Raw genomic sequence first — 461,373 nt, 5'->3', positions numbered from 1 at the left:
GGTTAGACAATTGTGCTTTTTAAGATCGTAAGGGTGATAAGGGATCCCATGCTTGGCAAGATAAGAGGGATTTGCAACGAGCACAAAGTGACAATCAATCAGATGCCTTGCGACAAATCCTTCAGGAGGGGAATCCATCACACCTATCCATAAGTCTAATTGCTCTGCAATCACATCGATCTTATGATCAAATAAAGTTATCTCTATATTAAGCTGTGGATAGCGCTGATGCAGCTCTGATAAATAAGGCAAAATGTGGTTGGTTGCAAAAGACTGTGCGATACCAACACGCAATTTACCATTTAGCGTGTCGATATTAGAAAGCAGTTCATTTTCAGCTTCGTTAATTTCATCGGCAATATTGGCACAATGCACCGCGAAGGACTGCCCAGCTTCGGTAAGCGAAAAAGATCGAGTCGTGCGTTGTACTAACTGAACACCTAAGCGCTCTTCAAGAAGTTGAATTTGTAAGCTTACTTGTGTTCTAGATATATCGAGAAGCTGAGCGGCCTTAGTAAAGCTTTTTTGTTGTGTGAGCGCATTAAACACGATCATTTGTTTGGCTTGCTTTAACATAGGCTTCTCTATTGGTAACTTTAACAGGAAAAAGAACGCTTCTATTGTAATAGAGCGATGGAATTGAATAAAGTGAGTTGTGTCTTTGTTTTTAGCTATCTATTGAAGAGGCATCGTTTTTTCGTGATAGAGTTTAGAAACAAAGACGGCGGGTAAGGATATTAAAATGCTATTTCCATATAAGAATATTGTAATTTTAACGGGAGCTGGGATCTCTGCAGAGTCAGGGATTCAAACGTTTCGTGCCAGTGATGGTTTATGGGAAAATCATCGAATTGAAGATGTTGCGACTCCAGAAGGTTTTTTAAAAGATCCTGACCTAGTTCAAAGTTTCTATAATAAACGTCGTGCTCTGTTAAAAAGTGATGATATTCAGCCTAATGCGGCTCATAAGGCGTTAGCTAAGCTTGAGAATGAACTTGATGGTACGGTGACTATTGTGACTCAAAACATCGATAATTTACACGAACGTGGTGGCAGTTTAAATGTGATCCACATGCATGGCGAGTTAAATAAGATTCGTTGTGAAGAATCAAATCAAGTGATTGTATGCACTGATGATATACATACTGGCGATTTATGCCATTGTTGTCAGATCCCTGCGCAGCTGCGTCCTCATGTGGTTTGGTTCGGTGAGATGCCATTAGAGATGGGACGAATTCATGATGCATTAAATCGCGCTGATTTGTTTATTTCTATTGGTACTTCTGGCTCAGTGTACCCAGCTGCGGGTTTTGTTCATGAAGCAAGATTACATGGAGCTCATACCATTGAGATTAACTTAGAGCCAAGTGCTGTTGACGATGAATTTGAAGAGAAACGCTATGGAAAGGCTGGTGTGTTAGTTCCTGAGTTAGTCTCAGAGTTGTTAGAGAGTGAGATTAATAAAACTTAATAATTAAAAAAGCCAATGAATCGTATAATTCACTGGCTTTTTATTCGGTTACTTCAATCTTGATGAAGCTAAGTAGAGTTATATTACATATCTACTTTTAGACGTTGGAAGTATTCGTCGTATAGCGCGCTTGCTTCACCGACTTCATCTTGCCATTCGCCTGAATCCATTACTTCTTGTGGTGGGAAGATATTTGGATCATTCGCAAACTCTTTTGGAAGAAGAGGGTATGCTGATTTAACAGGTGTTGGGTAACCAATTTCTAGTGCGATTTTAGCTGCATTCTCAGGACGTAATAAGAAATCCATCATTTCATGCGCTGCGTCTACGTTTTTTGCGCCAGCAGGAATAGCTAGGCTGTCCATCCAGAAAATTGCGCCTTTATCTGGCCATACGATTTGAATGTTGGCACCTTCTTCACGTGCCATATAAGCTGAACCGTTCCAAAGCATACCAACACTTGTTTCGCCGGCTAAGTACGGGTTTGCAGGGAAGTCTGAGTTAAATACCAAGATGTTTGGCAGTAATTTTTTCAACTCTTCGTAAGCGGCTTTGATTTCATCAGGATTAGTTGTATTTGCTGAGTAGCCAAGCTTTGTTAATGCAATATGGAAAACTTCGCGTGAATCATCCATCATCATTAACTGGCCTTGCCATTTTTCATCCCAGAAGTCATTCCAAGAGTGAAGTTCATTCGGGTTCATCATATCGGCATTAATACCAATACCTGTTGCGCCCCAGATGTATGGGATAGAGTAGTTGTTGTTTGGATCAAAAGGCTTATTGAGGTAGTTTGGATCTAAATCTTTAAAATGAGGAAGTTTAGATTTATCAATCTTTTGTAGCATGCCTTCTTTGCGCATTTTAGATACAAAGTAGGTAGAAGGAACAACTAGGTCGTATCCAGAACCTTGAGTTTTTAACTTAGCGTACATGCTTTCGTTAGACTCATAAGTTGAGTAATAAACTTTGATACCGGTTTCTTTTGTGAAGTCTTCAAGCACTTCATTAGGAATATATTCTGACCAGTTATAAAAATAGAGCTCTTTATCTGCAGCTTGTGCATTACCAGCGATTAAGGCTGCAGCGCACAGTCCTGTAGAGACGAGAGTTGTCCACTTTTTCATTTCCTTCTCCTATTAAGATGAAAGGTGTTCCATTAATTAGCTGTACAGTATAACCATTTTTAAGAATTACTTCATTGCTTTATAAAACAATATCTTGGCTTAAATCAATTAATATTGATAAATCAGTTAGTTGAAAACCTATAGCGCAGATACAAAAATGGCAGCGATAAACGCTGCCATTAGTTAAGGTCAGTAAAGGGTTAGGTTACTGTCCGGCTTTTAGTTTTAAGAAGTACTCTTCATATTTCACTGTCATGTCGCCAACAGCTGATTGCCATTCAACACGGTCAAGATCTTCTTGAGACGGGAATAGTGGAGCAATATCTTTAAATTTGTCATTTGATGCTTTAACAGCAGTCAAGTAGCCTGTATCTTTAGAAATACGCTCTGCAATTTCAGGACGAAGTAGGAAGTCGATCATTTTATGAGATGCTTCTACGTTTTTAGCGCCAGATGGAATTGCAAAGTTATCAACCCAACCGATACCGCCTTCTTTAGGGAAGATCAGTTTAATTGGTAAACCTTCAGCTTGTGCAGCAGCTGCAGAACCATTCCAAAGCATACCAAGACCCACTTCACCAGCCATGTATGGTGCAGCAGGGTTATCTGAGTTAAATACTAATACGTTTGGCATTAGTTTTTGTAGCTCAGCGTAAGCTTCGTCAATTTCTTTTGGATTTGTTGAGTTACCTGAGTAACCTAATTTTCGTAATGCAATGTGGAATACTTCACGAGTATCATCCATTAACATTAACTGATCTTCAAACTCTGGGTTCCAAAGATCGCTCCAACTATTGAAGTCATCTGGGTTGTACATTTCTGTGTTTACAGCAAGACCTGTGATCGCCACTACGTGTGGAATAGAGTATTCATTTTTAGGATCAAATGGCTTGTCTAAGTAGTTTGTGTCCAATTGAGCAAAGTTTGATAGCTTTGACTTATCAATTGGTTGAAGCATTTTTTCGTCGCGCATTTTTGCAACGAAATAAGTCGAAGGAACAACAAGATCGTAGCCTTTGTTGTGCGCCTTCATTTTTGCGTATAACGTTTCGTTCGACTCATAAGTCGAGTAGATAACCTTAATACCAGTCTCTTTAGTAAATTCTTCTAAAATATCACTGTTGATGTATGGTCCCCAGTTCATGAATACCAATTCATCATTTTCTTTTGCGTTAGCAACATTCATTGTTAGTGCTAAAGCACAGGCGGTTCCAGTAAAAAACGCAGCCATTTTGTTCATTGATTGACTCTCCATTAGAGTGATAAAAAAGAAGACATGTCGAACAAAAGGCATGTCTTCCAGATTCTATTGTTTATCTAAACAATAGTTTTTTAAAAAATTGAAATTTACTTTATTTTTTCTCTTGCTAACAGTTGTGATAGAACAACCAAAGCAAGTGAAACAATTAACATAACAGTAGCTAGAGCATTAACCTCAGGTGAAATACCCACTTTAACCATTGAGTAAATCTTCAGTGGTAAAATTTCGTAAGTTGGACCCGTTACAAATGAACTGATGATCACATCGTCCAGTGATAGGGTAAAACTTAATAACCAGCCAGCTGCTACAGCAGGTTTTGCTAGTGGAAGAATAATTTGCTTCAAAATTACCCATTCACTTGCGCCTAAATCTCGTGCTGCTTCTAACATTTTCACATCAAAGCCTTTTAAGCGGCTATATACTGTTACTACCACGAATGGTAAACAGAAAGTGATGTGAGCAATTAATAGTGTTAAAAAGCCAAGTTCAAAACCGATTACTAAGAAAATAGCCAGTAATGAAATTGCCATTACGATATCAGGTGACATCATTACTACAAATAATAGTCCATTAACGAATTTTTTGCCTTTAAACTGATAACGAAAAAGGGCAACCGCCGTTAAACTGCCAATAATGGTTGCAGCGGTGCCTGAAATTACTGCGATAGTAATTGAGTGCCAAGCTGCTTGCATTAAACTGTCATTACTGACTAGAGCTTCATACCATTTTGTAGTGAAGCCGCCCCATTTCATACCAAATTTACTTGCGTTGAATGAGTTTGCAATCAGAACAATGATTGGAAGGTATAAGAAAAGATATACCAAGCTCATAAAACTAAATCTAATTGTGCGTCCCATTAGTCTAGATCCGCCTTTTTATTTAATAACTTGCCTGCACGGTAGTAAGCGTAGAGCATTAATGCCATTGCTAAGGTGAGGGCGATACTGGTTGCTGCACCAAATGGCCAATCACGAGCGTTTAATACTTGGCTCTTAATTACGTTACCGATTAGTAGGTTTTTCGCACCGCCTAATAGGTCGGAAATATAGAACATACCAAGTGCTGGAAGTAATACTAATAAACAACCACCAATGATACCTGGCATCGTTAATGGCAATACAATCTTCCATAGTGTTTGAAGTTTGTTTGCACCTAGATCACGAGCCGCTTCTAAGTAAGTACCGTCAAGTTTTTCAATCGCTGAATACAGTGGCAAAATCATGAAAGGCAATAGGATGTATACCAAACCAATCATTACTGCGCTTTCTGTATACATAATACGTAATGGTTTATCTATGATATCCATCGCGATTAAGCTTTTATTTAAAATACCTTGAGTACCTAACACAATTTTTAAGCCATAAGTACGGATTAATGAGTTAGTCCAAAAAGGAACAATAATTAAAAACAGCATAAATGGACGCCATCTTTCAGGCATTTTCGCAACGATGTAGGCGAATGGATAACCCACAACCAAACAAATTAACGTTGCAACAATGGCCATATAAAATGAATGCCAAAGCACTTTTGCGTATAGCGGATCAAAAAGACGCAGATAGTTATCCATCGTAAACGTCATTTCGATTAAATTTGCTTCATCACGAGTTAAGAAGCTCGTACCGATGATCATTACATTTGGAATGAAAACGAACAGCAGTAACCAACTAACAATAACCGTGATGATGATATTTTGGAGATTAAACTTCTTGTTCATCTGCTAACACCACTTCCCAGCTTTCAACCCAAGTAATTGCTACTTTTTGACCTAAAGAGTGATCAACATCTGGATCATCTTCATTAAAGAACTCACTGATCATTACACGCATACCTGAATCTAATTCAAGTACAGAGTCTAAAGTCATGCCTTTATATGTGCGCTCACGAACATATCCTGTAATGCCTTTGTTATCAGACTCTTTGATCTCTTCTAGGCGTAAATCTTCAGGACGAAGTAATACCTTCACTTTATCGCCAGGTGCAACATCAAGGTCACAGTAAACGACAGCGGATGTATCTTCGATCTCTGCTCTAATACGTTTTTCATCAAGGCGCTCTAGCACGGTTGCAGCGAACACGTTGATTTCACCAATAAAGCGAGCAACAAATAAGTTCTTTGGTTCTTCGTAAATTTCACGAGGAGTGCCGTCTTGTTCAATAACACCATCACGCATTACGATAATACGGTCAGACATTGAAAGAGCTTCTTCTTGGTCGTGAGTTACAAAGATAAAAGTAATGCCCAATTGACGTTGTAATTGTTTAAGCTCAATTTGCATTTGTTTACGTAATTTGTAATCAAGTGCAGACAAAGATTCATCTAAAAGAAGAACTTTAGGCTTATTAACCACTGCACGAGCAATAGCGATACGTTGTTGTTGGCCACCAGATAACTGATGAGGTTTACGATTTGCCATTTGTGCTAAACGAACCATTTGCAACGCTTCTGTTACGCGAGGTTCAATTTCATTATTTGGCACATTTTGCATGCGCAAACCAAAAGCAACGTTTTCAAATACCGTCATGTGTGGGAATAGGGCGTAGCTTTGGAATACGGTATTCACATGCCTCTGTTCAGCGGGTATTGACGTTACATCTGTCGAATCCAGTAAAATTGTTCCAGCATCAGCAGTTTCAAAACCTGCGATCATGCGTAACACTGTGGTCTTACCACAACCTGATGGGCCAAGAATGGTTAAAAACTCGCCGTGATTAACATCTAAATCGAAATTAGAGATCACTTCTTTGCCATCAAAACTTTTTGAAATGCCTGTTAATTTAATAACGGCTTCTTTTTCGGATTGTTGTGTAACGTTCAATGTCTTTTTATCTCCGCCTTGGGTAGTGATACCGCGCTTAGTATTATGGATGTAAGATGGGATTTCGGGCGCATGATAGACCCCAAGTTACGATATGAAAAGTGTTTTTTATTTGATTGCCCTATTTTTTTTCTAATAAGCTACTTTTTATGCATTGTGTGCTCATTCATTGAGCTTCATTATAGACAATTATCAGCCACTTGATTGGTTTTATTACAAATAAATCTCCTTTTTTTTGAAGATTTGTAAAATTCTTTTTTATGAATACTGCACTAGCTTAATGAAAACCGTATAATCGACTCATGTTTTATAGTGGTAGACAAAAATGAGTGACCAACCAAAAGAAAAAAAGTTTATTCTTGGTGGGAGCATTGAAAAAGCGATGGCAGGGGATTTTGAATTAAGTCCTGTTAGCGTACTTCAAGAAGCTTGGCAAAATACAATTAAACATTTTTTCACGTTTTCTCCAGCAATTTTGTTGCTTACATCTTCGTATATGGCCGTCTTTTTTGTGGCTTTACAAATACAGCTGGGTGATCCTGCGGTGTTATTTCATGCATTTCTTGGTGAGACGGAACTAACAACTAAGATATCTTATGCTGCTTTTGTTGCAGGGTTAAGCGCACAAGTGATTATTTCGCCATTAACGGCAGGCGCCAGTTTGATGGGAATGAGTCATGCCGCTGGTTTTAAATGTCGTACTAATTATATTTTTAAAGGATTAGCGTCTGCTGGAATGGTCGCATTAGTGACGATTTTATCGGAAGTGCTGCAAGGCTTAGTGAATATCTATTTGCCAATGGTTGCACTGTACTTATCAATGGCTTTTGGCTTCGCTGTACTTTTAGTATGTGAGAAAAAAGCACCACCGCTAAAAGCCCTGCTATATTCATTTAGAGCAACAAATAAAAAATTAACATCAATGCTGCTGATTCATGTTGTGATTATGCTAGCGTTAGTCTTTGGCATTGCATTATATGGTGTTGGTTTAATTGTGGTAATGCCGTTTATTTTCAATGTGAAAGGAATTATTTACCGCAATATGTTTGGTGTTACTTTAAAAGTAATGGTGAAGGATGATAAAGGTAATTCTGATAATCCGAACCAAGATGTTAACAATGATATTTTCAACGCGTGAGTTTATTATGATTAAAAAGACGATTGTTTTGTTCGCTGTTTTATTGATGGCAGCGTGTACACCAAAAGAAAAAGTGCCTGACTTTAAAGCATTCACAGATGTAAAAGAGAAAAAAGCGGCGTTTTTCAATTTTATGTATCCTGCAGTAATCGCTGAAAACGCTCGTGTACAGAAAGAGCGTGAATTTATAGAGTCATTAGTTATGAAGTTGGATAATGATTCTGGCATTACCTCTAAAGAATTGGATAAGGCAACTAAGTTAGGTGAACTTTATAAAGAAAAGCTAACGGATGCTGGCGTGAATGCAGATTGGGTTAACGCGATGCTAGTCAAAGTAGATTACATTCCTGCGCCTTTAGTATTAAGCCAAGGGGCAAATGAATCGGCATGGGGGACCTCTCGTTTTGCTCGCGAAGCCAATAACTACTTTGGTCAATGGTGTTACACTAAAGGTTGTGGTGTGGTTCCTAGTAAGCGTAATGAAGGTGCAGCGCATGAAGTTGCAAAGTTTGATTCATCACAAGAGGCGGTTCACGCTTATTTTATGAACGTTAACCGCAACAATGCCTATGCTGAACTTCGTGTTATTAGAGAAAAACTACATAACTCTCCAGAAGCATTGACACCAGAACAAGAAGCAAATGCATTAGCGCATGGGTTAATTCGTTATTCTGAGCGTGGTGAAGCTTACGTAGAAGAGATCCAAGCGATGATCCGTCATAATAGTCAGTATTGGAGATAAAATGAAAAAATGGATTGGTGCGACAACGTTGTCACTGTTGTGTTTGGCGTTACCAGTTAAAGCTGAGCAGTATCGTTTTACTTATTCGAAACTGTATTACCAGTTAAAAGTGAATCAAAAAGAAGGGCATGATGATGTTCGCATGGCATTGTTCTTCAATGATTCTCAAACAGGTAAAGCATGTCAAATAACCAAAGCATGGATGGAAAAAGAAGAGCATTACGAAGAATTTACGATTCCAAGTAATCAGGAATTGACTCTTCCTATTGATGACAATTTAAAATCAGCCAATCCATTAGTTTATATTCAAACTGAAGAGGGTAAGCAGTGTGATATTTCGATGGAAGTTCTTGCAAATCAGCGCTTTGATGGCTCAGTTTCGATTAAAGAGTTAAAAGAACTCGCTATTCAAATGGATGCAATGCTTGCTGATATCGGTGGCATGTTCTCAAGCTACTTTATGCCTGATGTTGAAGGCATTACGTTTGTTTTTGGTGACACTGTCACTGAAGCTGTCAAACTGTCAAATGGTAAGGATCTTTCTTTAAAAAATGGAAGAGCTACAGTTAGTCTTGAAAAATATGCTGATGATGTGCGTATTTTACTGCCTGCTGAACCATTGAAAGTGACTCCTTGGTTAGCGAAATAATTCTATTTTTTATAATAAAAAAGGCGCTAACTTTAAAAGTTAACGCCTTTTTTGTGCATAAATGAAAGATTACTCTACAGTAACAACATCTAGTTTTAGTGATGGGTCAAACTCTGCAACTGCGTCATCAGCATCAATAGGCTGCACTGGCATTTCTTCTTTATCAAAGCCAATATCACCACCATTAATAACACCAGAGTCGCGGTTAATACTTTTGAAATCAAACGTATTAAAATCGGCTAAATGGCTAGGCACTACGTTTTGCATTGCTGTGAACATTGTTTCAATGCGTCCTGGGAATTGCTTATCCCATGTGTTTAGCATTTGTTTAACATTCTGACGTTGCATGTTTGGTTGTGAGCCACATAGATTACACGGAATAATCGGGTAGTTACGCATATCAGCGTACTTGATAATGTCTTTTTCACGACAGTAAGCCAGTGGGCGAATAACAACGTGCTCACCATTATCAGAAACTAGTTTTGGTGGCATACCCTTTAATTTACCGCCATAGAACATATTTAAGAACATAGTTTCTAAAATATCATCACGATGATGCCCTAATGCAATCTTAGTTGCACCAAGTTCTTTTGCGGTACGGTAGAGAATACCACGGCGTAAACGTGAACATAATGAACAAGTCGTTTTGCCTTCAGGGATTTTATCTTGAACGATAGAGTAGGTATCTTCTTCTACGATCTTGTATTCAACACCTAGTTCTTCTAAATATTCAGGAAGAATATGAGAAGGGAAACCCGGTTGCTTTTGATCAAGATTCACAGCAATTAAGTCAAATGAGATTGGCGCATTTTTCTTTAAGCTCATTAAGATATCAAGCATAGTAAAGCTATCTTTACCGCCAGACAGACATACCATGATACGGTCGCCATCTTCAATCATGTTGTAATCAACAATGGCATTACCTGTATTACGACGGATCTTCTTTTGAAGCTTATTAAAATTATATTGCTGCGCTTTGGTTAATTCGCTCATTTACTTACTCTAAACTAATGATGGAACTGATAAGGCGGGTATTATACCCAATCAAATTCAATAAGCGAGTTTCCACAAAGATTATTTTGGGATGCAAAACAAGGGCTACTTAAGTAACCCTTACTTTTTACGTTATTAATGCAGGTAATATTAGATATGATTAGGGTCTAATGGGCTAATGTATCCTTCTGGTTTTAGCGCTAAAATATCACTATTGAGTAAGTCTAATGTATTCTCAGCGGTATTTCCTATAAAGATAGCAGACAAACCTGTTCTTCCTGTTGTACCAAGTATAACAAGCGCAGCATGTAATTCATCTTCTACTTCAGAGATAACTTCCTCTGTATGTCCTTCATATACGTGTGTTTGTTCTTCGGGGATACCATGTTTTTGTCTTAGCGCTTTCATTTCTGTTAAATGATGACCACGAATTGCATCTTTGTATTGTATTGCATCAAATTCGGGCAGTTCGGCATGAATTGAAGGAGGCGTTGAAGGATAAGCATTGACTAGGTGTGGTGTTGAGTTAAGCACCTCTGCAAAATATTTAGCTTCATCGACCATCTTATCATTGAGCGCTAAGTGTGTTGGATTTTCGGAACCAACGTGCACTGAAGCTAAAATATTACCATTTTCTGGCCATGTTCTCTCTTTTACAAGAAGAACAGGAATAGGGGATTTACGTAATAAATGCCAGTCAGTTGGAGTAAAAAAGACGGTTTCTAATTTTGCGTGCTGGCGAGTAGATTTTACTAATAAATTATAGCTGCCATCAAAGATTTCATTGACGATGGCTTCGTATGGCCGATTATGCCAAACCATTTTCACTTTGATAGTAACATGTTCTGGAATATTGTAATTACTGATAATCTCATCAAACATTTTCACTTTTTGAGAGACAACACCATTTCTCATGGCTGTACGTTCATCAGCAGATAGCATCGATGTCATTTCATAAGAAAAATCATACGTTGTGCAGAATAGCGTTATTTCAGACGATTTTGTGCTGCGCTTTGCTATATCCAGCGCACGGTCTAAAGCGGGTTGTTCATCCTGATCAATTATCCCAACAACAAGTATTTTACGGTAGCGGTTCATACTAACCTCCTTGGTAAAAACCAATTCATAAAATCATTTTGTTATCTTTACTTTAGCAGTTTGAGGGGGAATATGGAGAAATTAGATACAAAAAAGTGAGGTACATCAGAAGATATACCTCACTTTTTAAATGTTTTTATTTATATAATTTACTTAATTTCTTTTGCTGAGCCAGCAAGTTCAGCTAAAGCATCATGATCATTGATTGTGATGTATTTACCTTTAACTGTTAACATTTCACTCTTTTGGAAACGGCCTAATAAACGACTGATGGTTTCAACAGTTAACCCAAGGTAATTACCAATATCACCACGAGTCATTGTTAAACGAAACTCTCTAGGTGAGAAACCACGTTGATGGAAACGAGTTGATAAGTTGTATAAGAATGCCGCTAAACGTTCTTCTGCATTTTTCTTAGACAGTAGCAAAATCATTTCTTGGTCGCCTTTGATTTCGTTACTCATCAAACGCATGATTTGTTGACGAAGTTTTGGCATTTTACCCGATAGGTCATCAAGGATTTCATAAGGTATTTCACATACCATAGATGTTTCAAGAGCTTGAGCAAAGCTTGGGTGCTCAGCTTCAGTAATAGCATCAAAGCCAACAAGGTCACCCGCTAAGTGGAATGCAGTTATCTGTTCATCACCTTGCTCAGTAATCGTGTAGCTTTTGATTGTGCCTGAACGAATAGCGTATAAAGATTTTAATTCATCGCCAGCTTTAAACAGTTCCTGACCTTTTTGAATAGGCTTTTTACGTTCAATGATTTCATCAAGCTGATCGAGCTCAGACTCATTTAAAGTAAAAGGAATACATAATTGACTGATACTGCAATCTTGGCAGTGAATAGCACATCCGCCTGACTGGATTCGTTTGTTTGCTGAGTTATCTGACATCATCTCATTCAATGCTCTTATAATTGATATATGTCAATTTTAGCATTAACCAGTACCAAAGTGGTAGCATAAATACAAAACTATGCAAAAATTTATAATTATATTAGTTGATGTAACGCAATATAAACAGTGTGAATACCATACGTTAATAATAACAATGCACTTATGTTTCTGGTGATCGAATTATTGATGAATGACTGAAGGGCATGAGCACCAACACCTACTAGAAACATAGCGGGAAGCGTACCAATGCCAAAAGCAAACATGATTAATGAACCGTTAATCGCACCACCAGAAACGGCTGCCCAACTTAATGTTGAGTAAACTAAACCACAAGGAAGCCATCCCCATAAGAATCCAAAGGGAATCGCATGGACAGGGGTTTTAAGCGGTAACAGTGGTTTTGTTAATGGCGATATATATTTCCATAATTGCTTACCAATGACTTCTATATACACCAATCCTTTCCACCAGTTTGCGATATACAAAGCGAGTAAGCACATAAGGATACCAGCAAAGATCCTTAAATAAACTAACGCACTATAACTTTCTGATGTAGCGGCAATAGAAACAAACACACCACCAATAATAAAACCGAAAACTGAATAAGATAAAATTCGGCCAAAATTATAGAGTAAAATAAACAGCCAACGAGGGGCCTTTGAATTACTGGTGTTCATTGAGATTACAGCAGAAATACCACCGCACATGCCTATGCAGTGGCCAGCCCCCATCATGCCAACAAGAAAGGCTCCTAATAAATCAATGTTCATTTATCTTCTTTATTCATGGGAGGTTGTTCATCGAATAATATTTCGGTACCTTGACGATCGAGATCTTCAAATTGGTCGCTTTTAACGGCCCAAATAAAAATTGCTACGGCAACGCACACTAACATAATCGCAATTGGGATTAACAAATATAAACTAGCCATTTTCTTTTAATAACCTAAGAGAATTAGAGACAACAATAATTGAGCTTCCCGACATTCCTACAACCGCAATGTAAGGTGCAACTAAACCCATGACAGCCAGTGGTAATATAATGGCATTATAGCCTAAAGCCCACGCTAAGTTTTCACGGATAATTTTACGAGTTTTCATCGCAAGTTCTCGCGCTTCTATTAGTCGAGAAAGGTTATCACCCAGAAGTATCATATCTGCAGAGGCTTTAGCAACATCAGTTCCAGACCCCATCGCTATAGATAGGTGGGCTCCTGCAAGTGTAGGGGCATCATTAATGCCATCGCCAACCATTAAACTGATTTCACTTTTTGGTAATGATTTTAAATAATCTAACTTCCCTTGTGGTGTTGCTCCAGAAATTACCTCATCAATATCCAAAGCATTAGCCACTTTCTTTACGGATGAGCTACTGTCACCAGTTAGCATAGTCACTTTAATGCCTAAATGATGCAGTGATTGAATTAATGCTTTGCTTTCTTGACGAATTGGGTCATCTAAAGAAAAGGCAGCAACCGCTTGTCCATTTTTAGATAACCACACTTGGTAATCTTGATGATTTTCTAACAGGCAATCTTGTGCAGCAAAGGCTTTATGGCCAATCTTCCATTCATCGTTACCAATGTATCCTTGCAAACCAGAACCGATAATATTTTCAACACTATCAAAGTGAGTTTGAGTTACATCTCTGTATTGTGAGAAAGCTCGAGCAATAGGGTGATTAGCAAAAGATTCCATTTCAGACGCTATTGTTTTGACTTCTTTTTCTGACATATCAGTAAAGGAATGGACTTGAGTTAATCTGATATTTCCTTCTGTTAATGTTCCTGTTTTATCGATAACTAAGCGATTCACTTTGCACAGAGTTTCTAAAACATGGCCACGGCGAAGCATTAAACCAAGCTGTGCTAATCGAGAGGTTGAACAAGTGATTGCCGTTGGTGTCGCTAATGATAAGGCACAAGGACAAGTTGCAACGAGCACAGATAACATGATCCAAAAAGCGTCATCTGGTTTTGTTTCATGCCAATAAAACCAAGTGAAGACAGAGATAATTAAGATACCTGCAACAAAATAGCGAGCCACTAAGTCAGCAATTTCAGCGACTTTAGGCTTTGACATTTGCGCTTCATCTTGAAGTTTAACAATGTTTGATATTAAAGAATCCGCTTTGGTTTTGGTTACCTTAACAGTTAAATTACCATCACCATTAATCGTACCAGCATAAACCGGATCAGTTTCCTTTTTAGCAACAGGCATCGACTCACCGGTAAACATTGATTCGTCAATCGCGCTGTAACCAGCGATGACAATACCATCTGCCGGTAGATGCTCACCTGGAGGGACAATAACAGTGTCATCAACATCAAGTGTGCGCGCGGGTACTTTCTTCCCAGAGGTTAATGTTGCCATTACTGGGATAAGTTTGAGTAGGTTTCCGGTAATAGCTGCTGCTTTGCGGCGAGCACGCATTTCAAGAAATCGGCCTAATAATAAGAAAAAGGTAAACATGGCAACTGATTCAAAAAATACTTCACCTGATTCAGTCACGGTAGCAACAACACTTGCGAAATAAGCAAATAACATCGCGATAGAAACGGGAACATCCATTCCTAGTGTTTTAGCTTTTAAGCTTCGCCATGCATTCATATAAAATGGCAGAGCAGAGTAAAGCATTACAGGTGTTGCAAAAACCAAGCTCACGTATCGAAGATAGTTTCTGAATTCCGCATCGAGATCACCAAAGACTTCTAAGTATAATGCAACAGCAAGCATCATCACTTGCATGGTTGCTAGTCCTGCGATACCTAAACGATATAAGTATTGCTTCATTGAGCGGTGATATTCTTCTTCTTGTTTATCGGCTTCAAAAGGGGCTGCTTTGTAACCAAGTTGATGAATAAGAGTAAGCAGGGTACTTAATTTAGTTTCTTCTGGGTTCCAACTTAATAATGCTCTATGAGTAGAGGTATTTACTTTTATTTGATGTATACCTTGTGCGTTGGCAAGTTGTTTTTCAATGAGCCAAGCACAGGCAGCACAAGAGACTCCATCTAGTGACAATGTCACTTCTTTATAGTTGTCATTAGTTCGAATAAACTCTTTTTGAATTTCACTATGATCATAATGAGCTAATGCTTTTAATTGCTCAGGGATTAAATCCGCTTTATCGGCAGGGGCCGTACGATATTGATAATAAGAAGAAAGGCCGTTTTCAACGATAGTTTGCGCTACTGATTCACAGCCTGGGCAACACATATCACGAGTTTCACCTAAAATATCAACTTGAAAATGTGAGCCTGATGGAACAGGCTCACTGCAGTGGTAACAATCCTTCGACATATGGTTTATTTACCTAATCTACTTACCTAAAGGGAAAAAATCTTCACTCGGGAAATTTGTGCGTCCTTGGACCATCCATGCGCTGTCATGTGGGAGCAATTCGATAAACCAAGGGCCATTTAATGGTTCATCTAATTGAAGGCGATAAATACCTTTCGCATCTGATGTTAATACTTGCGAAAAGTCGTGATTGGGAAGCGTTCTATGAGTGAAGATAGCTTTTATTGCTGGATTATGCTCCAGTTTACCTTTATCAAGTTGGATCTCAATTGTCTTATCTACACTACGTACTTTGGCAAATATAGATAACTCTTGAGCCACTTTGATTTTTGAAAGATCGACGTTGATTGCTTTACCTTTCTTGTAATAATCCTCTGCGACTAGATCAACATCGTGCTCTACAAATAAAATGTAAGTTGATATACAAGCAACAACAACGGTACCTGGAAGGATGATGAGAAACCAAGGCCAAAACTGCTTATACCAAGGCTGAGACATAGTAATGATTCCTATTAAAGTCGAGCTATTAGCGCTTTATATGTAATATTTTTAATATAAGAGCGAAAAAAGCCCCTGTACATGCAGGGGCTATTATATTTATTATTTGTTGCTTAGGCTCCAGACGTAGGCTGAAATAAGTTGTACTTTTTCTTCACCTAATACGTCTTTCCATGCTGGCATAACACCTTGACGGCCATTTTCTACTGATTCAGTAACTGCTGCGCGTGAATCCCCAAATAACCAATCATTATCAGTTAGATCTGGTGCACCCAACGCTGGGTTACCTTTGCCATCAGTACCATGACATGCAGCACAAACGATGAAGCGTTGTTTGCCTGCTGCGGCTTCTTTGGTGTTAACTTTACGACCCGATAGGGCAAGTGTATAGCTAACAACTTCTTTAACGCCGTCGGCGCCTAAAGCATCACCCCAAGCTGGCATGTTACCAATACGACCATTCATGATAGTCGTTTTGATTGCTTCTGGCTCACCACCATATAACCATGCGTTATCGGTTAAATTAGGGAAGCCAATCATACCTCTTGCATCTGATGCATGACATTGAGAACAGTTTTGTAGGAACAAACGTTGACCTACTTTTAGTGCTTCTTCGTCATTTGCGATATCGGTAATAGCACGGAACTCTGATGTTCCTGGCTTATATGCAAGTTTTGAGAATGTTTCGCCAAAATTCGTATTTGCGTCATCTAATTCACGAGCAAATTGGTCAAGTGTTTTCTCTTTATGAGAACGCTCAATCGATGTGCGTGATTCTTCAACAGTACGAACCGTTTGGTCTGAACTTGTCCAGCCTAAAACGCCTTTAAAATTACCTAATCCAGGATAAAGGATTAAATAAACGATAGAGAAGACGAGTGTAGCTAAGAACATGTAAGTCCACCATTTTGGCAGTGGATTATTAAGCTCACGAATACCATCGTATTCATGACCCATGTCTTCACCTTCTTCAATTCCTGTTGTATTTTTCAAGCAGAAACGAAGCAGTAAACCACAACCAATTAATGTACCAATAGTAATGATACTTATCCAGAGACTCCAAAAAGTACTCATTGTTTATCAACTCCTGTCTTGTTTTGGCTTGAAGTATCTTCTTGTTCATCAGCAAAAACCAAGTTAGCAGCTTCATCGAAGCGAGCCTTTTGCTTTTTACTGTAAGCCCAAAAAATAATACCTACCATGCTTAAAAACAGAATAACTGTCCAAATTGCATGAATAGTTCCAGCGTCCATAGGGACCTCCTTACTTCATTGCATGACCAAGTGATTGAAGATAAGCAATAAGCGCATCCATCTCAGTCTTACCTTTAACCGCATCAGCCGCATTCTTTACGTCTTCTTCAGTGTATGGAACACCAAAGTTGTTACGGAAAATAGCAATTTTTTGCGATGTCAATTCACCATCTAACACGTTCTCTTCCAACCAAGGGAAGCCAGGCATGTTTGATTCAGGAACCACATCACGAGGGTTGATTAGGTGAACACGGTGCCATTCATCAGAATAACGCTCACCAACACGAGCTAGATCAGGACCTGTACGTTTTGAACCCCATAAGAATGGATGCTCCCAAACACTTTCACCAGCAACAGAATAATGTCCGTAACGTTCTGTTTCAGCACGGAATGGGCGGATCATTTGGCTATGACAAACACTACAACCTTCACGGATATAAATGTCACGGCCTTCCATTTCTAATGGTGTATAAACACGTAAGTTTTCTACCGGTTCAGTTGTTTGTTTTTGGAAAATTAGAGGAGTGATCTCAACTAACGCACCGAAACTAATAGCAACAACGATAAGAACCGCAAGAAGGCCAACGTTTTTTTCTATGATTTCATGACGATTAGAACTCATAACATAGCCTCCTTATTGAGCTGGTTGAGGAATAGCTTTTAGGCTGTTCTTCGGAGCAGTAACGGTCTTGTATGTATTATATGCAAGTAAGAACATTCCTGATAAGAAGATAAATCCACCTAAGAAGCGAACAAAATAGAATGGGTAAGAGGCTTCTAATGACTCAACAAAGCTGTATGTTAATGTGCCATCTGCATTTACTGCGCGCCACATTAGACCTTGCATAACACCAGAAATCCACATTGCCACAATGTAAAGAACCGTACCGATAGTCGCTAACCAGAAGTGAACATTGATTAGTGAGACAGAGTACATACGCTCTTGACCGAATAGCTTAGGAATTAAGTGGTATAGAGAACCAATTGATACCATTGCAACCCAACCTAATGCACCAGAGTGTACGTGACCAATTGTCCAGTCAGTATAGTGAGATAGGGCATTTACTGATTTAATTGCCATCATCGGGCCTTCAAAGGTAGACATACCGTAGAAAGACAAAGAAACAATTAAGAAGCGAAGAATTGGGTCATAACGAAGTTTATGCCAAGCACCAGACAGCGTCATAATACCATTAATCATACCGCCCCAAGATGGAGCAAATAGAACTAGTGACATTACCATACCAAGTGACTGAGTCCAGTCAGGCAGTGCTGTATAATGTAAATGGTGAGGGCCGGCCCAGATATAAAGTGATACTAGAGCCCAAAAGTGAACAATAGATAAACGGTATGAATAAACTGGACGCTCAGCTTGTTTTGGTACGAAATAATACATCATACCAAGGAAGCCTGCAGTTAATAGGAAACCAACTGCGTTGTGGCCGTACCACCATTGTACCATCGCATCAACAGCACCAGAATAAATCGAATAAGATTTAGTCATAGATACAGGAACAGCAAGGCTATTCACAATATGAAGAACGGCAACGGTTAAAATGAAGGCTCCAAAGAACCAGTTTGCAACGTAGATGTGAGATGTCTTACGCTTAAACAGGGTTCCAAAGAAAACGATGGCATACGCAACCCAAACCAGAGTAATTGCGATATCAATCGGCCACTCTAATTCTGCGTATTCTTTTCCTGATGTAATACCTAGAGGCAATGAAATTGCTGCTGCTAGAATAATTGCTTGCCAACCCCAGAAGGTGAACGCAACTAATGGACCACCAAACAAACGTGTTTGACAAGTACGCTGAACAACATAATAAGATGTTGCAAAAAGGGCACTTGTGCCGAATGCGAAAATCACTGCATTGGTATGCAGAGGTCGCAGACGACTATACGTAAGCCATGGTGTGTCAAAATTAAGTTGCGGCCAAACTAACTGAGCGGCAATTAGTACACCTACACCCATGCCAACAATACCCCATAGTATGGTAACTAAAGAGAATTGACGAACAACGGTATAGTTGTAGTTTTGTTCATGCTGCTGTACTTGGCTCATAATTGCATGCTTCCACTTTTATTATTAACTACACTTTACTTTCCATAGTGCGAACAATTTGTTCGCAATGCCATCCAAAATTCAATCCCTAATAATTAGATTTGTGACCCTTTTATTTTGAAATATCCTTTTTTAATGCAAAAATGGCATTTTCGGCGTCAATGATACTTCACTTCAAAATTGAATCATAGTTGATGCCCGCAGGAATTTTACGGTTAAGCAACATTTTTTCATTTTTTTTGAACTAGATAACACAGGTTTTTTCAACTATGGCTGTAGAAAAGTTAACAGGTCCTCGTTTATTTCAACTTATCTTCTTGTTGGTGGTATTGATTACCGCATTTACTTGGAGAACAATTACCTACAAAGATCCGATGGAGAGTGTGAAAAATAACCAAAACGCGACTATTTGTAACATAACTGAAAAGTCTTGTGCTTTTAATATCGATAATAATCAAGTCATTATTGATGTAAAAGAGCGTCCTATCTTGCAAAATACAGAGATCAGTATCCTAGTTTCAGGTCTAACTGATGCTTGGGAGGTGGAAGCAACTGGCGTGAAGATGAACATGGGAACGTTAAAGTTCATGCCTTCGGTTAAGCAAAATGGCAAACAAATGTATTCAGTGTTTGTACCAAAATGTAAACATAATGATATGGCATGGAATGTAGAAGTATCGAATAGCTCTCAAAAAATAAATGTGATTTTTAATTCCACAAAATGATAACTTTCAACGTGTTATTCTTTAAATGTGCAAAAATCAACCGCTCAATGACAAATTAGAGTTTGTTTAATAAAAATAAAACAATTTGGAAGGTATATGAAGATAATTAGCACAAATTCACAGAATAACGATTCAGGAAAAGCACTTGAATACTGTCTAAGTAACTTACTTGTTCATCCTATTGAACCGGATATTTTGTTGTGCTATTTCACTGAAGAACATGATAGTCACCTTATTATAAATACGTTAAAAAAGCGATTCCCTAATACTAAAATTCATGGCTGCACCTCATGCCGAGGGGTAATGACTGATCATGGATTTCTTGAGTGTTATTCAATTGCATTATGGGCACTCTATGATTCAAAGCATGGACGATATGGAACAAGTATAGCTAAATTTGATAACAATCATGAGATCAGTCAGCTTACAAAACAATTATTAGAAAAAGCAATTAAGGATAGTGGTCGCGAAGGAGAATTGCCTGCATTGGTTTTACTCCATGCAACACCTGGACAAGAAGAGAAAATAATAACAGCAATAGATGAATATTTTGGGACACCAATACCTCTTATAGGAGGAACCGCTGCGGATAATAATGTACAGGGAAAGTGGTGTATCTTTACACAAGATGACCTGCTTAGTTCTGGAATTTCTTTATCTGTTTTTTATCCCTCCTGTAAAGTGTCTTATTCCTTTCACTCTGGATATGCTTGCTCTTCAACATCGGGGATTGCAACAAAAACACATAATCGAATTATTTATGAAATTGACCATAAACCGGTTATTGATGTTTATAAGCAATGGACTGAATTACCAATGGGACTTGGTGATAAAACAAACCTTCTAGAAAGAGTAACTCAATTTCCTTTAGGAAGAATTGCTGGTTACATGTATTCGTCGCCATATTTCAAATTAGCCCATCCTGTAAAATTTACTCATGATGGAGGCATGGAATGTTTTGCTAGTATTAATGAAGGAGAGGAGGTTTTTATGATGTACGGTGAAGAAGAACAAATTATTTCTCGACCACAACGAGTCATTAATTCGGCCATTAATTCTTATGAAGATAACTTCAGCCCAATAGGCGGCATTAATATATTTTGTGCTGGCTCAATGATGCATATAAAAACATCTATGGATGCAGTTTGTCATTCAGTTAACTCGGCAATGCATGGTGCTCCTTATATATGCCCATTTACTTTCGGTGAGCAAGGGCGTTTTACTGGTGGCGAGAATGCTCACGGTAATTTAATGGTCTCTACCGTTTTATTTCATTATTAGGATAGTGTAGTTGTGAAGGATCATGCAGAGAAAGAACAACTCCAGGAAGCATTGCTAGAGTTAAAGCGAAGTAAAGAGCGAGAATCTCATCTTTATAAAGAAAACCAAGCGATACTAAATGGCTTATCGGCCATTTCAGATGCTCAAAATAAAGAAGATATTTTTAATAGTTTACTTGTCGTTATTAAAAAGTTTATTCATTTCGATAATGCGTTTGTGATTTCTTCTTCTGATGAAAAATGCTTATCCGTTCTTGCTTCAACAGATGATATTTTTAACGACTTAACTTGGTCTTTTAGTGATCTTTTTTATCGAGCTTGTCATAACGAAAGTATTATTCTTTTTAAACCTAAGAATACCCAAGAATTTTCATCCCTTCCTCCTGAACTTAAAACTGAATTCTCTTCAGTTGCAATCTCTGGGATTCAATCTTCATCAGGACATGCTGTTATTGTTTTGACCAGTCGTCGATTTGGTGAATATTCAGCATCAACTAAAAATAGCTTACAACGTTTTACGCCACTTATTGAGCGGGCAGTTATTGATATTGATTATAAACACAGGCTTCAATCACTTGTTGACATAAAAACTAAAGCATTGCATTTAAGTAAGCAACGCTTTCAAGACTTCGCTAATACAGTTGGTGATTGGTTCTGGGAAACTGATATTAACTTTAATTTCAGTTATTTAGCAGGAACAAAAATCAATGAGACTAAAATGAGTTCGCAAAACTTATTAGGTTTAATTGAAAGTGAATCGATTCGAAAGCAAATATTAGCAGCAAAGCACCATAATAAATCATTTAATGAATTAGAGTGGTGCCCTGAAAAGTTGAATAATAAAGTATGGTTTAGTTTGAGTGGCACTCCATATTATGATGAGTTTGGCGTACTTACAGGTTATCGAGGTACAGCAAAAGACATTTCAGCTAGAAAAAAACGTATAACCGAAATACATAAAGCAAAAGTTGAAGCAGAGAAAGCTAACAGAGCTAAATCTCAGTTTTTAGCGATGATGAGTCATGAGATCCGAACACCACTGAATGCTATCCTAGGTATGATAGATGTATTTAGTGGAAGTCATTTATCATCTGAGCAAAAACAATGGCTTGAACAAATGGAAACTTCATCTCAGCTTCTCCTCACAATAATTAGTGATGTATTAGATATCTCAAGAATTGAAGCAGGAACTTTTATTCTAGATGAGCAACCAATTGATTTAATTAAAACCATTCATAGCGCCATTGATTATTTCATGGTGATAGCTCAGGATAAAGGCATAAAATTAACTGTGACAACGTCACAAAATGTACCTATTAATGTCATTGCAGACCAAACACGCATCGCTCAAGTCATCTTCAATTTAGTGGGAAATGCTGTAAAATTCACCAATAATGGGTCAGTTTGTTTAAATATCAGCCTTTCTGATGGTGATTTAATCTGCTTTTCAATTAAAGATACAGGAATAGGTATTGCTCGAGATATTACTGAGCAGCTTTTTAAACCTTTCATACAAGCAGATAGCTCAATTACCCGTCAATTTGGAGGGACAGGTTTAGGTTTATCAATCACAAAACGTCTTACGGAATTGATGAATGGTACCATTGAAGTTGAAAGTTTAATCGGCGAAGGAAGTACTTTTACTGTAAAGTTGCCATTGAAAGAGACTGTGCCAATATCTAGAAAATTTCCGATAAATGAACTAATACCAGAGATAAGTAAACAATATTTATCCGTTTTAGTTGCTGAAGATAATAAAGCAAACCAAGCAGTCATGAAGTTACTATTAGAACGGCAAGGACATCAAGTTACTTTGGTTAAGAATGGTGTTGAAGTAATTCAAGAATGGTCTGATCATAACAATAACTATGATGTCATTTTAATGGATGTGTCGATGCCAATAAAAGATGGTATTAGTGCAACTAAAGAAATACGAGCTACAGGATCGCTAATTCCAATCGTTGCAATAACGGGTCATGCATTGCGTGAAGAAAAGAAATTATGCATTGATGCTGGAATGAATGATTTTGTTTCAAAACCAATAAGAGCAAAGCAATTAAAAGCAGTATTAAGATCTTTAAATCTATAGAGATAATTTATAACTTTATGAAGATAATGTTTTTAAGCTAATAATCATTAGATGGATACGAAGTATTATTTAATGATTATTAGCTATTTTATGGTAAATACAATTATGGTTAAATTGATTGTTCTCGAAAGAAGTTGTGCAGAAAGGGAAGCTATATGTACTTATATTTGAGTATTAATAAACCCTATTTAACATAAGATATATAATGCGCACTGTGGTGTGTTTTAAAATGACCCGGGAATTGGCTGGTTTTGACTTAATTTAGTCAGTTATCTGTAATTTATCTCTTTTGAATTTGTGCCTATTTAGGATTGCCATTAAACTAAGCCTAATTGTATTTATGTTACCTTGTCACGAGTTAAGTTTATTTTGGCTTCGTTGTAATCTGGTATCTAAGGCTAAAATTCTATGTATATTAAAAAACGTGCTCTATTTACTTTAGTTTCTGTTCTGACATTATCTGGTTGTGCGAGTTACTCAATAACAGAAAAAGAAATGACTGATTATCTTTCAGATGAAATTCATGTAGACAAGTCTGTTGGTATTCCTGGTTTTCTATATGCTCAAGTAAATGTTGAAAATGTCGATGTTCAAATTGGCCGCATTGCAGCTGATCGGATTAGTGTTTTTGCAAACACAACTGCAGATGTTCAAATGCTCGATGAAATAAAACAGAATCTGTCACTCACGTTAGAATTCAGCGCTGTGCCAGAATATGATAAAGAAACGGGTGAAATTTATTTGAAATCACTACGCTTAGAAAAATTTGAAGATAAAAACCAAAAATTATCACCCGAGTTAACGTCATTACTAAAGCCTGCAGTATCAATAATTGGCTATGCACTATCAAATGAACCCGCTTATAAGTTAAATTCAGATAAACTAAAAGAATCTCTTATTAAGTCAGCGGAACCTAATTTAGTTATAAAAAACAATAAGCTAGTGATTGAATTGTTTAATTGAAATAATAAGTTACTTGTAGTTATAGTGCATTAGGGTCTGGTGTTAATCAGTATATTACTATTACATACTGATTAACTTTAAATTGAGTATTTAAGCCTATTTTAATAACTCATGAAGATCGGCTTTAAGCGATGAGACTGTTTGACTGGCCTTTTCTGTTCTTGATGCTTCACTTAATAAATACTCTATCGTATCAGAAAGCGTAGAATCAAGATCTTGAGCACGCAGAGACAGTTTTTCCCACACTCGGTAATCTAAATCTATCGATTTTTTACGAGTATGTTCTTGTTCAGCATTAAAATGACGCTTTCTTTTTGCTCTTATCGCTTGTTTAAGTTTGTTTTCTAACTCTGGATTCATGTGTTTTTGAATCCACTCTAAAGCCTTAACTGGCTCATGTTCAAGTTTTAAAAATTCAGCGACCATTTGCTGTTGTTCGCTTGAATCAATATAGCAAGTAATTGATTCCCCCATACGATGCTTATTAAATAAATACATCCATTTCCAACCGGCTTCTAGGTTTTCAAGTTGTTGATATTTCATAAATAATAGGCTCGTATTTTAGGAGATTAAATTCGGGTGACAGTGTAACTCGCATTACTTAATTCTTCAATATAATTACTCTGCAATGAGACCAAGCTCTAAATGTTATGTATCGACTGAAAAATCAGACGAAACAAATTATGTCATGTATAATCGATTTTATTTTTTATTAATAAGTAAGCATGCCACTAGACACGCCATTTTTAATTGCGCCTCAATATGATCATATTCAAGATTCTTTGAATCAATCTTACCAGATAGACGCACAATCACCCTATTCTCTGCAGCCTCGATTGACTCAAGCTTTAGAGACTTTCTCTCTTATAAATGGTGTTAATATTCTTCAAATCAACGCGTTAGATAATCACGTGTATCGTGAATATATCGCTAATTGGTTAGTGTTGAATGCTGCTCACTCAAAACAAGATATCACACCTGTAATCGTTGTTGAGAGTTGTACTGATGCAGAGCTTTTTGGTGTGTATCATAATAAAAGCGATATTCTTGAGCCTGGTTTATTGCAAAAAGCCAATGGCGGCTTTCTTATTATTTCGCCGAGTCTGTTGCTAGCAAACCCTTATTTATGGCCTCGTTTAAAGAGCCTTTTACAAGGTCAATCAGTCTCTATCTCATCTAGTGATTCAAAATCACCAACTAAAGAAGAGCACCGTTTAACGAGCAATGTAAAATTAATCATTGTTGGCGACCGTGCACTATTAGGTGAAATTGAACAATTAGAGCCTGATTTATTGGCAGGCATGTCTATGTTTGCTGAATATGAATTTGACACCAAGGTAACAAGTGACACTGTCACTGAGTATTTGCAATTGATAGGTTTCCTATCACAGCAGCACTCTCATCTTCCTTTAGAAAATGGTTTAGCCCTATTACCATTACTAAAAGCAGGTGCAAAAGAGTGTGAAGATCAAACACGATTAAATTTATGTTTACTGTGGTTAAATTCAGCTTTAGCACACGCTTCATTGGCCTCTTGCTCAAAAACACATATTGATGCTAATGATTTCAAAGCGTCGTTTGAAACTAAATACCATATTGAATCATACCTTCCATCTCGTGCGTTAGATGATATTTTAGAACAAAACATCTTCATCGAAACTGATGGCGAAAAAGTGGGCCAAATCAATGGATTAACGGTAGTGTCAGTTCCTGGCCACCCTATTTCTTATGGTGAACCATCACGCATATCTTGTGTAGTTCACGTTGGTGATGGCGAATTATCGGATGTTGAGCGTAAGGTTGAGTTAGGCGGAGATCTCCATGCTAAAGGTATGTTGATTATGCAGGCTTATATTCTCAGTCAGCTAAATACGCATGAACCATTACCTTTCACAGCCTCAATGGTATTTGAGCAATCCTATTGTGAAGTTGATGGCGACAGTGCTAGCCTTGCAGAGCTTTGTGCTTTTTTAAGTGCTCTGGCCATTAAGCCTATCGATCAAAGTTTGGCAATTACAGGCTCGGTTGACCAATTTGGTATGGTTCAACCGATTGGTGGTGTAAATGAAAAAATTGAAGCCTTCTTCCAGCTGTGTGAAAAACGCGGGTTAACTGGTAAGCAAGGTGTTATCATTCCAGAAACAAACGGAATTAATCTTGTTCTATCTGACGAGGTAATTCGTGCTGTTGAAGAGAAACAGTTTACGATTTATCCAATTAGTCATGTTGAACAAGCTGTCGAACTTTTAACGGGCATGCCGTTACAATCCGAAGAACATGAGTCGATTTTCTCTTTAATTGCGCAACATATTGAAGATGTTGAACATAATCCGTCTCAGTGTTCTGCGCTATTTTGTCGTATTAAAAACTGGTTTAACCAGCGCTGATCCGACTTGATAAGCGTACAAGTGTTAGCTAGAATTTCAGCAACTTATTTAGGAGTAATACTTTAATGCAAAACAAACCTAGTTCATACAATCGTGAAGATTTACTAGCATCAAGCCGTGGTGAATTATTTGGTCCAAACGGCCCACAACTGCCAGCACCAAATATGTTAATGATGGATCGCATCCCTCTTATGTCTGAAACTGAAGGTCTATTTGGTAAAGGTAAAGTTGTTGCTGAACTAGACATTACTCCAGATCTTTGGTTCTTTGACTGTCATTTCCCAGGTGACCCAGTAATGCCTGGTTGTCTTGGCCTTGATGCAATGTGGCAACTGGTTGGTTTTTTCCTTGGTTGGATTGGTGGCGAAGGTAAAGGTCGTGCTCTAGGTGTAGGTGAAGTTAAATTCACAGGCCAAGTACTTCCTACTGCGAAAAAAGTAACGTATGAAATTGATTTTAAACGTGTTATTAACCGTAAATTAGTAATGGGTCTAGCTGATGGCCGTGTTCTAGTTGATGGTAAAGAAATCTACGTTGCTAAAGATCTTAAAGTGGGTCTTTTCCAAGATACATCAAAGTTCTAATTAAAGAATTGAGATTTAGATAAAGCTGGCTTTGTGCTGGCTTTATTTTTAAATAACACAGCAAAGTTATAGTGCGTTAGATATGTGTTTAAACATGTACTAATTAATCTCTATCGTCTTAATAAAATTAAAGCCCCATAAAGAGGCTTTAATTTAAAATTCTATGTTATATAGGAAACTATTTAAACAAACCGGAATGTTTGTCATCTCTTGCGTCCCGCCAACCCCCTAGCCAACACGAACGAGCATCCATTGCTTGATATGGGCAATTCTCTGATGAACGGCCATTTAACCCTGCTTTATAACCTTGTGATTGTGCTCGTTCTAAACGGTCACGCTTTTGTCTCTTCATAGTTCAGTCCTCATAGATGGAAGGCATAATGCTTCAATAAATATACTACTTTACTACTGATACCCTTTTATTCCGTTAGGGTTCATCATGAACATTTCATGATGACAATATTAAGAATCGGACAAATCTGGTCGTTTTTCAAGTATAAAAAAAGCCCGAAGTCTCAATTTGTGACTTCGGGCCTAGTCTTATAAATTGATATTATTTAATTCGCTTTCGCATGAAACCAAATAAACCAAGCAGTGTCAGAGCACCAAAGCCAAGTGAACTACCCTGACGTTCAATAGTGCTGTTCTCAAGTGGACGAGATTCAATACTACGCTCTGCAGGATCTGAAATAGGTACTAATTTCACTGCAACTACAGTTTCATTTGTACTCCCATTACCACAATAAGAATCACTCGCGACAGAATCATAGCCACCTGCACATTTCAGTGCCGTTGCTGAGATAACACCTGCATCGTTAATGTCACTTGCATCGTAGATACGATATTGGTTGTTATGAGAGCTTAATGAACCACCGTTAGTTAAATTATCAATAATCCAAGCTTTATTTTGAAAAATTGCACCACGTGCTGCTTCAGTTGGAGCATATGGATAAATAAACGCGCGTTGGCGACGCTGTTTACCCTCATATTCACGGTTATTTTCCACATCTATACGACCAACAATTTCATTGAAATTATTGATTCCACCCATCTCACCACCAGCACCAGCAAAAAAGATTCCGCCAGAAAGGAAAGATGCACTAGGTGTTGAGCTTGAAGCGTCTGAAATAACAAATAAGCGATTAGCAACCGCACCATTTTGAGGGTAACTACCAGAGCGCTTTGCTTGACCAACCGCAACTAAATTTTCATTTATATTTGTTACAACAGAATTAGAGTGAATAAAATCACCACCTATTTCAGCTTGAGCATTTGCAACAGTATTAGAGTCCCAATTACTTTTACTAATATCAGTGCCTGGCGTTTTTTGCTTAAAAATAGTTGCTTGCATTAAACGTGAATCGCCATCTGCAGTACTATTATATCCAACAATATACATGCGTTCTGAATCATTAGCATCGATAATTAAATCACGAGCACTACCTTGAGCATAAATATCATTCCCACTGCCGTTATCTGAGGTGTTTTTCCAATCTAATTCAATTGGTGCATTACTCCCATCCCATATAGCTGCTTTAGAGAAATTATTTATATGCCCAGCTCCTGAAGATATACTACCTACTGTATATGTATCCTCTTTTGCCCATGCTCTAGATTGTTTACCAGTACCATTAGCTAAATCGGCTGAATTAAATGCTTGGTTTCGGGTCGTTGATGAATGGTAATTTCCAATAGCTTCAGCTGCCGATACTAAACTATTAATAATCACATTGACTTCAGAACTCTTAAAAGATGCAGCTTCAATAAATGCAGCTGAATTATTTGGTGGCGTAGTGCCGCCATTTAATTCCTTATACCAGCCATTCCACTGATTTGAAGCCCAATATTCACAAGTTGAATAACCTAACTGGAAGAAACAGTAGTCTTCAAAACCATCATACCCATCTTCAATATAATCAAAAGAATTATCAATCGCGAATGCAACCTCTTCACGATAAGAAACACCCTCAGCCCAATTGCGAGTTTCACCAGCTAAAGCAAAGAATAATGAACTAGATGAATTTTCCGCGCTAGCATCACAAGAGTTTGATCCATCGACTAACGTTGGATCAAAACAGCCAAGTGGGTTGCTTGTATTTAAAGCCTTATCAGATGGCTGAATAGCCGTACCATAATACTCAGAACCTGAAACACCAGGCGTTACTTCCACCACTTTATAAAGCGCCGCTTGCGCAGGAAGCGCAGCGGACACCAAAACAGCTAATGTGGTTAATTGTAATTTACTACTCATTTAACTTCCTATTGTAGAGCTTCAAGTTCTTCCCAACGCTCGAATGCCACTTCCAACTCTTGCTCAGCTTCTGCTAAACGTCCTAAGACTTCATCAGTCTTTTTAGGATCTTGCTGGAAGAAAGTTGCGCTGTTTACTGTCTCTTGAAGTTCTGTAATTTCATTTTCTAGTTTCTCTAAAAGTTCAGGCAACTGTTCAAGCTCACGCTGTAACTTATAAGATAATTTCTTTGGCTTCGCTTGCACTGCTGTTTCTTTAACTTCAACAGTTTCAGATTTTTTCTTTGTTACTTTAGGTGCCATTGCATCGCGAGTGGCCTGTACATTAGCACGTTGTTGCTGTGCATCGTGATAACCACCTACGAATTCTTCGATCTGGCCCTCACCTTCGAAGATCCAACTTGTCGTTACTGTGTTATCAACAAACTGACGGTCATGGCTCACTAATAATAATGTACCCTGATAGTTGGCAAGTAATTCTTCTAAAAGTTCCAATGTTTCGATATCTAAATCATTGGTTGGTTCATCAAGAATCAATAAATTGTTTGGACGAAGGAACAAACGCGCAAGTAATAGACGGTTTTTCTCACCACCAGACAATGCTTTCACAGGTTGACGAGCACGTTTTGGCGAGAATAAGAAATCTTGTAAGTAGCTTAATGCATGTCGCTCACGGCCACCCACAGTTACTTCTTGTTTACCATCTGCTAGGTTATCAATTACTGTTTTTTCAGGATCTAACGCTTCACGGTATTGGTCAAAGTAAGCTACTTCCAATTTCGTACCACAATGCAATTTACCTGAATCAGGTTGCAGTTGATCAAGCATCAGTTTAAGTAAGGTACTCTTACCACAGCCATTCGCACCAATTAGTGCAATACGGTCACCACGCATAACATTGAAGCTGAAGTTCTTAACAATGTTTTTGCCATCAATTGAGTAATGAAGGTTTTCAGCTTCAAATACAATTTTACCTGAACGATTTGACTCATCTACTTGGATATTGGCTTTACCCATTACTTCACGACGCTCTGAACGCTCACGACGTAACTGTTTTAATGCACGAACACGACCTTCATTACGAGTACGACGCGCTTTAATACCTTCACGGATCCACGCTTCTTCTTGAGCTAGAACTTTATCAAACTGAGCATTTTGCTCGGCTTCAACACGCAGCGCTTCTTCTTTTGCAAGTAAATATTCTTCATAGTTACCAGGGTAAGAAGATAAGTTACCACGGTCTAAATCAACAATACGTGTCGCCATTGATTGAATAAACGCACGGTCATGCGAGATAAAGATGATTGAGCCTTTAAAATCTTTTAAGAAAGTTTCAAGCCATTCAATCGTCGTTACGTCTAAGTGGTTGGTTGGTTCATCAAGAAGTAATACATCAGGATCAGAAACCAATGCACGAGCTAATGCCGCTTTACGTTGCCAACCACCCGATAAATCCGTTAATAATGTGTGACCATCTAGCTTTAATGATTCGAGTACTGATTGAATACGCGTATCAAAGTGCCAAGCACCTAGGTGATCAATTTTTTCTTGAGCACGAGAAAGCTTATTAATGTTTGATTCACTTGGATCAGTTTCTAGCAAATCAAGCAGACGATGATACTCTTTTAAGTATTTACCCGCTTCAGCTAAACCTTCTGATACATAATCAAATACTGTTCCGCTTTCATTACGCGGTGGATCTTGCTCTAGACGAGAAACCACCACATCTTGATTAATTTGAAGTTTGCCGTCATCCATAATGATGTCACCAGCAATAACCTTCATTAACGTTGATTTACCTGCACCATTACGGCCAACTAAACACACACGCTCGTTTTCTTGTAAAGCGAAATCAGATTTGTCTAATAATGGGTGATCGCCAAACGCTAATTGCCCATTATTAATTGTAAGTAATGCCATTGTCTTCTAACCAATTCTTTAATTGCGATATATCAAAGGGCCAATTAAGCTCAGATAAGCCATTTGCCACTACAGGTATTGTGACACCGTAACGAGAGAAGAGCTCATCGTTGAACGCAATGTCTACCGTGTCTACTTTTTCAATGTCTACACCCACCTCCACAAGCAAGTCAAACGCTTGCTCGCAAAGGTGGCAGCCTTCCGTGCTATAGAGAGTAATCATTCGTCTCTAGTCTTCCTTGTGAGTAATAATCCAGCAGTTATGAATGTGCTTATTACGTGCAAAATCAAGAGGCAAAGTTTGCTTAGAAATATTCTTCGCTTTAAGCCCTGCTTTCTCTAGCGCCGCATCATCCATCTTGAAGTTACGTTTGTTATTTGAGAATACAATAGTTCCGTTCTCACGTAGCATACGTTTTAAGTTTTCAAGCAGCATAATGTGATCACGCTGTACATCAAACGTTTGTTCCATACGCTTAGAGTTAGAGAACGTTGGTGGATCGATAAAGATTAGATCAAATTCACCATCTGCTTGTTGTAACCATTGTAAACAGTCAGCTTGTAAGAACTGGTGTTGAGTGCCTGTTTGACCATTGGTATTCATGTTCTTTTGTGCCCACTCTAGGTAGGTACGAGACATATCAATCGTCATAGTAGATTTCGCGCCACCACAAGCTGCGTGAACAGTTGCTGAACCTGTGTAAGCAAATAGGTTTAGGAAATCTTTTCCAGCAGCCATTTCACCTAACATTTTACGCGTCAGTTTATGATCTAAGAATAAACCGGTATCTAGGTAATCTTGTAGGTTAACAATCAGTTTTACGCCGTACTCTTCAACATCAAAGTAACGAGATTTCTCTGCCAGTTTTTGATATTGATTTTTGCCTGATTGCTTTTGACGAACTTTCAAAATAACGTTATTTGTTTCTACACCCGTTACGAGAACTGTTGCACGGATCATATCGGTTAAACGACGACGCGCTTTATCTTCAGAAATCGTTTTTGGTGCCGCGTATTCTTGAATAATGATGTACTCTTTATATACATCAATGGCTGCATTGTAATCTGGTAAATCCGCATCATACAAACGGTAGCAATCTAGCTTTTCCTTACGAGCCCATTTACCAATCTTACCCATGTTCTTTTTAAGACGGTTCATGAACTCAGGAGCAACCTCTACACTTACCGCTTCTTTACGTTCAGCAGATTCAGTAATTGAGTAGTTTTTCTGAACACAAGGTAATGCACCATTGTTCAGTTTAAATTGCTTATCTGCACGCATACGTAAACAAGCAAGTAAATCATCATTGCTTGAATAGATAGATGCCGTACAGCCACCAAACTCTTCTTTCAGTTGACGGCCAAACTCACTGTATAGTGCAATCAATGCAGGCTCTGTACTTAGACGCTCACCATAAGGAGGGTTACAAAGAATAACGCCGTTTTCAAACCCTTCTGGACGCTCAACTTTGGTTGCATCACCCACATCAAACGTAATTAAATCTTCAACACCAGCACGACGCGCATTTTCACGAGCTGTTTGAATAACACGGTAATCACGATCAAAGCCGTAGAAACGTGCATCTACTTTCTTAACACCGCGACGGCTCTTAACTCGAGCTTCAGAACGGATTTCAGCCCAAACTTCTGGGTCAAAATCAGTCAGAGCTTCAAAACACCATTTCTCACGTTTAACACCGGGAGCCATTTCACAAGCCATTAGTGCCGCTTCAATCAGTAAGGTACCAGAACCACACATTGGATCTAATAGAGGTTTTGAGTCATCCCATGTACTACGCATAACAAGCGCAGCGGCTAACGTTTCACGAAGTGGTGCGCGACCCGCTTCAGTACGGTAGCCACGTTGATGTAAGCCTGAACCCACTAAATCAAAACCAAGAATCCCTTTCTCGCCTGATAAACGCATATGAACACGTAAGTCTGGTTCTACTTTACTGATGTTTGGACGCGCTAAATCAGCCTTTGTAAAACGGTCAACAATCGCATCTTTTACTTTTAGAGCACCGTACTGGCTATTTCGAATCTCACGGTTGGTACCGTTAAAGTCCACCACTAACGTTTTATCAGCAGAGAAATAACTAGGCCAGTTAATTGAAGATGCGCCTAGGTATAAGTCCATATCATCACGGACATCGAACTCAGAAAGAATTTGAATGAAACGTGAAGCAATACGGCTCCACAAACAACAACGATAAACGACCTCGATTGGTGCTTCAAACTTAACACCAGCGTGAACCACTTTAGGGTCAGTCACACCAAGCGCAATAAGTTCATCTGCAAGTAAGTTTTCAAGGCCTTTAGAAGTAATGGCTAAGTATTTTTTCATGGGATTCTTTTCGTTATTAAATTGCCTCGCATTATACATGAATCTGACTGAAAGAGGATAAATAGATTACAGATAAATCCCCGAGCAACCATCGTACATAAGCCTTTTAAAACAAAAGGTTAATAATTAATTTTATAGTTAATGAATTAGAATCAAACTAAAGCGTTTCCATGGATAAACACTAAGGCGCGCCCATTTACAGGTAAAATCTGGAATAGACCAGAAGATATAATTGGATGAAAATTTATTACACAATGAGGTAAATGCGGAATTTTCAAGGTTATTACGGTGGGAAATTTAAGTAATAGTACTGATATATGGGTGATATTTTTTTGTCATTCTTAGCTCAAGCTCTCAATTTTAAGATGACAGCACTCCACTGTTGGACGTGTTTTTAATTGAATGCTAAGTGTTTAACTAAGAATTGAAATGAATAATATTGCTCATAGCGCGATTTTATGAGGGTAACAACACAGAAGAAGTAAGGGAGGAATAAGGTAAAAATAGATACTGAAGAGGGATTAATGTAAAAAAGTCACTGACCTTTGTTTTACAGGGCTTTTATTAATAATGATAACTATCTACCCTACCATTGCATAATAAGCGGAGTTTACCACCTGCATCTGAGCCATACGATCATGCATTACTTTAATCGGTTCACAAAATGCCATGTATTTTGTTGGATTTAGAGCAAACGAGTCCATATCGACAAGCATACACATACTGACACACTCGTAATTCTCAACAATAATGAAGTGCCCTTCTCCTAAGTCGTTCTTTAGGGACACCACTTCCCCCTCTTGCGGGAAATAACCTTGGCCTTGAGGTTCAAAGAACCAGCTCTTAGGCAACATAGGCTTGTGAAAGCGTTTAGCAGCAACACAATTAAGTGCAAGCTCTACTTTGCGAGGTTCTGATAGTGGAAGATAAGAAATGTGTTCTACGAACATTTGATATGCAGAGGCATCATCAACAGAGAATTTGCACGCATCAAAAGCACCGTCAATAAGCACTTTAGAAGGAAGGTTTACACGGAAGACCATGTCCATACCTAAATCTAGCATTAGAGATTGTGCTTTATTGTCGTAATACCAGTTCCATGTATCACTTGGTTTAAGCATTATCATTTCTCTCTTGAAAAAATGGGAAGAATCCCTTCGATAGCCAATCACCAATGACTGCTAATTATGCTGAAAATTCATCTATGTTTTCAGTCAAAATAATACTGGTGTAATTAATCGTTAATTTTACAAGAGGTTAGCAATAAAAAAAGGGGAAATTTTCATTCCCCCTTCCGTTTGAACAGTCTGTAAGCAACTTTCGCTACTTTTTATAACAATTAGATATTATTCACAATATCTTTAACTAATGCCGGACCTTTATAAATAAAGCCAGAGTAAACTTGAACCAGATCTGCACCAGCCATCATCTTCTCTTTTGCCGCAACATAAGAGTCAACACCACCTACCCCAATAATTGGTAAAGAATCACCAAGCAGCTCTTTAAGACGACGAACGACTTCTGTACTGCGAGTTTGAACAGGACGACCACTTAGCCCCCCCATCTCTTCTGCATGCTTCATGCCTTCAACCATAGAGCGATCTAAGGTGGTGTTTGTTGCGATCACACCGTCAATTTTATACTTCATTAAAGAGTCAGCAATTTGAGATAATTCACTATCATCTAAATCAGGTGCAATCTTCAAAGCGATAGGAACATACTTACCGTATTTCTCAGCTAACTCTTTTTGCTTCTCTTTTAACTGAGAAAGAAGATCATCCAATGCTTCACCATATTGAAGAGTGCGCAGTCCAGGAGTATTTGGAGATGAAATGTTTATCGCAATGTAACCCGCGTATTGATATACCTTCTCCATACAAATTAGGTAATCTTCCGTACCCTTTTCGATTGGGGTGTCTTTATTTTTACCAATATTAATACCGATAACACCGTCAAATTTTGCTTTCTTTACGTTCTCAACTAAGTTATCAACACCTAGGTTATTAAAGCCCATACGGTTAATAATGCCTTCCGCTTCAATAAGACGGAATAAGCGTGGTTTATCATTACCAGATTGAGGACGTGGAGTTACGGTTCCTACTTCAACAAACCCAAAGCCCATTGCACCAAATGCTTCAATACATTCGCCATTTTTATCAAGGCCAGCGGCTAAACCAACAGGGTTTTTAAATTGAATGCCCATGACTTCAACAGGTTTAGAAGCCAATTTTTGACGATAGAATAAATCGAGAGGAGTGCCGGTGAAACGTTTGAAATTTTGAATTGCTAGGTCATGTGCTTTTTCAGCATCAAGTTTGAAAATGCCAGCTCTGGCGATGCGGTATAACATTGTAACTCCAAAATAAGTCCCGTATAAACGGGGAGTCATTATTCACTGATTTTATTCACAATTCAAACTTAATCGTACTTTATTCATCATTATTTATCGCAATAAAATAAACCAACATCAAAGGGAAGAATAAAGATTCACAAAAAGGGATTAAAAATATAGTTTAATGAGAAAATTCTCGGGGTAATAAAAAAGGAAAGTGAATTTTTATCCACTCCCCCATTTATTATGCAAACGTTTGTCTGAGCTTAGTAATCAAACAATCGGTTATTTAGTTACGTTTGATGTGCAACTCAAATTTAGCAAGGTAAGCTCCCTTAACGCAACCGAGAATTTAGCAAATTCATGAACAGAACCGACTTTAAATTCATTCAGAATATTATCCCAACGCCCTATTGAAACCGCATTCTTTTCACACCATTCTTCAATTGCACTTTCCACAGATTCTGCATCTTTATATTCAGTCAGAACCAATTGAGTTAGTTGGCGTTGTTGCCAATCTAAGTCTTCACGGAAAGAAGCTCGAGCTAATGCTTGCCAGTGGTTGTCAACACCTTGGTTATTAATCTGTTTTAAGAACCAATGCAAAGATAACTTATCACCTAGAACATAGTATAAGCGTGCCGTGGTAGATACCGGTTGTTCCATATCTACAGCAACTGCTGAAATATCCATTGCTGAATATAAGCTGCTTAAACGTGCCAGTACATTACCTAGCTCACATGGCACACCCATCTCTAAATAATGGTTAGCTTGTTCAATATGCTCCACTACTTCATCTTTTACTAAGTAACTATCAAGGTTCACTTTAATGTCATTAACCGCTGGCTTATATTTTTCAATAACCTGCTGAATCGTCATATTTTGTGAACCATTACGGAGTAGCCAACGAGTCACTCGACGGATAGTTCGTCGCATTGCAAATAAAGCTTCATATTGTGCTTCAGCGGTTGAGATATTATCTAAGCTACGAATTTGCTTAAATAAATCCCCAAACTCAAAAATAGCTCTTGTTGCAGAGTATGCGTTAGCAATATCAGTGACACTGTAACCCGTTTCTTCTTGCAAACGAGTGATGAAGTTACAACCCATTTCATTAACCATCTGATTTGCTAAGCAAGTCGCAATGATTTCTGAACGCAGTGGGTGGTTATCCATCTCTGCTTTATAGTTACGTTGTAACTCAGTTGGGAAATACGTGGTTAGTAACTCAGCATGATATGGATTGTTTGCAATGTCATCGCAAGCCAATTGCTCTTTAAGCACCATTTTTCCATAAGCAACAAGAACTGAAAGCTCTGGACGAGTTAACGCTTGCCCCATTTTCTCACGCTCAATCAAGGTTTCATCATCAGGGATAAATTCTAACCCACGATCCAATTGACCTTGTTTTTCGAGATGATGAATAAAGCGGATCTGCTCTTTAACTAATGAAGTGCCTTGTTGCTCTGTTACCGAGATCGACTCTGATTGGCAATACGCATCATCAAGAACAATCTCACCCACTTCATCTTCCATTTTCTCTAGTAGAACATTGCGTTGCTTGTAGGTTAGATCACCATTAGCCACTAAACCATTTAGTAAGATCTTAATGTTAACTTCATTATCTGAGCAATCAACACCACCTACGTTATCAACAAAATCAGTATTAACACGGCCACCTTTTAGACCATATTCAATACGACCCAGCTGAGTCATACCTAGGTTACCGCCTTCACCAATTACTTTTGCATTCAGCTCTGAGCCATTGATACGTAAGGAATCATTCGCTCTATCACCTACATCAGCGCTGGTTTCTTTACTTGATTTAACGTAAGTACCTATGCCGCCATTCCATAACAGATCAACATCCATCTTCAAGATCATTTGAATCAAATCATTCGGAGCTAAAGACTGTTTACGAGTACCTAGCATCTTCTGAATTTCAGGAGAAAGATCTATCGACTTAGCACGACGAGAGAAAATACCACCACCTTGAGAAATCAGATCTTTATTGTAATCCTCCCAGCTTGAACCAGGCAGTTCAAACAGACGCGCACGTTCTGGCCATGTAATTTCAGAGTTTGGGTTTGGATCAATAAAGATATGCATGTGGTTAAATGCCGCTTGAAGGCGAATATGTTTTGATAGCAACATACCATTACCAAACACATCCCCCGCCATATCACCGACACCAGCAACGGTGAAATCAGTCGTTTGACAGTCAATTCCCATTTCACGGAAGTGACGTTTAACCGATTCCCAAGCTCCTTTTGCAGTAATACCCATGGCTTTATGGTCATAGCCATTTGAGCCACCAGAAGCAAATGCATCACCTAACCAGAAGTTGTATTCTTCTGAAACTGAGTTAGCTAAATCAGAGAAAGTTGCCGTACCTTTATCTGCTGCTACAACCAAATACGGATCATCATCATCATGGCGAACGACATTTTGTGGTGGGATAACCTCGCCTTCAATAATGTTATCAGACACATCCAAAAGTGCTCGAATAAACTGTTTATAACAGCGTTGACCTTCCGCAAAGATATCATCACGGGTTGTGAAGTTATGTTGCTTTTTACAAACAAAACCGCCTTTTGCACCAACAGGAACAATAACCGTGTTTTTCACTTGCTGTGCTTTTACCAAACCAAGTACTTCGGTACGGAAATCCTCTTGGCGATCTGACCAACGTAAACCACCACGAGCCACTTTACCACCACGTAAATGCACACCTTCAATATCTGGTGCGTAAACAAAAATTTCAAATGCAGGCACTGGTGCTGGAATTTCAGGAATATTTGATGGTTTCAGTTTCAACGATAACCATGGTTTAGGCTGACCGTCTTCATCTTGTTGATAATAGTTAGTTCGTAGCGTTGCAACAATCATCTCAACATAACGACGGATAATACGATCATCATCCAAGCTTTCTACTTTATCTAAGCTTGCATAGATAGTATCAAGGGCTTTCTGTTCTTTTTTCTCAGACCAATCAGCTTTTGGATCAAAGCGTAATTCAAAAAGTTCAACCACCGATACTGCTAATTTGGTATGTGTTGATAATGTATCTTCGATGTACTGCTGACTAAATGGGAAGCCAACTTGACGCATATAACGAGCATAAGAACGTAGAATCGTCACTTCACGGCCAGACAGACCCGCACCAAGAACCAAACGGTTAAAGCCATCACTCTCTAATTGACCATTCCAGATCTGAGCAAACGCTTCTTGGAAACGATCACGAGCTTGACGAAGATCGACTTCTTCAGAACCATTGTGGATCATGGAGAAATCTAAAATCCAATCCACCGAACCATCACTCTTCTTAACGGCATAAGGTGACTCACCAATGACTCGTAAACCTAAGTTTTCAAGCATTGGCATTACATCTGATAAGTGAATTGGCTCATCACGGTGGAAGAGTTTCAATTTAACATTCGCAGAGCCTTTTTTCTCTTCTTGCGGACGATAAAATAACATACCAAGTTTATTATCATCACTTAATAATTCAAGACGTTCAATATCAGCAACAGCAGAGCCTGGAAGTGTTGCTTCTTTGTATGAGCGAGGAAATGCGCTTTGGTATTTCTTCGCTATTGCAGTTCCTTTACTCTCACCTAAGTTAGCCACAATCACATCACATAGACGGTCATCCCAAGTAGATGCTGCTTCCATTAAATTATTTTCAATATCTTTCACATTAATGTCGCCGTTATTGTTGTCTACACGAATAATGTAATGTGTTCTCGCTAATGCACTCTCAGAGAAAAACGTCGTAAATTCAACTTCTTGATCAGAACCAAAATAGTTTTTAAGAATACGTTGAGTTTGACGACGAAGCTCTGTGTTATAACGCTCTTTGGTTACATACACCATGCACGAGAAGAAACGACCAAATGGGTCACGACGAACAAATAGACGCAACAAATCACGGTCTTGCATTTTAACAACACCGGTACCTACCTCTAGCATCTCTTCTTCTGTAGCTTGGAAAAGTTCATCACGAGGATAAGTCTCAAGAATATTGCTTAATGCTTTGTATGAGTGTGAACCTTTAATGTATTGGCTCGTCTCTAAAATACGCTCGACTTTATTGCTTAGTAGCGGGATATTCGAAACACTTTGGTTATAAGCTGTTGATGTATAAAGCCCAGTGAAGCGATGCTCACCAATTACTTTTCCTTCTTTATTCAAACGTTTAATGCCAATGTAATCTGTATAAGCAGGACGGTGAATTCGAGATTTAGTATTTGATTTTGTTAAGATTAACAAGTCTGATTTTTTCGCTGCAGCGCGCGCTGAAGATGGCATCTCTGACAGTTTTGTCATATGAATACGAGAAGCTAGTGAGAATAATCCTAAACCGACATCTGCTGTTGGTGTTAATTCATGATCGCCTTCCACAGCCGTTAAATCAAAATTCTTGTACCCCATTAAGGTAAAGTTATGATTTTGAAGCCAAGTTAAAAACTCAATTGCTTCATTCACTTCTTCTTTTGCTATTGGGGATTTACTATCTTTAAGCTCTTGAATTACGGCTGTTAATTTGTCTGACATTGGTTGCCATTCATTTACCACGCGGCGAATATCTTCAAGTACCAACAGTAATTCAGCTTGAAGTGCGTCCATTTCAGAAAAATCACTCATGTGATCAACTTCGAAATGAAATAACGTTTGTTGCATTTTTCCATCACTGCTGCATACCGAAATAATCTCACCGCTCTCATCACGAGTAAAGCAGTGTGGTCCATGCAACATAAAGTGGCTTGTCATATCAAGACGGGTTAGCGCCATCTTAACGGAATCGACTAAAAATGGGCTATCAGGCGCAACAATTTCTACCACTGTATGGGTTGATTGCCAGCCATCTTGGCTTAATTTTGGATTAAAAACACGAACCGATATATCTGAAAGGTTTACATCAGATAAGTGGTTCCAAAGACTGAGAGTAGCACCATACATATCTGATTCATTACGTTGTTGTAAATCATCATCATCAATGTTGGCAAATAAACGCTGAGCAAGCTGCGTTACTAAGGATTGTTGAGGCATTTCAAGCTTTTCAGCAATTAGAGCGTACACTTTCTCAAGTAGTACTGGAACGATAGGATCACGCGTCGTCATAAAGCGAATGCTCCGTTTCTTATGATTTAGAATTATTTTACCAATCACAGTAAGTAAGAGTTCAGAAATAACGAAGGAAAAATACTTAAGAACAAGACGGAATTTTTCGATAAGTAGTTACTCTACAATCAAAAATTTCAACGCAGTTATCGAGTATTTTAACAAGCTAAGATGACCTGTTATTTACTACGGTTGGTTTATATAGTGTAGCAGTTGAAACTGCTTATGCGCTTCACATTGTAAGGATAATATGGATGAAACGTTATGACTTTTTTACGTGCTAGATGCTTTATAGTTAGAAATGTGATTAAGGTAGAGGTTTATCCTACTTGCTCAAGATTTACAAAACGATTATTTTGATCAACCGTTAAACGAAAGCGACCTTTAACGCCTAATTGAGTTAAAAATGAACGGAATCGAGATGCAGGTAATTGCAGCTTTAGTCCCTGCTCTGTCATTACCACAACAGTACTTGCAACACCTGAATAATGACTTAAAAAAGCCTGATACGTCACATTCATTCTAAAATAATAAAATTTGTTCATTTACTTAATATCTTTAATAATTGAAGTCCATATTGTGGCGCTGAAATAAAAAAATGGCCAGTAAAAAACTGACCATTTTGATTTCACTATAACGATAAACTCAGCATATTATGCTAATGCTTTGGTTACCTTCTCAAACAGATCTTTGGCTAAGTTATCAAGATCAGCCAAACGTTGAAGTTGTGCTTTCATTAGATCCTGACGATCACTGTCATACTTCTTAAACTTCAATAATGGATCAATTAAACGAGAAGCCACTTGTGGGTTGCTTTCGTTTAATTCCAATAATATATCACCTAAGAAAGCATAGCCTTCACCAGATTTAGAATGGAAGTTAACAGCATTGTTGGCAGCAAATGAACCAATTAAACTGCGAGTTCGGTTCGGGTTCTTTAAACTAAATGCTTTATGATTCATCGTCTCTTTAATAATATTTAAAACATCAGTACTTGGATTAGAACCCTGTAAAATGAACCACTTATCCATAACTAGACCATCGTGAGACCACTTGGCACTGAAATCATCCATTAACGTTTGACGAATAGGAAGCTCAGCCGCATTTGCAGAAACCATGGCCGCCATAGTATCGGTCATGTTATCTGCTGTTTGATATTGCGCTTGAACTAACGCCTCACCAATGTCTGTTTTTGCTAAATAACTTAATGCGCAATTACGCAATGCTCGCTTACCAATCGCATCATGATCAACCGAGTAATCCCCCTGCTTTAGGCTATGATATGTAGCAGAAAACTCGTCTTTAAGTTCAACGGCCAATGTCTGTTTAATAAAACCAAGTGCTTTATCAATCGCGTCCACATCGACAGTATCAAACCAACCAGTGATCTCGTTATGGTTTGGTAACAAAAACATCTCAGCAATAAATGCTTGCTCTAGATCGACATTGAGCAATACGCCACGGAAAGCATCGACTACCGCTTCTGGTAATTCAAGTGCTTGACCATTTTGTACATTAGTAATATTTGTACGAATATAATTCGCCAATAACATTTGGCCGGCATCCCAACGAGCAAAGTCATTTTGTGCATGAACCATCAGGAAAATCAACTCTTCATCTGAGTACGCATAGTTTAATTTAACTGGCGCAGAGAACTCTCGAAGTAAAGAAATAACTGGTTTTTCAGAAACTTGCTGGAATACAAATGTCTGTTTTTCTTGTGTAATGTTAAGTACATTATCAATCTTTTCATTGTTACAACGTAACTCAATAATCGCTCCATCTTGACCATATAACTCAATATCCAATGGAATATGTAATGGCAGCTTTTCAGTTTGATCTTCTGTTGCTGGAGTCTGTTGTTTAACGATCAAGGTGAATTCTTGACTTGCTTCATCATAAGAAGAAACTACCGATAATGTCGGCGTACCAGATTGACTATACCAACGACGGAATTGAGTAAGATCGACCCCTGATGCATCTTCCATGGCCAAAACAAAATCTTCACACGTTGCTGCTGTACCATCATGACGTTCAAAGTAGAGTTTCATCCCTTTTTGAAAATTCACTTCACCCAATAATGTGTGCATCATACGAATAACTTCACTGCCCTTTTCATACACCGTAAGCGTGTAGAAGTTATTCATTTCTATTACTTTTTCTGGACGAATTGGATGTGCCATTGGGCTTGCGTCTTCAGCAAACTGTGGGCCACGCATGATACGAACGTTATTAATTCGATTTACTGAACGAGAACCTAGATCTGAAGAGAACTCCTGATCACGAAAAACCGTTAAGCCTTCTTTCAAACTTAGTTGGAACCAATCACGACAAGTAACACGGTTGCCAGTCCAGTTATGGAAATATTCATGGCCGATTACCGCTTCAATACCTAGATAATCAGTGTCTGTTGCTGTTTCTTGTTTTGCTAATACAAACTTAGAGTTAAAGACGTTTAAGCCTTTGTTCTCCATTGCACCCATGTTAAAGAAATCAACCGCTACGATCATGTAGATATCAAGATCGTATTCAAGATCAAAACGATCTTCATCCCACTTCATCGAGTTAATTAACGAAGTCATTGCATGAGGAGTACGATCCAAATTACCTTGGTCGACATAAATTTCAAGAGCCACATCTCGGCCTGACTTTGTCTTGTAAGTATCTGTTAATACATCAAAATTACCTGCAACTAATGCAAAAAGATACGCTGGTTTTGGGAATGGATCCTGCCAGTGAACGAAATGTTTTCCACCATCAAGATCACCCTGGCTGATACGGTTACCATTACTTAAAAGATGTGGGTAAGCCTCTTTATCTGCAATCACTTTTGTTGTGAAACGCGCTAATACATCAGGGCGATCAAGATAATAAGTAATACGACGGAAACCTTCTGCTTCACATTGAGTACAGAAACCATCGCCTGATTTATACAAACCTTCAAGGGCTGTGTTTTCTTGTGGATTCACTTCGGTCACAATGGTAAGCGTAAAATCACCACTTACATTATGAATGGTTAACTGTGTATCTGTTAACGTATAATCTTTATGCTCAACATCATTTATTTTCAGAGACGTCAATGTCATCCCTTCCCCTTCAAGAAGAAGATCCGTTGACTGTTTTAGTTGTTGTACTTTTGAAATCGCGGAAATAAATGTTTTTGTATCATCAAGATCAAAAACTAAATCGATATCTGAAATGGTGAATTCTGGAGATTGGTAATCACTGCGAAATTTAGCCTGAGGTTGTTGGCTCATAATATATCCTTATGATGTCTATCACTTTAAAAACAGGATGAGTGATAGTTACTAGTTAACCCTCTTATTCTCGCATAAGATCTAATAGATTTGTTAATAAAAAGAGTTTTAGTCTCATATTTCTATCCTTAGAGTCACATTATTCTTTCATTTATAATTCACTGCCTTACTAATAATGCGTACATACCAAACTGTTCATTTTTAATCTCGAGTAGATCTTCCGTTATATGAAACGTTGATTCTTGTTCACCCTCTTCATAAAGTAAAACTAAATCATTATTCTCAAAATAATAGTAGCCAATATGATGATTCGATTTTCCGGTGTGTGAGATCACTTCAAGTGAAAATATAAAATCAGAACGTAACTTTAAGTTTAACGATTTCACATTACTCACCATAATATCTTCACCTGACACCAATTCCGAATTCCAAGAACCGATAATGCGTTCAGGTACTACCTTAAAAAATTCAACCCCATTAAGATAAAGTCTATTATGGCTGACTTGATAGTGATAAATTTGAGACTCATCTTCATTTCCTTCAAAACGAATACTGTCTTGGGAGATCTCAAAACTTCCTTCCCACTCTTCCGCCGTATTCGATGCCATCTCTATCATTTCAATACGAAATTTATTATTTGAGCTTAAAGATATATGTAAAACATCATAATCATTTTCTACATGTGCAGGCTTAAAGAAATACCAATCACCAATTAAAAAAGGATTTGAAAAATAAGTCAGTGACCTACGTTCTTCTATTGTCATGCTTTCATTTGAAGCAAAAGACGTAACAGAAAATAAAATGAAAAATAAAATTATTGTTTTCATACAATGCTCCATTTCATACTAATTTAGTATTCAAAATCGGTACAACTTGTGAATGAATACTTGCATAACACCAAACGGAAAATCTGATCACTAATACTTCGTAGTAAAAATCGGCAATAAAAAAGAAGACTTAACTAGATATCAAGATTAGTATTATTTTGATTGGCATAATATAAGCCTAGATGAAAAACCATACTTTGCTTTTATTTAGGCAAAAAAAAACAGAAATCCAAATAGATTTCTGTTTAAGATGGTTAATAAATATTACTTATTAACACATTATTTTTGATTCATTAACGCCAAATCAATTGTAATTGCGACGGCTTCATCAAGATACGCATCAGGAACTTCATAGTCTTTTGGAATATCATCAAGAGTTTTAAATTCTTCTTCTTTCAGAAGTTTTTGTCTCTCATTCACTCGTTTAAGACGGCGTTCATCTGCTTCATCACCTTCTTTCTCACGAACTTTTTTATTCAATGAAATCGTTGTGATGTCTTTTTCAGCTTGATAGCGAGCAATGTCTTCCTGAATAAAACCAAATTCTTCATCCGTTTTAATTCGTTCCACATGCTTTTTCGCTAATGGTTCAATCGTATTTTTAATCTGATTGGTTTGTGCATACTCGGCAGCTTTGATGCTGTCCCAAGGAAGCGCATTATCCTCAACACTTTCACCCGTTTCTTTTGGATCAATCGCTGTAGGGAATGCAATATCAGGCACAACACCTAGATTTTGCGTACTACCACCATTGATTCGATAGAATTTTTGGATCGTGTATTGAACATGACCAAGCGGTTTATCAAAAAGATCATAAATATGATTTAACGATCTATGTTGCTGAACCGTTCCTTTACCAAAGGAATTTTCACCTAAGATTACAGCACGACCATAATCTTGCATTGCTGCAGCAAAAATTTCAGAAGCAGATGCACTGTAGCGATTCACTAATACTGTCATAGGACCAGTATAAGAGATCTCACCATCAGTATCAGCATTCACATTTACTCGACCGTAGCTATCACGAACTTGAACTACTGGGCCACCAGTAATAAATAATCCAGATAATGCCGTAGCTTCAGTTAATGCACCACCACCATTGTTACGTAAATCAACAATAATGCCGCTAATATCTTGTTTTTTCAGCTCATCAATCTGTTTTTTCGTATCTTCAGCTAAACCGACATAGAAACTAGGTACTTCTAATACCCCGACTTTCTTGCCATCTTGCTCAATCACTTCAGATTTTACTGCTCTATCTTCTAAACGGATCTTATCTCGAACAATTGTGACAGTGTGACTTTTTGAATCGTTACCTTCAGGCAAGATCTCAAGGTTCACTTTTGTCCCTTTTGGTCCTTTAATAAGTTGAACAACGTCATCTAAACGCCATCCAATCACATCAACAATTTTTTTACCGTCTTGACCGACACCGATAATTCGGTCGCCTTCAGAAAGTTGTTTGCTTGTTAATGCTGGTCCACCAGCAACTAATGAACGAATTACAGTGTAATCATCGGTTGCTTGTAATACCGCACCAATCCCTTCTAATGAAAGATTCATTTCTGATTGGAATTGCTCAGCATTACGTGGAGATAGATAACTGGTATGAGGATCAACTTCACGTGCAAACGCATTAATGTAAAGTTGGAACGCATCTTCATTATGACTCTGAGTCAAACGCTTAAGTGCATTATTATAACGCTTGCCTAGCATCTTTTGGATTTCAGGCCAATCTTTCCCTGTCATTGACAAGTTTAGAGCATCATATTTAACACGTTTACGCCACAGTTCATTTAACTCAGCTTCATCTTTTGGCCAAGCCGCTTCAGAGCGATCTAACTCAAGAGATTCATCAATCGTATAATCAAACTCTTTATCTAAAAGAGAAAGTGCGTAGACATAACGCTCAAAACGACGCTTCAATGATAAATTATAGATATCAAAAGCCGCTTGGGAGTCCCCAATCTTTAATTGATCGTCTAACTTAGTTGATAACGGGGCGAATGAAGAAAGATCAGCTTGAGTGAAAATATTTCTATTATAATCAAGCATGTCTAAGTATCGCTCATAAATGGCAACTGAAAAGTCATCATCTAATGAGAAATGCTTATAATGAGAACGCGTAAAGCGAGAAGTAACACGCTTACTAGCAGTAGCATGCTGTGTTTCTGCGGTTAATACTGGTAAGTCAGTTTCAGAATACTTGGCGTCTAATACCTTAGCTTCAAGTGCGTGCGCAGAAGCTGCTAGCATAACGCCAGCAGCAATCAGCGAGACTCTTAATCGACAATTCATGCGTCGGGAGTGCTCCTTTATGAACGAAGATTCTCCGCTTTAACAACCATTTGAAGGCCGTTTGATAAGCGAATTCGTACATCATCCTTGTTAATTTCAACGATTGTCGCAGGCATATTACCTTTACCCATGTTAACGCTTACGTTGTTACCAACAGTAACTTCATCTGCATTTAGAGCACGAGTTTCAACTGGCTTTTCTACTTTCTTAGCAGCAGCTGGTTGAGGACGACGCTTAGGTGGAGTAGCAGCACGAGCTGTTTTCTTAGCTTTTGCTTCTTCTCTTGCTTTTTTAGCTTGTTCTTTACGACGAGCAGCAACTTTTGATTTGCTCTCATCTAAAGTAGCTTTAGCGTGTTCAATGTGCTCTTCTTCTAGTTCACCACAAGGGTTACCATCTAAATCAACACGAGATGCGCCCGGCTTAACACCGTGTAGGTAACGCCAAGAAGATGTGTATTGACGTAAACCAGCACGTAGCTGAGTTTTACTTACTTTAGGATCATCGCTTAAACGCTCAGCTAGATCTTGGAAGATACCAATTTTAAGAGGTTTAGCTTCGCCTTCTAAAATAAAGCATTTCGGGAAACGCTCAGCAATGTATGCAATTACTTCTTTGCTGTTCGCTAATTTTTCAGAGTTTTCCATGTAGTTTCCTGATAGTACGGTTCAAGCCGTATTTCGGTTTATTTCTAGTAAAGATATTCCGCTATTATAGATACTTAAGCGTGAAAAACCACTACTGAAAGACAATTAAAGTCTCTTTTCTGCTTCTTTCATGAAATCAACCAGACCTTTTTCATCAATTTCGCTAAATCGTGCAATATTTGGACTATCTATATCCAATACTCCAGTCAATACGCCATTTCTATAAAATGGGATCACGATTTCAGAATTACTTTCTGCATCACAAGCAATATGACCAGAAAATTGATGAACATCATCAATACGTTGGACGGTTTCTGTAGCAAAAGCAGTACCGCACACTCCCTTCCCTACACTAATTCGAATACAAGCGGGTTTACCTTGAAATGGGCCTAAGACTAACTCATTTTCTTTAAATAGATAAAAACCTACCCAATTAATGTCGTCCAGTTCCATATTTAATAACGCACTAAGGTTTGCTAGGTTCGCGATAAAATCCGTTTCACCATCAATCAAGCCTATCGCTTGCTGTGTTAATCGCTCGTAATGCTTCAATTCCATCTTTATATTTTTCCTCTATTTATACCAATCACTTGCGACTCTATTTATACTGAGTACAATGCCGATGGAAAAGATAATAATAGGAATCATTCTCACCATGCGCAATACTACTCTCCCTACAATTAACTGGAATTGGCTATTTAGGCAAGCAAAAACCTATAAAAGCCGTTTGGTTGTAGCAAATATCATCGCCATTGTCGCGACGCTTATCAGTGTACCTATCCCATTACTCATGCCATTGATGGTAGATGAAGTGTTATTACACAAACCGTCAACGGGTGTTGAACTATTAAATATAATGCTGCCTACCCATTGGCAAGGTCCTATAGGTTATATCCTATTAGTCCTCGTCATGGTCATTTTAATGCGCATTGTCAGCCAGGTTCTCAATATCTATCAAGGCCGACAATTTAGCTTAGTGTCCAAAACTATTACCTATCAAATACGACTTCAGTTACTCGATAAATTAAGCCGCATCAGTATGAAAGAATACGAATCACGCGGTAGCGGTGGTATTAACTCTCATATTATTACAGACATAGATACGATCGATAAGTTCCTTGGCCCAACATTAAGTCGTTTTATTGTCTCTTTTTTAACCGTCATTGGCACAGCTGGCGTCCTTCTTTGGATTAATTGGCAACTTGGTTTATTTATTCTTTTAGTAAACCCTATCGTTATCTACTTCTCTCGAAAATTAGGTAACCGGGTAAAAGATCTTAAAAGAAAAGAGAACCAGTCTTATGAACGTTTTCAAACACGCTTAATTGAAACCTTAGATGGAATTTATCAATTACGTGCATCAAACCGTGAACGTGCATTTTTGGACCAATTAAAAAACCAAGCCGATGACATAAGACACAGTGCCGACCAATTTACATGGCAGTCTGAAGCGGCTGGACGGCTCTCCTTTCTTCTATTTTTACTCGGTTTTGAATTATTTAGAGCCGCAGCCATGATCATGGTAGTGCTTAGTGATTTAAGTATTGGTCAAATGTTTGCCATATTTAGCTATCTTTGGGTAATGCTTTCGCCAATACAAGAATTATTAAGTATTCAATTTTCTTGGTATGGTGCCTCGGCGGCGCTTAAGCGTATCAATCATTTATTACACATAGATGAAGAGCCAAAAGTAGAATCTACAATCAACCCATTTGCTACAAATAGTGCAACTGAAATACAAATTAACAATATTAATTTTAGCTATAACGAAGAACGACAGGTTTTAGATAATTTATCATTAACCATTCGTGGTGGTGAGAAAGTTGCCCTTGTCGGTGCCAGTGGTGGCGGTAAATCAACATTAATTCAGCTACTATTAGGGTTATATCGACCTACTAATGGTGAAATATTATTTAATGGTCACAATACACAAGACGTAGGATTTGAAAAAATTCGCAATCAAATCTCGGTGGTATTACAACAACCTATACTATTTAACGATACATTAAGGCATAATCTAACACTAGGTTCAGATTATTCAGATGATGCACTATGGAATGCGCTTGATGTAGCCCAACTGCAAGACGTTGTAATTCAATTGACTGATGGATTAGATACTCAAATTGGTCGCCAAGGTGTAAAATTATCTGGTGGTCAAAGACAACGTTTAGCCATTGCTAGAATGGTATTAACGGATCCAAAATTTGTTATTTTAGACGAAGCGACATCTGCTTTAGATACCGCAACAGAAGCTGCTTTGCACAAAGCATTAAGTGATTTTTTAGTTGGACGAACCACCTTAATTGTGGCGCATCGTTTAAGTGCAGTAAAACAAGCAGATACTATTTATGTGCTGAACGATGGTAAAGTATCTCAATCTGGCACACACCATGAACTGGTTACACAGCAAGGACTGTATCAAACGCTATATGGGTCAATTCAAAGTTAATCAATCGGACAACAACCGTGGAAGACGCTAAGTTTCGTCGCTGCCACGGCTGTGATCTGGTCGTAGAAGTAGCGAAGGTAGCTAAAAAGCAAAATGCTCACTGCCCTCGCTGCAATACTCAACTCTATCGTGGTAACCGTATTTCATTAAATAGCGATTTAGCTATCGCTGTTGCTGCGTTATTGTTATTTATACCATCCCATTTTTTTCCTATGGTCACCATTCAACTTTTTGGTGTCATGATCCCTGCAACACTTCCCTCTGGGACAATTACCTTAATGAGCGAAGGCTTCCCTATGCTTGGCTTATTAATTTTATTTTGCAGCTCTATTGTGCCTTTTCTTGTATGTGGCTCAGTGGTATCTGCGCATCTAGCTTTACGAAGAAAGTGGTTTACTCTCTTTCGGCTAAGCGTATCGACTATTCAGCATTTAAAAGATTGGATGATGTTAGATGTCTTTTTAGTTAGTTTGGCTATCGCTTGCTTTAAAATTCAAGACCATGCTGATATTTTCGTTGGGTCAGGTCTTTATGGCCTTGTTTTACTTCTTTTTGTTACCTCACTTTTATTGACTCATGTAAGCGCACGACGCTATTGGCGCGCATGGCAAAGAAAACATCAGCAAAAGATTGAAGCACCTATTACTAGACCTGAAACATCAATCCATTGTGAACATTGTCACTTCACTCAACAAAGTGGCACTCACTGCATCCGTTGTAAGCGACCTATTCACTCAAGAAAGCCAAAGTCGATACAAAAAACGTGGCTTTATTTATTAACTGCAACCATTTTTATCATACCAGCTAACGTACTTTCTATTTCGATTCTGCTAACCAATGGCAAGCGACTAGAAGATACAATCTTTTCCGGCGTTGCAGGATTAATTAAAACGGATATGTATGGTATCGCCATTATCATTTTTGTAGCAAGTATCGTAGTTCCGGTCGCTAAAATTCTTGGTTTAGGTTACTTATTATTGTGTGTTCAATTCAAACGCAGTGTATTCCATCGACAAAGAATGGCGATATATACGGCTGTAAAATGGATTGGAAAATGGTCAGTCATGGATTTATTCGTAATTTCTATTATGATGACATTGATTGATCGCGGACAAATTTTAGATTTTACCCCAGGCCTTGGTGCCGTTGCCTTTGGTTTAGTTGTGGTATTTACCATGCTGGCCGCTGAAAGTTTTGATTCTCGTCTAATTTGGGATAATTATGAGCGAACCGACAAATCTTGATTCTACTGTTGAACAAGTAAACATCAAAAATGAACGAGGGATATCCCCACTTTGGATATTACCTCTTCTTGCACTTTGCCTTGGTGGGTGGCTTGTCTATTCCGCTATTATTGAAGCGGGCCAACGCGTTCAAATCTACTTTGAGGATGCTCAAGGGCTAATCGCAGGCCGAACAACCATTCGTTATCAGGGTCTTGAAGTCGGGATGGTTAAAAATATCACCTTATCTAAAGATCTTTCTAACATCTACGTTGATGCTGACATCTATCCAGAAGCCTCTAACTTATTAAGAGACAATACTCAATTTTGGCTTGTTAAGCCGCAAGCTTCATTAACGGGTATTTCAGGACTTGATGCTTTGGTGTCGGGTAACTATATTGCCATTTTACCTGGAAGTGGCGATCTAAAAACAAAATTCACAGCCCTTGCCAACTCACCCGCTATTCAACCTGACTCTACCGGATTAAGTGTTACCTTACGCTCTAAAGACTTGGGTTCCATTTCTGTTGGTTCAAAGATTTACTATAAAAAAATCCCTATCGGTGAAGTTTACAATTTCAAACTAGACCAAAAAACCGATAATGTACGAATAAAAGCGCTTATCCAAGAAGAGTATGCTCATCTAATTACCTCTAAAAGCCGGTTTTGGAATGCCAGTGGCGTAGGTGCAAGTATTGGATTTAATGGTGTTGATGTTCAACTTGAAAGTTTATCAGCCTTAATTGGTGGGGCTATCGCAGTAGATTCACCAGATGATGGTATTGCGATTGAAAATGGAAAAGAATTCCGACTATACAGCAACATCAAAACTGCTGGCCGTGGTATTTCAATTAAAATCACCCTACCAGACAATAACCAAATCAGTCCAAACGGCTCGGCCATTATGTATAGGGGCCTTGAAATTGGCCAGATTAACAGTTTAAAGCTGTCTGATGATAAAAAAGACATCATTGCATCAGCAACGGTTGAACCCGCATTTATCGATTATTTAAACGATGGTTCTCGATTTGTTCTAGAAGAGGCAAAACTTGGTTTATCTGGTGTCGAAAATATTGGAAACCTTGTTCGCGGTAACTTCCTAACCTTAATCCCAGGTGAAGGTGATAAATCTCGAGCATTTACAGCCATAAGAAAACAAGAACTGATAAAACAAGATACAAAAGCACTCACCTTTTCGTTATATGCAGATCAATCTTTTGGTTTAACACCAGATACTGCTATCTCATACAAAGGCATAAAAGTCGGCTCAGTGACTCAAGTTGCATTAGTCAACGACAGAGTTAAATTTGACGTCATGATCCTTGAGAAGTACAAACATCTCATTAAATCAAGTAACAAATTTTTTGTTTCTGGCAGTGTGTCGGCAGAGTTAACTGACTCTGGCGTAAATATCGATATTCCACCAACACAAGCCCTCATCTCAGGTTCAATTAGCTTTACTAGTGAAGGTAAAGGCTATAAACAAAAAAGTTATACTCTATTTAAAAATAGTTCACTGGCTGAACTTGCAGAATTTAAAACAGTTAAAAGCACAGAGCTGACACTGTTTAGCCCAGAGCTTCCTCCTATTACGAAAAACAGTCCTATTCTCTATCGCAACCTCGTTGTTGGTAAAGTGACAGACTTTGATTTAGGTAATGATGGCGTAAACATTAAGATCAATATTGAAAAACAATACGCACACCTAATCGAAGATAACACCGTATTTTGGAATTATTCAGGAGTGAATGTTGAAGCCAGTTTAAGTGGCGTTAATATTCAAGCTGCTCCATTGATGTCGATGATCCGTGGTGGTATTGGCTTTGATAATATGCAAGGAGTAGAAAATAAATTAGGTAAAAAATGGAAGCTATACTCTAATTTATCTGAAGCCCAAGGGTTTGGTCGAATTATCGCATTCACTGCAAAAGACAGTGATTCAATATCTAAAGGAACACTCATTAAATATAAAGGTGTTTCTGTTGGTGAAGTCAGCAAGGTATCACCAAACTTTACACAAAATAATGTTTATATACAGGCGCGTATTTACCCTGAATACGTTAATCAAATTGCTGTCTTTGGCAGTCATTTCTGGGTGGTAAAACCAAGTATTAGCCTATCGGGTGCTGAAAATCTCGATACCCTACTAGGCAGCTATATTCAAGTAACACCAGGTGACGGAAAAGCAAAAACACAGTTTTCACTCGCTGACCAATCGCAAGGTGATGATTTAGTCACTTATACTCTCGAGTCAATTACCCGAGGTTCAGTAAAAATTGGAACCCCTATTTTATTTAGAGAAATGGAAGTAGGAGAAGTGACCGATGTTAAGTTAGGTGACTTATCAGACCGTGTTATTTTTACTATAGGCATCAATCCTGACTTTAGTTACCTTGTTCGTCAAAACACCGTTTTTTGGAATGTATCAGGGGTAAATATGTCAATTGGTTTAAGTGGAGCAAAAGTACAGGCTGGTACCGTAGATAGTATTCTACGTGGCGGTATTGCATTCTCTACCCCTGATGACGAAGAGCTAAAACCACAAGCAAAAGAGAACAAATCTTACCTACTGTATAAAGCAGCAGAAGAAGATTGGCCTCTGTGGAATGCGGCTATTCCTAATCCCAATAAATAGTCAACAATAACTTAATCGCTAACTTTAGGCAGCCAAACTTCAAATTGGCTGCCTTTTTTATTTAAGCCTTTAATTTTAGCTATTACTGTCGATTCCATTTAGACAATAGTCTGAATTACGTTTACACTTCCTGCCATAACATTACCCAATGAGATTCATCTGTGCACGATAATATTTTTCTACCTAAAGCCTTCCTAGATCAAGTACAAGAGACCATGCCTTCCCACCTTTCTATGGAAGAATTTGTTGCTGCTTGTAAACGCCCTTTACGACGCAGTATCCGTGTTAACACATTAAAAAATAGCGTAGAAGAATTTAAACAGCGTGCTAATGAAAAACAGTGGCTATTAGAACCTGTGCCTTGGTGTGATACTGGATTTTGGATAACAAGACCAGAAACCGACACGGTAAAACTAGGCAGTACAGCCGAACACATGTCAGGGTTATTTTATATTCAAGAAGCCAGCTCAATGATGCCAGTTACGGCATTATTAAAAGATAATGATGATATCGAAATGGCTCTCGATATGGCTTCAGCTCCTGGCTCTAAAACCACACAACTGGCTGCTGGTATGAAAAACCAAGGCGCTCTCGTTGCTAACGAATTTTCATCAAGCCGTGTAAAAGTGCTTTGCTCAAATATCCAACGCTGTGGTGTAAGCAATGTTGCTCTAACCCACTTTGATGGCCGTGTTTTTGGTGGTTGGTTGCCAGAAACTTTTGATTCTATTTTGCTTGATGCTCCTTGTTCAGGTGAAGGTACGATTCGTAAAGACCCAGATGCGATGCATAACTGGAGTCCAGAGTCTGTTAACGAAATTGGTGATACTCAGCGTGATCTTATTGAAAGTGCCTTTCATGCCCTAAAACCGGGTGGTGTTATGGTGTATTCAACCTGTACGTTAAATCATCAAGAAAACCAACATATTTGCCATCATCTTGTCGAACAATTCGGTGACGCGGTCACGTTTGAGCCATTAGGTGACCTCTTTGAAAATGCAGAAAAAGCATTAACCAAAGAAGGTTTCTTACATATCTACCCACAAATTTTTGATAGTGAAGGCTTCTTTGTTGCTAAGATCCGTAAAAATAGCTCAACTACGCCCCCTGAAGTGAAAAAACGCTTAGGAAAATTTCCTTTCGCACCGGCTTCAAATAAAGAAGCACAAGCTATTGAAGCTGAATTAAAATCGACATTACAATTAGAAATTCCTGAAGATAATGAGTTTTGGATCCGAGATAAAGAAGTCTGGGCTTTTCCTAAACGTATGAAACCATTAATTGGCGAAATGCGCTATCATCGAATTGGATTCAAACTTGCTGAAACTCATAAAAAAGGATATCGCTGGCAGCATGAAGCTATCATGGCATTGGCGACAGCTGATAACCCTACTTGTGCTGAATTAAATACAGAACAAGCACGTGAGTGGTATATGGGACGAGATGTACGTCCTGATTTTTCAGGAAAAGGCGAGACAATTGTTACTTATAAAGGCGCAGTTATTGGCTTAGGGAAATGGGTGGGTAATCGAATTAAAAATGGATTACCTCGTGAACTTGTTCGTGATGGAAACTTATTTTAAATAATACGTTTTTAAATTAGTGCCAATCTAAGTAAATCGTACACGCACTTAGATTGGTACCATACATCAAGCTGTAGGAATAAGGATATGCCTTCACAATATCGTATCAATCGAATTGTAGAGATTGGAGATACACTGCACCGTTGCGGTTGTGCTCCCTATAAAGTAGAACGCTACACGACCTTTTACGCCAATAAATATGGCGTTAATTGTATGATCCAAGCAACACCAACGTCCATTAACTATCAATTTCCTGATGATAATAACGCCGTCATCATGAAACGTCATAAACCCGCAAGTATTGATTTGGGTTTACTCGCAAATACTATTATTCAATTACAACAACCATTAACCCCTGTCCCACTAGCTCCAGCCGAAGGGATCTCTTATCCTTCCTGGGCGGTTTGTTTAGCAAACACGTGCATTCCCCCAGCCTTTCTTATGTTAGTTGGATCAACATACGAAGCTTTATGTGTGAGTTTTTTACTTGGATTTTTAGTTTGGTTGTCTCAAGTTTTTTGTAGTAAACGCCGTAGTATTGCTGTTGAGTTTTTTGGTGCCTTAATTGTTGCCTTTACTGTTGCGTTTATTGCTAGCCTTGGTGTCCCAATTCCTATTCTTGGGCTTTGTATCGCCGCCGTGGTACTTTTTGTTCCCGGACTCTCCATCTCAAATGCTCTAGAGTGTTTGGCTTTTAATGATCTCGTCTCTGGTACCAGCTTACTTGGCCAGTGCTTTCTCACTTTAATAAAACTTCTTATTGGGATCATTATTGGTTTACACATTGGCGAAGCTATTTTTGGCACAGCCGAATCCATTGATTATCAAAATGAATTTCCAATATGGCTACAAATACTAGGTTTACCTATTATTTCATTCTCATTAGGCGTAATGTTTAAAGCCCGCCCTATTGATACCGTTTATAGCTTGCCTGTCGCGGTATTAGGTATGTGGGGGCCATTTTATCTCGGCTTTGATAGTGGTTGGGTTGTGGGTACATGGGTTACAACCGTATTAATCACTCTGTATGGCACTTGGATTGCTAGACGGTTAAACCTAACTGGAATCATTTTCATCGTACAAGGGATCATTATTCTTGTTCCGGGAAGTCGTGTCTTAGTGAGTGCAAGTCAAAGTGTGTTTGAGCAATCCATACTTCCTATTCCTAGTATTGGATTATCCGCTCTGTTTATGTTTTCTGCTATTGTTGCAGGACAAATTACTGCTTATTCAATTTACTCACCAAAAATCGAACGAGACTTGTAATACGCCAAATAAAAAACATAAAAAAGGCCAGCTATTAAATAATAACTGGCCTTTTCTTTGTTTTTAACAGTATTAAATAATACTATCTAAAACGATTAAGCACGGCTCATGAACTTATGTTCACTCGTGTTGATTTTCACTTTCTCGCCGTTAGCGATGTACTCAGGAACTTGTACAGTTAAGCCAGTTGTCATTGTCGCAGGTTTAGTACGAGCACTTGCTGACGCGCCTTTAATTGAAGGATCTGTCTCTGCAATTACTAAATCAACTGCTGAAGGTAACTCAATCGCAACTGGTGCGCCATCAACGATAAGAATTTGAAGACCTTGAGTTTCTTCAGTGATGAAAAGTAACTCTTCTTCAATTGCTTCTTTGTTGAAGTTGTATGGAGTGTAGTCTTCAGAATCCATGAATACATACTCATTACCATCAACATAAGAGAACGTTGCGCTGCGACGACTAAAGTCAGCTAAATTGATCATGTCATCAGCTTTGAAGCTTTCGTCTGCTTTTGAGCCAGTTGCTACATCGTACATACGCATACGGAATAATGTTGCACCTGCACGGCCACTTGGAGTTAGCTTGCTGATTTCTTTAACGAAAAATACTTTACCGTTGTGTTCAATTGCTGAACCTTTTTTGATGTCACTTGCCTTTGGCATGATAAAAAATCCATAAATAATTGGTAGGTGGAAAATACCACGAACTTTTTATATCTCCAATAACTATGTGACAGAAACTCGCATTTTATAGCGCTTTATTTGTCACTCGGCCTTGTTGCCATGAACGCAACATCATAACGGCTGTATAAAGAACCACAAATGCCACTAACCAAGCAAGCATATCCACATCGAGGGACTTCACAATAAATGCCGCAATTAACACACCAATAGGCCCGGTTATCGCCACCACCAAAGATGCCCTTGAGTTCACCGCTTTCTGCTTGATAAAGCCACCAGCCGAGAAAAAGCATAAAAAAGCACATGAGCACATCATAATTGGAAATGCCGCTAACGGGTTCATACCTAACAAGTAAATCATCGTCATACACGGCGCGTATAAACCAATCCCTATTGTCATTAATGCACCAAAAATAAAGTTACCAATGATCCCGATAACCAATTTTTCCCCCGTTAATCCCAACGCTTCACCACCTAGTGGGAATAAATCTAAGCGTCCAGCAAACATCAGCAATGCAACAACTAACAAAGCCCCAGCCATGATCAAACGGATCAACTGACGGTCAAAATTTGATACTAATCGAGCACCAACAGTTGCACCAACACACGCCGCAATAATTAAGCTAACTAACGTCGTTAAATCCACATTAATAGCGGTAAGAAAAATTAAGGCTTGAAAAACCGTTGCCATGGTTGCTTGAGCATTTAAGGTGCCAGGTAATACTTTGTCATCAATTAAATTAAACTGTTTATAACCAGCCGTTTTAATAGCAAAACTTCCCACACCAAGAGTGTCACAAAGGTTTGCGAAGCCACCAATTAGACCAACAGCCCATATATTAGTGTCTTTTTCTGAATCCTTTTTCTTAAGCCATAATGAAACCAGCATAAAAAGGAACGTTAGGCCTCCAATAATAAGGCCTATTTGTAAAAATAATAGAACAGTCATTGATACATCACATCGCTGAAATAATGTCGGGGATAGTAATTCAGATTAATAAGAAAAACCAGAGTATCCCTTATACGCCAAATGGAAAGCCTATTTAATAGATAACAATAATTTCATCTTTTTTACATTTTATTGCTATCAAATGGATTTATTTAATCTATAACATAACTATCGGCTTTACCTATTACATACTTATGTTTTCTTACCGTTGCTTTTAAAGTAACTTGATTGATTTCTTTGCAAAATAATGGCGTTTTTGTTAGTAGATTTGATAAATAAAAAACAATGATGCTAAAAACAAATATTTTTATAATTGATGCTAACTCTATTAACTATTTTTATCGATAATTACTTAAATTAGTATACTATCCAAAAACGAGTTCTAGCTCCCAGACTGGGAGAATGAATTTCTTCAAAGTAGACACCTTTAAACTCCTTCCTAGCTATATGGTAAGAGCATCCTCTCTTCCCTTTTTTAAGGATAAGCTATGCTTGATAAAAGCAACCCTATTGAACGCCGAATGCAGATCACTACATTAGCGTGGCCAATCCTGGTCGAAATTTTACTTCGTACAGCCATTAGTACCAGTGATGTATTCATGCTAAGTGGCTATTCTGATTTGGCAGTATCTGCTATTGGGGTTATCTCTCAAATCATTTTCTTTTTAATGATCATTTCAATGATGGTGAGTACAGGTACCGGCATTCTTATTGGCCAATACAACGGGTCGGGCCGACCACAACAATCAACTGATGTAGCCGTAGCCAGTGTTGTACTCGGTGGGATATTAGGACTTGGCCTCAGTTTGTTCGCCTTTTTTGCCGCAGATCCTATTGTTATCATGTATGGACTAGAAAGTGACGTTGCCACTTTTGCCTACGATTATTTAATCATTACTGGCTCTTTCACGTTAACTGTAACCCTTGGTATTGTCTTTTCGACCATATTACGCAGTAATGGATACTCTCGTACCCCAATGATAGTGAACCTTCTCACTGGCGGTCTTAATATTGCCGGTAATTACTGTGCGCTATACCAACCGTTTGGATTACCCGTTTATGGTGTACAAGGTGTGGCCGTATCGACCGCGTTTAGCCAAGTGATTAATACCATTATTTTATGGATTATGCTCCACAGAAAACACATTGCACTACCAATGGCCAACTTTAAGAAGATACCTCAAGCCACCTATAAAAAAATTATGCATATTGGCGTAATGAACGCAGGTGAAATGCTCTCTTATAACTTGTCACAAATGGTCATTGTGTACCTTGTTGTACAAATGGGTACCGCTTCATTAACTGCATTTACTTACGCCCAAAATATTGCTCGCGTTTCTTTTGCTTTTGCATTAGCAGTCGGTCAAGCAAGCCAAATACAAACGAGCTACTACGTAGGAAAAAAATGGATTGAACAAATTCTTACTCGCGTACAACTCTATTTTTTGGTCTCTCTTGCCGTGTCTGTTGCCCTTACTTGTATCGTCTTTTTCTTTCGCTATGAATTACTTAGCCTATTCACACAGGATCCAGAGGTTATAACCTTAACCGCAGGATTAATCGCAGGCTCTATTTTAGTGGAGGCGGGACGGGTATTTAACCTTGTCTTTATATCCGCTCTTAAAGGTGCTGGAGATATTAAGTTCCCAGTTCAAATGGGAATATTGAGCATGTGGGGAGTGGCCGTTAGCCTCACTTATCTGCTTGGTGTTCATTTTGGATTCGGTGTACTTGGTGCCTGGCTAGCATTTGCAGCAGATGAATGGGTCCGTGGGATCATTATGGCTCGCCGCTGGCGATCTAAAGTCTGGACCAAGTTCAATCTTATCTAATACCAATCGTAACAAATAAAAATGGGCAAAAGTAAATAAATACCTTTGCCCATTTTATTAGTAAGCTCGGTTATCCTGAGTAAATGACAAATCCATCGCTTGAGGTCGGATCCATGATTTAAATCCGCACTCTACTCTTAAAGAACTTACTATGTCTTTTGCATTTTCATAGGTAGTAAAGTCAGTCACTAAATAATACGTATCTTCTATTTTATATAGCGTCAATATATTACTACTGCACACTTTATAATTTAGCTCTGGCATGGATGAAAAAGCATAAGCCTGAACTCGATATATCTCAGCTTCTTTTTCAAACAATTCATCACTAAAAGAAGTACTACTAAAAAGTACACCTACTAACAATAAATACTTAAACACCCTATTTATCCGATAACCGATTTAAAGTTGAATAATAAGGGAAATAATCATCTTATTCTATTCATAAAATGAGAATCTTTTAGAGCCTAACTAAGCATCTAAAAATTAAGATGTTTATATAAAACTAATCCATCAAACTTTTTGATTTTATCGCTTTTTTAGACAGTTCTTTGGCAAAATCAGCGATATCTGATTCAAACGCTTCAACACTTTGTCGAATGTCATCCAATTGAACAGTCTGCATCTGACGCTGTTCCATGACCACTTTGCCATTTACAATCGTTGTTTCTACGTTACTTGGGTTAGCTTGATAAACCAGCGTAGCGTAAGGATCATAATTTGGCATCATGTTCGCTGATTGAGTTTCAATAATGATGATGTCCGCCTTCTTCCCAACTTCTAAAGAGCCAATTTCATCTTCCATGTGCAAGGCTTTTGCACCACCAATAGTTGCCATCTCGATCACTTGTTCTGGGGTCATAATGGTTCTATCTGAGTGTTTTAAACGCTGCATATTTGCGGCATAACTTAACGTGCGCCATAAATCCACTTGGTTTGAACTCATTGGTCCATCCGTCCCTAAACCAACTCGCATATCCGCACGAAACATATCCCAAGCAGGAGCAATGCCTGTTGCCCCTTTCGCATTCGCCATTGGGTTATAAACCACTCCCGCATCCGCTTGTTTTAATAACGCTTGATCATGTTGAGATAAATGAATACCGTGAGCAATCACCATTCGTTCGTCCAGAACACCAATTTCTTCTAGATATTCAACTGGAGATTCCGCTTTGGTTGGATCTTTAATTCTTGTCTCTTCATTTGGAAACTCAGCAACATGAATTAAAACAGGCACATCATAATCTTCAGAAAGTTGATTGATCTCTTGAAGCTTTTCTTTACTTACCGTGTACACGGCATGAGGTGCATAAGCTGGCGTGATTAATGGATCATTTTGATATTCTTCAATAAATGACTGGGCATATTGAATACCACCATACGGTTGTTTAGCATCCACCACAGGGAACTTAATGACAGTTTCACCAAGTACGGCTCTTAACCCAACCTCTTTGGTCGCTTTAGCCATTTCATCCATGTGATAATACATATCAGCATAAGTGGTAACGCCACTCTGAGCTAAATCGATAGCACCGAGCTTAGTGGCATTATAAATCAGCTCACGGCTTAACTTTTGTGCTTCTAGCGGGAAAAAATAAGCAAATAGTCGATTAGAAATGCCTTCTTCACCTAAACCACGAAATGCGATCATCGGAAGGTGGTTATGAGCATTAATCATTCCTGGCATCACAATACCGTCATTCGCATCAATATTTTTTGGTGCATAATATTGACTTAGTAATGTCGTATCACCTACCGCTATAATTTTATCGTTTTTAATCACCACGACACCATCATTAATCACTTGCATATCGGCGTTTACGGTTAATACTTGTCCGTTATTAATGATCAAATCTGCATTATATTCTTGCTGCTTTACCATCGTTCCACAACCCGATAACAATACGGCGCTAATACTCAATACCAAGCTTTTAAGCTTCATTCCTAAACCTTAATCATGCCCCCATAAATAAAAAAAAGAAGCATTGGGGAAAATGCTTCTTTCTTTGATTAATTTAATTGATAAATATGATTATTACGAGACGATTCTTCCTATCAAACCATAATATTGTGGGATAGGTCTCTCTATTTACTACTCTTTTACTTGAGAGCGGCGCTTTTGAATTTGGGCCATAACAAACTTAATCATTATCGGGAACAAACCAAGTAAGGCTAGTGAACCTAAAATCTGCGGTGAAATTAGCCCAGATAGCGAGGTTATTTCTGATAATTGCGTACCTGCATTTAAGTACACCATCGTCCCCGGCAGCATACCTAGCTGACTAAATAGATAAAAGCGACCTACCGATATTTTGGTTAATCCCATAAGTAAGTTGATTAAAAAGAAAGGAAACACTGGGATCAAACGTAATGTCAGCAAATAGAATGCCCCGTCTTTTTCCACGCCTTCATTAATCGCTACCAACTTATCTTTAAACTTACTGTCTACCCACTCTCTTAATAAATAACGACTACTCAAAAACGCGATGGTTGCTCCAATGGTGCTCGCAAACGATACGAGTAATAAACTCCACCAAAAACCAAACAGTGCTGCGCCAAGCAAGGTAACAACAGCCGCACCAGGAATAGAAAGTGCCGTAACTACCACATAAGAGATAAAATAAATGGCACTGTACATCAACAAATTAGCTTGTATGTCACTCTGTACGTTTTGATGAAAGGCTTTTACCTGATCTAACGTTAACAAGTGTCCAAAATTAAAATAAACCACAGAAAACGAGATCAAAAGAGCGACAAGTAATATCAGTTTCTTATTCATAGTGCTCTCCTGTTGTTACATTGGTATTCATGATTTTACTTAGCTCATCAAAACCACCTACGTATTTACCATCCAACCAAATTTGAGGCACTGTCACAGGCGTTTTCTCACCAATAATGGCTTTAACCTCTGGGATCATACGATATAAAGCCGCACTGTCTTTCACCACATCGTGATAAGTGTATTCAACTCCGGCCTCATCCAGCGCCGCTTTTGCTTTAATACAATACGGACATGTTGCTTTACCAAATACCACGTTACCTTTGATATCATCACGCTTGGCGACTTGAGCTATAACAGCTTGAACCAAAACACCACGATTTAACGCTTCACCTTGGCTAATCACTTTATCTTCAACAATGATAATCGGTGCATGCCATGCTTTAAGTTTTAACGGCTCCCACCAGTAAGACAACCAATCTTTCACTTCAAGCTCAATAGGAATACCAGCAAGCTCAGTGTTAAATGTATCTTCAAGAATATCTTTCGTTAAAGTGCACTCTCCACATGGAATATTGACTTTGAATGGGCCCCAACTGCCTGCCCAGCGATATAATGTGATTTTTATTGGTTTCATTGCGACTTCCCCTATCAGCAAACTGATTTACTTAAAATTAAACTGAACCGTTTAGTTTAATTTAGTCGAATTTCAGTTTAAGTCAACCTTTATGATTAATATTATCGCTACATGATCTAAGTATATGCTAAGAAAATGCTTATGAGAGATAAGTACTGCTTCTTGCTAATTAAGAGTCACAAATAATTGGAGAGTTCAATTAAATTACCGTCAGGATCTCGTAAATAGACTGAGATTATCTTGCCTAGCGCTCCTGTTCGTTGAATTGGACCATCAATGATAGCCACGCCTTGTGACTCAATATGGCTTTGAACTTCATTAATGGGCGTATGAGTGATAAAGCAGAGATCAGCACTGCCGCTTTGAATCTGTGCCGCCTTGGGTTCAAACTCATTTCCTAATTGATGAAGGTTTATCTTTTGCTCACCAAAAGTAAGGGCGACCCGGCCCTCACCAAAGGTAACGATATCCATTCCGAGCACGTTCGAATAAAACTGACTCGTCACTTCAATGCTGTTAACCGTTAAAACAAGATGATCTAAACGTGCAACTTTCATGATTCATTCCCTATGAAACAAAAACGTAAAACATTATTCAGATTTAAAGATAATACCTAAAAACATTTGGTGAGCGAGTTCAATAAGCTCTGCATCTTTTGTTAGCTGTAACGATGCCAATAGCCCGTTATAAACTAGCCCTGCTTTTTTGGCCTTTAACTCTGCATCTTCAATATCGTGTCTTTTAAATAACTCGATTAATAGCTCTTGTGTGCGCTGTTTGTATTGCGCACTTACCTCAGTAATACCTTGATCTTCACTGCTGTATTCACTGTATGCCAATTGAAAATAACAACCGTTAAATGACTCGATATCAATACACCCAGCAAGACCTTCAAAACGAAACGCAATTTTTTCTTCTAATGTTAGTTCTGTATTTTCAAACAAAGCTTGGACATGAGAAAGAGATTGTTGGCTAAACAACTCTAATGCGTTGGCAATTAAATTCTCTTTAGATTGAAAATACTTATATATGGTCGCTTTAGATAACCCCGTCGCTGCGGTAATTTTATCCATACTCGTACCATGAAAACCATGTAATGCGCACAGTTCTATCGTCTTTTTAAGTGCGTTTATTCTTTTTTCTTCTTTCATACATCACTCTCCATTAATGCTGTGATTTTAGCAAAATAAACTGTTTAGTTCAAAAATAGATTGACAGTATCAAAATAAACGATAAATTAAACTAAACAGTTTAGTTTATTAATCAGGAGATAAAAATGAATACTAAAACTTGTAAAGCCATCTCAGCAGAAACTTCGTTAGGTTATAAAATTGGTGTCTTTGGTGTCGTACTTACCCTACTTTGGATAGGTATTTTTAAATTTACCCCAACAGAAGCAGCAGCTATCGAGCCATTAGTTGCAAACCACCCTTTAATGGGTTGGATATACCGATTTATGTCAGTACAAATGGTATCAAATATCATTGGCTTGACTGAAATTGTGATTGCAATAGGACTTATTGTTGGTTTTGTTAAGCCTAAAATTGGTTACTATTCAGGGATCCTTGCTTTACTTACATTTATTGCAACACTTAGCTTTTTAGCAACGACACCTAATACATGGAAAGTCGTTGATGGCGTATTAACAACCAACTTCTTTTTACTTAAAGACATTGTGTTTATCTCGGTATCACTACTTGTGATTGAGCATAATAAAAAATACGCATAATCAATAAAAACAGCCTGCTCAATTCTCATTAAGCAGGCTGTTGTATTTTTTGATGTTAAACAGAGATCACCCTTGCATGTGTAAGCTCTACTTAAGACCAATACCCATTAAGAGTGCTTTTGAATCGCGCGCGGTTTTCCGTTTGAATCTATTGCTACATAGTTAAATGTTGCTTCACAGACTTGAAAACGATGACTAACTTCGTCTTCTTTAATTGGTTTAACCCACACTTCTAAATCAATCGACATAGACGTTCGTCCAATTTTGGTACATTCACCATAGCAACAAACCACATCACCAACACTTACTGGCTTTTTAAATGTAATGCTAGACACTGAAACCGTTACAATACGGCCACCAGATATTTCTTGTGCTAAAATTGCACCAGCTAAATCAAGCTGAGACATAATCCAACCACCAAAAATATCACCATTAGCATTAGTGTCTGCTGGCATAGAAAGAGTCCGAAGAAGTAACTGCCCTCTTGGTGTTTGATTAGTATTTAATCTAGATCTCAAAATAACTCTCCACATAAAATGATTTTGTGAAGGGTATCACATTTTAAGGCCATCATCAGAGGTATTAGCTCTAATAAAGAATTTATCCTCACGATGAATTCGATGGTTGCTACCTTCCTCTTAAACCTCTTAAACCTCTTAAACCTCTTAAACCTCTTAAACCTCTTAAACCTCTTAAACCTCTTAAACCTCTTAAACCTCTTAAACCAGCAATAATTAAATATAAAAAATGTTTTGTATTCTCATTTTTAATTACTTTTATATTCATTAGGTTAAGTGATTTATATCTAGCATTCACCTCACTTATAAAATACTATTTACTAAAAGGCACTTATAAATAATAGCCTTACTATAGCATGTCGATAATAACGCTGTTTGATTACAAAACAGTACATATTTATATTAATTAAAATAGAATTACATATTATGAAACATATCTTAACTGCTTTGCTTGCTTTATCTTTATTTGGGTGTGGTGGTGACAGCTCCTCCGACAATAAAACCGTAGTTAATCATGTAACAACCCAAGAAAAAACTGTAAACCTTGATGGCATCAGTTTAAAGTCAATTATTTACCCAGAAAAAATAAATGATTACTCTAACCAAGACCATTTAAAAGTCGTCTTTTCTACAGATAATATTACAGATGGTTCAGAAACCATATCTTGCAATTGGACGATAGATAACATTACTGTTTCAAATGATTGTGAATATCAGTTGAAAGAAAATGAACACCTTTCGCCTATTGTTGTATCGGCTCAACTTAATTATAAAGAACAAGTAACCGAGCCATTCATTAAAACATTTACTAAGGCATTTCCTATTCAACAAGTAGAAAATAGTTATAGTAAAGTGACTCTGCTTAATACCGGTCAAGTTATAGAATGGAACCATATCCTTGATGGTGAATACGCTTATCAAGCAGAAAGACGTTTTGAAAAAATTCCATCAATGGATAATCATCAGTTTATCGCCATCTATGCACATGCTAATGCCTTCTCTGGTATAAAAAATAATGGTGACTTCTACCTTTGGGGTCCAAAAATAAAAGATAATGTTGATTTAATTGATGCTATCAACGCTGAAGGAGTTAAAAAAGCCACTTCTGCAAATAACTATTTTTCAATATTAACCAATACAGGCAATGTTTATATTATTGGTAATACTAAAGGCACAACTAAAAAATTAACTATCGATAATGGTATTGATATGTTAACGAGTGAAAGCAGTACTATTATTCAAACTGAAGAAGACAAAGCTTGCTTAATTGAAGATAGCGGAAAAATATCATGCAGTGATATACAAGGCGATATAAAGAATCTTGTAGAGCTAAAATACGATTATAAAGGTAACTACGCGCTTTTAACTGATCAAGGCAATCTATATCGATGGGGAAAACTAGCAAAAGCACAAGGCGAATTAGTTAGCCAAAATGTAGAGAATATTATTGCAAATGATAGTGCTTTTGCTTTTCTTAGACTAGATGGAACCGTTGGTGCTTGGGGAAGCAGAACTCAAGGTGGTGAATTCATCTATGATTATTATAGTTTTGAGCAAACTTACTTTAAAGCCAGTAAGAAATGCGTACCTGTAAAAAACAATGAATCAGACTATGACTCAAGCGATATATATGATCCTAACTATGAACCAGCTTATGATCTGATATGTGGCCGAGGTTATGAGCAAGTGTCTATTCCTGCGTATTATTCGCCAGAAAAAAAACACTCTGAGCATAAATTAGATACTGAACTGACCAATGTTAAAAAAATCGTTGGCGCGTCTGGCTCTTTTGCGGCCTTAACTCTTGATGGTGATGTTATTACATGGGGAACTATCTTTAGTGGAGGTAATATTTACTCAGATAAAGTTAACCATGCAAATGAATTAACCAATATCGTAGATATAAAAACAAACACAAACGGGTATTCAACCATACGACAAGATGGTGATATTACTTCATGGCAAGGAATATGGGATATTGCAGCCGAGATACAATTTGGTGAATATATTAAATATTATTATTATGACCAAAATAGACCGAGCCATGTAGGGTTCTCTGATGCATTTATCAAAGCATCTCCAGATAGTGTTACCTCTTTCACATCAAATGAAGGCGCTTATTTATTAACAGAAAAAGCAAAGCGAGAATCCTCTCCCCACTTCATCCTTAACTCATGGGGATTTAAAGAGCTTGGTGCTGGTTTAACAAATATAAAATTACCTGGAAAAGTTGATAAAGTATTCCCACATAAAACGGGCTTTACTATTTATACAGACCAAGGTCATATTTATAATATTGATGTACCCAATGAGATCGCCGTGCTTAAAAAGGTAGAGACGACGATTTAAGAGGTAAAAAACAAATGCATGGATATGGTCTTTGTATTGACCATATCCATTTTTACAATAACTTTTTTAAAACTGCAGTGAATCACCTTGCTCAGGGAAAATAAAATTTACACCTAAGTTGTTTGCTTCTGCTAGCTGATTTTTAATAATTACTTTAGGATCTTCACTGTTCTTTAAGCTGTATTTGATGTGGCTTATGGCTACGTTTAGATCTTTTAAAGAACCTTTGCCATTCATTCCTTCAAGCACACTTAATTCTTTAACTAACCAGTTTGGCGTTAAATGTCCAAACAAAGACTTATCTGGGGTTTCGTTGGTAAAAGAAACTTCAATAATTATCCCCTTTAACTTCCCTTGTTTTACAAAAGGAGCTAATGCAGACCATGCTGTCTTCATTGCCGAACTTTTCTCTACTTCATCTGGTCCTGTATCACCAAAATAAGCAAATACATCTCCTTCACTGTCTTTTAAAATAAAGACCGTAGATTGCCCACCAGAATGAGATAAAGGTAATGACATCACACTCATTGTTGTTTCAGCTACCGAACTCCAAACACCCGGTTGAAGATCCACATAATTGTATTTGTTCAGTTTAAAGCCCTCACCTTTGTTACCAAAATTAGGCCATGCAGACCAATTAAAGTAATTCTTCATGAGGTCTTTATTTGTCGCCTCTAATCCATATATCGGCTTTTTACTGTCATCAGGAGAAGAGATAATTAAACCAGCAACATGGTCTAAATGCGCATGACTAATAAAGTAGCCCTTAATCCTATCCTTTAATAGGTAACCAACTTTGGTGTAAAGAGAACTGTCTGGCACGGTAATATCTTTAAACGCACCTTTCTTCTCTGAAACAATTAATCCATTAACAACAGAGCCTGCATCAAGCATAACAAAATTAGAATCCACCTCACTTTTAACTAAAAAAGCCGTTAAATTGCCATCTTGAATTCCCCCTTTACTTCCTAACGTAACGGTATCAAAACTCGCTGATTGAGCCGAAAAAGAAAAAACAGACAAACACGTAAATAACACTGCTAATTTATTTTTAAACATAGCTAACCTTAATAAAGTCGCACACCCTTGTGCTCAACCTGATAATACAATGAGATAAATGAATGATGTATTAAATATTTAAGACTATTGATAAGAAGGTAATTATAAATGGCATGCTCCACAGAATTTGATAGTTCTAACATCTTTATCGAAAAATCCACGCTACACTCCGACTTAATGTTAATCACCATAAGTAGTAATCATGGCGACAATCAGTGACGTTGCAAAGTTAGCAAGAGTTTCTACCGCTACCGTTTCCCGCGTAATCAATAACTCTGCTTATGTTGAGCCTGTGACTCTTGAGCGAGTACAGAGCGCCATTCGTGAACTCAACTACCAACGAGATGCAAGAGCTAGCGCCTTAGCAAAAAAGACAAATAACACCCTCGGATTATTAACCGGCAACCTAGCAGATCCTTTCTTTGCCCTAATAGCCAAACACGTAGAAGAAGTCGCACGTAAACATAAATGCCAATTAGTCGTGGTAAGCGGAGGTCATGATGCACAGCGAGAAAAAGAAGGATTGGATTTTTTGATCAGTCAAGGATGCGAAGCCATGGTGGTTCACGCAAAAATGCTAGACGATACCACCCTACTTAGATACAGCGCTCAACTCCCTTCGATGGTATTGCTTAATCGCACCATACCGCAAATATCCAACCGCTCTGTCTATATTGATAATAGAGCTGGTGCCAAAGAATCTGTAGTTCATTTGATTTCACAAGGTCATCGCAAGATCGCCTGTGTCACCAGTGACCTTCCTATTGAAGACAGAACAGAGCGACTTAACGGTTATCGCGATGCCATGAAAGACGCTAATATTACTATTGAACCAAACTGGATAATAAATCAAAACTTTAGTGAACAAGGCGGAGAACTGGCAGGTGAACAATTATTAGCTCAATGCCCAGAGATCACTGCTGTGGTTACCTTTAACGATGTAATGGCCGCTGGTTTAATGGCTAATTTACATGAAAACAATATTCGTGTACCTGACGATATTTCTATTATTGGGTTTGACGATGTTTTATTAGCTCGATATCTCTACCCACGCTTAACCACAATGCACAACCCTATTGATGAGATGTCGAGCTATGCTGCTGATTTAGCATTAAAAATAAAAAACACTGGCTATGTTCCACCCTCAAATCATCGCTTTAATGCCACCTTGGTCGAACGACAAACCGTCATACCTTGTTCAGATAAACAAGCTCTAAAAGTGTGATGAATATCTTAGGTAACAACTCCATGTAAGCGCTTACATGAGTGCGTTACCTATCTCTCATATTCTAATTAATAGAACTCTTATTATGACCTCATAAAAACAAAACAACCCTACATCTGTTTACGAGGAATACAAAATGACACAATCAAAGCCTCTTCCATCATTTGCACTCGCAATAGCACCTATTGCAGTCATGTTTGGTCTACTTGCAATTGGATACGGCCTATTTGGTCTACAAATCGAAGCGCTCCTGCTTACTTCAGCAACCTTCACTGGTTTTATCGCTTATAAAATGGGATACAACTGGGATGAAATAATGAATGCTATTGTTGAGAAACTGGCGAAAGCAATGCCGGTTATCTTAATTTTAGTTTCGGTTGGTGGCCTAATCGCAAGTTGGATGGTCAGTGGTACCATTCCTTACATGGTGTACTGGGGATTAAAAGTTATTAGCCCTCAATACATTTTAATCGCCGCTTTCTTTGTTACGAGTGTGGTTTCTGTGTGTACTGGTACATCATGGGGATCTGCAGGTACAGTCGGTGTTGCTCTAATGGGCGTAGCTGCCGGACTTGATGTATCAATGGCGGCAGCCGCTGGTGCCGTGGTTTCTGGTGCTTACTTTGGTGATAAAATCTCCCCTCTTTCTGATTCAACAAACTTTGCCCCTATTGTTTCTGGCACTACATTATACGAACACATCCAACACATGCTTTATACAACGCTACCAGGCTTTGTTATCGCTTCTGTTGTCTTCTTCTTTGCGGGTCAATACGGTGATATAGCAAATGTAAGCGAGCCTCAAAAAGTATTAGATATTCTTGCAGGGTTAGAAAGCCTATATAACCTTAATATCCTATTAATCGTACCACCAATCATGATCTTATGGGGTGCATTAACTAAAAAACCAGTACTTCCTCTTATGCTTGCAGCCTCTGCTCTTGCTCTACTTATCGGTGTATTTCTACAAGGTTTCAGCTTACAACAAGCACTACAAGCGTTTGTTAATGGCTTCAATATCGATATGCTGAACGCCAACGGTCACACAACAGATGGTTTAGTTCCTGATATTGCAAAACTGCTTAATCGTGGTGGTCTATTCTCAATGATGAGCACCATTCTTCTTGTATTTTGTGCCTTTGCTTTCGCGGGTATTTTGAGCCTAACAGGTGCATTAAATGTGGTGTTAGGTCGCTTCTTACATCTTATTCACAGCACTGGTCAGTTAATTCTATCAACTGTGATTGCAACCATTACTGTGGTACTCACAACTTCTGATGGCAAACTTGCACTCTTAATCCCAGGTGAATTATTCCAGAACGCTTATCGAAAAATGGGATTAGATACCAAAAATCTATCTCGAACGATTGAAGATGCAGGCACCATTATCGAACCATTAGTTCCTTGGACTGCAGCAGGTATTTACATGGCAAGCACACTAGGCGTAGCAACGCTCGATTACCTTCCATGGGCAATTCAATGTTACACCGGCGTGATTTTTGCCATCATTTATGGTTTCACGGGCTTTGGTATTGCAAAAGCGCCAGTAATTCAAGACAACGACTCATTATCTCCAGTTGACGTAAAATAAGGCTATCTCATGACAACTTCTTTTGACTGCATTCACAACCGTTGTAACACCGGCTCATTAAAATGGGATTTCATGAAAGAAAAGCTCGGATTAGATGGCACAGACCGACTACCTATGTGGGTGTCTGATTACGACTTTCAAGCGCCACCACACGTATTAGAAGCGCTTCATAACCGCATTGACCATGGCATTTTTGGTTATGCAGAGCGTAATGATGACTACTATCAAGCTGTTATCAATTGGTATCAAGAACAGCATGATATCTGTATAAAAAAAGAGTGGATAACAACCGTACATGGCGTATTACCAGGGCTTTCAATGGCAATTCAGCTACTCACTGAAACCAATGACAAAGTGGTAATGCAAACGCCGGGCTATGGCTCGTTTCGTAAAATCGTTGAATTTAATGACCGCGTATTAGTTGAGAACCCATTAATTGAGCAGCAAGGAAACTACACTATCGACCTTGCTCATTTAGAATCTTGTTTTCAGCAAGGCGCTAAAGTGATGATTTTCTGTAACCCTCACAACCCTGTTGGTAAAGCATGGTCAAAAGAAGAGATAACCGCTGTAGCAGAGCTATGTCATCAATATGATGTGTGGCTATTAAGTGATGAAATCTGGGGCGATCTTGCAATGGGAGATAATACTTACCATTCAGCCCTATCACTACCAGAGGATCTACAACAAAAACTGATTGTAGCTACAGCGGCAAGCAAAACATTTGGTTTGTCTTCAGTGCGTATTTCTAATTTCATGATCCCAAATCAAGAATTAAAAGCACGTTTAGTTCGCCGTTTAGATGCTCATGGCATGGATGTTTATAATAGCTTGGCAATGTGTGCAGCAACCACCGCTTATCAAACTTCAGCACCTTGGTTAAATGAACTTAAAACGTATCTACAAGAGAACATAAGCATCCTATCACGCTTTATTGAAACCGAACTGCCAGAGCTGAACTTTACCCCACCAGAAGCAGGTTATTTAGCATGGGTAGATTGTCGCTCTCTTGGGTTAACAGACAAAGAACTAGAGAGTAAATTAGTAGAAGCAGGTATAGTTCCAAGCATGGGGATTGCATTTGGCAATGAAGGTTCAGGCTTTATTCGCTTAAACCTAGGTTGCCCTCGTGAAGTCCTCGTTCAAGCGATTCAGCGAATTAAAGTAGCGTTGAGTTGCTAAGTGAATAACCATAACCACTAAAATAAAAAAGCCGCTAAATTCAGCGGCTTTTTATCATAATAGCTCAAGCAACTGAGTGTCATATCCTAATTATCTCCCACTGTTAGCGTTTCATTTTGCTTTCTAAATTGTTCCGGTGTTACACCAGTATGCTTTCGGAACATTTTAATAAAAGAAGACCCTTGGCTATAACCAAGCTGATACGCTATTTCATTAATACTTATGGATTCTTTCAATAATGTCATTGCTTTAACTAATTTTGCTCTCTGTCGCCAATCATTAAAGCTCATTTTTAATTCTTTTTGAAAACGTCTAGCTAACGTCCTTTCTGTACTAAATACACGTTTAGCCCAAACAGATAAACTCGAATCATCTTCAGGAGTTTCTTCCAGTTGCATCAAAATAGGCGCTAATAACTTGTCTTGCGTTGATGGTAAGTAAATTTCAATTGGGTTTGTTTTTACTAATCGGTCCATAAGTACATAGCTAAGGCATTTATCTTCTTCTGAACTCACCATCGTTGTTTTTCGCTCAATTAAGTCATCAATTATGGCTCTTAATAACGGTGTTAATGGGATCATACACGCGTGTTTAGGAAACTTTTCACTCAACTCTGCCGTAATATTAATAGCGCAATACTCGATGTCATTCCGATTAAATGCTCGGTGCTTTTGGTGAGGAGGAGTCCAAATCGTATAGTTTGCAGGGCACACCATTTTCTGTTGATCTACTTCCATCTCTAGCACACCTTGCTTAATTAAATGCAACTGCCCCCAAGAGTGTGAATGCGGTAAGGTTTCTGTTTTCGCCTCAATAAAAAAATAGTGGCAGAACACCTCTGTTGGCAATGTTTCTGTCAATTTAGGCATGAATTTTTTATCTGTCGTAATCGCTATATTCGGTGTCATAAATGGTATACCACTGCTCTCTGTATTAGTGTGATAATTCTGTTAACTATCAATAACAGAGATAAATATGAATCTATTTTTCCCAATTGTTGCTGTCTTTATTTGGGCTGCAAACGCAGTAGTAAGCAAACTAGCCACTGGCGCAATAGAGCCCGGAGCCATTGCTTTTTATCGTTGGTTTTTTGCCTTATTTATTTTGTTGCCATTTTGCATTAAACCTGTATGGCAACAACGACAATTAATCGTAAGTAACTTAGGTAAACTCACTGTTCTCGCCTCACTAGGTATGGTGTTAAATCAATGTCTTGCTTACTATGCCGCTTACACAACGAGCGCAACAAACATCGCCGTATTTTTATCACTCATGCCCCTATTTGGGCTATTTCTTGCTGTGCCTTTATTAGGCAATAAGCTAAAAAAACAAGCATTAATCGGTGCCGTTATTTCTCTTTCTGGCTTGATCTATATGCTCAGTAAAGGTAACCCTACTAATTTACTCACAAACGGAATTCAACAAGGTGACGGTTTAATGTTTATTTCAAGCTTAGCCTACGCGCTTTATTCAATACTGCTGAATAAATGGAAGTTACCTCTTAAGCCTTGGGCCTCTATCTTTAGTCAAGTCTCGATTGCCACATTACTGCAACTCCCTCTGCTTCTTAGCAGTGACTCTTATGTAATTACTACAGATGCTTTGCCGATGGTTCTGTTTGCTGCTGCATTTGCTTCTGTATTAGCACCGTGGTTTTGGTTAAAAGGAGTTCAACGAATTGGAGCAGCTCAAGCAACCTTATTCATGAATCTAGTTCCGATATTTACAGTAGCAATTAGCCTTGTCTTTTTAGGCCAATCACCCACCATATATCACCTTATTGGTGGTGGTTTTGTCTTTATCGGTTTATTACTCGCTCAAGTAAAAATCTTACCTCTTCGAGTGAGTATTAGTCCGAATATAATCAAGCCATCAAAAAACTGATCTTACTCACAATCGCTCTGTTCATTTCTTAACGATAAAAAAGAGCCGGTAACATTACCGGCTCTTAAGATTATTTAGATTCAAAAGCCCGAACTAATAATCCATCACCAGACACCTGATAAGTACCTGATTCAATGAATAATGATTGCCCTGCTAACAACACAGTGTCATTAAATTGAATACGTCCTTTGGCAACCAGTAAAATTGAACGAGAAGTCACCGTTAAAGATTGTTCATACTCAGTAACTTGGCATAATGCTAACCCGAAATCAGTCTCTGCTGGCTGCAATATTTGTTCTGATTCAACAAGCATTGGTGCTAACTTTTCAGGGATAAACGAAGTAAATTGAGTACAAGCCATTAACTCAGCGGTATCAATATATTTTGGAGTAAGCCCTGCTCGTAATACATTATCTGAACAGCCCATCAACTCAATACAAGTACCCTTTGTATACGCATGAATAGTACCAGCCGGTAAATACATCGCCTCACCAGGTTCTAAAGTTAAGCAGTTCATATAAAGTGGCGCTAATACCCCAATATCACTTGGATAATAATGTGCAAGCTCAACCAATTGCTGCCACATTGGATCATTGTGACCAATCCCAATAGATAATGCCTGTGCAATAATCTGCTGCTTATCTTCTTGTGCTAATTGCAACAGTGATAATAATAATGTCTGATGATTAAATGCATCACTTTGTAAGATAACGTTTAATGCATCCGACTGAATTAAATTAAGATTATCCGTAATATCGTCTAACTTTTTAAATCCCACCATAATTTTAAAAGGTGACAGCGCCATGACCATTTCAGGTTTCGCGTAAGCATCTTTATAATTTCGGTGCGGTGCGTCTAAAGGAATGTGTTGTGCATTTTCACGCTCAAACCCTTCTTTAGCTTGAGTATTATTCGGATGAACTTGAAGAGATAAAGGTTGAGAGGCACTCAATACTTTAAACAAAAAATTCAGCGGTTTTTGCTCTAAAAACTTATCTAATGTTTGCCAAGAACTGTCATCAAGTTGAACTTTAGAAGGCAGTGATGGATGCCCACCCAACCACAATTCCGCAAGCGGTTTATCACCTTGGATTGGAAGGCCAAACAATCCATAAAGTAAGTGAGAGCCCCATTGATAATGTCGTTGCCCTGCTTCAACTGTATATACACTATTCATAAAGATAGCTCTTTAATTGCAGAAATAAGTGCCATTAATCCTTGATCTACTTTTATGCGCGGACAACCTAAGTTAAGTCTTACAAAATCTTTTCCAGCAACCCCGTAAGTACTGCCTTGCATGATGGCAACTTTATGGTTCTTAATTAAGCTCTGATTTAATGCATCCATATCTAGCGATAAAGAAGAAAGGTCAATCCATGCAAGATACGTAGAGTCAGGGATTTGATAACCAATACTTGGTAACTCTTTCGCCAACATCTCTTGAACATAGCGATGATTCTCATATAAGTATGACTTCAGTTCATCAAGCCAAGGACCCCCTTCTTGATAGGCAGCCATTAAACCAATAACACCAAGAATAGAAGGAGAAGAAAGCCCATCCACTTGTTTAAGGTTAAATAAGTAATGCTCTCTTGCAACATCATCAGCTATAAAAGCATAAGAACCGTTAAGTGCCGGAATATTGAATGACTTTGATGCTGAACTAACTAAAGCCCAACGAGTTCCCATTCCAAACCCTTGCCAAGGCGTATGAGGTTTAAAACAAATGTCCATGTGGATCTCATCACTGATCACTGCCACATGATACTTTTCACAAAGAACTGCCATGCGTTTCAGCTCATCAGCACTCCAGATTTTACCTGTCGGATTATGAGGGCTGCACAGCAATAAAACCGTATTATTCGGATCGGATAATTGAGCTTCAAATACATTCCAATCAATTTGATACCCATCTGAAGAAGGAGATAATTGATTTGGAATAATGCTTCGATCTAATCCCAAAATCATTTTATCAAAAGCATCATAAGCAGGAGTGTGAATAATAATACCTTCACCTGCACTACTCCATTGACGGATCAGCTGAGAAATAATGTAGATAACAGAGGGTCCATACACAAGATGGCTACCATCAAGCTCAGCATTAAAACGACGTTTAAACCAATCAGTAATTGCTCCTTTAAAATCGCTGTGATCCCAACGGCTATAACCAAAAACAGGATGTTCCATTCGTGATTTTAGTGCGTTCATAACCACAGGTGGTGCAGCAAAATCCATATCTGATATTGTGAATGGCAAAAGATCGGCCTCACCGAAGCGATCAGCAACGTAATCCCATTGAGTGCAGTAACTGCCTTTACGATTGATTTGCTCAGAGAAATTAAACATAACGACTCCAAAAGTGCATATTTATAGAGAACTAAAAAACAAAGAGTATTGAAAAGGTGGAGAGAACCTCCACCTATTAACGATTAAGCTGTTGCTGACATTAAGGATTGCATTTCATTTTTTACAATATGAACTTGTGCGCCGATCACAACTTGTAAATTATGCTCATCAAGCTTAACGACACCAAGTGCGCCATACAGTTTTAACTGAGCATCATCAACTAAACTCATGTCTTCAACCGTCATACGTAAACGTGTAATACAGTTATCTAATGACGTGATATTTTCTGCACCACCTAACGCAGCAAGGATAAGTTTTCCTTTACCACCAGCCGTTGCAATAATTGCCGCTTCTTCTTTAGACATCGCAATATCTTCAGCTTCACGGCCCGGAGTTTTAAGGTTGAACTTAAGAATCGCAAACTTAAACACGAAGTAATAAACCGTGAACCAAATACCAGCAACCACAGGAACTAAATACCATTTAGTCGATAAGCCTTGAAGCACACCAAAGACTAAGAAATCAATAATGTTGCCATCTGTGTTACCAATAGTAACGTCTAGCATTCCCATAATCATGAAGCCAAGACCAGTTAAAATTGCGTGGATAAAATACAACACTGGAGCAACGAATAGAAACAAGAACTCAAGTGGTTCAGTGATACCACCTACAATACAAGCAACCACACCTGAAACTAATAACGCTTTAATCTTGCTGCGATTTTCAACTTTAGCACAGTGATACATAGCTAGAGCAGCACCAGGAAGGCCACCCAAGAACGCAGGCATTTTACCTTGAGATAAGAAAGCAGTAACTGATGGAGTAAAACCTTGAGTTTCAGAACAAGAAAGCTCTGAATAGAAAATATTTAACGCACCAGACACCGTATCACCACACACTTCCATCGTGCCACCCGCTTCAGTAAAACGGATAAGCGCAACTAAAATATGATGAAGACCAATAGGTAAAAGTAGACGTTCGCTCATGCCAAACAAGAAAGGACCAAAATCACCCGCACCAGCAATTACATGACCAATACCGTTAATACCAGCGGCAAAGTAAGGCCAAATAAAAGGAACCAGTAAACCAACAACACCTAAAGTAATCGTTGAAATAATAGGAACAAAACGAGCACCACCAAAGAACGCTAATGCATCAGGCATCTTAAACGTGTAGAAACGAGCATGCAGCTTAGCAACGATAATACCAACGATAACCGCACCTAAAATACCGGTATCAATCGATTCAGTTCCTAAGATAGATTTTACACCGTAAGCTTCACGTAGCACTTCATTATCAAGTACACCATTCACCGTTAGGTAAAAGTTAACCGCTAAATTTAGTGCTGCGTAACCAACTAAACCAGAAAATGCGGCCACCCCTTTCTCTTCACGAGCAAGGCCCATAGGAATGGCAATCGCAAACATTACAGGAAGATAAATAAAGGCAACTAAACCAATTTTTGTCATCCATATAAATAAATATTGGAAAATAACATTGTCAAAAAATGGCATTGCTTCTTTTAATGCCGCACTTGAAAAAGAACTACCGATACCAAGTAATATCCCTGAGAACGCAAGTAAAGCAACAGGAACCATAAAGGTTTTCCCTAAGCTTTGTAAGAACTCCCATAAAGTCGTTTTATTCGCTTGTTGCTGCATAAAATATCCTTAATTAGTCACTTAAAATAAATACTGTAGAGTCATTTAAGTGCCTTCTTTGACTTAAACTTCCTCTTAATCTTGGTCAATACAATACACCTGACAAATTTTGGTAAAACGTTTTACCATTAATCTTGTGCGAGTGATCACGATCTTTTTCCATTAGATTCACAATTGCGCTAGAATGGCTGCAATAAATGTGTTTTATTAGGTAAAACGTTTTATCTAATCGTGGTAAAAGAAGTGCTATGACAAACAAAAAAGCAAATATTAAGGATGTAGCAAAACGAGCGGGAGTCTCAGTAACAACAGTATCAATGGCACTGAGCGATAAAGGACGGATCTCACCTGAAACTATTCAAAAAGTAAATCAAGCGGTACAAGAGCTTGGTTATATTAAAAACCGTACAGCCTCTAACCTGCGCTCAAAACAATCATTATTAATTGGATTGATTCTAAGAGATATAAGCGATCCTTATTACGCAGAAATTGCAGCGGGGTTAAGTGAAGTATTAGAAGAAAAAGGTTATATGCTTTTTCTCACTCAATCAGGAAAAAGTCAGGAAAAGTTCGACCAATGTATTGAAACTATGGTCGCACAAGATGTAGGTGGTATTGTATTTTGCCCTATTCGTGATGTTGGCGTCCCACATATTGAGAGAATACAAGACTTAGGTCTGCCGATTGTTTGCGTTGCACGAGCAAAAGTAGGACAGAAGATTGACTTTGTCGGGCCTGATAATATGCAAGCAGCTAAAATTGCCACAGAGTATTTGATTCAACAAGGACACCGTCAGATTGCTTACGTTGGTGGGCAAAGTGATTCATTAAGCAGAGCCGAACGTTTAGGTGGCTACTGCAGCACACTAATGCAATTTGGTTTACCTTTTAAACCGGAATGGGTTGTAGAATGTGATAAAAGCCAAACAGCCTCAGCAGAAGCTGTCAATGAACTCATTAATAAGAACCCTAAAATCACAGCGATACTTTGTCATTATTCATCAACAGCTTTTGGCGCGGTATATGGTGTAAATCGCTCTAACCGCAGTGTAGGTAAAGATAACCATATAGGGCAACAAATCGCTATCATTGGGTTTGATGATGTACCTGAAGCTAAATTAATTCAGCCATCGTTAACCTTTGTATCATCCCCTATTCGTGATATTGGTCGCCAAGCTGGATATCGATTAATTCATCAAATAAACAATAAAGACAGTGCACCTCAAAGTCTTATTCTAAACCCTGAATTAATTGCTCGAGATTCCGCTTAATCAATAAACGAATCTATAAATTACTTATCATTATCCTAAAAAAGAGCATATTGCGTTAATCAATATGCTCTTCATACACTCACAACATAAGTGACAGTGTCACCACTATTGTCACTATAGCTATTTTAATTCGCTTTTTCTGCCGTAATTCTAATCACATCCACAACTACATTACTTGCCGCTTTTAATGAATTAGCAGGCAGATATTCATAAATTGAGTGGAAGTTATGTGCGCCTGTAAATATGTTCGGGCATGGTAATCCTTTCTGTGATAATACCGCACCATCATAGCCACCACGCATAGGAATCGCTTTCATTTCAATGTTATTACGTGCATATGCTGCTTTTGCGATATCAATAGGGAAACTCGCATCCCCTTCTAAACTGTTAGCTACGTTTTCATAACGATCACTTAGATTGATAGAGATACTTGAATCACCCCATAACTTAGCAAAACTGTCAGAAAGGTTTTGTAAAAATGCCATACGATCACGATATCCATCTTTATAAAAATCACGGATATCCATTTTCAGTACTGTTTTAGCACTGTTGCCAGATAACTCTTTCACCCAATAATAGCCTTCACGACCTTCGGTATATTGAGGCGCTTCACCACCTGGTAGCATACTGATGAATTGATGAGCCATTAATAGTGAATTCTTTAGCTTCCCTTTTGCAGACATTGGGTGCGCAGATTGTCCAGTAAACGTAATGATTGCATCACCCGCATTCCAGTTTTCATGAACAAACTCACCAATACCACAACAATCAAGCGTGTACCCGAAATCAGCACCGAAGCTTTCTACATCAAATGCCTTCGCACCTCGTAAACCTTGCTCTTCATCAGGAACAAAAGCAACTTTCACAGTGCCATGAGGAATACTTGGATCGGCTTTCAATACCTGCAGCGCATTCATTATTGCAGCAATCGCCGCTTTATCATCTGCCCCTAATAAACTCGTTCCATCGGTAACTATAATGTCATCACCGACGTAATTAACGAGCTCAGGGAACTCACTCTCTTTTAGATTAATGTCTAATGCTGGGTTCAAACAAATATCACCGCCTTGATAACTCACAATCTGCGCATTGGTATCGTTTGTTTGCTCTGCACTGGTATCAAGATGGGCAAAAAATGACACCGTTGGTATTGTCTGCTCACCTTTAATATTTGATGGTAGTGTTGCCGTTAAAATTGCTGTATCACGTAAAACAACCTCTTCCATTCCCAATGCTTCTAGCTCTTTTGCTAATAACTTGGCAAGCTCCATCTGACCATCTGAAGAAGGCATGATCCCAGCCGCCCCTTTTTCTCTGCTCGTCGTCGTATTAATACGTGTGTAACTTAAAAATCGCTCGATAATATCCATAGTTAACTCCAATTCTTGGATCTAAATTATATTTAATCCCAACCCGAATAAGTATTTGAACAACAACTTATCCGGATTGGTATAACCGCAAACTACACTAAAATTTGAGAACAAATTAGAACGGTAATTAAACCACCAGACATTGGAATAATCGTTCGTTTAGCTAATTCAATTGGTGATACGTTTGCCACACCCGCACACGCAATAACAACACCCGCAACTGGCGATGCAGAACGCATTAAACCTGCTGCTAACTGCATAGGAAGTGCAACGTGAGCAGCAGCCGTACCTACTTGTGCTGCCACATCTGGAGCTAGGTTTGAGAAACTGAAGAATGAAGCATTACCAGAGCCAGATAACATAGTAACTAAAACAATAATCACAACAAGAACAAGAACCATAGCAATATAGCCCAATCCCATATTTGCAGCAGAATTAAGCAGTAGAGCGATAAAGCCAATCGTCGTTAAACCGGTAACAAAAACTTGTGCCGAGATAATTAAGCTCACAACACCCGTAAATACGTTACCCATACCTTCTAAATATACTTTTAATGACGCAGCAACTTCTTTGCCATCACGGGTATATAGGTAATCACACACCATAGCGATAAATAGAGAGATGAACATTGCCGTTACGACATCCATGCGAACTGATGTCACCGCAAATTTACTGAAGGTTAATAGCAGCAATAATGGCAGAACAGGTAAAATTGCAAACCACTTAGGCGCTTTACGTTGGTCTTTCGCATCAAGGTTAAACTCATGCACCACGCCCTTCTCTTCATCTTTTTTATCAAAATAACGCTGACAAACAAAATGCAGAGCCGCAATAACAACCATAGCAGCAATGGCTACAGGAAGTTGATAGCTAGCAAAATACGTCGCAACATCAATACCTGATACTTCCGCCGCTTTATTTGCCGCAGAAGAGGCAGGACCTAAATCAAGACAACCAGTTGTTGCTACAACCGCAGCCGCTGCAGCAGGGTTACAACCAACGCCAACCAATACTGGATACATAGCCACTAATAGCAATAATGCTAAGCCTGTAGCACTTGGAATAAATATATTAATTAATTGACCAATAATGTACGCAAGCGCTAAGACTAAGTATGGGTTTTTGATGTATGAAAGTGGCTTAGTCGCAATTTGTACCATGGCGTTTGCAGCACCAATGTGGCCCATGTATTTAGAAAAACCACCAACCGCCATGATGATCAGACCTAATTTCGCTAATGTAGATGACGAAATCACTTTAATCACTTCAAAGAAATCGACAATGATCGACCCTGTTGGCGTACCGCCCTTAGGTAGAAACTCCGTAGTTCCGTTTAAAACACCCAACGCAATCATTAATAAACCAGAAAGAAATAACACTGCCTGAGTATTATATTTTTTCACTATAAAATATCCGACACCAAATATTATTGGTAACGCTAAAAAAGTAATCATGACAACCTCAATATATTATAACTATAGATAGGTAAGCCCATTTAAAAAATAAATAAACTTAAATTAATAAATATTATGAATATGCGAAATCTTCTCTGAATTTAAAATACCAGAGCTATTTAAAACAAAATTATTTTAAAATAGATACATTCCCTTATTTATGACACTGTATTTTTATTTATCAAAAATACTAAACTCTTCAAACAATCCTTCGATGCGATTAAATCGATTATTTCTTTCCTTCTGTTTTGATAACCCCTTAATAAATGCTTCAATTAATGCAAACCCTGATGCTCTATTATTAAAGAAGCCCTGACTGGCACTCTCTACTGAAAATTGAATATCGCAATATGCGACAAAAGGATTTACGGGTTGATCCGTCACTAAGATGATCCGACCACCAAATTGATGAAACCATTTCACTAACCGTATCGTTATGGTTGAGAACCTATGATAAGAAATGGCAAATAAAACATCGTCTTTACTTACGTCTACCAGCTGATGTGGCAGCGTGGATATATCGGCTTTTAACCAAACAACATCTTTACGTAAGTATCTAGCTAATAGGTAAAAATAATTCGCCAATGCCTCTGATGATGCGCTGCCAATAACATAGAGTTTCCCTTTCGGGTTTTGCATATATTCGATGGCTAATTCAAAATCACTCTCAGAGATTGTCGCAAAGGTTTTAGCCATATTCGACATCACTTCATCATAATGCGACTGCAAAACATTATCTTTTCTATCAGTAGGTTGAAGTGTTTCGTAACGCTCTACTGGCGTGGTAAGTGTTAATGCTAAATCATCTGCTACGTGCTTCTTAAACTCTAAAAATCCACTAAAACCCAAATGCTGTAAAAAACGACCTAACGTAGCCTTACCTACCCCTATTTGTTTGCATAACTCATCGATTTTGGCAAATGGCAGCATGGTGTAATGTTTCATAAAATATTGGGTAATACGCTGCTCTGCCGCCGTTAGCGCCCCTAATCCATTTACTGCATCGATGAAGTCTTTTTTATCCACGGGGATTATTTCCCAAATATTTAATCTATGGGATATATTTCCACTAATGCAATGATACTTTCAAGGGAATTAATTTTTCCCATACTTATTTTGTGACAAACACACATAAAAAGTAAGGATTTAACATATTGTTAAAGTAATACCATTCTGGATAAGTCTTTGTTCAGATAATTGCGTAGGAAAAATCGATTAGAACAAGGCATAAATTACAGTAACTAGTGGATCTAATTACAAAATTTATAACGCAGATATAATCGATTTTAACAAGCAAGAATGATCAAATACTTATGTAGATTGGTATAACGCTAATAAAACACAATAAAATGGTTAAGATGCTTAGTTTTATCGTAAAAAAAAGACCACTACATTAAATATAGTGGTCTTTATAATCATTCACTCTTAGGTGACGAATATAATTACTTAATATTAAGCACATCGCCAATAAGCAAACGCTTAGGGTTAGCGATTTTAGGGTTTAGTTGAAGTAAATCTTCTAATGCGATCCCTTGCTCTCTTGCAATACTGTATAACGTATCATCTTGCTTAATTGTGTAGTACATCACCGCTTTGTCAGCTTGTTGCTGTGCTTGCGCCTTTAGTTCGCCTTGTGCTACATCTAACTTACGTACAGTTTGATAAATTTCACTGTCCGTTTCTTTTTGCTTTTGTAGCTCAGCTTCTAATGTACCAACCTGAGATTCTAACGTGCTAACTTTTGATTCTAACGTGCTAACTTTTGATTCTAATACACTCATTTGTTCTGTCTGATTCTTTTGCTGGGCAATAAGCTCATCATTTGAAGCACAACCAGTAAGAACTAATGAAGACATTAGCGACGCCAGTAGAATTATATTTTTTTTCTGTTTCATACTTTTCTCACAACTTCATCTAGTTGATAAATAACTTCGACCATTGTCATAAAAATAGAATGTATGTACAAGCAATAAATAGCTTTATTGCGAAGTTTTGCTTGTTTTTGCCTATTTAATCATTTGAATAATAAGGAAAGGCGCTAGTTTCACTTGATGTAACCCAACATCTATACCTAACATGATAGAGAACACCATAAGTATAATATCTATATACTAGCACTCTTTTATTCATTGATTTTATATAGAGGACCATACTTTACTTATTAAGAAATAATCCAATCCATTGAACAATTTGAGTTATACATAAACCATGTGGCATCTACTGCCACATACCCCGCTAGGATGAAGACCCATTATTTGTACATTTGAATTAATTAAAATGACGAAAAAAATAAAATCAAATACTCAAGAACATCTTTCGTTGATATTAGAGCTTTACTGCCGAATACCACAAGGACGAAAAACAACAGCACAATTACTTCAGAAGGAGTTAGCACTGGCAGGTATTGAGAGAGATATACGAACTATTCAACGAAATCTTGAGCTAATCAGTAATTACTTTGATGTAGACAAAGATACAAGAGATAAGCCATACGGATATAGCAGAAAGTTGCATCAAAAAATGGTTTTAGGCCTAAGAGAAAGCATCATACTTGGATTAGCCGAAGTATATTTGAGGGCAGCACTTCCTAATGAGCTTTCTTCCGTCATTGATTCTGCATTTATTCAGATAAAGAACTCATCAATATCAACACTTCCACCGTTATTATCAACCAGAAAGGTACATGCTGATATAGATATCTCATCACATTTACAAAGCGTTCAACTTTATAGTATTTTTGAGCGTATTTGCTTGGCTTTAACTTGCCAACGGTTAATCACAATAAAAAAACACAATCATAGTATTCATAAAAATGTAGAACCTTTAGGCTTAATATTAACCAATACTGAATTGTATTTGATATATCGAACAGAGGCTATTAAGCATATGCCAATTAGCCACATTCATACAATTGATGTGTCTACATTCTTATTCGATTATCCTGATGGTTTTAACCTTGAAAGTTATAATTTATTATTTTCAAACAAATTAATCATAGGAAAACCATCAATTAAAACTTAGTACAATAACGTAAGTCTGTTATTTTCACATCCCACCCTAGAACAAAATATAGAAAAAGTTACATTATATAAAGAGGATTAACGCTATCCTCTTTATTCTAAAAAATAAATACACGATTTCGACCATCTTCTTTCGCAATATAAAGAGCTTTATCTGCTATATTTAATGCACTTCTAATGTTTACAATATTAGAATATGAAGACACACCTATACTTGTCGTTATTTCTAATTCTGTTGTACTAGTAGTGAATCTTTCTTTATATATAGCAAGTCTCAAACATTCGCATATCTCTTTTGCTCTTATTATATCCAAACCTGGCATTAATAGTATAAATTCATCGCCTCCACTCCTTGAAAGGACATATTCAGCAGGTAAATTCATCATGCAAACATTCGCAAATTTAACGAGAATTTCATCTCCAGCATCATGACCGTACTTATCATTGACTGCTTTGAAAAAGTCGATATCAAAAATAGCGATCGAACCATAAATTAATTCGTTATTACTAAGTAATTTTAGTTTATATTCAAACCCTCTCCTATTTATCAACCCAGTTAAAAAATCTGTATGCGTTTCATTTTTTAACAATTCATTTTCTTTTTTATTATTTTTAAAGTATCTAAAAATCAGTAATGTTATATAAAAAACAATTGATATTGAAAAAAACATAAGAATTCTAAGACTAAGTTTTGGAGAGTTTTTAGTAGTATAGAGTTCCCAATTAGTATTAAAGACATAAATCACACCTTTCAATGATTTATTACTAAAGTTTCCTTTAGAACTAATTAACTTCTCGTTAAGACTTTGACCATCAGGATTATAACCAGCAATAAGATAATCAACAAAGCCATGCTTTAAAAGTATATTGTCAATCATATTAATAATCGAGTCTAAGTATACGACTGAGGATGTAAACCCCCAAAAATCATTTCCGCTTAAAATGGTTTTTCTAATGATAAAAGCTTTCTTTCCATTTTGTACCAACTTAACAGGACCAATTATAGTTGTATCTTTCTTTAAAATGGACTCTAAGCTTCCTAGCTTTCGATTTTCATCATTTAGAACATCATGACCTATTGCATTTTTATTTTCGTCATAAGGGTACACATAGGAAACAACACCATTAGGGAGTAAAAGTATTGAATCGAGATCACTATAATCTGCTAGTAAAATTTCACTTACTCGATTAAATTCAGTCAATGAAATAGTACTATTTTTAGATGTTCTAACAATTTCTTTTAACACCTCTGAAGAAATCACTGCATCATTAAATACAAGACCAATAGATTGGTTAAGTTCATAAATAACATCATTAATACGTTTCTCGTTATCAACCCCATTTATTTTAACGACACATAACTCTGCCATAAACAATGAAGATAAAAACAAAACGAAAACAATTGTTTTTTTAACATAACCACTACTCAATACCATACTTAAAAAAATCAACATATATAATCAACGCTAAGAATAAAACGTTAAACCACATAAAAATTACACAAATTATTACTTAGCACGTAAAACCCATATCTACTTACATTAACAAAACAAGTATTCCACATGTAACTATTACTTTTAAAAAAATAACATACATCTGTAATATACATTACAGGTAATAATAAGAATAGCTTATAAAGTAACAATAAGGCATTAAATGTCGCTGTTAATATTATACTCCAAAGCAACGATAGAAACAAAAAAGCCCACATCTGGTGGGCTCTTTCGTATGATCTATTGTACTAAACTATAAAATCTATCAAACTGATTAATAAGTAAATTATGAAATAGATTTTTAAAACGCTACTTCTGGTGTTACTTAGATAAGGCTGTAGAAATATTAAAAACACGAGTAAAAGTGCGCTGTAACTAATTACAAGCTTGTAGCAGATATTGATATCAAGCTTTTATGTTAATTAGCTTTCAGAGACCACTTTTTCAATTAACTTTGAAATCCCTTTCTGTACTTCAAGCATATTTTTTGCTGTCATATAAGCAGGTGTTGTTGCTACTTTATTTATATTATCCCAAACAATATCTTGAGCCATACAATTTACATGCTTACCTCCTTGTGATTCTATAAAATTAGCGACTTTAATATCATTACCAATTGTACATTTAATCCCTTTTCCATAAATTGCAGGTAACATTACAGGAGAGATACACATGAATCCCGTTGGTTTTTCAGCCTTCTTAAATGATTTACAAGCTTTTAATACATGAGGGTTAATTTCAAACATTGCTGAGTCTAATGCAAAATTGGACAGGTTTTTGGCCGCCCCAAAACCACCAGGAACAATAAGTGCATCGAAGTCATTCGCATCAAGTGTAGCAACATCTGAAATTTCACCTCGAGATAAACGTGAAGATTCTTCCATAACATGTCGAGAGTCGATATGCTCACTTCCCGTGGAATGATCCAATGCATGATGCTGATAAACATTCGGAGCAAAACAAACCCATTCAGCGTCATTTTGCTCTATAGCTAACAGAGACAGTACCGCCTCATGGATCTCCGACCCATCAAACACTCCACAACCAGATAAAATTACCGCAATTTTTTTCATTATCATTTCCAATCAAGTAAAAACATAGCAATTATTCTAACTATACCCCAACCTAATAATGAACATTAAGTATCAAATAATAAGCTAAAAATTCAATTTTGATACTTAGTGATAAAAAACATCGATAGAAGGTTTTCTAGAATCTCGATGCTCTTTTCATTTGGAGCAAGACCATTGTAAGTGATAGTTCTTCTCTTTTGGTTTTATACCAATCTACATAAGTATTTGATCATTCTTGCTTGTTAAAATCGATTATATCTGCGTTATACCTTTCTTGTGCAAAAATTAGGTGTAATTAGATCCACTAGTTACTGTAATTTATGCCTTGTTCTAATCGATTTTTCCTACGCAATTATCTGAACAACTACTTATCCAGAATGGTATTACTTGCACATCAGAGGTGATGTTTGGATTTGTTTTCTTGCAGGCATTGAAAAGACTAAATTATTGATAAAACAAAGAATTACAGGCACAAAAAAGACCACACTAGGTGGGCTTTTTTGCTTGTTCATAAAGAACGAATTTGGTGCCCGCTACTGGACTCGAACCAGTGACACCTTGCATGTCATGCAAGTACTCTAACCAACTGAGCTAAGCGGGCAAATCGTTAACCGGGAAGTAACTTACTTCTCCTTGAGAACGAGATGGATAATATCGAGTTCTTTTTTACTCTGCAAGTCTTTTTTTATTATTATCAATCGTTTGACCATTTTTCGATCAAAGCGTGTAAAAACAGAGCAACTTGCTAGTTAGCGTCTTTTAAAATAGAATCAGCATACTGTTAATAGGACTTATTTCATGCCTCAATCTCGTTTTCATCATTTACGCTTTTTACAACCTATTTTAATTCTACTATTAATTGGTATTGCCGCAATCTCTTTAACGTTTAGCATCCAAAGCTTTCAAACAGTTGAAAAAACAATCCGCAGCTCTTCATTTAAAGCGTTCAATAACTCTATTGAAGCCAGTTATGATATTGTTGATACCGCACTTAATGAGTCAATTAAGCGTTACCTAAGAGGTATTGTGACTACCTCTGCTAAGTTTATCACTCAAATTCAAGCCTCGCCCTCTTTAACGCCAGAGCAAAAGAATACGTTAATTCAAAATTACATTAACTCTAATAAAATTGGTGATACTGGTTATCCGTATATCTTAAACTCTAAAGGCCAATTGGTGTATCATCCTATTTTTCAGGGTCGTAACGTCAGTGAGTATCGCCACATTCAAGAACAAATTGATAATGATGATCATTTTGTTGAGTACTTATGGACAAACCCAGGCGAAGAGAAACCACGCAGAAAGCTAGCTTATTCTATTTATGTAGAAGAGTTAGACTTTGTTATCTCTGCCAGTGCTTATAAAGATGAGCTTTTACACTTCATTGATAAAACTATTCTAAAAGATAAATTAAATAAGTATCAATATGGCAAAACCGGTTACGTTTATGTCATTGACTTAGTTGGTGAGCTTATTCTCCATCCTAGTTATGAAGGAGAAAACATTCGTAGCTTAATTGGTGAAAATGCAGACGGCTTACTTAAAAAGATCCAACAATCAGCACACAGTTACAGTTTACAAATGAACCTAGTTAACGGTTCACCAGAGACGATCTTTCATTCTGCAAATGTTGAAGATTATTCCTATCAAATTACGATGGACAATAATACCTATCAAAAAGACGTCCTTTATATTTATTACCCTTACCTTGATTGGGCTATTGTCTCGGGAATTTCCCGTGATGAACTCCATCGCCCGACCAATACACTTCTCTATAGCTTGTTAGCTTTAGTTTTAAGTCTAGCTACAATAATTGTTATTCTATTGCTACAGCTTAATCATCGACATAAGAAGCTTGTGAACGTGCTTAATCGTGACTATCTAACTGGTTTATTTAACCGCCGTGCTTTTCATGATATGACATCAAAGCTCATCAACGATACGCAACATCCAACAGGCTTTAAACCCTACTCTATTATTCTGTTAGATATTGATTTCTTTAAACGTATTAATGATACCTATGGTCATATAGTCGGAGATAAGATCATTGCGATAGTAGGTAAAGCCATATCTCAATACCCAAGTATTTTAGCAGCACGCTATGACGGTGAAGAATTTGTTTTATTTACGACTGAGAGTGATCCAAAACAAGCGATTCGATTTACAGAACAAGTCCGAAAGAAAATCGATCAGTACAATACGCTGCACGAGAAAGTAACATTAAGTGCGGGAATAACCACAATCAGTAAACCAAATGTGCTATTAGATGATGTAATTGAACAGGCAGATAAAGCGTTATATCACTCAAAAAATACGGGCCGAAATAAGGTTACTCATTATCGAGAGTTGTAAGCTGAATGGTTTTCATCGATATAAGAGAAATAAAAAAGGGAATAAATAATAGACAAGCTGAGAAGCTGTACTACGCTAAATAAAGTAAGTTCTCCATTTTATTAGCGCAAGGCTCAGTGATTTGAGCCATTTCCCTAAGCCCGTAACCAGGAATCGTTACGGGCTATTTTTTAGGGCAATATTAGTTTAACTCTCGGTTATTTAACGAGGTTGATGCCTTCTTTTGTAATGGTGATTTTGCCTGCTTTATATAGGCCACCAATAGTCTTCTTGAACGTCCCTTTACTGGTTCTAAACTCAGCAAAAATAGCTTCTGGAGATGACTTATCACTTAATGGTAAGAAACCGTCTTTTTTCTCTAAGGTCGCTAATACTTTTTCACTTAAATCATCCATACGTGCAACGCCTGGACGTTGTAATGACAATGAGATTTTACCATCTTCACGCATATCACTAATAAACGCTTTTAACTGCTTACCAATAAATAGCTTACCAAACACATCAGAATGGAAGATTAGTCCCCAGTGCTCGCCATTTACAACCGCTTTATAACCAAGATCGGTACGCTCTGCGATAATGATATCGACTTGTTGGCCTTTCTCGTAATTTGCAGGTGTTTTATCTAACCATTTATTAAAACGAGTTGTGCCTACGATACGGCTAGACGCTTTATCAATATACACATAAACAAGGATTGATTGACCTTCGTTTAAACGACCGCGTTGTTCACTGAACGGAACTAATAAATCTTTCTTCGCAATACCCCAATCAACAAATGCACCAATGCTGTTAGTACCAATGACATTCATTAAACCAAATTGGCCTACTTGAGCTTTTGGTGTTTCAGTTGAGGCGACCACTTCATTTTCTGAATCAAGATAAATAAACACATCAAGCGCTTCGCCAACTTCAGTGCCTTCTGGAACAAAACGACTTGGAAGAAGAATTGAACCATAATCATCGCCATCTAAAAAGACGCCAAAGTCTACGATTTTTGTTACTTCTAATTTGTTGATTTGACCAATTTTAATCATTACTTCAATTCCTAAATAAAATACTCTGTGATTATACCTGAACTCTGATATGCTTGCTTTATGAATTACCATTTTTATAGGCATTTCCTGTGATTACAGTTGGTAAGAAAGATGGCTTATCACTAAAAATCTCACATATTGTTGAAGAATCTAAGCAGCACGAACTAGAGATGTTTCTTTTTGTTCCCGGAGAGCTTGGTTTAAACAAGGACATGGTTTCTGAATCTGAGTTTTATTACAACTCAATCCAGAGCTATCGTACGTATTTCAGTGATAAAAACCACCTTCCCCTTGTGCACTCCCGTTTAGCACAGCGTGGACGCTTGTCTACTGAACAATACCGTTTAAGTTTGAGTTTATATGCTTATCAATATGCTTTGGCATTAGAGAAAGCTATACAGCAACTGAGCGATACGACTCGTGACGATATCACGCATGATGAAGTTGAAGATGCGATTGAATTGGCGATCGACATCCTCAGAAAGTTACGTCGTAACGTCCCTTATGATGACGCATTAAAGCGTTACTACGCCAATATCGACAATTACCTTTCTTGGTATACTGAACAGAAATTTCTTTCTCTGATTGCGCACATGCCACGCAATGAAGAATATAAAGAAGTAAAAGAAAAACTTATCGATTTCTGTGAAAAAGAAGATCTCCATCGCTTAGATAAGAGTTATAACTCTCGTAAAGCTCGGGAAGATATTACTCGTATGTCGAATAAAATGCGCTTACTTCGTCGTTTAATTGAGTACCCTATTGTATTGAAAGAAAAAAACCTGGCGCTTGGTAAACACATTAAACGTATGGTTAAAGGTGGCGCAACGGCGGTTGTGATGATCTTTGTTTCATTAATGGTGATTCAAGCACGTGGTTTTTTAGGTGAAATTACTGCCTCTTTTATCTTTGCGGTATCGTTTATTTATGCGATGCGTGAAGTCTTTAAAGATGATTTGCGTGATGTTATGTGGCGCTGGATACGTAAAGGCCAACCTAAATGGCGTAAGCGCTATCTTGACCCTACCACCAACACGTATGTTGGGCGTAAGTTAGAATGGCTAGATTACATGACGTTCTCTGAGTTGGATTCTGATATTCAAAAACTGCGTAAACATCGTGTGGTGCAGCGTGAAGAGGTGGTTCTGTCATACAAAAGCCAAACCAAAATGGCGATCACTAAGTTTATGAGTGGTTATGAACAGACTCGTGAAACCATGTTAGTTGATCTTCGCCCTATCGCCCGTTTAATGGAAAAAGGCTCTCAGAAGATTTATCAATTGAATGAGGGGCAAGTGAGTAAAGAATCAGTTGAAAAACGCCACTTAATTAATTTAATCGTACGTGAAACCATGGATGATTACAGTACTCAACTGCATCGTTGGAAGATTATTGTAAACCGCTCTAAAATTATCGATATTGAAAAAATTGCTATCGATAAGTAATACTAATTAAATCCAAACAATAAAAAACGCTTTTAGGTTTAATCACCTAAAAGCGTTTTTGTATCTTAACGGTAGTACATTATCGTTACGCGGTAACTACAACCTCTGTTGCTGTCAGTTGCTCTAACAGCTCTTGAATACGTGGATTTTGAGCCAATTCATCGATGGTAGTTAACACTGGCTTATTCGCTTTATTTGCCGCTTGAATCGCGTTACCTACAAGATGAAGAACGGCTTCGTTTTGTGGATCAAAGTGATGCTCTAGCGCTTCATTTTGTTTGTCTACACCTAACGTAAATTGCGTCAATGTATCCACATTAATAATTAACCCATCAAAGTACTGCAGTAATTTATCTGCCATTAAAGCCGCGGCAGGTACATCACATACAAAGTGGACTTGTAAACCATTTAAACCACGTGGCAAACCTTGAATTGCTAAACGATCAATGATGGTTGCTGCATCACTTAAATTACGCACAAATGGCACCACAATTTGCACACTTGCTGTTGTCGCTGCGATGACTTTCTTTATCACTTCACACTCTAAAGCAAATTGCTCTGTACTCGCATCAGAGGCAAAACGAGTAACACCACGAACGCCCATTTTTGGGTTTTCTTCATGTGCTTCTAATTGGCCTCCCAGTAACCCTGCAAATGCTGCACTGTCAGCGTCTGAGAACGCAATTTTCACTTCTTTTGTTGATGCTTTGATATTCGCTAGGATCTCATTAGCTAAAGTATCTACAAAATGTGTTTTACCATCTGCCGCCCCTTCAATAATAATGGCTAAACTTTGCGCATCAATATCGCTCATTTTTGGTGCTTTAATAACGGCTTTTGGGTGATAAAACAAATGCTCTTGGATTAACCCTGCAATAGAAACATACAAAGTAGCTTCTGAATCGGTTTGAGACTGATATGAAGGTAAACTTGCCACACGAGTTAGCGTTGGTAAAATTGTATCTGTCATGCTTGCTCCAATGAACTCAATAAGTCGGTTTCATTATTTAATGTTATTTATGTTGAACATACCGATACATGAGCAACAACTCAAGTCTAAAAGATACAATACGTTAACTTTTCTTTACTCTATCTTTCGTTATACAAAAATTTTGGGTTTCATCCCCTTTGATTTTCCGTTATCTTATCCTTGTGTATTAAAGAATTAACGGGCGAAACTATGCCATTTCAAACAGATGAACTTCGTACTCAGCCATTAGGCCCTATGCCAACTCCTGCTGAACTTACGACTGCTCACCCTATTACAGATGAGGTTGCTGAACATATTGAGCACTCTCGCGCACAGGTTGAAGCAATTTTAACTGGCAAAGATAAACGTCTTTTAGTCGTTGTGGGTCCATGCTCTGTTCATGATACAGATGCAGCTTTAGATTACGCACAACGCTTAGCCAATATACAAGATCAGTATAAAGATGATCTGTTCATCGTTATGCGTACTTATTTTGAAAAACCTCGTACCATTGTGGGTTGGAAAGGCTTAATTACTGATCCTAACTTAGATGGCAGTTATGCACTTGAAGCTGGTCTTCATAAAGCGCGTAAGCTCCTACTTGATATCAACAAACTGGGTTTAGCTACGGCGACTGAGTTTTTAGATATGATCACGGGTCAATATATTGCTGACTTAATCACTTGGGGTGCTGTTGGCGCTCGTACGACTGAGTCTCAAATTCACCGTGAAATGGCTTCTGCCCTATCTTGCCCTGTTGGCTTTAAAAACGGCACAAATGGCAATGTACAAATAGCAATGGATGCGATTCGTGCAGCGAAAGCTTCTCACTTTTTCTACTCTCCAGACAAGCAAGGTCGTATGACGGTTTACCGTACTGCTGGTAACCCTTTTGGTCACGTTATCTTACGTGGTGGTAACGATAAGCCTAACTTTGATATTGATTCGGTAACGGATGCGTGTCAACGCTTAGCGGACGTTGATTTACCGCCTCATCTGATTGTAGACTTCAGTCATGCTAACTGTGAGAAAAAACACCGTCGCCAACTTGATGTAGCCAAAGATATTTGCGCTCAAATAGAGTCTGGTAGCAATAAAGTGGTTGGTATTATGGCCGAAAGCTTCATTATTGAAGGCAACCAACCAATGACTGATTTAAATAACCTGACTTATGGCCAATCAATTACTGACCCATGCCTAAGCTGGGAAGATACCGTGACTATGTTAGACATGTTATCAAACACAATTAAAACATCTCGTTAATTTAAGGATTAAAACTATGCCTGCTTTTGATATCGTTTCTGAAGTTGATAATGTTGAACTAAAAAATGCGGTAGACAATGCTACTCGTGAATTAGCTACTCGTTTCGATTTTCGTGGCGTTGATGCTAGCTTTGAATTAAAAGGCGAAAACATCAAAATTAAAGCGGAAGATGACTTCCAACTGTCTCAGTTAGTAGATATTTTACGTGGTAACCTTGCAAAACGTGGTGTTGATGCTCGTGCTATGGAGATCAAAGACGCCGTTCACTCTGGTAAAAACTTTTATCAAGATATCGACTTTAAGCAAGGTGTTGATACGCTTATCGCTAAGAAATTAGTAAAAGAAATTAAAGCATCAAAAATTAAAGTTCAAGCTGCAATTCAAGGCGAACAACTGCGTATTACTGGTAAGAATCGTGACGATCTACAAGCTGCAATGGCACTTGTACGTGAAGGTGACTTTGGTCAGCCTTTCCAGTTCACAAACTTCCGTGACTAATCCAGTTTAATTATCTAAAAACATTGCTGTTTGATAGATATAAAAAAAGCGCCTCTGCTGTTTATCAGTGAGGCGCTTTTTTATTATTTTCGATTACATTTTTCGTTAGGCTCTAGTTTAAAATTAGCTGACTAATCGTTCAAACTCATCAATTTGTTGGCTTACTCTGTCTAAGCTCTGCTGCCAAAACGTTTCTTCGGTTAAATCCATCTGCAAATGCTTTTGAACCACCTCTTCAGCTCTCATAGAGCCAGTATCACGCAATAAACTGACGTAATCTTGGTAGAAGCTCTCTCCTTTTGCCTCTCTTTGTGCATAAACACCAATACTGAATAAGTAACCAAATAAATATGGGTAATTATAAAAACTAACTTCCGGAATACTAAAGTGAAGCTTACTTGCCCAGAACATGGGATCGGGCTCAGACATTGCATCACCGTACCATTCAGACCATGTTTGGCTCATTAAATCAGAGAGTTGAGTTGGCCCAAGCTCTTTCGTTGCACGTTGCTCATAAAATGCTTTTTCAAACTCATAACGTACTGGGATATTAATAGTTAATGCGAGTGCTGAAGATAACTCTTCCCATAGCATTTCGATTTTATCTTCTTTGGTTTTTGCTTTAGCCAGTAATGCATCACGAACAACGTTTTCTGCAAAGATTGACGCCGTCTCCGCTAACGTCATTGGGTATTTAGTTTTGCATAATGGCATGTCTCGCATTACCCAGTTGTGGAAGGCGTGACCTAACTCATGTGCAAGCGTTAATACATCAGACATGCTATTACCCCAAGTCATAAAGACTAAAGGAGTACGTGTATCTGCAAATTTTGTACAGTAAGCACCAAGACGTTTAGTTTCTTGTGGTGCGGCATCAATCCAGCCATTTTTAACCATCAAATCAACAAAATCTGCCATCTCTTGAGACACACCAGCAAAAGCGTCTTTTATGATGTCAATGGCTTCATCAAAGCTGTAATTAGAGGCCTCTCCTACTAATGGTGGCATTGACGCTTGTTGATCCCATGGCGTTAACTGCTCAGTTCTAAACATTTTTGCCATTAAGCGTCCTGCTTTTTGTCCTACTGCGCGGTTCTTTTTTGCTACCGAGATCATGCTATCCAGCGTTTGTTGCTCAATACGGCTACCATGTAGGCTTGGTTCAAGAAAGTGCAGCTTATTCGCAGCGCTACGCTTTTGGTATTCTGTTAAACGCCAACCTGCCAGTGCATTTAATATGGCAGAAAAGCTTTCTTGGTTTTGTTTCATTGCCAACTGTATTGCACGCCATGCAGGCTCTCTACGTAGTGTATCGCTGCCGTAGAGAATACTTGCCGCTTGAGACAACCCAATGGTTTCCTCTGTTCCATTTGGAAGTTGCAGTGTCACTTTCATAGAGCCTGTAATATTGTCATACAAACGACCCCAGGCATTTTTACCATCAACACTCATGGCTGATAATAACTGCTCTTCTTTCACGCTTAGTCTGGTCGCAACCAGTTTTCTTTCTTCTTCAAGCAGGAAACGTTGTGCTTCTAATTCATTGTTTAGTGACAATACTTGTTCAAAGCATTCCGTTGGCGCATTTACAATCGCATCTAGATATGGGCTAAAAGCTTGAGACAGATCAGACGCAAGTTTTGTTACTTGGTTAACCAATGCTTTAGCTTGAGAATTTGATGCATCCACAGAAGCGATGCAGTTACCATAGCTCCCCACAGTGGCCAGTTGCACTGAAATGGATTCTTTCTCAATAATCGCCTGCTGCAACCCATCAACGTTGACATTAATATCATCAGCAGCGAAATGAAGAATACGCTCTTCAATTGAAATAATGGTATTTGCTAGCTTTGGATCATCAAGCGATTGAAATGCGATAGAGAGGTCCCAACTTGGTGCTGTCATTATCATGTCCTTTTATTTTGTTTTTTACATCATAACAATTGAATTCATTGGATAAAGGATTTATTGATAGAGACGCATTTTTTAAGTTAATTCGTCTTAATTTTCTATTTTTTGAACCAACAAACACGCCCTGTGTCCGTTTTCTACTTTCGCATTTGGAAACACAACACTTTCGCCACCACGTTGAGCCCGGTATTTAACCCCTTCATCTTCGGCAAGTAATTCATTCTCGTTAAATTGAGTAAAGTTCGCTAAGTCAGATGGAAAGTGAAATTCAAACTGCTCACTGTGTTTCATAATGCTTCGGGTTACTTGGTATTCAATGACACTCGATATAACCTTCTCATTATCTGTATGGCTATCATGGCTAATAAAATGTCGGAGTTCTTTTTCAAAATCAGCCAGTAAGGTTAAGTCATTTTCGCCCATTTTTGCCACTTTACCTAGCTCAACAGTCGCAGCATGAGCACCATGATGCTCTGCACTGTACCAACTAAAGGTTGATGCTGGCGCTTCTGAAAATAAGCAGGCTTCGATTTTACTTTGTGATAAAAAGCGAAGTAATGGATCTGATCTTTTGTAATGCCTGTTATATGGATGAATTGCAAAAGTGTAATGCTGCGATGAACGAATTGCACAATGGAGATCTAAATGCCATTTTTCTTGTGCGTCATGTTTGGTAAAAAATCGGTCCACACTTTCCATCAGTCTATTCGCTAAGGCTACTTCAACAACGCTATCGTCAGGGATTTGATACCCGCTAAATAAACGATTCAAATTTGTATCAATAAATCGAGTATGTTGGTGTGTTGCTGCAGGATGTCCATAAATAAATAAACAGGGTTGAGTCAATGAGAGCTTACCGCTTTGAATATCTTCAATGATAGTATCAAGTAGCTCTATTGGAGATGTTTCATTACCGTGAACCCCCGATGACAATACAACAGCACGGTTCGAGGTAAAATCTAAACTTGGAACAAACTCTACGACACCTCGGCTATGATAAATAACCAGAGTGCCATCCGTAAGTAACCAACTTTTTTCTTTTACAGAGACAGACAAATCTAAGGTATTTTGAATAAATGAAATATGATCCATTGGTACTTCTCTTCCTTGGTAAAATATTCAACCAAAAAACTGTACCATTTACGTTAATGTTATTTAACAAAATACAAACAATTGTGTGAGTTCAAACACAATGGAATTCTAAGTTAAAAAAATGAAGGCAATAAAAAAGCTGCATAACAAATAATTGTCATACAGCTTTCATTCTCTTCAGCCAAAGATGGCAAGATTATTTTTCTACTGGTAGATTCTCAACGCGAGCTTTCAGTTTCTGGCCCGGTTTAAATGTTACTACGCGGCGTGCAGAAATTGGAATATCTTCCCCAGTTTTTGGGTTACGTCCAGGTCGCTCACTCTTTTCGCGTAAGTCAAAATTACCAAATCCAGATAATTTAACTTGCTCACCACTCTCTAGAGCTTGCTTAATCTCTTCGAAAAATACTTCTACCGTTTCCTTGGCGTCGCGTTTACTTAATCCAACTTTTTCAAATAAGGTCTCAGCCAAATCAGCTTTAGTGAGTGCCATAAAAACTACCCTCAAGTTACGTTAGACAGAGCTACAGTATTTACTGTAACTGGAAACTGAACAGTTAGAACAACAACTTAACATTCGTTCAACTCTTGACAGTGTATGCCAACTGACTGATTTTCGCCAACTTTTTTCTCAAAAATCATGATGCATTTATGAGATGGCGATCAAATTTATAAGCTTAATCTACTTAGATATCTTATATCAGCCTAACCTAAGTCATTGATTTAGTATATACCACTAATAATACATGGTTATTTAGAACATTCGTTCGTATGTAAAATTGTGATGCTGCCCAAATAATTATTAACAAATTTGAAAGTAAGCCATCTGTTTGATTGTGAACAAGTAAGCTTTAGACCTCTATTACTATCTTCTAATCTATAGATACTAATCGAGTTTTTCTTCAGCATTATATACTAGACTGCAGCTTTCTCTCTTGCTTGGCCTAAAACGTAAATCTTTACCTTTGCGTTATTTTATAATAAAAAAATCCAGTACCAACAAACGTCAGTACTGGATTTTATATTCTTCTGTTAAAAAAGAAGTGTATTAGTCACGCAGTGTTGCTGAGAACTTCTCACCAATTGCAGCAACAATAGCGTCAACAGCTGAAGTGATATCAGCCTCTTCTAGCGTACGCTCAACAGATTGAAGTGTCAGTGCGATTGCAAGACTCTTCTTACCTTCTTCAACGCCTTGACCACGGTAAACATCGAACAGTTTCGCGCTAGTTAATAGCTCGCCGCCTGATGCTAAACATTCAGCAACGATGTCACCAGAAGCAATAGCCTCGTCTGCAACGATCGCGATATCACGACGGTTTGCAGGGAACTTAGATACTGATGCAGCTTCTGGGATAACGCGAGTATTGATTGCGTCCCACTCGATTTCAAACATGATTGTACGACCGTTTAAGCCAAACTTACGCTCTAACTCTGGGTGTACTGTACCAATGAAACCAACTTCTTTTCCGCCAACAACGATAGCTGCTGTTTGGCCTGGGTGAAGTGCTGGGTGTTTAGCAGCTTTAAACTCATACGCTAATTCGTTAGCAGTTAGTTCAAGAACGGCTTCTAAATCGCCTTTAAGGTCGAAGAAATCAACTGTGTTTGTTGCGATATCCCAGTGTTCTTCACCACGAGTACCAGCGATGATACCAGCAAGCATCATTTCTTGACGCATGCCGTTTTCTGCTGATTCTTCAGGAATAAAACGCAGACCCGATTCGAATAAACGAACGCGTGGTTGTTGACGTTTTTGGTTGTGAACAACGGTGTTGATCAAACCAGTCCATAGGCTTAGACGCATTGCTGACATGTCAGCTGAAATTGGGAATGGCAGAATTAACGGCTCAATCTCAGGCACGATCAGTTTTTGTTGCTCAGGCTCTACAAAGCTATAGGTAATTGCTTCGTGGTAACCACGGTCAACAAGAAGGTCACGAACACGCTTAAGCGGTTGGTTTGCTTCTTTGTGATCGTTCATGTTTAGTGCAGCAACAGGTGCTTGGTTTGGAATGTTATTGTAACCGTAGATACGACCTACTTCTTCAATTAGGTCTTGCTCGATTGCAATATCAAAACGCCATGATGGAGATGTTGCTGTCCAGCCTGTGTCTGTCGTTTCAACAGAACAACCTAGACGCGTTAAGATCTCAACCACATCTGTTGATGGGATGTGATGACCTAATAGACCATCTAACTTGCTACGACGTAATTCAACCGTGTTTGCTGTTGGAAGATCAGCGTCAGATTCTGCTGCAGAGATAGGAGCTACTTCGCCACCACAAAGTTCAACAAGAAGCTGTGTTGCACGCTCCATCGCTGTTGCTTGTAATGTAGAGTCAACGCCACGCTCAAAACGTAGAGAAGAATCAGTGTGTAGACCGTATGCACGCGCACGACCACGGATGTGATCAGGAGCGAAGAATGCACACTCAAGCATGATGTCAGTTGTTTCAGTCGTTACACCAGACTCTTTACCACCAAAGATACCAGCGATTGCTAATGCTTTGTTTTGGTCTGCAATCACTAATGTATTGTTGTTTAGCTTCGCTTCGTTGCCATCAAGAAGAGTTAGTTTCTCATCTTGTTCAGCCATACGAACCACAATGCCGCCGTCGATCTTAGACAGATCAAACGCGTGCATTGGTTGACCTTGCTCAAGCATTACGTAGTTTGTAATATCAACAATCGCATCGATTGAACGGATACCACAACGACGCAGTTTCTCTTGCATCCAGATTGGTGTTTCAGCTTTTGCATTTACGTTCTTGATTACACGACCAAGGTAACGTGGACACGCTTCAGTTGCTTTAACTTCAATAGAAACCGTATCTTCAATACTTGTTGCTACTGCTTCAATAGTTGGTTCAGCTACGTCTGCACGGTTAAGAACACCTACTTCACGAGCTAAACCACGAATGCTAAAACAGTCAGCACGGTTTGCTGTTAAGTCAACATCAATAGCAACATCGTTAAGCTCAAGAAGCTCACGAACGTCCATACCTAATGTAGAGCCTTCAGGTAATTCTAAAATACCGTCAGATTCAACATCAATACCTAGCTCAGAGAAAGAACAAAGCATACCGTGTGATGGAACACCACGTAGTTTTGCTTTCTTAATTTTGAAGTCACCAGGAAGTACAGCACCAACCGTTGCAACAGCAACTGTTAGACCAAGACGACAGTTAGATGCACCACAAACGATGTCTAAAAGTTCTTCTTCGCCGATATCAATTTTAGTTACACGAAGTTTGTCTGCGTCTGGGTGTTGACCACACTCAACCACTTTACCTACTTTAACACCGGTGAACTCACCAGCAACAGGTGCAACTTCATCAACTTCCAAACCAGCCATTGTGATTTGGTGAGCTAGCTCTTCGCTGTTAATAGCAGGTTTAACCCACTCGCGTAGCCAAGATTCACTGAATTTCATAAATTTCTAGCCCCGAATTACTTGAATTGTTTAAGGAAACGAAGGTCGTTCTCGAAGAACGCACGAAGGTCATTTACGCCGTAACGAAGCATAGTTAGACGCTCAACACCCATACCAAACGCAAAGCCTGAGTATTTTTCAGGGTCGATGCCAACAGAGCGAAGTACGTTAGGGTGAACCATGCCACAACCTAATACTTCTAACCATTTGCCATCTTTACGCTTCACATCAACTTCAGCAGAAGGTTCTGTGAATGGGAAGAATGAAGGACGGAAACGCACTTCAACTTCTTCTTCAAAGAAATTACAAAGGAAATCGTGAAGAATACCTTTAAGTTGTGCAAAGTTAACGTTCTCATCAACTAACATACCTTCCACTTGGTGGAACATTGGTGTGTGAGTTTGATCGTAATCGTTACGGTAAACACGACCAGGAGCAATGAAACGGAATGGTGGTTTGCCATTTTCCATTGTACGGATCTGAACACCTGATGTATGCGTACGTAGCATTAGATCAGGGTTAAAGAAGAACGTATCGTGGTCAGTACGTGCTGGGTGATCGTCTGCAATATTTAGCGCATCGAAGTTATGGAATGCATCTTCAATTTCAGGGCCAGATTCAGTGCTGAAACCTAATTCACCAAAGAATTGCTCAATACGCTCAACGGTACGAGTAACTGGGTGTAAACCACCATTCTCGATACGACGGCCTGGAAGGCTTACATCGATAGTTTCAGCAGCAAGTTTCGCTTCAAGCTCTGCAGTTTGAAGTGAATCTTTACGTTCAACTAATAACGTTTGAACCGCTTGCTTTGCTTTATTGATCAGTTGACCTGCTTCACGACGCTCTGAAGGATCTAGTTTACCTAGTCCTTGAAGCTGAAGTGTCAAATGCCCTTTTTTACCTAAGTATTGAACACGGACTTCGTCCAGAGCGACTAAAGAGCCTGCTTGTTCAATTTCTGCCGTTGCATTGGCAATGATCTCGTCTAGATGTTGCATCGTTTCCTCATCCACTTATAGGTGGTATCCGTTGCGAGTAAAATACATATCAGCACATAGTAATAAATCACAGCGCTAAATCCAAACTGAATTGGATAAAATAGCTGATCTAATAGAAAAAAGTACTTTTCTTAGCCAAATGCCTATAGAACACCTATCAATTCCCCTCTTTTTATATGGCTATCATTTTTATTTTATTCAATTTTTCACGCCATAGAACAAAAAAGCAAAAGATCAAATGAAAATGATAGTAATTATCATTCGCAGTATGTATTATCTTTCCCGAATTATGAGACCAGACACTTTCAAGGAATTAACATGTCTAATAAAAAAACACTTTTAGCTGCGTCTATTTTAGTTGCTATCTCTCCCACTCTTCACGCTGAAAGCTCTTCTGATGGGAATTCAACAATGTTTGATGAGGTTGTTGTATCGGCAACTCGAACAGAACAAAGCATCAAAGATGTATCAAGTTCTATATCAAAAGTCACTGCTGAAGACATTGATAAGACAATGGCAACCAATGTTCAAGATGCTTTAAAATATACACCAGGGGTAACTGCAAATGGTGGCGGTCGTTTTGGTTTATCAGGGTTCACTATTCGTGGTATGAGTGACAGCCGTATTAAAATGTTAGTTGATGGGGTTCAACAACCTACCCCATACAATCCAGGATCCAATGAACAACGTAAATACCCAAGTGCTATTGAAATTGACACCTTAAAAGCAATTGAAGTAAACAAAGGCCCATCTTCTACTCTATATGGTTCAGACTCTCTTGGCGGTACCGTTCTAATGGAGACTAAAAATCCTGAAGATATTTTAAGAACCGAGGGAGACGAAAACGCTTTTGAAGTAAAAACAGGCTATAACAGCGTAGATTCAAGCACGAAAACTACAGGGACATGGGCAATGCGTGCTGCTGAGCTAGAAACTCTAGTCATGCTGACGTATAAAAAAGGCAGTGAATCACAAACCCATTCTAACGGTGCAGATATTGAAGGCCCAGATCGTGGTGCAGCAAACCCAGCAGATGCACAAATTGGTAACCTATTAGCAAAAGCCTTTTACCAATTAAATGACTCGCATCGTATCGGCACAACTGTGGAGTATTACACATCACAATATGATGAAGATGAGCTTTCCTATGAGGGTTACACCATCATGCCTGGTTTTAGTTATAAGGATAACTACAACGAAGACACTACCACACGTCTTCGCGTAGGATTGGAACATGAATGGCAAGCCAATAATATTCTATTTGATACGTTAGAATCTAAACTTAATCTACAGCAAACTGAGTCACTATCTAAAAACTATGACACTTCGTACGGTGGCTCACCAATGGCCTCAGGACGCAGAATGCGTGAACGTCTCGCTACTGATGACTCAATCCAGTTTGATGCACAATTTGATAAGATCGCCGAGTTTGGGGAAGGTTTCCACCAAATCACTTATGGCCTAAGCTTTAGACAAAACAAGTTCGCAACTGAAAATACCGATTATAAATACGATAAAGGAACCGTTGGACCGGGCCATACCGATATGCCTGATGCAACCATGACGCAGTATGGTATTTTTGCGCAGGACCAAGCTTTCTTACTTGATGAACAATTGGTGCTAACTGCTGGTTTACGTTATGACTCATTTGAAGCAAAACCAGAAACCAATGACGGTTTTAAAACAGAATACCCTGACAGCAAAAATGACGCTTTTACGGCTAAATTAGGCTCGGTTTATCATATAAATAATAACGTTAGCGTACTTGCTCAAGTAAGCCAAGGTTTTAAAGCCCCTACTCTACAAGATATGTACTACTTCTATGACAGTGGCGCAGTAATTGATGCAAACCCTGACCTAAAAGCTGAAAGCAGTATTTCATATGAAACAGGTATTCGAGCACAATCGAATGCCGCACAAGTTGAATTAATCGCTTTCTACAATGATTATTCTGATTTCATCAATCAACAATACTTAGGTAAAGTTGTTGGTGGCCCGAACGATGGAAAAGAACATTACACAAAAGAGAATATCGATTCTGTAGAAATTTATGGGGTTGAATTTAGTTCTACTTACTTATTGGATGAAGCGTTTAATGCACCTCAAGGAACCTACTCGAAGCTAAGTATTGCTTATGCTGAAGGCCGAGATAAAAAGACAGGAGCATCAATAGACAGTGTTGCCCCGCTAACTTCAAACCTAGGCTTAGGTTATGACTCCATTGGTTATACTTACGGTGCTTTATTAAACATCAATATGGTGGCAGCAAAAGACAAATGGTCAAACGTTGGTCATGAAAACATCAATGTTGCTGGTTACACCTTGGTTGATTTAACGGCTTACTATAAGCCAATGAAGGATTTAACCCTTCGTGGTGGCTTATTCAATGCGCTTGATAAACAGTACTGGTTATATAATGACATGATTGGTACTGAAGCCGGCGATGATGGCATTGATCGTAAAGCTCAAGCAGGTCGTAACTGGGGTATTGAGTTAGATTACAAATTCTAAAAATGAATAAAACTCAACGTTAATTGGCTAGTTCAAAGCGGCATCATCGCCGCTTTTTTTATGTTTGTTGTATTATGATTTTACTATTTCGAGGGTTCAAATGGACCGTTGGTATAAATATCATCAGGATGCTTGATTATTTTATAGTGGCTTTTTTTAATCACCTGAAGTAATTGTTTTTTTATTTCATCTCTATCTTCACGAAAATAATACAATCGATAGCATGAATCATATATATCATGCGGATGACTTATTATTGAAAAAGTATTTTCTTTTTGAATATCAAATACAGTATATTCATCTACGAAATATACAAAAGAACTGCGAGGAATTGATTTAAAACCAGTCATTTTAAATGACAGCAATGCACAAGCGCCAGCTCCAATAAAAGCCATTGGTCCTATTATAGTTACAGCAAAAAAACTTACCGCCACACCAAACCAAGCAAAACCTCTCATCACTTTATACGCCATTTCAGGGATTATCTGCTCTGTTGTAAAGTGAATTCCTTTTTTCGTTAAGAAATAATGATACTGATTGTCTGCCAAAAATAAATAACGAATAACAAAAGTCATTATTAAACCAATAAAAAACAATACTGGAACCGCATCCATATCTTGTATTAGTAATAATAAAAAACTATAACCAAAAAAAGGAATCCCTATAGATAAAAACCAACGAAGTTTATTTCCAAGTCTGTCACACCTTATAGCTTCCCATTGATAAATAACCTTAGCGTTATAAAGATCATTCTTAAGTTTTAATTCATTTTCTTTATCATACACCATTTAGAGTATCCCTTATAAATTCACATCAATCCTGATCCATTGGATGTAAGAACTCTTTAAATTTTTCATGCTCATAAATATCATCTTCTTCCTCTACCTCATAAAAATGACCATTTGGATAGAATTCTTTTAAAGTATTAAAAATATCACCTACATTTTCTTTATTACAAAAAAGACCATTTAACGACAATAGAAAGTTAGCATTGGGAACGACCGTTATATAATTTATCTTTGATGATTTTATTATTACTGATTCATCAAAATACAAACTTTCAAACAACATAGGTTTCAGCTTAAAGTTAACCAGTTTAAATGAGAGTAACGCACTGGCCCCAGCTCCAATGAACGCCATAGGGCCAACAAAAACAACGGCAATCAAACATACAACGACACCCACTCGACCTATCATTCGTATGCATTGATAAGCGTACTCTGGTACCACATCTGCCTTCTCAGTTACTATTCCGTTTTTAGTGAATTTGTAAATCCGCTTTATGTCAGCTGATGCAAAAAAAATAAAAACCAAATTAAGTAAAAGACCACCTCCTACGTAAATAATAATCTCCCCAACATCAAGCCCATCATGACTAGAATCATATGACATCCAAACAATAAATAACGAACATAACAATGCCACAAAATACCCCAAATATTGGTACTCTATGGTTTCATATTCATAAAGCACTTCTTCGTTATATAAGGCCATTCTCATGGTTTCTATTTTATCGTTATTGTCTATATCTTTATGAGTTAGCATTATTTATGTTCAAGTTTTCGGAGGGTTCAAATGGAGCATAGTCATAAATATCATCTGGATGGTTAATGATTTTATAGTGACTTTTTTTAATCACCTGAAGTAATTGTTTTTTTATTTCATCTCTATCTTCAAGAAAATAATACAAGCGATAGCATGAATCATATATATCATGTGGATGACTTATTATTGAAAAAGTATTTTCATTTTGAATATCAAATACAGTATATTCATCTACGAAATATACAAAAGAACTACGAGGTACTGATTTAAAACCAGTCATTTTAAATGACAGCAATGCACAAGCACCAGCTCCAATAAAAGCCATTGGCCCTATTATAGTTACAGCAAAAAAACTTATCGCCACACCAAACCAAGCAAAACCTCTCATCACTTTATACGCAATTTCAGGAATTACTTGTTCTATTGTAAAATGAATACCTTTTTGCGTTAAAAAATAACAATACTGATTATCTGATAAGAATAAATAACGAATAACAAAAGTCATTATTAAACCAATAAAAAACAATACTGGAACCGCATCCATATCTTGTATTAGTAATAATAAAAAACTATAACCAAAAAAAGGAATACCTAAAGATACAAACCAACGCAGCTTATTCCCCAACCTGTCACATCTAATTGCTTCCCACTGATAGATTATAGATAACTCATGAAGCTCAAGTTCAAGTTCTAATTCATTGTCTTTATCATGCATTATTTAGCACATCCTTTACGACTTCACATCAATCCTGAACTGATGGATGTAAGAATTCATTAAATTTTTCGTGCTCACAAATATCTTCAACACTCATAACTTCAAAAAAATATCCATTTGGATAAAATATTTTTATTGTATTAAAAATTTCTTCTACGTTATCTTTATTACAAAAAAAACCCATCGAAGAGCAGGTATCATTAGTATTTGCTGTAATATCTATATAATTTTCTTTGCTTGTTTTAAATATCACTGACTCATCAAAATACAAACTTTCAAACAACATAGGTTTCAATCTAAAGTTAACCAGTTTGAATGAGAGTAACGCACTCGCTCCAGCCCCAACAAACGCCATAGGGCCAACAAAAACAACTGCAACTAAACATACTACGACACCCACTCGACCTATCATTCGTATACATTGATAAGCATACTCAGGTACCACATCTGCCTGCTCGGTTAATATTCCGTTTTTAGTGAACTTGTAAATCCGCTTTATATCGGCTGATGCAAAAAAAATAAAAACCAAATTAAGTAAAAGCCCACCTCCTACGTAAATAATAATCTCTCCAACATCAAGTCCATCATGACTAGAATCATACGACATCCAAAAAATAAATAATGAACATAACAGTGCCACAAAATACCCCAAATATTGATGCTCTATGGTTTCATACTCATAGAGTACTTCTTCATTATATAAGGCCATTCTCATGGCTTCTATTTTATCTGTATTATCTATATCTTTATGAGTTAGCATTGTTTAACCGCATCCTTACTATTTCACATTAATCTTGATCCATAGGATGTAAGAACTCTTTATATTTATAATGGGAATAAATATCATCTTCTTCCTCTACCTCATAAAAATGGCCATTTGGGTAGAACTCTCTTAAAGTATTAAAAATATCGTCTACGTTATCTTTATTGCAAAAAATACCATCCAATGACAGTAATAATTGAGCATTTGGAACTATCGTTATATAGTTTATTTTTGATGATTTAATTATCACTGACTCATCAAAATACAAAGTTTCAAACAACATAGGTTTCAACCTAAAGTTAACCAGTTTGAATGAGAGTAATGCACTGGCCCCTGCCCCAACGAACGCCATAGGGCCAACAAAAACAACGGCAATCAAACATACAACAACACCCACTCGACCTATCATTCGTATGCATTGATAAGCGTACTCAGGTACCACATCTGCCTGCTCGGTTAATATTCCGTTTTTAGTGAACTTGTAAATCCGCTTTATATCGGCTGATGCAAAAAAAATAAAAACCAAATTAAGTAAAAGCCCACCTCCTACGTAAATAATAATCTCTCCAGCATCAAGTCCATCATGACTAGAATCATACGACATCCAAAAAATAAATAATGAACATAACAGTGCCACAAAATACCCCAAATATTGATGCTCTATGGTTTCATACTCATAGAGTACTTCTTCGTTGTATAAATCCATTCTCATGGTTTCTATTTTATCGTTATTGTCTATATCTTTATGAGTTAGCATTATTTATGTTCAAGTTTTCGGAGGGTTCAAATGGAGCATAGTCATAAATATCATCTGGATGGTTAATGATTTTATAGTGACTTTTTTTAATCACCTGAAGTAATTGTTTTTTTATTTCATCTCTATCTTCAAGAAAATAATACAAGCGATAGCATGAATCATATATATCATGTGGATGACTTATTATTGAAAAAGTATTTTCATTTTGAATATCAAATACAGTATATTCATCTACGAAATATACAAAAGAACTACGAGGTACTGATTTAAAACCAGTCATTTTAAATGACAGCAATGCACAAGCACCAGCTCCAATAAAAGCCATTGGCCCTATTATAGTTACAGAAAAAAAACTTACCGCCACACCAAACCAAGCAAAACCTCTCATCACTTTATACGCAATTTCAGGGATTACTTGTTCTATTGTAAATAGAATACCTTTTTGCGTTAAAAAATAACAATACTGATTATCTGATAAGAATAAATAACGAATAACAAAAGTCATTATTAAACCAATAAAAAATAATACTGGAACCGCATCCATATCTTGTATTAGTAATAATAAAAAACTATAACCAAAAAAAGGAACTCCTATAGAGATAACCCACCGAAGTGTATTACCAAAATCACACCTTATAATTTTCCACTGATAAATTATAGGTAACTCATGAAGTTCACGCTCAAGTTCTAATTCATTGTCTTTATCATGCATTATTTAGCACATCCTTTACGACTTCACATCAATCCTGATCCATTGGATGTAAGAACTCTTTAAATTTTTCATGCTCATAAATATCATCTTCTTCCTCTACCTCATAAAAATAACCATTTGGGTAGAATTCCCTTAAGGTATTAAAAATATCATCTACATTTTCTTTATTACAAAAAAGACCATTTAACGACAATAGAAATTTAGCATTGGGAACGACCGTTATATAATTTATCTTTGATGATTTTATTATTACTGATTCATCAAAATACAAACTTTCAAACATCATAGGTTTCAGCCTAAAGTTAACCACTTTAAATGAGAGTAACGCACTGGCCCCTGCTCCAACGAACGCCATAGGGCCAACAAAAACAACGGCAATCAAACATACAACGACACCCACTCGACCTATTATTCGTATGCATTGATAAGCGTACTCTGGTACCACATCTGCCTTCTCAGTTACTATTCCGTTTTTAGTGAATTTGTAAATCCGCTTTATGTCTGCAGAACCAAAAAAGATAAAAAACAATGTCATGAAAATGGTAAGTAAACTAAATGCCACCACACCACCTGTATCTAGCATATCTTGACTAAAGTCATATAACATCCAACTCATAACACTAAAAAAACCAACACCAGCAAAATATCCCAAATATTGATGCTCTATGGTTTCATACTCATAAAGCACTTCTTCGTTATATAAATCCATTCTCATGGTTTCTATTTTGTCTGTATTGTCTATATCTTTATGAGTTAGCATTATTTATGCTCAAGTTTTCAGAGGGTTCAAATGGGCCGTAGTTATCTATTTCCTTAGGGTGGTTTATTTCAACGTATCTACTTTTACGAAATACACTTAATAGATGCTTCTTTATCTCTTCTCGGTCTTTAGGAAAATAAAATAACCATTCGTATGAAGCATATAAATCATATGGATGGCTTATAATTGCAAAAGTATCCTCTTTTCTAATATCAAATAAGGTATATTCATCAGAAAAAAGTATGTATGACTTGCTGATTTTTGACTCAAACCCTGTCATTTTAAATGACAATAATGCACAAGCTCCTGCCCCAACAAAAGCCATTGGCCCTATTATAGTTACAGCAAAAAAACTTACCGCCACACCAAACCAAGCAAAGCCTCTCATCACTTTATACGCCATTTCAGGAATTATCTGCTCTGTTGTAAAGTGAATCCCTTTTTTCGTTAAATAAAAACAAATATGCTCATCAGCAAGAAATAAATAACGAATAACAAAAGTCATTATTAAACCGATGAAAAATAAAACTGGAACCGCAGCCATATCCTGTATTAATAGCATAAGTAAACTATAACCAAAAAAAGGGACTCCTATAGATACAATCCATCTAAGTGTATGGCCAAAATTACGTCCAATAGCTTCCCACTGATAAATAACCTTAGCGTTATAAAGATCATTCTTAAGTTTTAATTCATTTTCTTTATCATGCATGATCTTTATCTCCAGGAACTAACAGCTTATTCTCAGTACCATCACAAGCGTTTGTTTCATTTAGTCTTTTAACTAAAATAGCTCCCTCATTATTTCCTCGAGCTAAATAATATATATCACTTTTGATATTAGAATTTAACCATTGAAATGGCATCTTCAACTTGACTTCCACACTATCTTTTACCGTGCCACCCATCGTAATAACATAGCGCGGTGAGTTATTATTTTCTTGAATCCATTGACCAGTTTGTTCGTTAACAACAATTGGTTCTAATTTCTCTGGTGCCTTAAAGCCATATCGAAACGTTGGAGTATAAAGAATACGTTTAGTCTTTAATTCAATATATTTGTTTTCAGTAAACGACGGAAGGTCCACAATTAATTGCCATTGCATACTTCCAGGGTCTTGTGAATGAGTTGGTTTTCTTCCTATAATTTTTTTTAAACTTAATTGTGGTTTATATAATATAGATTCTAATCTACTTATTGCCTCTATGTTCCCCAACTGTAGATCTCCTTTTCCCCAGCATGATTCATAAAGCCAATTTTGTAGATCGGTTCGTGTAAATATGTTTATTATCATTATAGATATTAAATATAATATACCTGTCACCATGAGCGATGAAATCATCCATGGAGCGGCAATAGCTCCTAAAGTAATCGGTTTAACAGAAAGAAAACGGCTAGATAATGTAATCAATGACTGCATAGCAAAAATAGTAAACTGTCCAGACAAAGCACCAAACTTTAACCAATATCCAAAACGCTCATCCACTCTTTTATTTCTATCCATTGCTTTATCAAAGCTTTCCCAAGCTTCTAAACCTGTTGCTATCAGCCCAAAAGTTGCAGTAATCAAAGCATGTTTAGCAAAAGTTTTAATAAACTCCCTTTCATTTAAAGTAATATTGGATTGACTTGAGCGTTTCGAAAACACTTGGTTTAGTGACCGTTTAAGTAACCTGTCATCCCCTTTTATTTCCCCCCATGCCTTATCTCTAAACAACGCAGAGATATTAGCCACCACATAAGCTGACGCATGAGTTACTTCTCTCCACACAGGTTTAAATTGCTCATAAAAGGTATTACCGGCTTGTTCTGCTTTGTAGTTAACATCTTTCGTTACAACAGCTAACTCCCAAATATTTAACGCGGCAAGAACGCCTCCCCACTTTCCTAAACCCTTCCACTTCTGATCTGTTATCTCTTTTGTTTGAGTCCATACTGTATCAACATAATTATTTACTAACTGCTTTGCTTGCGCATTAACTGCTGAGTTCTTTAATGCTAATACCGTTGACATTTCACTACTTAGAACTTGCTGAATCCTTTGTTGAATAGCTTGAATGGATTTGATCTGATGGTTTTTAGATGCTGTTTGACCGGGAACTGGTTTAGTTGCTTTTTTTAACTCCTCAATAAGGACATTTATTTTGTTTAAAAACGCTGCACGTTGAGTTTTATAGCTTTTGTTTACTTCAACAATAGCGCTATCCGTCATCATGCTTTCTAAGAAAATCAAACGTAAATTACTTACAACATTAATTGATGATGCACCTTTCTTCCATTGACTTGGAAATAGAAGATCCATCGTTGCCCGCCAACTTGTACCGACTTGATTTTTAACTGCACTTTCTAATGCTGCAAAACTTTTTTGAATAGGAAGAACTAAAGATTGAAACCATGCTTTTTCTTGAATTCTTGCATCACCTGTAAATGAATCCCACTCAGAAAAACGAGACCAAAACGCATCCATATCACCAGCACTAAAAGGATCGATAAGAGGTTTACCGCCTTCATTTATATGATCATTAAGCGCTTCCCAATTATCGAAAGAGAATCCAACTGGTGCTAAAGCCAATAAATTATTAGGTGAATCAAATGAAAGTAATTCATCTAACTCTTTCATTTGCTCTTCTAGCTCAGGAACTTGCTTAACAACGATCAAAAACTGACTAACTATATTAAGTAAATAAGCCTGATGGTTTTCATATTGGTTATCTAAGCCCAAAATTAATGGGTCAATGCCTAACTGTGTAACTGCTGCCATAAAATCAGATAAATATTTATTTATTCGTTTACTGGTATCTTTTAGCTGTGAGTAATGCGATGTCACAAAATCATCTAACTCTTCCCAGTTAACATCACTCGTATATGCAGTTGTTTCTTTAAATTTCTTCAGTAATTTAGAGTCTGGCTCATAAGAATAGTTATTTTTCAATTCTTGTAACTTCACTTTCGCCTGCGGTGTATATACAGGCTCATAATGAACACTTTCAGCTGCAGGCAATGCTTGTTCTTCGTAAGCTAAATCTTGAATATACAAATAATCAGTTAATTCTTTTTCAAACTGAAATATGCTAATTGGATCTTCTCTTATCTCTTTAGGTAATTCATTTTCATCAAGCCTTACTCGCCCTAAGGTTCGAGTCAATTCCGCCATTTGAAGTTTATATTGTTTATCTTCATCTCCCATAATTGCCGCTTTCTCTGCCATTTCACTCGACAATTTCAAAAACAAATCCGTTATATCAGCCAACTGATCATCCAGTGCAATATACAAAGCGCTGTTCTTCTCTAGTAAATCGCATTGATAATCGGTTTCTAATACGGGTTTCTTATGGGTAGCGAGATGAAACTCATCATCAGAGGGATCATCGTCTTTTAATGGGGAACATGTTTTTTCAAACAAGACATCAGAGGGCTTTGGAGTTCCAATATCAGCAACAGCATGAACAAAATCACGCATGCCACCACCGTGTTCTATTTCTAATGTGTTTGAATAGGTTTTTAAATCGACAGTTCGCATCCATTCGTTTCGGCACTGAGTATTTGAGCGCATGTGTTCACATAAGCGCCATGTCCAACGTTGGTGAGAAAATGATATGGTTAATGTGTCATTCTTCGAGTAAGACAAACAGCTTTTAGCCTCTCCTGCTTGCCCTCTCTCTTCTGGTGCTTTATCTGCTTCATTTGAGCCCCAATCCATTTTAATGAATTGAGTGCCTTTCACCTGATATTCATGAAAGGTTTTATCTTTATTGCTATAAACGTAAAGCCAACCGTCTCTTAATTGTCTTAATGTATATTTTGAATGAGCAACATCAAAAAAGCCGTGACCTTTATGGGTATCAAGTAATGGGTGTTTTTGCTCTTTTTCTTCATCCATATCATCAATCGCATAACGAACCGGAATGATGTCAATAACACCAAACTTTACAGGACAAGCCCCTGCTGGGTTTTTCGCATCTTTTTTACTGCCACACATGGCTGCATTGTTTGCTTCGCTCATTCTTGTACATCCTTTTGCATAGAGTGACGATATTGATAGGCCAAATCCGCCGCTTGTTTGATTCTTTGTTCTGGGGTTTGCTGCGATGTTTGATAGATCAATTCGGTGATTTTCGGGTATTTATCGGTTGTGATCGCTTCTTTTCCTAAATATCCCATCACATTCATAAATAGACAGACTTCTGTCTCATTTTGAAACCCTCTGCTGTAAGCGGCATCGAACCAATACTGAATCCATTTTTGTTTATCTGTCACGCCCTCTAAACAATGTGGGAAGAAATATTCCACATGATTAAGTACATAGGCATAGGCATTTTCAGTTACTAACTCTCCTAACGCTTGCCATTGTTCATCCGTTAAACGATAAGGTTTGACGCTTTTCACCTCAATGCTAGGCGATAGGTAATGGAGCCATCCCTTTTTATATGGAAGCCATACTTCTTCAATATGTTGCCAATACCAATCTGCTCTTGTTGAGAATAGAACATTGGCACATCCTGAATGTGCGGATTTCAATATGATGGATGAACCGTAAGGAGACTGAACCTTAATCACACTTCTTAAATGCTCTGCAAGGCTTTCTAGTTCTAATGGTGAACTGAATAAGAAACCGTCTAGCTGACCACGTTGGCTTTCAAACCATTGTGCAATAACAGGCGTTGCTTTGATTAAATAGGGAGAGACCGATATCATATCATCCCAAGACTCATACAAATAAAGAGGTTCTTGCTCAATCACCGTATCTAATTGATACAATTGTTTTAATACATCGTCTCCCTGACTTGTGTCTAGCATCAAATAGAAAGAGGTGAAGTCATCAATATTAAGAGAATCAAAGCACTCTGTTTCCATTACTCTTGCCTCTGCTCTTGCTCGCATTCCTCGCAGACTGGATCCAATGTTTTTAATGCCTCGATCTGACGAGTAGCGTGAATTTTACTTCTTGTGTATTCAGAGACCGTTACGGTTTCAGCCACACTGCCTGCAGCTTCACTCTGCTTCATGACGGGTTGGGTTGCAGTAATACCCGCATACCCACTGCCGCTTCCTGCACTGCCGCCTTTATTTAAATCAATAGCCGCTCCAAGTAGATGAATGCCACCAGAATCTAACTTCATTGTGCTACTGCCAGTGGTGATGGTCAGTTCACTACCGGCATCGAGGACGGCTTTATTACCCACCTTAATGTGTAACTCGGTGCCTATTTGTTCAAGCCGACTGCCTTGGATTTTTTGTTGAACAGAGCCTGATACTTGCTGGTGTGCGTCACCTTTAATTGAGCTTAAATTATCTGATTGCACGGTCAGATGATTATCTTTGGTGATTTGATTTAATTGATCATGATGCACAACAGAGTGATCATTATTAAATATCTCGCTAGTACGGTTGTTTTGAATTTGGCTATCCATGTCTTTCGCTGCATGAATATAGATCTGCTCTGACGCTTTTTTATCCTCAAAGCGCAGTTCATTAAAATTATCTGCACCAATGGAGCTTGATGTTTTAAATGTACTGCGTGTTTTATGCTCTGGCAGTGTATATGATGGTTTATTATCCCCGTTATACAGTGAACCTGTGATGATGGGTTTATCGGGATCCCCCTGAATGAAACTAACAATCACTTCGTGTCCTATTCTTGGCAATACAAACTGGCCGTATTGATTACCAGCCCATCCTTGTGAAGTACGGAGCCAACAACTTGTTTTCTCATCAGCTTGGCCATTTCTGTCCCAATGAAATTGAACTTTGACTCGTCCATGTTCATCGCAATAGATCTCTTCATTCTCTGGACCTGTTACCATTGCGGTATCAATATTATGAATACGGGGTTTATCTATTTTTGCTAACCGATAAGGAACCGACCAAGGAATACACTGAAAACGAGATTCATAATGAGAGGTCCCCTCTGCAAGCTCTTCTAACACTTGCGGTTGTCTACCTTCGTAATTAACCGAAGTAATTAACCAACTGGTATTCCACTCTTCTATCGGATGGTTTGATATGGGTTGAAAATACCCTGGTGTTAATTGCGGACTGTCGCTCGCTCCACGTAATATCGTTTGATTAGTACGTTTACTTTCAAGATAAAGGTTGGCTTGTTCTAAAGCTTTATAATCGTAATGCTCTAACGCCTCTTCACTGGCGGTGTTTTCTTTCTGCTCAGAACTTTTTTCTGCTTTGATTATTTGCTTTGGTTGATAAAAAGCATAATCTTTTATTGAATATTTACCGGTTTGAATGTTCTGTTCTTTAGCCAGTGAATAAATCACATCGCTCTCTTGTGCCATGCCATTTTCAGGCATAAATTCAAGTTCATGAAGATTTGTGTGGGTTTCTTTGCCATCGGAAATAATTAATTTCGATTGCGATTCTGTATGTTCAAAATAAGAAATTAATCCTTCTTCTGACATTAGGCGTTGCACAAATTGCGCATCGGTTTCACCATATTGCACACAATAATCTCGATTTTTATGCTCGTGATAAAGCTCAATCTCATAATGATGATTTAAAATACCAGCGTTAGAATAAACTTCTGAAATGATGTCATGTATTGGTTTGTGTTGAAAAATCTGATAATTATGACGAAGTGATAGCAAAGAAAAAACAGGAACTAATGATAGCCGATACGTGCTAAATCTAAATGATGTACTAATCTGCTCCATAGATTGAATAACACCATGAACAAACCGAGTATTAGTATCACTATTTGCATTATCTCCATAGATACTTAGTCGTGCAGGCAGCTGTAACCACTCTTCTAAAATAAGAGCAGGATCTTCACAAATAAAGGTAATATCAAACTGATAGCTCTCTCCTAATTTTTCTTCACCTGTAAATTCATAAACTTGAAGAGGTAGTTCTATTGTCGTTACATCCAAATCAAACTTAGCTTGATTAGCATCCTGCATGGTCAACTCAGCCTTTAATTAATACATTAATCAGTTACTTAGTAAAATTCATACTGAATGATATCAAGTTAATATTTAGTTTCTAATTTGATGAATAAATATGCGATCAACGACACTTCCACGCTTGAAAATCAATCAAACTAAAATTCATGCCAAAATTATTAGTCACTAATACCATTTAAAAAAATCAACCAACGTTCAAAATCAATAGACATAAAAAAAGCCCAAAATATTGAGCTTTAGTCTTAAATTCTATTGATGTTATGTAGCTGGAATTAAGCAGTTCTTTTCTTGTGCCCTTCATCTAGATGGACAAAATCGACAAGATCATCACCACTCACTTGAAACGCTTGACCAAATCCTTTCACGAACAATCCTTGAATTGGCTTTAAACGAAACATTTTAAAATCTTCTAACGAACTCAAGCCGTCGATAATATCGCCAAAGCGTTGTTTCATTTCATCAACCGCAAGTTGCCAATTGGCTTCTTCTCTATCAATTAGAATCGCCGTCGCATCAAACGTCAGTCTTTTACGAGCAAACAGTTGTTTCGATGAATCTTCATCTTCGACAAGCATTAACGACACATCAGGGTTTTGTAACAGATTTCTTGCATGACGTGCTATCTCTGAGATCAGCACATAGTAACCATCTTCTAATAACACAAAAGGAGCGTAGCTTACGTTTGGCTTCCCTTCGCAATCTACTGTTGCTAATTGAAGGGTTTTACGTGAGTCACGAAACTCTTGAATTTCAGGACCAAGACGATTTTGTAATCTTTCCTGCTTAACATTTGAATTCATTTTTCTTTCCTTTTAAATTTGGTGCTGAGTTGTATGCTGAGCTGACTATTTTTTATTTATATTCTTGTTTTAAGACAGTAAACGCTGCAACTTGTTCTGGAATAAGTTGACGCTTTTTATCTCGACCTAAATAGATCTTAAATACAGAATGCCCTTCATGATTAAAGAAGCCAAAGTAATGGCTTTCTGTCCCTCTGAACGGCTTGCTAATCAGTGCGATATCTTGAATTAAATCTAATTTTAAGTGACCGTGTAACTGCCCCTCTCGCCCCATCAGATTATAGTAACCATGTGCAACTTTCCCTTTTGGAAACGGCGCTTTCACTTCAAAGATAGAACCAAATGAATGCACGATGGTAGTTACCTCACCAAAACCTGCTAGCCCTTCTAAAATCTCTTGGGTTTTCAGGCCAGAAACCATAGTCACCATCTCTTTAGGTAATGATTTAACCACTTCGACTTCACTAATAGACAGTTGCTTAGCAATATCACTTGGTAATAATGATGGGTCATTTTCTAATAATTCGATAACGTGTTTATTCACTGGAATACTCTTATTATGTTGATTAAATTTATGCAGCATGTTCATTAAAAACAGGCTGTTTGTTCGTCATTGATAAAGCAGATATCACACTTTGTGCTAAAGTCACTGCCCAAAATTCACCCGCTAGCGTTAAACTTAAATAATCGGCATTAACCTTAACTAATCCATTGTTTTGCCACTGTTTAAATAATGGCATTAAGTATTGATAGACATCCTCTGACGTCTGCTGCATTAATGCTTTTCTTGATAGAACACCACGATCAAACCCAGCTTTAATCATTGAGAATAATCCTGCTGAAGAGGCGGATTGTGTCATCATTGCAATCGGCATTTGTTGAGCGTTAATTGACTGAATATAGGCGTCTAACGTGCGATGTTGCATAATGCCTACACCGCCAAGATTACCACCAGCACCACACCCCACTGGCAATACCTCTGCAGTGGTTTTAGCTAAACTGTTGTAGATGCTTCTTTCACGATTACTGCGTGCCCAGTGGTTAACGCTCAAGCGATTAAGATGATGTTTGTTCATAAAATCCACACCATATTTATACATATACGCTTTTTCTTCGGTTGATGCGGGTTGTGGCAATTTACCTTTATCAATCATGCCTTTCATAGGAGTTCCGCCCATTTCGATCAGCTGATAAAGATCAACACCATGTGCGTTTGTCTCTAAAAAATCATTGAGATCTTGCTGCCAGATCTCGGAGGTTTGATAAGGAAGGCCATAAAGTAAATCAACCACAATGGGTGCTTGCTCTGAATCACTCAATTCTTGAATACGACGTAATACATACTCTTTATCATCCAGTCTTTTAGCTGAGCGTCTTACTTTCGTATTAAAGCTCTGTACACCAAATGAAAAACGATTAAAGCCACCTTCTAATGACTTATCAAACATCTCTTCGTCAAAACGGTTAATTCGCCCTTCTAGCGTCATTTCACAATCAGGGGTTAATGGAAACTGAGAGCGAATAGCTTTACCCAATTGTTCAATTTGATCTGCAGTAAGATCCGTAGGCGTTCCGCCACCAATATATACCGCATGAAATGGCGCAGCTTGAGTCCAAGCGAGCTGTGCTTTCCATTTCAACTCAACTAATAAGGCATCAAAATATTCTTGTACTAATTGCTTACTTGAAGCGTGTTGAAAGAAATTGCAGTAAGTGCATCGCACACGACAAAAAGGAATATGTACATAGAGGCAACGATGTTTACTGATCTGTGTGGTTTCTGATGAAACGGAAGAAAAACGCTCATTAAACAAATCTGCCGAGATAGGCATTGCGCCTCCCCCAGCATGAGCGGATGCTTTTCTTTGAAAGGCATACAGCAATGGCTCTGGTGTACTTTCACCGACAAGTGAAATAGGTAGCTGATTTAAGTCAATTTCTGTTCTCATGATTTCAATTCTTTTTAACTCGTTACTTCAAAGAGTTTTGCTTCTTTTTATATCATAAAGTATTTTCAAATGAGAATGCAATTGATAATTGATCTCATTCTTGTTTTGTTTATAATGTTGTCATCTTAAAAAGTACTGAATTAAATGGAGACATTCGTGCTGAACTTTCGTTATCTAGCGGCAGCTGGTATTTCATTAGCTATTCATACCGCGCTTATCTGGTCTGTTCCTGAAAAAAAAGCCTTTGCTATGCCTACAGGTAGTACTTCCTCACACGTCAATATCCAGTTTGTCGCACCAAGCGTTCCTACCCCTCAATCAGTGCAAACGAAAAAAAATGAGGTAATAAAACCGAAAGAGCAAGCCACCGTTGAAAATACAGTTCAAAAACAAGTGGCAGAAAAGAAACCCGTAAAATCTAAACCAAAGTCTAAACCTAAAAATAAAGTGGTAAAAAACCCAACGATTTCAAAGCCAATTGAACCAGAAAAAAAGATTCTTAAAGAAAAATCAGAAACTAAGCCAACAACTAAAACGGCTAAGAAAACAGACAAACCTGTTGAAAAAGAATCAACAGCGAAACCTGTCGCTTCTAAATCAGGGGCAACAGAAAAGCCACAATTAGTCCAAAAACCGAGTTTCTTAACACGCCCTAATGCACCACGTTATCCTCGCATAGCGCAACGTAAAGGCATTGAAGGTACTGCGTTATATGAGATTTGGTTAAATGAAAATGGAAAACAAATTAAACAAGAGTTAATCACCTCATCAGGCGCGCAAGTTCTCGATGAAGCTGCTCTTAATGCAATTCGTAATTGGCAATTTTCACCTCAAATGATCAATGGTCAAGCGATTGCACATCGTGTGCAGATCCCTGTCCGATTTTCACTTAATTAATCAGTTATACCGGATTTAACTATGCTTAACTTTTCACACTTATATTCACAACTTGGCATTATGGCTTTACCCTTAATAGCCTGTTCATTACTCACTCTTGCCTTGTTACTTGAACGAACAATTCAGCTTTTACTTTTTTCTGGCTGCTCTCATAAAAAAATACAGTCAACACTAACTCAATTAAAGAAAGACGATACACAAGGCATTCACTCCTTTATTCAAGAGTTGAAAAAACGTCGTGCCCTTTCAGCAAAAGGCAATGCCATGCTACTCGCTCATCGTGATTTTGAAAAAGGATTACGAGAGGATGTGGCAGGATTATGGCTTCAAGAAAAACGTCATCAATTACGTTCTGGATTACGTCTTTTAGCTCTTATTGGTATGATCAGCCCATTACTAGGCTTATTAGGTACGGTTCTTGGCTTAATTGATATGTTTAAAGATGTAGCCGCCACAACGGGCTCTATTACACCAAATATTCTGGCTGATGGTTTAGGGTTAGCAATGCGTACAACGGCAATTGGTTTGATCATTGCCTTACCTGCTATCGCAAGCTCACAACTTCTAGGCTTATGGGCTGATCGTATCTTGTCACGTTTAGAGCATTCATTAAATTACACTAATTTGTGGATTGAAGGCGTATTTAGCTCAAATGATTCAATGAGTGAGAACATCCAACATAAAATCATCAAGGTGAATGCATGATTAAGTCACCTTCCTCTGCTGCTGAAGAATCCATTCAGCCTGATCTGACTCCTTTACTCGATATTATTTTCATCGTAATGGTCTTCTTATTACTCACCGCTACCGTGAAACTTCAATCTTTAGAAGTGAGCTTACCGACAGCGGATACCGAATCGGTAAGTGACGTAGACAGTAAGTCTTTTACCATCAATATATTAGAACAACCGCCATATTGGGGGTTGGATGGCCATTCTTATTCCACTTGGCCTTCCTTTACTAGCGCATTACTAAAAAAAGTAAAAAGTAAGCCTGAGTTTCAAGTGGTTATCGCCTCTGATAAGACGGCTGAAATTCAGCATATGGTGAAATTATTGGCCTTTTTACAAGACAATAATATTAAAGCGACTCAAATTTTAATGGACGAAAATAAATCATGATTAACTCAAAACTTACCTCTTCTTTTCTTGCTATTGCATTGCTTTCATTCTCAACCATTAGTACAGCACAAGAGCGTATTATTAGTGCTGGAAGTGCCGTTACGGAGCTAATTTACGCGCTAGGTGCAGAAGACTCTCTTATTGCCGTTGATGTAACGAGCAAAATGCCGCAGACACAATCCTTACCTAAAATTGGTTATCACCGTCAATTATCAACAGAAGGCTTACTGGCTTTGCAGCCAACACAAATTATTGGCTCCGATGAAATGGGACCACAAACTACATTAGATTTACTTTCTCAATCGAATGTAAAGGTGAATATCGTAAACACGACACCAACGGTTCAAGGCTTATTAAATCGTATTGACGAAATCGCCTCTATTACTCAACATCAATCGCAAGCAGAAGCCATCAAGGATCAAGTAAATAAAAAGGTCGCGTTACTAAACAGTAATATTCCAAGTAAAGCGAAACAGAAAAAAGTCATTTACCTTTTATTGCATGAAGGCAGAGCACCTTATGTGGCAGGCAGTGATACGACAATGGATGAATTGATTCATTTAGCAGGAGCAAATAACCCTGCAAGCTCATCGATATCATCGTTTAAACCTATTTCAATGGAGGCAATGATCTCAATGCAACCTGATGTTGTTTTAGTCAGCAACCGCAGTATCAAGACGTTAAAGGGCATTGATAATATTATCGAATCGATTCCAACCTTAGCCTCCACGCCTGCTGGTATTAATAAACAAATTATTGGTATTGATGGCTCAGCACTCGTCGGTGGCCTTGGCTTGGCGACACTTGATGAAGCCGCTCGTTTGAATACCCTTCTTTATCCTTAAGTGATTATTATGTTGTTAAAATACCTCTCTTATTCAAAATTACTGTGGTTAAGTGGTTTTTCTCTGCTCATTATCGCAGTAAGCTCCATTGCGACAGGGCCAATGAACATTACGCTAAGTGATAGTTTTCATAGCCTTATGCCTTGGTCAACCGCTGAAATTCCGACACACATCAATTTGATCATTCATCAAGTTCGCCTACCAAGAACTATCCTTTGTATGCTTGTTGGTGCCATATTGGCTATTTCTGGGGTTGTCATGCAGGGATTATTTCGCAATCCTCTTGCTGAACCAGGGATCATTGGTGTATCTGCGGGGGCCGCACTTGGTGCAGCAATGGCAATCGTATTATTTTCATCCGTTGCTCAGCAGTTTCCTATTTTTATGAATTTTGCCGCTGTACCTATTTTTGCTTTTCTTGGTGGCGCAATAACCACGCTCATTGTCTATCGATTAGGAACCAGTAAATTTGGTACTTCAATTACCGTTATGCTACTCGCTGGTGTTGCCATTAGCGCGTTATCTGGTGCTGGAATTGGTTATTTGAATTTCATTGCTGATGATCAAATGCTTCGAGATCTCTCGTTATGGTCTATGGGATCATTAGCCGGAGCAAAGTGGAATGACTTGCTACTTGCAGGTATTGGCCTTATCACCTTGCTTATTTTATTTATGAAAAATGCGTCAGGACTTAACGCCTTACTTCTTGGTGAAGCAGAAGCAAAACATTTAGGCATTAATGTTCAATCATTAAAGAAACGTATGATCATTTTAAGTGCTGTCGGCGTTGGTATTACCGTTAGCTTATCTGGAATGATTGGGTTTATTGGATTAATCATCCCTCACCTTGGCCGTATGCTATCTGGACCAAACCATAAAACCTTATTACCACTTTCAGCATTACTTGGTGGTCTTTTATTAACTGCAGCAGATATGTTTGCCCGAGTTGCCGTTAGCCCTGCTGAACTGCCTGTTGGTATCGTGACGGCCATTATTGGTGCGCCTTTCTTTTTATATTTACTCTTTACCCAACGAGGTAAAATTTAATGAGCCTTTCTTCATTAGCTATCTCAGCCAATAACATTTCTTATCGCATTGGTTCTAAAATAATTTTAGATGACATTAACTTAGATCTTCGTTGTGGTGAAGTCACAACACTACTTGGGCCAAATGGTGCGGGAAAAAGTACATTACTGAAATTGTTATGTGATGAAATCACCTCTTTTAATGACATTCGTTATTTCGGAAAAGCAAAAGATCAATGGGATGGTAACGAACTAGCAAAACGACTTGGGGTTCTCCCACAGCACAGCACCCTATCCTTTGCTTTTAATGTAAATGAAGTGGTTGAACTTGGAGGATTGCCATTAGCGCTATCCAATCAAGCATTACGAGAAATCACATCGAGCATGATGCAAAAAACAGGAATTGAACACTTAGCTGAAAGATCCTATCCCTCTTTATCTGGTGGTGAAAAGCAACGTGTTCATTTAGCGCGAGTGCTAACCCAAGTGAGCCAACATCAACAGAAGATCGTGATGCTAGATGAACCAACATCAGCGTTAGATCTTTCACACCAACACAATACGTTAAGATTAGCGAAGGACTTAGCAAATGAAGGCGCTGCGGTTATTGTGGTACTGCATGATTTGAATTTAGCTGCACAATATTCAGATAGAGTCATTGTTCTTCAAGATGGGAAGCTACAAGCAGATGGCGCGCCATGGGAGGCAATAACAGCAGAAATGATAGAAGCGGTTTATGGACACAAAACCTTAGTGCAAGCTCACCCCACGTTGAATTTCCCTGTGGTGTTTGCTGCATAAGTTTTTGTAGCATAAAAAAAGGAGAGCTAGTGCTCTCCTTATTTAGTCTTAAAGCCTTTGAAACTGTTCTAATTAAAGAGCAGCTTTCGCCTTAGCAACAAGAGCAGCGAATGCTACTTTGTCGAATACAGCGATGTCAGCTAGGATCTTACGATCGATTTCAATAGATGCTTTCTTAAGACCGTTAATGAAACGGCTGTAAGACATCTCGTTTTGACGAGCTGCAGCATTGATACGAGCGATCCAAAGTTGACGGAAAACACGCTTTTTGTTACGACGGTCACGGTAAGCATATTGACCTGCTTTAGTAACTGCCTGGAAAGCTACACGGTAAACACGTGAACGTGCTCCGTAGTAACCTTTAGCTTGTTTTAGAACTTTCTTATGACGTGCACGAGCTTGTACACCACGTTTTACGCGAGGCATTGTGTCTCTCCTAAACTAAAATTAAATAAATACTAAAAATTATGCGTATGGAAGCATACGTGCAACTGCTGCTACTTCACATTTTGGAAGTAGAGAGTTTGGACGAAGCTGACGCTTGTTTTTAGTAGTACGTTTAGTCAGGATGTGACGTTTCGTAGCGTGCTTAAATTTGATACCACCAGCAGTTTTCTTAAAACGCTTAGAAGCACCTTTGTTTGATTTCATCTTAGGCATGATGAATATAACTCCGCATTGTTGCGTGATTAAACATATAGTAATTAGGCGAATAAAACAGGATAACTGCGAGCAGCTACCCCACTTTACTACTTGAATGCACTAAATTACTTCTTCTTAGGGGCCAACACCATAATCATCTGGCGACCTTCAATTCTCGATGGGAAAGATTCAACTAGAGCAAACTCTTCAGTATCCGCTTTCAAACGATTAAGAACGTCAACACCGATGTTTTGGTGAGCCATTTCGCGGCCACGGAAGCGAATTGTTACCTTCACTTTGTTGCCGTCTTCAAGGAAACCAGTCAGGTTGCGTAGTTTTACCTGATAGTCTCCAATATCAGTTCCAGGTCTAAATTTAATTTCTTTAGTCTGAACCTGTTTTTGTTTTTTCTTCTGTTCTTTAGCAGCCTTAGCCTTTTCGAAGAGGAATTTGCCATAGTCCATCACACGACAAACTGGTGGCTCGGCATTCGGGCTGATTTCAACTAGATCGACACCTGCTTCAAGTGCAACGTCTAACGCTTCATTTAGTGAAACGACACCAACTGATTCGCCATCTAGACCTGTAAGGCGCACTTCTTTAACGCCAGTAATTTCACCGTTTAGACGATGAGCATTTTGTTTAGCCGGCTGTTGGGCTCTTTTTCCGCCTTTAATACCTTATTCCTCCACAGTATTGAGCGTTCGGGCACTAACTTCTTGCTGCAGGAATGCAACAAAATCATCAATTTTAAATTTACCCAAATCTTTACCTTTACGAGTACGTACTGCAATTTCGCCAGCTTCCATTTCTTGGTCACCACAAACAAGCATGTACGGAACACGTTTCAAAGTATGTTCTCTGATTTTAAAGCCAATCTTCTCATTTCTCAAGTCCGCTTTGGCTCTAAATCCATTTTTTTGCAGTTTTTTTGCAATTTCTTGTACATAATCAGCTTGTTTGTCTGTAATGCCCATTACAATTGCTTGTTCTGGAGCCAACCATGTTGGGAAAAAGCCTGCGTAATCTTCAATTAAGATACCAATGAATCGCTCAAGAGAACCTAAAATCGCGCGGTGAATCATCACTGGTGTGTGACGTTCGTTATCTTCACCTACGTAAGTTGCCCCTAAACGCTCTGGTAATGCAAAATCAAGTTGTACTGTACCACATTGCCACGCACGGTCCAGACAATCATGCAAAGTAAATTCAATTTTCGGTCCGTAGAATGCACCTTCACCCTCTTGAATCTCATAAGCGATTTCCATCGACTCTAGAGCAAGGATTAAATCGGCTTCTGCTTTGTCCCACATTTCATCAGAACCCACACGTTGTTCAGGACGTGTAGATAACTTAACTACGATGTTTTCAAAACCGAACGTTGTATATGTATCATAAACCATCTCAATACATGATTTCACTTCATCTTGCACTTGTGCTTCTGTACAGAAGATATGTGCATCATCTTGAGTAAAGCCACGAACACGCATGATGCCGTGTAAAGCACCTGATGGCTCATTACGGTGACATGAACCGAACTCAGCCATACGTAATGGCAGATCACGGTATGATTTCAGACCTTGGTTAAAGATTTGAACGTGACCAGGACAGTTCATAGGCTTGATAGCGTATTCACGGTTCTCAGAGCTTGTTGTGAACATCGCCTCAGCGTATTTATCCCAGTGACCAGAACGCTCCCAAAGTACACGGTCCATCATTAATGGGCCTTTAACTTCTTGGTAATCGTATTCTGTTAGTTTTTCACGTACGAATACTTCTAGCTCACGGAAGATAGTCCAACCGTTGTGGTGCCAGAAAACCATACCTGGTGCTTCTTGTTGCATATGGAACAGATCAAGATGTTTACCAATCTTACGGTGGTCACGCTTTGCTGCTTCTTCTAGGCGGATAAGGTGTGCTTTAAGCAGTTTCTTATCTTGGAATGCAGTGCCATAGATACGTTGAAGCATTTTGTTGTCGCTATTACCACGCCAGTATGCACCAGCTACACTCAGAATCTTAAAGTTCTGGCAGAAACTCATGTTTGGTACGTGAGGACCACGACACATGTCGATGTATTCTTCATGATGGTATAAACCTGGACGATCGTCTTTAGATACGTTTTCGTCAAGGATTTCAATTTTGTACGTTTCGCCACGAGCATCGAATGCATCGCGCGCTTCTTGCCAGCTTACGTTCTTCTTGATTACTTGGTACTTGGTTTTAGCAAGGTCTTTCATACGCTTTTCAATCTTATCAAGATCTTCTTGCGTTAAAGAATGCTCCATATCGATATCGTAGTAGAAACCGTTATCAATAGTTGGACCAATCGCCATTTTAGCTTCAGGGAAAAGCTGCTTAACTGCGTGACCTAAAAGGTGCGCACAAGAGTGACGAATGATTTCTAAACCGTCTTCATCTTTTGCTGTGATGATTTCAAGCTGTGCGTCATTTTCAATTAAATCACACGCATCAACACGAACGCCATCAACACGACCAGCGATACAAGCTTTCGCAAGACCTGGACCGATGTCAGCAGCAACATCCATAGTAGAAACAGCATTATCGAATTGACGTTGAGAACCGTCTGGAAGAGTAATTACAGGCATGTTTTATCCTTTACAGTGGTGTTGCACACGAAGCAACACATGCTAAAAATTAATAAGTCTAAATAATAGATTGTCTAAGATGTAAGGATCAATCAACCACACAAAGGTCGGGAACACTTACAAGTCGGTCATTGTACGACTCTTAATCAGCTAATGCAAAAAAGAATCGAGATCACAAAAATGATGTCGATTCTTTTTAAAGTGATAAGTAATGTTCCTTATCTAAACGCGTAAAATTTTCTGTACTGCGTTATGTATCTCTGCGCTTGAAGCATTTGTATTTAGTGAAAAAGAGACATATTGGTCGCCACGATTAAAACCCATCGACCTATCGACTTCAGCTAAACAATGAAGTACTTGCCCATCGAGAATAAACGACAGCTCTATCTCTTTTTTATTCATGAATCCATTACTTCTAAATTCAATCTCTTGGTAACCACCTGAGTGCGATTTAAAGTGACCACCATTAAGGTAGCCCTGCTCTACATCTGCTTTCACCATACTAAAGCCTGCTTGCTCTATTTGATGAATGATCGTTGCTGCAACGGTCATTGGTTTAACAATCAGTAAATCACGGTCGGTTGGGTCAATCGCAAAATCAATATCTAGAACAGTTTCAACCCAAACATCACAATGGTTATCACGAACATTTAATGCTGTAATTGGTGTCTCATCTGGCAATTTAATCGTAAATTGCATTTCCTTTTTCTCATTGGCTTGAATAGTAAATGGATTCACCGCCTGAGTATGGAATAAGGTTAGAGTTTGATAACTGGTTCCGTTATCACTTTCAATTTTCACTTCCGTATTAAGTTTTAGATGAATAGCATCAATCTGCTGTTCAATATCCCCACCTTGGATGTGAACCGTACCAATTAGTGTATCACCTTGAAATAATTCTGGGTTTTCTAAAATGGTATCTACTTTTGCAGCACCTATACCTAATGACGCCTTTAGCTTTTTAAACATCCTTTCGTCCTTTTTCTATGTTTATTCTTATTTTACTTCATCTATATATATGGCTTATATAGAGTCTTAGTATGGTATTAAAGATTAAGTTCCTAAAATCTGCATTGGTAATTGTAACAAGGCATCACCACTGCTAGCAAAGTACCAAATAATTCCTATAAGTGAACTAACTAAACCTACATACCATGCCGCTGATACCAATTGGCCATACTTATCGAGAGGCAGTAAATGGCTATGATGACGAGCACGCCATTCAAATACGATTTCAAGACTTCCCATAATAAGTAAGAAACCAAAAAGTGCGAGACCTAATTGGTAACTTAATATAACACCACCTACTGCAGCTAATGCGCATAATGTAATACCTAACTTACTGTTCATTGAGAAACTGATACTTTTAAGTACGTGCCCCCCATCTAACGGCAATATTGGCAATAAATTAAATAGATTTAAAAAGGCGTTAAATACAGCAAGGCCAGCAAAGAACATCTCGCCGGTTATCCAATAAACTACCATCAATATTAAGGAGAGAATCAAACCAAAGAATGGCCCCATAATAGAGATAACAACATCTTGCCAACGTGTGTTTATTTTCTCATCACTGAGTGCTAAACCACCAAGGAACGGGATTAAGTAGATACCTTTCGTTTTCATACCAAAGTATTTCATTGCGCGAATATGGCCGTATTCATGAAAAACAAGGCAAGCAATAAGTGATAATGCAAACTCAATAGAAAAAAGCCATGAGTACGCGGCAATACTGGCGGAAGCTAAAGCCACTTTAATTAACTTTGCACTTTTTAACGCTTTCATCCCTAACGAAACAAGCCCGATCAAGCTGAATTTTCTTTCTGCTTTAATTGGCGTATGCGGTACTTGCTGCTCGATATCTTTAGTATTACGAGAGCCTTCTGCAATCAACTGACCATCAACCATTGCACGATACTCAATAAGAAAAGGCTGCCATGTCACTGTAGCTTCCAAGCGGCAAGTTAATATACTTTCGCCTTGATTGAGCTGAAATTCATGCACGTAATGATCTTGATGATCAGCAGACGCCGCTTGTTGTGCAACTAAAGTATTGCTCCAAAATACTTGTTGCCAACCCGCCATAGAACCTTCTAAGCGCAATGGTTGGCCTAAAAAATCGATAGATAATAATTCCATTACTTACCTTTACTTTCTTATACTAAATGGTATGAAATAACGTACAGTTGACCTTTATTTGGATAGATCTCTTCAATAATATTTTTAAGTTCTTCTAGCGTCATGTTTTCTTGCTCAGCATGGTACTGGTTAAGATCATCAAAGTTAATTGGATCAACAGCATCAATCGCTAAACGACAAAAACGACGGTTGTCTTCATAAGTGCTCACTTCAACTTCTGTTCCTACAACGTAATCTTTTTCAGATTCGTCACGGATAGTAATGACTTTTTTGCTCGATAAAATATCTGATTCAAAACGCTCAAAGAATGTCATTGTTGTTGGTGCTACTTTCATTGTGTTTTCCTAATGTAATTCGAGCTGCGACAATGCAGCTCGAAAATTAATTATTAATATAATACTGTTCATTAACCAAAGCAGTAATTTGCCCAATGTGCTAAACCAGCGGTAACCGAACCAAAGTAGTTACCGCCTACAATTTCGATGTTTGGCAACTGTTGTTGTAAGGCTGCACGTAAAATTGGAGAGCGCGCTGAACCACCTGTAACATAAATAATATCAGGCGTTTTACCCGCTTGTTGAATCGCTTCTTTTACTAACTTATTAATGTTGTCTTGTGGTTTTGCAATCGCTTCTGCTAAATCAGACTGATTAAGAGATAATGATAAACCTTCATCTAAGTAACTTAGATCAATCGCATGCTCTAGATGCTCTGATAACGCGATTTTCGTTTGCTCTGCATCACGCAATAATTTGTAGCTTAGTTTCTCATCATACAACTTGATTAAGCGAGCCAATTTCTCCGGCTCTTGAGTATCGTTCATCATCTGTAAAAGGTGCTTGCGATTACCAAATCCAAAGAAATCCAGTTGAGCAACAATATTATTAATTGCAATTGGGTTCCAGAACTGTGTCATTGGTAACTCAAGGCCTTTATGAGTGCGGCTTTGAGAACCTAATAGTGGCATTAATTGACGATGCGCTAAATGAATGTCTAAATCGTTACCGCCGATACGTGAACCACTATGAGATAAAATTCCTTTAGTACGATCATGATAATCACGCCATGATGGTCCCATTTGAATCATTGAGCAGTCTGTTGTACCACCACCGATATCAACAATCAGTACCGTTTTATCTTCGGTCAGTGTTTGTTCATAATCTAGACCGGCAGCAACAGGTTCAAATTGGAACTCAATATTTTTAAAACCGACACGGATAGCTGCACGAGTTAAGATCGAGATCGCCTGTGTATTGGCATCATCACTTGCTGCACCTTGGAAGTTAACAGGACGGCCAATCACGGTCGATGTGATATCTTGTTGTAATTCTTGCTCTGCATTATTTTTGATGTTCTTCATCATTGCAGTAACAAGATCTTCAAATAAGCTTACTTGAACATCACGTAAACCAGAAACACCAAGGAAAGACTTTGGTGATTTTACGTAATACACCTCTTCAGGATCATCAATATAAGTATTTAGAGCGGCTTGGCCAAATGTCATCGACTCAGCATCGACATCAATATCTTCTTCGCGGTTAAAAGAAATTGCAGTATGAAGTAAGCGCTCATTAATATCTGTGCTTGGTTGAACGCCCCAAATACGGAAAAGATATTCAGAAACCGCTTCTCGTGTAGGCGCACATAATGCAGAAGGAATAAACGTACTATCCCCTTCTAACTTTAATAGTTTCGCTTGATTATCTAGAATGGTCGCCACTGAGCAGTTAGCGGTTCCGTAGTCAAATCCAATAAACATTGTTGTACACCTAGCTTCGATAAAAGGGAGCTGATTTTACTCGCTTGTTGCCGCTTTGCCAATCAAAATGAGAAAGATGCTGCTATTCCAACCTGATCTTGATTAATTACAGGCACAATCATTACTTGATTTGAGTCTATATACTTGTCAGTCACTAAATATTGAATCGTTGTTGCCAATACTGCTCCAGCAATAACATCTCGCCAATAGTGATGTTCATTCTCTACTCGTGAATATCCAACTAACCCTGCGCCAATATAAGCCGGAAGACCATACTCCCAACCGTAACGAAACTGTAGATAGGATGCGCCTTGGAATGCTGATGATGAATGCCCTGATGGAAAACTAAGATTATCTTCGCCATTCGGACGCTCTTCTTTCACGGTATATTTTAATGCTTGTGTTGCAACTAACGTATAGGTTGCTCCTTTAGCGAACATCCAAAACCCATCATAGTCTTCTTTATATAAAGCTATCGACCCCGCAATCACTGGGATTCCAACCGTACCAATGTCTGCGGCCATATCTCCTGATTTTTTCTCTTCTGCATAAGTAAAAGAACTCATAAAAATAAATAAACCTGCTATTCCTATTTTTACTAACGATTTCATTGGTAGCCTTTATTTAAGCAATCACTGCATGTAGGTATTATTTCTGAGATTATAACGACTAAAACGTGAAGTAATTGTCAATTTATCGCCATTTTGAAACGTTTAAATCGCTGTTTTTACGTTTATTATGACTGGATAGACCATTTAACGATGAGAGATTGGTTATACTGAGCCTGTTATTTCATTATCTAGGTTTTTACCAAATATATTATGCAGTTAAATCAATATTTTTCACAAACAGATAATTCATTTGAATTCACCCGTCAACAAGCAAGTGACTTTGCAAAAAAAGTAGCTGGTGATTTCAACCCTATACATGACGTAGATTCAAAACGTTTCTGTGTTCCTGGTGATTTATTGTTTGCTGTTTTGCTTTCTAAAACAGGCATTAGTAACAAAATGCACTTTGACTTTGCTGGCATGGTATCTGGCGGGACAGCTCTCCACATTAATCATGCTGAAGAAGGTGTTTATTCTTTATCTGATGATAATGACAAGCAGTACCTGCATGTAAAGCGTAGCGGTGAAAAAAACCTTAATCCTGAATTTATTGAACACGTCGTTAAACAATATGTGCAGTTTTCAGGTATGAACTTTCCTCACATCATGGTGCCATTGATGGAAGAAAAGCAGTTAATGATCAACTGCCAACGTCCTTTGGTTATTTATGAAAGCATGGATCTTGAATTCACTCGTTTAGATATTTCCACACCTAAGGTTGAATTCACTGGCGCGACGATGGACATTGAAGGAAAACGTGGCCTTGTTAAATTAAACTTTAAATTCACTGAAAACGGTGAAGAAGTGGGCCATGGCACTAAACGTATGATTGCTACAGGCTTAAAAGCTTATGAACAAGATGCAATTGATGATCTTGTTGAACGATTCAGTGCTTTAAAAGAAAATTACACTGTATAAATAACACAATAAAATACGCTATTTAATAAGCACTGAGTTATTGTTAACTTGGTGCTTTTTTATACCCCCATTCTAGTCTAGCCAAATAATAGACATAAAAAAGCCCGCTTATTTCTAAGCAGGCTTTTAATTTTCAGATTAAGTAATTACTTATTCTTCTGTGCTTTCAGTATCTGAATCATCAGTTTGAGGCGCTTCAGTTGCTTCAGTATTTTCTGTCGCTTCTGCTACTTCGCCCTCTTCACCTTCAAGGATTTCAATCTCTTCTGGCTCATCAATGCGTTGTAGACCAACTACATTCTCATCTTCAGCAGTACGGATTAGAGTAACACCTTGGGTATTACGACCCACTTGGCTTACTTCTGATACGCGAGTACGAACTAGCGTACCTGCATCAGTGATCATCATGAACTCATCACCATCTTCAGTTTGAACGGCACCAACAACACTGCCGTTACGCTCAGAAACCTTGATAGATACAACACCTTGTGTTGCACGGCTCTTCGTTGGGTATTCAGAAAGTTTAGTACGTTTACCGTAACCATTTTCTGTCACTGTTAAAATGTCACCTTCATTTGAAGGAACAATTAACGAAACAACCTGATCTTCACCAGTCAGTTTCATACCACGAACACCCGAAGCAGTACGACCCATTCCACGAACATGTTCTTCGTTGAAACGAACCACTTTACCTGCTTTAGAGAACAGCATGATTTCATTTGAACCATCAGTGATATCAACACCGATCAATGAATCATCTTCACGTAGATTAACTGCAATCAGGCCGTTTGCACGAACTTTAGCAAATTGATCCAGTGATGTTTTCTTAACGGTACCATCACCTGTTGCCATGAAGATAAACTTATCTTCAGAGTATTCAGATACTGGTAGAATCGCTGTAATACGCTCACCTTCTTCTAGAGGAAGAATGTTAACGATAGGCTTACCACGAGCAGTACGGCTAGCTTGAGGAAGTTGGAATACTTTCAAGCTGTATGCTTTACCACGTGTAGAGAAGCAAAGGATATTATCATGAGTATTAGCAACAAGTAGACGCTCGATATAATCGGTGTCTTTCATCTTAGTTGCACTCTTACCTTTACCACCACGACGCTGAGCTTCGTAGTCACCTAAAATTTGGTACTTAACATAACCTTCACGAGAAAGCGTTACTACTACGTCTTCTTGTGTGATTAAGTCTTCCATGTCGATATCGTGAATTGCGGCACCAATTTCAGTACGACGCTCATCACCATAAGTATCGCGAACGGCTACTAATTCGTCACGGATAACTTCCATTAGACGTTCAGTGCTTGCAAGGATATGCATTAGCTCTGCGATTTCGTCTAATAAAGTTTTATATTCATCTAGAATTTTTTCATGCTCTAAACCAGTTAAACGGTGTAGACGTAATTCTAGGATAGCTTGAGCTTGTTGCTCCGTTAAGAAGTATTTACCTTCACGGATACCAAACTCTGGCTCTAACCAATCTGGACGAGCTGCATCTGTACCTGCACGCTCTAGCATGTCAGCTACGTTGCCAAGATCCCAACCACGATCGATAAGGCCTTGTTTTGCATCAGCAGGTGTCGGAGCATTTTTGATTAGCTCAATGATTTCATCAATGTTTGCTAATGCTAGTGCTAAACCTTCAAGGATATGAGCACGATCACGCGCTTTGCGTAATTCAAAAATAGTACGGCGAGTTACCACTTCACGACGGTGATCAACAAAACACTTCAACATTTCTTTTAAGTTGAACAGTTTTGGTTGGCCGTTATCTAGTGCAACCATGTTTACGCCGAATGTCGTTTGAAGCTGAGTTAATGAGTACAGGTTATTAAGAACCACCTCACCTACTGCATCACGCTTACATTCGATAACAATACGCATACCATCTTTATCAGATTCGTCACGCAGTGCTGAAATGCCTTCTACTTTCTTATCTTTAACAAGCTCTGCAATTTTTTCAATTACACGAGCCTTGTTTACTTGATAAGGGATCTCAGTAACAACAATAGTTTCTTTACCATTCTTGTCAGCTTCGATGTTTGCTTTAGAACGCATGTAAACTTTACCACGGCCTGTTTTATATGCATCAACGATGCCTTTACGACCGCTGATTAATGCAGCTGTCGGAAAGTCAGGACCTGGAATGTAGTTTATCAGCTCATCGATAGTGATATCTTCATTCTCGATGAATGCTAAACAACCATTAACCACTTCAGTTAAGTTATGAGGTGGAATGTTTGTTGCCATACCAACAGCGATACCTGATGCACCATTAACTAATAAGTTAGGGACACGAGTAGGTAATACCGCAGGGATTTGTTCTGTACCATCATAGTTAGGAACGTAGTCTACGGTTTCTTTGTCTAAATCTGCCAACAGTTCGTGAGCAATTTTCGACATACGAACTTCGGTATAACGCATCGCCGCCGCTGAATCCCCATCGATAGAACCAAAGTTACCTTGGCCATCAACAAGCATATAGCGTAGTGAGAACGGCTGCGCCATACGTACTATCGTGTCGTATACAGCACTATCACCGTGTGGGTGATACTTACCAATTACGTCGCCGACTACACGGGCAGATTTTTTATATGGTTTATTCCAATCATTACCTAATACATCCATCGCGAATAAAACACGGCGGTGTACAGGTTTTAGACCATCACGCACATCTGGAAGAGCACGACCAACGATTACTGACATCGCATAGTCTAGGTATGAACCTCGAAGCTCATCTTCAATATTTACGGGCGTGATCCCTTTAGCAAGATCGCTCATAGAGCCAATATCCCTCAATTAGTTCTGTCGTATCAATATCAATTACTTTATCAATCATACTATCTATAAAGATAAAGTAATTGATACTGATAAACGTGCAAGATTGCAAAATATAGCACATAACACTTCAATTTCGCATCGTTTTAATTCGCAAAACAACTCTTAAGCTTAAGAATCCTACGAAATCAGGAGCAAGTCACATATCAGATCATCATATTCTTGAAAAACATAACAAATACGACTAAAAAATCACCACTTTTATCGCTCTCTTTCTGTTTTTTTTCTGTATATAATAGAGGAAGATTAAAAAGGAATATGAACTATGACTCAACCGTTAAATGTCGATCCGGCAGAAATCAAAAAGTTTGAAGATATGGCGTCTCGTTGGTGGGATCTTGAAGGTGAATTTAAACCGTTACATCAAATCAACCCATTACGCCTTAATTATGTACTAGATAATGCCAACGGTTTGTTTGGTAAAAAAGTATTAGACGTTGGCTGTGGTGGTGGTATTTTAGCTGAAAGCATGGCAAACCAAGGTGCTGATGTTGTTGGTTTGGACATGGGAAAAGAACCTTTAACGGTTGCTCGTTTACATGCTTTAGAAACAGGAACAACATTAGAATACATTCAATCAACGGCTGAGCAACACGCTGAAGAAAACCCAGAGACATACGATGTAGTGACCTGCATGGAAATGCTTGAACATGTCCCTGATCCACTTTCTGTTATTCGTTCATGTGCAAAAATGGTTAAACCTGGCGGGCACGTATTTTTCTCTACGTTAAATCGTAATATCAAATCGTATTTGTTTGCCATTGTTGGTGCAGAGCAATTGCTAAAGCTCGTGCCAAAAGGGACACATGACCATAATAAATTCATTCGCCCTTCTGAATTATTAAAGATGCTCGATCAAACCGCGTTACAAGAGCAAGGCATCACTGGCTTACATTACAACCCGTTAACAGATGTTTATTCATTAGGCAAAAATGTTGATGTTAACTATATCGTTCATACCTCCCTATAAGCCTTTATCATAATTTTCACTCTTTATCTGTGTTCTTAATGCAAATAAAGAGTGAATTAATTTCAAAATATCTCAATTCTTAACTTGTTTACTAAAGCCGCATTAATGCTAAATTTAGAACAACAAATCAGCAATTTTTTTTGATTCTTAGAGATCCACCTAAACCACAAAAATCAAGAAAAATATTTTTTTAACTGCCTACTTCTCCACCATTATGAAATACGTTATTTCTGATGTCTTGCTATACCTAATCTAACTCGGTTAGTAGCTACTTACTGTTTTTTTTAATTCATAGGTTATCCACAGGTCTCTCTTAATTTCAGACTTGATCACTGCTCATTTTATCATTATCTTGTAGTCAATTATTTATTAAGCCCTACATCTTGTGTTTATTGATTAATTCACACTATGAGCTTGATCACAAATTAATAACGAAAATTACAAATACTACATATTTCGTTCTTCATTCTAAGGAAAAGTCACAAATGACCCAACAGCTTACCGTTACTAAGCGAAATGGCACCACAGAAAAGATCAATTTAGATAAGATCCATAAAGTGATCACGTGGGCAGCAGAAGATCTAGATAACGTTTCAGTATCTCAAGTAGAAATGAAATCTCATATTCAGTTTTATGACGGTATGAAGACGTCTGATATTCATGAAACTATCATCAAAGCTGCTGCTGATCTTATCTCTGAAGAAACGCCTGATTATCAATACTTAGCAGCGCGTTTGTCTGTTTTCCACCTTCGTAAAAAAGCGTATGGTCAATTTGAGCCGCCGACATTATTTAAGCACGTAAATAACTTAATCGAACTGGGTAAATACGATAAGCACATTATCGAAGATTACACAGAAGCAGAATTTAATATGATGGATCAAATGATCGATCATAATCGTGATATGGATTTCTCATACGCTGCAGTTAAACAGCTTGAAGGTAAATATTTCGTTCAGAACCGTGTAACGGGCGCGATTTACGAAAGTGCACAATTCCTTTATATCTTAGTTGCGGCGTGTTTATTTGCTAAATACCCTAAAGAAACGCGCCTTGAATACATTCAACGTTTCTATGATGCAACATCACGATTCAAGATTTCACTACCTACACCAATCATGTCTGGTGTACGTACCCCTACTCGCCAGTTTAGCTCTTGTGTACTAATTGAATGTGATGACAGCTTAGACTCTATCAATGCAACTGCAGGTTCAATTGTACGTTACGTATCTCAACGTGCTGGTATCGGTATCAATGCTGGACGTATTCGTGCTCTTGGTTCTGAGATCCGTGATGGTGAAGCTTTCCATACCGGTTGTATCCCATTCTACAAATACTTCCAAACAGCAGTAAAATGTTGTTCTCAAGGTGGTGTTCGTGGTGGTGCAGCAACACTGTTCTACCCTATCTGGCACCGTGAAGTAGAATCGCTATTGGTTCTTAAAAATAACCGTGGTGTAGAAGAGAACCGTGTTCGTCATATGGATTACGGCGTACAAATTAATAAACTAATGTACACACGCCTTATTAAAGGTAGCCACATTAGTTTATTCTCACCATCTGATGTGCCTGGTCTATACGACGCATTCTTCGCTGACCAAGCAGAATTTGAACGTCTATATGAGATCTACGAGCAAGATACTTCGATTAAACGTGAAACGGTTAAAGCTATCGAATTATTTTCTCTACTTATGCAAGAGCGTGCTTCAACAGGTCGTATCTATATTCAAAATGTCGATCACTGTAATACGCACAGCCCATTTGATCCAAGTGTTGCACCAGTACGTCAATCGAACTTATGTTTAGAAATCGCGCTTCCTACTAAGCCATTAACACATGTTAATGACGAGGAAGGTGAAATTGCATTATGTACGCTTTCTGCATTTAACTTAGGTGCAATTGAAAAACTTGAAGAGCTTGAAGAATTAGCTGAGCTTGCAGTACGCGCTCTTGATGCACTGCTTGATTACCAAGACTACCCTCTTCCTGCAGCATACAAGTCAACAATGAATCGTCGTACGTTAGGAGTTGGTGTAATTAACTATGCTTACTACCTTGCAAAAAATGGCGTTAAGTACTCTGATGGTAGTGCAAATGGCTTAACACATAAAACGTTTGAAGCGATTCAATTCTATCTTCTAAAAGCGTCTGTTGGTTTAGCAAAAGAGCAAGGTGCTTGTCCTGCATTCAATGAAACAACTTATGCGCAAGGTATCTTACCAATCGATTCTTATAAAAAAGACATCGATAATGTATGTTCTGAGCAACTGCATTTAGATTGGGAAACACTACGAGAAGAAATCAAAACTCACGGTCTACGTAACTCAACATTGTCTGCATTAATGCCTTCTGAGACTTCTTCTCAAATCTCTAATGCAACTAATGGTATTGAACCACCACGTGGATTCGTATCAGTTAAAGCATCTAAAGACGGTATCTTGAAGCAAGTTGTTCCTGATTACGTAAATCTAAAAGATAACTATGAGTTACTTTGGAATATCGGTTCAAATGACGGTTATTTACAACTTGTAGGTATCATGCAGAAGTTTGTTGATCAGGCTATCTCAGCAAATACAAACTATGATCCAAACATTCAGCCAAATGGTAAAGTACCAATGAAGCTGCTGTTAAAAGATCTATTAACGGCTTATAAACTGGGTCTTAAGACTCTTTATTATCATAACACCCGTGATGGTGCTAGCGACTCACAAGGTGATCTTGGACAAGATGACGATTGTGCAGGCGGTGGTTGTAAGATCTAAGTTTCCATTTTAAAATCAAGCCCGCTTTCATTAGCGGGCTTATTTATCTTTTAGCTCCATATTTGTAATTATTAATCCAATATGTGCCTAAGTTCGTATAGGTATCTATCGGCATAATTTTTAAATTAAGAAGCCCTTCTCTATTTCTTTGGCTTTAATCACATTGAGGTTTCCATGGCGTACAGTACTTTTCGACAAGAAAAAAATGATCAATTGAAAGAACCTATGTTCTTAGGTAACTCGGTAAATGTTGCTCGTTATGACCAACAAAAATTTCAGATCTTTGAAAAACTTATCGAAAAGCAGCTTTCTTTCTTCTGGCGTCCGGAAGAAGTTGATGTTTCTGGTGATCGCATTGATTACAATAATCTGCCAGAGCATGAACAGCATATCTTCATCAGTAATCTAAAATACCAAACTTTATTAGATTCAATCCAAGGTCGAAGCCCAAATGTGGCACTGCTTCCTTTGGTTTCTATTCCTGAACTAGAAACTTGGATTGAGACATGGTCATTCTCTGAAACGATTCATTCACGTTCATACACGCATATTATTCGTAATATTGTAAATAACCCATCAATTATCTTTGATGACATCGTTGAAAACGAAGAAATCCTAAAGCGTGCAAAAGACATTGCGCATTACTACGATAACTTGATCCAAGCTACTAACGATTATCACCGTTTCGGTGAAGGTACTCATGTTTTAAATGGTGAAGAAATCACTATTTCTAAACGTGAGCTGAAAAAGAAATTATACCTTTGCTTGATGTCTGTAAATGCATTAGAAGCCATTCGATTCTACGTAAGCTTTGCTTGTTCATTCGCTTTTGCTGAACGTGAATTAATGGAAGGTAATGCTAAAATTATTAAACTGATCGCTCGTGATGAATCTTTACACCTGACCAGTACTCAGCACATGCTGAACCTACTTCGTACAGGTCAAGACGATCCTGAATTTGTTGAAATTGCATCAGAATGCGAGCAAGCATGTTTTGATTTATTTAAAGCAGCTGCTGAACAAGAAAAAGAGTGGGCAAGCTACCTATTCAAAGACGGCTCAATGATTGGTCTAAACAAGGATATTCTTTGCCAATACGTTGAATATATTACCAACTTACGCATGAAAGCGGTTGGACTTAACAGTGCTTACGAAGGTGCGACACAAAATCCAATTCCATGGATTAATTCTTGGTTAAGTTCAGATAACGTTCAAGTTGCCCCTCAAGAAACAGAGATCAGCTCTTATCTTGTAGGACAAATTGATAATGATGTGGATGCCGATGATTTAGGCGACTTTGAATTATAATTTCATTTCACCTCTTTCTTTAAAAAGCCGAATTTTATTTCGGCTTTTTTTTGACAAAATTTTGACGCACACCACACTTTTACTTATATGAAAGAGTCAAAAACGAGACCTCGCTTCATATAAGATAACTTACATGCCATAATCTATTGTAATTAAATAAAAAATATAAATATAAATTATGGCTAATGAACTGTGGACAAGTTATCTATTGGAGCAAGTAAGGCAACTGCCTATTGCTTCATCAAAACAGCAGGTGCAATTTCGCCTCAATACTATTACGTCTGAATCTTTAAGACAGAATCAAAGTATCCCCCCACAATTTGAATTTATTTTTCAAGGGTTCTTATATTCTCGCTCTGGAAGACTAATAGAATCCATTAATCTATTTTTCGATGCTATTACTTTTGCTCAACAAAATAAGCAAGAATTTCTTATTTGTTTTTGTCATTATAATATCGGTACCGTTTATGGCATGCTTGGTAACTATTTTTATGCTCATAAGTTTTTAACAAAAGCAGAAAAATCAAATCCGATCGGTGATTGCTATATAATTGGTCTTATAAAAAACAATATTGGTGATATCTTTCTCCAGCTTGGTAATTTCAATGAAGCCCTTGCACATTTTGAAGAAGCAACTTTACTTCTGCAGCAGCACGCTCATAAATTATCAGCCGCAGTGCCTCTATTTAACATAGCCGAAATTAAGGCAAAACAATGTCACTTTGATGAAGCATTAAATATTATCAATACCCTATTTGATGATATAAAAGAAGAACCGCGATTTTTAGGATTTTATTACAAAATAAAAGCGGAAATTGCGAATGGTCATCATAATATTGATGAAGCAGAGGCCTTTCATCTGCTATCTATTGAAAATATGTGTCGCAGTCAGAACGACTATTATCAAGCTGAAATGCTCCTTGACTATTGCCAATATTTAACAAGTCATCATAAATACGAAATGTTAGATACCTATATTGAACGCGGTTTATCCATTGCAAAAAGCATTGAAAGCGATAAATTAATTGATGGGTTTAATGACATTATCTTACTTAGAATTAAAGATATTCCAGCCATTGAAATTCGTGAACAGTATTACCAAACATTAACATCTTCACTGCTTAATTCACGAAGAGAGCTACTTAAAAGAGAAAGTGATTACTTGCAACAATTGTATCGCTTAAATACAGCTAAATTACAATTAAGTACAATGAAATCATTGTCAGATAACTTGGCATTAGTAAATAAAATTGGGCAATACATTAATAACAGTACTGATATTCAAAGTATTCTCCCTACTATTCAACAAGATCTTTCTACTTTATTTCAAACAGACACCCTAGCACTAGGCTTCTACGATAAAGAAGCTGATTCTATCTCGATCCATTACCTTGATGAGAATCACACACCAAAAACGCCTTATGTAACCAACTGCAAAAATGAGGCGACTTACATGAGTTACTGTATAAAGAGTAATTCAGCTTTTTATTTTAATCATATGAATAGCGAGCAAAAAGTTACCATGCTTGGCGATAAGTGTGACAGGAAAGTTCACTTTAAATCAGTCATGTTCTCACCAATAAAAATCAATGGTGAGATACAAGCCGGATTTACGGTTCAAGCAAAAGAGAGCTATCAATACCAAGCATTTCATTTTGAGCTGTTTACACAGCTGATCAACTATATCTCTATAGCGCTTGAAAACCAATATAACAGACAACAACTTCTTTATCTTTCGCAAACCGATCACCTTACACAAGTATGGAATCGTAAATCACTTGATGCACACTTCCTGCAATTAAAAAAACAGCCCTCTAATGTCTACACCTCTATAATGATTGATATTGATCACTATAAAGAATATAACGACACCTATGGGCATATTGCTGGTGACAAAGTACTAATTAAAATCAGTAAATTAATCAAAGAACACTTTCACAGTTTAAATACTGAAGTCTATCGTTATGGTGGCGATGAGTTTTTCATTTTAATCGCTGGTATTAATAAAGAAAAAACTCAGGGAAAATTACATTCGTTGTTAAAAGCGATCAAGTATTTATTTATCCCTCATGAAAAATCAACATGCTCTCATTATGTTTCTGCATCCATTGGCATTAGCTACATAGAAGAAGGCTTACATACATTAACACTTTCCCAGGTTGTCGATCGTGCAGACAAGGCTCTCTATAAAGCTAAAGAGATGGGCCGAGATTGCTATTATGATTTTTCTCAGGCAGAAGCGCTGATTCAATAAAATGACACACTCATTGCTGTGAAACCTATGGTATTATTTTGTTCAATTCAATGATCAGAGCTTCCATTACATGTCAAAAATCCACATCAATAAAGTGACTACACTACATAATCAAGAAAATAAAACCTTACTAGAGGTAATGGAAAGCAACGGAATGATTGTAGAGTCACAATGTAGAAATGGTGATTGTGGTACATGTCGATGCACATTGATATCCGGTGAAGTAAGTTATCAGAACTTCCCTCTTGCCTTTTTATCTACCAACGAAATCTTACCCTGTGTATGCAAAGCAAAATCAGATATTGTGCTTGAAGGCGTAACCTTTCAACTTGCTGAAAAAAAGGCATAAAAAAACGACCCATAGGATCGCTCTTTAGTATTTAATAAATATTACTGCAACGCGCTTTGTGGAACATAAATCTCTGATTCTCTATTCAATGATTCATATTGACCAAACATTGGTTTCTTTTCCAAACAGCGACGCAACATATCAAGCATCAGTGTGGATAAAATTGCTCGCATGTCATTATAAGCATAATTACGTTTTAGACTCACTAGCTGGCCCCACTCACCATAAGGAGTAGATAGCGCAACAGCAACTTTACCTTGAATAATTGGCCCTGATGCTAAACCAATAGCGGTTTGAGTTCTTTCACGCGTTGCTGCTGCAAGTGCCAAAGCCGCGGCTAAAGGATCTTGATCTGCCATTTGTTGATCGACTTGTGAAGAGAGAATCCAGCCTTGCTTCATATTAAGACGGATTTGGTCATCTTCTTGTAACCAGTTAGTTAACCACCCTCCTGTCGCTTGTTCTGCCACAGTAAGATTTAATGAAAACTCACTTAATAACGCCCCTACATTTGGCAACATAGATTCATCAACACTAACGACATTATCGCCAAGTAAATGATACATTCGCTCTAACACAGGGAAACGACCATCATGATTTGCAGGTCCAAACAGTTTTACTTCAATAAAAGGCAGTGATGAACGATAGCCAATTTCAAAACCATAAGGTAAACGCAATTGTTGCAGTTTATCTTGAATACCCGATTCAGATAAACCAAACGTAAATAATCGACTGCATTCAGACGCTTCAACCATTGGATGCCACTGCTTCATACGAGGCAATATTTGATGTTCAACCATCACTTTAAATTCAGAAGGGACACCAGGCGTAAACAATACGATTGACTTATTTACTTCAATAAAAAAGCCACAAGCTGTACCCACCGGATTATCAATAATCTGAGCCCCCTCAGGTAGCATCGCCTGCTTAATATTGCTGTTTGGCATTTCGCGGCCTTGCTCTAAATAACGAGCTTGCATTCGTTCTAGCCAATAATGAGACATGACCAATGGCGTATTAATCACCTTTGCTGCTGCTTCGCTAGAAATATCATCAGATGTTGGCCCTAACCCACCATTAACTATAACAATAGATGCGCTTTGAGTTTGGTGTTGTATTTCAGCAACTAACGCATCAATGCTATCACCGACAGTTGAGCGGTTAGATAACTTAAAACCATGTTGATAAAATAGTTGAGACATCCACGCAGCATTGGTATCAACAATGTCACCATGAAGGACTTCTTCGCCTGTGCTAATCATTGCTACTTGCAACATGCACTCTTCCTCTTTGATATTTCTATAATTCCTACTAATTTATCACATTAATCGTTTTAAAAAACTAATCTTGTTTTAATTCAGGTAAATATCCACTCAAAAAACCAATGTAAACTTTAATTTACATCAACTGTAATTCAATCAATACAAAATGATTGAGTTAATAGTAAAATGGGCGTACATTCTCATCATTGAAAAAGATTTGATTTAGTATAGAAGTGGTATAAATGAAGACAAAAGTATTAGGAAGCTCTCTCATTATTGCAGGAACAACGATTGGCGCAGGTATGTTAGCCTTACCTCTTGTCTCTGCAAGTCTTGGTTTCTTTACAGCAAGTATGTTAATGGTTGGTATTTGGGCAATCATGAGTTACACAAGCTTGTTAATGCTCGAAGTTCATCAGCATGGACACCAAAGCGCAACACTACACAGCCTTGCACTTCAATTTTTAGGAAAAAATGGGCAGCGAATAGCTACTTTTTCAATGTTATTTCTCTTTTACGCATTATGCGCTGCATATATCGCAGGTGGCAGTGAACAATTTCATGAAAAAATTAATCTAGTGAGTCCTTTTCAACTACCAAAAACATTCTCAACAATTCTGTTTACCGTAATTGTCGCAGTAATTATTGCGCTTGGAACAAAAACGGTTGATTTCATTAACCGTGGGTTATTTGCATTAAAACTCATCATGCTGGTGTCGATTCTTTTTTTCTTAACACCAAACATTACCGGCGAGTACTTAATGTCACTTCCTGTACATCAAGGAGTCTTTATTACTGCTTTGCCTGTTATTTTTACCTCATTTGGTTTTCATGGCAGTATCCCCGCAATCGTTAATTACCTTGACCTTGATATCAAAAAGATCAAAATCAGCTTATTAATTGGCTCTTCTCTTCCTTTGATCATTTACTTGTTTTGGCAAGGCATTACTTTAGGTCAATTATCTCAGTCTGAGTTTGAACAAATTAATGGCCTAAATCAGTTCATTACTACGATTCAACAATCAATCGATCATCAATTTATTCAAATTGCCTTATCATTATTCGCAGATTTAGCACTATTAACCTCGTTTATTGGTGTGAGTTTAGGCCTTTTTGAGTTTTTACGTGACTCTTCAAAAAAATGGCAAAAATCATCTATCATTACTGCGGTTTTAACCTACACTCCACCACTGATGTTCGCTTTATTTTACCCACAAGGTTTTATCACCGCTCTAGGGTATGCAGCTATCGCACTTGTAATTCTTGCTCTATTTTTACCTGTTGCTTTAGTCTTTTCTGCTCGAAAAATACATAATAATGCAGAATACACAGTCGCAGGTGGCAACATTGCACTTATACTTGTCGTACTGTTTGGCTTAACCATTATTGGTAGTCAGGTATTAAGTTCATTCTAACGTCAAATACACTGAACTAAAAAAGCTAACTGTAACCATCTGAAGTAAAGGCCTATTTCTCTTTTTAAAGGAGTCTTAATTGGGCCTTTACTGCTTTTATGTTTTGCATTTTCTGCTTAATAGTAGATAATTGTGATCTAGCTCAGTATTTGATTTAATTAAGGACTTTCCGTGAAAAAACAAGCAATAGCCAGTTTGCTTTTAGGATGTGCAGCTTCATCACCAGCATTTGCATTAGATACTAATAGCGCCTATGACATGGAATATCAAAATGATTGCTCTACTAACATTTATTCTAGCTATTGTTCAACGGCCTCTTTTGATTTCTCTCCAATGCGATTAGATGGTGATATTACTCCGTCTAAAGTCGCTGAAAATGATACGTATGCAGACAGCACTCAATTACCACACTATTTACGAGTGTCGGACGAGCGTGATTGGGACTACCTAATGGAGCAGTCGTACACCATCCTTGGCTTGAGTGTTGCAACCGTTGGTTTAATGACATTTCTTCCTGAAAGCATTACTAAATGGGATTCAGAAGATTCAAGCATTAAAGGTCTGGGTTCTAAATGGAAAGATAACGTGAGTGCTGGTCCTGTTTGGGATAAAGATGAGCATTTCTTAAATTACATCATGCACCCATATTTTGGTGGTGTTTACTATACTGCCGCACGTCACGCTGGCTTTAATGAGTTCGAATCTTTCTTATATTCAACAACCATGTCTACTTTCTTCTGGGAGTATGGGGTAGAAGCATTTGCTGAAGTCCCTTCTATTCAAGATTTATTCGTAACCCCATTCTTTGGTGCTGTTGTTGGTGAGCTGATGTTACAGCAAGAGCTACGCATTACAGAAAATGGCGGTGAAGTCATGGGCTCAGATACTTTAGGTAGCGTGAGCCTGTTCTTCTTAAACCCTGTGGGACATATCCATTATTGGGTAACGGATGCATGGGGTGGCGATACTGAAGTTAACTTGGCATATAATGCATGGTTCAGTAATGGTGATGCCGCACAATTTGCTTATGATGCGGGTATGCCTTATACCGATCAGTTTGTGGGCCTTGAAGTTAAATTGAAATTCTAAACACTTTTCTTAGTTTAACGATTAAGGGCACTCTTTGTAGTGCCCTTTTTTATATCAAAATATCACAGGCACAAAAAAACCGAGACAGTCTCGGCTTCTTTGTGTCTTAAAGTGAGTTACTAAAGCATTATGCTGCTTTGTAAATTACTTTATTACCAGCAAGCTGCTCACGCACAACTAGGTTTTCTTCAACTAGCTTTTTCAAGCCACCTGTTGCCCACGCTGCTGCTTTTGTTTCTTCTTGACCAGCTTTAACACCGATCTCTTTTGAATTGATACCTTCAGGATTCTGGCAAACAATATCAAATACAGTCTGTTGCTTTGGCGTAAGAGCGATATCTGTCGCTACTGTTGCCGCTTTAGGTGCTGCTGCAACTACTGCTTCCACTTTCTTCTCAACTGGTTTAGCTACTTTTGCAGGTTTAGCTGCTTTTTTCACTTCAGTTTTTGGTGCAGTTGCTTTAATTCGTTTATGCAGCTTAGACTGTACTTTACGTTTGTGAGCAATTTTCATGAAACTTAAACTCCGTTGCGCTAACTCTATTTTTAAGCCGTTAAGACTCAAAAATGATAGCGGAAAAAAGATGTCAATTCCTAAAGTGAAACTCAAATAGTCGTATTGGAATTGGCGAAGCGCGTTTTATACCAAAAAACGCGCAATATTTATAGAGAGGATGACACTGTATGGCGAAAAGTACGGCAATTTTGCCAATTTTCTTACCAGAATGGCATTTCATCCGCAACAAACGGGTTTGTTCTGCGCTCATGACCAAAAGTTGACTCTGGTCCATGGCCCGGTACAAATTTCATCTCATTACCTAAAGGCCATAGTTTTGTTTTGATCGATGCAATCAGCGTATCAAAATCACCTTTAGGGAAATCAGAGCGACCAATGGCACCTTTAAATAATACATCACCAACAAATGCCATCTTAGCTTCTTGGTTAAACAAAACAACATGTCCCGGTGTATGACCAGGTGTGTGTAAAACATCTAACTTTTGATTACCGAATTCAATCACATCGCCTTCATTTAGCCATTGATTAGGCTCGAATGCTTCAGTGTGAGGGAAACCAAATCGTTCACTTTGATTAGGAAGCCCTTGTAACCAAAAGTTATCTTCTTTATGTGGGCCAATAATCGACGCATTAGTAATCGCAGCTAAGTCTTCAGTGCCACCAACATGATCGAGATGACCATGAGTTAATACCATGTGTACAACATCAATATTTAACGCATCAATTGCTTGTTTTAGCAATTGAACATCACCACCGGGATCGACAACAACCCCTTTCATGGTTTCATCGCACCATACAATTGAACAGTTTTGCTCATAAGGAGTCACTGGAATAATTTGATATTGTAAACTCATAGCTTTCTCTTCCTAAAATAGTTAACCCAAGAATAGCACGGCTCTTATTTTAGGGGAATTATGATGTTTCTTTTAATGGTAATCGTTAAATCACAGTTTGTGGGATTTGACTCCAATGATTATCCCACATTACATTGGTTTGATGACTAACCATCTCACCATTTTCAGAACGAGTAATCACTTTGCCAGTACCAGAGCTAATGTGCCACTGTGGTAAAAGGTTATCTCGACTATTGACTACCACGCCTGACGCATCAGCTAACGAGGCTATCTCGACCAATTGATTGTTTTTTAAATTCCAAACACCGTAACAATTCCCTCTGGGTGACGTAGCAACCACGAGATCGCCAAGTACAGCAATACTCGCTATATAATGATTAAATCGCAACCACTCCTCTGGTTCCGCATTTAATTGTTGTAAAGCCTCTCCACGTCGATGTACTGCAACCAATGGCACGCCATCTTCTGGTTCACCTCGATATTGCTGCCCACACAATACTCGACCATCATCCATCAAGGATAAGTGACGAATACTTAATTTATGATCCGCTAATCCAACGCGTTCAAGAACCTCACCAGAACTTGTCGATAAATATACAAGTGCTGGTTTCATTGATTCTAAATTAAGAGGAACTCGGCCTTTGGTATGAACACCACCAACCCCAATGGCTAAGGTCGTATCATCAACACGAATTACCTCATGTGGACCAATACCAAACCCTGAGAACTCTTTCACTTTTATTAATTGGGTTCCCTGCAATTGATAGACCCCAATAACTCCCTGACTGGTTTCTTTCTCTCCTTCAGTGGTGTAAAGCGTTAAGCCATCAGAAGAAAACACACCATGACCATAGAAGTAACGATTTGGCATTGATGGCGTAATTGGATAGCTTACGCCCGTCTTTATATTAAATAATTGCATGTAATTGCCAGGACGACGAGCAAATGCAACGGCCAGTTCACCGTTCGGCGTAATTGCAACGCCATGCCCTCTTGCTGGTAAAGGTACAGAATGAATAGGGTTTCCCTCATTATCTGCCACCACTGCGCCAAAATGTCCATTTGCTGTTCTAGAGCAAGAGATCAAAGCCGCATTTTTATCTGAATTCGGTGCGGATGAACACGCCGTTAGCCATGGTGACAATGTTATCGCCCCTAGGCTGCTTTTTAATAGCTTTCGTCTTTGGTTATTAATCGCCATCGGTTGCATTAAATCCTATAGCAATGTTCAATTCGATAGCCACTTCTTCGTGAATTAGGTATTTCAAATACTCTAATTTGTTATATAGAGCTAATGTGTTTTGATAACCAGATTTTGTCTGTAACTCAGCAAATAGTGATGACGATTCAGGCCATGTTTCTAACGTTGAATTAAAATGGTCTTCAATTCTATCAGCCAAATCAGCATGCCCTTGCTTACGTAAATAATCATCAAGTCCAACACCATTTGCTAAATATATGTTTTGCATCGCTTCTACATTGTATTTAAGCCAAGTAAGAGAGGTTTCTGAACGCCATGATTCCGAGAAATAAGGACGTGGTTGCCCTATTTTTGCAAGCGGACGGCTGAGTTTTTTCATACTGTAATCAAGCTGATTGGCAAGTAACGCAATGTATTCATTTAACCACATGGTTTCATCTAATTGAGACCACGGGTTAACTTGCCATGCTTGATCTACCTTTAGAGTATTAAGCGCTAAGTTTGCAGTAATGGCCTGACCTAAATGACATGACTCTGATGCTGGCAATGTCGAGGCTTTATCAAACAATAACCACTCTATGGCACCTAACCCCTGGGTTGTTACACTCTGCTGCTGAATTAATTCAGTATTCCAAATTTGATCTTTTTTCAACAGTTGAGACATTTTTCGCCCAGTGGTGTTTTTCTTATCTGGCCAAAACTGAATGTTCCAATTAACACTAAGTGCAGCCTCTGGCCCTCTTTGTTGACCTTGCAGTGCCATCCACGCTTGCATGGTTTGTTGCCACTGCATAACCACCGTTTCTTTTTTAGTTTTATTCGTACAATATCCTTCAAAACTCTCAGCCAATCGTTGACTAGATTCAACTAAACGCTGGGCTGACTGCTGCTCAATATAATAAACATGGTCAATCATATTTGTAGAATTCGGGACTTGATTAGACTCATTTGTACTTTGGCAGGCTGTCAGTAACACCGTACTGCTTAACAATAAATAGATAGTTTTCATTACTTACGCCTTATAACGAATCTAAAAATGCTAATAACGCATTACGATCTTTTGTCGATAATTGAATGACTTTATCTTTAGATTGCTGAGCCTCACCGCCATGCCATAAAATTGCTTCTAGTACATTTCTAGCTCGACCATCATGCAAGAACTCTGTATGTCCATTGACTTCTTTTGTATAACCTAACCCCCACAGTGGTGGTGTTCGCCACTCTTGACCATTAGCCAAAAACTCTGGTCGATTATCAGCAAGTCCTTCTCCCATATCATGAAGCAACATGTCCGTATAAGGATGAATTAGCTGATTAGATAACGCCGGTCTACCTTCAATTTTTGCTGTTTTAATATTCGTTTTATGACAACTTTCACAACCGATATCATTAAATAACTCTTGCCCTTTAATGACTTGAGGATCATTAACATTACGACGAATAGGCACGGCTAAATGTTGTGAGTAGAATTCAACAAAATTTAAGATCTTGTCACTCACTTCAGGAGTGCCACCATGAGGTAACCTCTCACAAATTTCTTGCGCTTGAGTACAATCATCTTTAGGGAACATATTACTGGTTAAGCCCAAATCACCATTAAAGGCCGCGGCATTTTGCTGCATAAGTGTTGGTTGTCCCGCCTTCCAGCCAAAGCGGCCTAACTCTAGTTGATTGGTTTCTACACTCCATACGCGATTAGCCTTACCAGAAACGCCTTGATCCTCTTTTTTTTGTTGTTCAGCAAAACCTAAAATTGTTGATTCAGGGATAGATTCTAATAACCCTAAACCAATCATTGGTGGCGCAATACGTGCAGACATCAATACATTATCAGACATCTCACCATACGCTAACTCTGTAATTGATAAATCAGGTTTACGCAATGTGACAACGTCACCACTAGCCAAAGTGATTGGATGGGCTGTATAATAGGTGATTTTAATTTGGCCTTCTGGTTCAATTCCTGGTAAAGCAAAGTCTTGTAATTGACCGCCGTAAGTTGGCTCTGGGATCACTCCTTCTAAAATGACACGTTTTTTCTGTTCAGGCGTTAAAGCAGGAATACTTAATCGCACTAACATAGAAACCGCGTTAGTATCCCCCTCTTTCGGCGTATGCCCTCGCCCATCTTTAATATGACAACTCTGACAACCATTGGTATTAAATAACGGGCCTAACCCATCACGGGCATCAGTAGACGCAGGCGCTTGCACCCAAGGATTACGAAAAAAGCTATTACCCACACTAAAATCGAGACGCTTACTCATTGGTAAGTTAGCAGCAGGTAGAGAAAAGGCATTCTGTCCATTTTTCTTCACACTGGTTTTTCCGCCGGAAGCTACATTTGTAAACGGTGAGTCTTCTGAATCACTCTTAGTAGACACCTCATCAGCAGAAAAAGAATAGAAAGAAAACGTTGAGAGTAAAGCTATTGCTCCAAGCATTACGGGTTTCATGGTATCGAACATCCTGACCATCATTAACATTGCTCTTATCCATATCTAGATAGGTATTATTTACTTGTTTTTTTTACGATGAGAACAATGTTAGAAAATAAAAGAGCTCAATCACTATATCGGGAGGGAGAAGTGATTGAGCTTGAGTACTACTGCTTTTTCTTAACGTTAAAATTAAAAATCATGATCTGCGGTATCAGGGTTTAAGCTTGTAATACCAATCACATTTGCAGCGCGCTCAATCGACGCGGTTTGTAGCACTAAAGACATAATTGATTTATTTACTAATGCATTACCCGCTGCATTGTCTGAAGCAATCAATTGGTCAAAATGTTGGTTATCTTTTTCAGCTGCCGATACTAACGTCCCAACTTGAGTGCGTGTTGCATCAAATTGCTGTTGAATCTCTTTAGCTGCCTTTGCGTCTTTCTTAGCAACTAAATCGTGAATACTTGGGCCTGATAATTGAGAGCCATCTGCACGAGTGTAAGTACCTGTATATACGTTATAGATACCTTGTTCATTATAGTAATGAGAGTTGTGCGTATTATCAGAGAAACAATCGTGCTCATCTTCTGTAGAATTGGCTTCTAAGGCTACCTTCATGCGTTCACCAGCTAGCTCACCTAATGATAAAGAGCCCATGCCAAACAGCATCTTACGTAAACCTTGCTCTGATGATTCAGATAATAGCTCTGCACGGTAATTTTTCTCACCTTCTTTCCACTGCTTTTCCATCCAAGACAAATCTTTAATTAGTAACTCAGAAGCTGATTTTAAATACTCAGCACGGCGTTCACAGTTACCGTTAGTACAAGCAGAACCAATAACATAATCGGTATATGGTCGCTCACCTGCCCCTGCATTCGTGCCATTTAAATCTTGGCCCCAAAGTAAAAATTCAATGGCATGATAACCTGTTGCTACGTTTGCTTCTGACCCGCCGAGCTCATTAAGATCCGCTAATTTATCTGCTTCTATGTTTTTCACATCAAGGGTTTCTGCACCAATTTTTATTGAGGTAGAAGCAACGATATTAGCTTTAGCACCGTCATTGCCTAATTCATATTGGTAATCATCAGCCACATAATCAATTAAGCCTTCATCTAATGGCCATGCGTTTAGTTGCCCTTCCCAATCATCAACAACGGCATTACCAAAGCGGAAGACTTCTGATTGTTGATAAGGAACACGCGCTGCTTTCCATGCAGTTTTAACCGTTTGTAAGCCTTTCTCAGATGGGTTATTCAAAAAAGTGTGAATGGCTTTATCAAGTTGCTGAGCTGTCGTTAAAGAATCACTGTATACCGCATGCGCAATATCTGCGTAATGTTCAACAACTTCTGTTTGAGTCGCGGCATAAGAAAACGCAGGTAAAGCAAAAAGTGAGACGGTAACAATATTTCGAGCAAATTTGACGTGGTTCATAAATCGTCCTTGTTGAGCAAATGAATAGAATTTGTAAACCATTAATTGAAATCTGTAAGAATTCATTAATGATAATAATTTTTATTTGCGTAATATACCGAAACCAAACAAGAATGCAAATATTTATCATTTAGATTAACAAGTCGACGATAAAGTATAAAAAAGCCCCATCCAATGATGAGGCTCTAGTAAGTGCTTTTTAGCGTTAAGTAAAAAGCAGCTATTTATCTAAATCAAGGTTATGTCCATGAGCAAGCTTTGCTTTTAAATAATGCTCATTGCCTTGCTTGATATGAGCATGCGTATTAACCACTTCTTCTAACTCAATACCGTAATTTTGAATATCTTCAATTTTCTTAGGATTATTGGTAACAAGTTTAATTTTAGAAAGTCCTAGTGCTTCAAGCATCTGAGCTGCTTCTTTAAAGTCACGTAAGTCATCACCAAAACCTAAGTGGTTGTTCGCTTCATAGGTATTCATACCTTGGCTTTGAAGCTCATAGGCATCCAATTTATTATACAAACCAATACCGCGCCCCTCTTGGCGAAGGTATAAAATAATACCGCCACTTTCAGACATACGATTAATGGTTTCTTCCAACTGTTCACCACAATCACAGCGTGATGAATGAAATACGTCTCCCGTTAAGCATTCTGAATGCATACGAACCAGAGGGGTTGTTTGATTCTTATCAGCGTGATTAAAGATAACAGCGACATGTTCTTTTTCAGTCTCTAGGCCTTCAAATGAAAGCATTTCTGCAGGGATATTACTTTGCTGCCCTACTTTTAACTCTATACGGGCTCTTACGTTTGCCATGCTGATTTACTGCCTTTTTCAATGAGAAGATCATATCTTCTACGATTTAATCTGATAAAAAGATCATAAGCATACCTAGCAAATATGCAAGAATCAAAAAAAAGGCCTAACAAATGTTAGACCTTTCTAAACTAATTAATACTTTTATCTATAAGGATCACATTGCTGCTTTGAAGATACTTACGATTTCTTCGTGCGTCGCTTGTTTAGGGTTTGTAAAACCACAAGCGTCTTTCAGTGCGTTTTCAGCTAGGGTATCAAAATCTTCTTCTTTAGCATTTAGTTCAGTCAAACCAGAAGGAATACCAACATCTTGTGATAATTGTTTAATCGCTTCTAATGCCGCTTGAGCACCTTCTTCGTTTGTCATACCTTCAACATTTACGCCCATTGCTTTTGCAACATCTTTTAGGCGCTCTGGACATACTTTTGCGTTATAGCTTTGTACGTGAGGAAGAAGAATCGCATTACATACACCGTGTGGAAGATCATAGAAACCACCTAGTTGGTGCGCCATTGCATGAACATAACCTAGAGAAGCATTGTTAAACGCCATACCCGCCATGAACTGTGCGTAAGCCATTTGCTCACGCGCTTCTAGGTTTTGGCCATCTTCTACCGCAGTACGTAAATGCGCTTGGATTAATTCCATCGCTTTAATCGCAACAGCGTCTGTAATTGGCGTTGCAGCAATAGAGACATACGCTTCAATCGCATGTGTTAATGCATCCATACCCGTTGCTGCAGTTAACGACGCTGGTTTAGCAAGCATTAACTCAGGATCATTTACCGACATTAATGGCGTTGTGTGTTTATCAACAATAGCCATTTTAATATGACGACCTTCATCAGTAATAATACAGAAACGTGTCATTTCAGATGCCGTACCTGCCGTTGTATTGATAGCAACTAATGGCATTTGTGGTTTAGGTGATTGATCTACGCCTTCATAGTCAGCAATTTCACCCCCATTAGCGGCAACTAAAGCGATGCCTTTCGCACAATCGTGTGGAGAGCCACCACCAAGCGAAATAACAAGATCACACTGATTTTCTTGTAGGATTTTAAGGCCTGCTTTTACGTTACCAATCGTTGGATTTGGTTGTGTTCCATCGAATACAGCAACGTCTACACCGCGCTCGGCTAATAGATCAGACACCTGCTTAACCATACCAATTGCAACTAGCACATTATCAGTAACGATTAACGCTTTTTTGTAGCCTTGAGATTTAATGCTGTCCATTGCTTCTGTAAGACAACCTGCACCCATTAAGTTTACTGTAGGGATAAAAAATGCACTCATAACCAACTCCATTAGTATTTATATAAATTTTAAGAACTGCTTATGTTGTAACATTGATGAGGTTAATAACTTTTTGATCTAAGACAAAAAATGAAACAGGTTTATTTTATTGCAATAAAACTGTGAAGTAGAGCATTTACACTAATGCGTAGGATCACATAAAAAAACGCCAATTTATTGATAATAAAAACAATAGATTAAACAATTAACTGGTGCCCGTTCTCTTTAAGCCATTTTTTACACTCTTGAAAATCTGGCATTACTCGTTCGACTTCTTTCCAAAACTGAGGTGAATGATCGTGATGAATGAGATGGCACAATTCATGAATCACCACATAATCCACTACGCGATTTGGCGCTTGCATAATTAACCAATTAAACTCTAAATCCCCGTAAGGCGTACAACTTCCCCAGCGGCTTTTAAACTCTTTAATACGAATAACCGCGGTTTCAACCCCTACCATCGGCGCATAGCGGTGAACTTTTTCACGAATTTTCTTTTCAGCATTCCGCTTATACCAATTCACCAAAGCGCGATTAATATACTGCGGTTGATGTTTAGGTTCAGGCACGGTGACCAAAATGCGCCCTGCGACCAATTTGGTTTGAGTCAGCTCACCCGCCACTACTTTTAAACGATAATTTCGCCCAAGGTAAGGGAAAGCTTCACCCGACACATACTCTCTCGTATTCGTTGGTGTCGCATGCTGATTTAACGCGAGCTTTTCGATAATCCACGCGTGCTTATCTGTAATTACCTTTTCTATGCGTTCAAGATCGAGCCTTCTTGGCACAACGACAATGACCTTTCCCTCTTCCACTTTAATGGACGCGGTTTTTCTGCGAGAAGTGCGCTCAATGTAAACGCAATAATTTTCTCGCTGGATCATCTCTGCCTTTTTCTCTTTTGCCATGCTACTTATTTCCAAACTTGGTTTTCGCCAAGTCCATAAAGCGATCTTGTAGAACCGTCACCAAGGCCTTATCACCAAAGGGTTGGTCAAGCACAGCACGTTTGATCTCTTTCTTCATGCGTTTTATTTCATCTTGCTTATTGAAGAAATCGACAATTTCCGTTGCTTCATCAAGCATAACCACTAACGCCTGGGTTACCGCTTTGATCTCATCATGGGTTGATTCGGCAATCACATCGCCATCACTGACGTTGGTGACTTCAGCGATAAGAATATTGTAAAAAGCGAACTCCGTTTCAGACAAACCGACATCTTGCGCCGCTTGTTGATACTGTGACCCAATATCCCCTCTCATTTCTAACATTAACTCAAGCTGCTGTGCCCATTTGCCTGCGGTTTTTTCGATAATGTCACGCAAGCGTAAACTCAACGAACGGTAATATTCTGGGTCTTCATCCAAATTAATTGTAATGTGGTGCTTAATGGCACTTTCTATTTCAGAGGCTTTTGATTCGTCCGATTTAATCGCTGTAATGCTTTCTTTAAAATTAGCCGCTAACAAATCAATCGGTGCGATTTTTGGATCAACACCTGTACTAAGAATATGCTCATCCACCAATTGACGCACTTTGGCACCAATCTCGCTCATATCTAGCCCTTCGTCTCGAAATTTGCTTTTTGAGGCATTGTGGATCTTGCCTAATAACTTCATATCAGGAATAAACGGAGCGGCTTCGGCATCAGGTAAGATAACGTTTAATTGCTTGGCAAACTGCTTAAATGCCATGTCAAACTGCGCTCGCACCGTTTCATCTTTTAATACTAAAACGTAATCATCAATATCGTCACTCGGTTTGCCATTTTTAAGTACCTGCTTAAAGAACGACATGGCACGCGTATGCTTGGCTTTCAGCTTTGGTATTTCATCTTTTAAGCTTTGATACGAACCTTCTATATCATCACTGCTGAACAACTCTAACGCCTCAGTAAGATGGGTCGCTAAACCATGATAATCCACCACATAACCACACTCTTTGCCTTTATAGGTTCGGTTCACACGAGCAATGGCTTGCATTAACGTGTGATCTTGCAGCTTTCTGTCGATGTACATCACTTGAGCAATAGGTGCATCAAAGCCCGTTAACAGCATGTCTTTGACTATCAAAAAAGCGGTATTATTAAACTTTTTATTTTTCTCTTCAGTGCCTTGTTTATCGATACCAAAAGGCTTTTTAAAATTGGCGATAACCTTCTTTTGATGCACTTTATCTGTGTATTGAGAGAGGTACTTTTCATCATTGTGATCGCCAGAGATAATCACCTCTGAGTGAGGCGCACCTAATTCATCTAAAGTCTTTTTAAAAATAGCCGCCGCATGACGACTGCCCACCACGATCATTGCTTTAAAGCCATCAGGACGAATATGTTCTTTGTAGTGTTTGATTAAATCGATACACACCCAACGAATACGAGCAGGCGCTTCACGAACCGCCTTCTCTACACCGTATTTTCTTTTGATCTCACGTTGTTCTTCTTCAGTGTATTCACCAAAGTATTCTTCAAACAGCTTATCGAGTGAATCACCTGCGACTTCCGATTTCACTTCACGGCCTTCATAAAGCAATTTAACCGTTGCCCCATCTTCTACTGCTTGGTTTATTTTGTATTCATCGATGTAACCACCAAACGCTTGACTCATTTTTTGAGTTTTCAGCAATGGTGTTCCTGTAAAACCAATTTTAGGCGCATTCGGTAACGCGGCATTAATCGTCATTGCCAAACCACCAAATTGGGTTCGGTGCGCTTCATCAGCCAAGACAATGATTTTGTCGCTTGGGTTTAAATCAACAAAGCCTTCTGCTACCGTTTTTTGTTTCTCTTGTTCTTTTTCAAGATCGGCAAATTTTTGTACCATCGCGGTCACAAGATCAGAGCTGTCTTTCTTTAGTAATTCTTTTAATTCTGCCACGGAGCCTGCGTTATACACCGTCTCACCCTGCGCATCACGGAAGGTATTTGATAGCTGCTCATCAAGCTGAGTTCGGTCGGTAATAAACACCAATTTGTACTGTTTTAATTCTTCATCACGACGCATTTTTACAGCAAGCATCACCATGGTCAGCGATTTACCACTGCCTTGTGTATGCCAAACTACGCCACTTCTTTCTTTTCGATCCTTGCCTGATTTCAAGCGTTCAATCACTTTATTAACGGCTCTATATTGCTGATAACGCGCCACTTTTTTAATTAAGCGACCATCATCAGTTTCAAATAAAATGAAGTTTTGCAGAATATCGAGAAAGTTTGAAATACTGAACATGCCCGCCAACAAACGCTGTTGCGCGGTAACTTCTGTTAATACCTCGTAACTTGCTGCTGGCTCGGCGGCTTGTTGCCACTCATCATGCTCTGTTGAGTTATCGTCACTCTCGTCTAACGCATCATCAGGGATTTGAACCGTAATAGCAGAATGAAGCGGCACGATATTATCGCGTAGTGATTGCTGCGCTAATTGTGCATCAGAAAAAGGATACGCGTCTTTCCAATCACCATAATGCTGACTGTTTGAGCTGATGGTGCCCACTTTGGCTTGATCTCGACAAGTCGATACCATGAGTTGGTTATACCAAAACAGTTTTTCGGCCCCTTCGTGATCATCGGTATGACGTAGATTCGCGTAACGGCGCAATTGATTAATGCCATCACTCATTGGCGCGGAGATATACGGTGATTTGCATTCAATCACAGCTAACGGAATACCATTAACAAAGCAAACAATATCTGGAATGATGCTTTGGTTTGTACCTTCTACTTTAAATTGGTTAGTACATAAGAATTCGTTATTGCTTGGGGTTTCAAAATCAACCAGTTTAACCGTCTGCCCTTTTCGCCCTTTGCCTAAGTCTTGTTCTACTGAGAGATAATTAACCATGGTTTGATAGAAGGCGTGGTTATATTCCATTAAGGCAGCGAAATTGGGATGCCTGACTTCACGAGAGACTTTGCGAAGGTTCTCGTCGCTTATCCACGGGTTAATACGTTTAATCGCGGCTTCAAGGCGTTTGACTAACACCACATCACGCAGGTAAGTACGCTCAGGGATGCCATCAGCACAGGCATAATCTGGCGACAGTTGTTTACCTTGAATATAAGTCCACCCTAGTTGAACCAACTGAGCAATGGCAGGGGCTTCTACTTTATTGAATTCGTGTTGGTTCATATGTACTCATTAAGAACAGTCTCGATAGCCTAAGTTTACTTTAAAATGAGTGCAAAAAACATTAATGAGCAAGCACTTAGATAAATTTCATTTTTTGGACACTTACCCCCTTATCATTCCAATTTACTATGTGTAATTATCACTTCAGACAGCAAAAACCATTACATAAAAGGAAAATACAATGGAACAACATGATTGGGATAACTATTCACGCCAACTAGACCCTGAAAATGACGCATACTGGCAAAGTCGAGGGGAAGATGAAAGACCTGATGACTGGCAAGACCAAGTAGATTAAACAATATAAATAAATGGCGAGTGTAATGTTTACATTCGCTATCTAAAAAATGGTTAGGTAAATAAAATGCAAAAATTACAAAAAATTAAACAACTATGTTCATTACATGACAAATTTAAAACAATCGAAAACGATTCAGAAGCTCAAGTTACAGTTCCAGAACAACACTATCTTATCGTTCGTTTAGATGGCATTGGTCTAAGTAAAAAATATCTTAAAAACCAACTCGTCACTAAGCTATTCCAAAGAACAATGTTAAAAGCAATTAAGGACACTTACTACGTTCTTCACAGAAAAACACCGACAAATGCACAACAAATATTTTTAGGCGTGATTGTAGCATCGGATGAAGTTTCTTTTATATTAAATACTTACAGTAACTATTATGATGATCGTTTATTTAAAATAGCCACGACCATAGCTTCTACATTCAGTTGTTTTTTTACAAAAGAAGGGCTACAACAAAATTCAGAACACAGTATTTATGGCTCTTTTGATGGTAGACCTTTGATATTAAGTAACATAGATGAAGTAAAGGAGTACATTGCTTATCGCTCTGCTATCTATAACAGAAACTCAATAGCAAAAACTCTTCGATTAAAAGGCGTCCCAGAAGAAGAGCTCTACAACGAAATGAATAATAACAATATCGATTACTATCAAGAAAAATGCGAACAACTCAACATTAATATCAGTGACATTAACAAAGGCTGTATTTACCTTTCCCCATGTATTACTGACGATGGAAAGTTAAAAAAATACAATCATAAATCTTTTGAACGATTTACAGAACTAACGTCAAATAGTATTGATTCATTTGAAAACTGGTTACATGAAACCAATGTTACCTAACCGTTATCTGGATTTTTAATCATTCTTAAACTGATTGCAGTGGTAGTTATAATATTTTGGATATGTACCAAGCCACTGCTTCCATACACCAAACACATCGATATCCGAACCAAATTCGCGTGTAAATAGTTCCATCTTAACTTCTAATGCTTTATCTAAGCCTATAGTCATTTGGGCAACATCCGCCAACGAAAAATCAATTGAGAAAGAAGTTAATTCTGATAGATTAATAAAGAAGCTTTCCAGTGATTGAACTGATGGAAGATCCACCCCTCTGTACCATTTATAAAGCTTATTGTGCTGTGCTAATTTGAAGTCTATTTCATCCATAGTTTCAGAAGGAGTATACGGAACACACGAAGCAAGATCATTCTGAGAAATAGATACACCATGCAATGTTAGCCATTCAACAAGGACATCAATAAAACAACGAAAACAACTCGCTTCATTATTTTGATTCGTATATTTATCCAAAACCTCTGATATTAGCCATTTTTTACATTCTTTAGGATCATACCGAAGGCTGACATAACCTACTTCATAGCATGCGAAACAATTAATTAAAAAATCATATTCTAGTTCGAGTGCAAAATAGATACATTCTGATTTCTGTTCATTAGATAAGTTTTCAACTTTAACTTCATCCAGCAGAAGCAGAGAAATCCAATTTAAAGCCTCTTTGCTAATTTGGGTATTTTGAGAATAAAAAGGAGAAATTTCTTTTTCCCACATCCCCATTTTATCATCTAAATTAAACTCATTTTGTTTAGCTTTTAGTGATTCAAAAAACTCAACTTCTTGATAGCTACGTTGAGTGATGAAATGTATTAAATAGCGAAAAAGCTGTGCTTGCTGTTGATCAGAATCTGGATCCTTTATGATAGAGTCAAATGTATTAAAAAAAGCCAACCACTGATGGGCATTTGAATTCACTTTATAGGCTCTTTCTAATTCTGTTTTATTTCCCAAAAGAAAATCATAAAACGGACGAATTACCGATGGAATATTGATATTAATTAAAGCATTAAAAAATTTCTTAAATACAGATTTACCTACCCCCTTTCGAGGCATCTCATGTAATGAGCTAGATGATATGTTAGGTAACCCCGCATCTTTTGATTTCATCAAATCATATAACGATTTATGTGTTAATTTTAATCCAAAAAATTGAGCCATGAACTCAATGGGAGGTAAAAAATAATTTTTACTTCCAAGGGTCATCTTAAACGGATTTTCTTTCGTTATTGATTTACTCGCCTCTTGAATTTTTTCTTCTATTATTGCTTTAAATTCATCATTACTTAAATTTTTAGATTCTTCTTTCATATTAAGATTCGCTATTACCTAACGGAAAAAAAATACCTTTATGATTAAAATTTTTGCGTTAATTTACCTAACTCAGTGAGTTGATATTGTTGTAATCGACTGGTTGGTTTATCTGGGATGGTCATTTCAATAACCCCCTCATTTAAGGCAGGTTTAAGATAAAGTTGATTGAATGACTTCTTATCTTTTAAGCCAAGTAATTGCTGCAACTCTTCACGTTTAAAGGTAATGACTTTAGGTGATAGTTGTTGTTTTTCTTGTGCTGAAACCATCGCTTTTAATAACGCTGCGACTTGGGGGGTGACTTGGGGGGTGACTTGGGGGGTCACGTATTCTACTGCTTGATTATTATGATGTAATTGCTGCAATGATTTCTCTATCATCGATAGCATAAATTCAATAAATGGCGCGCTGTTTGTTCCATTGGTACTGTCAGCAATGGCTTTGTAATAATCATCTTGATGCGATGAAATTAAGCTTTCGACAGGCAAATAGGTAAACACCTCATGGTATTGTTTTAGAATAAGGGTTTGCCATAAGCGCCCCATTCTTCCATTGCCATCGGCGAACGGGTGAATAAACTCAAACTCGTAATGAAACACACAGCTTTTTATTAATGGATGATCGTCACTGGTGGCTAACCATGCAAACAGATCATTCATTAATCGAGGGACTAACCCTTCTGGTGGTGCCATGTGGATCACTTGATCATTTTTAAACACGCCAACGTCTGTTGAACGGTATTGGCCTGCGCTGTCGATTAACCCTAACATCAGTTGTTTATGAGCAAGTAACAGTGCTTTCTCATTATCAAATTGAAAGCTGTCTAATTGCTCATAAACGGTTAATGCGTTACTGGCTTCTTGCACTTCTCGCGCAGGTGCTATTACTCTCTTCCCATCTAAAATCGCGGTAATTTGCTCTTCACTTAGCTGATTACCTTCAATGGCTAGTGAGCCTTGAATAGTTCGCACTCGGTTTACTTTACGCAATAAGAGCGATTGCTCTGAGCTTTGAGTTGCCAATAAGCGACCAAGTTGCTCACTGATATTGGCAACCAGTGACACGATTTTATTGTTTAATGTGAAAGGAGGAGAGTACGTCATTAGCTGTCTACCTTTACTCGTACTTTGCCTGTTAGGAGATCTTGCATAAGGGCTTTTTTGAGGTTTCTATTTTTCTTTAGTTTACCATCAGCAACTTTCAACCGATTCGACAGCGTCTCAAGCACTCTAATTATAACTTCTTGCTCTGTGATTGATGGAACAGGTACTGGAATAGATATTAACTTTTCCTTTGTCAGGTGAGCGATGCTAGTTTGAGATATATAATCAACAAGTAACCCGTTCTCTTTGGCAAATTTCATATATTCCATGAGTAAAACTGGTTTATACCGATTCTCAATTGGTCGTAAACGATGAATCGCTTTTTGGTAATAACAATCTGATATTTCATTCATCCAAATAGCGCAACGACCAACATCCCCACCCTCACACATCAAAAGGTCACCAGTTTCCAATGAGAATTTTTGCTTTTCTTTCTCTGAGAAATCCATTTTCTCAAGATCATCAATAACAACTCTTCCCCATTGGATATTCTTATTACCTAAGTATGATAGCGGAGAGTCCGTTATCTTCGAGGCTTTACTTAGCATCTTACCCAGTTGCACTGAGAACAAATTGCCGATTAATTCAACATCCCACGCCATCGGAATCCTGCCCACTGGTGAGTCTTTAAACTCGGTATGTGCTTTTCCATCTACACCAACACCGCGCGTTAGTAGCTCTTGCATCATGCCTGTTTTTAGGTCTTTGAGCTTGTTGATTTGCGTCTGTGTTTTTTCTATCACTTCATCGACTGAGGTAAGAATAGCGGCGATTTTTTGTTGCTCTGGGAGTGGTGGGTAAGTTAACTGAATACCTTTTAAAGTTGTCGATGATATCTCAGAAAAGGTACTACCTGCCGATAATTTTTCTAATTCTGGTTTTATCCACGATATATGCTGATATAGATATTCATTATTTATACTCTCTCTACATTGTAAAGATTGAAAACCCTGATTAGTAGTTACAGGAATTGTATTTATAGCAACATAACCAATACTTGCACGGCTAGTCATTAAAACAGTTCCTTTCGGATGTAATTTCGCAGAACTTTTATTTAGCCCTAGATCAGTAATCTTTTCTTTCGTCTTTGTAATATATCTACTTTTTAAAGAAGTTACTTCTGTTGGAGAAACCCATGGAATATCCCCTCCCCAATATTCAGGTTTAGCTCTCTCTGGTGTACCACCACCAACAATATTACAAATATCCGATAATTTATTTACACTCCACCCCTCTGGCACAAACTCATTCATAGCCCAACTCCTTCAAGTAACCTTGCATTACTTGTTCGGCTTCGGTCACTTGTGCATCTAACTCATGCAGAGATACTTGGTATTTGTCCCACCAGTGTTCTAATTGGCTGATGATCTTCGCATCAACATCACCGACTGCGGCTTCAACAACCGCTCGGATCTGCTCTTTGCTTTCAATGCTTGATTTGAATGCATAATAGTCGTTGTCTTTTTTATCACTTTTTATATCAAAGACGGTCGATACATCAAAGCCGTTTAGCATCTCTTCTTGAATGTATTCGTCATTCACTTCACGCATTGGAATGCCACCGTGAAGGATTGCACGAACATCAAAGATCTCCGCTGGAGGTGACGTATCCGCATAACGGCGAATGTTAAGGTTAAAATCGTTCTCAGCAATTTCAGAGAATGGAACCACACGCGCATAACGCTTAATATCACACTGGCTTTCAAACGAGTGGTTTTCAAAGGTGGCGACAATTTTAGCGATGTCTTCTGGACGCAGTTTGTTTTGGTTTTTGCCCTCTGCAAATTCCAATTCACCATTAATGAATAACACCTTGCCTTTACGTGCACTTGGTTTGTTCTTATTGATGATAAGCAAACACGCAGGAATGCCCGTACCGTAGAATAACCCTGATGGTAAGCCCACCACGGCTTCTAATAAATCGTCTTCTAAAATCCCTTGGCGAATCGCCTTTTCACTTGAGCCACGGAATAACACCCCATGAGGCATAACCACACCTACCATGCCTTCGCTGTTGGTGCTGGCGATCATGTGCTGCACAAAAGCCAAATCACCTGCGTCTTTTGGTGGTGTGCCGTAAGGGAAACGTCCAAAACCGTCGTTATCACACTCGTCTTTGCCCCACTTTTTCAGTGAGAACGGAGGGTTGGCAATAACGCGGTCGAAACTCATTAGCTCGCCGCCTTCGGTGTGCTGTGGGTCACGCAGTGTATCGCCTTTACGAATATCGGCATTTTGTACGCCATGTAAGAACATATTCATCTTGCAAATTGCCCACGTGTTCAAGTTCATCTCTTGACCATACAGTGACAAGTTAGCGGCGTTTTCACCCTGCTTTTCTAATTGGTTACGCGTTTGAACAAGCATACCACCCGACCCTGATGTTGGATCGTAAATACGCATTCCTGCATGAGGCTTTAATAGCTCAACCAATAGCTGAACCACTTCACTTGGGGTATAAAACTCGCCGCCTTTTTTGCCTGCGCTGTCGGCAAACATTTTAATCAGGTATTCGTAAGCCGTACCCAGTAAATCAGGACGTTCAAAGTCCTCATTACGTAAGCGATGTTTATTGAAATGCGACAGTAAATCTTGCAGCTTTTTATCTGACAGTTTGTTTTTGATGTTGAAATCAATCGTCACTAACACGCCTTCTAGCGCCGAGTTGTATTCTTCGATTGATTCTGTCGCTTTGTTTAGCGTTTCACCAATGTTGTGCTTTACATCTTTAAGTGCTGACCAACGGGCGTTTTCTGGGATAAAAAAGGTACTGTCGTATTCGTCTTCATCATTAGCAAGATCTTCAGCTTGAGCCTGAGTTTTGCCTTTGTCGAGATAGTATTGAATGACTTTTTCTTGAGATTCTTCAAAGGCATCCGATAGACGTTTTAAAAACATCATACCGAAGATGTAATCTTTAAATTCAGACGCATCCATGTTGCCACGAAGAATGTCGGCGGTTTCCCATAAGAAGGATTCGAGCTGTTGAAGAGATAGCTTGTTAGTCATGCAATAGAGCCTAATTAAATAAGAGGTAACGTGTATCAAGTAACACGTTTATTCAAACGAATTGATATGTGGTGGATTTTACGAGGTTATGCCGTTGGGGGCAATCGAACCGTCAGATAAACGTAGACAATAGATAAGAAAAAAGCCAACGAATCAATTCATTGGCTTTTGGAAGTCATGGGATAACTAAACTGCGATTAAGAACGCTTTGGCTGCTGGTAAGTTTTACCTGCGGCTTGATACGTTTCTTTTTGCTTCATATCGAACATTGCGTAGAAGAACCAAGCGATGAATTTGATAACATCATCACCTTCGTTCATGATCCACTCTGCAAGCTCTTGTGCTTCGCCATTTTCATCTTCATCATTAAATACGTGATAAATACGTTGCTCGCCTTCAACTTCAGCAAGACGGAATTGACCCGCTAGCGATTGTGCCGCTTCAACGATGTCTTGGTCTTCACACGTTTTTAATGCTTCTAGCACTTGAGGAAGATTTTCTTTTTGGCATAGTTCTTTAACTAGTGTTTCAAATTCATTCTGTTGCATTTTAATTTAACTCTTTTAGTCAACATGTCATCTAGATAGCGCAATTTTAGCAGTAATTAAAATTTATTCGACAGGAATTCGTTTTAATCCTTGATATTTCGCCTTCACTTTGGCTTTATGGAGGTATTATTTACTTATAATTGAATGGATTCAGATGTCAGATAAATTAGAGACCAAATACGTCACTGCTGGTCGTAGCAAAAAATGGACAAAAGGCGTAGTAAACCCTCCTGTTCAACGCGCTTCTACCGTGGTATTTAATACTGTTGCTGAAAAAACGCACGCCATGATTAACCGCGCAAAACAAACGCTTTTTTATGGACGTCGTGGCACAGAAACTCACTTTGCATTCCAAGATGCGATGGTTGAATTAGAAGGCGGTACTGGTTGTGCGTTATACCCTTGCGGTACGGCGGCGATTGCCAATGCGATTTTATGTTTTGTAAAAACCGGCGATCATATTTTAATGGTCGATGGCTGCTATGAACCGACTCGTGATTACTGTGACACCATCTTGAAGAAAATGGGCATTGAAACCACCTATTACGACCCTATGATTGGTGAAGGCATTCGTGATCTAATTAAACCAAATACCACGGTGCTATTCACTGAATCCCCTTGTTCTATCACGATGGAAGTTCAAAACGTTCCGCTACTTGCTCGTATCGCGCATGAATCAGATATTGTGGTTATGCTTGATAATACATGGGCCGCAGGGGTGAACTTCTCGCCGTTTGAACATGGTGTTGATATCTCTATTCAAGCCGCAACCAAATACATTGTCGGTCACTCTGATGTGATGCTTGGTACCGCAGTAGCGAATGAAAAGCATTGGGATCAACTGCGCGAGCAAAGCTATTTAATGGGGCAATGTATTTCACCTGATGACGCCTATTTAGCGATGCGTGGTTTACGTACTATGGGCGTTCGCCTAAAACAGCATGAAGCAAGCAGTATTAAAGTTGCTAATTGGTTAGCTGAGCACCCACTTGTCGATCACGTTCGTCACCCTGCACTTGAAAGCTGCCCTGGCAATGAGTTTTATCAACGTGATTTTAAAGGCTGTAATGGCTTGTTCTCTTTTGTGCTAAAACAATCTGATAGCAAAGCGACAACGGCCCTGCTTGATGGCATGAATCATTTTAGTATGGGTTATTCTTGGGGTGGGTTTGAAAGCTTGATCTTAGCGAATGAGCCAAAAAGCTTTAATGCATTAAGAACGGTGGCTCATCCTCAGTTTGAAGGGACTTTGATCCGCGTTCATATTGGTCTAGAAGATGTGGATGATTTGATTGAAGATTTAGAGCAAGGTTTACGCCGTTATCAAACGACATTAGAGACACAATAATTATCAGATAAGATAACTAAAGTACTTATGGGTATGGGGAAACACTCTCATAAGTACTGCTTATCAGCGATATTACTAACCGCAATTAGACTTCCTTACCATTAGTTTTTACCCTTATGAATGATTGATTATGAAATACTTATTTCGTGTTTCACATTAATACTTATCAATAAGGCGACCGCTATGACCTCATCTTTATTCATTACTCTTTCACCCTGCACTGCTCTACTCGTTCTCGCTTGTCGAGATAAATCTCAATCAAAAGCGTGGCAACAAGTCTACAAAGTGATGGCTGTTATTTTTGGTACTATCACCGCTGGTGCTGGTATCGCTGTATTGGCTGGAGTATAAAATGAAGAATATAGACAATACTGCAACCAACTTAGTTAAAGCCATTTTTATCAATGGTAAATTAAGCTCTCTGCAATACCTTGGAAAGATGGTGGGCCAATTTACGATGCCATTAGAAGATAATATCATTTGGAAGGATATGTTGGAGCATTGCCCTGAATGGTTTGATTATACACAAGAAGAGTGTGATGCTAATTCACCTTTCTTTGTGGCAAATCACTTAAAGCCGATGTGTTCCCCTTACCGAGCGGCACGTATTGAAAACCCATATAAAGATTCAACCGTCATGGTGTATGGCATCATGAACTAGGCTAGTTCGTAATAAAACAGCCTAGTTAACACTAAGAAATTAACGCTTTCTTTCTTGTTTTGTTAATTCAAAATCGAATTCGTCGGGAAAAAGGATTTGCCCTTCTTCGTTTTGATTTGGGAATACTACAACCGCTAATTCATCATCTTCAAGACCTGTTGTCCAGCGACTGTGCCATTTGTTTAATGAAATAGACTCTGCTTTACATACGTCCCATTCACCTGTTGCCCATGCTTCTGCAAACTCTTTATTTGGCCATACAGGAACGCAATCTTCTTCTTCGGTATTCAACATCACACAACCGTGTTCATCAGTCAAAATCCAAATTTCACGATTAGCGACAACTTCTTTCATAAAGTAAGTAAAACGCTCTTCTTCATGAGAATTTACGATTTTGTCCATTGCTTGTTGATCTAATTGGCTCATTTACTGTTCCTAATATGTGGACTGTATTTGTATTATCCAGATAGAATATCACAAAAAAAGCCCATACTAGATATTCTAATATGGGCTTTTGAACATTTATTCTATGTGTCTATTTTAGTATTCGACGACTTTAATTTTATGGAACATGCGATACAACACAGGAACCACAATTAAGGTCAGTACGGTTGCGAAACCTAGACCAAACATAATGGTTACCGCCATTGGTTTAAAGAAGGTATCTGGTAATAGTGGGATCATACCTAAAATGGTCGTAATTGCTGCCATACAAACCGGACGAACACGGCTTAACGCAGCATCAACGACTGCATGGTAGGGTTCTTTTCCTGAGTGTATTTCTATCTCAATTTGATCAAGCAGTACGATACCATTTTTCAATAACATGCCACTCAAACTCAAGAAGCCAAGCAGTGCCATAAAGCCAAATGGGGTATTGAGTAAGAGCAGACCACTGGTTACACCAATGAGTGCCAATGGCACCGTTAACCAAACAATCACCGACTCTTTCACACTGTTAAACAAGAACACAGTCACTAAGAACATGAACAAGTAACCCATTGGCATGGTTTGGAACAATGACGCTTGTGCATCACGAGACGATTCATATTCACCGCCCCACTCCAAGCTATAACCCGTAGGGAAATCAATCGCTTCAATTTGTGGCTGTAAACGCTTTTGTAAAGTTGCGGCAGTTTCTTCGCCTAAAATATCAGGGTCAGCCATTACCGTTAACATGCGTTTACGGTTTTTTCGCACAACCAGAGGATCTTCCCAAATCACGTCATAACCTAGCACCACTTGTTGTAATGGTATGTATTGTGACAGCGCTGGACTCCAGATCTTCATTCCTTCAATGGTGCTAATATCTACACGTTCATTTTCAGGCAAACGAGTAACGATTGGCATCAATGTTGTCCCATCACGGTATACACCAATGGCTTTACCTGAGAACGCCATTTCAAGCAGTTCATTAACATCCGTTTTGGAAATACCATATCGACGCGCCTGACTTTCGTTAAATTGAGGCTCAAGTACTTTAGTACGCTCACGCCAATCATGACGTACGTTTGTTGCGCCTGGATCTTGATGCATTACCTCGATAACCTGTGCCGCTAAACCACGTAATATTGTAGGATCAGCACCTACAATTCGTGCTTCCACTTTTGCACCGCCACCTGGCCCTAACTCAATCAGTTTTAACTTGTATTGAATTTGAGGATAGTTGGCTTCGATATGTTGACGAAGCTTGTCCATTAGATCAGGTAACGCTAAGTAATCATCCACACGCGTCATTATCTCACCATAAGCTGCATAGCTCTTCTCTGGTGCGTAAGTTAGCATGAATCTTTGTAGACCTTTACCTGCGGTTGTTGTCACATGTTCAATATGATTTTGCTCTAAGATCCACTCTTCTAACTCTTTTAATGTTGCATTAGTCGAGCGAATATCCGTCCCTTCAGGCATCCATACATCCACCATAAATATTGGTGTTGTAGAAGATGGGAAGAAAGACTGTTTCACTTTAGTAAAGCCATACATGCTTCCACCAAGTGCAATAACCAAGATGATCATTGTCACCACTGAGTAACGCATACAGAACTCAAGGAATCGCTTATAAATAACAAAGATCATCCCATTGTATGGATCTTTTTCTTCTAAGCTTTCCTCGTCATTTTGCACTGTCTCTTTAAAGAACAAAGAAGCGAAAAACGGAGTAAGAGAAATGGCGGTAAACCAACTCAGCATCAGTGAAATAAGCAGAACAGTAAATAAGGTTCCACAATATTCACCGGTTGCATCATCCGATAGACCAATAGGCGCAAAAGCAGTTACCGCAATAACGGTTGCACCTAATAATGGCCATTTAGTTTGCGTAACAATATCGGTAGCGGCTTGCAGGCGAGTTCGTCCTTTTTGCATACCAATGAGTATGCCTTCGACCACCACAATGGCGTTATCCACGAGCATACCAAGAGCAATAACCAAGGCACCAAGTGAAATACGCTGTAAGTCAATCGCAAAGTACTTCATGAAGACAAATGTGCCTGACACTGTCAGTAACAAAATAAGGCCAATCAATAAGCCTGAACGTACGCCCATGAAGAACAGTAAAACGATGATAACGATAGCAACGGCTTGACCAAGACTGACCACAAAACCACTTACTGATTTGTCTACTTCTTTTGGTTGGCTGTAGATCTCTGAAATATCAATACCAATGGGCTGTTGTTCTTTCAGCTCTAGCATTCGCTGATCAACCAGTTTCCCGATCTCGACAACGTTAACGCCCGCACTAAAAGAAATCCCCATATTCAAGGCAAAATTACCATTAAAGTTAACTAAATTGCTTGGTACTTCAACATAACCTCGTTTAACTTCGGCAATGTCTTTTAGATAAATAAGGCCTTGTGCCCCGCCTTCGGTAATGATTAAATCACCAAGTTGAGATACATCTTCAAACTCGCCCGTTGGGTGTATTTGAATGTATTCAGATCCTATTTTTACTGCACCTGCACTCGATACTGTATTTTGATTTGATAGTAAGCCATATAACGTTTGAGGTGAAATACCTAGGCTTGTCATTCGTTTTAATGACGCTTCAATAAAGACTTGCTCTTGTTGTACACCAGAAACAGAGACTTTACTTACTCCATCAACTAATTCTAATTCACGACGTAAATAATCGACATAATCAAGCAACTCTTTATAAGAATACCCTTGCCCAGTAACGGCTAAAAGTACGCCATATACGTCACCAAAATCATCAATAACAGACGGTTCACCAACACCCGGAGGTAACTGACGTTTCAAGTCATTTACTTTTCGGCGCAGTTCATCCCAAATTTGAGGAAGGTCATCAGGCCCATAATTGTTTTTCATGGTTACCGTTATTTGTGATAAGCCACGACTTGAAAGTGAATTTACTTCATCAACATAGGTTAATTGTTGAATCGCCTTCTCTAAAGGATAAGTAACCTCTTCTTCCACCTGTTCAGGGGTTGCTCCTGGGTAATTGGTTACTACCATGGCGTCTTTAATGGTGAAGGCTGGGTCTTCTAATCGCCCCAAGCCAAAGAAAGCCGATGCACCACCAATCATAAAGATCAGAGTCAACATCCAGCTAATCACTTTATTTTGTATAAAGTAAGCTGCAATTCCTTTTTCTTGACTCATTATTTCTCCTCCGTATTGATGATATTCACTTCTAGGCCATCACGTAATCGCGAGACGCCTGCAATAACAATACGATCTCCTGTTGAAACACCATCGACAACTCGTAATCCAAACGATGTCGCTTTGGTTGTTACTACTTTTTGTTTTTTTACTTTATTGTCAGAATCGACGACCCAAATATATTTTTCTTTTTTATCAATCTCATCACCATCTTCATTGAATATGGCTTCAATAGGGATAATTAGCCCAAATTGGCTTGCTACATTTAATGAGCTCTGTTCTGTAGTGACTTCAACAGCCATACCATCCAAAATAAATTGGTCTTCTGGCATTGGCATGGTTAAGGTAACAAGATACGCTCCAGATTCTGGATCAGGCTCTGTTGTATACTCTTTCACTTTTGCATTGTAAGACTGTCCATTATCAAGTCGAACAGATGCTTGAATTAACTCTACAACACCTTGGTTTGGTTGCTTTGAATATAATTTATCAGGTACTTGAACAATAATATCAACGGAATCTTTGTTGTTAATATTCACTATTTGCTGACCTACTTGAATCGTTTCAAATTGCTCAATACTTACTCGTGAAATAACACCATCAATTGGGGCTTTTAGTTCAGTAAAACTCAGTCGAAGTTTCGCTAGCTCTAAATCAGCTAATGCTATTTGACGCTGCGCGGCTAATTCATCAAATTGAGATTTAGCAAGTAGACCTTTCTCAACTAACGGTTTTGAACGTTTATATTGGCTGTTTGCTACGGTATAACGTGCTCGGGCATTATCAACATCGATGTTGTAGTCGGTTTTATCTAATACTGCTAATACTTGCCCTTTTTTAACTGTCTCACCTGGACGAACATTAAGTTCCTTAACTTCACCAGAAAGTCTAAAGCTTAAATGGGAACGATCAGCCGCTGTTGCAACAGCAGGAAGATAAAGGCGATCACTGACTAAACCTGAATCAATATTTTTAACGATAACATTAGGAGCTTCTATTTCTGTATCCATAGGAGCAGGACTGCAAGCAGTGAGTAATATCGCTGTTGAAAGTAAGGATAGTTTCATTAATTTCTGCATAATTATAATCCTCTCTCCTTAACCCATTTGCGTACTTTCATTCCTTCTTCTAGTCCAGAAATACCTGAAGATACTATTTGCTCAGAATCATTAAGCCCCGAAATTACTTGTCGTTTTTCATTCAACTCTATCGCGATTTTCTCAACGATGCCTTGCTCAGAAACACGCCATACATAAGTGGTATCGCCGTCTTGTTCAATCGCTGAAAGCGGAAGCTTCTCACTGCCACCTTTTGGAATAGTCACTTTCACTTGGCCTGACATTCCCGGTAATATGCCTAAGTCTTTTGGTCTTGGCATGCTCATTTTTACCGTGTAACTTGATGTCTTGCTATCTGCTTCGGTATCAATTTCTTCAAATTCTAGAGGAAAACTAACCGTTGGGAATGAATCGAAAGTAACGGAAGCCGAGACTTGAGTAAAACTAAAGCGTTGCAATAGATAATCAGGAAGTTGAAAGGCAACATATAAGATATCATTGGTTTGAATATGCATAATGGGTTGCTTAGCAGTGACATATTCATAATTTTCAGCAGGTAATAACGAAATGGTGCCATCATAAGGAGCACTTAATTGGGTATAGCTTAAATTAGCACTGGCTTGGTCTAACGTCGCTTTCGCTGTTTTTCTGTTCGCTACAGCACTGTCGTAATCTTGCTCTGAGACGACTTTGTCTTTACGCAGTTTTTTAATACGTTGGTATTGAACATCAATCAGTCTGTACTGTGCTTGTGCCTGCTTTTGAATCAAACGATACTCATCAGGGTTTATTGTTGCTAGTAACTGCCCTTTGGTAACTAATTGACCCGCATGAACATCTAAGCTATTAAGTTGACCGGGAACTCGAAAGGCAAGAACTGCTTTATCTCCAGCTTCAGCTTGCGCTGGAAACAATCGAGAAGTTTCATGATCGCCAACAGTGACGGTCATTATTTTAGCTGGTCGCGACTCTGGTTCAGCAATTACTGGGGCTTGTTTTCCACATCCAATAAGAAGCGTTGAACTTAACACCGTCGCTACCATCGTTTTTTTGAACATAAACCGTTCCTTGTAATGGTATATATAAGAATTATTCCTCATATCCCTACCGTCATCCAGTCAATAAGAATAATAAGTTATAAAAATACTCTTATTTATTCTTTTTTATGATTTTTCCCTTTTTCATACTCAGCACGAAAATCAGGCATAACTTGATCGCAAATACCAAAATATGGCGCTTCACGTAACCCTAAAATATAGGCTTCTTGAGAACAATAGATAGTCGTTCCAGAGGTATGCCCTTCAAGGTACGCATTATAGAATGCCTCCGTAACCACCTCCTCTGGGTTTGCACTTTCTAGAGTTTCCTTTTCTTGAACTAAAAAGCCATTTTTTGCTCTTTGCTCTCCATATTGGAACCAATCATCCGTATTTTTTTCTTTTACTTCAGATTGTGAAGCTGTACAGCCAACTAATAACAACATCATTAGACTAACAACTTTCTGCTTCATACTTCCTCCAAGAACAATCTAAATCACACAATATCAACAACATAATAACTTAGTTTAGACCTAAATAGTTAACATTAAAAACACAAGTATAAAAAAAGCACTCAATTTATGAGTGCTTTCTTAAATCCTAGAAATATAAATCAATTAATTCATTTCAGCGATTTTAACTTTCCATGTATCTGGGCCGATTTGATGCGCATTTGCCCCTGTTGAATCAACAGCAACCGTTACTGGCATATCTTCCACTTCAAATTCATAAATGGCTTCCATTCCCAAGTCTTCAAAAGCCACTACTCGTGCTTTTTTAATCGCTTTAGCTACTAAATAAGCCGCACCGCCTACCGCCATCAAATACACGGCTTTTTTATCTTTAATAGACGCAACCGTTGCTGGACCACGCTCTGCTTTACCAATCATGCCCATTAAGCCCGTATCAAGCATCATATCGGTAAATTTATCCATACGAGTGGACGTTGTTGGGCCAGCAGGGCCTACGGCTTCATCACCAACAGCATCAACTGGGCCGACGTAGTAAATAAACTTACCATTGAAGTCAACGCCCTCAGGTAAACCCTCTCCGCTTTCAATCATGCTTTGAAGACGCTTATGCGCTGCATCACGGCCTGTTAATATTTTCCCAGTTAACAGAACCGTTTCACCCGTTCGCCATTCTTGTACGTCTTCTTTTGTGATCGTATCAAGGTTAACTCGGCGTGTATTAGCACCTGCTTCCCACGTAATATCTGGCCACTCTTCAAGTTTTGGTGGTTGTAAGTCCGCCGGGCCTGAGCCATCAAGTGTAAAATGAACATGACGAGTCGCTGCACAGTTTGGGATCATGCATACGGGTTTTGATGCTGCATGAGTTGGTGCGGATTTGATTTTTACATCAACAACGGTTGTTAAACCACCAAGGCCTTGCGCACCAATACCAAGCTTATTCACGCGATTAAAGATATCAAGACGAAGCTCTTCTTCTGCGTTTTCAGGACCACGATCGATCAACTCTTGAATATCGATATGCTCCATTAATGATTCTTTTGCTAATACAGCTGCTTTTTCAGCGGTTCCACCAATACCTATACCTAGCATTCCTGGTGGACACCAACCGGCTCCCATTAATGGTAAGGTCTTTTCTACCCATTCCGCCACATCATCTGAAGGATTTAGCATCACCATTTTTGTTTTATTTTCAGAGCCGCCGCCTTTTGCTGCTATCTGAATCTCAACCTTATCACCTGGTACCATATTAATATGAACTACCGCAGGCGTATTGTCTTTTGTATTAATTCGCTTACCCGCAGGATCAGAAAGTACTGAAGCTCGAAGTGGGTTATCTGGATTCGTGTACGCCTGACGAGTTCCTTCATCAATCATTTGCTGGACGGTTAAATCTCCTTCCCAGCGTACATTCATGCCGATATTAACAAAGCAAGTTACTATCCCCGTATCCTGACAAATAGGGCGATGCCCTTCAGCCGACATACGTGAATTTATTAAAATTTGAGCGATTGCGTCTTTCGCCGCTTGGCTTTGTTCTCTGTGATATGCTTTTTCTAGAGCTTGAACAAAATCAAGTGGGTGGTAGTAAGAAATATACTGTAATGCATCAGCCACTGAGCTGATCACGTCTTCATTGCGGATGATAGTTTCTTTACCAACAGTCATCATTAAATCCTCTTATATATATGCTTCCATGGCGTGTTAAGTCTGTTTTTTTACTTAGTGACGTGAGCGATCACCAATCTATTATTTTCTTTTAGAACAGCCAATATGATACTCTTGCTCCCCATCCAAGGCTATCGTTGCTCATCACATTCTGGTTATAAAACTTAAAATGAACAATCAATTAGATGCAAAACCACTTATTACCCTACTTGATTATCAATCTACTTCTGTGGTTGATTTATTTTCTGCCATTGAAAGCCAACCTTGGGCAATGCTGCTGCATTCATCCGCCAAAGAACATGTTGATAATCGTTACGATATTTTAGTGGCGGATCCAATAGCAACATTGCAAACCCACCAAGATGTCACTTCTATTAATGTCATAGGAAAGCAGCCAGTAACCAGTGAAGCCTGCCCTTTTAAACTGCTTGCTCATTATCAAGAACGATTAACGCCTCATTGCCATTCAATAAATGGTCTTCCTTTTATTGGCGGAGCGTTAGGTTACTTCAGTTATGACTTAGGTCGCCGAGTTGAATCTATGCCTAGTATTGCTGAGCGAGATATTCCAACCGCTGATATGGCTGTTGGGATCTATGACTGGGCCCTAATTGCTGATCATAAAACGTGTACCCTCACTTTAATACAACCACAAAGGAGTAATCGTCTCGATTGGCTACAGCAATTTATAGCGATAAAAGAAAAGAAAGCTGATTTTAATTTAGTGTCTAAATGGCAATCGAATATGACTCAAGCGGAATATAGCGCTAAATTTGATGCGATTCAGGAATACCTTAAATCAGGAGATTGCTACCAAATTAACCTTGCTCAGCGTTTTCATGCTCAATATCAAGGTTCAGAATGGTTAGCGTATCAAAAATTGGCAACCCAAAATGGGGCACCCTTCTCTGCGTTTATTAGAACCCCAGAACTTACCATCTTGTCCGTCTCACCAGAGCGTTTTTTACAGGTAAAAGATCGTAAAATAGAAACAAAGCCCATTAAAGGTACTCGCCCTCGCTCAAATGATCCGAAATTAGATGCTAAAGAAGCGGATATTCTTCGTCATAGCGCTAAAGATCGCTCTGAAAACTTAATGATTGTGGATTTACTGCGTAATGACATTGGACGAGTATCCAAGCCTGGATCGGTAAAAGTACCTAAATTATTTGATATTGAAAGCTTTCCTGCTGTTCATCATCTAGTAAGTACAATTACTGGCGAATTAGATGACAACTATACTATTAGTGATTTATTGAGTGCTTCTTTTCCCGGAGGATCAATCACTGGGGCTCCAAAAATTAGGGCTATGGCGATTATTGAAGAGCTAGAGCCTCATCGTCGTAACTTATATTGTGGAAGTATTGGTTATATTAGCCGTTGTGGGAATATGGATACGAGTATTACTATACGCACATTAATAGCCTACCAAGATACAATATACGCTTCAGCGGGTGGCGGTATTGTTGCCGATAGCCAAACTGAACTAGAATATGAAGAGACACTGCATAAGCTAAGCAAAATTTTACCCATTTTATAGTTATAAGGATCGGTTTATGGATACGCATTTACTTTCTTATTTGTTACTTCATAAACCAATTGATTACAGCTCCAGTTTACTCTCCCATCCACGACTAACGAACGGCAGTTTTAAGTCTGCTGCTGTTCTTGTTCCTATCGTAAAAAGAGAATCTGGTTTCAACCTAATTTTAACTCAAAGAGCGTCACATTTACGTCATCATCCTAGCCAAATTAGCTTCCCTGGAGGCAAGGTTGAACCCTTCGATTTATCCCTAATTCATACTGCGATTCGTGAAACAAATGAAGAAATTGGCATTGATCCTGCGCACATAAAACCATTAGCAAAACTTAACACAATACCAACAATATCTGGCTATAAAGTAACCCCTATCGTTGCATTGATTGATGAAAATTATACCACCGCAATCGATTACGGTGAGGTTAGTGGCACATTTGAAGCACCGATAAATCATCTAATTAACCCTAAAAATACCTATAAACACCAGATATTTAACAAAAACCATACATATGATCTGATTTTTATTCCTTTTGATAAAAAACTCATTTGGGGTATTACCGCTGAAATAATTCACGCAATAAATTACATTACAACTTAGAAAATTTAGCATTAATGATAAGTTTTTCTAATAGTCACTCTACAACTACTGTGATCATTATCAATTATTTTTAGATCTTCGTTCATCTTTTTTCATTTTAAGATCTGGGTCAAAGTTTTTCTCGTCAAAATAACGACAATAGCGCCGTTCCCAAAATTCCTGTTCTAAAAATTAAGAGTAAAATTATGCAAACAACAAATACTGCATCAATAGATGCAAAAAAAACAAAGTGGACTTATAAAGACTTCACTTGGTGTCTTTCTCTTTTCGGTACTGCGGTAGGTGCTGGTGTTTTATTCCTTCCAATTAAAGCTGGCGCTGGTGGTTTTTGGCCTCTAGTTATCCTTGCATTAATCGCAGCACCAATGACTTGGTTCGCACACAAAAGTTTGGCTCGTTTCGTTCTTTCTGCTAAAAATCCAGATTCTGATATTACCGATACGGTAGAAGAGCATTTTGGTAAGACAGGCGCGAACCTAATCACTTTTGCCTACTTTTTCGCGATTTACCCAATTGTACTTATTTACGGTGTTGGTATCACAAACACAGTAGACTCTTTCATGGTTAACCAAATGGGCATGGAATCTATTCCACGCTGGTTATTATCAGGTGTGCTTATCACTCTGATGACATGTGGTGTTGTATTTGGTAAAGAACTAATGCTGAAAGCAACTTCTGCAATGGTTTACCCTCTTGTATTCATCCTAATGGCTCTTTCTGTATACCTAATCCCTGGTTGGAACACATCTATGATGTCTGTTTCTCCTGATTGGGGTTCAATGCCTTCTGTTGTTTGGTTAGCGATCCCAATCATCGTTTTCTCTTTCAACCACAGCCCAGTTATCAGCCAGTTCTCTAAAGAACAACGTCGTGTATACGGTGACAATGCAGTTGCTAAAACTGACATGATCACTGGCGGTGCGGCAATGATGCTAATGGGTTTCGTTATGTTCTTCGTTTTCTCTGTAGTTCTTTCTCTATCTCCAGAGCAACTAGCACAAGCGCAAGCGCAAAACATCTCTGTACTTTCTTACCTAGCAAACGTACATGAATCTCCACTTATCTCTTACTTAGGTCCAATCGTTGCTTTTGCTGCGATTACTTCAAGCTACTTTGGTCACTTCCTTGGTGCTCATGAAGGTCTTGTTGGTCTAGCTAAGTCTCGTTCAAAAGCACCTGTTGCTAAGCTTGAGAAATTCTCTCTTATCTTCATCGTTGTTACTACATGGATCGTTTCTATCATCAACCCAAGTATCTTAGGTATGATTGAAACTATGGGTGCGCCAATGATTGCCGCTATCCTATTCCTTATGCCTGTATTCGCAATGCGTAAAGTTCCTGCAATGGCGAAGTACAAAACTTCAGCACCTGTGCAAATCTTTACAGCATTATGTGGTGTTGCAGCGATTACTTCTGTAATCTACGGCGCTCTTTAATAACTAGTTTATAAATCCTTATAAGCATTAGTTACACGAAGTTAATAATAATGATAATAAAGCCCCCTCTTTTGGGGGCTTATTCGAGGTAATAACATGATTAGTGTTTTTGATATCTACAAAATCGGAGTTGGTCCTTCTAGCTCCCACACCGTTGGTCCAATGAAAGCTGGTAAAGAGTTTATCGACGATTTACGTGGCATGGGCAAACTGCGTGATATCACTAAAATCACTGTTGATGTTTACGGTTCATTATCACTGACAGGGAAAGGTCACCATACTGATATCGCTATCATTATGGGTCTGGCAGGTAACACGCCAGAACACGTAGATATTGACTCTATTCCGGGCTTCATCGCTCGTGTTGAAGAAACAGAGCGCTTACCTGTTGGCATGCACTGCCACACGGTAGAATTTCCAAAAGAAGGTGGAATGAATTTCCACACAACTAACCTGTCACTTCACGAAAATGGTATGCAAATCCATGCGTGGGTTGATGGCGACGTTGTTTACTCTAAAACATACTACTCTATCGGTGGTGGTTTTATTGTTGATGAAGAAAACTTTGGTAAAGAAGTTGAATCATCAATTCAAGTTCCTTACGCATTTAATTATGCCTCTGAATTAGTTGATTTATGTAAAGAGAATGGACTATCTATTAGTACATTAGTAATGAAGAACGAACACGCTATTCTTGCAGAAGATGAAGTTCGTACTTACTTTGCAAAAATCTGGAAAACCATGCGTGATTGTATGGAAAAAGGCATGAACACTGAAGGTATCCTACCTGGGCCTCTACGTGTTCCTCGTCGTGCAGCTGCACTTCGCCAGCAACTACTGACTTCTGAAAAGACGTCGAAAGATCCAATGGAAGTGGTTGATTGGGTCAACATGTATGCATTTGCTGTAAACGAAGAGAATGCGGCTGGTGGCCGTGTTGTTACTGCTCCAACCAATGGCGCATGTGGCATCATCCCTGCTGTTTTAGCTTACTATGATAAGTTCATCCAAACAGTAACAGAGAAAGATTACATCCGTTACTTTGCAGCTTCTGGTGCGATTGGCGGCCTTTACAAGAAGAATGCGTCAATCTCTGGTGCTGAAGTAGGCTGTCAAGGTGAAGTTGGTGTAGCTTGTTCTATGGCTGCTGCTGGTCTTGCTGAGCTTATGGGTGGAAGTCCTGAGCAAGTATGTATGGCCGCTGAAATTGCAATGGAGCATAACCTAGGCTTAACTTGTGACCCTGTTGCAGGTCAAGTTCAAGTTCCTTGTATCGAGCGTAATGGTATTGCTGCTGTTAAGGCAATCAACGCGACACGTATGGCACTTCGTCGTTCATCTGCTCCTCGTGTTTCACTTGATAAAGTTATCGAAACAATGCTTGAGACAGGTAAAGACATGAACGCTAAATACCGTGAGACTTCTCAAGGTGGCTTAGCGATTAAAGTTATCTGTTAATCACAACAGACTTTACTTAAAGCAATAATGAGGGCGAATATCGCCCTCTTTTTATTTCTCCCCATTCCATTTACATCTTCTATACTAAATATATGCATCAATTTGATGAATAAACCACCTTTACTATTAACAAATGAATCAGTTACTGCAATAATGCAGTCATGCAAATAATTAGTACATTTCAATTATGAATAAGAAAAAACATACTCTTTCACCAAGAGCTCAAAAATTAAGAGCTGAATGGACAGGAATGGAAAGTGAACATCGTTTCATTTCACACTCATTTAATTGCGTTAAAATCCATATTCATACACCTGATGACGGTATGTATAACCGCTCTGTTGGTTGCCTAAAAGAAGGCCGAGAAAAAGCCTTAAAAGAAGCAATTAAGCAACGAAATAAAGTCGGTAAAGAATTATGGGGAAATTGTTGGAACATGGTTCTTAACTACCCTAGCCTTTTTGAGCGCTTACCTCACAGCTTAGAGCCTGATATCATCACGAAAAAACGCACCTTACTTTCAGGTGAAGTGCGCACAACAGATTACTATATCGTTCGTTGGAAAGAGATCGTTGATGGTGAATATAAGCCAAAGAGCCGATTGTTCTCTCATGGTAACGGCAACGACAAATTAAGCGCTTACAGTAAAGCAAAGAAAGTCATGCTTGAAGTAAATAAAGAATTTTTACCTATTTTGAAAAAAATGGGACGCTTTAATATCGTTAAAGTGATCTAATTTAAATCTTCATATACAAAAATGGCGGATAACATTATCCGCCATTTATATTTCGATTAAATCAACCTTAAAGATACTACATCCCTCTTTTAGTCGAGTTATAACCTCGTAAATAATCATATTTAAACTCTTTACTGATATCGTCACACACTCCAGTATAAACTCCACCTTTAGTTCCTAATTCAAATGCGTCTTGTCCGCAATATTCTTGTAATCCCTTTTTATATCCCGCAACGTACGCATCATAATTAGAGACTTTAAGCTCCTTGCCATCTAAAAGATCAACTATTTGTTCTTTAGATTCAAAATTCCAACCTTTTTGGCCTGTTTCTAAACCATAAGTAGCCCAATCGCTGTCCTGTGTAGATGTTAATGGTACTGTACTTGAACAGGCTGCTAGAAAAAGTGAAACCATTATAACTAAAATTGCTTTCATAACTTCTTACCCTCTTATTTATCTATTCATCCATGCGCCGTATAACTAAATTACATTCCACCAGCGGTTGAATGCATCCCATTAACATAATCTTGGCGGAAAAAGGGATCTATTCGATCACATATACCATTGTACTGCTTTCCTACTACACCTAGCATATACGCACTTTGATCGCAGTACTCTTCCTGACCTTTAGTATACCCATCTAGATAAGCTTGATAATTCTCTTCGCTTACCGCTTTGCCATCTGACAATTTAACTAATTTGGTTTCTGATTGGACAATCCAACCTTTCATTGCTCTATCATAGCCAAAGGCTTGCCAATCACTTTCTACATTTGAGGTTGGTGGTGGTGTCGTTGAACATGCAGCTAAAAGTAAAACAGTAAAAAGAACCGTTAAATATTTCATCATTCTGACCCTCTACAATAAACACATTATCTATTACGTTAAGTGTATCAGGTCAGATCATTAATATTTATAAAACTTGGCTAACCAATAGTAAAAAACCAAATAATAAGGTTAACCCCAGCGCTACATGACCACCTTCAGCTTCATAAATGTGAGCTGAAGTTTCATTGTCATTGCCTTTTTTCTTTCTCAGTGAAACCACCATTGCTAATGGAATAAAAATAGCTAAGAAAACAAGGATGACACCAGCATAACCCAGAACTGATAAAAACTGATCCGCAGCTAAACTCGCACCCAATAACGGTAAAACAAAAGTACACACATAAGTCACTACCTTATTATGTGAAATCATGTCTTTATTTTGATTATAAAGTGCCATTGCCACACCCAAAAACGATGTTAGCAGAGCCAGAGAAGTAAAGATCGAAAGAATGATTTCAATGTATTCATTTTTTGCGCTAAACGTTTGAATCAAATCTGAAATATTAGAAAAATGCGTGATATCGTCTGCATTCAAATTACCCACAACCGCATAAAGCCATACTAAATAACAAATTAGAGGAATAACAGAACCAAGAATGATCATATTTCTTAGTTGCTGACGACTTGCTTCTTTGTTGTAGGCAACTAACGATGGAATAACAGGCATTGAAGCAAAGCTGGTAAACAGAATCGTACTTGTGCCAAATAGCATTCCTTTATCCGTATTTGTTACTTGTGTTAAGTTATCAACAGATATCCCTGGGACCAAAATAATCAAGGTAATCGCCAACATTGATATCATAAATAGGAATAAAACGCGGTTAAGCTTATCTATAATTTGAGTCCCACATACCACAAACATACTTGCGACAAGTGTAAATCCGATTTGCGCTACTTCTATACTCATCTCAATATCAAATATGGCAAGTATGCGCTTTAAAAGATCTGCCGCCCCTAAAATATAAGCAATAAGCATACAAATAAGCAGCAAATAAAATAGAGCATTAGTGATCACTTGACCACCCTTACCTAGCGTTCTGTTGGCAACGGTATTGATACCAAAAGCCAACTCAGTCTTTGAGCATGCCTCTGTTAAAAGTAAAGCCGAATATGTCGTACCGGCACAAATGACTAGCATCAATAATGTGCTATAAAAAAGACCAAACTGCGCCAATACCATAGGAATAGCTAACATTCCAGCGCCAAGAGCAGTACCTGAAAGGATTAATGCACTGCCAAATAATTTAAAATTCATTGTGTATTCTTATTTCGTGAAAATGATTACTCATAAAGAGTAAAAGCAGGTGCTCTACCAATAACATAGAGCACAAATATATTAGTGGCTAAATAACTTGAGAAACCAATAAAAAAGTACCAAAAACAAAAGAGAAGATAAGCATTGCAACTCCTCCTTCAGCTAAATAGCCTTTCGTCTGAGTCTCAACTTTTCGAAGTTGAACAACCATAGCAAGTGGAACAAATACCGCTAAGAAAACCAAAATAATCCCAGCGTAGCTTAAAACAGATAAGAACTGATCCGCGGCATAAACTGCACCAAGTAACGGCAGAATAAAGCTGATCACATAAGTTACTGCTTTATTTTGCTTAAACGTATCTTCATTTTGAGTAAACAACGCCATTGCAACACCTAAAAATGACGTCAAGAGCGCAAGTCCAGTAAAGCTAGATAACACAAGATTAATAAAAGCATGCTCTGCACTAAATACTGAGATCAACTCTGATACATTTGAAAAGTGAGTAATTTGTTCAGGTGTTAGGTTACCTACCACTGCATATAACCATACTAAATAACATACCAATGGAATTGCAGAGCCAATGATCACCATATTTCTTAATTGCTTTGGCGTTGCTTCATGGTTATAGGAAACCAAAGATGGGATTACAACCATAAAGCCAAAACTGGTAAAGATAATCGCACTGGTTTGAACTAATTCAATGCCATTTGAATTTGATACTTGAAGGAGGTTATCTAATTCGATCCCCGGGACCAAAAACACAAGAGTCAGCAACAGCATGAATAGCATTACCGCAAAAAGTACACGGTTTAACTTATCAATTACTGCAGTTCCAGAAGCAACAATCACACCTGAAACCAAGGTAAATGCAATTTGGCTTTGCACTAAAGATAAATTCAATCCAACATTTCGAAGTAATTTATTGAGTAAATCTCCGGCGCCTAAAATGTAAGCCATCAGAAGACAAATAAGTAAAGCATACAACAAACCATTCGTGACTAGCTGCCCGCCTTTACCTAAACTTTTACGAGCAATGGTGTTCATTCCTAAACCACCACCGACATTAATACTTGCTTCTAGCAGCAATAAAGCGGCATAAGTCGTTCCTACAAAGATCAATAACATCAATGCAGTTCCCCAAATCAGGCCAAATTGAGCCAATACCATTGGGATTGCCAGCATACCAGCGCCTAGCGCAGTACCTGAAATAATAAGTGAGCTTCCGATTAATTTTAAATTCATTGTTATTCCTTCGTTCTATATTCGAGTTTGAGCTTTAGTTTTATTTTTTGTCAAATTCAACGCGCAAAAAGCCATCCACAAAGATAACGCGGTTGAAATTAGAGCTTATTAATTACGAATAAAAACGGAGAAATCGAAAATACGAGAAGAAGTGAAACGCGAGAAACTGAGACGAGAAAAAGCGTAGAGAAAGAACAACTGATGATTTGAAACCAGAGTTATGGGGTGAACCTTCTGTAGGCTCCAACAATGGGCCTGATGTTAATTGGAAAATCATGTGTACATCCTAATTAGTCACATTCCATTTATAATAATAGGCCGTAAATCCCTTACAGACCGAACTACCAAACTAGTAGTCCGATCCATTCTATATAATGAACTTAGCAATGCAACCCTTAAATAAAACTTGTTTCCCCTATCCTTTAGCCTCTACTAAGTTATTTATCCATTTCTTACTTTTTAAACGATAGACAGAGGCAAACCACTTAAACAACGTTTCTAAAAAGAAAAGGCTATAAACAATTTCAGCTGAATAACCAAAATAAACGGCGCCTAAAGCTGCGATTGGAATACCAAAGAACCATTGCGTTAAAACATCTTGGTATAGGCAGAATTTAACATCACCACCAGCTCTTAAAATACCGACAACCAGTGTCGTAGGAATGGAGCGAAGCATAATTCCGACACACAGAATAGATAAGAATGTATCAGCAAGATCTCTGGTATCCGCTGTTAATGCCGTAAACAGGTCTAAGATGGCCTCTTTTGAAAAATAAAGCGTGATTGACACCATTAAGGTTACAGCAAAACCAACCACCATCATTAATATCGCTTGGTAATACACCTTATCGTATTCTTTTGCACCAATATGATTCCCAACAAGTACCCCAGAAGCATTTGCAATACCCATTAAAAAGCTTAGAGAAACCGCTTCAATAGGGGTAACAACAGCAAACGCAGCTAAGCCTTCCGTTCCTGTTTGTCCCATAATTGCGGTATACGCAAATAAGCCACCTGCCCATAACAAAAAATTAGTGGTAGTTGGTAATGCTAAACGAATAAATGCTTTAAATTTGTCTACCTGAAGGCTTTGGATGATATCTTTTATCCCGAACCTTAAAAGATGACTCTTCATAATTAAATAAAGATAAAACAAACCAACTTCAATGATAGAACTCACCACAGTAGCAATTGCTGCACCTTTTATCCCTAAAGCAGGAAAGCCTAAATAACCAAAAATCAAAACCCAGTTCAGTAATATATTCAGAGCAATACCTATCCCACTAAAGAATGTACTTATACCCGGCTGTTGTATTGAACGAAACCCTGCCCCAAGACTCGCAGTAAAAGCAATAGCAAGCATACTCCAACTGGTTATTTGAATATATTCCACGCCAAGTGCAATAACACTTGGATCTTTAGATGCCAACTGCATAATAAAAATGGCACAGAATTGTAAAAGAAAGATAATAACCACAGCTGAGAATGTGGAAGTGAGCCAAGTTAATGCTGTCGTTTCTCTCAGCCCTTTATTATCCTTTGCTCCCCAATGTTGAGCAGCCAATAAAGCACCTGTTGTTGTTATTCCTGTCAGTATTATGGTTGTAAAAAAAATTGCTCGGCTACCTACACCAACAGCAGCAATATCAGCTTCTGAAAGTTGCCCGAGCATAAACACGTCAATTAAGCTTTTACTGGATAACAAAATACTTTGAAGGGTGATAGGTATGGCAATCAAAAATAGACGACGGAAAAAGTCACCATTAGCATGATTATAAACGTTACGAATTAGACTTGAGCTTACTTCTTTCACACTCTCTTCCACTAAATTTAAGTTGTGAATTAAGTGTATCGAAAATTGCAAGAATACTCATAAGTAGGTATAAAAAGAGTTAGGTCGATTGCAAGAATATGAACCTTGACATTACTATGACAACCCACCATAACCACCATCTTATTTATATAAAGAGTAATAATAAATATAGCGTTATTTTAGATATTGAACATGCGCTTCCATCTCTTCGCCAATTTCTTTACGCATATTCATTAGTTTGATTGCTGAATCTCTTAACTTAATGTCTTCTTCTGTCTCTGGTACCCACTCAGGGACTGACGTCGGTTTACCATTTCCATCAACCGCAACCATGATAACGATACAGTGCGTTGTTAAGCGATTATTCTGCTCTTTAGGGTCGCTTGCTTGAACATCAATAGCGATGTGCATAGACGATTTTCCGGTATAGATGACTTTACCTGTCACTTCCACAAGGTTGCCGACAAAAATAGGCTCAACAAAACGAATACCACCTGCGTATGCAGTAATACAATATTTACCACTCCAGCCTGCCGATGATGCATAAGCGGCTAAATCGATCCATTTCATCACTGCACCACCGTGAACTTTACCACCAAAGTTCACATCCCCAGGTTCAGCTAAAAAGCGTAATGTTATTTCTCGTTTTGTTTTTCCCATTTTAAATTCCTTTTTACTGCATTACATTGTGCAAAATTAACTGACTTTTTTATATTGTTTTTCTAGCTCACTCACGCCTAAACCACTGCGCTTGGTGACTTTTATTTGGACTGGTATGCGTTCTTTCATCGCTTCGATGTGGCTTATCACACCAATCATTTTTCCTGATGCATTTAAGTTATCTAATGCATCAAGCGCCATGTCTAGCGTTTCACTGTCTAGCGTACCAAACCCTTCATCTAAGAACAGTGAATCAATGCTTGTTTTGTGACTAACCAGATCAGAAAGTGCCAATGCCAATGCCAAACTAACAAGGAAGCTCTCTCCACCAGATAAGGTTTTTGTATCACGAACCACATCACCTTGCCATGTATCCAGCACTTGAAGCTCTAATCCATCACTGGCTTTACGTTTAAGCTCATAGCGGCCATGTAAGCGAGTAAGCTGTTTATTGGCTAAATAGACGAGATTCTCTAGCGTTAACCCTTGAGCAAATTTACGGAATTTATCGCCTTTTTGCGAACCAATTAATGAATGCAGATATTGAATATCATCGTATTCTGATTGATACGCTTCAATCGCTTCAAATAGTGCTTTTTGATTGGTTTTACGCTCGCTGTCTGAACGCAACGCTTGAGCGATTTCACCTTCACGTTTAACTAATGTTTCAGATTTAGATTTCACTTGAGCTAATTCTACCTCAACCGCTTCTTTTGGCATTAATTGCCATTCAGCTGCTTTTGGCGCTTGATAATGATGTTCTTTGATTTGCTGTGCACTCTCTAGCAAAGCGCCAGTTCGCTCAATCGCTTGTTGTATTTCCGTTTTTAAGCTGAGTAGTTGTTGGCGTTCTTCTTCTGAAATCAATGCCGCTTGGAATAACTCAAGCGTTTCAAATGGGCTTTGTAATAAAGCGTCTTTCCATACATCAGAACGCTCTTCCGATAGTTTTTCACAACTTAAATAACTCTCTTTAAGACTATTCAACTTGCCATCTAAAGCCGCAAGGTCTTGTACTAATGCTTGTAATTTCTGTTGATCAACATCATACGTTTGCTCTGAAATTGACAATTTCTCACTCATCATAAAGCGTGCTGTTTTGATCTCTTGTGTTCCAAACAACTCAATACGTTTTGCTTGTTGCTTCTCTAACTCTGTTGTTAATGCTGACATTTCAGTTTGTGATTGTTGCTGTTGAGTGTTCAATTCAACCAATTGCTCGGCTAAATGAGCGTGATCACTTTGTAGCGTTTGCTGTTGTTGGGTTTGCACTTGCTGCTGTGTGATTTTTTTCTGAATTTGTTGTAAGTCTTGCTCTTTTTGTACAAACCAAGAGGTAATTTGAGTCAACTCTGGTGCATTAAAGCCTGCTTGCTCAATTTCGGTGACCAACTGCTGCTTAAGTTCCGTTTGACGCAATTGCAGCTGTTCTCTTTTTTGATTGTTATCTTGTTGCTGTTGAAGCGCCGTTTGGTGTGATTGACGATCAAAATTTAACGCCGCAGTGACAGCGTCAAGACGATGCTGAACTTGTTGTAATTGGTTTTGTTGCACTCGAACCTTATCACCCACTTGGCGTAATTGCTTTGCTTGCTCATTAAGCGTAGATAAAGAGGCTTCACACTCACTAATGAACTGATTAATCGAATCAGTATCACCTAAGGTTAGAGTGAGTTGCGTTGTTTCTAATAACGTAGACCATTGCTTTTGCGTGGATTCAACCGTTTGTTGCCACTGCACTGATTGAGATTGGCAATGATCTTGTTTTATTTTAAGCGAATCTAATTGTTCACGTACTGATTTACCTTGCTCGACAATCTCTACGCGTTTCTGCTCGGCTTCTTTTTTACGTTGTATTGTCGCGCTCAAATCAAGCAATTGAGCTTGTTCTAATAGTGGATGATGCGTTGAACCACACAACGGACAATCTTGATCTTTTGCTAATTCTGCTCGATATTTTGCTAACTCGCCTTCTTGCTCAATTAAGGTAGTTAAATCGATGACTTGCTGCTCTTGTTGCTTAAACTGAGTCGCTAGTTCAGTACGCTGCACATCCAATTTTTCAATGTCATTCGCTTGTGTTTTCTGCACAGTGGCAAGCATTTTCAGCTCTTTTGTCGCTCGTAAATACTCATTATTAGTATGAGTTAATTCAACACGGTATTGATGACGAGTCGTTAGTGCCGTTATCTGCTCAGTCAGTTGTGCTTCTGACCCTTTATCTTGCCATTGTTGTAATTCAAGCTCTGCGCACTTCGTCGCTTCTATTTCATTATTAACAATAATTTGAGCTTGATTTAATTCTGCTTCTTTTTTGTTGATAGCATCAAGCAGAGTCTCTACCGCTGCATTAGCGGATGTCAATTGACCATCTAAAGAGGCAGTATCTTTATCTTGTTGTAAAATATGGCTAACTTGGTTCTTCCACTGACCTAAATAACGTTCAATTTGCAGATCAGCTTTATGCTCTTCAACATAATTGGCTAATAAAGAAAGTTTCTCTGTTATGTCAGATAATGTTGCTGTCAGACCTTGTTGCTTTTTATTACCATCCTCAAGACGCGCAGTAAGGTTTGCGATTTGGTGCTGCTTCTCTTGAGATTGTTGAGTCAGTTGAGCAATCGCAGTATCTAACGGTTGCACCGAATCATTAATTAAGTTTTCTAATGTTTTACTCTCACCCTTAATAGTATCAAGCTCTTGTTTTAGCCGTGTAACATGAGACTCAAGTGCTTTTTTATCACTGGCCTTTTGTTGGTGAGATTGCTCTGTCGTCTTTAATTCTTTAACCAACTCTTCAAAGCGAGTTTGTGCTTCTTGCCATAGTTGATATGGCGTACGCAGTTTTTCAGCAGGTTCACTTTGTGCTAAACGATGTAATTGTTCGCTGGCTTGTTTTTCTTTCTCTAATGCTAATTGATTATTATCAACCGCTTGCTGCCACTGGAGTTGGTTTTTCGCATCTGCAATCCACCACTCTACATGTGCTTGCCAATTTGAAAGTTGAGCTTGTTGCTGCTTTTGATTCGTTTGCAGTTCAACTTGCTCATCGATTAATGCTTGCTTATCTTCTTCAGAAAGCAGCTCAACCCCTTCAGCTTTGGCTTTAAGCTCGGCTAATTTCTGCTTTGATGCGGTATAATGCTCATGCACTTTTTCAGAGATCTGCCCGTAGATCTCAGTGCCTGTTAGCTCTTCTAATAAACCGGCACGATCATTCGCATCAGCATTTAAAAACGCCGCAAATTGACCTTGAGAAAGCATCATGGATTTTGTAAATCGAGAGAAATCTAAACCCGTAATCGAGTTGATTAGCTCATCTTTCTTTTTTACTTGCGTTGCTAATACTTTTTCAGAATCCACTTCTGCAAGTTCTACAGTAGCGGCTTGTAAGTTGCCATCCACTTTGCCACGTGAACGACGCTGGCTCCAAAACGCACGGTACGCTTTGCCTTTAACTTCAAATTCCACTTCTGCAGAACATTCCGCCGTGCCACGCGTCATGATTTCATTACTTGAGGTTGAAATACCACCAAGACGAGGCGTTTTATGATAAAGCGCTAAACAGATCGCATCTAAAATCGTCGTTTTACCCGCACCCGTTGGGCCAGTAATCGCAAACAACCCGTTTTCAGCAAAAGGAGATGCTGAGAAATCAATTTTCCACTCACCTTTTAATGAGTTTAAATTTGAAAAACTTAGACTTAAAATTCTCATGCATCACCTTCTTGTGAATCGGTATCTTTATGTTCTACTTCTGACAAAATCTGTTTAAATTTCATTGTCATTCTTTCTGCGCGTTGCTGCTCTTTCTCTGTCTCAAACGTCTCTTGCTCTATCCGTTTAGTAAACACATCAAAAGGCGTTAACTCCGCTAGCGTTTCTGTTTTTTCTTGTGCTAACGTTTGTTCACTGCGGTTTCTTGCACGACGCAGTTGCAACACTTCAACGTTAAGATCTTGAGTTAGTGCTTGAATGCGTTGTTGTAGATCTGACAGGTAATCTTGCACTTCGACTTCAATGCATAGCCAAGTCGTATCTTCACACTCTTTAAATTGTGCTAACTCTTGTTCAATCGTTTCTAAATCGCCCTTTAATGCCTTCATTTGTTGAAACATAGGCACATTAATTGGTGTAATTTGAGTTACGCTTGCTTTATCAAACTCCACCATCACCACTTGTTTTTGAGATTTTAATTCATCAAAACTTAATGGGATTGGTGAGCCGGAATAACGAATATGATCAGATTTAGCCACCAATTGCGGGCGGTGAATATGACCAAGCGCGATGTAATCTGCAGGCGGGAAACCATCGGCAGCAAAGCCATCCAATGTACCAATGTAGATATCACGAACTGAATCTGATTGTTTAACACCAAGTGCCGTCAAGTGACCCGTTGCAATAATAGGTACATCAAGATCTAACTCAGATCTTAACTCTAGCGCTTTTTGATACAACTGATGATAATGCTGTTTGATGGCTTCACCGAGCGCTTGTTGTTTCTCTACACCGGTTGAGCCTGCAACACTAGTGACAACGTCACGCGGACGAATAAATGGAACCGCGCATAAAATAGCGCCCACGGCTCCATCACTGTTTGGAAGCGTTAATAATTGAGTGGATAAATCATCATTGGTATTGGCAATCACTCGTGCGTTCAAGTGAGCCAATAATTGTTTTGATTCATTTAACGTTGAAACTGAGTCATGGTTTCCACCAAGCACGATCAATTCGCAGTTTACTTTGTTCATCTCCACCACAAATTGGTTATACATTTCACGCGCGTAACTTGGTGGCGCGCCCGTATCAAACACATCTCCAGCAATAATCACCGCATTAATGGCATTTTCTTGGACTTGTTCAAGTAGCCAGCTAATGAATTTTTGATGTTCATTACGGCGACTTTTTGTGAAGAAATTTTGACCTAAATGCCAATCGGAAGTATGTAAAATACGCATAAATATCAACTTGTTTGATGGATAGAGAAGACGATACCCCTTTTATACCATCTGGGAGAGAAACTATGTACTTTTATAAGCTTTTAAACTTAAAACTATTAGCAGGTGTTGACCTTACTTCATGCTGTTATACTTTATTTAATAAACGTCGATTCCATCGATAATAACAACATGAGTATCTAATTTGCCATCTCCTGAAAGCCTTACATTCACCACCATCAATATGTTCAACTTTGTTGAGCCGCCTAATGCGTATTACGATTTTGAAAATATACTAACTCAAGATGAATGGCTGAAAAAACAGGGCTGGTTTAAGGATAAGATCACGGCATTAAACTCTGATGTGATTGGGTTTCAAGAAGTCTTTAGTCCAAACGCTTTAGAGGCTTTAGTGAACGAGCTTGGCTATTCATATTTTGCCACTGTCGATGAACCAAAATCTGAAGATGGCTATGTCTTTAATTCCCCTGTAGTTGCCTTTGCTTCGCGTTATCCAATTCTAAATGCTCAACCTGTTGTTGCAAAACCAGAACAATTAAAACGATTCGGAATTGAGTTTGAATTTAATCGTGTACCTGTTCATGCCAGTATTGAACTGCCTCACCTTGGGATTACTGACTGTTATGTGGTGCACTTCAAATCTCAGCGCCCTAAAGAGCCGGAAGAAAGTGATGTAACGGATGAAGTCAACAGCTCTCCTCTTCATCAACTTCATGATGAACAGCTAGGTTCTTGGCTTTCTACTGCACAACGTGGGTTAGAAGCGAATATTCTACATAACCATATAATTCAGCAGCGCAAAGAATCAAATCAGCCTGTAATTGTCATGGGCGATTTTAATAAGCCCTTGTTTCATGATGAATTTAAAGGACTACTTTCTTATGAACTTCGATTCGATAAATTCAGTACCGATTATTTAACTCGATTTCAGCTTAAAGACAGCTGGGATATTTACTGTGGATTAAAAGGCGCAGATTTATTGGAAGAGCGAGTAAGTACCCATTATTACGGAGCAAAAGGGTCTGTATTGGATTACATTCTGCTGTCTAACGAATTTGATAGCTCATTTTCGGGCAGTATTTTAGAAGTCATTGATTACACAGTAACAGATCAGCACATTGTGAATCCTAGATTTGATATTGACCAATTCAGCACCGATCACGCTTTGGTTTCAATTACAGCTCGTATACGGCAGGCATAAAAAAGGGCTGAATAATTCAGCCCTCTCTAAACATGACAGTTAATGTAGATTACTCACCGCGGTAAGTACAACCTGCTGTACATGTCTCTTTAATTTCAATTTTACTTAGTAATGGAAGACTTGGTTTTACTTCGTTCCAAATCCACTTAGCTAATACTTCACTTGTTGGGTTTTCTAACCCTTCAATGTCGTTTAAGTAATAATGGTCAAGGCGATCATAGGTTGGTTTAAATGCCGCTTTAATTTCAGAGAAATCAATTACCCAACCCGTATGTTGGTCAACTTCACCTTCAACATACAAACGAACTAAAAAAGAGTGACCATGAAGACGACCACATTTATGACCTTCTGGTACATGTGGTAAATGGTGTGCTGCTTCAAACATGAAGTCTTTATATAGTTCAGTTGTCATTAGTTAAAATCTCTATTACCTATATTATGAAGCAGGGATAGTACTCTACTTCCCTACTAAACAACAAGACTCACAATCAGTAAGTTCCCTATTCTCTTATGATATTGTCGATTTTTTCGGCGAATTTACAACGAAAATTGATTCTTATTCTGAAAAATCACGTTTATAGAACAACAACACTTGAAGCTATCAATAAGAAAGGTAATATGTATTTCTTGAAATAAAAATATTCGTGCATGTAGCACAACAATGGAGAATGTAATTAACATGACTTACGCGCCTGTAACAGACGTATTAAGCGGCAAACTAGCGGTTGACAGTGAAGTAACTGTTCGCGGTTGGATCCGTTCACGTCGCGACTCTAAAGCTGGAATCTCTTTCCTAGCTATCTATGACGGTTCTTGTTTCGATCCGATTCAGGCCGTAGTTCCTAATGACTTAAATAATTACAATGACGAAGTTCTTAAGCTAACAACAGGTTGTTCTGTTGAAGTGACAGGTACTATCGTAGCTTCTCCTGCTAAAGGCCAAGATTTTGAGCTAGCTGCAACTGAAGTTAAAGTTGTAGGTTGGGTTGAAGATGCTGACACTTACCCAATGGCTAAGACTCGTCACTCAATTGAATATTTACGTGAAGTTGCACACCTTCGCCCACGTACTAACGTGATTGGTGCGGTTGCACGTGTTCGTAACTGTCTATCTCAAGCGATTCACCGTTTCTACCACGAGCAAGGCTACTTCTGGATGTCTGCTCCACTAATCACATCATCTGATGCTGAAGGTGCTGGTGAAATGTTCCGTGTTTCTACGCTAGATCACGCGAACCTTCCTATGGATGACAAAGGCAATGTTGATTACGACAAAGACTTCTTTGGTAAAGAAACATTCCTAACCGTATCTGGTCAACTTAATGCGGAAACTTACGCTTGTGCACTAAGCAAAGTTTACACATTCGGTCCTACTTTCCGTGCTGAAAACTCACACACAAGCCGCCACCTAGCTGAATTCTGGATGGTTGAGCCTGAAGTTGCTTTCGCTACGCTTGATGACGTAGCTAAACTAGCTGAAGACATGCTTAAGTATGTATTCGAAGCGGTTCTTGCTGAGCGTCGTGATGACCTTGAGTTCTTTGCTTCTCGCATCGACAAACAAGCGATCACTCGTCTAGAGCAATTTGTAAGCTCTGATTTCGCACAAGTAGACTACACTGACGCTATCCAAATCTTAAAAGATTCTGGTCGTGACTTTGAGTTTGATGTTGAGTGGGGCATCGATATGTCTTCTGAGCATGAGCGTTACCTTGCTGAAGAACACTTCAAAGCACCTGTTATTGTTAAAAACTACCCGAAAGACATCAAAGCATTCTACATGCGTCAAAATGACGATGGTAAGACGGTTGCTGCGATGGATGTTCTTGCACCAGGTATTGGTGAGATCATCGGTGGTTCTCAACGTGAAGAGCGTTTAGACGTTCTTGATGCTCGTATGATTGAAATGGGCATCGACCCTGAGCACATGAGCTGGTACCGTGATTTACGTCGTTACGGCACAGTTCCTCATGCTGGCTTCGGTCTTGGCTTTGAGCGTCTAGTGTCTTACGTAACTGGTATGGGCAACGTTCGTGACGTTATCCCGTTCCCACGTACTCCACGTTCAGCTAACTTCTAATTGGCTTTTCTTATAGGGCACTAGCTCTGTAAGAAAAGATGAAGTAGAAAGTATGAATACAAAAATGGCGACCAATGCGGTCGCCATTTTTTTAACTATATATTTAGGTATCATTACCAGAAACGAACTCGACCAGTATCAATATGAACAAAGTTACTGCCTGGGTAATAGCCTACTCCACCCGCTTTTAATGATAATGCCGCTTTTCTTACTTCAGCCAACGGAACACCTTCTAAACGAAAATCCATGGCTTTGCCTAGCATATGCAAACTTTTCTTTGCCACGCCACCGTGTGATTTACCACGTAACATTTCATTTGTTGCTGGTGAGCGATAACCCGAAATAATTTGAACCTGAGTATCACAACCAATGACATTTTGAATCGCCGACAATTGGTCAAATAATCGTTTATCCATTTCGATGCTTTCATTACGTCTGAAATCTCGACATAAATGATTTAGTTTTGCTAACTCTGCGCTCTGATAACCTCGTCCATTGAAATATTCAGTCTGTAGCTCTTCACCGGTATGTAAATTGTTTAACGCTAGCTTACGTGGTGACTCTTCAAATTGTGATGCGAAAGATAACGTAGGAAATAGACTTAAACCAACGGTAGCTGCGCCACCAAGTAGGATTTTACGGCGTAATGGACTAAATTCAGACATGCAGTAAAGGGCTCACTTATAAATAGATCGGTCAATAACTGAGCGCAAAGATACACATCAATCATTAATTGGTCAAATAATAAACAATTCTTTTTATCGCCTGAATTATATAATAACTAGCTTACTTATTGAACTAAATACACTTTTTAGGCTTAATTTTGAATGTCAATTATTGGTCAATTTTTAGACTTACTCCATTGATCATACTTATAAATATCATCTCTAAACTGAACTTGGTTCTTTTCATCGATCCACGCAGTTTGGTAAATCGTATATACCGAGATCATTTGAGATAAAAACGCTTCTTTCGTTTCAGGCAGTTGATGATAGCTACGGTATTCTTTTTTAGAAAAGTGTGATTCTGCCATTAAGAGCTGAGCAAATTCTGATGCTTTTTCAACCCGAATACACCCAGAGCTATACGCTCTAGTTTGTTTTCTAAACAGTGATTTAGAAGGAGTATCATGCAAATAAATGGCATTTCTATTGGGGGTATTAAATTTATAACGACCAAGCGCATTACTGTTGCCTGACTTTTGTCTCAACTTATAAGGAAAAGTTTCAACGCTCACCTGCTCCCAATCCACATCATCAATCGGAATGACATCATCACTTAACCACGTAGGAACAATTTCGAAATTTTGTAATAATAAAAAATCTTTATCATTAAACGCTTTAGGTAAAATATCTTCTCTCATGATTTTCGTTGGTACTTTCCAATTAGGATTGAAAACAATGGAATCAAGATATGTCGAAAACAATGGCGTTTTTCTTTCTGGTTTCCCTACAATCACTTTACTATGGAACAACAGCTCATCTTCTTGCCAGTACCCCATATCATAGGAAGGGATATTAACTAAGACATAACGATCTTTTTTATTCTCCCATAACCGTAATCGCTGAATATTAAGAGCCATGATCCTAACCCGCTCTTTAGCTGACATATTTAACCAGTATTTGGTTTTAGGGCCAACAATACCATCAGGAACTAAACCATGACGCTTCTGAAAGCGCTTAACAACACTCACAAGTTGTGAGTTATATAGCCCATTACTTTGCGATAACAATTCTGCACTTTCTTCTTCCGTGATCTCACCTGCAATATATAAACGATTGATTAAAGAAGTATCCGATATCACTTGGTTCGGTCGTAACACTTTAGAGGAAAGCTTCTCCATCGGCTCGCTATAAGGATCATAATAGCTAAGCAACTGAAGATAAAAGTCTTCATACTGTGTCGAGCTTGGTACTAAGCTCTCGGTAAGATAAGTCAATCGACCACTTGCAAAGGCACGGTTTATTGAGGAGATTATTTGAGGATATGGTGTACCTAAGTGCTCATCAAGCCGGCCACCAAAAAACCAACTTTTTCCTTTTTTTGGTATTTGAGATTGATAAGTAAGAAGATAAATTAAGGTATCTGTTGCTAAAACATCGTATTCCAGTTCTTTTGAATTCTGCAGATGGTAATAACGTTGTTCGAGAGTATTATTTAAATCAGCAAGAACCAGTAAAGCTAACTGATTTTCTAGATTTTTCCGAGCTTGTGGTGAATACCATTTTCGCTGTTCATTTTGATAAAAGTGAAAAACGTATTGTGGGTAAAATAACTCTGTTTCATACTGCTTTAAAACATTTCTTACATCACTCGACGCTTGTACGCTTAATGGCATAAGTATTAAAAAAACGACAGTAAGAAGCAGAAATCTCACCATAAACACTCCCTACCAAATAATAAATCATTACTTTTATAATAGTCTTTAAGTATTAAATATCAAATTGATAGGATACATTCACTCAGATATAAAAAAGGCCGGATAATCCAGCCTTTAGGTAGTTTTCACTATTTTTTATTGAATAACTTCGCCACTTTCAATCACTGTTTTACGAACAACTTTTGTAAACTCAATGACTTCTTTACGAATTTCATCTTCATTAACGGTTAATATTTCACGATCTTTCATGATCACTTCACCATCAACAATTGTATGACGAACGTTACCTGAATTTGCCGAATAAACTAACGCAGAATAAGGATTATATACTGGCAGCATATTTGGTGCCTTCGTATCAACAACAATAATGTCAGCAAGCTTACCTACTTCAATAGAGCCTATTTTATCTTCCATATGAAGCGCTTTAGCTGCACCCATCGTTGCCATATCAATAACCTTGATTGGAGGCATTGCTGCACGATCTTTATTCACTAATTTATGAACTTTAGCAACTTGGTTAAACTCATCAATAATGCTTAATGTGTTACCAGACATTGGGCCATCAGTGCCTAAACCGATACGAACACCTTCATCGTACATTTTAAGTGCTGGAGACACACCTTTTGCTGATTTGATGTTCGCACTCATGTTATGCGCAACACCCATATCTGATTCTTTTACTAGCTCAATGTCTTTATCATCAATAAGAATCATATGCGCACCAATAAGGTTCTTATTAAGCGCGCCAATACTGTGCATGTACTCTACTGGAGACATCCCATTAGAACGCTCAGCAATCACTTCTTCTTCGCGATGTGATTCTGCTAAATGGATCATGACTGGAACATCTAGCTCTAATGATAGCTTAGCAATTTTTTGTAACGTCTCAGTTGTATTTGTATAGGGTGCATGAGGAGCAAATGCTGGAGTGATACGAGGGTGATCTTTGTATTCTTCAATAAAGTTTAGTGCGTACTGAATGCCCTCATCTGCATTTGCAGCATCTGCCACAGGGAATTTAATAACACTTTCACCTAGAATGGCACGCATACCAATTTTGTCGACCGTCTTTGCAACTTCGTCTTCAAAATAGTACATATCAGCATAAGTGGTTACCCCACCCTTAACCATCTCTACGTTACCTAGATTAGCACCAATGCGAACCATATCGCGTGATACTAATTTTTTCTCTAATGGAAAAATATAACGGTGTAAACGGTCAGGAACATCATCACCTAATGAACGAAAAACAGTCATTGATGCGTGAGTATGTGTATTAATTAAACCCGGTAGAACAATATCACCATCAACATCTAATACCGTTTTTGCTTCATAGTTTTTTGCAATACTTTCATCACCAACTGCAACAATTTTATTACCTTTGATGGCAATTACACCATTATCAAACGTTTGCTTAGATTCATTCATTGTAAGCAATGTTGCATCTTTGATCAGTAAATCGACTTGTTGTGCTGCCAACGTAGAAAAACTAGTTGCTGCTATAGCAATGGCAACTAAGGTTTTTTTTAAATACATAAATATACTCACTAAAGAAAGAAAGATAGCTAGATTTCAGGAGCGGATGATATACGTGACATTCCTTTTATCAAGGGAATTATCAATAAACAGCCCTACCTTATTCTCAAAGTAGTGACCAATGTCATATTTTTAAAGATTCTGCGAGGGATGAGAATTATTGCAAATAATACCCTTGCTGCTATTTTGCTGCTAAGTTGGAAGGTAAGGTTGATAAAGGTATCGAAGAAGAAACATTCACTCAACAAGTGAATAGTTAAATAAGTGTTCCAAAAAATGTAAATATATTAAGAGAGCTAGCTTGCTCTCTCTTTTAATTCAAGTAAATGTCTTTATAATGCCTCTACATTTTTTTCACACTTTTGAGTTATGAAGCCTTATTTTTTATCTTTTTTATTTTTTATTTCATTGTTTCCTTTGGAGAGCAAAGCGGAAGAGGAACCTAGTGAGTTATCTCTTTACTCTGTAAACACGGGATCATTTCTCTATCATTTAGTACCCTACGATCCTGACTCTCATCAATACTTTGGTAATCAATACTTTTCTGTTGAGCGTAAGTTTTCTGCAGATTCTGATTACAGCTTCATGCTAGGTACTTTTTTAAACAGCCAAGCGAATCGCTGTATGCTTATTGGTGTCCGAAAAGACTGGTATCGTGTAAATAGCAAACTTGTGATTAAAGGGATGTATTCGTACGCAGGTGAGTTTTTTATCGATGCATTTGAAGACTGCGGTGATGGTGGGATATATAAGACATCAAAAGAAAAAGTTGGCGTTGCATTTGCCCCGTACATTTATCATGCAGCGCAATACAACTTTACTGACTATTTTGGCGTAGAAGCTGGCTTTATCCTACCCGGGATTATCGTAATGAGTATGCAATGGAGTTTCTAACTTCATAACAATACTAGCACTAGCCATATAATGCGGCTAATAAATACAAAAAAACCACGACTCATCAAATGATAGTCGTGGTTTTTTATGGTAAAACGAAAAAGCTTATTCGCTTTCTACTTCAGCTTCACCACGTAAATTCTGTTGCACACCTTGTAAAAAGTTACGTAGAACTTGGTCTTTACAAATACGGTAGTGTTTATGATCTGCTTTACGGAAGAAAGCACTCAGTTCGTGCTTGCTTAAACGGAAGTTAACTAACTTCATTAAGTCTAAAACGTCATCTGCTTTTAAGTTTAAAGCAATTTGTAATTTTTTAAGAATAATGTTGTTCGTTAATTTTTCTTCAGGCTTTGGTTGCTCGCCTTCACGCTTACCACGACGATCATTAATTAAACCATTTAGAAACGTTGCTAATTGAACATCTTGACAACTTTTGTAGTCTTTATCGTCATCCGCTTTTAGCCAGTTACATACTTCTTCACGAGTTACTTTAAGATCAGCAGCACCAAACAGTGCGATCATCTTAGTATCATCAAAATCAAAAGCGTAACGAATGCGTCGTAAAATGTCGTTATTAGTCAAGGTAAATCCTAAATGTATTAAATTTAAATTAGGTGCAGACTATAACTTGTAATCCACTCTGGTAAAAGATTTATGTGATCTATACGCATAAAAAAACCCGAGACAAACTCGGGTTTAATTCATTTCCATCAAATATTACATTTGACGTAAAGCGTCAATGCGTTTCTCAAGAGGTGGGTGGCTCATTAGCAGTTCTGTTAACGACTTTTTGCCATTAATACCAAATGCCATCATTGAACCTTCTAACTGAGACTCTTGGCCCATGCGTAAGCGCTCAAGAGCTGAAATCATTTTTTGCTTTCCAACCAACTGAGCAGCACCAGCATCAGCATGGAATTCACGATGACGGCTAAACCACATCGTTAAGAAGCTTGCTAGGAAACCAAAAGCTAATTCAAGTACAGTAGAAACAATGAAGTACGTCATGAAGCTTCCGCCCTCACCTTCACCTTCTTCATCACTTGATGTAAAGCCACTTACTGCATTAGCAATCATGCGAGATAAGAAAATAACGAAGGTATTTACTACACCTTGCATTAGCGTCATTGTGATCATATCACCATTTGCAATATGGCTGACTTCGTGTGCTAACACCGCTTCTGCTTCATCACGAGTCATGCTATGTAATAAACCAGTAGATACCGCAACCAACGAATCATCACGCTTTGCACCAGTAGCAAAAGCGTTCATATCAGGCGAATCATAAATAGCTACCGTTGGCATACCAATACCAACTTGTTGAGCTTGACGAGAAACCGTCTCTAATAACCAATGCTCAGTTTCGTTTCGAGGTTGTTCAATTACCTCACCACCAACAGAGCGTAATGCCATTGATTTAGACATCATTAATGAGATTAATGAACCACCAAAACCAAACAATACCGCCATAACTAACAAGCCAGACAGACTACCTTGCTGTATCCCCGTTACTGCATAAACAATATTCAGAACAATACTGAATACGATCATAACAGCTAAGTTTGTTGCTAAAAACAGCGCAATACGCTTCATTTATTTTTTCTCCAATTAATAATCAATTCAACTCACTTATTTTTTATATTTTGAGTTGCTACCAAACGTATCTAGCACGTTTATAAAGTATAAGCATAAGATAGTGCCATTTGTCGTAATTACAAGGCTTTGACGTACTTTGATACACTTTCTTTTGCCTATTAACCTTTCTATTCTTTTTAATTTTACCTCTCTGTAACTCAAAGAATAAACCTACCCTTAGACTTTGGTCGTATTGTCAAAACAAGTAATTAACTTTACTTTGTGAATCAAGAAAAATTATGGATATAAATATCAAGGATTGAACATGGCAGAACAACAAACTTACCTAATGGCGATTGATATGCTTTGCTGTCACCTAGGATTATCAAAAGAAGAAGCCAAAGAGCAATTAGGAATCGACGCTCAAACAACGGTCGAAAGTCAGATAGCAGATACCCAAGAAGCATTAATGGGTTTATATCGTTAATTAAAATACGGCACATACAAAAAAGGCAGCTTACTAACTAATAGTAAGCTGCCTTTTACTTTTTTATGAGCTGAACGTTACGCAGTAACTGATGCAGCTTCTTTCGCTTTCATTTCACCAACTGGTAATACAGTACGACCATACTCACCGTTAATTACTTGCGCCATAGAGAAGTACATAGCGCTTAAACCACAGAATAAACCGACATAACCAGCCATGTGACCAATTACTACACTACCTGTGAAATCACGAGCTGAAAGTAATGCGAATAAGATAGTTAAGCTACCAAATACAACTTGCTTAGCGCGTGGGTAGTTAAAAGTACCTAAGAATAAGAAGAATGTTAATACACCCCACATTGCAAGGTACCAACCCATAAATTCTGCTGATGTTGCTTGGCCTAGGCCCATTTCTGGCATAATGATTAAGCCAACAAGAGATAACCAGAAGAAACCATAAGAAGTAAACGCAGTTGTGCCAAACGTATTACCTTTTTTATACTCCATGATGCCTGCAATTACTTGCGCGATACCACCGTAAAAAATACCCATCGATAAGATCGCAGTATTTAAAGGAAAGAAACCTGCATTATGTAGGTTTAGTAGCACAGTTGTCATACCAAAAGCCATTAGGCCTAATGGTGCTGGGTTTGCAAGTTTGTTTGACATGCCGAAGCCTCAAAAAAAAGTGTAATGATTAAAAAATGTTTTAGGAAGCGCATTCTATTTACGAGCACCAAAGATCACAACTATCATTTATGAAATCTTACATTTCATTTATTGCATTCTTAAATTTAAACCGAAATTGATAATTTTTATGCTCACCGTATTCAGTTTTCCCTCTTCTATTTAGACAGCATTCTTAATTACGATTACACTAGAGCTCCTGCATATTAATTGAGAACCTACATGGAATTAGTGTTTTCCCTACTACAGCAATTGAGCGTTTATCTTGTACTTGCTTATTTATTAAGTAAGACACCGCTATTTCTTCCAATTACTACTATTTCAGGGCGTTGGAGCCATCGCTTTCTTTGTTACATCATCTTTTCAGGCTTCTGTATTCTTGGTACCTACTTCGGCCTCGCGATTCAAGATGCCATTGCAAATACTCGTGCAATTGGGGCTGTCATGGGGGGCGTTCTCGGAGGACCTTTAGTTGGATTTTTTGTCGGCCTAACGGGTGGATTACATCGATACTCAATGGGAGGTTTTACCGATCTAGCCTGCGCAATATCAACGACTACAGAAGGCTTATTAGGTGGTTTATTTCATTTGTATTTTGTTAGAAAAAATCAGATAGAACAATTATTTAGACCTAGAACCGTGTTAATGATTGCCTTTATTGCAGAGCTATTACAAATGACGATAATTCTTATTGTCGCTAAACCATTTGATCAAGCCTATGCACTTGTCTCTTCAATAGTTTTACCTATGGTCGTTGCTAACTCTATCGGTGCTGCAATGTTCATGAGTATTATCCAAGATAGAAAAGCCATTTATGAAAAATACTCTGCCGCATTCTCTAATAAAGCACTAAACATCGCCCAACGTTCTGTTGGAATATTAAGCCAAGGCTTCAACCAAGAAAACAGTGAACAAATCGCAAAAATCATCTATGAAGAGACCGGCGTAGGCGCTGTTTCTATTACTGATAAAGAGAAAATATTAGCCTTTATTGGCATTGGTGATGATCATCACTTACCAGGTACTCCTATTGCCTCTGACTACACACGAAAAGCCATAAAGCAGAGTAAAGTAATGTACATCGATGGGGACGAACACCCCTATCAATGCTCTATTGATGAAAAATGCAAACTCGGCTCAGCACTCGTTATTCCGCTTATTGGTGCAAATAATGAGGTGATTGGCACCATAAAACTGTATGAGCCAAAACTGAAACTATTTTCCTATATCAACATAACGCTGGGAGAAGGCATCGCCAAATTGCTCTCCAACCAAATTTTAACGGGCCGTTATTTACAGCAGCAATCTTTACTTACTCAAGCTGAATTACGCCTATTACAAGCTCAAGTGAATCCTCATTTCCTATTTAATGCGTTAAATACGATTAGTGCCGTGATCCGACGAGATCCAACTCGTGCTCGAGAATTAATTCAGCATTTATCACAGTTTTTCCGTCGAAATTTAAAACAGAACTTTGAGCAAGTCACCTTAAAAGAAGAATTACATCACGTACAATCCTACTTAGAGATTGAGCTAGCACGATTTGCAGACAGACTGACAGTCGACGTAAGTATTGACGAAAAACTGTACGATCTAAAATTACCCACATTCACCTTGCAACCCTTAGTTGAGAACGCCATCAAACATGGCACGTCGAATATGTTTGAAAATGGCGAAATAAAAATTAAAGGTTATCTATCTCATCACCAAGTGATCCTTGAGGTAATTGACAATGCAGGGCTATATACAGAGAAAACAAGCAGTGATGGTTTAGGTACTACCATTGTTGATAAACGCTTAAAAAATCAATTTGGCGACGCTTTTGGGCTGACCTTATCATGCATTGAGAATCAACAAACCAAAGCCACCATCCATTTACCATTAGAGACGATAAATCATGCTTAAAGCCATTGTGATTGACGACGAACTCTTTGCTCGCGAAGAGTTAATTGAACAATTAAACGAGATAGGTCACATCGACATCATTGCTGAATGCGGTAACGCTATTGATGGGTTAAAGCAAATAAATCAACTAAAACCCGATGTGGTATTTCTTGATATTCAAATGCCTAAAATTACAGGAATGGATTTAATCAGCATGCTTGATCCTGAGACCATGCCAAATATCGTTTTTGTTACCGCTTATGATGAATTTGCAGTAAAAGCCTTTGAAGATAACGCCTTTGATTATTTACTCAAACCGATAGAGCCTTGCCGCCTTAAAAAAACCGTAAAACGATTATTGGCAGCAGAAACCAAACTCGACCTCACTCCTATTATTACGCCTGACATTGAGTTAATCCCCTGCTCTGGGCACAACCGTATTCTTCTTCTACCATCTAAAGAGATTGAGGTTGCCAGTATTCAAGCGGCAGGTGTTGAGCTTGTAACCAAATCAGAAAAAGCTTGCACACAATTGACATTAAAAGTCCTTGAAGAAAAGACCCCGCTTATCCGCTGCCATCGACAGTTTTTAATTAACCCTCACTTTATTAGAGAGATTAAACTGCATGATAACGGTACCAGTGAGATCATCACTCAAAGTGGTCATACTGCTCAAGTCAGTCGTCGGTATCTTAAAGAAATTAAAGAGCGACTAGGGATTCAATGCTAATTACCGCTTTTAATGCAGCCACTTAATCAGGCTCAAAACCGCTTAACATAATATAAAACCACTGAGCCTCTAATCTTAACCACTCACTTTTTTTGGGCGTGAACTCTTTACGCCCATCAGTATGATAACCACCATATTCATTTATTTATATTAACCAGTAATTCAAACAAGGAATAAATTATGGTTTGGTTTCTAACCTGTGTTGCAGCGCTTATCGGTGGTTACTTCATCTACGGTGCATTTATTGAAAAAGTCTTTGGTATTAAAGAAGACAGAAAAACCCCCGCTCATACAAAAACAGATGGCGTAGATTTTGTTCCAATGTCGACACCAAAAGTCTACCTAGTTCAACTTCTTAACATTGCAGGCGTCGGTCCAATTTTTGGCCCAATCATGGGTGCCCTTTACGGCCCTGCAGCTATGTTATGGATTGTACTAGGTTGTATTTTTGCAGGTGCGGTACACGATTATTTTTCAGGAATGCTATCTGTCCGTAATGGTGGAGCCTCTGTACCTACCATTACAGGTAAGTACCTAGGCAATGGTGCAAAACACTTCATGAACGTATTCGCAATTGTTCTATTGCTTCTTGTTGGTGTGGTATTCGTGTCTGCTCCTGCAAGCATGCTAACCAACCTAATGAATGACCAATTTGATTTAGGCATCACCATGACGGCGATGGTTGTTATCATTTTTGGGTACTACATCTTGGCGACCATTGTACCTGTTGATAAAATTATCGGACGCTTCTATCCGCTATTTGGTGCTCTACTCATCTTCATGTCTGTTGGCTTAATTTCTGCAATCGCACTATCAAGTGATCATTCTGTGCTTGGTGGCTACGAGCCAAGTGAGATGTTTACCAACATGAACCCGAACGACTTACCATTGTGGCCTGCACTATTTATCACTATCGCTTGTGGTGCTATCTCTGGTTTCCACGCAACGCAATCTCCGCTAATGGCGCGTTGTATGGAAAATGAAAAGAATGGTCGCTTTGTATTCTACGGCGCAATGATTGGTGAAGGTATTATCGCTCTGATCTGGTGTGCTATCGCTCTGTCTTTCTTTGATGGTATGGAAGCACTTCAAGCAGCGGTTGCAAACGGTGGTCCTGGTAACGTAGTGTACGCATCATCATTTGGTCTTCTAGGTACATTTGGTGGCATCCTAGCGTTCTTAGGCGTCGTTATTCTACCAATTACCTCTGGCGATACTGCATTCCGCTCAAGCCGTTTAATCCTTGCTGAATATTTCAACATGGAACAGAAAACACTGCGTAACCGCCTACTTATGGCGCTTCCACTGTTCGTTCTTGGTGGTATCTTAACTCAAGTAGATTTCGGCATTATCTGGCGCTACTTCGGTTTTGCTAACCAAACAACGGCTGTAATGATGTTATGGACCGCTTCTGCTTACCTACTTCGTCACAACAAGTTACATTGGGTTGCAACGGTACCAGCGGTATTCATGACAAGCGTATGTATCACATTCATCTTAAATAACAGTCAACTTGGTTTTGGTTTACCGATGACACTATCAACCATTACCGGTGTGGTTTCAGCGTTTGTAATTGCTGGTTTGATTATTGTGAAATCAAAAGGCAAAGGTGAGATTGATTCAGAAGAAGAAAGTCTTCAATCCTGATAGTCACGTATTAAAAAAGCCGAACCGGGGGGTCGGCTTTTTTTATTAAATCGCTTATTTCTTCGTCACTTAATAGCTTGTTACACATGTAATTCAATTATATAAGTTTAATTGCTTTCCAATTATAACGATCTTTCGTTTTGTCCCACGCCATAATACGCAATACCGTTACACGTGATTCATTAGCGATATCACCAATAACAAAAGGCGGAACAAACGTATCTTCTATAAACCCAAAGCCTTTCGGCGTAATGCGAAGTTCGCCTTCAATGGTGCTAACATCCGCTAACTCAACAGGTTTGCTCGAAACTGACGCTATCACCTCTTTTTCATTGCCGTTTATTGACAGTGACAACTCAACATAGTCACCCGCTTGAGGTTTTAGATTGCTTTTGTGTATGCCCATGCGGACAGACCATGTGGTGGATTTATTCACAAAAACTTGAAAACCTTTCTCTGACTTGTGAATGTTCTCGATAACGCCAATGACTTTCTCGGTCGGGCCATGAAGATATTCGATAACATCTCGGCAAAGGGATTTTAAAAACGTTTTCAGTTCATTTTCATTTACACTAGCGTCGTACCATGGTTGATTCATCAACTGCTCAAGCTCTGGCTTTACTTTCCAACCATTACTTTGGTATGCCTGCAATGCTGTCTTTAAGCTCATTGACGCTTCTGTCGATTGCTGATTAGCCAGCAACAGCGGGATCGCCCCCTGAAGCAGCTTTAAACTGAATGTGACATCATGAGCAGAGACGATTCCCTTTGCAAAAAACTTCAGTGCCAAGCTACGGTCTTGCTTTTGGTAGGTTGCGGCTAATGCTCCCCACGCCCACGCTTCTTTCTGTTTTATTCGCAAAATTGGCAGCAATAATTCGCGAGCTTGCTCATATTGGCCAGATACAATCAAACATTTTGCTTGATCGTAGTCGAGCCAAATCAAGTGTTTCGTATCTGCCACTTGCTGACGCGTTTGATTGATAAACCCCAATACCTGATTAAGATCGAGCAGCCAAAACTCACGAGCACGTAGCCAAGCACTGGCAACTTGACGAGCCGTAGACAGCATTAAGCTAGGCACTTCACCTTTCTCGGCTTGAAAAGGTTTTTTACTTTCATCATCAAACAACGCGCTTTGGTGATGCAGCACCAAGTTAACTAGGCTTGGGAACCACTCAAGATTCTTTTTGAATTGAACTAGCAGCATCTTGTATTCCAACCCGCCTGTTGGAATATCAAAACTCACGATGGTTTGAAGCAAGTTTTCTATACGCTCAAATTCAAAGTCGCTAGGTCTAAAGTTATTCGAAGAAGCTGCGCGTTTCGAAATTTTTTCTTGTTGCTGCTTGATAAATTCATAACACACCCAAAATAATGCACCTTTGAGATACGCATCTTGCGGTGAGTGTTCTAATGCAGCAAAGCCAATATTCCATGCTTCTTGTAAATTACCTGCTTTACGTAGGTTCGTGACGGTACGAAATGGTTGCTCAACTGACATTTTTTAAAGCCTCGATAAACTCATTACAAACATCCTCGCTGTCAACCTGTTCAATTTTTATTGATGACATAAGTCCTTTACCATCAACATTAAGATCCAACTTTATGTACCCATTACTACCAACCAAGGTAACATAAGCTTTGTATTGTGATTTTTCCTCAATCAATACGGACTGCCATCCCATTTTATTGAGATAATCAGTCAACTCTCGGATAGCTTCCTCTAAAGCAGGCGATTGAATATGCGCCTTAGTAGACAACAATGACAACACCGTTTCTTTAAAGACATCAGCATTCGAACGCACTGATTGAATGGTAACCTCACCTTTTCCATTGTAACTAAACTGTACTGTCACTAGCTCACCATCTCCCGCAACAAGTTCATAGACTTGCTGATACGGTCGACCTTGAATAACATCTTGGATTTTCCAATCACTATCAACTAACAAGCTTTGAATCGTTGTATATAATGTTGCGTAGATTGAGTTTGATGTATCAAACCCGACTGGCAACTGTTCCAACTCATCCACCAGATTCGATGGTTCAAGATAGAACCTACACTTAACAGTAATAGTACCGATTTTTTTAGGAAAATAATGCCAACTTGCCTTAGATATAGGACTGAGGTCGGGGTAATTCAGTAAACCAATTTTCTGATTAGAGCTACATGTTGCTGTATACAACCAGCGAAAATAACTGTCTGTCGAATAGTTTGCATTATCGTGACAGCACGATGCATCCACATAGATCTGTGTCCAGCCACTGTAACCTTGCGCTCGATGAACGGTCATTGCATACGCAAATCTCAACCGAGCGGCATTGAAGTAGGAACTACTCATGATGTGATAGGCAAGCTTTTTTTGATACTCATGACTCAGTTGCTTATACTCTGCTTCTGGCAGGCTCTCTTTTGCTATCTCTAATTGATATTTTTGATCCTGTAATTTTTCCGTCGCTTCTTCTCGAGCAATAATATTCAAAGCAATAAGTTGATCAGCTGATAGAGCTGGTGTCTCGGCACTTAGATATTCAGGAATATACCTCACAGTTACAATTCCCATGCTCTCAAATTCGATAGTGGCTACTGCAAAATGTAGAACAGTGCCGGCTTCTCGTCCTTTCAGCAAAACTGTTTTTGTTTCAATGTCAGTGGCAACACTGACAACCCGCCCAAATGTTCCTGCATTCACCCAAATAGAGTCTGTAGGGTTATCTTGCAGGCCTACAGTTCGATTATGAATGTCAACGATATCCCCTACCACTAGTGAGTGCATGCTTCGAGTATTGAGATATTTCGCTCGAATTCCACGGTTGATCTTGAATGCATCCATATTTTGAGCACACAAAAAAGCAGTATGTTTTGGCCAAGCTACCAAGGCTCGGCCTATCTCATCTGTTTGCTCTCCAGAAATCACTCTCGTAATATCGTTTCCGCCCACTTTAGGCAGACGAACAAAGCTCTTATTTGAAAGCGCTGATACAAGCGGTAATTGGTAGTCAGATAACTCACCTGAACTTAATTGCTCTTTAAGGGAGTAAGAGCTAAATAATATGCTCTTTTCTCGAAAGACTTCCCCAGCAAGCAAACTACGCTGAATACGACCTCTAGTTAGCTGGAAAGGGTCGCCGACCAGCAGCATCTTCGGCAATAATTGCCCATTTTCTTGTAGCGCAGAGATCATGTCTTGAAACAAAAAGCCTGAACCATAGCGGGTGGTTTCAGTTTCAAACTTATCATCTCCCAACAAATGCGCATCGAGAAAAACCAATACCTCGCGCTTCACATCAGGTAAGACGACAGAAACATCGTAGCAGGCCTTGTCTTTTTCAAGTTTGCTCGGACGGCTTGCATAAAGCCATGAATAAATAGACTGGACGTCAGGAAAACCGAATGCTTTATATTTATTTGCTATGCGTGCATTAGGGCTAAGATAAACTGGGCTTTTACCATGTTCAGCAAGCACTTGAGCGATATGTCTTACTACCGTTTTTTTGCCGCAGTTCTCAGCACCAGTTATAGCGAAAGCAGAACAATCTTCAACGGCAATCCACTGATTTGCCATTAATAGAACGTGTTGCTGACTAGCCGTAAGTTGAATTTCCAAATTGATTTCTACCATATCATTTAAGATAGGAATGATTGGTGTTCACACACTATCACCATTGCCTAACTCGACTTTGCACATAAATAATTTCGCACTCTAAAAATTCCGTTACTTATAAAAACGGCAATCCAAATAGAGCTCCGATAATACCAATAGGACTAATTGGCAATGCCACGTCTGCCACTATATCGGCTAATCCCTCACTCGCAACGTCACTTGCTACAGATTCGCCGACATGGTTGGCAATTTCGCCAGTTAAAACCTCTGACAATGCATCATCCAGCGCAACGTTGTCGATCCCTGAATCAATCACCATCGTGCTATCGAAGCTATCAGCGACCTCACTAGTAACAATTATTGGGATGTCTGGGTTTTCAGCCAATGTCTCGTTGATATAAGCAACACTGTCAGTCGCTTTTAATTGCACTTCAGCCGCAATGTCACCATCACTCATCAAGGCAATATCAGAAACGGGATGGTTAGTGACTTCAAAGAGCATGGCATCCATACCTTGCTTATTAAGTGCAGTAACAACCTCTTGCTCAAAGACAATGCCTTTGATATTGCTGATATGCCCCAACATAGCATCGGGGTTAACATCCGCAAAGTAATCCAGAATTTCGTCGTTACTTGCAAGTTCAAGTTCGTTATAGCCTCGACGGACTGCATCGAAAACGGAGCTTTGAGCAATCATTGTTGGCGGGTTCCTGATAAATAATCAACAATTTGCTTGAAGCTAGTATTAAGCATTGGAAAAATATGATTCCCATTAACTTTACTCAACGCCCCATGTTTAGGTGCATTTAATTTAGCAATATCTTGGGCCGTATTACCCTTTTGGGTTTTAAACTCGGTATTTGCACCAAGATCAGCTAGTTGAATTACAGATTCAAGATAGCCTTTACTCGCCGCAACCATTAGAGGTGACCAACCATTCTTATTTCGCAAATCAAAGCTAGCTCCGTGGCCATGCAACAATTCTAACGTTGATGCTTGGTTATAAAATGCTGCATTGTAGGCAGCTGTGCATCCCGATTCACTTTGCTGGTTGACGTCCGCGCCTTTCTCGATAAGTAACGCTATCAGCTCATTTTTACCAATGACAGCTAATAATGATAACGCCGGATCCGAATCTTTATTTCTTGCATTTGGGTTTGCTCCAGCAGCAACGAGCGCTTTGATCATGTCATCATCACCTTTAGTGATGGCGATAATCAGCATCGTCTCTTTATCTTCGTTTTCCACATCTGGATTAACGCCATCAGCTAACAGCTTCTTCGCGATATTGATGTGCCCATTTTGATACGCTGACAACATGGCGGTTTCTGAATACTTGGCGCTGAATACCGCACCTTTTGCAAGAAGCTTATCGACTACTTCCAAACGTTGTTTGAAATAAGCGCCTGTCACCGCGTTCCAACCGTCATTATTACAGACATCGACGGCAGCACCGTGGTTAAGCAGAAACTCCACCGTTTTAATTCGGCCTTTCATTGCTGCCCAAATTAAAGGCGTCCAGCCCTTTTCGTTGCGGATGTTAACTTCAGCGCCTTTTTCTACCATCAACTCTGCGAGTTCAAAATACTCACTATCCAAACAAAGCAACAATGCGCTACTCATGTGTTGTGGTCGATAATTAGGGTTTGCGCCTTTGTGTAACAGTGTTTGAGCAATATCCAAAAAGCCAAGATCAATGGCTAAGCGAAGTGGGTTATGACCTGAATGATTGATATCAACATTATCATTATTCATGATCTCTTCCGCTAAAGCAGAGAAACCATTTTTCAAAGCAAGTTCAAATGGTGTTACGTTTGGCTCATCAAAAACGGTATTAACTAACTCAGGTTGTTGAGCAAGAATGTCGTTTACTAACGCCTTATTGCCCGATTCAATGGCAACAAATAAATCATCAATCATTTCGCAATCCCATATTGCTGTATCTGAATACGCTTATTATCTATTTTTAATAACGACAATCAACTTAAATTGTAATTAAAAACAATACATTACCTAAAAATAATGCCACTAACTCTAAGAGAAAGTGGCATTATTATTTTCAAGATTAATGATTGAGCTAGATTACTTATTCGCTGCAGCAATCGCCGCGTAGTCACTCAATAATTTAGATAAAATTGGCAACCAATTTAACGCATCTGTCGGTGGTTTCGTTAAAATCTTCTCAACCAATTCACAGTGCTCTTCTAACGATACCGCTTCTTCTAAATTAAATAGCATTGCATAGGTATGCCATAAAACAAGGCGCATCATTCGTAAGCTGTTTTGTTGTGAATTTTCAGACTCAGAAAATGCATGAGTCACTTCACCAAGTGCAACAGCGGCAAGACGTAACATCGCATCTAATTGAGCCGTTTGCATACGATCTTGATCTGCTGTTTCTTCTTGTTCAAAAGTGAAAATCTCTTGGATTGTCTCTTCTGGCACCATACGACTAATCACACGGTGGCTAAACTCTTCAAGTTCATGGCGTGGCATTGTTACTAAACAAGAGAAAGTATAATCACGTTCCATTTTTCTCTCCTACTTTTTAAGCTTAGTAATGCCAGCTTTCTTTTGGATCACATTTTTCAAACGCATACGACGCTCTGCCGATGATTGATCAACGTTAGCATTGTTTGTACGACCTTTACGATCTTTAAAACCTGCTTTCGTATTTACTTTTTCAATATACGCATCACGACTCTTAGGCTCGTAACCTGGTTGAACTACACGGTGAATACGTTGCTGAATTAACGTTTCAACTTGAACAACCGTTAGCTCTTCTTCGCGACTAACAAACGAAATCGCATGACCTTTTTTACCCGCACGACCAGTACGACCAATACGGTGAACATAGTCTTCTGCCAAGAATGGCATATCGTAGTTAATTACGTGTGGTAAATCAGCAATATCAAGGCCGCGAGCAGCAACATCGGTTGCAACCATTACGCGAGCTTTGCCTTCTTTAAACTCTTCTAACGCACGACGACGAGCACTTTGTGCTTTATCACCATGACAAATAACCGCTTTAATGCCATCAAGCTTAAGCTCTTTAACGATGTTGTTTGCTGTTTCTTTGTAGTTTACAAATACCAGCACTTGTTGCCAGTTTTTACGACCAATCAACTCAGAAAGTAATTCTGTTTTACGCTCTTCATCAACCGGATAAACCACATGAGCAATTGTTGTTGCTGTCATGTTTTCACGGTCTACTGAGATGCGCTTAGGACGACGTAAAATATCACTCGCTAATTTGTTCATTTGTGCAGAAGACGTTGCAGAGAACAACATGATTTGTGGCGCTGTATTTACTTCCATCATGATGTTACGAATCGCATTAACAAAGCCCATATCCAACATACGGTCAGCTTCATCAAATACTAAAAATTCAAGATTCGCGATAGAAATATTGCCCTCTTCAATGTGCTCTTGAAGACGACCAGGAGTGGCAACTAAAATATCAACACCCGGATCTAATGCTCTCTCTTGAGAAGACATTTTTTTACCACCAAATACCGCCGTTACTGATAGCGATGTGTATTTTGTGTAATCCGCAATGTTTACTGCGATTTGCTCTGCTAGTTCACGCGTTGGCGCTAAAATCAGAGCGCGAGCTGAACGACGCGTTGCTGTTTTTTTCGAATCAAGCAATTGCTGAATCACTGGCAATGCAAACGCGGCCGTTTTACCTGTACCCGTTTGAGCATTTGCAAGAATATCATGACCTTTACGTGCCAAAGGAATAGCTTTTTGCTGGATTGGGGTTAATTTCTGATAACCACATTCAGTTAATGCTTTTACGACTTCAGGTGCGAAACCTTGAGATGAAAATGACATAAAGTGGATTCCTTAAGCGAACAGTCTATGTATTCAGTGGATAATAATTTAGCCGCGCATTATAAATGATTTACGGTGAGTTAGCGCACATTTTTTGTTAATCCATCATAAAAAAAGGCAGAAACACTGAAGTATTTCTGCCTTTTTATCTATTTCGTTTTAAAACGACCCGATTAGTGAAGTTTTAAGTTTGGACGAAGTACTCGGTTAATACGACCAACCAACATAATCAAGGTTGTTTTAAACACACCATGCAATGCAATCTGATGCATACGATATAAAGAAATGTACACCACGCGAGCAATACGACCCTCAACCATCATTGAGCCTTTTGTCAGGTTCCCCATTAAGCTGCCAACCGTTGAGAAGTTACTTAATGAAACCAAAGACCCATGATCTTTATACACATACGGCTTCATTTCACGATCAGTCATCTTAGCCACAATGTTCTTAAACGCATGGCTTGCCATTTGGTGTGCCGCTTGCGCACGAGGAGGAACAAAACCACCATCTGCTTTTTCACATGATGCTAAATCACCAATAACGAAAATATCGTCATCACGCGTTGTTTGCAGCGTTGGTTTAACAACAAGCTGATTAATACGGTTCGTTTCTAAGCCTGCGATATCTTTCATGAAATCAGGTGCTTTAATACCCGCAGCCCATACCATGATTTGAGCAGGGATAAGCTCACCATCTTTAGTATGTAAACCTTCAGAGTCGGCCTTTGTTACCATTGTCGTCGTACGAACATTAACACCAAGTTTAGTTAACTCGCTGTGAGCCGCAGCAGAGATGCGCGGTGGTAATGCAGGGAGAATACGCTCACCCGCTTCTACAAGGTTTACGTTTAGCTTTGCAGAATCCAAATCGCCAAAGCCGTATAAACGTAGCTCTTTAACTGCATTATGTAACTCAGCAGACAGTTCAACACCCGTAGCACCAGCACCAACAATCGCAATATCTACGGTTTTTTGTGTTGGGTGCATATGAAGCTTTAAGAATTGGTTGTTCATTTCAGTACGGAAACGGTGAGCTTGCTCTGGGCTATCTAGGAAGATACAGTTTTCACGAACACCCGGAGTATTAAAATCATTTGATGTTGAGCCAATCGCAAGGATCAGGTAATCGTATTCGATTTCTCTTGTCGGAATAAGAACTTCGTCATGCTCATCTTTAATTTCAGCCAGCGTGATGAATTTACGCTCACGGTTGATATCGCATAAGCTGCCCATTTGGAAATCAAACGAATGGTTTTTTGCATGAGCACGGTAACTGATTGCATCAACACCTTCATCTAAAGAACCCGTTGCTACTTCATGAAGTAATGGTTTCCATAAATGGCTCGCTTTACGATCAACCAAAGTAACTTCTGCACGACCTTTACGACCTAATGTACGACCAAATTTAGTAGCAAGCTCTAGACCACCAGCTCCACCACCAACAATAACAATCTTAGTCATTGCAATCTTCCTCTAAAAAATAAAAACGGCATCAACCTGAGCGACTCAGATTAAAAAATGTGTGCTCTCTACTTTTCATACACGCTATCGTAAAAAGTAAGAGTCTTGAGGAAACAGCGTTCACGTTACGCTAATTTTGAGCAATGTATGCTTCTTGTCTTTGTTTTAGACCAATGTAATTCATTAGATGATTACATTGGTATGAGCATTATATATCTGCATTTCGGATGTTATCAAGCAGATATAGATGTTATAGAGAAGATTTCTTTTGAGGTGTAAAATAAATGATGGAGTTGTGTTATTTTGTTACGAGGGGTTGTTTCTTTGGTTTAGATCAAAAAACCTCACGATATTGTGAGGTTTTTATTATGTTGCAACCGTTTTTTATATCTAGATCGAATTTACAAAACAGGCACTAGATTAAGGTTTCAGCTTCTTTAAACTCTTTCATTACCTGCAAATGCTGAGAGATCTTTTTGAACTTATGTGTTTCATTTTCATCCCAAATGATTTGGTAATAAGGCTCAAGCTCTACTGCTGTCTCTGCATTATCACGTATCTCATCGCTCTTAGATAAAATACATAAACAATGTTCTTTATTCTTTTGGCGGAATTTTTCTACGCACTTAGTCGCAATGTCAGCATATTCTTCAGGACGATCAATACGTCCTTCCATATTCACTTCTGGGTGCAAGTTAGGATTAAAAATAACCTGACGGATCCCACATAAAAAGCCAATACGTTCAGCCCAAAAGCCACCAAGACCAACACCACAAATAATTGGGTTTGGATCGCCCGCTTGCTCAATAACCTTATGCACTTCTTTTAATAAGTGCTGCATATCATGCTTAGGATGCAGAGTGCTGTAATTAATGAAACGAACATCTTCATCAATAAATTGAAGTTGTACCACTTTCTCATGATTACCAGGGCTTGTTGAGTCAAAGCCGTGAAGATAAATAATCATGTTTCCCCCTGTTCCTGAATAAGAATTAGTCCATATAAGTAAATTTAATCTACCATGAAAATTATGGTTTTAAAGCCATTAACTTAAGCAAAACTGAGAACAGTGATCTAGCCTAGATAATTGCCGATTTATTTTTTAATTAATGGCATTAATTTCTTTAACTTGCTCATTTCTCGTTCAGCCAACTCTTGATAGCACGCATCTTTCAGTAACTGATGGCCTAGAGAAAACCATAACGCCCCCATAAAAAAAACCCAAGGCGTCCACTTATTCACCGCTTGCTTCCATTTGTTTTCATCAAAACCTCGTAGCAGGCAATAACGGTGAATAACCTCATCAGCATCGAACTGATTAGCAATGATCATGGTTGCTAAGTCTTGGCTTGGTTCTCCGATAGAAGCGTATTCCCAATCAATCAACCCATACCCTTTCTCTTTGACAATAATATTATAAGCACCAATGTCGAAGTGACATAAACAAGGAGTAAATAAAGGCAGTTCTTCTTCTTGAGAGAAGTAATCAACATAAACTTGCATTTCACTTGTTTGGTTTTCTGGTTCTAATGATGACCAATAACTCAAAATACGTGATTTTAAGCTCATCACATCATTTTTAACTTCATCGTTAAACCCATCCAAAGCAAGTTGATGAACTGATACTAATAGTTCAACCGCAACGTCTTTGGCTTTATCCAGCTCAATCACATCACCCTTAAACCATTCAACCAATAAACCCTCATCATTTGAGCCGTAAACATTGGGAGCAAAAGACACTGTTTGCAATGCTGTTAATATGACTTGTTCTTTGTCTCTATTTGCCCCAAGTACTTTCGCTTGCTCAGATACTGGACGCCAGACAAAAGTTCCCTCTTTCGCTTCGACTTTTAAACAGGCATTAGTTAATCCACCAGACAGTAACGATACTTTGTTAGTATTTAACCCAAAGCCATCAAAATTAATATCCATCTCTACTCCATAAATCTCGTAATAACATAAGCTTATAAAAGTTTATCACAATTAACCAAGCGCTTTTATTCTGTCTCTAATTTGCATTAAAAATTGATTTTAAAATCTTAATAATTTTCGCTATTCAAACCTAATAAATTGGATTATTATCCGCGCCCTACGCGTCTCTTTAAGGGTTAACTATTATACAGTTCCTCATCGGACGTACTTCTTATACCAATCACAGTAAGTAAGTGATCAGAAATAACGCAGGGAAAATGCTTGAGAACAAGGCGAAGTTTTTCGATAAGTAGTTATTCTACAATCAAAAATTTCAACGTAGTTATCGAGCATTTTAACCAGTTAGGATGAACAGTTATTTACTACGATTGGTATTATATACCTTTCCAAATAAGCGGTTAATCAAACACTTAAAGTAGACTGGTGTTATTTTGGATAGACTATAATGTCCTCTAACGCTTTATATACTGATTTATCTGGCTATTACGATTTAATGTGTGCTGATATCGATTATCAAGAGCAAAGTAACTTTGTTCGCCGTATACATCAAATCTTTGGTAATCAAGGAAGAGATTATCTAGATTTAGCGTGTGGTACAGGCCCGCATGTTAAACATTTTATTAATTATGGATATCAGGCAAAAGGGTTAGACATAAACCAACCTATGCTTGATATTGCAAAGCAGCGTAACCCTGAAGCTGAGTTTATTTTGCATGACATGAGTAACTTCAAGGTTGAAGAACCATTGGATTTAATCACCTGTTTTCTTTACTCGATTCACTACAATGCGAATATTGAAAAACTGTCTGAATGCATTGCAAGCGCTCATGCAGCGTTAAAGCCAGAAGGCGTACTTTGCTTTAATTCTGTAGCAAGAAACAAAATCGACAATCGCTCATTTGTAAAACATCCGGCAGAGCACGAAGGCAGCCAATTTAGCTTCCAATCAGGCTGGAACTATTGTGGCGAAGGTGAGCAACAACACCTATTGTTAAAAATAGAAAAAACAACGGATGGCGTAACAGAGGTTTGGGACGACAAGCACCCTATGGTTGCGGTTGATTTTGAACAGCTTAACGCTTTGCTAGAACCGTACTTTGACGTTCATATGTTTGAGCATGATTATGAAAAAATCACACCATTAAATGATGGCTCAGGTAATGCTATTGTGGTTTGTGTGAAGAAATAACTTTAATACATATTATTGCAATACAAACAAAAAAATCCGCCCATTAAAGGCGGATTTTTATTTAACTCATCTTCAGAATAATCTTATCTCTGAGTACAGATTATAGGTAGTTAGCATCAACCAATTCGCTAAGCTCTACTTTATTTACTTCAGGACGGCTATCTAACCAATTAGCCACAAGAAGTTGCTCGTCTGCTGTGGCTGAACGGTAACGCTCAGTTGAACAGATAAAGCCTTCAAATAGCTCTAGGCCGCCGCCGCCAAAGCATAGGTCAATGCTGTTAATGTAATCAATGAAATCATCAACAAATGCATCGTATTGGTCAAAGTCTTTAAATTCAGTAGCGCAGCTTACTTCAAAACCAAGAATCGCAAATTCACCTAAGTATAATTTCTTACGAATACGACGATTTTTGTTTTCTAACTTATTCAGTTTCATGACATTTCTCTCTTTGATTTATCTACTACCTTTATACTCCTTTAGTCAGGTTTACCCAAGCTTTGTTTTCATAAATAGATCAGCCAATATAACTAATTAGCTGTTCTATTTAATAAAAAAAAGCCAGAGCAGTTACCTACTCTGGCTTTCTTTAGCTATCAATTAACGTTGGGTAATTACCAACCTAATAAGCTTTTCTCTTGTTGTTTACGGATCTCAGTTTCATCAGCCCACTCGATAAGGCCAGTTTCTAGATCCATTAAACGCATTGTCATTTTGTAATATACGTCTTTGTCGCTACCTGCATTTTTCACGATGCTAGAAAGGTTGCCATAAAGCATGTATTGAGCGCCAACCATTTTACCGAACTGAATCGCTGTATTTTGGTTTACTAACTCATCGTTGTTTTGGAAGTTAAGTTGTGAACGTACCGCTTCTACGCGATCCATATCAACGAAACGGAACTTACCAGAATTAAGTAGCTTAGTACTGATTGAATCCGTTACTGATTCAGTATCAATATGCTCGCTTGTTTTGTTCTTAATACTCTCAACAAAAACAATTGGACGATTACCTTGAGTAATTTGAGCAACAGCACCAGAAGACAACATGCTTTCTGTCATTTCACCCGCAATCTTTTGTAGATCCGTTGAGCCAAAGTCTACCGTTGTTGTTTCAACCGCTTGAGCATCACCGTAACTTACTTTATTAGAACAACCACCGAGTAATACAGCCAAGCCTAATAATGCAACAACACTTTTTTTCATTTTATTTACCTCTAGTAAGTGGTTTCTATCTTAAATTATAGAAGGTTATTCTAATGTACGAATTTGAACACGAAATTGAGTTGCTTCAGGCTTTATAGCCACACCTTGAATGCTCATTGTATCTAAACCACGAACAATAAAAGTACGCCAAGGTGAATCAGAACCATTCACTTCTAGCCCTTGAGCATCATACCAATAAAAACGGTATTGAAGTTGTTGATCCCCTGAGAATTTACTTGTAACTGACACAATGCCTCGAACCAAGCCATTGTTGTCTTGTGTACTTATCTGTTCAACCGATAAACGATGCCCAAGTACATTATCACCAAATAATACTTTCTGAGTACTGCTGTCTACGCTAATACCAGCGGTTTGACTTGAACTACACGCTGCTAGTGCCAATGGTAGTAACAATACGATAAGCCATTTCTTCATTATATTTCTCCTAACTGTTTATGCCACCATGTGACAGCTTTTCCTTGCCTAGAGACCCAAACCACCACGGTATGACCATCTTTTACTGTAAAATTTAGTTCATTCCCTAAATATTGAATTTGATTCTCACCAGACTCAATATTTTTACTCGTTACACTAATCACACCCGGTAATGTTTGCCAGCTACGCGTATCTGGTTGCTCTGTCAGTGAGTTAAAAATAGTTAACACTGCATTAGCGAGCTCTTCCTCTTTGGTGTTTCTTGATGTTTTTCGTAGTTCATCTTTTGCTACAACACGTAAAGCCTGTCGAATAACCATTGCGGGGATACGCTCATTCAGATCATTACGAGCCATCAAGGTGACATCAGCAACAGGATCTGAATTTAACGCTTTATCATTCACTTTAAGTGGCGTGAAAACTTCACGGTTTGTCGTTTTATAATAAGGCAAAGCTAGATTGTATTGAACAAAGTTACCTTGGCTATCCCACATTGGTAATCGTAATCGCCAGTCCGAAAGCTGTGGCAAAATACCTTGCTCATCAATAATAATGACACGGCTATCCGTTCGATTAGGTACCTGATATTCACCATACTTCTGCTCTAGCATTCGAATATCATTACGCATACCAAGACGTCGAGCGAGACGCTGTACAGATTCAATAACCGTCTTATTATTCGGTGCAACGGCTAAGGCTCTTTTATAGTCGATATACGCATCACTGTAATTACGGTTCGTTTCATATAACAAACCAGAGTAGTAGAACAAATAGCCATTTTGCACCGCTGCCAGCTTATCACCCACATCAGGATAATTAGCTAAAATCGCGCCGACATTCGCATCAACACCTTGTTTCTTTGCTTCTTTCTCTGCAGAGCGTAAGTCTTTCTCACGATCTCTTTTGGCTTGTTCTTGAATATAGTTTGCTTTACGAACTTCAACCAAAGCACCGTCTAAATCATTATTCTTTAAATAATTCAGTGAAAGATACAAGTGCAAATAACCGAGCTCATAATCCGCCGGTTTATAGTCAATTAAATTATCATTCGTTACCAGCGAACCAACTTGATTCGCCGAATCTGAAACAGAGATAACCGCTTGATCGCTTTGCACTCTTGCCGCCTGCTCTGCGGTTTCAAAATCAGATTTACTGACCGTGTAGTGCTCACTGAGTAAAGCCACTCGCCCACGTTCTAAGTTATCGAGAATAGGACCGCCGATCTCAATAGGCTCTTCACTATAGGCAAGTTTAGAGTCACCATTTTTAACTAGCTGATAAGTGTCATCCGTTTGTGCAGAATAATGACTAAACAAATTACCGACAGACAGATTCGCACACCCTGTCATTAGCAGAGTAAAAGACAATACAATGGTTTTTTTTAATATCGATGTCATTAAAATAGAATGCTCTTGATTGAAAAAGTAAGGCCCCAACTATCGGAGCCTTATATTAGCGATCTATTAGCTTAATAGCATTGGACCTAATGGACGTCCGCCCACAAGGTGCATATGAATATGGTATACCTCTTGGCCACCATGAGGATTACAATTAACAATTAAGCGGTAACCATCTTTGGCAATACCCTCTTCAATCGCAATTTTCTTAGCTACAGTAAACAAACGCCCCATGACTAGCTCATCTTCAGCTTCTACGTCATTTGTTGTCGGGATAAGCTTATTAGGAATAATCAATACGTGGCTCGGCGCACGCGGGTTAATATCACGAAACGCAGTAACTAAATCATCTTGATAAACCACATCCGCAGGGATCTCTTTGCGAATAATTTTACTAAAAATCGTTTCTTCAGCCATGAAGCTTCTCCAATAAAACACAGTTTTTTATTTACTATTAGCTCTAGTATGCGTCACAAATTTGTCGAAAACAATCACTTGAATCATAAGTTCAGCACAAATAATTTCTTAATACATAAAAAACTATTTAAAATTTGAGAGTCACCTCTCGCTACGAATTGTCGTTTTTATAGATATTGTCACAATTAGTGATACTAAATAATCATACTATCAATAATATTGTCATCATATTAAGACAGAGTCTCACCACTGAGGCTTAAGCTTTACATTTAATACAATTATTATATAAGAGAGATAGAACATGAACAGTTCGGTAGTACGTCGAATGTATGCAGGATTTTCACTGATTGTGATCCTGTTTATAACGACGGTTATACTAATGCTCAATGGAACGAGTAATATTCACACTCAAATGAAATCCGTTTCTTCTGAATCATTACCTTTGGTCAGTTTATCCAACGAAACGAGCGTTGCCCTTCTTGCTGCAGACAAATCATTTAAAGACTTTTTAACGACACGCGATCCCTCTCAAATGCAACAGTCAAGAGAGCAGTTCACTTCAGCACAAGAAACATTTAACTCAACCTTTAAGCGCTTAACAACGGTAGCAGAACAAAAGAATACCGGCGCTCAGCAACGAACTGAACTCACCGCTATTCAACAAGCGTATTTCACAGAAGCTAGAGTAGCCATGAATAACTACCAAGCTCTATTACTTGCTGAAGATGAAAAACAGAAATCAATCCGTAGCTTCCAACGCCTTTACACTGAATTAAGTGTTCGTATGAAGGAATACGTTAACGACCAAGAAAGCATTGCCGTTAAAATGATGGCAAAAAGTTACTTTGTTAAACTAGAAGATGCAGAATTAATCACCTCTGACGCACTAGCAAGCAACGATATTGAGTTTGTAAAAAAAGCCGTTAACCAAAACAAAAAAGCCGTTACCCATTTAAACTACGCGTATCGCGGTTTGGTAAATCAGCTACCTCAGTTGAAAGAAACCTTTGATGATCCTGTGAATCAATTTAGTAATGAAGTCGGTAAAAAAGAAGGCATCCTAAATACACACTTTGCTTATCTAAATGCGACCGATACCCTTTATAGCAATATCTCTAATCTGGCACGCCAAATTGATAGCGCGCTTGTTTTATTAACCTCATTTAATGAATTAGCAAATCAAGACTTACAACAATCATTGCAAATTGCTGAAGATATCTATCAACAAAGCGTATATAAAGCGATTGTATTAGGTATTGTGGTTTCATTGCTTGCGACCTTTATTGGTTATCACCTTGCATCATCAGTTCGCACACCATTAAAAAATATGCTACGTATTTTAGAGTCATTGACTTCTGGTGATATGACTCAACGAATTGAAACCAAAAGAAATACCGAATTCAGTCGTGTTTCTCGTCACATCAATACACTGGCTGATAATTTACAAAAAGTACTACTGCAACTCAGTGGTGCCTCAGACGAATTGACCGAGGTTGCTCAAAACAACAGCTCAACGGCTGAAAGAGCAAAACAACAACTGCTAAGTCAACGCGAACAAACCACTAGCGTCGCCGCGGCGATGACTCAAATGGAACACTCAGTTGTTGAAGTTGCCTCAAGCTCAGAAAGCTCCCTACTTAAAGTACAAGAAGTAGAAGCCGCTTCAGAGCATGGTCAACAAGTGATGCAAAGCAATTTGCAAACCATTGAACAGCTATCAAGCCGCCTTGATGAATCAGTACAAGCCGTAGGTAATTTACAAAAAGTCAGCGGTGAAATTGGTTCTATTCTCGATGTGATCAATAACATTGCAGAGCAAACTAACTTACTTGCACTGAACGCCGCGATTGAAGCAGCGCGCGCAGGTGAGCAAGGACGTGGCTTTGCCGTAGTCGCCGATGAAGTTCGTATTCTTGCTCAACGTACTGCAAAATCAACCTCTGAGATTGAAGTCATGATTGCCAACCTTCAATCCAGCTCTAAAACCACAACTACCGTGATTGAAAGCTGTGTAGTCGACATGCAGCAGAGTGTTACTCAAACAAACGAAGCCAATAATGCAATGGTAATGATCCAAAGCTTAATTGATGAGATAAGCCACATGAGTAACCATATTTCTCAAGCAGCTAACGAGCAAAGTGCAACCACAACTGAAATTGCACGCAGTCTTGAAGACATTAGCCACATTGCAGAAGAGAACCAAACCGCAATGAATGATATTGCCAATGTCAGCTCAACATTGAATGAGTTGGCACACCAACAAAGTGATATCGTGCATCAGTTTAAGGTTTAGCTTAGTTAATTAAGCAGGTAACCAAACGACAAAAACAAAAAAGGTGGATATATTATCCACCTTTTTTATGCTTGCTTCTTATTACTTCTATTTTAGTAATGACTAACGTGAAAACAACAGATACGAGTTTGCAGGAATAAAGAATCGAAGGTTTCCCTGTTGAGGTGCGTAATAGCAGTGCGAGGTTCTTTCTAGCCACACCACATCCGATTTTACCGCCATATTCACTTCAATATTATGAGCAGATTTATTGATTGCCACGATGCCACTTTCCCCTCTTTCGAAGATCAAATGATCATCACTTGCAGCGACGTGCTTTTGTGGCTCACCATACATATCATGATGAAAAGCAATCAGCGTTGCCATGCGTTCAGAATGCCACTCATCTTTCCATCTTGGCTCACCTGCAACATTTTTTATTCCACTGACATCAAGCTCAGAATAAATCAGAGGAATACCACCATCACGGCCAAACAAATACGCATGCGCAAGCCACTCATTTGCTTCACTCATCACAAGCGACTGGAACACTTGGTTATTTGGAATATCATGAGTGGTCGCAAAAGTAATCGCGCGCAGTGGAGACATTGCCATCCCATAAATGTACGGGTCAATTAAGCTTGTAAAAGAGGCGTCTTTTTCTAGTGCTTGATAAAGGGTATTAAACAAAGGAAAGTCATAAGCGCCTAACTTTGTTTCTTTTAGGTATGGATTTAAAAAGGTTTCATACTCTTCTTTGGTTGCACCACCATCGGTAATGATCTCACCAAAAATATGAATATCATGGGTGATCTCATCATCCCACACTTTGCTAAGGTGCTCTAAACTCATGTGCTTGGCGGCATCAATACGAAAGCCTTTCACACCAATCTGTTTTAGCGCCTTTAGGTATGAACGTTGCTGCTCAATAACATGAGCATTATCTGCTAACGTTGGTAAACCTGGGTCATGAGGCCCACCTGAAATACGCCCGTTCTGCACTTCCCACTTATCATTCCAATTCTCAATCCCAAAGGCTTCGACAAAGTCAGATTCAGTAAATAGCGGCTCAGATAAATCACCAAATAATTTTAACGCTTCATACTTCTCAGGGTTACGAGCGTAATCTTCCCTGTCCCATTGATTTGGGTATTCAAGATCAGCGCGAATGTCTGATTCATTGGCCATGTGATTGAACACCACATCAACATAAACCCACAACCCTAACTCAGCCAATCGCTCTACCATGCGTGTAAAATCAAGCGTATTGCCAAGAGGGTTATCAATAAGACGATAATCTTGCGGTTGGTAGCGCTGCCACCACTGGGTGCCTGATGGCAAGCTTAATGATTTCATAGCAGGAGAAACGAGCACAGAGCGATAACCCAAACGGGCAATCAATTCTGCTTGCTCTGTGATGTGTTCATAGCGCCAATCGAAAGCATGTAGGATTATATTACTCATCGCTGGCACTTCAGCTGAATGGCATTGTGTTTGCTGGTTCATTATTTTTTTATCCATTACATAACATCATTCAATTATAAAAAGTTCCCATTTTCCTTCCCTCCTCCCTTAATCGGTAAAATCCAGTAGGAGATCTTAGGCGTAGAAGAGAAAGATAAGCAGTACTCTATAGCGATACCGTAAAGGATACTAATGGTAACTTACTCTATAATAACAAGTTATCTTCTATTGGGATAAAGCGATCAGCGGCTTCTATAAGTGAATTGGCGGTCAAATTTTGCACGCCATACACTTCAACTTCTTTATTAAAACGTGACTGAATTCGCTTAACGAGTAAGTCAAAATCCCCATCGCCAGATAAAATAACCACAATATCCGCCTGCTCTGCCAACTCAATCGCATCAAGGGTGATACCTACGTCCCAATCGCCTTTTGCTGATCCATCACGACGCTGAATAAAAGGCTTAAGTTTTACATCAAAACCAATACCACGAAGGATATTATGAAACTGCTTTTGTTTGTCATCACTGCGCGCAATCGCATACGCATTAGCCCCAACCACCTTACGGCCATCGGTCACTTTTGCCCATAATGCGTTGTAATCAAAATGACGTTGGTAAACATCACGCGTGGTGTAATAAATATTTTGTACATCAACAAGAATCGCAACGGTTTTCATATTTCGCCTTCCTAGGAAATTATCCAATGAGTCTATATGAATCCCTTTAATTTAGGTATACTTCGCGCAAATTTTGTATTGGAAAGACGGTAAAATGACTAAAGGCTACTCTTGTATTGGATTGGTAAACCCAAAAACACCTGAAAACGTAGGCTCGGTAATGCGAGCGGCAGGCTGCTATGGCGTAAACTCGGTATTCTACACGGGCAGACGTTACGATATCGCTAAACAGTTTTGTACGGATACAAAAAGCCAGCATCTTAACGTGCCATTGATTGGCGTTGAAGATCTAAAAGACATCATTCCTTTAGATTGTGTGCCTGTGGCCGTTGATTTAATTGAAGGCGCAAAACCGCTGCCAGATTACAAGCACCCACCACGTGCGTTTTACATTTTTGGCCCAGAAGATGGTACATTGAAGAAAGAGATCACAGATTTCTGCCGTGAGACTATTTATGTACCAACTAATGGCTGCATGAACTTAGCCGCTGCTGTGAACGTGATCATGTATGATCGCATGGCAAAAGGCGAAAACTTCTCAAACCATAAGTAATCTACGTTAAGCTAGATGAATAAAGGAACTCGACATGTTTGATTTATCACGTATTTCGGGTTTCGAAAACGCATCAATTACCCAAACCGATACCCTACAAACCTTGTGGGGCGGTTATGGGGAGTTGGTGCGTTTGCATTTATGCAATGCCCCTACCTCCTCGGTTATCATCAAACAAATCACGTTACCCAAGCCTAAAGTGCATCCTAGAGGTTGGAATACGGATTTATCACACCAACGTAAACTCGACTCATACCAAGTGGAACTCAATTGGTATCAAGATTACGCCAATGCAGTTTCTACCCATTGTCCTGTACCGCGCTGTTTATACGTTGAGCAGCGCAATAACGAGCTCATCTTAGTATTGGAAGATTTATCGACCTGTGGTTTTCTAATCGTAAAAACTGGACCATTACAAACCAGCGCCTCAATAAATGAAACCAAAGCCTGCTTAACTTGGCTTGCAAACTTTCATGCCGAACACATGAATGTCGAACCGATTGGATTATGGCAAACTGGCACTTATTGGCATTTAGACACACGCCCTGATGAGCTTGAAGCCTTAACGGATTTACCATTAAAGCAAACCGCAGTTAATATTGATGAAGCACTTAAAAACAGCCGCTACCAAACCTTGGTACATGGTGATGCTAAGTTAGCAAACTTCTGTTTTTCTGAAGATGGTAATCAGGTAGCTGCAGTAGATTTCCAATACATAGGAAAAGGCTGTGGCATGAAGGATGTGATTTTATTTATCAGCAGCGCGGTTATGCCAGAACAGTGCGCAGAGCTTGAGAATGAATTACTGGATCACTACTTTACGCAACTTAACATCGCCCTATTGCGCTTAGGTCACGCCGAGGCAAGTAACGATATTGAGCAAGAATGGCGACCATTGTTTTGCATTGCTTGGGCTGATTTCCAACGCTTTGTAAAAGGCTGGAGCCCAGAGCATTGGAAGATTAATGGGTATACTGAGGGGCTTAAAGAGAGAGCGTTGAAGGTGTTGTAGAAAAAAGAAAAGGTCGCAGTGAACGACCTTTTTATGTGGATTCTAGTGACTAGCTTATCTTTGGACAAAAATGATTTAGTAACGTTGCTAAAATTAAAAAAGATATATTAACTCAAGTATGGAAGAATCTTAGTTTCTCGGAATTAAAATGCCATACTGATTATAATGTTATTAAACAAGTAGAATTCCTACATTTTTGATATTGGGAAAAGACGTTTAACACCATCTAAGACTTGTTTTCTAATGGTTACGTTGTTCTTTAGATGTTCCATTTGTTCTTTATTCCATTCTTCGTTTTCTAAATAATCCATCCAATGAGCTGCGCTACAGGTTGCTCTATTAATTCTTCTATCATAATCGAACTGTTCTAATGACTCAGGTATAGGTTTGAAAATTGCGTCCACTATTTGAATTTTTAGATTTTCATTTTTAACCATAGCGTTGGAGAGGCGATTATTGATGTGTTTATCCCCAAAACCATAACCTATAACTGTAACCTCATCTGCTAAACATATTTGCTCGCTGAATAACTTTAGTTTTTCTTCACCTTCCTTATCATTCGTGGTTCGACTATACTTATTTCCACCAGTCAACATTGACTGACATATAATATCAAGCTCCCCATTTACGTCGGTAATAACCCTATCTTTACCTGATGGAACTTTGCAGTTATCAACATAGTATCCCATTTCGTGGATATTCATAAAATCAATCATTAACTCATTTGAATCGGAGACACTTAACGATTGATTACAAACTTTTTGTCCATCGTCATATTCTAGTTCTGAAAGGCCTCCATGAAGTTTAACTAAATTAACACCTCGCTCATCTTTAAAGTATGAATTGTATTCCAACAACTTACTTCTTTCTTGGTACGTAAGTTCAATGATTTTATCCATTTCAATATTACTTTTAGGGAACGTAATGTTTTTATCATCACCATATGTGATAGGAATATTGAAATCCAATGCTAAACATTCAAAGTAAATATCATGATTCAAGGTAAAAACCCATGTCTCATCATTATTTAGAAGATTTTCAATCTTACAGAAGTATTCCTTATTTTTGGGGTACATTAAGGAAAATGAAACGACCTGATAATAGAACAATATTAAATGGATAATGCTGTATAGGACACTAAACAAGCAATGATATGAGTCACGATCTGATTGAGTCTTGTTGCTATATATGTCACTTAAACTTTCAATGTTTGCTAGTAACTCTTCGTAGTTACTTCCCTTGTAATCAAGAACCATTTGCATCGCTTCATTCAAAGCCGCTCTATTAATAGGCCTTGAATTTTCATTGCTGTTTTGTTGGTAGACTAACTCCACAAGCTCTTTCGCATTTTTTTCACTAAACACATTTATAAATACATCTGTTAGCTCATACGCCAATGGCATGCCTAAGTCATAGGAAAAACCAGCTCCAAGCAATACTACTTTTTTCATAATTTGCATATAGCCTACGTTGATAATTGTGTAATAGCATTAGACGTTGCTTGTCTTTTGCTATGATGCTGTCTTCTTTTAATGCTTCAACATAAAATTAACATCTTAGTGGAAGAACTAATAGGGTCGATTACTTCGTAAAGTATAACTTCTTTATTTACTGGATTCGGATAACTTTTAGTAAGGTAAAATCCATTAACAGGATATGAACGAGAAAAAGCACTAAGTAGAAATAAGGCATAAACGTGCCCGTGATTTTGCTAAATTAGCGTTTCACGAATTACCTACAGTATTGCTAAGTTGTTTTCAGTCATTAATCACTATTCAAACAATATTTTTGAAAATAAATACAAGTCACCTTCACTGCCATTTTCAAGATATTTACATACTATTACTAAGAGGGAAAGAATATATCAGCTAATTGGATAAGCCCTTCCTAGCTTTTTAGATGAAAGAGAGTACAACTTATCAATAGGAATCCCAATATTCAGCAATTTATCATGTGTATTTGATACTCCATCATTTTCTTCACCTTTATGATTCCAATTCCTCCACACGGCATCTGGATAAGCATTTAAAATACACTTTAAGTATGGCATGTCGATATCATTAATAGAGTGACCAATTACAATGATCTTTGTAACATTACCATATCCTTCTAAGTTTCCTCTATGCTCTTCGAGTATTTCATGAACTGGCTTATGAAATCTATCCGTTACAGTTGCCATGATTTGATACGACTCCTCAAACCAAGGTTCATCATCATTCTGTGCCATAGACGATGATTGATTACCATTTCCTATACCATGCCCAAATTTCACATCCCATCTGGCTTTCCCATGGATATGCAGCACATCTTCATCTGATACTAAATATACATCTTGAAGAGTAGACGTATAGTTAAAGTTTATGAATTTAAACCCTTTTGGGAACTCCATAAACTTCGTTGCTTGCTTTACATCTACCTTCCTAATCCAAGTTGTAAATGCGCTTTTTATATCATCTACTAGTTCATCACTTTTTTGAGATATTTCGTCATTATACCCATTCACGTATTTAGATGACTCTATCATGTCATTCATACTGGGTACCCATGCTTCACTCTCTCTAAAATTATCTTCGTCAAATACTCCTAAATTTTCCTCGAAATTAGACCATTCTTGGTCATCAAAAAACTCAGGAAAATACACAAATCGTTCATTTAGTTGATGATTATATTTTTTGTGAAAGTGCCAATAACTTGTAGGCAGTCCATTTTGTATGTCAAATCCATTACCGATGATAACTAAAGTTGTCAATCTAAACTCTCCATCATTAAATAAGTACTAAAAGTAGCTGCTTGATCAATTGTTGTTTTATCGAAGATAATTAAGTTCTCAATTAAAGTTTTCGTACATACTCAATATAAACAGTTGGATAATCAAAGTTAAAACAGTTCATGAGGCTTTAAAATGTACCTGCATATATAATTCGACTAAGACTAAGCAACAGTTCAAAGTAACCACTAAACGGCGACAACAAAAAATATCACAGCAAACATTAATGCAAAAAAACCATGAAACATTAGCTTTGACTTACTTTCATTGTGTGGAGTTAATAATGAGTCCTCAGACAAATTATTCCACTCTAAAATGATCGAACTAGATAGGCTCTCAATATCATTCTTATCGATAAGTCCTGTATTAATTTTTATCTGAAGAGCTTCTATCGTCCGCGCTAGATTTGCGTAACGAGCACCAGATGACCGATGAATTTCAGCTCTCTCACCATATCTTGCCTGCGTAACTAGTCCAGAGATAACTGCCGCGATACAACCAACTAATACCACTATATGTTGTTTAGTGATGCCCCAAAAAAGTACTTCTGGAGTATTGAGTGAAAAAAACGAGAACACAGTGACAAAAACAGTTGAGTATATAAGCACATATCCTAAAAACTGTGCTCGGTCAAAAAGGGCTTCAGCTCTTTTATAATGTCCATCACGAGCCTCTCTACAGCGATTTAGCCAAGAATTAAGTACGCAAATAAGCTCTGGTACTAAAAAATCATTATTGTTGGAATTAATATCTTTCATTATAGTTTAAAAATTTGAATTAAAGCGAGTTATCATATTATATATTTTTTATATGAATATCATTATAAACAAGACAAATGAAATTATACTATTTACTTGTTAATAGGTTTTAATCTAATACTCAATAGATACCTTCTAAGTCTAAAGTGTTAACTGTGAGAATTTTGAACAAACCGAATTAAAGCTTTGAGTAAATGCAATTTATGTGTATTCAATAAACAATAAAATTAAGCTACAACTAATTTCCAGAATAGAAAAAGGAACATATCATAGTGTCCCTCTTTCTGGTATCAGCTACCAAGATTAATGACTTAATTACAGTTATTCTTTTTTCTCAACAACTCCCCAGAGTTCAGTAAGATCAACATCATCACTAGCTGGACGGCTTTCTTTGCTCTCTATGTAATCTACCTGTATTACAATCGGCAAATCGAAAGCAGTGCCAGTCACAACACATGATCCCTTTGACAAATTCGGTATCAAGCTTTTTGACATGCGATCTAGCGTACTAATTGTGTTGTCGATTAAGAACAAATCTTTGTCATTAACAAGCCTATGGATAAAGAAGTTGTGAAGCTGAGACATTATCGTTGATGAAATATCTGCTGGTCTCTGACTTGATAATGTTAGATACATTCCAAATTTACGCCCCTCTTTTATGATCTCTTCGAACATCTCCAGTCTGTAATCTTTCCAGACCTCGTGCTCACGATTTGACTGTTGCGACAAAATGTTATGAGCTTCATCAATGATGAAGTGCAAAGTATTTTTAGGTGGAGTATCGACATTATCTCTGTGTTCTTGATAAAACATCTTAGCCAGCAACAAAGGTACAATTTTCTTAGATGCTTGATTACATCCTCTCAACGAAACAACATTCAGCAACTTAAAATCATTATTTACATTTTCTTTGATGATAAATATTTTTCGTAGGTCATTTACAGCACTTTCAACTCTCTTCAAAAGAGGCTGAATATGTTCAAATTGGATATGTCCGAATGATAAATCTCTAAGTAATTGAAGGTTAATACGCACAATCAGTTCATCTAAAGGATCAATCTCTATTGGATCTAATGCATTTAAAATTGGTCTCAGGTTGGCGGTAAAACCCTCATTAGAATCAAAATATTCCCAATTTGGCCCCCCTTTACATGCAAATTTCGAACTTTTATCAAACCAAAAAATGTTACTTAGCTTCTCTATTAAAAGATCGTTTGAAAGATGCCCTGCGATAACCTTAAGATGAACTAAAGAATCTCTATTTTGTGCTGGACTAACAAAACATAAGTAAAACGTACCTATGATGTAATCCTTTAAGCTCTCGCCTTTCTTTTTGTCCTTCTTTCTTCGCTCAATAACACGGTTGATGAATGGAGTCTGGGTATTGGAAGTTGCCTGAAATAACAGAGCTAATATTTCAGTATTCCAAAGCTGTTCACTTGCTAACGGTAACTTATCACCTTCCTTTTTACCAGTGCTTAACTTAAATGACTTTTTGTTATTAAGATCTTTGATAAGCTGATTACCAGTATATTCACCGTTAAAATCGATCAAAAGAAATTGACTTTTTCCTATCAGCTTTTCTTCAAAATTTGAAAATAACTCAGCATACAGCCTAGTGAGGGTGTTTGATTTACCACTACCAGTATTGCCGAAAATACCAACGTGGCTATTAAAAATTTTGTTCCACGGAAGTGATATACGTAGCTCCTCTTTCAACATTTTCCCAATATTGAATGTACCATCTGTTCCCTGACTAAAAATGCTTATCACTTGGCTCTCGTTGAGTAGATAAGCTTTATCTTTAATCATCGGCATTAGTTTTATGCCGTCTTTAAATTTACTCTGCTCAAAGTAACCAATGGGCTTAGCTTCGACCTTACGTATGTATTGAACTTTGTTGTCTTCTCGTTCAAATCGCTGCTCATCCAGATACTCACCTTCCACAATGCACACAATGATACAAAAGCCACGCTTTATTCCTATATATTCACGTATAGAAACACCCTTGTACTTCTTACCGTCGTGAAACATAGTTTCTAGGCTTGATTCATCAAAGATGCGTAAAGATACTTGAGTACCACGAACCCCAATTACTTCACCGACATTAATACTCATTTATTCGTAACCTCTAAGCAAATCAGCATTGAATACTTCTTTATTGAACTTCGTGAAGTCTAATTTTTCATCGTCGAACTTTATTAGTGTGACATTTTTATAACCACTAAAGTAGCCATACATAGTTTCATGCTCTTTGTCGTTAAAGCAGCAAACGAATACTTGTAGTTTGTGGTTAGATAGTGAACGTTTAATCAAGTTGCGGATGTGTTCGTCAGCGAATGAAAAAGCGAAGCTAATTAAAATCGAATTTTGCTCTTCCAAACGATAACTAAGCAAGCGAAGCATTTGGTAATAATGCTCCTCAAAGACAGTTTCATGAAACTTCCACTTGGTAGGGTTGACAATAGGGAGCTTGTCGTAAGAATCCCAAAAAATAGTTCTGATGTCTTCATTAAGCTCCACGTTAAGAGCTAGTACATCTTGCGTTGTTTTGCTTTCATCATTCAGAATATCACTTAGCTGCTTAAGGCCGTCGCGAGCTTCTTCTGGAATTATCACCGCTGTATCAAATGAATTGTAATCTACCTTGATAGTGTCGTTTGATTTACGCCAATATACAGAGCCATGCAGATTGATAAAGTTGAGTTGTGGGATATCAGATGAGTTTCGTCCAAATACGCCAGATTGACACACGTAATTATTGAAGTTTCGTGCTGATAGAGATCTTTCAATAAAGCCACTCGCGCCGTCATTGATGCAGAATTCAAGACTCCCCTTTTTAATCAACTTGTCTGCTACTAATGGTACACAGCCATCATAATTAGTAGTGAAAAGGTTACAACGTCTTTGGAAGTCATTCTTCTGTTGTAACAATCTTACAATAGAGTCAATGAATATTTCATAATTTTCGATAGTCTCTTTTCTGAATTTTATTTTTTCACAAACCTTGCACTGATCGTCTTTTGTACATTCTTCATCATGAGGAATATGAACATCACTAAGCTGAAACTTACACACTGGCTCGATAATTTTTTCGTAGTAGTACATAAATAGCAAAGCGTGATGATTCCTAAATTGCTCTCCTAGATGATCTAGTTTGGTTGCGAGTGTTTCTATTGTTTCATTCTTCTCTTCATCATCAGAGTCTTTGATAGGTAGCCATAATGTAGGAAATAAGCCACTAGAAGCTCCTGCACCGATAAGAAAGTTCAATTTATGTTGGTAGATTTCATTTAGAGGAATAGATGCCATTTATAATCATAACTGAGTTGATACTGGTATATCGAATAGTAAATGTATTAAATGAATTCAGTCAAAGCCCATTGTGTAAAAATGGTACATAGACCTTATGTAACCTAGAATAAGGTAAAAATAAGTCAAATTAATAACTTAACTTTACAATGTTCATTTTCGCATTCTTCTACCTGATCAGTTAAAATTTCTAATTCATCAAACTCAATATCTGGTAATGCATCAGGATCGCCGCTAGTAAGCTCACTGATACGAGCCATAGCTGCATTGTTATTGCATGTTTAGTGTTTGTGAATTCTATAAAAAAACTCCCCAGCACAAAGTACCAGAGAGTTTTATTGTAGATCTAACTTTTACTTTAGCTCTTAATCTAGCTACAAACTAAGCTAACCTAACTAATTAACTCGCTTAGTGGCTGCCTTTGGCTTATCAACTTCCGTCAATAGGCCTTTAAGTAGACTTGCACTGCCAAGCAATAGAATAATTGTAAACGGCATTGCTGCAATAATGGTGATGGATTGCAGCGCTTGAATAGATTCAGTACCACCAATCCACAACATAATCATCGCGATAGCACCAGAGATAACAGCCCAAACCACTTTCTGTTTAACAGGTACTTCTAATTTACCACCCGCTGTCATGCCATCAATAACGATAGAGCCTGAGTCCAACGTGGTCACAAAGAAAACGATAATCAGTGCTACGGCAATAAAAGATAGAATATCCCCAAACGGATAAGCATCTAGCATGTGGAACAAGCTTAAAGAGACATCCGTAATACCTTGCTTAGCTCCTAAAAATCCAACTTTATCGATAACTTGTTGAATCGCCACGCCGCCGAAGATAGACATCCAAGCGGTTGTTACCACTGTCGGAATAAGCATGACACAAAGCAGGAATTCACGAACGGTACGGCCTCTAGAGATACGTGCTACGAACATACCGAAGAAAGGTGCATACGCAACCCACCACGCCCAATAGAACACCGTCCAACCGTGTAACCAAGTGGTATCCTCACGGCCAGAGTTTTGGCTTAATGGAACAATGTTTTTCACATATCCCGTTAATGCCGTAACTAATGAATCCAATACGGTTGTGAAGTTCAGCACAGCAATCAGACCAAGGAAGATAAAGGCAATAACCATATTCAGGTTACTAAGAAACTTAACGCCCCCATCCATACCACGTAGAACAGAAATAATAGCTAAGCCCATAATCAATATGATAATAGCCTGTTGAAGATAGATATTATTTTCCATTCCAAAAACATGGCTAATACCACTCGCCGCTTGCGAGCCGCCTAAACCAAGAGACGTTGCAAGGCCAAACAAGGTAACTAATACCGTTAAGATATCAATCACATCACCCGTTTTACCCCAAACACGATCCCCTAATAGTGGATAAAACACCGAGCGCATTGATAATGGCAACCCTTTGTTATAAACAAAATAAGCAAGGCAAAGTGCCGTCATGCCATAGATAGCCCACGCATGTAAACCCCAATGGAAGACGGTTGCGCCTAGTGCAAGTTCACGACCTGCCTCTGTAAAAGGTTCTACATTAAGTGGGGTTCCAAACCAGTTGGTAAAGAACGCGGTTGGCTCTGCAACACCCCAGAAAATAAGCCCAATACCCATACCGGCTGCAAATAACATCGAGATCCAAGAGGCTTTTGAATAATCTGGTTTTGCACCTTCGCCACCTAAACGAATTTTACCCAAAGGTGAAAACGCGATAATAATGGCTAAAATTAATAATAGGTTAGCTCCCCACATAAAGAGGAAGTCAAAATTTGCTAACACTGAGCCTTTAATGGAATCAATCGCGGCTTTGGCGTCTGTCGGTGGTAGTGCGAGAAGAGTGATAATGAAGAGAAGAGATAAGCCAACTGAGGCCATAAAAACGGTGTTATGGACATCCATGCCCCATTTACTAATGTTATCTTGACCGACTTCATAATCTGTCGATTCAATACTGTACTTTTTTGATTTAAAACCCATAAATGATAATGTTCAGATATTCAATTAAGCGAACGCCTAGACGAATATAAGGACAACTCCTTATCCAATTGCTGTTTGATTGAGTAGCGGTACCATGTAAATAAACATGATAAAAATCACCACGGTAGGTGATTAATGGCTCTTTTTCTCAATCCCAAGCGGCGAATTGTAACACAAAATGGGGAGTTATTGGTGAATTGTCGTTTTTACAGGGGTAGGTATCGGCGCTAAAAGTGGTTTAGTAACTTACCGAAACAGTGACAGGCTATGGAATCAAAGTGACTACTTCATAGTGCCCTAAATATAAAAGGCACTATGACAAACCAAGTAGTTATTGTCGGCTACTTAAGCTCCTCGCTCATGACTTCCACTAATTCACCCGTTGGGTCTCCTGACAACTCCCATACAAATATACCGCCTAGGTTTTTGCTCTTCGCCCAAGCCGCTTTTGCTTTAATTGAACGTTGATCTTCAAATGAGATAAAGACTTTACTCTCAGGGTTCCAAAGGTATGGTGCTTGAGCTTGCTCATCGTATTTATACTGATACCCTTGCGCATCACCATAATTTTTCACTAAGTCCCAATACATGAAGTAACCATTTTCACCAGTACCAAATGGCGCGCCACCATCCGATTGCAAATCACTTTTTGGTAACTCACCATTATACGCTTGGGTTCCTTGCCAACCACGACCATAAAATGCAGCTCCAATCACTAACTTATGGCTTGGGATGCCCTGCTCTATCATTTGGTTTAAAAATACATCAGCGCCCATTCCCCACCAACTTCGCTCTGTAGCATGCAAATTTGTCATGTGTCCGGTTTGAGTTCCCCATCCTCCAAGAAAATCATAGGTCATGGCAAACATGTTTGTCAGATATGGACTAGCGGCTTGCCAATCAATTTGTTTCGTTTTAGCGCCGACACCGACCGCTGTCGACAGTTCATACTCACGATCAGTCTGTTTACTAAGGCTATCTAAATCGGCCCTTAATACTTTAACCAAATGCGTAAATGCGGCGCGTTCAGACGCTTTTACTTCATCACTTAGTTTGGTATCTGGGTTCCAAGGTGATGTGGTTAAACCTCCGCCTCCCGGATATTCCCAATCAAGATCAATACCATCAAAAAAATCATATTTAGCAATCAGCTCTACCGCTGTTTTTGAGAAATGCGCTATCGCTTTAGGATCTTTAGCCATAGCATGAAATGGTTCAGACATTGTCCAACCGCCAAAAGACGGCAAAATCTTAATATTTGGGTGCTCATTTTTTAACTGCGCTAACTGGGCAAAATGACCTTGGTAATCCACCTCAACGCTTACGTCACCAAAATCCTCTTCCAAGGCCGCTTTTTTATCCACAACAATTGCAGTATAAGGTGCTTTGCCTTCACATTGTTGAGCTACTTGCTGTTGAACAGCCTCACTTGCTCCAGAGTGAGGGCCACACATACTTAGAAATGCATAAATAATATGGGTCAGGTTGTCCGCGGGAATGTCGGCCACCACATAGGGATTTTCAGTATTAGCGTACTGCCAATCGGCAAAATAACCCGCTACGATATTAGATTCCGCGTTAACACTAAACGAAAAAGCACTTGCTACAACAATGGCACTCACTGTTTTTTTCATTTCTATTCTCCTTGATAATGATTGACTACAATTTAGACAAGTAAGAATAATTTTGACTCTGAAATAAATAAGAATGCGAGTGACTATCAAGCTTTTATGCCTCTATTTCACCGCTTACAGCGAATAATTTATGCTAGGTTCACTGACAAAAAAAGCAGAATGAATCTTAATCTTCATTCTGCTTCTATTACGAACGTGGCTATTTGAGTATCAAACCAAAATCACTTAAACGAATTCACCTTCATATTGCTTAGCGTAAACGCATACACATCCGCCATTAAATCCATTGATTTAGATATCGGCATACCTGCGCCGTGACCTGCATTAACATCAATACGAATTAACACTGGGTTATCACCTGATTGCTTAGCTTGTAACTCAGCAATAAACTTATAAGAGTGCGCAGGAACAACGCGATCATCATGATCAGCCGTTGTTACCAATGTTGCAGGGTATTCAACGCCCTCTTTTACGTTATGCACTGGCGAGTAGTTTAGTAGATAGTTAAACATCTCTTCATTTTGTGCTGATGTGCCAAAATCATACGCCCACCCTTCTCCAGAAGTAAACGTATGGTAACGAAGCATATCCAACACACCTACCGCAGGCAGCGCGACTTTAAATAACTCAGGACGTTGAGTCATACACGCGCCAACCAATAGGCCGCCGTTTGAGCCACCACGAATTGCCAAATGTGATGAGTCGGTATAACCAGCATCGATTAAGTATTCAGCTGCGGCAATGAAATCATCAAATACATTTTGTTTCTGTTTCTGTGTTCCTGCGTTATGCCACGCTTTACCATACTCGCCCCCACCGCGAATATTGGGAATTGCATACACACCTCCAAGCTCTAACCAACTGGCCATTACACCACTAAAACTTGGCGTGAGGCTAACGTTAAAACCCCCGTAACCATATAGAATGGTTGGATTGGTGCCATCAAGCTCAATGCCTTTTCGATAAGAGATAAGCATTGGAACTTGAGTGCCATCTTTTGAGGTATAGAACACTTGCTTTGATTCAAACTTCTCAGAATCAAAAGGCGATGCAGAGGCTAAATACAATTCAGTATCGCCAGTCTTCACATCAAATTGGTAAATCGTTGGTGGCGTAACATAGTTAGTAAAAGTGAAAAACAGATCGGTTTGATCTCTTTTACCTGAAAATCCTGTCACTTGCCCTTCACCTGGTAACGCAATTTCTCGTAATAAATTACCTGAAAAATCGTATTGCTTTACTTGGCTAAGAACATCAACCATATACGTTGCAAATAAGGTGCCCCCACCAACGCTAATATCTAACGGTTGAGGCTGCTCTGGAATAACATCTACCCAATCGCATGTGACTGCATTATAAGAAACGATCTTACCGTTTGGTGCATTTAGGTTGGTGTACATTAATAGACGAGTGTCTTCATTCTCAATTACGTAAGTATCAGAATCAGTATGATCTAATACGGTAATTCGAGTTGGGTTCTCACAACTTAAACGCTCAAGGTAAAGCTTATTACCAGAGGTCGATGTCGCGGCTGATATCACCAAATACGCATCATCCTCAGTTGTATAGCCACTGACATAACGATGCTTCTCTTCTTCTGTGGCACCAAACACCACAACATCATTCGTTTGTGGTTTACCTATCTCATGAAAGTAGAGTTTATGTTGCTCGGTTCTTGCGGATAATTCGCTACCCTCAGGCTTATCGTAACTTGAGTAATAAAAGCCTTTTGAACCTAACCATGAAATGTCGGTAAATTTGGCATCCACAATTGGCGCTTCAATTTGCGCTTTGGTTTCAGTATTTAATACAAAAATCTTACGCCAATCACTGCCCGCTTCTGATATCGAATACGCTACAAGTGATGCGTCTTTAGAGAAGCTGACAGAACCTAAAGAGGTGGTTCCCTCTTCACTAAACGTGTTTGGGTCAAGAAAGACTTCTATCTCTCCGCCTTCTTTAGAGCGATACAAAACACTCTGATTTTGTAAACCGTCATTTTGATAGAAGTAAGTATAATCACCACGCTTGAATGGCTGTGAGGTTTTTTGGTAATCCTGACCTTTTGCGATTAAAGCGCGAATATCATCACGAAAATCGACATGAGAAAGATAATCAAAGGTGACGTCATTTTGCTTATTTACCCACGCTTCTGTTTCTTCGCTTCTGTCGTCTTCTAACCAACGATATGGGTCAGCAATGGCGTGAGAAAAATAGTGGTCAACCGTTGAGTCCTGTTTTGTGAAAGGATAAATCATAATGCATCCCTATTTATAATTAATTTGTGTTATCTGTTTGTAGAATACGCTCATTAAAAATAGGAATACAACTGTTTGATGGTTTAAGCCTAGTTATTGGTACTGCAAGCGTTACGGTTCTGTCTATAGTGATAAACTTAAGGGATTAGAATGTTTATTAATCAGCTTATTTTTGTAATTAAATTTTTATGCTACATAGCTCGCATTTTTTATAAAATAAAGAAAAAAGTTTGTCGACAGATTAGAGAATTAGCTCTATTTTATCTCGAATCCACATTAATCGTGATCTGGATAACTTTCGAGCATTACATTACTCACAATAAACCGTCCGCTTACACTATTTATACTCTACTAATTTAAGTTAAACCCGTCTGATCCCCTCAGCACGGGGAGTTGTTGGTGCGCGTACTTAATAATTAAATCTGTTTTTATTACGGACAATAAAAATGAAAAAACACTTCGAGCTTATCGATAAACCCACTTTTTTCGGCGCAATATTACTGCTTTGTGCGGTTGTAATTCCTTTGCTGATATTCCCAGCTGAAGGGGCTGAGTGGATAGCCGTAGCTAAAACATTTATGACCGACAAACTGGGCTTTGCTTATCTAGGTCTAGGTTTAGCCGCATTTTTCTTCATGATCTACATCGTTTTCTCTGATATCGGCCAAATCAAACTAGGTGATCCTGATGAAAAACCTGAATTTGCTCTGTCGTCTTGGGCGGCTATGCTATTTTGTGGTGGTATCGGTGCGAGTATTTTGTACTGGGGTACCATTGAATGGGCTTACTACTACCAAAATCCTCCGTTTCAATTAGAAGCAGGCAGTGAAGAAGCGGTACGTTGGGCGGCGACTTATGGTCTTTTCCATTGGGGGCCAATTGCTTGGTGTATCTATATGATCCCTGCAATTCCAATCGCTTACTTCTTCTATGTACGTAAACAACCTGTACTAAAAGTATCTGCTGCTTTAATGCCTGTTATTGGTGAAGCAAACAGCTTTGGTAAACTGGGTAAAGTTATTGATGTACTGTTTATCTTTGGTTTATTAGGCGGCGCGGCAACCACATTAGGTTTAGCAGCACCACTGATCAACGAAGGTATTAGCTACCTATTTGGTATTCCTGCAACAACAGGCAGCCAGATTTTGGTGCTGATGGTGTGTACGGCTATCTTTGCCTACTCATCGTACATGGGTATGGACAAAGGCATTAAGATTTTAAGTAACATTAACTTCTGGGGTGCGTTAGGTTTACTGCTGTTTGTATTAGTTTGTGGCCCTACCATCTTTATGCTGGAAACCGGTCTAGATTCAATCGGTCGTATGCTGTCTAACTTCTTTGTGATGGCAACATGGGCAGAACCTTTTGGTGGCATGGGTACGTTTGAAGATACGCACTTCCCACAAGATTGGACTATTTTCTACTGGGCATGGTGGTTAGTATTTGCACCAAGCATGGGTCTGTTCGTTGCGCGTATTTCACGCGGAAGAACAATTAAGCAAATGGTTTCTGGTGCGGTGTTCTTTGGCTCTTTAGGCTGTTCAATGTACTTCATCATTCTAGGTAACTACGGTTTATCACTGCAGTTATCTGGTGAATTAGACGTTGTTGGCATTCTAAATTCTGAAGGGGCAACTCGAGCTATCTTCTCTGTATTAGAACAACTGCCATTTAGTACTTTTGTTATTGCTGTATTTACGCTGTTATGTGTAATTTTTACCGCAACAACGTTTGACTCTATCTCTTATATTTTAGCGTCAGTAGTACAAACCAACGTAACTGAAGATCCAATGCGTTGGAACCGTCTGTTCTGGGCTTTCACTCTATCATTCATGCCATCGGCGTTAATGTTTATGGGCGGCTTGGCAACACTACAAACAGCGGCAATTGTGGGTGGTTTACCGCTATTAGTTATTGCAGTTATGCTAATGATCTCTGGTGTTAAAGCAGCAATGCTAGACTTGGCACACCAAGATAATTACGTAGATCCTGTTATCAATATTTCTGACTTACCAGACGTTGATCCATGGAGCAAAGAAGGCCAAGCATTGGCTCGCTTTGAGCAACTACGTGATAACGCAATTGAAGCAGCCGATCTTGAGCGTGAAGCAAACGACGCTATCTGGATGCTGAAAAAGCAACTACGTAAAGAAGCATTAGCTCGTGGTGAATCAAGCGTTGATTTAGGCGATGCACCAGATGAAATCATTGAGAAATTACGTCAATTAACGGATGATTCAATGAATGCTAAAGATGCTAAGCTAGCGGCGTCTGAGCTTGCTCAAGAAGCCCGCGTTGCCTTTGATGCACTGATGCGTCAAAAGGTTGAAGACGAAGCACAACAAGCAAATGAAGAAGCAAAACTGGCGATTAAAACAAGATTGAATACGCCAAGCTAATCTAACTTTGTGGTTAATGTCTGCTGAAATACGCAGGCATTGCCCTAAGACTAAATACAAAAAACCGCTAAATTTAAAGCGGTTTTTTTTTTACTTAGACGTTAAAAATATTGCTCTATTTTTTGATAAGATAAGTTAGGTTCTAACCCCAAATACGTTTTTAATGCATCAAAATATTCAGCTTCATCTTCTAATGTAATTTGCTGGATTACCCCATTCTTCTTTATTTTTAATTGTTGATTCGACAAAGTATTAATCCCCTCTTCCGTCGATAATGCAGCTATCGCACCAGACGTAAAAACTGAATCGGAATGAGTCGAGGAAAAATGATTCGCATATTCTAAATCACCCTGACAAACATAACCCATATCTAAACTGTATGTACTTAACCATTCGTCTGATTCTTTAACTTGCAACAAAACACCGTAATTTTCATCACGAAGAAAACGAAACGTTTGAAGATCCGTCGTCAACTCTTTATCAAATTCAATAGGTAATGGCTCTCTTGGTGTAAACGTACCAAAACCAGCATCTACTAACCATTGCTGGTGATTTATCGTTACTAATGTCACACGATGCCCGCGACCTGTTGGTTCTGGTGATAAATGCACTCTTCCTAATAATGTTCTGGCTTCAAAGCCTAACGTTGTTAATACATTAAACAGTAATCCGTTTAACTCATGACAATACCCACCTCGTTTCTTATGCACGAGTTTGTTATAAATCACTTCTTCAGACAGTTGAATAGACTGTCCATTTACAATATCAAAGTTCTCAAATGGAATGGTTCTGTGCTGAGCACGATGTATCGCTTTTAGGTTTTCAATCGTTACTGCCGTCTCTTTAGGTAAACCAATTCGATTAAAATAATGAGTTAACATTTCTTGATTCATTTCATACCCTTGTTTTAATCTTAAAATTATTTGTCTAACTTAAAAACACAGCTTAATACCTAAAGCTAAGTTGAGGTAAAGTTATATTTCAAATAAATTTAAGAAAATCCTATCAACAAGTTACTTCATCTAAAAAAAGGATTTTATGTCGCCGATATAATGTCCTAGCTAAAAGTACTCGTTGTTTTTTAACCGCTTGTTTTCAAAATAAGTCTTCACCTACATCACCTACACTCCATGTAGTTAATACAACTTATTGATTAACTATCTGTTTTCTGGCTTCAGTAATTGCTCGTAACAAAACCACATCTCTTTCATTAATAATGTCATTAACATTACGCTCAACAAAAATATCAGGCTTAATACCAATTCCAACAAATTCACGTCCATCAGGGTAAGTATCACGCTTAGTACAGATACGAGCCTTACCTCCACCGGGTAAATCTACTGTTAATGGTTGTCCCGTACTGCCATAAGTATTTTCCCCTATGGTAGTAAAGTGTGAAATTTTATCTGTATAAACTAAAAAATCTTCAGCGGCAGATACTGTTCCCCTGCCTATCAAAACATAAGTGGGAACAATAAGTGGGTTTTCTTGGGGAGAGACAACAGGCATGTCACCAGTTTCCCAAGCATTGGTAAATTGAAAATCGATAGAGCCTTCTTTATACCTACCCCATGCTTTATATGCAGCGATATGTTTTGGTGTTTTCCATTTTGCTCCATATACGTCTTCATCTATCAAGTAACTTAGGATATCTGTACCAATATTTGTCATGCCACCACCATTACTTCGAATATCTATAATTAACGCATCTGCTTTTTGAACTTCATGAAAATATTGTTTAAATATATCAACGACTTTTACGTCATAAAAACTATTTAAAGCGATGTAAGCAATATTATTATCTAACCATTTAAATTCAGTAAGAGCCTGATTGTTATTCATAAATGGCATATAAACATCAAGAAAAGCATAATCTCTTTTTCTTTGAAGTGTATCGCGAATTAACCTTACTTCCTTTAATTCCATTTTTAATGTTCTGATACCAATAGTTACCTCGCTTCCTTCAATGCCTTCACCAAGCATTATTTGAATTGCTTTGGTTCGTTCCACCTTTTTGGTTGAAATGTCGTTTAAAAAAGGAATCACTTTAGTACTAAGGTGTTGATCTAAAAGAAGCCCATTTACAGAGACCACCTTCGACCCAAGAGGTATTTTACTTTCTAAGGTTTTGTCCACGGCAACAATAATAGCCTCACCTTTTACTTCAACGGCCCACACGCCAGGCCAGTTAAAATGCTTTTCAGCAATATTTTCTGGGAAATAAACACCGGTATGACCATCCTTTAACAAAGCCATAAAACGCTGCAATTCACGGTAATACTCGAAGGTATTGTTAGTGGCTAATACTTTAGGAATGGCATCTTGATATGCTGCATCAAAATCAAGATCTGGTACTTGATCAAAAAAAGCAAAGTTATAGCTGGCTTCCTTCCAAAGCAGTGACAAACCGTATAGTTTATCTTCAGTACTCAGGATTTCATTTTGATTACTGTTATTCGCTAAAAGCAGAGGTGGAAATAAAACAAAAAGAAGTGAAATTACGACAATATATCGTTGAAGCATAACTCCCTTCCCCTTATTTATTCCAACTAAAAAGCACTTTGTTAGGCATGATATTACTTCCCAGCAACCTGTTTTGTTGTTTTTTAACCGCTTGTTTTCTAAATAAGTCTTTCACCTACACTCTATGTAGTTAGTTGATATGGTTTATTTATTAACAACTTTCTTTCTGGCTTCAATAATTGCTTGCTGTAAAACCACATCTCTTTCATTAATGATGTCATCAATTTTACGTTCAATATAAATATCAGGCTTAATCCCAACCCCCACAAACTCTCGCCCATCAGGATAAAAGTCACGCTTAGTGCAAATTCGAGCTTTACCACCTCCGGGTAAATCTAGCGTTAATATCTGTCCCGTACTGCCATTAGTACTTTCTCCAATAATAGTAAAGTGTTTAACCTTATCGACATATACTAAAAAATCTTCTGCCGCAGATCCCGTATACCTACTAGTTAAAACGAAAGTTGGTACTACATGTGCATTATTGTGTGGATAAATAGTCGGTGCATGTCCAGTTTCCAAAGTATTATTCGAATTAGAATCTTTCAGATTCCTCCCCCATGCTTTATAAGCAGCAATATGTTTGGGTGTTTCCCATTTTGAACCTTCCAGCTTACGCTGAGTTAAATGACTAAGAATCTGTGCACCTATATTGCCATCCCCTCCTCCATTAAGCCTAATATCAATAATTAAAGTTTGAGCTTTCTCTATCACATGAAAAGATTCTAGAAATTTTTGATAAATACTTCTATCGTGAAAACTATTAAGTGCTATATAGAGAACACCTTCATCCAGCCACTTCAATTCAAATGAAACTTCGTTTCCTTCTGTGATTGGAGATGGGTAATTAAGCGACGAATAGTTAATATGACGCCATCTTGCATCTCTAACTAATTTAATTTTACCTTTAGTTCCGGATGGGGAAATAAATCCAACAATTATTTCACTCGACATAATGTCATCAGATGAAAAAGCTGCAATTACTGAGTTTTCTAATAAAGCATGCTTTGTTGAACTAGATATATAAGGCATTACTTTTTGTTTTAAATGAGAAGAAAATTCCAACCCATCAACTGAAATGATCTTTGAGCCCAATGGAATCTCACTTTGTAACTGGTTATCTATCGATACAACAATCGCCTCTCCTTCCGCTTCTATTGCCCAAATAGCTGGCCAATTAAAATACTGTTTAGACTCTCGAGCAGGGTAATAAACTCCTGTATGTCCATCTTTTAATAAGGCCATGAACCGCCTTAATTCACGGTAATACTCGAAGGTATTGTTAGTGGCTAATATTTTAGGAATAGTAGCTTGATATGCTGCATCAAAATCAAGCTCTGGTACTTGATTAAAATAGGCGAAGTTATAATTAACTTCTTTCCAGAGTAACGATAAGCCGTATAGTTTATCTTCAGTACTCAAGGTTTCATTTTTATTACTGTTATTCGCTAAAAGCAGAGGTGGAAATAAAACAAAAAGAAGTGAAATTACGGCAATATATCGTTGAAGCATAACTCCCTTCCCCTTATTTATTCCAACTAAAAAGCACTTTGTTAGGCATACTATTACTACCCAGTTAAGTACATCGCTATATTTCACAAATTTAAATACCTTTGATTTAATTGTAAGGTTCCGCTCTTATCAATATAAATCAGCAGAACATAAGGAGATACTACCCTTAAAAATGGTCAACAAATTGACATTAATCAAATGCGAAAATATATATAAATAAAAGCAAATAAAGACTCAAATAATGATACTTAGAGTTCTAAAGAATTAATATCAACATAATTATAATTTAGAACACTGCTATTGCGTTATTTAACCAGTAATAATATAAGTAGATAATTCCTGACATTGGTATAAGGTTTATTTAAAAATACAAGAACAACAATCTAAATTAACTCGTAAATTAGATTATTATCTCACCCCTAATACAATCGCGGCCACTCCAGAGATAGAACACATCACTAACGACACCTTTCTTATGGTTCCTTTATCAATTCTATCAACCACTTTCATAGCGACTAGATAACCGATAACCGAAGCCGGAAGTAATGGCAACGTAAGATATAAATGATTCAAGCTCATGTACCCAGCAGGCACTTGAACCGCTAATGAGATAACACTACTCACCACAAAGAAAGCGGATAAGTTAGCTCGAATAAGATTTGCTTCTTGATGCTGTAATAACAGCGCCATTGGCGGTCCACCAATGCCTGAACTGGTGCCAAACAAACCTGAAAAGAAACCTGCAATCGTCATTCTTGAATTATTTGGTTCAATACGAAATGGAAGCAAGCTAATCGCAACAGCAAGTAATACAACCACGCCAATCCAAAGAGACAACAGTTTTGCATCTACGTAATAAAGCAGTAAACCACCAAGCAAAGAGCCCGGAATTCGGCCTAAAAATGCGTAACCTAATCCACGAAAAGAGACATTCGCCTTGTATTTATAGGCATTAATAATGGATAAGAATAAACCGACAATTACGATTGGGCCCGGCACATAATTTGGCGAGATTAAAAATAACAATGGTGCAGTAACAATAGCCAAACCAAAACCAATGGCGCTTTGCACAAATGAGCCTATAAAAATCAGGAACATTGCAAAGAATAAACCGAGATCGATTAGGGGAAATTCCATAAAAAATGCCTTCTATTTATGGGAAAATAATAGAAGGCATTATGAACTAGATTTTAGAAAGGAAATAGCAGTATTACACTATTTACTTTTCATTATTACTCAACCGATTGCAGAGTTTCCCACGCTACTTCGCACTCACCTTTTACCGTAGAGATAAATGCTGAATCACCGGTGATCATTACTGAGAACTCCATCGTTCTTTCTAAGAAAGTGGAGAACTCTTGGATCTGCTCCCAATCAAAACGAACCACTTCTACAGGGTATTGCTTAAACTTGCTTTGGTTTTGCTTCCACCACACATCAGATTTTGAGTTAAAGCTGTACACTTTAGTTACTTTTGATTGGCGTGATGCTTTTTTCATGCGATCAGGATCTGGCTCTCCAGCATCAATCCAAAGTGAAATGGTATCATCATATTCACGAACCCAGATATCTGGCTCATCAACCGCTGATAATCCTTTAGTAAACGTTAAATTTTCTTCTGCATTTAAGCAAAAAGCCAACACGCGAGCCATCATACGCTCAACGTTCTCAGATGGGTGTTGAGCGATGGTTAAGTTTACTGAATCGTAGTGATCACGGTTCATGTCCGTTAATGCAACACGGAATTTATAGATGGTTGGTTTGATAGCCACTGGCTTTCCTAAGTATTGAAAATTGGGTGCATTGTACCCTTTTCTTGTTGGTATGCTATAGCTGTCTGATTTTTCATAAAAAAAGCCTCATTGTGGTACCAATGAGGCCTTAGCGTACTTATAGGGGCAAGTACTTCTTATTTTTTATTCATTTGATTAAAACTAACTTAAATCAACATTCTTTGTTCCGAAGAACCAAGTAGCAATAAAGCCGGCTACGTATGAAATCACCAGACCTGCGGCAAATACCAACATACCAGCAAAGATACCTGCGTTTGATGTCATTAACGGTAACGCTACGATGCCAGAAGGCCCAAACACGGTATTTAAACCAACAGGCAAACCCATGTAAGAGACAAGTCCAATAAAGAAACCACCAGTTGCGCCGCCCACACATGCCGTAATAAACGGTTTTACTCTTGGTAGTGTTACGCCATAAATTAACGGTTCACCTATTCCTAAGAACCCCGGAATAATAGCGCCTTTCACTTGTGTACGTAATAGCGCGTCTTTACCTGCTTTTGAATAAAGTGCTAATGCTGCGCCAACTTGCCCTGCACCTGCCATTGCTAAAATTGGGAATAATGAGTTAAATCCTTGAGCGTCCATTAGTGCAAAATACACTGGAACAAAGCCTTGGTGGATACCAAACATTACCGAGATTAAGAATAAACCCGCGAGAATAGCACTGCCAAATGGATTGCCATTTAAGTTAATAAATAACCAAGACATGCCTTGGAATAACACGCCACCAATCGGCATAATAACCACAAAGGTAACGGCACCCATAATAAGCAAGGTCACTACCGAGGTTAAGATCATATCTAGGTTATCTGGCATGTATTGACGTACTTTTTTCTCTACACCAGCACCAATAATCGCGGCAATCAAAACACCAATGATGTTACCTCTTGGGTCAATACCGTGGCCAAAGAAATCCGTCATACCAGAGTAAATACCAGAGGTCGCTTCTGGGTTATAACCAAGTACAAATAGAGAGGCTAAAATCGCACCGTTTACACCAGAGCCACCAAAAGCTTGCTGTGCGTTGTAACCAATTAAAATACTTAAGAAGCTAAACAAACCTTTACTGAATACCTTCATGTAGAGGATCAAATCAACCAAATGTGCATTTGGTGACTCATTACCCATCACGTAAACTTGGTCCAGTAATGTTGCAAAGCCTAATAACAAACCAGCGGCAATGAATCCCGGAATTAACGGTGTAAAAATGGTCGCGAATTTACTTAAAAATCGCTGTGTCGCACTGGTCTGTTTCTTTTTCAGTTTCTGCTTATGTTCAGAAGCTACATCTTTTAAATCTCGATTTTCTGAGGTTACGGGCGTTGACTCTTCGTCACCTTCCATTATCTCATTCATCATTTCAGCAGCAGTCTGTGCTTTACCCGGACCTAAAACGATTTGAAATTGATCGTCACTTTCGACTAATCCCATCACGCCTGCAATGCGTTTAATTGTATCTCTGTCTGCAAGATCATCATTGTGTAATGTTAAACGTAAACGAGTCATGCAGTTTCCGCATTTAATGACATTATTTTTGCCACCAATTGCAGAGAGTATTTCTTGAATCATGGAAGTGGTTATTTTAGCCATGTCCTGTTCCCTTTCAATTATTCAGTATAAAGGCCACGTATGGCCTTGCTATCGCTTAGCCGTTATTGGTCTGAAAGCGCGTTGCGAATAAAGCCATTATGTTTTGCTAACTTTGCTTTCGCGCTTTTTGCATCTAACCCAGACAAAACCATTAAAATGGCTGTTTTACAGTGATTATCACATTGAGATAGGGCGTCAGCCGCTTCTGATTCTTGGCAACCTGTAGCTTCTATTACAATGTTCTTTTGGCGTTGCACTAATTTTGCGTTGGTTGCTTCTACGTCAACCATTAAGTTACCAAATACTTTACCTGTGCGGATCATCGCTCCTGTCGTTAGCATATTCAGCACAAGCTTTTGAGCCGTTCCTGCTTTCATGCGAGAAGAGCCTGTAACCACTTCAGGGCCTACAACTGGTGTCATATTGATATCGGCAAGCTCTGTCATTGGGCTGTTTGGGTTACAGCTTAGTGTTGCAACCGTTGCCCCTACTGATTTTGCGTATTCCATCGCACCAAGAACATAAGGAGTACGACCGCTTGCTGCAATACCAACTAATACGTCTTTCTCATTGAGGCCTAAATCTTGTAAGTCTGAAGCGCCTAATTCACGGTTATCTTCTGCGTTCTCTACTGCTTTTAGAATCGCTTGATGGCCGCCAGCAATGAGACCAACCACTAAATCAGGGTTAGAGCCATAAGTCGGAGGGCATTCACTCGCATCTAAAATACCTAAACGGCCTGAAGTGCCTGCGCCGGTATAGATTAAGCGTCCGCCTGATTGAAATGCGATTGCAATGGCATCGACCACTTCTGCGATTTGAGGAAGAATGGCTTCAACGGCTAAAGCGACTTTTTGATCTTCTTTATTAATCACTGTCAGCATTTCAACCGTTGATAACACATCGATATTTTCACTGGCTTGGTTACGACTTTCTGTTACTAATGTGGTTAGATCGATTTTCATAATCTGTACTCTTTAAAAGTTAAATTCTCAATTTCAATGGTTGCCATCATAAAGAATAAAAAATTCCATTTAGTGACCAAAATCACAACAAAAGTTATTCTAAACTTCCAAAATAGAAAGAATAATTACGATAAAAACCAAATAAAAAAACAATACAAATACCAGTTAAAATATACAAATTCAACAAGTTAAATAAATCGCACATACTTGGAATAATAGTTTTAATTTTGGAATAATTAATTCAAAAAAAGTGAAGGTAAATGAATATTTTAGAAAGGATTCAAAACCAAAGAAGCAGCTTATCAACCAATGGGATCAAAATTTTAGATTTCATTCTTGAGGCGCCCTCTTCAATTGGATCATATTCCAGTCAAGAATTGGCCAGCAAAGTAGGCGTATCGCAATCGAGTATTGTGAAACTTACCCAGCGACTCGGGTTTAAAGGGTTTACTGCATTCAAGCTAGCAATTATTGAAGATCTTGGAAGAAAACAAGCGATTCTAGAGCCTGAGCGCCCTATCCATAATAAAATAAATAGTGACGACTCTTCTCTTACGATTGCACAAAAGTTGGTACAAGAAAAAACTCACGCATTGATTGCTACAACAAACGCAATTAATTTCTCTGAGTTTGAAACTATTACCGCTCTACTTAACCAAGCGGATCGAATTCAAATTGTGGGTATTGGAGGCTCAGCATTAACGGCTAAAGATCTGGCTTTTAAACTGCTTAAACTTGGTATGGTTGCACTCTCAGAGCAAGACAGTCATGTTCAAATAGCCACAGCGAATACGCTCTCGGTTGGAGATATCCAGATAGTGATCTCTTATTCAGGCAATCGAAAGGAAATGTTAGTCGCAGCACAAACTGCATTAGAGAAAGGCGCTACCGTTATTGCCTTAACTTCAACAAAGAAAAATCCATTAAGAAAGATTGCAAGTTATTGCATTGATACCATTGCGGATGAACGTCAATTTCGTGGCTCGTCTATCTCATCTAGAACCGCGCAAAATGTCGTGACTGATTTACTATTTATGACCTTGTTCCAGTCTCGAAGTGATACGGCAAAACTATTGATTGATGATATTTCATCGTCTATCAATAAAGTACGCTAAAAACTCCATTTGATTTGAGCGTATAGCAAGGTACTTGGGTTTTCGCCAAACACGCTGTCGCTCGCTCCATCAAAATATTGCACAACACCAATTAATTGCCAATCATCGGCTAGTGAGTAGGTCTGATTAACACCAACAAAGAAAGATCCATCATCGTAATAACTGTTCATAAAGGTGAGTCTTGATAATGGCGATAAATCCACACCTAAGCTTGAATACCATGTCCAATGGGTAAAGCTAAGGGTTCTGGCACTGAGTGGTAAATTTAAGTATGCCATTGCGTTGTCGGCATCTTGAGGTTCTGAGATATGCATGAGAGAGCCTTGAATCACCCAGTTTTCAGTTCCATTAAAGCGATAATCCATTTCAAGGCTTGAAACACTGGATGCAACGAGATCTTGGTTATCATAACGACGTTGAGTGGGCTCAAACCAACTGAACTCACCACGCAGCCCTGCGCCATAAATATCCCCTGCAAAGCCTGCACCTACCACATAATCTAGCTGAGACTTACCGAGTAATACCTGCATGTCCCACCCCTCTTTATTAAACAGATACCGCGCAGCATAGCTGTCTAACTCACTGTCTGAACTGGGATTAAAAACCAAGTCAATTGAGCTCGCAAAACCGAGTTTTTTACTTACCATTACTGCATCGGTTCCAGGGCGCTCTTCATAATCAAAATCATAGATGGAATATGAATTAAAGATATCGTTTGGGTTCCATACGGTGGTCATTCCCCAATTTATACGAAAACGCCCAGCTCGAAATTGCCAATCGTCTTTATTCCAATTGAGATAAGCTCGATCAAATTGCGTGTTTCCTATCATCCCTTTTTTATCTAGCCAATTTTTAGATAAATCAACGTAGCCGGGATCATAAGAGATAAAGTCACCATAATTTGGGTACTCAGCGCTATCGCCAAATAATAGACGGTTGCGCATACCCAAATTCACGCGTAATTGATCATTAAATCGGTATTCAAAATTAAAACGTTGATGGACAATATTATCAAAGATAGCGTCGCCCGAGTTTGGGATGGTACTGGTTGCCATGTACTTTACATAGCCGTTTAAATCCCAGCTTTTCTCTGGGGCTAAACCGGGAATTTGAGCGTGGCTTAATAAGGGAAGTAATAATAAAAAAGGCACGAACCTTGTGAATATTCTCTTCATCAGTTCATGCCCCTTAGTGATACCTATTCTAGATAAGTATTATGTCTGTTTGATAATAATCAGGTTACGACAGTTCCTTGAACTTTATCAACAATTCTTTCTGCTCTTCAGTCAGATTCGTCGGTGTCGCCACAGTAATAACCACCATTAGATCGCCCGTCGCACCTTTACGGCTCTTCACGCCTTTTTCTTTCATGCGGAATTTACGACCGTTTTGAGTCCCTGCTGGTACTTTTAATTTAAAACGGCTTTCTAGCGTTTGAATTTCAACCTCACCACCCAGTGCTGCTGTCACAAAATCAGTCGTTACTGGACAAATTAAATCATTACCTTCACGTTTTAAGTGTGTATGTGCACGAACATGAATTTGAATTAATAAGTCACCTGCTGGGCCACCGTATGCGCCCGCTTCGCCTTTACCAACAAAGCGAATTTTCTCACCGTCTTCAATACCTGCAGGTACTTTAACGTTGATTTTTTTGTTCACGCCATTGACTGGTAATTCGATAACTTGCTCACAGCCGTTAATCGCTTCAGCAAATTCAACCGTTAAGCTAAACTGACGATCTTGACCTTTTTGTGGGCGTGGTTGACGCTGTTGAGAGAACATATCTTCAAAACCACCGCCGCCGCCAAAACCACCACGTGAACGACCACCAAATGCGCCACCGAAAATATCTTCGAAGCCACTAAAACCTTGGCTATGACCACCGCCAAAACCGCCGCCACCCATGCCACCATTTTGGAATGCTGAATGACCATAATCATCATACTGACCGCGTTTATCAGCATCAGTTAGAATTTCATACGCTTCTTTAATTTCTTTAAACTTATCTGCGGCTTGCGCATCACCTGGATTTTTATCTGGGTGGTATTTCATCGCAAGACGTTTGTACGCTTTTTTGATCTCTTTTTCTGTACTACTTTTGGAGACACCAAGGACTTCATAATAATCACGTTTAGACATGACTTAACCTCGTCAATGAATAGAAACAGGCATAAAACAGAGCTGCTCATACCTTTCTTAAATAAATCTAATCAAAGGAGTTTATGTCCTATCAGATTAAGGTCAAGATCTATCTCACAAAATGCGGCAGTTATTGCGGTTTATCTTCTTTCAATTGTCCATCTTCAAACACGATGACTCGCTTAGCTCTATCAAATACCCTTGAATCATGGGTAGAAAAAATAAATGTAGTTCCCTCTTCTTTATTTAAGCTCTCCATAATGTCAAGCAGCTCTGCGGTGCTTTTAGCATCTAGATTTGCCGTTGGTTCGTCTGCCATAATAAAGCGCGGCCTTGGAGCGAGCGCTCGTGCAACCGCAACTCGTTGCTGCTGTCCGCCAGAGAGTTGGGCTGGCCTTTTATGCTGCTGATCTTCTAAGCCTACTTTTTTCAGTAAGTCTTGCGCTCTGTGTTTACACTCCACCTCTGTGTGACCCTGTAACTGCATAACGAACTCCACATTCTCTAATGCGGTTAATATAGGCAATAAACTATAGTCTTGAAAGATGAATCCTATATTGTCACGACGAAACTCTATCAGCTTCTTTTCGTCCATAACTGTCAGCTCATTACCATCAATACTCACTTTTCCTGAGCTAGCGCTGTCGATCCCACCCAACATATTTAATAAGGTTGTTTTTCCTGATCCTGATGGGCCAATCACCGCAACAAACTCACCTTGCTCAATAACCAAATCAAGGTGATCAACCGCATGGACAGGAAAATCCGACTCTGGGTTATAGGTTTTGCATAACTGCTCAATTTTTATCGTCATACTTTTTACCTTATTGTTTCTCTGCCATGGCTTCGACGGGTTTCTTTTTAATAATTTGATGGGCAGGATAAAGCCCTGCTAATACACTGACACACCACACCGTCACAAAAACGGTGACATAATCACTGAAAGCGACACTTGGGTATAAAACCGAATCAATACCAAATGCATTTAACCCTTCTGCCATCGCTTCAAGTGGAATTCCGGTTTTGCTAAGAAGAAACAATAAAAATAAGGAGAAAATAACACCAGAGCCCGCGCCAATTATTCCAATAAAGCCGGATTCTAAAATGATTAAACGGCGAATATTGCCTTTCTTCATTCCAACTGCCATTAATACGCCAAACTCTCTGGTTCGCTCAAAGACTGACATCAGAAGAATATTGATGATGCCAAAGCCCATTGCGATAACAAAAATAACTAAGATCACTTGATTACCGGCATTCATCGAACTCATCATAGTCGACAGTATTGGCTGTAATTGAAGCCAATCCTGCACGCTATTGTTATTTGAAGAGTGATTACTTGAAAAATCACGGCTCAATTGATCGCGAAAATCACTAACTTGAGCCTCATCGTGCAGCAAAATTGCGATTTCATGATCAAAATGCACTTGGCCAAGTTGTTGAATATCGGCTTTTCTGACATACACGTTGGCATCATCAAAGGTGCTGGATGAGGTTTTAAAGATCCCCCTAACTCGAAACGCCGCACCAGTAACATCTCCTGTCATATCGGTAAACGTGAGCACGACTTTTGAGCCAACTCTGAGCTTTAATCGATCCGCCGTTTTCTGTGACACTAAAATGGGATTTCGACCTTTATTATCAAGCCATTCCCCTTCAAGAATATGATCTGCAATTGGGGTTATCTTAGGCTCTGACTCTAAATCAATGCCGTTTATTTGAATACCACGCGTACTGCGTGCTGACGCTATCATGCCATTAACTAAGGTTCTGCTTGTCCATGCTTTGACTTGTGGTGCTTGTTCTAGCTGTTTGGTTATCTCAGCTTCATCATCAATCACCAGATTAATGTCTGGATTTAATGCGTAATTTTTCTGATGGATTTGAATATGACTGGTTTGCCACTGAATGGTATTTTTTACCAAATTATCAATGATCCCATTCATAAACCCCATCATCAACATAACACCAGCGACACCAAAAATCATGGCTCCCAACATAATGGAGGTTCGTAATTTATTGCGCCATACGTTGCGCCACGCCAATTTAACCAGCATGCGAACCTCCTTTAAGCGCAGAGACAATCGAGAGATGGTAAATACGCCACAGTGGATAAATAAGACAGAGCAATAGTAGCCCTATTACAATCACTATCTGATCAATAAATAAGCCTGAACTAATTAATACTGGGATTATTGGTTCATAGCCCATTTCAAGCATGGCTTGTGCCGTATCTCCAGTTAAGGTGATAGGGTTAATATACAAATAGCCTAAGATAGGAATGGCAATAACTAAACCTATAGCAATACCTAACAATCCGATAAACAGGGATTCAAGAACTAATAACTTTAATAGCTTTACTCGAACCATTCCGGTCGCTAGCATCACGCCAAACTCTCGCTGCCTTTCTAAGGTCATCATTAGTAAAGTGGCAAACAGACCAAAGCCAACAATACCGTATAAGATGTACATCATGATAATGCCACTCACCCGATCAATTTGGATCTGCTGTTCCATTTCGGGGCTAAGATCATTCCAAGGGCGAACAGCAACGTTTGAGCCATACCCTATTTGTAGATCATCCACTGTTTGTGACAGTTGTGAAAAATCACGAGTATGCAGTACCCAAGCGGTGACTTGATCTTCTGTGCTAAATAAATGAGATGCTTCTTTGATAGGTAAATAAATAAGTTGGTTGTTCAACTCAGGCATTGGAAAATGCACAATCCCTTTAATCAGATACAATCCAGCAGCGGTTTGACCTCGATAGCCTTGCCCATAAAGCACAACCTCGTCACCAAGGGTGAGATTAAAAAATTGGGCAAGCCCTTCTGATATAAGAATGGCTTTGTCGTCTGATGAGAAGTAGCTTCCTTTAACGACTTTATTTGCCAAACCAGAATAAGCGGTTTCTGGTGTTGGATCGACACCCACCACCATCACGCCTTTTGATTTATCATTCGCGGCAGCAAGAGAAAAGGTTTCGATACGTGGAAGTGCAAATTCAATATTAGGCTGTTGCTTGGTGGGTTTGATAAAGTCATCGCTCATTGGCAATAAATCATCAATGCTTTGGCTTTCTTTAAATTCTGGATTTTGCAGTTGAATAAGACCCGTAGATAAACGAGCCGCATTCTCGATGTTTGCGGTATAACTGCCCTCTTGAATGCTTCGCATTAATAATGAAAGCAACAAGGCCAGCGCCAACGCAGAGGCCGTTAGCAAGGTTCTTCTTTTTTGTCGCCATAGGTTTCGCCAAGCTAACTTAATGAGCATGTTTACCGCCTAGAAATAAGGAATTAATGGCTTAATTACGTAATGATTTCATTTGGCCTTGTGAGAAAAACTCATCATTGATAAGAAAATTAAATTGCGCTTTATGGGTAATCATTTCGGTTTTATTACCGGGTTTATTGGCAGGCACCATTTCCATTCTTGTTGCTACCATGCGATTGCCCATTTCTTTAATATCATAGGTTGTCATGGTATTAACTAGCTCATCGAACTCATCATACGACTCGACTTTGCGTTGTAAGAACGTCTCTTGTGATATCCATAAACGTACTTTACTCCACACCACAGGCGCATCTGGTTTTGCTATTGCATCAATCACCCATGTTTTATCGCCGTCGATCATTTCTTGTTTAACCATTTTGTGGTCGTAATCCACCACTATTGAAGATTGGTTGATCAAATCATCATTGGTAAAATCAGAGCCCATCCATGACTGGCCCAACATTGAAGGGGCTATTTTTATCACTCGCTCAATATTTGGTATCCAACTCCACATCTCTTTATCACGCTTAAGAGAAGCACTGCCGCGATCTTTTGCTGGCCCTGTAATCAATACTAAAGAGAGATTTTGTTCCTTAGTCCAGCTCTTCATGCTCATGCTGCGAGTCCAATCAGGACGTATAATGTTCATGGTTAATTCTGTGTAACTTGAATTACCACGCATTTGAGCATCCGACTTTTTAACAATCGTATTTGCACTTAACTCATCAGCAGCAAATACGTGACCTACTACGCCGAAAAACGCAAAAAACAGTACTATTTTAATCAATAATTTTATTTTATGTTTCATATCACACCCCAGCCATGATGCTTAATTTATAAACACATAATAGAATGTTTAGGCTAATATTTTCGTGACCTCTAAGACGAAATTATCCAAATCTTTGTCATAGAAATGTCAAGTTCGCTCCATGCTAGTCATGATACGTTCGATTAATATGGTTAATGCTTTGGGTTGAAATTTTCGTTGTTTATAGACCAGATAAGATTGCCTTGGTGGAAATTGATATTCAGAAAAAACCTCAACGAGATCCATCTCTGGAGTCACAAGGTGAATGGGTAATCGTGCTGCGCCTAATCCTTTAATAACCGCATGCATGACTTGATCCAAATCGTTCACTTGCAGACGAGGATGTATATTAATCTGTTTTAACGTTTGCTTTGCATCGGTATAAGTTAAACTTTTTTGGCCATCTAAGCGGATCCAATCAATAGTCTCTATATCTGTAACGTCATTATTTTGCCAATACGATTGAGAGACAAACACGCTATGCTTTGCTAAAAATAGCGGACGAGCGATCATCCCTTCAGCTCGACTAATATCAAAAGTTAGAACTAAATCTCGATCTGTTTCTGGTAAAGCGTCTTCTGCACATAAATTGACTTCTATTTGAGTGTGGGGAAACTCCAATAAGAAATCAGTAATCAACTCTCTAACATAGCTATTATAGAAACGATAAGGCAGGGATAAACGTAACGTGCCTGTTACTTCCTCTTTATGATCTTTTAACTGATGGCAGTGACTTTCTAAATCGGTAAACTGACTTTCAAGCAGTTGGTAATATTGCTGACCTGTTTCTGTTGCAACAAGCTCTCGTCCCTTTTTTTCTAACAAGCGAACACCGAGTTTTTCTTCCATTAAAGAGAGTCGTCGGGACACGGTTGATACTGGTAGTTTTAACTCTTTGGCTGCGCCTTGCTGAGATCCAAGCTGAACCACTTTACAAAATAAAAACAGATCATCAATACTTCCAAATATGGAATTCATGGTTTTATTTCTCGCTATTTTTTATCATTAATGAAATTAATATACTTCACTCTATCGAAACAAGCACGATTAGTGTTAAAAAAAATTCGTTAATAAAGAGAGAGATATTTATGAGTAAAAAACAATTTTGGCTTTCAGCCTTACTGTCTTCAGTCACAATGGCATTAATAATGTCTGGTTCAATGTCTGCGATTAGAATGGGTGGATTTAGTTCGGAATGGGTATCTGCGTGGATGAATGGGTTTACTATTGCTTGGCCTGTTGCGATATTTGCTAACTTAACTATTTTACCGAAGATTCGCGAATTCGCCGCGTGGTTATGTCGAGATAACAAAACCAACACAGCTACGACGCAATCTAAAATGGCAAATTAAAACCAGCGTTTAACTTGATTCATGTAATCAACAAACTCATCACCAAAAAGTTTAACTAGCATTTTTTCTTCTGGTTCAATTTGAAAGCGATTCATGTAAGCAATAAAACCTAGCGCACTCACCAACCCTAGTGGGTGTTGGGTATAAACCACTGAACTGAGTAAAATAAACAAGAAACCAAGGTACATAGGGTTACGTGTATATTGATAAATACCTGAATTCACAAGCGATGAACTGCTTTCTGGTTTTAATGGGTTTACTGTGGTTTTAGCGTCTCTAAACTCTTTTACCCCCCATAACGACACGAACCCGCCAAGTACGATTAAGCTAATAACAAGCACATAAGTTAACCAAGGTAGATAAAACAGATCAAATGGCATTATTTTGTCAAAACCAAAGACTGTCGCCATAAATAGCAACATGACTAGCGGTGGAGGAATTTTCAACTCTAATTTTGATAGCATTTATTCTCCTTAAAAACGTGGTATATTCTTTCCATATAATTATTGTATTAACTTTAGCAGTCGAGATTTATATGTCATCTGATTTTTATGGCTCTAGTGCCGCTTATGCCCGCCAAGAAAGTGGCTACCGTGAAAAAGCATTAAAACTGTACCCTTGGGTTTGTGGTAACTGTGCGCGTGAATTTGTTTATTCAAATTTACGTGAGTTGACGGTTCACCATAAAGATCACGATCATACTAATAACCCAAATGACGGCAGTAACTGGGAACTTTTGTGCCTTTTCTGCCACGATCATGAGCATTCAAAATATACAGAGCATGACCAGTACGGTTCTGAAATTAAAGCGGGTGAAGATGATCATCAAGGTGCAACACACAACCCGTTTGCAGCTTTAAAATCAATGATGAAAAAGTAATTCTCATTACAGATTTATATGGCCTTTCAACTCACTGAAAGGTCATCTCTCCTTCCCTACAGTCTATATTTATATCTCATCATGAAAATCCAAAACAGCCCAGTAACTCAGCATCAATTTAATGGTGTTGATTTCTATTTAAAGCGCGATGATAAACTTCATCCTCAATTTTCTGGCAATAAAGCTCGCAAGTTTATGGGGTTATTAGATGGTGATTTTTCTAATATAACCACGATCATTGGTTATGGTTCACCACAGGCAAACTCTCTCTACTCGTTAGCGGCATTGGCTCAACTAAAAGGTTGGCAGTTAGATTTTTACGTTGACCATGTTCCTTCATTCTTAAAAGAATCACCAAAAGGGAACTATCGTGCGGCATTGGATCTTGGCGCAAATATTATCGCGTTAAATGAGACAGATAACGCCAAACTAGATGATGGCAGCACACTAGGGAGCTTAGATTACATTCAACAAGTTAGGCTACCAAGAGAGCATGAATTATTTGTGCCTGAAGGCGGCCGTTGTGGTTTGGCTGAAAGCGGCGTAAAGCAATTGGCAGCAGAGCTTATTGAATGGAAGAAAGAACAGAGATTGACCTCTCTAACCGTGGCTTTGCCTTCTGGTACAGGAACAACGGCGCTGTTTCTTCATAAACATTTAAAAGCCCATGATATAAAAGTGATTACCTGTGCTTGTGTTGGCGGAGACTCTTATCTTACCGAGCAATTTTTAGAGCTTGGTGAAACAGATCATCCTGAGATTTTAACACCAACGAAAAAACACCATTTTGGAAAGTTATATCGTCACGATTATGAAATATGGAAAACTCTTCTCTTACAAACTGACGTTGAATTTGAACTTCTATACGATCCTTTGATGTGGCGTTGCTTGAATGATTGGATACCAAATAACGCCAATCAAACGTTAGTTTATATCCATCAAGGTGGTTTGTTAGGTAACGAAAGTATGTTGCCTCGTTACCAACGAAAATTTGATTAATCTATATTTATAAAAGATATCCTTTAGGACTAATAATGAAATGTAACGCACTGCTTTTTTGCTTAACTTTACTCTCTCATTCTGTATTTGCTTCTTCTACATTAGAAACGGTTGAAGCCATTGAACTATCAAGCTCTAGTACTATCGGTATTTCAGTTCTAGATACCGCAACAGATACTACCTGGAGCTATAAAGGCGACCAACGCTTTCCAATGATGAGTACATTTAAAACTCTGCTTTGTGCTCAAATGCTGTACAACTCAAGTAATGACCTTTTAGATAAAGAAGCACTAACAAGAGTGACTCAAGAATCTATCATTCCATGGTCTCCAATCACTGAAAAGTTTATCGGTGAAACAATTAGTACAGAGAGCGCATGCGAAGCTACGATGCTGATGAGTGACAATACTGCAGCCAATATAGTATTAGCACAAACTGGAACTCCAACTTCTCTCACGCTTTTCTTACGCTTAATTGGTGATGACATTACTCGATTAGACCGTATTGAACCTGAATTAAATGAAGCACAAAAGGGAGATGTCAGGGATACAACGACTCCAAATGCGATGACAAATACACTTAATGAGCTGTTATTTGGTCAAACACTTACCACAGCAGACAAAAATACCTTAAAAGGTTGGATGGTCAATAATAAGGTCTCAGATCCATTATTACGTTCGATTCTTCCAAGAAACTGGTCAATTGCGGATCGCTCTGGTGCTGGTGGTTTTGGATCTCGTGGTATCACCGCTGTTCTATGGAATGAAAAGCGTGCGCCTATTATTATATCTATTTATCTGACTCAAACGAATTTAGACATGGCTGCACGTAATCAAGTGATTGTGGAAGTGGGCAATGCAATATTCAAAGAATTCAACATAAACTAAGAAACTACGTATAATCTTTCCCAATTACTTTTTAAATAGACGTGAACTGTATGATTATTTTTACTACCAATTTCGGCGATATACACATTGAGCTAAACAAAGAAAAAGCACCGGTAAGCTCAAAAAACTTCTTAAAATATTGCCAAGATGGTTTTTACGAAGGCACTATTTTTCACCGTGTTATCAAAGGTTTTATGATCCAAGGCGGTGGTTTTACTGCGGACATGCAAGAAAAAGAAATGCGCGCACCGATTGTGAATGAAGCGAACCGTGGTTTGAAAAACTTAAACGGTACTATCGCTATGGCGCGCACTGATGCCCCTCACTCTGCCACCAGTGAGTTCTTTATTAATATCGCGAACAATACTTTTCTTGACCACACTGCAACCACTAACGCAGGCTGGGGTTATGCGGTATTTGGTGAAGTGACGATTGGCATGGATGTGGTTAAGAAAATAGCAAAGATCAAAACCAAATCTATTGGTGAGTTTGACGATGTTCCAAAAGAGAGTATTGTGATCGAGAAAGTGACGATCGTTGAAGAGTAACGAGCTCTTTGTTATCTCAACATAAACACTAACAACGGTGCTGGTTTAGCACCGTTTTCGATCCTATTAATATTAACAATGGAACTCTATTTATGTCTTTATCTAAAAAGTTAAAACATATCTCTGCTTCTTTGCTTTTCATTACATCCTCTAGTACATTTGCTGCTGATCTTCCTATTTCACCAGAGAAGATCATCGCCCCCTACCCTGAGGTAAAAGTCACTACGCTTGAATCAGCTCAATCTCTTATCAATGAATTTAAGCAGCATCAGTATCAATTGGCTAATGTAAATAAAACAGATCAAATCCCTTCGTTCTTTGTTGAAAACCTACCAAGCGATCTGAATTCACTGCCTGTTCAAGAGAAGATTTCAGGGTTTATTCGTTTATTACTGCCTACCATTATTGAGGTGAATAAACGCATAAGTACGGTTAGACATGACGTTATCGCGCTATCAAAGCAACCTAAAAGTGAATGGTCGAAAGAAGAAACGGTATGGTTAAATGACTTAATGACATCTTATGATATTAAATCAAACAACATTGATGACCTACTTTTACGTCTTGATATTATTCCTGTTGGTATGGTTCTAGCTCAAGGGATTGATGAAAGTGGTTGGGGAACCAGTTACTTTGCAGTTAAAGGGAATGGATTATATGGAGAGCACTTATCTTCTAAAGGCGGTAAGTATTTAAGTACCCCTGGTGGGCATGTAAAAGTAGCTGCATTTGATAACCTATTCGCTGGAACTGCACGTTACATGTACAACTTAAATACGACCTCTGCCTATAAAGATCTTTGGACTTTACGCCAAAAACTAAGCACAGAAGGTAAATTATCAGGTTATGAGTTAGTTGAGTCTTTATCTCACTACTCTACGCGTGGCGATGCCTATGTTGAGAATTTACAATCTCTAATCAAGCACCATCAACTTGATAGCTTTGATAATGTTGAGTTTGATAACACGGCTCCGGTACGTATTCGATTTACTCATTAGAAACAAAAAAGGTTGCGACTTATCATCGCAACCTTTTAACTATTAACTATTAACTATCTAAATTTATTATCGTCTATAGCGACAAAATCACACCGGCAATCGCCGCACTCATCAAGTTTGCTAATACGCCTGCAGTAATCGCTCTGAATCCCATTTTAGCGATGAATGAACGACGCTCCGGAACCAAGCTCCCTAAACCACCAATCAAGATAGCCATGGTTGATATATTGGCAAAACCACATAACGCAAAGGTAACAATCGCAACAGAATGCGGACTTAGTTGGTCTTTCACTTCCATTAATTGAATGAAGGCAACAAACTCATTCACCACGATCTTATTACCAATCAATGAACCAGCAAGAATCGCTTCATTCCATGGCACACCTAACAAGAAAGCTACTGGTGCAAATAAATAACCAAGGATCAATTCAAAGCTTAGTTTTAAACCAAAGAAATCACCAACATGACCAAGCAAACCATTAAGTAAAGCAATTACACTCACAAAGGCTAATAGTGTTGTACCTACTGCTACTGCAATACGTAAACCAGACATTGCCCCATCTGCTAATGCTTCAAATACGTTTGTTGCGTGGTCAATTTCAACAGAGGTAATTTCATCGTCGTTATTGGCTTCATCACCCGGTGGCACCATCATTTTTGCCATTAATAGGCCAGCCGGTGCTGACATAAATGCTGCTGAAATAAGGAAGTTAAGATCCACACCTAGCGATGCGTAACCTACCATAGTACCGCCAGCCACTGATGCTAAACCACAGGTCATTACAGCAAAGAACTGTGAATCACTCATGTGCTTTAAGTAAGGTTTTACAACAAGAGGAGCTTCTACCATGCTTACAAAGATGTTTGCTGTAGCGGCAAGTGATTCTGCGCGTCCTGTGCCTAATAAACGCTGTAACCCACCACCAATGAAGTTAATTACTCTAGGCATGATACCAAGGTGATAAAGAGCAGAAATAAGTGCCGAGAAGAATATTATGATACCAAGCACATTAATGGCAAAGACAAAACCTACTTTGCCTGTCGCTAAGCCACCAAATAAAAATGCAATCCCTTGTTGGCCATAATCAATTACGCTTGAAACGCCTGCAGTTACTGAGTTGAGCACTTCTTTACCGGCTGGAACATATAAAACAAGTAAAGCAAAAATGATTTGTAAACCAAACGCTAAAGAAACGGTTCTTAGAGGGATATTACGACGATCTGTCGAACATAAATAAGCGAATAATAAAATGGCAAAAATACCAAGTAGCGATGTCATGATAGAAACCTGTGCTATCGAAAATAGAGCAGGCATTCTAATGCGCAAAGGTTTGCGTGCAAGTCGGGATTGATAACACGCTGTTAATGAGATTTAGATCACACTTCTTACTGTACATAAGTGGTTGATTTATAAAACGAGACAAGCGACTTGAATGACGATTATTTCCATATGGAAAATATATTTCTTCCATTAAAAATAGTCGCTATAACTCATTGATTAAATTAACATCATCACCTTGATGTTAATTTAATCAGTAACTATAATTTAACCCATTTCAGAAGAGATTTATCCCAATAGGGTTGCTGACCAATATGCTCACGCAGGAACTCAATGACTGCGGTAATTTTTCTTGGTAAGTGCTTACGGCTTGGATACGCTGCATAAATTGGCATCTGTTGACTCGCTTTCCAATCTGGTAATAATTGAATAAGCTTTCCTTCACTAAACTCATTAGTTAGTAAATAACTTGCTAAATAAGCCACTCCCCAACCTGAGATAGCTGCATCTCGCACTGCTTCTGCTAAATCGACACGATAGTTTCCTGACACTTTGACACATAACGTTTCATTGTTCTTACTGAAATCCCAATTGCTGTAATCACGATAGCGGCTTTGATAGGTAAGACAATTATGCTCTATAAGATCTTGAGGATGATGAGGAACAGATTTATCAATCAAATAATCCGGTGAGGCCGCTAAAACAAAGCGAGAATCTGCCAAACGTTGTGCAACATATCCTTCTGGGATATCTTCAAAGTTTGTTACCCATAAATCTAAACCTTCTTTAAGCATATCTGCTCGGTGATCGAATAAGCGAACTTCAACTTGCAGATCGGGATATTGCTGACGTAACTTATCAATCGCTGGGATAATATGCATAGTCCCAAATGATTGAGATAACCCTAAACGTAGCACTCCAGCAACTTCATCTCGTTCATCATCCATAATTGCGCTGGCTTCGGTCATTGCGTGATACATTTTCTCGCAATACAGATAAAACTGCTGACCTGCATCGGTAATTTTTACTGATCGAGTGGTTCTTTGTACCAATTTCACATTAAGATCGGCTTCTAGCACTCCAAGCTGTTTACTAACATGAGACGTTGATACTCCCATTTGCTTTGCTGCCGCAGTAAAACTGCCCGCTTTGGCTAAGGCGTAAAATATCACCATTTGGCTGGCTCGATCGTGCATCTATCATGTCCTTTACTGCAAAAGGGAAATTGGGGCGAAGATAGTATCATTATAGGATTAATTTTCAGTAAAATATTCCAATAGTATTTGATGCCATTCTGATGTTTCTCGGATCTGCAATAACGCCCGATTGATCTTCTCTTCATAGGGGCTATTTTCAACTAAAACTAGGCCATAATTTTGTTTTTCAAGTTGATACGGTAATACGACTAAATCAGCAAACATCTCTTTTCCTTTGCCTTGTTTAATCATATAACGCAGCACCGCATCATCGGCTACAATAGCATCCACTTCTCCATTATCTAGAGCGACTAATAGCGCCCTCATACTAGGATAGGTTTCATGGGCAATACTGTGATCGGTCAATAACAAAGAAGCCGTTGTTGCTTGTTTTGCTCCTACTTGCAATTTTGATAAATCATTCACTCCTTTTACATCAAACCGTAACTGCTCCAATGTTAATGAACTTGCTAATATCGCGGTAATACTGGCAATGAAAACGGTTGAAAACATAGCAATCAATACGGTCATTATTCGCGCTGATAAGGTTTTAAATTCAAAATAGTTGAAAGGCCCTTTGGTAATAAACAGTACCCCGAGAATAAAAGCTTCTGCTAACCGACCTCGCTTGGTTGGCATAGAGTAAAGTTTGTCATTATTTTTACGCTCAAGAAAATAATAGAAAGCCCCGACACTTATCGCGACAAAGAAAAATATACCAAGCGCTTTCCATAAGGTTTTATTGGTAATGATGCTAATAAATGAATCAAGATAACCACGGTTTTTTACCGTGATGGCAAGATGCGTTTCATAAAATGAGTGTGAGAAATCGACATGTTCTTCACGATCAGGAGTAATTGATATACAAGAGACACCTACATCTATCTCTCCTTTTTCAGCGGCTAACAATAGATCGTCTAGTTCATAATTTTGAATTGAATATTCAACCTTCATGATCTCTGAAATCCGCTGCCATAACGTCATACTTAGACCTTCGAACTCTTGGCTTTTGTCATGAAAGATAAACGGTGGGCAATGATAGGTTCCAACTTTAAGCTCGGTATTCGCTTCAGTTTTTTCTATCCCTATAAGTATTGTTACCACAAAAATAACCATTGAAATAACACAATAACGGAAAGCCCTTTTCTCATCATACATACCACTCTCCCGTAAACCCTAAATACGCCCTACTGAATTGATTCTCTTATTAAAAGGTAGCAGTTGAATGGAGATTCTTCTAATTATCGAAATTAATACTTAGGATAAGAGACAAAAAATCCCCTTTAATTTTAATTACTAAAGAGGATTTTAATTAAGATGGGTTGTTTAATGATAAAAAAACTAACTCTGACTAATCCGCTCTCTACCTTTCCATTGAACCAAAATTAAACCAAGCATGATTACAATACCTAAGAAACCAACGCCAAAAGGATTCAGCATAATTAGTGGTATGGTAAAAAATACCAATAACCTTTCAACCCCAGTTAATGGGCGTAATAAATACCCTTCAATAGCAACCGCAATAGCCATAATAATGGTTAACGTCTGAATGATTGAAAACGTTAAATCAACGACTCCAGCATCTGAATTAACAAGATCAGTATACGCCATCATAATTGGAATAATGAATAAACCACCGGCCAATTTAAATGCCTCAACAGACGACTTCATTGGATTGGCATTTGCAACACCAGCACCAGCAAAGGCAGCTAAAGCAATCGGAGGGGTTACGTTTGAGGTTTGCGATAACCAAAAAACGATGAGGTGTGCTGTTAATAATGGTAAACCAAAATCACTTAACATTGGCACTGCCATTACTGCTAATACAATATATGCCGCAGTAACAGGAAGCCCCATACCTAACACTAAAGCCACAAGGCTTATTAAACCCAAAGCAATTAGCATGTAGCCACCAGAGAAATCCATCACAAATTGAGTGAACTGTAAGCCTATCCCCGTTTGTCCAACCACACCAACTATAATACCCGCAGCACCACACGCTGCGGAAATTGGTAATGCCATTAAGGCACCATTTTTCATGCCTTCAATGAATTTTTTTAATCCAATACGGCTGTGTTTTCGCAGCGCTGCCGTCACTAAAATCGCAGCACAACCTGCAACACCCACTAATAATGGAGAATATGCCATCATTAATAAGGTAGTGATTAGCGCTAGTGGAATTAAGTGATGCGCGCCATCTTTCATCACACTAATAACGGCTTCTGTTCGACTTACCGCTTTAAGATCAAGCTTACACGCCATTAAATGCACATATAACAAGGTACAGAAGAAATACAAAATCGCAGGCGCGATAGAAGCAAGCATGATCTCACTGTAAGGCACACCGGTAAACTGCGCCATTACAAACGCACCCGCCCCCATAATTGGTGGCATTATCTGCCCACCCGTTGAGGCCGCCGCTTCAATCCCTGCGGCTTGTTCTGGTTTATAACCCAGCTTTTTCATCATAGGAATGGTGATTGAGCCTGTAGTTACGGTATTTGCTATTGCTGATCCTGAAATAGAACCTAGCCCTGCCGAGGCCAATACGGCAGCTTTAGCAGGACCACCACGATATTTACCTGCAATCGAAAACGCTAAATCAATAAAGAATTTCCCTGCTCCTGTGACTTCTAAGAATGCCCCAAATAAAACAAAGATAAACACTGTTGTTGCCGCGATACCTAAGGCAGAACCAAAAACACCGTTAGCCGAAAATATTTGAAATTGAATCAGTTCTTGCAGAGAGTACGACTTAATAGCAAAGCCACTCGGTAATAAATCACCAAATGCACTGTAGGATAAGAATAGTACTGCAATAAGGACCATTACCCAGCCGACCGTTCTACGGCACCCTTCCATTAATAGTAAAAGTAATGAACAACCTGCGATCATATCGGGTAGCTGTAAGCCATAAAACAGATGGTTTATGTCGTTATAATCAAATATCGACATGCGATAAGCTGCAAAAACAATCAAGCCACATAACGCAAGATCAATGACTCTTCCTGCAAGATAAAATGAGCTCTTTCGGTTTGTTATCAATGGGTAGTGTAAGAAAATAAGAATAAGCACCCAACAGAGGTGGATTGGTCGAAAGTACGTTGCCGAGATAGTCGAACTGACTCCCTGCCAAATTTGAAAAACAGACAACGCAACGGCAATACCTAAAATAAGATACCCAAATAGATTTACTGTTCTTTCATGAGGCAAATGCTCTATATCAGGTTGGTTTTTATCGGTCATAATATCCATATTAATGCCTTTGGATAAAGTCAGAAAAGAAGAAAAGGTAAGCGAGACACTTACCCTTTCGTTTTACGTGTATTTGGTACTTATTATTTCATTATTGAATCAAGGTATTTTTGAGCACCAGGATGAAGAGGAACACCTTGCAGGCGGTCTGCATTTTTTGGTGTTGTCATCTCAGCCATTTTTACTACTTTACGAATATCACCCATATTTTCATACGCAGCTTTCGTTAAGTTATACGCCATATCATCGCTCATTTTTGCATTCACCACTAATACGTTCCAAACGCTTAATGTCGATACCTCACCAACATTGTTGTATACGTCCGCAGGAATATCATAGCTGCTGTATGCTGGGTATTGTTTCATGAACATTGCACTTTCTTCTGGTGTAATTGAAAGCACTTTAATTTTATGAGTTAACGCAATTTGAGTTACCGCCCCAACCCCTTGTCCACCAACAATAAAACCGGCATCAATTTGACCATTAGCCAATGCGTTCGTGGTTTCAGAATAGTTTAAGTACACTGCATCAATGTCTTTTTTTACATCAATACCGAGTGATTCAAGCAAGGCAGCAGACGTCACAGCGGTGCCACTTGCTGGTGCTCCTAAAGAGACTCGTTTGCCTTTTAGTTGTGATAATGACGTAATGCCTGACTTTTCAAGAGTTAAGGTATGCACTAGGTTTGGATACAGTGCAAAAAGTGTATTTACAGGCATTTTTGTTGGAAATTTACCTTCCCCTTTATAAGCATCAAGCACTACATTCCCCATTGCGATACCTGCGATCATATCACCACGAACCACTTTAATCGTGTTCTCTACTGAAGCCGCTGTCACTTCCGCTTTGGCATTAACATCTGGCACATGCTCTGACCATACTTTCGCTAGTGCACCACCAAATGGATAATAAATTCCACTTTGACCGCCCGTACCAATTGAGTAGTTTTCAGCGTTTACCGCTGATGGCAATATAAGCATTAAAGCCAATAGTAAATTACGTTTAAGCACAATCATCTCCTTGATTATTCAATACAATTAGATTCGGTATCTAATAATAAATCTAACAACAGGTTAATTTATCAGCAACGCAACATTACCCTTGGTGAAATTAAAGTCCAACAAATTACACTACAATTGTGAACTTGGTGTTAATTTATTGTTTCTATAAATATATATAAAAAAGGGTAACCAAAATTAATTAGTTACCCTTTGAACTACCTTGAATTTGAAGTTAATTAAAAATCAATACGATATACTGATGTCGTCCCACTGACCTCATTTGCAACAGCAATAAAATGTTGGTTTAGACGAGTGAAATATTTTATCGACTCAGGGCCAAGATCTCCTGCATTAGGGTTATAACTCCTATTTTTACACTCCCCTTCTTCATCAACCTGAGTACATACACCTACATCAAAATTACGATTATTCACATACGTAACAAAGCGAGAAGATTTTGGTTCTGTTACGTCATACACCATCACGCCGCCTTGACGCTCTAAACCAATAAACGCGTATTGGTGCTCGTTAATACTAGCAACCTCTATCGCTTCTGGCTCTGCGCCCTTATCATCACTGCGATCATCTGCACTGCTGTTATTATCATTAGTGCTATTGAAATTATTTTTATTATTTTCAAAAACAATACGAGCAAACTCATCGCCGCTATCGAACACTAATTCCCCTGATTCATCCAAAATAGAGAATGAACGGCTACCAAATGCTTGTACTTTTTCGTCGGCTGCTAGCGTGCCTTGTGGCTTAACTACTTTTAAACGAGCCAGTTGATTTTTATCTTTTAACGCCGATGCTAGTGGGTGGTTTTTATCAATGTCTAATTTTTTACCGCGAATTTCATCAACGTAAACAATGCAAAAATCTTGTTTGGTTGCATATTCTGCAGTGCCTTGATAGTCATCACCATCCCACTCATAAGATTTTTCATCACATTGCTTTTGAGTTGTTTCGATACCATATTCTCTACCATCACCTTCATTCGCAGTCACAATATAAGTGGAACCATTAACACTATAACTGGCAATGCTATCTGGCATATAAAGTCCTTCTAACATCGAATAGCTTTGAAAATTACCAAGCTTTTTATCTTTATTCGAAGCGTCTAATTGAACGTTTCCCCAAGATTTTCCACCAAGACCAAAGATGCCATCAATTGAGGCATTTTCAACATCAATCGCAGCTAATGCATTGTTCTCTTGCAATGCGACATACAATTTACCGTTATCAGCAAAAGTGAGGTATTCAGGTTCGAGATCTTGAGAAACCGTGGCAGTAGGTGCTGAAATACGAACTTTATCGGTTAGCTCTGAATGACGTGAGTTGCCTTTATCAAACGCATTAAAATCAAGTTGAGTTACCGATGCATTTAATGGTCCATTAGCAATATCAACTAAGGTGACACTGCCTTCTGGATCAACAGAATAATCCGCATTGGGCTCACCTTCATTAGCTGAAGCAATATAGCGTCCATCTTTAGAGAAACTCACCATATCAGGCAAAGCTCCTGCAGGATAAGTGGTTATAATCTCAAGTGTGTCCGAACGATATAAGGCAATAATACCGTTTTTCTGTTTATCATTGTTTTCAATTGCAACAGCCACCAAGCCACTGTGTGCAGAGACGCTATTTGCTGCGCCAATAGCAATGCCTGAATACTTAGCCGCTGACTGAAGATCAATATGACCAACAGCAGTCGGTTTGCTATTGGCATTCAATGTTAGAACATCTACCTTTTTGGCTTGAGCATTTACCACGTACAACTTATCTGTACATGAGTCGTAACTTAGGATCTCCGCTGCAGATGTAGCAAAAGGAGCTGCTGCTATAGATGAGCCAACCAATGTCAGTCCACTAATTTCTAAACTGTCGAACGTTGGTTCTTCGTGTAATTTGCATTGAATACCAAAAGTATCTATCGCTGAAAATGTGTTTTTTTCTGTTGTATTGAATTGCTGGCTACAACCTAGTAATGCAGAAGTGACCACCGCTAGAGTGGTAAAAGTGAGTGTATTGCGATTCATATATCCTCCATGATCAATTTGATTGGGCAGATCATAGAATGGTTATATGACAGTTTGTTTTCGCTTTTATGTCGAATTAAAGACAGAGGTCAATAGTCACATTGAGAAGTACCAATCTACATAAGTATTTGATCATTCTTGCTTGTTAAAATCGATTATATCTGCGTTATAAATTTTGTAATTAGAACCACTAGTTACTGTAATTTCTGCCTTGCTCTAATCGATTTTTTCTGCGCAATTACCTGAACAACTACTTATCCAGAATGGTATAAACTAAGTAACGTACTATTAAAGTGGGCATTAAAAATGGCCATGATTTGTAATAAAACCATGGCCATGTATTTGATCTTTTTACAAAAAATAAAGGGTTATAGAACCATACTCGCAAAAATAAAACCAAAGATAATACTAAATACCATACTTAATAGACCTGGGATCATAAAGCTATGGTTAAAGATGTATTTACCAATCTTAGTCGTACCTGTGCGGTCAAAGTCAATTGACGCAATGATTGGACCGTAGTTAGGAATAAAGAAGTAACCATTAACGGCAACAAATGTTGCGATAATCACTTCAGGTGGAAGACCTAACGTAATACCAACAGGCACTAATACGGCAGTTGTTGCACCTTGGCTGTTTACCATTACAGATAAGCCAAACAGTGCAAACGCGAATGTCCATGGCGCAACTTCAACCAATCCAGAAACCGCTTCTTTTACCATGTCATAGTGACCAGCAATAAAAGTATCACCTAACCATGCGATACCAAAGATAGCAACGATTGCACGCATACCAGCATGGAATACTGAACCTTGAGTGATCTCGTTACCATCAGGTTTACATAATAGAATAATCAGTGCAGCCATTGCTAACATGACGATTTCAATTGTGTGCGCCATGCCCATTGGTGAACCATTGAAGTTAGGACGTAACGATGGGAATGCCCCCATAACCACAACCACAATTGCGCCGAATAAGAACAGACCTACTGCTTTTTTAGCGCCAGGTTTAATCTCAATCTCTTCAACTTTAACTTCTTGTTCCATTTCTTGACGGAACTTAGGATCTTGCATACGACGCAGGTATTCTGGATCATCTTTTAGGTCTTTACCGATCTTGTTTACGATAACGCATGCAAGAGCTAAACCACAGAAAGTGCCAGGAATTGTTATCATCAATACATTTGCTAATGTAATGCCTTGAGGTTCTAAAAAAGCAACCAGAGCAACTACAGCCGCTGCAATTGGGCTTGCTACAATCGCAAATTGTGAAGCGATAACTGCCATACCTAGTGGGCGCTCAGGGCGAACACCACTACGACGACTTACCTCTGCAATAACAGGAAGAACAGAATACGCTACATGCCCAGTACCTGCTAAGAAGGTGAACATATACGTCACTAAAGGAGCAATAAAAGTAATATGACGTGGGTTTTTACGAAGAATATTCGAAGCGATTTTGATTAAATATTCAAGACCACCAGCGGCTTGCATTGCAGCAGCTGCAGCTACTACCGCCATGATCATTAACATTACATCAATAGGTGGGCTTGTCGGTTGTAAACCAAATACAAAACTCAGTATGGCTAAACCAATACCGCCCATAACACCTAAACCGATACCGCCAATTCGGGCACCGACTAGAATACAAATTAATACAATTAAGAACTCGACTAAAAACATATCAATCTCCCTGATGATAGGTTTTATATAACTATTTTTAAATTACCGCTTATTACACTAGTAATTTAAACACCAAAAAATCGAGAGGATAATAATCATCTTATATATTCAATAAATAGCGACAGATCACACATCACTCAAATTTATAAAAATAAAACAAAATATTTATAAGTAGTTATTATTTCTACAGTTTTTAAATACAAATAAGCAACAAAAAGATTACACTTATCGTCATATTCTTCTTATTATTTTTATCAAATCGCATTAAAGTAAGGTGGCAGCTTCCACTTAGCTTTTATGTTAGCTATACAGAAAAACAAATAAAATTATTGTCTTCATTATTTTTTCGACTAAAAAAGTAGAGTTGTTCATCATCAATCATAAACTTAACGTCAGCTTCAAACCCTTCCAGCGATTCTGTATCCCTAACAAATATTGGCGCATTTTCTGGCTTTTTATGCCAATCAATATTTTTATAGAGTAAAGAGAGTTTATCCTTCGTCACTTTATAACTTACATCCATAATGACTTCGTATTTTTCGCGGTTACCATTTTTAAAGACCAATTCACCCGTTTGATAAACAGTTAGGTTAGATGACGAGGCAAAATAAAGTATATCTCGCTCTCCTATCTCTTGATATTTTTTATATGGTTCAGAGATAAAGTTACCCGACAGTTCATTACAACTCCAACGCGAACCAGAAAGCTCAAAATCAGCCCCCTTCTTCCATTGGTAAGTAACACAAGCAATTAAAATTAGTAGCAGTAAAAAATTAACTAATCGCATATTACTTTCGCTCTCATTACTGCATTTACAATGACGCTAGGGAGTTCCTGATGTGAAAACTGACTTAATGTATAATTTCCATTTCTATTGCTCTTTTTTGAAAGCATATACCCTCTTAAAGATAAAACATCATCCTCATAAGCTGACTCATACAGCCTTATGTAAATCTCTGCATTACATTCTTGTAGATCCATTGATTCAAGCTGTAATTGAATCTTATCAAGCTCCATACTCTCTTTGGTTTTATTCAATAAGTAAAAGTCAGTATTATTAATATTGAAATGTTGATAATGCTCTTTCATTAAAAAATGAGGCGCTGATGATTGCCCCTGAGCCCAATATAAGCCACCAATGGCAACTAACAAACAAAAAGTAATAAGTCGTGAAATTCTAGATGATTTACCAAAGATGCTTTCGTGGATTAAGACTAACTTTTCCACTTTAGTAAGATTATCAGTCTCTACAAGAAAAGTGCTTACTTTTCTTTGAGGCTCGGTAACGAGAAAGTCATCATTAATTGTGAGTAAATATCCTATTTTACTCACCGTCTTCAACTCAATGCCTTCCGCTGCTAGCTGAACCAAATCACGCCTTAATCCTGAAATAACATTAGTCAATGCTTGATCAGTAACAACAACGCCTTCCCAGCATTCATTAAAGAGATGATCACGTGAAACACTCTGCTCTTTTTGATCGAGAAGTAACATAAAGACATTATAAGGTAATGGCCTTAATATTATGGTCTCTCCAAGATGATTTGTTAATGTTCGAGTTTCTGGTATTAAAATCAAATTCGCGACAGCTATCTTTTGCATTTACGCCTTATAACAACAAAAAAATCTATTTATTCTCATGAAAAAGAGATGAAAGTTATAAATAAAAGCCACTGTTTCTATGAATTTATTTATACACCTCGAAGTTTACCTAATAAACACCTCAAATCAACGCCTTACTACTTTTACCGCATCAAAAAATAAGAAAAGCAAATTTAATCAAACACTTATAGCAATTTAGCTTTCAACAAATTTAGTTATTAAGGATGTATAAATCAAACAAATTTCAAATGTGTTAATTTTATTTAGTTTAACTCATCCAACTTCTTATACTCCACTCACTTTTATCCTTTCAATTTAAACGAGAATCTCATGAAAAAAATTGCACTTCTATTTGTATTATTCTCTGCATTTTCTAATGCTAACGATAACATTTCAGGCTTTTATCTAGGTGGTGGTGTTGGTGCTACTACTTTTGATGATGGTGGTGCATTTGATTATACAGGCACAACTATTGATACTGATGATTCTACGATTAAGTTTTTAGGTGGTTATCAATTCAACCGTATTGTGGCTGTAGAACTTCAATATACAAAATATGGCGATATCAATGTAAATCATCCGATAGTGAAATCTACTGGTTTTAAAGGCGTTGATATCGAATCAAGATCTATTTCTCTTGCTGCAAACCTAGGCTACACGTTTGATAGTGGCTGGCGTCCATTTGGTATTGTAGGCTTAGGTTCATTAGAATCATCGACTGACATTTTAGGTCACTCTATTAGCGAAACTAACACGTCTTTTCACTATGGCATTGGTGTTGAGTACGCTCCACAAGCATTAAGTGGTTTAGCTTTTCGTGTAGCTTATGAAGGTGATCTTTTCATTGAAGAGAATGTATACCAAGATTATGGTTACTACAGCTATTCAGACGATTACGCAATGAACATTGGTACTTTATACGCGGGCGTAACTTACAAGTTTTAATATAACTGTTTATTCGTGTTGCTATATTATACCAATCTACATAAGTAGTTATTCAGAATGGTATTTAAAGTCGAACACAAATGAAATCGGGTAGCCGAAAAGCTACCCGTTTTATTTAAGACAAAGAATACTCTTTATTTTAGGCTTGCCGCCTTTTCTGATAATTCAACCGCCTCACTATTCGCTTTTCTAGCTAATATCTTACTTATAGCAATAGCAGCAAACACCGGTAAGAACCAACTGGCATGCGCTTCAAACATTGGAACATAATCATTTAACGAGGTAACCAATGATTCTGGCAATAACCCAAGAATATGTAATGCGTCTAAACTACCAAATACCACTGTAATACTAACAATCGTTACATAAGCAGTTACATTGCGTTTTGTCGTAGGTAAGAACAGTGCCGTGAGCACCAAAGCAATGGCAATAGGACAAAGAATTAAAATAGCAGGTAAGCTAATAGCTAAGATTTGCTCCAAACCAAAATTAGCAATAACGCCTGTTAATACTGTTACGATGATTGCCGTAATTGCAAAAGGTGAACGGAAAGTTTGCTGATAATACTCAGCACACGCATTGGTTAAGCCAACTGTTGTGGTTAAACACGCCATTATGATGATACCTGCCAATAAGTACTGCCCTAATGGCCCGAAGATCTCTGCAACATAACGAGTTAATAATTCACCACCATTCGTTGCCCCTTCTGAAATAGAAGCAGAAGTAGCACCAACGTATGCCATCGCTAAGTAGCACGCTGACATTAATAAGGCATACACAACAGTAACTTTGACTGTCGCTTGGAAAATTTCTTGTGGTGACTCACACCCTTTATCTTGAATTGCTTTGATTATAATCCAACCAAAACCAACAGCAGCAATAGCATCCATTGTCATATAGCCTTGGATTAAACCACTGGTTACTGCTTTATATTGATAATCAGCACTTGGGGCATTAAATACACCTAAAGGCGTTACGATAGCTGCTACTGCTAGAGCCGCTAGCATCAGCACAAGTAAAGGGGTCATCACCTTACCGATATAATCAACTAATTTTCCACGTTGAAATGCTAATAACAAAGTCGCACCAACAAACAAAACTGAGAAAATTAATAAATGGTCACCTTCAACAAAAGGTTTTATGCCCATTTCATAAGCCACAGTTACCGCTCTTGGCATGCCAAACGCGGGACCAATTGCAGTAAATAACAGTACCCAAAAGGCAATGGCTAACGGCTTAGGTAGTGCCTGTGTTAATTGACCACTGCTACTTAACCGGCCTAGTACAATTAGTGTCAACGATGGTAACCCAACGGCAGTAAGCAAAAAACCGAGCATTGCTGGTAAGTATTGAGTGCCTGCTTCTAAGCCAAGAAATGGAGGGAAAATGATATTTCCTGCACCAAGAAACATGGCGAAAGTCATTAAACCGATAGCAAGTAAATTTTGTTTTTTCAATGTCATAGTCCTTATTGCTATTGGGCTTAACCCTAGTAGCTTTTATTGTGGACCGTCAGATTGGCTGAGAAAAACAAGAAGAGAATAAAGCAGTCTCCCGTCAGCCTGGCTGACGGAAGTGCCGCCAGCCTAGTTAATAATCACTAGAATGACAGCAATAATAGATGATGTTACACGCGACACAGCACCGAGCATTGTTTTGCACAAAGCAGCAAATTGTAGGGCTGTAGAAGAAAGCATGAATGTATCCTAGTCGTTTATCGTGGTAACCAAATCAATATATAAGTAATAAACCACATTGTAAACACTGTAATAGTTAAAAATATCATTATCTCAAAAATGGGGCCTTTTAAAATTACCTTCATGGCTTCTTCTAAATAGCGAGTGCGCCATATAAGCGACAATAAATACATTAACCAGAAACACTCCTACCCCTAAAATGCTCGTATGAAAAAACATTTCATATATTTCAAAAGGCAAGTAAATCGCGCCACTCAACAAAGCAAACCATTCAGTCCATACGAGTCCATTCCATAATCCATAGGCTTCAACGAGTCGAATCAACGAATAAACTAGTGCGCCAATGGCTAATAGCCCCATTCTTGCATCTGTTAAACTACTCGCGGAATGAATAAAAATACTAGGTAAGTGTCCAGCAGGATTTAAATGTAAACGACTGACGATATTTTCTGCAAATTGACGCATATTATGACCAGCAAGAACATGCAAACCAAATCCCACCAAAAGAGATACCACACCTTTGCAAGCCTCTAATACCGCAACGGCTCGCAACCCTTTATTTACTACTTTCATGTTTTTCTCTTTATAACGATGAACACTGTTTATAAACAATACTGTTAGCAAGAGCTAAGTATCTGCTTTTATCTTCTTCTTTAAAAGTTCTTTATTAATTAGATTCAAAAAGCAATTTTGTACAATAATGAGCTATCTCCTTGAATTATTATAATTTCATAATTAAAACAAGGATTGATACACCATCATGGATCATAATTTTTATTGGCTACGAGATAACAGCAATATCACAACAGTTGCCACTCTAGGACCTAAAAGTTCAAGCAGTGAAGCTGCCGCAAATTACTATGCAAACTTACTCAAACGACCATTAAAGATCTTACTTTTTGATACTTTTGAAAAGGCGTCTGATTTCGTTGAAAATAACGATAATGTGGTGCTACTTGTTGCAAATGCTTATAAAAAAGCAGATTACTTTTACATGAATCCAAGAACATTGCTGTCAGGGTCATTCTTTTTCTCTCCTCCTAAATACTATCTTTGTTGTAAAAATCTCTATGAATTGCAGCAAAAAATAAATAATAACGACATTATTACCATTGATACTCATCACGCCCCTATTTCACGACTCGATGACCTGATAAAAACAGCCAACCCAAGCGTTATTGATTTATCAACGGCAAATTTACATATCAAGTTATCCACATCAACCAGTCAATCAGCAATTCATGTAGCAAAAGGGACATCAGACTGCTGCCTTGTCAATTCAGATTCAATCAAACTACATCGCCTCGAAAAAATTTCAGCCCCTTTAACTATTCAAATGACTTGGGTGCTCTTTATAAAAAATAAACAACGTCAAAAGGAAGAAGTGTAATGGACAATCAAAAATGCGTACTCGTGATAGATAAAACCTTGCCACAAGGGTTAATTGCGAATACTGCGGCTGTTCTTACTTTATCGCTAGGTAAATTACATCCAGAACTCATCGGTGCAGATAATATTAATAATGACGGTGAAGTTCACTCGGGGATCACCTCTATCCCCATCCCTATTTTAGCCAGTTCACCGGAGTCTATTAAATCAATAAGAAACTCGTTAAAAGAAGAAACGACATTAGTTGATTTTTCAAACGTGGCTCAAAGTACTAAAAACTATCAAGACTATTCAGAAAAACTAGCTTCTACCAAGGCCGAAGATATCGAATATCTTGGTATCGCGGTCTACGGAACAAAGAAAATAGTTAATAAATACACTGGAAACCTAGGATTAATTAGATGAGTATTATTAATAATATGGTATTGATTTCGGGTGAACCGTACAAAAGAGGATCGAACTTAAGTCCTGATGAACAGCCCGTTAGCCTAATTACTTTATCGCCTTTTTTCATGGACATACATCCTGTTTTAAATAAAGATTTTAGAGTATTTATTGAGCAAGGCGGATATTCAGATCCATCTTACTGGTCACATAAAGGGTTCAATTTTATTACTGAAAATCAAATAACTGAGCCACTTTATTGGCAGGATAAAAACTGGAATGGTGATAAAAAACCAGTAACAGGTATTAGTTGGTATGAAGCGGAGGCCTATGCAAAATTTGTAGGCAAAGAACTACCCACAGAAACACAGTGGGAGTATGCTGCCAAAGGGAATGATACCCGAACCTACCCTTGGGGCAATGTAGAACCAACCTCTTCTATCGCAAATTTTGCGCCTGATTGTGAGCCTGAAGAATTTGACCGCAGATCGACAGATTGGGATGCTCACCCGCAAAACCGCTCTCCATTTGGCTGTATGGATATGGGAGGAAACCTTGCGGAATGGTGTTTAGATAATTACCTTCCAAATTACGCATGGGATATTCAAAATCAGGACCCTTTATGTATCTCTAATATTAACTTTGATCACGTTGTTAGAGGGGGGTCTGGTTTGCATGATGAAGATTATATGCGTTGTTCAAGTAGAGATAATTACCCACCAACAGTTCGAGATAATATTGTTGGATTTCGCTGTGTTAAAAATTTAACGGATTAGTGAGTCGTATTATGGAAGCAATTACGAAAACCCCTTTTATAGAGAAGAAACCCTCGTCATTACGCTATTACCAAGAGGGACCACCAGTCGAGTTTGATGCACAAAAATGGTCATTGAAAATCTTTTTACCGAATGAATTAACTCCGTTCGAAATTGATCTTGAAGAACTAAAAAATATTGCGCCTATTACAGAAAACCGTCGAGAAGTATGTGTTTGTAATTGGAGTATTCGTCGTACATGGACAGGTGTTTTACTTGCTGATGTGTTAAATCACCTTAGCGTCAATAGCGATCAATATCGTGATTATTATTTAAAACAAATAAGCGTTGGTACTGAAAAAGGACAATATGATTCTACAATCCCTTTTATTGACGCCCTTGAGAACCGTACTATGCTTATTTGGGCAGTTGATGGTGAAGACCTATCTTTAGAAGAAGGCTATCCATTAAGGTTGATCGACTTCTCGCTGTATCGCTATAAAGGGGTTAAGTGCCTATCTGAATTACGATTAACCGACGAGTTTAATGCCGGATTTTGGGAAAATAAGGCTGGTTATTGTAAAACAGGAAAAATCAAGGCAAAACGTTATCGTATCGTCGATTTACAAGAACATCGCTTCATTGAAGGAAACAAAGAAGTAACTGAATTTTAAGGATAAATAATGAGTCTTTTTTTAGCGATGGCAATGTTTGCCTTTGTCACCTCCCTCTCACCAGGACCTGTAAATATTCTTGCTACTATCACTGGTGCTAATCATGGATACACAAGAACAATTCCACATATTTTTGGGGCAACAGTTGGTTTTGTGTCTATTCTTATTATATTGGGGCTTGGGCTAATACAAGCCTTTGATGATTCGCATACAGCAACGCTAGTTCTAAATTACCTTGGTAGCGCTTTTCTACTTTATTTGGCTTATAAAGTAGCAACTAGCGAAAGAACCGAACAAAATAAAAACAAAAAGGACGATGCCCCAACCATGTTACAAGGCTTATTGTGTCAATGGTTGAATCCAAAAGCTTGGATTGTATCTTTGTCTGGTGTCACCGTATTTTCTAGTAACGGTGTGATTCCTATCGAAGACCTCGGGGCATTTAGTGTGATATTTTTTATCGTATGTTACTGCTGTATATCAACTTGGGCTTTATTAGGTTTAACCATTGGTAAATATCTTGAGCACCCTATTCATTATAAAATCTTTAATCGAGCGATGGGAGGCTTGCTTGCGTTAACAGTAGTGTATGTATTCTTTATATCAAAATAATAAATGGACGTTACGTTGGCTAATTCAAACCCTCACTTTTTAAGATCATCTGTTCTTCCGTTTGAACTACGGTATTCCGATAATTCAAACGCCTGCTATAAAAAACACACTCACCCAGAGTTTTCAATTGGAGTGGTAGATAGCGGGATTAGTGAGTATGTAAATCAAAATATAAAACAAACTATTCGACCGGGTTCAACTGTTATCGTGAACCCGGAAGAAGTCCATTCATGTAACCCACAAAAAGGCACTCACTGGAGCTACAAAATGCTCTATGTTGAACCAGACTGGATTGCCGATCTTCAATCTCAAATATCGAATGGAAGCAATCAAGAATTTCAACCAATTCAAATGACGCACAGTGATTGTCCTTTCTTATATCGAGGATTCCAGTCACTGGCTAAAACTCTAATAGAAGATGAATCTGCAATCAAAGTTGAACAAACTGCGATTAATTTTTTCTCTGAGTTAATCCTAAAAGACAGCGATAGTCCCTCTCTTGATAGCATATCTAAAAAAGCCATTGAGTGTGCTTATCAGTATATTTCAGATAACTTTAATAAAAACATTTCCATTTCAGAAATTGCTGAAATCTCAGGGTTAAGTGATTATTACCTCATCCACTCGTTCAGAAAGCAATACGGCATTACCCCACATGCGTATCAAATAGTAATGCGGATAAATAAAGCCAAAGCCTTGCTAAAAGAAGGAGAAAATATCGCCTCGATTGCCACAGATCTTGGTTTTACCGACCAAAGTCATTTCCATCGCAACTTTAAAAACATGGTTGCCGCAACGCCGAAACAATATAAGCAGAGTTTATAATTTCTAAATAGCACTTCTTTGTTGATATTTATGCGTTAGTGTTTCACTATAGTTAATTAATAATAATTCAAGGAATGACTCTTTATGAATTTACGTAATTTCTCATTCATTTTATGCGTGGTTACACCTTCGGCAATGGCTCAACTTGCAGATAAAGAAGGCATTAGTGGTGAAATTGCATTAACAACAGGGTTTACATCTTCAACATCCAATTTTAATACCGAAGGTGAAGATACTATTAGCTCCGTGTACCAAAAAGGCTCTAGCGATAACGGATTTATGGCTTTTCCTCTTGGCAGCATAGCCTATACATTTGGCCAAGAGTTAAATCAGCAAGTGTATGCAGGTACCACTCGCCAAGATATCGCCACAGGTACTGTTGTTCTTGAGGTGGGTTATAAGTATCAATTTGATTCAAGAATGGTAGTTGATGTATCTATTTTACCAACCGTTATGTCAAGTAAGACATGGGCTAACCCATATTTAGTCGACTCAGCTCGAACAGAAACAGATGCATCAGGCAATGCATTTCGTTTTAAAGTGAATAATATTGCGGGCTCAAATTTTACTATTGATAGCGCTTATGCAACAAAAGACGTTGAAAATGATGACGTTATCGAAGAATTAAAAAGAGACGCAGATACAATCTACTTAAAAGGTCAATATCGTTTACCATTAAGTCGTACTTCATTCGTCCTACCTTCTGTTATTTACCAATCTTCATCTGCGGACGGAAAAGCAAGCTCTTACGATCAATACGGTGCGGAAGTCAGTTTCTTTAAAATAATGCAAAGACACCAGTTGGTATTAACTGCTGGTTATAATCAACGAACATTCGGTGCTGAAAACCCAATTTATACTGAGATTCGCAAGGACAACAAATTGAGCTTCTTTGCCGCTTACGAGTACACTAAATTCATGGATTGGCAAGATTGGTCGTTCATCTCTTTTGCGGGTTACAGCTCAACTGATTCAAATATTACCTTCTATGACGAGTCAGAATACATTGTTACTGTAGGTCTGAATTACAAATTCTAATATTATAAATAACATAAAGGCCCTACTGAGATTATTCAGCAGGGCTTTTTATTAGGAACTATATTTTTCTAAATTGTACATACGTTAGAATAGAAAGCAGAGTAAAGAAAGCAGGATCGCTCCAGCCAAAGCCAACAAATATTCCGATAACACCTGCGTAAATCGTAACAATAGCGCCCAAAACATTGCCAATAAGTAATGCTAAAAACAACTTTTTCGCAATGGGATTTGACCCGATATCTCTCATTAAGAAACTAATCGCAGCAATTGCCCCAAGAAAAATACTCGTATGTTGTGATAAAAAAACAGCGTATTGATCATTTAATTCAACGCCATACATTGGCCACATTAGTGTTGGAATAAAAAATAAAGCAAAAGCAAATGTGGTATAAATAACACCATGAATGGTTAAAAATGTTTTGTTGTTCATTATTCTATACTCAAAATATTTATCTCTATCTGGATTGGCATTAAGCAAGCGGCGCATTATTAATGGCAGACAACTCAGAATTTACATCAAAAATATGGCCACGAATGTTTTTGATACCCATTTCAGTTAAACGAGTAGAATGCATGCTCAAATATGATTGTGCTGTCGCCTCATCTTCAAATAAATAGATCCCACCACCCAGTTGTGATTGCTCGCTTGTGGTCCATATTTTCCAAATAATTCCCGGTTCCTGGTTAATCGACTCAGCTAAACTTGTCATCATAGCGGTCATTTCATCGCCAAATGGTCCAGTAAAATCGAAATCAACTTGCAATAATTTACTCATCTTTATCTCCAACTAATTAAGCAATTAGGTATAGCACTTAGCGTGTCTTCTCCCTTGCGATAGGTGCTATAATACCTAGATAAATTACACATAAAAGTTCATAAAACTGCACATAACTGTGAGTATTTTAGACAGATGAGATTAAAAACAACGTTAGATCAATGGTTAACATTATTTGAAATAGATAAAGCAGGTAGCATTCAAGCTGCAGCAAATACGTTAAATAAAAGCCATACCACTTTGATTTATTCGATAAAAAAATTAGAAGACCAACTCGGTTTATCACTACTGAAAGTAGAAGGTAGACGAGCAGTCTTAACTAATGATGGGAAATCTCTGTTACGTAGAGCACAATCAATGATAGAGCAAGCTAGAGCTCTTGAAGACATTAGTGCTCAGCTATCCCAAGGAGTAGAAGCCGAAATCACAATTGCAGTCGATCACTTATGTGACCGTTCGTGGTTATATGGTGCAATGACAGAATTCATGAAAGAAAATACATCAACTTCTGTTCAGGTGATAGAAACCTCGTTATCTAAAACAACCAAAATGGTAACCTCTGAAAACGCTGATATTTCTATTATTACTCTACCTATTACCAATCATTCATGTGAAGCCTTTGGGATAACAACCATGCTACCGGTTGTTTCAACTCACCACCCTCTTGCAAGCTTATCCGCTCCTAGCTTGGCCGATCTAACAACAAATTGCCAAATAGTGATACGTGATTTAGGGGTAGAAAATAAACAAGATGTTGGATGGCTAAAATCAAATCAACGCATTACTGTCGATAATTTTGACCATGCGTGGCAAGCAACAAAACAAGGATTAGGTTACTGCCGATTACCACAACATGTGATTGAACAGCATAATGATAAAGAGATGGTGGTTTTACATATTGAAAACGCATCAAGTTACCAAGTACCTTTGCATTTAACCTTACCAAAAGGTGTAAAAACAGGGCCAGCTGCAACGGCACTTTATAATTTACTGATTAAATCAATAAACTTGAGATAACACCTAACAGCCTTCTAGTTATAAAACAAAAAGGCTGTTTTTTGATCAATAAAAACGGTAATCACTTGTAAAGAAATCGAGCAGTTTATTAATCGCTATATCTCTATAAATGTCTTTCTCTATCAACATATCATGATAAGCGCCTTCAACTTGTTCTAAATGGCTTGAGTTACACTTCTCATGAAACTCCGACTGCGCAATATTACTCACAACAAGATCATCACCGGCTTGTAAGATCAGCATTGGAATTTTTATTTTATGTGCAGTAGCGATGCATTTTTTACCTGCTTTTATTGATTCTGTTATCCAATGCGTACTTGGTCCACCTAATCGTAATCTAGGGTTATTTACAAACAAGTCTACAAATATTTGATACCGTGCTTTACTGTGCGTAAGTACGTTTTCTTCGTATTTCACTTTTTTGAAATGACTTTGACCCAATGCATAATTTGGTTTACTTGCTAGCACATCAAGTAGATTCAATGTCTGCTTTTTTAAACCATGAGCTTTACCCGGAATATAGACCCCAAACATAGGCGATGTAGCCGCTGACGCTTTCACCGGATGGTCAAATGTCGATAAATATTGAGTCATTACCGCAGCTCCCATTGAGTGAGAGAGCATAAAGCATTCCCCCTCCAAGTTTGGCCTCACAACTCTCTCCATAAAGATATAAAGATCCATAACATAATCATGAAAATCATCCACATGACCTAATTCGTGATCTTGAGTCATCCGTCCTGATTCACCTTGGCCACGGTGATCATAGGCATAAATATTGTAATACTGACTCAGCTCTAAAATGACTTCTTTATATTTCCAATAGCTTTCATTGCGTCCATTTACAATAACTAACGTTTGTTTTTTCTTATTGGGATTAACGTTAATCCATTTTAGCGGAATACGCTCAACCCCAAGAACCTCCCCGCAAATTTTACTATTCCAAATAGCATCTATTTGAGTATTGTACTCTTGCTGTTTCCTTTCATCGGTGAAACGCTCTTCACGAGTCTGTATTAAGAACTGCTCTTGTTGAAGGTGCGATAAGCTCAATTTAGAAGCTATTGTTTCAAGAAATAAATTACCTAACGCTTTACCGTGTTGATAATCGGCATCTAATTGCTTTTTCGTACTACCAAGCACTTTAGATTGAAGCGCTTTATTTGGCGATATTTCATAAATGATGACATCGTCAGGAGGGTTCGCTAAAAATTCTTGGGTCTTACGATAGTTCTCTTCATGAGTCACTAGCATCGCAGCCATATGATCCAGTGTGTTGTTCTTTGTCATCTTAGCAAGAGAGATCAACCAATCGTGATTCTCTTTAAAATCAACAGGTACGGTACGAATAACAACGATATGCCGAAAACCTCGATCATATGCCGCTTGCACTGGAATAGGCGTTGTTAAACCACCATCAAGCCAACGTTTATCATCCATAATAACTGGCTGTTTATGCAAAGCAGGAATTGCGCACGAGGCCCGTAGGATGTCTTTCCAGTTACTGGTGGATAGGTCAAAATACTTAGTTTCAAAATTGGTTGCATGGGCGGCTACAGCAAGTACCTGTTTAGTCGTTAAATGTTCTTCCCCTACTTTCCAATTTAAAGGAATGTCAGATTCAGTTTTATCGATTAGCCAATCCAAATCCATCCCTTCGCCAGTCAATAAAAAGCGAGACAATTTGAAAAAATCAGGACTGCGAGTCACTTGATCAATAATGCGGTAAGCGTGTCCTTTATGCCCACAAATATAAGAGGCTAAATTCAGAGAACCCGCAGAAGTGCCAATTAATAAATCAAATGGATTAAAGTTTGCCTGTAAGAAGCTATCAAGTACTCCAGCAGTAAACACACCTCTTTGACCACCACCTTCCGTCACTAAAGCAATTTTATCGACTTCCCTTTTTGAAAAGCGCAAAACATCAAAGCTATTTTTACTGATCGAATAATGTTCACCCATCATATTTGACCATTTCCGATAGAGTAATTATGTTCTTCTATTATTGCATATTGCTATAAAATCAGGGGAAATAAATAGCCTTTCTATAAATAATGCCGTCATTCCTTTTGTAATACCAATCGTAGTAAATAACTGATCATCCTCGCTGGTTAAAATGCTCGATAACTCGATATTTAAAATCCATCTATGTTATGGTTCTTGCAACAATTAAGGAGAGTTATGAACGACTATGAACTTTTCATCAAAATAAATGATGCTATTTTACTTGAGTTCGATGTCTTTAAAGCATGGGAAAAAACGTTGCTTTTAAATGCTCAAAACCAATTGATGGATAGGTTCCCGATCTCAGATCCACAAAGGGAACTACTCACTAATGTACTCGAGAAAAAAAGACCAAAAAAGAGAAAGAAAAGAAGAACATAAAAGCCATAATGACATTTCATCACTATGGCTTTTTTATAGATTACAATCTTGTACCAATGTAATTAATTAGCTGCTCATATTAGTGGAATTGATATTAATACAAGACCATTGTGAGATAACCAAGAACGAGCACTATCATAGAAGTAAGAGCATAAGGAACCGGGTAGCCTACCGCAGGCATATCACTTTGACATTCGTCCTGAGCCCCTTTCATTGCAGGGGTACTATTACGCCCACCAGCACAAGCACCAGCGAGAATCGCAGGGTTCATCTTACGGAAATAGAAACCATAAATCCAAGCAAGCAGCGGTGGAAGTAACGCAGCAACTAAACCTAGACCTGCAATTTTAATAACCACAATACCTTGGAACGACGCTAGAATCTTAGGACCAACAGTCGCAGCTAATACCGCAACAAACAAACTCAAACCAATATCTTGTAAGAAACTACGAGCCCCTTCACTCATAGGGCCACCAAATGCAGGGTTACGAGTACGTAGGAATGAGAAGACAATCCCCGTCAACATACAACCTGCAGACGTCCCTAAAGCAAATGGAATACCGCCTAAAGTGACACTCAAATGACCACATACATAACCAATCAATAAAGAAAGTGCTAAGTAGAAGGTTTCAGTCAGTGTACTTTCAACAATTGGATTACTATTAAGTTTCTTCGCGGTTTGCTGAACACACCAATCAGAGCCAGCAACACGGATCACATCTCCAACTTCAACTACGGTTTGCGGCAAAATAGGAAGTTGGTGCCCTTGTCTAAATAAGGCTTTCATATAGATGCCAAACCCAACTTCTTTGCTTATATCTTCAATTGTTTTACCTGTGTAAGCCGATTTACCTAAGTGAATATCAGCCACTTCTATATCGACATTACGCGCTCTTGGTTCATCAACTTCAACACCAACCGTAGATTCCCCACCCTCGATTAAAACATGGTAATCACCACGAATACCGATAATATCACCAAGCTGTAACTGTGGATTATCCGCAGAATCAATAACCTCATCTCCACGAACTACTTTAAGAATCGCCGCATGAGGGTAACGATGAAATAACGCATCTACACTCTGACCGACTAATTCTTGGTGATCAACACGATAAGCTCGAATATCTAAAGGAAGTACGCCTAAATTTGAAAAACCATTAGTGCTTGGCAATGCTTCTGTATCACCACCCGCACCAAACTCAGCCTCTGCATCTTTACCGGCTTTAACCGGATCGACACCAAACATGGCAGGCAGATATTTAATAAGTAAGATAATAAATACGCTAGATAAAATATAGCTGATGGCATAACCCGCAGCGATATTGGCACTTATTTGATCAAGCGTCATCCCCGCAGGCGCTTTAACCGCCCCAGAATCAATAGCAGATTGAGCAACCCCCATGACTGCGGTTACTGTGTAACTGCCTGAAATAATCCCAGCCGCATAACCAGGTGCTAAATCTAATAATTTCGAACCAAAGAAAACAATAAGAAAGTTACTAAACACTACAATGAGGCCTATAACGACAAAATCTAATCCTCCTCGTGCGAGGCCTGAGAAAAATTGAGGCCCAACTTTCATACCAATAGCGTACATGAACATCATTAAGAAGATATCAGACACCAATCCCGGTGCATTTATATGTAAGCCATAAACAGAAAAAGCCGTTAATGCAATAGCAACACCTACAACCAAGGTACCCGCGGTTGACCCTAAATTAATTCCTTTAATGGTGACTTTTCCTAACGGATAGCCAATAGCAATACTTAAGAAAAGAAACACAAACGGATTGTGAGCAATATAAGAAAAGAGAAAACCAAAGACACCAGATGCATCTTGAGCAGCCTGACTTTCTAATGATTCAGCCAAAGCCAAATGACTAAAGAAGGTAACACACAGCAAAGTAAATAATTGAACCCAACCTTTGGAACGGACCCAAGTAAATGGACGACCTATTTGACCGATATTCATAATTATTTCCTATATTTTTAAGGAGGGAAGATCCTCTATAGAACAATAGAGGATCTAAAAACACTGTTTCTATTTAACCACTAAAGGGGTTAACCGTGATTAAAGCCTGATGATTCCAACTCATCACTACCATGGGAAATAGGATGCTTAGCAAAAAACTCAACACAATGTTTTAAGTCCGCAACCAATAAATCAGCCTGATCTCGACTGAATCCATGACGAACCAAAATACGCATGATGACTAAATCCTCACGTTTAGGTGGCATAGCATAAGCAGCAATTTGCCAGCCACGAGAACGAATTCGGTCCGATAGATCAAACAAATTAAAACCGGGATCAACGCCTTCCTTCAATGACCAGCTCATTGCAGGAATACCCCCTTTACCATCATAGATAATCTCAAACATACCCAGTTTTTCAATTTCAGATGATAAATAAACAGCCGTGTCGTAACAGGCTTGGTGGATCTTACGATACCCTTCTTTGCCTAAACGTAGGAAGTTGTAGTATTGCGCTACAATTTGGCCACCAGGGCGAGAGAAGTTCAATGCAAAAGTCGGCATATTGCCACCTAAGTAATTCACATTAAAAATCAGATCTTCATGTAAGGCTGACGCATCACGCCAAATAACCCAGCCCACACCGAGTGGACTCAAGCCAAATTTATGGCCTGACGCATTAATCGATTTAACTCGAGGTAAACGGAAATCCCACTCTAAGTCAGGATCACAGAATGGAGCCAAGAAACCACCACTCGCCGCATCAATGTGCATTGGGATGTCTAATCCTGTGTCTTCTTGCAGTTTATCTAGTGCTTCATGCACAGCTTTTACAGGTTCATACTGACAAGTAAATGTCACACCCAATGTTGGAACAACGCCGATGGTGTTTTCATCGCAACGTTTAATCACCTCTTCAGGCGTCATAATCAAACGATCACCTTCCATTGGGATTTCGCGTAATTCAATATCCCAGTAACGCGCAAATTTGTGCCAGCACACTTGAACAGGGCCACAGATCATATTGGGTTTATCTGTTGGTTTGCCGAGCTTTTTCATTTTTTCTCGCCAAGCCCATTTTAGAGCCATACCACCCAACATAGCCGCTTCACTTGACCCTGTAGTTGAGCAACCGAGTGTGTTTTCTGCATCTGGTGAGTTCCACAAATCGGCTAACATGTGCACACAACGTGCTTCAAGTTCAGCGGTTTGAGGATATTCATCCTTATCGATCATATTCTTATCGATGCACTCATCCATTAATTTATGGACTTCATCTTCAACCCAAGTTTGGCAAAATGTAGCTAAGTTCTGTCGAGAATTACCATCCATCATGAGTTCATCATGAATGACTTGGTAGGCATGACGAGGGTCATGTTCTTGTTCAGGCATTTTATATTTTGGCATAGATAACGAAAGGTCAGCTGACGAATAAACATCGTCAAGGAGATCATCTCTGACTGTATCTTTAGAATGAAGAGGCATACGTTTTAGCTCCATTGAATTGAATAAACAATTAAGAATATAAACTGTCGAATTTAATAAATTCGGCCTTAATTAATGAGTAATTAATAACAATGTCAATTAGTTACTCAGTAATATTTATTTACATTTCTAGACCCTTTGATAATGAATGTCAATGTCATTTATAAAGTATGCATGCTGTTAAGTTGGCTATTTTGCGAGCGAATTATCTCTTCGTCTACCCATTTTAATAGCTGTTTAATCGCTTTAGACAACACCTGATTTTGCCTAACAATATAACCTAAACTAGTCGTTGGAAACTTAGGTAATGGCGTTACCGTCGCTTTAAGGTTACGCTTTGGATGAATCGAAAATTCAGGCACAATTGCCACACCAAAACCTGCCTCAGCCCAATCAATCTGAGCATCTACGCTTCCTACTTCCATTATTCGATATTTGGGCAAATTCAAAGACGGTAAAGCCAAATCAAGTAAATCACGAGTTCGAGTATCATGGCCTAACAAAATCAGTGTCGGTTCATCATCTAAGGTAATTGTAGGATCAAGATTCGCTTGCTGCCACTCTGCCAGGTGATTACCCAATGCACACCATTTGATTTGTTGTAATTCAGTAAAATGCAGGGGCTGACTTTCTTTCTGTGCAATAACAAACCCTAAATCGGCCTCTGCACTTTTCACTAATTCAGACGCTTGCGAAGAAGTGGTATTAAGTAGAGAAAAATCGATGCCTGGGAACTCTTGCTTAAATAATTGGAATGGCCCAATCAATAATAAACGCGAAATAATATCACTGGCTGCAATGGTTAATGTCCCACGGCTCAAATCATTAATCGCATTCAAATCAGCTTGGCACACTTGCAATGCCATTAGCGTATCTTGACTGGTTTGTAATAAACGAGTCCCTGCTTCCGTTAAATGAAAAGGATTTCTCTCAATCAACTTTACTCGAGTCGAACTTTCTAACTGTTTAATATGTAAGCTGACATTGGGTTGCGTCATATGAAGGGCTGCCGCCGTTTTTCCAAAGTGTTTTAACTCTGCTAACGTTACAAATGTTTTAAGCCAGTTAAGATCAAGCATGCCTATACTCTCTTTTTGAATACATTTCACTCAATATGATATATGGATTTCTTATCAAGTCGATAATTATAATTAATTTCTCATATTGCAAATCTACACTTAACATAGCCTCTTAATCATTTAGGAGTTTGTGTTATGCCGTCTATTGTTGTTGTTGGTGCTAATTGGGGCGATGAAGGTAAAGGCCGTATCGTTGATTTTCTTGCTGCGGATGCGTCTGCAAGTATTCGTTTTCAGGGCGGTAATAACGCCGGTCATACAGTGGTAAATGACTTCGGTACCTTTAAGCTACACCAACTTCCAAGCGGTATCTTTAACCCAGACTGTACAGCGGTTCTTGGCCCTGGCATGGTAATTAGCCCTGCGGCATTAAGCGAAGAAATCGCAGAAGTTAAAGCGGCTGGTATTGAAGTAAAAATGCACATATCTGACCGTGCTACGCTTTGCCTTCCTATTCATGCACTTGAAGATACACTTGAAGAATTACGTTTAGGCGACGGTGCTTACGGTTCAACTCGTCAAGGTATTGCTCCTGCATACGGCGACCGTGTAATGAAAAAAGGCATCCTTGTTGGTTGGTTAATGCAACCTGAGGTTCTTCTAGAACGTATCAAGTTCATGCTTGATTGGAAAATGCCACAACTTAAAGCACTTTACCCTACTTGTGATTTCAACCAAACAGCGGAAGAAATGACAGAATGGCTACTAGAAGTAACTGCACCTTGGCGTAAATTCATCTGTAACGTAACTGAGCCTTTAAAAGTAATGCAGAAGAACGATGCAAACTTATTGTTTGAAGCACAACTCGGTGCTGGTCGTGATTTAGTTTACGGTGAATACCCATGGACTACCTCTTCAAACGTAACAGCGGCTTATGCGGGTATCGGCAGTGGCTTACCTGCATTACGCCCTGAGCGTATTATCGCTGTAGCGAAATCATTCAGCTCATCTGTTGGTACAGGTACGCTAGTTACTGCCATGGAAGAGCAAGATAACTTCCGTGAAGCAGCTAATGAATATGGCGCAGTAACAGGTCGTCCACGTGATATGGGCTACTTTGATGCAGTAGCAACGCGCAACGGTGTTGAATTACAAGCAGCAACTGAAATCGCACTAACAAAAATTGACTGCTTAAGTGGCATGGCGGATCTTAAAATCTGTACGTCTTACGCTGGCGAACACACTGAGAACCCAATCTGGCCTCAAACATCAGCATTAAGCCCTGTTTACGAAAACATGCAAGCATGGCAAGAAGACATCACAGGGTGTCGTACTTTTGAAAGCCTACCAAAAGCGGCTCAAGCGTATGTATTACGTATTGAAGAACTAATGGGCGTGCCAGTAAGTATGGTGTCTGTTGGTCCTGAACGTGAGCAAATGATCATTCGTTAATCTGAATATCATTATATACATCCACCTCAATGGCTGATGTGTAGAATCAAAAATTAAAACCGCACTGCCCTATTTTGTGAGAATTTTAGGTGGTGCGGTTTTTTGATCAAATTGTCGCTTTTATTCAATCTTCCTTTTTTACTTTTGCCTACAATCCCTAGCAAGAAATAATTCAACATAATAAACAGGTAACGATAGCCTAATTCGCTGTCTCACCTATCGAGTTATAGGCAAAAAAATGATTAACATTATAAAAATTGAACAACTAGAAGAATTAAGCACACTAAAAAAAGAATACGTTAAGCAAGCTACAGCGCCACTAGATGGTATGTGGTTATGCGGATTTGTGCCAATGGCAGACCATTTTGGTTTTTATAAAGATGCAGAGTTGATTGGATTTTGTTGTATAAATAGCGATGGCTACCTACTTCAGTTTTACGTAAACCAACCAAATCAAGCTCTTGCTGATGATATTTTCACTTCTATTATCAATAAAAAAAACGAACTTATTGGTGCTGTGATTGGCGCATTTTCTAGTACTGCAGAAACGCATTATTTATCATTATGTCTTGATCATGCGGCGAAAACCCAGGTAAATACGCTGATGTATCAACAAATCGAAAAAAACGTAAAGCAAAAGACTGACTTACCAATGGCAGCAACAACGGGTGAACAGCTAGCCGAGTTTGTTGAATTTGCAAAAGCAAACATAGGTGCACCGGAAGAGTGGGTTACTGGATATTATGCAAACCTAATTAGTCGCCAAGAGTTATTTGGTTACTGGAAGAAGAATAAGTTACTGGCTGCTGGTGAATGTCGCTTGTTTGACGAACATCAAACAGAGCATGCTGATTTGGGAATGGTTGTTGCTGAATCTGAACGCGGTCAAGGCATTGCAACTCAAGTACTCACTTATTTGATTGCTTTAGCAAACAGTAAAGGGCTAACCGCTATGTGTTCAACTGAGAAAACGAATATTGCCTCGCAGAAAGCCATTACTCGTGCTGGTCTTACTTCTTCACATCGCATTGTTCAGTTTGATTTTTAAACTCAGCAACATATCAACTTAAACACTAAAGCTAGTGGCTTATTCTTTGAGTCATTAGCTTTATATTCTTACTATAATGGTTATTGGTTATTCAATTCCACCATATATATCAATCGTAAGATCTCGTTGCTTTGCGTACTCCCCAGGGGTGACTCCCAAAGTACTTTTCAAATAACGGATCAAATGTGGCTGATCACTAAAACCAAACTCGTAAGCAACCGTTAACCAATCAATATCGGTTTCTTCTCGCTGATACAGATACGTAATTAACGCTTCCAATCGATTCATTGACTGGCATTGTTTTAAAGTAAACCCAGTAACTCGAACAAAACTTCGCTCTAACGTTCTTTGTGAGCAATGCAATAACTCCCCTAATTGAGCAATGGGCGCTTTCGCTAATAGAGGTAGCGCTTTTGTTGTCAGTTGATAATGTTTATCTTCTTCTACTTTAGATAACCACGGTAACAATATCTCATCTAACTTAGTACAAAGCCTCTGACGATCTTGTTTGGCTAGCTCAATCAGATCTATTTCATTTATCCCTTCAGTTCCAAATAACAGATTCAAATCTGCTGAAACAATAGTATCTGCTACTGATTGTTGTGGTTCTTGGTTTAATAAGTACAACGCACCAACATGAAATTTAACCCCGATGATCGCAAAGCCATGCGAGTGATCCATCTGTAATGTCTTGCTGTATGGGTATAGCCAATGTGACCCTTTTCCCTTTAATCGATCAGATGCAATATCATAATGATAGGGTTGCTCTGAAGCCGAAATGATCAAATGCCCTGCAGGCTCAGGGTTTAATTTGGGAAATGGGTTACTGTCTGTCTCTTCAGGTCTTTCTAAAAACCAATAACAATCGATCAGTTTAGCCACATCCGAATTTTTAGGGGGGTGAATCCAATTGATCATCATTAATACCGTAAAGAGAAAGAAATAACCATTCTAACTGACTTATCTCATTAACAGCACAACAGATCACCATAATTATCTATATGATCCTGTTCGTAGTTGAGCTAGAGATCTGATTTTTGACTAAAAACTCAACAGAGTACGATTGAAAAAAGAGGAGTTCAGGTACACTCTGCATTGCATATTTAAAAACCAAGGATAGGAAAATGAATTCGGTTCGTTTTGGAGAAAAATTAATTACTCCATCTAAATTATTATGTATTGGCCGTAATTACGTTGCCCATATTAATGAGTTAAATAATACGATCCCTGAGCAAATGGTGGTGTTTAATAAACCCAATTCATGCATCACTTCAACCCTATCTTCTTTCCATCAAGAGCGTTTACATTATGAAGTAGAGATCTGTTTTTTGATTGAAAAAGAACAGCTATCTGCCGTTGCAATCGGTTTTGATTTAACCAAACGAGATTTACAGTCTGAGCTAAAAAGCAAAGGACTTCCTTGGGAGCGAGCAAAAGCCTTTGATGGCTCAGCGGTATTTAGTCGTTTCATCCCTCTTGATGGTATAGACATTAATCAACTTCAAATTGAGCTCTTTATTAACAGTATGAGAGTCCAATGTGGTCAAGTTAGCCAAATGATTTACTCTCCAGAAACTATCCTTGCTGATTTAAAATCCTATACTCAATTGTATGATGGTGATGTCATCATGACTGGTACACCTCAAGGCGTTGGTGAAATTCACATGGGTGATATTTTTCTTAGTCGCTTAAAACTCGATGGAAAAACACTGATTGAAGCTGAGTGGGTTGCAAGATAAGCGAAATGACAAGTTACCGTGGTAATTTTATCAATTTACAAACATAAAAGTCGCATTGAAAACCAATTAGCAACAAAATTATCATTATTTTTTAATATGCTGATTATTTATTCTATAATGGCACTTTAAAAATGGAAAAGTAGATCTCACTACTATAAAATCCGCCTCCTGATTTATAATTCAAAATAAAATAATGATTGATATTACTATTCTTCCGGTTTACTTAACCGCTGTTATCGCCCTACTTTTATTACCAGGCCCTGATATGCTGTTGATTGCTAGTTCAAGCATGAGTTACGGCCGTAAAGTCGGTTTATTTGCCAGCTTAGGTAATGCGACCTCAGGTATTATTTTAACCTTGCTTGCTGCTTTAGGCGTATCTGCACTGATTGCGATGAGCCCTATTGCCTTAAAAGCATTACATCTCGTTGGTGGTGCCTACTTATTAAAAATGGGTTGGGATTGTATTCGAGCAGAAGCGGATGAAGCACCAGAATTACAACAAGGTTCGACAATGGCAACTACGTTTTACCAACGTGCTTTAGTCAGTAATTTATTGAACCCTAAAGCGTTAGTCTTCTTTGTGATGTTTTTACCACAATTTGTTTCTACCAATATTGCTGCAAGCTCTGGTGAGCAAATGTTGGTGCTTGGCTTATTGCTTAACGTTCTTGGTTTATTGTTTAACTTAATCTTGGTAGCGTTAGTGGGAACACTTGGAAAGTCGCTAATCAATAACGTGAAATTCAGAACGTATCAGCATAAATTCATGGGCGGGATTTTTATCATTCTTGCATTGTGGATGTTAAGTTCTTTTGTTACTGCACTTTAATTCAATTCAAAATATAAAAACGGTAAGCATTGAGCTCACCGTTTTTATTTCTATCCTACTTTTTAAAAGCTTAGTTTCTTGATCTTCTGACTTTTAAACTAGGCTCTTTTGATGCTCTTCAATTAAATAATCCATCGCTTCATTGGCTTTAGTTTGAATAACCGAGTATTCATCTGTTGGTGCAATCGCTGCCACCACTTCGTAATAACACTTCAGTTTTGGCTCAGTACCTGATGGGCGAACAATAATACGAGAGCCGTCTTCTAAATGATAAATCACAACATCACTGGCTGGTAAATCGATTGATTCTGTCGTGCCATCTGAGAGATATCTCAATGACGCTTTTAAATCTTCAGTAACCGCAATATTCACTCCAGCAATTTGCTTTGGTGGATTCGCTCTTAGCTTATCGCCAACCGGTGGAGAATTTGGTGCTAAAGCGATACTGCGCTGTGAATTTATATACAATCCATGGGTGCGATAAATTAATTCCAACTCATCCCAAACGCTCTTACCTTGTGTTGAAAGTTCTGCCGCTAATTGAGCAAAAGCAACTAAAGCAGATAAACCATCTTTATCCCACACTTCACTGCCAATGGTATACCCAAGTGCTTCTTCATAAGCAAAAAGAAATTGTTTCTCTTCACTTTGCTTTTGCATCGCAACATTAGTTAGCCATTTGAAGCCTGTTAGGGTTTGGAAATACTCGGCCCCTTTCGATTCAGCAATCTTTTTCAATAGCGTGGACGAAACAATGGTATTACCAACAAGCTGCTTACTTGGTTCTGTATGTTTCAACAGATAATGCCCAAATAGAATACCTACCTGATCACCTGTGAGCATTTGATAGCTACCGTCATCTTTTCGTGCAGCAAGTGCAAAACGGTCTGCATCAGGATCATTAGCGCATGCAAGCTCTGCCTGTACTGAATCAGCTAACGCGATAACCATATCCATAGCCCCTTTTTCTTCAGGGTTAGGGAAATTTACCGTTGGGAAAGTGCCATCTGGTTCTCTTTGTTCTGCCACGCTCACCACATGATTAAAGCCTGCATCACGCAATAAGGTTTCTGCCATATCGGCACCCACACCATGCATCGCTGTATAAGCAATTGAAATTGCTGATGGGTTAGTATGGTTTGAAAGCAGCGGATTGCTGTTCATTGCATTACGATAACATTGATAGTATTCGTCATCTAACCACACTAAAAGCCCTCGAGCCTCAGCATCACTCAATGACATCAGTGGAATAGGCTTTGTGGCTGCAATATCGATCTCATTGGCAATACCTGAATCATGCGGCGGAATAATCTGCGCCCCATTCTCCCAATACACTTTAAAACCATTATATTCTGGTGGGTTGTGGCTTGCGGTAACCACGACGGCTCCGGCTGCATTAAACTTCTTGATCCCATAAGCCACAATAGGGGTTGCCGCAACTTTGGTTGTTAAAAAAACTTTAATCCCTAAAGCCGTTAAAACGCTAGCGGTATCATGAGCGAATTGTTGAGAATCAGTACGACCGTCATAACCAATAACAACACCTCTTTCGCTAGCATTCGTGATGTTGTCTATTAAATAATGACCTAATCCTGTGGCTGTTTCTTGAATTACCAGCCGATTCATTCGGTTAGGTCCTGCTCCTACCATTCCTCGTAATCCAGCGGTACCAAATTGAAGTCGAGAAGAAAAGCGATCTTTTAGTTCTGCCATGTTTCCGATATCGACAAGGTACTGAAGTTCTTCTCGAGTTCTTGGTTCTGGATCTCTACTCAACCAATTTGTTATTTTCTGCATCATAATAAAAAACCTCATTACTGAATATTCATTAAGTCTAGATGATATCTATTATCAATTACATGAGCGCAATCGCTAAACTCAGGAAAATAATAGTTAACTATGAACAAATTATAGTTCTGATACGTAAATACTCTTAATACCATAAGCATTAAAACATTTTATTCATGAGTTTTATCTTATTTTTAGTTAAAGAAGTGGTAAAGTGGAAAGAGTTAGCATTATTATAACCTGTTTATTTGTAAGGATATTATATGAAAATCGCAATGTTCAGTACTAAATCTTATGATGAAGTTTCTTTCAATAGTATCAATCAAAATTACCAATTCGAATGTCAATATTTCAACTTCCAACTCACTGAAAGTACAGCCCCAATTGCAGATGGTGCCGATGTGGTTTGTGCATTCGTTAATGATGATTTATCTGCGCCAGTCCTCACTAAACTTGCGAATCAAGGCACCAAATTAATCGCGATGCGTTGTGCGGGATTTGACCGTGTAGACCTTGATGCGGCAAAAGAACTCGGTCTCCAAGTGGTTCGAGTGCCCGCTTACTCACCAGAAGCCATCGCCGAACATGCTGTCGGAATGATGATGTGCTTAAACCGTCGTTTCCATAAAGCATATCAACGAACTCGTGATGCCAACTTCTCTCTAGAAGGGTTAACAGGTTTCAATTTCTTTGGTAAGACGGTTGGTGTTATTGGCTCGGGTAAAATTGGGCTCGCAACAATGCGAATTCTTAAAGGATTAGGAATGGAAATCTTGTGCTATGACCCATACCCAAGCCAAGTAGCGATAGATTTAGGAGTGAGATACACTACCCTTGATGAGATTTTTGCGAAATCAGATGTAATAACACTGCATTGTCCATTAACGCCTGAAAACACGCACTTATTAGACACAGATTCATTTGAAAAAATGAAAGATGGCGTAATGATCATTAATACCAGTCGTGGTGGGTTATTAAACTCAGCCAACGCTATCGAAGCCTTAAAAGCAGGAAAAATCGGCGCGTTAGGATTAGACGTTTATGATCACGAGAAAGAGCTTTTCTTCCAAGATAAATCAAACGACATTATTACCGATGATGTTTTCCGTCGTTTATCTGCTTGCCATAATGTACTTTTCACAGGCCACCAAGCCTTCTTAACTGAAGAAGCATTAGACAATATAGCTGCAACAACACTAGGTAGTATTGATGCCTTTTCAAAAGGTGAGCACTCCGGTAACGAATTAATTCAAGCGTAGTAACCTATAAAAGCGCCTTACATAGTTTGCTTATGTAAGGCGTTTTAATTTGGTACTATCTTAATCGGCTAAGAACAACTTGTTGATCTAAATGTTCTTGATAGTCAGTATATTCCAACCCTTTATCAAAAATATATTCCGTCACTAAACGAGTAACTAACACTCTTAGCTCGTCCCCGTTCCATGGTTTTTCAATATAACTTTCAATACGCGCTCGATTAATAGCGATAATTGTATCTTGATGAGTTGCTTGCCCTGTTAACAGAACTTTTTTTGTTCTTAAAAAGCGATAATCGTGGGAAACATCAGTCAATAATTCAACACCATTTTTTCCTGGCATTACGTGATCGGATAATACTAAAGCGATATATCCTCCTTCACTGTCTAGCTCATCCATCAAGTCTAATGCTTCATCCGCAGATTCACATTCCTCGATATTAATCCATGATTTAAGTGGTGCAAGATCTTGCAAAACGGCACTCAGCACTTCCCTTTGATCGTCTACACAAATCAGATTAAGTTTTTCCATGACCGTCCTCGACTGGCAATTTAATTCTAAAAATGGTTTTCTCTTGATTGCTCTTTACTGCAATTGAACCACCGTATCCTGTTATGATTCGTTTTACGATGGCTAGACCGAGCCCTAAACCAAAAGAAAGTCCGCCCTTTTTGGTGGTAAAATTCGGTTGGAATATTTTACGTCGAGTCACTTCATCTATTTCAGGACCATTATTCGCAATCGTCACTAAAACAAATCGGTCTGATACTCGCGTCGATATTTCAATTTCTGGTGATTGTATTTTCTCCATTGCATCGCTGGCATTTTTAATCACATTAGCCCACACCTGAACTAACTCAGTGGCTGATGCTTTTACCATCGGCATTGCTGCTGGGCTCATATGGACAGAGACGCGTCTCAAATCACTCTGTAATAAGACGAGCGCTTTATTAATGCTGTCATTCACATCAAGGATTTCATCGGTATCTATATCTGTTCTGCCTAGTTGTTTCACCGAGCGAACAATACCAACAGAATGCCTTGCCGCTAACCTCATGTCATGAAGATCTCGACCGATATTCCAATAGCGTATGGCTTTTTCAGGAGCGCTTAACCAGTACGTTGATAACTCACCACTAGGCACCGCACGAGCTAATTCACGCGCGAGATCTCTTTCAAGACCATAACGTTCTTCTATTTCACGCCCTCTTGTGCGAACTTCTGATGAGCTAATGTTTTGACCATTCATCAAACCTTGATCAACAAAACTACTCGCTTCTGGGTGTATCTCTTCTAGTAACTCTAAAATGATAGACTGCAGACGCTCTGTTTTACTGCTTAAGACTCCAACCGCATTATTAAGCTCATGAGCAATACCCGCAGCCAATTGACCAAGTGTGGTCATTTGCTCTGCAGAGTAGAGTTTTTGTAGCGCTTTTTCTTTCTCTATCGACTCTTGCATGGCTCTGCGCTGACGACGAGAAAGCTCATTAACAATAATAGGCGTAAACTGCGCGGTAAGTGGTCCATAGCGCTCTAGCTCAACTGCCGTGGTCTTTGTATCTATCCACCCAAGTTCACTTTCTGTTTTACTCACTACGGTTGATGAAGCAATTAAGGTTTCAGAAAAGAAACTATGAACGCCTATGAATGCGCCTTCAGAGGCACTAAATACCATAACTTGGCTTTCACTCTCTTCTTCTTGATAGAACCCTTCTAACTCACCAGAGCAAACATAGTATAGACGGTCATTGTCTGCACCCTGCTCTAAGATCGTTTCACCCGCAGGAATAACAATTCTTCGCTCTTCTTGACTAAAATAGGCATCAATCAAACGTTGTAATTTTTCTTGATTCATAGGCTATCCAATATGGCCCACAGTATGAAGGATCCATACCATTACAAAACTTAATAACACACCAACGACGCCCAATATCACACCTGTTTTTGCCATTTGATTACTTTCTACATTACCGGTTGCATGCGCCAATGCATTTGGTGGTGTACTGATTGGTAATGACATACCTAGAGAAGCGGCAAATGTAACTATCAGTATTAAGGTTAGCTCACCACCTAATGGGGTCAATGACGTCATTGAAGTACCTAACGCTGCCATGATCGGCATCAATAAGTTCGCCGTTGCTGTATGAGACATGAAGTTTGCCATGACTAAACATAAGAATGCAGCACCAAATAAAACCACATAAGGAGAATAAGCATCAAAAGGAATACTGTGAACCACTAACTTAGCCAAGCCTGTTTTATCTAACGCTAAACCAAGAGCAATACCACCTGAAACTAACCACAGCACATCCCATGATATTTTCTTAAGATCTTCTTTGTTGATGATCCCCGTCAGAGAGAAAACCGCAACTGGAATTAGCGCAACAGTATATGAGTTCATGCCATGACTTGATCCCATTAGCCATAAAAGGATCGTACCTGCGAATGTGATGTACACCATGATCGCTTTTGGTGTTTTTAAGAACTTCCCTTTGATATCTAAATTCATTGTGGTTTGTTTTGCTGGGTATAAGTAGGTAATTAAGAACCAAGCAAGCGCCATCATCACGATGACAAATGGCACACCAAATGCCATCCACTCACCGAATGTGATTAGGTTGTCTCCAACAAGATATTTCAAGGCAATGGCATTTGGTGGGGTTCCAATCGGGGTTCCAATACCACCAATGTTCGCCGCAATAGGAATACACAAAGCAAACGCAACTCGGCCTGGATCTTTCGGACCAAATACGGCAATAACAGGCGTTAAGATCGATAGCATCATCGCCGTTGTTGCCGTATTCGACATAAACATGGAGAAAATTCCCGTAATCAACATTAAGCCAAGCATGACAAACTTAGGGTTGGTTCCAAATGGTTTTAACAATACTCTGGCTAAGTTGACATCCAATCGATATTTCGTTGCCGCCATTGCTAGGAAAAAACCACCTAAGAACAGCATAATTATCGGACTGGCAAAGGTTGCCATAATATCACTGTAATTTAGCAACTCTCCAAAATGAGGTGCATCTTGATTCATCTTAAATAAGATAAAACCTTTATCAGAAACCATTAATAGTTCGAGAACAATAATGACTACTGAGGTTGCGTAAATTGGAATTGGCTCAAATACCCAACACAGTGCTGCCAATAAAAAGATAGCAATCACACGCTGCTGAATTATTGTCATTCCTTCAAAAGGAAAAGCGGACAAAGGGAGTAATAAAATAATTAAAGGAATAACTGTTGGGATTAAATACTTCATGTATTGACGCATAACGCTACCGACTTCCATAGAACAGTAAAAATATATTGTCTTTATTATGGTCTTAGTTACTGTTCGGTATACCGAGTTAGATCAATGAATATAGTAAAATAATTAAAAATATGAAGAGTTATGATTTAATCACATAAAAAAAGGAGCCCCATGTCTGAGACTCCTTTTTAACTTTTAGTTAGCTATTTTCAAAAAAAGATTATTTATCTTCTTTCTCGGCTTTTGGTTTTTTACGCTTATCCGTAATTGCCCACTTGCCGTCGATGTATAAACCAGTCCAACCTGATGGCTTGCCATCACTTTCAGTACGAACATAGTTCTCTTTCGTTTTACGACTGAAACGAATCACTGCTGGCTTACCATCTGGATCGTGCGTCGGTGCTTCTGTTAAGTACAAGAACTTAGGAGACAGACGCTCTTTAAAGCGAACAAGCTCTTCCACTAATGGTGCACGAGTTTCACGTGATTTAGGGAACGTACTTGCTGCTAAGAATAAACCTGATGCGCCATCACGTAACACAAAGTACGCGTCTGATTTTTCACATTCCAATTCAGGAAGGTGTACAGGATCTTCTTTTGGTGGCGCAACTTCACCATTTCTTAGGATTTTACGTGTGTTTTTACACGTTTCACTCGTACAATCCATATATTTACCAAAGCGGCCGTTCTTAAGTTCCATGTCTGAACCACATTTGTCACATTCGACAATTGGACCATCATAACCTTTAAGTTGGAACTCACCTTTCTCAATAATGTAACCTTCACAGTTCGGGTTATTACCACAAACATGAAGCTTACGATCTTGATCAATTAGATAAGGATCCATCGCTGTTTCACACTTAGGACAACGTTTCTTCGCTCGTAATGCTGCGGTTTCTACGTCTTCTTCAAGAACATTAACAATGCCCTCTTCACTGCCTAAGTTAATCGTTGTTTTACAACGTTCTTTTGGTGGTAATGCGTAACCCGAACAACCAAGGAATACCCCAGTTGATGCAGTACGAATACCCATATTACGGCCACATGTTGGACATTTAATATCGGTTTCTACGATATTATTTGGTGACATGCCACCTTCAGATTCATCAAGCTCCGCTTTGGCAATATCATCAGTAAAGTCTTGGAAGAAAGCGTTAAGTACGTCTTTCCAATCTTTATCACCTTCAGCAATTTTATCTAAGTTGCCTTCCATACGAGCCGTAAAATCGTAATCCATTAAATCATCAAACGATTGATTTAGACGGTCTGTAACGATTTCACCCATTTTCTCTGCATAGAAACGGCGACTTTCAACACGAACATAACCACGGTCTTGAATGGTTGAGATGATTGATGCGTAAGTCGATGGACGACCAATGCCTTTTTTCTCAAGTTCTTTAACCAATGCAGCTTCTGTGAAACGCGCTGGTGGCTTAGTAAAGTGTTGTTTTGGATCAAGCTGTTCTAGCTTTAGCTTATCGCCAAGTTGAACCGCTGGTAATAGCTGATCTTCATTTTTCCCCATTGGACGTTGTACGCGAGTCCAACCATCAAACTTAAGGATACGTCCTTTTGCTTTTAAGGTGAATTCATCGGCTTTTACGCTCAATGTGGTTGAATCGTATTGCGCAGGTGTCATTTGACAAGCAACAAATTGATTCCAAATTAGGTTATAAAGTTTGTGAGCGTCCGCTTCCATACCTTGTAGGTCATCAACTTTCACATCAACACTTGAAGGACGAATCGCTTCGTGAGCTTCTTGTGCGCCTTCTTTGCTACCGTAAAAAATCGGTGCTGAAGGCAAATAGCTGTCGCCATACTCAGAACCAATGAACTCACGTAACGCCTCTACAGCCTCTTTACTTAAGTTAGTTGAGTCAGTACGCATATAAGTGATGTAACCGCCCTCATAGAGGCGCTGAGCTAACATCATGGTCTTTTTCACACCATAACCTAGACGTGTACTTGCTGCTTGTTGCAATGTTGATGTGATATACGGTGCTGATGGCTTACTTTTTGTTGGGCGATCTTCACGTTTACACACTTCATATTCTGCTTTTTCAAGAATACTAACCGCTGCAAGCGTATCCGCTTGATTTAACGGTTTGAAGGCAGAACCATTACGTTGTGCAACTTGTAGGCGGAAGTTTTCTTTATCCGCAGTTAACGTATCCGCATGAATATCCCAGAACTCTTCAGGAATAAATGCATTGATTTCACGCTCACGCTCAACCAATACCTTCACAGCAACTGATTGAACACGACCAGCAGATAAACCACGAGCCACTTTTTTCCACAACAATGGAGAAGCCATGAAACCAACCACACGATCTAAGAAACGACGTGCTTGCTGTGCATTTACACCTGGCATACTCAACTCACCTGGAGTTTCAAAAGCCTGCTGAATTGCATTTTTAGTGATTTCATTAAAAACCACACGTTTAAAGCGTGAATCATCACCACCGATGATCTCGCGAAGGTGCCACGCAATAGCTTCCCCTTCACGGTCCAAATCGGTTGCGAGATAAATAGTATCTGCGCTTTCCGCTAATTTTTGTAATTCAGCAACTACTTTTTCTTTACCTGGAAGAATTTGATAGTTAGCTGCCCAATCATTGTATGGGTCAATTCCCATTTTATTGATTAGATTTTTTTTATCTCTTTCTTTTTTAATGCGTGCTTTTTCTTCAACACTTAAGCCTTTAGTCGATGCCGCAGCCGCTTTTTTACCTGTGCTCGTTGAGCCCATAGGTAAATCACGTACGTGACCTACACTGGATTTTACGATGAAGTCTTTGCCAAGGTATTTATTTATTGTTTTTGCTTTGGCTGGTGACTCCACGATAACTAGAGATTTACCCATAATGTCTCACTAACGTCCTCGTGCTGAAATACAATGCTGCTCAAAATAACGATATCAACAGCTATAAATTAAACTTTATCTATATATTACTATTGAGGGAGGATGGCACTACGTCAACCACTTTTTTTACATTCGTTACTGAATGGTCGTAGTTTGGACAGTTGTTAATTAGATGTAATTTAGACACACCCTACCATCAAACTCCCTTTTTAATTAGGCCGACTCTATTATCATTTACACGTCCATAGCTCAAAAGGTGAGTTAAATATCTTGCACTTGCTCACAATAAAATTGTCAATCTTCACTGAATTTTTATTTTACTAGCCATGATTTACATCAATTGTATTTTCCAACCGTTATGCTTAAAATCCCTCTTTTATATAGCAAAAAATGAGTGAGATATGAGCGATAAAAAATCCATTTCTGAGGCTGATTTACTGTTAATCGCCAACCAAATCATTCAAGATCACGAGAACTACGTTGAAGGTATGCGAGCAACTAGTGTAGAAGAAAAAGATGAAGTATTAGTATTCAAAGGCGAGTACTTTTTATCCGATCAAGGCCTACCAACAGAAAAAACCACCGCTGTATTTAATATGTTTAAATACCTTGCTCACCAATTATCAAAAGAATTTAGCGTTAAGTAATTTTTGCTAATTACAAACAAAAAAAGGCTGAATAATTCAGCCTTTTTTATATTAAAAAAGATCCGTGCAATTAAAGAATTGGACGTTGTCCTTTACTGATTAAACGCATAAATACATTCTCTGCTGATTGACCAGCGATACCTGCAATTTTAGCGCCTAGCTTTTTCTTCTGTACGTAATGAATCGCTAATACTTCACGATCCTTACACGCTTTTGTTAAGTAATCGTCGGATGTTTGAATCGCATCAATTAAGCCTAACTCTAGCGCTTGTTTACCAAACCAATGCTCACCTGTTGCTACTTTTTCAAGATCCAAATCAGCGCGATGTTCGTGAATGAAATCTTTAAATAATACGTGTGTTTCTTCCAACTCTAATTGAAATTTTTCACGTGCTTTATCGCTGTTTTCACCAAACATAGTTAGCGTTCGTTTGTATTCACCTGCTGTCAGCTGCTCAAATTCAATATCGTTCTTTTTCAATAACTTACTAAAGTTTGGTAATTGCGCAACCACGCCAATTGAGCCAACAATTGCAAATGGTGCTGCGATAATTTTCTCACCGATACACGCCATCATGTAGCCACCAGAAGCTGCTACTTTATCAACAGAAATCGTTAGTTTGATATTCGCATCACGTAAACGATCAAGCTGAGATGAAGCCAGTCCATATCCATGAACCATACCACCTCCACTCTCAAGACGAACAAGGACTTCATCACCTTCTGCTGCAACCGCTAAAATAGCTGATACTTCTTCACGAAGCCCAGCGACTTCTTTTGCATCGATACTGCCTTTAAAATCTAAAACGAATAAACGAGCATCGCGTTTTAGCTCTAAATCTCCAGATTTTGTAGCCTGTTTCACTGCCTTTTGTTTTGCTTTTTCGGCTTCTTTTGCAGTTTTTTTCTCTGCTTTTGCGCGTGCTTTTAACTCAGCATCATCAAATAGATGGTGTTCTAGTTCTTCAATCGTTGACTTATATTGTTCAGTCAAATTCGTAACTTCTAACTCACCTTTTGATGCTGAAGAGTTACCACCCACAGCTTTAGCGGCAATCAAAATGGCGATAATAGAAACAACCACTGTTGCTATCTTTGCTAAAAAGAGACCGTAATCAAACAAAAATTCCAATGTAATACCCTCTTAAGTATGTTTCGTGTATTGTACCTAACTTAACCCAAAGTTAATTCATCTAATGATAGAAATTCGTACTAAATGTCTATTTTTACGGCTATAAATCGCAAAAAAGAACAGAAGGACTTAGGATGAATGTTGAAATACAAGGATTACAGAGTGGACTATCAGGTTTCTGCTGACGCATTAAAAAACAAAACAATTCTCATAACTGGTGCAGGGGATGGCATTGGTAAACAAGCAGCATTACATTATGCTCAACATGGTGCTACGGTTATCCTTTTGGGGCGTACCGTTGCAAAATTAGAAGCGGTCTATGATGAAATTGAAGCGGCAGGTTATCCAACGCCAGCGATTGTGCCTTTAGATTTAAAAGGCGCAACAAAGCAGAATTATATCGATATGGCTGAAACCATTCAAAGTCAATTTGGTAAACTCGACGGCTTACTGCATAACGCAGGTTTACTTGGTATGTTGAGTCCATTCGAGCAATTTGAAGAAGCGATTTTCGACGAAGTCATGCAAATTAACGTTAAAGCGCAATTCTTAATGACTCAAGCACTACTGCCTGTTTTACAACAATCTGATGATGCTCGAATTATCTTCACCACCTCTACTGTAGGTCACCAAGGTCGTGCTTTTTGGGGAGCTTATGCTATCTCAAAATTTGCTACTGAGGGCATGATGCAAACATTAGCACATGAAATGGAAGGCACTCAGGTTAAAGTAAACGCAATTAATCCCGGTGGAACTCATACACGTATGCGTGCTCAAGCCTTTCCAGCTGAAGACATTAGCTTACTTAAAACACCAAAAGATTTAATGCCGTTATATGTCTATTTAATGGCACCTGAAAGTATTAACGTAAATGGTCAGTGTATTGATGCACAACCAAAATAGTTATTATTAGTATAAATAAGTAACACCAAGCAAAATAAAAAAAGGGTTGAAACCATGTGGCTTCAACCCTTTTTATTTGTCTGTTTTCTAAATCAACTCATCAATTCAACTTAACGCTGTCTTGGTGCTGATTTAGGTGCTTTACCATTTGGTGAAAATTTACTTCTCACAGGCTTAGAACCCGCTGCTGGCTTCTTACCCTTACCGCTTGGTTTGCCTGTTGGTTTACCACTTGGTTTACTTGTTGGCTTACCTGTTGGTTTAGCGTCACTATTTGAATTGCGCGGTAATGAGCTACCTACTGGCTTTTTATTATTACGACCACGGCGACCACCAGAAGTATTACGATCTTCAACGGTACGTTCATCATGACGCTTCACTGCACGACGGATTTTTTGAGATTTAGACTTCGCGCGCTTACGAGATTCTTTATCTACATCCAATAGGCTTTCTTTTTCATGTGGAAGTTCAACCATTTCACGAAGGTAATTTACTTCCTTCAGTTCAAGTTCCATCCAACCACCACGAGGCAGTGCTTTTTCTAAGAAGATATCACCATAGCGAACACGCTTTAGGCGGCTAACCGTTACACCTTGAGAATCCCATAGGCGACGAACCTCACGGTTACGACCTTCGTTAATTACTACATAGAAAGTATGGTTCATACCTTCACCGCCAGCATACATAACGTCTTCGAAACGTGCTTCACCATCTTCCAGTTTTACACCAGAAACTAGGTTTTTAACCATCTTGTCGTTAACTTCACCAAATACACGACACATGTATTCACGTTCAACTTTACGACTCGGGTGCATAAGACGGTTTGCTAACTCACCATCAGTGGTGAACAACAATAGACCTGCAGTATTGGCATCAAGACGACCAACAGATACCCAACGTGAGTCTTTAATTTTTGGTAGGCGATCAAAAACAGTACGACGACCTTCTGGGTCATGACGAGTACATAGCTCACCTTCTGGTTTATGGTAAGCAAGCACACGACAAATCACATCAGTAGACTCTTTTACTGATACAACATGGCCATCAATACGAATTTTTGCATCGACATTTTCTAGGCGATCACCTAGCTTTGCTATCTGACCATCAACACTAACACGATTAGACTGAATCATCGTTTCTAATTCACGACGAGAACCAAGACCTGCTCGTGCTAATACTTTCTGTAATTTTTCGCTCATTTTTTACCTTATGATGTCGCCTTCACAGGCGTCAATTAACTTTTATTAATCAAGAACCTACCAAGTTCAGATAGTATTTCTCAATCATTTTAGAATTCTATGGGTGATGATTATACAATAAGGTTGTGATGAATAGTAAAAAATTAAACAAAATTTTATACCATGAAGTGTTTTTCCGTATGATTAAAACTGCTGTGTTTAAAACAGCATTCATTCATACTAAAAGGAAATCCAAATGGAAAAGTTAATTCGTTTTTTTGATGCTCTACCTGCTGAATCCACTGATTCGATTACACAAAAAAAACCTGCAAGATCAGTTTATCAAACTTGTTAACTCTCACTGCAACAAAACAGGAAAACCAACACTTTTAAAAGAGATAATAGAAAATAGAAAGACTACGATTCTAAACCAACTGCATGGCTCAAATATTGGTAACCTAGCGGATATATTTTCAACCCAAACAGCTAAAAATATTATTGGAAAACAAGCAAGTCCAATTCTTCCTGAAGATTACTTTCTTATTGAGCAAATCGCTCATCGACTTTTTGGTTGTTTATTATCTTTCTGGACGGAGTTAGAAATATTTCGCACCATTCAAAGCTCAATGGCTATCAATCAGCATTATCTCAATACACCAAACAAAACTTACACATCAAAAAAAATAAATGATAACTATCACTATGAGATTGTTACTGATATAGCGCTAGATAAACGCGTTTTCTATACCGACTTTTGTGAACAACCGTTATTACTTTCAGATGCCATTGTCCTCATCAATATTGCGACATTCATCAAGCAACATAAATGGTATGAAATGCTTAGTATTCTAGATATTTCATCAAAAGGAGAGCACTTTATTCTGTACCAATTTGATAATGATAATCCCTACCCTACTATCATTTCATCTGCACTAATTGAACCTTATCATGACAAAGTCAACTGGTTATTTTTCGATAATTTTTTTCAATCTGACAAATGGGAAAAAACACAAAATATACATATAGTTGCACAATTATTTCCCAATATGGCCTCTTCATCTACCCAACAAGATCAAACTTTAGAACAATTAACTTGTTCAGAGCTAGAAAACGAAATTTTTTCTTCTATAGTAGAAAAATCAACTGTCTGCGGTGTAATTCGCTTTACCGTCAATGGAGCAAAACCTAAAATGAATTACCATATGTATCTTGCACAGAAAGGATTAGCAATGGCTCTTTTTCATTCGAAAAGAACATTAATTTTTTCAATTATAGAGCAACCTGCAATGGTACTTTTCTACCAATCTATGGCTTGTATTGAAAACGATGACGTACCTTTCGTTTTTACTGGTAACCAAGATATCAATCAGTCCGGTTTAGTGACACATAAAGGAATTTGCTTTACAAAAAATGCAAGTAGCGCTTTCAATCGATATAATTTTAGAGAATACAATGCTAAAATAATCGAAAAAAGAAGAGAATTAAAACAACGATGAGTTTACTATAAATGCTAATTAGCCCCCCTAAAGATAACTTGTTGTTATTCATCGCCGTATTTGTCTTATTATGGGTGGCTTTTTTCATCCGGTCTTTATTTAAAGATCGGATGGAAGTAGACCCAAAGATTTACCATCCTTATATTGCATATTCTATTTTTATAGTTATTTGGATTTTAACTAACTACTACTTCCAATCCGATTTATTGCTTAGATTCAGTGAGCAGACTTCTGTAAATATGGCAATTATTGCTAATTTAAGTTCTTATTTCGCTTTTGGCTTCGCTTTCCTATTCTCTTGTCGACTCAGTTCTGAAGACAAAAAACTAAAAGTTTGGCAGATTATACTTTTCTTTATCGAAACCACTTTTGCTCTAATTATCAACTTAATACCAAATTTGACAGTAACCGGTATTACGGTTGTTGATAAAGGGATATTCACTATTCATTTTGGTCCATTTGCTACATTGTTTTTCCTAAATGCTTTCGTATTTATAGGTATCATCATTTATAATTTTACAAAGCTAAGAAAAAGTAAACTCAAACTCAATAAAGAGAAATCCATCTACTTGTTATTTGGTATATTAGTCTTTATGTCTTCAACCATCATCTCTCAAATTATTATCCCTATAATATGGCAGGACTTTTCATTCGCTTGGGTTCCACCAGCATTATCTGTGACTGAAGCCGTCTTAATTGGCTATACATTGCTTTATCATCGCTTATACAGCTTTCGCTATATCTCATTCTGGCTCTCTTCTTATGTGATGAATTTAGTCATCTTTTTAGTCCCATTCTTATATTTTCACAACGCCAACTCAGGAGCAGATTTTCCTATCAGTATTATTTTCATTATTTTTACTGGTATATTTTGGAATAAAACCCTTTTAAAATCAAAAGGCATTGCTAGCCTTATGATATATAAAGATAAAAAAACACCTGTTGATAAAATATATGAATTAGCTGATGAATTTAAATACTCAAGTCAGCACGCAATTACTAAGTTGGCTTTATTGCTCGATACACCACGAGATGACCTACTCTTGGTTGGAAAGAATACCAACTACAATATCTTTATTCCTCATTTAGAACAGTCTAATTCAGCCTTAGTCAAAGATGAATTAGATTATCAAATCCATTACGCTCCAGACTCTAACCATTCTGAGTTGCATCAAGTTCAAAAAGAGATGGACTCTCATAAAACAGCCTTAATTCTTCCTATTTTTGGGAAAAACAAGCTGATTTCACACTTGCTTGTTTCGGCAAAAAAACGGAATGGATCAACATTTTCAAATGAAGAAATTTCAGCGCTTCAATGGGTATTGACTAAAGTTCAAGGTTATATTGAAAGTGAGCGTAAAGTGCGCCAGTCTCAAGCACTTGCAAACTCTATTGCTCACGAAATGAGGAATCCACTGTCACAGTTAATGTATCACTTTGAACGTATTGGACTTCAATCAGATAAAAATGGCATTAGTAAAGAATTAGAACAGGGAAAATTAGCTATTCAACGCGGTTCACAGTTAATTGATATTATTCTTAACGAGAGTAAAGGTGTTGATATTAATCAATCTCTCTTTAAAACTTATTCTATTTCAGTGTTAACAAAGCAGTTTATTTATGAATATTCTTTTGAATCTGAAGATATTAAAAAGCGAATACATTTAGATCTCAATGATGACTTTCTTATTAATGTTAATGATACCTTATTCGGATTTATCTTATTTAATTTATTACGTAATGCCATTCATTACTTTGAAGACCCTAATTGCTCTATATCAATACAATTAGTAAAAGGAAATACAACCAATTCTTTGATATTCAGAGATACAGGTCCTGGTATTAATTCAAATATTCTACCAAATATCTTTGATGATTTTTTCACTCATAATAAACAAGGAGGCACAGGTCTAGGCCTCTCTTACTGTTTACGAGTGATGCACTCCTTTAAAGGCAATATTGCATGTTACTCAAAACAAGGTGAGTTTACTGAGTTTGTTCTTAGTTTTCCTAAAATAAATACAGATCATCAAGCAATCACTATTGAACCAACAGCAATACAACAAGAATCCTTCGGCATAGCTAAGATTAGAAATAATAGTTCGAAAAAAACAGTTCTTATTGTTGATGATAAAAAAGTACAAAGAATGTTAATTCAAACATTTATTACGAATGATAATCTTGTCATTGTCCAAGCTGAAAATGGGGCTGAAGCACTTAAAATAGTTAACGAAAGGCACATAGATCTGATTTTTATGGATTCACGTATGCCAGTAATGAATGGAGCGGAGGCTGCTGCGCAAATTAAAGCAGGTCATCCATTGCTTCCTATCATTGCGCTTACTGGTGAATCAGGCCATGAAGAAATACTTAAAATAACAGCAGTAATGGATGCATACTTAACTAAGCCAATCTCCAAGCCTCAACTATTACAAATGCTTGAAAAATGGATATAAAAATAGCCAGTCAATGCTGGCTATTTATACTTACTTGTCTTTTTAATTATTGAAATGGGCTTGGATCACCAGCGCCAATACGAACCACATTGATTTCATCGTCACTAAAATCAACCACGGTTGTTGGCTGTTCACCTAAATAACCACCATTCATAATTAAGTCCACGGCGTGCTCAAGCTGATCTCGGATCGCTTCTGGATCTGACTCTGCCATGTCATTACCTGGTAAAATCAATGTTGTCGACATTAGCGGTTCACCTAATGCTTCTAACAAATCAAGAGCGATCTTATTATCTGGTACACGCATACCTATTGTTTTACGCTTTGGATTCATAAGACGACGTGGAACTTCCTTAGTCCCTTTAAAGATAAAGGTATAAGCCCCCGGTGTATTGTTCTTCAGTAATCGGAAAATACTATTGTCGACACGTGCATAGATTGATAACTCTGACAGATCTCGACATAACAATGTAAAGTTGTGCTTATCATCCAAACGACGGATCTGGCAAATACGCTCTAATGCTTGTTTATTCTCAAGCTGACAACCTAAAGCATAACCCGAGTCGGTTGGATAAATAACGACACCACCATCTCTAATGATGGCAACCGCTTGACTAATTAAGCGTGCTTGTGGGTTTTCTGGATGTACGTAAAAAAATTGGCTCATTATTCCTCCTGACGAGCAGGTCGTTGTTATTATTTAAGGATTAAGCCCTACTCAAACGTTGGTAAATCCCATTCTTGCCATACTGGAACTACCCCTTCAGGTAGCCATAAATTTCTTCCTAATTCTGTCCAAGGCGACGGATAATGAAAATCAGACCCTTGTGATGCCGCTAGTTCATATTGAATTGCATAATCGGCAAGAACTCGACGCTCTTGAACACCTTGTTGAGGTAGGGCAACTTCCATTGCATCCCCTTTTGCTTCAACAAATGCAGCTAATAATCGCTTCACCCATTTTGCGGTCAACTTATAACGACCAGGATGAGCAAGTACAGCTGTTCCTCCCGTGTTATGAATGACCTTAACGGCTTCTTCGATTGAACACCATTCTGGTGGAACATAGCCTATGTTATTGCGTGTTAAGAACTTTTTGAATACCGCTTGCATCGTTTTCGCATGGCCTTGGTCAACTAACCACTTGCCAAAATGAGCTCGGGTTAGTGAGCCTCCATCAGCCAGTGCCATTGCGCCTTCTAACGCCCCGACATAACCCGCTTTTTCAAGACGTTCTGCCATTTTTCGAGCGCGAGCATCTCTACGTTGCGCTTGTTCTTCTATCAATGCAATTAATTCAGGGTGATTTACATCAATATTAAGGCCAACAACATGAATATCCTTGTTGCTCCATAATGTTGAAATTTCAATACCATCAATTAAATGCACTGGTAATGCTTTTTCTTTAATCGTTTGATGCGCTTCAGCTAATCCTGCAACGGTATCATGATCAGTAATAGCAAGTACTTTCACATCAAAAGTAACCGCTCTTTCTACTAATTCAGCAGGAGACATGCGTCCATCTGACGCTGTTGTGTGACTATGTAGGTCTATTTTCATAATAATTCTTGACTTTTACCTCTCGCACTAGTTTACTAGTACGCAGTTAAACGTTTTCTCACCAAATTTAATATTGGTCTTTGTTTTAATAGTAGGTACTTTATGTCACAGCTTAGCAAACAACAAGCATTCTTAAAAACTAGCGTGATGACAAAACGATGGTGGCACTACTTCGGGTAGTGTTTTTGTGCTGAATTAACGATTTTGACATAAAAATTATTACCCGCATTTAAGCGGGTTTTTTTATGTCTAAATGTACCAGCACCCTCAATGATAGATGAAAATCTAAACAGTCAGTCATTCAGCTCTCACAAGTTTTAAGAAAAGAGTGGCAACAAAAGTGAAATATGCGACTATGAAAACTAATAAAAATGTAACATCAATTCAACGCATTAGCAGGGAGGCTGAAATGCAGTCAGTAATGTCCAATGATGGTCAACTAGAAGTGCTTTCCCTTGACGTTCCATACGTCTCTGATCCAACCCAACTTTATTCCACTCTATGTGAAAATAAAGAGATGAGCCTATTACTCGAAGGGGCAGAAGTTAACTCAAAACAAAACATTATAAGCTTGATGCTAATAGATGCAGCGGTACGAATTCATTGTTTTGATAAAGAAGTAACACTAGAAGCGTTAACAGCAAATGGAGAATCCTTATTACACTCCTTAGCTCAATCTATTCCTGCTTCTCTTATTGCCCTTTCTTCTAACTCTATATTGACATTACAGTTCCCAAATATTAATCAAGATCTGGATGAGGACAGCCGTTTACGAGAACTCTCCTCTTTTGATGCGTTACGGTTTATTCAAAATCAATTCAATGTAACTGGTTTACCCTCTAATGCACTCTTTTTAGGTGGACTATTTGCTTATGACTTAGTCGCTAACTTTGAAAACCTTGGTGAGGCAGAGACAACAAACAAATGCCCTGATTATGTATTTTATGTAGCCGAATCATTGTTAGTTATCGATCATCAAACGGAAACGTCAGTACTTCAAGGCTCATTGTTTAATGCTGATGCAACAATCAAAACAAACCTTTCTGCACGACTTACTGAAATTAAAGCGTTTTGCTCAGAGCCACATACCGTACCCGAAGCACCAACGCTAGAAAGCTGTGAAGCAATTCCAAGTGTCTCCGATGAAGATTTCTGTCAAACCGTATTAAATTTAAAAGAATTTGTAATTAAAGGCGATATTTTCCAAGTTGTTCCTTCTCGTCGATTCACTCTTCCTTGTCCTGCGCCATTAGCGGCTTATCGTGAACTCAAAATCGGCAATCCAAGTCCTTATATGTTTTATCTGCAAGATCGTGATTTCACCCTATTTGGAGCATCGCCTGAATCTGCATTGAAATACGGTAAAGAAACAAACCAAGTTGAAATTTACCCAATCGCAGGCACTCGTCAACGCGGTAAAAACAGCGATGGCTCTATCAACCATGATTTAGACAGCCGCATTGAATTAGAACTGCGTTGTGATACCAAAGAAAACGCAGAGCACATGATGTTGGTTGATTTGGCTCGTAATGATGTCGCTCGTATTTCAGAAGCAGGCACTCGCTATGTGGCTGATTTATTAAAAGTCGACCGCTACAGCCATGTTATGCATCTGGTTTCTCGTGTTGTTGCTCAGCTTCGAGGGGATCTTGATGCCCTTCATGCTTACCAAGCGTGTATGAATATGGGGACATTGACTGGCGCACCAAAAATTCGTGCTATGCAGCTCATTCGTGACGTAGAAAAAACACGCCGAGGCACTTATGGTGGCGCTGTTGGTTACTTAACGGGGGATGGCAACATGGATACGTGTATTGTTATTCGTTCAGCCTATGTTGAAGATGGTATCGCTCAAGTTCAAGCCGGTGCTGGTGTCGTATATGACTCTAACCCACAAGCTGAAGCTGATGAAACTCGTGGAAAAGCACAAGCGGTGATCTCTGCGATTCAAAAAGCACACTTAGCTCAACCAGCAAGCACTAAGGAGAAAAACTAATGGCTCATATTGTATTGCTCGATAACTTTGACTCCTTTACTTATAACTTGGTTGATCAATTTCGCTCACTTGGTTACCCAGTCACTATTTATCGAAATAGTTTGTCAGCCGTAGCTTTTGAAGAAGCGGTAAACAAATTAGAAAATCCAGTAGTTGTACTATCTCCAGGACCAGGCGCGCCATCAGAAGCCGGCTGTATGCCTGAAGTCATTCAACGCTTAAAAGGCAAAGTACCTATGATTGGGATTTGTCTTGGTCATCAAGCGATTGTAGAAGCGTATGATGGGACGGTTGCAGGTGCTGGCGAAATCGTTCATGGTAAATCGGCTATGATGAGCCATAACCAACACGCAATTTTTAATGGGTTACCAAACCCACTCTCTATTGCTCGTTACCACTCTTTAGTGGCGACGAAAGTAACAGAGCAATTAACCATTACAGCAACCGTTGATGATTTAGTTATGGCGGTGACCCAAGAAGAAGATAAAGTGTGTGGATTCCAATTTCATCCTGAATCCATTTTAACGACGCAAGGCGCTGAGCTACTCATTAATACATTAAACTGGGCTTTAAATTTAGATTCAAGCCGTTCAGATAATAAAGAATAAGGATATTCGCATGACTCAAATTGAAGCCATTTTTACTAAACTGTATGATCAAACTTCGCTTTCAGAAACAGAAAGCCAAGTTCTTTTTGATGCCATTATTAAAGGCGAGTTAGAGCCTATTCTACTTACCGCTGCCCTAACCTGTTTGAAAATCAAAGGTGAAACACCAAACGAAATTGCAGGTGCAGCAAAAGCACTGCTTGATAATGCCAATGAATTCCCTCGCCCTGATTACGATTTCGCCGACATTGTTGGTACAGGCGGTGACGGTTCAAATACGATAAATATTTCCACCACAGCGGCGTTTGTAGCAGCAGCCTGTGGATTAAAAATCGCAAAACACGGTAACCGTGGTGTTTCAAGTAAATCAGGATCTTCTGACTTATTAGATTCATTTGGTATTAATTTAGCCATGTCAGCAGAAGACACACGAAAAGCGGTTGATGATTTAGGTGTTGCCTTCTTATTTGCACCGCATTATCACGGTGGTGTTCGCCACGCGATGCCAATTCGTCAAACCATGAAAACACGCACCATCTTTAATATTCTTGGCCCTTTAATCAACCCTGCTCGTCCAAACATTGAATTAATGGGTGTGTACGATGAGTCACTGGTTCGCCCAATCGCAGAAACCATGGTGAACATGGGAATGAAACGCGCAGCCGTTGTTTTTGGTTCTGGTTTAGATGAAGTCGCGATTCATGGTCCAACAACCGTTGCTGAAATCATTGACGGTAAAATCACAGAATACACATTAACGCCTGAAGATTTTGGCCTAGACACGCACCCGCTTGAAGCCATTAAAGGCGGAGAGCCAGAAGAAAACAAAGCGATTATTACCGATATTCTGACAGGTAAAGGAACCGACGCTCAATTAGGTGCCATTGCGGTTAACGTTGCGCTACTAATGCGTTTATTTGGCCATGAAGATTTAAAAACCAATGCACAAAAAGCAATCGATGCGATGAACTCAGGTAAAGCATTTGAGCTAGTTCAACAACTGGCTGCACGAGGATAAGAAAGATGACACAACAATTGTCTGAGCACATTTCAGTAGAAAATACCCAAATGGCCGAAGTGCTAGTAAAAATAGTTAAAGACAAAGCCGTTTGGGTAGACGAGCGAAAAAAAACTCAACCACTCAATACGTTTAAAGATGGCCTGACCAATTCAGATCGCAGTTTTTACCAAGCATTAAAAACAGGAAAAACTGAGTTTATTCTTGAGTGTAAAAAAGCATCGCCATCAAAAGGATTAATCCGACAAGATTTCGATTTAGGTTACATCGCCTCTGTCTACAACAAACACGCCAGTGCGATTTCTGTGTTAACGGACGAAAAGTATTTTCAAGGCAGTTTTGATTTCTTACCAATTATTCGTGCCCAAGTTAATCAGCCTATTCTGTGCAAAGATTTTATGATTGATGCATACCAAGTCTATTTAGCGCGTCATTACGGTGCCGATGCGATTCTACTGATGCTTTCTGTACTTAATGATGAAGAATACAGAGCGCTTGCAGAAGTCGCTCATTCATTTGGCATGGGTGTACTCACAGAAGTCAGTAATGAAGATGAGTTACATAGAGCGGTCGCATTAGAAGCGCAAGTGATCGGAATTAACAACCGTAATCTACGTGATTTATCCACTGATTTGAACCGCACTAAAGAGCTTGCACCGCTACTGCCAAAAGACACAACCATTATTTCTGAGTCGGGTATTTATACTCATCAGCAAGTAAAAGATTTAGCTAAACACGCTACAGGCTTTTTAATTGGCAGCTCATTAATGGCAGAAGAGAACCTAGAACTAGCAGCACGAAAAGTGATCTTAGGTGAAAACAAAGTCTGTGGGCTTACTTCGGTTGAAGACGCAAAAGCAGTTTATGACTCGGGTGCCGTATATGGCGGGCTTATCTTTGTTGAGAAGTCACCGCGTTTTGTTTCATTAGAAACAGCCAAAGCCATCACTCAAGAAACTACATTGCATTATGTCGGCGTGTTCCAAAACGAGACTGTATCTACGGTTGCACAACGAGCACATGAGCTATCTCTTGCGGTGGTTCAGCTACATGGTTCTGAAAGTGAAGACTATATTGCAGAGCTAAAACAACAGCTACCAACGGATTGCCAAGTGTGGAATGTTATTTCTGTGTCAGATGAGGCGCAAAGTATTTCCCTTCCACAAAGCCTTGCTGATAAGGTATTGGTAGATTGCAAAGTTGGCTCACAAGAAGGTGGCACTGGCATAAGTTTTGATTGGAACAAACTGCCACATCACGACATTATGCTCGCCGGTGGCTTATCACTAGAGAATACCAAACAAGCTGCGCAACTTGGCTGTTACGGATTAGATTTCAACTCTGGTGTCGAATCGGCTCCAGGTAAAAAAGATCACAAAAAATTACGCGCCGTATTTAGCGCATTACGAGATTATTAAGGAAAATATCATGGCAAAATTAGATGCCTACTTCGGCGAATATGGTGGTCAATACGTTCCACAAATCTTAGTTCCTGCTCTTGATCAATTAGAACAAGCATTCATTGATGCACAAGCAGATGACGATTTCCGCGCTGAGTTTATGACGTTACTGCAAGAATACGCAGGTCGTCCTACAGCCCTAACGCTTTGTCGTAACCTAACCAAGGGCACTAAAACGAAACTGTACCTAAAGCGTGAAGACTTACTGCACGGTGGCGCTCACAAAACTAACCAAGTATTAGGTCAGGCGCTACTTGCAAAACGCATGGGTAAAAACGAAATTATTGCAGAGACTGGTGCAGGCCAACACGGCGTTGCAACTGCGCTTGCTTGTGCTCTGCTTGGCTTAAAGTGCCGTGTTTACATGGGCGCTAAAGATATTGAACGTCAAAGCCCAAATGTATTCCGTATGGAATTAATGGGCGCAACAGTGATCCCTGTTCATTCAGGTTCTTCAACGCTAAAAGATGCCTGTAATGAAGCACTACGTGACTGGTCTGCAACTTATGAAACTGCGCATTACCTATTAGGTACAGCCGCTGGCCCTCACCCATTCCCAACGATTGTGCGTGATTTCCAACGTATGATTGGTGAAGAAACAAAAATGCAGATCCTTGCACGTGAAGGTCGACTTCCTGACGCTGTAATCGCATGTGTAGGTGGAGGTTCAAATGCGATTGGTATGTTTGCTGATTTTATCAAAGAAGAAAGTGTGAAACTGATTGGTGTAGAACCTGCAGGTAAAGGTATTGATACCGACCAGCATGGTGCACCACTTAAACACGGAAAAACAGGCATCTTCTTTGGTATGAAAGCCCCACTAATGCAAGATGAACATGGCCAAATTGAAGAGTCTTATTCTGTTTCTGCAGGGCTTGATTTCCCATCGGTTGGCCCACAACACGCGCATTTAAATGCCATTGGTCGTGCTGAATATGGTTCAGTCACTGATGATGAAGCACTAGAGGCATTCCAAACCTTAGCAAAAGGCGAAGGTATTATTCCTGCCTTAGAATCATCTCACGCTCTGGCTTATGCACTTCAACTAGCGCATGCTGAACCAGAAAAAGAGCAGTTGTTAGTTGTTAACCTATCAGGCCGTGGTGACAAAGACATCTTCACCGTTCATGACATTCTAAAAGAAAAGGGAGAAATCTAATGGATCGTTATCAAGACCTATTTGCTAAATTAGCAAACAAAAACCAAGGTGCCTTTGTTCCTTTTGTAACCATTGGCGATCCAAACCCTGAGCTTTCTTATCAGATCATGGAAACCTTAATTGAAGCTGGTGCCGATGCTCTTGAACTAGGTATTCCGTTTTCTGACCCCTTAGCAGATGGCCCTACTATTCAAGGCGCAAACATTCGAGCATTAGACAGTAAAACAACACCTGCCGTTTGTTTTGAGTTAATAGCTAAAATCCGCGCTAAATACCCTGAAACGCCAATTGGCCTATTGGTTTACGCTAACCTTGTGTTCGCAAATGGCATCGATACTTTCTATGCTAAATGCCAACAAGCCGGTGTAGATTCCGTGTTAATCGCAGATGTACCAACTAATGAGTCTGAAGAATTTAGAGCAAGCGCACTTAAACATAATGTTCACCCTATTTTTATCGCACCACCATCAGCATCAGATGAAACGCTAGAGACCGTTGCTAAATTAGGTGGCGGCTACACTTACCTTCTTTCTCGTGCAGGTGTTACAGGCGCAGAAACTAAAGCAGGTATGCCTGTTGCTCAACTATTGGAACGCTTAAACCAATTTGATGCTCCTCCTGCCATTCTTGGTTTTGGCATTTCAGAGCCAGCACAAGTTGAAGAAGCAATTAAGGCGGGTGCAGCAGGCGCAATATCAGGCTCTGCAACAGTAAAAATAATTGAGCAATACCAAGATAATTCTACGATATTACTTGAAGCACTATCTTCTTTTACTACCGCAATGAAACTTGCTACACAAAAGTAACATTTACCTTTAATACCATTCTTATGTAGATTGGTATTAACCCTTCCTAAAAGAGCTCATTATGAGCTCTTTTTTTATCTACAATCAAAAAACACGCCTCTAATACCAATCGTAGTAAATAACTGATCATCCTAGCTAGTTAAAATACTCGATAACTGCGTTGAAATTTTTGATTGTAGAATAACTACTTATCGAAAAATTTCGCCTTGTTCTCAAGCATTTTTCCTTCGCTATTTCTGATCACTTACTTACTGTGATTGGTATAATACGTTAATTATCAATTAATGAAATAGAATGAAAACCTTAAAGCAATCGCTTGCCAATCAATTAAAGATACAAAAAAAATACAAAAGCATTCATATAATGAAATCTATTTGATAAAATTGTTGATAGATGTAAATTTTACGTGTACAACAGCTACCGATATATTTAACTAACGAATAGCTTAGTAATAAGAGATATAAACTACCTCTTATTGCAAAAATAACGCAGAGGTAAATAAAGTGTTACTACAGAAAGGACTTCTCAACAATATCGGTGTTCAAGTCGTTATTGCGATGATCGTAGGTACAATGGTTGGTGCAACAATGGGCCAATCTGCTGCTATGTTCGCCCCACTAGGAACAATCTTCATTAACCTAATCAAAATGCTGGTTATCCCATTGGTTGCAGTCGCGCTTATTTCAGGTGCTGCAGGCTTAGGTAACAGTAGCAACGCAGGCAAAGTTGGTTTAACGACTTTAGGTTACTTTGGTATCACTTCAGCACTTGCTGTCGCACTTGCACTGTTCATGGGTGAAATTTTTGAGCCGGGTAAAGGCATTGATGTTTCTGGCGTTGAAGGTATGTTTTCTACAGCCTACGCCTCTAAAGGTGAGCTACCTACTTTCTGGGCGACCATCACAGGCATGATCCCTACCAACGTTTTCCAATCATTAAATGAAGCAAACATTCTTCAGATCCTCGTTTTCTGCTTATTTTTTGGTATTGGTCTTTCTAAATTAGAAAAAAAACGCCGCGAACCAATGATCAATGGTGTTAACGCTATTGTTGATGTAATGGTTTGGATGATCAACAAAGTGATGATCATCGCCCCTATTGGTGTATTTGGCTTAATGGCTGAAGCAGTTGGTACTTTTGGTTTCGGCGCGCTAATGGTCGTATTTAAACTCTTTATGGTTTATGTTGCCGCTATTTTTGTGTTTGGTTTTATCGTTTACCCGTTAATGGTAGGCCTATTAACTAAAACCTCAGCCAAGAAATTCCTTCTTGCAATGAAAAAGCCACAAGCCGTTGCCCTATCTACTGCCTCTTCAATGGCAACACTGCCAGTAACAATGGAAACTGTTGAGAAAGACTTAGGTGTTCGTAACTCTACAGCATCATTTGTTCTGCCATTAGGTGCAACAATCAACATGTCTGGTAACGCTATTTACTACGGCTTAGTGGCTATCTTCTTTGCTCAACTATTCAACATTGATTTATCAATTGGCGCTTATGTTGCGATTATTGTTACCTCAACGCTAGGCGCTGTAGGTCAAGCTGGCGTACCTGGCCCTTCTTTTCTTGTTGTTGCGGTTCTGCTTGCTGCAGGTATTCCAATCGAAGGTCTACCACTTCTATTCGCTCTAGACCGTATCTTTGACATGATCCGTACCGCGCTTAACATCACTGGCGATGCCGCCTGTGCGGTAATTGTTGATGCTATGGTTGAAACGACAGACACAATAGATACACCTATTGAAAATAAAGAAGCGTAATATTCGTTCTCTTTAAAAGATAATTAGGCCAAATCATATGAGTTGGCCTTTTCTTTTTCTATCCATTCCGCAAAAATGTAACAAGCAATTTTTAGCGATTCCCTCCCTTCTAAATTTTCGATACACTCGCTACATAATTAATTATTGGCTCAACCTATATATGAAACAGATTTTAGATTTTATCCCACTGATCATCTTCTTCACGCTATACAAGATGTACGATATCTACACAGCAACAGGTGCACTAATCATTGCGACTGCAGTGCAGCTAGTCGTAACTTACGCTTTATATAAGAAAGTTGAAAAAATGCAGCTGATCACCTTCCTTATGGTGACAGTTTTTGGTGGTATGACGATATTCTTACATGATGACAACTTCATTAAATGGAAAGTCACCATTGTTTATTGTGTATTCGCGGCAGGTTTAATCGTTACCCATATTCTTGGTAAACCAGTGATTAAAGGTATGCTAGGCAAAGAAGTGACATTACCTGATGATAAATGGGCAAAGATAAATCACGCATGGGTACTGTTCTTTACAGTTTGTGCGATTGCTAACTTGTACGTTGCATTCGAAATGCCACTTGATGTATGGGTTAACTTTAAAGTCTTTGGCTTATTAGGCTTAACTTTCTTATATACTCTATTTACAGGTATGTACGTCTATAAATACATGCCAAAAGAGAAAAAAGAAGAACAAGAATAGCTAAAACGATAATGATTAAGCCGTGTATACAACACGGCTTTTTTATGTGCTAAAATCGGCTTAACTTCATTTTAGTTGTATTGGAAACCACTTTGACAACCCCAGCTCACTTTGGACAAGCCCCTAAAGGCCAACTGCTTCTTCGTACTCTCTCTATGCCCGCTGACACCAACGCGAATGGTGATATTTTCGGTGGTTGGATTATGTCACAGCTTGATTTAGCTGGCGGTATTTTAGCGAAAGAGATTTCTGGTGGTCGTATTGTCACTGTTTCAGTATCAAGTATTACCTTTAAAAAACCCGTAAAAGTAGGTGATGTTGTTTGCTGCTACGGCGAATGTGTAAAAATTGGCAATACTTCAATGTCAATTAATCTTGAGGTATGGGTTAAGCCAATTAAAGAACACGGTGTTGGCGATCGCTTTATGGTTTGTGACGCCACTTTTAATTATGTTGCGATTGATTCGAGTGGAAAACCGCGTCCAATCCCTAAAACTGCGTAGTTATTAGAATTTTTCTGATTAATTCATAAAAAGCTCTGGTTTATGGCTAGAGCTTTTTTTATGATGGCTATATCAATGATGATACAAAATAAAAGGACTCAATCATGTGGTATGTAATTTTTTCTCAAGATGTTGAAAACAGCCTAGAGCGTCGTTTAAGTGTTCGTGAAAAACATCTAGAGCGCCTTACCCTGCTACAAAATGAAGGTCGTTTATTAGTGGCAGGGCCAATGCCTGCAATCGACTCAGAAAACCCAGGAGAAGCAGGCTTTACTGGTTCAACCGTAATTGCTGACTTTAATTCATTAGAAGCAGCTCAAGAGTGGGCTAACAATGACCCATATATTGATGCTGGGGTTTATGCAAATGTTATCGTAAAACCATTTAAAAAAGTACTGCCCGCTTAATTTCCTGTTTAAACATGATCCATTACTCTATTCATGCTTATAACTCACTTGTATTTAACTAAAAAGAATCACAATGAAAAAACTTATTCTTACTGCGTTAAGCGCTATTCTGCTTTCAGGTTGTGCTTCTAACGAACAACAACAAAAAATAGAAATGTTGGCAGACTATCGTGCCAGTATTCTTGCCAGTACCCTTCCACTAGAGATGGGACAACTCACCTTAATTCAAGTAAAAGAGAAGCAAGGTGTCGTTGAAATGATCTTTTTAGACAGTGGCGCTGGTGAAATGAGTACTAATCAAATCATTGAAAACAGTATCACCACTTATTGTAATGATAAAGAAATTCGCCCTGTACTAGAAAAAGGCGTTTCTTATCGTTACCTAATTCGTAATTCTTGTGGTCAAAAACAAAACGATATTTTTGTTAATGAACAGTCGTGTTTAGATCGCGAACAGATGAACGAAGAAAAATAAAATTCATACCGACAGGTAATAAAAAGCCCTCTCACTAGTCATAACATAATGAGAGGGCTTTTCTAAATCTTACAACCTAACGCGTAAAACGCATCACTTTTAAGCCGCTTTCAGGATTAATATCTGCAAACTCTGGCGGGTTATCTAAACGCTCTACAAACTTCAGCTCTGGCGCTTCTTCAGCCATACCATCAATTAAGAAATCAGTAGATACCGCCGGTGAATTCACACACGCTAAGACTTCACCCGTTTCACTCAATAAACTTGGTAAACGGCGTAAGATCTTTTGGTAATCTTTGGTCAGTGCAAAGCTGCCTTTTTGAAAACTTGGCGGATCTATGATGATCAAATCATACAAGCCTAATTTCTTAATCTTACCCCACGACTTAAAGATATCATGTCCTAAGAATTTAACTTTAGACAGATCATGATCATTTAAACGGTGGTTATCACGACCGCGACTCAACGGACCTTTCGCCATATCTAAATTAACCACTTGAGTCGCGCCACCCGCAATGGCAGCAACAGAAAAGCCACATGTATACGCAAACAAGTTTAATACCGATTTACCTTCACTGTGCGCTTGAACCCATTTACGACCATAGCGCATATCTAAAAATAGCCCCATGTTCTGGTTCTTTTTAAGCTCTAGCTGATATTTCAAACCATTTTCTACAGCAACAGGGAAAGTCTCTTCACTGCCCCATACGACTTGAGTTGGTGCTAACTCTTGATAACGGTGCTGCAATAAAATGGCTTGGCCTTTGGCATTTTTCCATGTATCAGATCCGGCAAACACGTGTAGCTTTGATTCTAGAGCTTCAACAAAAGTAGGCTCTTGCTCTTTAAATAACGCCACCACTAGTTGACCTTGAGAGTCCTTACTTTGAGAACCCTGACCTTGAAGCCAATCAACGGTAAGTTGTTCTAAGCCTTCAAAGCACTGACCACGGCCATGAAATAAACGACGAAGCTCATTCTGTGGTGTTGCTAGCTGTGCTTCTAAGTGAGTAAATAACGTATCTAATGCTTCTATCTTCATGATTTCTTCTTAATCTCTGGCCAAGTTAATGTCCACGGTGTTTGCCACTGCGCTAATCCTGCTTGAATGGTGTTATCTTGCCATTCATCGCCTTGTTTTGGGACTTCTACAAATTCAAACGCTTGCTCTTGATAAGTAAAGCGTAAAGCATACGCATGAAGATAACCACGATCTGCTTTAGATGAGCTATAAATTGAATCACCCAAAATACCCGAACCGACACTCTTTAATGCGACTCGAATTTGATGAGTTTTACCAGTATGAGGCTTACATAAAAACAGGCGATTGCCATTATGTGCAGCCATTGAGAAAAACTGAGTAATTGCAGGGTTTTCTTTACTGTTGATCAGCTTCCATGACGCTCTACGTGAACGTTCCATATCGCCAATAACCAGACCTTGTTTTTTCTTAGGCTTTTTATCACCAATAGCGAGGTAATATTTTTCAACCAAACGCTTTGCGAACAATTGTGATAATTCACTTGCAGCAGACTGATTACGACCAATCAGCAATAGCCCTGACGTCATCTTGTCTAAACGATGAATTAAATAAAGCTGCTTATCACCAGTAACTTTAGCCAACTCAATCAATAATGAGGTTTCACCATCATCTTTATGAACACTGATGTTTGGGTGCTTATTTATAACAAGAAAATCTGAATTTTGATAAAGGATATCGAACATTGGCGCTCCTAAAATTGAGCGCAGAGTATAGCGAGGATGGTATCTCAATTCCAATAAAAACGCCGATCAGATGACCGGCGTTGAGTTATTATTTGTAATTAAAGAGGCTTACTTATGGCGCTCTTTCAGTTTATTGATCACATCATCGAACGATAGACCTTGATCTTGAAGCAGAACAAATAAGTGATACATTAAATCGGCTGATTCACACACTAACTCCACCTTGTCACCCGACGTCGCTGCAAGCGCGACTTCAACGCCTTCTTCACCAACTTTCTGCGAAATACGTTTGGTGCCACGGGCATAGAGACTTGCTGTGTAAGATGAGTCAGGATCAGCATTCTTACGCTCGGCAAGTAGCTGTTCCAACTGATGAAGCCACACCAATTGTGTTTCTTCGGCTTTATCACCATCCCAACACGTAGTGGTTCCTGTATGGCACGTTGGACCAACTGGGTTTACTTTAATAAGCAGAGTATCGTTATCGCAATCTAGAGAGATATTCACCAGATTTAAACTGTTCCCCGACTCTTCACCTTTGGTCCATAAACGGTTTTTAGTGCGAGAGAAAAATGTGACTTTTTCTGTCTCTAGCGTTTTCGCCAAGGCTTCTTGGTTCATGTAACCCATCATCAATACTTGGCTTGAACCAAAATCTTGAATAATAGCAGGCACTAAACCATCCACTTTTTCCCAATCAATTCGTGTTGCTAATTCTTGTTGGCTCATCGGCGTACCTCTACATCCTGTTCGGCTAAATATTCTTTCAATTCACCAATATTGATGATTTGTTTGTGAAATACTGACGCTGCTAACGCACCATCAACATTGGTTTTTTTATAAGCATCCGCAAAGTGAACCATTTCACCAGCACCACCTGACGCAATTAATGGAACATGGCACACTTCTCGTACCATTTTCAGTTGTTCTAAATCGTAACCATTACGAACGCCATCTTGGTTCATCATGTTTAATACGATTTCACCCGCTCCACGCTTTTGAACTTCTTGCACCCAATCTTTGGTTTCCCATTTGGTTGCTTTGGTACGCTCTTCATCACCAGTAAATTGATAAACTTGGTATTTACCCGTTTCTTTATCAAAGTAAGAGTCAATTCCTACAACAATACACTGAACACCAAATTTATCGGCAAGTTCTGTGATCAGCTCTGGGTTCGCCAGTGCTGGTGAGTTAATTGATACTTTATCCGCACCAAATTCTAAAATCTTCGCTGCATCTTCGGCGGTTTTAATACCACCTGCCACACAGAATGGAATATCAATCACTTCAGCGACGCGTGCAACCCAACTTTTATCTACTACGCGTCCATCACTTGATGCAGTGATATCATAAAATACCAACTCATCGGCACCCTCTTCAGCATAACGCTGCGCTAACGGAACGATATCACCAATAATTTCATGGTTACGAAATTGAACGCCTTTGACCACTTGTCCATCTTTAACATCAAGACAAGGAACTATTCGCTTTGCCAACATTGGAATGCCTCCTCTGCGGTAAACTTGCCATCAAGCAGTGCTCGACCAACAATGACACCTGCAACACCAGAGCCTTTCAGCGCGGCGATATCATCCAGTGACCCTATGCCACCTGATGATTGAAATTGTACTTGTGGGTACTGTTTGCATAGGTCTACGTAGAGTTCTACATTCGAGCCTTGCAACGTACCATCGCGTGAAATGTCAGTACACAAAACATGCTTCAAACCAACCGTTAGATAATCTTCAAGCAACGCTTCAATAGTCACGCCTGAGTCTTCTTGCCAGCCTGAAATAGCAACGTTACGTGTGCCGTTTTCATCAATATTAATATCTAGCGCTAATACGATTTTTTCTGCGCCGTATTTTTCCATCCAACCTTTAACTAATTCTGGTTGTTTTACCGCGGTAGAACCCACCACCACACGCTGTGCACCCGCGTTTAATAAATCTTGCACATCCGCTTCGTTACGTACACCACCACCAATTTGAATATTGGCTGGCGTACTTGCTAATAGACGTGCAATCAAATCTAACTGGCGCGCTGTTGTGTCTTTTGCACCCGTTAAATCCACAAGGTGTAGCCAATTTGCACCCGCTTGGTGATACAGATTAAACTGCTCTGCTGGATCAACTTTGTATTCTGTTACTTGCCCGTAATCGCCTTGGAAAAGACGAACTACTTGGCCTTCAATTAAATCTAATGCTGGAATAATCATTCTAATTCCTTTTAGCTCTCACTCGTGGAGAGTCCTATTTCTTTTTTAATTCTATCGCTGCTAAAAGATTTAGGATTCAGGGCGCTTCGCTTGCAGGTTTTAGGGTAGTTGTTGTGACATTAGGATTAACCCCTACCCACCCCTGAAACCTTTAAGGGAGCCTGCGACCGATCTGAACCCTGCTTTTCTTACAACTCCAAAAAGTTCTGAATAAGCTTTGAACCCACTTTACTTGAGCGCTCTGGGTGAAACTGAACACCGTAATAATTACCCGCTTGTAGCGCGGCGGTAAACGGCTGTCCGTAATCACAAGAAGCAATCGTATAATCACCTACTTGCATGCCAAAGCTGTGTACAAAGTAAAAGTAACTGTTCTCTGGAATGCCTTTAAACAGCGGGTTACCTTCAACTGGTTTAATGGTATTCCAACCCATGTGAGGCAGTGGTAAATCACCGGTTTGAAGCTTACGAACTTCGCCATCACATAAGCCTAAGCAATCCACAATTTGATCGGCTTTTTGGCCTTTCTCTTCAGAAAGCTTACCCAAAAGTTGCATGCCTAAACAGATACCCAATAGCGGCTTTTCAACTTGTTTAACCAGCTCAATGAGATCACGCTCAGCCAAGTTTTTCATCGCTTCACTTGCAGTGCCAACACCCGGTAAAAACAACTTATCCGCAGCTAATACCACTTGTGGATCACGGCTTATCGTAACGTCATAACCCAAACGCTCAATCGCAAATCTCACTGACGATACGTTAGAGCAGCCCGTATCAATAATAACGATGTTTTGCTTTGTCATAGTCACTCCTACAATACGCCTTTTGAGCTTGGCAGTTCATTGCCTTCTACTTTAATCGCTTGACGTAAAGTACGACCAAACGCTTTAAATAGGCTTTCAATAATGTGGTGATCATTATGACCTGCAGAAGAAAGGTGTAGAGTACAAGCAAGAGTATCAGTTAGAGAGCGGAAGAAATGAACCACCATTTCTGTTGATAAATCCCCCACTTGATCACGACTAAATTCAGCATCAAATTTCAGATATGGACGACCTGATAAATCCAGCGCACATTGTGCTAAACACTCATCCATTGGTAAGCTAAAACCAAAGCGGCCAATGCCACGTTTGTCACCCAAGGCTTCTTTTAACGCTTCGCCCAATGCAAGAGCTGTATCTTCAATGGTGTGGTGATCATCAATGTGTAAGTCACCCTCGACATTGATCTTCATTTGGAAGCCACCGTGCGTAGCAATTTGATCAAGCATGTGATCAAAGAAACCAAGACCTGTAGTGATCTCATTTCCACCTTGCTCATCCAAATTAACAAACACTTTAATGTCCGTTTCTTTGGTTGTACGGATCACTTCTGCCGTACGTGCATTTACGGTCAGATCTTTTAAGATCGCAGGCCAATTCATTGTCTCAGGGTTATATTGAATACCACGGATCGCCATGTTCTCTGCTAGTTGAAGATCCGTTTGGCGATCACCAATGACTACCGAGTGTTGAAAATCGATTTTTCCACCTTGAAGATATTCTTTTACCATGCCTAACTTTGGTTTGCGGCATGAGCAGTTGTCTTCTTCAAAGTGAGGACAGATCAGTACATCATCAAACTTCACACCTTGAGATTCAAAAAACTCCATCATCATATTGTGTGGCGCATCAAACTCATCTTGTGGGTAGCTATCTGTACCTAAACCGTCTTGGTTGGTTACCATCACTAAACGGTAACCGGCATCTTGAAGAGAAAGTAGAGAAGGAATAACCAAAGGTTCAAACTTTAGCTTATCTAAACGGTCTACTTGAAAATCCACCGGCGGCTCAACAATTAAGGTGCCATCACGATCGATAAATAAAATCTTTTGTTGTTTGCTCACAGGAACGTCCTTTTAATTTTTTCTTGTTTTAATTTTATCCCCAACGCCTTATTCCTAAGCTTGAAGAATAAATGATACCAATCACAGTAATTGATTACGGATAAAGCCCAATGTTTTTTCACATTCTTCGCGATTACCCACACTAATACGTACACAATCTTTAATTGGCGAATTACGTAAAATAATGCCGTGATCCCATGCGGCTTTAAATATGGCATCACCATCCGTAAACTTCACTAACAAGTAATTGCCCCAACCATCAAACACTGTAACTCCAGGTAATACCATTAGCCCTGCTTGTAAATAAGCACGATTTGCACTTAAATCAAGCATTTGGTATTTCATGCGAGCTAAACCGGCTTCAGATAAGGCTTGAGTAGCAATCTCAGCCACAGGAACTGGCACTGGGTATGGCGCAATCACTTTAAGTAATACATTAATCAGTTCTTCATTTGCTAATGTAAAACCACAGCGTAACCCCGCTAATGCAAAGGCTTTAGACAACGTACGTAAGATAGCAAGATGTGGATAATCAGCCAGTAAATCGACCGTAGATTTCTCCATACAAAAATCGATGTAAGCTTCATCCATAACAACAATGGCGCGATCTTTTGTCATCTCAAGCAATGAAAGAATGTCTTTACGATTAACGATGTTGCCCGTTGGGTTATTTGGACTACACACAAATACAACTTTAACATTTTCTAAGCTTGCTTCTATTGCAGAAAGATCTAGCTGCCAATCAGAAGTAAGTGGCACCGTTTTAGTCTCTACACCAATCGTTTCTGCACTGATTGAGTACATGCCATAAGTTGGTGGACAATATAAAATCGCATCTTCATTTGGCTCACAGAACGCACGAACTAATAATTCAATGCCTTCATCAGCACCGCGTGACGTTAGCACTTGCTCTGACCTTACATTTGCGTAAGCCGCATAAGCATTAATTAGCTCTGGTGGTTGACATTCGCTGTAACGATTAAGGCGTGCAAAATTGAATTTGTATTCATTATCAAATGGAGATTCATTGGCGTTTAACCACACATCCCCTGTACCACCAATACGGCGGGCAGAAAGATAAGGCGTTAATGCTTGCACTTGTTTTCTGGCTAACTTTTCCATCATGAATTCCTATTAATTTGCTTCTTGCTGATTGGCTTCTAATTTAGCTAATTTTTCAATTCTGATTGTAACCGCTCGTTTGTGAGCATCAAGCCCTTCAGCTTCTGCCATTGTGACTACCGTTGAAGCTAACCCTTTTAAACCATCTGCTGTTAATTCTTGCACTGTCATACGTTTAGAGAAATCCGCAAGACCTAAGCTTGAATAGGTTCTCGTATAACCATAAGTAGGCAATACATGGTTGGTCCCTGATGCGTAATCCCCAGCTGATTCTGGAGAATAGTCTCCTAAGAAAATAGAACCAGCATTATCTAGCAATGGCAATAATTCACGAGGATTTTTGGTTTGAACAATTAAGTGCTCAGGGCCATAAAAGTTTGAGATTGAAACACATTGAGTTAGTGAATCAGCAATAATTAACAAACTAGAAGCGAGTGCTTGACGAGCAATATCTGAACGAGTCAGCGCTTTCAATTGTCGCTCTATTGCATCTGCAACTTGGTCTGCAATGATCGGAGATGGAGTCACTAATACAACTTGTGAATCAGGTCCGTGCTCAGCTTGACTTAAGAGATCAGCAGCAATGAAATCAGGATCAGCAGTTTCATCGGCAATAACCAAAACCTCTGATGGGCCAGCTGGCATATCTATCGCAGCACCACGAAAATCATTGGATACCTGACGCTTAGCTTCCGTTACGTATGCGTTACCTGGGCCAAAAATCTTATCCACTTTAGAGACCGATTTTGTACCATACGCCATGGCCGCAACCGCTTGTGCACCACCAATGTTATACACCTCATCAATCTTACACAGTTTAGCGACATACAGAATTTCATCAGCGATTGGCGGTGGTGAACACAATACCACTTTTTGGCATCCGGCAATTTGTGCAGGGATGCCTAACATTAATACCGTTGATGGTAATGGCGCACTGCCGCCAGGGATATAAAGACCCACTTTATTGATCGGCATGGTGATTTGTTCACACACCACGCCCGGTTGAGTTTCTACTTTTATTGGTTGTGGCTTTTGTGCTTTGTGAAACTTAGAGATATTACTATACGCTTGTTGTAGCGCCGCTTTCATCTCTTCAGATAAACGTTCACTTGCCGCATCAATCTCTGATTTAGAGACTCGAATCGAATCAGGTTTTACACCATCAAACTTTTCGGTTAAGGCCAATACGCCTGCATCACCCTCTTGTTTAACCGTATTAATGACATTGGTTACCGCAGCAGTAATATTTGCCCCCTCAGTAATCGCAGGGCGTTGTAGTACTGTATTTTGTTGTGAGTCACTGAGTGATTGCCAAACTAGAGTTTTCATAATGATTACTCCATCATCTTCTCAATTGGCAGAACAAGAATAGAACTCGCACCCAGTGCTTTTAGCTGTTCCATTGTTTCCCAGAATAGATTTTCAGTACTTACTAGGTGAACCGCTACTTTTGCACCATCACTTGATAGAGGAAGTACGGTTGGATCTTCTGCTCCTGGAAGTAGTGATTTAATCGCTTCTAGCTTATCTGTTGGTGCGTGTAGCATGATGTATTTAGATTCTTTAGCCTGAATGCAGCCTTGCATGCGTGTCAGTAGCTTTTCAATTAACGCAGCTTTATCTGCATCGAACTCACCTTGACGTTGAATTAGCGTTGCTTTAGAACGGAAAATAACTTCTGCTTCTTTTAAGCCATTGGCTTCTAGCGTTGCGCCAGTTGAAACTAAATCAGCAATCGCATCAGAAAGACCTGCGCGAGGAGCAACTTCAACAGAGCCGTTCAGAATACAGGTAGAGAATGGAATGCCTTGTTCGTCCATATAGCTTTTAAGCAGTCGAGGGTAAGTCGTTGCAATACGCTTACCAGCGAGATCTTGTGGGCCGTTGTACGTTTCATCTTTATCGATAGCGATAGATAGACGACAACCACCAAAATCTAAACGGCGTAGAGCTGTAAATGCTGAAGGCTCACCAAGCGCTTTACGCTCTAAACGTACTTCTTCAAGCTCGTTTTCACCAATCACACCTAAATCGACCACACCATCCATGATTAAGCTTGGAATATCATCATCACGAACTAACAATAAATCAATTGGCATATTTTCAGAATGAACAACCAAGCGCTCACCTGAAATGTTAAATTTCATGCCACAGCGTTTAAACAACTCTTGGCACTCTTTAGATAAACGACCTTTCTTTTGAATCGCAATACGTAAACGTTGTGATGACATAATTTCTTCCTTGTAAAAATGTAATTCTAATTTTGTGGTAGTTATTTGTTACTTAATTTTGGTCATAAAACGAAAAAACCCTCAGAAGATTTACCTTCCGAGGGTTTGAAATTGTATTCACCGGAAGGAAATTCTAATTGCCTTCCCGGATATGCATATCCTCCCGAAAGACTACTCAAGATGATGGTGATGATGAATGTTCAGACCTTGAATACGCATAATTATAAACCTTTAGTAACAAATTGACTTTGTTTTTAACCTTGTAAACACATTATCAAACTGTGGTTTTATTTCAACAAAAAAGAACAATTATTTTTAAGATTTTTTTACAGACGAAAAAAAGCCAGTCGTAATGACTGGCTTAATAATTCAGTTTACTTTAAATCAAGAGATTAGAAGTAGTAGTATGCAGCTGCGAATACGTGAGTTTCTTCGTCTCTGCCTTCGCCCATATCAAGCTCTTGCTTAATATCGATACCCATGTCCATGTTTTTAGCTAGTGTGTACATAGCTGCAACGTTCATGTAAGACTGGTCAAGATCTTGAAGATTTTTCTTTTCAACTGTATTAGCAGCATAACCAGCAGCCAACGTTAGGTCTTCAGAAAGAGCGTAGCCTGCTGACAAGTAGTAACCAGTATTCTTTTTATCAAATGCATTTGTGCCAGTAAGGTCATCTGAATCGCCATTCTCAATCCAGAAGTTAGCACCTAGTTTTACTGCACCTAATTTAACATTACCAGTAACAGTCGCTACATCATAGTCAGCTTCGTTACGAGTTTCGTAACCAGCGTATACGTTGAACATTTCTTGTTCGATACCAACATAACCATTCACACCTGTATCAGAAGCTTTGTGGCTATCTTTAGTTTCAAAGTAAGATACACCGTATGCGAAACCGCTTGTAGAACCTTCAAATTTCACTACGTTGAATGCATCACCAGCATCGCCTACGTTAGCACCAAACTCGTAAGTAAAGTCACCAGCACCATCGATTGTATCTAGTGCTGTATCATTAGCCCATGCAACAGATGCGATACCAACGCCAGTATCAAAACCTAACCATGCTTTATCAACGTTAGTTGTTGGACCTGATTCAATACCATTAACCCAACCAGCTGTACCAACATTTGCAGCAACATCATGCTTAGTTGCGTAGTTCATCATTAGGTCAGTTTCAAAATAACCAACGATACGGTTGTTACGGTAGTTAACTGCTAGAGTTAGGCCAGTAGCCCAATCATCATAAAATGCTTTAGAACCTGTGTCGTAGTAACCACCAACACCAACAGAACCAGATACTGAGAATTGGTCTTTGTGCATTGGGTCAAATGCAAACATTGCATCATTTTTACTGTTTTGGCTGCTTGTATCAACAGCAAAAGCTGAAGCTGAGATACTTGCGATTGCAAGCGCTAAAAGAGTCTTTTTCATAATATTAAGTCCACTGCCTTTTCTTAGAAAGATTTGGAAATCCGATTTCCGGTTCCCTTTATTTTAGAAACGCTACAGCTGCATCTAACGTGCGACTTGTTAGCGTCTCTGTTTCTGGACGCTACTTTGCTAAAGATTCCTCATTGTGTCAACGCGCAAAGTCAAGGAAAGTAAAAAATAATAAAGAGATGAAATACAGCAAGTTATCAATGAAAATATAAAAGCGTGATCGAGCTCAAACTAAAAACATAAATTTACATAAATACCCACACAAACAAAAACACAACTAATTGAGTTAAGTGCTTATAACAAATGGATATAAAGTATAAATAAAGCTAAATGAGCGATAACTAACCAGGGTTGGTTTTTAACATTTATAAATAGAAATAGAGAAAAGATGCAAGGTAAAAAAAAGTGCTTATTCCGCTAATTTTTTTTCAAATAGCGGAATAAAAAGACAGGTATTATAAGAAAGGCTAAAAATTAATTGTGATCAATGATCCATTTTTGGAAGGCCTTACGCTCTTCCTTAGACGCTTTTGTGTACCACGCTTGAAGCTGTTCAAGGTTTGAAACCTTATTATTTACTGTGTTTTGATTACTTTCTATTGTTTCTGCACTTGCTACTAATGTTGCAGCAGAACCAAAAACAATGCCTTTTTCTTTATTATATTTTTGAAGCATAGTTTCAAGATCATAATAAGGCATAAAACCTTCAGCTGGCTTTAGCTTCTCTTGCTGATACGACATCTTATCATCATTAGAATTAGTAATTTCCCATTCAGGTTGAGTTTTAAATTTCTTTTTCGCTTGTTCATAACTATGGACTCTTGGAGCTTTAATAACTAAATCTGATTCAGGGATATCGAGCGATAATATAAATGGTGCGGAATCAAAAATTTTAGCTGAATTGCCATTCCCTACTTTCTGACTATAACGCAGTACTAACTGCGTATTAATTGCATCAACTTTCATAGTTTCACGTTTTTCTTCGGTTTTAACTCCGTTAACAAATAAGATCTCTACTCCTTTTTTTGGAGTCAGCGTTGCTGCTTGAGTAGAAGACGCAAGCACTAAGCTTAAAAGTACTAATTTTATTTTCATATAAGCTCCAATTATTTTATCCATAAAAAAACCACCCTAGAAAGAGTGGTTCAAAGTATATCTTAATTAACTAAGATTAAAATGCAGCTTTAACACCGATAGCAAAGCCAGTACCGTTATCTTCAATAGAAGGTGTACCATCTGCCATGATTGTTGCTGTCTTGCCATTATCGGCACCAACTTCTACATAAGCAGTTGTGTTTGGTGCAATTGGATAACCTGCATTAACATACCATGAAGTTACATCATCAGAACCATCAACATCATCAGAATCGAAACTTACACCTGTAGCAAGAGCGATAACATCAAGTTGGTAAGTAGCAGAAAGTGCGATTGTATCAGCTTTAACAACATCATTATCAGTTGTATAGAATGCCGCAGCAAGACCTAGATTTTCAACACCGTTGAAACGCGCTTCAGCACCTAATAAAGTGTAAGATGTATTAGCATCACTATCACCAGTACCACCTAGTACTGTGAAGTCGAAAGAAGCTACACGGTAACCAACACGAGCATCAAAGTAAGTTTCATCTTGACCAACACCCATACCGTCGGTGTCATTCTTATCTTGTGCAAGAGCTGCTGTTGCATAAAAGTTTTCTTTATCAAGATCCCAACGAACAACTTCGTCACCACAGAACATATCACTACCATTGAACCATGTAGTAATACCAAATTGGTAATCCGAACCAATACCGGCATCATCTAAAGCAGTACAAGTACGACCTACCTTGAATGAACCAACAGCATCAGAATATAAAGCAACATATGCATCACCGGTATTTGTACCAGTATCTTGAAGCTCAAAGAAACCACCGAATTGTAGGCTATCGTTAATAGCGTAACGAACATCAAATTTTACGTCAGCATCTTGAATTTCTTGGTGAAAATCTGTTGCGTCGCCACCTTTAGTACGGTCTTTATCTGATTTCGCAGACAAGTAAACAACTTCAATGTCACCGCCCATGTCAACAGTTACGCCGTCTTGGTTATAAATTTCAAATGCTTGTGCTGAACCAGCTGATGCTGCTAGAACTGATAATGCTACTAGAGTCTTTTTCATAATAATCCACTGCCTTTTCTTAAAGATTTGGAAATCCGATTTCCGGTTCCATGTATTTATGTAATTTTATTCTTCACTGACCAGCACATCTAACTGTGTGATTAATCAGCGCTTCTGAATGTCGAGTGCTACTTTGCAAAATCTTTCCTTCCATGTCAACGATGCGTGTAAATTTAACTCAAAAAACATAAATCAAATAAAAACAATAAGTTATAGTGATTAACGGGTATTTTAGACACACAACACACATTGAAATGAAATTTTAAGTAAATATTTATTTCTTAGCGCAAAAGAATTTAATTCTGAAATATGTGGAATACTAGTGACCAAGCAGAGTAAAAATCTAACAAATAAAGATAAACAACAATAATCACAAATCTAAAAATTAACATTTAGAGCTTTAATATAAGTTCATCTTATTTTCGTGACGTGTATCTCGATTTAAATACATAAGAATGCATTCTTTGCAGGAGATCACATTAGATAACGCGTGCTACAATAGTTTTTTATCTTCACTAGAGCTCATCATGCTGAACAAAGCTGTTACTGATTGCATCCGCGAAAGCTATAAAACACTACAAGATCAATTACCAGGTTTCATACCTCGCCGTGCACAGAACTATTTAGTAGCAGAAATCGCTAAATCACTTGCAGGAGAATACAGTGATACACATCGCATGATTGTGGCAGAAGCAGGGACAGGCATTGGCAAATCCTTAGCTTACCTACTAAGTGCAATTCCCTTTGCCAAACTGAACAATAAGAAAGTGGTCATTTCTACGGCAACCGTTGCCTTACAGGAACAACTCGCTCATAAAGACTTGCCTTTTTATCGCCGTATCTCACCACTTCCCTTCTCTTTTATTATTGCAAAAGGAAGACAGCGTTACTGCTGTAGCCATAAACTGGCTCTATTGGTAGAAACGAATCACGAAGAAGATAAACAGACGGCTTTGTTTACAGAAAAACCTAAAAAGAAAGATTTAGATCTTTTGAGAAGAATGTATAAAGCACATTCTGAAGGTAAATGGGATGGTGACATCGACAGTTGGCCAACAACAATTCCTTCTTCTATCTGGCAAAATGTTGTCTCTGATAAATACAGCTGCCATAACGGTTTACCAATGCATCGAGATTGCCCTTTTCAGAAAGCACGAGAGCATCTGGATAAAGCGGATGTAGTGATCGCAAATCACAGCCTTGTGATGGCCGATATCGACTTGGGCGGTGGAGTGGTACTTTCTGAGCCAGAGCAAACCATCTATATATTCGATGAAGCCCATCACTTGCCTAACGTAGCACGTGAGCACTCTTCTGCTGCTGCAAGTTTAAAAGGCACAGCTTCTTGGCTAGAGTCATTAAATAAATCGGTCAGTAAATTTTGTAATCTTGCCGATCAAAAGCGAGTGAATCGTTTTCAAAATACACTGCATGAAAATCTACAAGAGCTTATCCCCTCTTTAAATCAGCTAAGTAAACAGTTTGATCCGACACTCTTTAATGATGATGGTATTTATCGTTTCGAGCACGGTGAAATTCCAACTTGGCTCGCTGAACAAGCAAAAGAGTTAAAAGAGGTGTCAACCAAAGCAAATCAAGCATTAGCCAAGATCAGTGATTTAATATCCGAACGAATGAAAGACGGAGAACTAGCACCAAGAATGGCAGAGCCTGCATTAGCAGAAATGGGGTTTTATCTACAACGGTTAGAAAACTTAGCTCAAGTCTGGTTCTTAATGGCAAAGCCTAACAGCGATAAAGGCGCACCACTTGCTCGTTGGCTAGAGAAAAGTAAAGACAGAGAAAGTGACACTGTCATTAATGTATCTCCGCTGGAAGTCGGTTGGCAATTGGAACAAAATCTTTGGAGTCGTGCTGCTGGTGCTGTTATTGTTTCAGCAACTATGCGCGCGCTTAACAGTTATTCATTCTTCTGTAAGCAAGCTGGAATTTCAGAGAGGCCAGAAGATGGCGTTCGTTTTCTCTCTTTAGCTTCTCCGTTTAATTATCAAGAAAACGCACAATTGGTTATTCCAAAACTGCCAATGGAGCCTTCTGCTCCCGGTTTTACGGATTTATTAATTGAAGAGTTACCTTTTTATCTTGCTGATCAAACCTCAAGCTTAGTTTTGTTCTCTTCTTATTGGCAAATGAACAAAGTCGCAGAAGGCATTGAAAAAATAGCCAAGAAACACGGTTGGAGTTTATTGATTCAAGGCCAAGAGTCTCGTCAAGAGATCTTAAAAAAGCATAAGAAGCTTTGTGAGGAAAATAAAATCAGCATCTTATTTGGTACAGGAAGTTTTTCTGAAGGCTTAGATTTACCTGGAAACCTACTAACCAATTTAATCATCACTAAGATCCCATTTGGTGTTCCTACTTCACCGGTAGAAGAAGCGCATTCTGAATATATTGAAAGCCGAGGTGGCAATCCATTTATGCAGATCAGTGTTCCAGAAGCGAGTAAAAAATTGATTCAATCTGTTGGACGATTACTGCGTAAAGAAGAAGATTCTGGTAGAGTTGTGCTGTTTGACCGACGCGTTATAACTAAACGTTATGGCAAAGCGCTTTTAGATGCATTACCTCCTTTTAAGAGAGTGATAGAGTAAAGGTTCTTCTTTTTACTTAAACTGTATTTTTACCTGTTACAGCTAACGATTGTCGCCAATTGAACGGCGACTCTACCTATACTTATAATTAAGAGTTTATATGGAATTTCTTGAACCAAGTACCCTGCTTATTTTAGGGTTGGTTGCTTTTATTGCTGGATTTATCGATGCGGTTGCAGGCGGTGGCGGAATGTTAACCGTACCTGCGTTATTATCCATTGGATTACCACCACACATTGCTTTAGGTACTAACAAACTGGCCGCTACGTTTGCCTCATCAACAGCCGCACTTACCTATTTCAAAAAAAAATTATTTGACCCCAATTTTTGGAAGGCTTCTTTTATCGCCACACTATTTGGGGCAACCTTTGGCACTCTATTAGTTAACTATATTTCTACCGAGTGGTTAGAAAAAGGCTTACCTCTTATTATCTTAGCCGCCGCCTTATATACTATTTGGCCTAAAAGCGTCACATCAGAACAGAACCAATTACCTGAAAAAACACCCACATTAAAAAAACAACAAATCATTCAAGGCTTAACTCTTGGATTTTATGATGGTGTTGCTGGCCCTGGTACTGGAGCATTTTGGACAGTAAGCAGCATGGCTATGTATCGTCTAAATATATTACTTGCTTCTGGTTTAGCCAAAGCAATGAACTTTACCAGTAATATAACCTCATTAATCACGTTTGCTTTTCTTGGACATATTAATTGGGCCCTCGGATTAACTATGGGGGTGTGTTTAATGGTTGGCGCTTTTATTGGTGCTCATTCTGCAATTCGATTTGGCTCTAAATTTATTCGCCCTGTTTTTGTTACTGTTGTCTGTATCTTAGCGGCTAAACTTGCGCTGGATGCATGGTTCTAAATTGAGAGGATACAATGACAAACTTCAGTTCTATTGAAATCATGCTTGAACAGCTAGGGAAAACGGCTGCAGAAATTGATCGTCGCCGAGGTGAACAGCGATTACCCTTATTTGATGAGCGATTATTTGGCTGCCGCAGTCGTTACCTTGTTCCTTGCATCAACGAAACTAAATCAACGCTTGGGTCAATTCAACGAGAAGAAAAAGCAGGTATCCTCACAGCCCAACGTGCCGAATATTTAACACAAATGCTAGTCGCACAAATAGAAGCAATTCAACGAGAGGTGGCAACTCAACGTATCCGTTCAAATGAACCAAGGCCAAAAGGCAGCTACAAAAAGCCGATTAGTGACATGTATCAAGACTTGGCTCAGCATCAAGAATGGGAACGCCGACTAACTCAAATGGTTAGAGAGCAAGAGCACGCCATAAATAACTGCCATTCTTTTTCTCAGCAGCAAGGTTTACAAAAAACACTTCTTACCACAGAAAAGCGATTAGAACGCTGTAAAGAAGCCATGAAACGTTTAGAACAACAAATTACTTATCGAGAGCAAAATGACTAAAGAACAAGCAATTAATGATGATATCGAAACTAACGTTAGCATTGAACAAGAAACACCAACTAGCCCACTCGATAATGCTCCAGATGAAATTAAACTTGCTGTCGATTTAATTTACCTATTAGAAAGTAACGAAGTAAAAAAAGACATTGCAGTAAAAGCATTAGAAATCGTACTTAATGATTTTAAAAACAAATAAACAATCATCTCACTTATGAGTCACTATTCTCAATAGTGAGCCAGGTGAAATAGATGTATTTAATTTATTTACATAAAACTTAGATCTATTTCTCAATTAATTTTCATCGCGAATTATTACCCTTCCTTAATATCCCATAGCCATTTATCATTAGTATATAAATAAAAAATATAATAATAAAAAACTTAATAATATTCTTGAATCACATCATTTGGCTAGGGTGAATATGTATTCTTATAATAATATTCTCACTGATATATCAGGAGAGAATCGCTTTGGCACAGATCTATCTTATGAATCTGAATTTGAAGCCATCGAAAATGAAGTAAGTAATTCGACTAATCTGTTTGCTACTAGCAAAACGGACTGGTCACTAGTTCGCAATAACTCATTGAATCTATTAGAAAATCAAACGAAAGATTATCGATTAATTTACTGGATTTTATTGTCTATTCAAAAAGAAGGATTAACTAAAGAACTTATTGTACTTACCCCTATAATTAACAGTTTTATTATTAAATATAAATCCGATGTATTTCCTAGCAGAAAGAAACGTTTATATTCATCTATTAACCAAAGTGTTAATATAATAAATGAGATAGCAAAAGAGCTAATTAATCATATTGATAAAATAGAATCTATTGATGAATTTGTTGTTTTATTTTCTGATTTAGAAACTACTATTTCCACTATTTTTGAGTCTAATACTGATAATGTTTCATCTATCATTAATCAATTAAAAACACATAAGAAACGATTAAAATCATCGATACTCAAAGACATCCCAGATGCCCCAGTTCCCTCTCAAAAAATAGAGAAAAAAACAACAGTAGCTAGCGATGCATCTCTATCATTTACACAAACCGAAATTACTAATGACAGAGATGCAAATAAGGCACTTCGTCACCTACAAGATGTCGCTCGTTCCTTATCTAAATATTGGCTAAACCAGCGAATCAATGATGAAAAAGTCTATCAACTAAATAGAACACTAACTTGGCTTACCATTGCACAGGTTCCTGCGAGTAATGACAGTAAAGTAACTATGTTAAAACCTGTCCCTCAAGCTAGACAGCAGCACTTTCAGCAACTAAAAAACGAAGCAAACCATTCTAAGCTATTAATTGAAATAGAAGAGAGCCTCTCGAAATCCCCTTTTTGGCTCGATGGCCATTTCATTGTATGGGAAATCCTTACCGAATTAAAACATGATGACGCAGCACAATCGGTTATAGATCAGCTCACTTTATTACTCAAAAAAACACCCGATATTATTACTCTTAAATTTGATGACGGTTCTGAATTTGCCAATGCTTCTACCAAAGCATGGTTAGAGCAGCAGTGCTCTGAAGTTAAATCAACACCAGTTTCTTCTCAATCTTCTTTTATCGAAAGCAACACAAAAAGTGAATGGGATTCAACACTCAGAGACGCACAAGAACAATTACTTCAATCCTCTCTTAGTGAAGCGTTACACCCACTTATCTTAGGCCATCATCATTCACGCTCTGCAAGAGAGGCTTTCTTTTGGCAGTTTTCTCAAGCCAAGCTGTTATCTCATGCAAAAAAATTTGATTTAGCTATTCCATTACTTCGCTGGCTCGATACTAAATTTTCAAGCTCTGTACTGAGAGATTGGGATCCGGTACTTGAAGAACGTTTATTAGAGCTTTGGTTATCATGCCAAAACCAACAGCCAGTAAAAGAACAAGATAAAGCCGTAATGGCTCAATTACGTGAACGACTCTGTTGTCTAAATCCAATACGAGTTCTCAGCTAAACCAAAAACACTAACCTACTGATATACAATGTAAAACTAGGAGACCCCATGTCAAAAGATGGATCTGTTGCGCCAAAAGAGCGTGTAAATGTGACATTCAAACCAGCGACTGGTGATGCAACCGAAGAACTTGAACTCCCACTCAAGATGATGGTACTTGGTGATTTTACTCAACAAGAAGATGAGCGAAAGCTCGAAGATAGAAAGCCATTTAGTGTTGATAAAAACAACTTTAACGATGTAATTGAAAAACAAAACCTGAATATTCAATTTGGTGTTAAAAACCAGCTACAGGAAGGCGAAGAAGGTAGCGATGAGATCCCTGTAAATCTCTCTTTTAAGCATATTAATGATTTTGATCCTGCAAGTATTGTAGAACAAGTACCCGAACTTAAAGGATTAATGGACCTTCGTGAAGCTCTTGTTTCGTTAAAAGGACCGCTAGGTAATGTGCCTGCATTTAGAAAAGCGATTGAAGACGCCTTAGTGGATGAAACTGCCCGCGAGAAGCTTTTAAACGAACTTGGTTTAGCAACAGAAAAGGAATAATTCATGTCAGAAACAAGTACATTGCAAGAGGCGCAAAATGAAACGACTGCTGGCCTTCTTGACCAAATTGTTGCTCAAACAAACTTAACACCAGAAGACGAGACCTATGGTATTGCTAAACGTGGTGTTAGTGCTTTTATTGAAGAACTATTAAAGCCACACAACCAAGCAGAACCAGTTAAAAAAGCATTAATTGACAAGATGATCACCGAAATTGATCAACGCTTAGGGACTCAAGTTGATGAGATATTACACCATTCTGCTTTCCAGCAACTCGAATCAGCATGGCGCGGTTTAAAATTATTAGTTGATCGCACTGACTTCCGTGAAAACATCAAAATTGAAGTCATTAATGTGTCTAAAAACGATTTATTAGAGGACTTTGAAGATGCATCTGAAATCACTCAATCAGGGCTTTATAAGCACGTCTACACTAATGAGTTTGGCACATTTGGTGGGCAACCTGTTGGTGCTATCATTGGTAATTATGACTTTGGCCCTTCTGCGCCTGACATTAAAAATCTTCAAAATGTGGCGTCTGTAGCAGCAATGGCTCATGCCCCTTTCATTTCTGCTGCTGGACCTAAGTTCTTTGGTCTAGAGTCATTTGAAGGTCTTCCTGATCTTAAAGATCTAAGTGATCACTTTGAAAGCCCACAATACACAAAATGGCAAAGCTTCCGCGAGCAAGAAGATTCACGTTTTGTTGGTTTAACATTACCAAGGTTCTTATTACGTCAACCATATGACCCAGAAGAGAACCCGGTAAAAACCTTTAATTACCATGAAAATGTCTCTGCCACGCATGAAGATTATTTATGGGGAAACACCGCCTTTACGATGGCGTCACGTATTACTGACAGCTTTGCAAATTTCCGTTGGTGTCCAAACATCATCGGCCCTCAATCTGGAGGAGCCGTTGAAGATTTACCTCTGCATCATTTTGAAAGCATGGGTGACATTGAAACTAAAATCCCAACTGAAGTTTTGGTTTCAGATCGCCGAGAATACGAATTAGCAGAAGAAGGATTTATCGCACTAACCATGCGAAAAGGATCGGATAATGCGGCGTTTTTCTCTGCAAACTCAGTGCAAAAAGCCAAATTTTTCGGTAATACCGAAGAAGGTAAAACCGCCGAGTTAAATTACCGTTTAGGTACTCAGCTTCCTTATCTTTTCATTATTAGCCGCCTTGCTCATTACATAAAAGTATTACAGCGCGAACAAATTGGTAGTTGGAAAGAGCGTACCGATCTAGAGCAAGAGTTAAATACTTGGATACGCCAATATATTGCAGACCAAGAGAACCCACCAGCAGAAGTTCGTAGTCGTAGGCCACTGCGCGCAGCAAACATTGAAGTTATGGACGTTGAAGGAAACCCTGGTTGGTACAAAGTCAATCTTTCGGTTCGTCCTCACTTTAAATACATGGGTTCTGATTTTACGTTGTCACTGGTTGGCAAACTGGATCAAGAGTAACCGTATTTCTCTGTGCTCATACATTCGTTTTTTATGGGTACAGAGAGTTTTATAAGTACAGAAAACTTTATAAGTATAGAAAGCTTTATAAATATAGATAGTTTACCCAACTATCACGCATTAATGGATTAATGACACATGGCATCACAACGTTTATTTGAACGGCTACTAACTGGAACAACACAGTACAACCAAGCATCAACGACTCATGCGATTACTGAGTCTATTCGCGCGCACGTTGCACAACTGCTATCAACACGACAAGGAGCGGCACTTATTCGACCTGACTTAGGTCTACCAGATCTTAATATGTCCCACATGACTCCTCACGATGCCATTTTGCATGTGAAGCGAGAAGTCGAACGTGTCATCACTTGTTATGAGTCTCGCCTTAGCAATATTCAAGTACGCTACCTAGGGGGCATACACAGTCCACTGCATTTGTATTTTGATATTCAAGGAGACGTAATTCTAAATGGTCAAATAGTCCCAATTTCATTTACCACGAATAATCCAATGCAAGGTGCAGCATGAGTTTTGAGCAGTATTATCATTCTGAATTAGTAGCCTTACGCGAGCTAGGAAAATCTTTTTCTGAAGAGAACCCTGCCCTTGCTCCTTTTCTTGGTCAAGAAGGTTTAGATCCAGATATTGAGCGTCTGTTTGAAGGATTTGCTTTTTTAGTTGGTCGTTTGCATCAACGTTTAGATAATCAATTGCCAGAGCTAACCCATTCATTGATGCGACTCTTATGGCCCAATTACGTGCAAGCGTTACCCGCAATGAGTACCTTGAAATTCACACCAACCGATGCACTAACACAAAAAACCTTAATTAAGCGTGGTACCGAAGTATTAAGCCAGCCCATTGAAGGGGTTCAGTGTCAATTTAAGACCTGTTATGACGTCGACGTGTACCCAATTTCAATTCACTCATCATCATTTACTGCAAACGGGAATGGCGGGATATATCAGCTCCGGTTAGAGCTTCCATCTGGGGTTACACTGCATTCTCTTAATATGAAACAGCTTAAAGTTCACTTTAACGGTGATAAAGCCAGCAGCCTTGCTTTAATCATGGCACTTTGCTCAACCACTACTCAAGCTGAGTTTTGTGCATTAGACAAAGATAATACTCTTATTAATCGTTCTACTTTCTCAGTAGACAGTATTCAATCTGTTGGTTTTTCTTCAGAGCAAGCCTTGTTTGATTATCCTCTGAATACGTTCGAGGGCTATCGACATATCCAAGAATTTTTTTGTTATCCAGAAAAGTATTACTACATTGACTTAACTGAACTTCCTCTTTGGCCAGCTCAGTTTAGTGAAGGGTGTAAATACATAGATCTCCGTTTCACCATTGCTAGCCTTACTCAGCAACCATTTTATGCGAACCGTATAAAGCCCGAATTGTTTTGCACACCAATTGTTAATTCATTTCAAACGGATACGCAGCCGATCTTACTTACCCACCGTAAAGATCAATATAAAATTACGCCTGCATCATTTACTGATGCTAATAGCACGATTTTATCTATTGAAGAGGTACAAGGATGGAACCCTGGTCAAAAAGGGCGAATCCATTTTTATCACTTTGAATCATTTGAACATAATGATAAAAATAAACACTCGAATTATTACAGCATTCGACAAGAAAAGAACATTGTGAATGGGCATTTTGATACCTATTTATCCTTTCGCTCTCAATATACCTTTACTAATAACGTGACCGTGTCACTGTCTGTTACTGCGTGTAATGGCCCATTAGCTCAACGATTAGCAATAGACTCCATTACAGAAACCACATCCCAAACCACAGGTTCGGTGACATTTACTAATGTACGTGCAGTTACGCCTTGTTATACGCCACCGATTGAAAAAGACGGATTGTGGTCACTGATCTCAAACATGTCACTTAATTATCTCTCATTAACCAAACCAGAAGCATTTAAACGCATTTTGTTAGCTTACGACTTTGCAGGTCAGCAAGACGACGCTAAGGGAAAAAAACATCAACGTTTAATTGATGGCATTGAGGACATCACCACAAAACCAAGTGATATGTTGTATGAAGGGGCGCCTGTTCGTGCCATGAATACCCATTTACATCTCAACAGTAAGCATTTTTTATGTGAAGGTGAGCTTTATCTCTTCGCAACCGTCATCAATGAATTCCTGTCTCTCTACACCAGTATGAATTCATTTAATCAGCTTAACGTGACAAGTACAGATGGAGGAGACTATTCATGGCAACCACGAATGGGACAGCAACCTCTTATCTAACTGAAGAAGCAGCACCAATAGTCATTAACTCTCTACCATCAATGACTGTTGAATCTGCACTTGCACTAAATATCTCGGTTGAGAATATTGGTCATTTATCATTAATGAAAGCGCTTGATCATGTGTGCTATCAACTTTGTTCTCATTATGATTTATCTCACGATGACGCTTATGAGCGTATACAATTTATTGCTAACCCTTCTCAGGGCTTTGCTCCGCGAGAAATCCAAAGCGTGTCGGTTGTAAGCCATAATGATGGATTACCAAAAATCATCATGACTTTAAATATGCTGTCGCTGATTGGGGCATCCTCCCCTCTGCCTCATTATTACAATGACTATTTATTGCAAGATGAACACAATGTTCTGAAACCATTTCTCGATATTTTTCATCATCGTCTTCACCGCCTTATTCGACATGTATGGCAAAAATACCGCTATAACGCCGCATTTAGAGAAGGGGCAGATGATCCATTCTCTCAACATATTTTTGCCTTACTCGGGCTAAAAAGCGAAGAGTTACGTGACGACAAATCAATAAATTGGCCTCGTTTGTTTCCATATTTAGGGTTACTCAGCCAGCGTGTTCGATCGGCAAACACCATCGAAGCCTTATTGCGTTATTACTTTCAGCATTCTGATATTCACATTGAAGAATGTATTTTACGTCACTGCCATATACCAGAAAAACAGCTGTGCTCATTAGGAGTAATGAATTCCTCACTCTCTAGTAATGTTGTGCTTGGAGACAGTGCACCTGACCGTGCGAATAAATTTAGAATTCATATTACTCAACTGACATGGGAACACTTTCATTCATTTTTAACCGATAAACCCAATTGGATTGCTCTAAATCGATTAGTGCAATTTACCGTAAAAGATCCACTCGACTTCGATATTCAACTTCATTTAAAAGACGACGAACCCCGTCCATTGACCCTATCAGACAGCAATGAATGCTGCTTAGGTTGGACGAGTTGGCTAGGTTCAAGTGCGAATGAAGGGCGTATTACACTTTCAGGGAAGACATTATGATTAACGTAGAATTACCTCAATTAATTAAGACCTTAGACAAAGAATCCCACTTAGCGCTAGAGCAAGCAGCTCAATTATGTGTGGCTCGTGGAGGAAACGAGGTACTGTGTGAGGATTTCATCCTAGCTGCGCTTAATAACCCGCAAAGTTTTTGGAATAAAGCATGTCAGCAATACCAAGTATCAAGCGAACGTTTAATTGAAGCGCTACAACACGGACGAAAAAGTACAGTATCTGAAAGCAATCACCCAGTCCTCTCCACTGCTCTGATTGAGTGGCTACAAGAAAGTTATTTGTATTCCATGCTTGAAATGAAGTTAGCAGAGGTACTGGCTGCTAATTTGTTATTAACCCTACTTTCACACCCAAACAAATATGGCCACACTCCTTATTATCGTGAATTAAGTGTTATTCCAGCATCTTCTCTTAAGCAGCAAGTCGAAGGTCTTATCGACTCTGTAACTCAAAACGAACACACAAATCATGAGCATCAAAGTGCGCTAGAGGCCTACACCACCAATTACACCCAACTTGCTAAAGAAGATAAAATCGACCCAGTATTATGCCGAGACAGTGAGATCAGACAAATGATCGATATCTTAGCTCGTCGTCGTAAAAACAACCCGATGATTGTTGGCGAAGCGGGAGTAGGTAAAACAGCATTAGTCGAAGGCTTAGCCATCAAAATAGCACATGGTGAAGTTCCTGAACTTTTGCAAAATGTTTCTCTTCTTTCGTTAGATTTAGGCCTATTACAAGCTGGCGCAAGCATTAAAGGTGAGTTTGAACGTCGTCTAAATCTCGTTATTACTGCCGTTCAAGAAAGTCCAAGTCCTATCATTCTTTTCATTGATGAAGCCCATACCTTAATTGGTGCAGGTGGCCAAGCCGGAAGTAACGATGCGGCAAACTTATTAAAACCGGCGCTCGCTCGTGGTGAATTACGAACCATTGGCGCAACGACGTGGTCTGAGTACAAAAAATACATTGAAAAAGATCCTGCTTTAGCTCGTCGATTCCAACCAGTGAAAGTTCTTGAACCTAGCGTAGAACAAGCCGTCACCATCTTACGTGGACTTGCTGAACGCTATGAAGAGAGTCACGGCGTTTATGTGCGAGACGATGCCATTATTGCCGCCGCTGAATTGTCTGCTCGTTACATTAGTGGACGTCAATTACCAGATAAAGCCATTGACCTTCTCGATACCGCTTGCGCACGAGTAAAGATCAACCTAAAAGCCAAACCAGAACCGTTAGAAGCGCTTTTGCATACCATTGCAATTACCCAGCGAGAATTAGATTGCATTGTAAGAGACAAACAAGCAGGAATTAATATCGAAGAAAGCCTCATCACTCGCCTTGAAGACACCTTAATCCAAACGCAGCAGCAAGCGAACGAACTAGAACAGCAATGGTGCGAGCAAAAAGAGTTAGCAGAAGCCTTACTGACTTCGAGAATCGATATTGCACAATGTGATGAAGAAGCAGAACGTGAACGCTTAGTTTGCAATCAACAAGAAATTTATCAGCAACTCACTGATGCCCAAACTTCGGGCTCTCTGGTCAATTATGAAACCTGTCCTTCTCTTGTTGCTGAGGTAGTTTCTCATTGGACAGGAATACCATTAAGCACTTTACAACGCGGTCAAGCAACGCAAGTGCTGAACATAAAACGCCAACTTAAAGAACAAATTAAAGGCCAAGATCAAGCCGTTATTGCATTAGAAAAAGCCATTCAAGCTACGGCTGCAGGTCTTAATAACCCGAATGCCCCAACGGGAGTTTTTCTGTTTGTCGGCCCAAGTGGTGTGGGAAAAACCCAAACCGCACAAGCAATCGCTGATCTAATGTATGGCGGTGAACAATTTCTTACCACCATTAATATGTCTGAGTTCCAAGAAAAACACACCGTTTCTCGCCTTATTGGCTCCCCTCCTGGCTATGTTGGTTATGGTGAAGGCGGAGTATTAACGGAAGCGGTACGTCAACGACCTTATTCTGTGGTTCTACTTGATGAAGTTGAAAAAGCCGATCCAGAAGTAATGAATCTCTTCTATCAGATCTTTGATAAAGGCGTGGCGAATGACGGTGAAGGCCGAGAAATCAACTTTAGACAAACGCTTATTATAATGACATCTAACTTGGCATCAGACCAAATTGAAGCCCTGTGCAGCCACGAAGAAAAGCCAACCACAGCCGAGCTAACCAAAGCCATTCGCCCAACACTAAATCAATACTTTAAACCTGCACTTGTTGGTCGAATGAATGTGGTTCCTTTCTTCCCGCTAGAGCTAGATAGCATGGAGGCCTTAGTCACCATTCGATTAAACCAACTGCAAACTCAGCTTCTACAACAAGACATTACACTAGATTTTGATGAAGCCATTGCCCATCACATAGCTCAAAGCTGCACCTTAACCGAAACTGGTGCTCGAAATATTGATGCCGTTATTAATCATCAATTAAAACCTGCGTTTTCATCTCAAATATTATTGGCACTTGCTCGAAAAGAGCCATTACGCCAAATCACTCTTGCTATCGACTCTGATGGTCAAGTTTGCTGTGAGTTTGGGGAGTAACTATGTCAGATCAAGGTGAGTTTACTCAATGTTGGTTATCTGGGGTTCTTAAACACAGTGGCGCTCAAAAAGTCATTTGCTTTTTATCTCAAGCCTCAGGAACTCAACTGTTTAAAATGGCGGAAGGATTCACACAAGAAAATGGTAATAGAAAAATCAAACTTACCGCTGTCGAGCAGAACCAACACACAAATAAGCGTATTAATACCGACTATAGCGAGTTTAATACCTTAACGCTGTGCATGAGTGAAGGACGTAATTTTAACCTTCATTTCAGTCAGTGTAGTGATGAAATCAAAGATATCCTATTTGATCACACTGAACATTATTCACTCACTGATGGTGAAGTTGAATTCATGCCATTAAGGAATGCTCAAGGACGTGTTTCAGGGGTGTTGATGTTCTATTTTTCACGTTTTACTTGTTATCAAAAGAGCGACAGACAAACGATTAATACGCTTAATTCATTGGCGATTGATCGCTTAGCATTTGCCTTAAAAAACCAACATCATTCTCTGGAAGAAAAACTGTCTCTTCAATCCCAATCGGCTCATATCCCTTCTGACTTAAATATCATAGGAGAGAGCCAAGCGATTAAAAATGTACGGTTAACTATTTCAAAAGCGCTGCATATAAATCGTAATGTTTTAGTTACAGGGGAAACTGGCAGCGGTAAAGAGTTAATCGCCAAAGCCATTCACCAATTTGGAAACCGAAGAAACGAGCCCTATGTGGTTCAAAATTGCGCTTCTATTCCTGAACACTTACTAGAGAGTGAGTTGTTTGGTTATCAAAAAGGCGCCTTCACAGGAGCAGATAGAGATTACATTGGACTGATACGTTCAGCAGATAAAGGCATTTTGTTTTTAGATGAGATAGGTGATATGCCAAGCTCTCTTCAGGCCAAATTACTTCGCGTATTAGAAGAGAAGAAAGTACGCCCTCTTGGCTCAACAACACTCTACGATGTTGATGTAAAAGTCATTTCGGCGACCCATCAAATCCTGCTTAACAAAATTGAACAAGGGGAATTTCGTCAAGATCTCTATTTCCGTCTAGCGCAATTTCCCATCGCCCTTCCACCACTGAGAGAAAGAGAAGAGGACATTGCACTTTTAGGGCGTTTTTTTGCAGAGCATTACGCCAAAGAACAACACCAAACGTCACCAACGTTAAGCAAAGGCTTTATTGATAGCCTGTCGAATTACCCCTTTCCAGGCAATGTGCGCGAGCTTAAAAACATCATTGAACGATGCTGTATGGAAGCCCCAAATAGCAAACAGTTAGACAAAGAGATCATTACGCAAGTCTTAAACGGCATCATGATCATAGCACCAAAGAAAGAAGAGCCCCTGTTAATGGGTAGCCTTTCTGAACAAATTGAGCAGTTTGAAAAAAACGTTTTGATGCAATATCTAGAAAAGCATCAAGGTCACCTGCAAACGGTCGCTAATCGACTCGAACTATCAAAAGGCTCACTCGATTATCGACTACGAAAATTTAATTTATCCGCCAAGGAATGGAGATACTAAGCATGTTGTTACGCTTTTCATTAATCACAACCCTATTACTGCTATCAGCATGCAGTAATTACGATGATTATCGCCCTGTTGGCAACCCTGAACCGCAAGAGCAATCGACATTAATTACAGAGGAAGAATAAAATGGAACTGGCCTTTGATATCATTAAATCACACGATCTTCCTATCGATACTCTGCCTACTTTCACCTTCAAAAAAGCAGGTGGAACCATAGGCCGCAGTCCAAATGCCGATTGGTATATCGCGGATACTAAACGTCAATTATCCAATATTCATGCATCGATCAGTTTTGATGACCAACAATATTTCATTACCGATAGCAGCACCAATGGAACCTATTTTGATGGTCAAGAAGCCTCTTTAAATACTGGTGAACTGCATCCTGTTTCTCATGGTGATGTTTATGAGTTAGGGTTTATCAAAATAAGAGCGCGAATTCTTCAAGATCCAACAAATTATGCATCCCCTGAGCCAACAAATAACGCCGCATTAGATCCTCTTGCTAATCATGGTACCGATCAGAACCCATCGGTATTTGATATGATCCCCGACGACAGTTTTTTAAGTAATACTCCCATTGAGGAGCTCTTAAACAGCGATGAGGAGATCATTCTAAAGCAAGTGGAAGAGAATGTTCCCTCTCAATCCATTATGGATGATGCCTTACTTAAAGAACAATTTATCTCTCCCGTGCTTGATGACGACATTATTAGCGAAGACATTGAATTAGAAACTCAAGCATTCAAAGCTCAACCTACGTCTAAAGCTCACGCATCAACGAAAAGACAAACAACTCAACCTACGCAACCACAAGCGGAGGCTATAAGTGAAGATAATGATGCCTATTTAGCCGCACTATCTAAAGGCCTAGGAATAGAGCTGAATGACTTGGAAGATCCAGAGCAAACCTTATTTGAAATTGGTGCAGCACTACGCAGTTCAGTCAATGGCATACAACAGCTTCTGCGTACCCGTACCGAACTGAAAAATAAACTAACTGCAAATGCCACAACCATTCAAGCACAAGGAAATAACCCAATAAAATTTAGCCACGATGTAAATGATGCCCTTAATGTCATCATTCACCACAAGCCGGGGTATTTACAAGGTATTGAAGCAATAAGTCAAAGCTGTAAAGACATTCAAGCTAATCAACTGGCTATCCATGACGCATGCCAGCACACCTTAGATGCGCTGATTGATAAATTATCGCCACAAACGTTGATATACCGATTTGTTCAAGAAGGTGTGCAAAGCAAATTTGGAAAAGCCGATGCGCAATATTGGCAGGCATACAGCAAATTACACGAGCAAATTAGTAAAGATCCTGATTGGAGAAATGCCTTATTAGAGCAAGATTTTGCTAAACAATATGAAACTCAATTACAGATGCTCTCTGCAGCGCTTCGCGTATAGCCATTAAATAGTGAAATGAAAAGGACGCTATCATTATGAAAAAATTAATTACCCTCATAACTTTGCTGTTTCTCAGTGCGTGCAGCAGTACACCTGACCCAACTTATGTCGCGTTAACCTTGAACGCATCTTCAGATCTCAACCCCGACCATGTTGATCGCCCTTCTCCATTAGTCGTTAAAGTCATTGAAATATCTTCTGTCACCAGTTTTGAAAACGCGGAATTTTTTGATTTATACAACAACGCAAAATCAACCTTAGGGTCGGATTTCATCGCTGAAGAAGAGCTTATCTTACGACCGGGAGATCAAAAAACCGTTAAATTGAAGCTTGATGTTAAAGGTCAATATTTAGCAGTTATTGGCGCTTATCAAAACATTGATGATGCCAATTGGCATTATATCTACACCGTTAAGCAACAAAAGGCTCAAAAAATTGAGCTTATCGCTACAAATAACGCCATCGTAAAGCTAGAGCGAGTAAAGAAAAAAACATCGCCTACCAATAACAATACGCGTATTTAGAGGACAAAATTATGCAAAAAGTTATATGGAAAGAAGGCATGTTATTACGGCCTCAACATTTTCAGCAAAATGACCGTTATTACCACAATCAGTTACAAGTAAGAACTCAACAACAACACAGGTACAATTGGGGATTCCACTCCCTTAGCTTTGATAGTCATCACCTCTCTGTTGGAAAAATCGTGATCAGTCAAGCTTCTGGGATCCTTCCTGATGGCTCTTTATTTGATATTCAGCATCAAACTAACCCTATCATTTGGGAATCGGATGCCCCTGCAACCAATCTCAATTTGTATTTGGCAGTGTCTCTATCCACACTAAATAGCCCTGAAGCTCGAGAAGAAAAAGAAGTCGACATTAATACTCGTTATGTCTCTTATGATCTCACGGTTGCCGATAATAATGCGCAAGTGCAAAACCTACAAACCATTAGCTGTGGTGATCTTGATTTTCATATTATTACTGAAGATGAAATTGACAACCACTGGGTAAAACTCAAATTATGTGAAGTAAAACAAGTTACTCCAGAAGGCGCGATTCAACTTAACACTCATTTTGAAGCCAGTTTTATTAATGGTCTTCACTCCTCTTTAGTCCATAGAGCATTACGGGAGGTATTGACACTGGTCACTCATAAGGCTGATATCTTAGCAGAGCGTATTACCCAATCAGGCCATGCAACCTCTGAGATTGGAGACTTTCTTTTGCTTCAATTACTTAATCGATATGAACCGCAGCTTAATTATTTAAATAAATGCTCTCATTATCATCCTGAAGAACTCTTCTTATTGCTGGCTTCGTTGCAAGGCGAACTTTCAGCTTACGATTCAACGCATCGTAGAGCTAATCTTGACCTTGCCTATAACCATAAAGAACAGGGAGAATCTTTTGAGCGTATTTTATTCCAACTACGTAAGCAGCTAAATCAATCACTGAAACAAAATGCCTTTGAAATCCCTCTTCAAAAGCGCAATCACGGCGTACTTATCGCCCCAATTTCAGACGACAGCTTATTGCAAGAGGCAACTTTTATTCTTGCTGCTCGCTCACACACAGACGCTGAAACCCTCCGTAAACAATTACCGCCACAACTTAAAGTCGGCCCAGTAGAAAAAATACGTAATTTGGTGAACTTGCAACTTCCAGGGATCACTTGCCGATCTCTTTCTGTAGCACCAAGACAAGTACCTTTTCATGGCGATTATTGCTATTTCACCTTAGATCTTAATGCGAATGATCGCTCACAACTGACCCAATCGGGTGGATTCGCCTTCCATATTGCAGGTGATTTCCCTGAACTTTCTCTCTTCTTCTGGGCAATAAGGAACAGTTAATATGAACAGCAGTAACATGGACGATCGCACTGTACTCATTACTCAAGAGCCAAATCAGATCAATCCAACATTAACGCAAAATACCAGCGCGCCAAAATTCGATCAATTGCAAGATCGCATGGTGTATGCCGCTAGAATAAAACCTGAAGAGTATAATTTTTCAGGCAACAATCCACTCATCAGTGCCGCTTCTTCTCTGCTGTGCATTACGTGTGATTTAAAAAAAGAAAGCTATCAAGATATTGAGCTACTTAAACCGAAATTAGTTGAAGAATTGAAGTCATTCGAGTTTCAAGCCCTTAATTCAGGAGTTGAGAATAACTATGTTGCACTTTCTCGCTATCTTTTATGTTCGTTTGTCGATGAAATCATTGTTACCACCCCTTGGGGCTCTGAAAGCCATTGGGCCTCACAAAGTATGTTAAGCAGCTTTCATAACGAGACTTATGGAGGCGAAAAGTTTTTCTTATTACTCGAAAAGCTCAGTCGTAACCCGGCGAAATATTTGGATCTCTTAGAGCTAATGTACTTATGCTTAAGCTTAGGCTTTGAAGGAAAATATCGAGTTCTATCCAGAGGGTTAATTGAGCTTGAGGCCATTCGGGATTCATTATATCGACAGATCCGCTCTCTACGTCCTGAACAAGAATCCAGTCTCTCACCCAATTGGGAGCCAAAACAAGTACAACGCCATAAGTTGACTAAACAAACCTCATGGATTGGTATTGTGTGCGTGGTTACTTTCTCTCTCTGCGCTATTTATGGTGGCTTTTACTACGTTTTGGATCAGCAATCAGAGCACGTTATTCAAGCATTTCAACAAATTGATTTATAGGATTTTCACGGATGAAATCATTTTTTAACACACTATTAGACACCTTAAAAAAGACATGGTGCTGGAGCTTATTATGCAGTTTACTGTTCGCTCTTTTACTGTGTGTATTTGGCAAACACATCGCCATCGCTAATACTCCGCTTATTGAAACCACCACAGGTAAAGTTCTGACCGTCTTTATTTGTTTGCTTTTGTGGGCAGCGTTCAATCTAACGTTATGGTGGCTAGCAAAACGAGAATCTCAAAAAGAAGAAAACAAAGAAGCGTATGAAGCAGCACAATCTGAACTGGCTTACATCCAAGAACAAAGCTCGCTATTAAAAGGAAAGCTTGATGCCGCCATCACTACGATTAAACGAGCAGGCCTGTATGGAAAGTTAAATAATAATGTTAAGTATCAACTGCCTTGGTACATGGTTATTGGCCCTCAAAATAGTGGCAAAACCACACTATTAGAATGCTCTGGTTTGGATTTCCCTCTTAATCAAACAGATGGCCACTACACGAGAGATATTCAAAACAGCCAACACTGCGAATGGTATTTTGCTAATCATGCCGTTTTATTAGATGCTGCTGGCCGTTTTTTTGATCAACATGAAAATGAACTGAATAAACCGGTATGGGGACGTTTTTTAAAAGCACTGCGTAATAAACGCCGTCGTCGCCCTCTCAATGGTGTGATCTTAACTATCGATATTACAACACTGCAATCTCCTGATGAAAGCAGCATTGAAGTACAGGCTCGTTATGTCAGAGAACGTCTACAAGAATTAAGGCATGAACTGAGTTCAGATATGCCTATCTACTTTTTATTAACTAAAATGGATAAAGTAGAAGGTTTTGAACCCTTCTTCTCCTCACTATCTCGCGAAGAAATGGATCAAGTCTTCGGTGTTACCTTTAATGAAGGGGAAGGACAACAAGCAGATAAAATCAAACAAGAATTTGAAAAGCTTATTCTGCGCATTGACGCCCAAGTAATGTCACGTTTACATGATGAGCGTGATGTAATGAAGCGTGCCGAATTATTGCAATTTCCAAGACAATTGAGCTTTCTTGCAGAGCGCCTTGCTCTGTTCTCTGAGTTAGCTTTCACCAAAACACGTTACCATCAAGCATCACATTTACGTGGGCTTTATTTAACCTCAGTGCCAGCACCAACCAATGCTCAAGCGGATTCTAGTACCTCTAATATTGGTCAAAACTTAGGGATAAGTTCTCGAGTATTACCAACCTACCAACATCAACGTGGTTTTTTTATCCGCAAACTGCTTGATGAGGTGATTTTTCCAAACAGTGAGCTCGCAACGCTGGATGATAATTATGAACGAAAAGTAAAGTTTAAAAATGGGGCTATTTATGCAGCTTCATTTGCTTTAATTATTGGTTTTGGTTCACTGTGGGCCACAAGCTTTTTGAATAATCACAGCAAACAGCAAACACTCTTAACTCTTGCAGACAACTACAACCAACAAATAGTTCATTTGTCTCCATTAGCGCCTTCTATCGAGCTATTGCCTACTTTAGACCCCTTATTAAAAGCAACTCAGGTTTATCAAAAGAAGGATAACCATTTCCCAGAGAACATGGCAGGACTACAGCAAGGAGAAAAATTAAGGCAAGCAGCAGAAAAGGCGTATCACCAGCAGTTGATTGCGTTATTGTTGCCTAAAGTCACCAGTGAGCTCGAATACCAAGTCACCAATAACCAAGATAATCGTGAGTTTCTTACCCCTTCTTTGCGCGCGTATCTAATGCTCAACATGCACGAACACTTAGATACTCAGTATTTAAAGCAATGGATGGGATTACATTGGTCTTATCTATACAGTGGCTCAGCAACAGAACAAAATGCCTTACAAACGCACTTAACCAATTTACTTAGCATTGGCTTTGAACCAGTGCAATTAAACGATAACTTAGTAGCAAAATCTCGTAAATTTCTCAGGGAATCTGATACCTCAGCACTTGTCTATCAGCAATTAAAGCAAGATGCGAAAGAGATGAACTTACGAGATATAAAGTTAAGTGACCATCTTGGGCCAAACCAAAACCTTTTTAATCATACCAGCACTATTATACCTGGGTTGTATACTCAAAAAGGCTATCAAACGGTCTTTCTAAGTAAAGGATTAGATCAGGTCAAACAACTGATTGATGAAAATTGGGTTATTGGATTATCCAGTGACTTGAGCACCAATGAAATTCGCGGCCTTTATGCTGAAGTGGAAGACCTCTATTTTCATGATTATATTCGCTACTGGAAAGAAGCCGTTGAGCAATTACAAATCAAGCCATCTAAAAATATAGATGAGGCGATACTGCAAATTGCAAATATGACAGGTTCGAGTCAACCCATCTTAAAACTGCTTAATCTTATTCGAGAAAATACCACTTTTGTCGATCAAGCACAGCTTGCTTCTAATGCCGCAAAAACAACAAATAAGTTACCCGTTAACACCAAGCTCAAAAAAGTTGCCTCTCTTGGTTTGCACAGTGTTGAAGAGCGCTCACAAAGCGCAAGAAAAGCAGTCAGTAACCAATTTGAACCACTGAATTTATTATTAACCGATAAAGCTCAAGCCACCATTCCTCTTGAGGATGCTCTAGTGGTTGTTAATGAGTTAAGTGGCCGCTTATCAATGGTAAAATTTTCACCTAACCCGGACCAATCAGCCTTTAAAATTGCTCGAGATCGAATGCAAGGAATTCCCAATGAGTTAAATGATATTCGAGTCATGTCTGAGACGTTACCTCAACCATTACAGCAATGGTGGAATCAAATATCCAACAACGCGTGGGGTATCGTTTTAAATCATTCTAGTGATCATATTCAAATGGTCTATCACGATAAAGTGGTTAACCATTACGACATTGCTTTATCTGGCCGCTATCCATTTAAAAACAGTAGCCATGACGTCAACATTGCTGATTTTGATGAGTTCTTCCAAAATGGCGGTATCTTGGATAATTTCTTTGATGCCTACTTATCCTCATTCGTTATTAATCAAAAAGGAAAATTCAAACAAAAAACCTTACATGGCCATTCTTTAGGCCTATCAAAATCATTTTTGAATCAATATAAATATGGCCTTACTATTCAGAAAATGTTTTATGGTTCTAAAGGAAAAGAAGCTAAGGTCTCTTTTCGTATTGCGCCATTTGAACTTGATGCAAGTGCCTTGCAGTCGACCTTCTATTATGGAAGAAATAAGTTCAGTTACCGCCATGGGCCTATTCAGAAAAAACGTTTTACTTGGCCAATCACAAATCAACGTCAATACGTAAGCTTTGTTCTTCAAGATCTCAGTGGAACCAAAGTGGTCAATCAACAAAACTCAGGGCCTTGGGCTTTCTTTAGAGTACTCGATAAATTTAGAGTCAATAAATACCGTGGCCAAGATGTGATTAAGTTGGATCTTGAAAACAAAGGATTAGAAGCCAAATACTTAATCTATAGCGATCGTACTCCTAACCCGTTTAACCGTAAGATTTTGAGTAATTTTTATCTTCCTAAAAGGATCAATGGATGAGCCAACAATTTAAAACGGCTCATTTCTCAGAAGAAGGCAAAGTAAGGGATAAAAATGAAGACGCCATTTTATCCTTTACTGAGCAAGGGATCTGGGTTGTAGCCGATGGCATGGGGGGCTATGAGTATGGAGAGATTGCCAGTAACATGATTATTGATGCCTTTCACTCTGAGCTATTGTACGGCTCGTTAGAGCAAAAAATTGAAAAAGCAAAACGTATGCTCTTTAAAGTAAATCACCATTTAAGCCAAGAGAAAACGCTTTCTCACAGCGCCGTAATTGGAAGTACTGTCTGTATGCTTATCGCCCATGATGGGCATATTGCCTGTATTTGGGCTGGTGATTCACGTTGTTACTTATTTAGACATAATAAGCTGTATCAAATATCTAAAGATCACACCCGCGAGCAAAATGGTAGAGAGGCATTAACGCAAGCTATTGGAATGGGCAACGCTCTTGATATTGAGCACTGTATCGTTCCTTTACAGCATCAAGATACCTTTTTACTTTCTAGTGATGGCGTACATAAATATTTATCCCATAACATGATAGAGGCATGCATGGCATTACCTAGTGCATTAAAAGGATGCTACCACTTAAAGGAGCAGGTGTTACTAACTGAAGCGAATGACAATTTATCTGCAATTATAATTAAGGCAAGCCGATGAGTGAGATGAATATTGACCAATTCTTAGAGGCGGCACCTCCATGCGAAGCGGATGAATCTATAGTTGAAAAAAGAAAGATAAAGCCCATCCCAAAAATCATTAATGACCGTTATAAAATTAAACGAGTTTTAGGGGTTGGTGGTATGGGTGTAGTGTATCAGGTTGATGACCTATTACTGAAAAGTATTGGCCTTGAACAAAGTGAAATGGCCATTAAAGTACTCAGCAGTGAAGCGACTACTTTCCATGATGCAGAGCTACTTCTAGTTAATGAATACCAGCAAGCCAATGAATTACATCATCCAAACATAGTGCCTATTCAGCACCTCGCTTTATGTAATGACTCGCAACAACCTTTTTTAATTATGCCAATAATAAAGGGAGAATTACTCTCGCTATTACTTGACTCTCCGTTTGAAAGCATACCTACTGCTGCCCGTTTAAAATACGCCTTTGTTTTGATAAATTGTGTTATTCATTGCCATAAACGCGGTGTTATTCATGGGGATTTAAAACCCAGTAATATCTTAATTTCAGACACTAATGAACTGTATCTGTTTGACTTTAGTATCAGCCGTAACATCAATCCTCAAAAAAATAATTTTACGATAAATTTCAATCAAGTTCATGCTTGGAGCAGCGATTATGCAGCACCAGAGGTACAACAAGGCAATGCGCCGACCATAAAAAGTGACCTCTACTCCCTTTCTATTTTGCTCTACAAACTGCTACTCGATACGCACCCTTATCAACAAAAGGAAGAAACGTTAGACAGTAGAACTAAAGAGCAACAAAAAATACATCAATTACTGAGACAAGCAATGAGCCCTATCTCAGCGGAACGGCACCTTAATTTCAAAGCATTAAACATATTGATAAAAGAAAACCTTAAGCAGCAAACGACAAGCAAAAAAATACCGATGCTACAAAAGGTATCATCGGTATTTTCAAGGAATAAGAATGTATCTACCTAATAAAATTACGCAATTTGTGTCATTTCATCAGAACTAAAGCAAGATATTTGGTTTCGCCCTGAGGCTTTTGATTCGTATAAGGCAAGATCTGCACGTTTATAACTAGATTCACGACTATTACAGATATCAGTGACGCCACCGCTAATGGTTACTTTAATGTCGTCATATAAATTTATTGCGACTCTCAATCTATTTAAAATCATTTCTGCTTCTTGTAATTGAGTGTTCGGTAAAATAACGGCAAATTCTTCCCCACCAATACGCGCAACAAAATCATTACGACGACTTTCTGTACCTAAAATCCTACCCACTTCAGCAATCACTTTGTCACCAACGTCATGACCATATTTATCATTAATTCGCTTAAAATAATCAATATCGATAATCGCTAAACATGACGACTCATTACCTTTGATAAATGAATCATTCGCTATAATATTCGAAAATTCACGCTCAAACCTACGTCGATTCCAGCACTGGGTTAAGGAATCTTTTTCACTCAACTCTCGAAGGCGATTTTCTAGCTCTTTTCTCTCTGTAATATCAACAAATGAGGCGATGAAATATTCTCTTTTACCGTCATTATTATAAATAGCTTGTATACGTAAAATCTCCGTTAATAGGTTGCCATCTTTTCGCTGGTTGATAACCTCTCCTTCCCATAACCCTTCAGATTGAATTGTTCTCCACATTGCTGAGTAAAAATCTTTATTATGCTTCCCCGATTGGAACATAGAAGGCGTTCTTCCGATAACATCTTCCTCTCTCCACCCACTTAGGCTCGTAAACTCTTCATTGACTTTAATAATGCGATTATTTTTATCGGTAATCACTATCGCTGACATACCATTCAATGCAGCTAACGCTAACTGATTTTCAATACTTGTTGTTCTATGTTTAGCTATATAACGCGCAATTAGAATAGAAATGAAAGTAACAAATAGTATTGCCAAAATAGCTTCATAAATAATAATTGTTAATTTATGCTCTACGTTTTCCATAGCTAAGTTATTCTCACTACTCAATAGTAAATAAAGTGAACTACGACCAAAATTATCACCAAGAGAAACCTTTGCAAAGGAGTAAAAAATTGCTTATCTACAAACTCCCCTGTATTTTGAGTTCTCATTTTTTGCCATAATTCAGGCGTTTCAATCAGAATATTATAACTTTCTCGCTCTGCTATCAGATGTCCTAATGTTTTTCGTTTATCTTGAGACGCAAGGTAATACCCTTCCTCATTAACAAACTCTAATTGGTAGCCAGTCTCTAATGATGCCTCTACTTTATCCACCATTTCATAAATATCTAAGTTAAAAAAGAGATAGCCTTTACGCTTATTATTTATTTCAATCGGTGTAAATATTCGTAATGACGGTTTTGGAGGAGTAACGACGCTCCCATGCTCAACGTCTAAATCAATGCCAAAAAAACCAAAGGCATCTGTCTTTAACGTTTGTGCATAAATAAAGTAATCTCGATGTGATTTATCTTGAAGTTCACTTTCAGGAACAATGGTGAGCGTTCCATTCTCTTCATTAATACGAGAGATTTCTTGCCCATCAATTCCAATTAAGCGTATTTGAGAAATATAAGAATAGTTCGTCGCCGTAAGCGCCCACAGAGATTCGAGGAGTGATCTATTTTTTAGCGAAGGATCTTGGATAAACTCTAATAATACCCGATTACCAGATAGAAGCTTTAGAGAAGTACTTAATTTTGAAGCAATAGAGTGCACCTCTTTTTGACTAAAATTGAGCTGATGCTTAGCTTCGCTTTCCCTTTGAAATTGAATCGCATTCGACTCTGTCTGATATTGCCCCCAAAGATAAAAAATAGGAGTAACCCCTATCAATAAAAGAGTAATAGCGAAATATTTAATTTGTTTGAAAATTATACGATTATTCAAAATAGCCAACTTTTTTTTATTTTATTCTATCAAATAAATAAAAAACATAAGTGATCACGATCCAATAATTATCATTAATGCATTGATTTACTTTGACTTTCTTCTGACGTCATTTATGTGACACAAAAAAATAAAATCACCCTCCTTATCATTATTGTACAAGTCCGTTTATTTATTAATCACTTAACTTCTTTTTATTGAATTCCGCTTGCATTATTTATAGCTATATACAATAATCTCTCCCGTTCTTAAGGAACAACAGAATCTATGGAGGCCCTGGTCCTCCCGCAACACTAACTCGTGAACTCGGTCAGGCCTGGAAGGGAGCAGCCGCAGCGGGCGACGTGTGTGCCGGGATGTGGCTGGGGCTTCCACCTATTTGATGTTTGCAAAATTACTCTGCATAAATTGCAAAGAAATCTACAAATTTGCAAAATAAGCCTGCACAAACTACCTTTAGTTGTAAGTTTACAACATAGAGGTGAATATCATGTACGTTCGTACACTAAAACAATCTCAAGTAAAAAACATTAGCAAATTTATGAGTCTGAAGAATGATTCGATCATTCGTACAGAATCTATGCTTGAATTTGATATGTGCTTTCATCTTGAATATTCTCCAGATGTTGTTAGCTTTGAATCTCAACCTCAAGGGTTTTACTATGAATATCAAGGAAAACACCTCCCCTATACTCCAGACTTTCTGATTACACATTCATCTGGGCGGCAACAATTACTTGAAATAAAACCTCTTTCTAAAACCCAACGTCCCGATTTTCAATCAAAATTCATCCAAAAACAGCAAGCAGCCCAGAAATTAAATCTTTCATTAATCCTTATTACCGAAAAGCAAATTAGAACAGGTCATTTACTCAACAACTTTAAGCTTCTGCATAGATACTCTGGACTACATAATATTTCTGCCACTCAAAAATCAATCATTAACCTCATCCAGACAGTAAATAAGATTCAAATTAATCAAATTGCAAACAGATTAAATATCAGTAATGGAGAGGTATTAGCTGGTGTTTTAAGCTGGCAATCAAAAGGGGTGCTGCAAACGGTTTACACAAATGAAATAATTAATGGGAACTCTATTGTATCGTTAGGTTTATCAATGGATATAGAGTTTCCATTTACTGATGAATTTCAAAAAATATTAACTACTCAATCCTCTCCTGCTGAAATTACTAATGATAAAAAAACAGAAGTGCTTACACCTTCTCTTGATTCATACGATGACGCTATAAAAGCAGAAGTATTGCGTCGTATTTCTTTTCTTAAATGGATCAAACCTCGTTTAAAAGGTGGTTGGACAGAAAAAAATTTAACACCTCTTCTTAACGATGCTTCAATTGATTTAAAAGCGATCGCACCAAAATGGCGAACCCTTGCTGAATGGCATAAAAATTATCACCAAAGTGGGGAAAAGGTATCCTCTTTAATTCCAAAACACTCATATAAAGGTAATAAACATATGAATACTGATGGCGATTTTTTAATAACAAAAGCAATTAACGAAAAATACTTAACACTAAATCGATGCTCCATCAGTCAAACATTTAAGTACTATTGTGATTTAGTAATAATAGAAAATCGATCTATCCTTACGAATAAAATTAAAAAAGTTAGTCAACGTACTTTCTATAATCGAATCAATGCATTGCCTAAATATGACGTTGCTCTTAAACGCTATGGAAAACGATATGCTGATATTCACTATCGTAAAGTTGGAAAGATGCTAGAAGCAACACGCCCTTTAGAATATGTAGAAATAGATCATACTCCACTTGACCTAATCTTACTGGATGACACTTTAGAGATACCATTAGGCCGCCCATACTTAACAATTTTAATAGATAGCTATAGTAAATGCATCGTTGGCTACAATCTTAGTTTTAGACCTCCTAGCTTCGAATCTATTCGTCATGCTTTTTGCAATGCCTGCCTTGATAAATCTTTAATTACACAACAATACCCTCACCTTCAACACGATTGGCCTGTTGCAGGAAAAATTGAAAATCTTGTTGTTGATAATGGCGCAGAGTTCTGGAGTGATAGCTTAGAAGATAGTTTACTACCTTTTGCTACCAATATTTTATATAACAAGGTTGGTGAACCATGGATGAAACCTCTTGTTGAAAAGTTTTTTGACCTGTTAAATAAGGGCTTAGTCCATTCCCTTCCAGGAACAACTCGCTCGAGAATAGAGCAACTTAAAGGTTACAATCCTAAAAAAGATGCCACGATTACGTTCAGTTTATTTTTAGACTTATTCTATACGTGGATTATCGATATCTATCATATGACTTCCGATGCAAGAGAGACTGCTGTTCCTTATTTTAAATGGCAAGAAGGTGTAACGGCTTTACCCCCTCTCACCTATACAGATGAAGAAGCTCAACAATTACGAATAGAGCTTGGAATATTAAATACTCGAACGGTTCGTATTGGAGGTATTTTTCTTCATGGATTACGTTATGAATCAGAAGAGTTAAGTCAATATAGAAAAATTTGGGGGGCTATTGATAAGAATAACCTAACGCTGAAAACAAAAACCGACCCTTCAGATATATCACATATTTTTGTCTATTTAACTAATGAATCACGCTATATTAAAGTTCCTTGCATAACAGATATTAGTTATACATCTGGCCTTACGTTATTTCAGCATCAAACCGCTCAAAAATTGCAAAGAACTAAAACAAGATTACAAATAGATCATGAAAAACTCGCTGATTCACGTATGTATGTTGAAAATAGAATTGCGGAAGAAGTAGAAAAAATCAAATCTAGTAAAAAACGTACTACGAAAACTACCCATGCATCAAAGATCGCTCGGCACCAAGATATTGGTAGTCATACTCAAAAATCGATTCAAGTACCTAATGAGCAAAGTGAAATCAAAAAACTGAATAAAAATGAACATGATGTTTTAAATGGATGGGATGAACTACATGATGATTTAGAGGGATTCTGATGCACACTTTATCTTCGACTCAAAAAGAACAACTCATCAACTTTAATCAATGCTTTATTGAGTATCCAATAATTACTCATATCTACTCTATTTTTGATGATCTACGCATGAATCAAGGTTTAGGAGCAGAACCACAATGTATGCTCTTACTTGGTGATACAGGTTCAGGTAAATCAGCACTCATTAATAACTACCTGTTACAACAACCGCCATCAAATTTTTCCGCACTCAGTTCATTACCCATTTTACATACACGTATTCCACGTAGAGTGAATAACGAACAAACCATGTATCAATTGTTAACTGACTTAGGACAATCACCTTCAGGAACGAGAAGAGCTAAACGCTCAGAGATCGCTCTCGCCGAAGGAGTCGTTCGAGCGTTAAAGCGTAAAAAAACAGAACTCATTATTATTAATGAATTCCAAGAACTCATCGAATTTTCAAGTGCTAAAGAACGTCAGAATGTCGCTAACACGCTTAAATACATTAGCGAAGAAGCTAGAGTATCAATTGTGTTAGTTGGTATGCCCTATGCGGATATTATTGCTGAAGAACCTCAATGGGGATCTCGCTTAGCATGGAAAACACAAATAGAATATTTTTCATTAAAAAATGACATGAAAACATATGTTCAATTCCTAAAAGGCCTAGCAAATCGAATGGGATATGATGAGGTGCCATCACTACACAATAAGGAGTTTGCTATTCCACTGTTTTCAATTTGTAGAGGTGAACTAAGGCAACTTAAGAACTTCTGCTCTGATGCGATGCTAGAAAGCTTTAAGCAAAACAAAAACACACTAACTCATGATGTATTAAGTGCCACTTTCAAGTACAAATTCCCAACGAAGAAAAATCCATTTGAAATGAATGTAGCTGACGTTCCAATTCAAGAGGTAGAGTCTTATTCAAAGTATAATCTAAACGCAATGACTGATGATGAACGCCTTACTGCAACTAAGTTTCTTGATGCTATGTCTTTATCTTCACTGTTGAGTAAGAGTTGAGTTTTTATCAGTATTTATTGATGCTAACTTATTTTTAGACATTTCCAAGTTGCGTTTTTACTAATTTAGTAAAGATTAAATTACCTGAAGTATGGCAAACTAATCTATGTGAGTGCATAGAATCACTAGCGCAGATCAGTGTTCCTTAATTTGGTTCACTAGATTAGATGCGACCATAATGTAAGCCTTTGCATCATTTTCTGTTAACTCAACTTCTTCCGTATGCACAAGTTGATTTCGCAGCTTTCGCAGTTCATCGAAAGAGTTAAGTTGAGAGTAGTTCAAGACGCCGCACTGATGAAGGTAATGTCCTAGCTTCGCATAGTTTTTAAATGGCGATGTATTTGCAGAACTCCAAAAGGATGCAGCTATTGATGCAGCAACATTCTCGAGTTCTATCCATGCCTCCAACACCGCAGTTCGTGTAGAGAAAGAAAGAATACTCATTGCTGGTGCGTCAATTTCCGAAGTTTTATCGATTTCAGCTTCAGACTTTAACGCTTGGACCGTTTCTGAAAATTCCATCTCAAACTCTTTAAATTTCAATTTTAGCATGAAAGGAATCAAAGAAACCAGAGGCTTACGCAATAGTAGTAAGACAACAATCAACGTTCCAGGCCAAGCTAGCGCTTTAGTCATTTCAGATATAAATGTGTACTTATCCATTATTCTACCGTGTACTTAGGTACAGTTTTGTAACTGGGTAGGGGTAGCAATGCCAACCCTCTACCTTTTAGTTGTCAACAAAAGTACTGAGCGATGTATGAAATCAAACGACATGCAAAAAGTTTGTACAAGCCATATGTCACCATTGCCAATAACGTCAGACTACTTATCAATAGGATGAAGAACGGTATCTTGTCGCGAAACAAAGTGAGATTTAGTTCGTCCACAAACCACTGACTTTGCTGCTTTTTGACACCGAACATTTTGTAATGAGCCAAAACATCACTAAATAGAATCTGTTGTCCAATGTTACCGCCATCAGAATAATAGGCGTCCTTCAACTCTAGGAACTTTTGGTTAACCTCATTTAGAACGTCCGGATCGTCAGTCTCTGCTTTTCGGTACAATGAAAGGAGATTTCCGGACAGCTTAGTGAGCTGGACTCCTCGTATCTCATAGTCGGATTTCTTAGGCTCATACATGGTAATAAACAAAGCGGCTATCGATAGCAGAATAAAGACCACCGAAGTTAGGTTAGTAGTGACCTTGAAGGCTAATCCGACAATACCGAAAGCCAGAGACGCAAAACCAATCCAAGCGGGAAGTCTGGATACAATGTCAAACGTCGCGAAATGACGATTCGCGCCATATGTAACGTTGTAGGCCAATTCGGCGATGTCTTTTTTGAGTATTGAACTGTTCATTGGCAGCCTTAGTTAGATATCGGAACAATGATTTCCGACCGAGCCACAACGACACCGTCTTTAATGGCGTAACATTCAACGGAGTGTTCTCCATTGAAGATGGTTAATTCACTGCGATTTCCATAGCCTGCATCATCTAAGATTTGACCTCGAATGCAATCTCTACGCTCTGCTTCCTGCCCTCGATTGAGAACTTTCCATTTGAGTGAATATGGTTGAGGCACTTCAATTTCACTAACGCTGAAAGACAGAGACTTTTTTGCTCTCAAAGGAATGAAGAGGCGTAACATCTCAGAGAGCGAGTATTCTCGATACCCGTTTTGGGAAACATCGCAGTCGATGGCCATATAATACCGTATGTCCACAGGGTACTTGTCAGCAATAAACTCTTCCGTATCGCGCCAAATTTGGCGATTTTCGGCAATTGCCTCAAGATTCCCTGTACTTTGAGGGTAACCTCGTCCGAAAACTTTCCGCCATCTTTCGTTGTTGTTGTCATCATCGATGGCTTCAACACAGAGTTCAAAAGCTTTTTTGACAGCTCGCTGAAAGTTTTTCTTCACTTTGACATGCTGATTGCTGCCCAAAGCGCTCCATCGCTCTTGTTTCGGTAAGTCGCCTAGGTATTCAAAGAAATCACGGCACATTTCGTCGTAATAGAAAGGCCCTGTATTATCATAGTCGGTGGTACCTTTTAGGAAATTATGGGCAAGAGTATCTATCAGAAGACCACCCATTGCTACGCCATGTTTATTCTTCCAAGCACGAGCCATCTTACAAAGCGGCCTCAGATTCTTGTTTTTCGCCTCGTTAACATCCTTCATGGCTTTTATTTCATCCTTAGGTTTGGTTATACGCCATGACCCGCCATTGTGCGTGTAAGGATATTTGAAACTGCCATCACCCTGCTCGAAAACAGGCTGCACCTCGACTTTGAAATTCTGGTACTTAACCACAACGACCAAACTGTCTACCTTCACATCTGTTTTCGGGTAGCGGGCCAAGATTGCGTCCTTGGTGTCTTTGAGCAGTTGACTTTGCTTGTCCTTATAGGCTTCCCATTTACAGCTAGGCATGATGTAAAGCATATCGAGATCAGAGATACCTTTGATACCAGTGAATCGTCCATATGAGCCAACCTGAAGCGTGTTCACTGTTGTAGACTCAGTATTGCGAAACTTCTTGTTTAACGCTTTGGTGATTTGACCATAGCGCTCGCTGATACTCTCCGAGTTGTCGACTCGAATGTTTACTAAAAACTGTTTGAAATCTTCTGAAACTGACATTTCTCACCTATATGCACACGATTACCTAGTTTTTTATATGGGGTAGATGTACATAGCTTTCAATGTTTAACCACATAAAAAGTAAGAGAAAAGAATCAAAAAATGAAAACTTGCCTGTCAATAGGCACAAATATGTTAGCAAGAGAATTCCATCCCATTGAAGCCCTCTAAGAAGTCTTGAACTTTGTCGTCATCGTTTCTATGTTTATTGTTCGAATTTTCACTTTATTATCCGACAGCAACAATTCAGCTTGATCGACTACTACTTTATTCAAAATGCGCAGAAATGATTCCTGCTATTTCTGTGACTGTTGTATCTCGTTTATATCTCCTTAGTATTCACCTACCTTAATTATTGATATATTTTAATTATCCACCGCTGAGTCATCACCATAGCTGTGTGATAAGTAATGCGTAGGCGGACTAAGAAACTTATTATCTACCATTTATAAACCTCTTTTTTTGACCGTCATGCGTAACAAGCAGTTTGTCAGCGATCTGGAGATACAAATGCAAATAGATGGACACCACACCCTGACCTACGTGGTCGCTCGCTTCGCAGGAATTTCACATTATGATGCTGAAAAAATGGCATATTCAGCTCAATACGTGGATGAAGCAACAAACGACAAACCAATCTATTTTGACAATGGTGCAATGTTTGACCGTATAGTTTCGGCACACAAAATGCTGGACTATCGGAACACGCAAGAACTAGCAAACCACTTGGTTTGGATACCTTTTCATTTTCTCCCTGGTAATCAAGGGATTCCTTCAGACATTGAGTCTGATGGTCCATTCATTCACCGGCTGATCTGTAAACCCGATAGTCATGTGGCGAGAGATATGTTGCGAATGGTAGCAACACATTGGGACAAGCCATTTGCGGCTCACCTTATGGGAATTGCCATGCATGTGTACGCAGATACCTTCGCTCACCAAGGGTTTGCGGGTGTAATCCACGATTACAATAGGGTGAGCGAGCTTGATTCTTCTTCCAGTTCGGCTTTAGAAGGCATCAAAGATAAGCTGTTGAGTCAGGGGATCTCTAGGTCATCACCACTTGGCCATGGAGCTGCGTTATCTTTTCCTGATCGCCCCTATGCTACATGGACCTATTTAAACGGAGAAGGAACACCTGTTGAGAGAGACAATACTGCAATCTATCTCGATGCTGCGAATGCTATGTGCAAAGTGCTTCAATGTTGGAAAGATGCTGATTCCCTAATGAACATTGATGCTCAGCCCGGACTGAGTTCTAACCAATACTCAATGATTGAGCAGGCTCTGAGAGAAATCGACGACGATGATGGTGATGCTCGACACTCTAAATGGATTCAAAGGCTACAGGATGGTCGCTTTGGTTTTGATCCCATTGATTTACCATTCAACAAAGATGGCAACGAAAGCTGGAAAGAGTTGGCGAGAGGACCTAGTTGGATTCAAGACGATAATGTAGTTTACCACTACACTCCCGCCTTTCTGCAATCAGACTGGAAACAATTTCATGACGCCTTAAAAACGTACCGTCTAGAAGTAATTCGAGATGTCTTACCTCGATACGGTATCTGCGTTGCTTAATTGGCTAGTTTGAACAAGAAAATAAGGCTTAAAGAGATATGAAAGAAAAAACACTGAACATAATAATACCCAAAGTGCGCCTTAAGGTTATTGCTTCACTCACAATATTCACATTGGTTGGGTGTGCATCAAATGAATCAATAACAATGGTTAGCGAATATGCAAACCAAACCACGAAAGTTCAAGATGCCCTAATGAACGTGTATGAGTCTGCTGATGACGCTCGTATCAATGCAGAATTGGTTAAAGCTATGCGAGATGGGATCACCGGAAATGGATTAGATATAGCAACTATCAACAACTCAGGCCAAGAGCTTTTGTTGCATAATCTGCAGCTGTTTTCTCAGAGTATCTACGCGTTAGCAACGGATGATCGCGGCGAAGAGCTAGACAAATACTCTAAGGCGCTAAATTCGTCTCTGCTGTCTTTATCTGAGTTGCCACAAACTGAGTTAATTGACTCCAAGGACATTGAGCTATTATCAACAAGTGTCAACGCCATTGCACGAGCCTACACAGAGAAAAAACGCTACGACCTATTGAAGACCATCTTGATAGATTCCGAAACGATCATTCAAAGTTCGTTCGACTCTTTGAAGAGCGAGTTAAACTCATGGAAACAGGTAACCAAAATAAGTTTAGAGAAAGAGTTACAAATTCGCTTATACCTGCTCAACAATCCTAATCGCTGTGAAGTTATTGAAGATAAGCGCTGCGTGACGTTCTATCACTCATTAGAAGAAAGAGTGGAAGCCTATAAAAAGACGTATGCGCTAAAAACTCGCCTGAACAACTTAGATGCTAACTACGCAAAACTAGAACGAGCATTGAGTTCAGTTCAACTGCTAAACCAATCTATTGTTGTATCCCTGAAAAACGATGACGACTTAACTAAAGATGCGGCTAAGAAAGCACTACAGTCCACTAAAACCCAAATCGATTCAATCAAAGACTTTCGCGATACCCTAGGAGAATAACCATATGAGCGACAACAATGCGACCCACGAAGAACTGCAAAGTGCGTATGATAAAATCAACACTTATCTTAACAACATTATGCTTGGGCCTGAAAATGAATCGCTATTACGTAGTTTTGAAGAGCTAGGCGATAAACTCCACGAGTACCACACCGTAATTATTGAAGCTAATTCCAACAAGCTTAAGGCATCACAGAAAGAACTTGAGGATCTAATTAGTAGTGCAAATGAAGCAAAAGAAATACTGCAGGAGGCTGAGGAACACGTTAAGAAGCTAGCTAAAGTAGCCAGCTCTGTCGACAAGATTGTGAAACAGCTAGGTAAGTTCATTTAGTAAAAATGTTGACTGGCTCTCGGTAAGAACGCCAGTCATTATCATACTTTCGTTAGTTACCCTTTAGATTTACAGTCACATGAAATAACTTGCATCAAGGAACCGTGGTAGAACCGTATTAATTGTTCTGAATCCATTATCCTAAAATAATCTAATATTCAAAACGTATGACTAACAAACTTGGGTCAAATGTATGTTACAAAGTTCTAGAAATTAAATAACTCCAGATAAACTCAATGACTCTTAACTACACTCTAAGCCGCTGTAGATCTCTTAAATACCATTGGTGAAATTTACTAAGTCCTAGCTTCTTATTTTCTACTTCGTTATTGTAAATTACATTACTAGTTATCATACAAGCAGTAATACCAGCCTCGTAAACGAATCGAGTCGCAACAGGAGCTCTTTTAGGAGAACTATCCCAATGATTTTCAAGCCAACGATTTAATCCATCATCATGAGGGATAACCACATTAAGTTGCTTTTTAGCCCGAGTCATTCCCACATAAAATAAACGTCGTTCTTCCTCAATACCTTCATCAGTGACAGAGTCATGCTTTAATGAATCTGCATCATATGTGTCATCGATTTTTCCGCCTGGATACTCGTCATCATTCAAACCTATCAAAACTACGTTATCCCATTCAAGACCTTTTGAACCGTGTAATGTAGACAGAACAAATGGTTTACAATCTGCCAAAGCATTCTTTGGATGGAGAATAAGATCTAAAAATGTCTTAGTATCAATTTTGCTCGATTCAAGTAACTCTTCAATTCTCGCAATCCCTCTCAATCGGTCATTTGAACCAGTTCGCGTAACTCCTTCCGTACTGATACCGTCCATGAAACCCGATAGTTTCAATCGTACAAACACATCATGAGCTAAGGTTTCCTCTCTGTCTTTCTTACAAATGTTAGTGACTTTTCTTAAATGCTCTTTTTGCGCTTGCGAACTTATGTCGTCATCAAATAATGCCCACAAAACAGCATTTAAATCCGATTTTGGAGCCAACAATCCATTGAGAGCAGCCTTGAGTTGCCCTTTCTGCCAACGAAAACCAGACTCCCTTAGAAAACCGTAAATCAATGCTTGCCTATTGGAGTTATATTCAAGTAATCGAAGATCTCCGTACACAGATAACAAGAAACCTATAACTAGCATCCCAATTTCTGTGCGGTTATATAATGTAGACGAACTATTCAAATATTTATACGGCAAACCACATAGACGTAAAGCAATTTCAGCCTCAGCAAGACTAGCTTTAGTACGAGAGAGAATGGCTTGCGTACCATTAGTAGAGGAAAGTTCGGTTAACACTTGAGATAAATAGTCATCAACGTATATTCTAATTTCAGTTTTTGGCGTACTAGAATGACTGACACAAAGTCTCGTTAATTGTGTAGAGTTCCGTCGAATAACTGAATTAGCCATTAAAGAAAGCTGATGTCCAAACCGAAATGTGCATGAAAGTTGAAACACTTTGGTACTCTCATAGTGTTTTTCAAACAAACCGCCTATAAAGTCTGGTCGTGCACCACGCCATTCATATATACATTGGTTTATATCACCGACAGCCATTACTGATGTGCCAGGCTTCGATAGAGAACGAATCATACTATGCTGTATAAAGTTAACATCCTGATACTCATCAATTATGATATGTTTAAAGTGAGAGCCAAGATTAGGAACATTACGCAACAGCGATACGGCTTCAATTAAATAATCATCAAAAGTTCGCAGATTACGTACCTCCAACAACTCACAATAATGACTATAAGCAAGAATATACTCCCGTTTGATATTCCTGAAGGTTGGATCTGTTGTCGCATCAGTTGGAGTTACGGCAGAAGCCCTGCACTTATTAATAAAAAGTTCAAACTCTTCTAAGTCACTAGGATTTATATAACTCGCATCATGTTCAAAGCCATGACGATACGCTTCTTTTACTAAATTTTCATAGTCGGGATTATCTGGCTTAAGCAGATTTTTCTTCTTGATTATTTGTTGGTGCTCTGCATAACCAACAATCTTTAAGGCTAGACTGTGGAATGTACGGACTTCAGGAATTACGTCCGACTTCAAGGCCACCTTCAACTTATCGCTAAAACTTATCTGCGCAGACTTGTTATACATCAAAATGAGAATAGATCGAGGGTCTGTCCCAGACTTAACCAACCGTTCAATACGTTTTACGAGAGTGGTAGTTTTTCCGCTTCCAGGTACAGCTTTAACCAATGCATGCCCAGTATCATGATTAACAATACTTTTCTGCTCCCAAGTTAATCTTTTCGCCATTCTCTTACCTTATAAGCAGCACATTGACAGGCTTCCGTATACGGAACCAGCTTGGCTTTGCTGTGACAGTGTAAATAACCATCCAACCATGAACCGCCCTGTTTACACATAATACAATTTGGAAATAGCGTCTGAGGATCGACATGATGAAGAAAAGTCCGTAGATTAGTCATTACCTCACCCGCGCCTAATGCTTTAGGCCACGAATTCAGCTTTGAGTTAACTATTAAATCAACATCAGATAAAGGTACAATGTTCTCATTAAGTCGTCCTGAGTCACTCAGACACCAAACAGACATTTCGACCTTACCAACAGAGCAAGTACCACTACAATGTTCAACTATTCTTGATGGAGGTTCCCAATTGAACACACTCAGATTCCCCCTCTCAACTGAATAAACTCCGCTAGACAATACCTTTATGTCATCAGCTGATTGAACCTTAAACTCAAGTATGGGAATACCCGTATCAATTTTTTCTTGCGTGCAAGGGTGAGTGACACAAATCTCGATATAACAACACCTTTTTCCAGATGAATCGGTTAACATCACATCAGGTTGTAGGCCAGTATTTTTATCACGCTTCTCTAAATCTACTTGATCAAAAAATTGAGTTAAGTTGTAACGAGCAGAAACTAACTTGGAACATTGAACTGCTTTATTTCCGAGCAAGCCTAACCGAGGACCAATGCAAGAAACACTACGTTCTAGCTCTAATACCATTGGCCTATTTGTGTTAATCGCATGTTTATAACACTGGAAGAATGCTTGCTTAGCTGCCTTATGTAAATATGTCTCTAAAGAACAACATTCTTCTATGTGACGATAATGCTTTGCATTAACGTCGCCTAAAACAGGTTTCAGACAATTATGGCATCCAGGGCAAGTATAGGAATGTGAACGCTTAGCCTCACTAATATGCGTGAGGATATTATCGCCATCAAGAGCAAATGCATACTGTACTGGATTAGATTGAATCGCCATACTTACAAAGTTCACTTACATTAAAGGTGTTGTTATTAAGATAATAAAAATAAGCACGCCCATATAATAAATGACAATAGGTAGAAATGTACTAGAAAATTTATTAAATCAAATAATTAAAGCAATATAATCTGTCCTCAAACAACTTTCAGCGTAATTTCAGGCTCATCACATAAATACCACGCCACAAATTCTGCAAAAAGTTGAACCTCCCCATTCTCTAGCAAATCTAAGGGGATTTCTGTCCGTACCCCTGATGTATCTATCTTATCTTCAATAAACTCTGCAATTTCATCTAAAGAATCCAAGTTCAATACTATTTCTTTAACAACATCTAGATCTAACACGGGAATATATTGAACAATGGTTTGTGAACTCGTTAGCCAAAAAGCGATATCCCAGCCATTAAGTATTTTGGGAAATCGAGGCATTGCTATTTCCAATGCAGAATAAACACTTCCTGCATTATTTAGTTGGAAATCAGGATAAAAATATTCGTCATCAATTCTAATCGCCAGAACCTTTTTTTCTTTTCTAAGTCGATAAATAGACTGACTTCTTTTCTTGCCTTTTATTCTTAATTTATCAGCAAACTCAGGTAAAGAAAGTAATGTATGACTCTTTATAAACTCTGCTTTTTTCTCTAAAAGACGTCGTTCTAACACACTTTGTGTACTTTCAAACTCATCATTCATATCATTTACCTTTAAATTGTGTCTCTAATATTGAATCAGGAGTGTGAACATGAAGTTCCCATCGTCTCCATTCTGAACCGTGTTCGTTCAAACATATTCAACTTCAATTAAGCTAATGAAATTTATTACATAGCATGCAATATTTATTTTGATTTCAGTTACATATTGGTTGCGAGGCTACTAATGTGACAGGCTATGAAAAAGGTAATAGAGCCAAGTCTTGAGTTTTGTATATCAAGACTAGTTGACTATCTGTAACGTACTTAAATACGTAACAAGCTTAGAACATAGCTAAGCTAATTTCGCCTTACCTATCTGTAATACGCATTGAATTTTGATAAAACGCGGCTTTACTATCCGTAAACATTAACTTTAAAGAATCATTTCTTGCGATAAATACAGATTGGATCACCCCATCAAATCGAGTAGTTAAAACAGATCTTAATCTGTAAGTAAAATTACAATCCAGTGGTGCTAACATATCGCAGTTATCAAACCATAAAAGAGTTGGTTTTGACGCAGACTGAATAGCATCAAAGAACGCGGTATTTTCTGTACTGGTCAGCACATGCTCGATCGATTCATAACTAGAAAAATCCAAATACAGTACATCTATTCCTTCCTTTTCAGCAAGGATGGTCGTTTTTTCAATAAAATCATCACCTAATAGATCTTTATCTGCTGAGATGATACTTAAGTTTATAGACCAAGCCATTTCAATAAATCGTTCTGGTGTAAGCTTCATAAATTATTCCTATCGTTTCATTGTAAGTATCTAGCTAACTTATATAACTAAACACAGAGATCACCCTCTGCCTAAAATCACCCTGTAAGGTAATATTTGGGGCATATGAAAAAACACTAGCCTCTTGTGGGTAATCATCAAACATAACCTCTAGACGCTCATTAAGTGTTCTTTGCGTTGCTTTAAAGGCCTTATCTGGATTCTCAAATACCGTTATCGGTAATAAATTAGCCTTTTGAGTCATCTCAATGTCTTTTTCTATCACTGAATAATCCGGTATATCTTCATCTATTCGCTCAGCGAATTCTGTTAATTTTGGTTCAGCAATAGTGAACAACCAAGCTTCTTGATTTTTTGATTGAGTCACTCGTAAAATACGGCCTAATACCTGCCTAAAATACAGCTCTGTTTTTACAGTACTCAAATGACAACAGACCTGTAAACGAGGGATATCTGTTCCTTCTGAGATCATCCCAACACTAACAATCCATTGTGTATTACTACTCCTAAAATTAGCGATTTCATTTAATGGATTATCATGTCTATAGGTAACAATGGTTGCTGTTTGTTTGAATTTGGTTTTGAGTATATTTAAAAGTTCAATAGCATGACTAACCGATGACGCAACGACTAATCCAGCCGCTTCTGGATTATCTTTCCTAACTTCTGCCAATTTATGACAGCTCAACTGCAATAAGTAATTCATCGTTTCTGGATGAGTAATCACTGACTCATAATTTACAGACGAATACTTTAATAGTTCAGATACACTGCCAAATGTTTGTTTTCCCTTTTCACTCTTGGTTACTTGAAAATTATTATTATCAACAAGTACTAAATGTGGGTTACGACAAACTTTATCCCTCACGGCCTCCCCTAACCCATAGATATAATCACAATAGATTTGATTATCTGGATCAGTATATTTAGCAAGAGTAATTGGAGTGAAATCACTGCGCCACGGTGTTCCCGTTAATGCCAGCGTATATTTTGCTTTCGATTGAATTTTAGTTAGAATCTTTTGACCCCATGCATTCGATTCTGATACATCAGATCCTGAGCAATGATGAATCTCATCAAAAACAACTAATACATTATGGTTTTCTAAGATCTGCCAAAAATCATCACTTAAATAAAGCATGTTTTGGTAGGTATATGACCCACCCACCGCGCCGATTGAACCGTGAAATGACGCATTAAAACGATAAGAAAAAGTAGTTTGCATCCCTTCAGCAACAATCAATGATGGTGAAAAACACAGAATGAAATCAATCTCATTTGTCTGTTTTAATCGATAACCTATTTCAGCCGCTGCCACTGATTTACCAGCCCCGGGAGTAGCAAGTAATAGTATATGTTGCTGGTCGTTTAAATATTTTTCAATACTTAAGTTCACCGCTTCTGCTTGCCACTTTCTTAGCATTAAACTTTACCCTCATCCAATTGAATAATTTTAGTTAATGCATTTACTTTTCCGCATAACGTCGCTGATTGGTTTCGTAAACCTAAATAAAGAGCTTGTAAATGTGTCGATTCATCAGGAAAAGATGACATCACATGCTTAACTTCTTCAGTTTCGCTTAATACCATTGTCAACTCAGCTTCATACTGAGTTTTTTGCTTAATCACTGCTTTTAATAATTCAGAGATAGGCTTCTCTTTATTCGATATCGAAGCAGTAGCTTTGGGTATCACTGAAGTACGCTTAGCCCTCTCTTTAAATTCATAAGATTTCATTGTGACTTGCGAATTTAAAAGTAGCTCAGTCTGATAATAAGTTAGTTTTTTTCCATCTACTTTTTCAGATTTAGCCAATAGTTTTTTCTTTTCCAAAGCAAAAATCTGTCTATATGCAAAAGTTCCAGCAGCTTCTTTTGATTCAAATAAATCAGACACTTCTAACACGCTATCTCTCATGTCAGATACGGTAAAACCATCTAACTTATTTTCTATCAATATCTTAAAGACAACCTCATTTAATTTTACTTTGTTACTCACAACCAAAAAACCTTAACTAAAAACTTAGGATTGCTAAGTATACAAGAATAAGTAAAACTTAGACAATCTAAGTTATTAAAGGTTTTTATGATGATGAGTCTGTGGAAAGAGAGAATCCAATCCCAAAACGACTTAAAGAAGCTCGTAAGCATGCCAAGATCACCCAAAAAGAATTGGGTATTCGAATCGGTATGGAAGAGAGTTCTGCGAGTGGGCGTATGAATCACTACGAGAAAGGTCGCCACACACCTGATATTAGTGTGCTGCAACGTATGGCAAAAGAACTTGGTGTTCCACTGAGTTACTTTTTTTGTGAATCTGATTCGTTAGCTGAATTGAATCTACTAATAGGAAAAATGAGTGAGGAAGAACGAGTTAAGTTAATAGAATCACTAAAGCAATAAAATCAAAAAAGCACTGCTATTTAAAAATCAAAATAACAGTGCCTTTCCCATACCAACTCAAACGCCATTAAGTCTTCATAGAATATAAATGCGCTATAGCCCTCACATTCTGAACAATTACCCTACCTCTTTTTTGACATTCAATAGAATCTAACCTAAAAATAAACTTAGGAATCCTCAGTTTTAGGGCGTAATTAAAAATGCTTAATCCAATAGAGCTTTATAAAGATGAATCGCTAGAGAGCTGTTTATTAAGGATCAGTCAGAATAATTGCTATGATTCATTTCAGGATTTTAGCGATGAAGTTTGGTTTCAAGTCAAAGAAGAGGATCGTGAGGTTCGTGGAACTTTCCCTGCAACCCTAAATACGGTAAATCTCTATCACTCTCACACATCAAGTGACTTAAAGCTCAAAGCACTAATTAAAATTGAGCAGTGGCTTGAGATAAATAACTTCCCTTTATTAAAAAGCGCCTTAAGTAGATCAAGTAGTACTTTCTTACGCCAACATTCTGCTGTTTTTAGAAATGGTGTTGATATACCAAGAATCCTGCTCAGAAAAAATGGTATTCCAGTGTGCCCAGAGTGCCTAAAAGAGAACGAATACATACGTCAAGAATGGCACTTTATCACTCATGATGTATGCACAAGACATAAAATAGGTCTATTACATCACTGCCCAGAGTGTAAAGCCTCTATCAATTATCAAGAAATTGAAAACATTACGGATTGTCCGTGTGGATTCAAATTCAGTGATCACTTAGCTCCGCAAGCAAATAGCAATGCCTTACTCATTGCACAATGGCTTAACGGCGAAAACACTAAATTAGCTAATATTTGGGGAGAACACCAAGCAATATCATCTCGCTTTGGTGTCTTACTTTGGTATATCAATAGATATAATCTGACAGATGATTTTTCTACTTCATTTGTAAAATATTCATTGAATTGGCCTACTAATTTCTATTCCGAACTCGATGAGCAAATAGATAAAGCTAAAACAGTTCAGATTAAACCTTTTAATAAGATATTTTTTAATGAGATATTTGATAGCCTTTTATTAGATTGCCAACGCTTACCTACACGAGAATTTAAAACGAATTCAATACTAAGCCATGTATATCAGTATTTTCTATCTCGCTATCAAATTCAACCTAACTCTGATGTCTTTTCAATCTTGCTAAGCCCCTTAGAGGCATCGAGCTTGCTTTCTTGCACTACCGATCAAATCTATCGCTTATATGAACTAGGTTTTCTTAAATTAGGCGTTAGGCCAAAACTACATCAAAAAATAGCAAGTCACCAATCAGTTTTTACACTCTCAAGCATTATTCTAGTCAAGCTTTCAAACATGCAATCCAGTCAAGATGAATTGCATCACTACCTTTCAGCGTGGTAACTAATGGAATTTACAGATATTCTCATCATTCAAGATGTAAAGGAACGCAACAGAGCTTTAAAGGTTGCATTTGCTCACTACTCTTCAGCTATTTGTATTGATGATCATGAAGTCGAAGCGATTACATGCCTACTTAATTTGTGTACGCCAAAAACGGAGGATTACCTAGACAAAACTAGCGCATCTCTGTTTTTAAATAACCAAGATAATATTCAAAAGTGTCTTGACGAACTTAAGTGGTTCCATAGTCACAATGTTAAATATCCAGATTGCCGAGTTAAGGGGCAAAGCATTATTTCTTTACCAATCGATTCAGTAAGTAACACCATAAATAGTAATGTAGTTCCTTATCGATTAGGTTGGTCTCATGACAGTGGAAAGGTTAACTATACTCATTTTCTACTCTCTTGCTTTAAATGGAGAGGAGCACAAACAACTCTTAGTCAATTATTCATAACTGATACACTGTTTTGGTTAGATATTATAAAAAAAATACAATGTAACTGGACCAAAAAACAAACTGAGCAATTTATTCATTCCATACACAAAGAAATGCCTGCAAAAACACTTCCAGAGAACATCAGTCCATATTCAAAACAGATCTTATTCCCATATAAAAATGACTATCTAACTTTAACTCCTGTTACTTCTAACTCAGTTCAAACATGGTTAGAACACCAATCAAGGAAACCTAATGATATTCATTGGATTAAACGAGAAAGTAAGCACCCTGCTAGTGTAGGCGCGTTATCATCTTCTATCGGTGGTTACCATTGCTTAATATTTTCACCACCAAACACATCACAATCACCACACTCGTATCACGACAATATGACTAGCAAAACTGAATGTAGAGAAGCTTTTTGTGCTTCAGCTATCACTGAGAAAAGTACGACTGACGCATTACAAAGGCTCATCAGTTCTGAAGTAAGAATGAATGTGAAACATAGAAAACAAATCAGAAAATCAGGGGTTCATTTCATTAGACAAAAAATAGCTCTTTGGCTTACTCCTCTGATTCGATGGAGAGATCATATAGATAATAACCAGATACAAATCACTAATGACCATCCATCATTAGTTAACCTATTCTTGTCGTCTCCTATTGCTAATTTTCCCGATTTATTAACGCCATTGCATAATCACCTAAATCAAACTCTAGGAAAGAATAAATACACAAAACGCTTTGCTTATCACCCTGATTTAATGCCTATTTTCAAATCACAACTTTCATGGATTCTGAATAAACTGGCACAAGATGAAAATATAAATCAGCAGCCCGTTCTACCTAGAACCCAATTTATCCATCTTAAAAATTTAAGGCTATACAATGGCAATGCGTTAAGCTCTCCCTATGTTTGTGGACTACCTTCACTAACTGGTTTTGGGGGATTTATGCATGACTTCGAACGAAGATTAAAAACAAAGATTGAAGAAAATATTCATTTTGAAGCTTTCAGCCTATTTGTTCATCAATATGAATTACAATCATCTCCTCCGCTCTGTGAAGTTTCGGATGTTTATAAAAAAAGAGAACTATCCCCTGCAAAACGTTTATTAACACAACCTTCTTATTCTTGTGATATGCGTTTTGACCTCGTTATCAAAGTTCACACAGAGGTTAATTTAAGCGATATTAGTCAACGTATGCAATCTGCAATGCCTGCTCGTTGTGTTGGTGGTACGTTAAATCAACCTTCGTTACATGACAGCTTAGAATGGCTTACAACCTATACATCGTCTGAACATTTATTTGAAGAGTTAGCTTGCCTTCCTAACTCAGGTCGTTGGATATACCCACCATCGGAAACATTTAACACTCCAGATGAGTTTCTTTCTATATTGGGAAATAGCACACACCTTGCTATTTGTAATGGTTACTCATTTCTTGAAGATCCAACAAGTAGAGAGAATGTGAGCCTTAATCAACACGTATTTTGTGAACCTTTAATTGGATTAGCAGAGCAAGTAATACCTATAAATATGAGACTTAAGCGGCAAAAACATTATTTTTCAGATGCTTTTTGGTCGATCAATAGTGATTTCAATTCTATTCTTATTCAAAAGCATGAGTAAGGATACGCTATGAAGCTGTGTAATAACCTGAACTACACTCGATCATTGTCACCGGGAAAGGCTGTTTTTTATTATGAAAGTAAAGACTGTCAAATGAATCCTATTAAGTGTGAGCAAACTCATTTAAGAGCGCCTAAAGCTGGATTTTCAGAAGCCTTTAATAGCGATTACTCAACTAAAAACACGGCTCCACAAGATCTCTCCTTTAGTAATCCTCAATTTATTGAAATGTGTTATGTTCCTGCCGGTATTGATGAAATCAAAATCCGATTTTCATTACATATAGAAGCTAATTCATTACAACCAGATAAATGCTCTGATATTCAAATTAGAGAGATATTGCAAGCTTTTGCTACCAAATATAAAGAAAATGGCGGCTATCAAGAACTTGGTGAACGATACGCAAAAAACTTACTTTCTGGTACTTGGCTATGGCGGAATGAGCATAATCTAGGTACAAGTATTTCAATAAAAACAACAAGCAACCAAGAATTCAATATCGATAATGCCTTTAAGCTATCAAGAAAAGCCTCAGCTAAAGATAAAAAAACAATATCAAAGTTAGGAAGTGAAATCGCAAGTGCATTATCTGACCCTGAGCATTATTACTTTGCCGATATTACAGCAACAATCAATGTAGCTTTCTGCCAAGAAATCCATCCTAGCCAAGAGTTTTTAGACACTAAAGAAAAAGGGAAGCCAAGCAAAGTATATGCAAAAACGTCACTTCAAACTGGTGAAAAAACCATTGCTTTTCATGCACAAAAGATTGGAGCAGCAATTCAACTTATCGACGATTGGTGGGATGAAGGTGCCGATATTCCCTTAAGAGTAAATGAGTTTGGTGCTGATCATCACAATGTCATAGCCAGAAGGCATCCTTCGCATCGCAATGACTTTTATACTTTAATTCAAAACGCAGATAACTACTGCGCGCAACTGGATGAAAATTCAGATATTACTGATGATATGCATTACGTTATGGCCGTATTAGTTAAAGGAGGGCTGTTTCAAAAAAGTGCTTCTTCAAAAAAAGGAAAGTAGATGCTCACTCACTATTTTAGTATTACGTATGTGCCTGATGATTGTGATAATGAGTTATTGGCAGGACGTTGCATCGCTGAATTTCACAAGTTTATCTCTAGTCTAAGGCTGATAGAAAACAACTCTTTTGCCATTGGCTTTCCAAATTGGTCCGAACAAAGTGTTGGGAATGAATTTGCTATTTTGTCTAATAACTCTGAATTATTAAGTGCCATTAAGTACCAGCCCTATTTCAATTTAATGAAGAATGAGGAATTATTTTCTATTACAGATATCAAGCCTGTGCCAAATAATCTTCCTCAAATAAGATTCATCAGAAATCAATCTATTGGGAAAATATTTATAGGTTCAAAAAAACGTAGAATTCAGCGTTCAATCACAAGAAATAATAAAGAGCATACACCTATATCAAATGAAGACAGAGAGTTTGATACCTTTCACAAAGTGTCGTGCTCTAGTAAAAGTAAACAGCAACAATTTATCCTTCATATTCAAAAAGATATCACCCCGAGAACTACAGACTCTAACGATAGCTACAATAGTTATGGCTTGGCGACAAATAGTAAACATTTAGGCACTGTTCCTGATTTATCAAAAATACCTTTTTATTACGAAGACAAATTATCAAATAAAGATCAATGAGTTAAAAAGTCACCTTCAACATTGGTATTTTAAAGGAAACGCTTCAATATTTTTGATTTGTAATAATATCTGCCCTATATTCCATTGTAACCTGCCGGATAGGCAGCCAAGAATAAGAACAGGCGAAACCGATTGTAAATCGAAAGGTAACCTGCCGGATAGGCAGCCAAGAATTTATTAGGAGTTATTGCAGCAACTGGCTATGTGTAACCTGCCGAATAGGCAGCCAAGAATAGGTCAGGAAGAAAGCAGCCTATAATGCTGGAAAAGCAGTAAAACATTCACTTAATCGCTCTGTTTTTACAGAGCTTTTTTGTGCCTTTTTAAGTGGTTGAGCTTAGTTTTCTATCCACTCCTAAAAAAACAGGTTGTTTGGCTATCTCTATATGTACTACTAAGTAGGATTATTACCTTTAATTATCAATAAGTAACTCATTACGCAACTTGCATAATTAACTTTTAGATAGAATGATCATCTGTGGTTAGCTTTAAATTAATCTGCATTATTAACAACGCTTCGATATCTAGATATATCAGTAGAAGGCCCCTTCGAAGTAAAAATAGGATGACTATACATGTCCCTAACAGCACTAGCATGCCACACCTATCTTTCAATATTAATTGCACTTCAGGAGCTTTATCTATTGACTCTAACTCAAGTATTGAACAGGTCACGTTGAATTTGCCTTTCGGTGTAAACTCTAGTGAGTTAGAGTCCCCAAGTTGCTTGTGGTCATTTTGAACACCAAATTCATACCAATTATTAATAGTTTATTTATATTGAACTGTTTTTTCAGCGATGGTACTAAAACGGAAGCATGATTTGTAACTGTAGATCAAGGCATCTTGAGTGTATCACTACTATAGCTTAAACCTACTGATGTATTTCTTTATTCTCACATGTCAATAAGTACAATTTTGTACCAAGATCAAGCATATCTGGTACACCACTCTTAGGGGATGTTTAAATTAAATCAAATCAAACCAACTCATCCCTCATCTGATATATAATCTTGATACAGCAAAATTTGAAATATTATGATCAATATTGTTCTAAATAACTTGTTATAGTATCAATTAAATCCATTTCATTTTGATAAAAAGTTCTATTTTATTCTAGTTCGAAATGCCTATTCTTTATCTCAAAATTGTTTTTATGGTCTTGTGATAGGATTCAATTACTTCCCGAATAAACATGATTTTGTAGTTATATTGGAAATATCATAAATAGAATGAGTACAAATATATCTTTCCGAGTTATATGATTAAAGATAGTCCATGTCCTACAAAGTTATATCTGTATGACCTCTACGAGGTCGTTACTCTAATGCCCCACGACCAACAATACCTAATCTTTCAGAATCAACTTTAATAATTAGATGTATCACTAAACACTTTAACATCAATATTAGAGAAAACAGAAATATTACCTTATTTCTGTTGCATAAGAAATGGAATAAGCTCAATACTTTTTCTGGTTATCAGGTAAAATTTGATTCTCGTAAATTAATTATTTTTCAAAATATGTGGTAACTTACATACTGTATTGATGCAACGTTAGATCCTCCACTAAACAAATGATATATAATAAAATCATCTTATCAAGCAACCAAATTCTAAAATTAACTTATAGTTGATATTTCGAAAAATAATATATTAATGAACACTTTCAAGCTGATATTCACATATCCTTCACACTTTAAACTTTATAATGCTTAACTAATTTAAAAGGAGGAAAATTTATGACTAGACCAATAACCCTATCACTAATAACTAGTTTTCATACTGCGTTATTTGAATATTATTGCTTATTAGATAATGGCGATAGAAAATCGAAACTAAAGAAATTATTATTCAATGCCAATGGAGAACTTATAGTTAACAAACTTGAATATCTATCAAACAGTGAAAAAGAGAGCGAACAACAATATTACAAACGACTATGTTATACGACAAGAATAATTGTTATGAGATATCTAAGTTAATATTTAAAGTTAGATGCCTTTGCTTTATCAAAAATAAGACACAAACAAGATAAAATAGCAAACGAGCTAAAAGTTAAACATTTTGCGCATTATTTATAATGCACATTTAAAAAAAAGCTTGTACCTTAACGGAAGTAAAACGGTAATACAGTTATTTCCATATGATATGAGTACATATAACAATGACGATTAAAAAAAATTTAAAGTATTTTGCCATTCTTTCTTTATTCTCTAATGTTTCAGCTGCAGAAATTTTACCTTACATGGCGATTAATGCAGGAATAGGGGGAATAGATATACCAGAAGCTGATATTAAGGATATAAATTATAATCAAAAATCAGGTATATTCTCTTGGAGTATAAATACAGGTCTATTAACAAAATCAAGCCTACTCGATAATTTTGAATATGGCATTGATCTTAGTTATTCATCTTATGCAACACATAAAACAAAAATTGAAGATACAAATTTTAATTATGATGGTCGCAATATTTCAGTGCAAGGTATCGCAAAATATAGCTTCAATAATAACTGGGGCATTATAGGAAAATTTGGTGCTGCTTATACTGAACAAGAGTTAACCGTTGGCAATATGAAATTTCATGAATCAGAAATATTACCAAAAATTGGTATAAGTGTTTCATATAACATTAATAGCAATATATATATTAGTGGCGGTTTCGATCATATTTTTGGAAGTGATATAGCAAAAGTCACAGATAATATCAATAAATATAATTATGAAAAATCTGATTATACAAATGTTGGGTCTGTTAATAATCTGTATATAGGTATTGGATATATTTTCTAAAGTCGGAGCGCTAATATTCTAGCGCTTCAAGCTATCATATTTATTATTCAGAGAAATATTTTGAAACAAAAAGGCTTCACTATTGTAGAATTAATTTCCATGCTAATATTGTTAACGTTACTATCAACGATAGTGATTCAAAAAACAATTTCATACAAGACTCAAGCAAGAATAAATGCACTTAAAAATATAAAAAGTGAATTTCAAGTAATGCTTGATATTACAAAGGTAAAAGCAATTTTAAATATAAATAAAATTGAAAACTCAAGTCATAATTTGAATAAAATACTAGCTGGTTACATTATAAATAATGGTGACAAAATATATATTTATAAAAACACTTATCACCCTGATTTTACATACAAAACGTATGGAAAAAATATGGATGAAAAAATAATAGAAAACATAAATAAAGTTATAAATATTGATATTAAACCAATGAATGCTTCTAACTATAATAAGAGTAGTTATTTGTTATTTACATACGGAGAGCATGACATATTCATAGTACCAAATAGCAAAAATGCATTTTCAGATATAAATAAATGTAGCATAAAATACTCAGGTAGAAATGAAAATGCATTGTTGATGAAAACCGATGGTTGTTAAACACATAATAGGATAATTTATGAATAGAAATTTAATTTTACTTTTTAGCATATTCACTGTTAATACAGTACAAGCTAATAATGATAATAGCATAGGGGTAGATTTGGGTTACGGGAGTATAAAAAATGATATTTCATCGGGTATATTAAATGGGACAAGTAATAATGATGATATGGCAACAATTAATATTTTCTACCGATACATGGTAAATACATCTTACGGTGTGGAACTCGGTTATAGGAATAGTTTTGGAGGTTTCGGTTCAATGCTAACTAGTGATTTTAAAGGAGTTAGAGATCTAGAATTTTATGGACCTAAAATAAATTTTTATAGTGAGAAATCAATAAATAATCTTGTAGGTATATATGGAAAATTAGGTATTAACTATTATACTACTGAATATGTATTAAACAATGAGAAAAAAGAGATTTCATATTCAGAGCTAGGAACTGAAGCATCTTTAGGTATTAACTTAAGTTTTGATGGGTTGGGGTTTGGTATCGAATATAATTATATACTTAGTGAAAGCTTAAATTCTGGTTCAATACTACTTTCATCTCGTTTTAAATTTTAACAAAACTAACTCACGTTGGTGAGTTAGTTTACAAAGGTTATCGTGTTTCTACCCGATGATTTCGAATCATACAAAGCCATATCGGCGTTTCTTATTAATGCTAAATCATCAATCAACGCACTCCTCTCTGTTACGGCTACACCTATACTAAAAGTAATTACATTTGAAGTTAAGGAAAATTTATGTTCTATACCAGCATTTATAATGCTATCTTTTATATCTTTAGCCAATTCTTCTGCTGAACATTTATCATCATCTATTATAATAATGAATTCCTCTCCCCCATAACGAGCAACAAAAGCATCAGAACCGCATATTGTTTCCAATAATTTAGCCACATTAATGAGAATAGAGTCACCTTTCTGGTGCCCATAATTATCATTATATAACTTAAAATGATCAATATCTAGCATCAATATCGCTCGAGAATATAAAAAAGGAACATTAAGGCGGTTTTCAAGACTTACCCTATTTGCAATACCTGTTAAAGCATCATTATAAGCCAAATACTCTAACCTTTCATTCAAACTTGTTATTTTCCTATTTTTATTAAAATAGATAGTTAAATATAGAAGTAAAATGAGGAAAATAAAAAAACAAACACACAAAAAATAAACGGCAATACTTAGCTGTTTCTCTGAATTCAGAAACAACTGTTTAATCCTTTTGTTATTAAAAGAATAAGTTAAAAACTGCATTTCTTCATGTTTATTATTTTCAAAATTCGACAATTTTAAATTGTAAGCCTTATTTAAGTAAAAAATGGCCTCTACAGTATTATTAATATATTTGTTTAAATTGTAAAGATTATAGTAAGCCTCATGCTTATAGTAAGGTAGTTGTAAATTTTCAATCGAATTTATCACACCTTCATATAGTGATATAGATTTTTTATAATCCATATTTTGATAATGAGCCCTTGCATGCAAAATATCAATAAGAATATTTAAATGATAGAATTGTTCAGCGAGTCCTGCTTCATAACGCTTCTTAGCTTCATGTATTTTAATTATTGCTTTATTGTTAGAATTCATACTCAGAAGATATTCTGCTTCTATAATTAATTGATATGTCATAATATTATCTTTATCTATTGACTCATCCAAATTAATTATTATACCCTTTGATTTCTCAATAAACTTAAGAGCTTTTTTTTCATTATCAATACGAGCATAAGCACTTGATAAATTGGCAAAAATGTAATAGCTATCAATGTAATTTAAATTTAATTTGTATTCTCTTTCGTAATCTAATGCTAGGTTTAATTTATTTATTGCCTCTTCATAATTTTCTAAAAGAGTGTAGTCCATAGCTATATCTATCATAACTTTAATTGAATCAGTATACTTCTTCATTTTTAAAAATGAATCCAAAGCCTTTAATTTATACTTTACTCCCAAAATAAATTGATTACAATTAGAATAAGCCACTCCTAAATTCAACCACAAATAGGGGGAGTTAACAGATTTATTTTCTAGAAAATAAATAGCATCATTAATAACATTAATCGCTTGCTGATTTCTTGATAGATGCAAAAGATCAATGCCTCTATTTAAAGCAATTTCAGAAAATAACATAGAACAATCATCACATGATACCAACAAATCTTTAGATTTATTATAATAATCTAACGAAATCAATTCTTTATTTTTCTTTATTGCAGTATGACTTAAATCAGAATAAAACTTTCCAAGAATCTTTTTATCAGATATTTCGTTGATATATTTCTTGGCGTAAAAAAATTCCCTCTCGGCCTTATAATATCTTCGTTCATTAAGCTCAAAATATCCTTTAATATAATGAAAATAAAACAAATCTTCATCTGTTAAATTTATTTTTTCAGTTAAGCTAATTAAAATCCGTTTTTTTTCTTCTTTATTAACATTCCCACGGAGGATAATATTAGAAAAAAACTCTAATTCGTTAAAGGGGATTTCCTTGCTATCTCGATAAAAAATAACAAGTAAAAACATACACATAATAAGTTTTAAATATCGCAAAAATACTCCCTTATAAAAGCTTTAACTATATACATAACTAAAATATGATTTCACTTAAATTGCATGGGTATCCATAAATATATCCTTGATGACAATATTCACCAATTGAATTTATTAATTCAATTTGTTTTTCATTCTCAATCCCCTCTATAACAATCTCTTTTTTAAAAATTGAACTTACATTCCGGCATGTATTTATTAATAGATTATATCTTAATTTATCATTTTCCAAATTACAGGTTATAGATTTGTCAATTTTGACGATATCTATAGGTAATGTTAATAATCTATCTATATTTGAGTATTCTTTTCCAAAATCATCTAATGTAAAACTGATTCTTTTATTTTTCCTTATAAAATCCATATTACATTTAACTTTTTTAAGTTATTACTCTTGTCATATTCTGTAATTTCAAGAATTAAAGTAATGTTGTTCGGTATTGCCAATAATTCTCTTATAAACTTTTCACTTTCCAAACTCAATATTGATATATTTACAGATAAGGTAATATCATAATTAATAGTTGACCTGTCATTTAATACCTGATTAATAACTTTCAAATCGAATTCCGCTTTACTTTTTACATTACGTATATATCTCTCAATATTTAGAGTTTTATCGTATAATCTAAATAATGCTTCATAATATTTGGTTTTACCTTTGTACATTATTGGTTGATAATTAAAATAAAAATCATTCATTTCACACCCTTAGATATTTTTAATACAACAACCCCATAACAGGGGCTATTGTAAACTTAAATGTTATAATTTGAAAAATAACAATTCTTCTTTTTGTTTTCCTGCCAGTTGAGATAATTCTTGACTTGAAGAAGCGGTCTGACTAATTGACGCACTCTCTTGATTAAATATATCTGATATATTTGTAATATTTAAACTAATTTCATTTGTCACCTGAGATTGCTCTTCAGAGGCAGTGGCTACTAGTGCATTTATATCCGAAATTTCTAGCATCGCTGTACTAATATTCTGTAAAGAATTATTAACTTCAACATTCAACTCTTGATTTATTGAAATAAGATCTAAGCTTTCTGACATACTGTTATCAGCTAATATTGATTGACTTTGTAGTTCTTCAATAATACTCTGAATCTCAGCAGTAGAATCAGATGTTCGTTTTGCTAGCATACGAACTTCATCAGCAACGACTGCAAAACCGCGTCCACTATCACCAGCTCTTGCAGCTTCGATTGCTGCATTTAATGCCAACAAATTGGTTTGCTCAGAAATTGAAAGTATAACATCAATTACTGTACTTATTTTATCTGATTGCGATTTAACTGATGAAACTATTTCCGCTAGAGACTCTAAAGTTGCTCCAACTTTAATATTAGATTCATAACTTTGTTTGAATAATTGAACACCATGCTCAGTTATTTTTTCAATATCTTTTGCTCTAGTATCTGCATTAATAGCATTATCTCGAACATTATCAGCGGTGCTTGACAGTTCATTAACTGCTGTTGCGACCAAAGTGACTTCATTTTGACTCTTTTCAGAGTTTACTTCTGATTGATTTGTTATTACTGATAATTCCGTAGCTGCATCTGATACCTCATCGCTCACCTTAATTAACGATGAAATTGTTGTTGATATACTATTTATTGTTTTGTTTAAATCCTTATTCAAACAATAAATCTCATTTCTTCCATTATCATCTAATTTCAATGAAAAATTACCTTTTGACAATTGAACTACTGCATCTTGCAACTTTAAGATAGGATGAATAATAAATGAAGATAATTTCCAAGAAATTAAAACTAAAAATAGTATAACTAGAGATATAGCTAAGATTGTATATTTTATTATAAGGACGCTGCTATATTTAGACTGTTCTACTCTTTTGTGGGCACCGTTTTTAATTTCGTTAGTCATTGCAGATAAATCACCAATCATATTATTACCTGCAATTTGAAAACCTTCATTGTATTCATTCCACTCATTTTGATAGCTTGTCTCATTTTTTAGTTTTTCTTGCTCAGTAGACAATCGGCTAGCATATGATGCGTAATTTTTTACATTAAGTTCAAGTTTTTTAGCTATATCTTTTAATGAATCATATTTTTTTAAATAAACAATATTTGATAATATCGAATCCTCCCACGTATTAACTAATTCTTTAATATTTTCATCAGGAACATAAATAGCACTTCTTAATGCTAAACGGACTTTATATGTGCTATCCACTATATTCATAATGGTATTATCTTGGTCAAGAGAGCTATTTGTTACGTCATTTAACGCTTCCATTTCTTTTTTTATAAAAAAGAATGATACTGAAAGCGTCAATATTATTAATAATATAAATATATTAACTGGCAACATAACTTGAAACTTTATTGATATATTTCTAAACATTAACGACCTCTTACGAACTAAAATAGTTGAACAAAACAAGGTTAAATATACTAATACCATATTCTTTTTTGAGATATTAAATTATGCTCAATAAATTTAACTATCAGCTCAATGTGCGCCAGATCACTAATTTCAATTGTTCTTTATTATAAAATACTTACAAAGATTCGGTATATTGTTGAATATTATGAGATTTTCAAAACACACATCAAAAGTTATTGATTTAAAACCATTCCACTTAAAGCAAACTATATTTGCATATGCTAATGGATATAGTGGCATCATAAGCATTAATGATAATAAATTAACAGACATTAATAAAAAAATAATCGCCATACCAGCAGGAAGTTATACTGGATGTGATTTAAAAAAAACTTCTATCAATGGTTGCATCTTTATTTTTACATTAAATTCATCTATGTTAGATGAGGTTATTGAGCGCATAAATATGTTAACCAACATAAAATGTAAAAAGAGTGACATGTCAAAATATTTATGTTTTTATAGTGACAGGGCTCTTGGTTGTTTTTTGATAAACGAATCAATTAATAATAAATCGAAAGAGTTATTATATGATTCTATATTACAAACTACTCTCTTTTTATTATCAGAGGCTAATAAACTAGAACAGGATATATCTTTCTTATTTAGAGAAATCCACTTTAATAAAAGATTATATATTTCAAAATTAATCACAAATAACCCAAAAAATAATTGGTCTTTAGATATGATTGCAAGAAAGTTTTTTTTAAGCTCGGCATCACTAAGAAGACAACTTGCTCTAGAAAATACATCTTTTATCGAAATATTAATAAGTGCTCGCTTAGGTATTGCTTTAAATTATCTTACATTCACAGACTTAACTATATCCCAAATTTCTGATAATTCTGGATTTAATAGTTCATCTTACTTTTGTACTTGTTTCAAAAATAAATATGGAATAACTCCCTTGAATTTTAGGAAAAAATCTAAACTTAAAAATGCTGATACGCTTGGTGAAAATACTATTTGATAAAAGAGTTATTTTATTAAACTTAGTATTTACCGAAGCATCGTTAATACTTACCACACAAACTTATTAACGATTTAAATATAACTATTATATAGAAAATTTAGTTAGTGTTGTTAGGTGTGATTTTATAGTTCCATACATTATTATATTCCCTCTCTTATTGTTACTTATAATTCAACTTTACTTGTATTATAAGTACTCTCACTTTACTCGAGCCATTAAATAAATTCCTTATAATTATATAGATTTATATGATCCTTTCTTTTATAATAAATTTCACCTCATAATATTCATATTATTAATATGGCTAGAGCACCACTATTGTTAGATATAGCTTTAACAAATGAGCTTTAGTAAGGTTAATTATATATTTATAAATCATATGCTTTATTGAAATTGTAAAGTAATAAGGTAGTGTACAAATATTAACACCACGAAATCAGCTAATTACAGGTATAGTTAACTATAAAGATAAATAATCAATTTATAACAGTGCACTAATTAAAATATAAAACAACATCAAATATTTTTTTAAAAAACAAAAGCTTGAACTTAGCCAAGCTTTTGTAAGCTTATTTTTGAATATCAAATTAATTAATTTAACTGATAACTTTCTAATTGTTTGTAATAATTTTCCTTATAAGCGAGACTTCCCCATAATGCATTAGCATTAGCACGTTTGATCACTGCATCACTCACTTTACTTTTAATTAGATGATTATTTTTATAATCATATTTGTAAGTTTGTATAGGCTGACCAGGTAAAAAAACAACCACATTATTATCTTCTGTCATCCACGCGAATGTTTTATCACGTTGCATCATTGCTCGCTGTTTTTCTTTTGGTACATCTAATGTAAGATCATGCCCTAGCATTGGATTTGTTGTATCAAGGCCAGCAAGTGATAGCAATGTTGGTGCTAAATCCAATTGACTAACCAATCGATTATCTTTTTTAACTTTAATACCATCACCAAAAATAATGGCAGGAATATGAAAGTGTTCTATAGGAATAACTTGATTCCCCCAAGTCCTTGCATCATGATCAGCAACAGCAACAAAAATTGTATTTTCCCAATAGTTGGATTTCTTAGCTTTTTGAATAAATTGACCTAATGAATAATCTGCATACTTAACTGCATTTTCAACCGTTTTTTTTGGGGTGTTATATTGTTCAATTTTATTATCGGGATACTCGAATGGACTATGATTTGATGAACTAAAAACTAAACTAAAAAATGGTTTCCCATCATTTGCTAATTGAGTAAATTGTTTATCAGCATGAGCATAAAGATCTTCATCAGAAGCCCCCCAAGAACCAATGAATTTCGGGTTATCAAATGTTGATAAATCTTGTATATCTTTGAAGCCATTTCCTAAAAAAAATGATTTCATGTTATCAAAATGACTTTCTCCTCCATAAATAAATTGAGTGTGATACCCATTTTTTTGTAGTAAATCAGCTATAGTAAAAAATCCATTTTGACTTTTAGCTAACTTTACAGTAGAACGTGCTGGTGTAGGAGAGAATCCACTAATTACAGCTTCAATACCACGTACGGAACGTGTACCAGATGCATATAATCTAGTAAATGCCCAGCCTTCGTTAATCAATACATTAATATTAGGCGATAAATTTATTCCACCGAGCTCACTAATATATCTAGCTCCATGGCTTTCTAACAGCAATATAACTATATTTTTTTTACTATCTTGTTCTATAGCTCTATGAATCGCCATTGATGGCTGTATTTTTGATACAAAGTGCTCTGGTGATACATTCATACTATTTCTAACTTCACTAATAATATCTGCTTTATCCATTTTAGGATAATACTTAGAAGCATCTACCTCTGCTCTCATTTGTTTATAAGCAAACAAAACAGAATAAGCAGAATTAAGAGTGAGGTCATTAATTAAGGGATCTGTCGAAAAAGCAACTAAAGCAGGATTAAGCGGACGATGCCCAAAAGAAGAACGAGCTCCGATTATACCAACAGTAACAATGATAACAGCGAGAACCGGACGCCAATACCATTTCTGATAAGTAGCATTTGAAGTCATTTTTCTACTTATCTTCCAACCAATAATAATGCTAATAATAGTTAAAATAATACCAAAAAATAATTCTAACTTATATCCCCCCCATAGCATGGCCATTACTTCTTTAGGATAAATCAAGTATTCAATAAACAACCTATTTGGCCTCAAATCATACTCAAGTATAAATGGAATAGTAGCTGCTTCCATATATACAATAAACCAAATACTAATTGTAATCCATATTCTCAATATATACTTCCAAAATTTACCTATGATTGTTTCACTTGATAAAATAGAGGAAAGTAAACCTGGGAGAATAAAAAGATAACACAAAGAAGATACATCAATACGTAGCCCACTCACAATAAGCTTAAAAAAACCATTTGCGTCACAAACTCTATCCCACTGCCACATAATTAACAACAATCTTGAAATAGTTAGTATAGCTAGACAGATGGAAAATGTCATTATTACGGGATAAGTAACCCCTAACTTAGATTTTATTATTCTATTCATCTCTTTTTCTTTTGATTATATTACTTATAGATTGATTTTCAATTTACATAGAAAATCTATATGTATTTAATTATTTACAACGTTAAATTTTGAATATATTATTTATCATTCTATAAATAACAATTTTGTTAATCCGACATATAATAAGCTCTAAATTATTAACTTAGAACGTTTTTAATTTCTCTTTTATTCTATACTCAAAAATAATGGCATATAACTTCTGCTTTACTTCGTATGCTTTATTACACATAAAATAATCGACCATATCAACACGATTCAAATTAATACTAGTAATCGAAAATTCATTTGTTGTAATATAGCATACTTCTTGTGTATTAGACTTTTTATCTTTAAATCTGTAATTAATAAAAATTTGATTTTCAAGAATGCCATAATTTTTTTTAGTTCAACAGTTACATTATCTACAGATTTTAGAGAACAGATAATAGCCTCAATATTCAATTTATTCATTTTGTATAATTCCAACATTATAAAACCGAACAACGTAATTCTAAAAATACAATATTATTTAATAATAAAACCCTAATAACTTTTATTTGTTTTAAATATAGACCAAGGAAATACAATTCAAATAATAAAATGCATTTATACATTAACTTATCACAGGAGCTATATATTTAAATACCTTATGATATTAAACAATTATTTTTTCATCCACCCTTTATTGGCGAGTTTTCTGATTCATACACTTTATTCATCCAAAATGTTCAAAAAGAATTAATATCCAAGTAAAAAATGCAAAACATAAAGCAATAAAAACAGCTGCAGAACCAATATCTTTTGCTCGACCACTTAACTCATGATGTTCAAAACCAACTCGGTCTACAACCGCCTCTATTGCTGAATTTAAAAGTTCAACAATAAAAATTAAAGCAAATACCCCAATCAATAATACCCGCTCAATAACAGTAACATTAAGAATAAAAGCGGTTAAACTCATAAAAATCAACATGACTAGCTCTTGCCGAATTGCAGCCTCATACTTAAACGCAGCTTTAAGACCTCGAACAGAAAAAATCGTTGCCTTAATTATTCGCTTAATCCCCGTATTATTTGGTTTTCCTAATACTGTATTACTCATAATCCCCCACCCCAAAATAATATTTATTAATCATTAAAAATAAACCAATCAATGTGAAAAATGCATCAATAAACACTTCACAAATCTTTACTCCCAATAATATCTAATTTAGGATCCTTCACCTTTGTCTCTATACCATATAACCCTAATATCGTATGAAATAAATTATCATGCGAATACACTCCATTTTTAGCCTTATTAATCACACTTTTCTTATCTATACTCTTTTGATTAGCATAATCATCACTCATCCAAATATACCAAGGTACATGTGTTTGCTCTTTTGGTGCCATCATATAAGGAGATCCATGAAGGTATAAACCATTTTCTCCTAATGATTCACCGTGATCTGATATATATGACAACACTACGTTGTATTTTCCTGAATAACTTTTTAATAACTCAATAGTCTTTGCAATAATATAATCGCTGTACACCATTGTATTGTCGTACACGTTAACAATTTCTTCATCACTACAATTTTCAATATCACTACGGTTACAGGATGGACCAAATACGCCCATCTCTTTTGGATAACGCTTCCAATATGTTGGTCCATGGCTTCCTATCATATGAAGTGCATAAACCTGATCACCATAATAACTTTCAATACGTTTAGCTAACCCCTTAAGCAATATCTCATCATAGCAGCTTACGCCATTACATAACTCTGAGTCAGCATCTGTACTGATTACCTCTTTTTCAATATTCTTAGCAACTGACTTGTCTCCACCATCATTATCAATCCACACCACCTTCACACCAGCGTGCGTTAAAATATCAAATACATTATCTTGATTATTTGCTTGTTTTTTATCGTAATTAGTCCGATTTAAATTCGAAAACATACAAGGTAAAGAGTGGGCTGTAGCTGTCCCACAAGAACTCACCTCCTGAAACGCAATCAAATCAAACTTCTTTGTATATGGGTTCGTTTCTCGTTCATACCCATTATATGCACTATTTTTAGCTCGAGCTGTTTCACCAACTAGCACAACCATAAGAGTTGGTTTGTTATTCTTTGCGGGTATAACTCTCGCATCTTGACCCAATTTAATATATTCCATAGAGGGTGATAAATATTCATTATTAATGTATTTCACTGCATTAAATACACCCGCTGGATTAATCATCTTATTTAGATACGAGTTATTTCGACCAATTGATGCATAGTCCTTAAAATAAAAACAAGCTATCAGCATAAATACAATAACAGCAACACTGACTAATAATATACGGAGAAACACTTCTTGAAACCAATAGTGACGGTAAACTATCTTGATCTTCAATAATAAAAAAACAGGAATAACACCAAATATAAATAGGTATCCTATCGACATTGGGCTTATATATGAAGATACTTCATTTAGATTCGTCTCAAAAATATTCTCTATCATTGAATAATCAAACATTATATTATACTGAAAGGCAGCATAAAACATCATTGAAGAAAGTATAAACAGGAAAATGGATATTCCTTTAAATAGATAAGGTAATGCAAATATGGAAAAAACAACAATAAATGCACATGTTAAAATTATAGGAGTTAAAAAAAGAAATACTTCCTGATTATGTGATAGTTCATAAATTTCATAATTAATTGGCCAATTAATTATAAGAGAAAAATACAAAGACACAAGAATAATTAATGACTCCATACTCATCGACAACTGACAAGTATTTTTAAATAAATAAGGCAAAATTACTCTCCTAAAACAAACTAAAGATGAAAAATATAAATACACCAACAAACAATAAAAGCTTATTAAAAATAAAAAATATACTCAATAATATAATCAATATCAAAGATGCATAAAGATTCAGAAAAATTTATTTAGAGTTAGTTAATGACATTAATACAAAAATAAACTTCAGCATCAAGATATTATAAAACAATTTACATTTCACATTGCGCTTAATTAATTTCAGTATAAGCTCAACATCTAGAATCACATTTATCAATACAAAAATAATATTTAATCACTCTCGTTAAATTTTAAAAAGTCAATCTAATTTATCCATTAAATAATCGTTCACCCTATATCTCACAAACAAAAACTAGAGCAACGTAGTACTGTTCTTGTTCATTCAGTATATGAATGCATTTATACATTAGTTCTAGCTATGTATTAATAATAATCCAAATGAGTTACATTTCTTAATAGCATGTGAAATTAAATTACATACTAAAATTACAGTCATATTTTAAAATAAAACATTTTGCAGACTATTACTGCAAAACTATGTAATCTTATGCTGCAAATTCAAAGCTAAGCTTTTGATTTTAAAATGGAGACTATGCAAACTTATGTTGCAAGCATCACTATTTAAAACGCCGCTTTTATTAGCGGCGTTTTACTATCTAGTGCTTTTCAAATCCAATAACTCGCTTTACCTCTCGCCCTCACTTCATCTTGTAAACCATTACTTTACTGTTACCTGTTCTATATTTACAATATCCCTTCATCGCTAAAGGAACAGTACATCATGAAGCAAAAAGGTTTTACTCTTATCGAATTAGTTATTGTCATTGTTATTCTAGGTATTCTATCGGTAACCGCAGCCGTAAAATTCATCGATTTACAACGCGATGCACGTATATCAGCTCTTAAGGGACTAAAAGGAGAAATGGTTGGTGCTGTAAATCAACTCCACCCTAAAACCATTCTTGCTGGTATGGCTACACAAGCAAGCGGTGCAATAACCATTGAAGGTGATACGATTCAAATCGTCTATGGCTACCCTAAAGCGGATGCTGCTAAAGCATGGAATTCATTAATGAATCAAACATTCATTGATTCACAATATAACGATACTACGCCATCTGACTGGTATTTCCATAATGATACCAGTAAACCTTTTATTACGTTTATGCATAAAAGTAAAAAATACAGTAAAGACAATTGCTATATCAAATATAGCGAAGCTATAAACGTAAATACACCACCTGTATTTGAATTTGTTAATACAGGCTGTTAATCGCACAGCAACAGAATAAATAAGCAATATTGATACAAAAATAAATGTAATTGCTCTTATTAGGGTTACATTTATTGCGAGTCACTCTTTAATTTATAAAACCAAATTCGCACATTTTCATTTCTACCCTAATCTTATTTCACATCAATTATAAAGATGATTGATGGTTTTTGAATAACCTTTAAGGATATGAAATGGAACATTCAAAGTTTAGAAAAAAACATAATTATAAATTTGCCCTCTCTACACTCACTCTTTCTTGTTTAATGGCATTCAATGCTCAAGCCGCTGTGGATTGCGCACCGCTTGAGTCTTGGGATGCTGGTAAAGTTTATAATGGTGGAGAGGAAGTAAAGAAAGGGTCTAATGCTTATAAAGCCAAATACTGGACCCAAAATAACGACCCAGCAACCGCTGGTGAATGGGGCGCATGGCAAGACTTAGGTGTTTGTTCTGGTGAAGCTGTTAATGTCGCACCAACCGTTGATTTAACCTCCCCTAGTGCAACGGATAAAATAACAACGGGTGATATTGTTACATTAACGGCATCAGCATCGGACAGCGATGGTTCAGTATCTCGCGTCGATTTTTCTGTTGATGGCTCAGTAATAGCATCATCAACGACCTCCCCTTACAGCGCCGCTTGGACTGCCATTGAAGGCACTCATACCTTTAGTACTCAATCTTACGACGATAAAGGCGCGGTAAGTACTATTAGCTCGGTGTCGGTAAACGTAACCAATACTCCTATTGATAATACCGCACCCACTGCAACATTAAGTTTGTCAGCAACCAGTGTTGAGCTTGGTGCAGTAGTCACGCTAACCGCTGATGCTAGCGATTCAGATGGAACAATCGATAAAGTCGACTTCTATGTCAATAACACTCTTGTTGGAACAGCAGCGACAGCACCTTATACTTTACAATATAAAACAACTGCCGCAGGTTCCCTCTCAGTTTATGCAACGGCAACGGATAACTTAGGCGCTTCAACTAATTCAGCCGCATCGACATTAACAGTCACTAGCTCACTTCCTGTTGCTGATAACTGTCGTCCTGATGGCTTATATCAAACGGAAGGCGTTAATGTTCCTTACTGTACAACTTATGATAAAGAAGGTCGTGAGTTAATGGGAGCAGATCACCCACGTCGTGTGATTGGTTACTTTACAAGCTGGCGTGATGGTGGCGACGAACAGAATAGTTACCTAGTAAAAGACATTCCTTGGGAACAATTAACACACATTAACTATGCGTTTGTAAGTATTGGTTCTGATGGCAAAGTCAATGTGGGTGATGTTACGGATCCAAATAACGCTGCGACAGGTAAAGAATGGGCTGGCGTTGAAATTGATCCTGCACTTGGTTTTAAAGGCCACTTCGGTGCGCTAGCTACTGCTAAAGAGAAACATGGCGTTAAAACCTTAATCTCTATTGGTGGTTGGGCTGAAACGGGTGGTCACTTTGGTGTTGATGGTAACCGAGTCGCTGATGGTGGCTTCTATACCATGACAACTAATGCCGATGGCAGCATTAACCATGCCGGGATTGAGAAATTTGCAACATCTGCTGTTGAAATGATGCTTAAATACAAATTTGATGGCTTAGATATCGATTACGAATACCCTACCTCTATGGCGGGTGCTGGCAATCCAGATGATAAGGCATTCATGGAGCCTCGTCGTCAATATTTATGGGCATCATACCAAGTATTAATGAAAACACTTCGTGAAAAACTAGATGCGGTTTCAGCTCAAGATGGACAACATTATATGCTGACCATTGCTGCACCATCATCAGGTTATTTATTACGTGGGATGGAGACCTTTGATGTAACTCAGTACCTAGATTATGTCAATATCATGTCTTACGATTTACACGGTGCGTGGAATGATCACGTTGGTCACAACGCGGCATTATATGATACAGGTAAGGATTCTGAATTAGCTCAGTGGAACGTTTATGATACTGCAGCTTATGGTGGCATTGGTTACCTAAATACAGATTGGGCTTATCACTACTTCCGCGGTTCAATGCCCGCTGGTCGAATCAATATCGGTGTTCCTTACTATACTCGTGGTTGGCAGGGTGTCACAGGTGGTGAGAATGGCTTATGGGGTCGTGCTCCATTACCAGATCAAGCTAAATGTGATGCAGGAACTGGCGAAGGTGAGAAAAATAACTGTGGTTACGGTGCACTAGGTATCGATAACATGTGGCACGATAAGAACTCATACGGCCAAGAAATGGGCGCAGGTTCTAACCCTATGTGGCATGCGAAAAACCTTCAAGAAGGTATCTTTGGGTCTTATGCTAACATCTATGGTTTAGATCCTGTAAATGACCCTGCCGATCAATTAGTCGGCACTTATACTCGTCATTATGACAGCGTTGCTGTGGCACCATGGTTATGGAATGCTGAGAAAAAAGTCTTCTTGTCGACTGAAGATAAAGACTCTATCAACGTCAAAGCGGACTACGTTATTGACCAAGAAATTGGTGGCATCATGTTCTGGGAACTAGCAGGGGATTATAACTGTTATGTACTAGATGCAAATGGTAATCGTACATCTGTCGACTCTACTGAAGCGGCTTGTCAAACGGGTAATGGTGAATACCACATGGGTAACACCATGACAAAAGCGATTTATGAGAAATTTAAATCTGCAACACCATATGGCAATACGGTAGCGACAGGAGCAATTCCAACTGAAACCGTAGATATTGCAGTAAGTGTTGGTGGATTTAAAGTAGGTGATCAAAACTACCCTATTAATCCAAAAATCAACTTTACTAATAACACTGGCCAAGATATTCCAGGAGGCACTGAGTTCCAATTTGATATCCCAGTATCTGCACCTGATAATGCAAAAGATCAATCAGGCGGTGGTCTACAAGTAATCGCCTCAGGTCATACTCGTGCAAACAATATCGGTGGTTTCGATGGAACAATGCACCGTGTTGCTTTCAGTCTTCCAGCTTGGAAAGCATTACCTGCTGGCGGGGTATATGAGTTAGATATGGTTTATTACCTACCAATTTCTGGCCCTGCAAACTATACGGTTAACATCAATAATGTTGATTATGCCTTTAAGTTTGAACAACCAGACCTACCATTAGCAGATTTAAACTCTGGCGGTAACAATGGTGGAGATAATGGCGGTACACCAGATGCCGGTTGTGATGCAACAGGTCTAGTGACTTACCCAGATCTTCCACAAAAAGATTGGGCAGGTAACCCTAGCCATGCCAATACGGGTGATGAAGTAGCTCACAGTAATGGTGTTTACCAAGCAAATTGGTGGACAGCGTCTACACCTGGCAGTGACGGCAGTTGGACTAAAGTCTGTAATCTATAATCGATTGTTTATTAAATCAAACCAATGTAATTAAGTAGAACCAAAAGACTAAAAGAGCAACCATTTGGCTGCTCTTTTTTTTGTCCTCAATCTCACTTAATACCAATCACAGTAAGTATTCAGAAAAGCATCTGAGAAAATGCATTGAAATTAAGAATGAATAAAAAGAATACGAGATGGATTGGATTTTAGAAGAAAAAAAAACTAAATTGATTTAACTCGTTTTACTGTCGCGTTATTTGAGGCTAATAATGAAACTATTTACTATCTTGGCTTGCTCTAGCATTTTATTATTCACTGCTGGGTGCGCTCAGCAAACACAACAAAAACCAGAGATCTCTTCTGACAATATGAACCCATTATGTAATGTCGATAATGGAATGGCAGGAGGATGGAATACCTCTATCGTTACTCCAGACGTAGAACAAGCCACTAATTATGTTCTTGGTATGATGAATACCTCGGCAAAACTTGAAAAGATTTTAGCAGTAAAAACACAAGTAGTTGCTGGAACAAATTACGCCATTGATTTTAAATTAGATGACGGTCAAGTTTGGAACACTCGGGTGTTCAGAAATTTAAATGGTAAATTTACAATGACTCAACCTGCTCAGCAAGGCAGCATGAATCAAAATTGCCAATAATGATTAAATAGAGGATTATTTATGTTAAAAAAAATAGCAATTTCCCTTAGTTTACTTCTTTCTCTTGCTGCTTGTAGTTCTTCAGAAAAAGAGCCATCAGCCAAAGCAGATATGGCAAACCCTGCTGCTGAATTTTGTGCAGAGCGCGGCACTTATAATTTAGACTCAGGTAATTGTACTCTGGGAAATGGTGATGTGGTTAATGCATGGGAATACTACCGTAACCATAAACAAGAAATGACAAAACCGGTCGGAAAAGCAAACCCTGCTGCTGTTTATTGTATTGAACAAGAAGGTTCTTACCATCTAGAAAACAGCGATTGCACACTAAAAACGGGTGAGGTTGTTAATGCATGGGACTTTTATAGAAGTAGCCTTTAATCACTTTCCAAGAAGTCACGATAAATAGGTTCAACAAAAAAGCAGCTCCGCACTAAAGTTCAAAAGCTAGTATGAAATTGATGATTAATTTCATTATTATCTCTCCTTTCTATTCATACAATATAGATGAATAGAAAGGGAATTTATGCCATACCTACATATCCTGATGTTGATTGAATACGATGACACCAATTTTGAATTGCTGGATATTGAGTTAAATCAAAACCACCTTCGTCTGCAACATGGCTATAAGCATAAAGAGATATGTCAGCAATTGTCATTTCATTACCAACAAGAAACTTAGTTTTGCTTAATTGGTTTTCCATTAATTGAAGAGCTTTATGGCCACCTTCTTGAAGTGAAAGATATTCAGCCTCTCTTTCCTTTGGCATACCTAAGTATTTTTGAATAAAGCGAGCTACAGCAATGAATGGTTCATGACTGTATTGTTCGAAGAACAACCACTCATATACTTTTGCTTTTAAGTACGTATCTGTTGGTAGAAATTCTGTATTTTCAGAAAAATAGCCTAAAATTGCATTCGATTCGCACAGATAACGTCCATCATCAAATTCAATCGCAGGTATTTTACCATTCGGGTATTTAGATATAAATTCAGCTGTTTTGGTTTCACCATCTAAAATATTCACATGAACCCACTCATGCTTAACATCTAAAAACGATAGTAACATCTTAACTTTTAAACAGTTTCCTGATTGTAAGTCACCGTATACTTTCATTTACGCCCTCCTTGACGATTACATTTAACGCCTTGTTAGTTTTATTGCTGACGGCTTAGTAACAGACTTGCTCCAGACATAGCTAAAAAAGTCGCACAGCCTCTATTGAAGCGCTTTGCCATTTTCGGCTTCGTAAACCATTGCCTTAAATATATTCCGAATATGGCATAAATCGATATTGCACCCATTTCTAGTATTAGGAACGTTACCCCTAAAACAAAGAACTGTTCGTTTACACTAGCCGCAACATCGATGAACTGTGGTAGAAATGCAGTAAAGATTAAGATTGCCTTTGGATTGCCCGCAGCTAACAAAAATTCTTGTTTAACTAAGCCTAGTCGATTGTGAGTATTTTCTAGTTCAGAGATAGGACTTGCTTTCGAACACCAAAGATTAAAAGCAATCCACAACAAGTACGCCGCACCTACAATTTTAATAGTTAGAAATAAAGTCTCAGATGCATAAAGTGCTACAGCTAAACCTGAAGCAGCCAAAGCAATCATTACAGAGAATGCAGCGATTCGACCAAGACCAGCAATGAAAGCGGATTTAAAGCCGTAACACCGAGCGTTGTTCATAGACAATAGATTATTTGGTCCTGGGGTCAGATTAAGCGCGAAACACACAGGTATAAAAAATAATAACTTCCAGATTTCCACAATATTCCCTCCATGAAATTAAAGACAAACTAACAATGCCGAATATAGCAATCGTGCTATGCACTAATTGTTCATTCTAAATAGGTCTTGTCATGATTACAGGATTTGGATTTTGAGTTTCGCAATCATTGTACAAATCAGCATTTAGCTGAAGATATCTAGCTTGTATAATATTATTAGTATTAAAGGCTTTTTTTGCTTGTTCTATTTGGTCTGAATATATTGGGGAAATAGATACATTATTCCATTCATAATTAACATCTGTCACATATACACCTGTTCCACCATAAGGTAAGCGAAAAACCAATGTTTTATTGCAAGGCGTAAATGTACCTAATGGAGTTCCGCTAGCATCTTGAGCTTTAGTAGAAGTAATTCCAATATAACTGCCTGCTTTCGCTGTTCCAACTATATAGCGCTTATCCTTTGTATATTCATATGATAAAGATGAAAACCAGTCTTCTTTAAATATTTCATTTTCAAAATCAACATTACCAACAGATAGCTTAATGTTATAAATGCTCGTGACATTACCAATAATAAAATTCACGTCTGGTGACTCTATTGTATTTTTTGATTCAGGTTCAGGATCGGTTGTTGCACAACTAGTTAGCGTAAAAATAAAAGCTAAAAAAAATACCCGGAAAAACATATAAATCACCTAAACCGTTACGAACAATATCTAATTATTTTACAACATAGGTATTTTTTAACCGATATAAAAACGTGAACTCGTTCGAATATACAAGGCAATCTTATTGGGTAAGCAAGCTAAAAATGCCTAGCATTGATAATCGACTTAAACGCTTTTTTATAACGCAGATGTCCACTAAACGTAAACTTTGCCTTTCAGATATAAAACACCTTTTCCACAGATAACTACCGTTTCTTCTGAAACACTGCACTTCAAAACACCACCTCTTTTTGAAGCTTGGTAAGCGACTAAATCTGACTTACCTAGGCTGTCAGCCCAATAAGGTGCTAGTCCTGAGTGGATAGAGCCAGTAACTGGATCTTCGTCACCGCCGTTTGCAGGCCAAAAATAACGAGAGATAAAGTCATAACTTTCAGATGTTGACGTCACCACCACATCCAAAGGCGCAAGTTGCTTCAATTCCTCTGAAACATAAGTAACCTCAAGGACATCTTGTTCACTGTCAAAGACTGCAAAGTAAGCCTGCCGATTTTTGAGAACTTGAATGGGTTCTTTAGATAAGCCATTTAGCAACGGTACTGGAGCAGTTAAAACAACCTCAGGCTTTTGGTTTGGAAAAATCATTTCGATTTCATTCTCTGCATTGAGAATAATGTTTAAGCTGCCAACCTCTCGTGTAATGAATTCAACTTGGCTTTGTACACCAAACTCAGTAAACAATACAAAAGCAGATGCCAAAGTAGCATGGCCGCAAAAATCGATTTCAGTCAAAGGAGAAAACCAGCGGATCTCATATTGATTCACTCCTACCTTTTTTATATAAGCTGTTTCTGACAGATTATTTTCTGCCGCTATATTTTGCATTAGATCGTCAGACAGCCAATCTTCAACAGGAATTACAGCTGCTGAGTTACCTTTAAACTGCTGTTCTGTAAAAGCATCAACTATGAATATGTCCATTTCCAATATATAAACTCCATTTGCGCTATAACGCCTTGTAATGTTGTAACTTAAGGCACCTTCGTTTCTATGTTTAACTGTCCAGCCAAGCCAGCCTCACGATGAACGCTTAAAGCCTTAAACTCTTCCGATGAGGTCATTTCAATAAGAGCCTGTCGTGATGGGTATTTAACGATTACAAATGAATCCCAGAGATCCTCAACCTGGCCGAGAATTAGACCTGTAATTTCCGAATAGAAAACCACTTTTGCACCGTATTTTTCAAGAATCTTCGCCATCGGGTGGCCATATAAATCGTATGCTTCCCTACCCGTTAACGTTGACTCCCGACCATCTTTATATTCAGCTTTTTCTCGAAACTTAAACAGGTTTAACAAATGAATTTCACCAGAATCAGGCGAAGATTTCAGTCTATCCATCTGATTATCTGATGGGTAAAGTTGATTAAGAACTTCCATTTTCCCTCCTTTAACGCCACATTAAGTGATTAACAATGCTACCACTTAACTTAAACTATTGTTCTGTAAATACTAAAACACTTCGAGCCGAAATTGCCAAGCGTTGTAAATCTACCTTAAACGCTTGTTATATTCTCAATCTCATCTTGGGTTAAATGATCACCACAAGTTTTTTTGGGAAGTAAAGAGATAATAGTATCTTGATAATCAATGCTAATAGTTTGATAGATATAATTTTGTGCTTTTACATACTCGAATGAGTTATCTATTGTATCCAAATACTCAGCTTTAATAGAGGGCTCACCCTTCAGCTTCGATTGTAAACGCTTTAAACACATCTCTATACTAACTAACTCAACCATAAAATTACGAGCATCAAGTTCGCTTATTTTATTATTTTTATCTCTGTAAATACTTAACAGCTCATCCCAAATAATTTCAGCTTCAAAAGCCACTGTTTTAAGAGACTGATTCGTCACATTTTGATGTACATAATTTTGAAATTCATCATTCTTTTCGTCTGTAGCATTGACCCCAAAACAAACAGCTATCAAAAGCCAACTATATATCCTTATATTCATAATATCCCTTGAGAATCCCCCGTAAATACCAAGTATTAGTAATCCGTATTAAACACTTTGTTGAACCACAATTCACCTGTAAACGCTTTATAGTTATTTACCGTCACCACAGTATTCTCAAAGAGAACAGCTTTGGCTAGAGAACCATTAAATTTTGCAGAATTTATCTGGTATCCTAGAACTAACCATTTCTCCTTTATACACATTATTTTCCTTAAATATCTTAACACCATAGAATGTTGTGCAACTCATAGAGAATTCATAATTAGCACCTTCTTCTACATCGATTATCTTATTACCATGGCAGTATTTCGAAGTCACTGATGAGACACCAAAGTAATAGAGATGGAACGGCTTTCCGGCGGGGATCACCAACTCTTTATAATATGTCGGTTCTATTTTTTCTTTACTCCCGGGTAACCATGCCATGCCATTACTTGATTCTTCTTCAGTTCGGTTCATAAGTATATTGCCGAGCACTGCTAGCTCTTTCATGTTTTCACAACTACTATCCGTGACTTGAAATGCAGTCACAATATTATGTGACTTGATCCGAAGGTTTGCCGTCGGCCCAGAAGTCGGAGGATCGTATTTTGTAACACTCACACAGCCACTCAATAGTAAAACTGCAATCAGAGAAATTAGATAATTTTTTTTCATACATGCTTCCTTTGACTATATTACTGTGTATTGGACGCCAAGCGCACGTGCTGCGAATCGCGCTTAAACAATTTGTTATGCCTCCTATCCGATATCAATATAGCCTTGATTTTTCAAAGGCTTCTTTGCACTTTTCACCAAATCCGTACGTGTAGTTATTAAATACTTTTACCGCTTCTCGCCTAATTTTGCCTTCAGACGTTTTGTGGATACGGCTCACCTCTGCAGTGCAAGTCAGACCCGTATGTTGATAACTCACCTCATACATTTCATCTTTATTGAATTTCATTTTCACAGGCACTGCACAACTATACTCGGCGGTCCCACTCAAATAAGCACTTTTAAACATGAAAACGTGCTCTACATTAGATGGTAACAAAAACTCTTTATATGCATTTTTGTGTAAATCTTCGCTGAGGGGGATATCTAAAGACTTAGGTGAGCTATTCATTAAATATCCATTTTTTAATCTCATCCATTCAGATTCCCCATTGCAGTTTGAGTCCTTATACCCCCAGAGAACTACGATATCTTCAAAATCCGTAGAAAATCGAACTTTTGCTAAAGGCCCTTCTGTTGGCTCTATATAGTTTATGGTGCTACAACCTGAGATTGACATGAATGAAATAATTAACGCCTTCCTAAACATAGTAATTCCCTTTCTATAGGTAAAAACAATTAAATTTCAATATAAGCGAAGCGACGGGCATAACGTCCTATTAAGGTATAAGCAATGAAATACCCTTAACCTTCGCATAATATAAACCAGCGCACAGTAAAAGAACCACGCGCTTCGCATCCCCTTTAAGCAACTTGGTTTAGACTTAAATAACCAATGTAAAGCCTATTTAAGAGACCGATTGTATGAACACTAGAGTTTTAGCCAATGTTGCAGCAAGCATTACTGAGTTAAAATCTAATCCAATGAAAGTTGCAACTAGAGCTTACGGTGAACCTGTTGCTATATTGAACCGAAATGAGCCTGTATTTATTGTGTACCTGCCGAAGCGTACGAAATGATGATGGACAGACTCAGAGATTTTGAACTACTAGCTACTACTAAAGAACGTAGATCTACTGCAATTCTGTTTTAAAATTATATGTAAATCAATGTAATAACATATCCATATCAGTGAGATGACTCATGAACTACGGATAAAGCCATTACACTCTGCTTTTCTTATCTTTTTCTTTACTGATAGCAAACCTCATTTAAAATACTACCATTGGTTTTATTAATGGATTACTCATGTCATATTTACTTTCAATTACCCTTCTTTGGGCTTTTTCATTTAGCTTGATCGGGGTTTACCTCGCAGGACAAGTTGACGCTTGGTTCTCTGTATTAATGCGTATTGGGTTAGCGACTTTGGTTTTTCTTCCATTTTTACGCCCTAAACAAGTGCCTTTATCCACAGCTATTAAGCTAATGCTTATTGGTGCTATCCAACTTGGATTGATGTATGTATTTTATTATCAATCCTTTTTGTACCTTACGGTTCCTGAAGTTTTATTATTCACCGTAATGACACCTATTTATATCACGCTATTAAACGATGCTTTTGAAGGAAAGTTTCACCCTCACTTTATGATAAGTGCTGTGATTGCTACTTTAGGCGCGATTGCAATTCGATATAACGGCATTGATTCTGGTTTCTTGCTTGGATTTGCGATGGTTCAAGGTGCTAATTTATGTTTTGCGACAGGCCAAGTTTGCTATAAGCGATTAATGAAAGATCAAACCATTGAGCAAAAAACCGTGTTTGGGTTCTTTTTCATCGGTGCCTTAATCGTCGCTACTGTTTGCTACGCTATTTTTGGCAACACAGAAAAGCTACCTACAACAACGACACAGTGGGGCGTACTTATTTATTTAGGAACCATAGCTTCTGGCCTTGGCTACTTCATGTGGAATAAAGGGGCTACGTTGGTTAATGTTGGTGTGTTAGCGGTAATGAATAACTTGCTTATTCCTGCGGGGATCTTAGTAAATTTATTGATTTGGAATCGTGATGCCGATATTTTACGCTTAAGCTTAGGAGGCGGATTGATTCTTATTGCTTTATTCGTAAACCAACAGTTAGAAAAGAAACGTAATCAATAATTGCTTCTAACTAACCTCAAGATTGATTAAAATGGGTGTCGACAATCAGTCGGCATCCATTAGAATAAGTAATCGTTATTTCTTACCACAACACACAAGAGCGTTCGAAATACCCTACGGCTAAAACTCAAATCCAGAACCTGCCTCCTGCGTTTACTAAAAATCCACAAAAACGATATGCTTCAGTTTAAAGTACAAGATCACTAATCAACTCCATAGATGTAAATACTTAAGCTGCAATTACTCCAATGAAAGAAAGAGCATAAAATACAATGGCAGGAATAAAAACAGTAGCAACATAAAGTATGATTTTCCCTTGCGAAGCAAATAAATAAGAAATACAAATAAAAACAATAAGATAGAAATAATTGATAGGCAAGAATACTAATTTGAGTTTATGAAACAGCAATACATTCGTGTCTGATATATAAGACATTTTAAAAAACCAGCCAATGCTAGAACTCGTTTATCATTCCCATTTCAATCCATATCATTTATCACATTTTTATATAATCCATTATTTTCTCGCACACCATTTATTGATAAAAAAAATTTATCTTTACCAATAAAATTACTCGTTTTACTTGGATACTTATTAGCCTCATAGTCGCTGAAAATCTACTTACTTCTATTACTTTTTTTGAGGCACTGCGGTGAACACAACAACATCAACTCAATCACAACCTGGTCTACTTATCCCTGTGATTGCACTTTCTTTATTTGCGGTTGCATCAGGCTATTTAATGAGCCTTATTCCATTGATGCTAAGCCAATATGGAATTGAGGCGAAATACGCCAGTTGGTTAGCCAGTGCTTTCTACGCCGGATTACTTGTAGGTGCAGGATTAATCGAACCCTTTGTTGCTCGTCTTGGGCATAAAAATGCGTTTGTTTTATTCTTAATTTTGCTTGCTGCAACTATTGTTATTCTTCCTTCTATGCCTATTGAATGGGTATGGATGACGGCGCGCTTTATTGCTGGTATCGCTGTAGCTGGTGTATTTGTTGTTGTTGAATCTTGGTTATTAATTGGCGATGCTGAAAGTCGTCCAAAACGCCTTGGTTTATACATGGGTGCGCTTTACGGTGGTTCATCATTAGGACAGCTAGGTATCGGTTTTATCGGTATCGAAGGGTTACTACCTTATTACATGATCATCGGTTTAATCATGATGGCTATCGCTTGTTTACTATTTGGTAAAGGGGCGCAACCACAAGTACAACATCATAATGTATTAAACCTTAAGCAAATTTTAAAACTAAACAAAGCATCAATCATGGGATGCGTAGTCTCTGGTTTATTACTTGGTGCGGTATATGGCTTAATGCCTTTAGAACTAAAACATCGAAACATTAACACGACGCAAATTGGTAGTTTAATGGCGCTGATTGTTCTTGGTGGAATGGCGGTTCAACCACTTGTGTCTTACTTATCTAAACATTTAGGTAAAACATTATTGATGGCGCTATTTTGTATTCTTGGTGTATTCGCTATTGGTTTAACTACGTTAAGTGATAACACTGCGGTACTTGCAACGGCACTGGTTCTTCTTGGTATGGCGGCATTTGCTTTATACCCTATAGCTATCTCTTTGGGTTGCGATACATTAGATGAGTCATACATTGTGTCTGCAACACAGGTGATGCTATTTAGCTACAGTATTGGCTCTGTATGTGGCCCGGTATTAGCAAACACATTGATGAATACTGCTGAAGGCTTAATGAGTTACTTATTTGCAATTTTACTAGCAACCGCTATCTATATGTTACTAGCAAGCATGCGCCAACACCGCCCAATGGTTGCTGGTGAATAAGCGGTAGGATTTACGAAGGGTGCGCGTTACAATGCGCACCACAATTGCGAAAGGTAATAAACAATGGAAGATGCACAATACGTTGTAGAATGGGGTGAAACCATCACCCTTAATTTTGAAGGTGCCCAACTTGTTTCGGCTTATCATACTTGCCCTGAAGAAGGGGACGAAACTGAACTTGAGTTTGGTGAGGGTTGGTTCCAAGGCCCTGATGATGAAGAGTACCGCATTGAAATGCAAATGGCGCCTTTCCATCCTTATGATGAAGATCCTGTCCGTTTAGCAAATATCACCATTAATGGCGAGATCGTAAAAATCTTAGAAATCGCAGAAACAGTCGATGGCGAGTTCTTCATTGAACCAAGCGACAGTGATTACTAAGTAAATCAAACAAATTTATTGAAAGGCGCAGTGTTTAATTACTTTGCGCCTTTTTGTATTTAAGCTTAATTATTTAGCTGCTTTTCCATTGATAAATGTGGGATCCCTGCTTCCATAAACTCATCACCAAACGGCTGAAAACCCAATTTAGTATAAAAATCGATAGCGTGCTTTTGCGACCCTAAATAGACGCGTGGATAGCCTTTATTTGTTGCTTCATCAATCAATGATAAAACAATTTTAGAGCCTAGACCTTGCCCTCGAAATGCTTTCAAAATAGCAATACGTCCAATATGCCCATCGTCTAAAATACGCCCTGTTCCCACTGGCTGAGCATTACTATAAACAATTGCGTGTACTGCTGATTCATCTAATCCGTCAAACTCAATGTCAGGATCTATGCTTTGCTCTTGAATAAACACAGTATCACGCACTTCGCGGATCGCTTGTTCATTCTCACCAGTATAATTTACGTTTTTAACCTCAAACATCTTCGTACTCTCAATATTTACTTCGTTCAAAAAAGAAATAAAGTCTAATAAAAATTACTTAGACATTAACTTCTTTAATCTTGCTAGATCAATCGCACTTGAGCGTACTGTTAACTTAATATGCTCATAGTCATATTCTTCTTTAGTTACACTCATGCTTGAGCGGATCTCACCCATTATGCCTTTTGCATCATAAGGAACAATAATCTCTTCTTCGATCATTCCTTGCTCAGAAGCGTTAACAATGTACTTATGCAACTTAGCGACATCAAGTGGATTACGAGTTGATGTCATCATTGCATCTGGAAACTCTTCCATCAATTCTTGTTGTTGCTCTGGTGTTAGCTGATCTGATTTATTTAATACTAATAATTTATCAATGTCGTCCACACCCACTTCAGCAAGTACTTCATGCACAACATCAAGTTGAGATCTAAACGTTGGATCTGACGCATCCACCACATAAAGTAATAATGAAGCATCGTGCGCTTCTGCTAAGGTTGAATGGAAAGACGCCACTAAATCGTGAGGAAGCTTTTTAATAAATCCAACGGTATCTGATACTAGAATACGAGGCTGAGTCTCTGGATACAGTGCACGTACCGTCGTATCCAGCGTTGCAAACAATTTATTCTCAACCAATACTTCACTGCCTGTTAATGCACGCATCATTGAAGACTTACCAGCATTGGTATAACCCACTAATGCAACACAAAACAGCTCTGAACGCTGAGCTCGACGACCTTTAAGTTCATCCTGAACACTTGCTAACTCTCGGCGCAACTCAGCTAACTGGTCACGCACTTTACGGCGATCAAGTTCTAGCGTTGTTTCACCCGCACCTTTACCCATTTGGCGTTCATTATCACCAATAGAAGATTCTCTCAATCGTGGGGCTACATAGTTTAGGCGAGCCATTTCAACTTGAAGACGAGCGGTACGAGTACGAGCATGACGACTGAATATCTCGATGATAATACCAGTACGGTCATAGACTTGAACACCAAGCTGGTTTTCAACATTTCGCAATTGTGACGGTGTTAAATCGCAATCGAATACCACCACATCCGCACAACCAAAAGGCAGGTTATCTGATGGAATATCATCTAAATCCATTTCATCAAAGAAATCTTCAGTATCAGAATCATATTCCTCACCTTCACCTTGGTTACCCGTGATGTGCGCTATTTCTGCCAATTTACCAGCACCTAAAACACTCATCTTTTGTGTGGAGCTTTGGTTTTGAGACTGAGTTCCCACTACTTTAAAGCCTAGCGTTGTTACCAAGCGAGCAAGTTCAGCTAAAGAGGCTTTTGCTTCTTCACCTTTAAACTGTGGAGTACAAATAGAAATGAGCAAAGCATTATTAAGTAACGGTTTTTCAGTTAATTTCATGATTTTATCTTAGAGCACCTAGGTGCAAGCCTGATTTTAGCTAAAGTTAGTCTAATCCTACGCTGTTATGAAGAAGCTTGATAGGTAAATAGAAATTAAATAAAAAATAATCTTTTGGTTAGTGAGCGGCCGCTGACATAACACCAAAAACTTTATGCTTACCAAGGTAGGCGCTCTCCACTGTAAGCTAAAAATGAGCCACTTTGTTGTGGTGTGCTTGAAGCAATCAATCCAATAAGATCACTAGCAACTTTTTCTGGTGTAAATAATTTACCTTGAGGGACATTAGCTTGAAATGGTTCAGATAAAGGGGTGTCTGTTGTCCCCGGATGAAGAGCTAATACCACACCATTTTTTAGTATTCTCTGCCATTCAATTGACATGGTTTTTATAAACATGTTTAAAGCGGCTTTGGATGCTCTATAGCTATACCATCCACCCAATTGATTATCTGAGATACTGCCCACTTTGGCAGAAATGACAGCAAACTTAGGTGTGTCTGTCTTTTGGAGTTTTGGCGTAAAATATTTAGCGAGTAGGAATGTGGGTAGTGTGTTAGTCATCATCATTTGTTGAAAAAACACACTATCTAATGCGGTTAAGTTTTTCTCAGGTCCTTTATCTCGTGTATGCAATATACCAACACAATTAATAATCCAATTTATATCATCAAAGAGTTCGCTGAATACTTTCACTTCATCATCATGGCTAACATTGACTTGATACCACCTCACTCTTTCATGTTGAAATTGCGGTTTGGTTCGGCGATAAGTGGCATGAATTTGAGCATCTGAATACTGGGTAAGGCACTCTTTTATCATTGCAAAGCCTATACCACCATTTCCTCCAACAATAAGTATGTTCATAATGACTCCTTAGCAAGATTCTATCGCATCACAACCTATTTTGAGCAACTGGCTTTACTGCAACGAGAAGATCCCGTTAGCCAATAGGACACTCGATAACGATTTTTAGCAAAATGCAAATAGCACCAATCAGCAAGTACTTTAATTCCCGGCCATCGAAGCGGAGCATAAAACCAACCTTTACCCACGAGTTTCCAGGCAAGATACGTTACATCTAACCCGAGGATCAGCTCACCGTTTTGGTTTAATGCATGTAAAACCGTATTTGCAGCCTTTGGGTCAATACTTGGATAGTCAGAAAAGTCTTCACTATAAATATCAATGGTTTTTATCTCATTATTTTTATCTTGTTGCTTAAGCGCATTCATCTCTTTTGCACACAATGGACAAGTTCCATCATAAAAAATGGTCAACTGGTACATATGAACCTCTAATTTTGGATTTACATACCTTATACGTTAGAAATGACTTTTTAGATCAAAAAAGGGATTTATACCAATCACAGTAAGTAAGTGTTCAGAAATAGCGCAGGAAAAATGAATTAGAATAAAGTGCAAGCTACAGATACGAAAAAGCCCCAGCATTTCTGCTAGGGCTTAGAATGTGGCGGTGAGTGAGAGATTCGAACTCTCGGTACGTTGCCGTACACACACTTTCCAGGCGTGCTCCTTCAGCCACTCGGACAACTCACCGAATCATTGCTCTTTTCGAGACAACGAGCGCTAATTTAATGATTTACGTCTACATGGTCAAGGAGTTTCTTTCATAATCTCAATTGTTTGCTTTATTTTTACACGGCTTGGTTAGCTTGTAATCACAAAGTCTTATTCTTTATGCTTTAAATACTGAATCCAATCTTTTACTTCTTCTGATGGATAAGCTTCATTGAGCCGTTTTGCTTGCGCTAAAGCATCATTATAACGAGATAGCTTATAATATAGACGAACTTTCATTAAGCTATATTCTGGCACACTAATGACTGACTTTGCTTTCTCGGTGCTTATTAATGCTCGTTTATACGCTTTTTGATGTGCTTGCAGTTTTGCTAAAGACCAATAATGTTCTGCATTGTGTTGCGCAGCTTGTTGCCATGCTTTTTCTGCGTTAGCCCACTCTTTTGCCATTTGCCAGTAAGTCGCTTGCCTTACTAGCTCTGGTTCAGTTTTGGTTTTGGGATACTGGAGAAACATTTCATCCATTATCTGAGCTGCTCGCTCTGGTAATCTATTTTGGCTATAAAGTTGAGATAAGGTTTTAAAATCTTGAGCTTCAAATTGAATTCCTTGCTGCTTTGCCAAGGCATAGTTTACTAAGGCTTTATCTGTTTTTTGTTGCTGCAATTGAGCCGCTATTAATTGTTGCCACCACATCTTTTGATTAGGTTCTAACTCAATTAATCTTTGAGCCGTTTTTTCTGCTGGGCGCCAAAACGATAACTGCAATTCACTGACTAATTGGATCTTGTATTTTTGTATTTTCTCATTGCTATTATTAGGAACAAATTGTCGTATATACATTAAACAGTTTTTCCATGATTGCTTTTGATAATAAGCATTCGCAACCCTTAGATATATTTCATTTTTATTTGATGCTAACTCGGTACGTTGCTTATCTGATGATGTTGAATACTCAGATACCAGTAAATGCTGATAATGCGATATGGCTTTTGAAAATTGATATTCGGAATAATAAATATCTGCCAGCATTTTCTCGGTTTGCCATTGTGACTGTTTATCAAGAGATGCTAGAGATACAGATTTATCTAACTCTGATATCGCTTTTTTCGCTTGCTCATTTTGCCAATAAAAAACACCCAATACCCTCGCTATATAAGCTTGGTCATATTTAGCATTTGGGTTTAATAAAGATAATACATCAATGGCTTCCCCTAGCTTTCCTTCTTGTTGAAGTTGGCTAGCATATTGAATTTTCTTAGCATTATAATGGCTCAGTTCTGCTGCATGTAGCTGCCCAACAATAAGCAACACACTTATAGCCATTCCATAATTGGCATAACGAATACATAACTGAATAAAACGCTTCATTGGCTTAATCGATACTCTAACCGTACCGTTTGGCCTGGTTGAGTTATCGCCTTTCCTTTGACTAATTTAGGCTGATATTTCCATTGCTTTAATGCTTGAATAGCAGGTCGAACAAACATACGACTAGGCTCTGCTTCAATGCTTTCGATGTCCGTTGGCCTACCTTGTTCATCAATGGTAAAACGTAAAATAACATACCCTTCCATTTTACGTTTTAGTGCTCGTGATGGGTATTTTGGCTCAACTCGATAGAGTGGCATCGCTTGCTGATTTTGTCCTAAGCCCTCAAATGAAGGTAAAGAAACCGCAACATTCAATCCAACCTCGCCCAACTCTATTGATGGCATTGATGTCTCTTCTGGTGCATTCACTTTTGCAACCTGAGATGACAAACTTGATTGCAACTCGGGCACATTAGGAGTTTTAGGAGGCTCTGGCAATTGACGAATACGACGTTGGCTGTGCGATTCAGGCTCAGCCATCACAACATCAAACTGTAAACGCTCACTTTCTGCAATGGTGTTTTTAGGTTGAATGGTCATCCAAGCCATAAAGCTAAACAAAGCAAGCGTAAGAACTATCGCCAACATAAATGCAAACAGGCTACGAAGCATTATTGTGCTTCCGTCGCTAATGCAATGCCTTCAATTCCCGCCCCTTTCGCGGCATCCATCACTGAGACGACAGTGCCATTATAGGCGTGTTTATCTGCTTGGATCACAAGGTTCGCTTGAGGATTATCCAGATGAAGAGAGGCCAAAACCGCCTCTACTCTTTCCATATCTACACGACGTTTATCGATAAAAACTTGATTATTAGCAGTAATAGCGACAAAGATCCCTACTTCTTTTTGAGCAACAGAGTGAGAGGCTTGAGGGCGGTTAACTTCTACTCCTGATTCTCTGACAAACGAACTAGTAACAATGAAAAAAATCAGCATAATAAAGACGATATCTAACATTGAAGTGAGATCTATATTCGCTTCTTCTCTGGTTTTTGTTCGACGAATTATGCGCATTCGTCACTCCTTAATGCTTGTTCTAAGCGATATTCATGTCGTGTCATGACTTTTAATAATCTTGCGTGTGCAAATAAACCAACGAGGGCTGCCACCATTCCAGCCATTGTAGGTAAGGTTGCCATAGATATGCCTGATGCCATCAGCTTAGGATCACTGCTGCCCTGTTGAGCCATAATATCAAATACGGAGATCATTCCTGTTACCGTACCTAATAAACCGATCATAGGGCATAAACTCACAAACACTTTGATTAAACTGAGGTGTTGATACAGCTGACTATTGGCTAATTGTAATAACCCTTCTTTATTGGCAAGTGCATACCAAGACGTCCGTTCATTACGGTTTTTCCATTGCATCAACCACTGCTTTTTACGTTTTGGAAAGACAAACAATAAAAATGAAATCCGTTCAATTACCAGAAAAAACATAATCAAAACCACTAGCATCAACCACCATAAAACAATCCCACCTTGTGACATAAAATCACTGATGGTTGGAAAATAGCGGTTAAATAACTCAAGCATTATTCAGCTCTGCTTTTGCAGCAACCAAACTAACACCCTGCTTTTCTAAAACGGCATTAATACTGTCAGCACGGCTAGACAGTAAATTATGAGCCAATAACAATGGCATTGCCGCCACTAACCCTAATACGGTTGTTGTTAACGCCATAGATATCCCACCCGCCATTACCTTTGGATCACCATTACCAAATTGCGTAATCACTTGGAAAGTTTCGATCATCCCAGTAACCGTTCCAAGTAAGCCCAACATAGGCGCTAAAGCCGCTAACAGTTTTAGCATAGATAACCCTTTTTCTAATCCTTGCTGTTCATCCATGATCGTCTCAAGTAAACGCAACTCTAAAGATTCTACTGTTTGCGACTTTTCTTTATCATATACCGATAAAATACGCCCTAATGGGTTATCACTTAGCTTATCTGGGTGTTGCAATTGCTTGGTAATTTGTAACTGTAAACGAAGCAATACCACACCTCGATATATCGCAATAATGAGCCCAATACCTAGTAAGCCTAGAATAATTTGTCCAACAATACCTGCTTGTTCAATACGCTGAGTCAGCGTAGGTTGTTCGGCATATTGAGAAAGCAGCGCCCCTCTAGTCACATCGATGAGCATTGAGTTCACTGTAAAATTAGCGGCTGTTGGTGATCCTTCTGGATAACGAAGATACGACTCAGCTTGAGCGTTTAAACGATCCCACTTCATGTAACCTTCATCAGAAAGTAACCCCATATCACCGATACGATGCATGGATTTTTCAACAACAGTACCGTCACCTTGAAGCGCTTGTGCATTTACTGGAGCAATACGTTTACTTTGCTCAATGTAAGCCACCATTGTATTGATGTACTGAGATAACACCGTTATTGAAGGTAATGCATCAGTATTTATTACCGCTTTTATTGGCTCTATGCTGACCCCTTCACTCGGTTGAATAAAAGAGGTCATTACCGTACTTTGGGTCGTTGCTGCTCCCTGACGAACCACACCAAAGACTTCGCCAAGGCTACCTGTTTCAATCTGCAATTGTTTTTCTAAATCAACTAAGGCTTTTTCATTACGGCTGAACGTGGTGCTTAATCTCTCAGTCTCTTTTTCTCTCTCTTGAATCGAGCGTTTTAAGACAGATAATTGTTGTTCTAACTCAACACGAGTCTGTTTTATATGTTGAGTACGCAGCTTATCTTGTTTTTGCTGCTCTATTTGATTTGCTTTGGCTTTATTGTCTAGTTGAGAAAGTGCATCAGCATGAAGCGGTAATGCAATCACAAACATAAAACATGCAACAAGTAATGAAGAAATACGCATCAGATATTCTCCTTAACTTGCGATTCATTGAGATCAGATACTGAAAGTGGTAAACGTAATAATTGAGGTATTTTATGCTTATTAGCGATATCAAAAGCCACATTCACTTCATCGATTAACCCACTTTCTACTGCATGCCACTTCTGTTTTTCTTGCAACCAAAGCCAAAGGTGCTTTTTATCCGCACTGCGAGCAAGTAAGGTAATTCGACCAATATGCAACTGTTCAACCACTCTTTTACTGCCATCTTCTAGGGTAATTTCTTGCTGGTAGGCAGCGATTTTATACCCGTAATCCATCTCTATCTGAAACGCTTCTAATAACCGACGAAATTTTTCAGCATCACTAATGTCTGCTCGACCCATTAAAAGATGAAGTTGGTTAAGGCGCTCTGTTCTAGCGGTAAAACGAATAGGTAAGTCCGAATGCAGAATGCGGTCTAATTCATTTAGCATTTGGTACATCAAAGGAACAATACCCTGACGTGTTTCTTCAATTTGAGTGATTTGAATGTGTAATTGCTGTTTTTCACTTTCTTGAGAGTGAACAAGTTGAGCCAAATGATCACGATAAACGGTTTGATTAGATAACCGAATGCTTGCTTGTTCAATCTGATTTTGCAAATCTAATATGCGCTGAGCTTCTTTATCTATACCTTGCTGAGCCTTCTGAGAGGATTGGTTGGTTTTCGCTTCTATGTCTTGAGCGTGTGACAATGAATTTGCAGACACTGTCGACATCCCCATAAAACCAATTGCGCTATAGGCAAGCATTACTAAAAAATATGTTTTCATTAGTCCGTTAATCTTTATAAATACGCAACTTCAAGAATAACATCTTTAAATCAATATTTTGAATATTCAGAATAAAAAAAAGCCAGCAATCAATGCTGGCTCTAAGTGTTAGTTTAAAATCAAAATATTAATGCGCATGAGGCGTATAACCTGGAACTTTAAATGCTTTACGGCATGCATCCAAAAAGTAGCCGTAAAACACGCCCATTACACATGAAACAACCACATTACTTGAAACTGCAGTAATGATTTGTTCTGGTGTTGCTCCCACAGCCAATAAAATCATTGCATAAGCTGGTGATTGAAATGTCACATACGCCACTAAATCTGCAATATTCTTCATAAATTTACTCGGCGATATACGAGCACCTTGACGCAACATAAAGTCACGAAATACTCCGTAAGGCCAAGCAATTGCTATGTTAACTGGTATTGAGAGAGTCCTTGATGCTAGTGACTGCTCAAATGTCATCCCTGAAACTAAAATTTCAATAAACATGCCCGTAATAAAACAAAAAACCACCATTGCAAATGTATCCGCCGCTGCATTTCGGATACAAAATGGTCCTTTCTTAGACATTAACTTTCTCTCTCCAACTATAATAAACCAGATTAATAAACTGCCCGACCAATGCGGTAGCAGTCGATAGAACTAGCTGAGCATACCTAGCTAGTAATTATCGCTATTTAATCACAATGTTATTAGAATTAGATCTCGAAGTTGAGTCAATGTAGTAAACTTACAACTACTTTTTGATTTGAAATCAGTTTAATTCGCTACTCGTTACATTCCGTAAGTTATTTTCACAAAAAGGCAACTTATCAATACAAGAAGATAAGCATTAATTTCTATTCAGACAATATTAAAAGTTCTTGATACAATAATGAAAACTTGAATGGAATGAGAACATTATGTCTTTATCACTTACGGCAATTCTTTCAAACCCTGAATTAGAAAATAAACTGCTAACTGAAGCACAAACACAAGGTTTTATTGCGGCGATGGCTGCGGCTCCAAACCTTATCAATCCTAATGAGTGGTTAGCTTTTTTATGGGGTGGTGAAGAAATATCTCCTTTTACCACAGCAGAAGATTTAGAAGCGTACGCTAATGCTGTAGTTAACCTATGGAATGAGTATCGCGAAGCATTTTTATCTGGTCAGTGGCAATGGCCGGAAGCATGTCAACTTGATGATGAAGAGATTGTAACAGCACAAACTCGTCAATTCTCTGAAGGTTTATTACAAGGTTGGCAGTTAACGCGTGACGATTGGGAAACACTGATGCCAGAAGAGAGCGAAAATAATGCGCTACTTGGTGGTGTATTGCTTTCTATTAGTATGCTATTTGATCCTGAAACCGCATTAGCAACATTAGAAGAGCAAGGCATTGAAGGTTTAGATGAGTTCAAAGAAATCTATAACGCAGTTCCTATGATGCTATCAGGCTTAACCATGCGTGGTTTTGAACTTGCAGAAGCTGAAGCAAGCCGCGACGAATAAAAGAAAACCCAATAACAAAAATGGCGACCAACTTGGTCGCCATTTTTATATCAGTCATAAAATTATCTAACTATTTCTCTATTAAACCTCACCGTGGCGCAAAATGGTAAGTGTAATTTCTATTTCAACGTATCATTCATTTCATCAAATAACATTAATCAGGAAACGGATGCCACTAACTGTTGGGAAATACCATGACATTAAGCGACTTTAAACACACTGATATATTTCAAATTTTAAAAGTCTCTAAAGAATTAATCATTTCAGTCTCTAATTTCACAATAAAAGTAAGTTTATCCATATTTAAGTTTTTCACTTGGATATTAGTATCGACTTATAACTACGTTATGAAATAGAAAGAATTGAAAAAATACCTTATATAAAAATTAATGATTGGAATTTAAAATGAAAAATATCTTTGTAAAAACTGCTGGTATCATTATTCTTGCATCAACACTAACAGGCTGCATTGGTAGTAATGCCGTTACAGGAAAAGTAATGAAGTTTAATGTAGAGGTGGTAGATAACCGCTACGCTAGAGCTGGAGTTAACTTACTTCTTGCGCCTGTCTACGGTATTACGACCGCCGTTGATTATACATTATTTAACTCATTAGAGTTCTGGACAGGTAAGAACCCTCTTAATGGTAATTCACACATCTTTGATTCAAAGGTAGATACTAAATTTAAAGTAAATGATGAACTAGACCCATCGTTAAGAGATGCGCCTATCGCACCGATCACGAATAATCGAATGATTAAAGCAGGTGAAATGAAAGCCATTGATGAAAACACTATCCAAATGGATATCGTATATAACAATGGAGATACTGGTATATTAACGGGGATCCGTGATGGTGAAAATGTGAATTACTATATTGATGACGAGCTGATATCACAGACTACCATAGCTCAATTAGAAGCACTGCAAGAAGAAAGTGTTTAATTAATAACTAATCCCCGTATTTATATTATTAAATACGGGGATTTTTTTCAATTTAACGTGATTGGTTTAGATGACTACTCACCAAACTCGCTACCATTATCGCTAAATAAAAACCACCTAATATAGATTCAATAAAAACAAAAAATCGTGGTATTGGCAATATCGGAGAAATATCCCCATAACCCACCGTTGTTAATGTGATAAAGCTGAAATATATCGCATCAAACAGATTATCAATCCAAGGTTTCGCTTCTATTCCAGTAAATGAATACGGAAAAAGTTCTATTTGAATAAGATAAATAATGGCCCAAGAAACACCCAACAATAAATACACACAGACAGAACCAACAATTTGGTTTCGACTCACATTATCAGGCAACATTACTTGCTTTAAAGCAGTGTAAGTATGAGATAACAAAAAGAACAACAGTGATCCTAATGTAATTAAAGAAAGATCGTACCCTTCTAGAAAAGAGAGTCCTCCAGATATCGAAGCAATGCTCAACAAAAAACCATACCAAGTTCTATACAGCGCCTGCTTTCGATTCACGCCGACAATGGAGATAGCTAAACAAATAATGATCAATGCTAATACCATTTTTTGCCCGCCACTAAAGAGCTGCTGCATGACAGCGCTCATAAAGAGCAAGCCTAGTAGTGCAAAAAGCAGAAAGTAAAAATTATCATCACCTGACACTTTTTTCATTGCTATTTACCTGATGATTCATGATCTAACCAAACAACAAACAATTGATAAGTTAAACTTAAAATCACTGCACCAACAAATAAACCAACAATGCCAGACATTGCCATGCCCCCTAATGCACCTAGTAAAATAACCAACATAGGGGTGTCAGAGCCACGACTAAGTAACATAGGTTTTAATACCGCATCACTACCGCTTACAACAATACACCATATTAGAAAAAGAACAGCGGTTGTCGTGGTATCAACACTAAAGACATAAAGAATGACAGGTAATAACGCAAGAATAGGAGGAAGTTGGATTATCGCAATAAGCATAACAAGCAACATCCATAAACCAATGGCAGGGACACCAGCAAATGCCATCCCTACCCCAGCCATCACCGATTGAATAACAGCGACACCAATAACCCCTTGAACAACACTTCTTACTGTTGTTTTAGATAAGGTTGTTAACGCTTCGCCATGATCTCCCGTTAAACGATTGGCCACTAATACAAAAGCGCGCTCACACTTATCTGCATTCGCCATAAAAGCACCCGCAATGATGGTAGAAATAATAAACTGAATGAATCCACCACCAAGAGAGCCGACAAGAGAGGCTAATTTACTCACTATAGCTTTAACTTCATCGCCATATTTGAATAGAACACTTTCTAAATTTGAAGAAGCTTGAATACCAAAAGCATATGCTTTATCACCTACTAAAGGCCAATCTTTAACGGCTAAATTCGGTTTAGGTATAGAGATGGTGCCATTTTGATAACCCACCACTAATTCAGAGCCGCTTGTATATAGACCCGTTGAAAGCGCGATTAAAGGAATAACTAACAGCACTACCCCTATAAAAGCCAAACCAGCACTGACCTTTCCTTTACCAATACCAAATTTATTATGTCCCCAGGAAACGATTGGGTACAACGCCGTTGCGATTATCCCTCCCCACACCACAAGTAACATAAATGGCTTGAGGATAGAAAAACACCAAAAGACAAGAATAGCGAGCGCTGCAATCTTAATAAATGCATCTATCGCCTTATTCGAAAAATCACTTTCTAATTTCATAAACAATCCTTGTTCGTAGTAATAATTATGGCTGCATTTTTAGAAATGCCCATTGTCGAGTTTCTAAGAAAAAAGAAACAACAATCATATAAACGCCAATCATAAATAATTGAAATATACGTATTATCATATTGCTATCAATATCTCCCGAACTCATTAACGTACTTCCTAAGAGTACAAGTACGGTACTAAATGCAGTCGCATAAATAGGTGCTTTTGCAGGTTTTGTATAAATCTGAGTTGCCATGATTAGCGCAATGAATGAGATAAATAGCGTATAAAATAGGATATTAGGTGCAAGACTTAATACTGAGAAAACACCAATAGCTAAAGCGCCACCAATACTGTTAGTAATAATTAAAAACGCACTTAGTTTTACTGATTTCTCTCCGGTTATCATTAAAGACAATAACGCTATAAACATCATTGTAAGCAATGCTTCTGATATTTGAAAAATAAAGAAAAAGCACACAACAGGAAATGAGACGATCATCGCTCTAAAAGCGGCATACCATCTTTGTTGCTTAGATAAAGGCGAAGGTTGATACCCTGAAAATGACGATTCAGCTTCAGGGAAATAAATATGAACCAAAGCAAAAATAATCACCGCAACAACACCTGAGCTTGCTAGCCCAGTGGCAAGGAATACCGACATACCAGGGTTTGATATCGCCATAAAAGGAAGCATTAATATTGCAATAATCAATATCGTAGCAAACAGATTCCATTTAGGATCGGTAAATAAGTAATACCCCCATAGCATCATTAACCCAACTAAAATAAGTAGTGGTATTGGGTATTGAGTTATACCATTTGATAACAATAAGCCAAGCCCCATAGTCGCTACCATTGCAACGGTTAGCTCATATAGTGTTTCTTTGTTTAATTCCGGTTTATCAATCAAAAACTTCGCAACAAAAACAGGCGCAACGAACGCTAATGGCCAATTAATCAATGCGGCTAAGAATACGGCAAGACCAACGCCTACCGTATATCTAAGTATCTTCGTTTGAATTTGAGGATCATCGATTAAGTTATCTGACATAAGACATCAAACTCACAAAGCGAATCCACAACTTACCTATCGAGTTAAAAATAACGTTATCACCACTATATACAATCACATCCGCTTGCCCGCCGATACGTAATTGGCCTGTCGTTTGTGAGTGATCAAACTCGATCGCAATTGGCAGCATCTGTGTTTGTCGTAACCACCCAGTTTGATTATTCGCTTGAGCTAACTTACCCGCCTGATTGTTTTGCCCCCAATCAACACCCCAGTCAACACTTGTTACCGTACCTTGGATCACTTTACCTGGTGCAAAATCGAGTGCCATTTCAACCTTATCGCCAACGTCCACATTACCTAAGCTGTTTTCACGAAAATAGGCTTCAATCCAAATACTTTCGGTTGATACGAACGTCATTATAGGTTGCCCAGCAGAAGCATAAAAACCTTCAGACAAACTGAAGTTTGATACGCCCCCATCAGTAGGTGCTTTGATTTCTGTTCGAGATAAATTAATTTGAGCTTGCTCTAATGCCAGTAATGCCGCTTTAATTTGGCTATTATCTTCACCATCAGCACCTAATTGTTTCTTTGACTTTTCTAGATCTGCTTGAGCATTGACGACATTTGCTTTCGCTGTCGCTAATGACGCTCGTGCTTTGTCTGCATCGGCTTTAGATACAACGCCACGTTCGGCCATTTCAAGAATACGATTAGACTGAAGTCGGGTATTTTCTAGTTCAACATTCGCACTAATCAACCTAGCTTGTGATGAAGCAATAACCGCCGTTTGTGCCCCTACATTTTGACCAGCGAGTTCTAAACTTTGCTCTGCTTGCTGTAGCGCAATTTCATAATCAACAGGATTTAATTTAGCAAGAACATCACCTTGTTTAATTAATTGATTAGGCTGAACCAAAATATCCAATACTTGGCCAGAGACTTGAGGCTTAATAGGGACGACGTATCCTTTTACTCTCGCATTGTCTGTTAAAGGGATGATGCGATCAGATATGATGCTAAACAATAATAAAGCGGCAACAGTAAATAATAAGTAGTTAGTTATTTTCCGAACTTTATTTGTTTTCTGAGCGGTATTATCTGCGGATGTGTTTTCACTCTCTTCTTTTGGCGTTTTTATTTCTTCAGTCATATTTTTACCTACTGCTAATGGAATCCATTCCTCAACTATATGTATAGCTGTTATTTGGAAAAAATCGAGGGATTTATATAAAAAATACTTATTATTTAGTTGTTTATTTATAGCGACTTAATAGATTCCAATATACAAGCACCTCACCACTTTGTGTTGTCTGTCGCAAATTCACATAAAAGACAAATATATCAACAAATACCAAATGAAAACTTACCATTTTGCGCCAATAATTATAAAAACATCTTAATTTTAAAATAGGTAGATATTGATAATGCCGAATAAAAAAACAACACCATTACCTATGATTCGTACTGGTTATACAAAAATTTTAATCGATGTTTTTTCAAAGCATGGGATTCATATTCAAGAGGTATTGCGAGACTCAGGCTTACCGCCGGATCTTTTTCATACAGACAAAGAATTTTTACCTACTGAACCCGTTAAACGCTTAATCTATTTACTGTCATCTCAAGTTGGCGTTAATAATTTTAGTGACCTATTAAGACTGGCCTTCCGACAACGAATTATTCCTCAGGTATTAACACAGTTTGATAGTGCTATCACTATTAAAGAGGCACTTGAAAAAGCCAGTGAAGTATTCAAAAGTGATTCTCCAGGCAGTTCAATTTCATTTGAACAAGAGTATGGAAAATATTGGTTTTGTCGCTCTACGCCTTATGAGGACAGTGTGTACTTTTTGTGGGGAGAGGTTTTTGCTGTCTTATACATCATCGAGCTCATTCAGGCCTTAACTAAGACCGATTGGTTCCCTGAACAAGTACGAATTCAGCATAACGATGCCGATGCTTTACTGTCTTCGTTAAACAATAAAACACAGTTGTTTATAGGTCAAAATACAACAGCAGTATTAATTGACGATGACATTCTTAATAAAGAAATTCACATATCAAGTTCTGATACAGAAAAGAAACAACCACTCATTGAATGGCATTCTAGCTTTAGTGACAGTGTTTTTACGGCTTTACTTCCTTATGTGAGAGAGCATTCATTAACGGTTGATCAAGCAGCAAAGCTTCTTAATATGACCTCAAGGACATTCCAACGACGCTTAAAGGAAGAGCGAACCTCATTTAGACAGATAAAAGAGAGCCTTATGCTATCTGTCTCATGTGAATTAATGGAAGAGGGTTACTCGCTGACCCATATATCAAACCAACTTGGTTACAATAATATCTCGCACTTTTCTCGAGCATTTAAACGGATTAGCGGGTTAACCCCTAAGTTATATAAGAAAACGATTCTTGGTTTACGAACCTAGTCGCTTTCCATATTTAATCATTTTATGAGGTTATAAAGCGTTCTTATACACAACACCGTCTTTCATGATTAATTTTTGCGTTTTAGGGTTTGTTACACATTCAACACCATTTAAAGGATTTCCTTCAATAATAAGTAAGTCTGCGTAAGCGCCCTCAGTGATTTGACCTAATTTCCCTTCTTGGTATGGGTGCTTATATGTAGACATCTCAAACAAACGACCACAGTTAGAAGTCACCATTTTAAGAGCGGTTAATGAATCAAATACCGTTTCAATGGCTTGTAGCTCTTCTGATTGTGTTTTATGAACATCAAGTGTACCTACACAATCGGTACCAAAACAAATATTTTGGATATCGTATTTTTTAATTAGCTCCGCCGATTTAAACATCGCTTTACCCACTCTTTCTGTTTTTTGGTACAAGGTTTCATTACCAAGTGGGATTTTTCGTTCTGCAATAAGTGATGAGGTGAAATACGATGGAATCACAAAGATCCCTTTATCTTTGATCGTTTTAGCAATGTCATCATCCATAATCGTTGCATGTTCAAAAGACATAACACCCGCTTCAGCAGCTCTTCTCATGGCATCCGCAGTATGAATATGCGCAGCCACGTATGTACCGTAATCTGATGCAGCTTCAACTGCTGCTTTCATTTCATCTAATGTGTATTGAATCGTATCGAGTGGATCAAACGACGATGAAGCACCACCACCGGCCATCATTTTAATTTGAGATGCGCCCATAAATAACTGTTCACGTACCGCTCTAAGCACTTCTGAGCGTCCATCTGCTACTTTAAATGCGCCAGTTTTCATTATTGGAGAATCTTCATGACTACCAGTACGTTCTTGTGCTTGGTTTTGACGATAATCAGAATGACCACAGGTTTGCGAAATAGCCGCTTGAGAGGGCAAAATTCTTGGACCGGTCGCATAACCATTATCGATACAGTTTTTAAGACCAAGTGTATTACCTGCAACATCGCGAACGGTAGTAAAACCACGCATTAACATGCCTTCAGCCACTTTTGCAGAGCGAATTGCGACTTCTTCTCTGGTCATCTTATCTAATTCATGAAAAGGCGCTGACATTGTTATATGTACGTGAGCATCCATCAGACCTGGCATGACTGTACCGCCTTTAGCATCAATAATTTCATTAGCTAGAGATAAGTCAACATCACCGATTTGAGTGATCACGTTATTTTCAATTAATAAAGATACATTTTCTTGTAACTGATTATCTACACCGTTAAATACGTTAGCGTTAGTAATTACTGTAGTCATATTTTTCTCTCTTTAATTTTGTGGGGACAGAGAGATAATAGGTTAAATTTAGTACAGAGAATTGCCATTTGACGACAAGCGAACACTTTGCTTTATTACGTTAATCTTTAGATACACGGCAACCAAAAAAAAGGCGTCTAGCAACTAAAATAAGCCATTAAAATGTATGCTTATTTTAGTTACTAGACGCCTTTCTATTTATATAAAAATTCTTGCTCGTAAGCCAAAGACCCACGCACTGCTTTCACTAGAAAGAGCTGGATTATTTATATATTGAATATCTGGAGTGATCTGAAAATGATCTCCTATTTGCATGTTGTAATATAACTCAGCTGTAGTTTGATGCTTTTCAGCCCCCATGAACTTTTGTAGCGTATTGCTGTTTGTTTCAGACCAGTTAACAGCAAAGCCTAAATTATTATTGTTTGCACCTAGGCCAAAGTATCCAAAACCGACACTTAGAGACTTATCAAATAAAGCAACATCGCCTTCAGATACGCCACCACGAACAAAAGGCATAAATTGAGCCGTAACAAACTTGCTCCATGAAAAGTTAACCCCTTGCCCACTCTCTCCACCAATAACGGTACCATCAGGCAATACTGTTGATGACAGACTGTGCCTTGACCCTTCATCAAAATGCCATAACGTCACGTGAAAGTTATCGGTATAAATTTGGTCTTGTGAATCAGCCCACCCTAATTCAAGGGTTTTAAAGTAAGTGCTGTCATGAAAGGCAGTATCAAAACCGTCAAAAATATCATCAGATTTCCCTTTTGCATCAGCAATGCCAGCAACAACATAAAAATGGTCTGTCACCATATGCCCTGCAGAAATAGCCAAGATACCATCATCAGGTAACCCCATCACACCAGAGCCAGTACTGAATGCTAAATTTGTAAAACCCGTCCATGGACTTGCTAAAGCGTAAGTGTCTACATAATCCGTCACATCTTGCCAGCCAACAATCAATGACGTCTTTCCATCATTAAATTTCTGCTTCCAATGTAAATTGGTAACCCTAGTACCTTGATCATTATAAGCAGGGGCAATCATACCTACATAACCTAAGCCTTCAGGTCCGTTACTAATATCGTCAATGAAAGCCATATTTTTAGGAGCGGTCGAACTATAGGCGTGTCTATGCTCTACCTTCCAAACAATACCACCTGTATTTTCAGTTCCATTTCCAACAAGGTGCCAAGAACCGTAAAAACGAGCAATACCGGACGAGCGATTGACACTATTTCCTTGAGAGCCATTAGGAGAAGAAAGCCCTAACGCCAGGTAATCAGCACCAAAAGTTACCCCTTTATTGGATAACTCTTCTCGCCAATGCTGTTTGGGGGTCGATTCCTTTTCTATGGTATTTTCTACTGAATCTGGACTTTCAAAATTCGCAGAAAATGCTAAAGGTGAAGCCAACCCAGTAAGTAACAAAACACTTTTAATTATATTATTCTGATTCAATGTAACCTCCTAGCTTATTAACTTTCAGGCTCATAGTAATCTTCAATTAACGATGCGTTCATTTCATAACCCATGGTGATATTGCTTTTTCCGTCCACTAAAAAAACTTCTTCCGTTACTTTTTTTGAATGAAAATCGCCTTCAATCCATACTGGATATTGCACATTTTGAACCGTGAAACCTTCAGGATAAGAAACTCGAACAATTTGGTTAGCAGGTGGTGGTGGCATATGTATGCAAGCCCCCGCTACTGGAACTAATAAAAACTCTGTTGTTTTTAAACCATCAAATTCAATAGGAACAATAAAACCAGGCATACGTATTTTTTTACCATCGTATTCTTGAGTTATCGCCTCTGCATTATTTTGTTTTGCCGTCATATATGCCTGTCTAGCGGCAATCGCCTCATCTGCATCAACGCCTTCGATTTTGAGTTGCTCAGCTAATTGTAAGCGCTGCTCTTCTGCTTGTTTAGAAGCGTCATTTTGTAAAATCAAAATTTGTTTAAGGGCTAATTTTTGTTGGTCAGTCAATTCAGGTAAACTGACATCTATATCATTATTTTTAGCGGCTAACTCTTGCCATTTCAATTCAACAAAATCGTCACTCATTGCATAAAATGGAAGAGATAAGGCTAACAGGAGAATAATTTTCTTCATTACAGATCCTTAGAAATAGCCTACCAAAGTAGGCTATACAGAAAGGTATACCAACAGACTACAGCGTATTCTTGTAAATTTTTCCATCTTTCATGATGACTTTAATTGTATCAAGTGCTGGCTCTCGCTCTTTTGCATCAAACCACTTTTCATTTGCACCAATCACGGATAAATCTTCAAGCGGATTTCCATCTACCACCAATAAATCGGCATACGCACCAACTGCAACCACACCTAGCTTAGCTTCTGGATACGGGTCCATGATTCCTGAAAGTTTTACAATCTCACCATTTACTGATGTCATGCCTTTAAGGGTATAGAAGTTTCCTAACTCTTTTCCTGCAAGGTAAATGGTATGGTCCGTTTGTTTAATACATGAAGTTACATCACCAACACAGTCAGTGTGGAAGCCCCATTTAGGTTGGTATTTATTCACATTAGAAATGTAATTTTTAAATGCTTTAGTCGCCGATTCTGCTTTGCGTTTTGACGCTGGGTTACTATTAATCGCTTCAATTTGGCTCAAATAAGGAGAGAACGCCGTCATATTCGTTGTAATGTAGGCGCCTTTTTCTTTCATTTTTTTATTAATTTCACCATCGAACATAAAGCCGTGTTCAATAGTTTTAACGCCAGCATCTAGATTACGCAAAATCGCTTTTTTGCTGTAGGCATGCGACATTACATAAGATCCATACGCATCTGCAACTTCTACAGCAGCACCAATCTCTTCTGCTGACATTGCATTTAATTGCCACGGGTCAAACGACGATGCAACACCACCAGAAGACATGATCTTTAACTGTGAGTTACCTTGTTTGAAGTTTTGACGAGCAGCGGCTTTGATCTCACCCACTGTATCCGTATTAACACTCACGTTGCTCCGACTCATTGATGTTTGCGGGCCATTAAGGTGTTGGTTTAACGTGGTTAAATTACTAAAATCAGCGTGAGAGCCTGTTGGTCCAATAAACGCACCAGAGGTATATAAACGAGGTCCCTCAAGCATGCCAGAGTCAATGGTTTTGCGTAAGCCTGTATTTAAACCACCAGCATCACGCCACGTTGTAAACCCTGACTGAAATACCGCATTGGCATTGACGGTTGCTCTAGATGCCAACTCTTCAATGGTTCTGTTATTTTCATGGTCATTCAAGGTGCCACCATTTAATAAAAGGTGCCCATGACCTTCAATCAAACCTGGCATTAATGTTTTACCTTCACCGTTAATTACCACGGCATCACCTGCTTCTATCGATTTAGCAGAAATCGCTTTAATTAGATTATTTTCAACTAAAACATAATGGTCTTCATATAATTTGTTTTCTGTGCCATTAAAAATATCGACATTAGTAAAAAGAGTTGATGACGCTGATGCGGAAAAAACAGCACCACACGATAATGCAAGAGCGGTAAGCCTTAGAACATTTTTCATAAAAGATTCCTTAATATATAAATTATTCCCTAAAACTTCTGTTCGCTCATCATGCTACTAAATAAAAAATATATAGCAGCAAAATGAAACATAACAAAAACATAATAGAGATTAGTTGGTAACATAAAGGAATTCAATGCTATTTACTTGCCATTTGACGACATTGATTATTTAGCTGTCATCCGATTAAAGTATTAACTTTACGATATTGAGACGGAGATACCCCATAGATCCGCTTAAATGCACGAGAAAAATGCCCAGCATCAGAGTAGCCATATTTAGTCGCTATGCCAGTAATTGGCTTATTTGTTTCAACAAGTTCAGCGACTATTTGTTCAAAACACATTTCTTCAATTAGGGTTTTATAGATTGTGCCATCATTTTTTAACTTACGTTGAAGTGTTCTCACATTCATGCGTAAAATTTCAGAAGCCAGTTTAATTGGTAATTTCCCTACTGGTAGATATGGGAAAATAGCTATTTTAAATTGATCGGTAAAAGTCATATTCTGAAGATCAACATCTTGTTTTACATTGATCTTTTCTTTCTCATAAGCAGCTACCTTAGAGAATAAAATAGAGGCTGGAATTTCTAATGCCGTAACTGGTCTTTCTGTAAAAAACTGTGTTTTATTAAGCGTAGGAAGATTCAAAAAATCATGGTCATCCTTACTGCGAATCCCGATCCGTGTTGGACTCCACTCACTTTTAGTTAAAGATCTTAATAATTCAGACATGAATATCACTGAAAACATTTCAGCGTACTTAAACCAAGGTTCATCAACCCCTGATTTCTCACGAACTAGCCACCAAGAACCGACGCTTTCTTGCACATAAACTTTTGCGCCTGTTGATTCTTTTGATAATAAATCTGAAAATCCATCTAAAGTCGATTTCAAATCATCTCTATAGTTCAAGCGTTTAAGAAATGATGGAATATACTTATCCTTACACAATCGCCAAAATAAAACGCCAAGCCGATCATTTCCTACATTACGACTAAGCACTTCCATTAAATTCTTAAGGCATGACTCTGGTAAATAAGTATATTCTCGCTCATCCTCCATAATATCGATTGGGATCATGGATTCTCTAAGCAATAAATAACTCTTACTGTCTAATTCTTGAATTATGGATGAAAAAAATCTAACGCTTTCTTTTGTCACTAGCTGAAGCGGATCACTGCTATCATTCATAACTGACTTCCTTTCTCTGAATCAACAAGTACTCTTGAAGTAAGCCTGCCAAATCAATCTCAAAATCTAATTCATTAATGTCTTTTATTTTACATAAAATAATCATCGACGTTCTCCATTAAAAATAATTACCATAATGGAGAAACAATATTAAAATTACCATTTCGCGCCATATCGAAAGAAATATCCTTAAATAAGAGAGATCATAGTTGGCGTAAAATGATAAGTAAAAATGTGCTCACCACCTTAAAGTTAACCGATACTTTAAGAGGTTATAAAATGAAAAAACACATCGTTATTATTGCAATATCATCTGCTTTTTTATCTTCAGCTCTATCCGCTCAAACATCAGAATTACAAGTTTTTGGACAAATAGAGCAAACACAAATTGAAGATGTATCAACTCAACTACCAAGCCGTATTGACTCAGGAGCAACGACTTCTTCTGTTCATGCAATCAATATCAAAACCCATTTTGAGAGTGAGAAAGAAATGGTTACATTCGACTTTCCCCTTCCTAATGGAGAGATAGTCAAAATGAAAAAGAAGGTAGTACGAATAGCCAAAATCCGTCAAGCAAGCAGCAATAGTATCAAGACTCGTCCGGTTGTTAATCTAAATGTAGTAATCCAAGGCGAACCTATCTTTGCTGAATTTACATTAAAAGACAGAAGTCACATGACATACCCAGTTCTTATTGGGCGAAATATTCTAGAAAATAGAGCTATTGTTGATGTCTCTATTAATCAACCGTTGTAATCTTAATTACTATCGGTGATTTGAGATGAAAACGAACTAGAATCGATAGGCGTATCCCAGTTGGGGCCCTTTTTCTACTAGGTCAATTTCTATATTCACACCTTCTGCTTTCATCTCATTGGCAATATTCAGATAACGATAGCCAAACCATAGGTTATGAGCTTCTGTAAACTGATAAATTCCCATAATATTGAAGCCATGATTAACGTCGTTATCACCTATAACATTAAAATCAGCGCTTACTGATATCCCCCAGCGATCATCAAAATATTTGTTGTATTTAATACCAACAAGCCAATCAAATAGATGCTCTTTCGCTAACAAAGCCGACCCATTTACATTAACCAAACCATCATTAGATAATGCGTTAATATCCAGTTCAACTTGGCTGTATGTATGGCGAACACCAGTGAGTATTTCTAGGTTAGGATAGACTTCATACCCAAAAAATAAATCATTAACCGATAAATGCATTCTTGTTGTTATATCGTGTCCAGGAGAGATAACGGTACCCGTTATAGGACCATCTAAACCTTCTGTTTGCACCGAGTCTTTCATATATAGGTAATTTGCACGAGCACCAACTAACCACTTCCCTTTTCTGGCATAAAAATCTCCCATTAAACCAAAAGCGAGTCCGTCCCATATATTTTCAAATGGAACATCAACACGAACAATATCCTCTCCAGAAGATACACTGCCTTCGATACTAGGTGCCCACATCATTGGGAAAACAAGCAGGAAGTCCCACTCCTCCTGCTCTTTTGCAAAAACTGATGTACTAAAAATCACAAAAAGAAACAATCCATATTTCATACATAATTCCATTAATTACAATCACATAAATAATATAGAGCATTTATTTTGTTTAATGAATCAATTATCACTATATTTAGACTTGAGTCTGTAATTTAATCTATATTTTTACCATTTCGCGCCAATTGATTTTAGTGCACTTTTAATATGATAAATAAATAGGCACTATAATAACCAGAAAATGAATAATATATTTAAACAATAATTAGGAATACAATATGAGCTCAACAACTAAAGAATATGGTTTTAACACTCCTCAACGTTTATTTGTCGGCTATACACTAGCAGTTCTTGTTGATTTAACAGTATTGAATTTTTTTGATGAATATTGGGATTTTGTAAACATTGAATCATTTACCATATCATTCGCTGCTGCGATTTTATTGCAGTTATTATTGAAGTTATCGATCAATGCAGAACACCGAATTGCTGATTACTTTAAATCTAAACCAGGAACAGCACCAAAAATATATCGTGGATTAAGTAGCTATACGATTTTGGTTGGTAGTAAATTTATTATGCTAGAAGCCATTAATATTTTATTTGGTGACAAAGTATCATTTAATGGGCCATTAAACGGTGTCGTCGCTTTCTTTGCTGTAGTTTTCACTATATTAATATCTGAAATTATTGTCTCTAAGATTTACTTTGCTTTAAGCGATAAAGAATAAAAAAATGGCGACCAACTTGGTCGCCATTTTTATTTAACTACTTAAAGCATTACTTATTTGCGTTTAATTGCTCGGCAAAATCGAGCATGCGATTTAATGGGATAAGTGATTTTAGACGTGTTTCTTCATCCACAAAGATCTCATGTTCGGCACCACCTTCATTAAGAGCCTTCTCAATCGCTACAAGACCGTTCATCGCCATCCACGGGCAGTGAGCACAGCTACGGCATGTTGCACCAGCACCGGCTGTTGGTGCTTCTAATAGCTCTTTTTCTGGCACCATTTGCTGCATCTTGAAGAAGATACCTTTATCGGTTGCCACAATCATTTTCTGCTGTGGTAACTCTTTCGCAGCTTTAATTAACTGGCTTGTAGAACCTACCGCATCTGCCAATTCAACCACACTTGCTGGTGATTCTGGGTGGACTAAAACTGCAGCATCTGGATGAAGTGCTTTTGCATCTTTTAGTGCTTTTGCTGAGAACTCATCATGAACAATACATTCACCCTGCCATAACAGCATGTCTGCACCTGTTTTGTTCGCAATGTATGAACCTAAATGACGATCTGGCCCCCAAATGATCTTCTTATCTTCATCATCAAGGTGCTCAACAATTTCTAGTGCGATACTTGATGTTACGACCCAATCAGCACGTGCTTTTACTGCTGCTGAGGTATTCGCATAAACAACAACGGTGTGATCAGGATGAGCATCACAGAACTCTGTAAATTTATCAGCAGGACAACCAAGATCAAGCGAACATTCAGCTTCTAACGTTGGCATTAAGATTGTTTTTTCAGGCGTTAAGATCTTTGCAGATTCACCCATAAAACGAACACCAGCAATGACTAATGTCTTCGCATCATGACGATTACCAAATTTAGCCATTTCAAGTGAATCACCAACAAAGCCGCCTGTCTCTTCTGCTAATGCTTGGATCTCAGGGTCTGTATAATAATGAGCAATTAATACCGCATTTTTATCGCTAAGCAACTGCTTAATTTTCGCGATGTACTGCGTTTTCTCATCGGCGCTTAATTTGATAGGTTTTGGAGGAAAAGGATATACCGTATCGACGTGGTCTAAAATGTGGCCCATTGCTCAGCTCATTAATATCTTAAAATAATCTCGATATTATACGCCTTATGCTATTGGCAGCAAGTTAGAGGCAATAAAAAAGGAGCACTTCGGCTCCTTTTTAGTTTCTATTTATAACGATTTTAACTGATTATCAGCTGTTTTCGCTGTTGTGCTATCTGGATATTCAGAAATCACTTTTTGATAATATTTTTGAGCCGCAGCTTTATTGTTATTTCGTTTAGCAAGTTCACCTAATTTTAATAAAGCATCTGCGCGTTTATTTGAATCAGCATAACTTACTACTTTTGCAAAACTTTTTGCAGCTTCTATGTCATTTTTCTGAGCAAAATAAAGCTGTCCTAACCAATAATGTGCGTTTGAGCTATATACAGAATCAGGATAGGCTGCAACAAAATCTTGGAATGCTTTGGTTGCGCCAGCATAATCTTTTTTCTTTAAGATTAAATCAACTGCATTTTGATATGCTTCGTTTTCATTGGTATCAGCAGCATAAGCACCAGAAGAACTATCAGTCGCTTCTGCTGGAGTTGTTACTGGTACTGGCTTTGCTGTTCTCAGTGTATCGATTTCAATATATAGCTGACGTTGACGTTCTAGCATTTGATCAAGCTCATAGCTATTACGTTCAACCATTCCACGCATTTCTGACAATTCTTCTGATAAACCATCAAGCTGCTGCTGAAGCTGAAGTTGAATTTGATTACGGCTTTTTATCAGGCGCTCTAAACGCTCAATGCTCGCTGAAGATGCTGGAGCAGAAGAAGTAGAATTGGAAGTCGCATTTAAATCTGTGACTGGAGCAGGTGCGGCGACCACAAGGGTCGCCGCACTAGCCAGCAACGTAAGCGGAATAATTCGCTTAAGGTTACTGTATTTCATATAAGTCAGCCTTATAAACTATCGATTAGTATACTAATACTGCGCGACGGTTTTTAGCGTAATCTTCAGCAGTTTGACCAAGAACTAGTGGCTTCTCTTCACCGTAGCTTACGATAGAGATTTGGTCAGCAGAAACACCTAGAGCTTGTAGGTATTTAGATACAGCTTTAGCACGACGCTCGCCTAGTGCGATGTTGTACTCAGGAGTACCACGCTCATCAGCATGACCTTCAACAGTTACTTTGATTGCTGGATCAGCGCTTAGGAAAGCAGCATGTGCAGCAAGCATATCTTCGTACTCAGAAGAAATTGTTGAATTATCAAACGCGAAGTAAACTGTTTGTACTTTACGAAGCTCTTGTTCTGCTTGAGCGCGAACTTCAGCTTCAGTCATAACTTCATCTACTTCGATAGAAGTAATAACAGCAGTGTCTGTTTGACCTTCAGCACCTGTTGTTTGAGTTTCTGCAGCATTTGTTGATTCTTGGCCAGCAGTACTGTCAGTTGCGCTGTCGCTAGAACTACAAGCAGAAAGAGCAACCACAGGCAAAGCGATTAAAAGACTCTTAAGAAGATTATTTAGTTGCATTATATTTTCCTTATTACCTAAATATTTAGTAGCTATAAAAATGGCGACCACGCTGGTGCCCTTACACGTCCGTTAGTCGCTGGTAAGCGAGCTTTAAAACGGCCATCGATAGAAACCATCGAAAGTACATTCTGTTTTCTATAAATGGAACTGTAAATCACCATGCCGCCATTTGGCGCAATACTAGGTGACTCATCCAGTAGTGTCTTGGTTAAGACCTGGACGGCACCAGTTTCTAAATCTTGTTTTGCTAGATTGAATCCAGTCTCTGAGCGATTCACCATGACAATAAACTTACCGTCTGGAGTAATCTGCCCACCAAGATTTTGACTGCCTTGCCAGGTTAAACGTTTTGTTGAACCGTCTTGTAAATTTACTCTATATATCTGAGGTTTACCACCCCGATCTGAAGTAAATATTAAAGACTTGTTATCAGGAGCCCAAAAAGGTTCCGTATTATTCGATCTTCCGCGAGTTATTTGACGCATTTTCTTCGTCTCTAAATTCACGATATAAATATTCAAGCTTCCTGTTTTCGACAATACAATGGCTAATTCTTTACCATCATGTGAAAAACGTGGCGCTCCATTATGACGCGGATAAGAAGCAATTAATTCTCTCTTACCCGTATAAATATTCATAATAAAAACTTGTGATTTTCTGTTTTCAAAACTCACATACGCTAATTTTTTACCATCAGGTGACCAAGCTGGTGACATGATTGGTTGTTTTGATTTTAGTACCAGGCGTTCGTTGTAACCATCATAATCAGCAATGCGTAATTGATACGGATATTGTGCTTTATCATTAACCACAACATAAGCAATACGAGTCAAGAATGCCCCTCTCTCACCTGTCAATTTTTCATAAACAACATCAGAGATTCGGTGTGCGTACTTACGCAGCTGTTTTTTCGATAGTGTTGCAACTTTATTTACAAGAATATGATCTTGAGTCAGTACCAATTCACCAGTGCTGTTAAGAGCCTTCGATTGACCTTTCGTTAATTGACCACGAACGACATCAATTAATTTATAGGTAACTTCGTATTTACCTTGAGCATTAAGTTTCACTTCACCGGTAACAATCGCATCCACACCCATTTTAGTCCAAGCTTCGTAATTGATATCCGAATCTTTATAGGGTGTTTGAGGCATTTTATTCGTTGCTACAGGGCTAAATTTGCCACTGCGCTGTAAATCAGACGAGATAATAGCAGAAATATCTTGTGGTAATTTACCTTCACCATGCCACTTAAACGGCACGATTCCGATTGGCCTTGCAGAATCAATACCTTCTGTTATAACCAACTCTAATTCAGCTCTTGCTACTTGGCTAAATGTTAAACAAGCAACAAAGAGAGTTAATATCCATCGTTTTAGCACTTGAGCTTCCTTATTCTGGTTGAACCGTAAGGTTAATATTCGTTAATTTAGCAACAACATCTGAATCTTTTGGCATTGGGAATACATTTACTTTAGTTACCGCCGTTTTTGCTGCACGGCAAACTTGAGCATCTCCCCCTAATGTTGTCACAGATAAAAGTAACCCTGATGACGCTAACTTAATTTTTACTCTACAACTTTTACCTACATAGGTTTCATCAACCAATAGGTTCTGTTGAATCATTTGAGTGTAAATAGCGGCATGGCGATTCACTTCATCATCAATATGTTGCTGCTTAGCCGATGAGTTTTGAACTGTCTCATCTTCTAACCCTGCAAAAATATCATTTAGCGCTGCTTCTTTTTGCTTTCGCTCAGCTTCTGCTTTCGCTGCACGTTCTTTTTCTTTACGCGCTTTTTCAGCAGCTGCTGCTTTTTCTTTTGCGACTCTTTCTGCTTCTACTTTCGCCGCTTTTTCTTTTGCTTTACGATCCGCTTCAGCTTTCGCTGCGCGTTCTTTTTCTAATTGCGCTTTTTTTGCAGCCTCTTTTGCGGCTTTTTCTTTATCAGCCTTAATTTTAGCCTGTTTGGCAACTTCAGCTTTTGCAGCGGCATCCGCTCTACGTTTTCGTTCAACTTCTTCAGCAACAGCACGTTCTTTTTGTTTCTTCGCTTCTGCTACTGCTTTTTTACGCTCTTCTTCAGCTTCTCGAGCCGCTTTTTTCTCTTTAACTTGTTGTTCTTTTAGTTTTCGAATTCGATCTTCTTCCGCTTTTCGATTTTTTTCTAACTGAGCAGCTTGTTGTTTTAATCGCTTTAAACGCTCTTGCTCAGCCCGCTCCGCTCGTTCTCGCTCTTGACGGATCTGAGACGCTTGTTTTGCAATCGTATTTGGATCGATCACAACAGCTTGGATAGTATTAGGCTTTGCTTTGTCATCCAGAGAAAAATCGCTGCCAAAGATAAGCGCTGCCACGAGCAACAAGTGCAACACGACAGATACAATAATAGCAAAAGTGTAATTATTATCCGATTTCATTAATGATTATTCACTTCTATTCCTTGAGATCGGTAAGTAATCCAACTTTACTCACCCCAGCACGGCTTAATTCATCAAGAACTAAAACAATCTCTGCATAAGGCGTGCTAGCGTCCCCACCTACCGCAACGGGTGAATTAGGCTTAATGCTCAGCTCTGCTTTCACATTAGTGATCATCTCTTGCATTGACATAGGACGACGAACTTCTTGATTATCAACACTTAAGCCAAGGTTTCCATCTTTATCAATTTCAACAATGATAAATGTTGCATTAGGATCTTCACCCGCCATCGCTTGCGCCGATTTTGTGTTACTCATCTCTGGTAATTCAACATCTACCCCTTGAGTGACAAACGGAGCCGTTACCATAAAGATAATTAATAACACCAACATGACATCAATGTAGGGAACCACATTAATTTCAGCCGTTAATTTTCTTTTCTTTGGTTGATAGCCAGACATTACTTCTCCTGACTTGCCATTGCTTGACGATGTAAAATGCTTGAGAACTCATCCATAAAAGCAGCGTAGTTATGCTCTAACTTGCCCACTTTAACACTAAGTCTGTTGTAGGCAATAACCGCTGGAATCGCAGCAAATAGCCCCATAGCTGTTGCAACCAATGCTTCAGCGATACCTGGAGCAACCATTGCTAGTGTCGCTTGCTTTACTGCACCTAACGCAATAAACGCATGCATGATACCCCATACGGTACCAAATAAACCTATGTATGGCGTTATAGAACCAACAGTTGCAAGAAAAGGTAGGTTGGTTTCAAGACCGTCTACTTCTCGCGAAACCGTAACGCGCATAGCTCTAGATGTTCCATCCATTACTGCTTCAGACGATGAACTCACTCGAGATAAGCGTGCAAATTCATTAAAACCAGAATAGAAGATTTTTTCAGTTCCACTGATTCGATCTTTACGAACTTTCACTTCATTAAACAGCTGTGACAAATCCATTCCTGACCAGAATTTATCTTCGAAGCGTTCTGCATCAATACGAGCAACGGCTAAAATTTTTGAGCGCTTGAAGATCATAGCCCATGATGTTACCGACAAGCCTAATAAAATAAGCATCACGATCTTAACTAATAAACTAGCTTGTAGAAATAGATCGAGAATTGATAGTTCACCTGTCACAAGTTATCTCCGATAGTATAAATGATGGAATCGCTGTTGGTTTCATCTTTGAGTTATCAATACAGGCTACCTTAACCGTAGCTTTGCACAATACCTTCCCTTCAGAATTAACCAATAACTGACAAAAGGTTAGCGATACTTTTTTAAATTCTGTTATAGATGTTTCAACTTTGAGCTGTTCGTCTAATCGTGCAGCTTGAATGAAATCAATATTAATACTTTTTACAACAAATCCTATCGATTGCTTTAACAGTACTTGTTGAGAGACACCATGATGGCGCAATAATTCCGTTCGAGCTCGTTCAAAAAACTTTAAATAGTTAGAATGATATACAACTCCGCCAGCGTCTGTGTCTTCATAATAAATAGTGATCGGCCATTCAAACGTGTTGTTATCCATTACATTTTTCTCTTTTCTTATTGAAAAATCCGTTGCTAACTATAACCGATTTTTTATTAGCATCACTATAACAAATAAGAATTTTAGGCTATATCGTCAAAAAAAAAGCAGTTTGATACTTAAATAAGTAACAAACTGCTTAGTATGCTGTTCCAATAAACAAACTTTTATCGGCTTATCACTTTAGAAAAAATACAAATAACTAAAGTAGCCTAAGATTACTATTGAAAAATACGGACTAAATATCAGCTTCCAAATCCATTTATGAGGAATAAAACCCACAGCAAAAATGAATGCAGTACACACTGAATAAATTAAGCTTGGGGCTAATAAGCCACTAAATCCGCCAATTTGATCAGAGTACACCCTTGGTTCCCACATCAGCATTGCCATGTGAAATACCGCAGCTGCAACCAACAATAATCGTACTACGATATTGTTGATTGGGCTGTGGACACTGTCTATTTTGTCAGCGAGATTACTCACTGTCTTTGTCCATCATTTCTGAATGCTCTAACCAAAGTGCATTAATGATTGCAAATGAACATGCTAGTAGCACGCCTAGGATCCATGCGAAATACCACATAATAAATACTCCTTAGTAAAGAGACGTTTTGTTCTCTTCAATGAATTTAGAATCAAGACGACCAAACATTTTGTAGTACGTCCAAATGGTATAAGCAAGAATAATTGGCACCATTACGATAGCAACATAAGTCATTAATCGTAGCGTCAATTCACTTGATGTCGCATCCCACATAGTTAGACCATGATCAGGATTAAAGCTCGATGGCATTACGAATGGGAACAATGCGAAACCAGACGTTAAAATAACACCCGCATTCGTCAAGCTAGAACTTAAGAATGCTAAACCACCAATATTTGCACGAGAAGCTATAATAGTAACGATAGGCATAATCACAGCGAGTGCTGGAGCAATCCAAAGTAGTGGGTATTCATTATAATTATTGAATAGCGCACCGACTTCACGAACCACTTCTTTATTTAGTGGATCAGAGGCTGCATTGTGATCAAGAACCGTAGTAATTACATAACCTTCGATGCTTTGAGCCCAGAAACCAGCGATAACAAACAGAACAATAACAGCAACACTACAAATCATCGCAACATTACGAGAACGAGTATGAAGCTCTTCTGTTGTTTTCATCTGTAACCATGTTGCACCTTGAGTGATGAACATTGCTGAACTCACTAAACCACAAAGCAATGCAAATGGGTTTAACAACTCAAAGAAACCACCATGATAACTCAGCATCATTAGGTTGTTTAACTCAAATGGTACACCTTGAAGTAAATTACCAAATGCAACACCAAAGATCACTGGTGGAACAAAGCTACCGATAAAGATCGCAGAATCCCACGCTGAACGCCAACGTTTATCTTCGATTTTAGAACGGTAATCAAACCCTACTGGACGAAACCATAGTGCTGCTAATGTTAGGATCATTGCTAGGTAAAAACCTGAGAATGACGCAGCATATACTAATGGCCATGCAGCAAATAATGCACCACCGGCAGTGATTAACCATACTTGGTTACCATCCCAGTGTGGGGCAATTGAGTTAATCATAACTCGACGTTCTGAATCTGTTTTTCCGATAACAGGTACTAGTGCACCAACACCCATATCGAAACCATCTGTTACAGCGAAGCCAATCAGTAATACACCGATTAATGCCCACCAAACAAATCGCAATACTTCATAATCAAACATTGCTCAAATCTCCGTTTTTATGCTTCTACTTGGCGAGTTAATTTCGCTTCTGAATCTTGACCGTCTTGCTCAAAGTGGTAGCGACCTGTTTTTAGGCTGCTTGGACCTTTGCGCGCGAATTTCACCATTAGGTAAACTTCAGCAATCAAGAATATCGTGTATAAGCCAATGATTGCAGCCATTGAGATTAAGATCTCTGTTGCTGTCAATGCTGATGCTGCTACGTGAACTGGTAAGATTTCACCAACAGCCCATGGTTGACGACCATATTCTGCAACGAACCAACCTGCTTCAATCGCAATCCATGGTAGTGGCATACCAAATAGCGCAGCTTTAAGTAGCCATTGTTTTTGACCAATCTTTTGACGACAAGTCTGAACAAAAGCAAAACCAAAGATAAGTAGCATAGCTACACCACACGCAACCATGATACGGAATGAGAAGAACAACGGCCATACTGTTGGAATTGAATCATCCGCAGCGGCTTTAATTTGCTCTTCAGACGCATCAACTACTTTGTCAGTATAACGTTTCAGCAATAGGCCATAGCCTAAGTCATGCTTAACGTCATCAAACGCAGCGATGTTTTCTGGTGTTTTCTCACCATTACGTAGTTTTTCAAGTAAACCGTATGCAACCATACCGTTACGAATACGAAGTTCGTGTTGGTCTTTAAGATCGCGTAAACCAGTTACCTGCTTATCTAATGAACGCGTCGCAATAATACCCATAACATATGGGATCTTAATTGCGTAATCCGTTTCCATTGTTTCTTGATTTGGTAAACCAATAACAGTAAATGCTGCAGGTGCTTCTTCTGTGTGCCATTCTGCTTCAATCGCTGCAAGTTTCACTTGTTGAACTTCACCTAGCTCATAGCCAGATTCATCACCAAGTACCATTACAGATAAAATTGATGCCATACCAAAAGAAGCTGCAATAGCAAATGAACGACGTGCAAATGCAATATCACGACCTTTAAGTAGGTAGTAAGAACTCACACCAAGAACAAACATTGCACCACAGGTATAACCCGAAGCTACCGTATGTACGAATTTAACTTGTGCTACCGGGTTTAGTACAACTTCAGCGAAGCTCACCATTTCCATACGCATTGTTTCAAAGTTAAATTCCGCACCTACTGGGTTTTGCATCCAACCATTAGCCACTAGAATCCAAAGTGCTGAGAAATTAGAACCTAAAGCAACTAACCACGTTACTGTAAGGTGCTGACGTTTTGATAAACGATCCCAACCAAAGAAGAATAAACCCACAAAAGTAGATTCTAAGAAAAAGGCCATTAACGCTTCGATGGCAAGAGGTGCACCGAAGATATCACCAACATAGTGAGAATAATAAGCCCAGTTAGTACCAAACTGGAACTCCATGGTTAGGCCTGTAGCGACACCTAACGCAAAGTTAATACCAAACAATTTACCCCAGAACTTTGTCATGTCCTTATAGATTTGTTTGTCTGTCATTACATATAAAGACTCCATGATAGCCAGTAAGAAGGCCATACCTAAAGTCAGGGGAACGAATAGGAAGTGATACATCGCTGTCATTGCAAACTGCAATCGCGATAACTCCACTACATCAGTGATCATGAGAACTCCTTTGTGTCAGGCTGAATGACACAGTGCTTCCACACTTTTGGGTGAGCGTAATACTTTATATGGCTTTAATATTTGTAACCGTATTAATAACCATAAAGTGTTACATGATTGTGTAAAAAACGTTAGCTTAATGTTAAGCTTAACCTAATATAGAACCTGCTAATATTAATAGTAAAAATGATTTCTTTCAAAAGGTTTGTCCATTTTTTGTAAGTTAATTACATCAAAATTTACATAACTGGCTATTTTTCACACTTTCCACATTTCTTATACGAAAAAGCGGATGATTTTGATCACCCGCTTCCATCATACTGAGTTTTGTATTAATAGAGTATTACAACATATGAATAGTCAAAGCCAGTCTATTTATCTGGCTTATCAATTCCAAAATGGAGGTATGCACGATCAGAGACGATTCTCCCTCTTGGTGTTCTTTGCAGATATCCTTGTTGAATTAGGTAAGGTTCAATGACATCTTCAATCGTATCTCTCTCTTCGCCAATAGCTGCCGCAATATTATCAAGACCAACAGGGCCACCATCAAACTTTTCCATAATGGCTAAAAGTAACTTTCTGTCCATATAGTCAAAACCTCGAACATCTACATCAAGCATATTCAATGCTTTGTCTGCAATATCTGAAGAGATATAGCTATCACTCATTACATCTGCATAATCTCGTACTCGACGTAACAATCGATTGGCAATACGTGGTGTACCACGAGCACGACGGGCAACTTCAAGAGCACCTTCAGATTCCATAGATAAATTCAAGCAATCAGCACTACGCTGAACAATATATTGAAGATCGTCGACTTTGTAATACTCTAAACGTTGAACAATACCAAAACGATCACGTAATGGTGACGTTAATGATCCCGCTCTGGTGGTTGCACCAATTAAAGTGAAAGGGGGTAAGTCAATTTTAATAGAACGTGCTGCAGGACCTTCACCAATCATAATATCTAATTGGTAATCTTCCATTGCCGGATAGAGTATTTCTTCAACCACAGGGCTTAACCGGTGGATCTCATCAATAAATAAAATATCATTTTCTTCTAGATTTGTTAGAAGCGCAGCTAAGTCTCCTGCTTTTTCAAGAACAGGGCCTGAAGTCGTACGAATATTCACTTCCATTTCATTAGCAACGATATTCGCTAATGTTGTCTTACCTAAGCCTGGAGGACCAAAAATAAGTAAATGATCGAGTGGTTCATTACGCATTTGTGCTGCTTTAATGAAAATTTCCATCTGGCTACGAACATGGTCTTGACCTCGATAGTCTTCTAATTTCTTCGGACGTATCGCTCGATCGATGACTTCTTCTTCACGAAAAACAGGGTTATCAGCAGCAATAAGGCGATCAGCTTCAATCATAAAATGGCACTCAGCGATTCAATAAATAAATAGTAGTAAAGAATAATGAAAATAATTAGATCATCGACTTCAATGATTCACGAATTAATGCTTCGCTTGTCATATCAGGTTTAGCTATTTGAGAAACAATTTTAGATGCTTGTACTGGCTTATAACCAAGAGATATCAATGCACTTACGGCTTCATCTTGTGCACTTTGAGGAGAAGAAATTAGATTAGAACCATCGTCCATTGGCGCAGCATCAGTTGCTGGAGTAAATAAATCACCAGCACCCCATCCTTTCAAACGGTCTTTCATTTCAACCACTAAACGCTCTGCTGTTTTCTTTCCAACACCTGGTAATTTCACTAATGTCGAAATATCTTCACGCTCGACACTTTGTACAAATTGGGATGCTGTCATTCCAGATAGAATAGCAAGGCCAAGTTTAGGGCCAACGCCATTTGCTTTAATGACTTCTCTAAATAAAGCTCGTTCTTTTTTTGTATTAAAACCATATAGCAATTGAGCATCTTCACGGACTACATAGTGAATATAGATGATCGCTTCGGTGCCAATCTCAGGTAACTCATAAAAACAACTCATTGGCATCTGGACTTCATAGCCAATACCACTTACTTCAATCAATAATTCTGGTGGTTGTTTTTCTAATAGATTTCCACGAAGGCGTCCGATCACAATAGATACTCTTTAAAATAAATTAACTACATCGAATAGTAATAAAGAACTGGATAGATATCCAGTAAAAGAAATGAGAATTTGACAGACTCTAGCGATATCTCCCACGTCGAGCACTCGTTGCTTTGCCTGCCAATGCTATTAAAGTTTTATTAGTATTCGCATGACAAATCGCAACCCCTAGCCCATCGGCGGCATCGGCTTGTGGTTTTGCTGGAAGTTTCAGCATACTCATCACCATATGTTGAACTTGTGCTTTATCTGCACCACCCGTTCCTGTTACTGCTTGCTTAATTAATCTTGCTGCATATTCATAAACCGGTAAATCTGCATTTACTGCGGCAACAATTGCACTGCCTCTCGCTTGGCCTAACTTTAAGGCTGAGTCGGCATTTTTAGACATAAAAACTTGTTCGATAGCGAATACATCAGGCTGAAACTGGGTAATAATTTCAGAAACACCTGCGTATATTTGTTTTAAGCGACCAGGAAGTTCTTTTTCTGACATACGGATACAACCGCTACCTAAATATTGCAGGTGTCGGCCATTTTGACGAATAACACCGTAGCCAGTAATGCGAGAGCCTGGATCGATCCCTAAAATGATAGACATAGTAAAACCACTGATTATTTATACATGTATATTAGCGAGGTATGCCCATAAACTCAAGGTATTACTAGCACTTGCTTGTCTCGTTTTAAATAGAGCAGATACAAAAATGCCCGCATAATACGGGCATTTTTAAGAATAAAGAAAACTTAATTAAGCGTCTTTTTTCTCAGCAAGTTTTACTGCAATCGATAGTTCAGTAAGAGACTCAGGATTTGCAAGACTTGGTGCGTTCGTTAGTAGACACGCTGCTGCTGTTGTTTTCGGGAATGCGATAACATCACGGATGTTTTCAGTTCCACAAAGAAGCATAGCTAAACGGTCAAGACCGAATGCAAGACCTGCGTGTGGCGGCGTACCGTATTTAAGCGCTTCAAGTAAGAAACCAAATTTCTCTTGTTGCTCTTTCTCTTCAATACCTAGAATGCCAAATACTGCAGTTTGCATTTCAGCATTGTGGATACGAACAGAACCACCACCCACTTCATAGCCATTGATAACCATGTCGTACGCATCAGAATTAGCGGCTGCTGGGTTTGCTTTAAGCTCTTCAGCGGTAACACCTAAAGGAGAGGTGAATGGGTGATGCATTGCGTGCAAGTTACCTTCGCCATCTTCTTCAAACATTGGGAAATCGATAACCCAAAGTGGAGCCCAAGCTTTCTTATCTGTAAGCTCAAGATCATCACCTAATTTAATACGTAAAGCGCCCATTGCTTCTGCAACGATGCCTGCTTTATCAGCACCAAATAGAATGATGTCGCCAGTTTCAGCTTCAGTACGCTCTAAAATACTATTTACGATATCTTCGCTTAGGAACTTAGCAACAGGTGATTGAACACCTTCAAAGCCAGCAGCACGATCGTTCACTTTCATCCAAGCTAGACCTTTCGCACCGTAGATACCTACGAACTTACCGTATTCATCAATTTGCTTACGAGAAAGCGATGCGCCACCAGGAACACGAATAACCGCTACACGGCCTTTTTCATCGTTAGCAGGGCCAGAGAATACTTGGAATTCAACTTCTTTAAGAAGATCAGCAACGTCCACTAACTCTAGTGGGTTACGTAGATCTGGCTTATCAGAACCAAAACGACGGATCGCTTCAGAGAATGGCATAATTGGGAATTGACCAAGCTCAACATCTAATAGCTCTTTCCACATATCATGAACCAGACGCTCTGTGATTTCACGAACTTGAGTCGATGATAAGAAAGACGTTTCGATATCGATTTGGGTAAATTCAGGTTGACGGTCAGCACGTAAATCTTCAT

Annotated in this window: 412 protein-coding genes, 2 tRNA genes, 1 other RNA gene, 1 pseudogene and 1 other annotated feature (2 of these 417 only partly in view); of the genes and pseudogenes, 150 read left to right on the top strand and 266 right to left on the bottom strand. The window is 38.2% G+C overall.

Annotated elements, in window-relative coordinates; translation table 11 throughout:
* Window positions 1-576, bottom strand: partial view of a LysR family transcriptional regulator gene (locus PVK63_RS03085; protein WP_130044502.1) — the 5' portion only. Its footprint begins 336 nt before the window's first position; 576 of the gene's 912 nt are visible here — the first part of the coding sequence; the start codon lies at window positions 574-576; its stop codon lies off the left edge, out of view.
* Here PVK63_RS03085 and PVK63_RS20010 point away from each other — a divergent pair.
* Window positions 533-643, top strand: coding sequence for a DUF3894 domain-containing protein (locus PVK63_RS20010; protein ID WP_165366849.1), 111 nt, complete (start codon window positions 533-535; stop codon window positions 641-643). The genes PVK63_RS03085 and PVK63_RS20010 overlap by 44 nt on opposite strands.
* 99 nt (window positions 644-742) lie before the next feature.
* Entirely contained in the window at window positions 743-1,471 is a 729-nt protein-coding gene (gene cobB, locus PVK63_RS03080) for a Sir2 family NAD+-dependent deacetylase (protein WP_130059993.1), read from the top strand.
* An 83-nt stretch (window positions 1,472-1,554) separates the two neighbouring features.
* Here the strand turns inward: cobB and PVK63_RS03075 are convergent, their stop codons facing one another.
* The 5 genes from PVK63_RS03075 to potA form a co-directional block, all read right to left on the bottom strand.
* Window positions 1,555-2,598, bottom strand: a complete 1,044-nt coding sequence (locus tag PVK63_RS03075) for an extracellular solute-binding protein (protein WP_130087109.1) — start codon at window positions 2,596-2,598, stop codon at window positions 1,555-1,557.
* Between the two features lie 205 nt (window positions 2,599-2,803).
* Window positions 2,804-3,838: an extracellular solute-binding protein gene (locus PVK63_RS03070; protein WP_130087107.1), complete on the bottom strand. Its 1,035-nt coding sequence runs from the start codon at window positions 3,836-3,838 to the stop codon at window positions 2,804-2,806.
* Between the two features lie 107 nt (window positions 3,839-3,945).
* Window positions 3,946-4,716, bottom strand: a complete 771-nt coding sequence (potC, locus tag PVK63_RS03065; RefSeq protein WP_130047366.1) for a spermidine/putrescine ABC transporter permease PotC — start codon at window positions 4,714-4,716, stop codon at window positions 3,946-3,948.
* Complete coding sequence (gene potB / locus PVK63_RS03060) at window positions 4,716-5,573, bottom strand: spermidine/putrescine ABC transporter permease PotB (RefSeq protein WP_130047365.1); 858 nt, start codon at window positions 5,571-5,573, stop codon at window positions 4,716-4,718. Before potB ends, potC begins: the two co-directional genes overlap by 1 nt.
* Window positions 5,557-6,675, bottom strand: a complete 1,119-nt coding sequence (potA, locus tag PVK63_RS03055; RefSeq protein WP_130047364.1) for a spermidine/putrescine ABC transporter ATP-binding protein PotA — start codon at window positions 6,673-6,675, stop codon at window positions 5,557-5,559. The genes potB and potA overlap by 17 nt, the downstream gene beginning before the upstream one ends.
* Before the next feature lie 325 nt (window positions 6,676-7,000).
* Between potA and PVK63_RS03050 the strand changes: the two genes are divergently transcribed.
* From PVK63_RS03050 to PVK63_RS03040, 3 genes are read left to right on the top strand one after another with little or no spacing between them, the layout of a single operon-like run.
* Window positions 7,001-7,813, top strand: coding sequence for a hypothetical protein (locus PVK63_RS03050; RefSeq protein ID WP_274439830.1), 813 nt, complete (start codon window positions 7,001-7,003; stop codon window positions 7,811-7,813).
* Between the two features lie 7 nt (window positions 7,814-7,820).
* The gene (locus PVK63_RS03045) at window positions 7,821-8,555 is read left to right on the top strand and encodes a glucosaminidase domain-containing protein (RefSeq protein ID WP_130087320.1); all 735 of its coding nucleotides are present in this window, start codon (window positions 7,821-7,823) and stop codon (window positions 8,553-8,555) included.
* Window position 8,556: 1 nt separating this feature from the next.
* Window positions 8,557-9,204 (top strand): DUF2987 domain-containing protein, encoded by a 648-nt coding sequence (locus PVK63_RS03040; protein WP_130087105.1) that lies wholly within the window; start codon window positions 8,557-8,559, stop codon window positions 9,202-9,204.
* 69 nt (window positions 9,205-9,273) lie between these two features.
* On the opposite strand, the gene ttcA is transcribed toward PVK63_RS03040, so the two are convergent.
* From ttcA to ccoN, 11 genes are all read right to left on the bottom strand, one after another.
* Entirely contained in the window at window positions 9,274-10,197 is a 924-nt protein-coding gene (gene ttcA, locus PVK63_RS03035; protein ID WP_130087104.1) for a tRNA 2-thiocytidine(32) synthetase TtcA, read from the bottom strand.
* Between the two features lie 150 nt (window positions 10,198-10,347).
* Entirely contained in the window at window positions 10,348-11,295 is a 948-nt protein-coding gene (uspE, locus tag PVK63_RS03030; protein WP_130047361.1) for a universal stress protein UspE, read from the bottom strand.
* A 149-nt stretch (window positions 11,296-11,444) separates the two neighbouring features.
* A complete protein-coding gene (locus PVK63_RS03025; RefSeq protein WP_130044491.1) occupies window positions 11,445-12,197 on the bottom strand; it encodes an FNR family transcription factor in 753 nt (250 codons plus the stop codon).
* A 95-nt stretch (window positions 12,198-12,292) separates the two neighbouring features.
* On the bottom strand, window positions 12,293-12,967 hold the full coding sequence (locus PVK63_RS03020) for a sulfite exporter TauE/SafE family protein (protein WP_130087102.1): 675 nt from the start codon (window positions 12,965-12,967) through the stop codon (window positions 12,293-12,295).
* Window positions 12,964-13,128, bottom strand: a complete 165-nt coding sequence (gene ccoS / locus PVK63_RS03015; protein WP_130087100.1) for a cbb3-type cytochrome oxidase assembly protein CcoS — start codon at window positions 13,126-13,128, stop codon at window positions 12,964-12,966. The genes PVK63_RS03020 and ccoS overlap by 4 nt, the downstream gene beginning before the upstream one ends.
* Complete coding sequence (locus tag PVK63_RS03010) at window positions 13,121-15,499, bottom strand: heavy metal translocating P-type ATPase (RefSeq protein WP_130087098.1); 2,379 nt, start codon at window positions 15,497-15,499, stop codon at window positions 13,121-13,123. Before PVK63_RS03010 ends, ccoS begins: the two co-directional genes overlap by 8 nt.
* 18 nt (window positions 15,500-15,517) lie before the next feature.
* A complete protein-coding gene (locus tag PVK63_RS03005; RefSeq protein WP_130047358.1) occupies window positions 15,518-15,997 on the bottom strand; it encodes a FixH family protein in 480 nt (159 codons plus the stop codon).
* Window positions 15,998-16,099: 102 nt separating this feature from the next.
* A complete protein-coding gene (gene ccoP, locus PVK63_RS03000) occupies window positions 16,100-17,071 on the bottom strand; it encodes a cytochrome-c oxidase, cbb3-type subunit III (protein WP_130087096.1) in 972 nt (323 codons plus the stop codon).
* On the bottom strand, window positions 17,068-17,250 hold the full coding sequence (locus tag PVK63_RS02995; protein ID WP_130044485.1) for a cbb3-type cytochrome oxidase subunit 3: 183 nt from the start codon (window positions 17,248-17,250) through the stop codon (window positions 17,068-17,070). The genes ccoP and PVK63_RS02995 overlap by 4 nt, the downstream gene beginning before the upstream one ends.
* Window positions 17,251-17,260: 10 nt before the next feature.
* Window positions 17,261-17,872: a cytochrome-c oxidase, cbb3-type subunit II gene (gene ccoO / locus PVK63_RS02990; protein WP_130047356.1), complete on the bottom strand. Its 612-nt coding sequence runs from the start codon at window positions 17,870-17,872 to the stop codon at window positions 17,261-17,263.
* A 12-nt stretch (window positions 17,873-17,884) separates the two neighbouring features.
* Complete coding sequence (ccoN, locus tag PVK63_RS02985; RefSeq protein WP_130047355.1) at window positions 17,885-19,315, bottom strand: cytochrome-c oxidase, cbb3-type subunit I; 1,431 nt, start codon at window positions 19,313-19,315, stop codon at window positions 17,885-17,887.
* Window positions 19,316-19,584: 269 nt separating this feature from the next.
* On the opposite strand from ccoN, the gene PVK63_RS02980 reads away from it, so the two are divergent.
* The 4 genes from PVK63_RS02980 (at window position 19,585) to PVK63_RS02965 (ending at window position 24,372) form a co-directional block, all read left to right on the top strand.
* Window positions 19,585-20,040, top strand: a complete 456-nt coding sequence (locus PVK63_RS02980) for a hypothetical protein (protein ID WP_130087094.1) — start codon at window positions 19,585-19,587, stop codon at window positions 20,038-20,040.
* A 96-nt stretch (window positions 20,041-20,136) separates the two neighbouring features.
* On the top strand, window positions 20,137-21,321 hold the full coding sequence (locus PVK63_RS02975; protein ID WP_130087092.1) for an FIST signal transduction protein: 1,185 nt from the start codon (window positions 20,137-20,139) through the stop codon (window positions 21,319-21,321).
* A 12-nt stretch (window positions 21,322-21,333) separates the two neighbouring features.
* On the top strand, window positions 21,334-23,409 hold the full coding sequence (locus PVK63_RS02970; protein ID WP_130087090.1) for an ATP-binding protein: 2,076 nt from the start codon (window positions 21,334-21,336) through the stop codon (window positions 23,407-23,409).
* 408 nt (window positions 23,410-23,817) lie between these two features.
* Complete coding sequence (locus PVK63_RS02965) at window positions 23,818-24,372, top strand: DUF1439 domain-containing protein (protein ID WP_130047351.1); 555 nt, start codon at window positions 23,818-23,820, stop codon at window positions 24,370-24,372.
* A gap of 96 nt (window positions 24,373-24,468) precedes the next feature.
* Here PVK63_RS02965 and matP read toward each other — a convergent pair whose 3' ends face one another.
* Window positions 24,469-24,915: a macrodomain Ter protein MatP gene (matP, locus tag PVK63_RS02960; protein ID WP_130047350.1), complete on the bottom strand. Its 447-nt coding sequence runs from the start codon at window positions 24,913-24,915 to the stop codon at window positions 24,469-24,471.
* 182 nt (window positions 24,916-25,097) lie between these two features.
* Here matP and PVK63_RS02955 point away from each other — a divergent pair, with 182 nt between their 5' ends.
* Both PVK63_RS02955 and fabA read left to right on the top strand, forming a co-directional pair.
* Window positions 25,098-26,759, top strand: coding sequence for an AAA family ATPase (locus PVK63_RS02955; RefSeq protein WP_130087088.1), 1,662 nt, complete (start codon window positions 25,098-25,100; stop codon window positions 26,757-26,759).
* A gap of 65 nt (window positions 26,760-26,824) precedes the next feature.
* Window positions 26,825-27,343, top strand: a complete 519-nt coding sequence (gene fabA, locus PVK63_RS02950; RefSeq protein ID WP_130047348.1) for a bifunctional 3-hydroxydecanoyl-ACP dehydratase/trans-2-decenoyl-ACP isomerase — start codon at window positions 26,825-26,827, stop codon at window positions 27,341-27,343.
* Between the two features lie 178 nt (window positions 27,344-27,521).
* Here fabA and rmf read toward each other — a convergent pair whose 3' ends face one another.
* The 14 genes from rmf to PVK63_RS02880 all read right to left on the bottom strand — a co-directional run bounded on the left by rmf (window position 27,522) and on the right by PVK63_RS02880 (window position 48,903).
* Window positions 27,522-27,695: a ribosome modulation factor gene (gene rmf, locus PVK63_RS02945; RefSeq protein WP_045102089.1), complete on the bottom strand. Its 174-nt coding sequence runs from the start codon at window positions 27,693-27,695 to the stop codon at window positions 27,522-27,524.
* Between the two features lie 201 nt (window positions 27,696-27,896).
* Complete coding sequence (locus PVK63_RS02940; protein ID WP_130087086.1) at window positions 27,897-29,594, bottom strand: DUF3466 family protein; 1,698 nt, start codon at window positions 29,592-29,594, stop codon at window positions 27,897-27,899.
* Between the two features lie 8 nt (window positions 29,595-29,602).
* The gene (locus tag PVK63_RS02935) at window positions 29,603-31,513 is read right to left on the bottom strand and encodes an ABC transporter ATP-binding protein (RefSeq protein ID WP_130087084.1); all 1,911 of its coding nucleotides are present in this window, start codon (window positions 31,511-31,513) and stop codon (window positions 29,603-29,605) included.
* On the bottom strand, window positions 31,494-31,736 hold the full coding sequence (locus PVK63_RS02930) for a glutaredoxin family protein (protein WP_060990975.1): 243 nt from the start codon (window positions 31,734-31,736) through the stop codon (window positions 31,494-31,496). Before PVK63_RS02930 ends, PVK63_RS02935 begins: the two co-directional genes overlap by 20 nt.
* Before the next feature lie 6 nt (window positions 31,737-31,742).
* Window positions 31,743-33,860 (bottom strand): bifunctional 23S rRNA (guanine(2069)-N(7))-methyltransferase RlmK/23S rRNA (guanine(2445)-N(2))-methyltransferase RlmL, encoded by a 2,118-nt coding sequence (rlmKL, locus tag PVK63_RS02925; RefSeq protein ID WP_130087082.1) that lies wholly within the window; start codon window positions 33,858-33,860, stop codon window positions 31,743-31,745.
* A gap of 581 nt (window positions 33,861-34,441) precedes the next feature.
* Window positions 34,442-34,981 (bottom strand): cell division protein ZapC, encoded by a 540-nt coding sequence (locus PVK63_RS02920; RefSeq protein ID WP_274439829.1) that lies wholly within the window; start codon window positions 34,979-34,981, stop codon window positions 34,442-34,444.
* 218 nt (window positions 34,982-35,199) lie between these two features.
* Window positions 35,200-36,210 carry a quinone-dependent dihydroorotate dehydrogenase gene (gene pyrD, locus PVK63_RS02915; RefSeq protein ID WP_130047343.1) on the bottom strand — a complete coding sequence of 337 codons (1,011 nt, stop codon included), beginning with the start codon at window positions 36,208-36,210 and terminating at the stop codon, window positions 35,200-35,202.
* A gap of 267 nt (window positions 36,211-36,477) precedes the next feature.
* Window positions 36,478-41,316, bottom strand: coding sequence for an NAD-glutamate dehydrogenase (locus PVK63_RS02910; protein WP_130087077.1), 4,839 nt, complete (start codon window positions 41,314-41,316; stop codon window positions 36,478-36,480).
* A 320-nt stretch (window positions 41,317-41,636) separates the two neighbouring features.
* Window positions 41,637-41,861 (bottom strand): DUF2835 domain-containing protein, encoded by a 225-nt coding sequence (locus PVK63_RS02905; protein ID WP_130087076.1) that lies wholly within the window; start codon window positions 41,859-41,861, stop codon window positions 41,637-41,639.
* A 108-nt stretch (window positions 41,862-41,969) separates the two neighbouring features.
* Complete coding sequence (gene pepN / locus PVK63_RS02900; protein WP_130087074.1) at window positions 41,970-44,573, bottom strand: aminopeptidase N; 2,604 nt, start codon at window positions 44,571-44,573, stop codon at window positions 41,970-41,972.
* Window positions 44,574-44,731: 158 nt separating this feature from the next.
* Window positions 44,732-45,400, bottom strand: coding sequence for a hypothetical protein (locus PVK63_RS02895; protein ID WP_130087072.1), 669 nt, complete (start codon window positions 45,398-45,400; stop codon window positions 44,732-44,734).
* Between the two features lie 279 nt (window positions 45,401-45,679).
* Complete coding sequence (gene prc / locus PVK63_RS02890) at window positions 45,680-47,698, bottom strand: carboxy terminal-processing peptidase (RefSeq protein WP_130087070.1); 2,019 nt, start codon at window positions 47,696-47,698, stop codon at window positions 45,680-45,682.
* A 17-nt stretch (window positions 47,699-47,715) separates the two neighbouring features.
* Entirely contained in the window at window positions 47,716-48,345 is a 630-nt protein-coding gene (gene proQ / locus PVK63_RS02885) for an RNA chaperone ProQ (RefSeq protein ID WP_130044460.1), read from the bottom strand.
* Between the two features lie 105 nt (window positions 48,346-48,450).
* Window positions 48,451-48,903 carry a GAF domain-containing protein gene (locus PVK63_RS02880; RefSeq protein WP_130044459.1) on the bottom strand — a complete coding sequence of 151 codons (453 nt, stop codon included), beginning with the start codon at window positions 48,901-48,903 and terminating at the stop codon, window positions 48,451-48,453.
* Between the two features lie 97 nt (window positions 48,904-49,000).
* Here PVK63_RS02880 and PVK63_RS02875 point away from each other — a divergent pair, with 97 nt between their 5' ends.
* From PVK63_RS02875 to PVK63_RS02855, 5 genes are all read left to right on the top strand, one after another.
* Window positions 49,001-50,794 (top strand): ABC transporter ATP-binding protein, encoded by a 1,794-nt coding sequence (locus PVK63_RS02875; protein WP_130087068.1) that lies wholly within the window; start codon window positions 49,001-49,003, stop codon window positions 50,792-50,794.
* A 17-nt stretch (window positions 50,795-50,811) separates the two neighbouring features.
* Window positions 50,812-52,038, top strand: coding sequence for a paraquat-inducible protein A (locus tag PVK63_RS02870; RefSeq protein ID WP_130047336.1), 1,227 nt, complete (start codon window positions 50,812-50,814; stop codon window positions 52,036-52,038).
* Window positions 52,016-54,652: an MlaD family protein gene (locus PVK63_RS02865; RefSeq protein ID WP_130087066.1), complete on the top strand. Its 2,637-nt coding sequence runs from the start codon at window positions 52,016-52,018 to the stop codon at window positions 54,650-54,652. The genes PVK63_RS02870 and PVK63_RS02865 overlap by 23 nt, the downstream gene beginning before the upstream one ends.
* A 161-nt stretch (window positions 54,653-54,813) precedes the next feature.
* Window positions 54,814-56,235, top strand: a complete 1,422-nt coding sequence (gene rsmF, locus PVK63_RS02860; protein WP_130087064.1) for a 16S rRNA (cytosine(1407)-C(5))-methyltransferase RsmF — start codon at window positions 54,814-54,816, stop codon at window positions 56,233-56,235.
* A gap of 87 nt (window positions 56,236-56,322) precedes the next feature.
* Window positions 56,323-57,501: a threonine/serine exporter family protein gene (locus tag PVK63_RS02855; RefSeq protein WP_130087062.1), complete on the top strand. Its 1,179-nt coding sequence runs from the start codon at window positions 56,323-56,325 to the stop codon at window positions 57,499-57,501.
* Between the two features lie 95 nt (window positions 57,502-57,596).
* On the opposite strand, the gene efpL is transcribed toward PVK63_RS02855, so the two are convergent.
* Together efpL and PVK63_RS02845 are read right to left on the bottom strand one after the other, a co-directional pair.
* Window positions 57,597-58,163, bottom strand: coding sequence for an elongation factor P-like protein EfpL (gene efpL, locus PVK63_RS02850; RefSeq protein ID WP_130044453.1), 567 nt, complete (start codon window positions 58,161-58,163; stop codon window positions 57,597-57,599).
* Window positions 58,164-58,248: 85 nt separating this feature from the next.
* On the bottom strand, window positions 58,249-59,130 hold the full coding sequence (locus PVK63_RS02845) for a sulfite exporter TauE/SafE family protein (RefSeq protein ID WP_130087060.1): 882 nt from the start codon (window positions 59,128-59,130) through the stop codon (window positions 58,249-58,251).
* A gap of 488 nt (window positions 59,131-59,618) precedes the next feature.
* On the opposite strand from PVK63_RS02845, the gene PVK63_RS02840 reads away from it, so the two are divergent.
* Entirely contained in the window at window positions 59,619-60,962 is a 1,344-nt protein-coding gene (locus PVK63_RS02840; RefSeq protein WP_130047331.1) for an MATE family efflux transporter, read from the top strand.
* 57 nt (window positions 60,963-61,019) lie between these two features.
* Here the strand turns inward: PVK63_RS02840 and PVK63_RS02835 are convergent, their stop codons facing one another.
* The 6 genes from PVK63_RS02835 to PVK63_RS02810 all read right to left on the bottom strand — a co-directional run bounded on the left by PVK63_RS02835 (window position 61,020) and on the right by PVK63_RS02810 (window position 65,466).
* Complete coding sequence (locus PVK63_RS02835; protein ID WP_165367136.1) at window positions 61,020-61,340, bottom strand: SPOR domain-containing protein; 321 nt, start codon at window positions 61,338-61,340, stop codon at window positions 61,020-61,022.
* Between the two features lie 124 nt (window positions 61,341-61,464).
* The gene (locus tag PVK63_RS02830) at window positions 61,465-62,901 is read right to left on the bottom strand and encodes an amidohydrolase (RefSeq protein WP_130087058.1); all 1,437 of its coding nucleotides are present in this window, start codon (window positions 62,899-62,901) and stop codon (window positions 61,465-61,467) included.
* Window positions 62,902-63,051: 150 nt separating this feature from the next.
* Entirely contained in the window at window positions 63,052-63,738 is a 687-nt protein-coding gene (locus tag PVK63_RS02825) for a TVP38/TMEM64 family protein (protein ID WP_130047329.1), read from the bottom strand.
* Complete coding sequence (locus PVK63_RS02820; protein ID WP_130087056.1) at window positions 63,731-64,315, bottom strand: glutaredoxin family protein; 585 nt, start codon at window positions 64,313-64,315, stop codon at window positions 63,731-63,733. Before PVK63_RS02820 ends, PVK63_RS02825 begins: the two co-directional genes overlap by 8 nt.
* 176 nt (window positions 64,316-64,491) lie before the next feature.
* Window positions 64,492-64,872: a VOC family protein gene (locus PVK63_RS02815; protein ID WP_130087054.1), complete on the bottom strand. Its 381-nt coding sequence runs from the start codon at window positions 64,870-64,872 to the stop codon at window positions 64,492-64,494.
* 33 nt (window positions 64,873-64,905) lie between these two features.
* Window positions 64,906-65,466 (bottom strand): TetR family transcriptional regulator, encoded by a 561-nt coding sequence (locus PVK63_RS02810; RefSeq protein ID WP_130044446.1) that lies wholly within the window; start codon window positions 65,464-65,466, stop codon window positions 64,906-64,908.
* Between the two features lie 125 nt (window positions 65,467-65,591).
* Here PVK63_RS02810 and PVK63_RS02805 point away from each other — a divergent pair, with 125 nt between their 5' ends.
* A complete protein-coding gene (locus tag PVK63_RS02805; protein WP_130087052.1) occupies window positions 65,592-66,044 on the top strand; it encodes a DUF417 family protein in 453 nt (150 codons plus the stop codon).
* Window positions 66,045-66,151: 107 nt separating this feature from the next.
* On the opposite strand, the gene yciA (PVK63_RS02800) is transcribed toward PVK63_RS02805, so the two are convergent.
* Both yciA (PVK63_RS02800) and PVK63_RS02795 read right to left on the bottom strand, forming a co-directional pair.
* Window positions 66,152-66,577 carry an acyl-CoA thioester hydrolase YciA gene (yciA, locus tag PVK63_RS02800; protein WP_165371194.1) on the bottom strand — a complete coding sequence of 142 codons (426 nt, stop codon included), beginning with the start codon at window positions 66,575-66,577 and terminating at the stop codon, window positions 66,152-66,154.
* Window positions 66,578-66,671: 94 nt separating this feature from the next.
* Entirely contained in the window at window positions 66,672-66,830 is a 159-nt protein-coding gene (locus tag PVK63_RS02795; RefSeq protein ID WP_274449240.1) for a hypothetical protein, read from the bottom strand.
* A 107-nt stretch (window positions 66,831-66,937) separates the two neighbouring features.
* Between PVK63_RS02795 and PVK63_RS02790 the strand changes: the two genes are divergently transcribed.
* On the top strand, window positions 66,938-68,911 hold the full coding sequence (locus PVK63_RS02790; RefSeq protein ID WP_242511067.1) for a hypothetical protein: 1,974 nt from the start codon (window positions 66,938-66,940) through the stop codon (window positions 68,909-68,911).
* A 66-nt stretch (window positions 68,912-68,977) separates the two neighbouring features.
* On the opposite strand, the gene PVK63_RS02785 is transcribed toward PVK63_RS02790, so the two are convergent.
* Window positions 68,978-69,970 (bottom strand): MBL fold metallo-hydrolase, encoded by a 993-nt coding sequence (locus tag PVK63_RS02785; RefSeq protein ID WP_130087048.1) that lies wholly within the window; start codon window positions 69,968-69,970, stop codon window positions 68,978-68,980.
* A gap of 202 nt (window positions 69,971-70,172) precedes the next feature.
* Between PVK63_RS02785 and PVK63_RS02780 the strand changes: the two genes are divergently transcribed.
* The 3 genes from PVK63_RS02780 to PVK63_RS02770 all read left to right on the top strand — a co-directional run bounded on the left by PVK63_RS02780 (window position 70,173) and on the right by PVK63_RS02770 (window position 73,968).
* Window positions 70,173-71,195 (top strand): LacI family DNA-binding transcriptional regulator, encoded by a 1,023-nt coding sequence (locus PVK63_RS02780; RefSeq protein ID WP_130087046.1) that lies wholly within the window; start codon window positions 70,173-70,175, stop codon window positions 71,193-71,195.
* A 136-nt stretch (window positions 71,196-71,331) separates the two neighbouring features.
* Entirely contained in the window at window positions 71,332-72,786 is a 1,455-nt protein-coding gene (gene nhaC / locus PVK63_RS02775) for a Na+/H+ antiporter NhaC (protein WP_130087044.1), read from the top strand.
* A 9-nt stretch (window positions 72,787-72,795) separates the two neighbouring features.
* On the top strand, window positions 72,796-73,968 hold the full coding sequence (locus PVK63_RS02770; protein WP_165371193.1) for a MalY/PatB family protein: 1,173 nt from the start codon (window positions 72,796-72,798) through the stop codon (window positions 73,966-73,968).
* Between the two features lie 86 nt (window positions 73,969-74,054).
* Here the strand turns inward: PVK63_RS02770 and PVK63_RS02765 are convergent, their stop codons facing one another.
* Window positions 74,055-74,876 carry an AraC family transcriptional regulator gene (locus PVK63_RS02765; protein ID WP_207215697.1) on the bottom strand — a complete coding sequence of 274 codons (822 nt, stop codon included), beginning with the start codon at window positions 74,874-74,876 and terminating at the stop codon, window positions 74,055-74,057.
* Window positions 74,877-74,943: 67 nt separating this feature from the next.
* On the opposite strand from PVK63_RS02765, the gene PVK63_RS02760 reads away from it, so the two are divergent.
* Window positions 74,944-75,852 carry a DMT family transporter gene (locus PVK63_RS02760; RefSeq protein WP_130088302.1) on the top strand — a complete coding sequence of 303 codons (909 nt, stop codon included), beginning with the start codon at window positions 74,944-74,946 and terminating at the stop codon, window positions 75,850-75,852.
* Between the two features lie 70 nt (window positions 75,853-75,922).
* Here PVK63_RS02760 and manA read toward each other — a convergent pair whose 3' ends face one another.
* From manA to malX, 3 genes are all read right to left on the bottom strand, one after another.
* Window positions 75,923-77,029 carry a mannose-6-phosphate isomerase, class I gene (manA, locus tag PVK63_RS02755; protein WP_130088301.1) on the bottom strand — a complete coding sequence of 369 codons (1,107 nt, stop codon included), beginning with the start codon at window positions 77,027-77,029 and terminating at the stop codon, window positions 75,923-75,925.
* On the bottom strand, window positions 77,026-78,198 hold the full coding sequence (locus tag PVK63_RS02750) for a MalY/PatB family protein (protein ID WP_130088300.1): 1,173 nt from the start codon (window positions 78,196-78,198) through the stop codon (window positions 77,026-77,028). The genes manA and PVK63_RS02750 overlap by 4 nt, the downstream gene beginning before the upstream one ends.
* A gap of 83 nt (window positions 78,199-78,281) precedes the next feature.
* Complete coding sequence (gene malX / locus PVK63_RS02745; RefSeq protein ID WP_130088299.1) at window positions 78,282-79,859, bottom strand: maltose/glucose-specific PTS transporter subunit IIBC; 1,578 nt, start codon at window positions 79,857-79,859, stop codon at window positions 78,282-78,284.
* 248 nt (window positions 79,860-80,107) lie between these two features.
* Here malX and PVK63_RS02740 point away from each other — a divergent pair, with 248 nt between their 5' ends.
* Window positions 80,108-81,130: a Mal regulon transcriptional regulator MalI gene (locus tag PVK63_RS02740; RefSeq protein ID WP_130088298.1), complete on the top strand. Its 1,023-nt coding sequence runs from the start codon at window positions 80,108-80,110 to the stop codon at window positions 81,128-81,130.
* Window positions 81,131-81,255: 125 nt separating this feature from the next.
* On the opposite strand, the gene pepT is transcribed toward PVK63_RS02740, so the two are convergent.
* The 4 genes from pepT to PVK63_RS02720 all read right to left on the bottom strand — a co-directional run bounded on the left by pepT (window position 81,256) and on the right by PVK63_RS02720 (window position 85,849).
* Window positions 81,256-82,500 carry a peptidase T gene (pepT, locus tag PVK63_RS02735; protein WP_130088297.1) on the bottom strand — a complete coding sequence of 415 codons (1,245 nt, stop codon included), beginning with the start codon at window positions 82,498-82,500 and terminating at the stop codon, window positions 81,256-81,258.
* Window positions 82,501-82,592: 92 nt separating this feature from the next.
* The gene (gene dcuC / locus PVK63_RS02730) at window positions 82,593-83,954 is read right to left on the bottom strand and encodes a C4-dicarboxylate transporter DcuC (protein WP_130088296.1); all 1,362 of its coding nucleotides are present in this window, start codon (window positions 83,952-83,954) and stop codon (window positions 82,593-82,595) included.
* Window positions 83,955-84,128: 174 nt separating this feature from the next.
* Window positions 84,129-84,980: a MurR/RpiR family transcriptional regulator gene (locus PVK63_RS02725; protein WP_130047314.1), complete on the bottom strand. Its 852-nt coding sequence runs from the start codon at window positions 84,978-84,980 to the stop codon at window positions 84,129-84,131.
* A gap of 416 nt (window positions 84,981-85,396) precedes the next feature.
* The gene (locus PVK63_RS02720) at window positions 85,397-85,849 is read right to left on the bottom strand and encodes a LysM peptidoglycan-binding domain-containing protein (RefSeq protein ID WP_130088295.1); all 453 of its coding nucleotides are present in this window, start codon (window positions 85,847-85,849) and stop codon (window positions 85,397-85,399) included.
* Window positions 85,850-86,231: 382 nt separating this feature from the next.
* Between PVK63_RS02720 and PVK63_RS02715 the strand changes: the two genes are divergently transcribed.
* Window positions 86,232-86,975, top strand: a complete 744-nt coding sequence (locus PVK63_RS02715; RefSeq protein WP_130088294.1) for a hypothetical protein — start codon at window positions 86,232-86,234, stop codon at window positions 86,973-86,975.
* 97 nt (window positions 86,976-87,072) lie between these two features.
* Here PVK63_RS02715 and PVK63_RS02710 read toward each other — a convergent pair whose 3' ends face one another.
* The 3 genes from PVK63_RS02710 to PVK63_RS02700 form a co-directional block, all read right to left on the bottom strand.
* Window positions 87,073-88,428 carry a sensor domain-containing diguanylate cyclase gene (locus tag PVK63_RS02710; RefSeq protein ID WP_274439828.1) on the bottom strand — a complete coding sequence of 452 codons (1,356 nt, stop codon included), beginning with the start codon at window positions 88,426-88,428 and terminating at the stop codon, window positions 87,073-87,075.
* 461 nt (window positions 88,429-88,889) lie between these two features.
* Window positions 88,890-89,540 (bottom strand): isoprenoid biosynthesis glyoxalase ElbB, encoded by a 651-nt coding sequence (gene elbB / locus PVK63_RS02705; protein WP_130088292.1) that lies wholly within the window; start codon window positions 89,538-89,540, stop codon window positions 88,890-88,892.
* Window positions 89,541-90,064: 524 nt separating this feature from the next.
* Window positions 90,065-90,141 (bottom strand) — tRNA-Val (locus PVK63_RS02700).
* A gap of 197 nt (window positions 90,142-90,338) precedes the next feature.
* Here PVK63_RS02700 and PVK63_RS02695 point away from each other — a divergent pair.
* A complete protein-coding gene (locus PVK63_RS02695) occupies window positions 90,339-91,892 on the top strand; it encodes a diguanylate cyclase (protein ID WP_130088291.1) in 1,554 nt (517 codons plus the stop codon).
* Between the two features lie 197 nt (window positions 91,893-92,089).
* On the opposite strand, the gene PVK63_RS02690 is transcribed toward PVK63_RS02695, so the two are convergent.
* Window positions 92,090-92,926, bottom strand: a complete 837-nt coding sequence (locus PVK63_RS02690; RefSeq protein WP_165371249.1) for a CvfB family protein — start codon at window positions 92,924-92,926, stop codon at window positions 92,090-92,092.
* Between the two features lie 89 nt (window positions 92,927-93,015).
* Between PVK63_RS02690 and PVK63_RS02685 the strand changes: the two genes are divergently transcribed.
* A complete protein-coding gene (locus PVK63_RS02685) occupies window positions 93,016-94,371 on the top strand; it encodes a hypothetical protein (protein WP_130046277.1) in 1,356 nt (451 codons plus the stop codon).
* Window positions 94,372-94,456: 85 nt separating this feature from the next.
* Here the strand turns inward: PVK63_RS02685 and PVK63_RS02680 are convergent, their stop codons facing one another.
* Window positions 94,457-95,341 carry a putative PEP-binding protein gene (locus PVK63_RS02680; protein WP_130088289.1) on the bottom strand — a complete coding sequence of 295 codons (885 nt, stop codon included), beginning with the start codon at window positions 95,339-95,341 and terminating at the stop codon, window positions 94,457-94,459.
* A gap of 210 nt (window positions 95,342-95,551) precedes the next feature.
* Between PVK63_RS02680 and PVK63_RS02675 the strand changes: the two genes are divergently transcribed.
* On the top strand, window positions 95,552-96,604 hold the full coding sequence (locus PVK63_RS02675) for a 3-deoxy-7-phosphoheptulonate synthase (protein WP_130088288.1): 1,053 nt from the start codon (window positions 95,552-95,554) through the stop codon (window positions 96,602-96,604).
* A 16-nt stretch (window positions 96,605-96,620) separates the two neighbouring features.
* Complete coding sequence (locus PVK63_RS02670; protein WP_130046274.1) at window positions 96,621-97,103, top strand: YajQ family cyclic di-GMP-binding protein; 483 nt, start codon at window positions 96,621-96,623, stop codon at window positions 97,101-97,103.
* Window positions 97,104-97,226: 123 nt separating this feature from the next.
* Here the strand turns inward: PVK63_RS02670 and PVK63_RS02665 are convergent, their stop codons facing one another.
* The 5 genes from PVK63_RS02665 to pheS form a co-directional block, all read right to left on the bottom strand.
* Window positions 97,227-99,008 (bottom strand): M3 family oligoendopeptidase, encoded by a 1,782-nt coding sequence (locus PVK63_RS02665; RefSeq protein WP_130088287.1) that lies wholly within the window; start codon window positions 99,006-99,008, stop codon window positions 97,227-97,229.
* A 96-nt stretch (window positions 99,009-99,104) separates the two neighbouring features.
* Window positions 99,105-100,106, bottom strand: coding sequence for a succinylglutamate desuccinylase (locus tag PVK63_RS02660; protein WP_130088286.1), 1,002 nt, complete (start codon window positions 100,104-100,106; stop codon window positions 99,105-99,107).
* Between the two features lie 196 nt (window positions 100,107-100,302).
* The gene (gene ihfA / locus PVK63_RS02655) at window positions 100,303-100,599 is read right to left on the bottom strand and encodes an integration host factor subunit alpha (protein WP_005419121.1); all 297 of its coding nucleotides are present in this window, start codon (window positions 100,597-100,599) and stop codon (window positions 100,303-100,305) included.
* A gap of 555 nt (window positions 100,600-101,154) precedes the next feature.
* Window positions 101,155-103,542 carry a phenylalanine--tRNA ligase subunit beta gene (gene pheT / locus PVK63_RS02650; protein WP_130088285.1) on the bottom strand — a complete coding sequence of 796 codons (2,388 nt, stop codon included), beginning with the start codon at window positions 103,540-103,542 and terminating at the stop codon, window positions 101,155-101,157.
* Window positions 103,543-103,559: 17 nt separating this feature from the next.
* Window positions 103,560-104,543: a phenylalanine--tRNA ligase subunit alpha gene (pheS, locus tag PVK63_RS02645; protein WP_045102137.1), complete on the bottom strand. Its 984-nt coding sequence runs from the start codon at window positions 104,541-104,543 to the stop codon at window positions 103,560-103,562.
* Window positions 104,544-104,861: 318 nt separating this feature from the next.
* Here pheS and PVK63_RS02640 point away from each other — a divergent pair, with 318 nt between their 5' ends.
* Window positions 104,862-107,054: a TonB-dependent hemoglobin/transferrin/lactoferrin family receptor gene (locus PVK63_RS02640; protein WP_130088284.1), complete on the top strand. Its 2,193-nt coding sequence runs from the start codon at window positions 104,862-104,864 to the stop codon at window positions 107,052-107,054.
* Between the two features lie 83 nt (window positions 107,055-107,137).
* On the opposite strand, the gene PVK63_RS02635 is transcribed toward PVK63_RS02640, so the two are convergent.
* The 14 genes from PVK63_RS02635 to hutW form a co-directional block, all read right to left on the bottom strand.
* A complete protein-coding gene (locus PVK63_RS02635) occupies window positions 107,138-107,839 on the bottom strand; it encodes a hypothetical protein (protein ID WP_130088304.1) in 702 nt (233 codons plus the stop codon).
* Window positions 107,840-107,867: 28 nt separating this feature from the next.
* Window positions 107,868-108,599 (bottom strand): hypothetical protein, encoded by a 732-nt coding sequence (locus PVK63_RS02630; protein ID WP_130088283.1) that lies wholly within the window; start codon window positions 108,597-108,599, stop codon window positions 107,868-107,870.
* The gene (locus PVK63_RS02625; RefSeq protein WP_274439827.1) at window positions 108,586-109,314 is read right to left on the bottom strand and encodes a hypothetical protein; all 729 of its coding nucleotides are present in this window, start codon (window positions 109,312-109,314) and stop codon (window positions 108,586-108,588) included. Before PVK63_RS02625 ends, PVK63_RS02630 begins: the two co-directional genes overlap by 14 nt.
* Window positions 109,315-109,342: 28 nt before the next feature.
* Window positions 109,343-110,074, bottom strand: a complete 732-nt coding sequence (locus tag PVK63_RS02620) for a hypothetical protein (RefSeq protein ID WP_130088438.1) — start codon at window positions 110,072-110,074, stop codon at window positions 109,343-109,345.
* 28 nt (window positions 110,075-110,102) lie between these two features.
* Entirely contained in the window at window positions 110,103-110,834 is a 732-nt protein-coding gene (locus PVK63_RS02615) for a hypothetical protein (RefSeq protein ID WP_130088439.1), read from the bottom strand.
* Window positions 110,821-111,546 (bottom strand): hypothetical protein, encoded by a 726-nt coding sequence (locus tag PVK63_RS02610; RefSeq protein ID WP_274439826.1) that lies wholly within the window; start codon window positions 111,544-111,546, stop codon window positions 110,821-110,823. Before PVK63_RS02610 ends, PVK63_RS02615 begins: the two co-directional genes overlap by 14 nt.
* Before the next feature lie 28 nt (window positions 111,547-111,574).
* The gene (locus tag PVK63_RS02605; RefSeq protein ID WP_130086866.1) at window positions 111,575-112,306 is read right to left on the bottom strand and encodes a hypothetical protein; all 732 of its coding nucleotides are present in this window, start codon (window positions 112,304-112,306) and stop codon (window positions 111,575-111,577) included.
* Complete coding sequence (locus PVK63_RS02600) at window positions 112,293-113,018, bottom strand: hypothetical protein (RefSeq protein WP_130086865.1); 726 nt, start codon at window positions 113,016-113,018, stop codon at window positions 112,293-112,295. Before PVK63_RS02600 ends, PVK63_RS02605 begins: the two co-directional genes overlap by 14 nt.
* The gene (locus PVK63_RS02595) at window positions 113,011-116,310 is read right to left on the bottom strand and encodes a T6SS effector BTH_I2691 family protein (RefSeq protein WP_130086864.1); all 3,300 of its coding nucleotides are present in this window, start codon (window positions 116,308-116,310) and stop codon (window positions 113,011-113,013) included. Before PVK63_RS02595 ends, PVK63_RS02600 begins: the two co-directional genes overlap by 8 nt.
* On the bottom strand, window positions 116,307-117,161 hold the full coding sequence (locus PVK63_RS02590) for a DUF4123 domain-containing protein (protein ID WP_130086863.1): 855 nt from the start codon (window positions 117,159-117,161) through the stop codon (window positions 116,307-116,309). Before PVK63_RS02590 ends, PVK63_RS02595 begins: the two co-directional genes overlap by 4 nt.
* The gene (tssI, locus tag PVK63_RS02585; protein ID WP_274439825.1) at window positions 117,161-119,218 is read right to left on the bottom strand and encodes a type VI secretion system tip protein TssI/VgrG; all 2,058 of its coding nucleotides are present in this window, start codon (window positions 119,216-119,218) and stop codon (window positions 117,161-117,163) included. Before tssI ends, PVK63_RS02590 begins: the two co-directional genes overlap by 1 nt.
* 275 nt (window positions 119,219-119,493) lie before the next feature.
* Window positions 119,494-120,021 (bottom strand): heme utilization protein HutZ, encoded by a 528-nt coding sequence (gene hutZ / locus PVK63_RS02580; protein WP_011261844.1) that lies wholly within the window; start codon window positions 120,019-120,021, stop codon window positions 119,494-119,496.
* 52 nt (window positions 120,022-120,073) lie between these two features.
* On the bottom strand, window positions 120,074-120,604 hold the full coding sequence (gene hutX, locus PVK63_RS02575; RefSeq protein WP_207215667.1) for a heme utilization cystosolic carrier protein HutX: 531 nt from the start codon (window positions 120,602-120,604) through the stop codon (window positions 120,074-120,076).
* The gene (gene hutW / locus PVK63_RS02570) at window positions 120,594-121,970 is read right to left on the bottom strand and encodes a heme anaerobic degradation radical SAM methyltransferase ChuW/HutW (RefSeq protein ID WP_130086860.1); all 1,377 of its coding nucleotides are present in this window, start codon (window positions 121,968-121,970) and stop codon (window positions 120,594-120,596) included. The genes hutX and hutW overlap by 11 nt, the downstream gene beginning before the upstream one ends.
* A gap of 156 nt (window positions 121,971-122,126) precedes the next feature.
* On the opposite strand from hutW, the gene PVK63_RS02565 reads away from it, so the two are divergent.
* Genes PVK63_RS02565 through PVK63_RS02540 form a run of 6 tightly spaced genes read left to right on the top strand, consistent with a single transcriptional unit; the run spans window position 122,127 to window position 126,659 of the window.
* Window positions 122,127-122,867, top strand: a complete 741-nt coding sequence (locus tag PVK63_RS02565; protein WP_165371180.1) for an energy transducer TonB — start codon at window positions 122,127-122,129, stop codon at window positions 122,865-122,867.
* A 21-nt stretch (window positions 122,868-122,888) separates the two neighbouring features.
* On the top strand, window positions 122,889-123,572 hold the full coding sequence (locus PVK63_RS02560; RefSeq protein WP_130086858.1) for a MotA/TolQ/ExbB proton channel family protein: 684 nt from the start codon (window positions 122,889-122,891) through the stop codon (window positions 123,570-123,572).
* Entirely contained in the window at window positions 123,569-123,988 is a 420-nt protein-coding gene (locus PVK63_RS02555) for an ExbD/TolR family protein (RefSeq protein ID WP_130086857.1), read from the top strand. The genes PVK63_RS02560 and PVK63_RS02555 overlap by 4 nt, the downstream gene beginning before the upstream one ends.
* Window positions 123,985-124,833: a heme/hemin ABC transporter substrate-binding protein gene (locus PVK63_RS02550; RefSeq protein ID WP_130086856.1), complete on the top strand. Its 849-nt coding sequence runs from the start codon at window positions 123,985-123,987 to the stop codon at window positions 124,831-124,833. Before PVK63_RS02555 ends, PVK63_RS02550 begins: the two co-directional genes overlap by 4 nt.
* Window positions 124,834-124,842: 9 nt before the next feature.
* Window positions 124,843-125,880, top strand: a complete 1,038-nt coding sequence (locus PVK63_RS02545; protein WP_130086855.1) for a FecCD family ABC transporter permease — start codon at window positions 124,843-124,845, stop codon at window positions 125,878-125,880.
* The gene (locus PVK63_RS02540) at window positions 125,880-126,659 is read left to right on the top strand and encodes a heme ABC transporter ATP-binding protein (protein ID WP_130086854.1); all 780 of its coding nucleotides are present in this window, start codon (window positions 125,880-125,882) and stop codon (window positions 126,657-126,659) included. Before PVK63_RS02545 ends, PVK63_RS02540 begins: the two co-directional genes overlap by 1 nt.
* Window positions 126,660-126,731: 72 nt before the next feature.
* Here PVK63_RS02540 and rplT read toward each other — a convergent pair whose 3' ends face one another.
* The 9 genes from rplT to PVK63_RS02495 all read right to left on the bottom strand — a co-directional run bounded on the left by rplT (window position 126,732) and on the right by PVK63_RS02495 (window position 134,416).
* Entirely contained in the window at window positions 126,732-127,085 is a 354-nt protein-coding gene (rplT, locus tag PVK63_RS02535; RefSeq protein WP_045102152.1) for a 50S ribosomal protein L20, read from the bottom strand.
* 39 nt (window positions 127,086-127,124) lie between these two features.
* A complete protein-coding gene (rpmI, locus tag PVK63_RS02530; protein ID WP_005419080.1) occupies window positions 127,125-127,319 on the bottom strand; it encodes a 50S ribosomal protein L35 in 195 nt (64 codons plus the stop codon).
* A 107-nt stretch (window positions 127,320-127,426) separates the two neighbouring features.
* Window positions 127,427-127,978, bottom strand: a complete 552-nt coding sequence (gene infC, locus PVK63_RS02525) for a translation initiation factor IF-3 (RefSeq protein ID WP_130047836.1) — start codon at window positions 127,976-127,978, stop codon at window positions 127,427-127,429.
* 3 nt (window positions 127,979-127,981) lie between these two features.
* The gene (gene thrS, locus PVK63_RS02520; protein WP_130045361.1) at window positions 127,982-129,910 is read right to left on the bottom strand and encodes a threonine--tRNA ligase; all 1,929 of its coding nucleotides are present in this window, start codon (window positions 129,908-129,910) and stop codon (window positions 127,982-127,984) included.
* 222 nt (window positions 129,911-130,132) lie between these two features.
* Window positions 130,133-130,879, bottom strand: a complete 747-nt coding sequence (locus PVK63_RS02515) for a sporulation protein (protein WP_130086853.1) — start codon at window positions 130,877-130,879, stop codon at window positions 130,133-130,135.
* A gap of 84 nt (window positions 130,880-130,963) precedes the next feature.
* The gene (locus PVK63_RS02510; RefSeq protein ID WP_130045359.1) at window positions 130,964-132,046 is read right to left on the bottom strand and encodes a site-2 protease family protein; all 1,083 of its coding nucleotides are present in this window, start codon (window positions 132,044-132,046) and stop codon (window positions 130,964-130,966) included.
* 17 nt (window positions 132,047-132,063) lie between these two features.
* On the bottom strand, window positions 132,064-132,381 hold the full coding sequence (gene yqfB / locus PVK63_RS02505) for a N(4)-acetylcytidine aminohydrolase (RefSeq protein WP_130086852.1): 318 nt from the start codon (window positions 132,379-132,381) through the stop codon (window positions 132,064-132,066).
* Window positions 132,382-132,452: 71 nt separating this feature from the next.
* Entirely contained in the window at window positions 132,453-133,805 is a 1,353-nt protein-coding gene (gene yegD, locus PVK63_RS02500; protein WP_130047838.1) for a molecular chaperone, read from the bottom strand.
* Window positions 133,806-133,867: 62 nt separating this feature from the next.
* Window positions 133,868-134,416, bottom strand: coding sequence for a phosphatase PAP2 family protein (locus tag PVK63_RS02495; protein WP_130086851.1), 549 nt, complete (start codon window positions 134,414-134,416; stop codon window positions 133,868-133,870).
* A gap of 210 nt (window positions 134,417-134,626) precedes the next feature.
* Here PVK63_RS02495 and PVK63_RS02490 point away from each other — a divergent pair, with 210 nt between their 5' ends.
* Window positions 134,627-135,334, top strand: coding sequence for a DUF3581 domain-containing protein (locus PVK63_RS02490; protein WP_130086850.1), 708 nt, complete (start codon window positions 134,627-134,629; stop codon window positions 135,332-135,334).
* Between the two features lie 150 nt (window positions 135,335-135,484).
* Here the strand turns inward: PVK63_RS02490 and gyrA are convergent, their stop codons facing one another.
* Window positions 135,485-138,124, bottom strand: coding sequence for a DNA topoisomerase (ATP-hydrolyzing) subunit A (gyrA, locus tag PVK63_RS02485; protein WP_130086849.1), 2,640 nt, complete (start codon window positions 138,122-138,124; stop codon window positions 135,485-135,487).
* A 322-nt stretch (window positions 138,125-138,446) separates the two neighbouring features.
* Between gyrA and ubiG the strand changes: the two genes are divergently transcribed.
* The 5 genes from ubiG (at window position 138,447) to yfaE (ending at window position 145,824) form a co-directional block, all read left to right on the top strand.
* On the top strand, window positions 138,447-139,151 hold the full coding sequence (ubiG, locus tag PVK63_RS02480; protein WP_130047842.1) for a bifunctional 2-polyprenyl-6-hydroxyphenol methylase/3-demethylubiquinol 3-O-methyltransferase UbiG: 705 nt from the start codon (window positions 138,447-138,449) through the stop codon (window positions 139,149-139,151).
* 485 nt (window positions 139,152-139,636) lie between these two features.
* A complete protein-coding gene (gene nrdA, locus PVK63_RS02475; RefSeq protein WP_130086848.1) occupies window positions 139,637-141,913 on the top strand; it encodes a class 1a ribonucleoside-diphosphate reductase subunit alpha in 2,277 nt (758 codons plus the stop codon).
* A gap of 174 nt (window positions 141,914-142,087) precedes the next feature.
* Complete coding sequence (gene nrdB, locus PVK63_RS02470) at window positions 142,088-143,221, top strand: class Ia ribonucleoside-diphosphate reductase subunit beta (protein WP_130086847.1); 1,134 nt, start codon at window positions 142,088-142,090, stop codon at window positions 143,219-143,221.
* A 178-nt stretch (window positions 143,222-143,399) separates the two neighbouring features.
* Window positions 143,400-145,475: a tetratricopeptide repeat-containing diguanylate cyclase gene (locus PVK63_RS02465; RefSeq protein WP_274439824.1), complete on the top strand. Its 2,076-nt coding sequence runs from the start codon at window positions 143,400-143,402 to the stop codon at window positions 145,473-145,475.
* Between the two features lie 70 nt (window positions 145,476-145,545).
* Window positions 145,546-145,824 (top strand): class I ribonucleotide reductase maintenance protein YfaE, encoded by a 279-nt coding sequence (gene yfaE / locus PVK63_RS02460; protein WP_274439823.1) that lies wholly within the window; start codon window positions 145,546-145,548, stop codon window positions 145,822-145,824.
* A 41-nt stretch (window positions 145,825-145,865) separates the two neighbouring features.
* Here the strand turns inward: yfaE and PVK63_RS02455 are convergent, their stop codons facing one another.
* Window positions 145,866-147,101: a CinA family nicotinamide mononucleotide deamidase-related protein gene (locus PVK63_RS02455; RefSeq protein WP_130086844.1), complete on the bottom strand. Its 1,236-nt coding sequence runs from the start codon at window positions 147,099-147,101 to the stop codon at window positions 145,866-145,868.
* A 227-nt stretch (window positions 147,102-147,328) separates the two neighbouring features.
* On the opposite strand from PVK63_RS02455, the gene PVK63_RS02450 reads away from it, so the two are divergent.
* Together PVK63_RS02450 and PVK63_RS02445 are read left to right on the top strand one after the other, a co-directional pair.
* Window positions 147,329-148,501 (top strand): aromatic amino acid transport family protein, encoded by a 1,173-nt coding sequence (locus PVK63_RS02450; protein ID WP_130086843.1) that lies wholly within the window; start codon window positions 147,329-147,331, stop codon window positions 148,499-148,501.
* A gap of 171 nt (window positions 148,502-148,672) precedes the next feature.
* The gene (locus tag PVK63_RS02445; RefSeq protein ID WP_130086842.1) at window positions 148,673-149,590 is read left to right on the top strand and encodes a DUF3943 domain-containing protein; all 918 of its coding nucleotides are present in this window, start codon (window positions 148,673-148,675) and stop codon (window positions 149,588-149,590) included.
* A 127-nt stretch (window positions 149,591-149,717) separates the two neighbouring features.
* Here PVK63_RS02445 and PVK63_RS02440 read toward each other — a convergent pair whose 3' ends face one another.
* From PVK63_RS02440 to PVK63_RS02395, 10 genes are all read right to left on the bottom strand, one after another.
* The gene (locus PVK63_RS02440; protein ID WP_130047850.1) at window positions 149,718-150,104 is read right to left on the bottom strand and encodes a hypothetical protein; all 387 of its coding nucleotides are present in this window, start codon (window positions 150,102-150,104) and stop codon (window positions 149,718-149,720) included.
* 203 nt (window positions 150,105-150,307) lie between these two features.
* The gene (locus PVK63_RS02435; protein WP_130047851.1) at window positions 150,308-150,961 is read right to left on the bottom strand and encodes an MBL fold metallo-hydrolase; all 654 of its coding nucleotides are present in this window, start codon (window positions 150,959-150,961) and stop codon (window positions 150,308-150,310) included.
* An 85-nt stretch (window positions 150,962-151,046) separates the two neighbouring features.
* Window positions 151,047-152,162, bottom strand: coding sequence for a DUF1513 domain-containing protein (locus PVK63_RS02430; RefSeq protein ID WP_165371179.1), 1,116 nt, complete (start codon window positions 152,160-152,162; stop codon window positions 151,047-151,049).
* Window positions 152,152-153,171, bottom strand: a complete 1,020-nt coding sequence (locus PVK63_RS02425) for an imelysin family protein (protein ID WP_130086840.1) — start codon at window positions 153,169-153,171, stop codon at window positions 152,152-152,154. Before PVK63_RS02425 ends, PVK63_RS02430 begins: the two co-directional genes overlap by 11 nt.
* Window positions 153,172-153,181: 10 nt before the next feature.
* Window positions 153,182-154,618: a di-heme oxidoreductase family protein gene (locus PVK63_RS02420; RefSeq protein WP_130086875.1), complete on the bottom strand. Its 1,437-nt coding sequence runs from the start codon at window positions 154,616-154,618 to the stop codon at window positions 153,182-153,184.
* Between the two features lie 174 nt (window positions 154,619-154,792).
* On the bottom strand, window positions 154,793-156,046 hold the full coding sequence (locus PVK63_RS02415) for an imelysin family protein (RefSeq protein WP_130086839.1): 1,254 nt from the start codon (window positions 156,044-156,046) through the stop codon (window positions 154,793-154,795).
* 220 nt (window positions 156,047-156,266) lie between these two features.
* On the bottom strand, window positions 156,267-156,866 hold the full coding sequence (locus PVK63_RS02410) for a GTP cyclohydrolase II (RefSeq protein WP_130047855.1): 600 nt from the start codon (window positions 156,864-156,866) through the stop codon (window positions 156,267-156,269).
* 157 nt (window positions 156,867-157,023) lie between these two features.
* A complete protein-coding gene (yiaY, locus tag PVK63_RS02405; RefSeq protein ID WP_130086838.1) occupies window positions 157,024-158,169 on the bottom strand; it encodes an L-threonine dehydrogenase in 1,146 nt (381 codons plus the stop codon).
* Between the two features lie 197 nt (window positions 158,170-158,366).
* A complete protein-coding gene (locus PVK63_RS02400; protein WP_130086837.1) occupies window positions 158,367-159,083 on the bottom strand; it encodes a M48 family metallopeptidase in 717 nt (238 codons plus the stop codon).
* Between the two features lies 1 nt (window position 159,084).
* Complete coding sequence (locus PVK63_RS02395) at window positions 159,085-162,303, bottom strand: type I restriction endonuclease subunit R (protein ID WP_130086836.1); 3,219 nt, start codon at window positions 162,301-162,303, stop codon at window positions 159,085-159,087.
* Window positions 162,304-162,667: 364 nt separating this feature from the next.
* Between PVK63_RS02395 and PVK63_RS02390 the strand changes: the two genes are divergently transcribed.
* A complete protein-coding gene (locus PVK63_RS02390) occupies window positions 162,668-163,453 on the top strand; it encodes a tRNA(His) guanylyltransferase Thg1 family protein (protein ID WP_130086835.1) in 786 nt (261 codons plus the stop codon).
* A 15-nt stretch (window positions 163,454-163,468) separates the two neighbouring features.
* Here PVK63_RS02390 and PVK63_RS02385 read toward each other — a convergent pair whose 3' ends face one another.
* The 5 genes from PVK63_RS02385 to PVK63_RS02365 all read right to left on the bottom strand — a co-directional run bounded on the left by PVK63_RS02385 (window position 163,469) and on the right by PVK63_RS02365 (window position 169,442).
* Window positions 163,469-164,779, bottom strand: coding sequence for a hypothetical protein (locus tag PVK63_RS02385; protein WP_130086834.1), 1,311 nt, complete (start codon window positions 164,777-164,779; stop codon window positions 163,469-163,471).
* A gap of 44 nt (window positions 164,780-164,823) precedes the next feature.
* Window positions 164,824-165,885: a Fic family protein gene (locus tag PVK63_RS02380; RefSeq protein WP_274439822.1), complete on the bottom strand. Its 1,062-nt coding sequence runs from the start codon at window positions 165,883-165,885 to the stop codon at window positions 164,824-164,826.
* Window positions 165,885-167,138 carry a restriction endonuclease subunit S gene (locus tag PVK63_RS02375; protein ID WP_130086832.1) on the bottom strand — a complete coding sequence of 418 codons (1,254 nt, stop codon included), beginning with the start codon at window positions 167,136-167,138 and terminating at the stop codon, window positions 165,885-165,887. The genes PVK63_RS02380 and PVK63_RS02375 overlap by 1 nt, the downstream gene beginning before the upstream one ends.
* A complete protein-coding gene (locus PVK63_RS02370) occupies window positions 167,131-168,894 on the bottom strand; it encodes a type I restriction-modification system subunit M (protein WP_130086831.1) in 1,764 nt (587 codons plus the stop codon). The genes PVK63_RS02375 and PVK63_RS02370 overlap by 8 nt, the downstream gene beginning before the upstream one ends.
* A gap of 197 nt (window positions 168,895-169,091) precedes the next feature.
* Window positions 169,092-169,442: a hypothetical protein gene (locus tag PVK63_RS02365; protein WP_105054594.1), complete on the bottom strand. Its 351-nt coding sequence runs from the start codon at window positions 169,440-169,442 to the stop codon at window positions 169,092-169,094.
* A gap of 154 nt (window positions 169,443-169,596) precedes the next feature.
* Here PVK63_RS02365 and PVK63_RS02360 point away from each other — a divergent pair, with 154 nt between their 5' ends.
* The 3 genes from PVK63_RS02360 (at window position 169,597) to PVK63_RS02350 (ending at window position 171,451) form a co-directional block, all read left to right on the top strand.
* Window positions 169,597-170,790, top strand: a complete 1,194-nt coding sequence (locus PVK63_RS02360; protein WP_130086830.1) for a cystathionine beta-lyase — start codon at window positions 169,597-169,599, stop codon at window positions 170,788-170,790.
* A 183-nt stretch (window positions 170,791-170,973) separates the two neighbouring features.
* Window positions 170,974-171,141, top strand: coding sequence for a hypothetical protein (locus tag PVK63_RS02355; protein ID WP_165371178.1), 168 nt, complete (start codon window positions 170,974-170,976; stop codon window positions 171,139-171,141).
* A gap of 1 nt (window position 171,142) precedes the next feature.
* Window positions 171,143-171,451 carry a hypothetical protein gene (locus tag PVK63_RS02350; protein ID WP_130086829.1) on the top strand — a complete coding sequence of 103 codons (309 nt, stop codon included), beginning with the start codon at window positions 171,143-171,145 and terminating at the stop codon, window positions 171,449-171,451.
* Window positions 171,452-171,490: 39 nt separating this feature from the next.
* On the opposite strand, the gene PVK63_RS02345 is transcribed toward PVK63_RS02350, so the two are convergent.
* The 6 genes from PVK63_RS02345 to PVK63_RS02320 all read right to left on the bottom strand — a co-directional run bounded on the left by PVK63_RS02345 (window position 171,491) and on the right by PVK63_RS02320 (window position 179,308).
* Entirely contained in the window at window positions 171,491-171,853 is a 363-nt protein-coding gene (locus PVK63_RS02345; RefSeq protein WP_374954013.1) for a DUF2750 domain-containing protein, read from the bottom strand.
* A 138-nt stretch (window positions 171,854-171,991) separates the two neighbouring features.
* Complete coding sequence (locus PVK63_RS02340) at window positions 171,992-175,069, bottom strand: efflux RND transporter permease subunit (protein WP_130086828.1); 3,078 nt, start codon at window positions 175,067-175,069, stop codon at window positions 171,992-171,994.
* Window positions 175,069-176,148 carry an efflux RND transporter periplasmic adaptor subunit gene (locus PVK63_RS02335; RefSeq protein ID WP_130086827.1) on the bottom strand — a complete coding sequence of 360 codons (1,080 nt, stop codon included), beginning with the start codon at window positions 176,146-176,148 and terminating at the stop codon, window positions 175,069-175,071. Before PVK63_RS02335 ends, PVK63_RS02340 begins: the two co-directional genes overlap by 1 nt.
* A gap of 2 nt (window positions 176,149-176,150) precedes the next feature.
* Complete coding sequence (locus PVK63_RS02330) at window positions 176,151-177,185, bottom strand: efflux RND transporter periplasmic adaptor subunit (RefSeq protein WP_130047865.1); 1,035 nt, start codon at window positions 177,183-177,185, stop codon at window positions 176,151-176,153.
* A 95-nt stretch (window positions 177,186-177,280) separates the two neighbouring features.
* The gene (locus PVK63_RS02325) at window positions 177,281-177,637 is read right to left on the bottom strand and encodes a DUF2799 domain-containing protein (protein WP_130086826.1); all 357 of its coding nucleotides are present in this window, start codon (window positions 177,635-177,637) and stop codon (window positions 177,281-177,283) included.
* A gap of 144 nt (window positions 177,638-177,781) precedes the next feature.
* Window positions 177,782-179,308 (bottom strand): fumarate hydratase, encoded by a 1,527-nt coding sequence (locus tag PVK63_RS02320; protein ID WP_130045328.1) that lies wholly within the window; start codon window positions 179,306-179,308, stop codon window positions 177,782-177,784.
* 166 nt (window positions 179,309-179,474) lie between these two features.
* Between PVK63_RS02320 and pabB the strand changes: the two genes are divergently transcribed.
* The 5 genes from pabB (at window position 179,475) to PVK63_RS02295 (ending at window position 185,073) form a co-directional block, all read left to right on the top strand.
* Entirely contained in the window at window positions 179,475-180,845 is a 1,371-nt protein-coding gene (pabB, locus tag PVK63_RS02315) for an aminodeoxychorismate synthase component I (protein ID WP_130086825.1), read from the top strand.
* 16 nt (window positions 180,846-180,861) lie between these two features.
* Window positions 180,862-181,443 (top strand): CoA pyrophosphatase, encoded by a 582-nt coding sequence (locus PVK63_RS02310; RefSeq protein ID WP_130086824.1) that lies wholly within the window; start codon window positions 180,862-180,864, stop codon window positions 181,441-181,443.
* A gap of 185 nt (window positions 181,444-181,628) precedes the next feature.
* The gene (locus PVK63_RS02305; RefSeq protein WP_130086823.1) at window positions 181,629-182,879 is read left to right on the top strand and encodes an aromatic amino acid transport family protein; all 1,251 of its coding nucleotides are present in this window, start codon (window positions 181,629-181,631) and stop codon (window positions 182,877-182,879) included.
* 96 nt (window positions 182,880-182,975) lie between these two features.
* Window positions 182,976-184,337: an L-serine ammonia-lyase gene (locus tag PVK63_RS02300; protein WP_130086822.1), complete on the top strand. Its 1,362-nt coding sequence runs from the start codon at window positions 182,976-182,978 to the stop codon at window positions 184,335-184,337.
* 187 nt (window positions 184,338-184,524) lie between these two features.
* Window positions 184,525-185,073: a hypothetical protein gene (locus PVK63_RS02295; protein ID WP_130086821.1), complete on the top strand. Its 549-nt coding sequence runs from the start codon at window positions 184,525-184,527 to the stop codon at window positions 185,071-185,073.
* Between the two features lie 76 nt (window positions 185,074-185,149).
* Here PVK63_RS02295 and PVK63_RS02290 read toward each other — a convergent pair whose 3' ends face one another.
* The 8 genes from PVK63_RS02290 to sbcD all read right to left on the bottom strand — a co-directional run bounded on the left by PVK63_RS02290 (window position 185,150) and on the right by sbcD (window position 195,830).
* A complete protein-coding gene (locus PVK63_RS02290) occupies window positions 185,150-185,509 on the bottom strand; it encodes a DUF2799 domain-containing protein (protein WP_130047871.1) in 360 nt (119 codons plus the stop codon).
* Window positions 185,510-185,559: 50 nt separating this feature from the next.
* Window positions 185,560-185,922, bottom strand: a complete 363-nt coding sequence (locus PVK63_RS02285) for a DUF2799 domain-containing protein (RefSeq protein WP_338000100.1) — start codon at window positions 185,920-185,922, stop codon at window positions 185,560-185,562.
* A 64-nt stretch (window positions 185,923-185,986) separates the two neighbouring features.
* Window positions 185,987-187,156, bottom strand: coding sequence for an amino acid permease (locus tag PVK63_RS02280; protein WP_130086820.1), 1,170 nt, complete (start codon window positions 187,154-187,156; stop codon window positions 185,987-185,989).
* Window positions 187,157-187,244: 88 nt separating this feature from the next.
* The gene (locus PVK63_RS02275) at window positions 187,245-188,399 is read right to left on the bottom strand and encodes an amino acid permease (protein WP_130047873.1); all 1,155 of its coding nucleotides are present in this window, start codon (window positions 188,397-188,399) and stop codon (window positions 187,245-187,247) included.
* 415 nt (window positions 188,400-188,814) lie between these two features.
* Window positions 188,815-190,212, bottom strand: a complete 1,398-nt coding sequence (locus PVK63_RS02270; protein ID WP_130086819.1) for an MATE family efflux transporter — start codon at window positions 190,210-190,212, stop codon at window positions 188,815-188,817.
* A 174-nt stretch (window positions 190,213-190,386) separates the two neighbouring features.
* The gene (locus PVK63_RS02265) at window positions 190,387-190,872 is read right to left on the bottom strand and encodes an acyl-CoA thioesterase (RefSeq protein ID WP_130086818.1); all 486 of its coding nucleotides are present in this window, start codon (window positions 190,870-190,872) and stop codon (window positions 190,387-190,389) included.
* Between the two features lie 36 nt (window positions 190,873-190,908).
* The gene (locus PVK63_RS02260; protein ID WP_130086817.1) at window positions 190,909-194,589 is read right to left on the bottom strand and encodes an AAA family ATPase; all 3,681 of its coding nucleotides are present in this window, start codon (window positions 194,587-194,589) and stop codon (window positions 190,909-190,911) included.
* Window positions 194,586-195,830, bottom strand: coding sequence for an exonuclease subunit SbcD (sbcD, locus tag PVK63_RS02255; protein WP_130086816.1), 1,245 nt, complete (start codon window positions 195,828-195,830; stop codon window positions 194,586-194,588). The genes PVK63_RS02260 and sbcD overlap by 4 nt, the downstream gene beginning before the upstream one ends.
* A gap of 184 nt (window positions 195,831-196,014) precedes the next feature.
* Here sbcD and PVK63_RS02250 point away from each other — a divergent pair, with 184 nt between their 5' ends.
* Window positions 196,015-197,031, top strand: a complete 1,017-nt coding sequence (locus tag PVK63_RS02250; protein ID WP_165371177.1) for an endonuclease/exonuclease/phosphatase family protein — start codon at window positions 196,015-196,017, stop codon at window positions 197,029-197,031.
* Between the two features lie 49 nt (window positions 197,032-197,080).
* Here PVK63_RS02250 and queD read toward each other — a convergent pair whose 3' ends face one another.
* Window positions 197,081-197,443: a 6-carboxytetrahydropterin synthase QueD gene (queD, locus tag PVK63_RS02245; protein WP_061002237.1), complete on the bottom strand. Its 363-nt coding sequence runs from the start codon at window positions 197,441-197,443 to the stop codon at window positions 197,081-197,083.
* A gap of 267 nt (window positions 197,444-197,710) precedes the next feature.
* Between queD and asnS the strand changes: the two genes are divergently transcribed.
* Window positions 197,711-199,111 carry an asparagine--tRNA ligase gene (asnS, locus tag PVK63_RS02240; protein ID WP_072054459.1) on the top strand — a complete coding sequence of 467 codons (1,401 nt, stop codon included), beginning with the start codon at window positions 197,711-197,713 and terminating at the stop codon, window positions 199,109-199,111.
* Between the two features lie 113 nt (window positions 199,112-199,224).
* Here the strand turns inward: asnS and PVK63_RS02235 are convergent, their stop codons facing one another.
* From PVK63_RS02235 to PVK63_RS02225, 3 genes are all read right to left on the bottom strand, one after another.
* Window positions 199,225-199,776: a YcbK family protein gene (locus tag PVK63_RS02235; RefSeq protein ID WP_065594630.1), complete on the bottom strand. Its 552-nt coding sequence runs from the start codon at window positions 199,774-199,776 to the stop codon at window positions 199,225-199,227.
* 176 nt (window positions 199,777-199,952) lie between these two features.
* Window positions 199,953-201,491 carry a L,D-transpeptidase family protein gene (locus tag PVK63_RS02230; protein ID WP_242511058.1) on the bottom strand — a complete coding sequence of 513 codons (1,539 nt, stop codon included), beginning with the start codon at window positions 201,489-201,491 and terminating at the stop codon, window positions 199,953-199,955.
* A 135-nt stretch (window positions 201,492-201,626) separates the two neighbouring features.
* Window positions 201,627-203,027, bottom strand: coding sequence for an amidohydrolase (locus PVK63_RS02225; protein WP_130047877.1), 1,401 nt, complete (start codon window positions 203,025-203,027; stop codon window positions 201,627-201,629).
* A 369-nt stretch (window positions 203,028-203,396) separates the two neighbouring features.
* On the opposite strand from PVK63_RS02225, the gene PVK63_RS02220 reads away from it, so the two are divergent.
* Complete coding sequence (locus tag PVK63_RS02220; protein WP_130047878.1) at window positions 203,397-203,921, top strand: hypothetical protein; 525 nt, start codon at window positions 203,397-203,399, stop codon at window positions 203,919-203,921.
* Window positions 203,922-204,026: 105 nt separating this feature from the next.
* Here the strand turns inward: PVK63_RS02220 and PVK63_RS02215 are convergent, their stop codons facing one another.
* Both PVK63_RS02215 and htpX read right to left on the bottom strand, forming a co-directional pair.
* Window positions 204,027-204,506: a DUF1456 family protein gene (locus tag PVK63_RS02215; RefSeq protein WP_130045311.1), complete on the bottom strand. Its 480-nt coding sequence runs from the start codon at window positions 204,504-204,506 to the stop codon at window positions 204,027-204,029.
* Between the two features lie 135 nt (window positions 204,507-204,641).
* The gene (gene htpX, locus PVK63_RS02210; protein ID WP_130045310.1) at window positions 204,642-205,517 is read right to left on the bottom strand and encodes a protease HtpX; all 876 of its coding nucleotides are present in this window, start codon (window positions 205,515-205,517) and stop codon (window positions 204,642-204,644) included.
* A gap of 307 nt (window positions 205,518-205,824) precedes the next feature.
* Between htpX and PVK63_RS02205 the strand changes: the two genes are divergently transcribed.
* The gene (locus PVK63_RS02205; RefSeq protein WP_130045309.1) at window positions 205,825-205,986 is read left to right on the top strand and encodes a heat-shock protein HtpX; all 162 of its coding nucleotides are present in this window, start codon (window positions 205,825-205,827) and stop codon (window positions 205,984-205,986) included.
* 77 nt (window positions 205,987-206,063) lie between these two features.
* On the opposite strand, the gene PVK63_RS02200 is transcribed toward PVK63_RS02205, so the two are convergent.
* Window positions 206,064-206,654, bottom strand: coding sequence for an acetate uptake transporter (locus tag PVK63_RS02200; protein ID WP_130086815.1), 591 nt, complete (start codon window positions 206,652-206,654; stop codon window positions 206,064-206,066).
* A 240-nt stretch (window positions 206,655-206,894) separates the two neighbouring features.
* On the opposite strand from PVK63_RS02200, the gene PVK63_RS02195 reads away from it, so the two are divergent.
* The 3 genes from PVK63_RS02195 to PVK63_RS02185 all read left to right on the top strand — a co-directional run bounded on the left by PVK63_RS02195 (window position 206,895) and on the right by PVK63_RS02185 (window position 210,933).
* Window positions 206,895-208,577, top strand: a complete 1,683-nt coding sequence (locus PVK63_RS02195) for a sensor histidine kinase (RefSeq protein ID WP_130045307.1) — start codon at window positions 206,895-206,897, stop codon at window positions 208,575-208,577.
* On the top strand, window positions 208,570-209,286 hold the full coding sequence (btsR, locus tag PVK63_RS02190; protein ID WP_130086814.1) for a two-component system response regulator BtsR: 717 nt from the start codon (window positions 208,570-208,572) through the stop codon (window positions 209,284-209,286). The genes PVK63_RS02195 and btsR overlap by 8 nt, the downstream gene beginning before the upstream one ends.
* Window positions 209,287-209,466: 180 nt before the next feature.
* Window positions 209,467-210,933 (top strand): carbon starvation CstA family protein, encoded by a 1,467-nt coding sequence (locus tag PVK63_RS02185; RefSeq protein ID WP_130045305.1) that lies wholly within the window; start codon window positions 209,467-209,469, stop codon window positions 210,931-210,933.
* A 97-nt stretch (window positions 210,934-211,030) separates the two neighbouring features.
* On the opposite strand, the gene PVK63_RS02180 is transcribed toward PVK63_RS02185, so the two are convergent.
* From PVK63_RS02180 to PVK63_RS02140, 9 genes are all read right to left on the bottom strand, one after another.
* A complete protein-coding gene (locus PVK63_RS02180; protein ID WP_130086813.1) occupies window positions 211,031-212,437 on the bottom strand; it encodes a DUF7017 domain-containing protein in 1,407 nt (468 codons plus the stop codon).
* Complete coding sequence (locus tag PVK63_RS02175; RefSeq protein ID WP_130045303.1) at window positions 212,427-214,541, bottom strand: hypothetical protein; 2,115 nt, start codon at window positions 214,539-214,541, stop codon at window positions 212,427-212,429. The genes PVK63_RS02180 and PVK63_RS02175 overlap by 11 nt, the downstream gene beginning before the upstream one ends.
* A gap of 112 nt (window positions 214,542-214,653) precedes the next feature.
* On the bottom strand, window positions 214,654-215,235 hold the full coding sequence (locus tag PVK63_RS02170; protein ID WP_130045302.1) for a hypothetical protein: 582 nt from the start codon (window positions 215,233-215,235) through the stop codon (window positions 214,654-214,656).
* Window positions 215,232-216,458 carry an ankyrin repeat domain-containing protein gene (locus tag PVK63_RS02165; protein WP_130045301.1) on the bottom strand — a complete coding sequence of 409 codons (1,227 nt, stop codon included), beginning with the start codon at window positions 216,456-216,458 and terminating at the stop codon, window positions 215,232-215,234. The genes PVK63_RS02170 and PVK63_RS02165 overlap by 4 nt, the downstream gene beginning before the upstream one ends.
* Window positions 216,459-216,620: 162 nt before the next feature.
* Window positions 216,621-217,070 carry an exoribonuclease R gene (locus PVK63_RS02160; protein ID WP_130086812.1) on the bottom strand — a complete coding sequence of 150 codons (450 nt, stop codon included), beginning with the start codon at window positions 217,068-217,070 and terminating at the stop codon, window positions 216,621-216,623.
* A 9-nt stretch (window positions 217,071-217,079) separates the two neighbouring features.
* Window positions 217,080-218,375, bottom strand: a complete 1,296-nt coding sequence (locus PVK63_RS02155; protein WP_130045299.1) for a DEAD/DEAH box helicase — start codon at window positions 218,373-218,375, stop codon at window positions 217,080-217,082.
* Window positions 218,376-218,548: 173 nt separating this feature from the next.
* Window positions 218,549-219,838 (bottom strand): NAD(P)/FAD-dependent oxidoreductase, encoded by a 1,290-nt coding sequence (locus tag PVK63_RS02150; protein ID WP_130045298.1) that lies wholly within the window; start codon window positions 219,836-219,838, stop codon window positions 218,549-218,551.
* A gap of 415 nt (window positions 219,839-220,253) precedes the next feature.
* A complete protein-coding gene (gene ycfP, locus PVK63_RS02145; protein ID WP_130045297.1) occupies window positions 220,254-220,805 on the bottom strand; it encodes an alpha/beta hydrolase YcfP in 552 nt (183 codons plus the stop codon).
* Window positions 220,806-220,933: 128 nt separating this feature from the next.
* Window positions 220,934-221,770: a phosphotransferase gene (locus tag PVK63_RS02140; RefSeq protein ID WP_130086811.1), complete on the bottom strand. Its 837-nt coding sequence runs from the start codon at window positions 221,768-221,770 to the stop codon at window positions 220,934-220,936.
* 445 nt (window positions 221,771-222,215) lie between these two features.
* Here PVK63_RS02140 and PVK63_RS02135 point away from each other — a divergent pair, with 445 nt between their 5' ends.
* The gene (locus PVK63_RS02135) at window positions 222,216-222,959 is read left to right on the top strand and encodes a class I SAM-dependent DNA methyltransferase (RefSeq protein ID WP_130049339.1); all 744 of its coding nucleotides are present in this window, start codon (window positions 222,216-222,218) and stop codon (window positions 222,957-222,959) included.
* 100 nt (window positions 222,960-223,059) lie between these two features.
* Here PVK63_RS02135 and PVK63_RS02130 read toward each other — a convergent pair whose 3' ends face one another.
* The 5 genes from PVK63_RS02130 to hinT form a co-directional block, all read right to left on the bottom strand.
* Window positions 223,060-223,398 carry a YggL family protein gene (locus tag PVK63_RS02130; RefSeq protein ID WP_130045294.1) on the bottom strand — a complete coding sequence of 113 codons (339 nt, stop codon included), beginning with the start codon at window positions 223,396-223,398 and terminating at the stop codon, window positions 223,060-223,062.
* Between the two features lie 176 nt (window positions 223,399-223,574).
* Window positions 223,575-224,165: a penicillin-binding protein activator LpoB gene (lpoB, locus tag PVK63_RS02125; RefSeq protein ID WP_122035085.1), complete on the bottom strand. Its 591-nt coding sequence runs from the start codon at window positions 224,163-224,165 to the stop codon at window positions 223,575-223,577.
* 45 nt (window positions 224,166-224,210) lie between these two features.
* Entirely contained in the window at window positions 224,211-224,600 is a 390-nt protein-coding gene (locus tag PVK63_RS02120; protein ID WP_122035087.1) for a YcfL family protein, read from the bottom strand.
* Window positions 224,600-225,997 (bottom strand): COG3014 family protein, encoded by a 1,398-nt coding sequence (locus PVK63_RS02115; RefSeq protein ID WP_130086810.1) that lies wholly within the window; start codon window positions 225,995-225,997, stop codon window positions 224,600-224,602. The genes PVK63_RS02120 and PVK63_RS02115 overlap by 1 nt, the downstream gene beginning before the upstream one ends.
* A 66-nt stretch (window positions 225,998-226,063) precedes the next feature.
* Window positions 226,064-226,414, bottom strand: a complete 351-nt coding sequence (gene hinT / locus PVK63_RS02110) for a purine nucleoside phosphoramidase (RefSeq protein WP_130045292.1) — start codon at window positions 226,412-226,414, stop codon at window positions 226,064-226,066.
* A 301-nt stretch (window positions 226,415-226,715) separates the two neighbouring features.
* Here hinT and PVK63_RS02105 point away from each other — a divergent pair, with 301 nt between their 5' ends.
* Window positions 226,716-228,707: a methyl-accepting chemotaxis protein gene (locus PVK63_RS02105; RefSeq protein ID WP_130086809.1), complete on the top strand. Its 1,992-nt coding sequence runs from the start codon at window positions 226,716-226,718 to the stop codon at window positions 228,705-228,707.
* Between the two features lie 102 nt (window positions 228,708-228,809).
* Here the strand turns inward: PVK63_RS02105 and PVK63_RS02100 are convergent, their stop codons facing one another.
* Both PVK63_RS02100 and PVK63_RS02095 read right to left on the bottom strand, forming a co-directional pair.
* Window positions 228,810-230,192: an alpha-amylase family protein gene (locus PVK63_RS02100; RefSeq protein ID WP_130086808.1), complete on the bottom strand. Its 1,383-nt coding sequence runs from the start codon at window positions 230,190-230,192 to the stop codon at window positions 228,810-228,812.
* A gap of 163 nt (window positions 230,193-230,355) precedes the next feature.
* On the bottom strand, window positions 230,356-230,829 hold the full coding sequence (locus PVK63_RS02095) for a LabA-like NYN domain-containing protein (RefSeq protein ID WP_130045289.1): 474 nt from the start codon (window positions 230,827-230,829) through the stop codon (window positions 230,356-230,358).
* Between the two features lie 94 nt (window positions 230,830-230,923).
* Here PVK63_RS02095 and PVK63_RS02090 point away from each other — a divergent pair, with 94 nt between their 5' ends.
* Both PVK63_RS02090 and PVK63_RS02085 read left to right on the top strand, forming a co-directional pair.
* Entirely contained in the window at window positions 230,924-231,382 is a 459-nt protein-coding gene (locus PVK63_RS02090) for an RNA methyltransferase (protein WP_060990765.1), read from the top strand.
* A 34-nt stretch (window positions 231,383-231,416) separates the two neighbouring features.
* Window positions 231,417-232,394 (top strand): phosphotransferase, encoded by a 978-nt coding sequence (locus PVK63_RS02085; RefSeq protein WP_130086807.1) that lies wholly within the window; start codon window positions 231,417-231,419, stop codon window positions 232,392-232,394.
* Window positions 232,395-232,582: 188 nt separating this feature from the next.
* Here the strand turns inward: PVK63_RS02085 and PVK63_RS02080 are convergent, their stop codons facing one another.
* The 9 genes from PVK63_RS02080 to PVK63_RS02040 all read right to left on the bottom strand — a co-directional run bounded on the left by PVK63_RS02080 (window position 232,583) and on the right by PVK63_RS02040 (window position 245,123).
* Window positions 232,583-233,845: a hypothetical protein gene (locus PVK63_RS02080; protein WP_130086806.1), complete on the bottom strand. Its 1,263-nt coding sequence runs from the start codon at window positions 233,843-233,845 to the stop codon at window positions 232,583-232,585.
* 413 nt (window positions 233,846-234,258) lie between these two features.
* Window positions 234,259-235,143, bottom strand: a complete 885-nt coding sequence (locus PVK63_RS02075; protein ID WP_130086805.1) for a bacteriophage abortive infection AbiH family protein — start codon at window positions 235,141-235,143, stop codon at window positions 234,259-234,261.
* A gap of 206 nt (window positions 235,144-235,349) precedes the next feature.
* Entirely contained in the window at window positions 235,350-235,919 is a 570-nt protein-coding gene (locus PVK63_RS02070; protein WP_130086804.1) for an SLATT domain-containing protein, read from the bottom strand.
* 321 nt (window positions 235,920-236,240) lie between these two features.
* Window positions 236,241-238,037: an ATP-binding protein gene (locus tag PVK63_RS02065; RefSeq protein WP_130086803.1), complete on the bottom strand. Its 1,797-nt coding sequence runs from the start codon at window positions 238,035-238,037 to the stop codon at window positions 236,241-236,243.
* Window positions 238,038-239,231, bottom strand: coding sequence for an SIR2 family protein (locus PVK63_RS02060; RefSeq protein WP_130086802.1), 1,194 nt, complete (start codon window positions 239,229-239,231; stop codon window positions 238,038-238,040).
* 125 nt (window positions 239,232-239,356) lie between these two features.
* The gene (locus PVK63_RS02055) at window positions 239,357-239,491 is read right to left on the bottom strand and encodes a hypothetical protein (RefSeq protein ID WP_274439821.1); all 135 of its coding nucleotides are present in this window, start codon (window positions 239,489-239,491) and stop codon (window positions 239,357-239,359) included.
* A gap of 135 nt (window positions 239,492-239,626) precedes the next feature.
* On the bottom strand, window positions 239,627-241,231 hold the full coding sequence (locus tag PVK63_RS02050; RefSeq protein WP_130086801.1) for a BCCT family transporter: 1,605 nt from the start codon (window positions 241,229-241,231) through the stop codon (window positions 239,627-239,629).
* A 341-nt stretch (window positions 241,232-241,572) separates the two neighbouring features.
* The gene (locus PVK63_RS02045) at window positions 241,573-242,865 is read right to left on the bottom strand and encodes a glycoside hydrolase family 18 protein (protein WP_130086800.1); all 1,293 of its coding nucleotides are present in this window, start codon (window positions 242,863-242,865) and stop codon (window positions 241,573-241,575) included.
* Window positions 242,866-243,086: 221 nt separating this feature from the next.
* Window positions 243,087-245,123, bottom strand: a complete 2,037-nt coding sequence (locus PVK63_RS02040) for a prolyl oligopeptidase family serine peptidase (protein ID WP_130086799.1) — start codon at window positions 245,121-245,123, stop codon at window positions 243,087-243,089.
* Between the two features lie 446 nt (window positions 245,124-245,569).
* On the opposite strand from PVK63_RS02040, the gene PVK63_RS02035 reads away from it, so the two are divergent.
* Complete coding sequence (locus PVK63_RS02035; RefSeq protein ID WP_130045283.1) at window positions 245,570-247,522, top strand: BCCT family transporter; 1,953 nt, start codon at window positions 245,570-245,572, stop codon at window positions 247,520-247,522.
* 101 nt (window positions 247,523-247,623) lie between these two features.
* Here the strand turns inward: PVK63_RS02035 and PVK63_RS02030 are convergent, their stop codons facing one another.
* The 7 genes from PVK63_RS02030 to murQ all read right to left on the bottom strand — a co-directional run bounded on the left by PVK63_RS02030 (window position 247,624) and on the right by murQ (window position 255,908).
* Entirely contained in the window at window positions 247,624-248,415 is a 792-nt protein-coding gene (locus tag PVK63_RS02030) for an arylamine N-acetyltransferase family protein (protein ID WP_130086798.1), read from the bottom strand.
* Between the two features lie 253 nt (window positions 248,416-248,668).
* Window positions 248,669-250,045 carry a S41 family peptidase gene (locus PVK63_RS02025; RefSeq protein WP_130086797.1) on the bottom strand — a complete coding sequence of 459 codons (1,377 nt, stop codon included), beginning with the start codon at window positions 250,043-250,045 and terminating at the stop codon, window positions 248,669-248,671.
* Between the two features lie 144 nt (window positions 250,046-250,189).
* The gene (locus PVK63_RS02020; protein WP_130086796.1) at window positions 250,190-251,557 is read right to left on the bottom strand and encodes a S41 family peptidase; all 1,368 of its coding nucleotides are present in this window, start codon (window positions 251,555-251,557) and stop codon (window positions 250,190-250,192) included.
* 408 nt (window positions 251,558-251,965) lie between these two features.
* A complete protein-coding gene (locus tag PVK63_RS02015; protein WP_165371176.1) occupies window positions 251,966-252,694 on the bottom strand; it encodes a sulfite exporter TauE/SafE family protein in 729 nt (242 codons plus the stop codon).
* A gap of 95 nt (window positions 252,695-252,789) precedes the next feature.
* The gene (locus PVK63_RS02010) at window positions 252,790-253,329 is read right to left on the bottom strand and encodes a YaeQ family protein (protein ID WP_130086795.1); all 540 of its coding nucleotides are present in this window, start codon (window positions 253,327-253,329) and stop codon (window positions 252,790-252,792) included.
* Window positions 253,330-253,491: 162 nt separating this feature from the next.
* Window positions 253,492-254,943, bottom strand: coding sequence for a PTS N-acetylmuramic acid transporter subunit IIBC (gene murP, locus PVK63_RS02005; protein WP_130086794.1), 1,452 nt, complete (start codon window positions 254,941-254,943; stop codon window positions 253,492-253,494).
* A 62-nt stretch (window positions 254,944-255,005) separates the two neighbouring features.
* Entirely contained in the window at window positions 255,006-255,908 is a 903-nt protein-coding gene (gene murQ / locus PVK63_RS02000) for an N-acetylmuramic acid 6-phosphate etherase (RefSeq protein WP_130086793.1), read from the bottom strand.
* 260 nt (window positions 255,909-256,168) lie between these two features.
* On the opposite strand from murQ, the gene PVK63_RS01995 reads away from it, so the two are divergent.
* The gene (locus tag PVK63_RS01995; protein ID WP_130086792.1) at window positions 256,169-257,023 is read left to right on the top strand and encodes an SIS domain-containing protein; all 855 of its coding nucleotides are present in this window, start codon (window positions 256,169-256,171) and stop codon (window positions 257,021-257,023) included.
* Here the strand turns inward: PVK63_RS01995 and PVK63_RS01990 are convergent.
* The 7 genes from PVK63_RS01990 to PVK63_RS01960 form a co-directional block, all read right to left on the bottom strand.
* The gene (locus tag PVK63_RS01990; RefSeq protein WP_130086791.1) at window positions 257,020-258,198 is read right to left on the bottom strand and encodes a hypothetical protein; all 1,179 of its coding nucleotides are present in this window, start codon (window positions 258,196-258,198) and stop codon (window positions 257,020-257,022) included. The two genes, PVK63_RS01995 and PVK63_RS01990, sit on opposite strands and share 4 nt — an antisense overlap.
* A 64-nt stretch (window positions 258,199-258,262) precedes the next feature.
* The gene (locus PVK63_RS01985) at window positions 258,263-259,165 is read right to left on the bottom strand and encodes a DnaJ C-terminal domain-containing protein (RefSeq protein ID WP_130086790.1); all 903 of its coding nucleotides are present in this window, start codon (window positions 259,163-259,165) and stop codon (window positions 258,263-258,265) included.
* Between the two features lie 130 nt (window positions 259,166-259,295).
* Entirely contained in the window at window positions 259,296-259,979 is a 684-nt protein-coding gene (locus PVK63_RS01980) for an ABC transporter ATP-binding protein (RefSeq protein ID WP_130086789.1), read from the bottom strand.
* Between the two features lie 10 nt (window positions 259,980-259,989).
* Complete coding sequence (locus PVK63_RS01975) at window positions 259,990-261,222, bottom strand: ABC transporter permease (RefSeq protein ID WP_130086788.1); 1,233 nt, start codon at window positions 261,220-261,222, stop codon at window positions 259,990-259,992.
* Window positions 261,212-262,441: an ABC transporter permease gene (locus PVK63_RS01970; RefSeq protein ID WP_130086787.1), complete on the bottom strand. Its 1,230-nt coding sequence runs from the start codon at window positions 262,439-262,441 to the stop codon at window positions 261,212-261,214. Before PVK63_RS01970 ends, PVK63_RS01975 begins: the two co-directional genes overlap by 11 nt.
* A 31-nt stretch (window positions 262,442-262,472) precedes the next feature.
* On the bottom strand, window positions 262,473-263,249 hold the full coding sequence (locus PVK63_RS01965) for an outer membrane lipoprotein-sorting protein (RefSeq protein WP_130086786.1): 777 nt from the start codon (window positions 263,247-263,249) through the stop codon (window positions 262,473-262,475).
* Between the two features lie 108 nt (window positions 263,250-263,357).
* On the bottom strand, window positions 263,358-264,227 hold the full coding sequence (locus tag PVK63_RS01960) for a LysR family transcriptional regulator (RefSeq protein WP_130086785.1): 870 nt from the start codon (window positions 264,225-264,227) through the stop codon (window positions 263,358-263,360).
* Between the two features lie 110 nt (window positions 264,228-264,337).
* Here PVK63_RS01960 and PVK63_RS01955 point away from each other — a divergent pair, with 110 nt between their 5' ends.
* Entirely contained in the window at window positions 264,338-264,601 is a 264-nt protein-coding gene (locus PVK63_RS01955; protein ID WP_122035143.1) for a DUF2798 domain-containing protein, read from the top strand.
* Here PVK63_RS01955 and PVK63_RS01950 read toward each other — a convergent pair.
* The gene (locus PVK63_RS01950) at window positions 264,598-265,065 is read right to left on the bottom strand and encodes a methyltransferase family protein (RefSeq protein WP_130086784.1); all 468 of its coding nucleotides are present in this window, start codon (window positions 265,063-265,065) and stop codon (window positions 264,598-264,600) included. The genes PVK63_RS01955 and PVK63_RS01950 overlap by 4 nt on opposite strands.
* 71 nt (window positions 265,066-265,136) lie before the next feature.
* On the opposite strand from PVK63_RS01950, the gene PVK63_RS01945 reads away from it, so the two are divergent.
* From PVK63_RS01945 to PVK63_RS01925, 5 genes are all read left to right on the top strand, one after another.
* Entirely contained in the window at window positions 265,137-265,481 is a 345-nt protein-coding gene (locus PVK63_RS01945) for a YajD family HNH nuclease (RefSeq protein ID WP_130049205.1), read from the top strand.
* Window positions 265,482-265,562: 81 nt separating this feature from the next.
* Complete coding sequence (locus PVK63_RS01940) at window positions 265,563-266,480, top strand: 1-aminocyclopropane-1-carboxylate deaminase/D-cysteine desulfhydrase (protein WP_130086783.1); 918 nt, start codon at window positions 265,563-265,565, stop codon at window positions 266,478-266,480.
* Window positions 266,481-266,515: 35 nt separating this feature from the next.
* The gene (bla, locus tag PVK63_RS01935; protein ID WP_130086782.1) at window positions 266,516-267,367 is read left to right on the top strand and encodes a class A beta-lactamase; all 852 of its coding nucleotides are present in this window, start codon (window positions 266,516-266,518) and stop codon (window positions 267,365-267,367) included.
* Window positions 267,368-267,417: 50 nt separating this feature from the next.
* On the top strand, window positions 267,418-267,915 hold the full coding sequence (locus tag PVK63_RS01930; RefSeq protein ID WP_130043420.1) for a peptidylprolyl isomerase: 498 nt from the start codon (window positions 267,418-267,420) through the stop codon (window positions 267,913-267,915).
* 92 nt (window positions 267,916-268,007) lie between these two features.
* On the top strand, window positions 268,008-268,913 hold the full coding sequence (locus PVK63_RS01925; RefSeq protein ID WP_130086781.1) for a glucosaminidase domain-containing protein: 906 nt from the start codon (window positions 268,008-268,010) through the stop codon (window positions 268,911-268,913).
* A gap of 73 nt (window positions 268,914-268,986) precedes the next feature.
* On the opposite strand, the gene PVK63_RS01920 is transcribed toward PVK63_RS01925, so the two are convergent.
* From PVK63_RS01920 to PVK63_RS01880, 9 genes are all read right to left on the bottom strand, one after another.
* Entirely contained in the window at window positions 268,987-270,192 is a 1,206-nt protein-coding gene (locus PVK63_RS01920) for a NupC/NupG family nucleoside CNT transporter (RefSeq protein ID WP_130086780.1), read from the bottom strand.
* A gap of 260 nt (window positions 270,193-270,452) precedes the next feature.
* Window positions 270,453-271,388: a LysR family transcriptional regulator gene (locus PVK63_RS01915; RefSeq protein WP_130086779.1), complete on the bottom strand. Its 936-nt coding sequence runs from the start codon at window positions 271,386-271,388 to the stop codon at window positions 270,453-270,455.
* A 57-nt stretch (window positions 271,389-271,445) separates the two neighbouring features.
* Window positions 271,446-272,504, bottom strand: coding sequence for a transporter substrate-binding domain-containing protein (locus PVK63_RS01910; protein ID WP_242511059.1), 1,059 nt, complete (start codon window positions 272,502-272,504; stop codon window positions 271,446-271,448).
* Between the two features lie 225 nt (window positions 272,505-272,729).
* Window positions 272,730-274,643: a TRAP transporter permease gene (locus PVK63_RS01905; protein WP_130086777.1), complete on the bottom strand. Its 1,914-nt coding sequence runs from the start codon at window positions 274,641-274,643 to the stop codon at window positions 272,730-272,732.
* An 83-nt stretch (window positions 274,644-274,726) separates the two neighbouring features.
* Window positions 274,727-275,659, bottom strand: a complete 933-nt coding sequence (locus PVK63_RS01900; protein WP_130086776.1) for a TAXI family TRAP transporter solute-binding subunit — start codon at window positions 275,657-275,659, stop codon at window positions 274,727-274,729.
* Between the two features lie 221 nt (window positions 275,660-275,880).
* On the bottom strand, window positions 275,881-277,683 hold the full coding sequence (locus tag PVK63_RS01895; protein WP_130086775.1) for a choice-of-anchor I family protein: 1,803 nt from the start codon (window positions 277,681-277,683) through the stop codon (window positions 275,881-275,883).
* Between the two features lie 368 nt (window positions 277,684-278,051).
* Window positions 278,052-279,365: an anaerobic C4-dicarboxylate transporter family protein gene (locus PVK63_RS01890; protein WP_130043414.1), complete on the bottom strand. Its 1,314-nt coding sequence runs from the start codon at window positions 279,363-279,365 to the stop codon at window positions 278,052-278,054.
* A 304-nt stretch (window positions 279,366-279,669) separates the two neighbouring features.
* The gene (locus PVK63_RS01885) at window positions 279,670-280,152 is read right to left on the bottom strand and encodes a hypothetical protein (RefSeq protein WP_130086774.1); all 483 of its coding nucleotides are present in this window, start codon (window positions 280,150-280,152) and stop codon (window positions 279,670-279,672) included.
* Window positions 280,143-280,967, bottom strand: coding sequence for a winged helix-turn-helix domain-containing protein (locus tag PVK63_RS01880; protein WP_130086773.1), 825 nt, complete (start codon window positions 280,965-280,967; stop codon window positions 280,143-280,145). The genes PVK63_RS01885 and PVK63_RS01880 overlap by 10 nt, the downstream gene beginning before the upstream one ends.
* A 330-nt stretch (window positions 280,968-281,297) precedes the next feature.
* Here PVK63_RS01880 and PVK63_RS01875 point away from each other — a divergent pair, with 330 nt between their 5' ends.
* The gene (locus PVK63_RS01875) at window positions 281,298-281,912 is read left to right on the top strand and encodes a porin family protein (RefSeq protein ID WP_274439820.1); all 615 of its coding nucleotides are present in this window, start codon (window positions 281,298-281,300) and stop codon (window positions 281,910-281,912) included.
* A gap of 134 nt (window positions 281,913-282,046) precedes the next feature.
* Here PVK63_RS01875 and brnQ read toward each other — a convergent pair whose 3' ends face one another.
* Window positions 282,047-283,369: a branched-chain amino acid transport system II carrier protein gene (gene brnQ / locus PVK63_RS01870; RefSeq protein WP_130086771.1), complete on the bottom strand. Its 1,323-nt coding sequence runs from the start codon at window positions 283,367-283,369 to the stop codon at window positions 282,047-282,049.
* 333 nt (window positions 283,370-283,702) lie between these two features.
* Entirely contained in the window at window positions 283,703-284,182 is a 480-nt protein-coding gene (locus PVK63_RS01865) for a DUF2127 domain-containing protein (protein ID WP_130086770.1), read from the bottom strand.
* A 187-nt stretch (window positions 284,183-284,369) separates the two neighbouring features.
* On the opposite strand from PVK63_RS01865, the gene PVK63_RS01860 reads away from it, so the two are divergent.
* From PVK63_RS01860 to PVK63_RS01830, 7 genes are all read left to right on the top strand, one after another.
* Window positions 284,370-284,999, top strand: a complete 630-nt coding sequence (locus PVK63_RS01860; protein WP_242504802.1) for a hypothetical protein — start codon at window positions 284,370-284,372, stop codon at window positions 284,997-284,999.
* Window positions 284,999-285,403, top strand: coding sequence for a DUF2000 domain-containing protein (locus PVK63_RS01855; protein WP_130048638.1), 405 nt, complete (start codon window positions 284,999-285,001; stop codon window positions 285,401-285,403). The genes PVK63_RS01860 and PVK63_RS01855 overlap by 1 nt, the downstream gene beginning before the upstream one ends.
* Window positions 285,400-286,158 (top strand): formylglycine-generating enzyme family protein, encoded by a 759-nt coding sequence (locus PVK63_RS01850; protein ID WP_130048637.1) that lies wholly within the window; start codon window positions 285,400-285,402, stop codon window positions 286,156-286,158. Before PVK63_RS01855 ends, PVK63_RS01850 begins: the two co-directional genes overlap by 4 nt.
* Before the next feature lie 11 nt (window positions 286,159-286,169).
* Window positions 286,170-286,811, top strand: coding sequence for a molybdopterin-dependent oxidoreductase (locus tag PVK63_RS01845; protein ID WP_130086769.1), 642 nt, complete (start codon window positions 286,170-286,172; stop codon window positions 286,809-286,811).
* 9 nt (window positions 286,812-286,820) lie between these two features.
* Complete coding sequence (locus tag PVK63_RS01840) at window positions 286,821-287,423, top strand: LysE family translocator (protein WP_130048635.1); 603 nt, start codon at window positions 286,821-286,823, stop codon at window positions 287,421-287,423.
* A gap of 15 nt (window positions 287,424-287,438) precedes the next feature.
* A complete protein-coding gene (locus tag PVK63_RS01835; protein ID WP_242511057.1) occupies window positions 287,439-288,248 on the top strand; it encodes an AraC family transcriptional regulator in 810 nt (269 codons plus the stop codon).
* A gap of 84 nt (window positions 288,249-288,332) precedes the next feature.
* The gene (locus PVK63_RS01830; RefSeq protein ID WP_130086767.1) at window positions 288,333-289,286 is read left to right on the top strand and encodes a DUF2860 domain-containing protein; all 954 of its coding nucleotides are present in this window, start codon (window positions 288,333-288,335) and stop codon (window positions 289,284-289,286) included.
* 58 nt (window positions 289,287-289,344) lie between these two features.
* On the opposite strand, the gene PVK63_RS01825 is transcribed toward PVK63_RS01830, so the two are convergent.
* Entirely contained in the window at window positions 289,345-289,716 is a 372-nt protein-coding gene (locus PVK63_RS01825; protein WP_130086766.1) for a hypothetical protein, read from the bottom strand.
* A gap of 40 nt (window positions 289,717-289,756) precedes the next feature.
* Window positions 289,757-290,062, bottom strand: a complete 306-nt coding sequence (locus PVK63_RS01820; protein ID WP_130086765.1) for a monooxygenase — start codon at window positions 290,060-290,062, stop codon at window positions 289,757-289,759.
* Window positions 290,063-290,197: 135 nt separating this feature from the next.
* On the opposite strand from PVK63_RS01820, the gene PVK63_RS01815 reads away from it, so the two are divergent.
* On the top strand, window positions 290,198-291,079 hold the full coding sequence (locus PVK63_RS01815; protein ID WP_130086764.1) for a LysR family transcriptional regulator: 882 nt from the start codon (window positions 290,198-290,200) through the stop codon (window positions 291,077-291,079).
* A 45-nt stretch (window positions 291,080-291,124) separates the two neighbouring features.
* Here the strand turns inward: PVK63_RS01815 and PVK63_RS01810 are convergent, their stop codons facing one another.
* The gene (locus tag PVK63_RS01810) at window positions 291,125-293,044 is read right to left on the bottom strand and encodes an alpha/beta fold hydrolase (protein WP_242511056.1); all 1,920 of its coding nucleotides are present in this window, start codon (window positions 293,042-293,044) and stop codon (window positions 291,125-291,127) included.
* A gap of 216 nt (window positions 293,045-293,260) precedes the next feature.
* Here PVK63_RS01810 and PVK63_RS01805 point away from each other — a divergent pair, with 216 nt between their 5' ends.
* Entirely contained in the window at window positions 293,261-293,464 is a 204-nt protein-coding gene (locus PVK63_RS01805) for a hypothetical protein (RefSeq protein WP_130043407.1), read from the top strand.
* Window positions 293,465-293,558: 94 nt separating this feature from the next.
* Here PVK63_RS01805 and PVK63_RS01800 read toward each other — a convergent pair whose 3' ends face one another.
* The 3 genes from PVK63_RS01800 to PVK63_RS01790 form a co-directional block, all read right to left on the bottom strand.
* Window positions 293,559-295,436 carry an aspartate:alanine exchanger family transporter gene (locus PVK63_RS01800; protein ID WP_130086763.1) on the bottom strand — a complete coding sequence of 626 codons (1,878 nt, stop codon included), beginning with the start codon at window positions 295,434-295,436 and terminating at the stop codon, window positions 293,559-293,561.
* Between the two features lie 89 nt (window positions 295,437-295,525).
* Complete coding sequence (locus PVK63_RS01795) at window positions 295,526-296,920, bottom strand: glutamate decarboxylase (RefSeq protein ID WP_130048631.1); 1,395 nt, start codon at window positions 296,918-296,920, stop codon at window positions 295,526-295,528.
* 161 nt (window positions 296,921-297,081) lie between these two features.
* Entirely contained in the window at window positions 297,082-297,999 is a 918-nt protein-coding gene (locus PVK63_RS01790; protein ID WP_130043404.1) for a LysR family transcriptional regulator, read from the bottom strand.
* A gap of 135 nt (window positions 298,000-298,134) precedes the next feature.
* On the opposite strand from PVK63_RS01790, the gene PVK63_RS01785 reads away from it, so the two are divergent.
* Both PVK63_RS01785 and PVK63_RS01780 read left to right on the top strand, forming a co-directional pair.
* Entirely contained in the window at window positions 298,135-299,391 is a 1,257-nt protein-coding gene (locus tag PVK63_RS01785) for an adenylosuccinate synthetase (protein ID WP_130048630.1), read from the top strand.
* Between the two features lie 238 nt (window positions 299,392-299,629).
* Window positions 299,630-300,439 (top strand): GNAT family N-acetyltransferase, encoded by an 810-nt coding sequence (locus tag PVK63_RS01780; protein WP_130086762.1) that lies wholly within the window; start codon window positions 299,630-299,632, stop codon window positions 300,437-300,439.
* 87 nt (window positions 300,440-300,526) lie between these two features.
* Here the strand turns inward: PVK63_RS01780 and PVK63_RS01775 are convergent, their stop codons facing one another.
* Window positions 300,527-301,357: a helix-turn-helix domain-containing protein gene (locus PVK63_RS01775; protein ID WP_130086869.1), complete on the bottom strand. Its 831-nt coding sequence runs from the start codon at window positions 301,355-301,357 to the stop codon at window positions 300,527-300,529.
* A 206-nt stretch (window positions 301,358-301,563) separates the two neighbouring features.
* On the opposite strand from PVK63_RS01775, the gene PVK63_RS01770 reads away from it, so the two are divergent.
* Window positions 301,564-302,178 (top strand): fumarylacetoacetate hydrolase family protein, encoded by a 615-nt coding sequence (locus PVK63_RS01770; RefSeq protein WP_130086761.1) that lies wholly within the window; start codon window positions 301,564-301,566, stop codon window positions 302,176-302,178.
* A 193-nt stretch (window positions 302,179-302,371) separates the two neighbouring features.
* Window positions 302,372-303,010 carry a LysE family translocator gene (locus PVK63_RS01765; RefSeq protein WP_130043399.1) on the top strand — a complete coding sequence of 213 codons (639 nt, stop codon included), beginning with the start codon at window positions 302,372-302,374 and terminating at the stop codon, window positions 303,008-303,010.
* A gap of 93 nt (window positions 303,011-303,103) precedes the next feature.
* Here the strand turns inward: PVK63_RS01765 and PVK63_RS01760 are convergent, their stop codons facing one another.
* Window positions 303,104-304,810, bottom strand: coding sequence for a phospho-sugar mutase (locus PVK63_RS01760; RefSeq protein ID WP_130086760.1), 1,707 nt, complete (start codon window positions 304,808-304,810; stop codon window positions 303,104-303,106).
* Between the two features lie 251 nt (window positions 304,811-305,061).
* On the opposite strand from PVK63_RS01760, the gene PVK63_RS01755 reads away from it, so the two are divergent.
* Complete coding sequence (locus tag PVK63_RS01755) at window positions 305,062-306,057, top strand: 2-hydroxyacid dehydrogenase (RefSeq protein ID WP_130043397.1); 996 nt, start codon at window positions 305,062-305,064, stop codon at window positions 306,055-306,057.
* Window positions 306,058-306,112: 55 nt separating this feature from the next.
* On the opposite strand, the gene PVK63_RS01750 is transcribed toward PVK63_RS01755, so the two are convergent.
* The 4 genes from PVK63_RS01750 to topA form a co-directional block, all read right to left on the bottom strand.
* Complete coding sequence (locus PVK63_RS01750) at window positions 306,113-306,586, bottom strand: response regulator (protein ID WP_130043396.1); 474 nt, start codon at window positions 306,584-306,586, stop codon at window positions 306,113-306,115.
* A complete protein-coding gene (locus PVK63_RS01745; RefSeq protein WP_130043395.1) occupies window positions 306,573-307,913 on the bottom strand; it encodes an ATP-binding protein in 1,341 nt (446 codons plus the stop codon). The genes PVK63_RS01750 and PVK63_RS01745 overlap by 14 nt, the downstream gene beginning before the upstream one ends.
* A 3-nt stretch (window positions 307,914-307,916) precedes the next feature.
* Window positions 307,917-309,335, bottom strand: a complete 1,419-nt coding sequence (locus PVK63_RS01740) for an SLC13 family permease (protein WP_130086759.1) — start codon at window positions 309,333-309,335, stop codon at window positions 307,917-307,919.
* A 199-nt stretch (window positions 309,336-309,534) separates the two neighbouring features.
* Complete coding sequence (gene topA / locus PVK63_RS01735) at window positions 309,535-312,177, bottom strand: type I DNA topoisomerase (protein ID WP_130048618.1); 2,643 nt, start codon at window positions 312,175-312,177, stop codon at window positions 309,535-309,537.
* Window positions 312,178-312,578: 401 nt separating this feature from the next.
* On the opposite strand from topA, the gene PVK63_RS01730 reads away from it, so the two are divergent.
* Window positions 312,579-312,824, top strand: a complete 246-nt coding sequence (locus tag PVK63_RS01730; protein ID WP_130043392.1) for a YciN family protein — start codon at window positions 312,579-312,581, stop codon at window positions 312,822-312,824.
* 70 nt (window positions 312,825-312,894) lie between these two features.
* Here the strand turns inward: PVK63_RS01730 and sohB are convergent, their stop codons facing one another.
* Window positions 312,895-313,956, bottom strand: coding sequence for a protease SohB (sohB, locus tag PVK63_RS01725; protein ID WP_130086758.1), 1,062 nt, complete (start codon window positions 313,954-313,956; stop codon window positions 312,895-312,897).
* A 162-nt stretch (window positions 313,957-314,118) separates the two neighbouring features.
* On the opposite strand from sohB, the gene PVK63_RS01720 reads away from it, so the two are divergent.
* Window positions 314,119-314,859 carry a YciK family oxidoreductase gene (locus PVK63_RS01720; RefSeq protein ID WP_130043447.1) on the top strand — a complete coding sequence of 247 codons (741 nt, stop codon included), beginning with the start codon at window positions 314,119-314,121 and terminating at the stop codon, window positions 314,857-314,859.
* A 110-nt stretch (window positions 314,860-314,969) separates the two neighbouring features.
* Here PVK63_RS01720 and rluB read toward each other — a convergent pair whose 3' ends face one another.
* Window positions 314,970-316,058, bottom strand: a complete 1,089-nt coding sequence (gene rluB, locus PVK63_RS01715; RefSeq protein WP_130043390.1) for a 23S rRNA pseudouridine(2605) synthase RluB — start codon at window positions 316,056-316,058, stop codon at window positions 314,970-314,972.
* A 260-nt stretch (window positions 316,059-316,318) separates the two neighbouring features.
* Here rluB and PVK63_RS01710 point away from each other — a divergent pair, with 260 nt between their 5' ends.
* Together PVK63_RS01710 and PVK63_RS01705 are read left to right on the top strand one after the other, a co-directional pair.
* Window positions 316,319-317,533 (top strand): acyl-homoserine-lactone synthase, encoded by a 1,215-nt coding sequence (locus PVK63_RS01710; protein ID WP_242511055.1) that lies wholly within the window; start codon window positions 316,319-316,321, stop codon window positions 317,531-317,533.
* Between the two features lie 110 nt (window positions 317,534-317,643).
* Window positions 317,644-319,989 (top strand): hybrid sensor histidine kinase/response regulator, encoded by a 2,346-nt coding sequence (locus PVK63_RS01705; protein WP_274439819.1) that lies wholly within the window; start codon window positions 317,644-317,646, stop codon window positions 319,987-319,989.
* A gap of 46 nt (window positions 319,990-320,035) precedes the next feature.
* Here PVK63_RS01705 and PVK63_RS01700 read toward each other — a convergent pair whose 3' ends face one another.
* Window positions 320,036-320,656, bottom strand: coding sequence for an L-threonylcarbamoyladenylate synthase (locus PVK63_RS01700; RefSeq protein WP_130048615.1), 621 nt, complete (start codon window positions 320,654-320,656; stop codon window positions 320,036-320,038).
* Between the two features lie 47 nt (window positions 320,657-320,703).
* Window positions 320,704-321,549 carry an RNase RNM gene (gene rnm, locus PVK63_RS01695; RefSeq protein WP_130086756.1) on the bottom strand — a complete coding sequence of 282 codons (846 nt, stop codon included), beginning with the start codon at window positions 321,547-321,549 and terminating at the stop codon, window positions 320,704-320,706.
* Window positions 321,550-321,958: 409 nt separating this feature from the next.
* Between rnm and PVK63_RS01690 the strand changes: the two genes are divergently transcribed.
* The 11 genes from PVK63_RS01690 to gspS2 all read left to right on the top strand — a co-directional run bounded on the left by PVK63_RS01690 (window position 321,959) and on the right by gspS2 (window position 332,447).
* A complete protein-coding gene (locus PVK63_RS01690; RefSeq protein ID WP_423734706.1) occupies window positions 321,959-323,545 on the top strand; it encodes an anthranilate synthase component 1 in 1,587 nt (528 codons plus the stop codon).
* Complete coding sequence (locus PVK63_RS01685; protein ID WP_130086754.1) at window positions 323,545-324,153, top strand: aminodeoxychorismate/anthranilate synthase component II; 609 nt, start codon at window positions 323,545-323,547, stop codon at window positions 324,151-324,153. The genes PVK63_RS01690 and PVK63_RS01685 overlap by 1 nt, the downstream gene beginning before the upstream one ends.
* Window positions 324,154-324,163: 10 nt before the next feature.
* A complete protein-coding gene (gene trpD / locus PVK63_RS01680) occupies window positions 324,164-325,171 on the top strand; it encodes an anthranilate phosphoribosyltransferase (protein ID WP_130086753.1) in 1,008 nt (335 codons plus the stop codon).
* A gap of 5 nt (window positions 325,172-325,176) precedes the next feature.
* Window positions 325,177-326,589, top strand: coding sequence for a bifunctional indole-3-glycerol-phosphate synthase TrpC/phosphoribosylanthranilate isomerase TrpF (trpCF, locus tag PVK63_RS01675; protein ID WP_130086752.1), 1,413 nt, complete (start codon window positions 325,177-325,179; stop codon window positions 326,587-326,589).
* 10 nt (window positions 326,590-326,599) lie between these two features.
* A complete protein-coding gene (gene trpB, locus PVK63_RS01670) occupies window positions 326,600-327,790 on the top strand; it encodes a tryptophan synthase subunit beta (RefSeq protein ID WP_130086751.1) in 1,191 nt (396 codons plus the stop codon).
* Window positions 327,790-328,596, top strand: a complete 807-nt coding sequence (gene trpA, locus PVK63_RS01665) for a tryptophan synthase subunit alpha (protein ID WP_130086750.1) — start codon at window positions 327,790-327,792, stop codon at window positions 328,594-328,596. Before trpB ends, trpA begins: the two co-directional genes overlap by 1 nt.
* 503 nt (window positions 328,597-329,099) lie before the next feature.
* Window positions 329,100-330,356 (top strand): dicarboxylate/amino acid:cation symporter, encoded by a 1,257-nt coding sequence (locus PVK63_RS01660; protein WP_274439818.1) that lies wholly within the window; start codon window positions 329,100-329,102, stop codon window positions 330,354-330,356.
* Window positions 330,357-330,516: 160 nt separating this feature from the next.
* Entirely contained in the window at window positions 330,517-331,062 is a 546-nt protein-coding gene (locus PVK63_RS01655; RefSeq protein ID WP_130086748.1) for a septation protein A, read from the top strand.
* Window positions 331,063-331,217: 155 nt separating this feature from the next.
* The gene (yciA, locus tag PVK63_RS01650; RefSeq protein WP_242504788.1) at window positions 331,218-331,565 is read left to right on the top strand and encodes an acyl-CoA thioester hydrolase YciA; all 348 of its coding nucleotides are present in this window, start codon (window positions 331,218-331,220) and stop codon (window positions 331,563-331,565) included.
* Window positions 331,566-331,669: 104 nt separating this feature from the next.
* On the top strand, window positions 331,670-331,972 hold the full coding sequence (locus PVK63_RS01645; RefSeq protein ID WP_130048252.1) for a YciI family protein: 303 nt from the start codon (window positions 331,670-331,672) through the stop codon (window positions 331,970-331,972).
* Window positions 331,973-332,045: 73 nt separating this feature from the next.
* Complete coding sequence (gspS2, locus tag PVK63_RS01640; RefSeq protein WP_274439817.1) at window positions 332,046-332,447, top strand: type II secretion system pilot lipoprotein GspS-beta; 402 nt, start codon at window positions 332,046-332,048, stop codon at window positions 332,445-332,447.
* A 76-nt stretch (window positions 332,448-332,523) separates the two neighbouring features.
* Here gspS2 and PVK63_RS01635 read toward each other — a convergent pair whose 3' ends face one another.
* From PVK63_RS01635 to PVK63_RS01575, 13 genes are all read right to left on the bottom strand, one after another.
* Window positions 332,524-333,489 carry a class I SAM-dependent methyltransferase gene (locus PVK63_RS01635; protein WP_130086737.1) on the bottom strand — a complete coding sequence of 322 codons (966 nt, stop codon included), beginning with the start codon at window positions 333,487-333,489 and terminating at the stop codon, window positions 332,524-332,526.
* Entirely contained in the window at window positions 333,486-334,172 is a 687-nt protein-coding gene (locus PVK63_RS01630) for a TIGR01621 family pseudouridine synthase (RefSeq protein WP_130086736.1), read from the bottom strand. Before PVK63_RS01630 ends, PVK63_RS01635 begins: the two co-directional genes overlap by 4 nt.
* Window positions 334,173-334,280: 108 nt before the next feature.
* The gene (gene hisIE / locus PVK63_RS01625) at window positions 334,281-334,901 is read right to left on the bottom strand and encodes a bifunctional phosphoribosyl-AMP cyclohydrolase/phosphoribosyl-ATP diphosphatase HisIE (protein ID WP_130086735.1); all 621 of its coding nucleotides are present in this window, start codon (window positions 334,899-334,901) and stop codon (window positions 334,281-334,283) included.
* A complete protein-coding gene (gene hisF, locus PVK63_RS01620; RefSeq protein ID WP_045101759.1) occupies window positions 334,898-335,671 on the bottom strand; it encodes an imidazole glycerol phosphate synthase subunit HisF in 774 nt (257 codons plus the stop codon). The genes hisIE and hisF overlap by 4 nt, the downstream gene beginning before the upstream one ends.
* Window positions 335,653-336,390, bottom strand: a complete 738-nt coding sequence (gene hisA / locus PVK63_RS01615) for a 1-(5-phosphoribosyl)-5-[(5-phosphoribosylamino)methylideneamino]imidazole-4-carboxamide isomerase (protein ID WP_005418747.1) — start codon at window positions 336,388-336,390, stop codon at window positions 335,653-335,655. The genes hisF and hisA overlap by 19 nt, the downstream gene beginning before the upstream one ends.
* Window positions 336,391-336,578: 188 nt before the next feature.
* Window positions 336,579-337,193, bottom strand: a complete 615-nt coding sequence (gene hisH, locus PVK63_RS01610; protein ID WP_130086734.1) for an imidazole glycerol phosphate synthase subunit HisH — start codon at window positions 337,191-337,193, stop codon at window positions 336,579-336,581.
* Window positions 337,194-337,201: 8 nt separating this feature from the next.
* On the bottom strand, window positions 337,202-338,275 hold the full coding sequence (gene hisB / locus PVK63_RS01605) for a bifunctional histidinol-phosphatase/imidazoleglycerol-phosphate dehydratase HisB (RefSeq protein WP_130086733.1): 1,074 nt from the start codon (window positions 338,273-338,275) through the stop codon (window positions 337,202-337,204).
* A gap of 81 nt (window positions 338,276-338,356) precedes the next feature.
* Window positions 338,357-339,397 carry a histidinol-phosphate transaminase gene (gene hisC, locus PVK63_RS01600; protein WP_130086747.1) on the bottom strand — a complete coding sequence of 347 codons (1,041 nt, stop codon included), beginning with the start codon at window positions 339,395-339,397 and terminating at the stop codon, window positions 338,357-338,359.
* Window positions 339,398-339,409: 12 nt separating this feature from the next.
* Window positions 339,410-340,726, bottom strand: a complete 1,317-nt coding sequence (gene hisD / locus PVK63_RS01595; RefSeq protein WP_130086732.1) for a histidinol dehydrogenase — start codon at window positions 340,724-340,726, stop codon at window positions 339,410-339,412.
* A gap of 5 nt (window positions 340,727-340,731) precedes the next feature.
* The gene (hisG, locus tag PVK63_RS01590; RefSeq protein ID WP_130086731.1) at window positions 340,732-341,628 is read right to left on the bottom strand and encodes an ATP phosphoribosyltransferase; all 897 of its coding nucleotides are present in this window, start codon (window positions 341,626-341,628) and stop codon (window positions 340,732-340,734) included.
* 69 nt (window positions 341,629-341,697) lie between these two features.
* Window positions 341,698-341,824, bottom strand: a sequence feature (His leader region).
* A gap of 196 nt (window positions 341,825-342,020) precedes the next feature.
* Window positions 342,021-343,061 carry a porin gene (locus PVK63_RS01585; protein WP_130086730.1) on the bottom strand — a complete coding sequence of 347 codons (1,041 nt, stop codon included), beginning with the start codon at window positions 343,059-343,061 and terminating at the stop codon, window positions 342,021-342,023.
* A gap of 483 nt (window positions 343,062-343,544) precedes the next feature.
* Window positions 343,545-344,189 carry a YccT family protein gene (locus PVK63_RS01580; RefSeq protein ID WP_242504858.1) on the bottom strand — a complete coding sequence of 215 codons (645 nt, stop codon included), beginning with the start codon at window positions 344,187-344,189 and terminating at the stop codon, window positions 343,545-343,547.
* Between the two features lie 52 nt (window positions 344,190-344,241).
* Window positions 344,242-345,228 carry a porin gene (locus PVK63_RS01575; RefSeq protein WP_130086729.1) on the bottom strand — a complete coding sequence of 329 codons (987 nt, stop codon included), beginning with the start codon at window positions 345,226-345,228 and terminating at the stop codon, window positions 344,242-344,244.
* A 527-nt stretch (window positions 345,229-345,755) separates the two neighbouring features.
* On the opposite strand from PVK63_RS01575, the gene dinG reads away from it, so the two are divergent.
* From dinG to PVK63_RS01475, 20 genes are all read left to right on the top strand, one after another.
* Window positions 345,756-347,840 carry an ATP-dependent DNA helicase DinG gene (gene dinG / locus PVK63_RS01570; RefSeq protein ID WP_274439816.1) on the top strand — a complete coding sequence of 695 codons (2,085 nt, stop codon included), beginning with the start codon at window positions 345,756-345,758 and terminating at the stop codon, window positions 347,838-347,840.
* Window positions 347,841-347,940: 100 nt separating this feature from the next.
* A complete protein-coding gene (locus PVK63_RS01565) occupies window positions 347,941-348,711 on the top strand; it encodes a TSUP family transporter (protein ID WP_130048266.1) in 771 nt (256 codons plus the stop codon).
* Between the two features lie 14 nt (window positions 348,712-348,725).
* A complete protein-coding gene (locus PVK63_RS01560; RefSeq protein WP_130043307.1) occupies window positions 348,726-349,277 on the top strand; it encodes a primosomal replication protein in 552 nt (183 codons plus the stop codon).
* A gap of 40 nt (window positions 349,278-349,317) precedes the next feature.
* Complete coding sequence (rsmS, locus tag PVK63_RS01555; RefSeq protein WP_242504789.1) at window positions 349,318-349,473, top strand: pleiotropic regulatory protein RsmS; 156 nt, start codon at window positions 349,318-349,320, stop codon at window positions 349,471-349,473.
* 226 nt (window positions 349,474-349,699) lie between these two features.
* Window positions 349,700-351,253 carry a type VI secretion system protein TssA gene (gene tssA, locus PVK63_RS01550; protein WP_274439815.1) on the top strand — a complete coding sequence of 518 codons (1,554 nt, stop codon included), beginning with the start codon at window positions 349,700-349,702 and terminating at the stop codon, window positions 351,251-351,253.
* 48 nt (window positions 351,254-351,301) lie between these two features.
* Window positions 351,302-351,802 carry a type VI secretion system contractile sheath small subunit gene (gene tssB / locus PVK63_RS01545; protein WP_130043304.1) on the top strand — a complete coding sequence of 167 codons (501 nt, stop codon included), beginning with the start codon at window positions 351,302-351,304 and terminating at the stop codon, window positions 351,800-351,802.
* Window positions 351,803-351,805: 3 nt separating this feature from the next.
* A complete protein-coding gene (gene tssC, locus PVK63_RS01540) occupies window positions 351,806-353,281 on the top strand; it encodes a type VI secretion system contractile sheath large subunit (RefSeq protein WP_130086725.1) in 1,476 nt (491 codons plus the stop codon).
* A 138-nt stretch (window positions 353,282-353,419) separates the two neighbouring features.
* Entirely contained in the window at window positions 353,420-353,815 is a 396-nt protein-coding gene (gene tssE / locus PVK63_RS01535; RefSeq protein ID WP_274439814.1) for a type VI secretion system baseplate subunit TssE, read from the top strand.
* Window positions 353,812-355,563 carry a type VI secretion system baseplate subunit TssF gene (gene tssF, locus PVK63_RS01530; protein ID WP_274439813.1) on the top strand — a complete coding sequence of 584 codons (1,752 nt, stop codon included), beginning with the start codon at window positions 353,812-353,814 and terminating at the stop codon, window positions 355,561-355,563. Before tssE ends, tssF begins: the two co-directional genes overlap by 4 nt.
* Window positions 355,527-356,597 (top strand): type VI secretion system baseplate subunit TssG, encoded by a 1,071-nt coding sequence (tssG, locus tag PVK63_RS01525; RefSeq protein ID WP_274439812.1) that lies wholly within the window; start codon window positions 355,527-355,529, stop codon window positions 356,595-356,597. The genes tssF and tssG overlap by 37 nt, the downstream gene beginning before the upstream one ends.
* Entirely contained in the window at window positions 356,594-359,176 is a 2,583-nt protein-coding gene (gene tssH / locus PVK63_RS01520; protein ID WP_274439811.1) for a type VI secretion system ATPase TssH, read from the top strand. The genes tssG and tssH overlap by 4 nt, the downstream gene beginning before the upstream one ends.
* Window positions 359,177-359,178: 2 nt before the next feature.
* Window positions 359,179-360,708 (top strand): sigma-54 interaction domain-containing protein, encoded by a 1,530-nt coding sequence (locus PVK63_RS01515; protein ID WP_274439810.1) that lies wholly within the window; start codon window positions 359,179-359,181, stop codon window positions 360,706-360,708.
* Window positions 360,709-360,710: 2 nt separating this feature from the next.
* A complete protein-coding gene (locus tag PVK63_RS01510; RefSeq protein WP_130043297.1) occupies window positions 360,711-360,839 on the top strand; it encodes a hypothetical protein in 129 nt (42 codons plus the stop codon).
* A gap of 1 nt (window position 360,840) precedes the next feature.
* A complete protein-coding gene (gene tagH / locus PVK63_RS01505) occupies window positions 360,841-362,133 on the top strand; it encodes a type VI secretion system-associated FHA domain protein TagH (protein WP_274439809.1) in 1,293 nt (430 codons plus the stop codon).
* Window positions 362,134-362,168: 35 nt separating this feature from the next.
* Window positions 362,169-362,657: a type VI secretion system lipoprotein TssJ gene (gene tssJ, locus PVK63_RS01500; protein ID WP_130043295.1), complete on the top strand. Its 489-nt coding sequence runs from the start codon at window positions 362,169-362,171 to the stop codon at window positions 362,655-362,657.
* A gap of 11 nt (window positions 362,658-362,668) precedes the next feature.
* Window positions 362,669-363,991, top strand: coding sequence for a type VI secretion system baseplate subunit TssK (gene tssK, locus PVK63_RS01495; RefSeq protein WP_130043294.1), 1,323 nt, complete (start codon window positions 362,669-362,671; stop codon window positions 363,989-363,991).
* A gap of 1 nt (window position 363,992) precedes the next feature.
* Window positions 363,993-364,826 carry a type IVB secretion system protein IcmH/DotU gene (icmH, locus tag PVK63_RS01490; RefSeq protein WP_130048277.1) on the top strand — a complete coding sequence of 278 codons (834 nt, stop codon included), beginning with the start codon at window positions 363,993-363,995 and terminating at the stop codon, window positions 364,824-364,826.
* Window positions 364,827-364,837: 11 nt separating this feature from the next.
* Complete coding sequence (gene tssM, locus PVK63_RS01485; RefSeq protein WP_274439808.1) at window positions 364,838-368,359, top strand: type VI secretion system membrane subunit TssM; 3,522 nt, start codon at window positions 364,838-364,840, stop codon at window positions 368,357-368,359.
* Window positions 368,356-369,027 carry a PP2C family protein-serine/threonine phosphatase gene (locus PVK63_RS01480; RefSeq protein ID WP_130043291.1) on the top strand — a complete coding sequence of 224 codons (672 nt, stop codon included), beginning with the start codon at window positions 368,356-368,358 and terminating at the stop codon, window positions 369,025-369,027. The genes tssM and PVK63_RS01480 overlap by 4 nt, the downstream gene beginning before the upstream one ends.
* Before the next feature lie 5 nt (window positions 369,028-369,032).
* Window positions 369,033-370,001, top strand: coding sequence for a protein kinase domain-containing protein (locus tag PVK63_RS01475; protein ID WP_274439807.1), 969 nt, complete (start codon window positions 369,033-369,035; stop codon window positions 369,999-370,001).
* A 5-nt stretch (window positions 370,002-370,006) separates the two neighbouring features.
* On the opposite strand, the gene PVK63_RS01470 is transcribed toward PVK63_RS01475, so the two are convergent.
* Window positions 370,007-371,002, bottom strand: a complete 996-nt coding sequence (locus tag PVK63_RS01470; protein WP_274439806.1) for a sensor domain-containing diguanylate cyclase — start codon at window positions 371,000-371,002, stop codon at window positions 370,007-370,009.
* 20 nt (window positions 371,003-371,022) lie between these two features.
* On the bottom strand, window positions 371,023-371,919 hold the full coding sequence (locus PVK63_RS01465; RefSeq protein ID WP_274439805.1) for a hypothetical protein: 897 nt from the start codon (window positions 371,917-371,919) through the stop codon (window positions 371,023-371,025).
* A 265-nt stretch (window positions 371,920-372,184) separates the two neighbouring features.
* Here PVK63_RS01465 and ffs point away from each other — a divergent pair.
* From ffs to PVK63_RS01450, 3 genes are all read left to right on the top strand, one after another.
* Window positions 372,185-372,281: signal recognition particle sRNA small type (gene ffs / locus PVK63_RS01460), an RNA gene on the top strand.
* A 119-nt stretch (window positions 372,282-372,400) separates the two neighbouring features.
* A complete protein-coding gene (locus PVK63_RS01455) occupies window positions 372,401-374,890 on the top strand; it encodes a TnsA endonuclease N-terminal domain-containing protein (RefSeq protein WP_274439804.1) in 2,490 nt (829 codons plus the stop codon).
* Entirely contained in the window at window positions 374,890-375,900 is a 1,011-nt protein-coding gene (locus PVK63_RS01450; protein WP_017019108.1) for a TniB family NTP-binding protein, read from the top strand. The genes PVK63_RS01455 and PVK63_RS01450 overlap by 1 nt, the downstream gene beginning before the upstream one ends.
* Window positions 375,901-376,035: 135 nt before the next feature.
* Here PVK63_RS01450 and PVK63_RS01445 read toward each other — a convergent pair whose 3' ends face one another.
* From PVK63_RS01445 to PVK63_RS01435, 3 genes are all read right to left on the bottom strand, one after another.
* Entirely contained in the window at window positions 376,036-376,566 is a 531-nt protein-coding gene (locus PVK63_RS01445; RefSeq protein ID WP_274439803.1) for a hypothetical protein, read from the bottom strand.
* A gap of 74 nt (window positions 376,567-376,640) precedes the next feature.
* Window positions 376,641-377,270, bottom strand: coding sequence for an SLATT domain-containing protein (locus PVK63_RS01440; protein ID WP_017019110.1), 630 nt, complete (start codon window positions 377,268-377,270; stop codon window positions 376,641-376,643).
* 8 nt (window positions 377,271-377,278) lie between these two features.
* Window positions 377,279-378,556, bottom strand: coding sequence for an SMODS domain-containing nucleotidyltransferase (locus PVK63_RS01435; RefSeq protein WP_274439802.1), 1,278 nt, complete (start codon window positions 378,554-378,556; stop codon window positions 377,279-377,281).
* Between the two features lie 510 nt (window positions 378,557-379,066).
* Here PVK63_RS01435 and PVK63_RS01430 point away from each other — a divergent pair.
* From PVK63_RS01430 to PVK63_RS01420, 3 genes are all read left to right on the top strand, one after another.
* Window positions 379,067-380,137, top strand: coding sequence for a DUF6765 family protein (locus PVK63_RS01430; protein ID WP_274439801.1), 1,071 nt, complete (start codon window positions 379,067-379,069; stop codon window positions 380,135-380,137).
* A gap of 146 nt (window positions 380,138-380,283) precedes the next feature.
* Window positions 380,284-381,114 carry a hypothetical protein gene (locus tag PVK63_RS01425; protein ID WP_274439800.1) on the top strand — a complete coding sequence of 277 codons (831 nt, stop codon included), beginning with the start codon at window positions 380,284-380,286 and terminating at the stop codon, window positions 381,112-381,114.
* 4 nt (window positions 381,115-381,118) lie between these two features.
* Complete coding sequence (locus PVK63_RS01420; RefSeq protein WP_274439799.1) at window positions 381,119-381,448, top strand: hypothetical protein; 330 nt, start codon at window positions 381,119-381,121, stop codon at window positions 381,446-381,448.
* A gap of 247 nt (window positions 381,449-381,695) precedes the next feature.
* Here PVK63_RS01420 and PVK63_RS01415 read toward each other — a convergent pair whose 3' ends face one another.
* The 6 genes from PVK63_RS01415 to PVK63_RS01390 form a co-directional block, all read right to left on the bottom strand.
* Window positions 381,696-383,744, bottom strand: a complete 2,049-nt coding sequence (locus PVK63_RS01415) for an ATP-dependent helicase (RefSeq protein ID WP_274449239.1) — start codon at window positions 383,742-383,744, stop codon at window positions 381,696-381,698.
* On the bottom strand, window positions 383,729-384,727 hold the full coding sequence (locus PVK63_RS01410) for a hypothetical protein (RefSeq protein WP_065623809.1): 999 nt from the start codon (window positions 384,725-384,727) through the stop codon (window positions 383,729-383,731). The genes PVK63_RS01415 and PVK63_RS01410 overlap by 16 nt, the downstream gene beginning before the upstream one ends.
* Window positions 384,728-384,864: 137 nt before the next feature.
* Window positions 384,865-385,422 carry a hypothetical protein gene (locus PVK63_RS01405; protein ID WP_274439797.1) on the bottom strand — a complete coding sequence of 186 codons (558 nt, stop codon included), beginning with the start codon at window positions 385,420-385,422 and terminating at the stop codon, window positions 384,865-384,867.
* Between the two features lie 307 nt (window positions 385,423-385,729).
* Window positions 385,730-386,167 (bottom strand): hypothetical protein, encoded by a 438-nt coding sequence (locus PVK63_RS01400; protein WP_274439796.1) that lies wholly within the window; start codon window positions 386,165-386,167, stop codon window positions 385,730-385,732.
* Window positions 386,168-386,201: 34 nt separating this feature from the next.
* Window positions 386,202-387,590 (bottom strand): DEAD/DEAH box helicase, encoded by a 1,389-nt coding sequence (locus PVK63_RS01395; protein WP_274439795.1) that lies wholly within the window; start codon window positions 387,588-387,590, stop codon window positions 386,202-386,204.
* Window positions 387,590-388,165, bottom strand: a complete 576-nt coding sequence (locus PVK63_RS01390) for a hypothetical protein (protein WP_274439794.1) — start codon at window positions 388,163-388,165, stop codon at window positions 387,590-387,592. Before PVK63_RS01390 ends, PVK63_RS01395 begins: the two co-directional genes overlap by 1 nt.
* A gap of 101 nt (window positions 388,166-388,266) precedes the next feature.
* Between PVK63_RS01390 and PVK63_RS01385 the strand changes: the two genes are divergently transcribed.
* The 8 genes from PVK63_RS01385 (at window position 388,267) to PVK63_RS01350 (ending at window position 397,711) form a co-directional block, all read left to right on the top strand.
* On the top strand, window positions 388,267-388,569 hold the full coding sequence (locus PVK63_RS01385) for a helix-turn-helix domain-containing protein (RefSeq protein ID WP_017019121.1): 303 nt from the start codon (window positions 388,267-388,269) through the stop codon (window positions 388,567-388,569).
* 200 nt (window positions 388,570-388,769) lie between these two features.
* A complete protein-coding gene (locus PVK63_RS01380; RefSeq protein WP_274439793.1) occupies window positions 388,770-389,969 on the top strand; it encodes a TniQ family protein in 1,200 nt (399 codons plus the stop codon).
* Between the two features lie 3 nt (window positions 389,970-389,972).
* Window positions 389,973-392,045: a type I-F CRISPR-associated protein Csy2 gene (locus PVK63_RS01375; RefSeq protein WP_274439792.1), complete on the top strand. Its 2,073-nt coding sequence runs from the start codon at window positions 389,973-389,975 to the stop codon at window positions 392,043-392,045.
* Between the two features lie 9 nt (window positions 392,046-392,054).
* Window positions 392,055-393,089: a type I-F CRISPR-associated protein Csy3 gene (csy3, locus tag PVK63_RS01370; protein ID WP_274439791.1), complete on the top strand. Its 1,035-nt coding sequence runs from the start codon at window positions 392,055-392,057 to the stop codon at window positions 393,087-393,089.
* The gene (gene cas6f / locus PVK63_RS01365; RefSeq protein ID WP_274439790.1) at window positions 393,090-393,731 is read left to right on the top strand and encodes a type I-F CRISPR-associated endoribonuclease Cas6/Csy4; all 642 of its coding nucleotides are present in this window, start codon (window positions 393,090-393,092) and stop codon (window positions 393,729-393,731) included.
* Between the two features lie 2,167 nt (window positions 393,732-395,898).
* Window positions 395,899-396,528, top strand: coding sequence for an outer membrane beta-barrel protein (locus tag PVK63_RS01360; protein ID WP_274439789.1), 630 nt, complete (start codon window positions 395,899-395,901; stop codon window positions 396,526-396,528).
* Between the two features lie 60 nt (window positions 396,529-396,588).
* Window positions 396,589-397,137, top strand: a complete 549-nt coding sequence (locus PVK63_RS01355) for a hypothetical protein (RefSeq protein WP_274439788.1) — start codon at window positions 396,589-396,591, stop codon at window positions 397,135-397,137.
* A 19-nt stretch (window positions 397,138-397,156) separates the two neighbouring features.
* The gene (locus PVK63_RS01350; protein ID WP_274439787.1) at window positions 397,157-397,711 is read left to right on the top strand and encodes an outer membrane beta-barrel protein; all 555 of its coding nucleotides are present in this window, start codon (window positions 397,157-397,159) and stop codon (window positions 397,709-397,711) included.
* Between the two features lie 23 nt (window positions 397,712-397,734).
* On the opposite strand, the gene PVK63_RS01345 is transcribed toward PVK63_RS01350, so the two are convergent.
* From PVK63_RS01345 to PVK63_RS01335, 4 genes are all read right to left on the bottom strand, one after another.
* Window positions 397,735-399,711 carry a tetratricopeptide repeat-containing diguanylate cyclase gene (locus PVK63_RS01345; RefSeq protein WP_274439786.1) on the bottom strand — a complete coding sequence of 659 codons (1,977 nt, stop codon included), beginning with the start codon at window positions 399,709-399,711 and terminating at the stop codon, window positions 397,735-397,737.
* Window positions 399,712-399,748: 37 nt separating this feature from the next.
* Complete coding sequence (locus PVK63_RS20005) at window positions 399,749-400,075, bottom strand: EAL domain-containing protein (RefSeq protein WP_443111677.1); 327 nt, start codon at window positions 400,073-400,075, stop codon at window positions 399,749-399,751.
* Window positions 400,063-400,413: an EAL domain-containing protein gene (locus tag PVK63_RS01340; protein ID WP_274439785.1), complete on the bottom strand. Its 351-nt coding sequence runs from the start codon at window positions 400,411-400,413 to the stop codon at window positions 400,063-400,065. The genes PVK63_RS20005 and PVK63_RS01340 overlap by 13 nt, the downstream gene beginning before the upstream one ends.
* A gap of 63 nt (window positions 400,414-400,476) precedes the next feature.
* Window positions 400,477-402,090, bottom strand: a complete 1,614-nt coding sequence (locus tag PVK63_RS01335) for a methyl-accepting chemotaxis protein (protein WP_274439784.1) — start codon at window positions 402,088-402,090, stop codon at window positions 400,477-400,479.
* Window positions 402,091-402,277: 187 nt separating this feature from the next.
* Between PVK63_RS01335 and PVK63_RS01330 the strand changes: the two genes are divergently transcribed.
* Complete coding sequence (locus tag PVK63_RS01330) at window positions 402,278-403,102, top strand: AraC family transcriptional regulator (protein WP_274439783.1); 825 nt, start codon at window positions 402,278-402,280, stop codon at window positions 403,100-403,102.
* Between the two features lie 594 nt (window positions 403,103-403,696).
* On the opposite strand, the gene PVK63_RS01325 is transcribed toward PVK63_RS01330, so the two are convergent.
* The 3 genes from PVK63_RS01325 to PVK63_RS01315 all read right to left on the bottom strand — a co-directional run bounded on the left by PVK63_RS01325 (window position 403,697) and on the right by PVK63_RS01315 (window position 408,421).
* The gene (locus PVK63_RS01325; RefSeq protein ID WP_274439782.1) at window positions 403,697-405,661 is read right to left on the bottom strand and encodes an LTA synthase family protein; all 1,965 of its coding nucleotides are present in this window, start codon (window positions 405,659-405,661) and stop codon (window positions 403,697-403,699) included.
* 715 nt (window positions 405,662-406,376) lie between these two features.
* Window positions 406,377-406,763, bottom strand: a complete 387-nt coding sequence (locus PVK63_RS01320) for a diacylglycerol kinase (protein WP_274439781.1) — start codon at window positions 406,761-406,763, stop codon at window positions 406,377-406,379.
* A gap of 77 nt (window positions 406,764-406,840) precedes the next feature.
* Complete coding sequence (locus PVK63_RS01315; RefSeq protein WP_274439853.1) at window positions 406,841-408,421, bottom strand: phosphoethanolamine transferase; 1,581 nt, start codon at window positions 408,419-408,421, stop codon at window positions 406,841-406,843.
* 829 nt (window positions 408,422-409,250) lie between these two features.
* Here PVK63_RS01315 and PVK63_RS01310 point away from each other — a divergent pair.
* The 4 genes from PVK63_RS01310 (at window position 409,251) to PVK63_RS01295 (ending at window position 414,126) form a co-directional block, all read left to right on the top strand.
* A complete protein-coding gene (locus PVK63_RS01310) occupies window positions 409,251-409,742 on the top strand; it encodes a type II secretion system protein (protein WP_130048280.1) in 492 nt (163 codons plus the stop codon).
* A gap of 194 nt (window positions 409,743-409,936) precedes the next feature.
* Complete coding sequence (locus PVK63_RS01305) at window positions 409,937-413,101, top strand: chitinase C-terminal domain-containing protein (protein WP_274439780.1); 3,165 nt, start codon at window positions 409,937-409,939, stop codon at window positions 413,099-413,101.
* A 251-nt stretch (window positions 413,102-413,352) separates the two neighbouring features.
* Entirely contained in the window at window positions 413,353-413,745 is a 393-nt protein-coding gene (locus PVK63_RS01300) for a cystatin domain-containing protein (RefSeq protein WP_274439779.1), read from the top strand.
* A 21-nt stretch (window positions 413,746-413,766) separates the two neighbouring features.
* A complete protein-coding gene (locus PVK63_RS01295; RefSeq protein WP_274439778.1) occupies window positions 413,767-414,126 on the top strand; it encodes a DUF333 domain-containing protein in 360 nt (119 codons plus the stop codon).
* Between the two features lie 143 nt (window positions 414,127-414,269).
* Here PVK63_RS01295 and PVK63_RS01290 read toward each other — a convergent pair whose 3' ends face one another.
* The 8 genes from PVK63_RS01290 to PVK63_RS01255 all read right to left on the bottom strand — a co-directional run bounded on the left by PVK63_RS01290 (window position 414,270) and on the right by PVK63_RS01255 (window position 419,488).
* Entirely contained in the window at window positions 414,270-414,866 is a 597-nt protein-coding gene (locus PVK63_RS01290; protein WP_274439777.1) for a glutathione S-transferase family protein, read from the bottom strand.
* 41 nt (window positions 414,867-414,907) lie between these two features.
* Complete coding sequence (locus PVK63_RS01285) at window positions 414,908-415,525, bottom strand: LysE family translocator (protein ID WP_274439776.1); 618 nt, start codon at window positions 415,523-415,525, stop codon at window positions 414,908-414,910.
* Window positions 415,526-415,601: 76 nt separating this feature from the next.
* On the bottom strand, window positions 415,602-416,177 hold the full coding sequence (locus PVK63_RS01280; protein ID WP_274439775.1) for a hypothetical protein: 576 nt from the start codon (window positions 416,175-416,177) through the stop codon (window positions 415,602-415,604).
* A gap of 177 nt (window positions 416,178-416,354) precedes the next feature.
* Window positions 416,355-417,146 (bottom strand): PhzF family phenazine biosynthesis protein, encoded by a 792-nt coding sequence (locus PVK63_RS01275; protein ID WP_274439774.1) that lies wholly within the window; start codon window positions 417,144-417,146, stop codon window positions 416,355-416,357.
* Between the two features lie 44 nt (window positions 417,147-417,190).
* Window positions 417,191-417,598 carry a DUF1330 domain-containing protein gene (locus PVK63_RS01270; RefSeq protein WP_274439773.1) on the bottom strand — a complete coding sequence of 136 codons (408 nt, stop codon included), beginning with the start codon at window positions 417,596-417,598 and terminating at the stop codon, window positions 417,191-417,193.
* Between the two features lie 116 nt (window positions 417,599-417,714).
* A complete protein-coding gene (locus PVK63_RS01265; protein WP_274439772.1) occupies window positions 417,715-418,179 on the bottom strand; it encodes a hypothetical protein in 465 nt (154 codons plus the stop codon).
* Between the two features lie 147 nt (window positions 418,180-418,326).
* Window positions 418,327-418,839 (bottom strand): hypothetical protein, encoded by a 513-nt coding sequence (locus tag PVK63_RS01260; protein ID WP_274439771.1) that lies wholly within the window; start codon window positions 418,837-418,839, stop codon window positions 418,327-418,329.
* A 94-nt stretch (window positions 418,840-418,933) separates the two neighbouring features.
* Window positions 418,934-419,488, bottom strand: a complete 555-nt coding sequence (locus tag PVK63_RS01255; RefSeq protein ID WP_274439770.1) for a hypothetical protein — start codon at window positions 419,486-419,488, stop codon at window positions 418,934-418,936.
* 215 nt (window positions 419,489-419,703) lie between these two features.
* On the opposite strand from PVK63_RS01255, the pseudogene PVK63_RS01250 reads away from it, so the two are divergent.
* The 4 genes and pseudogenes from PVK63_RS01250 to PVK63_RS01235 all read left to right on the top strand — a co-directional run bounded on the left by PVK63_RS01250 (window position 419,704) and on the right by PVK63_RS01235 (window position 423,138).
* Window positions 419,704-419,933 (top strand): annotated as a pseudogene (locus PVK63_RS01250) (type II toxin-antitoxin system Phd/YefM family antitoxin).
* Window positions 419,934-420,088: 155 nt separating this feature from the next.
* On the top strand, window positions 420,089-420,943 hold the full coding sequence (locus PVK63_RS01245) for a carboxylate/amino acid/amine transporter (protein WP_274439769.1): 855 nt from the start codon (window positions 420,089-420,091) through the stop codon (window positions 420,941-420,943).
* A 653-nt stretch (window positions 420,944-421,596) separates the two neighbouring features.
* Window positions 421,597-422,757 carry an MFS transporter gene (locus PVK63_RS01240; protein WP_274439768.1) on the top strand — a complete coding sequence of 387 codons (1,161 nt, stop codon included), beginning with the start codon at window positions 421,597-421,599 and terminating at the stop codon, window positions 422,755-422,757.
* A 63-nt stretch (window positions 422,758-422,820) separates the two neighbouring features.
* Window positions 422,821-423,138, top strand: a complete 318-nt coding sequence (locus PVK63_RS01235; RefSeq protein WP_130043273.1) for a hypothetical protein — start codon at window positions 422,821-422,823, stop codon at window positions 423,136-423,138.
* A 65-nt stretch (window positions 423,139-423,203) separates the two neighbouring features.
* Here PVK63_RS01235 and PVK63_RS01230 read toward each other — a convergent pair whose 3' ends face one another.
* The 12 genes from PVK63_RS01230 to PVK63_RS01175 all read right to left on the bottom strand — a co-directional run bounded on the left by PVK63_RS01230 (window position 423,204) and on the right by PVK63_RS01175 (window position 432,163).
* Window positions 423,204-423,629, bottom strand: coding sequence for a GNAT family N-acetyltransferase (locus tag PVK63_RS01230; protein WP_130086708.1), 426 nt, complete (start codon window positions 423,627-423,629; stop codon window positions 423,204-423,206).
* A gap of 54 nt (window positions 423,630-423,683) precedes the next feature.
* Window positions 423,684-425,024 carry a GTPase HflX gene (gene hflX / locus PVK63_RS01225; protein WP_130048450.1) on the bottom strand — a complete coding sequence of 447 codons (1,341 nt, stop codon included), beginning with the start codon at window positions 425,022-425,024 and terminating at the stop codon, window positions 423,684-423,686.
* Between the two features lie 158 nt (window positions 425,025-425,182).
* Entirely contained in the window at window positions 425,183-425,890 is a 708-nt protein-coding gene (locus PVK63_RS01220; RefSeq protein WP_274439767.1) for an SDR family oxidoreductase, read from the bottom strand.
* Window positions 425,891-425,925: 35 nt separating this feature from the next.
* Window positions 425,926-426,312, bottom strand: coding sequence for a thiol-disulfide oxidoreductase DCC family protein (locus tag PVK63_RS01215; protein ID WP_274439766.1), 387 nt, complete (start codon window positions 426,310-426,312; stop codon window positions 425,926-425,928).
* Window positions 426,313-426,494: 182 nt separating this feature from the next.
* A tRNA-Ser gene (locus PVK63_RS01210) sits at window positions 426,495-426,582 on the bottom strand.
* A 132-nt stretch (window positions 426,583-426,714) separates the two neighbouring features.
* A complete protein-coding gene (locus tag PVK63_RS01205) occupies window positions 426,715-427,935 on the bottom strand; it encodes a tetratricopeptide repeat protein (RefSeq protein WP_274439765.1) in 1,221 nt (406 codons plus the stop codon).
* Entirely contained in the window at window positions 427,932-428,549 is a 618-nt protein-coding gene (locus PVK63_RS01200; protein ID WP_130048446.1) for an energy transducer TonB, read from the bottom strand. Before PVK63_RS01200 ends, PVK63_RS01205 begins: the two co-directional genes overlap by 4 nt.
* Window positions 428,549-428,953 carry an ExbD/TolR family protein gene (locus PVK63_RS01195; RefSeq protein ID WP_274439764.1) on the bottom strand — a complete coding sequence of 135 codons (405 nt, stop codon included), beginning with the start codon at window positions 428,951-428,953 and terminating at the stop codon, window positions 428,549-428,551. Before PVK63_RS01195 ends, PVK63_RS01200 begins: the two co-directional genes overlap by 1 nt.
* Entirely contained in the window at window positions 428,944-429,480 is a 537-nt protein-coding gene (locus PVK63_RS01190) for a MotA/TolQ/ExbB proton channel family protein (RefSeq protein WP_274439763.1), read from the bottom strand. The genes PVK63_RS01195 and PVK63_RS01190 overlap by 10 nt, the downstream gene beginning before the upstream one ends.
* A complete protein-coding gene (locus PVK63_RS01185) occupies window positions 429,473-430,789 on the bottom strand; it encodes a MotA/TolQ/ExbB proton channel family protein (protein ID WP_274439762.1) in 1,317 nt (438 codons plus the stop codon). The genes PVK63_RS01190 and PVK63_RS01185 overlap by 8 nt, the downstream gene beginning before the upstream one ends.
* The gene (locus PVK63_RS01180; RefSeq protein ID WP_274439761.1) at window positions 430,789-431,583 is read right to left on the bottom strand and encodes a DUF3450 domain-containing protein; all 795 of its coding nucleotides are present in this window, start codon (window positions 431,581-431,583) and stop codon (window positions 430,789-430,791) included. The genes PVK63_RS01185 and PVK63_RS01180 overlap by 1 nt, the downstream gene beginning before the upstream one ends.
* A gap of 127 nt (window positions 431,584-431,710) precedes the next feature.
* A complete protein-coding gene (locus PVK63_RS01175) occupies window positions 431,711-432,163 on the bottom strand; it encodes an L-alanine exporter AlaE (RefSeq protein WP_130043264.1) in 453 nt (150 codons plus the stop codon).
* A gap of 332 nt (window positions 432,164-432,495) precedes the next feature.
* On the opposite strand from PVK63_RS01175, the gene PVK63_RS01170 reads away from it, so the two are divergent.
* Both PVK63_RS01170 and PVK63_RS01165 read left to right on the top strand, forming a co-directional pair.
* Window positions 432,496-433,086 (top strand): UPF0149 family protein, encoded by a 591-nt coding sequence (locus tag PVK63_RS01170; protein WP_274439760.1) that lies wholly within the window; start codon window positions 432,496-432,498, stop codon window positions 433,084-433,086.
* A 405-nt stretch (window positions 433,087-433,491) separates the two neighbouring features.
* Window positions 433,492-434,031, top strand: coding sequence for a DUF3332 family protein (locus PVK63_RS01165; protein WP_274439759.1), 540 nt, complete (start codon window positions 433,492-433,494; stop codon window positions 434,029-434,031).
* A gap of 52 nt (window positions 434,032-434,083) precedes the next feature.
* On the opposite strand, the gene PVK63_RS01160 is transcribed toward PVK63_RS01165, so the two are convergent.
* The 4 genes from PVK63_RS01160 to PVK63_RS01145 are packed head-to-tail and all read right to left on the bottom strand — an operon-like array spanning window position 434,084 to window position 437,963.
* Window positions 434,084-434,737 (bottom strand): potassium channel family protein, encoded by a 654-nt coding sequence (locus tag PVK63_RS01160; RefSeq protein ID WP_274439758.1) that lies wholly within the window; start codon window positions 434,735-434,737, stop codon window positions 434,084-434,086.
* Window positions 434,738-434,739: 2 nt separating this feature from the next.
* Window positions 434,740-435,801 (bottom strand): AI-2E family transporter, encoded by a 1,062-nt coding sequence (locus PVK63_RS01155; protein WP_274439757.1) that lies wholly within the window; start codon window positions 435,799-435,801, stop codon window positions 434,740-434,742.
* A 25-nt stretch (window positions 435,802-435,826) separates the two neighbouring features.
* On the bottom strand, window positions 435,827-436,846 hold the full coding sequence (locus PVK63_RS01150; protein ID WP_274439756.1) for a DUF2955 domain-containing protein: 1,020 nt from the start codon (window positions 436,844-436,846) through the stop codon (window positions 435,827-435,829).
* Window positions 436,836-437,963, bottom strand: coding sequence for an HlyD family secretion protein (locus PVK63_RS01145; RefSeq protein WP_274439755.1), 1,128 nt, complete (start codon window positions 437,961-437,963; stop codon window positions 436,836-436,838). Before PVK63_RS01145 ends, PVK63_RS01150 begins: the two co-directional genes overlap by 11 nt.
* A gap of 274 nt (window positions 437,964-438,237) precedes the next feature.
* On the opposite strand from PVK63_RS01145, the gene PVK63_RS01140 reads away from it, so the two are divergent.
* On the top strand, window positions 438,238-439,245 hold the full coding sequence (locus PVK63_RS01140) for a helix-turn-helix domain-containing protein (RefSeq protein ID WP_130086695.1): 1,008 nt from the start codon (window positions 438,238-438,240) through the stop codon (window positions 439,243-439,245).
* A 30-nt stretch (window positions 439,246-439,275) separates the two neighbouring features.
* On the opposite strand, the gene PVK63_RS01135 is transcribed toward PVK63_RS01140, so the two are convergent.
* From PVK63_RS01135 to PVK63_RS01115, 5 genes are all read right to left on the bottom strand, one after another.
* The gene (locus PVK63_RS01135) at window positions 439,276-440,535 is read right to left on the bottom strand and encodes a metal-dependent hydrolase family protein (RefSeq protein ID WP_130086694.1); all 1,260 of its coding nucleotides are present in this window, start codon (window positions 440,533-440,535) and stop codon (window positions 439,276-439,278) included.
* A 198-nt stretch (window positions 440,536-440,733) separates the two neighbouring features.
* A complete protein-coding gene (locus PVK63_RS01130) occupies window positions 440,734-442,005 on the bottom strand; it encodes a carbohydrate porin (RefSeq protein WP_130086693.1) in 1,272 nt (423 codons plus the stop codon).
* Between the two features lie 17 nt (window positions 442,006-442,022).
* The gene (locus PVK63_RS01125) at window positions 442,023-442,664 is read right to left on the bottom strand and encodes a DUF3299 domain-containing protein (RefSeq protein WP_130086692.1); all 642 of its coding nucleotides are present in this window, start codon (window positions 442,662-442,664) and stop codon (window positions 442,023-442,025) included.
* Window positions 442,665-442,722: 58 nt separating this feature from the next.
* Window positions 442,723-444,099, bottom strand: coding sequence for a metal-dependent hydrolase family protein (locus PVK63_RS01120; protein ID WP_130086691.1), 1,377 nt, complete (start codon window positions 444,097-444,099; stop codon window positions 442,723-442,725).
* A 178-nt stretch (window positions 444,100-444,277) separates the two neighbouring features.
* On the bottom strand, window positions 444,278-445,294 hold the full coding sequence (locus PVK63_RS01115) for a helix-turn-helix domain-containing protein (protein ID WP_130086690.1): 1,017 nt from the start codon (window positions 445,292-445,294) through the stop codon (window positions 444,278-444,280).
* A 279-nt stretch (window positions 445,295-445,573) separates the two neighbouring features.
* Between PVK63_RS01115 and PVK63_RS01110 the strand changes: the two genes are divergently transcribed.
* A complete protein-coding gene (locus tag PVK63_RS01110; protein WP_130086689.1) occupies window positions 445,574-446,053 on the top strand; it encodes an ATP-dependent zinc protease family protein in 480 nt (159 codons plus the stop codon).
* A 36-nt stretch (window positions 446,054-446,089) separates the two neighbouring features.
* Here the strand turns inward: PVK63_RS01110 and PVK63_RS01105 are convergent, their stop codons facing one another.
* Window positions 446,090-446,869 carry a hypothetical protein gene (locus PVK63_RS01105; RefSeq protein WP_130086688.1) on the bottom strand — a complete coding sequence of 260 codons (780 nt, stop codon included), beginning with the start codon at window positions 446,867-446,869 and terminating at the stop codon, window positions 446,090-446,092.
* 218 nt (window positions 446,870-447,087) lie between these two features.
* Between PVK63_RS01105 and PVK63_RS01100 the strand changes: the two genes are divergently transcribed.
* On the top strand, window positions 447,088-447,540 hold the full coding sequence (locus tag PVK63_RS01100; RefSeq protein WP_130043252.1) for a hypothetical protein: 453 nt from the start codon (window positions 447,088-447,090) through the stop codon (window positions 447,538-447,540).
* A 49-nt stretch (window positions 447,541-447,589) separates the two neighbouring features.
* Here the strand turns inward: PVK63_RS01100 and nadA are convergent, their stop codons facing one another.
* The 16 genes from nadA to aspS form a co-directional block, all read right to left on the bottom strand.
* A complete protein-coding gene (gene nadA / locus PVK63_RS01095) occupies window positions 447,590-448,639 on the bottom strand; it encodes a quinolinate synthase NadA (RefSeq protein WP_130086687.1) in 1,050 nt (349 codons plus the stop codon).
* 111 nt (window positions 448,640-448,750) lie between these two features.
* Complete coding sequence (gene ybgF / locus PVK63_RS01090; RefSeq protein ID WP_130086686.1) at window positions 448,751-449,521, bottom strand: tol-pal system protein YbgF; 771 nt, start codon at window positions 449,519-449,521, stop codon at window positions 448,751-448,753.
* Window positions 449,522-449,546: 25 nt separating this feature from the next.
* Window positions 449,547-450,110, bottom strand: coding sequence for a peptidoglycan-associated lipoprotein Pal (pal, locus tag PVK63_RS01085; RefSeq protein WP_130043249.1), 564 nt, complete (start codon window positions 450,108-450,110; stop codon window positions 449,547-449,549).
* A gap of 32 nt (window positions 450,111-450,142) precedes the next feature.
* The gene (gene tolB, locus PVK63_RS01080; RefSeq protein WP_130043248.1) at window positions 450,143-451,495 is read right to left on the bottom strand and encodes a Tol-Pal system beta propeller repeat protein TolB; all 1,353 of its coding nucleotides are present in this window, start codon (window positions 451,493-451,495) and stop codon (window positions 450,143-450,145) included.
* A 10-nt stretch (window positions 451,496-451,505) separates the two neighbouring features.
* Window positions 451,506-452,534: a cell envelope integrity protein TolA gene (tolA, locus tag PVK63_RS01075; RefSeq protein ID WP_130048438.1), complete on the bottom strand. Its 1,029-nt coding sequence runs from the start codon at window positions 452,532-452,534 to the stop codon at window positions 451,506-451,508.
* A 16-nt stretch (window positions 452,535-452,550) separates the two neighbouring features.
* Entirely contained in the window at window positions 452,551-452,997 is a 447-nt protein-coding gene (tolR, locus tag PVK63_RS01070) for a protein TolR (protein WP_130043246.1), read from the bottom strand.
* A complete protein-coding gene (tolQ, locus tag PVK63_RS01065) occupies window positions 452,997-453,680 on the bottom strand; it encodes a protein TolQ (protein ID WP_130043245.1) in 684 nt (227 codons plus the stop codon). Before tolQ ends, tolR begins: the two co-directional genes overlap by 1 nt.
* On the bottom strand, window positions 453,670-454,080 hold the full coding sequence (gene ybgC, locus PVK63_RS01060; RefSeq protein ID WP_130043244.1) for a tol-pal system-associated acyl-CoA thioesterase: 411 nt from the start codon (window positions 454,078-454,080) through the stop codon (window positions 453,670-453,672). The genes tolQ and ybgC overlap by 11 nt, the downstream gene beginning before the upstream one ends.
* A gap of 183 nt (window positions 454,081-454,263) precedes the next feature.
* A complete protein-coding gene (locus PVK63_RS01055) occupies window positions 454,264-454,566 on the bottom strand; it encodes a cyd operon YbgE family protein (protein ID WP_130048436.1) in 303 nt (100 codons plus the stop codon).
* Window positions 454,559-454,666, bottom strand: coding sequence for a cytochrome bd-I oxidase subunit CydX (cydX, locus tag PVK63_RS01050; RefSeq protein WP_012550467.1), 108 nt, complete (start codon window positions 454,664-454,666; stop codon window positions 454,559-454,561). Before cydX ends, PVK63_RS01055 begins: the two co-directional genes overlap by 8 nt.
* Before the next feature lie 12 nt (window positions 454,667-454,678).
* A complete protein-coding gene (gene cydB, locus PVK63_RS01045) occupies window positions 454,679-455,815 on the bottom strand; it encodes a cytochrome d ubiquinol oxidase subunit II (RefSeq protein WP_130086684.1) in 1,137 nt (378 codons plus the stop codon).
* A gap of 17 nt (window positions 455,816-455,832) precedes the next feature.
* Window positions 455,833-457,419, bottom strand: a complete 1,587-nt coding sequence (cydA, locus tag PVK63_RS01040; RefSeq protein WP_165366798.1) for a cytochrome ubiquinol oxidase subunit I — start codon at window positions 457,417-457,419, stop codon at window positions 455,833-455,835.
* Between the two features lie 374 nt (window positions 457,420-457,793).
* Window positions 457,794-458,807, bottom strand: a complete 1,014-nt coding sequence (ruvB, locus tag PVK63_RS01035) for a Holliday junction branch migration DNA helicase RuvB (RefSeq protein WP_130086683.1) — start codon at window positions 458,805-458,807, stop codon at window positions 457,794-457,796.
* Window positions 458,808-458,862: 55 nt separating this feature from the next.
* Window positions 458,863-459,486 carry a Holliday junction branch migration protein RuvA gene (ruvA, locus tag PVK63_RS01030; protein ID WP_130086682.1) on the bottom strand — a complete coding sequence of 208 codons (624 nt, stop codon included), beginning with the start codon at window positions 459,484-459,486 and terminating at the stop codon, window positions 458,863-458,865.
* A 91-nt stretch (window positions 459,487-459,577) separates the two neighbouring features.
* Window positions 459,578-460,099, bottom strand: a complete 522-nt coding sequence (gene ruvC, locus PVK63_RS01025; protein ID WP_045101697.1) for a crossover junction endodeoxyribonuclease RuvC — start codon at window positions 460,097-460,099, stop codon at window positions 459,578-459,580.
* 150 nt (window positions 460,100-460,249) lie between these two features.
* Window positions 460,250-461,373: the 3' portion of an aspartate--tRNA ligase gene (gene aspS / locus PVK63_RS01020; RefSeq protein WP_130048432.1), read on the bottom strand. Its footprint extends 652 nt past the window's final position; only the last 1,124 of its 1,776 coding nucleotides appear in the window; its start codon lies off the right edge, out of view; it ends in the stop codon at window positions 460,250-460,252.

Source organism: Aliivibrio sp. S2TY2 (assembly GCF_028765525.1).
Lineage (GTDB): Bacteria > Pseudomonadota > Gammaproteobacteria > Enterobacterales > Vibrionaceae > Aliivibrio > Aliivibrio finisterrensis_A.
Note: the sequence above shows the minus strand (reverse complement) of the source record. Positions and strands in the feature narration are given on the sequence as shown.

Bases quoted from the DNA above. Each gene is read 5' to 3' on its own strand.
- PVK63_RS01780 (WP_130086762.1), top strand. From the start codon at position 299,630: ATGATTAACATTATAAAAATTGAACAACTAGAAGAATTAAGCACACTA.
- PVK63_RS01230 (WP_130086708.1), bottom strand. From the start codon at position 423,629: ATGTTTGAGGTTAAAAACGTAAATTATACTGGTGAGAATGAACAAGCG.
- PVK63_RS01410 (WP_065623809.1), bottom strand. From the start codon at position 384,727: ATGGCGATTCAATCTAATCCAGTACAGTATGCATTTGCTCTTGATGGC.
- prc (WP_130087070.1), bottom strand. From the start codon at position 47,698: ATGAATTGTCGATTAAGAGTCTCGCTGATTGCTGCTGGCGTTATGCTA.
- PVK63_RS01205 (WP_274439765.1), bottom strand. From the start codon at position 427,935: ATGAAGCGTTTTATTCAGTTATGTATTCGTTATGCCAATTATGGAATG.
- PVK63_RS02035 (WP_130045283.1), top strand. From the start codon at position 245,570: ATGAAAAAACACTTCGAGCTTATCGATAAACCCACTTTTTTCGGCGCA.
- trpCF (WP_130086752.1), top strand. From the start codon at position 325,177: ATGACACAACAATTGTCTGAGCACATTTCAGTAGAAAATACCCAAATG.
- PVK63_RS02510 (WP_130045359.1), bottom strand. From the start codon at position 132,046: ATGGAATTATTATCTATCGATTTTTTAGGCCAACCATTGCGCTTAGAA.
- PVK63_RS02515 (WP_130086853.1), bottom strand. From the start codon at position 130,879: ATGTTTAAAAAGCTAAAGGCGTCATTAGGTATAGGTGCTGCAAAAGTA.
- PVK63_RS02160 (WP_130086812.1), bottom strand. From the start codon at position 217,070: ATGGAACGTGATTATACTTTCTCTTGTTTAGTAACAATGCCACGCCAT.
- PVK63_RS01845 (WP_130086769.1), top strand. From the start codon at position 286,170: ATGGAAGCAATTACGAAAACCCCTTTTATAGAGAAGAAACCCTCGTCA.
- PVK63_RS02980 (WP_130087094.1), top strand. From the start codon at position 19,585: ATGGCTGTAGAAAAGTTAACAGGTCCTCGTTTATTTCAACTTATCTTC.
- nrdB (WP_130086847.1), top strand. From the start codon at position 142,088: ATGGCGTACAGTACTTTTCGACAAGAAAAAAATGATCAATTGAAAGAA.
- PVK63_RS02595 (WP_130086864.1), bottom strand. From the start codon at position 116,310: ATGAGCGAAGCAAACAATGCAGCCATGTGTGGCAGTAAAAAAGATGCG.
- PVK63_RS01280 (WP_274439775.1), bottom strand. From the start codon at position 416,177: ATGTTTTTCCGGGTATTTTTTTTAGCTTTTATTTTTACGCTAACTAGT.
- yiaY (WP_130086838.1), bottom strand. From the start codon at position 158,169: ATGAGTGCATTTTTTATCCCTACAGTAAACTTAATGGGTGCAGGTTGT.
- trpD (WP_130086753.1), top strand. From the start codon at position 324,164: ATGACTCAAATTGAAGCCATTTTTACTAAACTGTATGATCAAACTTCG.
- PVK63_RS02555 (WP_130086857.1), top strand. From the start codon at position 123,569: ATGATTAAGTCACCTTCCTCTGCTGCTGAAGAATCCATTCAGCCTGAT.
- PVK63_RS02375 (WP_130086832.1), bottom strand. From the start codon at position 167,138: ATGAATGAGTTTGTGCCAGAGGGGTGGAGTGTAAATAAATTATCGGAT.
- tssE (WP_274439814.1), top strand. From the start codon at position 353,420: ATGGCATCACAACGTTTATTTGAACGGCTACTAACTGGAACAACACAG.
- PVK63_RS03040 (WP_130087105.1), top strand. From the start codon at position 8,557: ATGAAAAAATGGATTGGTGCGACAACGTTGTCACTGTTGTGTTTGGCG.
- rnm (WP_130086756.1), bottom strand. From the start codon at position 321,549: ATGAAAATAGACCTACATAGTCACACAACAGCGTCAGATGGACGCATG.
- PVK63_RS02130 (WP_130045294.1), bottom strand. From the start codon at position 223,398: ATGAAACTGAATAAGTTAGAAAACAAAAATCGTCGTATTCGTAAGAAA.
- PVK63_RS02455 (WP_130086844.1), bottom strand. From the start codon at position 147,101: ATGTTGCAAGTAGCAATGATTAGCACAGGCGAAGAAGTCCTTCATGGT.
- PVK63_RS02205 (WP_130045309.1), top strand. From the start codon at position 205,825: ATGGCAGAACAACAAACTTACCTAATGGCGATTGATATGCTTTGCTGT.
- PVK63_RS01775 (WP_130086869.1), bottom strand. From the start codon at position 301,357: ATGATCAATTGGATTCACCCCCCTAAAAATTCGGATGTGGCTAAACTG.
- PVK63_RS01750 (WP_130043396.1), bottom strand. From the start codon at position 306,586: ATGGAAAAACTTAATCTGATTTGTGTAGACGATCAAAGGGAAGTGCTG.
- PVK63_RS01960 (WP_130086785.1), bottom strand. From the start codon at position 264,227: ATGAATTCCATATTTGGAAGTATTGATGATCTGTTTTTATTTTGTAAA.
- PVK63_RS01585 (WP_130086730.1), bottom strand. From the start codon at position 343,061: ATGAAAAAGACTCTTTTAGCGCTTGCAATCGCAAGTATCTCAGCTTCA.
- PVK63_RS01920 (WP_130086780.1), bottom strand. From the start codon at position 270,192: ATGACATCGCTACTTGGTATTTTTGCCATTTTATTATTCGCTTATTTA.
- htpX (WP_130045310.1), bottom strand. From the start codon at position 205,517: ATGAAGCGTATTGCGCTGTTTTTAGCAACAAACTTAGCTGTTATGATC.
- PVK63_RS01880 (WP_130086773.1), bottom strand. From the start codon at position 280,967: ATGCAAAAGATAGCTGTCGCGAATTTGATTTTAATACCAGAAACTCGA.
- PVK63_RS02695 (WP_130088291.1), top strand. From the start codon at position 90,339: ATGCCTCAATCTCGTTTTCATCATTTACGCTTTTTACAACCTATTTTA.
- PVK63_RS01305 (WP_274439780.1), top strand. From the start codon at position 409,937: ATGGAACATTCAAAGTTTAGAAAAAAACATAATTATAAATTTGCCCTC.
- rmf (WP_045102089.1), bottom strand. From the start codon at position 27,695: ATGAAGAGACAAAAGCGTGACCGTTTAGAACGAGCACAATCACAAGGT.
- PVK63_RS01825 (WP_130086766.1), bottom strand. From the start codon at position 289,716: ATGAACAACAAAACATTTTTAACCATTCATGGTGTTATTTATACCACA.
- PVK63_RS01915 (WP_130086779.1), bottom strand. From the start codon at position 271,388: ATGCACGATCGAGCCAGCCAAATGGTGATATTTTACGCCTTAGCCAAA.
- PVK63_RS01400 (WP_274439796.1), bottom strand. From the start codon at position 386,167: ATGAAGCTTACACCAGAACGATTTATTGAAATGGCTTGGTCTATAAAC.
- PVK63_RS01135 (WP_130086694.1), bottom strand. From the start codon at position 440,535: ATGACTACAGTAATTACTAACGCTAACGTATTTAACGGTGTAGATAAT.
- PVK63_RS01885 (WP_130086774.1), bottom strand. From the start codon at position 280,152: ATGCGATTAGTTAATTTTTTACTGCTACTAATTTTAATTGCTTGTGTT.
- PVK63_RS02360 (WP_130086830.1), top strand. From the start codon at position 169,597: ATGTCAGATAAATTAGAGACCAAATACGTCACTGCTGGTCGTAGCAAA.
- trpB (WP_130086751.1), top strand. From the start codon at position 326,600: ATGGCAAAATTAGATGCCTACTTCGGCGAATATGGTGGTCAATACGTT.
- PVK63_RS02225 (WP_130047877.1), bottom strand. From the start codon at position 203,027: ATGTATTTAAAAAAAACCTTAGTTGCCATTGCTATAGCAGCAACTAGT.
- PVK63_RS01180 (WP_274439761.1), bottom strand. From the start codon at position 431,583: ATGAAAACATATTTTTTAGTAATGCTTGCCTATAGCGCAATTGGTTTT.
- tssC (WP_130086725.1), top strand. From the start codon at position 351,806: ATGTCAGAAACAAGTACATTGCAAGAGGCGCAAAATGAAACGACTGCT.
- PVK63_RS01795 (WP_130048631.1), bottom strand. From the start codon at position 296,920: ATGCCTCTTCATTCTAAAGATACAGTCAGAGATGATCTCCTTGACGAT.
- hutZ (WP_011261844.1), bottom strand. From the start codon at position 120,021: ATGAATTCAAATGTTAAGCAGGAAAGATTACAAAATCGTCTTGGTCCT.
- tssK (WP_130043294.1), top strand. From the start codon at position 362,669: ATGCAAAAAGTTATATGGAAAGAAGGCATGTTATTACGGCCTCAACAT.
- elbB (WP_130088292.1), bottom strand. From the start codon at position 89,540: ATGAAAAAAATTGCGGTAATTTTATCTGGTTGTGGAGTGTTTGATGGG.
- PVK63_RS02450 (WP_130086843.1), top strand. From the start codon at position 147,329: ATGAAGACAAAAGTATTAGGAAGCTCTCTCATTATTGCAGGAACAACG.
- PVK63_RS02620 (WP_130088438.1), bottom strand. From the start codon at position 110,074: ATGCTAACTCATAAAGATATAGATAATACAGATAAAATAGAAGCCATG.
- PVK63_RS02710 (WP_274439828.1), bottom strand. From the start codon at position 88,428: ATGTTGATTTTTTTAAGTATGGTATTGAGTAGTGGTTATGTTAAAAAA.
- PVK63_RS02140 (WP_130086811.1), bottom strand. From the start codon at position 221,770: ATGGATATTAATTTTGATGGCTTTGGGTTAAATACTAACAAAGTATCG.
- PVK63_RS01155 (WP_274439757.1), bottom strand. From the start codon at position 435,801: ATGAAATTAGAAAGTGATTTTTCGAATAAGGCGATAGATGCATTTATT.
- PVK63_RS02310 (WP_130086824.1), top strand. From the start codon at position 180,862: ATGGATACGCATTTACTTTCTTATTTGTTACTTCATAAACCAATTGAT.
- PVK63_RS02105 (WP_130086809.1), top strand. From the start codon at position 226,716: ATGAACAGTTCGGTAGTACGTCGAATGTATGCAGGATTTTCACTGATT.
- PVK63_RS01455 (WP_274439804.1), top strand. From the start codon at position 372,401: ATGTACGTTCGTACACTAAAACAATCTCAAGTAAAAAACATTAGCAAA.
- PVK63_RS01295 (WP_274439778.1), top strand. From the start codon at position 413,767: ATGTTAAAAAAAATAGCAATTTCCCTTAGTTTACTTCTTTCTCTTGCT.
- PVK63_RS02030 (WP_130086798.1), bottom strand. From the start codon at position 248,415: ATGAATCAAGAAATGTTAACTCATTATTTTAATCGAATTGGTTTACCT.
- tssH (WP_274439811.1), top strand. From the start codon at position 356,594: ATGATTAACGTAGAATTACCTCAATTAATTAAGACCTTAGACAAAGAA.
- tagH (WP_274439809.1), top strand. From the start codon at position 360,841: ATGGAACTGGCCTTTGATATCATTAAATCACACGATCTTCCTATCGAT.
- PVK63_RS02320 (WP_130045328.1), bottom strand. From the start codon at position 179,308: ATGATGACTGTTGGTAAAGAAACTATCATCCGCAATGAAGACGTGATC.
- PVK63_RS02630 (WP_130088283.1), bottom strand. From the start codon at position 108,599: ATGCTAACTCATAAAGATATAGACAATAACGATAAAATAGAAACCATG.
- PVK63_RS02880 (WP_130044459.1), bottom strand. From the start codon at position 48,903: ATGGAATTGAAGCATTACGAGCGATTAACACAGCAAGCGATAGGCTTG.
- PVK63_RS02095 (WP_130045289.1), bottom strand. From the start codon at position 230,829: ATGAAAACCGTTGCGATTCTTGTTGATGTACAAAATATTTATTACACC.
- sbcD (WP_130086816.1), bottom strand. From the start codon at position 195,830: ATGCGTATTTTACATACTTCCGATTGGCATTTAGGTCAAAATTTCTTC.
- murP (WP_130086794.1), bottom strand. From the start codon at position 254,943: ATGGCTAAAATAACCACTTCCATGATTCAAGAAATACTCTCTGCAATT.
- PVK63_RS02665 (WP_130088287.1), bottom strand. From the start codon at position 99,008: ATGACAGCACCAAGTTGGGACCTCTCTATCGCATTTCAATCGCTTGAT.
- ruvC (WP_045101697.1), bottom strand. From the start codon at position 460,099: ATGTCTATCATTTTAGGGATCGATCCAGGCTCTCGCATTACTGGCTAC.
- PVK63_RS01405 (WP_274439797.1), bottom strand. From the start codon at position 385,422: ATGAATGATGAGTTTGAAAGTACACAAAGTGTGTTAGAACGACGTCTT.
- PVK63_RS02840 (WP_130047331.1), top strand. From the start codon at position 59,619: ATGCTTGATAAAAGCAACCCTATTGAACGCCGAATGCAGATCACTACA.
- PVK63_RS01575 (WP_130086729.1), bottom strand. From the start codon at position 345,228: ATGAAAAAGACTCTAGTAGCATTATCAGTTCTAGCAGCATCAGCTGGT.
- manA (WP_130088301.1), bottom strand. From the start codon at position 77,029: ATGAATAGTGTATATACAGTTGAAGCAGGGCAACGACATTATCAATGG.
- PVK63_RS02400 (WP_130086837.1), bottom strand. From the start codon at position 159,083: ATGGCAAAAGAGAAAAAGGCAGAGATGATCCAGCGAGAAAATTATTGC.
- PVK63_RS02025 (WP_130086797.1), bottom strand. From the start codon at position 250,045: ATGCTTCAACGATATATTGTCGTAATTTCACTTCTTTTTGTTTTATTT.
- PVK63_RS01320 (WP_274439781.1), bottom strand. From the start codon at position 406,763: ATGAGTAATACAGTATTAGGAAAACCAAATAATACGGGGATTAAGCGA.
- PVK63_RS01760 (WP_130086760.1), bottom strand. From the start codon at position 304,810: ATGATGCAGAAAATAACAAATTGGTTGAGTAGAGATCCAGAACCAAGA.
- rlmKL (WP_130087082.1), bottom strand. From the start codon at position 33,860: ATGAAAAAATACTTAGCCATTACTTCTAAAGGCCTTGAAAACTTACTT.
- dinG (WP_274439816.1), top strand. From the start codon at position 345,756: ATGCTGAACAAAGCTGTTACTGATTGCATCCGCGAAAGCTATAAAACA.
- hutX (WP_207215667.1), bottom strand. From the start codon at position 120,604: ATGCTGCATAAATTTAATCAACATAATAAGAGTATTCCAGTGAATAAA.
- PVK63_RS02090 (WP_060990765.1), top strand. From the start codon at position 230,924: ATGACTAAAGGCTACTCTTGTATTGGATTGGTAAACCCAAAAACACCT.
- PVK63_RS02910 (WP_130087077.1), bottom strand. From the start codon at position 41,316: ATGACGACGCGTGATCCTATCGTTCCAGTACTACTTGAGAAAGTGTAC.
- yfaE (WP_274439823.1), top strand. From the start codon at position 145,546: ATGTCAAAAATCCACATCAATAAAGTGACTACACTACATAATCAAGAA.
- PVK63_RS01810 (WP_242511056.1), bottom strand. From the start codon at position 293,044: ATGATGGGTGAACATTATTCGATCAGTAAAAATAGCTTTGATGTTTTG.
- PVK63_RS02135 (WP_130049339.1), top strand. From the start codon at position 222,216: ATGTCCTCTAACGCTTTATATACTGATTTATCTGGCTATTACGATTTA.
- PVK63_RS02350 (WP_130086829.1), top strand. From the start codon at position 171,143: ATGAAGAATATAGACAATACTGCAACCAACTTAGTTAAAGCCATTTTT.
- ycfP (WP_130045297.1), bottom strand. From the start codon at position 220,805: ATGATTATTTATCTTCACGGCTTTGACTCAACAAGCCCTGGTAATCAT.
- PVK63_RS02335 (WP_130086827.1), bottom strand. From the start codon at position 176,148: ATGCAGAAATTAATGAAACTATCCTTACTTTCAACAGCGATATTACTC.
- rpmI (WP_005419080.1), bottom strand. From the start codon at position 127,319: ATGCCTAAGATGAAATCAAACAAAGGTGCTTCTAAGCGTTTTAAGAAA.
- PVK63_RS02560 (WP_130086858.1), top strand. From the start codon at position 122,889: ATGCTTAACTTTTCACACTTATATTCACAACTTGGCATTATGGCTTTA.
- PVK63_RS01850 (WP_130048637.1), top strand. From the start codon at position 285,400: ATGAGTATTATTAATAATATGGTATTGATTTCGGGTGAACCGTACAAA.
- yqfB (WP_130086852.1), bottom strand. From the start codon at position 132,381: ATGAAAGTAGCACCAACAACAATGACATTCTTTGAGCGTTTTGAATCA.
- efpL (WP_130044453.1), bottom strand. From the start codon at position 58,163: ATGCCAAAGGCAAGTGACATCAAAAAAGGTTCAGCAATTGAACACAAC.
- matP (WP_130047350.1), bottom strand. From the start codon at position 24,915: ATGAAATATCAACAACTTGAAAACCTAGAAGCCGGTTGGAAATGGATG.
- PVK63_RS01745 (WP_130043395.1), bottom strand. From the start codon at position 307,913: ATGAATCAAGAAAAATTACAACGTTTGATTGATGCCTATTTTAGTCAA.
- PVK63_RS01710 (WP_242511055.1), top strand. From the start codon at position 316,319: ATGCTCTACCTGCTGAATCCACTGATTCGATTACACAAAAAAAACCTG.
- PVK63_RS01165 (WP_274439759.1), top strand. From the start codon at position 433,492: ATGAAAAATATCTTTGTAAAAACTGCTGGTATCATTATTCTTGCATCA.
- PVK63_RS01970 (WP_130086787.1), bottom strand. From the start codon at position 262,441: ATGCTCATTAAGTTAGCTTGGCGAAACCTATGGCGACAAAAAAGAAGA.
- PVK63_RS02780 (WP_130087046.1), top strand. From the start codon at position 70,173: ATGGCGACAATCAGTGACGTTGCAAAGTTAGCAAGAGTTTCTACCGCT.
- PVK63_RS02750 (WP_130088300.1), bottom strand. From the start codon at position 78,198: ATGTTTAATTTCTCTGAGCAAATCAATCGTAAAGGCAGTTACTGCACT.
- PVK63_RS02615 (WP_130088439.1), bottom strand. From the start codon at position 110,834: ATGCTAACTCATAAAGATATAGACAATAACGATAAAATAGAAACCATG.
- PVK63_RS02040 (WP_130086799.1), bottom strand. From the start codon at position 245,123: ATGATTTATCCTTTCACAAAACAGGACTCAACGGTTGACCACTATTTT.
- PVK63_RS02050 (WP_130086801.1), bottom strand. From the start codon at position 241,231: ATGGGTTTTAAATCAAAAAAGTACAGTATTGAATCGACAGATTATGAA.
- PVK63_RS01440 (WP_017019110.1), bottom strand. From the start codon at position 377,270: ATGAACAGTTCAATACTCAAAAAAGACATCGCCGAATTGGCCTACAAC.
- pheT (WP_130088285.1), bottom strand. From the start codon at position 103,542: ATGAAATTCAGTGAATCTTGGCTACGCGAGTGGGTTAAACCTGCTATT.
- PVK63_RS01255 (WP_274439770.1), bottom strand. From the start codon at position 419,488: ATGTTTAGGAAGGCGTTAATTATTTCATTCATGTCAATCTCAGGTTGT.
- PVK63_RS02765 (WP_207215697.1), bottom strand. From the start codon at position 74,876: ATGACACCGAATATAGCGATTACGACAGATAAAAAATTCATGCCTAAA.
- uspE (WP_130047361.1), bottom strand. From the start codon at position 11,295: ATGAACCGCTACCGTAAAATACTTGTTGTTGGGATAATTGATCAGGAT.
- nrdA (WP_130086848.1), top strand. From the start codon at position 139,637: ATGACCCAACAGCTTACCGTTACTAAGCGAAATGGCACCACAGAAAAG.
- PVK63_RS01200 (WP_130048446.1), bottom strand. From the start codon at position 428,549: ATGCTTCGTAGCCTGTTTGCATTTATGTTGGCGATAGTTCTTACGCTT.
- bla (WP_130086782.1), top strand. From the start codon at position 266,516: ATGAAATGTAACGCACTGCTTTTTTGCTTAACTTTACTCTCTCATTCT.
- PVK63_RS02720 (WP_130088295.1), bottom strand. From the start codon at position 85,849: ATGAAACAGAAAAAAAATATAATTCTACTGGCGTCGCTAATGTCTTCA.
- PVK63_RS01245 (WP_274439769.1), top strand. From the start codon at position 420,089: ATGTCATATTTACTTTCAATTACCCTTCTTTGGGCTTTTTCATTTAGC.
- PVK63_RS02935 (WP_130087084.1), bottom strand. From the start codon at position 31,513: ATGGCATTACTTACAATTAATAATGGGCAATTAGCGTTTGGCGATCAC.
- PVK63_RS02265 (WP_130086818.1), bottom strand. From the start codon at position 190,872: ATGGGAAAAACAAAACGAGAAATAACATTACGCTTTTTAGCTGAACCT.
- PVK63_RS02165 (WP_130045301.1), bottom strand. From the start codon at position 216,458: ATGATTGATGATTTATTTGTTGCCATTGAATCGGGCAATAAGGCGTTA.
- PVK63_RS01195 (WP_274439764.1), bottom strand. From the start codon at position 428,953: ATGCGCATAATTCGTCGAACAAAAACCAGAGAAGAAGCGAATATAGAT.
- PVK63_RS01900 (WP_130086776.1), bottom strand. From the start codon at position 275,659: ATGATTGTGCTTAAACGTAATTTACTATTGGCTTTAATGCTTATATTG.
- PVK63_RS01895 (WP_130086775.1), bottom strand. From the start codon at position 277,683: ATGAATCGCAATACACTCACTTTTACCACTCTAGCGGTGGTCACTTCT.
- tssB (WP_130043304.1), top strand. From the start codon at position 351,302: ATGTCAAAAGATGGATCTGTTGCGCCAAAAGAGCGTGTAAATGTGACA.
- PVK63_RS01360 (WP_274439789.1), top strand. From the start codon at position 395,899: ATGACGATTAAAAAAAATTTAAAGTATTTTGCCATTCTTTCTTTATTC.
- ccoN (WP_130047355.1), bottom strand. From the start codon at position 19,315: ATGAGCCAAGTACAGCAGCATGAACAAAACTACAACTATACCGTTGTT.
- ubiG (WP_130047842.1), top strand. From the start codon at position 138,447: ATGACTCAACCGTTAAATGTCGATCCGGCAGAAATCAAAAAGTTTGAA.
- PVK63_RS02045 (WP_130086800.1), bottom strand. From the start codon at position 242,865: ATGAAAAAAACAGTGAGTGCCATTGTTGTAGCAAGTGCTTTTTCGTTT.
- PVK63_RS02975 (WP_130087092.1), top strand. From the start codon at position 20,137: ATGAAGATAATTAGCACAAATTCACAGAATAACGATTCAGGAAAAGCA.
- malX (WP_130088299.1), bottom strand. From the start codon at position 79,859: ATGCAGCAACAAGCGAATAAAACGACTTTATGGGAGTTCTTACAAAGC.
- PVK63_RS01655 (WP_130086748.1), top strand. From the start codon at position 330,517: ATGAAACAGATTTTAGATTTTATCCCACTGATCATCTTCTTCACGCTA.
- hutW (WP_130086860.1), bottom strand. From the start codon at position 121,970: ATGAGAACAGAAATTGACTTAAATCAGCTACCTATTTCACTTGTCGGT.
- PVK63_RS01965 (WP_130086786.1), bottom strand. From the start codon at position 263,249: ATGAAACATAAAATAAAATTATTGATTAAAATAGTACTGTTTTTTGCG.
- PVK63_RS02670 (WP_130046274.1), top strand. From the start codon at position 96,621: ATGCCTGCTTTTGATATCGTTTCTGAAGTTGATAATGTTGAACTAAAA.
- PVK63_RS03070 (WP_130087107.1), bottom strand. From the start codon at position 3,838: ATGAACAAAATGGCTGCGTTTTTTACTGGAACCGCCTGTGCTTTAGCA.
- PVK63_RS01510 (WP_130043297.1), top strand. From the start codon at position 360,711: ATGTTGTTACGCTTTTCATTAATCACAACCCTATTACTGCTATCAGCA.
- PVK63_RS02540 (WP_130086854.1), top strand. From the start codon at position 125,880: ATGAGCCTTTCTTCATTAGCTATCTCAGCCAATAACATTTCTTATCGC.
- PVK63_RS03025 (WP_130044491.1), bottom strand. From the start codon at position 12,197: ATGATGTCAGATAACTCAGCAAACAAACGAATCCAGTCAGGCGGATGT.
- PVK63_RS01770 (WP_130086761.1), top strand. From the start codon at position 301,564: ATGAATTCGGTTCGTTTTGGAGAAAAATTAATTACTCCATCTAAATTA.
- PVK63_RS02235 (WP_065594630.1), bottom strand. From the start codon at position 199,776: ATGTCTGAATTTAGTCCATTACGCCGTAAAATCCTACTTGGTGGCGCA.
- tolR (WP_130043246.1), bottom strand. From the start codon at position 452,997: ATGTCTGGCTATCAACCAAAGAAAAGAAAATTAACGGCTGAAATTAAT.
- PVK63_RS01145 (WP_274439755.1), bottom strand. From the start codon at position 437,963: ATGACTGAAGAAATAAAAACGCCAAAAGAAGAGAGTGAAAACACATCC.
- PVK63_RS01805 (WP_130043407.1), top strand. From the start codon at position 293,261: ATGAACGACTATGAACTTTTCATCAAAATAAATGATGCTATTTTACTT.
- PVK63_RS02895 (WP_130087072.1), bottom strand. From the start codon at position 45,400: ATGAAAACAATAATTTTATTTTTCATTTTATTTTCTGTTACGTCTTTT.
- PVK63_RS02965 (WP_130047351.1), top strand. From the start codon at position 23,818: ATGTATATTAAAAAACGTGCTCTATTTACTTTAGTTTCTGTTCTGACA.
- hisD (WP_130086732.1), bottom strand. From the start codon at position 340,726: ATGAAAACTCTAGTTTGGCAATCACTCAGTGACTCACAACAAAATACA.
- PVK63_RS01565 (WP_130048266.1), top strand. From the start codon at position 347,941: ATGGAATTTCTTGAACCAAGTACCCTGCTTATTTTAGGGTTGGTTGCT.
- PVK63_RS01260 (WP_274439771.1), bottom strand. From the start codon at position 418,839: ATGAAAAAAAATTATCTAATTTCTCTGATTGCAGTTTTACTATTGAGT.
- PVK63_RS01480 (WP_130043291.1), top strand. From the start codon at position 368,356: ATGAGCCAACAATTTAAAACGGCTCATTTCTCAGAAGAAGGCAAAGTA.
- PVK63_RS02545 (WP_130086855.1), top strand. From the start codon at position 124,843: ATGTTGTTAAAATACCTCTCTTATTCAAAATTACTGTGGTTAAGTGGT.
- PVK63_RS02760 (WP_130088302.1), top strand. From the start codon at position 74,944: ATGAATCTATTTTTCCCAATTGTTGCTGTCTTTATTTGGGCTGCAAAC.
- PVK63_RS02875 (WP_130087068.1), top strand. From the start codon at position 49,001: ATGCGCAATACTACTCTCCCTACAATTAACTGGAATTGGCTATTTAGG.
- yciA (WP_165371194.1), bottom strand. From the start codon at position 66,577: ATGTGGAGAGTTATTTTGAGATCTAGATTAAATACTAATCAAACACCA.
- PVK63_RS01330 (WP_274439783.1), top strand. From the start codon at position 402,278: ATGAGATTTTCAAAACACACATCAAAAGTTATTGATTTAAAACCATTC.
- gspS2 (WP_274439817.1), top strand. From the start codon at position 332,046: ATGAAAAAACTTATTCTTACTGCGTTAAGCGCTATTCTGCTTTCAGGT.
- PVK63_RS01475 (WP_274439807.1), top strand. From the start codon at position 369,033: ATGAATATTGACCAATTCTTAGAGGCGGCACCTCCATGCGAAGCGGAT.
- PVK63_RS01340 (WP_274439785.1), bottom strand. From the start codon at position 400,413: ATGAATGATTTTTATTTTAATTATCAACCAATAATGTACAAAGGTAAA.
- PVK63_RS02280 (WP_130086820.1), bottom strand. From the start codon at position 187,156: ATGAATTTTAAATTATTTGGCAGTGCATTAATCCTTTCAGGTACTGCT.
- PVK63_RS01930 (WP_130043420.1), top strand. From the start codon at position 267,418: ATGATTATTTTTACTACCAATTTCGGCGATATACACATTGAGCTAAAC.
- ybgC (WP_130043244.1), bottom strand. From the start codon at position 454,080: ATGGATAACAACACGTTTGAATGGCCGATCACTATTTATTATGAAGAC.
- PVK63_RS02830 (WP_130087058.1), bottom strand. From the start codon at position 62,901: ATGAAGCTTAAAAGCTTGGTATTGAGTATTAGCGCCGTATTGTTATCG.
- PVK63_RS02865 (WP_130087066.1), top strand. From the start codon at position 52,016: ATGAGCGAACCGACAAATCTTGATTCTACTGTTGAACAAGTAAACATC.
- csy3 (WP_274439791.1), top strand. From the start codon at position 392,055: ATGAAGCTGTGTAATAACCTGAACTACACTCGATCATTGTCACCGGGA.
- PVK63_RS01335 (WP_274439784.1), bottom strand. From the start codon at position 402,090: ATGTTTAGAAATATATCAATAAAGTTTCAAGTTATGTTGCCAGTTAAT.
- tssI (WP_274439825.1), bottom strand. From the start codon at position 119,218: ATGCAGGATGCTAATCAAGCTAAGTTTGATTTGGATGTAACGACAATA.
- PVK63_RS02345 (WP_374954013.1), bottom strand. From the start codon at position 171,853: ATGGACAAAATCGTAAATTCTCATGAAGAAGAGCGTTTTACTTACTTT.
- tssA (WP_274439815.1), top strand. From the start codon at position 349,700: ATGTATTCTTATAATAATATTCTCACTGATATATCAGGAGAGAATCGC.
- pyrD (WP_130047343.1), bottom strand. From the start codon at position 36,210: ATGTTATACCGCATCGCCAGAGCTGGCATTTTCAAACTTGATGCTGAA.
- PVK63_RS01790 (WP_130043404.1), bottom strand. From the start codon at position 297,999: ATGCTTGATCTTAACTGGCTTAAAACATTTGTAACGTTAGCAGAGTTA.
- PVK63_RS01980 (WP_130086789.1), bottom strand. From the start codon at position 259,979: ATGACGATAAAAATTGAGCAGTTATGCAAAACCTATAACCCAGAGTCG.
- PVK63_RS02815 (WP_130087054.1), bottom strand. From the start codon at position 64,872: ATGAAAGTTGCACGTTTAGATCATCTTGTTTTAACGGTTAACAGCATT.
- PVK63_RS01160 (WP_274439758.1), bottom strand. From the start codon at position 434,737: ATGAAAAAAGTGTCAGGTGATGATAATTTTTACTTTCTGCTTTTTGCA.
- ihfA (WP_005419121.1), bottom strand. From the start codon at position 100,599: ATGGCACTCACTAAAGCTGATTTGGCTGAGACCTTATTTGAAAAAGTT.
- tssM (WP_274439808.1), top strand. From the start codon at position 364,838: ATGAAATCATTTTTTAACACACTATTAGACACCTTAAAAAAGACATGG.
- PVK63_RS02220 (WP_130047878.1), top strand. From the start codon at position 203,397: ATGAAGCCTTATTTTTTATCTTTTTTATTTTTTATTTCATTGTTTCCT.
- PVK63_RS01515 (WP_274439810.1), top strand. From the start codon at position 359,179: ATGTCAGATCAAGGTGAGTTTACTCAATGTTGGTTATCTGGGGTTCTT.
- PVK63_RS01215 (WP_274439766.1), bottom strand. From the start codon at position 426,312: ATGTACCAGTTGACCATTTTTTATGATGGAACTTGTCCATTGTGTGCA.
- PVK63_RS01905 (WP_130086777.1), bottom strand. From the start codon at position 274,643: ATGGATATTATGACCGATAAAAACCAACCTGATATAGAGCATTTGCCT.
- PVK63_RS01690 (WP_423734706.1), top strand. From the start codon at position 321,959: ATGCAGTCAGTAATGTCCAATGATGGTCAACTAGAAGTGCTTTCCCTT.
- PVK63_RS02440 (WP_130047850.1), bottom strand. From the start codon at position 150,104: ATGAAAATTGCTCACAAACGTAAAGTACAGTCTAAGCTGCATAAACGA.
- PVK63_RS01115 (WP_130086690.1), bottom strand. From the start codon at position 445,294: ATGAATGATAGCAGTGATCCGCTTCAGCTAGTGACAAAAGAAAGCGTT.
- PVK63_RS01105 (WP_130086688.1), bottom strand. From the start codon at position 446,869: ATGAAATATGGATTGTTTCTTTTTGTGATTTTTAGTACATCAGTTTTT.
- PVK63_RS01635 (WP_130086737.1), bottom strand. From the start codon at position 333,489: ATGAAGATAGAAGCATTAGATACGTTATTTACTCACTTAGAAGCACAG.
- PVK63_RS01325 (WP_274439782.1), bottom strand. From the start codon at position 405,661: ATGAATAGAATAATAAAATCTAAGTTAGGGGTTACTTATCCCGTAATA.
- PVK63_RS02930 (WP_060990975.1), bottom strand. From the start codon at position 31,736: ATGATTACTCTCTATAGCACGGAAGGCTGCCACCTTTGCGAGCAAGCG.
- PVK63_RS02905 (WP_130087076.1), bottom strand. From the start codon at position 41,861: ATGAACAAATTTTATTATTTTAGAATGAATGTGACGTATCAGGCTTTT.
- PVK63_RS02150 (WP_130045298.1), bottom strand. From the start codon at position 219,838: ATGACTAAGATTGTTATTGTTGGTGGTGGAGCTGGTGGTCTAGAGCTT.
- ccoS (WP_130087100.1), bottom strand. From the start codon at position 13,128: ATGGCTAGTTTATATTTGTTAATCCCAATTGCGATTATGTTAGTGTGC.
- PVK63_RS03005 (WP_130047358.1), bottom strand. From the start codon at position 15,997: ATGTCTCAGCCTTGGTATAAGCAGTTTTGGCCTTGGTTTCTCATCATC.
- PVK63_RS02305 (WP_130086823.1), top strand. From the start codon at position 181,629: ATGCAAACAACAAATACTGCATCAATAGATGCAAAAAAAACAAAGTGG.
- PVK63_RS02020 (WP_130086796.1), bottom strand. From the start codon at position 251,557: ATGCTTCAACGATATATTGCCGTAATTTCACTTCTTTTTGTTTTATTT.
- PVK63_RS02495 (WP_130086851.1), bottom strand. From the start codon at position 134,416: ATGAAATCGTTAGTAAAAATAGGAATAGCAGGTTTATTTATTTTTATG.
- PVK63_RS02680 (WP_130088289.1), bottom strand. From the start codon at position 95,341: ATGACAGATACAATTTTACCAACGCTAACTCGTGTGGCAAGTTTACCT.
- fabA (WP_130047348.1), top strand. From the start codon at position 26,825: ATGCAAAACAAACCTAGTTCATACAATCGTGAAGATTTACTAGCATCA.
- pal (WP_130043249.1), bottom strand. From the start codon at position 450,110: ATGCAACTAAATAATCTTCTTAAGAGTCTTTTAATCGCTTTGCCTGTG.
- tssG (WP_274439812.1), top strand. From the start codon at position 355,527: ATGGCAACCACGAATGGGACAGCAACCTCTTATCTAACTGAAGAAGCA.
- asnS (WP_072054459.1), top strand. From the start codon at position 197,711: ATGACTTACGCGCCTGTAACAGACGTATTAAGCGGCAAACTAGCGGTT.
- ttcA (WP_130087104.1), bottom strand. From the start codon at position 10,197: ATGAGCGAATTAACCAAAGCGCAGCAATATAATTTTAATAAGCTTCAA.
- PVK63_RS01265 (WP_274439772.1), bottom strand. From the start codon at position 418,179: ATGAATATAAGGATATATAGTTGGCTTTTGATAGCTGTTTGTTTTGGG.
- PVK63_RS02955 (WP_130087088.1), top strand. From the start codon at position 25,098: ATGCCACTAGACACGCCATTTTTAATTGCGCCTCAATATGATCATATT.
- icmH (WP_130048277.1), top strand. From the start codon at position 363,993: ATGAACAGCAGTAACATGGACGATCGCACTGTACTCATTACTCAAGAG.
- PVK63_RS02425 (WP_130086840.1), bottom strand. From the start codon at position 153,171: ATGAAAACTATCTATTTATTGTTAAGCAGTACGGTGTTACTGACAGCC.
- PVK63_RS02060 (WP_130086802.1), bottom strand. From the start codon at position 239,231: ATGGCATCTATTCCTCTAAATGAAATCTACCAACATAAATTGAACTTT.
- PVK63_RS02395 (WP_130086836.1), bottom strand. From the start codon at position 162,303: ATGAACCAACACGAATTCAATAAAGTAGAAGCCCCTGCCATTGCTCAG.
- pepN (WP_130087074.1), bottom strand. From the start codon at position 44,573: ATGAGCCAACAACCTCAGGCTAAATTTCGCAGTGATTACCAATCTCCA.
- PVK63_RS01945 (WP_130049205.1), top strand. From the start codon at position 265,137: ATGTCATCTGATTTTTATGGCTCTAGTGCCGCTTATGCCCGCCAAGAA.
- PVK63_RS01865 (WP_130086770.1), bottom strand. From the start codon at position 284,182: ATGAAAGTAGTAAATAAAGGGTTGCGAGCCGTTGCGGTATTAGAGGCT.
- gyrA (WP_130086849.1), bottom strand. From the start codon at position 138,124: ATGAGCGATCTTGCTAAAGGGATCACGCCCGTAAATATTGAAGATGAG.
- tolA (WP_130048438.1), bottom strand. From the start codon at position 452,534: ATGAAATCGGATAATAATTACACTTTTGCTATTATTGTATCTGTCGTG.
- potC (WP_130047366.1), bottom strand. From the start codon at position 4,716: ATGGGACGCACAATTAGATTTAGTTTTATGAGCTTGGTATATCTTTTC.
- PVK63_RS01630 (WP_130086736.1), bottom strand. From the start codon at position 334,172: ATGTTCGATATCCTTTATCAAAATTCAGATTTTCTTGTTATAAATAAG.
- PVK63_RS02325 (WP_130086826.1), bottom strand. From the start codon at position 177,637: ATGAAGCAGAAAGTTGTTAGTCTAATGATGTTGTTATTAGTTGGCTGT.
- tssF (WP_274439813.1), top strand. From the start codon at position 353,812: ATGAGTTTTGAGCAGTATTATCATTCTGAATTAGTAGCCTTACGCGAG.
- PVK63_RS02625 (WP_274439827.1), bottom strand. From the start codon at position 109,314: ATGCATGATAAAGACAATGAATTAGAACTTGAACTTGAGCTTCATGAG.
- PVK63_RS02640 (WP_130088284.1), top strand. From the start codon at position 104,862: ATGTCTAATAAAAAAACACTTTTAGCTGCGTCTATTTTAGTTGCTATC.
- hflX (WP_130048450.1), bottom strand. From the start codon at position 425,024: ATGAAATTAACTGAAAAACCGTTACTTAATAATGCTTTGCTCATTTCT.
- PVK63_RS02180 (WP_130086813.1), bottom strand. From the start codon at position 212,437: ATGTCAGTTGAGCAACCATTTCGTACCGTCACGAACCTACGTAAAGCA.
- PVK63_RS02340 (WP_130086828.1), bottom strand. From the start codon at position 175,069: ATGAGTCAAGAAAAAGGAATTGCAGCTTACTTTATACAAAATAAAGTG.
- PVK63_RS02230 (WP_242511058.1), bottom strand. From the start codon at position 201,491: ATGGTGAGATTTCTGCTTCTTACTGTCGTTTTTTTAATACTTATGCCA.
- PVK63_RS02100 (WP_130086808.1), bottom strand. From the start codon at position 230,192: ATGAACCAGCAAACACAATGCCATTCAGCTGAAGTGCCAGCGATGAGT.
- PVK63_RS01645 (WP_130048252.1), top strand. From the start codon at position 331,670: ATGTGGTATGTAATTTTTTCTCAAGATGTTGAAAACAGCCTAGAGCGT.
- cobB (WP_130059993.1), top strand. From the start codon at position 743: ATGCTATTTCCATATAAGAATATTGTAATTTTAACGGGAGCTGGGATC.
- PVK63_RS03075 (WP_130087109.1), bottom strand. From the start codon at position 2,598: ATGAAAAAGTGGACAACTCTCGTCTCTACAGGACTGTGCGCTGCAGCC.
- PVK63_RS02715 (WP_130088294.1), top strand. From the start codon at position 86,232: ATGACGAAAAAAATAAAATCAAATACTCAAGAACATCTTTCGTTGATA.
- PVK63_RS01315 (WP_274439853.1), bottom strand. From the start codon at position 408,421: ATGGAGTCATTAATTATTCTTGTGTCTTTGTATTTTTCTCTTATAATT.
- PVK63_RS01395 (WP_274439795.1), bottom strand. From the start codon at position 387,590: ATGCTAAGAAAGTGGCAAGCAGAAGCGGTGAACTTAAGTATTGAAAAA.
- PVK63_RS02590 (WP_130086863.1), bottom strand. From the start codon at position 117,161: ATGGAAACAGAGTGCTTTGATTCTCTTAATATTGATGACTTCACCTCT.
- PVK63_RS01990 (WP_130086791.1), bottom strand. From the start codon at position 258,198: ATGAAGAGAATATTCACAAGGTTCGTGCCTTTTTTATTATTACTTCCC.
- PVK63_RS01430 (WP_274439801.1), top strand. From the start codon at position 379,067: ATGCAAATAGATGGACACCACACCCTGACCTACGTGGTCGCTCGCTTC.
- PVK63_RS02260 (WP_130086817.1), bottom strand. From the start codon at position 194,589: ATGAGAATTTTAAGTCTAAGTTTTTCAAATTTAAACTCATTAAAAGGT.
- PVK63_RS01740 (WP_130086759.1), bottom strand. From the start codon at position 309,335: ATGCGTCAATACATGAAGTATTTAATCCCAACAGTTATTCCTTTAATT.
- PVK63_RS01910 (WP_242511059.1), bottom strand. From the start codon at position 272,504: ATGGTTATTTTTGTGGTAACAATACTTATAGGGATAGAAAAAACTGAA.
- PVK63_RS02550 (WP_130086856.1), top strand. From the start codon at position 123,985: ATGATTAACTCAAAACTTACCTCTTCTTTTCTTGCTATTGCATTGCTT.
- PVK63_RS01220 (WP_274439767.1), bottom strand. From the start codon at position 425,890: ATGAACATACTTATTGTTGGAGGAAATGGTGGTATAGGCTTTGCAATG.
- PVK63_RS01765 (WP_130043399.1), top strand. From the start codon at position 302,372: ATGATTGATATTACTATTCTTCCGGTTTACTTAACCGCTGTTATCGCC.
- murQ (WP_130086793.1), bottom strand. From the start codon at position 255,908: ATGAAAATCGATCTAACCACATTAGTAACAGAAAGTCGTAACCAAGCC.
- PVK63_RS01840 (WP_130048635.1), top strand. From the start codon at position 286,821: ATGAGTCTTTTTTTAGCGATGGCAATGTTTGCCTTTGTCACCTCCCTC.
- PVK63_RS02465 (WP_274439824.1), top strand. From the start codon at position 143,400: ATGGCTAATGAACTGTGGACAAGTTATCTATTGGAGCAAGTAAGGCAA.
- PVK63_RS01175 (WP_130043264.1), bottom strand. From the start codon at position 432,163: ATGTCTAAGAAAGGACCATTTTGTATCCGAAATGCAGCGGCGGATACA.
- thrS (WP_130045361.1), bottom strand. From the start codon at position 129,910: ATGCCTGTAATTACTCTTCCAGACGGTTCTCAACGTCAATTCGATAAT.
- PVK63_RS01375 (WP_274439792.1), top strand. From the start codon at position 389,973: ATGGAATTTACAGATATTCTCATCATTCAAGATGTAAAGGAACGCAAC.
- PVK63_RS01140 (WP_130086695.1), top strand. From the start codon at position 438,238: ATGCCGAATAAAAAAACAACACCATTACCTATGATTCGTACTGGTTAT.
- hisC (WP_130086747.1), bottom strand. From the start codon at position 339,397: ATGGAAAAGTTAGCCAGAAAACAAGTGCAAGCATTAACGCCTTATCTT.
- PVK63_RS01470 (WP_274439806.1), bottom strand. From the start codon at position 371,002: ATGGAAAACGTAGAGCATAAATTAACAATTATTATTTATGAAGCTATT.
- PVK63_RS01875 (WP_274439820.1), top strand. From the start codon at position 281,298: ATGAAAAAAATTGCACTTCTATTTGTATTATTCTCTGCATTTTCTAAT.
- PVK63_RS01190 (WP_274439763.1), bottom strand. From the start codon at position 429,480: ATGCTTGAGTTATTTAACCGCTATTTTCCAACCATCAGTGATTTTATG.
- PVK63_RS01110 (WP_130086689.1), top strand. From the start codon at position 445,574: ATGAAAAAACACATCGTTATTATTGCAATATCATCTGCTTTTTTATCT.
- PVK63_RS01125 (WP_130086692.1), bottom strand. From the start codon at position 442,664: ATGAAGAAAATTATTCTCCTGTTAGCCTTATCTCTTCCATTTTATGCA.
- PVK63_RS02285 (WP_338000100.1), bottom strand. From the start codon at position 185,922: ATGATGAAATATTTAACGGTTCTTTTTACTGTTTTACTTTTAGCTGCA.
- proQ (WP_130044460.1), bottom strand. From the start codon at position 48,345: ATGGAAAACTCTGAAAAATTAGCGAACAGCAAAGAAGTAATTGCATAC.
- hisIE (WP_130086735.1), bottom strand. From the start codon at position 334,901: ATGAGCCAACAAGAATTAGCAACACGAATTGATTGGGAAAAAGTGGAT.
- PVK63_RS02290 (WP_130047871.1), bottom strand. From the start codon at position 185,509: ATGAAAGCAATTTTAGTTATAATGGTTTCACTTTTTCTAGCAGCCTGT.
- PVK63_RS02610 (WP_274439826.1), bottom strand. From the start codon at position 111,546: ATGCATGATAAAGACAATGAATTAGAACTTGAGCGTGAACTTCATGAG.
- pabB (WP_130086825.1), top strand. From the start codon at position 179,475: ATGAACAATCAATTAGATGCAAAACCACTTATTACCCTACTTGATTAT.
- PVK63_RS02185 (WP_130045305.1), top strand. From the start codon at position 209,467: ATGGTTTGGTTTCTAACCTGTGTTGCAGCGCTTATCGGTGGTTACTTC.
- PVK63_RS02660 (WP_130088286.1), bottom strand. From the start codon at position 100,106: ATGGATCATATTTCATTTATTCAAAATACCTTAGATTTGTCTGTCTCT.
- PVK63_RS03045 (WP_130087320.1), top strand. From the start codon at position 7,821: ATGATTAAAAAGACGATTGTTTTGTTCGCTGTTTTATTGATGGCAGCG.
- yegD (WP_130047838.1), bottom strand. From the start codon at position 133,805: ATGTTTATTGGATTTGACTACGGAACCGCTAACTGCTCAGTGGCGACC.
- PVK63_RS02410 (WP_130047855.1), bottom strand. From the start codon at position 156,866: ATGGCAAACGTAAGAGCCCGTATAGAGTTAAAAGTAGGGCAGCAAAGT.
- PVK63_RS02080 (WP_130086806.1), bottom strand. From the start codon at position 233,845: ATGAAAAAAGTAGTATTGCTTGGAGCTGGTTTTTCCTATGACTTAGGC.
- PVK63_RS01445 (WP_274439803.1), bottom strand. From the start codon at position 376,566: ATGGATAAGTACACATTTATATCTGAAATGACTAAAGCGCTAGCTTGG.
- PVK63_RS01300 (WP_274439779.1), top strand. From the start codon at position 413,353: ATGAAACTATTTACTATCTTGGCTTGCTCTAGCATTTTATTATTCACT.
- PVK63_RS02015 (WP_165371176.1), bottom strand. From the start codon at position 252,694: ATGGAATTTCCCCTAATCGATCTCGGTTTATTCTTTGCAATGTTCCTG.
- PVK63_RS01855 (WP_130048638.1), top strand. From the start codon at position 284,999: ATGGACAATCAAAAATGCGTACTCGTGATAGATAAAACCTTGCCACAA.
- PVK63_RS02415 (WP_130086839.1), bottom strand. From the start codon at position 156,046: ATGAACCACGTCAAATTTGCTCGAAATATTGTTACCGTCTCACTTTTT.
- hisA (WP_005418747.1), bottom strand. From the start codon at position 336,390: ATGATTATTCCAGCATTAGATTTAATTGAAGGCCAAGTAGTTCGTCTT.
- PVK63_RS02605 (WP_130086866.1), bottom strand. From the start codon at position 112,306: ATGCTAACTCATAAAGATATAGACAATACAGACAAAATAGAAACCATG.
- lpoB (WP_122035085.1), bottom strand. From the start codon at position 224,165: ATGAAAAAAAGTGTTGTTGCATTATTAGGCTTGGCTGTATTACTCGGT.
- PVK63_RS01235 (WP_130043273.1), top strand. From the start codon at position 422,821: ATGGAAGATGCACAATACGTTGTAGAATGGGGTGAAACCATCACCCTT.
- PVK63_RS20005 (WP_443111677.1), bottom strand. From the start codon at position 400,075: ATGGATTTTATAAGGAAAAATAAAAGAATCAGTTTTACATTAGATGAT.
- PVK63_RS02770 (WP_165371193.1), top strand. From the start codon at position 72,796: ATGACAACTTCTTTTGACTGCATTCACAACCGTTGTAACACCGGCTCA.
- PVK63_RS01415 (WP_274449239.1), bottom strand. From the start codon at position 383,744: ATGGCGAAAAGATTAACTTGGGAGCAGAAAAGTATTGTTAATCATGAT.
- PVK63_RS02065 (WP_130086803.1), bottom strand. From the start codon at position 238,037: ATGAGTATTAATGTCGGTGAAGTAATTGGGGTTCGTGGTACTCAAGTA.
- PVK63_RS01925 (WP_130086781.1), top strand. From the start codon at position 268,008: ATGTCTTTATCTAAAAAGTTAAAACATATCTCTGCTTCTTTGCTTTTC.
- PVK63_RS03050 (WP_274439830.1), top strand. From the start codon at position 7,001: ATGAGTGACCAACCAAAAGAAAAAAAGTTTATTCTTGGTGGGAGCATT.
- hisF (WP_045101759.1), bottom strand. From the start codon at position 335,671: ATGTTGGCAAAGCGAATAGTTCCTTGTCTTGATGTTAAAGATGGACAA.
- tssJ (WP_130043295.1), top strand. From the start codon at position 362,169: ATGAAAAAATTAATTACCCTCATAACTTTGCTGTTTCTCAGTGCGTGC.
- PVK63_RS02795 (WP_274449240.1), bottom strand. From the start codon at position 66,830: ATGAATATAAAAGTAATTAAAAATGAGAATACAAAACATTTTTTATAT.
- hisG (WP_130086731.1), bottom strand. From the start codon at position 341,628: ATGTCATCACAACGTTTACGTATTGCGATTCAAAAGAAAGGTCGTTTA.
- PVK63_RS02330 (WP_130047865.1), bottom strand. From the start codon at position 177,185: ATGTTCAAAAAAACGATGGTAGCGACGGTGTTAAGTTCAACGCTTCTT.
- dcuC (WP_130088296.1), bottom strand. From the start codon at position 83,954: ATGATTACTTTTTTAGCGTTACCAATAATATTTGGTGTCGGATATTTT.
- PVK63_RS02810 (WP_130044446.1), bottom strand. From the start codon at position 65,466: ATGAAAGAAGAAAAAAGAATAAACGCACTTAAAAAGACGATAGAACTG.
- nhaC (WP_130087044.1), top strand. From the start codon at position 71,332: ATGACACAATCAAAGCCTCTTCCATCATTTGCACTCGCAATAGCACCT.
- rplT (WP_045102152.1), bottom strand. From the start codon at position 127,085: ATGCCTCGCGTAAAACGTGGTGTACAAGCTCGTGCACGTCATAAGAAA.
- PVK63_RS02490 (WP_130086850.1), top strand. From the start codon at position 134,627: ATGCAGTTAAATCAATATTTTTCACAAACAGATAATTCATTTGAATTC.
- PVK63_RS01185 (WP_274439762.1), bottom strand. From the start codon at position 430,789: ATGCGTATTTCTTCATTACTTGTTGCATGTTTTATGTTTGTGATTGCA.
- trpA (WP_130086750.1), top strand. From the start codon at position 327,790: ATGGATCGTTATCAAGACCTATTTGCTAAATTAGCAAACAAAAACCAA.
- PVK63_RS02120 (WP_122035087.1), bottom strand. From the start codon at position 224,600: ATGAAGAAATGGCTTATCGTATTGTTACTACCATTGGCACTAGCAGCG.
- PVK63_RS02115 (WP_130086810.1), bottom strand. From the start codon at position 225,997: ATGACATCGATATTAAAAAAAACCATTGTATTGTCTTTTACTCTGCTA.
- queD (WP_061002237.1), bottom strand. From the start codon at position 197,443: ATGACAACTGAACTATATAAAGACTTCATGTTTGAAGCAGCACACCAT.
- PVK63_RS02365 (WP_105054594.1), bottom strand. From the start codon at position 169,442: ATGCAACAGAATGAATTTGAAACACTAGTTAAAGAACTATGCCAAAAA.
- PVK63_RS02355 (WP_165371178.1), top strand. From the start codon at position 170,974: ATGACCTCATCTTTATTCATTACTCTTTCACCCTGCACTGCTCTACTC.
- hinT (WP_130045292.1), bottom strand. From the start codon at position 226,414: ATGGCTGAAGAAACGATTTTTAGTAAAATTATTCGCAAAGAGATCCCT.
- PVK63_RS01830 (WP_130086767.1), top strand. From the start codon at position 288,333: ATGAATTTACGTAATTTCTCATTCATTTTATGCGTGGTTACACCTTCG.
- PVK63_RS01955 (WP_122035143.1), top strand. From the start codon at position 264,338: ATGAGTAAAAAACAATTTTGGCTTTCAGCCTTACTGTCTTCAGTCACA.
- PVK63_RS02155 (WP_130045299.1), bottom strand. From the start codon at position 218,375: ATGTCATTTTCATCTCAAGGTTTCGCACCTGAAGTCGTAAAAGCATTA.
- ccoP (WP_130087096.1), bottom strand. From the start codon at position 17,071: ATGAGTACTTTTTGGAGTCTCTGGATAAGTATCATTACTATTGGTACA.
- PVK63_RS01560 (WP_130043307.1), top strand. From the start codon at position 348,726: ATGACAAACTTCAGTTCTATTGAAATCATGCTTGAACAGCTAGGGAAA.
- cydX (WP_012550467.1), bottom strand. From the start codon at position 454,666: ATGTGGTATTTCGCATGGATCCTAGGCGTGCTACTAGCATGTTCATTT.
- ruvB (WP_130086683.1), bottom strand. From the start codon at position 458,807: ATGATTGAAGCTGATCGCCTTATTGCTGCTGATAACCCTGTTTTTCGT.
- PVK63_RS02380 (WP_274439822.1), bottom strand. From the start codon at position 165,885: ATGACGTACTCTCCTCCTTTCACATTAAACAATAAAATCGTGTCACTG.
- cas6f (WP_274439790.1), top strand. From the start codon at position 393,090: ATGCTCACTCACTATTTTAGTATTACGTATGTGCCTGATGATTGTGAT.
- PVK63_RS02855 (WP_130087062.1), top strand. From the start codon at position 56,323: ATGCCTTCACAATATCGTATCAATCGAATTGTAGAGATTGGAGATACA.
- PVK63_RS01815 (WP_130086764.1), top strand. From the start codon at position 290,198: ATGAGATTAAAAACAACGTTAGATCAATGGTTAACATTATTTGAAATA.
- PVK63_RS01150 (WP_274439756.1), bottom strand. From the start codon at position 436,846: ATGTCAGATAACTTAATCGATGATCCTCAAATTCAAACGAAGATACTT.
- hisH (WP_130086734.1), bottom strand. From the start codon at position 337,193: ATGACAAAGCAAAACATCGTTATTATTGATACGGGCTGCTCTAACGTA.
- PVK63_RS03020 (WP_130087102.1), bottom strand. From the start codon at position 12,967: ATGAACATTGATTTATTAGGAGCCTTTCTTGTTGGCATGATGGGGGCT.
- PVK63_RS01755 (WP_130043397.1), top strand. From the start codon at position 305,062: ATGAAAATCGCAATGTTCAGTACTAAATCTTATGATGAAGTTTCTTTC.
- PVK63_RS01580 (WP_242504858.1), bottom strand. From the start codon at position 344,189: ATGGATAAAATAATTGGAGCTTATATGAAAATAAAATTAGTACTTTTA.
- PVK63_RS01120 (WP_130086691.1), bottom strand. From the start codon at position 444,099: ATGAAAAATGTTCTAAGGCTTACCGCTCTTGCATTATCGTGTGGTGCT.
- PVK63_RS02385 (WP_130086834.1), bottom strand. From the start codon at position 164,779: ATGAAAGAAGAATCTAAAAATTTAAGTAATGATGAATTTAAAGCAATA.
- PVK63_RS02820 (WP_130087056.1), bottom strand. From the start codon at position 64,315: ATGAAACCAATAAAAATCACATTATATCGCTGGGCAGGCAGTTGGGGC.
- PVK63_RS02940 (WP_130087086.1), bottom strand. From the start codon at position 29,594: ATGAGTAGTAAATTACAATTAACCACATTAGCTGTTTTGGTGTCCGCT.
- PVK63_RS01705 (WP_274439819.1), top strand. From the start codon at position 317,644: ATGGAAGTAGACCCAAAGATTTACCATCCTTATATTGCATATTCTATT.
- pepT (WP_130088297.1), bottom strand. From the start codon at position 82,500: ATGGATATTATCGAGCGATTTTTAAGTTACACACGTATTAATACGACG.
- PVK63_RS02690 (WP_165371249.1), bottom strand. From the start codon at position 92,926: ATGATTAAAATTGGTCAAATCAACAAATTAGAAGTAACAAAAATCGTA.
- PVK63_RS02600 (WP_130086865.1), bottom strand. From the start codon at position 113,018: ATGCATGATAAAGAAAATGAATTAAAACTTAAGAATGATCTTTATAAC.
- topA (WP_130048618.1), bottom strand. From the start codon at position 312,177: ATGGGTAAATCTCTAGTTATCGTGGAGTCACCAGCCAAAGCAAAAACA.
- PVK63_RS01950 (WP_130086784.1), bottom strand. From the start codon at position 265,065: ATGCTATCAAAATTAGAGTTGAAAATTCCTCCACCGCTAGTCATGTTG.
- PVK63_RS01270 (WP_274439773.1), bottom strand. From the start codon at position 417,598: ATGGAAGTTCTTAATCAACTTTACCCATCAGATAATCAGATGGATAGA.
- PVK63_RS01380 (WP_274439793.1), top strand. From the start codon at position 388,770: ATGCTTAATCCAATAGAGCTTTATAAAGATGAATCGCTAGAGAGCTGT.
- PVK63_RS01350 (WP_274439787.1), top strand. From the start codon at position 397,157: ATGAATAGAAATTTAATTTTACTTTTTAGCATATTCACTGTTAATACA.
- PVK63_RS02920 (WP_274439829.1), bottom strand. From the start codon at position 34,981: ATGCTTAAACCAAGTGATACATGGAACTGGTATTACGACAATAAAGCA.
- PVK63_RS01820 (WP_130086765.1), bottom strand. From the start codon at position 290,062: ATGAGTAAATTATTGCAAGTTGATTTCGATTTTACTGGACCATTTGGC.
- PVK63_RS01940 (WP_130086783.1), top strand. From the start codon at position 265,563: ATGAAAATCCAAAACAGCCCAGTAACTCAGCATCAATTTAATGGTGTT.
- PVK63_RS02300 (WP_130086822.1), top strand. From the start codon at position 182,976: ATGATTAGTGTTTTTGATATCTACAAAATCGGAGTTGGTCCTTCTAGC.
- PVK63_RS01700 (WP_130048615.1), bottom strand. From the start codon at position 320,656: ATGAGCCAATTTTTTTACGTACATCCAGAAAACCCACAAGCACGCTTA.
- PVK63_RS02070 (WP_130086804.1), bottom strand. From the start codon at position 235,919: ATGAAAGATATTAATTCCAACAATAATGATTTTTTAGTACCAGAGCTT.
- PVK63_RS02435 (WP_130047851.1), bottom strand. From the start codon at position 150,961: ATGAGTTTACAATATCAAATTATTCCAGTGACTCCTTATGAGCAAAAC.
- PVK63_RS01450 (WP_017019108.1), top strand. From the start codon at position 374,890: ATGCACACTTTATCTTCGACTCAAAAAGAACAACTCATCAACTTTAAT.
- PVK63_RS01785 (WP_130048630.1), top strand. From the start codon at position 298,135: ATGCCGTCTATTGTTGTTGTTGGTGCTAATTGGGGCGATGAAGGTAAA.
- PVK63_RS02785 (WP_130087048.1), bottom strand. From the start codon at position 69,970: ATGTTTAAAAATAAATTAGCAGTGTTATTTACGTGTTTGTCTGTTTTT.
- nadA (WP_130086687.1), bottom strand. From the start codon at position 448,639: ATGGGCCACATTTTAGACCACGTCGATACGGTATATCCTTTTCCTCCA.
- cydB (WP_130086684.1), bottom strand. From the start codon at position 455,815: ATGTTTGATTATGAAGTATTGCGATTTGTTTGGTGGGCATTAATCGGT.
- PVK63_RS02740 (WP_130088298.1), top strand. From the start codon at position 80,108: ATGACAAACAAAAAAGCAAATATTAAGGATGTAGCAAAACGAGCGGGA.
- PVK63_RS02430 (WP_165371179.1), bottom strand. From the start codon at position 152,162: ATGGCGATTAATAACCAAAGACGAAAGCTATTAAAAAGCAGCCTAGGG.
- PVK63_RS01310 (WP_130048280.1), top strand. From the start codon at position 409,251: ATGAAGCAAAAAGGTTTTACTCTTATCGAATTAGTTATTGTCATTGTT.
- ccoO (WP_130047356.1), bottom strand. From the start codon at position 17,872: ATGAGTTCTAATCGTCATGAAATCATAGAAAAAAACGTTGGCCTTCTT.
- PVK63_RS02275 (WP_130047873.1), bottom strand. From the start codon at position 188,399: ATGAATTTAAAATTAATCGGAAGCTCACTTATTATTTCAGGTACTGCG.
- PVK63_RS01890 (WP_130043414.1), bottom strand. From the start codon at position 279,365: ATGTTTTTAGTCGAGTTCTTAATTGTATTAATTTGTATTCTAGTCGGT.
- btsR (WP_130086814.1), top strand. From the start codon at position 208,570: ATGCTTAAAGCCATTGTGATTGACGACGAACTCTTTGCTCGCGAAGAG.
- PVK63_RS01685 (WP_130086754.1), top strand. From the start codon at position 323,545: ATGGCTCATATTGTATTGCTCGATAACTTTGACTCCTTTACTTATAAC.
- PVK63_RS02995 (WP_130044485.1), bottom strand. From the start codon at position 17,250: ATGGACGCTGGAACTATTCATGCAATTTGGACAGTTATTCTGTTTTTA.
- PVK63_RS01420 (WP_274439799.1), top strand. From the start codon at position 381,119: ATGAGCGACAACAATGCGACCCACGAAGAACTGCAAAGTGCGTATGAT.
- PVK63_RS01975 (WP_130086788.1), bottom strand. From the start codon at position 261,222: ATGCTGGTTAAATTGGCGTGGCGCAACGTATGGCGCAATAAATTACGA.
- potB (WP_130047365.1), bottom strand. From the start codon at position 5,573: ATGAACAAGAAGTTTAATCTCCAAAATATCATCATCACGGTTATTGTT.
- PVK63_RS01435 (WP_274439802.1), bottom strand. From the start codon at position 378,556: ATGTCAGTTTCAGAAGATTTCAAACAGTTTTTAGTAAACATTCGAGTC.
- rluB (WP_130043390.1), bottom strand. From the start codon at position 316,058: ATGAGCGAAAAATTACAGAAAGTATTAGCACGAGCAGGTCTTGGTTCT.
- PVK63_RS02675 (WP_130088288.1), top strand. From the start codon at position 95,552: ATGCCATTTCAAACAGATGAACTTCGTACTCAGCCATTAGGCCCTATG.
- PVK63_RS02195 (WP_130045307.1), top strand. From the start codon at position 206,895: ATGGAATTAGTGTTTTCCCTACTACAGCAATTGAGCGTTTATCTTGTA.
- PVK63_RS01860 (WP_242504802.1), top strand. From the start codon at position 284,370: ATGGATCATAATTTTTATTGGCTACGAGATAACAGCAATATCACAACA.
- PVK63_RS02370 (WP_130086831.1), bottom strand. From the start codon at position 168,894: ATGACTAACAAGCTATCTCTTCAACAGCTCGAATCCTTCTTATGGGAA.
- PVK63_RS01100 (WP_130043252.1), top strand. From the start codon at position 447,088: ATGAGCTCAACAACTAAAGAATATGGTTTTAACACTCCTCAACGTTTA.
- PVK63_RS01290 (WP_274439777.1), bottom strand. From the start codon at position 414,866: ATGAAAGTATACGGTGACTTACAATCAGGAAACTGTTTAAAAGTTAAG.
- PVK63_RS02170 (WP_130045302.1), bottom strand. From the start codon at position 215,235: ATGATTGCTCAAAGCTCCGTTTTCGATGCAGTCCGTCGAGGCTATAAC.
- PVK63_RS01425 (WP_274439800.1), top strand. From the start codon at position 380,284: ATGGTTAGCGAATATGCAAACCAAACCACGAAAGTTCAAGATGCCCTA.
- PVK63_RS01170 (WP_274439760.1), top strand. From the start codon at position 432,496: ATGTCTTTATCACTTACGGCAATTCTTTCAAACCCTGAATTAGAAAAT.
- PVK63_RS02805 (WP_130087052.1), top strand. From the start codon at position 65,592: ATGAATACTAAAACTTGTAAAGCCATCTCAGCAGAAACTTCGTTAGGT.
- PVK63_RS02390 (WP_130086835.1), top strand. From the start codon at position 162,668: ATGCAAAAATTACAAAAAATTAAACAACTATGTTCATTACATGACAAA.
- PVK63_RS03010 (WP_130087098.1), bottom strand. From the start codon at position 15,499: ATGTCGAAGGATTGTTACCACTGCAGTGAGCCTGTTCCATCAGGCTCA.
- PVK63_RS01730 (WP_130043392.1), top strand. From the start codon at position 312,579: ATGAGCGATAAAAAATCCATTTCTGAGGCTGATTTACTGTTAATCGCC.
- PVK63_RS02420 (WP_130086875.1), bottom strand. From the start codon at position 154,618: ATGAAACCCGTAATGCTTGGAGCAATAGCTTTACTCTCAACGTTTTCT.
- PVK63_RS02845 (WP_130087060.1), bottom strand. From the start codon at position 59,130: ATGACTGTTCTATTATTTTTACAAATAGGCCTTATTATTGGAGGCCTA.
- PVK63_RS01800 (WP_130086763.1), bottom strand. From the start codon at position 295,436: ATGAATATCGGTCAAATAGGTCGTCCATTTACTTGGGTCCGTTCCAAA.
- yciA (WP_242504788.1), top strand. From the start codon at position 331,218: ATGCCCGCTGACACCAACGCGAATGGTGATATTTTCGGTGGTTGGATT.
- PVK63_RS02085 (WP_130086807.1), top strand. From the start codon at position 231,417: ATGTTTGATTTATCACGTATTTCGGGTTTCGAAAACGCATCAATTACC.
- PVK63_RS01995 (WP_130086792.1), top strand. From the start codon at position 256,169: ATGAATATTTTAGAAAGGATTCAAAACCAAAGAAGCAGCTTATCAACC.
- pheS (WP_045102137.1), bottom strand. From the start codon at position 104,543: ATGCAACATCTAGACGAGATCATTGCCAATGCAACGGCAGAAATTGAA.
- ybgF (WP_130086686.1), bottom strand. From the start codon at position 449,521: ATGAAATACAGTAACCTTAAGCGAATTATTCCGCTTACGTTGCTGGCT.
- PVK63_RS02200 (WP_130086815.1), bottom strand. From the start codon at position 206,654: ATGTCAAACAAACTTGCAAACCCAGCACCATTAGGCCTAATGGCTTTT.
- PVK63_RS02055 (WP_274439821.1), bottom strand. From the start codon at position 239,491: ATGGCTCGTATCAGTGAGCTTACTAGCGGCGATCCTGATGCATTACCA.
- PVK63_RS02825 (WP_130047329.1), bottom strand. From the start codon at position 63,738: ATGAATAAGAAACTGATATTACTTGTCGCTCTTTTGATCTCGTTTTCT.
- PVK63_RS01985 (WP_130086790.1), bottom strand. From the start codon at position 259,165: ATGTCTAAACGTGATTATTATGAAGTCCTTGGTGTCTCCAAAAGTAGT.
- PVK63_RS02295 (WP_130086821.1), top strand. From the start codon at position 184,525: ATGAATAAGAAAAAACATACTCTTTCACCAAGAGCTCAAAAATTAAGA.